This window comes from Serratia sp. CY52157, from assembly GCF_052168495.1.
GTDB lineage: Bacteria > Pseudomonadota > Gammaproteobacteria > Enterobacterales > Enterobacteriaceae > Serratia > Serratia ureilytica.
On the sequence record NZ_JBJNMO010000001.1, the window covers coordinates 1,016,413 to 1,470,380 of the forward strand.

The 453,968-nt window shown below is 59.2% G+C and carries 442 protein-coding genes, 2 tRNA genes, 2 other RNA genes, 5 pseudogenes, 1 riboswitch and 1 other annotated feature (1 of these 453 running past the window's edge); of the genes and pseudogenes, 215 read left to right on the plus strand and 236 right to left on the minus strand.

Features of this window, described 5'->3' with window-relative positions:
- The first annotated feature begins 80 nt into the window (after positions 1-80).
- A complete protein-coding gene (locus ACJ8IP_RS04810) occupies positions 81-380 on the plus strand; it encodes a hypothetical protein (protein ID WP_033643255.1) in 300 nt (99 codons plus the stop codon).
- Positions 381-441: 61 nt separating this feature from the next.
- On the opposite strand, the gene lapB is transcribed toward ACJ8IP_RS04810, so the two are convergent.
- From lapB to pgpB, 3 genes are all read right to left on the minus strand, one after another.
- Positions 442-1,614 (minus strand): lipopolysaccharide assembly protein LapB, encoded by a 1,173-nt coding sequence (gene lapB, locus ACJ8IP_RS04815; protein WP_015378034.1) that lies wholly within the window; start codon positions 1,612-1,614, stop codon positions 442-444.
- A 6-nt stretch (positions 1,615-1,620) separates the two neighbouring features.
- A complete protein-coding gene (locus tag ACJ8IP_RS04820; protein WP_033643257.1) occupies positions 1,621-1,923 on the minus strand; it encodes a LapA family protein in 303 nt (100 codons plus the stop codon).
- 298 nt (positions 1,924-2,221) lie between these two features.
- Positions 2,222-2,986, minus strand: coding sequence for a phosphatidylglycerophosphatase B (pgpB, locus tag ACJ8IP_RS04825; protein ID WP_042784666.1), 765 nt, complete (start codon positions 2,984-2,986; stop codon positions 2,222-2,224).
- A gap of 278 nt (positions 2,987-3,264) precedes the next feature.
- On the opposite strand from pgpB, the gene ribA reads away from it, so the two are divergent.
- Positions 3,265-3,858: a GTP cyclohydrolase II gene (ribA, locus tag ACJ8IP_RS04830; RefSeq protein WP_019452695.1), complete on the plus strand. Its 594-nt coding sequence runs from the start codon at positions 3,265-3,267 to the stop codon at positions 3,856-3,858.
- Positions 3,859-3,915: 57 nt separating this feature from the next.
- Here the strand turns inward: ribA and acnA are convergent, their stop codons facing one another.
- The 5 genes from acnA to topA all read right to left on the minus strand — a co-directional run bounded on the left by acnA (position 3,916) and on the right by topA (position 11,335).
- Positions 3,916-6,588, minus strand: a complete 2,673-nt coding sequence (acnA, locus tag ACJ8IP_RS04835) for an aconitate hydratase AcnA (RefSeq protein ID WP_164106204.1) — start codon at positions 6,586-6,588, stop codon at positions 3,916-3,918.
- 223 nt (positions 6,589-6,811) lie between these two features.
- Positions 6,812-7,048 (minus strand): hypothetical protein, encoded by a 237-nt coding sequence (locus tag ACJ8IP_RS04840; RefSeq protein ID WP_049866682.1) that lies wholly within the window; start codon positions 7,046-7,048, stop codon positions 6,812-6,814.
- Positions 7,049-7,401: 353 nt separating this feature from the next.
- Positions 7,402-8,376 (minus strand): HTH-type transcriptional regulator CysB, encoded by a 975-nt coding sequence (gene cysB / locus ACJ8IP_RS04845; protein WP_004930690.1) that lies wholly within the window; start codon positions 8,374-8,376, stop codon positions 7,402-7,404.
- 221 nt (positions 8,377-8,597) lie between these two features.
- Positions 8,598-8,732, minus strand: a complete 135-nt coding sequence (locus ACJ8IP_RS04850; protein WP_255201708.1) for a hypothetical protein — start codon at positions 8,730-8,732, stop codon at positions 8,598-8,600.
- Positions 8,733-8,737: 5 nt separating this feature from the next.
- A complete protein-coding gene (gene topA, locus ACJ8IP_RS04855; protein ID WP_042784671.1) occupies positions 8,738-11,335 on the minus strand; it encodes a type I DNA topoisomerase in 2,598 nt (865 codons plus the stop codon).
- Between the two features lie 427 nt (positions 11,336-11,762).
- Between topA and ACJ8IP_RS04860 the strand changes: the two genes are divergently transcribed.
- Positions 11,763-12,014, plus strand: a complete 252-nt coding sequence (locus tag ACJ8IP_RS04860; RefSeq protein ID WP_033643262.1) for a YciN family protein — start codon at positions 11,763-11,765, stop codon at positions 12,012-12,014.
- A 50-nt stretch (positions 12,015-12,064) separates the two neighbouring features.
- On the opposite strand, the gene sohB is transcribed toward ACJ8IP_RS04860, so the two are convergent.
- The gene (gene sohB, locus ACJ8IP_RS04865) at positions 12,065-13,111 is read right to left on the minus strand and encodes a protease SohB (protein WP_072627554.1); all 1,047 of its coding nucleotides are present in this window, start codon (positions 13,109-13,111) and stop codon (positions 12,065-12,067) included.
- A 359-nt stretch (positions 13,112-13,470) separates the two neighbouring features.
- On the opposite strand from sohB, the gene ACJ8IP_RS04870 reads away from it, so the two are divergent.
- Positions 13,471-14,232 (plus strand): YciK family oxidoreductase, encoded by a 762-nt coding sequence (locus ACJ8IP_RS04870; RefSeq protein WP_033643264.1) that lies wholly within the window; start codon positions 13,471-13,473, stop codon positions 14,230-14,232.
- A 13-nt stretch (positions 14,233-14,245) separates the two neighbouring features.
- Positions 14,246-14,836, plus strand: a complete 591-nt coding sequence (gene cobO / locus ACJ8IP_RS04875) for a cob(I)yrinic acid a,c-diamide adenosyltransferase (protein WP_164106202.1) — start codon at positions 14,246-14,248, stop codon at positions 14,834-14,836.
- Positions 14,837-14,875: 39 nt separating this feature from the next.
- Here the strand turns inward: cobO and rluB are convergent, their stop codons facing one another.
- The 5 genes from rluB to rnm all read right to left on the minus strand — a co-directional run bounded on the left by rluB (position 14,876) and on the right by rnm (position 18,911).
- Complete coding sequence (rluB, locus tag ACJ8IP_RS04880; RefSeq protein WP_033643266.1) at positions 14,876-15,781, minus strand: 23S rRNA pseudouridine(2605) synthase RluB; 906 nt, start codon at positions 15,779-15,781, stop codon at positions 14,876-14,878.
- 159 nt (positions 15,782-15,940) lie between these two features.
- A complete protein-coding gene (locus ACJ8IP_RS04885; protein WP_164106201.1) occupies positions 15,941-16,738 on the minus strand; it encodes an alpha/beta fold hydrolase in 798 nt (265 codons plus the stop codon).
- 148 nt (positions 16,739-16,886) lie between these two features.
- Entirely contained in the window at positions 16,887-17,246 is a 360-nt protein-coding gene (locus tag ACJ8IP_RS04890; RefSeq protein ID WP_016927523.1) for a Rap1a/Tai family immunity protein, read from the minus strand.
- Between the two features lie 115 nt (positions 17,247-17,361).
- The gene (locus tag ACJ8IP_RS04895; RefSeq protein ID WP_033643268.1) at positions 17,362-17,982 is read right to left on the minus strand and encodes an L-threonylcarbamoyladenylate synthase; all 621 of its coding nucleotides are present in this window, start codon (positions 17,980-17,982) and stop codon (positions 17,362-17,364) included.
- Between the two features lie 47 nt (positions 17,983-18,029).
- Complete coding sequence (gene rnm, locus ACJ8IP_RS04900; RefSeq protein ID WP_033650240.1) at positions 18,030-18,911, minus strand: RNase RNM; 882 nt, start codon at positions 18,909-18,911, stop codon at positions 18,030-18,032.
- Between the two features lie 252 nt (positions 18,912-19,163).
- Positions 19,164-19,267 (plus strand) — a sequence feature (Trp leader region).
- Between the two features lie 24 nt (positions 19,268-19,291).
- Between rnm and ACJ8IP_RS04905 the strand changes: the two genes are divergently transcribed.
- The 6 genes and pseudogenes from ACJ8IP_RS04905 (at position 19,292) to ACJ8IP_RS04930 (ending at position 26,386) form a co-directional block, all read left to right on the plus strand.
- The gene (locus tag ACJ8IP_RS04905; RefSeq protein WP_042784677.1) at positions 19,292-20,854 is read left to right on the plus strand and encodes an anthranilate synthase component 1; all 1,563 of its coding nucleotides are present in this window, start codon (positions 19,292-19,294) and stop codon (positions 20,852-20,854) included.
- A pseudogene (gene trpD / locus ACJ8IP_RS04910) lies at positions 20,854-22,450 on the plus strand (bifunctional anthranilate synthase glutamate amidotransferase component TrpG/anthranilate phosphoribosyltransferase TrpD). The gene ACJ8IP_RS04905 and the pseudogene trpD overlap by 1 nt, the downstream one beginning before the upstream one ends.
- A gap of 3 nt (positions 22,451-22,453) precedes the next feature.
- Positions 22,454-23,815 carry a bifunctional indole-3-glycerol-phosphate synthase TrpC/phosphoribosylanthranilate isomerase TrpF gene (gene trpCF, locus ACJ8IP_RS04915; RefSeq protein ID WP_089191876.1) on the plus strand — a complete coding sequence of 454 codons (1,362 nt, stop codon included), beginning with the start codon at positions 22,454-22,456 and terminating at the stop codon, positions 23,813-23,815.
- Between the two features lie 26 nt (positions 23,816-23,841).
- Positions 23,842-25,047 carry a tryptophan synthase subunit beta gene (gene trpB / locus ACJ8IP_RS04920; RefSeq protein WP_187181470.1) on the plus strand — a complete coding sequence of 402 codons (1,206 nt, stop codon included), beginning with the start codon at positions 23,842-23,844 and terminating at the stop codon, positions 25,045-25,047.
- Positions 25,047-25,853, plus strand: a complete 807-nt coding sequence (gene trpA, locus ACJ8IP_RS04925; RefSeq protein ID WP_033650237.1) for a tryptophan synthase subunit alpha — start codon at positions 25,047-25,049, stop codon at positions 25,851-25,853. Before trpB ends, trpA begins: the two co-directional genes overlap by 1 nt.
- Before the next feature lie 218 nt (positions 25,854-26,071).
- Entirely contained in the window at positions 26,072-26,386 is a 315-nt protein-coding gene (locus ACJ8IP_RS04930) for a BON domain-containing protein (protein WP_016927515.1), read from the plus strand.
- 44 nt (positions 26,387-26,430) lie between these two features.
- Here the strand turns inward: ACJ8IP_RS04930 and ompW are convergent, their stop codons facing one another.
- Positions 26,431-27,063 carry an outer membrane protein OmpW gene (ompW, locus tag ACJ8IP_RS04935; protein WP_019452715.1) on the minus strand — a complete coding sequence of 211 codons (633 nt, stop codon included), beginning with the start codon at positions 27,061-27,063 and terminating at the stop codon, positions 26,431-26,433.
- 286 nt (positions 27,064-27,349) lie between these two features.
- Here ompW and ACJ8IP_RS04940 point away from each other — a divergent pair, with 286 nt between their 5' ends.
- Complete coding sequence (locus tag ACJ8IP_RS04940) at positions 27,350-27,790, plus strand: YkgJ family cysteine cluster protein (RefSeq protein ID WP_033643277.1); 441 nt, start codon at positions 27,350-27,352, stop codon at positions 27,788-27,790.
- Between the two features lie 34 nt (positions 27,791-27,824).
- Positions 27,825-28,577 (plus strand): YciC family protein, encoded by a 753-nt coding sequence (locus tag ACJ8IP_RS04945; protein ID WP_033643278.1) that lies wholly within the window; start codon positions 27,825-27,827, stop codon positions 28,575-28,577.
- Positions 28,578-28,627: 50 nt separating this feature from the next.
- Here ACJ8IP_RS04945 and ACJ8IP_RS04950 read toward each other — a convergent pair whose 3' ends face one another.
- Complete coding sequence (locus ACJ8IP_RS04950) at positions 28,628-30,331, minus strand: SulP family inorganic anion transporter (protein WP_033643279.1); 1,704 nt, start codon at positions 30,329-30,331, stop codon at positions 28,628-28,630.
- Positions 30,332-30,552: 221 nt separating this feature from the next.
- On the opposite strand from ACJ8IP_RS04950, the gene ACJ8IP_RS04955 reads away from it, so the two are divergent.
- Together ACJ8IP_RS04955 and yciA are read left to right on the plus strand one after the other, a co-directional pair.
- Positions 30,553-31,092, plus strand: a complete 540-nt coding sequence (locus ACJ8IP_RS04955) for a septation protein A (protein WP_033643280.1) — start codon at positions 30,553-30,555, stop codon at positions 31,090-31,092.
- Between the two features lie 76 nt (positions 31,093-31,168).
- Entirely contained in the window at positions 31,169-31,597 is a 429-nt protein-coding gene (yciA, locus tag ACJ8IP_RS04960; protein ID WP_004932085.1) for an acyl-CoA thioester hydrolase YciA, read from the plus strand.
- A gap of 70 nt (positions 31,598-31,667) precedes the next feature.
- On the opposite strand, the gene tonB is transcribed toward yciA, so the two are convergent.
- Together tonB and ACJ8IP_RS04970 are read right to left on the minus strand one after the other, a co-directional pair.
- Positions 31,668-32,411, minus strand: a complete 744-nt coding sequence (gene tonB, locus ACJ8IP_RS04965; RefSeq protein WP_033643281.1) for a TonB system transport protein TonB — start codon at positions 32,409-32,411, stop codon at positions 31,668-31,670.
- Between the two features lie 235 nt (positions 32,412-32,646).
- Complete coding sequence (locus ACJ8IP_RS04970) at positions 32,647-33,300, minus strand: epoxyqueuosine reductase QueH (protein WP_033643282.1); 654 nt, start codon at positions 33,298-33,300, stop codon at positions 32,647-32,649.
- 176 nt (positions 33,301-33,476) lie between these two features.
- On the opposite strand from ACJ8IP_RS04970, the gene ACJ8IP_RS04975 reads away from it, so the two are divergent.
- Positions 33,477-33,773 (plus strand): YciI family protein, encoded by a 297-nt coding sequence (locus tag ACJ8IP_RS04975; RefSeq protein ID WP_147838014.1) that lies wholly within the window; start codon positions 33,477-33,479, stop codon positions 33,771-33,773.
- A gap of 109 nt (positions 33,774-33,882) precedes the next feature.
- Here ACJ8IP_RS04975 and ACJ8IP_RS04980 read toward each other — a convergent pair whose 3' ends face one another.
- A complete protein-coding gene (locus tag ACJ8IP_RS04980) occupies positions 33,883-34,737 on the minus strand; it encodes a LysR family transcriptional regulator (protein ID WP_033650235.1) in 855 nt (284 codons plus the stop codon).
- 91 nt (positions 34,738-34,828) lie between these two features.
- Here ACJ8IP_RS04980 and ACJ8IP_RS04985 point away from each other — a divergent pair, with 91 nt between their 5' ends.
- Positions 34,829-35,788, plus strand: a complete 960-nt coding sequence (locus ACJ8IP_RS04985) for a DMT family transporter (protein ID WP_164057226.1) — start codon at positions 34,829-34,831, stop codon at positions 35,786-35,788.
- 37 nt (positions 35,789-35,825) lie between these two features.
- On the opposite strand, the gene ACJ8IP_RS04990 is transcribed toward ACJ8IP_RS04985, so the two are convergent.
- Positions 35,826-36,827, minus strand: coding sequence for a LacI family DNA-binding transcriptional regulator (locus ACJ8IP_RS04990; protein WP_033643286.1), 1,002 nt, complete (start codon positions 36,825-36,827; stop codon positions 35,826-35,828).
- A gap of 71 nt (positions 36,828-36,898) precedes the next feature.
- The gene (locus tag ACJ8IP_RS04995; RefSeq protein WP_164057227.1) at positions 36,899-37,453 is read right to left on the minus strand and encodes a D-lyxose/D-mannose family sugar isomerase; all 555 of its coding nucleotides are present in this window, start codon (positions 37,451-37,453) and stop codon (positions 36,899-36,901) included.
- Positions 37,454-37,681: 228 nt separating this feature from the next.
- Here ACJ8IP_RS04995 and ACJ8IP_RS05000 point away from each other — a divergent pair, with 228 nt between their 5' ends.
- From ACJ8IP_RS05000 to ACJ8IP_RS05020, 5 genes are read left to right on the plus strand one after another with little or no spacing between them, the layout of a single operon-like run.
- Entirely contained in the window at positions 37,682-38,716 is a 1,035-nt protein-coding gene (locus ACJ8IP_RS05000; RefSeq protein ID WP_046687216.1) for an NAD(P)-dependent alcohol dehydrogenase, read from the plus strand.
- 4 nt (positions 38,717-38,720) lie between these two features.
- Positions 38,721-40,238, plus strand: a complete 1,518-nt coding sequence (gene xylB, locus ACJ8IP_RS05005) for a xylulokinase (protein ID WP_164106198.1) — start codon at positions 38,721-38,723, stop codon at positions 40,236-40,238.
- Complete coding sequence (locus ACJ8IP_RS05010) at positions 40,232-41,740, plus strand: sugar ABC transporter ATP-binding protein (RefSeq protein WP_442524382.1); 1,509 nt, start codon at positions 40,232-40,234, stop codon at positions 41,738-41,740. Before xylB ends, ACJ8IP_RS05010 begins: the two co-directional genes overlap by 7 nt.
- An 18-nt stretch (positions 41,741-41,758) precedes the next feature.
- Positions 41,759-42,796: an ABC transporter permease gene (locus ACJ8IP_RS05015; RefSeq protein WP_033643291.1), complete on the plus strand. Its 1,038-nt coding sequence runs from the start codon at positions 41,759-41,761 to the stop codon at positions 42,794-42,796.
- A gap of 33 nt (positions 42,797-42,829) precedes the next feature.
- Complete coding sequence (locus tag ACJ8IP_RS05020; RefSeq protein WP_122016330.1) at positions 42,830-43,837, plus strand: substrate-binding domain-containing protein; 1,008 nt, start codon at positions 42,830-42,832, stop codon at positions 43,835-43,837.
- Positions 43,838-43,979: 142 nt separating this feature from the next.
- Here the strand turns inward: ACJ8IP_RS05020 and ACJ8IP_RS05025 are convergent, their stop codons facing one another.
- Positions 43,980-44,543 carry a TetR/AcrR family transcriptional regulator gene (locus ACJ8IP_RS05025; protein ID WP_164057230.1) on the minus strand — a complete coding sequence of 188 codons (564 nt, stop codon included), beginning with the start codon at positions 44,541-44,543 and terminating at the stop codon, positions 43,980-43,982.
- Positions 44,544-44,670: 127 nt separating this feature from the next.
- On the opposite strand from ACJ8IP_RS05025, the gene smfY reads away from it, so the two are divergent.
- Positions 44,671-46,143 carry a multidrug efflux MFS transporter SmfY gene (gene smfY, locus ACJ8IP_RS05030; RefSeq protein WP_442524327.1) on the plus strand — a complete coding sequence of 491 codons (1,473 nt, stop codon included), beginning with the start codon at positions 44,671-44,673 and terminating at the stop codon, positions 46,141-46,143.
- A gap of 200 nt (positions 46,144-46,343) precedes the next feature.
- Positions 46,344-46,835: a Dps family protein gene (locus tag ACJ8IP_RS05035; RefSeq protein ID WP_019452735.1), complete on the plus strand. Its 492-nt coding sequence runs from the start codon at positions 46,344-46,346 to the stop codon at positions 46,833-46,835.
- A 46-nt stretch (positions 46,836-46,881) separates the two neighbouring features.
- Here the strand turns inward: ACJ8IP_RS05035 and ACJ8IP_RS05040 are convergent, their stop codons facing one another.
- The gene (locus tag ACJ8IP_RS05040) at positions 46,882-47,058 is read right to left on the minus strand and encodes a YciY family protein (RefSeq protein WP_025159792.1); all 177 of its coding nucleotides are present in this window, start codon (positions 47,056-47,058) and stop codon (positions 46,882-46,884) included.
- A gap of 242 nt (positions 47,059-47,300) precedes the next feature.
- Here ACJ8IP_RS05040 and cls point away from each other — a divergent pair, with 242 nt between their 5' ends.
- Positions 47,301-48,761, plus strand: a complete 1,461-nt coding sequence (cls, locus tag ACJ8IP_RS05045) for a cardiolipin synthase (protein WP_033643295.1) — start codon at positions 47,301-47,303, stop codon at positions 48,759-48,761.
- Between the two features lie 56 nt (positions 48,762-48,817).
- Complete coding sequence (locus tag ACJ8IP_RS05050; RefSeq protein ID WP_004932139.1) at positions 48,818-49,141, plus strand: HI1450 family dsDNA-mimic protein; 324 nt, start codon at positions 48,818-48,820, stop codon at positions 49,139-49,141.
- Positions 49,142-49,214: 73 nt separating this feature from the next.
- Here ACJ8IP_RS05050 and oppF read toward each other — a convergent pair whose 3' ends face one another.
- The 7 genes from oppF to ACJ8IP_RS05085 form a co-directional block, all read right to left on the minus strand.
- Positions 49,215-50,216: a murein tripeptide/oligopeptide ABC transporter ATP binding protein OppF gene (gene oppF / locus ACJ8IP_RS05055; RefSeq protein ID WP_019452737.1), complete on the minus strand. Its 1,002-nt coding sequence runs from the start codon at positions 50,214-50,216 to the stop codon at positions 49,215-49,217.
- Positions 50,213-51,229 (minus strand): ABC transporter ATP-binding protein, encoded by a 1,017-nt coding sequence (locus tag ACJ8IP_RS05060; protein ID WP_042784702.1) that lies wholly within the window; start codon positions 51,227-51,229, stop codon positions 50,213-50,215. The genes oppF and ACJ8IP_RS05060 overlap by 4 nt, the downstream gene beginning before the upstream one ends.
- An 11-nt stretch (positions 51,230-51,240) precedes the next feature.
- Positions 51,241-52,149, minus strand: coding sequence for an oligopeptide ABC transporter permease OppC (gene oppC, locus ACJ8IP_RS05065; protein WP_033643297.1), 909 nt, complete (start codon positions 52,147-52,149; stop codon positions 51,241-51,243).
- 14 nt (positions 52,150-52,163) lie between these two features.
- Positions 52,164-53,084 (minus strand): oligopeptide ABC transporter permease OppB, encoded by a 921-nt coding sequence (gene oppB, locus ACJ8IP_RS05070; protein ID WP_004932150.1) that lies wholly within the window; start codon positions 53,082-53,084, stop codon positions 52,164-52,166.
- Positions 53,085-53,167: 83 nt separating this feature from the next.
- The gene (gene oppA, locus ACJ8IP_RS05075; RefSeq protein ID WP_089191883.1) at positions 53,168-54,805 is read right to left on the minus strand and encodes an oligopeptide ABC transporter substrate-binding protein OppA; all 1,638 of its coding nucleotides are present in this window, start codon (positions 54,803-54,805) and stop codon (positions 53,168-53,170) included.
- 149 nt (positions 54,806-54,954) lie between these two features.
- Positions 54,955-56,592: an ABC transporter substrate-binding protein gene (locus ACJ8IP_RS05080; RefSeq protein ID WP_033650226.1), complete on the minus strand. Its 1,638-nt coding sequence runs from the start codon at positions 56,590-56,592 to the stop codon at positions 54,955-54,957.
- 695 nt (positions 56,593-57,287) lie between these two features.
- A complete protein-coding gene (locus ACJ8IP_RS05085) occupies positions 57,288-57,932 on the minus strand; it encodes a YchE family NAAT transporter (RefSeq protein WP_015378089.1) in 645 nt (214 codons plus the stop codon).
- Positions 57,933-58,461: 529 nt separating this feature from the next.
- Here ACJ8IP_RS05085 and adhE point away from each other — a divergent pair.
- The gene (gene adhE, locus ACJ8IP_RS05090) at positions 58,462-61,134 is read left to right on the plus strand and encodes a bifunctional acetaldehyde-CoA/alcohol dehydrogenase (protein WP_033650225.1); all 2,673 of its coding nucleotides are present in this window, start codon (positions 58,462-58,464) and stop codon (positions 61,132-61,134) included.
- Between the two features lie 119 nt (positions 61,135-61,253).
- On the opposite strand, the gene ACJ8IP_RS05095 is transcribed toward adhE, so the two are convergent.
- On the minus strand, positions 61,254-61,838 hold the full coding sequence (locus ACJ8IP_RS05095; RefSeq protein WP_033650224.1) for a thymidine kinase: 585 nt from the start codon (positions 61,836-61,838) through the stop codon (positions 61,254-61,256).
- A 703-nt stretch (positions 61,839-62,541) separates the two neighbouring features.
- On the opposite strand from ACJ8IP_RS05095, the gene hns reads away from it, so the two are divergent.
- Entirely contained in the window at positions 62,542-62,949 is a 408-nt protein-coding gene (gene hns, locus ACJ8IP_RS05100) for a histone-like nucleoid-structuring protein H-NS (protein ID WP_004932170.1), read from the plus strand.
- Positions 62,950-63,137: 188 nt separating this feature from the next.
- Here the strand turns inward: hns and ACJ8IP_RS05105 are convergent, their stop codons facing one another.
- From ACJ8IP_RS05105 to rssA, 5 genes are all read right to left on the minus strand, one after another.
- Entirely contained in the window at positions 63,138-64,148 is a 1,011-nt protein-coding gene (locus tag ACJ8IP_RS05105; RefSeq protein WP_033650223.1) for an NAD-dependent epimerase, read from the minus strand.
- Positions 64,149-64,157: 9 nt separating this feature from the next.
- Positions 64,158-65,501: a UDP-glucose dehydrogenase family protein gene (locus tag ACJ8IP_RS05110; protein ID WP_042784706.1), complete on the minus strand. Its 1,344-nt coding sequence runs from the start codon at positions 65,499-65,501 to the stop codon at positions 64,158-64,160.
- 43 nt (positions 65,502-65,544) lie between these two features.
- Complete coding sequence (galU, locus tag ACJ8IP_RS05115) at positions 65,545-66,462, minus strand: UTP--glucose-1-phosphate uridylyltransferase GalU (protein WP_033650221.1); 918 nt, start codon at positions 66,460-66,462, stop codon at positions 65,545-65,547.
- Positions 66,463-66,675: 213 nt separating this feature from the next.
- Positions 66,676-67,689 carry a two-component system response regulator RssB gene (gene rssB / locus ACJ8IP_RS05120; protein ID WP_042784707.1) on the minus strand — a complete coding sequence of 338 codons (1,014 nt, stop codon included), beginning with the start codon at positions 67,687-67,689 and terminating at the stop codon, positions 66,676-66,678.
- 103 nt (positions 67,690-67,792) lie between these two features.
- The gene (gene rssA / locus ACJ8IP_RS05125; protein WP_042784708.1) at positions 67,793-68,695 is read right to left on the minus strand and encodes a patatin-like phospholipase RssA; all 903 of its coding nucleotides are present in this window, start codon (positions 68,693-68,695) and stop codon (positions 67,793-67,795) included.
- Positions 68,696-68,813: 118 nt separating this feature from the next.
- On the opposite strand from rssA, the gene ACJ8IP_RS05130 reads away from it, so the two are divergent.
- The 9 genes from ACJ8IP_RS05130 (at position 68,814) to ACJ8IP_RS05170 (ending at position 73,200) form a co-directional block, all read left to right on the plus strand.
- The gene (locus tag ACJ8IP_RS05130) at positions 68,814-69,278 is read left to right on the plus strand and encodes a YchJ family protein (protein ID WP_147838021.1); all 465 of its coding nucleotides are present in this window, start codon (positions 68,814-68,816) and stop codon (positions 69,276-69,278) included.
- A gap of 68 nt (positions 69,279-69,346) precedes the next feature.
- On the plus strand, positions 69,347-70,195 hold the full coding sequence (gene purU / locus ACJ8IP_RS05135) for a formyltetrahydrofolate deformylase (RefSeq protein ID WP_004932187.1): 849 nt from the start codon (positions 69,347-69,349) through the stop codon (positions 70,193-70,195).
- Between the two features lie 175 nt (positions 70,196-70,370).
- Positions 70,371-70,455: transfer RNA gene (locus tag ACJ8IP_RS05140), tRNA-Tyr, on the plus strand.
- A gap of 189 nt (positions 70,456-70,644) precedes the next feature.
- A tRNA-Tyr gene (locus ACJ8IP_RS05145) sits at positions 70,645-70,729 on the plus strand.
- A 47-nt stretch (positions 70,730-70,776) separates the two neighbouring features.
- A non-coding RNA gene (locus ACJ8IP_RS05150) (RtT sRNA) lies at positions 70,777-70,904 on the plus strand.
- 47 nt (positions 70,905-70,951) lie between these two features.
- Positions 70,952-71,079: non-coding RNA, RtT sRNA (locus ACJ8IP_RS05155), on the plus strand.
- A 193-nt stretch (positions 71,080-71,272) separates the two neighbouring features.
- Positions 71,273-71,845: a TIGR00730 family Rossman fold protein gene (locus ACJ8IP_RS05160; RefSeq protein ID WP_089194848.1), complete on the plus strand. Its 573-nt coding sequence runs from the start codon at positions 71,273-71,275 to the stop codon at positions 71,843-71,845.
- A 102-nt stretch (positions 71,846-71,947) separates the two neighbouring features.
- Positions 71,948-72,754: an exodeoxyribonuclease III gene (gene xthA, locus ACJ8IP_RS05165; protein WP_004932192.1), complete on the plus strand. Its 807-nt coding sequence runs from the start codon at positions 71,948-71,950 to the stop codon at positions 72,752-72,754.
- Between the two features lie 44 nt (positions 72,755-72,798).
- Positions 72,799-73,200 carry a pyrimidine (deoxy)nucleoside triphosphate diphosphatase gene (locus ACJ8IP_RS05170; RefSeq protein WP_442524383.1) on the plus strand — a complete coding sequence of 134 codons (402 nt, stop codon included), beginning with the start codon at positions 72,799-72,801 and terminating at the stop codon, positions 73,198-73,200.
- Positions 73,201-73,221: 21 nt separating this feature from the next.
- Here ACJ8IP_RS05170 and ACJ8IP_RS05175 read toward each other — a convergent pair whose 3' ends face one another.
- The 5 genes from ACJ8IP_RS05175 to ACJ8IP_RS05195 form a co-directional block, all read right to left on the minus strand.
- The gene (locus ACJ8IP_RS05175) at positions 73,222-73,518 is read right to left on the minus strand and encodes a YnjH family protein (protein WP_033643308.1); all 297 of its coding nucleotides are present in this window, start codon (positions 73,516-73,518) and stop codon (positions 73,222-73,224) included.
- Positions 73,515-75,440 (minus strand): DNA topoisomerase III, encoded by a 1,926-nt coding sequence (locus ACJ8IP_RS05180; protein ID WP_164106994.1) that lies wholly within the window; start codon positions 75,438-75,440, stop codon positions 73,515-73,517. The genes ACJ8IP_RS05175 and ACJ8IP_RS05180 overlap by 4 nt, the downstream gene beginning before the upstream one ends.
- A complete protein-coding gene (gene mnmH, locus ACJ8IP_RS05185; protein WP_240289841.1) occupies positions 75,440-76,549 on the minus strand; it encodes a tRNA 2-selenouridine(34) synthase MnmH in 1,110 nt (369 codons plus the stop codon). The genes ACJ8IP_RS05180 and mnmH overlap by 1 nt, the downstream gene beginning before the upstream one ends.
- A gap of 8 nt (positions 76,550-76,557) precedes the next feature.
- Positions 76,558-77,601: a selenide, water dikinase SelD gene (selD, locus tag ACJ8IP_RS05190; protein ID WP_042784711.1), complete on the minus strand. Its 1,044-nt coding sequence runs from the start codon at positions 77,599-77,601 to the stop codon at positions 76,558-76,560.
- Between the two features lie 157 nt (positions 77,602-77,758).
- On the minus strand, positions 77,759-78,310 hold the full coding sequence (locus ACJ8IP_RS05195; protein WP_004932204.1) for an NAD(P)H nitroreductase: 552 nt from the start codon (positions 78,308-78,310) through the stop codon (positions 77,759-77,761).
- A 160-nt stretch (positions 78,311-78,470) separates the two neighbouring features.
- Between ACJ8IP_RS05195 and sppA the strand changes: the two genes are divergently transcribed.
- The 4 genes from sppA to ACJ8IP_RS05215 all read left to right on the plus strand — a co-directional run bounded on the left by sppA (position 78,471) and on the right by ACJ8IP_RS05215 (position 83,603).
- Positions 78,471-80,327, plus strand: a complete 1,857-nt coding sequence (gene sppA, locus ACJ8IP_RS05200; RefSeq protein ID WP_187048116.1) for a signal peptide peptidase SppA — start codon at positions 78,471-78,473, stop codon at positions 80,325-80,327.
- A 93-nt stretch (positions 80,328-80,420) separates the two neighbouring features.
- A complete protein-coding gene (ansA, locus tag ACJ8IP_RS05205) occupies positions 80,421-81,437 on the plus strand; it encodes an asparaginase (protein WP_033643312.1) in 1,017 nt (338 codons plus the stop codon).
- A 22-nt stretch (positions 81,438-81,459) separates the two neighbouring features.
- On the plus strand, positions 81,460-82,092 hold the full coding sequence (pncA, locus tag ACJ8IP_RS05210; RefSeq protein WP_089191889.1) for a bifunctional nicotinamidase/pyrazinamidase: 633 nt from the start codon (positions 81,460-81,462) through the stop codon (positions 82,090-82,092).
- Between the two features lie 233 nt (positions 82,093-82,325).
- Entirely contained in the window at positions 82,326-83,603 is a 1,278-nt protein-coding gene (locus ACJ8IP_RS05215; RefSeq protein ID WP_240289842.1) for a glycoside hydrolase family 18 protein, read from the plus strand.
- Between the two features lie 45 nt (positions 83,604-83,648).
- Here the strand turns inward: ACJ8IP_RS05215 and ACJ8IP_RS05220 are convergent, their stop codons facing one another.
- Both ACJ8IP_RS05220 and msrB read right to left on the minus strand, forming a co-directional pair.
- Positions 83,649-83,921: a YeaC family protein gene (locus tag ACJ8IP_RS05220; RefSeq protein WP_004932218.1), complete on the minus strand. Its 273-nt coding sequence runs from the start codon at positions 83,919-83,921 to the stop codon at positions 83,649-83,651.
- 63 nt (positions 83,922-83,984) lie between these two features.
- The gene (gene msrB, locus ACJ8IP_RS05225; protein WP_033643315.1) at positions 83,985-84,398 is read right to left on the minus strand and encodes a peptide-methionine (R)-S-oxide reductase MsrB; all 414 of its coding nucleotides are present in this window, start codon (positions 84,396-84,398) and stop codon (positions 83,985-83,987) included.
- 348 nt (positions 84,399-84,746) lie between these two features.
- Between msrB and gapA the strand changes: the two genes are divergently transcribed.
- Complete coding sequence (gapA, locus tag ACJ8IP_RS05230) at positions 84,747-85,742, plus strand: glyceraldehyde-3-phosphate dehydrogenase (protein ID WP_004932222.1); 996 nt, start codon at positions 84,747-84,749, stop codon at positions 85,740-85,742.
- A 194-nt stretch (positions 85,743-85,936) separates the two neighbouring features.
- Entirely contained in the window at positions 85,937-86,812 is an 876-nt protein-coding gene (locus ACJ8IP_RS05235; protein WP_033650965.1) for a D-hexose-6-phosphate mutarotase, read from the plus strand.
- Between the two features lie 94 nt (positions 86,813-86,906).
- On the opposite strand, the gene ACJ8IP_RS05240 is transcribed toward ACJ8IP_RS05235, so the two are convergent.
- A complete protein-coding gene (locus ACJ8IP_RS05240; RefSeq protein WP_033643317.1) occupies positions 86,907-87,671 on the minus strand; it encodes a MipA/OmpV family protein in 765 nt (254 codons plus the stop codon).
- Between the two features lie 426 nt (positions 87,672-88,097).
- On the opposite strand from ACJ8IP_RS05240, the gene yeaG reads away from it, so the two are divergent.
- Together yeaG and ACJ8IP_RS05250 are read left to right on the plus strand one after the other, a co-directional pair.
- Positions 88,098-90,032 (plus strand): protein kinase YeaG, encoded by a 1,935-nt coding sequence (gene yeaG / locus ACJ8IP_RS05245; protein ID WP_016927472.1) that lies wholly within the window; start codon positions 88,098-88,100, stop codon positions 90,030-90,032.
- 132 nt (positions 90,033-90,164) lie between these two features.
- Positions 90,165-91,430, plus strand: a complete 1,266-nt coding sequence (locus ACJ8IP_RS05250; RefSeq protein ID WP_033650964.1) for a YeaH/YhbH family protein — start codon at positions 90,165-90,167, stop codon at positions 91,428-91,430.
- A 95-nt stretch (positions 91,431-91,525) separates the two neighbouring features.
- Here ACJ8IP_RS05250 and ACJ8IP_RS05255 read toward each other — a convergent pair whose 3' ends face one another.
- From ACJ8IP_RS05255 to ACJ8IP_RS05265, 3 genes are read right to left on the minus strand one after another with little or no spacing between them, the layout of a single operon-like run.
- On the minus strand, positions 91,526-92,176 hold the full coding sequence (locus ACJ8IP_RS05255; RefSeq protein ID WP_033650963.1) for an anti-sigma factor: 651 nt from the start codon (positions 92,174-92,176) through the stop codon (positions 91,526-91,528).
- Entirely contained in the window at positions 92,173-92,721 is a 549-nt protein-coding gene (locus ACJ8IP_RS05260) for an RNA polymerase sigma factor (protein ID WP_033650962.1), read from the minus strand. The genes ACJ8IP_RS05255 and ACJ8IP_RS05260 overlap by 4 nt, the downstream gene beginning before the upstream one ends.
- 45 nt (positions 92,722-92,766) lie before the next feature.
- Entirely contained in the window at positions 92,767-93,330 is a 564-nt protein-coding gene (locus ACJ8IP_RS05265) for a fasciclin domain-containing protein (RefSeq protein ID WP_033650960.1), read from the minus strand.
- Positions 93,331-93,671: 341 nt separating this feature from the next.
- Between ACJ8IP_RS05265 and ACJ8IP_RS05270 the strand changes: the two genes are divergently transcribed.
- Positions 93,672-93,902: a hypothetical protein gene (locus ACJ8IP_RS05270; RefSeq protein ID WP_033643319.1), complete on the plus strand. Its 231-nt coding sequence runs from the start codon at positions 93,672-93,674 to the stop codon at positions 93,900-93,902.
- Between the two features lie 174 nt (positions 93,903-94,076).
- On the opposite strand, the gene ACJ8IP_RS05275 is transcribed toward ACJ8IP_RS05270, so the two are convergent.
- Positions 94,077-94,766 (minus strand): alpha/beta hydrolase, encoded by a 690-nt coding sequence (locus tag ACJ8IP_RS05275; protein ID WP_033643320.1) that lies wholly within the window; start codon positions 94,764-94,766, stop codon positions 94,077-94,079.
- An 871-nt stretch (positions 94,767-95,637) separates the two neighbouring features.
- Between ACJ8IP_RS05275 and ACJ8IP_RS05280 the strand changes: the two genes are divergently transcribed.
- The gene (locus ACJ8IP_RS05280; protein WP_033634815.1) at positions 95,638-95,814 is read left to right on the plus strand and encodes a GhoT/OrtT family toxin; all 177 of its coding nucleotides are present in this window, start codon (positions 95,638-95,640) and stop codon (positions 95,812-95,814) included.
- Positions 95,815-95,975: 161 nt separating this feature from the next.
- Here ACJ8IP_RS05280 and ACJ8IP_RS05285 read toward each other — a convergent pair whose 3' ends face one another.
- Positions 95,976-96,272, minus strand: coding sequence for a hypothetical protein (locus ACJ8IP_RS05285; protein ID WP_099785861.1), 297 nt, complete (start codon positions 96,270-96,272; stop codon positions 95,976-95,978).
- A gap of 225 nt (positions 96,273-96,497) precedes the next feature.
- Here ACJ8IP_RS05285 and ACJ8IP_RS05290 point away from each other — a divergent pair, with 225 nt between their 5' ends.
- The 3 genes from ACJ8IP_RS05290 (at position 96,498) to ACJ8IP_RS05300 (ending at position 99,118) form a co-directional block, all read left to right on the plus strand.
- The gene (locus ACJ8IP_RS05290) at positions 96,498-96,980 is read left to right on the plus strand and encodes a hypothetical protein (RefSeq protein WP_442524328.1); all 483 of its coding nucleotides are present in this window, start codon (positions 96,498-96,500) and stop codon (positions 96,978-96,980) included.
- Positions 96,981-97,286: 306 nt separating this feature from the next.
- Positions 97,287-97,847: a 3'-5' exonuclease gene (locus tag ACJ8IP_RS05295; protein ID WP_033643325.1), complete on the plus strand. Its 561-nt coding sequence runs from the start codon at positions 97,287-97,289 to the stop codon at positions 97,845-97,847.
- 77 nt (positions 97,848-97,924) lie between these two features.
- Positions 97,925-99,118 carry a Bcr/CflA family efflux MFS transporter gene (locus ACJ8IP_RS05300; protein ID WP_206196482.1) on the plus strand — a complete coding sequence of 398 codons (1,194 nt, stop codon included), beginning with the start codon at positions 97,925-97,927 and terminating at the stop codon, positions 99,116-99,118.
- An 8-nt stretch (positions 99,119-99,126) separates the two neighbouring features.
- On the opposite strand, the gene dadX is transcribed toward ACJ8IP_RS05300, so the two are convergent.
- Positions 99,127-100,200, minus strand: a complete 1,074-nt coding sequence (gene dadX / locus ACJ8IP_RS05305) for a catabolic alanine racemase DadX (protein WP_033643327.1) — start codon at positions 100,198-100,200, stop codon at positions 99,127-99,129.
- 76 nt (positions 100,201-100,276) lie between these two features.
- Positions 100,277-101,581, minus strand: a complete 1,305-nt coding sequence (locus tag ACJ8IP_RS05310; RefSeq protein WP_033643328.1) for a D-amino acid dehydrogenase — start codon at positions 101,579-101,581, stop codon at positions 100,277-100,279.
- A gap of 534 nt (positions 101,582-102,115) precedes the next feature.
- Here ACJ8IP_RS05310 and ACJ8IP_RS05315 point away from each other — a divergent pair.
- Positions 102,116-102,433, plus strand: coding sequence for an antibiotic biosynthesis monooxygenase family protein (locus ACJ8IP_RS05315; RefSeq protein ID WP_033650956.1), 318 nt, complete (start codon positions 102,116-102,118; stop codon positions 102,431-102,433).
- A 46-nt stretch (positions 102,434-102,479) separates the two neighbouring features.
- On the opposite strand, the gene zinT is transcribed toward ACJ8IP_RS05315, so the two are convergent.
- Positions 102,480-103,130, minus strand: coding sequence for a metal-binding protein ZinT (gene zinT, locus ACJ8IP_RS05320; protein WP_273974214.1), 651 nt, complete (start codon positions 103,128-103,130; stop codon positions 102,480-102,482).
- Positions 103,131-103,428: 298 nt separating this feature from the next.
- Between zinT and ACJ8IP_RS05325 the strand changes: the two genes are divergently transcribed.
- The gene (locus ACJ8IP_RS05325; protein ID WP_033643331.1) at positions 103,429-104,964 is read left to right on the plus strand and encodes a SpoVR family protein; all 1,536 of its coding nucleotides are present in this window, start codon (positions 103,429-103,431) and stop codon (positions 104,962-104,964) included.
- Positions 104,965-105,021: 57 nt separating this feature from the next.
- Here ACJ8IP_RS05325 and fadR read toward each other — a convergent pair whose 3' ends face one another.
- The gene (gene fadR / locus ACJ8IP_RS05330) at positions 105,022-105,741 is read right to left on the minus strand and encodes a fatty acid metabolism transcriptional regulator FadR (protein WP_033643333.1); all 720 of its coding nucleotides are present in this window, start codon (positions 105,739-105,741) and stop codon (positions 105,022-105,024) included.
- Positions 105,742-105,983: 242 nt separating this feature from the next.
- Here fadR and nhaB point away from each other — a divergent pair, with 242 nt between their 5' ends.
- The 3 genes from nhaB (at position 105,984) to ACJ8IP_RS05345 (ending at position 109,611) form a co-directional block, all read left to right on the plus strand.
- Positions 105,984-107,549, plus strand: coding sequence for a sodium/proton antiporter NhaB (nhaB, locus tag ACJ8IP_RS05335; RefSeq protein WP_042784729.1), 1,566 nt, complete (start codon positions 105,984-105,986; stop codon positions 107,547-107,549).
- Positions 107,550-107,669: 120 nt separating this feature from the next.
- On the plus strand, positions 107,670-108,200 hold the full coding sequence (gene dsbB, locus ACJ8IP_RS05340; protein ID WP_033643335.1) for a disulfide bond formation protein DsbB: 531 nt from the start codon (positions 107,670-107,672) through the stop codon (positions 108,198-108,200).
- 649 nt (positions 108,201-108,849) lie between these two features.
- Complete coding sequence (locus ACJ8IP_RS05345) at positions 108,850-109,611, plus strand: aspartyl/asparaginyl beta-hydroxylase domain-containing protein (protein ID WP_033650953.1); 762 nt, start codon at positions 108,850-108,852, stop codon at positions 109,609-109,611.
- Positions 109,612-109,729: 118 nt separating this feature from the next.
- Here ACJ8IP_RS05345 and ACJ8IP_RS05350 read toward each other — a convergent pair whose 3' ends face one another.
- The 4 genes from ACJ8IP_RS05350 to ACJ8IP_RS05365 form a co-directional block, all read right to left on the minus strand.
- Positions 109,730-110,176, minus strand: coding sequence for a YcgN family cysteine cluster protein (locus ACJ8IP_RS05350; protein WP_025159803.1), 447 nt, complete (start codon positions 110,174-110,176; stop codon positions 109,730-109,732).
- 122 nt (positions 110,177-110,298) lie between these two features.
- Positions 110,299-110,955, minus strand: a complete 657-nt coding sequence (locus ACJ8IP_RS05355; protein ID WP_033643338.1) for a fumarylacetoacetate hydrolase family protein — start codon at positions 110,953-110,955, stop codon at positions 110,299-110,301.
- A gap of 57 nt (positions 110,956-111,012) precedes the next feature.
- The gene (locus tag ACJ8IP_RS05360) at positions 111,013-112,035 is read right to left on the minus strand and encodes a lytic murein transglycosylase (RefSeq protein WP_089192611.1); all 1,023 of its coding nucleotides are present in this window, start codon (positions 112,033-112,035) and stop codon (positions 111,013-111,015) included.
- Between the two features lie 28 nt (positions 112,036-112,063).
- Entirely contained in the window at positions 112,064-112,336 is a 273-nt protein-coding gene (locus ACJ8IP_RS05365) for a YcgL domain-containing protein (RefSeq protein WP_033643340.1), read from the minus strand.
- Between the two features lie 136 nt (positions 112,337-112,472).
- Here ACJ8IP_RS05365 and minC point away from each other — a divergent pair, with 136 nt between their 5' ends.
- The 3 genes from minC to minE are packed head-to-tail and all read left to right on the plus strand — an operon-like array spanning position 112,473 to position 114,279.
- Positions 112,473-113,168, plus strand: a complete 696-nt coding sequence (gene minC, locus ACJ8IP_RS05370) for a septum site-determining protein MinC (RefSeq protein ID WP_033650952.1) — start codon at positions 112,473-112,475, stop codon at positions 113,166-113,168.
- 25 nt (positions 113,169-113,193) lie between these two features.
- A complete protein-coding gene (gene minD / locus ACJ8IP_RS05375; protein WP_004932300.1) occupies positions 113,194-114,006 on the plus strand; it encodes a septum site-determining protein MinD in 813 nt (270 codons plus the stop codon).
- Positions 114,007-114,009: 3 nt separating this feature from the next.
- The gene (minE, locus tag ACJ8IP_RS05380) at positions 114,010-114,279 is read left to right on the plus strand and encodes a cell division topological specificity factor MinE (protein WP_004932303.1); all 270 of its coding nucleotides are present in this window, start codon (positions 114,010-114,012) and stop codon (positions 114,277-114,279) included.
- 237 nt (positions 114,280-114,516) lie between these two features.
- On the opposite strand, the gene rnd is transcribed toward minE, so the two are convergent.
- From rnd to ACJ8IP_RS05405, 5 genes are all read right to left on the minus strand, one after another.
- Positions 114,517-115,638: a ribonuclease D gene (rnd, locus tag ACJ8IP_RS05385; RefSeq protein WP_164106987.1), complete on the minus strand. Its 1,122-nt coding sequence runs from the start codon at positions 115,636-115,638 to the stop codon at positions 114,517-114,519.
- Positions 115,639-115,719: 81 nt separating this feature from the next.
- Positions 115,720-117,408: a long-chain-fatty-acid--CoA ligase FadD gene (gene fadD / locus ACJ8IP_RS05390; RefSeq protein WP_033643344.1), complete on the minus strand. Its 1,689-nt coding sequence runs from the start codon at positions 117,406-117,408 to the stop codon at positions 115,720-115,722.
- Between the two features lie 209 nt (positions 117,409-117,617).
- Entirely contained in the window at positions 117,618-118,208 is a 591-nt protein-coding gene (locus tag ACJ8IP_RS05395; RefSeq protein WP_442524329.1) for a Slp family lipoprotein, read from the minus strand.
- Positions 118,209-118,309: 101 nt separating this feature from the next.
- Positions 118,310-119,011, minus strand: coding sequence for a tRNA (adenosine(37)-N6)-threonylcarbamoyltransferase complex dimerization subunit type 1 TsaB (tsaB, locus tag ACJ8IP_RS05400; protein ID WP_273974215.1), 702 nt, complete (start codon positions 119,009-119,011; stop codon positions 118,310-118,312).
- Between the two features lie 79 nt (positions 119,012-119,090).
- Entirely contained in the window at positions 119,091-121,007 is a 1,917-nt protein-coding gene (locus ACJ8IP_RS05405) for an ATP-dependent DNA helicase (RefSeq protein WP_004932318.1), read from the minus strand.
- Between the two features lie 133 nt (positions 121,008-121,140).
- Between ACJ8IP_RS05405 and ACJ8IP_RS05410 the strand changes: the two genes are divergently transcribed.
- Positions 121,141-121,485, plus strand: a complete 345-nt coding sequence (locus ACJ8IP_RS05410; RefSeq protein WP_004932322.1) for a RidA family protein — start codon at positions 121,141-121,143, stop codon at positions 121,483-121,485.
- Positions 121,486-121,546: 61 nt separating this feature from the next.
- Here the strand turns inward: ACJ8IP_RS05410 and mdtI are convergent, their stop codons facing one another.
- The 4 genes from mdtI to zwf form a co-directional block, all read right to left on the minus strand.
- Entirely contained in the window at positions 121,547-121,876 is a 330-nt protein-coding gene (mdtI, locus tag ACJ8IP_RS05415; protein WP_016927446.1) for a multidrug/spermidine efflux SMR transporter subunit MdtI, read from the minus strand.
- On the minus strand, positions 121,863-122,231 hold the full coding sequence (gene mdtJ / locus ACJ8IP_RS05420) for a multidrug/spermidine efflux SMR transporter subunit MdtJ (RefSeq protein WP_004932327.1): 369 nt from the start codon (positions 122,229-122,231) through the stop codon (positions 121,863-121,865). The genes mdtI and mdtJ overlap by 14 nt, the downstream gene beginning before the upstream one ends.
- 552 nt (positions 122,232-122,783) lie before the next feature.
- Positions 122,784-123,425, minus strand: a complete 642-nt coding sequence (locus ACJ8IP_RS05425; RefSeq protein WP_072627514.1) for a bifunctional 4-hydroxy-2-oxoglutarate aldolase/2-dehydro-3-deoxy-phosphogluconate aldolase — start codon at positions 123,423-123,425, stop codon at positions 122,784-122,786.
- Positions 123,426-123,579: 154 nt separating this feature from the next.
- Entirely contained in the window at positions 123,580-125,055 is a 1,476-nt protein-coding gene (gene zwf / locus ACJ8IP_RS05430) for a glucose-6-phosphate dehydrogenase (RefSeq protein WP_033643346.1), read from the minus strand.
- Positions 125,056-125,502: 447 nt separating this feature from the next.
- On the opposite strand from zwf, the gene ACJ8IP_RS05435 reads away from it, so the two are divergent.
- The 3 genes from ACJ8IP_RS05435 (at position 125,503) to ACJ8IP_RS05445 (ending at position 128,974) form a co-directional block, all read left to right on the plus strand.
- Positions 125,503-126,375, plus strand: coding sequence for a MurR/RpiR family transcriptional regulator (locus tag ACJ8IP_RS05435; RefSeq protein WP_033643347.1), 873 nt, complete (start codon positions 125,503-125,505; stop codon positions 126,373-126,375).
- 190 nt (positions 126,376-126,565) lie between these two features.
- Entirely contained in the window at positions 126,566-128,008 is a 1,443-nt protein-coding gene (pyk, locus tag ACJ8IP_RS05440; protein ID WP_019452801.1) for a pyruvate kinase, read from the plus strand.
- An 84-nt stretch (positions 128,009-128,092) separates the two neighbouring features.
- The gene (locus tag ACJ8IP_RS05445; RefSeq protein ID WP_033650949.1) at positions 128,093-128,974 is read left to right on the plus strand and encodes a leucine-rich repeat domain-containing protein; all 882 of its coding nucleotides are present in this window, start codon (positions 128,093-128,095) and stop codon (positions 128,972-128,974) included.
- Positions 128,975-129,023: 49 nt separating this feature from the next.
- Here ACJ8IP_RS05445 and lpxM read toward each other — a convergent pair whose 3' ends face one another.
- The 3 genes from lpxM to znuA all read right to left on the minus strand — a co-directional run bounded on the left by lpxM (position 129,024) and on the right by znuA (position 132,430).
- A complete protein-coding gene (lpxM, locus tag ACJ8IP_RS05450; protein WP_042785718.1) occupies positions 129,024-129,992 on the minus strand; it encodes a lauroyl-Kdo(2)-lipid IV(A) myristoyltransferase in 969 nt (322 codons plus the stop codon).
- A 150-nt stretch (positions 129,993-130,142) separates the two neighbouring features.
- Complete coding sequence (gene mepM / locus ACJ8IP_RS05455; protein WP_033643350.1) at positions 130,143-131,465, minus strand: murein DD-endopeptidase MepM; 1,323 nt, start codon at positions 131,463-131,465, stop codon at positions 130,143-130,145.
- A gap of 20 nt (positions 131,466-131,485) precedes the next feature.
- The gene (gene znuA, locus ACJ8IP_RS05460) at positions 131,486-132,430 is read right to left on the minus strand and encodes a zinc ABC transporter substrate-binding protein ZnuA (RefSeq protein WP_116286360.1); all 945 of its coding nucleotides are present in this window, start codon (positions 132,428-132,430) and stop codon (positions 131,486-131,488) included.
- A 78-nt stretch (positions 132,431-132,508) separates the two neighbouring features.
- Between znuA and znuC the strand changes: the two genes are divergently transcribed.
- A complete protein-coding gene (gene znuC / locus ACJ8IP_RS05465) occupies positions 132,509-133,267 on the plus strand; it encodes a zinc ABC transporter ATP-binding protein ZnuC (protein WP_004932357.1) in 759 nt (252 codons plus the stop codon).
- A complete protein-coding gene (znuB, locus tag ACJ8IP_RS05470; RefSeq protein WP_033643351.1) occupies positions 133,264-134,049 on the plus strand; it encodes a zinc ABC transporter permease subunit ZnuB in 786 nt (261 codons plus the stop codon). Before znuC ends, znuB begins: the two co-directional genes overlap by 4 nt.
- Before the next feature lie 61 nt (positions 134,050-134,110).
- Here the strand turns inward: znuB and ruvB are convergent, their stop codons facing one another.
- The 7 genes from ruvB to ACJ8IP_RS05505 form a co-directional block, all read right to left on the minus strand.
- Positions 134,111-135,115 carry a Holliday junction branch migration DNA helicase RuvB gene (gene ruvB / locus ACJ8IP_RS05475; protein ID WP_033643352.1) on the minus strand — a complete coding sequence of 335 codons (1,005 nt, stop codon included), beginning with the start codon at positions 135,113-135,115 and terminating at the stop codon, positions 134,111-134,113.
- A 19-nt stretch (positions 135,116-135,134) separates the two neighbouring features.
- Positions 135,135-135,746 (minus strand): Holliday junction branch migration protein RuvA, encoded by a 612-nt coding sequence (gene ruvA, locus ACJ8IP_RS05480; protein ID WP_033643353.1) that lies wholly within the window; start codon positions 135,744-135,746, stop codon positions 135,135-135,137.
- A 112-nt stretch (positions 135,747-135,858) separates the two neighbouring features.
- The gene (gene ruvC / locus ACJ8IP_RS05485; RefSeq protein ID WP_004932367.1) at positions 135,859-136,380 is read right to left on the minus strand and encodes a crossover junction endodeoxyribonuclease RuvC; all 522 of its coding nucleotides are present in this window, start codon (positions 136,378-136,380) and stop codon (positions 135,859-135,861) included.
- Positions 136,381-136,437: 57 nt separating this feature from the next.
- Positions 136,438-137,181 (minus strand): YebC/PmpR family DNA-binding transcriptional regulator, encoded by a 744-nt coding sequence (locus ACJ8IP_RS05490; protein WP_004932370.1) that lies wholly within the window; start codon positions 137,179-137,181, stop codon positions 136,438-136,440.
- Positions 137,182-137,200: 19 nt separating this feature from the next.
- Positions 137,201-137,647, minus strand: coding sequence for a dihydroneopterin triphosphate diphosphatase (gene nudB, locus ACJ8IP_RS05495; RefSeq protein ID WP_004932373.1), 447 nt, complete (start codon positions 137,645-137,647; stop codon positions 137,201-137,203).
- A complete protein-coding gene (gene aspS, locus ACJ8IP_RS05500; protein WP_033643354.1) occupies positions 137,647-139,431 on the minus strand; it encodes an aspartate--tRNA ligase in 1,785 nt (594 codons plus the stop codon). The genes nudB and aspS overlap by 1 nt, the downstream gene beginning before the upstream one ends.
- A 74-nt stretch (positions 139,432-139,505) precedes the next feature.
- Positions 139,506-139,736: an FmdB family zinc ribbon protein gene (locus ACJ8IP_RS05505; protein ID WP_320204121.1), complete on the minus strand. Its 231-nt coding sequence runs from the start codon at positions 139,734-139,736 to the stop codon at positions 139,506-139,508.
- Positions 139,737-139,951: 215 nt separating this feature from the next.
- On the opposite strand from ACJ8IP_RS05505, the gene ACJ8IP_RS05510 reads away from it, so the two are divergent.
- The 5 genes from ACJ8IP_RS05510 (at position 139,952) to cmoB (ending at position 143,710) form a co-directional block, all read left to right on the plus strand.
- Entirely contained in the window at positions 139,952-140,530 is a 579-nt protein-coding gene (locus ACJ8IP_RS05510) for a hydrolase (RefSeq protein WP_033643355.1), read from the plus strand.
- A 52-nt stretch (positions 140,531-140,582) separates the two neighbouring features.
- Positions 140,583-141,398 (plus strand): DUF72 domain-containing protein, encoded by an 816-nt coding sequence (locus ACJ8IP_RS05515; protein WP_204351001.1) that lies wholly within the window; start codon positions 140,583-140,585, stop codon positions 141,396-141,398.
- A gap of 102 nt (positions 141,399-141,500) precedes the next feature.
- Positions 141,501-141,896 (plus strand): MAPEG family protein, encoded by a 396-nt coding sequence (locus ACJ8IP_RS05520; RefSeq protein WP_004932387.1) that lies wholly within the window; start codon positions 141,501-141,503, stop codon positions 141,894-141,896.
- Between the two features lie 102 nt (positions 141,897-141,998).
- Entirely contained in the window at positions 141,999-142,742 is a 744-nt protein-coding gene (gene cmoA, locus ACJ8IP_RS05525; RefSeq protein ID WP_033650946.1) for a carboxy-S-adenosyl-L-methionine synthase CmoA, read from the plus strand.
- Entirely contained in the window at positions 142,739-143,710 is a 972-nt protein-coding gene (gene cmoB, locus ACJ8IP_RS05530) for a tRNA 5-methoxyuridine(34)/uridine 5-oxyacetic acid(34) synthase CmoB (RefSeq protein WP_147838032.1), read from the plus strand. The genes cmoA and cmoB overlap by 4 nt, the downstream gene beginning before the upstream one ends.
- A gap of 36 nt (positions 143,711-143,746) precedes the next feature.
- On the opposite strand, the gene ACJ8IP_RS05535 is transcribed toward cmoB, so the two are convergent.
- The 3 genes from ACJ8IP_RS05535 to cutC all read right to left on the minus strand — a co-directional run bounded on the left by ACJ8IP_RS05535 (position 143,747) and on the right by cutC (position 147,188).
- Positions 143,747-145,597: an FKBP-type peptidyl-prolyl cis-trans isomerase N-terminal domain-containing protein gene (locus ACJ8IP_RS05535; RefSeq protein ID WP_147838033.1), complete on the minus strand. Its 1,851-nt coding sequence runs from the start codon at positions 145,595-145,597 to the stop codon at positions 143,747-143,749.
- The gene (locus tag ACJ8IP_RS05540) at positions 145,594-145,998 is read right to left on the minus strand and encodes a hypothetical protein (RefSeq protein ID WP_033643360.1); all 405 of its coding nucleotides are present in this window, start codon (positions 145,996-145,998) and stop codon (positions 145,594-145,596) included. Before ACJ8IP_RS05540 ends, ACJ8IP_RS05535 begins: the two co-directional genes overlap by 4 nt.
- 431 nt (positions 145,999-146,429) lie before the next feature.
- Positions 146,430-147,188, minus strand: coding sequence for a copper homeostasis protein CutC (gene cutC, locus ACJ8IP_RS05545; RefSeq protein WP_033643362.1), 759 nt, complete (start codon positions 147,186-147,188; stop codon positions 146,430-146,432).
- A 101-nt stretch (positions 147,189-147,289) separates the two neighbouring features.
- Here cutC and ACJ8IP_RS05550 point away from each other — a divergent pair, with 101 nt between their 5' ends.
- Complete coding sequence (locus ACJ8IP_RS05550; RefSeq protein WP_164106980.1) at positions 147,290-148,438, plus strand: MalY/PatB family protein; 1,149 nt, start codon at positions 147,290-147,292, stop codon at positions 148,436-148,438.
- On the opposite strand, the gene ACJ8IP_RS05555 is transcribed toward ACJ8IP_RS05550, so the two are convergent.
- Complete coding sequence (locus ACJ8IP_RS05555; RefSeq protein WP_164106979.1) at positions 148,435-149,001, minus strand: VOC family protein; 567 nt, start codon at positions 148,999-149,001, stop codon at positions 148,435-148,437. The genes ACJ8IP_RS05550 and ACJ8IP_RS05555 overlap by 4 nt on opposite strands.
- Positions 149,002-149,476: 475 nt before the next feature.
- The gene (locus ACJ8IP_RS05560; protein WP_154219869.1) at positions 149,477-149,635 is read right to left on the minus strand and encodes a hypothetical protein; all 159 of its coding nucleotides are present in this window, start codon (positions 149,633-149,635) and stop codon (positions 149,477-149,479) included.
- A gap of 200 nt (positions 149,636-149,835) precedes the next feature.
- Between ACJ8IP_RS05560 and argS the strand changes: the two genes are divergently transcribed.
- Entirely contained in the window at positions 149,836-151,566 is a 1,731-nt protein-coding gene (argS, locus tag ACJ8IP_RS05565; protein ID WP_033643365.1) for an arginine--tRNA ligase, read from the plus strand.
- Positions 151,567-151,632: 66 nt separating this feature from the next.
- Here the strand turns inward: argS and murJ are convergent, their stop codons facing one another.
- From murJ to rimJ, 4 genes are all read right to left on the minus strand, one after another.
- Positions 151,633-153,168 (minus strand): murein biosynthesis integral membrane protein MurJ, encoded by a 1,536-nt coding sequence (murJ, locus tag ACJ8IP_RS05570; RefSeq protein ID WP_033643367.1) that lies wholly within the window; start codon positions 153,166-153,168, stop codon positions 151,633-151,635.
- Between the two features lie 106 nt (positions 153,169-153,274).
- Positions 153,275-154,195 carry a Gfo/Idh/MocA family protein gene (locus ACJ8IP_RS05575; protein ID WP_164106978.1) on the minus strand — a complete coding sequence of 307 codons (921 nt, stop codon included), beginning with the start codon at positions 154,193-154,195 and terminating at the stop codon, positions 153,275-153,277.
- A complete protein-coding gene (locus ACJ8IP_RS05580) occupies positions 154,188-154,832 on the minus strand; it encodes a YceH family protein (RefSeq protein ID WP_042784746.1) in 645 nt (214 codons plus the stop codon). Before ACJ8IP_RS05580 ends, ACJ8IP_RS05575 begins: the two co-directional genes overlap by 8 nt.
- 9 nt (positions 154,833-154,841) lie before the next feature.
- Entirely contained in the window at positions 154,842-155,426 is a 585-nt protein-coding gene (gene rimJ, locus ACJ8IP_RS05585; RefSeq protein ID WP_033644290.1) for a ribosomal protein S5-alanine N-acetyltransferase, read from the minus strand.
- A 346-nt stretch (positions 155,427-155,772) separates the two neighbouring features.
- Here rimJ and mdtH point away from each other — a divergent pair, with 346 nt between their 5' ends.
- From mdtH to ACJ8IP_RS05610, 5 genes are all read left to right on the plus strand, one after another.
- Positions 155,773-156,978, plus strand: a complete 1,206-nt coding sequence (gene mdtH, locus ACJ8IP_RS05590) for a multidrug efflux MFS transporter MdtH (RefSeq protein ID WP_033643370.1) — start codon at positions 155,773-155,775, stop codon at positions 156,976-156,978.
- Between the two features lie 73 nt (positions 156,979-157,051).
- A complete protein-coding gene (locus tag ACJ8IP_RS05595) occupies positions 157,052-157,300 on the plus strand; it encodes a hypothetical protein (protein WP_033643371.1) in 249 nt (82 codons plus the stop codon).
- Positions 157,301-157,427: 127 nt separating this feature from the next.
- Positions 157,428-158,075, plus strand: a complete 648-nt coding sequence (gene grxB, locus ACJ8IP_RS05600; RefSeq protein WP_033650938.1) for a glutaredoxin 2 — start codon at positions 157,428-157,430, stop codon at positions 158,073-158,075.
- Positions 158,076-158,109: 34 nt separating this feature from the next.
- Complete coding sequence (locus ACJ8IP_RS05605) at positions 158,110-159,750, plus strand: ABC1 kinase family protein (protein ID WP_197849958.1); 1,641 nt, start codon at positions 158,110-158,112, stop codon at positions 159,748-159,750.
- A 152-nt stretch (positions 159,751-159,902) separates the two neighbouring features.
- The gene (locus ACJ8IP_RS05610) at positions 159,903-160,466 is read left to right on the plus strand and encodes a lipoprotein (RefSeq protein WP_016927416.1); all 564 of its coding nucleotides are present in this window, start codon (positions 159,903-159,905) and stop codon (positions 160,464-160,466) included.
- Between the two features lie 57 nt (positions 160,467-160,523).
- Here the strand turns inward: ACJ8IP_RS05610 and yebF are convergent, their stop codons facing one another.
- The 5 genes from yebF to cspE (ACJ8IP_RS05635) form a co-directional block, all read right to left on the minus strand.
- Complete coding sequence (gene yebF, locus ACJ8IP_RS05615; RefSeq protein ID WP_004927560.1) at positions 160,524-160,883, minus strand: protein YebF; 360 nt, start codon at positions 160,881-160,883, stop codon at positions 160,524-160,526.
- Positions 160,884-160,953: 70 nt separating this feature from the next.
- Entirely contained in the window at positions 160,954-161,262 is a 309-nt protein-coding gene (gene yqfB / locus ACJ8IP_RS05620; RefSeq protein ID WP_004927562.1) for a N(4)-acetylcytidine aminohydrolase, read from the minus strand.
- Positions 161,263-161,301: 39 nt separating this feature from the next.
- The gene (locus ACJ8IP_RS05625) at positions 161,302-161,625 is read right to left on the minus strand and encodes a YebG family protein (protein WP_033643375.1); all 324 of its coding nucleotides are present in this window, start codon (positions 161,623-161,625) and stop codon (positions 161,302-161,304) included.
- 88 nt (positions 161,626-161,713) lie between these two features.
- Positions 161,714-163,096 (minus strand): ATP-dependent RNA helicase DbpA, encoded by a 1,383-nt coding sequence (dbpA, locus tag ACJ8IP_RS05630; protein ID WP_198793143.1) that lies wholly within the window; start codon positions 163,094-163,096, stop codon positions 161,714-161,716.
- A gap of 147 nt (positions 163,097-163,243) precedes the next feature.
- A complete protein-coding gene (cspE, locus tag ACJ8IP_RS05635; RefSeq protein WP_004927572.1) occupies positions 163,244-163,453 on the minus strand; it encodes a transcription antiterminator/RNA stability regulator CspE in 210 nt (69 codons plus the stop codon).
- Positions 163,454-163,699: 246 nt separating this feature from the next.
- Here cspE (ACJ8IP_RS05635) and purT point away from each other — a divergent pair, with 246 nt between their 5' ends.
- Positions 163,700-164,878 carry a formate-dependent phosphoribosylglycinamide formyltransferase gene (gene purT, locus ACJ8IP_RS05640; protein WP_164106974.1) on the plus strand — a complete coding sequence of 393 codons (1,179 nt, stop codon included), beginning with the start codon at positions 163,700-163,702 and terminating at the stop codon, positions 164,876-164,878.
- Between the two features lie 34 nt (positions 164,879-164,912).
- Here the strand turns inward: purT and ACJ8IP_RS05645 are convergent, their stop codons facing one another.
- A complete protein-coding gene (locus ACJ8IP_RS05645) occupies positions 164,913-165,152 on the minus strand; it encodes a YoaH family protein (RefSeq protein ID WP_033643378.1) in 240 nt (79 codons plus the stop codon).
- A gap of 70 nt (positions 165,153-165,222) precedes the next feature.
- On the minus strand, positions 165,223-166,224 hold the full coding sequence (locus ACJ8IP_RS05650; RefSeq protein ID WP_164106973.1) for a glycosyltransferase: 1,002 nt from the start codon (positions 166,222-166,224) through the stop codon (positions 165,223-165,225).
- 526 nt (positions 166,225-166,750) lie between these two features.
- Between ACJ8IP_RS05650 and pabB the strand changes: the two genes are divergently transcribed.
- The 4 genes from pabB to ACJ8IP_RS05670 all read left to right on the plus strand — a co-directional run bounded on the left by pabB (position 166,751) and on the right by ACJ8IP_RS05670 (position 172,364).
- The gene (pabB, locus tag ACJ8IP_RS05655) at positions 166,751-168,124 is read left to right on the plus strand and encodes an aminodeoxychorismate synthase component 1 (protein ID WP_033644291.1); all 1,374 of its coding nucleotides are present in this window, start codon (positions 166,751-166,753) and stop codon (positions 168,122-168,124) included.
- Complete coding sequence (locus ACJ8IP_RS05660; RefSeq protein ID WP_033644292.1) at positions 168,121-168,699, plus strand: CoA pyrophosphatase; 579 nt, start codon at positions 168,121-168,123, stop codon at positions 168,697-168,699. The genes pabB and ACJ8IP_RS05660 overlap by 4 nt, the downstream gene beginning before the upstream one ends.
- Positions 168,700-169,145: 446 nt before the next feature.
- Positions 169,146-170,510 (plus strand): L-serine ammonia-lyase, encoded by a 1,365-nt coding sequence (sdaA, locus tag ACJ8IP_RS05665; RefSeq protein ID WP_025159820.1) that lies wholly within the window; start codon positions 169,146-169,148, stop codon positions 170,508-170,510.
- A 267-nt stretch (positions 170,511-170,777) separates the two neighbouring features.
- Entirely contained in the window at positions 170,778-172,364 is a 1,587-nt protein-coding gene (locus tag ACJ8IP_RS05670; RefSeq protein ID WP_089197147.1) for an EAL domain-containing protein, read from the plus strand.
- Positions 172,365-172,380: 16 nt separating this feature from the next.
- Here ACJ8IP_RS05670 and ACJ8IP_RS05675 read toward each other — a convergent pair whose 3' ends face one another.
- A complete protein-coding gene (locus ACJ8IP_RS05675; RefSeq protein ID WP_033643383.1) occupies positions 172,381-173,925 on the minus strand; it encodes a TerC family protein in 1,545 nt (514 codons plus the stop codon).
- 562 nt (positions 173,926-174,487) lie between these two features.
- Here ACJ8IP_RS05675 and manX point away from each other — a divergent pair.
- The 5 genes from manX to mntP all read left to right on the plus strand — a co-directional run bounded on the left by manX (position 174,488) and on the right by mntP (position 178,657).
- Complete coding sequence (manX, locus tag ACJ8IP_RS05680) at positions 174,488-175,447, plus strand: PTS mannose transporter subunit IIAB (protein ID WP_042784756.1); 960 nt, start codon at positions 174,488-174,490, stop codon at positions 175,445-175,447.
- A 56-nt stretch (positions 175,448-175,503) separates the two neighbouring features.
- Positions 175,504-176,304, plus strand: coding sequence for a PTS mannose/fructose/sorbose transporter subunit IIC (locus ACJ8IP_RS05685; RefSeq protein ID WP_033634888.1), 801 nt, complete (start codon positions 175,504-175,506; stop codon positions 176,302-176,304).
- Positions 176,305-176,319: 15 nt separating this feature from the next.
- Positions 176,320-177,162: a PTS mannose transporter subunit IID gene (locus ACJ8IP_RS05690; RefSeq protein WP_033634889.1), complete on the plus strand. Its 843-nt coding sequence runs from the start codon at positions 176,320-176,322 to the stop codon at positions 177,160-177,162.
- A gap of 54 nt (positions 177,163-177,216) precedes the next feature.
- Positions 177,217-177,675, plus strand: a complete 459-nt coding sequence (locus ACJ8IP_RS05695) for a DUF986 family protein (RefSeq protein ID WP_147838043.1) — start codon at positions 177,217-177,219, stop codon at positions 177,673-177,675.
- Between the two features lie 218 nt (positions 177,676-177,893).
- Positions 177,894-178,076: riboswitch (yybP-ykoY riboswitch) on the plus strand.
- Between the two features lie 11 nt (positions 178,077-178,087).
- Complete coding sequence (mntP, locus tag ACJ8IP_RS05700) at positions 178,088-178,657, plus strand: manganese efflux pump MntP (RefSeq protein WP_025159822.1); 570 nt, start codon at positions 178,088-178,090, stop codon at positions 178,655-178,657.
- A gap of 62 nt (positions 178,658-178,719) precedes the next feature.
- On the opposite strand, the gene rlmA is transcribed toward mntP, so the two are convergent.
- Positions 178,720-179,538: a 23S rRNA (guanine(745)-N(1))-methyltransferase gene (gene rlmA / locus ACJ8IP_RS05705; RefSeq protein ID WP_047574851.1), complete on the minus strand. Its 819-nt coding sequence runs from the start codon at positions 179,536-179,538 to the stop codon at positions 178,720-178,722.
- A 161-nt stretch (positions 179,539-179,699) separates the two neighbouring features.
- On the opposite strand from rlmA, the gene pgeF reads away from it, so the two are divergent.
- Positions 179,700-180,416, plus strand: a complete 717-nt coding sequence (pgeF, locus tag ACJ8IP_RS05710; RefSeq protein ID WP_033650929.1) for a peptidoglycan editing factor PgeF — start codon at positions 179,700-179,702, stop codon at positions 180,414-180,416.
- A gap of 52 nt (positions 180,417-180,468) precedes the next feature.
- Here the strand turns inward: pgeF and cspE (ACJ8IP_RS05715) are convergent, their stop codons facing one another.
- The 3 genes from cspE (ACJ8IP_RS05715) to ACJ8IP_RS05725 all read right to left on the minus strand — a co-directional run bounded on the left by cspE (ACJ8IP_RS05715) (position 180,469) and on the right by ACJ8IP_RS05725 (position 182,553).
- Entirely contained in the window at positions 180,469-180,678 is a 210-nt protein-coding gene (cspE, locus tag ACJ8IP_RS05715; RefSeq protein ID WP_002221949.1) for a transcription antiterminator/RNA stability regulator CspE, read from the minus strand.
- A 41-nt stretch (positions 180,679-180,719) separates the two neighbouring features.
- Positions 180,720-180,836, minus strand: coding sequence for a DUF2627 domain-containing protein (locus ACJ8IP_RS05720; protein ID WP_002211058.1), 117 nt, complete (start codon positions 180,834-180,836; stop codon positions 180,720-180,722).
- A 715-nt stretch (positions 180,837-181,551) separates the two neighbouring features.
- Positions 181,552-182,553 (minus strand): MBL fold metallo-hydrolase, encoded by a 1,002-nt coding sequence (locus tag ACJ8IP_RS05725; RefSeq protein WP_089191910.1) that lies wholly within the window; start codon positions 182,551-182,553, stop codon positions 181,552-181,554.
- Positions 182,554-182,774: 221 nt separating this feature from the next.
- Here ACJ8IP_RS05725 and ACJ8IP_RS05730 point away from each other — a divergent pair, with 221 nt between their 5' ends.
- Complete coding sequence (locus ACJ8IP_RS05730; protein WP_033643389.1) at positions 182,775-183,065, plus strand: hypothetical protein; 291 nt, start codon at positions 182,775-182,777, stop codon at positions 183,063-183,065.
- Positions 183,066-183,105: 40 nt separating this feature from the next.
- On the opposite strand, the gene ACJ8IP_RS05735 is transcribed toward ACJ8IP_RS05730, so the two are convergent.
- The 3 genes from ACJ8IP_RS05735 to ACJ8IP_RS05745 all read right to left on the minus strand — a co-directional run bounded on the left by ACJ8IP_RS05735 (position 183,106) and on the right by ACJ8IP_RS05745 (position 185,257).
- Positions 183,106-184,467 carry an amino acid permease gene (locus ACJ8IP_RS05735; RefSeq protein WP_033643390.1) on the minus strand — a complete coding sequence of 454 codons (1,362 nt, stop codon included), beginning with the start codon at positions 184,465-184,467 and terminating at the stop codon, positions 183,106-183,108.
- 175 nt (positions 184,468-184,642) lie between these two features.
- Positions 184,643-184,879 carry a DUF4060 family protein gene (locus ACJ8IP_RS05740; RefSeq protein ID WP_025303167.1) on the minus strand — a complete coding sequence of 79 codons (237 nt, stop codon included), beginning with the start codon at positions 184,877-184,879 and terminating at the stop codon, positions 184,643-184,645.
- A 75-nt stretch (positions 184,880-184,954) separates the two neighbouring features.
- Positions 184,955-185,257 carry a phage protein NinX family protein gene (locus ACJ8IP_RS05745; protein ID WP_033643391.1) on the minus strand — a complete coding sequence of 101 codons (303 nt, stop codon included), beginning with the start codon at positions 185,255-185,257 and terminating at the stop codon, positions 184,955-184,957.
- A 169-nt stretch (positions 185,258-185,426) separates the two neighbouring features.
- Between ACJ8IP_RS05745 and fos the strand changes: the two genes are divergently transcribed.
- Entirely contained in the window at positions 185,427-185,834 is a 408-nt protein-coding gene (gene fos / locus ACJ8IP_RS05750; protein WP_089191911.1) for a fosfomycin resistance glutathione transferase, read from the plus strand.
- A 38-nt stretch (positions 185,835-185,872) separates the two neighbouring features.
- On the opposite strand, the gene ACJ8IP_RS05755 is transcribed toward fos, so the two are convergent.
- Complete coding sequence (locus tag ACJ8IP_RS05755; protein ID WP_033643394.1) at positions 185,873-186,148, minus strand: YebO family protein; 276 nt, start codon at positions 186,146-186,148, stop codon at positions 185,873-185,875.
- 81 nt (positions 186,149-186,229) lie between these two features.
- A complete protein-coding gene (locus tag ACJ8IP_RS05760; RefSeq protein ID WP_004927688.1) occupies positions 186,230-186,388 on the minus strand; it encodes a PhoP/PhoQ regulator MgrB in 159 nt (52 codons plus the stop codon).
- Positions 186,389-186,549: 161 nt separating this feature from the next.
- Here ACJ8IP_RS05760 and ACJ8IP_RS05765 point away from each other — a divergent pair, with 161 nt between their 5' ends.
- Positions 186,550-186,783, plus strand: a complete 234-nt coding sequence (locus ACJ8IP_RS05765) for a YobH family protein (protein WP_033643398.1) — start codon at positions 186,550-186,552, stop codon at positions 186,781-186,783.
- A 40-nt stretch (positions 186,784-186,823) separates the two neighbouring features.
- Here the strand turns inward: ACJ8IP_RS05765 and ACJ8IP_RS05770 are convergent, their stop codons facing one another.
- Positions 186,824-187,063 (minus strand): DUF2766 family protein, encoded by a 240-nt coding sequence (locus tag ACJ8IP_RS05770; protein ID WP_033643399.1) that lies wholly within the window; start codon positions 187,061-187,063, stop codon positions 186,824-186,826.
- Positions 187,064-187,251: 188 nt separating this feature from the next.
- On the opposite strand from ACJ8IP_RS05770, the gene ACJ8IP_RS05775 reads away from it, so the two are divergent.
- Both ACJ8IP_RS05775 and ACJ8IP_RS05780 read left to right on the plus strand, forming a co-directional pair.
- Complete coding sequence (locus tag ACJ8IP_RS05775) at positions 187,252-187,464, plus strand: YccJ family protein (protein ID WP_004927694.1); 213 nt, start codon at positions 187,252-187,254, stop codon at positions 187,462-187,464.
- A 444-nt stretch (positions 187,465-187,908) separates the two neighbouring features.
- A complete protein-coding gene (locus ACJ8IP_RS05780; RefSeq protein ID WP_004927697.1) occupies positions 187,909-188,295 on the plus strand; it encodes a helix-turn-helix domain-containing protein in 387 nt (128 codons plus the stop codon).
- 25 nt (positions 188,296-188,320) lie between these two features.
- Here ACJ8IP_RS05780 and ACJ8IP_RS05785 read toward each other — a convergent pair whose 3' ends face one another.
- The 5 genes from ACJ8IP_RS05785 to lysM all read right to left on the minus strand — a co-directional run bounded on the left by ACJ8IP_RS05785 (position 188,321) and on the right by lysM (position 191,203).
- Complete coding sequence (locus ACJ8IP_RS05785; RefSeq protein ID WP_046687262.1) at positions 188,321-188,674, minus strand: DUF1304 domain-containing protein; 354 nt, start codon at positions 188,672-188,674, stop codon at positions 188,321-188,323.
- Positions 188,675-189,101: 427 nt separating this feature from the next.
- Complete coding sequence (locus tag ACJ8IP_RS05790; protein ID WP_089191912.1) at positions 189,102-190,043, minus strand: pirin family protein; 942 nt, start codon at positions 190,041-190,043, stop codon at positions 189,102-189,104.
- 106 nt (positions 190,044-190,149) lie between these two features.
- Positions 190,150-190,314, minus strand: a complete 165-nt coding sequence (locus tag ACJ8IP_RS05795) for a hypothetical protein (RefSeq protein WP_162837199.1) — start codon at positions 190,312-190,314, stop codon at positions 190,150-190,152.
- 23 nt (positions 190,315-190,337) lie between these two features.
- Complete coding sequence (locus tag ACJ8IP_RS05800) at positions 190,338-190,493, minus strand: hypothetical protein (protein WP_162882310.1); 156 nt, start codon at positions 190,491-190,493, stop codon at positions 190,338-190,340.
- 263 nt (positions 190,494-190,756) lie between these two features.
- Positions 190,757-191,203, minus strand: coding sequence for a peptidoglycan-binding protein LysM (gene lysM / locus ACJ8IP_RS05805; RefSeq protein ID WP_015378169.1), 447 nt, complete (start codon positions 191,201-191,203; stop codon positions 190,757-190,759).
- A 226-nt stretch (positions 191,204-191,429) separates the two neighbouring features.
- Between lysM and ACJ8IP_RS05810 the strand changes: the two genes are divergently transcribed.
- Both ACJ8IP_RS05810 and ACJ8IP_RS05815 read left to right on the plus strand, forming a co-directional pair.
- On the plus strand, positions 191,430-191,621 hold the full coding sequence (locus tag ACJ8IP_RS05810; RefSeq protein ID WP_004934567.1) for a YebW family protein: 192 nt from the start codon (positions 191,430-191,432) through the stop codon (positions 191,619-191,621).
- A 121-nt stretch (positions 191,622-191,742) separates the two neighbouring features.
- Positions 191,743-191,967, plus strand: a complete 225-nt coding sequence (locus ACJ8IP_RS05815) for a biofilm development regulator YmgB/AriR family protein (RefSeq protein WP_033643403.1) — start codon at positions 191,743-191,745, stop codon at positions 191,965-191,967.
- A gap of 82 nt (positions 191,968-192,049) precedes the next feature.
- Here the strand turns inward: ACJ8IP_RS05815 and ompC are convergent, their stop codons facing one another.
- The 6 genes from ompC to ACJ8IP_RS05845 all read right to left on the minus strand — a co-directional run bounded on the left by ompC (position 192,050) and on the right by ACJ8IP_RS05845 (position 199,861).
- Complete coding sequence (ompC, locus tag ACJ8IP_RS05820; RefSeq protein WP_033650925.1) at positions 192,050-193,132, minus strand: porin OmpC; 1,083 nt, start codon at positions 193,130-193,132, stop codon at positions 192,050-192,052.
- Positions 193,133-193,700: 568 nt separating this feature from the next.
- Positions 193,701-194,684: a succinylglutamate desuccinylase gene (gene astE, locus ACJ8IP_RS05825; protein ID WP_147880039.1), complete on the minus strand. Its 984-nt coding sequence runs from the start codon at positions 194,682-194,684 to the stop codon at positions 193,701-193,703.
- 10 nt (positions 194,685-194,694) lie between these two features.
- Positions 194,695-196,035, minus strand: a complete 1,341-nt coding sequence (gene astB, locus ACJ8IP_RS05830; protein ID WP_142075649.1) for an N-succinylarginine dihydrolase — start codon at positions 196,033-196,035, stop codon at positions 194,695-194,697.
- A gap of 52 nt (positions 196,036-196,087) precedes the next feature.
- Entirely contained in the window at positions 196,088-197,560 is a 1,473-nt protein-coding gene (gene astD, locus ACJ8IP_RS05835; RefSeq protein ID WP_046896729.1) for a succinylglutamate-semialdehyde dehydrogenase, read from the minus strand.
- A complete protein-coding gene (astA, locus tag ACJ8IP_RS05840; protein WP_004934585.1) occupies positions 197,560-198,594 on the minus strand; it encodes an arginine N-succinyltransferase in 1,035 nt (344 codons plus the stop codon). Before astA ends, astD begins: the two co-directional genes overlap by 1 nt.
- Before the next feature lie 52 nt (positions 198,595-198,646).
- Complete coding sequence (locus tag ACJ8IP_RS05845; RefSeq protein ID WP_015378175.1) at positions 198,647-199,861, minus strand: aspartate aminotransferase family protein; 1,215 nt, start codon at positions 199,859-199,861, stop codon at positions 198,647-198,649.
- Between the two features lie 675 nt (positions 199,862-200,536).
- Between ACJ8IP_RS05845 and ACJ8IP_RS05850 the strand changes: the two genes are divergently transcribed.
- Positions 200,537-201,511 carry an alpha/beta hydrolase gene (locus ACJ8IP_RS05850; RefSeq protein WP_033643407.1) on the plus strand — a complete coding sequence of 325 codons (975 nt, stop codon included), beginning with the start codon at positions 200,537-200,539 and terminating at the stop codon, positions 201,509-201,511.
- Between the two features lie 2 nt (positions 201,512-201,513).
- Here ACJ8IP_RS05850 and ACJ8IP_RS05855 read toward each other — a convergent pair whose 3' ends face one another.
- From ACJ8IP_RS05855 to ACJ8IP_RS05880, 6 genes are all read right to left on the minus strand, one after another.
- Positions 201,514-202,482 (minus strand): ABC transporter ATP-binding protein, encoded by a 969-nt coding sequence (locus ACJ8IP_RS05855; protein ID WP_033650921.1) that lies wholly within the window; start codon positions 202,480-202,482, stop codon positions 201,514-201,516.
- On the minus strand, positions 202,472-203,458 hold the full coding sequence (locus ACJ8IP_RS05860) for an ABC transporter ATP-binding protein (protein ID WP_047574833.1): 987 nt from the start codon (positions 203,456-203,458) through the stop codon (positions 202,472-202,474). Before ACJ8IP_RS05860 ends, ACJ8IP_RS05855 begins: the two co-directional genes overlap by 11 nt.
- Positions 203,455-204,405 carry an oligopeptide ABC transporter permease gene (opp4C, locus tag ACJ8IP_RS05865; protein ID WP_046687269.1) on the minus strand — a complete coding sequence of 317 codons (951 nt, stop codon included), beginning with the start codon at positions 204,403-204,405 and terminating at the stop codon, positions 203,455-203,457. Before opp4C ends, ACJ8IP_RS05860 begins: the two co-directional genes overlap by 4 nt.
- A gap of 4 nt (positions 204,406-204,409) precedes the next feature.
- Positions 204,410-205,366 (minus strand): ABC transporter permease, encoded by a 957-nt coding sequence (locus ACJ8IP_RS05870; RefSeq protein WP_004934604.1) that lies wholly within the window; start codon positions 205,364-205,366, stop codon positions 204,410-204,412.
- A gap of 48 nt (positions 205,367-205,414) precedes the next feature.
- Positions 205,415-207,103 (minus strand): ABC transporter substrate-binding protein, encoded by a 1,689-nt coding sequence (locus ACJ8IP_RS05875; protein ID WP_033650918.1) that lies wholly within the window; start codon positions 207,101-207,103, stop codon positions 205,415-205,417.
- Positions 207,104-207,257: 154 nt separating this feature from the next.
- On the minus strand, positions 207,258-208,676 hold the full coding sequence (locus ACJ8IP_RS05880; protein WP_164106971.1) for an aminotransferase-like domain-containing protein: 1,419 nt from the start codon (positions 208,674-208,676) through the stop codon (positions 207,258-207,260).
- Positions 208,677-208,820: 144 nt separating this feature from the next.
- Here ACJ8IP_RS05880 and ACJ8IP_RS05885 point away from each other — a divergent pair, with 144 nt between their 5' ends.
- The 3 genes from ACJ8IP_RS05885 to ACJ8IP_RS05895 are packed head-to-tail and all read left to right on the plus strand — an operon-like array spanning position 208,821 to position 211,398.
- Entirely contained in the window at positions 208,821-210,221 is a 1,401-nt protein-coding gene (locus ACJ8IP_RS05885) for a cytochrome ubiquinol oxidase subunit I (protein WP_004934615.1), read from the plus strand.
- Positions 210,222-210,223: 2 nt separating this feature from the next.
- Positions 210,224-211,231 carry a cytochrome d ubiquinol oxidase subunit II gene (cydB, locus tag ACJ8IP_RS05890; RefSeq protein ID WP_063918510.1) on the plus strand — a complete coding sequence of 336 codons (1,008 nt, stop codon included), beginning with the start codon at positions 210,224-210,226 and terminating at the stop codon, positions 211,229-211,231.
- A gap of 14 nt (positions 211,232-211,245) precedes the next feature.
- A complete protein-coding gene (locus tag ACJ8IP_RS05895; RefSeq protein WP_004934619.1) occupies positions 211,246-211,398 on the plus strand; it encodes a DUF2474 domain-containing protein in 153 nt (50 codons plus the stop codon).
- Positions 211,399-211,407: 9 nt separating this feature from the next.
- Here ACJ8IP_RS05895 and ACJ8IP_RS05900 read toward each other — a convergent pair whose 3' ends face one another.
- The 28 genes from ACJ8IP_RS05900 to ACJ8IP_RS06035 all read right to left on the minus strand — a co-directional run bounded on the left by ACJ8IP_RS05900 (position 211,408) and on the right by ACJ8IP_RS06035 (position 244,880).
- On the minus strand, positions 211,408-211,674 hold the full coding sequence (locus ACJ8IP_RS05900; protein ID WP_164106970.1) for a hypothetical protein: 267 nt from the start codon (positions 211,672-211,674) through the stop codon (positions 211,408-211,410).
- Positions 211,671-211,895: a hypothetical protein gene (locus ACJ8IP_RS05905; RefSeq protein WP_033640066.1), complete on the minus strand. Its 225-nt coding sequence runs from the start codon at positions 211,893-211,895 to the stop codon at positions 211,671-211,673. Before ACJ8IP_RS05905 ends, ACJ8IP_RS05900 begins: the two co-directional genes overlap by 4 nt.
- A 106-nt stretch (positions 211,896-212,001) precedes the next feature.
- A complete protein-coding gene (locus tag ACJ8IP_RS05910; protein ID WP_164106969.1) occupies positions 212,002-213,087 on the minus strand; it encodes an acyl-CoA desaturase in 1,086 nt (361 codons plus the stop codon).
- The gene (locus ACJ8IP_RS05915; protein WP_164106968.1) at positions 213,084-214,166 is read right to left on the minus strand and encodes a fatty acid desaturase family protein; all 1,083 of its coding nucleotides are present in this window, start codon (positions 214,164-214,166) and stop codon (positions 213,084-213,086) included. The genes ACJ8IP_RS05910 and ACJ8IP_RS05915 overlap by 4 nt, the downstream gene beginning before the upstream one ends.
- Positions 214,159-215,292, minus strand: coding sequence for a sterol desaturase family protein (locus tag ACJ8IP_RS05920; RefSeq protein WP_164106967.1), 1,134 nt, complete (start codon positions 215,290-215,292; stop codon positions 214,159-214,161). The genes ACJ8IP_RS05915 and ACJ8IP_RS05920 overlap by 8 nt, the downstream gene beginning before the upstream one ends.
- Positions 215,289-215,906 (minus strand): phosphatase PAP2 family protein, encoded by a 618-nt coding sequence (locus ACJ8IP_RS05925; RefSeq protein WP_033650909.1) that lies wholly within the window; start codon positions 215,904-215,906, stop codon positions 215,289-215,291. Before ACJ8IP_RS05925 ends, ACJ8IP_RS05920 begins: the two co-directional genes overlap by 4 nt.
- Positions 215,903-217,189 (minus strand): F390 synthetase-related protein, encoded by a 1,287-nt coding sequence (locus tag ACJ8IP_RS05930; protein WP_164106966.1) that lies wholly within the window; start codon positions 217,187-217,189, stop codon positions 215,903-215,905. Before ACJ8IP_RS05930 ends, ACJ8IP_RS05925 begins: the two co-directional genes overlap by 4 nt.
- On the minus strand, positions 217,186-217,992 hold the full coding sequence (locus tag ACJ8IP_RS05935) for an MBL fold metallo-hydrolase (protein ID WP_072627471.1): 807 nt from the start codon (positions 217,990-217,992) through the stop codon (positions 217,186-217,188). The genes ACJ8IP_RS05930 and ACJ8IP_RS05935 overlap by 4 nt, the downstream gene beginning before the upstream one ends.
- Positions 217,985-219,001 (minus strand): NAD-dependent epimerase/dehydratase family protein, encoded by a 1,017-nt coding sequence (locus ACJ8IP_RS05940; protein WP_147880031.1) that lies wholly within the window; start codon positions 218,999-219,001, stop codon positions 217,985-217,987. The genes ACJ8IP_RS05935 and ACJ8IP_RS05940 overlap by 8 nt, the downstream gene beginning before the upstream one ends.
- The gene (locus ACJ8IP_RS05945; RefSeq protein ID WP_072627469.1) at positions 218,998-220,005 is read right to left on the minus strand and encodes a 3-oxoacyl-[acyl-carrier-protein] synthase III C-terminal domain-containing protein; all 1,008 of its coding nucleotides are present in this window, start codon (positions 220,003-220,005) and stop codon (positions 218,998-219,000) included. The genes ACJ8IP_RS05940 and ACJ8IP_RS05945 overlap by 4 nt, the downstream gene beginning before the upstream one ends.
- 276 nt (positions 220,006-220,281) lie before the next feature.
- The gene (narI, locus tag ACJ8IP_RS05950; RefSeq protein WP_033643426.1) at positions 220,282-220,959 is read right to left on the minus strand and encodes a respiratory nitrate reductase subunit gamma; all 678 of its coding nucleotides are present in this window, start codon (positions 220,957-220,959) and stop codon (positions 220,282-220,284) included.
- A 2-nt stretch (positions 220,960-220,961) separates the two neighbouring features.
- Positions 220,962-221,684: a nitrate reductase molybdenum cofactor assembly chaperone gene (narJ, locus tag ACJ8IP_RS05955; protein WP_033650904.1), complete on the minus strand. Its 723-nt coding sequence runs from the start codon at positions 221,682-221,684 to the stop codon at positions 220,962-220,964.
- Positions 221,681-223,225 (minus strand): nitrate reductase subunit beta, encoded by a 1,545-nt coding sequence (gene narH, locus ACJ8IP_RS05960; protein WP_042784782.1) that lies wholly within the window; start codon positions 223,223-223,225, stop codon positions 221,681-221,683. Before narH ends, narJ begins: the two co-directional genes overlap by 4 nt.
- Positions 223,222-226,983: a nitrate reductase subunit alpha gene (locus tag ACJ8IP_RS05965; RefSeq protein WP_164106964.1), complete on the minus strand. Its 3,762-nt coding sequence runs from the start codon at positions 226,981-226,983 to the stop codon at positions 223,222-223,224. Before ACJ8IP_RS05965 ends, narH begins: the two co-directional genes overlap by 4 nt.
- 279 nt (positions 226,984-227,262) lie before the next feature.
- Positions 227,263-228,165: a glycosyltransferase family 2 protein gene (locus ACJ8IP_RS05970; RefSeq protein ID WP_164106963.1), complete on the minus strand. Its 903-nt coding sequence runs from the start codon at positions 228,163-228,165 to the stop codon at positions 227,263-227,265.
- Between the two features lie 45 nt (positions 228,166-228,210).
- Positions 228,211-229,197, minus strand: a complete 987-nt coding sequence (locus tag ACJ8IP_RS05975; protein ID WP_033643431.1) for a glycosyltransferase family 2 protein — start codon at positions 229,195-229,197, stop codon at positions 228,211-228,213.
- A gap of 12 nt (positions 229,198-229,209) precedes the next feature.
- On the minus strand, positions 229,210-231,093 hold the full coding sequence (locus ACJ8IP_RS05980; protein ID WP_123061764.1) for a carbohydrate-binding protein CenC: 1,884 nt from the start codon (positions 231,091-231,093) through the stop codon (positions 229,210-229,212).
- Positions 231,090-231,833, minus strand: a complete 744-nt coding sequence (locus ACJ8IP_RS05985) for a glycosyltransferase family 2 protein (protein ID WP_033643433.1) — start codon at positions 231,831-231,833, stop codon at positions 231,090-231,092. The genes ACJ8IP_RS05980 and ACJ8IP_RS05985 overlap by 4 nt, the downstream gene beginning before the upstream one ends.
- 10 nt (positions 231,834-231,843) lie before the next feature.
- On the minus strand, positions 231,844-232,899 hold the full coding sequence (locus tag ACJ8IP_RS05990) for a glycosyltransferase family 4 protein (RefSeq protein ID WP_198793142.1): 1,056 nt from the start codon (positions 232,897-232,899) through the stop codon (positions 231,844-231,846).
- Between the two features lies 1 nt (position 232,900).
- Positions 232,901-233,806: a glycosyltransferase family 2 protein gene (locus ACJ8IP_RS05995; RefSeq protein ID WP_033643435.1), complete on the minus strand. Its 906-nt coding sequence runs from the start codon at positions 233,804-233,806 to the stop codon at positions 232,901-232,903.
- Positions 233,807-233,940: 134 nt separating this feature from the next.
- Complete coding sequence (locus ACJ8IP_RS06000; RefSeq protein WP_033643436.1) at positions 233,941-234,789, minus strand: ATP-grasp fold amidoligase family protein; 849 nt, start codon at positions 234,787-234,789, stop codon at positions 233,941-233,943.
- On the minus strand, positions 234,779-236,068 hold the full coding sequence (locus ACJ8IP_RS06005) for a flippase (RefSeq protein ID WP_198793141.1): 1,290 nt from the start codon (positions 236,066-236,068) through the stop codon (positions 234,779-234,781). The genes ACJ8IP_RS06000 and ACJ8IP_RS06005 overlap by 11 nt, the downstream gene beginning before the upstream one ends.
- A 4-nt stretch (positions 236,069-236,072) precedes the next feature.
- On the minus strand, positions 236,073-238,244 hold the full coding sequence (locus ACJ8IP_RS06010) for a polysaccharide biosynthesis tyrosine autokinase (RefSeq protein ID WP_033643439.1): 2,172 nt from the start codon (positions 238,242-238,244) through the stop codon (positions 236,073-236,075).
- 27 nt (positions 238,245-238,271) lie between these two features.
- Positions 238,272-239,405: a polysaccharide export protein gene (locus tag ACJ8IP_RS06015; protein ID WP_033650895.1), complete on the minus strand. Its 1,134-nt coding sequence runs from the start codon at positions 239,403-239,405 to the stop codon at positions 238,272-238,274.
- Positions 239,406-239,450: 45 nt separating this feature from the next.
- Positions 239,451-240,500, minus strand: a complete 1,050-nt coding sequence (wecA, locus tag ACJ8IP_RS06020) for a UDP-N-acetylglucosamine--undecaprenyl-phosphate N-acetylglucosaminephosphotransferase (protein WP_033643441.1) — start codon at positions 240,498-240,500, stop codon at positions 239,451-239,453.
- A gap of 173 nt (positions 240,501-240,673) precedes the next feature.
- Positions 240,674-241,636: an NAD-dependent epimerase/dehydratase family protein gene (locus ACJ8IP_RS06025; protein ID WP_033643442.1), complete on the minus strand. Its 963-nt coding sequence runs from the start codon at positions 241,634-241,636 to the stop codon at positions 240,674-240,676.
- A gap of 178 nt (positions 241,637-241,814) precedes the next feature.
- A complete protein-coding gene (locus tag ACJ8IP_RS06030; RefSeq protein ID WP_033650894.1) occupies positions 241,815-242,714 on the minus strand; it encodes a transcriptional regulator in 900 nt (299 codons plus the stop codon).
- Positions 242,715-243,485: 771 nt separating this feature from the next.
- A complete protein-coding gene (locus ACJ8IP_RS06035; RefSeq protein ID WP_198793140.1) occupies positions 243,486-244,880 on the minus strand; it encodes a NarK family nitrate/nitrite MFS transporter in 1,395 nt (464 codons plus the stop codon).
- A 351-nt stretch (positions 244,881-245,231) separates the two neighbouring features.
- Between ACJ8IP_RS06035 and narX the strand changes: the two genes are divergently transcribed.
- Together narX and narL are read left to right on the plus strand one after the other, a co-directional pair.
- Positions 245,232-247,016 (plus strand): nitrate/nitrite two-component system sensor histidine kinase NarX, encoded by a 1,785-nt coding sequence (gene narX, locus ACJ8IP_RS06040; protein ID WP_033643445.1) that lies wholly within the window; start codon positions 245,232-245,234, stop codon positions 247,014-247,016.
- 10 nt (positions 247,017-247,026) lie between these two features.
- Positions 247,027-247,677, plus strand: coding sequence for a two-component system response regulator NarL (narL, locus tag ACJ8IP_RS06045; protein WP_033643446.1), 651 nt, complete (start codon positions 247,027-247,029; stop codon positions 247,675-247,677).
- On the opposite strand, the gene ACJ8IP_RS06050 is transcribed toward narL, so the two are convergent.
- Entirely contained in the window at positions 247,674-249,185 is a 1,512-nt protein-coding gene (locus ACJ8IP_RS06050; protein ID WP_198793139.1) for a YchO/YchP family invasin, read from the minus strand. The two genes, narL and ACJ8IP_RS06050, sit on opposite strands and share 4 nt — an antisense overlap.
- Positions 249,186-249,618: 433 nt before the next feature.
- On the opposite strand from ACJ8IP_RS06050, the gene ACJ8IP_RS06055 reads away from it, so the two are divergent.
- Together ACJ8IP_RS06055 and ACJ8IP_RS06060 are read left to right on the plus strand one after the other, a co-directional pair.
- Entirely contained in the window at positions 249,619-250,401 is a 783-nt protein-coding gene (locus ACJ8IP_RS06055) for a prepilin peptidase (protein ID WP_080280850.1), read from the plus strand.
- A gap of 97 nt (positions 250,402-250,498) precedes the next feature.
- Complete coding sequence (locus ACJ8IP_RS06060) at positions 250,499-251,767, plus strand: EpsG family protein (RefSeq protein ID WP_442524330.1); 1,269 nt, start codon at positions 250,499-250,501, stop codon at positions 251,765-251,767.
- 62 nt (positions 251,768-251,829) lie between these two features.
- Here the strand turns inward: ACJ8IP_RS06060 and ACJ8IP_RS06065 are convergent, their stop codons facing one another.
- From ACJ8IP_RS06065 to chaB, 9 genes are all read right to left on the minus strand, one after another.
- A complete protein-coding gene (locus ACJ8IP_RS06065; RefSeq protein ID WP_042784793.1) occupies positions 251,830-253,413 on the minus strand; it encodes an ABC transporter substrate-binding protein in 1,584 nt (527 codons plus the stop codon).
- A gap of 132 nt (positions 253,414-253,545) precedes the next feature.
- Positions 253,546-254,217: an ABC transporter ATP-binding protein gene (locus tag ACJ8IP_RS06070; protein ID WP_089191925.1), complete on the minus strand. Its 672-nt coding sequence runs from the start codon at positions 254,215-254,217 to the stop codon at positions 253,546-253,548.
- Complete coding sequence (locus ACJ8IP_RS06075) at positions 254,214-255,056, minus strand: ABC transporter ATP-binding protein (RefSeq protein ID WP_164106957.1); 843 nt, start codon at positions 255,054-255,056, stop codon at positions 254,214-254,216. Before ACJ8IP_RS06075 ends, ACJ8IP_RS06070 begins: the two co-directional genes overlap by 4 nt.
- Positions 255,046-255,915, minus strand: coding sequence for an ABC transporter permease (locus ACJ8IP_RS06080; RefSeq protein ID WP_046687287.1), 870 nt, complete (start codon positions 255,913-255,915; stop codon positions 255,046-255,048). The genes ACJ8IP_RS06075 and ACJ8IP_RS06080 overlap by 11 nt, the downstream gene beginning before the upstream one ends.
- The gene (locus ACJ8IP_RS06085; RefSeq protein WP_033643453.1) at positions 255,912-256,967 is read right to left on the minus strand and encodes an ABC transporter permease; all 1,056 of its coding nucleotides are present in this window, start codon (positions 256,965-256,967) and stop codon (positions 255,912-255,914) included. Before ACJ8IP_RS06085 ends, ACJ8IP_RS06080 begins: the two co-directional genes overlap by 4 nt.
- Positions 256,967-258,535: an ABC transporter substrate-binding protein gene (locus tag ACJ8IP_RS06090; protein WP_033643454.1), complete on the minus strand. Its 1,569-nt coding sequence runs from the start codon at positions 258,533-258,535 to the stop codon at positions 256,967-256,969. The genes ACJ8IP_RS06085 and ACJ8IP_RS06090 overlap by 1 nt, the downstream gene beginning before the upstream one ends.
- A 175-nt stretch (positions 258,536-258,710) precedes the next feature.
- Positions 258,711-259,664, minus strand: a complete 954-nt coding sequence (gene cbl, locus ACJ8IP_RS06095) for an HTH-type transcriptional regulator Cbl (protein ID WP_033634950.1) — start codon at positions 259,662-259,664, stop codon at positions 258,711-258,713.
- 300 nt (positions 259,665-259,964) lie between these two features.
- The gene (locus ACJ8IP_RS06100) at positions 259,965-260,660 is read right to left on the minus strand and encodes a gamma-glutamylcyclotransferase (protein ID WP_033643457.1); all 696 of its coding nucleotides are present in this window, start codon (positions 260,658-260,660) and stop codon (positions 259,965-259,967) included.
- A 250-nt stretch (positions 260,661-260,910) separates the two neighbouring features.
- Complete coding sequence (chaB, locus tag ACJ8IP_RS06105; RefSeq protein ID WP_033643458.1) at positions 260,911-261,138, minus strand: putative cation transport regulator ChaB; 228 nt, start codon at positions 261,136-261,138, stop codon at positions 260,911-260,913.
- 130 nt (positions 261,139-261,268) lie between these two features.
- On the opposite strand from chaB, the gene ACJ8IP_RS06110 reads away from it, so the two are divergent.
- Together ACJ8IP_RS06110 and chaA are read left to right on the plus strand one after the other, a co-directional pair.
- Complete coding sequence (locus tag ACJ8IP_RS06110; protein ID WP_033650884.1) at positions 261,269-262,087, plus strand: siderophore-interacting protein; 819 nt, start codon at positions 261,269-261,271, stop codon at positions 262,085-262,087.
- A 292-nt stretch (positions 262,088-262,379) separates the two neighbouring features.
- The gene (gene chaA, locus ACJ8IP_RS06115; protein ID WP_025303229.1) at positions 262,380-263,483 is read left to right on the plus strand and encodes a sodium-potassium/proton antiporter ChaA; all 1,104 of its coding nucleotides are present in this window, start codon (positions 262,380-262,382) and stop codon (positions 263,481-263,483) included.
- 36 nt (positions 263,484-263,519) lie between these two features.
- Here chaA and lpxO read toward each other — a convergent pair whose 3' ends face one another.
- The 5 genes from lpxO to efeU all read right to left on the minus strand — a co-directional run bounded on the left by lpxO (position 263,520) and on the right by efeU (position 269,477).
- Entirely contained in the window at positions 263,520-264,422 is a 903-nt protein-coding gene (gene lpxO, locus ACJ8IP_RS06120; RefSeq protein WP_025303230.1) for a lipid A hydroxylase LpxO, read from the minus strand.
- A gap of 235 nt (positions 264,423-264,657) precedes the next feature.
- Positions 264,658-265,446 (minus strand): phosphate starvation-inducible protein PhoH, encoded by a 789-nt coding sequence (phoH, locus tag ACJ8IP_RS06125; protein WP_015378226.1) that lies wholly within the window; start codon positions 265,444-265,446, stop codon positions 264,658-264,660.
- 718 nt (positions 265,447-266,164) lie between these two features.
- Positions 266,165-267,463 (minus strand): iron uptake transporter deferrochelatase/peroxidase subunit, encoded by a 1,299-nt coding sequence (efeB, locus tag ACJ8IP_RS06130; protein WP_042784800.1) that lies wholly within the window; start codon positions 267,461-267,463, stop codon positions 266,165-266,167.
- 11 nt (positions 267,464-267,474) lie between these two features.
- Positions 267,475-268,611, minus strand: coding sequence for an iron uptake system protein EfeO (gene efeO / locus ACJ8IP_RS06135; protein WP_164106954.1), 1,137 nt, complete (start codon positions 268,609-268,611; stop codon positions 267,475-267,477).
- 20 nt (positions 268,612-268,631) lie between these two features.
- Entirely contained in the window at positions 268,632-269,477 is an 846-nt protein-coding gene (gene efeU, locus ACJ8IP_RS06140) for an iron uptake transporter permease EfeU (protein ID WP_164057354.1), read from the minus strand.
- Positions 269,478-269,878: 401 nt separating this feature from the next.
- Between efeU and ACJ8IP_RS06145 the strand changes: the two genes are divergently transcribed.
- Both ACJ8IP_RS06145 and ACJ8IP_RS06150 read left to right on the plus strand, forming a co-directional pair.
- Positions 269,879-270,841 carry a glycosyltransferase family 2 protein gene (locus ACJ8IP_RS06145; RefSeq protein WP_049866685.1) on the plus strand — a complete coding sequence of 321 codons (963 nt, stop codon included), beginning with the start codon at positions 269,879-269,881 and terminating at the stop codon, positions 270,839-270,841.
- A gap of 109 nt (positions 270,842-270,950) precedes the next feature.
- Positions 270,951-272,196, plus strand: a pseudogene (locus ACJ8IP_RS06150) (IS3 family transposase).
- 10 nt (positions 272,197-272,206) lie between these two features.
- Here the strand turns inward: ACJ8IP_RS06150 and putP are convergent.
- Positions 272,207-273,691 carry a sodium/proline symporter PutP gene (gene putP, locus ACJ8IP_RS06155; RefSeq protein WP_033643494.1) on the minus strand — a complete coding sequence of 495 codons (1,485 nt, stop codon included), beginning with the start codon at positions 273,689-273,691 and terminating at the stop codon, positions 272,207-272,209.
- 571 nt (positions 273,692-274,262) lie between these two features.
- Between putP and putA the strand changes: the two genes are divergently transcribed.
- On the plus strand, positions 274,263-278,234 hold the full coding sequence (putA, locus tag ACJ8IP_RS06160) for a trifunctional transcriptional regulator/proline dehydrogenase/L-glutamate gamma-semialdehyde dehydrogenase (protein WP_046896608.1): 3,972 nt from the start codon (positions 274,263-274,265) through the stop codon (positions 278,232-278,234).
- Between the two features lie 312 nt (positions 278,235-278,546).
- On the opposite strand, the gene tcyN is transcribed toward putA, so the two are convergent.
- From tcyN to ACJ8IP_RS06195, 7 genes are all read right to left on the minus strand, one after another.
- Positions 278,547-279,299, minus strand: a complete 753-nt coding sequence (gene tcyN, locus ACJ8IP_RS06165) for an L-cystine ABC transporter ATP-binding protein TcyN (protein WP_033643496.1) — start codon at positions 279,297-279,299, stop codon at positions 278,547-278,549.
- A 3-nt stretch (positions 279,300-279,302) separates the two neighbouring features.
- The gene (gene tcyL, locus ACJ8IP_RS06170) at positions 279,303-279,965 is read right to left on the minus strand and encodes a cystine ABC transporter permease (RefSeq protein WP_033643498.1); all 663 of its coding nucleotides are present in this window, start codon (positions 279,963-279,965) and stop codon (positions 279,303-279,305) included.
- Positions 279,965-280,765, minus strand: coding sequence for a cystine ABC transporter substrate-binding protein (gene tcyJ / locus ACJ8IP_RS06175; protein ID WP_033650878.1), 801 nt, complete (start codon positions 280,763-280,765; stop codon positions 279,965-279,967). Before tcyJ ends, tcyL begins: the two co-directional genes overlap by 1 nt.
- 115 nt (positions 280,766-280,880) lie before the next feature.
- Positions 280,881-281,873, minus strand: a complete 993-nt coding sequence (locus ACJ8IP_RS06180) for a D-cysteine desulfhydrase (protein ID WP_033643500.1) — start codon at positions 281,871-281,873, stop codon at positions 280,881-280,883.
- A 124-nt stretch (positions 281,874-281,997) separates the two neighbouring features.
- On the minus strand, positions 281,998-282,507 hold the full coding sequence (fliZ, locus tag ACJ8IP_RS06185) for a flagella biosynthesis regulatory protein FliZ (RefSeq protein WP_033643501.1): 510 nt from the start codon (positions 282,505-282,507) through the stop codon (positions 281,998-282,000).
- Positions 282,508-282,563: 56 nt separating this feature from the next.
- Complete coding sequence (locus tag ACJ8IP_RS06190) at positions 282,564-283,286, minus strand: RNA polymerase sigma factor FliA (protein WP_004934752.1); 723 nt, start codon at positions 283,284-283,286, stop codon at positions 282,564-282,566.
- A 182-nt stretch (positions 283,287-283,468) separates the two neighbouring features.
- Complete coding sequence (locus ACJ8IP_RS06195) at positions 283,469-284,536, minus strand: flagellin FliC (RefSeq protein WP_042784804.1); 1,068 nt, start codon at positions 284,534-284,536, stop codon at positions 283,469-283,471.
- A gap of 281 nt (positions 284,537-284,817) precedes the next feature.
- Between ACJ8IP_RS06195 and fliD the strand changes: the two genes are divergently transcribed.
- The 5 genes from fliD to ACJ8IP_RS06220 all read left to right on the plus strand — a co-directional run bounded on the left by fliD (position 284,818) and on the right by ACJ8IP_RS06220 (position 290,169).
- Positions 284,818-286,218 (plus strand): flagellar filament capping protein FliD, encoded by a 1,401-nt coding sequence (gene fliD, locus ACJ8IP_RS06200; protein ID WP_042784806.1) that lies wholly within the window; start codon positions 284,818-284,820, stop codon positions 286,216-286,218.
- Between the two features lie 26 nt (positions 286,219-286,244).
- Positions 286,245-286,655 (plus strand): flagellar export chaperone FliS, encoded by a 411-nt coding sequence (fliS, locus tag ACJ8IP_RS06205; RefSeq protein ID WP_004934758.1) that lies wholly within the window; start codon positions 286,245-286,247, stop codon positions 286,653-286,655.
- Complete coding sequence (gene fliT, locus ACJ8IP_RS06210; RefSeq protein ID WP_033643504.1) at positions 286,655-287,023, plus strand: flagella biosynthesis regulatory protein FliT; 369 nt, start codon at positions 286,655-286,657, stop codon at positions 287,021-287,023. Before fliS ends, fliT begins: the two co-directional genes overlap by 1 nt.
- A gap of 308 nt (positions 287,024-287,331) precedes the next feature.
- On the plus strand, positions 287,332-288,162 hold the full coding sequence (locus tag ACJ8IP_RS06215; RefSeq protein WP_033650875.1) for a helix-turn-helix transcriptional regulator: 831 nt from the start codon (positions 287,332-287,334) through the stop codon (positions 288,160-288,162).
- Between the two features lie 717 nt (positions 288,163-288,879).
- Positions 288,880-290,169, plus strand: a complete 1,290-nt coding sequence (locus tag ACJ8IP_RS06220) for a hypothetical protein (protein ID WP_042784808.1) — start codon at positions 288,880-288,882, stop codon at positions 290,167-290,169.
- 45 nt (positions 290,170-290,214) lie between these two features.
- On the opposite strand, the gene ACJ8IP_RS06225 is transcribed toward ACJ8IP_RS06220, so the two are convergent.
- Positions 290,215-291,138, minus strand: a complete 924-nt coding sequence (locus ACJ8IP_RS06225) for a LysR substrate-binding domain-containing protein (protein ID WP_442524331.1) — start codon at positions 291,136-291,138, stop codon at positions 290,215-290,217.
- Between the two features lie 129 nt (positions 291,139-291,267).
- On the opposite strand from ACJ8IP_RS06225, the gene ACJ8IP_RS06230 reads away from it, so the two are divergent.
- Complete coding sequence (locus ACJ8IP_RS06230; protein WP_033650872.1) at positions 291,268-291,867, plus strand: FMN-dependent NADH-azoreductase; 600 nt, start codon at positions 291,268-291,270, stop codon at positions 291,865-291,867.
- Positions 291,868-292,041: 174 nt separating this feature from the next.
- Here the strand turns inward: ACJ8IP_RS06230 and ACJ8IP_RS06235 are convergent, their stop codons facing one another.
- Both ACJ8IP_RS06235 and fliE read right to left on the minus strand, forming a co-directional pair.
- Complete coding sequence (locus ACJ8IP_RS06235; RefSeq protein WP_033650871.1) at positions 292,042-292,236, minus strand: hypothetical protein; 195 nt, start codon at positions 292,234-292,236, stop codon at positions 292,042-292,044.
- 79 nt (positions 292,237-292,315) lie between these two features.
- Entirely contained in the window at positions 292,316-292,630 is a 315-nt protein-coding gene (gene fliE, locus ACJ8IP_RS06240; protein ID WP_033643509.1) for a flagellar hook-basal body complex protein FliE, read from the minus strand.
- A 315-nt stretch (positions 292,631-292,945) separates the two neighbouring features.
- On the opposite strand from fliE, the gene fliF reads away from it, so the two are divergent.
- The 16 genes from fliF (at position 292,946) to ACJ8IP_RS06320 (ending at position 305,144) form a co-directional block, all read left to right on the plus strand.
- Positions 292,946-294,640: a flagellar basal-body MS-ring/collar protein FliF gene (gene fliF, locus ACJ8IP_RS06245; protein ID WP_033650870.1), complete on the plus strand. Its 1,695-nt coding sequence runs from the start codon at positions 292,946-292,948 to the stop codon at positions 294,638-294,640.
- On the plus strand, positions 294,637-295,629 hold the full coding sequence (fliG, locus tag ACJ8IP_RS06250) for a flagellar motor switch protein FliG (protein ID WP_004934775.1): 993 nt from the start codon (positions 294,637-294,639) through the stop codon (positions 295,627-295,629). Before fliF ends, fliG begins: the two co-directional genes overlap by 4 nt.
- Positions 295,622-296,326, plus strand: coding sequence for a flagellar assembly protein FliH (gene fliH, locus ACJ8IP_RS06255; protein ID WP_033643511.1), 705 nt, complete (start codon positions 295,622-295,624; stop codon positions 296,324-296,326). The genes fliG and fliH overlap by 8 nt, the downstream gene beginning before the upstream one ends.
- On the plus strand, positions 296,326-297,687 hold the full coding sequence (gene fliI / locus ACJ8IP_RS06260) for a flagellar protein export ATPase FliI (RefSeq protein ID WP_004934781.1): 1,362 nt from the start codon (positions 296,326-296,328) through the stop codon (positions 297,685-297,687). Before fliH ends, fliI begins: the two co-directional genes overlap by 1 nt.
- Before the next feature lie 20 nt (positions 297,688-297,707).
- A complete protein-coding gene (gene fliJ, locus ACJ8IP_RS06265; protein WP_033643513.1) occupies positions 297,708-298,154 on the plus strand; it encodes a flagellar export protein FliJ in 447 nt (148 codons plus the stop codon).
- Complete coding sequence (locus tag ACJ8IP_RS06270; RefSeq protein WP_442524332.1) at positions 298,151-299,380, plus strand: flagellar hook-length control protein FliK; 1,230 nt, start codon at positions 298,151-298,153, stop codon at positions 299,378-299,380. Before fliJ ends, ACJ8IP_RS06270 begins: the two co-directional genes overlap by 4 nt.
- Positions 299,381-299,545: 165 nt before the next feature.
- Positions 299,546-300,031: a flagellar basal body-associated protein FliL gene (gene fliL / locus ACJ8IP_RS06275; RefSeq protein WP_033643515.1), complete on the plus strand. Its 486-nt coding sequence runs from the start codon at positions 299,546-299,548 to the stop codon at positions 300,029-300,031.
- Between the two features lie 5 nt (positions 300,032-300,036).
- Entirely contained in the window at positions 300,037-301,041 is a 1,005-nt protein-coding gene (gene fliM, locus ACJ8IP_RS06280; protein ID WP_004934798.1) for a flagellar motor switch protein FliM, read from the plus strand.
- Positions 301,034-301,450: a flagellar motor switch protein FliN gene (gene fliN, locus ACJ8IP_RS06285; RefSeq protein ID WP_004934799.1), complete on the plus strand. Its 417-nt coding sequence runs from the start codon at positions 301,034-301,036 to the stop codon at positions 301,448-301,450. Before fliM ends, fliN begins: the two co-directional genes overlap by 8 nt.
- A complete protein-coding gene (fliO, locus tag ACJ8IP_RS06290; protein WP_033650868.1) occupies positions 301,450-301,854 on the plus strand; it encodes a flagellar biosynthetic protein FliO in 405 nt (134 codons plus the stop codon). The genes fliN and fliO overlap by 1 nt, the downstream gene beginning before the upstream one ends.
- Positions 301,851-302,612 carry a flagellar type III secretion system pore protein FliP gene (gene fliP, locus ACJ8IP_RS06295; protein WP_033632755.1) on the plus strand — a complete coding sequence of 254 codons (762 nt, stop codon included), beginning with the start codon at positions 301,851-301,853 and terminating at the stop codon, positions 302,610-302,612. The genes fliO and fliP overlap by 4 nt, the downstream gene beginning before the upstream one ends.
- 21 nt (positions 302,613-302,633) lie before the next feature.
- On the plus strand, positions 302,634-302,903 hold the full coding sequence (fliQ, locus tag ACJ8IP_RS06300) for a flagellar biosynthesis protein FliQ (RefSeq protein WP_004934803.1): 270 nt from the start codon (positions 302,634-302,636) through the stop codon (positions 302,901-302,903).
- 2 nt (positions 302,904-302,905) lie between these two features.
- Entirely contained in the window at positions 302,906-303,688 is a 783-nt protein-coding gene (gene fliR / locus ACJ8IP_RS06305; protein WP_442524333.1) for a flagellar biosynthetic protein FliR, read from the plus strand.
- 355 nt (positions 303,689-304,043) lie between these two features.
- Positions 304,044-304,178, plus strand: coding sequence for a stationary-phase-induced ribosome-associated protein (gene sra, locus ACJ8IP_RS06310; RefSeq protein ID WP_004934807.1), 135 nt, complete (start codon positions 304,044-304,046; stop codon positions 304,176-304,178).
- Positions 304,179-304,536: 358 nt separating this feature from the next.
- Complete coding sequence (locus ACJ8IP_RS06315; protein ID WP_038876860.1) at positions 304,537-304,803, plus strand: hypothetical protein; 267 nt, start codon at positions 304,537-304,539, stop codon at positions 304,801-304,803.
- A gap of 14 nt (positions 304,804-304,817) precedes the next feature.
- Positions 304,818-305,144: a hypothetical protein gene (locus ACJ8IP_RS06320; protein ID WP_033650866.1), complete on the plus strand. Its 327-nt coding sequence runs from the start codon at positions 304,818-304,820 to the stop codon at positions 305,142-305,144.
- A gap of 187 nt (positions 305,145-305,331) precedes the next feature.
- Here the strand turns inward: ACJ8IP_RS06320 and flgL are convergent, their stop codons facing one another.
- The 11 genes from flgL to flgB all read right to left on the minus strand — a co-directional run bounded on the left by flgL (position 305,332) and on the right by flgB (position 315,407).
- Positions 305,332-306,291: a flagellar hook-associated protein FlgL gene (gene flgL, locus ACJ8IP_RS06325; protein ID WP_033643518.1), complete on the minus strand. Its 960-nt coding sequence runs from the start codon at positions 306,289-306,291 to the stop codon at positions 305,332-305,334.
- 59 nt (positions 306,292-306,350) lie between these two features.
- Positions 306,351-308,000, minus strand: coding sequence for a flagellar hook-associated protein FlgK (gene flgK, locus ACJ8IP_RS06330; protein ID WP_033643519.1), 1,650 nt, complete (start codon positions 307,998-308,000; stop codon positions 306,351-306,353).
- 206 nt (positions 308,001-308,206) lie between these two features.
- Entirely contained in the window at positions 308,207-309,151 is a 945-nt protein-coding gene (flgJ, locus tag ACJ8IP_RS06335; protein ID WP_033643520.1) for a flagellar assembly peptidoglycan hydrolase FlgJ, read from the minus strand.
- Positions 309,151-310,251, minus strand: coding sequence for a flagellar basal body P-ring protein FlgI (locus ACJ8IP_RS06340; RefSeq protein ID WP_004934816.1), 1,101 nt, complete (start codon positions 310,249-310,251; stop codon positions 309,151-309,153). The genes flgJ and ACJ8IP_RS06340 overlap by 1 nt, the downstream gene beginning before the upstream one ends.
- 10 nt (positions 310,252-310,261) lie before the next feature.
- On the minus strand, positions 310,262-310,963 hold the full coding sequence (gene flgH, locus ACJ8IP_RS06345) for a flagellar basal body L-ring protein FlgH (RefSeq protein WP_004934817.1): 702 nt from the start codon (positions 310,961-310,963) through the stop codon (positions 310,262-310,264).
- Between the two features lie 83 nt (positions 310,964-311,046).
- Positions 311,047-311,829: a flagellar basal-body rod protein FlgG gene (gene flgG, locus ACJ8IP_RS06350; protein ID WP_004934819.1), complete on the minus strand. Its 783-nt coding sequence runs from the start codon at positions 311,827-311,829 to the stop codon at positions 311,047-311,049.
- A gap of 18 nt (positions 311,830-311,847) precedes the next feature.
- Complete coding sequence (locus ACJ8IP_RS06355) at positions 311,848-312,603, minus strand: flagellar basal body rod protein FlgF (protein WP_033643521.1); 756 nt, start codon at positions 312,601-312,603, stop codon at positions 311,848-311,850.
- Positions 312,604-312,615: 12 nt separating this feature from the next.
- Positions 312,616-313,839, minus strand: coding sequence for a flagellar hook protein FlgE (flgE, locus tag ACJ8IP_RS06360; RefSeq protein ID WP_094142807.1), 1,224 nt, complete (start codon positions 313,837-313,839; stop codon positions 312,616-312,618).
- A 54-nt stretch (positions 313,840-313,893) separates the two neighbouring features.
- The gene (flgD, locus tag ACJ8IP_RS06365; RefSeq protein ID WP_046896594.1) at positions 313,894-314,571 is read right to left on the minus strand and encodes a flagellar hook assembly protein FlgD; all 678 of its coding nucleotides are present in this window, start codon (positions 314,569-314,571) and stop codon (positions 313,894-313,896) included.
- 12 nt (positions 314,572-314,583) lie between these two features.
- Complete coding sequence (gene flgC / locus ACJ8IP_RS06370; protein WP_004934826.1) at positions 314,584-314,988, minus strand: flagellar basal body rod protein FlgC; 405 nt, start codon at positions 314,986-314,988, stop codon at positions 314,584-314,586.
- Positions 314,989-314,993: 5 nt separating this feature from the next.
- The gene (gene flgB / locus ACJ8IP_RS06375) at positions 314,994-315,407 is read right to left on the minus strand and encodes a flagellar basal body rod protein FlgB (protein ID WP_164106758.1); all 414 of its coding nucleotides are present in this window, start codon (positions 315,405-315,407) and stop codon (positions 314,994-314,996) included.
- A 160-nt stretch (positions 315,408-315,567) separates the two neighbouring features.
- On the opposite strand from flgB, the gene flgA reads away from it, so the two are divergent.
- From flgA to ACJ8IP_RS06400, 5 genes are all read left to right on the plus strand, one after another.
- Positions 315,568-316,221, plus strand: coding sequence for a flagellar basal body P-ring formation chaperone FlgA (gene flgA, locus ACJ8IP_RS06380; protein ID WP_033650864.1), 654 nt, complete (start codon positions 315,568-315,570; stop codon positions 316,219-316,221).
- A 129-nt stretch (positions 316,222-316,350) separates the two neighbouring features.
- On the plus strand, positions 316,351-316,662 hold the full coding sequence (gene flgM / locus ACJ8IP_RS06385) for a flagellar biosynthesis anti-sigma factor FlgM (protein ID WP_004934832.1): 312 nt from the start codon (positions 316,351-316,353) through the stop codon (positions 316,660-316,662).
- Positions 316,663-316,702: 40 nt separating this feature from the next.
- Positions 316,703-317,137, plus strand: a complete 435-nt coding sequence (locus ACJ8IP_RS06390) for a flagella synthesis protein FlgN (RefSeq protein WP_033650863.1) — start codon at positions 316,703-316,705, stop codon at positions 317,135-317,137.
- Between the two features lie 187 nt (positions 317,138-317,324).
- The gene (locus ACJ8IP_RS06395; RefSeq protein ID WP_164106756.1) at positions 317,325-317,741 is read left to right on the plus strand and encodes a type II toxin-antitoxin system RelE/ParE family toxin; all 417 of its coding nucleotides are present in this window, start codon (positions 317,325-317,327) and stop codon (positions 317,739-317,741) included.
- Positions 317,734-318,036, plus strand: coding sequence for a helix-turn-helix domain-containing protein (locus tag ACJ8IP_RS06400; RefSeq protein ID WP_015378258.1), 303 nt, complete (start codon positions 317,734-317,736; stop codon positions 318,034-318,036). Before ACJ8IP_RS06395 ends, ACJ8IP_RS06400 begins: the two co-directional genes overlap by 8 nt.
- Before the next feature lie 2 nt (positions 318,037-318,038).
- On the opposite strand, the gene ACJ8IP_RS06405 is transcribed toward ACJ8IP_RS06400, so the two are convergent.
- The 15 genes from ACJ8IP_RS06405 to flhD all read right to left on the minus strand — a co-directional run bounded on the left by ACJ8IP_RS06405 (position 318,039) and on the right by flhD (position 334,077).
- Positions 318,039-318,443, minus strand: a complete 405-nt coding sequence (locus tag ACJ8IP_RS06405) for a flagellar protein FlhE (protein ID WP_033643530.1) — start codon at positions 318,441-318,443, stop codon at positions 318,039-318,041.
- Positions 318,443-320,521, minus strand: a complete 2,079-nt coding sequence (gene flhA / locus ACJ8IP_RS06410; protein ID WP_033643531.1) for a flagellar biosynthesis protein FlhA — start codon at positions 320,519-320,521, stop codon at positions 318,443-318,445. Before flhA ends, ACJ8IP_RS06405 begins: the two co-directional genes overlap by 1 nt.
- Positions 320,514-321,665, minus strand: a complete 1,152-nt coding sequence (gene flhB, locus ACJ8IP_RS06415; protein WP_033640021.1) for a flagellar biosynthesis protein FlhB — start codon at positions 321,663-321,665, stop codon at positions 320,514-320,516. Before flhB ends, flhA begins: the two co-directional genes overlap by 8 nt.
- 165 nt (positions 321,666-321,830) lie before the next feature.
- The gene (gene cheZ / locus ACJ8IP_RS06420) at positions 321,831-322,475 is read right to left on the minus strand and encodes a protein phosphatase CheZ (protein ID WP_004934858.1); all 645 of its coding nucleotides are present in this window, start codon (positions 322,473-322,475) and stop codon (positions 321,831-321,833) included.
- A gap of 10 nt (positions 322,476-322,485) precedes the next feature.
- Complete coding sequence (cheY, locus tag ACJ8IP_RS06425) at positions 322,486-322,875, minus strand: chemotaxis response regulator CheY (RefSeq protein ID WP_004934862.1); 390 nt, start codon at positions 322,873-322,875, stop codon at positions 322,486-322,488.
- A gap of 102 nt (positions 322,876-322,977) precedes the next feature.
- A complete protein-coding gene (locus ACJ8IP_RS06430; protein ID WP_033643532.1) occupies positions 322,978-324,027 on the minus strand; it encodes a protein-glutamate methylesterase/protein-glutamine glutaminase in 1,050 nt (349 codons plus the stop codon).
- Positions 324,027-324,899, minus strand: a complete 873-nt coding sequence (gene cheR, locus ACJ8IP_RS06435) for a protein-glutamate O-methyltransferase CheR (RefSeq protein WP_025159837.1) — start codon at positions 324,897-324,899, stop codon at positions 324,027-324,029. Before cheR ends, ACJ8IP_RS06430 begins: the two co-directional genes overlap by 1 nt.
- Before the next feature lie 37 nt (positions 324,900-324,936).
- Positions 324,937-326,553 carry a methyl-accepting chemotaxis protein gene (locus ACJ8IP_RS06440; protein WP_033650861.1) on the minus strand — a complete coding sequence of 539 codons (1,617 nt, stop codon included), beginning with the start codon at positions 326,551-326,553 and terminating at the stop codon, positions 324,937-324,939.
- 75 nt (positions 326,554-326,628) lie between these two features.
- Positions 326,629-328,299, minus strand: a complete 1,671-nt coding sequence (gene tsr / locus ACJ8IP_RS06445) for a methyl-accepting chemotaxis protein (RefSeq protein ID WP_033643534.1) — start codon at positions 328,297-328,299, stop codon at positions 326,629-326,631.
- Between the two features lie 195 nt (positions 328,300-328,494).
- Positions 328,495-328,995, minus strand: a complete 501-nt coding sequence (gene cheW / locus ACJ8IP_RS06450; protein ID WP_025303271.1) for a chemotaxis protein CheW — start codon at positions 328,993-328,995, stop codon at positions 328,495-328,497.
- 32 nt (positions 328,996-329,027) lie between these two features.
- A complete protein-coding gene (gene cheA / locus ACJ8IP_RS06455; RefSeq protein WP_046896583.1) occupies positions 329,028-331,049 on the minus strand; it encodes a chemotaxis protein CheA in 2,022 nt (673 codons plus the stop codon).
- On the minus strand, positions 331,046-332,110 hold the full coding sequence (gene motB, locus ACJ8IP_RS06460; protein ID WP_164106754.1) for a flagellar motor protein MotB: 1,065 nt from the start codon (positions 332,108-332,110) through the stop codon (positions 331,046-331,048). The genes cheA and motB overlap by 4 nt, the downstream gene beginning before the upstream one ends.
- The gene (motA, locus tag ACJ8IP_RS06465; protein WP_047025446.1) at positions 332,107-332,997 is read right to left on the minus strand and encodes a flagellar motor stator protein MotA; all 891 of its coding nucleotides are present in this window, start codon (positions 332,995-332,997) and stop codon (positions 332,107-332,109) included. Before motA ends, motB begins: the two co-directional genes overlap by 4 nt.
- A gap of 145 nt (positions 332,998-333,142) precedes the next feature.
- Positions 333,143-333,727 (minus strand): flagellar transcriptional regulator FlhC, encoded by a 585-nt coding sequence (gene flhC, locus ACJ8IP_RS06470; protein WP_016927281.1) that lies wholly within the window; start codon positions 333,725-333,727, stop codon positions 333,143-333,145.
- Entirely contained in the window at positions 333,727-334,077 is a 351-nt protein-coding gene (gene flhD / locus ACJ8IP_RS06475; RefSeq protein ID WP_033643537.1) for a flagellar transcriptional regulator FlhD, read from the minus strand. The genes flhC and flhD overlap by 1 nt, the downstream gene beginning before the upstream one ends.
- A 1,359-nt stretch (positions 334,078-335,436) precedes the next feature.
- Here flhD and ydgT point away from each other — a divergent pair.
- From ydgT to ACJ8IP_RS06490, 3 genes are all read left to right on the plus strand, one after another.
- Entirely contained in the window at positions 335,437-335,652 is a 216-nt protein-coding gene (gene ydgT / locus ACJ8IP_RS06480; protein ID WP_004934895.1) for a transcription modulator YdgT, read from the plus strand.
- A gap of 197 nt (positions 335,653-335,849) precedes the next feature.
- Positions 335,850-336,269 (plus strand): universal stress protein UspC, encoded by a 420-nt coding sequence (gene uspC, locus ACJ8IP_RS06485; RefSeq protein WP_033650858.1) that lies wholly within the window; start codon positions 335,850-335,852, stop codon positions 336,267-336,269.
- Positions 336,270-336,354: 85 nt separating this feature from the next.
- On the plus strand, positions 336,355-337,386 hold the full coding sequence (locus ACJ8IP_RS06490; protein WP_164106751.1) for an NADP-dependent oxidoreductase: 1,032 nt from the start codon (positions 336,355-336,357) through the stop codon (positions 337,384-337,386).
- Between the two features lie 35 nt (positions 337,387-337,421).
- On the opposite strand, the gene pcp is transcribed toward ACJ8IP_RS06490, so the two are convergent.
- Positions 337,422-338,069, minus strand: a complete 648-nt coding sequence (gene pcp / locus ACJ8IP_RS06495; RefSeq protein WP_442524334.1) for a pyroglutamyl-peptidase I — start codon at positions 338,067-338,069, stop codon at positions 337,422-337,424.
- Between the two features lie 97 nt (positions 338,070-338,166).
- On the opposite strand from pcp, the gene ACJ8IP_RS06500 reads away from it, so the two are divergent.
- The 34 genes from ACJ8IP_RS06500 to ACJ8IP_RS06665 all read left to right on the plus strand — a co-directional run bounded on the left by ACJ8IP_RS06500 (position 338,167) and on the right by ACJ8IP_RS06665 (position 378,235).
- Complete coding sequence (locus tag ACJ8IP_RS06500; protein WP_170853560.1) at positions 338,167-339,099, plus strand: LysR family transcriptional regulator; 933 nt, start codon at positions 338,167-338,169, stop codon at positions 339,097-339,099.
- A 513-nt stretch (positions 339,100-339,612) separates the two neighbouring features.
- Positions 339,613-341,985, plus strand: a complete 2,373-nt coding sequence (locus ACJ8IP_RS06505) for a type VI secretion system Vgr family protein (RefSeq protein ID WP_233092517.1) — start codon at positions 339,613-339,615, stop codon at positions 341,983-341,985.
- 13 nt (positions 341,986-341,998) lie between these two features.
- Positions 341,999-342,484, plus strand: a complete 486-nt coding sequence (locus ACJ8IP_RS06510; protein WP_033650855.1) for a hypothetical protein — start codon at positions 341,999-342,001, stop codon at positions 342,482-342,484.
- 197 nt (positions 342,485-342,681) lie between these two features.
- On the plus strand, positions 342,682-345,213 hold the full coding sequence (locus tag ACJ8IP_RS06515) for a DUF2169 domain-containing protein (protein WP_164106747.1): 2,532 nt from the start codon (positions 342,682-342,684) through the stop codon (positions 345,211-345,213).
- A complete protein-coding gene (locus ACJ8IP_RS06520; protein ID WP_164106745.1) occupies positions 345,210-346,277 on the plus strand; it encodes a pentapeptide repeat-containing protein in 1,068 nt (355 codons plus the stop codon). The genes ACJ8IP_RS06515 and ACJ8IP_RS06520 overlap by 4 nt, the downstream gene beginning before the upstream one ends.
- 30 nt (positions 346,278-346,307) lie before the next feature.
- The gene (locus tag ACJ8IP_RS06525) at positions 346,308-346,943 is read left to right on the plus strand and encodes a DUF3540 domain-containing protein (protein ID WP_164106743.1); all 636 of its coding nucleotides are present in this window, start codon (positions 346,308-346,310) and stop codon (positions 346,941-346,943) included.
- A gap of 17 nt (positions 346,944-346,960) precedes the next feature.
- Positions 346,961-347,353, plus strand: a complete 393-nt coding sequence (locus ACJ8IP_RS06530; RefSeq protein WP_033643549.1) for a DUF4150 domain-containing protein — start codon at positions 346,961-346,963, stop codon at positions 347,351-347,353.
- A 48-nt stretch (positions 347,354-347,401) separates the two neighbouring features.
- Positions 347,402-347,902, plus strand: a complete 501-nt coding sequence (gene tagV, locus ACJ8IP_RS06535) for a type VI secretion system accessory protein TagV (protein ID WP_033643550.1) — start codon at positions 347,402-347,404, stop codon at positions 347,900-347,902.
- A 29-nt stretch (positions 347,903-347,931) separates the two neighbouring features.
- Positions 347,932-348,462 (plus strand): type VI secretion system lipoprotein TssJ, encoded by a 531-nt coding sequence (gene tssJ, locus ACJ8IP_RS06540; protein WP_164106741.1) that lies wholly within the window; start codon positions 347,932-347,934, stop codon positions 348,460-348,462.
- A 40-nt stretch (positions 348,463-348,502) separates the two neighbouring features.
- A complete protein-coding gene (gene tssK, locus ACJ8IP_RS06545; protein ID WP_164106739.1) occupies positions 348,503-349,849 on the plus strand; it encodes a type VI secretion system baseplate subunit TssK in 1,347 nt (448 codons plus the stop codon).
- 21 nt (positions 349,850-349,870) lie between these two features.
- Entirely contained in the window at positions 349,871-351,073 is a 1,203-nt protein-coding gene (locus ACJ8IP_RS06550; protein ID WP_049272050.1) for a DotU family type VI secretion system protein, read from the plus strand.
- Positions 351,073-354,714 carry a type VI secretion system membrane subunit TssM gene (tssM, locus tag ACJ8IP_RS06555; RefSeq protein WP_442524335.1) on the plus strand — a complete coding sequence of 1,214 codons (3,642 nt, stop codon included), beginning with the start codon at positions 351,073-351,075 and terminating at the stop codon, positions 354,712-354,714. Before ACJ8IP_RS06550 ends, tssM begins: the two co-directional genes overlap by 1 nt.
- Before the next feature lie 18 nt (positions 354,715-354,732).
- Positions 354,733-355,452, plus strand: coding sequence for a type VI secretion system-associated protein TagF (gene tagF / locus ACJ8IP_RS06560; RefSeq protein WP_033643553.1), 720 nt, complete (start codon positions 354,733-354,735; stop codon positions 355,450-355,452).
- A gap of 23 nt (positions 355,453-355,475) precedes the next feature.
- Positions 355,476-356,507: a type VI secretion system protein TssA gene (gene tssA, locus ACJ8IP_RS06565; protein WP_164106735.1), complete on the plus strand. Its 1,032-nt coding sequence runs from the start codon at positions 355,476-355,478 to the stop codon at positions 356,505-356,507.
- 122 nt (positions 356,508-356,629) lie between these two features.
- Complete coding sequence (gene tssB / locus ACJ8IP_RS06570) at positions 356,630-357,166, plus strand: type VI secretion system contractile sheath small subunit (protein ID WP_015378282.1); 537 nt, start codon at positions 356,630-356,632, stop codon at positions 357,164-357,166.
- A 3-nt stretch (positions 357,167-357,169) separates the two neighbouring features.
- Complete coding sequence (gene tssC / locus ACJ8IP_RS06575; protein ID WP_004934958.1) at positions 357,170-358,675, plus strand: type VI secretion system contractile sheath large subunit; 1,506 nt, start codon at positions 357,170-357,172, stop codon at positions 358,673-358,675.
- Between the two features lie 304 nt (positions 358,676-358,979).
- A complete protein-coding gene (locus ACJ8IP_RS06580) occupies positions 358,980-359,462 on the plus strand; it encodes an Hcp family type VI secretion system effector (RefSeq protein WP_004934962.1) in 483 nt (160 codons plus the stop codon).
- Positions 359,463-359,529: 67 nt separating this feature from the next.
- Positions 359,530-360,360 (plus strand): pesticin C-terminus-like muramidase, encoded by an 831-nt coding sequence (locus ACJ8IP_RS06585; protein WP_227818391.1) that lies wholly within the window; start codon positions 359,530-359,532, stop codon positions 360,358-360,360.
- Between the two features lie 13 nt (positions 360,361-360,373).
- On the plus strand, positions 360,374-361,168 hold the full coding sequence (locus ACJ8IP_RS06590) for a lysozyme inhibitor LprI family protein (protein ID WP_042784884.1): 795 nt from the start codon (positions 360,374-360,376) through the stop codon (positions 361,166-361,168).
- A 16-nt stretch (positions 361,169-361,184) separates the two neighbouring features.
- Positions 361,185-361,520, plus strand: a complete 336-nt coding sequence (locus ACJ8IP_RS06595) for a T6SS amidase immunity protein Tai4 family protein (RefSeq protein WP_042784886.1) — start codon at positions 361,185-361,187, stop codon at positions 361,518-361,520.
- Between the two features lie 69 nt (positions 361,521-361,589).
- Positions 361,590-361,925, plus strand: coding sequence for a T6SS amidase immunity protein Tai4 family protein (locus ACJ8IP_RS06600; protein ID WP_227711491.1), 336 nt, complete (start codon positions 361,590-361,592; stop codon positions 361,923-361,925).
- A 191-nt stretch (positions 361,926-362,116) separates the two neighbouring features.
- A complete protein-coding gene (locus ACJ8IP_RS06605) occupies positions 362,117-362,479 on the plus strand; it encodes a hypothetical protein (protein ID WP_164106733.1) in 363 nt (120 codons plus the stop codon).
- A gap of 170 nt (positions 362,480-362,649) precedes the next feature.
- On the plus strand, positions 362,650-364,383 hold the full coding sequence (gene tagH / locus ACJ8IP_RS06610) for a type VI secretion system-associated FHA domain protein TagH (RefSeq protein ID WP_198793136.1): 1,734 nt from the start codon (positions 362,650-362,652) through the stop codon (positions 364,381-364,383).
- Positions 364,383-365,156 (plus strand): PP2C family protein-serine/threonine phosphatase, encoded by a 774-nt coding sequence (locus ACJ8IP_RS06615; protein ID WP_033643559.1) that lies wholly within the window; start codon positions 364,383-364,385, stop codon positions 365,154-365,156. Before tagH ends, ACJ8IP_RS06615 begins: the two co-directional genes overlap by 1 nt.
- 29 nt (positions 365,157-365,185) lie before the next feature.
- Complete coding sequence (locus ACJ8IP_RS06620) at positions 365,186-366,172, plus strand: hypothetical protein (RefSeq protein WP_047025438.1); 987 nt, start codon at positions 365,186-365,188, stop codon at positions 366,170-366,172.
- Between the two features lie 15 nt (positions 366,173-366,187).
- The gene (locus ACJ8IP_RS06625; protein ID WP_047025437.1) at positions 366,188-367,009 is read left to right on the plus strand and encodes a type VI secretion system accessory protein TagJ; all 822 of its coding nucleotides are present in this window, start codon (positions 366,188-366,190) and stop codon (positions 367,007-367,009) included.
- A gap of 2 nt (positions 367,010-367,011) precedes the next feature.
- Entirely contained in the window at positions 367,012-367,587 is a 576-nt protein-coding gene (locus ACJ8IP_RS06630; protein WP_033643562.1) for a type VI secretion system baseplate subunit TssE, read from the plus strand.
- Between the two features lie 4 nt (positions 367,588-367,591).
- Positions 367,592-369,478: a type VI secretion system baseplate subunit TssF gene (tssF, locus tag ACJ8IP_RS06635; protein WP_033643563.1), complete on the plus strand. Its 1,887-nt coding sequence runs from the start codon at positions 367,592-367,594 to the stop codon at positions 369,476-369,478.
- On the plus strand, positions 369,475-370,545 hold the full coding sequence (tssG, locus tag ACJ8IP_RS06640) for a type VI secretion system baseplate subunit TssG (RefSeq protein WP_147880000.1): 1,071 nt from the start codon (positions 369,475-369,477) through the stop codon (positions 370,543-370,545). Before tssF ends, tssG begins: the two co-directional genes overlap by 4 nt.
- Positions 370,546-370,601: 56 nt before the next feature.
- Positions 370,602-373,256 carry a type VI secretion system ATPase TssH gene (gene tssH / locus ACJ8IP_RS06645; RefSeq protein WP_042784892.1) on the plus strand — a complete coding sequence of 885 codons (2,655 nt, stop codon included), beginning with the start codon at positions 370,602-370,604 and terminating at the stop codon, positions 373,254-373,256.
- Positions 373,257-373,305: 49 nt separating this feature from the next.
- Positions 373,306-374,751, plus strand: a complete 1,446-nt coding sequence (locus tag ACJ8IP_RS06650; protein WP_042784894.1) for a serine/threonine protein kinase — start codon at positions 373,306-373,308, stop codon at positions 374,749-374,751.
- Positions 374,752-374,893: 142 nt separating this feature from the next.
- Positions 374,894-376,822 (plus strand): type VI secretion system Vgr family protein, encoded by a 1,929-nt coding sequence (locus ACJ8IP_RS06655; protein WP_042784895.1) that lies wholly within the window; start codon positions 374,894-374,896, stop codon positions 376,820-376,822.
- A 132-nt stretch (positions 376,823-376,954) separates the two neighbouring features.
- Entirely contained in the window at positions 376,955-377,479 is a 525-nt protein-coding gene (locus ACJ8IP_RS06660) for a hypothetical protein (RefSeq protein WP_146035835.1), read from the plus strand.
- 3 nt (positions 377,480-377,482) lie between these two features.
- A complete protein-coding gene (locus ACJ8IP_RS06665) occupies positions 377,483-378,235 on the plus strand; it encodes a hypothetical protein (RefSeq protein ID WP_033643567.1) in 753 nt (250 codons plus the stop codon).
- A 218-nt stretch (positions 378,236-378,453) separates the two neighbouring features.
- Here the strand turns inward: ACJ8IP_RS06665 and sbmC are convergent, their stop codons facing one another.
- A complete protein-coding gene (gene sbmC / locus ACJ8IP_RS06670) occupies positions 378,454-378,921 on the minus strand; it encodes a DNA gyrase inhibitor SbmC (protein ID WP_033643568.1) in 468 nt (155 codons plus the stop codon).
- 21 nt (positions 378,922-378,942) lie between these two features.
- Positions 378,943-379,785 (minus strand): tryptophan 2,3-dioxygenase, encoded by an 843-nt coding sequence (gene kynA / locus ACJ8IP_RS06675; RefSeq protein ID WP_033643569.1) that lies wholly within the window; start codon positions 379,783-379,785, stop codon positions 378,943-378,945.
- Between the two features lie 294 nt (positions 379,786-380,079).
- Between kynA and ACJ8IP_RS06680 the strand changes: the two genes are divergently transcribed.
- From ACJ8IP_RS06680 to ACJ8IP_RS06695, 4 genes are all read left to right on the plus strand, one after another.
- Positions 380,080-381,117 carry a LacI family DNA-binding transcriptional regulator gene (locus tag ACJ8IP_RS06680; RefSeq protein ID WP_033643570.1) on the plus strand — a complete coding sequence of 346 codons (1,038 nt, stop codon included), beginning with the start codon at positions 380,080-380,082 and terminating at the stop codon, positions 381,115-381,117.
- Between the two features lie 269 nt (positions 381,118-381,386).
- Positions 381,387-382,622, plus strand: a complete 1,236-nt coding sequence (locus ACJ8IP_RS06685) for an MFS transporter (RefSeq protein WP_232092545.1) — start codon at positions 381,387-381,389, stop codon at positions 382,620-382,622.
- 21 nt (positions 382,623-382,643) lie between these two features.
- Positions 382,644-383,408: an SDR family NAD(P)-dependent oxidoreductase gene (locus ACJ8IP_RS06690; RefSeq protein WP_042784898.1), complete on the plus strand. Its 765-nt coding sequence runs from the start codon at positions 382,644-382,646 to the stop codon at positions 383,406-383,408.
- 46 nt (positions 383,409-383,454) lie between these two features.
- Positions 383,455-383,871 carry an RbsD/FucU domain-containing protein gene (locus tag ACJ8IP_RS06695; RefSeq protein ID WP_033643572.1) on the plus strand — a complete coding sequence of 139 codons (417 nt, stop codon included), beginning with the start codon at positions 383,455-383,457 and terminating at the stop codon, positions 383,869-383,871.
- A 53-nt stretch (positions 383,872-383,924) separates the two neighbouring features.
- Here ACJ8IP_RS06695 and ACJ8IP_RS06700 read toward each other — a convergent pair whose 3' ends face one another.
- Positions 383,925-385,274, minus strand: a complete 1,350-nt coding sequence (locus ACJ8IP_RS06700) for a colicin-like pore-forming protein (protein WP_164106726.1) — start codon at positions 385,272-385,274, stop codon at positions 383,925-383,927.
- A 305-nt stretch (positions 385,275-385,579) separates the two neighbouring features.
- On the opposite strand from ACJ8IP_RS06700, the gene ACJ8IP_RS06705 reads away from it, so the two are divergent.
- Positions 385,580-386,659: a transketolase-like TK C-terminal-containing protein gene (locus tag ACJ8IP_RS06705; protein WP_142002630.1), complete on the plus strand. Its 1,080-nt coding sequence runs from the start codon at positions 385,580-385,582 to the stop codon at positions 386,657-386,659.
- On the opposite strand, the gene ACJ8IP_RS06710 is transcribed toward ACJ8IP_RS06705, so the two are convergent.
- Complete coding sequence (locus ACJ8IP_RS06710; protein ID WP_033643576.1) at positions 386,660-387,097, minus strand: MarR family winged helix-turn-helix transcriptional regulator; 438 nt, start codon at positions 387,095-387,097, stop codon at positions 386,660-386,662.
- A gap of 154 nt (positions 387,098-387,251) precedes the next feature.
- On the opposite strand from ACJ8IP_RS06710, the gene aceE reads away from it, so the two are divergent.
- On the plus strand, positions 387,252-389,927 hold the full coding sequence (gene aceE / locus ACJ8IP_RS06715; RefSeq protein ID WP_164106725.1) for a pyruvate dehydrogenase (acetyl-transferring), homodimeric type: 2,676 nt from the start codon (positions 387,252-387,254) through the stop codon (positions 389,925-389,927).
- A 27-nt stretch (positions 389,928-389,954) separates the two neighbouring features.
- On the opposite strand, the gene umuC is transcribed toward aceE, so the two are convergent.
- From umuC to ACJ8IP_RS06750, 7 genes and pseudogenes are all read right to left on the minus strand, one after another.
- Positions 389,955-391,271, minus strand: coding sequence for a translesion error-prone DNA polymerase V subunit UmuC (gene umuC / locus ACJ8IP_RS06720; RefSeq protein WP_047025430.1), 1,317 nt, complete (start codon positions 391,269-391,271; stop codon positions 389,955-389,957).
- 2 nt (positions 391,272-391,273) lie between these two features.
- Positions 391,274-391,708: a translesion error-prone DNA polymerase V autoproteolytic subunit gene (gene umuD, locus ACJ8IP_RS06725; RefSeq protein ID WP_164106723.1), complete on the minus strand. Its 435-nt coding sequence runs from the start codon at positions 391,706-391,708 to the stop codon at positions 391,274-391,276.
- A gap of 187 nt (positions 391,709-391,895) precedes the next feature.
- Positions 391,896-392,075: pseudogene (locus ACJ8IP_RS06730) on the minus strand (SOS response-associated peptidase family protein); the annotation flags it as partial.
- A 313-nt stretch (positions 392,076-392,388) separates the two neighbouring features.
- A complete protein-coding gene (locus ACJ8IP_RS06735) occupies positions 392,389-392,760 on the minus strand; it encodes a hypothetical protein (protein WP_126502249.1) in 372 nt (123 codons plus the stop codon).
- A gap of 75 nt (positions 392,761-392,835) precedes the next feature.
- Positions 392,836-393,048: pseudogene (locus tag ACJ8IP_RS06740) on the minus strand (resolvase); the annotation flags it as partial.
- Between the two features lie 117 nt (positions 393,049-393,165).
- Complete coding sequence (locus ACJ8IP_RS06745; RefSeq protein WP_089194902.1) at positions 393,166-393,411, minus strand: hypothetical protein; 246 nt, start codon at positions 393,409-393,411, stop codon at positions 393,166-393,168.
- Positions 393,412-393,425: 14 nt separating this feature from the next.
- Positions 393,426-393,617: pseudogene (locus ACJ8IP_RS06750) on the minus strand (DNA polymerase V); the annotation flags it as partial.
- A gap of 295 nt (positions 393,618-393,912) precedes the next feature.
- Here ACJ8IP_RS06750 and fdhD point away from each other — a divergent pair.
- From fdhD to ACJ8IP_RS06765, 3 genes are read left to right on the plus strand one after another with little or no spacing between them, the layout of a single operon-like run.
- On the plus strand, positions 393,913-394,755 hold the full coding sequence (gene fdhD, locus ACJ8IP_RS06755; protein ID WP_042784906.1) for a formate dehydrogenase accessory sulfurtransferase FdhD: 843 nt from the start codon (positions 393,913-393,915) through the stop codon (positions 394,753-394,755).
- 58 nt (positions 394,756-394,813) lie between these two features.
- The gene (locus tag ACJ8IP_RS06760; protein WP_033643582.1) at positions 394,814-395,731 is read left to right on the plus strand and encodes a bestrophin family protein; all 918 of its coding nucleotides are present in this window, start codon (positions 394,814-394,816) and stop codon (positions 395,729-395,731) included.
- A gap of 34 nt (positions 395,732-395,765) precedes the next feature.
- Positions 395,766-396,728 carry a Dyp-type peroxidase gene (locus ACJ8IP_RS06765; protein WP_206357762.1) on the plus strand — a complete coding sequence of 321 codons (963 nt, stop codon included), beginning with the start codon at positions 395,766-395,768 and terminating at the stop codon, positions 396,726-396,728.
- A gap of 26 nt (positions 396,729-396,754) precedes the next feature.
- Here the strand turns inward: ACJ8IP_RS06765 and arsC are convergent, their stop codons facing one another.
- The 3 genes from arsC to ACJ8IP_RS06780 form a co-directional block, all read right to left on the minus strand.
- Positions 396,755-397,186, minus strand: coding sequence for a glutaredoxin-dependent arsenate reductase (gene arsC, locus ACJ8IP_RS06770; protein WP_108681016.1), 432 nt, complete (start codon positions 397,184-397,186; stop codon positions 396,755-396,757).
- A gap of 14 nt (positions 397,187-397,200) precedes the next feature.
- A complete protein-coding gene (locus tag ACJ8IP_RS06775; protein ID WP_042784908.1) occupies positions 397,201-398,490 on the minus strand; it encodes an arsenic transporter in 1,290 nt (429 codons plus the stop codon).
- 69 nt (positions 398,491-398,559) lie between these two features.
- Positions 398,560-398,886 carry a metalloregulator ArsR/SmtB family transcription factor gene (locus tag ACJ8IP_RS06780; RefSeq protein ID WP_033650826.1) on the minus strand — a complete coding sequence of 109 codons (327 nt, stop codon included), beginning with the start codon at positions 398,884-398,886 and terminating at the stop codon, positions 398,560-398,562.
- A gap of 150 nt (positions 398,887-399,036) precedes the next feature.
- Here ACJ8IP_RS06780 and ACJ8IP_RS06785 point away from each other — a divergent pair, with 150 nt between their 5' ends.
- From ACJ8IP_RS06785 to ACJ8IP_RS06800, 4 genes are all read left to right on the plus strand, one after another.
- Positions 399,037-400,146, plus strand: coding sequence for a YbdK family carboxylate-amine ligase (locus ACJ8IP_RS06785; RefSeq protein ID WP_164106719.1), 1,110 nt, complete (start codon positions 399,037-399,039; stop codon positions 400,144-400,146).
- 95 nt (positions 400,147-400,241) lie between these two features.
- The gene (locus ACJ8IP_RS06790; RefSeq protein ID WP_060660559.1) at positions 400,242-400,421 is read left to right on the plus strand and encodes a hypothetical protein; all 180 of its coding nucleotides are present in this window, start codon (positions 400,242-400,244) and stop codon (positions 400,419-400,421) included.
- Positions 400,422-400,634: 213 nt separating this feature from the next.
- Positions 400,635-401,231, plus strand: coding sequence for a hypothetical protein (locus ACJ8IP_RS06795; RefSeq protein WP_046687361.1), 597 nt, complete (start codon positions 400,635-400,637; stop codon positions 401,229-401,231).
- 2 nt (positions 401,232-401,233) lie between these two features.
- The gene (locus ACJ8IP_RS06800; protein WP_033650823.1) at positions 401,234-402,007 is read left to right on the plus strand and encodes a DUF3307 domain-containing protein; all 774 of its coding nucleotides are present in this window, start codon (positions 401,234-401,236) and stop codon (positions 402,005-402,007) included.
- A gap of 48 nt (positions 402,008-402,055) precedes the next feature.
- Here the strand turns inward: ACJ8IP_RS06800 and mgtA are convergent, their stop codons facing one another.
- Both mgtA and ACJ8IP_RS06810 read right to left on the minus strand, forming a co-directional pair.
- Positions 402,056-404,755 (minus strand): magnesium-translocating P-type ATPase, encoded by a 2,700-nt coding sequence (mgtA, locus tag ACJ8IP_RS06805; protein WP_033643589.1) that lies wholly within the window; start codon positions 404,753-404,755, stop codon positions 402,056-402,058.
- Between the two features lie 243 nt (positions 404,756-404,998).
- Positions 404,999-405,697 carry an MgtC family protein gene (locus ACJ8IP_RS06810; protein ID WP_025303346.1) on the minus strand — a complete coding sequence of 233 codons (699 nt, stop codon included), beginning with the start codon at positions 405,695-405,697 and terminating at the stop codon, positions 404,999-405,001.
- Between the two features lie 501 nt (positions 405,698-406,198).
- Here ACJ8IP_RS06810 and ACJ8IP_RS06815 point away from each other — a divergent pair.
- Positions 406,199-408,379: a glycoside hydrolase gene (locus tag ACJ8IP_RS06815; RefSeq protein ID WP_198793134.1), complete on the plus strand. Its 2,181-nt coding sequence runs from the start codon at positions 406,199-406,201 to the stop codon at positions 408,377-408,379.
- 61 nt (positions 408,380-408,440) lie between these two features.
- Positions 408,441-409,826 (plus strand): CoA transferase, encoded by a 1,386-nt coding sequence (locus ACJ8IP_RS06820; protein ID WP_164106715.1) that lies wholly within the window; start codon positions 408,441-408,443, stop codon positions 409,824-409,826.
- Here the strand turns inward: ACJ8IP_RS06820 and ACJ8IP_RS06825 are convergent.
- Entirely contained in the window at positions 409,823-410,698 is an 876-nt protein-coding gene (locus tag ACJ8IP_RS06825; RefSeq protein WP_047025420.1) for a LysR substrate-binding domain-containing protein, read from the minus strand. The genes ACJ8IP_RS06820 and ACJ8IP_RS06825 overlap by 4 nt on opposite strands.
- A gap of 101 nt (positions 410,699-410,799) precedes the next feature.
- Between ACJ8IP_RS06825 and ACJ8IP_RS06830 the strand changes: the two genes are divergently transcribed.
- Positions 410,800-412,215, plus strand: coding sequence for a pyridoxal phosphate-dependent decarboxylase family protein (locus tag ACJ8IP_RS06830; protein WP_046688509.1), 1,416 nt, complete (start codon positions 410,800-410,802; stop codon positions 412,213-412,215).
- A gap of 12 nt (positions 412,216-412,227) precedes the next feature.
- Here ACJ8IP_RS06830 and ACJ8IP_RS06835 read toward each other — a convergent pair whose 3' ends face one another.
- Positions 412,228-412,869: a GNAT family N-acetyltransferase gene (locus ACJ8IP_RS06835; protein WP_033643593.1), complete on the minus strand. Its 642-nt coding sequence runs from the start codon at positions 412,867-412,869 to the stop codon at positions 412,228-412,230.
- 794 nt (positions 412,870-413,663) lie between these two features.
- Here ACJ8IP_RS06835 and rcsA point away from each other — a divergent pair.
- A complete protein-coding gene (gene rcsA, locus ACJ8IP_RS06840; protein WP_019453510.1) occupies positions 413,664-414,293 on the plus strand; it encodes a transcriptional regulator RcsA in 630 nt (209 codons plus the stop codon).
- A 216-nt stretch (positions 414,294-414,509) separates the two neighbouring features.
- Here the strand turns inward: rcsA and dsrB are convergent, their stop codons facing one another.
- The gene (dsrB, locus tag ACJ8IP_RS06845; RefSeq protein WP_033643594.1) at positions 414,510-414,710 is read right to left on the minus strand and encodes a protein DsrB; all 201 of its coding nucleotides are present in this window, start codon (positions 414,708-414,710) and stop codon (positions 414,510-414,512) included.
- Positions 414,711-415,029: 319 nt separating this feature from the next.
- Entirely contained in the window at positions 415,030-415,242 is a 213-nt protein-coding gene (gene cspE, locus ACJ8IP_RS06850; RefSeq protein WP_004935122.1) for a transcription antiterminator/RNA stability regulator CspE, read from the minus strand.
- Positions 415,243-415,617: 375 nt separating this feature from the next.
- Between cspE (ACJ8IP_RS06850) and ACJ8IP_RS06855 the strand changes: the two genes are divergently transcribed.
- The 3 genes from ACJ8IP_RS06855 (at position 415,618) to ACJ8IP_RS06865 (ending at position 417,878) form a co-directional block, all read left to right on the plus strand.
- The gene (locus tag ACJ8IP_RS06855) at positions 415,618-415,995 is read left to right on the plus strand and encodes a hypothetical protein (protein WP_033643595.1); all 378 of its coding nucleotides are present in this window, start codon (positions 415,618-415,620) and stop codon (positions 415,993-415,995) included.
- Between the two features lie 509 nt (positions 415,996-416,504).
- Positions 416,505-416,714, plus strand: coding sequence for a hypothetical protein (locus ACJ8IP_RS06860; RefSeq protein WP_004935132.1), 210 nt, complete (start codon positions 416,505-416,507; stop codon positions 416,712-416,714).
- A 156-nt stretch (positions 416,715-416,870) separates the two neighbouring features.
- Positions 416,871-417,878 (plus strand): NAD(P)H-quinone oxidoreductase, encoded by a 1,008-nt coding sequence (locus ACJ8IP_RS06865; protein ID WP_033643596.1) that lies wholly within the window; start codon positions 416,871-416,873, stop codon positions 417,876-417,878.
- A gap of 43 nt (positions 417,879-417,921) precedes the next feature.
- On the opposite strand, the gene ACJ8IP_RS06870 is transcribed toward ACJ8IP_RS06865, so the two are convergent.
- Positions 417,922-418,974 carry an SDR family oxidoreductase gene (locus ACJ8IP_RS06870; protein ID WP_069100621.1) on the minus strand — a complete coding sequence of 351 codons (1,053 nt, stop codon included), beginning with the start codon at positions 418,972-418,974 and terminating at the stop codon, positions 417,922-417,924.
- A gap of 110 nt (positions 418,975-419,084) precedes the next feature.
- Between ACJ8IP_RS06870 and ACJ8IP_RS06875 the strand changes: the two genes are divergently transcribed.
- Entirely contained in the window at positions 419,085-420,017 is a 933-nt protein-coding gene (locus ACJ8IP_RS06875; RefSeq protein ID WP_033650815.1) for a LysR family transcriptional regulator, read from the plus strand.
- 3 nt (positions 420,018-420,020) lie between these two features.
- On the opposite strand, the gene ACJ8IP_RS06880 is transcribed toward ACJ8IP_RS06875, so the two are convergent.
- The 3 genes from ACJ8IP_RS06880 to ACJ8IP_RS06890 form a co-directional block, all read right to left on the minus strand.
- On the minus strand, positions 420,021-420,410 hold the full coding sequence (locus tag ACJ8IP_RS06880; protein WP_019453502.1) for a YidB family protein: 390 nt from the start codon (positions 420,408-420,410) through the stop codon (positions 420,021-420,023).
- Positions 420,411-420,505: 95 nt separating this feature from the next.
- Positions 420,506-420,754 carry a GlsB/YeaQ/YmgE family stress response membrane protein gene (locus tag ACJ8IP_RS06885; protein WP_004935146.1) on the minus strand — a complete coding sequence of 83 codons (249 nt, stop codon included), beginning with the start codon at positions 420,752-420,754 and terminating at the stop codon, positions 420,506-420,508.
- Between the two features lie 11 nt (positions 420,755-420,765).
- Complete coding sequence (locus tag ACJ8IP_RS06890; RefSeq protein ID WP_033643599.1) at positions 420,766-420,966, minus strand: glycine zipper domain-containing protein; 201 nt, start codon at positions 420,964-420,966, stop codon at positions 420,766-420,768.
- A gap of 628 nt (positions 420,967-421,594) precedes the next feature.
- On the opposite strand from ACJ8IP_RS06890, the gene ACJ8IP_RS06895 reads away from it, so the two are divergent.
- Both ACJ8IP_RS06895 and yjdN read left to right on the plus strand, forming a co-directional pair.
- Positions 421,595-422,515, plus strand: a complete 921-nt coding sequence (locus ACJ8IP_RS06895; RefSeq protein WP_033650814.1) for a Kdo(2)-lipid IV(A) acyltransferase — start codon at positions 421,595-421,597, stop codon at positions 422,513-422,515.
- Positions 422,516-422,691: 176 nt separating this feature from the next.
- Positions 422,692-423,111 (plus strand): VOC family metalloprotein YjdN, encoded by a 420-nt coding sequence (yjdN, locus tag ACJ8IP_RS06900; RefSeq protein WP_046687369.1) that lies wholly within the window; start codon positions 422,692-422,694, stop codon positions 423,109-423,111.
- A gap of 15 nt (positions 423,112-423,126) precedes the next feature.
- Here yjdN and ACJ8IP_RS06905 read toward each other — a convergent pair whose 3' ends face one another.
- Positions 423,127-423,321 (minus strand): hypothetical protein, encoded by a 195-nt coding sequence (locus ACJ8IP_RS06905; RefSeq protein WP_164106713.1) that lies wholly within the window; start codon positions 423,319-423,321, stop codon positions 423,127-423,129.
- A 160-nt stretch (positions 423,322-423,481) separates the two neighbouring features.
- Between ACJ8IP_RS06905 and ACJ8IP_RS06910 the strand changes: the two genes are divergently transcribed.
- Together ACJ8IP_RS06910 and ACJ8IP_RS06915 are read left to right on the plus strand one after the other, a co-directional pair.
- Complete coding sequence (locus ACJ8IP_RS06910; protein ID WP_060660554.1) at positions 423,482-425,035, plus strand: sensor domain-containing diguanylate cyclase; 1,554 nt, start codon at positions 423,482-423,484, stop codon at positions 425,033-425,035.
- A 494-nt stretch (positions 425,036-425,529) separates the two neighbouring features.
- Entirely contained in the window at positions 425,530-426,423 is an 894-nt protein-coding gene (locus ACJ8IP_RS06915; protein WP_164106711.1) for a Kdo hydroxylase family protein, read from the plus strand.
- Between the two features lie 43 nt (positions 426,424-426,466).
- On the opposite strand, the gene paaZ is transcribed toward ACJ8IP_RS06915, so the two are convergent.
- Positions 426,467-428,533, minus strand: coding sequence for a phenylacetic acid degradation bifunctional protein PaaZ (gene paaZ / locus ACJ8IP_RS06920; protein ID WP_442524336.1), 2,067 nt, complete (start codon positions 428,531-428,533; stop codon positions 426,467-426,469).
- Positions 428,534-428,850: 317 nt separating this feature from the next.
- Here paaZ and paaA point away from each other — a divergent pair, with 317 nt between their 5' ends.
- From paaA to paaY, 13 genes are all read left to right on the plus strand, one after another.
- Positions 428,851-429,789 carry a 1,2-phenylacetyl-CoA epoxidase subunit PaaA gene (paaA, locus tag ACJ8IP_RS06925; RefSeq protein ID WP_042784922.1) on the plus strand — a complete coding sequence of 313 codons (939 nt, stop codon included), beginning with the start codon at positions 428,851-428,853 and terminating at the stop codon, positions 429,787-429,789.
- A gap of 21 nt (positions 429,790-429,810) precedes the next feature.
- Positions 429,811-430,098, plus strand: a complete 288-nt coding sequence (gene paaB / locus ACJ8IP_RS06930) for a 1,2-phenylacetyl-CoA epoxidase subunit PaaB (protein WP_004935173.1) — start codon at positions 429,811-429,813, stop codon at positions 430,096-430,098.
- 8 nt (positions 430,099-430,106) lie between these two features.
- Complete coding sequence (gene paaC, locus ACJ8IP_RS06935; protein ID WP_164106707.1) at positions 430,107-430,865, plus strand: 1,2-phenylacetyl-CoA epoxidase subunit PaaC; 759 nt, start codon at positions 430,107-430,109, stop codon at positions 430,863-430,865.
- 9 nt (positions 430,866-430,874) lie between these two features.
- On the plus strand, positions 430,875-431,372 hold the full coding sequence (paaD, locus tag ACJ8IP_RS06940) for a 1,2-phenylacetyl-CoA epoxidase subunit PaaD (RefSeq protein ID WP_033643609.1): 498 nt from the start codon (positions 430,875-430,877) through the stop codon (positions 431,370-431,372).
- A 13-nt stretch (positions 431,373-431,385) separates the two neighbouring features.
- Positions 431,386-432,444 carry a 1,2-phenylacetyl-CoA epoxidase subunit PaaE gene (gene paaE, locus ACJ8IP_RS06945; RefSeq protein ID WP_164106705.1) on the plus strand — a complete coding sequence of 353 codons (1,059 nt, stop codon included), beginning with the start codon at positions 431,386-431,388 and terminating at the stop codon, positions 432,442-432,444.
- Positions 432,445-432,452: 8 nt separating this feature from the next.
- A complete protein-coding gene (gene paaF / locus ACJ8IP_RS06950; protein WP_099786170.1) occupies positions 432,453-433,226 on the plus strand; it encodes a 2,3-dehydroadipyl-CoA hydratase PaaF in 774 nt (257 codons plus the stop codon).
- A gap of 3 nt (positions 433,227-433,229) precedes the next feature.
- The gene (gene paaG, locus ACJ8IP_RS06955; protein ID WP_033643612.1) at positions 433,230-434,021 is read left to right on the plus strand and encodes a 2-(1,2-epoxy-1,2-dihydrophenyl)acetyl-CoA isomerase PaaG; all 792 of its coding nucleotides are present in this window, start codon (positions 433,230-433,232) and stop codon (positions 434,019-434,021) included.
- A gap of 2 nt (positions 434,022-434,023) precedes the next feature.
- Positions 434,024-435,556, plus strand: coding sequence for a 3-hydroxyacyl-CoA dehydrogenase (locus tag ACJ8IP_RS06960; RefSeq protein ID WP_164106703.1), 1,533 nt, complete (start codon positions 434,024-434,026; stop codon positions 435,554-435,556).
- Positions 435,553-435,993 (plus strand): hydroxyphenylacetyl-CoA thioesterase PaaI, encoded by a 441-nt coding sequence (gene paaI / locus ACJ8IP_RS06965; protein ID WP_033650803.1) that lies wholly within the window; start codon positions 435,553-435,555, stop codon positions 435,991-435,993. Before ACJ8IP_RS06960 ends, paaI begins: the two co-directional genes overlap by 4 nt.
- Positions 435,990-437,195, plus strand: a complete 1,206-nt coding sequence (pcaF, locus tag ACJ8IP_RS06970) for a 3-oxoadipyl-CoA thiolase (protein ID WP_442524337.1) — start codon at positions 435,990-435,992, stop codon at positions 437,193-437,195. The genes paaI and pcaF overlap by 4 nt, the downstream gene beginning before the upstream one ends.
- A 15-nt stretch (positions 437,196-437,210) precedes the next feature.
- Complete coding sequence (gene paaK / locus ACJ8IP_RS06975) at positions 437,211-438,518, plus strand: phenylacetate--CoA ligase PaaK (protein WP_016927188.1); 1,308 nt, start codon at positions 437,211-437,213, stop codon at positions 438,516-438,518.
- Between the two features lie 78 nt (positions 438,519-438,596).
- On the plus strand, positions 438,597-439,535 hold the full coding sequence (paaX, locus tag ACJ8IP_RS06980; protein WP_042784929.1) for a phenylacetic acid degradation operon negative regulatory protein PaaX: 939 nt from the start codon (positions 438,597-438,599) through the stop codon (positions 439,533-439,535).
- A gap of 12 nt (positions 439,536-439,547) precedes the next feature.
- A complete protein-coding gene (paaY, locus tag ACJ8IP_RS06985) occupies positions 439,548-440,144 on the plus strand; it encodes a phenylacetic acid degradation protein PaaY (RefSeq protein WP_033643617.1) in 597 nt (198 codons plus the stop codon).
- 36 nt (positions 440,145-440,180) lie between these two features.
- Here paaY and ACJ8IP_RS06990 read toward each other — a convergent pair whose 3' ends face one another.
- The 5 genes from ACJ8IP_RS06990 to ACJ8IP_RS07010 all read right to left on the minus strand — a co-directional run bounded on the left by ACJ8IP_RS06990 (position 440,181) and on the right by ACJ8IP_RS07010 (position 445,074).
- The gene (locus tag ACJ8IP_RS06990; RefSeq protein WP_122016272.1) at positions 440,181-441,578 is read right to left on the minus strand and encodes an amino acid permease; all 1,398 of its coding nucleotides are present in this window, start codon (positions 441,576-441,578) and stop codon (positions 440,181-440,183) included.
- A 20-nt stretch (positions 441,579-441,598) separates the two neighbouring features.
- Positions 441,599-442,786 (minus strand): amino acid aminotransferase, encoded by a 1,188-nt coding sequence (locus tag ACJ8IP_RS06995; protein WP_042784931.1) that lies wholly within the window; start codon positions 442,784-442,786, stop codon positions 441,599-441,601.
- A 58-nt stretch (positions 442,787-442,844) separates the two neighbouring features.
- Positions 442,845-443,216: a RidA family protein gene (locus ACJ8IP_RS07000; protein WP_033643621.1), complete on the minus strand. Its 372-nt coding sequence runs from the start codon at positions 443,214-443,216 to the stop codon at positions 442,845-442,847.
- A gap of 1 nt (position 443,217) precedes the next feature.
- Complete coding sequence (locus ACJ8IP_RS07005; protein ID WP_042784932.1) at positions 443,218-444,015, minus strand: alpha/beta hydrolase; 798 nt, start codon at positions 444,013-444,015, stop codon at positions 443,218-443,220.
- A gap of 147 nt (positions 444,016-444,162) precedes the next feature.
- The gene (locus tag ACJ8IP_RS07010) at positions 444,163-445,074 is read right to left on the minus strand and encodes a LysR family transcriptional regulator (protein ID WP_164057883.1); all 912 of its coding nucleotides are present in this window, start codon (positions 445,072-445,074) and stop codon (positions 444,163-444,165) included.
- A gap of 98 nt (positions 445,075-445,172) precedes the next feature.
- Here ACJ8IP_RS07010 and ACJ8IP_RS07015 point away from each other — a divergent pair, with 98 nt between their 5' ends.
- Complete coding sequence (locus ACJ8IP_RS07015) at positions 445,173-445,790, plus strand: glutathione S-transferase family protein (protein ID WP_046687379.1); 618 nt, start codon at positions 445,173-445,175, stop codon at positions 445,788-445,790.
- Between the two features lie 4 nt (positions 445,791-445,794).
- Positions 445,795-446,709, plus strand: coding sequence for a pyridoxamine 5'-phosphate oxidase family protein (locus ACJ8IP_RS07020; protein ID WP_164057884.1), 915 nt, complete (start codon positions 445,795-445,797; stop codon positions 446,707-446,709).
- Between the two features lie 42 nt (positions 446,710-446,751).
- Here ACJ8IP_RS07020 and ACJ8IP_RS07025 read toward each other — a convergent pair whose 3' ends face one another.
- A complete protein-coding gene (locus ACJ8IP_RS07025; protein ID WP_042784935.1) occupies positions 446,752-446,967 on the minus strand; it encodes a glycogen synthase in 216 nt (71 codons plus the stop codon).
- Between the two features lie 211 nt (positions 446,968-447,178).
- On the opposite strand from ACJ8IP_RS07025, the gene gabD reads away from it, so the two are divergent.
- The 3 genes from gabD to ACJ8IP_RS07040 all read left to right on the plus strand — a co-directional run bounded on the left by gabD (position 447,179) and on the right by ACJ8IP_RS07040 (position 449,558).
- A complete protein-coding gene (gabD, locus tag ACJ8IP_RS07030; protein ID WP_164057885.1) occupies positions 447,179-448,654 on the plus strand; it encodes an NADP-dependent succinate-semialdehyde dehydrogenase in 1,476 nt (491 codons plus the stop codon).
- Positions 448,655-448,753: 99 nt separating this feature from the next.
- Complete coding sequence (locus ACJ8IP_RS07035; protein WP_042784937.1) at positions 448,754-449,167, plus strand: GyrI-like domain-containing protein; 414 nt, start codon at positions 448,754-448,756, stop codon at positions 449,165-449,167.
- A gap of 22 nt (positions 449,168-449,189) precedes the next feature.
- Positions 449,190-449,558: a glyoxalase superfamily protein gene (locus ACJ8IP_RS07040; protein ID WP_164057887.1), complete on the plus strand. Its 369-nt coding sequence runs from the start codon at positions 449,190-449,192 to the stop codon at positions 449,556-449,558.
- A gap of 6 nt (positions 449,559-449,564) precedes the next feature.
- Here the strand turns inward: ACJ8IP_RS07040 and ACJ8IP_RS07045 are convergent, their stop codons facing one another.
- Positions 449,565-449,960 carry a (R)-mandelonitrile lyase gene (locus ACJ8IP_RS07045; protein WP_442524338.1) on the minus strand — a complete coding sequence of 132 codons (396 nt, stop codon included), beginning with the start codon at positions 449,958-449,960 and terminating at the stop codon, positions 449,565-449,567.
- A gap of 173 nt (positions 449,961-450,133) precedes the next feature.
- Here ACJ8IP_RS07045 and ACJ8IP_RS07050 point away from each other — a divergent pair, with 173 nt between their 5' ends.
- Positions 450,134-451,027 (plus strand): LysR family transcriptional regulator, encoded by an 894-nt coding sequence (locus tag ACJ8IP_RS07050; protein ID WP_042785744.1) that lies wholly within the window; start codon positions 450,134-450,136, stop codon positions 451,025-451,027.
- Here the strand turns inward: ACJ8IP_RS07050 and ACJ8IP_RS07055 are convergent.
- Positions 451,024-452,013, minus strand: coding sequence for an aldo/keto reductase (locus ACJ8IP_RS07055; protein ID WP_442524339.1), 990 nt, complete (start codon positions 452,011-452,013; stop codon positions 451,024-451,026). The two genes, ACJ8IP_RS07050 and ACJ8IP_RS07055, sit on opposite strands and share 4 nt — an antisense overlap.
- 130 nt (positions 452,014-452,143) lie before the next feature.
- Positions 452,144-453,968, minus strand: the end of a protein-coding gene (locus ACJ8IP_RS07060) for an amino acid adenylation domain-containing protein (RefSeq protein WP_442524340.1). It continues 8,192 nt past the right edge of the window; only the last 1,825 of its 10,017 coding nucleotides appear in the window; its start codon lies off the right edge, out of view; the stop codon is at positions 452,144-452,146.

Consider the following 453,968-nt stretch of genomic DNA (forward strand, 5'->3'; position numbering starts at 1 on the left):
ATTAAATTTTTATTACACACTAGACACCCGATCGCCAGTGGCTTAGCTTGAAGGCATCTTCCTGCAGAAAGGCTTTCAAAATGAGCGAGATATCGACACTTACCATTAAAATTCCTCTGGCACTGAAGGAGAAAATCCGCGCCGCCGCCGCTGAAAACGAATTTTCATTGAGCGTGGAAGTGTGCCAGCGCCTGGAAAGCAGCTTCAACGCGCCCGTCGTCAAGGCAGAAAAACCGGCCAAGAAAGCGGACGACCTGCACCACGGCGAGATCGACAATCAAAGCACCGAAGAAGAAATCGAACAGCCTCTGAGCCAGAAAGAGCTGAAGAAGCTGCGTCAGCTATTGAAAACCGGCGCTAAAGGCGGCAAGAAAAAGTAAGCGATGAACATAAAAAAACGGGGCGAACAATCGCCCCGTTTTGTTTTGTCTCGCCGCCACGCTATTGTCCGTCCAGACCGCGGATCGGTTTAACCGATGACCAGGCGCGACACGACGGACAATGCCAATAGAGCGAGTGCGCGGTGAAGCCACATTTGTGGCAGCGGTAACGCGGTTTGGTGCGAATTTGCTCGCCGACCATATCGCGCAACAACAGCAGACTCTCTTTCGCACGGCCGTCTTCAGCGTCCGCCAGGTGATAATCCATCAGCCGATAAAACACCCGCATAGTGGGGTGACGCTGCAGCTGACGGTTGATATAGACCTGCACCACGTCGCGCCCTTCGTGCTGCTCGATGATTTCGGCCAGCATCAGATCGGCGGTTGCGCCGGTGTTCTCTTCCACGCAGCGCTTAAGGAAATCAGCCCAGTTGTGCTGCTGTTCCGGCAGATGCGTGTAGCATTCCTGCAGCATCGGCAGCGTTTCGCTGACCAGCTCTTTATCCTGACTCAGTACGCGCTGCAGCGACTCCGCCGCTTTGGCGTAATCGTTTTGCGCCATGTAAATGCGCCCGAACATGATGGACACGCGCGCGCATTGTTTATCGGCCGCGTCCGCACGCTTGAGCAGGCTCATCGCCCGATCGAGATCGTCGCTGCCCATCGCCTGCAGCGCCAGTTCACAATAAAAGTGCGCGATCTCGACGCGTTGTTTCTCTTTGCCCAGCTTGACCAACTTTTCCGCCACGTCGATCGCTTTCTGCCAGTCGCTGGTCGCCTGATGGATCACCAGCAGTTGCTGCAGCGCCGAGACGCGAAAATCCGCTTCGTCAGTCAACTGGCTGAACATGTCTTCCGCGCGGTCGTAAAGCCCGGCGGCCATATAGTCACGGCCCAGCTGCTGCACCGCCAACAGGCGCTGCTCAAAGGTCAGGGAAGCGCTTTCCATCAAGGCCTGATGGATGCGGATAGCGCGGTCGACTTCGCCGCGCGAGCGGAACAGGTTGCCCAACGTCAGGTGGGCCTCAACGGTGTTGCTGTCCTCTTTCAACATGTCGAGGAACAGATCGACCGCCTTATCCTGCTGGTTTGAAAGCAGAAAGTTCACCCCTGCCACGTATTCACGCGACAGGCGGTTGGCTTCTTGCTGTTTATCCTGCTGAGCGCTTCTGCGCCCCATGTACCAACCGTACGCGGCAGCCACGGGCAGCAACAGAAACAGCAGTTCTAACATAGAGGGTTATTCCTTGCTGACAACGGCCTGAGCCGCCGGTTCAGCGGGCTGCTCAAGCTGCAGCTCCAGCCTTTTGATCTTGCGCTCGGCGCGGCCCAGCGCAATGCGCGTACGCAGATAGAACAGACCGCAAATGATCCAGCCGAGAATGAAACCGGCGCCAAACAGCGTGGCCAACAGGGTCGATACGCGATAATCGCCCTGCGCAACCAGATAGTTAAAATTGACCACCTGATCGTTATGCGCGCCCAGGGTGACGGAAATCACGAAGATCACCAGAACCAACAAAAAAATCAGCAAATATTTCACATTCTTTCCCGCGATGCCGAGTGAATCGGATGAACGATGCCAAAACGTGGCGTCCCTAACCCTTAAGTTAGCATTTCCCGTTGCGGCAGGGAAACCCTGCGGCACGATAAAACCACATATCTGCTGGCATATTCGGCAGTAAACGGCTTTAACGAACAAATTGATGAGAAAGCTTCTCAAAACGTCGAATTTATAAGGATATGGGGGCGACGGCGCGGATTGCAATGGCGGGAAAATGTAAGCGGTTAATGCGGCGCCGATCTGGCGCCGCGCTTTTTGTGACATGGTCACATAACGTTCATTTCTCCGGCTTGCGCGCCGCGATTTCCTGCTGCTCTTGCGGCGGCGGCGTCAGAGGACCGAACCAGCGCTGCGCCAGCCAGCAGGTGATCACCACCAGCAACCAGCTGATCAACGTGGCCATCGCCAGATCGCGCGGCCAGTGCATGCCCAGCAGCAAGCGGCTGCCCATTACCCCGGCCGCCCACACCATCAGGATCGCGACGGTTTTGTAATGGCGGCGCGGCCACAGTAGCCCTACGCCCAATAGCGCCCAGGTGGCGGCGAACATGGTGTGCCCCGACGGAAAAGCAAAGCCGGTTTCAAACTGCCAGTGCTTGCGCAGCCAGCTCGGCACCAGCGTCTGGTCTTGCAGTTGCTCGCGCACCAGCGCGCTGCGCTCTTTGCGCTGCAGCGAGTAGAAATACTTGCCGTCCACGCCGTGGGTTTGCTCCAACCACACCACGAAAGGACGCGGCTCTTGCACCCGATCCTTGATCAACGACTTCACGCCCTGCCCAATCACCAGCGCGGCGAAAAGCAGCATCGCCAGACCGATGGCCGGCTTCAGCCGAAAGCGCAGGCACCACAAAAACCAACCGCAGAGGATCGCGCTGGTCAGAATGCCCCACGGCGAGGTCACGGTTTCGGTCACCCAGTACAGCGCTTTCAGCAGCCGGTCATTGCCGCCGGGTTGCCAGTGCCAGCCGGATACCCAGACCGCCAGCGGCATCAACAGCAGCAGCAACGCGCCGCCCGCCGTGCGTTTTGCTATCTCATACATTCCCGTTTTCCTCTGCGTGAATCAGGCTGCAGTGTAACAAGAGTGCAATCTTGATAACACGCGAAAAATTAAACAGATAGACAACCTATCGCAATAATAGGTGGCCAGAAAACGCCATCTGCTGGTTTGCTGAGCACCGCCCGGCAAGAAGTTGTGGCAAAATAGCCGATAATTAACGAAATAGAGATCGGCGTAGCACGTTTTAGTCTTGGTCAATGCACTGACCGGACTTAGGATGCGCGACAATGATTGAATCGTAGGTTTTTGTGGAGAGTGACATGCAGCTTAAACGGGTGGCAGAGGCTAAACTGCCGACACCTTGGGGCGATTTCCTGATGGTAGGATTCGAAGAACTGGCGACCGGGCACGATCATCTGGCGCTGGTTTTCGGTGATATTTCCGGTGAAGCGCCGGTGCTCGCACGCGTGCATTCCGAATGTCTGACCGGCGACGCGTTGTTCAGCCTGCGCTGCGACTGCGGTTTTCAGCTGGAAGCCGCGCTGGAGCAGATCGCCGAAGAAGGCCGCGGCATCCTGCTTTATCATCGCCAGGAGGGCCGCAATATCGGCCTGTTGAACAAGATCCGCGCCTATGCCCTGCAGGATAAGGGCGCAGACACCGTGGAAGCCAACCATCAGCTCGGCTTCGCCGCCGACGAACGCGACTTCACCCTGTGCGCCGACATGTTCAAACTGCTGGGCGTCGACGCGGTGCGCTTGCTGACCAACAACCCGAAAAAGGTCGAGATCCTGACCGAAGCCGGTATCAATATCAGCGAGCGCGTGCCGCTGATCGTCGGCCGCAACCCGAAGAACGAACACTATCTGGCCACCAAGGCCGCCAAAATGGGCCATTTGCTCGACCAGAAGTGATCGCCGCCACGGTGAAAACAATCAGGGCGCCTTGCGGCGCCCTTTTTACTGCACGATTTACAGCATTTTCCTGATTACGTAGTGCAGGATGCCGTCGTTTTCGTAGTAGGTCAGCTCATTGCCGGTATCGATGCGGCAACGGGTGTCGATCACCTCCTTGCGCCCGTCGGCATAGGTGATATGTACCGGCACCGTCTGGCCCGGCTGCAGCTGTTGCAGGCCGCCGACGCTGATCTGCTCGTCCCCGGTCAGCCCCAGCGTTTTGCGCGTCACGCCCTGCGGGAACTCCAGCGGCAAAATACCCATGCCTATCAGGTTGGAGCGGTGAATACGCTCGAAGGATTCGGCGATCACCACCCGCACGCCCAGCAGGCGCGGCCCTTTCGCCGCCCAGTCGCGGCTGGAGCCGGAACCGTACTCTTTACCGGCGATCACCGCCAGCGGCACTTGCTCCTGCTGGTACTGCATGGCGGCGTCGTAGATAGACAGTTGCTGCTGCGACGGAATATGGCGGGTATAGCCCCCCTCCACACCCGGCACCATTTCGTTGCGGATGCGGATGTTGGCGAAGGTGCCGCGCATCATTACTTCATGGTTTCCGCGGCGCGAACCGTAGGAGTTAAAGTCCTGCGGCGCCACGCCGTGCTCGCTCAGGTAACGCCCCGCCGGGCTGTCGCGCTTGATGTTGCCCGCCGGCGAGATGTGGTCGGTGGTCACCGAATCGGCCAAAATCGCCAGAATGCGCGCGTCCTTGATGTCCTGCACCGGATCCGGCTTCACCTTCATGGTGCTGAAAAACGGAGGATGGCGGATATAGGTAGAATCCTCCTGCCATTGATAGGTCGCCGAACCGGTCACCTGGATCGCCTGCCAGTTGGCGTCGCCATCGAACACTTCGCCGTATTCTTTGTGGAACATCTCGGTGCGCACTTCTTCCACCGCCTGAGCAATGTCCTGGCTGCTCGGCCAGATGTCCTTCAGGTAGACCGGTTGACCGTCATTGCCCTCGCCCAGCGGCTCTTTGGTCAGGTCGATCTTCATGCTGCCCGCCAGCGCATACGCCACAACCAGCGGCGGTGAGGCCAGCCAGTTGGTTTTCACCAGCGGGTGGATGCGCCCTTCGAAGTTACGGTTGCCCGACAGCACCGCGCCCACGGTCAGATCGCCCTCTTTGATCGCCTGCTCGATAGGATCCGGCAGCGGCCCGGAGTTGCCGATACAGGTGGTACAGCCATATCCCACTAGGTTGAACCCCAGTTCTTCCAGATAAGCGGTGAGCTTGGCGCTGTCGAAGTAGTCGGTCACCACTTTGGAACCCGGCGCCAACGACGTTTTTACCCAAGGCTTGCTGCGCAGCCCTTTCTTGACGGCGTTTTTCGCCAGCAGGCCGGCCGCCATCATCACGCTCGGGTTGGAGGTGTTGGTGCAGGAGGTGATCGCCGCGATCACCACCGCGCCGTCGTGCAGCTCGTGCTGCTGCCCATCCAGCGTAAAGGGTTTGCTGTCTGCCTTGGTCTTGTGGCCGCCGATATCCAACTCGGTAGCGGCCTTGAACGCCTGCGGCACATTCGGCAGCGCGACGCGATCCTGCGGGCGTTTCGGCCCGGCGAGGCTGGCCTCGACCGTCGACATATCCAGCGCCAGCGAGCTGGTGAATACCGGCTCATCCCCCGGGTTGCGCCACATGCCCTGCGCCTTGGCGTAGGCTTCCACCAGCGCGATTTGTTCAGCGCTGCGGCCGCTGAGTTTCATGTAGCCGAGCGTGACGTCATCTACCGGGAAGAAACCGCAGGTGGCGCCGAACTCCGGCGACATATTGGCGATGGTCGCCCGGTCCGCCAACGGCAGATCGGCCAGGCCGTCGCCGTAAAACTCGACGAACTTGCCGACAACGCCGTGCTTACGCAGCATTTGGGTGACGGTCAGCACCAGGTCGGTGGCAGTAATGCCCTCGCGGAGCTTGCCGGTCAGCTTAAAGCCGACGACGTCCGGGATCAGCATCGACACCGGCTGGCCCAGCATCGCCGCTTCCGCTTCGATACCGCCGACGCCCCAGCCGAGAATGCCCAGGCCGTTGATCATGGTGGTGTGAGAATCGGTGCCCACCAGCGTATCCGGATAGGCCACGCGGCGACCGCTTTCGTCGCTGTGCCACACCGTTTGGCCGAGGTATTCGAGGTTGACCTGGTGGCAGATGCCGGTGCCCGGCGGCACCACGCGGAAACGGTTGAAGGCTTTCTGCCCCCAGCGCAGGAAGGTGTAGCGCTCGTGGTTGCGCTGCATTTCGATACGCACGTTGTCTTCGAAGGCGTTGTTATCGCCGAATTCATCGACGGTAACCGAGTGGTCAATCACCAGATCCACCGGTGACAGCGGGTTCACCTGGTCGACATTGCCGCCCAGCCGCCGCACCGCTTCACGCATCGCCGCCAGATCCACCACCGCCGGAACGCCGGTAAAATCCTGCATCAGCACGCGCGCCGGACGGTAGGCGATCTCACGGTCAGCATGGCCGGTTTGCAACCAGGCGACGATGGCCTTGAGGTCGTCAACCTGCACGGTATCGCCATCCACATGACGCAGCAGGTTCTCCAACAGCACTTTCATTGATTTCGGCAACCGGTCGATATCACCCAGCTGCTTCGCCGCCAGCGGCAGACTGTAGTAGTAATATTCGCTATTCAGCGCAACCAGCTTATCCAGACTTGTTTCACGAAGATCGGACGACATAGCTCCTCCATTTCTTATTGTGATTAAAACAGGGTAATCAGTGAGGTCTTGTTTAAAGATACCACAAAGATAAGTTAACGTTTTGATAACAACACGATTTGATCACAGCGATAGGTGAGAACAATCAAGAAGAAGGAAGTGCGAGCGCAGCCAAGGGGTTAGGCCACGCGTCAACGAAAACGCCGCAACGAGGCGGCGTTTTGGCAGGGAAAATCTCGCGGCTTTAGCGGGGTTTGCGCACCAGGCGGCGACATACTGTGAGCACAACTGCAGCAATGATGGCAGAGACACCCAATTTAATGGCAATGACAGCCGAGTCGAAATTATTCATCCCTATTTCACCATCACCGTTAATTTCTATGTTGTTGGAAACGAAGCTGTCGAAAATTCCGTCTGGCAGGTAGCGCAACAACAAAAGGGTTAGCAACAAGAACAGAACAATCCAGAGACTTTTTTTCATTGTGATACCACGCATTTACTGTAATCAGGCTCGCCTTGAACATCTATACGACCGTACGCCATCAGCCCTCGACCTCCTGGCACTCTCACCTTTCTACGCCTTAGCAGCGCATCCCGAAGGATCTGGAAATCACTCGATAAATCAGCGTAGTTAAGCCTGCATATCTGCATAACGTTGAATTTCCATATTCAATTATCCGAACGTTTTTGCAGTCTACTTAGAGGCTAACGGGTTGAAAAGAGCGCGGCGGCTTTTCAGGATGATCCTGAGAAACAAGGAAGGTGCGGGTTTCCGGGCTAAAAAAACCCGGTTTGGCAGGCACCTAACCGGGTTTGATTTGATATCGTCAACGATTACTTAATCGGCAGCTTGATGTCCTTGAACATCGCTTCAATTTCTTCGTTGGAGCGCAGCGCCACTGCGCTGTCGACCACGTCGCGCGTCAGGTGCGGCGCGAAGCGCTGAATGAAGTCGTACATGTAGCTGCGCAGGAAGGTGCTGCGGCGGAAGCCGATTTTAGTGGTGCTGTAGGTGAAGATATCGCGCGCATCCACCGTCACCAGATCCGGATCCTGCACCGGATCCACCGCCATGCTGGCGATCACCCCTACCCCCAATCCCAAACGCACATAGGTTTTAATCACGTCGGCGTCAGTGGCGGTAAAGACGATGCGCGGCGTCAGGCCGGCGCGGTTGAAGGCGGTGTCCAGCTCCGAGCGACCGGTAAAGCCGAAGGTGTAAGTGACGATCGGGTAAGCCGCCAGTTCTTCAATGCTGATGCTGCTTTTGCCCGCCAAAGGATGATCGGGCTTCACCACCACCGCCCGGTTCCAGTGGTAGCACGGCAGCATGATAAGATCGTCATACAGGTGCAGCGCTTCGGTGGCGATGGCGAAATCAGCGGTGCCCTTGGAGACCGCTTCGGCGATCTGCGTCGGCGAGCCCTGATGCATGTGCAGCGAGACACGCGGGTAACGCTCGATGAAGCCTTTAATCACGTTGGGCAAGGCGTAACGAGCCTGGGTATGCGTGGTGGCGACGTACAGCGAGCCTTTGTCCGGGTAGGTGTGTTCACCGGCGACGGCCTTGATGGCGTCTACCTTGGACAGCACTTCACGCGCGATGCGAATGATTTCCTGGCCGGCCGGGGTGACCTGGGTCAGGTGCTTGCCGCTGCGGGCGAAAATCTGGATGCCCAGCTCATCTTCGAGCATGCGCACCTGTTTGCTGATGCCGGGTTGAGAGGTATAGAGCCCTTCTGCCGTCGAGGAGACATTCAGGTTGTGGTTAACCACTTCCACAATGTAACGAAGCTGCTGCAATTTCATATCTTATACCATCCTAGGTTAAACACTGCGGCTTACCCGCAGCCAGGTATATCGGTGTCGCCCCGGTATGCTGAAACTCACAAGCCATAAACCCCGTGTTCTACCCTGATGGTGAAGAAAACGCCGTTGTTAATAAGCTTTAATAATAAAAAAACTTTTTATATAACCACTATACCACGATGCAGCTTCAAGTATAGATCCGCGTCACACTATGATAACGATTATTTTGCATGGGTATCAACGTGAAACGGCGGTGTCGGAGGGATAAAAACAGCAAAGGATAGATCCGTTTGCCCCTTTTCACCAATAAAAAAACCAGCCGCCAGGGCTGGTTTTTCATCTTGCGGGCAGGACATCGGCCTTACTTCTTGCCTTCGACCCACTTGCCGTCCACGTAGAACGCGGACCAACCGGTCGCCTTGCCGTCTTTTTCAGAGGAGACGTACTGCTGCTTGGTTTTACGGCTGAAACGCACCAGCGTTTTGTTGCCTTCGGCATCCGCCACCGGCGCATCGGCCAGGTAGCGCAGTTTCTCCGGCAGACGATCCTTGAAGCGAGCCAGTTCTTCCACCAGCGGCGCGCGGGTCTCGCGCGATTTAGGGAAGGTGTTGGCCGCCAGGAACACGCCGGCAGCGCCGTCACGCAGCACGAAATAGGCGTCGGACTTCTCGCACGGCAGCTCCGGCAACGGCACCGGATCTTCCTTCGGCGGCGCGACATCGCCGTTACGCAGGATCTTGCGGGTGTTTTTGCAGTTCTCGTTGGTGCAGCCCATGTACTTGCCGAAACGCCCCATTTTCAGGTGCATTTCCGAGCCGCACTTGTCGCACTCCACCACCGGGCCATCATAGCCTTTCAGACGGAACTCGCCCTCTTCGATCTCATAGCCGTCACACGCCGGGTTGTTACCGCAGACGTGCAGCTTGCGCTGGTTGTCGATCAGATAGCTGTCCATCGCCGTACCGCATTTCTGGCAGCGGCGGCGGGCGCGCAGCGCGTTGGTTTCCGCGTCGTCGCCTTCGAGGATGTTGAGCACTTCCGCTTCCGGCACCAGGTTGATGGTGGTTTTGCAACGTTCCTTCGGCGGCAGCGCGTAGCCGGAACAGCCGAGGAACACGCCGGTGCTGGCGGTACGGATGCCCATCTTGCGGCCGCAGGTCGGGCAGTCGATGCTGGTCATCACCATCTGGTTAGGCCGCATGCCGCCTTCTTCCGGATCCTTCTCCGCCGTTTCCAACTGCTCGCTGAAGTCGACGAAGAATTCGTCCAGCACCGCTTTCCACTCGGCCTGGTTGTTGGCGACCTCATCGAGGCCGTCTTCCATGCGCGCGGTGAAGTCATAGTTCATCAGCTCGCGGAAGTTTTCTTCCAGGCGATCGGTGACGATCTCACCCATTTTCTCGGCATAGAAACGGCGGCTTTCCACCCGCACATAACCGCGATCCTGAATGGTCGAGATGATGGAGGCGTAAGTGGACGGACGGCCGATGCCGCGTTTCTCCAGCTCTTTCACCAGCGAGGCTTCGCTGTAGCGCGCCGGCGGCTTGGTGAAGTGCTGGCTCGGGATCAGTTTCTGCAGATCCAGCTCGCTGCCGATTTCGACGAACGGCAACGTGCGATCTTCATCGCCTTTGCGCAGAGCCGGCATCACCTTGGTCCAGCCGTCAAAGCGCAGCGTACGGCCCTTGGCGCGCAGCTGATAATCGCCGGCTTTCACCGTCAGCGTGGTGGAATCGTATTGCGCCGGCGTCATCTGACAGGCGACGAACTGACGCCAGATCAGCTGATACAGTTTCTGCGCGTCCGCTTCCATGTCTTTGAGCTGTTCGGCGAGCACGTTCACGTCCGAAGGACGGATCGCTTCGTGCGCTTCCTGCGAATTCTCTTTGCTGCTGTACTGATTCGGCGCCTTCGGCAGGTATTTATCGCCGAAGTTGTCGCCAATGTAGCCACGCACCATGTTGAGCGCATCCTGGCTCAGGTTGGTGGAGTCGGTACGCATATAGGTGATGTGACCGGCTTCATACAGCCGTTGCGCCATCATCATGGTTTTCTTCACGCCGAAGCTCAGGCGGGTGCTGGCGGCCTGTTGCAGCGTGGAGGTAATGAAAGGCGCGCCCGGCTTGCTGCTGGTCGGTTTGTCTTCGCGATCCAGCACCGTGTAGCGGGCTTTTTCCAGCAACTTGACCGCGGCGTGCGTCTGCTCGCGGTTGACCGGCTTGAACGGTTTGTCGTGCGCATGGGTCACTTCCATCTGCAGCGCGGTGTCACCCTTCGCCAGCAGATCGGCATGCAGCTCCCAGTACTCTTCCGGCACGAACGCCTTGATGTCGCGCTCACGCTCAACCACCAGGCGCACTGCCACCGACTGCACGCGGCCGGCGGACAGGCCGCGGGCGATTTTTTTCCACAGCAGCGGCGAGACCATATAGCCCACCACGCGGTCCATAAACCGGCGCGCCTGCTGCGCGTTGACGCGGTCAATGTTCAACTCGCCCGGCTGTTTGAACGCCTGTTGGATCGCGTTTTTGGTGATTTCGTTAAACACCACGCGGCTAAAGCGTTTGTCATCCCCACCGATCACTTCCCGCAGGTGCCAGGCGATGGCTTCCCCTTCGCGGTCAAGGTCGGTTGCGAGATAAATGTGGTCGGCGTTTTCCGCCAACGATTTTAACTCGGCGACCACTTTTTCTTTACCCGGCAGGATTTCATAATGCGCTTTCCAGCCGTGGTAAGGGTCGACGCCCATGCGATTTACCAGCGCCGCCTTCTCATCTTTTTTAACTTTTTTCTTGGCTTTGTCTTCGGTTGAGTCAGCGCTCTTTTTGCTGGCTGAGCCACTGGTCGGCAAATCACGGATATGACCGACGCTGGACTTCACCACGTAGTCACTTCCTAAATATTTATTAATAGTTTTGGCTTTTGCCGGGGACTCAACTATTACGAGAGCTTTACCCATATTTACCTTTACCTAATTTATTTCTTCTAAAAAGAAGTCTTTTATCTCGCCGTGCCGCGGCAATTCGTGTCTCTTTTTTTATATTGCGGCAGTCTGGCAAGAGATCAACAGATTTTTTTCTTTTGGTTGCCCAACTGCTCAACCTGAACGCAAGTTGTTGATCCTGCCTGCTATTCACCCATGCCCCAGAAGTATGGCTGCGTGATTTTTATTCATGGCGTAAACAAAACCTTCCACCCGACGCCGCAAAATCCCACACTGTACCTGATAAAAAGCGTCACGCAACCTAATTAGCACGGAAAGGCAGATTTCGCCAACCGGCCGCCGCCCATGGCCATCCAGACGGCAAATAAACCTTAGTCGGTTTGCGGATAAAAGCGAACCGGCGTTAGAATATGCGCAGCGTTTTTTGTTTGGAGTCTAATAAATGTACAAGAATACTGCACCTATCGGCCGCGAGGCCCTGCTGGCGGAAGCAAATAACATCATCCGCCAACACGAAGATTATCTGCACGGCATGATCGCCACCGACGTTGAACAAAAAAGCGGCGTTTTAGTTTTTCGCGGCGAATACTTTTTAGATGCCGATGGATTGCCCACCGCCAAAACCACCGCCGTATTTAATATGTTTAAACATTTGGCTCACCTGCTTTCGGAAAAATACCATTTGGTCGATTGAGAAAACAAAACGGGGGCACCTGGCCCCCGTTGATTCCTGCTCTTCTCGCCTTACAACAACGGCTTTTCCCCGCGCTGCCACCAGCGCAACAGCAAACGATCGACGCTTTCCGCCGCGCTGCCGGTGAAACGATCCATCAAACGTTTACGACGTGCATAGCGCACGGCGATCACTTCGTGGTTATCCAACTCGGCGATCAACAAATCGTCACTGGTGCCGATGGCGTCGATAAGGCCTTTCTCTTTGGCCTGGGTCCCGAACCAGTGCTCACCGGTGGCGACGTTGTCGATGTCCAGCGACGGGCGCTGCTCGTGCACGAAGCGTTTGAACAGCTCGTGCGTTTCGTTCAGATCTTCGCGGAACTTCTCGCGCCCCTGCTCGGTATTCTCACCGAACAGCGTCAGCGTACGTTTAAACTGCCCGGCGGTATGCAGCTCCACGTCGATGTCGTTCTTCTTCAGCAGGCGATGGAAATTCGGGATCTGCGCCACCACGCCGATGGAACCGATGATGGCGAACGGCGCCGCCACGATGCGATCCGCGACGCAGGCCATCATGTAGCCGCCGCTGGCCGCCACTTTATCCACCGCCACCGTCAGGCGGATACCGCCTTTGCGCAAGCGCTCCAACTGCGAAGCCGCCAGGCCGTAGCCGTGCACCACCCCGCCCGGGCTTTCCAGACGCAGCAGGACTTCATCCTGCGCCGAGGCCACCGCCAGCACCGCGGAGATCTCTTCGCGCAGCGACGTCACCTCGTGCGCATCCATGCTGCCCTTGAAGTCCAACACGTACAGGCACGGCTTGGCCACTTCCACCGCGCCGGATTTGGCGCGCTGCTTCTTCAATTTGTCATCAGATTTGGTCTGCTTCTTGAACTGTTTCAGCCAAACCTTTTGCTCGGCAGTATCCATACGCGCCAGGCGCATATCGCGCTGCATTTCGCGATACTGCTCACCGAGATCGGTCAGCTGCAGCTCACCTTTCTGGCGGCTCTTGCGTTGCCCCAGACTGACCGCCAGGATGGCCAACGCGGCGATGGCGAGCACCACCGTGGCGACCTTGGCCAGAAACAGGCCATAAACAGATATAAACTCCACAGATTCCGCCTTTATTTACAGGTTGTTAGTATGATTCTTTCCATTTTAGCCAACCGCAGCGCCTGCTGTCGCGGCTAAATGAAAATTCATTGCGTTCTGCACGTCACTATGGGGACGATTCAAGGCCGAACCAAGCCGCCGCCGCGCCGCTTTTGTTACAAAAGAATGCCATTTCAGCCTGCTACGCATTGAAAATGCGTACGGATTAAGGCATATAACACCCATTATTCATCAATATGATGAGACAGATTCGCTGCGCGGCCCGCAGAAGGTCGAGCTCTCGCTCCCGCCCTGGCCGCGCGTTTCACCCTTGCTCCCCACGATACGCGGGAGAACAGCCACCCAGGCGAGGATTTATCGTGCATTACCAACCCAAACAAGATCTGCTCGAACAACGCATTATTTTGGTCACCGGCGCCGGAGACGGCATCGGCCGCGAAGCGGCGCTGACCTACGCTCGCTTCGGCGCCCAGTTAGTGCTGCTGGGACGCACCGAGAGCAAACTGCTGGCGGTACAACAAGAGATCGCGGCCCAGGGCGGCGCCCCGGCCCTGGTGGTCACGCTCGACTTGCTGCACGCCACGCCGGAGCAATGCCGACAGATAGCCGACGATCTGGCACGCCAAATCCCGCGCCTGGACGGCGTGCTGCACAACGCCGGCCTGCTGGGCGACATTGCGCCGATGGCCGACCTGTCGATAACCATGTGGCAAGAGGTGATGCAGGTTAACGTCAACGCCACCTTTATGCTGACTCAGGCGCTGCTGCCGCTGCTGCTGAAATCCCACGCCGGGTCGCTGGTGTTCACCAGTTCCAGCGTCGGGCGCACCGGCCGCGCCGACTGGGGCGCTTATGCGGTGTCGAAGTTCGCCACCGAAGGCATGATGCAGGTATTGGCCGATGAATACAAAAATCGTAATTTGCGGGTAAACTGCATCAATCCGGGCGGAACTCGCACCAAAATGCGCGCATCCGCCTTCCCGCACGAAGACAAAAACAAGCTGAAAACCCCGGCTGACATCATGCCGCTGTACCTGTATCTGATGGGCGAGGACAGCCGGCGAAAAACCGGCATGAGCTTTGACGCCCAGCCGAACCGCAAACCCGGCGCGGCCGAATAATAAGGAGCGTTTCATGGCGGAAGATCGTCATCAACAGCGCCAGCAGCGCCTGAAAGAACAGGTCGATGCACGCATCGCCGCGGCGCAGGACACCCGCGGCCTGCTGCTGGTGTTTACCGGCAACGGCAAAGGCAAAACCACCGCCGCCTTCGGCACCGTCACCCGCGCGGTCGGTCACGGCATGCGCGCCGGGGTGATCCAGTTCATCAAGGGCGAGTGGCCCAATGGCGAAAAGAATCTGCTGCAGCAACATGGCGTTGAATTTCAGGTGATGGCTACCGGCTTCACCTGGGAGACGCAGAACAAGGCAGGCGACACCACCGCCTGCCAGGCGGTGTGGCAGCACGGCAAACGCATGCTGGCCGACAGCGGCTTGGATCTGGTGCTGCTGGACGAAGTGACCTACATGTTGACCTACGGCTATCTGGAGCTGGAAGAGCTCAAAGAAGCGCTGCGGCAGCGCCCTGCGCACCAAACGGTGATACTGACCGGGCGCGGTTGCCATCGCGAGCTGCTGGAAATGGCGGATACGGTTACGGAGATGCGGCCGGTGAAACACGCGTTCGACGCAGGCATCAAGGCGCAACAGGGGATCGATTGGTAACAAAACGTTCTGGCCCCGAACGGGGCCAGAATGACGGGATTAGCTGCGTTTGCTCGGTTTGCCCGATTTACTCGGTTTGCTGCCCGGCGCACTGCGACGGCCGCTGCCGGCCACCTGCGAGTGACGCTTGACCGCGCGACGGATTTGGTTAGCCTTCACGCGGCGGCGCTCACGCTCCACCGGCATCTTGCTGACCGTTTCCGGTTTCAATTCAACCAGCTCGCGCAGGTAGTTGATCGCCGGCAGATCCAGCTCGGCCCAGCCGCCGCGCGGCAGGCCTTTCGGCAGATCGATATCGCCGTAGCGTACGCGGATCAGGCGGCTCACCTGCACGCCCACCGCTTCCCACAGGCGACGCACTTCACGGTTGCGGCCTTCGGTCAGGGTCACGTTGTACCATTGGTTGAGGCCTTCACCGCCCTGGAAGCTGATGGTGCGGAACGCGGCCGGGCCGTCTTCCAGTTGCACGCCTTTGCTCAGTTGCTTCACTTTCGCATCGTCGACCTGGCCAAACACGCGCACCGCGTACTCGCGTTCCACTTCACGGCTTGGGTGCATCAGACGGTTGGCCAGTTCGCCATCGGTGGTGAACAGCAGCAGACCAGAAGTGTTGACGTCCAGTCGCCCTACCGCCACCCAGCGCGAACCGCGCAGCTTCGGTAAGCGATCGAACACCGTCGGGCGGCCTTCAGGATCGCTGCGGGTACACAGCTCACCTTCCGGTTTGTAGTAAGCCAGCACGCGGCAGACCACCTCTTCGGACTCTTTGATCGACAGGACATGACCATCCAGACGAATTTTCATCGCCGGGGTCACTTCAACGCGATCGCCCAGCTTGGCGACCTTGCCGTCGACGCTGACGCGCCCGGCTTCAATCATGGTTTCGATTTCACGACGCGAGCCGTGCCCGGCGCGCGCTAATACTTTCTGTAACTTTTCGCTCATTGAGCAACCTCTAATGTCGCCTTCACAGGCGTCGGGGGGATAACCGCCGCGGCCAATCGCCGCAACGGTAATAATACGTTTATCAGGATCGAACCGCGCATTATACAGGCTTTCTAAGGTGTTGAAACCCACTTTATCGGCGGTGCCCCCAAGCGGCGTTCACGGCGCCAAGAAGTCCTCCACCACCCTCAGCACCGCGTCGGGCCGTTCCAGAATGCCGAGGTGAGTGCGGGTCTCTTCTAATCGCGCCACGGAGAAAAACGGCCGCTCGGCGGCAAATTCCTGCTGTTGCCGCAGATAGTCATCGCGGCGATCCAGCGAGTAAATATGCCGGCACGGCGGCGGCGCGCTCATTCCCGCCAGGCGTTGCAGCGGCGAGCCGAACTGCCGGTAGGCCTGTTCGATGGCCACGCCGGCGGCGCGCCAGAGCCGGTCATCTTCCTGCGCCATCTCGACCTCCAGATGGCGTTTGACCCGATCGTGGCGGATGCCGCCCTGCCAGAAGTCGAACAAGGCGTCGCGCGCCGCCAGCCACTGCTGCGGCTGCTGCATGCGGCTCACCGCCGTAAAGAACGCCGGCTCCGGCTGCGTCATGATCCAATCGAGAAACACCATGCCCTGCACCTGCTGCGGCAACGCCTCGGCCAACGCCACCGCCAACCAACTGGCGTGCGCCACCGACAGGGTGATCACGTTGTCCAAACGCAGCGCCGTCAGCAATTGGCGCACATCCTCCAGCAAATCGTCCGCCGTCAGCGACATCTCCGCCGCTTTTGACGACAGGCCGTGGCCACGCCAATCGATGCTGATCGTCCGATAACGGTCGGCCGCCAGCGCGATGAACGGCTCAAACACGGTTTTCGGTTCGCACCAGCCGGGCAGTAACACCAACGTGAGCGGCCCTGAGCCGATATCCTGATAATCGAGCGTCATGTTGGCACTGTGAAATGCGGTCATATTACCTCCTGCGCGTCTCTCCCCGACCCGTTCGGGAATTACCGACGGGCTAAGGGTGACAGCGCAGCAGGTCATGATCTATTGAAGTTCGTGCGGAAAAGACCCGAGCGCACCTTATGAAAAAATGCGCACTTATTGGAATGGGAATTTAATGGCGCACGCAGGGATAGGCGGCGCTCAACGCCAGCATAATCACCGACGGTGCGGAATAATGCAGTTGCTCGGGATGTTCGTTCAAGTACTGCATTACCGCGTCGGCGGCTACGCCGATGCTCATTCCGGCCTCTGGGCAGATATTGCGATTGCCCTGCATGGAATAGGTATCGAATACGCCGGCGACGTATCCCATAAACATGCCGCCATTCAGCGCTTCGGCCACGGTGGCTTCACCGCTTTTATTTTTTACGTAACCGCCGGATTCCGCCAGCAAACCGCTGCCCGAATAAAAACCCGCATTCGCCATTGAGGAAAATAATAAGGCCGCTAAAAAAGAAACCTGTTTAATCATTGCTGCGCATCCTGCCCATTATCAATTCTGAAGTCTTCAAGAATAGCGGCTTTCACGCGAAATAGCGTCGCTTCAGCCGTTTTTCAGACAATGGGCAAAGTGGCAATATTTTACATCAGCGGAAAGGCGCCGCGTCGCCGGCACCTTCGCGCACCACTTCCGGCGAGGATTCGGTCAGATCGATAACCGTGGTCGGCTGTTGGCCGAGGAAGCCGCCGTGGATCACCAGATCGACCACCTTGCCCAAATGATCGCTGATCTCTTCCGGATCGGACTCGGCGAAATCATTGCCCGGCAGCATCAGCGTGGTGGACATCATCGGTTCGTTCAACGCCTCCAACAGCGCCAGCGCGATCGGGTTCGACGGCACGCGCAGGCCGATGGTTTTGCGCTTTTCATTCATCAGGCGGCGCGGCACTTCTTTGGTCGCTTTCAGAATGAACGTGTAGTTGCCCGGCGTATTGTTTTTGATCAGACGGAACGCCGTATTATCGACGTGAGCATAGGTCGACAACTCGGACAGATCGCGGCACATCAGGGTAAAGTTGTGGTTGCCGTCCAGCTGACGGATGCGGCAAATGCGCTCCATCGCCGCCTTCTCTTCCAGCATGCAGCCCAGCGCATAGCCGGAATCGGTGGGATAGACGATCACCCCCCCTTTGCGCAGCACCTCTACCGCCTGGTTGATCAGGCGCGGCTGCGGGTTGTCCGGGTGAATATAAAAAAGCTGACTCATGACTTGCTCCTAAAATAATGCCCGCGCGCGTTGCCACGCGCGTAAAATCAGACCGCCTGGTCCGGCTGCGGCCAATCGCGCCACACCGGCTCAACGCCGCCCGGCAGCCACAGCTTGCGCCCCAGTTCGATCCACGAGCAAGGTTGATGGAAATCAGAGCCTTGCGAGGCCAACAGGCGGTAGTCTTGCGCGTATTTCGCCAGCTGAGTGCGCTCATGCGGCGCCTGCTGACACTGCGCCACTTCCATGGCGTCGCCGCCGTGTTCGGCGAAATGCGCCAGCAAGCGTTTCAGCCATTTCGCGGTCAAATCGTAACGGCCCGGGTGCGCCATCACCGCCTGGCCGCCCGATTGATGAATCGCATCAATGGCTTGTTCTATTGTACACCACTGCGGCGGTACATAGCCGGTTTTCCCCTTGGCCAGGTATTTCTTGAACACCTGAGCCATATTGTCCGCCACACCGATCTCCACCAGGTAACGGGCGAAATGGCCGCGGGTCACCGCGCCGGCTCCGGCCAGGCGCTGGGCGCCGGCATAGGCGTCGGGAATACGCGCCTTGCCCAGCCGCACGCCGATCTCCTGCGCCCGCCGGTTGCGGCGTTCGGTTTGTTCCGCCAACAGCGCCACCAGCGCCGGATGCGCGACGTCCATACCCAACCCAACAATATGGATTTCATGATTTTCCCACAGCGTCGAGATTTCCACTCCATTGACCAACCGCAACGGCAACGCCTGCTCCGCGATGGCGGCGGCGGCCTCGGCCAGCCCGGCGGTCGTGTCGTGATCGGTGATCGCCAACACACCCACGCGCATCTCTACCGCCCGCTGCACCAGTTGCGTCGGCGTCAGGTAGCCGTCGGAGGCGGTCGTATGGCTGTGGAGATCGTACAGGGTAAAAGCGGTGGATTGAGGGTTACTGTCTGTCAAAACGGCTATCCGGCAATGGCTTGGTTTTCTATCATACCTGCGATCGGCGGCCGGACGGAAATCTATTCTGCCCCGGCTGGGCGCGCGGGCGGGATGATGAACAGAATTCACGCTGACCGCTAAAACATTGTACAAAAAGGGGGTTGACTTTGCCCTCGCGAACCAGTTAACTAGTACACAAGTTCACGGCAGTGGCCGTGTCGGATGAGAGTTAACAAAGAGAGTCTGCAAATGAACACATACATTTCTCTTCACGGTTGGTGGCGTACCTCCCTCTTGCGGGCGGTGTAATCGCGCATAGCTGTCATCTGACAATGCAGATTTCCTGAGCCCGCACCTGATGCGGGCTTTTTTATGGACAGAATTCACTGGAACCACCGATGATGAACATCAAACCACAATTGACATTACTGAAGGCGCAGGCCAGTTACCGGGGCGATCCCACCACCCTTTTCCACCAGCTGTGCGGCGCCCGGCCGGCCACCCTGCTGCTGGAATCGGCGGAAATAAACAGTAAACAGAATCTGCAGAGCCTGCTGGTGATCGACAGCGCGCTGCGCATCACCGCGCTGGGTCACACCGTCAGCGTGCAGGCGCTCACCGCCAATGGCGCGGCGCTGCTGCCGCTGCTGGACGAAGCGCTGCCGCCCGAGGTCAGCATTCAGGCGCGCCCAAACGGCCGCGAGCTGACCTTCCCGGCGATCGACGAGGTGCAGGACGAAGACGCGCGCCTGCGCTCCCTGTCGGTATTCGACGCGCTGCGCACGCTGCTGACCCTGGTCGACTCCCCGGCGGACGAGCGTGAAGCCGTGATGCTGGGCGGCCTGTTCGCCTACGATCTGGTCGCCGGTTTTGAAAACCTGCCGGCGCTGCGCCAGGATCAACGTTGCCCGGACTTCTGCTTCTATCTGGCGGAAACTCTGCTGGTGCTGGATCATCAACGCGGTTCCGCCCGATTGCAGGCCAGCGTCTTCAGCGAGCAAGCGAGTGAAATACAACGCCTGCAGCAGCGTCTGGCACAATTGCAGACCGAATTGAAACAAACCCCGCAGCCGATCCCGCACCAAAAGCTGGAGAACATGCAGCTGAGCTGCAACCAGAGCGACGAAGAGTACGGCGCGGTGGTCAGCGGGCTGCAGGAAGCGATCCGTCACGGCGAGATTTTCCAGGTGGTGCCGTCGCGCCGCTTTTCCCTGCCGTGCCCGGCGCCGCTGGCGGCCTACCAGACCTTAAAAGACAACAACCCCAGCCCGTACATGTTCTTCATGCAGGATGACGAGTTCACCCTGTTCGGCGCTTCGCCGGAGAGCGCGCTGAAATACGACGCGGGCAATCGCCAGATCGAAATCTACCCGATCGCCGGCACCCGCCCGCGCGGCCGCCGAGCCGATGGTTCACTGGATCTGGATCTCGACAGCCGCATCGAGCTGGAAATGCGCACCGACCACAAAGAGCTGGCCGAGCACCTGATGCTGGTCGATCTGGCGCGCAACGATCTGGCGCGCATCTGCCAGGCCGGCAGCCGCTACGTGGCCGACCTGACCAAAGTGGATCGCTATTCGTTCGTCATGCACCTGGTTTCCCGCGTGGTGGGCACCCTACGCGCCGATCTCGACGTGCTGCACGCCTACCAGGCCTGCATGAATATGGGCACCCTGAGCGGCGCGCCAAAAGTGCGGGCGATGCAGCTGATCGCCGCCTCCGAAGGCACGCGCCGCGGCAGCTACGGCGGCGCGGTAGGCTACTTTACCGCCACCGGCGATCTGGATACCTGCATCGTCATTCGCTCAGCCTACGTCGAAGACGGCATCGCCACCGTGCAGGCCGGCGCCGGCGTCGTGCTGGACTCCATCCCGCAGGCGGAAGCCGACGAAACCCGTAATAAAGCCCGTGCCGTGCTGCGCGCCATCGCCACTGCGCACCATGCCAAGGAGGTGTTCTGATGGCCGATATCCTGCTGCTCGACAACGTCGACTCCTTTACCTACAACCTGGTCGATCAGCTGCGCGCCAGCGGCCACCAGGTGGTGATTTACCGTAACCAGATCGCCGCCGAGGTGATCATCGAGCGTCTGGCACAGATGGAACAGCCGGTGCTGATGCTGTCGCCCGGCCCCGGCGCCCCTTCCGAAGCGGGCTGCATGCCGGAACTGCTGCAACGCCTGCGCGGCCGGCTGCCGATCATCGGCATCTGCCTCGGCCACCAGGCGATCGTTGAAGCCTATGGCGGCCAGGTCGGCCAGGCGGGGGAGATCCTGCACGGCAAAGCCTCGGCGATCGTTCACGACGGTGAAGGCATGTTCGCCGGCATGGCCAACCCGTTGCCGGTGGCGCGTTACCACTCGCTGGTCGGCAGCAACATCCCGGCCGATCTGACCGTCAACGCCCGGTTCGGCGAGATGGTGATGGCGGTACGCGACGATCGCCGCCGCGTATGCGGCTTCCAGTTCCACCCGGAATCGATTCTGACCACCCATGGCGCGCGCCTGCTTGAGCAGACCCTGGCCTGGGCGCTGGCGAAGTCATAAAAGGAACACGACGATGCAACCTATCCTTGAGAAACTGTACCGCGCTGAATCGATGAGCCAGCAGGAAAGCCAGCAGCTGTTCAGCGCCATCGTGCGCGGCGAACTGGAGCCGAGCCAACTGGCGGCGGCGTTGATCAGCATGAAAGTCCGCGGCGAGCGCCCGGAAGAGATCGCCGGCGCCGCCAAAGCGCTGCTGGAAGATGCTCAACCGTTCCCGCGCCCTGACTATCTGTTTGCCGATATCGTCGGCACCGGCGGCGACGGCACCAACAGCATCAATATTTCGACCGCCAGCGCCTTTGTGGCGGCGGCGTGCGGCGCGAAAATCGCCAAACACGGCAACCGCAGCGTCTCCAGCCGCTCCGGCTCTTCGGATCTGCTGGCGGCATTCGGCATCCGCTTGGATCTGCCGGCGGAAGAGGCGCGCAAGGCGTTGGACGATCTTGGCGTGTGCTTCCTGTTCGCGCCGCAGTACCACACCGGCTTCCGTCACGCCATGCCGGTACGCCAGCAGTTGAAGACCCGCACGCTGTTCAACGTGCTGGGCCCGCTGATCAACCCGGCGCGTCCGCCGCTGGCGCTGATCGGCGTTTACAGCCCGGAACTGGTGCTGCCGATCGCCGAAACCCTGCGCGTGCTGGGCTATCAGCGCGCGGCGGTGGTTCACGGCGGCGGCATGGACGAGGTGGCGATCCACGCCCCGACGCACGTGGCGGAATTGAACAACGGCGAAATCTGCAGTTATCAGCTCACGCCGCAGTCCTTCGGATTGGAAACCTATCCGCTGGAGGCCTTGCTGGGCGGCACGCCGGAAGAAAACCGTGACATTTTGGCGCGGCTGTTACAAGGTAAAGGCGAGCCGGCGCACGCCGCGGCGGTCGCGGCCAACGTCGCGTTGCTTCTGAAGTTATTCGGACATGAAGACCTGCGCCAAAATGCGCGGCAGGCACTGGATATGATCAACAGCGGGCAGGCCTATGAGCGTGTCATCGCACTGGCGGCAAGAGGATAAATGATGCAGGAAACCGTGCTACACAAGATTGTCCGCGACAAAGCGCAATGGATCGCGGCGCGACAACAGCAACAGCCCCTGGCCGGCTTTCAGAATGACATCGTACCGAGCGAACGCAGCTTCTACCACGCGCTGCAGGGCACCCGTACGGCTTTCATTCTCGAATGCAAGAAGGCCTCGCCTTCCAAGGGGCTGATTCGCGAAAACTTTGATCCGGTGGAGATCGCCACGGTCTATAAAGATTTCGCCTCGGCGATCTCGGTGCTGACCGACGAGAAATACTTCCAGGGCAGCTTTGATTTCCTGCCGCTGGTGAGCAAAACCGTCAGCCAACCGGTGTTGTGCAAAGACTTTATCATCGACCCGTATCAGATTTACCTGGCGCGCTACTATCAGGCCGACGCTATCCTGCTGATGCTGTCGGTGTTGACCGACGAACAGTACCGCCAGCTGGCGGCGGTGGCCCACAGCCTCAATATGGGCGTGCTGACCGAAGTGATCAGTGAAGAAGAGCTGCAGCGGGCGATCGCGCTGGAAGCGCGCGTGGTCGGCATCAATAACCGCGATCTGCGCGATCTGAGCATCGATCTGGACCGCACCCGGCAGTTGGCGCCGCGCGTGCCGCATGGGGTGACGGTGATCAGCGAGTCGGGCATCAACAACTACGGGCAGATCCGCGAGCTCAGCCACTACGCCAACGGTTTCCTGATCGGCAGCGCGCTGATGTCGGAACCCGATCTGCGCGCCGCCGTGCGCCGCGTGATCCTGGGCGACAATAAAGTGTGCGGTCTGACTCGCCCACAGGACGCCGCCGCCGCGTATCAGGCCGGCGCCATCTACGGCGGATTGATTTTCGTCGGACGCTCGCCGCGCTATGTGGATATCGTCCGCGCCCGCGAAGTCATTTCCGGCGCGCCGCTGAAGTACGTCGGCGTATTCTGCGACGCCCAGCTCGATACCGTGGCGCTGACCGTGGAGCGCCTCGGTCTGCAGGCGGTGCAACTGCACGGCGCGGAGGACCAGGCCTATATCAGCGCCCTGCGCGCCCGCTTGCCGGCCGATTGCCGCATCTGGAAAGCGCTGAGCGTGAAAGAACGAGTGCCAGCGCGCGATCTGCAGCATGTCGATCGCTATCTGCTGGACAACGGCGCAGGCGGCACCGGCCAACGCTTCGACTGGTCGGTATTGCAAGGCGAAGATCTGACCAACGTGATGCTGGCGGGCGGTCTGCGCGCCGACAACTGCGTCGAAGCGGCCAAGCTCGGCTGCGCCGGTCTGGACTTCAATTCCGGCGTGGAAAGCGAACCGGGCATCAAGGATCCCGCGCGCCTGGCCTCGGTCTTCCAAACCCTGCGCGCTTACTGAATACGGCTCTACATTAATAACGGATAATGACGGGAACTCTCATGACGCTGCTTAACCCCTACTTCGGCGAATTTGGTGGTCAATACGTACCGCAAATTCTGATGCCGGCCCTGAAACAACTCGAAGAAGCCTTTGTCAGCGCTCAGCGCGATCCGGCGTTTCAGGCGGAATTCATCGATCTGTTGAAGAACTACGCGGGCCGCCCTACGGCGCTGACGCTGTGCAAAAATCTCACCGCCGGCAGCAACACCAAGCTCTATCTGAAGCGGGAAGATCTGCTGCACGGCGGCGCGCACAAGACCAACCAGGTGCTGGGCCAGGCCCTGCTGGCCAAGCGCATGGGCAAAACCGAGATCATCGCGGAAACCGGCGCCGGCCAACACGGCGTCGCGTCGGCGCTGGCCTGCGCGCTGCTCGGCCTGAAATGCCGTATCTATATGGGCGCCAAAGACGTTGAGCGCCAGTCGCCGAACGTGTTCCGCATGCGGCTGATGGGCGCGGAAGTGATCCCGGTGCACAGCGGCTCCGCCACCCTGAAAGACGCCTGCAACGAAGCGTTGCGCGACTGGTCCGGCAGTTATGAAACCGCGCACTATATGCTCGGCACCGCGGCCGGCCCGCACCCGTACCCCACCATCGTGCGTGAATTCCAGCGCATGATTGGCGAAGAGACCAAAGCGCAGGTGCTGGAGCGCGAAGGCCGCCTGCCGGATGCGGTCATCGCCTGCGTCGGCGGCGGCTCCAACGCCATCGGCATGTTCGCCGATTTTATCGATGACGTCGACGTTGGGCTGATCGGCGTGGAACCCGCCGGTCTGGGCATCGAAACCGGTCAGCACGGCGCGCCGCTCAAGCATGGCCACGTCGGCATCTATTTCGGCATGAAGGCGCCGATGATGCAGACCGCCGAAGGCCAGATTGAAGAATCCTATTCGATCTCCGCCGGGCTGGACTTTCCGTCCGTCGGGCCGCAGCACGCCTACCTGAACAGCACCGGCCGCGCCGAATACGTGTCGATCACCGACGACGAAGCGCTGGAAGCGTTCAAGGCGCTGTCGCGCCATGAAGGCATCATCCCGGCGCTGGAATCCTCACACGCCCTGGCGCACGCGCTGAAAATGATCCGTGAAACGCCGCAAAAAGAGCAAATCCTGGTGGTCAACCTGTCCGGCCGCGGCGACAAAGACATATTTACCGTTCACGACATTTTGAAAGCACGGGGAGAAATCTGATGGAACGTTATCAGCAACTGTTCACGCGTCTGGAAAGCAGCAAGGAAGGCGCCTTCGTCCCGTTCGTGACGCTGGGCGATCCTAATCCGGCGCTGTCGCTGCAGATTATCGACACCCTGATCGAAGCCGGCGCGGACGCGCTGGAGCTGGGTATCCCCTTCTCCGATCCGTTGGCGGATGGCCCAACCATCCAGAGCGCGACGCTGCGTGCCTTCGCCGCCGGCGTTACGCCGACCCAGTGTTTCGAGCTGCTGGCGGCCATTCGTCAGAAGCACCCGACCATTCCCATCGGCCTGCTGATGTACGCCAATTTGGTGTTCCATAAGGGCATCGATGCCTTTTACCAACGCTGTGCGGAAGTGGGCGTGGATTCGGTGCTGGTCGCCGACGTGCCGTTTGAAGAATCGGCGCCGTTCCGCGCCGCGGCCGTGCGCCACGGTATCGCGCCCATCTTCATTTGCCCGCCGAACGCCGACGACGATCTGCTGCGTGAGATCGCTTCACACGGTCGCGGCTACACCTATCTGCTGTCGCGTTCCGGCGTCACCGGCACCGAAAGCCGGGCGCAGTTGCCGCTGCATCACCTGGTGAACACGCTGCGCGAGTATCACGCCGCGCCGCCGCTGCAGGGCTTCGGCATCTCCGAGCCCGAGCAGGTGAAGGCTGCGCTGCAGGCCGGCGCCGCCGGCGCCATCTCCGGATCGGCAATCGTCAAAATCATCGAACGGCACCATGCCAACCCGGCGGAAATGCTGACCAAGCTGGCGGCCTTCGTCAGCGCGATGAAGCACGCGACCCGCGCGTGATCCCCTTCGGCGAGCGCCTTGCCGGCGCTCGCTTTAACAGCTTGTTTCCCCTCAAAGTTTGTTCTATTTATTTACAGCAAAAATTTGAACAAACCCGCGTCTTGTCTCACAATAAACATTGTTCGCTATGCATTTCTTCATTTGATTTGGGGAATGCGCTCGCTGCGGCGAAAAAACCGCATCGAATTTCAACCATAACATTGCATGGAGAGTAATTTATGAAGCTGTTTAAAACCCTTTCGGCCTTGTGCATGGCAGCCGTTGTGGCGGTCGCGGTGAGCGCTTGCGCACCGACGGCGAAATCGGAGGGAACAGGCGGTTATATCGATGACACCGTGGTCACCACCAAAGTGAAATCGGCGCTGCTGGCGGATAAAAACATCAAGTCGCGCGAAATCAGCGTGGAAACCTTTAAAGGACGCGTGCAGTTGAGCGGCTTCGTGACGTCAAGCGATGACGCCAATCGTGCGGTGCAGGTCACACGCGGCGTGGCCGGCGTGAAATCTGTTGAGAACGTCATGCAGGTTAAATAATACCGACACAGGGAGGCGCAATGCCTCCCTGTTTGCGGCCTTCATCAGAAGCGATAACCCGCCCCAAACATAAACACCCACGGATCCAAACGCGTATCGAAGCTGTGGTGCCCACCGTTCGCGTCGTTGAAACGCGTTTTGGTTTCGATGTTCATCCACCACACCGACATGTTCAGCATCCAGTGCTCATCCAGGTTGTAATCCAGACCGGCCTGCGCCGCCACGCCCCAGGAGTCTTTCAGATCGAGGTTGCTCAACCCGGCGCTTTTGCCGTAGTCGTTGAACTTCTCGTCGAAGAAAGTGGTGTAGTTAACGCCGACGCCCAGATAAGGACGCAGTTTGTCCTGCTTGTCGCCGAAGTAGTATTGCGCCATCAGCGTAGGCGGCAGTTGATGAACGGTCGCCAGATCGGTGCCGCCCAGGGTAACCTTGTGGCGGAACGGTGTCGCGGCCAACAACTCAACGCCGATGTTGTCCGTCACCATATAACCGAAGGTCAAACCGAGCTGGGTATTGTTTTTCGCATCCAGCGATCCCAAACCCAATACGTTGTCCGAGCCCGCATTTGGACGCACCGTCGCGGTGCCCGCACGGAACAGGAAATCACCGGCCTGATGCGCACTTGCCAACATAGGCGCCATCATCGTCGCCAATACCACCAGAGTTGTCTTTTTCATTATCCATTCCATTTGTGTGGTTAATCTCTCGAGGGGGAATATACCTACTTTCGGGTATTTGTGATCCCATCGAGATCACATCTTATGTGTAAAATTTTAAAATCCCACCAAAAACAAGGTTACCTAACCGCTTAATAAATCAAGGATTGATCTGCATCAAAAAAACGATTTTGTTGCAAATTATCTACATGTTCAAATTTCAGTTGCGGAAAAAAATACGGCTGAGGTAATTTCATCTTCCGTGTTGGTTTTGGTTGGTGCCGTGAGGAGTCGGCGGGCAATCAAGATGAGCGAAATCCTTAATCCCTGTGTCAGCTGCGGCGCATGCTGCGGTTATTTTCGAGTGTCATTCTATTGGGCCGAGGCCGAAGACGGCGGCGGCACCGTTCCCCTTTCCCTGACGGAGCCTCTGACCCCGTTCCTGCGCTGCATGCAGGGGACCAACAGCAAGTCTCCGCGCTGCACCGCGCTGGACGGCGAGATTGGCAAAGCCGTGTCGTGCTCGATTTATCTTAATCGGCCCAGCCCGTGCAGAGAGTTCGATCAGTCCGGTGAAAACGGCCTGCGCAACGAAGCCTGCGATCGCGCTCGAGAACGCTACGGCCTGCCCCCCTTGCCGGTGCCCTTGCCGCTGTCGTTGCCTGAGACGACGATCGTTGAAGAAATAGACGTAGTGCAATTCGCGGGGTGCCACAGCGGCGTGGAACAGGGTACAATCACCCACTGATTTATCTCTGTTTTCTCGACGCCAAGGAGTCTGCATGCCTATCACGGCCAACGCTTTGTACCGTGACAGTTTTAACTTTTTACGCAATCAACTGGCCAGCATCCTGATGCTGGCGCTGTTGACGGCGTTTATCTCGGTGCTGCTGAACCAAGCTTTCAGCCCCGATGCCGAACAGTTGGCAACGCTGGCCGCCTCCACCAGCGATTTCGCGTCGTCGACCGGCATGGGCATTCAGGACGTGATCCAGCAGATGACGCCGGAACAGCAGATGGTGTTGCTGAAAGTGTCGGCCGCCGCCACGTTCTCCGCGCTGGTCGGCAACGTGCTGCTGGTCGGTGGGATGCTGACGTTGATCCGTCTGGTGTCTCAGGGGCAACGCACCAGCGCCCTGCGCGCGCTCGGCGCCTCGGCGCCCGATCTGCCGCGCCTGCTGCTGCTGCTGTTTATCTGCACCTTGCTGATCCAGCTCGGCCTGACGCTGTTCGTGGTGCCGGGCGTGATCATGGCTATCGCCTTCGCGTTGGCGCCGGTGATCGCCTCCGTCGACAAGAAAGGCGTCTTCGCTTCGCTCAAGCTGAGCAGCAAATTGGCCTTCGCCAATGCGCGCGTGATTGTGCCGGCGATGATGCTGTGGTTGGCGGCCAAGCTGCTGGTGCTGTTTTTAGTGAGCCATCTGTCAGTGCTGACGCCGAACGTGGCCAGCGTCGTGCTGACCGCGTTAAGCAACCTGGTCTCCGCCCTGCTGCTGATCTATCTGTTCCGTTTGTATATGCTGCTGCGCGGCTGACGCCGGCGCAACAAATGCCCAGGGGCACGCTTCGGCGCGCCCCTTTTTGTTTACCCCACCGCGGCGGCTTCCGCCTGTTCCTTACTCTGAATCAGCTTCAGCGCCAGATACAGATCCGGCACCAAAATCAGCTCCTTGTCCCGCCCCAACCGATTGATGCGGAACCAGCGCGTCAGTTCAGTGCGGCGCCCGGCCAGCACCAGTTTGACGTTACGCTGCAACAGATCGCGTTTCAGTTCGTCGATGGCCGCCAGCACGCTGATATCGGCATGGGTAAAGCTGGCCACCGCGTCCACCACCACCCAGCGCGGCTGGAATGGCGTACTGTCGACCAAATTGAGAATGCGGCGTTTGAAGTAGGCCACGTTGAAGTAGGTCAGCGGCGAATTGAAGCGATACATCATGACGCCGGGCACCGCCTTCACCCCATTGTTGTTGCCCATGGAATGGATCATGCCTTCGTCGTTAACGCCCAGCAGCTGTTCCGTCGGCCGAAAGACGGTGTGCAGAAACTGCATCAGCCCCAGCAACACCGCCAGCCCGATGCCGCTGATCACCCCGACCAACAAGACGCTGAGGAAGGTAAATATCGCCAGGCGGAAAGCCTGCGCGTTGCGGCGGCGCAAGATCCAGATGCCGCGAAAATCCAGCAGCGACCAAGCCGCATACATCAGCACCACGCCCAATCCCGCCACCGGAATAAACTGCAGCGGCGCCATCAGGAACAGCAAGACGAAAGCGATCACCGCGGCGGCGATGATCGACACGAGCTGGCTCTTGCCGCCGTTGGCGTCATTCACCGCGGTGCGCGAATCCGCCCCGCTGATGGCGAAGCCTTGCGACAATGCGGAGACGATATTCACCATCCCCAGCGCGCGAAACTCAGCGTCAGCGTTGACCTCATAGCCATTTTTGGCCGCGAAACTGCGGGCGGTCAGCATCATGCTGACAAAGCTCACGACCGCCAGGTTGAGCGCCGGGATCACCATGTCGCGCAGCAGCCCGGGCTGAAAGTCCGGCCACTGGACGATCGGCAACACGCCGCTGAAACCGCCCACCGTCACCACGCCATACTGCTGCAATCCGCCCGCCCAGGTGACGAACGCCGCCAGCACGATGGCGAACAGCGGCGCCGGCCAGTTAGGCCGCCATTTTTTAAATCCGAGCAGCGTCACCAGCGTCAGCAAGGACACCGCCATCGTCAGCCAGTCGCTGTGCAACAGGTTGGCCGGCAGCGCGTAGATGCGCTCGATCAGCTGCGCCGGGCGCACCGTGAACCCCAACACCTTGCCGATCTGATCGACGATGATGGTCAGCGCCACCCCGTTAAGCAGCCCGCTGAGGATCGGCCGCGACAGCAGATCCGCCAGCGCCCCCAGCTTGAACCGGCTGGCCAACAGGCACCAGCCGCCCATCATCGCGGTCATCATGATGGTCAACTGCCAATGGCGTTCCATATTGCCCGCCGCCAGCGGCGTCACCACCGCGGCGATCACCGCACAGGTGGCGGCATCGGGCCCGACGATCAGCTGGCGTGACGAACCGAACAGCGCATAGGCCACCATCGGCAAGATACAGGAATAAAGCCCCACCACCGGGCTAACCCCGGCCAGTTCGGCATAGGCGATGGCCACCGGCAAGGCGACGGCGGCGACGGAAAGACCGGCGCGCATATCCGGTTTGAGCCAACTGCGTTGATAGCCCAATAAATGCGTCAAACCAGGCGTCAGGGCCTGGAGAGATTTCCACTGCATGCTGTTTTCCGCGGTAAATTATCTGGTTATTATGGCACTTACTATGCGATCTGCGGCCAGCGCTGGCAATGCGCCCGTGCTTTCTTGCGTAAGTTTATGCAAATTCCTGCTTTCGCGGCAGAAATCCGCCGGCCAAACGCCGATAATCGGCAGCGCCCGGCGGTACACAGAACTCGCCGAATCCGGTATAGTCGGCCGATGAACAGATGATGGATTGATTTATGAAGCAGTTTCTTGATTTCCTCCCGTTAATTGTCTTTTTCGCTTTTTACAAGCTGTACGACATTTACGTCGCTTCCGGCGCATTGATCGTCGCCACCGCGCTGGCGCTGGTGTTCACCTGGGTGAAATACCGCAAGGTCGAGAAGATGACGCTGATCACCTTCCTGATGGTGCTGGTGTTCGGCACCCTGACGCTGGTGTTCCACAACGATTTATTCATCAAGTGGAAAGTGACGGTGATTTACGCGCTGTTCGCGCTGGCGCTGCTGATCAGCCAGTGGGTGCTCAAAAAGCCGCTGGTTCAGCGCATGCTGGGCAAAGAGCTGACGCTGCCGGACAAAGTGTGGAGCAACCTCAACCTGGCCTGGGCCCTCTTCTTCCTGGCCTGCGGCCTGGCGAACATCTATGTCGCCTTCTGGCTGCCGCAAAGCGTCTGGGTCAATTTCAAAGTCTTTGGCCTGACGGTGCTGACGCTGGTATTCACCCTGCTCAGCGGCATCTATATTTACCGGCACATGCCGGCAGAACAGAAAAAATAGTTACAAATTTGTTAATGCCTGCGGCGCTTGCCGCGGGCAGTATGATGTGATTCCCTCCTTTTAAAAGCAGACTGCTATGACACAACAACGACCTTTACCCAGCGGCGAGCTGGTGCTGCGCACGCTGGCGATGCCGGCCGATACCAATGCCAACGGCGATATTTTCGGCGGCTGGCTGATGTCGCAAATGGACATCGGCGGCGCTATCCAGGCAAAAGAGATCGCCGAGGGGCGCGTAGTGACGGTACGCGTAGACGGCATGACCTTCCTGAAACCGGTGGCGGTAGGCGACGTGGTTTGCTGCTATGCGCACTGCATCCGCACCGGGCGCAGCTCGATCACCATCAATATCGAAGTGTGGGTAAAGAAAGTCTCCTCCGCCCCAATCGGCCAGCGCTACCGGGCGACCGAAGCGGTGTTCACCTACGTGGCGGTCGATGCGGAAGGCAACTCGCGCGCGCTGCCTGAGGGTAAAATGAATTTCCGCGTCGGCTTCGAAGAGTAAGCCTGCGGCTGCGCCGCAAATGCAAAAAGGGTCGCCGAGGCGACCCTTTTTTTCTTGGCGCAAACCGAAATCAGTTCATTTCGGTGGTGCCGTTCAGCTTGAAACGAATATTGACGATAAGATCCTTCGCTTCTTTGGCTTGATACCGCCATTTGCGCAGCGCCTGTTTCACTTCTCGCTCGAACATGTTGCGCGGCTCAGCCGACAAGATGCGCACGTTGGTCACGCGGCCATCGCTGTCGACATCGAACTGCACCCGCACGTTGCCTTCGATCTGCAAGGCTCTGGCGCGCGGCGGATAAATCGGTTCCGCACGGCTGATCGGTTTTGGCCCGACCTCGCGCGAGTTGCCCTGTACCGGCGCGGCGGGCGCTTGTTTCACCGGCGCTTTATCGATCGGTTTGGCCGGCGAGTCGTTATTGAACGGCGAAGGCTCGCGCGGCTCGACCTTCTTCGGCTCCGGTTTCACCGGTTTTTCTACCTTCGGCTTTGGCTTGGGCTTCGGTTTCGGCTTGACCGGCTCCGGCTTCACAATCGCCTTCGGCGGCGGCTCCACAATAGGTTCTGGTTCAGGTTCCGGCTCAGGTTCCACCTGCGGCGGCTCCGGTTCTGCCGGAGCAGGCGGCGGCGGTTCAGCCATCGCGGCGGTGTTGACCATCATGACGCTGATCGGCGCCTCTTCAGGCTTTGGCAGCTCAACCACTTCTTTTACCGAAGCGTAAAGCAGTCCCGCCACCAGGGCGCTGTGCAGGCCTACGGACAGGACGAAAGGCACGGATATACGGCGATTAAGGAACATCTTTTTTAGCGGCATAATGATTCTGTTTCCTCTGGTTCGCCAAGTTTAAATGCAAATAGCAATCATATTCAATAACGAAAGGCAAACTATCGCTTTAATCGTCAGTCTCCGCGGCGAAAACCAGCAAACTCATAAGGATATTAACCTGAACGTTGCTTTTTTACCGCCGAATCAACACGCTTCGTTAACGTTCAGACGGCGTTAAAAAATAAAAAACCCGCCGTAGCGGGTGGATTGCGGTGATTAAGCGTTATTCTTCATCACCATAGTAGAGCACGCCCAGTTTGATCAGCGGCCGCCCTTGCGCTTTGCGATGCAGGTTGGTGTCGCGCAGCGAATAGACACAGCCGCAGTATTCCTGCTGATAGAAGCGTTCGCGCTTGCTGATCTCTATCATGCGGGCCGCGCCGCCCTTCTTGCGCCAGTTGTAATCCCAATACACCAGATCGGGATACTTTTCCGCCGCCCGAATGCCGCAGTCGGTAATCTGCTGCATGTTCTTCCAGCGCGAGATACCGAGCGAGCTGGAGATGGTGTCGTAACCGTGCTCATGCGCATACAGCGCCGTGCGCTCAAAACGCATGTCGAAGCACATGGTGCAGCGAATGCCGCGCTCCGGCTCATGTTCCATGCCCTTGGCGCGTTCGAACCAGTTGTCGGTGTCATAATCGGCATCGATGATCGGCACCCCGTGCTTTTCGGCGAAACGGATGTTCTCTTCCTTACGCAGCAAATACTCTTTTTGCGGGTGAATGTTGGGGTTATAGAAGAAAATAGCGTACTCGATGCCGGACGCCTGGATCGCTTCCATCACCTCGCCGGAACAGGGCGCACAGCAAGAATGCAGCAGCAGTTTGCTTTTGCCCGCAGGCAAATCGAGTTTTTCCCTTACCAGTTCCGTCATGTCCTCACCTCAATGGCATATCTGTTTAAGCGCGCCGCACTATACGAATAAAAAGTAGCGGCTTCAAGGCATAAGCGCCAATCCCCCCCATAAATTCACCGCGCGCCGTTCCCCTGCCGCGCCTTTTGCGCTACCTTGGTAGCACCGTTTTATAGCCATGATTTTACAGGTGAAATATGCTTTATCTGATCTACGCGCAAGACGTTCCCCACTCACTGGAAAACCGTCTGGCGGTGCGCCCGGCACATCTGGCGCGCCTGCAGGCGCTGCGTGACGCCGGCCGTCTGGTGGTCGCCGGCCCCAACCCGGCCATCGACAGCAACGATCCCGGCGCCGCCGGCTTCAGCGGTTCAACGGTGATCGCCGAGTTCGCCTCACTGGCGGAAGCCCAGGCCTGGGCGCAGCAGGATCCGTACGTCGCCGCCGGCGTCTACGCCGACGTGACGGTGAAGCCGTTCAAACAGGTGTTCTGATCTCCAGCCCTCCGAATACCGGGAACGCCCCGCTATACGGCGTTTCCGGCGCTAGCCACACCTCTGCTTGACCGTCGCGCTCGGGTCGTCTTCCCCACGCGGTCGATATTCATGTTCCGCCCCGGAAATACTCACCGATAACGCTTTCCAGCATCGCCACCGCCGATTGACCGGCGGCAGCGGCAGAGCGCAGCAGCTGCACTTCGTGCGGAGCGACCGACGGCAATTCGTCGAGGATCCGCATCGCCGCCGTCACGCGTGCGCGGTCGAGCAGCGTGACGGCCAATCCTGCCTCGACGGCGGCAGCCACCACGCTGGCCGATGGGCTGCTCACAACCACTCGCCAATGCCTTCCCGCCCCGCTCAATGCATCGATCATAGCCTCTCGGTAAGGGCAATCGGCGGCATGCAACGCCAATGGTATCGGTTGGGCCATATCCAGCGCCAACCGGCGGCCGCCAACCCAAACCGGCGCAGTCACCGCAAGCGGCATCTGGCGCAGTCCCCCCATCGGCAGCACCGCCAACGCCAGCTGTAGCCGGTTGCGCCCGATCTGTTCAACCAACGCCTGGCTGGCGGCCGTAGACACCTCCAGCATCACCGCAGGAAAACGGGTGGCAAACGCCGGCAGCACATCGCGCATGACATGTGATGCGTATTCATCAGGCACTCCCAGCTTGATATGTCCACTCAGCGGTGCGCCCTGCAGCTCACGCAGAATATCGTCGTGGGCATTCAACAGCCCGAGCGTCGAGGCCAGCAGTTTGTCGCCTAAGGGCGTCAACACGACGGACTGATTGTCGCGCTCCAGCAAGCGGCCGCCCACGACCTGTTCCAGACGCTGAATATGAACGCTCACCGCGGCTGGGCTGCGATGAACAAAGGCCGCCGCCGCACGAAATTGCCCCAAACGGGCGATAGCGTGAAAAGTGCGCAAAAGATTAATGTCCAGGGTTGGCCGCATGGTTTAACTCCATTAAACAACTGAACGAAAATTATTCGATTTATTAAATTATAGCGGCTCACTACCCTTGGGGAAAAAGGAGAAGATCACCATGCCCCTGTCAGAATTTCGTCCACCTGCCTGCCGCGATAAGGTGGGCGACAAAGCCGCCGTCTGGTTGCCGGCCGCGGAAGTCCTGCTGATCGTCGCCTGGAGCTCGGGCTTTGTCGGCATCCGTTTCGCCGCCGATTACGCGCCGGTGTTGCTGGTGGCGTTCTGGCGCTGTGTCGTGGTCGCTTTACTGCTGATGCCGTTTAGCCTTCGCGCCATCAGGCGCTCCTCGCCGCAGTCGGTAGCCGCTCACGCCGGGATCGGGCTGCTCGCCATGACCGGATACCTGACCGGCGTCAGTAAAGGCATCGAGTACGGCGTGCCGACCGGGTTGGCCGCGCTCATCGCCGATTTGCTCCCTCTCGGCACCGCACTCTTGAACATGCTGTTTCAACGCCGGCTGCCCGATGGCCGCGTCTGGCTCGGCCTGGCATTAGGCTCCCTCGGGGTAATATTGGCGACGGGCGGTGCTATTTCCTGGGGAAGTGCGCCATTGTGGAGCTACCTGTTGCCGCTGGCGGGGATGCTGTCACTGGCACTGGCGACGCTGTGGCAGCAACGGCTGCCGCAGGCGCAAGCGGTAAGCCTGCCCGCCAGGTTGGGGATACAAAGCGCGATTTCAGCGCTGGCTTTTACCCCACTGGCAGGCGCAGAAAGCCCGCTGCTGCCAACCATGACGACAGGGTTGGTTATTGGCGTGCTTTGGACCGCGCTTTTGGCCACCCTGGCCGGTTACGGTTTGTATTGGTTCTGCCTTAGGCATACCTCTGCATTGCGTGTGACGAGCCTGCTGTTCCTCAGCCCCTTCGTCACCTTCTGCTGGGCATGGTTAATGTTCGATGAGCCCCTTTCCTGGCCCATGCTGCTGGGCGCAGCAACGGCGGGGAGCGGCTTGTGGCTGCTTATCCGCCCCCCGATGAGGGGCCGGACTGAACGCGCTGAAATGAATAATGGCAGATAAGGTTAACGGAGATGCCGGCTACACGTTGCCGGCACCGTTACACGACGAGTTTTCCCCGTACCACCACCTTGCCCGGTTTTATCTCGGGATCGGCAATACGGCGGATCGCCAGATTCAACGCTTGCCAGGCGATCTCTTGCAAGTCGTGTGACACGCAGGGGAAATGGAAACCGTAGATCTCGGCATGTGAAACCTCATCGATGCTGAACAACGACACGTCCTGCATCAACGGCAACCGATGTTCGATACAGGCCTTGATGATGCCCAGCGAGATCTGGTTATTGCAGCCGACGAAAAAATCGGGGGCGGGGTTATTGGCCAGCCAGCGGCTCGTCTCTTGCCAGGCGACATCCATAAAGAAATCGGCATACCGCACGTCGAGCGAAGCCACCTTCCCTTGCAATGCCGCCTGCAAGCCAGTGACCCTGTCACGCGCAACGTTGGAATTCTCCGGCCCGGAGATCACCACCACCCGCTGCGCCTGCTGTTCCAGAAGCCAACGCCCCGCCTGAAGGCCGCAATCCAGATTATCAATATACACCCCGCTGCAGTGGTGACTCTCCAATTCCCGATCGATCAACACCACCGGTATATTGAGCGTTTCCAGACGTTTGAGGTAGGAAGGCCGGTACAGATGATCGTTGGAAATGACCGAGAGAATAATCGCATCGACGTTGTAGCCAATGAGTTTGTCGATGATCCTGTCTTCGCTTTCCTGAGACTCATAGGAGTCGAACACCAGCGTGTCGTACCCCATCTTTTGCGCTTCAAGCGTCATCAGGCGCGTCAGGCCGCCAAAGAATGGGTTGGCCATGTCGGGGTTGACGATGCCAATGGTTCTGCTGCTTTTCGCCCGCAGATTGCGCGCCGCGGCATTGACCACGTAACCGAGTTCGGCGGCGGTCTCCCGAATTCTCCTCAACGTTTCCGGATGGACCTTGTCCGGCTGTGAAAATGCCCGCGAAGCGGTTATTTTGCTGACGTTCGCCTGTGCGGCGACGCTAGCCAGCGTCGCTTTCCGTCCTCGACCCACGGCCAAATGCAGCTCCTTAGCTTGAATGTATCATTTTGTATCATTCCCGGCATCATGACAGAACTTTGTTCTTGGCGCTAATGGTTTACGCCGGCAAGACGGTTAATTCGCGGATCGGTAAAAATATCCAGCTCGTCACGGCTCTCGGAAGAGAACTCGGACACCACCGCGCCCTGCTTCCCCGCCTGAAACCAGTGACGGGTATTGGGCGCAATGGTGTATTGTTCCCCCGGCCGCAAGAGGATATAGCGATGACAGGTATACCACTGCTCCGCGCCCTCTGGCACCCGGCATACCGGTTGGCCGCCGCGATCGTTGGGCGCCAGACTTTCATCATCGACAAACAAAAACACCTCTCCCCAACGGCAACGGAACGTCTCTTGCTTGCCGGGCGTGCCGGCAAAGGGAGGGTGTAAATGTTCCGGGCAAGTCTGCCCAGGAAACAGCACCAGCTCTTTCGCGCAATACCGAGGTGAGTTGACGTAGGTCAGCAGCTGCAACCCGGACGCGGGATAGTCGGCCAGACCAAACGTCGCAATTTCAATGCGTTGCTGTTCTTCTTCGGTCAAGATAATGTCCGCCTGGCGCAAATACTCCAGCGTAGCGGCTCTGGCGCTTTGTTGTTTGTTCATCATTCCCCCGGCAAAGTAACGGTATCGATATCAACATGCCGATATTAAAACCGTCATTGCCACGCCGATTTTGTGACCACCGTCGCTATATTGAATAACAACCCGCCAGCAAAATTAACTCTCGTCGAGTAATTCCAACATTGATCACAGTTTAACCACCCGCATTGGCTCACTATCGCCGCATTGAAATGATATCGTTACCATAAAAATGATTCACCAGGAGGCAATATGAAAGCATTAGTGCTGGCCAAAGCAGGGGAAATCGCTATCGAGGACGTCCAACTGGCCGAAACGCTGGGGCCCGACGATGTACAGATAAAAATTCATTCCGTGGGCATCTGCGGCAGCGATGTGCACTATTACCAGCATGGCCGCATTGGCCCGTTTGTGGTCAAAGCCCCGATGGTGCTCGGCCATGAGGCCGCCGGCGTGGTGCTCGCGACAGGTGAAAACGTCACTCACCTCAGCGTCGGCGATCGCGTTTGCATGGAGCCCGGCATTCCCGACCTCAACTCGGCGCAGACGCGCGCCGGGATTTACAACCTGGACCCCGCCGTTCGCTTCTGGGCGACGCCGCCGGTGCACGGCTGTTTGCGCGAAACCGTCATCCACCCCGCCGCATTCACGTTCAAACTGCCGGACAACGTCAGTTTCGCTGAAGGCGCCATGGTTGAACCCCTGGCCATCGGCATGCAAGCGGCCACCAAAGCCGGGATCAAACCCGGCGATATCGCGCTGGTGATCGGCGCTGGGCCGATCGGCGTGGTCACCGCCCTCGCGGCGCTGGCGGGCGGCTGCTCGGACGTCATTATCTGCGACCTGTTTGACGAGAAACTCGCCGTGGCGGCCAGCTATGAAGGGCTGCACGCCGTCAATATCAAAACCGGCGACCTGGCGGGTAAAGTGGCTGCGCTCACCAGCGGCAATGGCGTCGATATCGTGTTTGAATGCAGCGGCGCAAAACCGGCTATCGCTACGCTGGCCGAACATGCGGCGCCAGGGGCGACCGCCGTGCTGGTCGGCATGCCGATCGACGCCGCGCCGATGGATATCGTCGCCGCGCAGGCCAAGGAAATCACCTTCAAGACCATTTTCCGCTACGCCAACATGTATCCGCGCACGCTGCGGCTGTTGAGCAGCGGCAAATTGCGCGTCCAGCCGCTGATAAGCCAAACCTACAAATTCTCCGACAGCGTGGCCGCCTTCGAGCGCGCGGCGGCGGGACATGCCTCGGACATCAAAATCATGCTGGAAATGGAGTGATCCTATGGCGCTCTATGCTGGCATAGACTGCGGTACGCAAGGCACGAAAGTCGTGATTGTCGACAGCACACAGGGCGTGATCCTCGGTGAGGGCAGCGCCCCTCACCGCCTCATCAGCCAAGCCAATGGCCGGCGCGAACAAGAGGCCGACTGGTGGATTGAGGCATTGGTCACCGCGTTTCACCAAGCCGTGACTAACGCCGGTATTGATGCCGGGGAAATTAACGCTCTCGGGGTCTCGGGCCAACAGCATGGATTTGTGCCGCTGGACGCAGACGGCAACGTGCTGCACAGCGTCAAGCTGTGGTGCGATACCGAAACCGCGGAGGAAAACGAACTGCTGCTGCAGCGGCTCGGCGGCGCCAAGGGCTCGCTGGACAAGCTCGGCCTGCGGCTCGCCACCGGTTATACCGCGTCAAAAATCCTTTGGTTCAAGACGCACCATCCGGCGCTCTGGGCAAAACTGCACACCGTGCTGCTGCCGCATGATTATTTGAACTTCTGGCTGACCGGGGAGCGTGTAGCGGAATATGGCGATGCTTCCGGCACCGGGCTGTTCGATGTGCGCGCCCGTAGCTGGAGTCAAGCCGCCGTCAATCTTATCGATGACAGCGGCCGTTTATGGCATGCCCTGCCGCCGCTCAAAAGCGCGGAATGCTGCATCGGCACGGTGCGCCCCTTCGCGGCGGAAAAGCTCGGCCTTGGCCCGGCAGTTCGGGTCTCGACCGGCGGCGGCGACAACATGATGGCGGCTATCGGTTCCGGCAACATCGAGGCCGGCACCGTTACCCTAAGCCTGGGCACCTCCGGCACGCTATTCGCCTGGTCCGCCGCGCCCGTCGTGGCGGAATCCGACATGATTGCCGGTTTCTGCTCCAGCACCAACGGGTGGCTGCCCTTGATATGCACCATGAATGTCACCTCGGCCACCACGGCCATGCAGACGCTGCTGGACGAAGATCTTGACGGCTTTAACCGCTTATTGGCGCAGGCGGCGCCGGGTGCCGGCGGCGTCGAGATGCTGCCGTTCTTCAACGGCGAACGCGTTCCCCCGCTGCCCCACGCGCGCGCCAGCCTGCATAACCTCGATAGCGACAATTTTACTCGCGCCAATCTCTGCCAGGCGGTGGTTGAAAGCGCCACCTACGGCCTGCGCTATGGCATCGAGCTGTTTCGCCGCCAGGGCATCGAAACGCGCGAGATCCGCCTCACCGGCGGCGGCGCCCGCAGCGCCGCCTGGCGACAAATCGTCGCGGACGTGATGGGGTGCCCGGTGGTCTGCCTGAATGTCAAAGAGACCGCCGCGCTGGGCGGCGCCATTCAAGCGATGTGGGCGACGTCGTTGGCCGATCGCCCGCACCAGAACGCCGCCGGGCTCTTGGCAGAACTGTGCCAACGCTTCGTTTCCCTGGATGAAGCCACGCGCACGACGCCAAACGCCGACAGGCAAACGCAATACGAGACGCTTTATCAACGGTACCTGCAGCGTTTGCAGCGGACATACCCGGAGGTTCAATCGTGACGCGAGATCCCCATACGCAAGCCCCTGCCTACCTGCTGGAAGTCAGCGGCGTCAGGAAAGCCTTTGGCTCGGTCGTGGCGCTCAAGAACGCCGAGTTTTGCCTGCGGCGCGGATCCATCCATGCCCTGTGCGGCGGCAACGGCGCGGGGAAATCCACCTTTCTCAGCATTCTGATGGGCTTTATTCAACCCGATGGCGGCGACATTTTTATCAATGGTCAACGCTGTGAATTTCATCATCCCCGGGAAGCCCTCAATGCCGGCATCGCCATCGTGCAGCAGGAGCTGAGCGCGATCCCGGATCTGACGGTGGCCGAAAACATTTGGCTGGGCCGCGAGCCGAGACGCCTGGGTTTCGTCGACTTTGCGACACTCAACCAACGCACCACCCATCTGCTCAAGGAACTTGATTTCAAGATCGACGCCCGAGAAAAAATGCGCAACCTGAGCGTCGCCGAGCAGCAACTGGTCGAGATCGCCAAAGCGCTGTCGCACGCCAATGCCGACATCATCATCATGGATGAACCCACCTCGGCGATTGGCGAAGAGGATGCGCAAAAAATCTTTCAGACGCTTCAGCAGCTGGCGGCGAAAGGTAAAGGCATTATCTACGTCTCCCACCGTTTGTCCGAGATATTCCAAATCGCGGACAGCTACACCATTTTCCGCGACGGCGCCTATATCCATGAGGGCTATATCGCCGACATTACCCGCGAGCAGTTGATCGAACACATTATCGGCGGCGAGTACGACAGCGAGTTCGCCAAGTTCAATCAACCCGGCGAAGAGGTCTTGCTGGAGGTCAACGGACTGTGTTGGCGCAGCAAGATAAAGGATATCAGCCTGCAACTGAAGCACGGTGAGATCCTGGGCATCTACGGCCTGGTGGGATCGGGCCGCAGCGAGTTTCTCGATCTTATCTTCGGCATTCAGCATGCCGACGCCGGCACGATTCGCTTGGGCGACAAGACGCTGAACCGCCATTCCCCGCGAGAGGCCATCGATAGCGGCATTGCCTACGTGACGGAAGATCGCAAGGAAACCGGCCTGGTGCTGTGCCGTTCCGTCAGTGAGAACATCAATATCGCCTCTTTTGCCGGCATCAGCCGAATGGGGTTCGTCAGCGAGAAACGGGAGCAGGCGCGAACCCGCGACATGATCCAGCGCTTTAACGTTAAAACCCACGATGGCGAACAGCCCGTGGGCAACCTGAGCGGCGGCAACCAGCAAAAAGTGGTGCTGGGCCGCTGGGCGCTGCTGGATCCGGAGGTTTTGCTGCTCGACGAACCGACGCGCGGTATCGACGTCGGCGCCAAGAAAGAGATCTATCGATTTATGTCGGAGTTCGCCTTGCAAAACAAAGGGATCATCATGGTTTCCTCCGAGCTTTCGGAAATTATCGGCATGAGCGATCGCATCCTGGTGTTTCGTGACGGGCAGTTGGCCGGCGAGCTTGCGGCAGCCGATGCGACTCAGGCAGCACTGATGAAACTTGCGGTTTAACAGAGAGAGAAAAACAAAATGAGCAGCGCCCACTCCTTATCACCAGGAATGTCATTTTTCACCCGCAATAAGCGCCGTATGCACAAATACGGCATTATCATCGCCTTCTTCGCGCTGTGCCTGATCGTGGCGCTGATTGGCGAATATCAGGTCGCCCAGGGGGCCTGGAGCAGCAATTATTTTCTCAGCAATGAAAACACCCTGATCGTACTGCGCCAGGTCTCGATCAACGGCATTCTGGCGATAGGCATGACCTTCGTCATCATCACGGCAGGCGTCGATCTCTCCGTCGGCTCGGTGCTGGCGTTAAGCGGCATCGTCGCCGCCCGCTTCGCCACCAACAATAGCGGATTGGCTATCGGCGATACCGCGACCGCCGTTATGGCGCCGCTGATCGTGGCGCTGGGGATCGGCATCGTCTGCGGCCTGGTGAACGGCACCGTGTTGGCTCGCTACCGGCTGCAGCCGTTTATCGTCACCATGGGCATGCTCTCCGCGGCGCGCGGGTTAACCATGTTGACCACCAACGGCAATCCAGTATCGCAATTGAACAGCGATTTCCGCTGGTTAGGCAATGGCTATGTCGGCGGCGTTCCGGTGCCCGTCATCATCTTCATCGTGCTGTTCGCCCTCGCCTGGCTCGTGCTGAATAAAACCCTCTTCGGGCGCTACATCTACGCCGTCGGCGGCAACCCGAAAAGCGCGCGCACCTCGGGGATTAACGTCACGCGCATCAAAATACTGGTGTATACGCTGTGCGGCGCGCTGGCCGGCATCGCCGGCCTGATCCTCACCGCGCGCACCGGTTCGGCGCAAACCAACGCCGGCGCTGGGTATGAGCTGGACGCCATCGCGGCGGTGGTGATCGGCGGCACCAGCATGGCCGGCGGCGTCGGTACGCTGGTCGGCACCTTCTTCGGCGTGCTGATTATCGGGGTGATGAATAACGGCCTCGATCTGCTCGGCGTGCAATCGTACTACCAACAAATTATCAAAGGCGCATTGATCGTTCTTGCCGTCTTGCTCGACCCATCGCGTAAGCAACAGCGCGATTAATAACATCAGACCCAACTCTACCAGGAGAAAACCATGAATAAGACCAAGATAGCGTTGTTTGCCTCTGCCATGCTGTTCGGCAGCCTGTCGGCGGCTCAGGCCGCCCCGGTTAAAATCGCGGTATTGATGTACGGCAACAAAGCCGAGTTCGTGCAATTGATGGAAAGGTTCGGGAAAGAACACCCGGCGGTGAAAAGCGGCGAAGCGGTGCTGACCTTCTACGATGGGCGTTATGATGCATCGGTGCAAAACGATCAGGCCGCCACCGCTATCCAAACGCGCGCCGATGCCATTATCGTCAACCCGATGGATTTTGAGGCCAATATCGATATCGTCACTAATGCCAACGAAGCCAAAATCCCGGTGGTGGTCACCAACGCGCGCCTGAACACGGACGCGATGACGTCTGAAGTGGTGTCTAATGACGAGTTGGGGGGATACCTGGAAGCCAAAGCCGTACTGGACAAACTCGACTGCAAGAACCAGAAGGTGAACGTGGTGATTATCGAAGGCCCGAAAGGCGGCAGCGGCGAGATCCAGCGCGGCAAGGGCAATGATAAAGCGATTGCCGAGTGCGGCGCCGGCCAGGTGACCGTGCTTGAACGTAAAACGGCCAACTGGTCACGCGCTGAAGCGCAGCCGCTGATGGAAAACTGGCTGCAGAAACACCGGGGCAAAATCAACGGCGTGATTGGCCAGAACGACGAGATGGCGCTGGGCGCCATCGAAGCGATTAAAGGGGCCGGCCTGAACGTGAAAGACTTTGCCATTGCGGGCGTCGACGGCGTTTCCGACGCGATTCATGCGGTGCAGGCCGGTGAAATGGTCTCTATCCTGCAAGATGCCAAAGGCCAGATGCAGGGTTCCATCGACGTCGCGCTGCGCGCCGTGAAAGGGGAAAGTTATCAACCACAGTCGGATATCTGGAAACAGTACGCCAAAGATCTGAAATGGCAAGGCGGCACGCAGAAGCATTATTATATTCCGTGGACCGTCGTCACCGCAGAGAATGCCCAGCAACTGTTGGACGCGCGCAAGTAATGTCCGGCGCCCCCTGCACTCAGGGGGCCTTTGCTCCGAAGCTTGCCGCAGGCAAAAAAAAGCCAGCACGGAGGGGCTGGCTAAAAAGTTCTTCGAGGGAATATCTTGTGCGATAAACATACGCCTTTCGCCGCACGCTTTACTAGCTATCAGTGCGATAGGCGCTGCCCGTTAAAATCAACGCCTGCATATCGGCGAACATCGTTTCCCATTCCGCCTGGCCGATATCCATCAAACCGAAATAACGCAGCATAAAGGCGCCTTCGGTGGCCAAAAACGCCAGCCGCGCGCGCTTACCCTCTTCGGTAGTCAAATCCAGCTCGGCGATGCGGCTGCGATACCATTCGCGCGTGCTCGCCAGATGCTCCGGCGTTTGAATCAGCGTCGCCATCAACCCGGCAGCCTTGGCGCTGGCGGTCTGATCCGAACTTTGGGTAGCCAACATATGCGCCCGCACGCTGGTCTGCGGCGAAGGATCGTCGCCGGCGATCTCCGCGAACAGCGTTTCATAGGCGCTGCCCCAGCGATCGAACATTGCGTCAATCAGGGCGTCTTTGCTGCCGAAGCAATACTGCACCCCGCCCTTGGAGATCCCCATCGCTTTGGCGACGGCGTCGATGGTCAAACCGGCGGCGCCCTGGGTGGCGACAATCTCTTCGGCGGTGTCCAAAACCTTGTCGCGATCGATGCTGCGTTGACGTCCCATTAAGAAACCCTTCTTTTCAATACGAACGTATGGATATATATTATCACCAGTATACCACCCGGCATCGCCGGAGGGTTACCGCAATGGCGGCGCCTTCGCGCCGCCCACGTAAACTGGATTATGACTTATGTACGCCAAGAACCGCTGGTTGATCCTGACGATGGTCGCCAGCGCCCTTTTCCTGATTGTTATCGACATGACGGTGCTCTATACCGCTCTGCCACGTTTAACCCAGGCGCTGGACGCCAGCGCCTCGCAAAAACTCTGGATCGTCAACGCCTACCCGCTGGTGGTCGCCGGGCTGCTGCCCGGCGCCGGCATGCTGAGCGATCGCGTCGGCCATAAGCGGCTGTTTCTCGCCGGGCTGCCGGTGTTTGCCGTCGCTTCGCTGTGCGCCGCCTTTTCGCCCACCGCCGAATGGCTGATCGCCGCACGGGTGTTCCTCGCCGTTGGCGCGGCAATGATGATGCCCGCCACGCTGTCCATCGTGCGCCACGTCTTTACCGACGAACGCGAACGCGCGCTGGCGATCGGCATCTGGGCCTCGGTGGCCTCGGGCGGCGCGGCCATCGGCCCGGTGGTCGGCGGCCTGCTGCTGGAGTATTTCTGGTGGGGATCGGTGTTCCTGATCAACGTACCGGTGGTGTTGCTGGTCTGGCCGCTGGCGTGGAAACTGATCCCCCGCTGCGGCGGCGATAACCCACGTCCCGCCGATATCGTCGGCTCGGTGCAGATCATGATCGGTCTGGTCGGCGCTATCTATGCGCTGAAGGAACTGAGTAAGCCGGCGCCTGACGTCAGCGCGTTGCTCGCAGCGGCCCTGATCGGCATCCTGTTCCTGGCGCTGTTCGTGCGTCGCCAGCAGCGCAGCGCCCACCCGATGATCGATTTCTCCCTGTTTCGCAACCGGCTGTTCGCCGGCGGCATCGGCGTGGCGCTGCTGTCGATGGTGGCCCTGATCGGCGTCGAGCTGGTGCTCAGCCAGCGATTGCAACTGGTGCTCGGCCTCAGTCCGCTGCAGGCGGCGCTGTTTATTTTGCCGATTCCGCTGGCCTCGGCGCTGGCGGGGCCGATGGCCGGTTTACTGTTGCCGCGCTATGGCGAACGCAGCATCATCCTCGGCGGTTTCGCCCTGACCGCCTTCGGCATCGCCGCCCTCGCCCTGTTGTATCAAAGCAGCATGGCGCTGCAGCTGGCGAGCCTGGCGTTGGTGGGCTTTGGTCTCGGCGGCGTGATCACCGCCGCGTCCACCGCCATCATGCTGAACGCGCCGGAGGAGAAATCCGGTATGGCGGCCTCTATCGAAGACGTCTCCTACGAGCTGGGCGGCGTACTGGGCGTGACGTTGCTCGGCGGGCTGATGACGGCGGTCTACAGCCATAGTCTGGCGCTGCCGGCGGAGCTGCCGGTCAGCGAGTTGGCCTACGACAGCATCGACGAGGCGTTGCGCCTGGCGGCCGGGATGGCGGCCGATCGCGCGCAGCAGCTGACGCAGTTGGCGCGTTTGGCCTTCGATCGCGCGTTTATCATGGTACTGATCGCCGCCGCGCTGTTAATGGCGCTGGGCGCCGGCGTGGTAAAACTGGCGCTGCGCAAGTAACCGATAAAAGCGGCTTTTTTCGCCTGCGGATCCTGCGTAAACTGATTCGGCAATTTGCTCGACGGATTTATCGTCATCGGTTTGAGCGATGGCAATGATGCCTGTTATCGTGTTTAACCCTGCGATAAATCCGGTTACTGTAACAGCTATGGAAATTGATTCTGTCTACCCTTGGAACGAATAATCAGGAGAAGATTATTATGGCAACGGCGAAGAAAGCAGCGAAAACCCATATCGGCCTCGACAGTAAACAATCGGCAAAACTCGCCGAAGCGCTAAATGCGCTGTTGGCGAATTATCAGGTGCTGTATATGAATGTGCGCGGCTATCACTGGAATATTACCGGCCCGCAATTCTTTGAGCTGCACGCGAAATTCGAAGAAACTTACAACGATCTGCTAACCAAGGTGGATGAGCTGGCGGAACGCATTCTGACGCTGGGCTCGCAGCCGCGCCACGCTTACAGCGACTATCTGAAAACCGCCGATATCAAGGAACACACCAATGTGACCGATGATAAGGGCACGCTGCGCGGCCTGTTGGAAGGGTATTCAATCTTGCTGCAACAGCAGCGTGAACTGCTGACGGTCGCGGCGGACGCCGGCGACGAAGGCACCGCGTCGCTGATGAGCGATTACATCAAAGAGCAGGAAAAACAGGTCTGGATGCTTAACGCCTACCTCGGCAAATAAACCCAGGCGCCATAACAAAACAGTCCCTCACGGGACTGTTTTCGTTTTACCACTCGCAGGATACCGCAAACAGCAGCGCGCGCCGATGCTGATCGTCCAGGCGACGGCGCACCCGGATAATATGGCGATTGCTGCAAGACTGGCGCTCCAGCCAACGATGCCGACGGCGTTGGCTCTGCCGCAACATTCGCCAACGGCCCACTTCATTTCTACTGCGTCTCATAATTCCGTCACTCGTTCGTCTAATGCCAACCGCGGGCATTATAGCCCTTTCAGCCCGCGATCCAAGTCGCCGTTATCGGCGACATCGCAGGCGCCGCGCCGCTAAAAGCCGCCCTTTCGGTTTCGGCAAGTGCCTTAACTTCATCATATTTATGTAACATAAGCGCCGATAAAAGGTTTCGCCTTGACCGATCTGTGCGTACACTCATCATTGGTGGTTTGCGAACGGGATTTTTCGCCTTTATGACAACATTTTATACCGTAATCAGTTGGCTCATGGTGTTCGGCTACTGGCTGCTGATCGCCGGCGTGACGATGCGCATTTTGATGAAACGCCGTGCGGTTCCCTCTGCCATGGCCTGGTTGCTGGTTATCTATATTCTGCCGCTGTTCGGCATCGTCGCCTATTTATCGTTCGGCGAGCTGCATCTGGGCAAGCGCCGGGCCGAGCGCGCCAAGGCCATGTGGCCGTCGACCGCGCGCTGGCTGAAAGAGCTGAAAGAGAGTCGCCGCATCTTCGCCACCGAATACAGTAAAGTCGCCGAACCGCTGTTCCAGCTGTGCAACCGCCGCCAGGGCATCGACGGCGTCAAGGGCAACCAGCTGCAGCTGCTCACCACCACCGACGACACGCTGAAAGCGCTGATCCGCGACATCGAGCTGGCGCGCCACAACATCGAAATGGTGTTCTATATCTGGCAGCCCGGCGGCCTGGTCGATCAGGTGGCCGAATCGCTGATGGCCGCCGCGCGGCGCGGCGTACACTGCCGTCTGATGCTGGACTCCGCCGGCAGCCTGCAATTTTTCCGCAGCCCCTACCCGGCGATGATGCGCAACGCCGGCATCGAAGTGGTCGAAGCGCTGAAGGTCAACCTGCTGCGCGTATTCCTGCGCCGCATGGATCTGCGTCAGCACCGCAAGGTGGTGCTGATCGACAACTACATCGCCTATACCGGCAGCATGAACATGGTCGATCCACGCTATTTCAAACAGGATGCGGGCGTCGGTCAATGGATCGATCTGATGGCGCGCATGGAAGGCCCGGTGGCCACCACCATGGGCATCGTCTATGCCTGCGACTGGGAAATTGAAACCGGCAAGCGCATTTTGCCGCCGCCGCCGGACGTCAACATCATGCCGTTCGAGCAGGAAAGCGGCCACACCATTCAGGTGATCGCCTCCGGCCCCGGCTTCCCCGAGGAAATGATCCACCAGGCACTGCTGACCGCGGTTTATTCCGCGCGCGAACAGCTGATCATGACCACGCCGTACTTCGTGCCGAGCGACGATCTGCTGCACGCCATCTGCACCGCCGCTCTGCGCGGCGTCGAGGTCAGCATCATCGTGCCGCGCGACAATGATTCGATGATGGTGCGCTGGGCCAGCCGGGCGTTCTTCTCCGAGCTGCTGGAAGCCGGCGTGAAAATCTATCAGTTCGAAGGCGGCCTGCTGCATACCAAGAGCGTGCTGGTCGACGGCCAGCTCAGCCTGGTCGGCACCGTCAATCTGGATATGCGCAGCCTGTGGCTGAATTTCGAAATCACCCTGGTGATCGACGACGACGGCTTCGGCAGCGATCTGGCCTGCGTGCAGGAAGATTACATCGCTCGCTCCAAGCTGCTGAACGCCAAAGAGTGGCTGAAGCGGCCGTTCTGGCACCGCCTGGTCGAGCGCCTGTTCTACTTTTTCAGCCCGTTGCTGTAAAAGCCGCGGCGAGCGTGCTTTAATAGCGCCAAATCATTTGTTATCAGGATTTTTTTATGGATTTGAATAACCGCCTTACCGAAGACGAAACGCTGGAACAGGCCTACGACATCTTCCTCGAATTGGCCGGCGACAATCTGGATCCGGCGGATATTCTGCTGTTCAATCTGCAGTTTGAAGAGCGCGGCGGCGCAGAACTGTACGACCCCTCCGAAGACTGGAGCGAGCACGTGGATTACGACCTGAACCCGGACTTCTTCGCCGAAGTGGTGATCGGTCTGGCGGACAGCGACGGCGAGCCGATCAACGACGTGTTCGCCCGCGTGCTGATCTGCCGCGAGAAAGACCACAAGCTGTGCCACATTCTGTGGAAAGAGTGATTCACTGCTAACGTTTCGGATAAAAAAAGCCCCGCTGAATAAGCGGGGCTTTTTGTTGCCGGCTAGCGGCGCATTACAGCGGATCGACCTTCAGGCACGAAACCGCATGGCGGAAACTGCCCTCCAGCAGCGGGCGCGTCTTGGCGCACTCCGGCCCGGCGATCGGGCAGCGGGTGCGGAACACGCAGCCGGACGGCGGGTTGATCGGCGAAGGCAGCTCCCCTTCCAACAGCTGGATCTGCTTTTCCTTCTCCTTGTCCGGATCCGGGATCGGCACCGCCGACATCAGCGCCTTGGTGTAAGGGTGCTGCGGATTGTGGTACACCTCGTCATAGGTGCCCAGCTCCACCGCATGGCCCAGATACATCACCAGCACGCGATCGGAAATGTGCTTCACCACCGCCAAATCGTGGGCGATAAAGATCAATGACAGCCCCATTTCGCGCTGCAGCTGCTGCAGCAGGTTCACCACCTGCGCCTGAATCGACACGTCCAACGCGGAGACCGGCTCGTCGCAGATCACCAGCTTCGGTTCGAGGATCAGCGCGCGCGCGATGCCGATACGCTGGCACTGGCCGCCGGAGAACTCGTGCGGATAACGGTTGATCAGATTAGGCAGCAGGCCGACCTTCAGCATCATCGCCTTGACCTTGTCCTTCACTTCCTGACGCGGCATTTTCGGGTAGTAGGTACGCAGCGGCTCGGCGATGATTTCGCCGATGGTCATGCGCGGGTTGAGCGAAGCCAGCGGATCCTGGAAGATCATCTGGATATCGCTGCGGGTTTTGCGCCAGTCGGCGTCGCTCATGCCCAGCAGATCTTTACCCAGCCAGGCGACGCGCCCGCTGGTGGCCTTCACCAGGCCGATGATGGCGCGCGCGAAGGTGGATTTGCCGCAGCCGGATTCGCCGACCACGCCCAGGGTTTCCCCCTCGAACAGCCGCAGCGTAACGCCGTCGACCGCCTTCAGGGTTTTCGGCGGCTGCCAGAACCACTGCTTGTCGTCATGAATGTCGAAATGCACTTTCAGATCGGCCACTTCGAGCAGCACTTTCTTGTCGGTTACCGCTGTCATACCAACGCCTCCACCGGTTTAAAGCAGGCGCGCAGGCGCCCTTCCCCAAATTGCTCCAACGGCGGAGCGCTCGCGCACTGTTCCATGGCGTACGGGCAGCGCGGCTGGAACGGGCAGCCTTTCGGCAACCGCAGCAGGTTCGGCGGGTTGCCGGGAATGGTCAACAACGCTTCGCCTTCGGCGTCGAGACGCGGCACCGCGTTCAACAGACCGATGGAATACGGGTGGCTCGGCTGGTAGAACACCTCGCGCGCGCTGCCGTATTCCATGGTACGCCCGGCGTACATCACCAGCACCTTGTTGCAGATGCCGGCCACCACGCCCAGATCGTGGGTGATCATGATGATGGCGGTGTTGAACTCGCGCTTCAGCTCGTTGAGCAACGTCATGATCTGCGCCTGGACGGTCACGTCCAGCGCGGTGGTCGGTTCATCGGCGATCAGCAGCTTCGGCCGGCACAGCAGCGCCATGGCGATCATCACGCGCTGGCGCATGCCGCCGGAAAACTCGTGCGGGTACATGCGCATGCGCTTGCGCGCTTCCGGCATTTTCACCGCGTCGAGCATGCGCACCGACTCTTCGAAGGCTTCGCTTTTACTCATTTTCTTATGCAGCATCAGCACTTCCATCAGCTGTTCGCCAACGCGCATATAAGGGTTCAGCGAGGTCATCGGGTCCTGGAAGATCATCGAGATTTCCTCGGCCCGCAGCTTGTTGAGCTGATTTTCCGGCAGGTTGAGGATTTCACGGCCGTTGAATTTGGCCGAGCCGCCGATGCGGCCATTGCTGGCCAGCAGCCCCATCAGGGCGAACGCGGTCTGCGATTTGCCGGAGCCGGATTCACCGACGATGCCCAGCGTTTCACCGGCGCGCAGATCGAAGTTCAGATCGTTCACCGCCGTCACGTCGCCGTCCGGGGTGGAAAACGTGACGCGCAGGTCTTTCACGTCCAGCAGCGGCGACGCTTTGACGCCGGGGGCGGTTTGCAGTTGAGGATGTTCAATGGTGCTCATGGTTGCACTCCTTAACGATCTTTCGGGTCGAGGGCGTCACGCAGGCCATCGCCGATAAAGTTGAAACAGAACAGAGTGACGACCAGGAAACCCGCCGGGAACAGCAGCAACCACGGTGAAACTTCCATTGAGTTGGCGCCGTCGCTGAGCAATGCGCCCCAGCTGCTCAACGGTTCCTGCGTGCCCAGCCCCAGGAAGCTGAGGAAGGATTCGAACAGGATCATGCTCGGCACCAGCAGCGAGGCATACACCACCACCACGCCGAGCACGTTAGGCACGATATGCCGCAGCACGATGTTGCGCGTGGAGACGCCGCACACCAGCGCCGCTTCGATGAACTCCTTGCGCTTCAGGCCAAGGGTTTGCCCGCGCACGATACGCGCCATATCCAGCCACGACACCATGCCGATCGCCACGAAGATCAGCAGGATATTCTGACCAAAGAAGGTCACCAGCAGGATAACGAAGAACATGAACGGGAAGGAGTTGAGGATCTCCAGCAGGCGCATCATCACCGAGTCGACCTTACCGCCCAGATAGCCGGACATCGCGCCGTACAGGGTGCCCACCACTACCGCCACCAGCGCGGCGGCCACGCCGACCATCAGCGAGATGCGCCCGCCGATCGCCACGCGCACCAGCAGATCACGTCCGGAGGAGTCGGTGCCGAAGTAGTGCCCCGATTCCATGCTCGGCGCGGCGGACATCATCGCCCAATCCGTATCGTCGTAGGCAAATTGCGACAGCATCGGCGCCAGCACCACAAACAGCGTGATCAGCGCCAGAATGAACAGGCTGCCGACCGCCGCGCGGTTGTGCATAAAGCGCCGACGCGCGTCTTGCCACAGGCTGCGCCCTTCCACTTCCAGCTTCTCGCTGAAGTGCTCCAGAGCTTCGCTGTTCTTTTTAGTCAACATCATTCGCGTGCTCCAGATTAATAACGGATTTTCGGATCGATGACCGCATACAGCACATCGACGATCGCGTTGAACAGAATGGTCAGAGCGCCCACCAGAATGGTCAGGCTCAACACCAGGGAGTAATCGCGGTTCAGCGCGCCGTTAACGAACAGCTGGCCGATCCCCGGCAGACCGTAGATGGTTTCGATCACCATCGAGCCGGTGATGATCCCGACGAACGCCGGGCCCATGTAGGACAGTACCGGCAGCAGCGCCGGCTTCAGCGCGTGGCGGAAAATGATGCGGCGCATCGGCAAACCTTTGGCGCGCGCGGTGCGAATGAAGTTGGAGTGCAGCACTTCAATCATCGAACCGCGCGTGATACGGGCGATGCTGGCGATATAGGCCAGCGACAGCGCCACCATCGGCAAGATGATGAACTTAGGCGCGCCGCCGTTCCAGCCGCCGCCCGGCAGCCATTTCAACGTAATCGCGAAGATCAGCACCAAGAGCGGCGCCACCACGAAACTGGGTATCACCACCCCGGTCATGGCGAACCCCATTACCGTATAGTCCCATTTGGTGTTTTGATTCAACGCCGCGATCACGCCGGCGCTAACGCCCAGCACCACCGCCAACAGAAACGCGGCCAGACCGAGCTTGGCGGACACCGGGAAAGAACTGGCCACCAAATCGTTGACCGAATAGTCCTTGTATTTAAAGGACGGGCCGAAGTCTCCCTGCGCAAGCTGCGCCAGATAATGACCGTACTGTTTCCAGATCGGGTCGTTCAAATGGTATTTGGCTTCGATATTCGCCATGACTTCCGGCGGTAATGCGCGTTCCCCGGTAAATGGACTGCCGGGCGCGAGGCGCATCATGAAAAATGAGATGGTAATAAGGATAAATAGTGTCGGGATCGCTTCCAACAAGCGACGAAGTATAAATTTCAGCATTGCCCTAACCCTGTGCGACAGCCTGATGACGGCTTATTATTCTCAACATGGGCCGGCGGCCTGCGCCGCCGGCTCTTACCGTATCAATGCTTGATGATGTACAGGTTCTTGTCGTACACGTTATCAAGCGGGTCTTTGCCGGTGTAGCCACCGACGTAAGGTTTCACCAAACGGGCGTTCACGTAGTAATACAGCGGAACGATGGCGGAATCTTTATCCAGCTGAACTTCCGCTTTCTGATACAGATCGGCGCGCTCGTCTTTGGTCTTCGCGGTCAACACGTTGGCCATCAGCTTGTCGAACTCGGCGCTCTTGTAGTGCGGGGTGTTACTGCTGCTGTCGGACAGCATCATGTTCAGGAACGAACTCGGTTCGTTGTAGTCGGCGCACCAGCCGGCGCGCGATACGTCATAGGTGCCCTGATGGCGGGTATCCAGGAAGGTTTTCCACTCCTGGTTCACCAGCTTCACGTCCACGCCCAGGTTTTTCTTCCAGATGGAGGCGGCGGCGATCGCCAGCTTCTTGTGCAAGTCGGAGGTGTTGTACAGCAGGGAGAAGGTCAGCGGTTTACCCGGGCCGTAGCCGGCGTCCGCCAGCAGTTTCTTCGCCACTTCGTTGCGTTTTTCCTGCGTCCAGCCGAACCACTCCGGCGGGGTCAGCTTGGCGCCGTCGGTGTATGGCGGCGTAAAGCTGTAGGCCGGCAGATCGCCCTGGTTTTTCACCTTGTTGACGATAATGTCGCGGTCCATGCCCAGCTTCAGCGCTTCACGCACGCGCGCATCGGTGAACGGCGCCTTCTGGTTGTTGATTTCGTAGTAGTAGGTGCACAGATAAGGATCGACGTGCACCTCTTTCGGGATCTCTTTCTTCAACTTCTGGAACAGTTCGATCGGCATGTTGTTGTAGGTCATGTCGATTTCACCGGTGCGGTAGCGGTTAACGTCGGTCACTTCCGACGAAATAGGCAGGAACGTCACTTTATTGATGATGGTTTTGGCGTTATCCCAGTATTCCGGGTTACGTTCCAGTACGATGCGTTCGTTGACAACCCAGTCTTTCAGTTTGTAGGCGCCGTTGCTGACGTAGTTGGCCGGCAGCGTCCACTTCTCGCCAAACTTCTCTACCGCGTCCTTATAGACCGGTTTCATGGCGTAGTGCGGGGTCATTTCAACCAGATAAGGCACCGGCTCGCTCAGGGTCACCTGGAAGGTGTGGTCGTCGATGGCCTTCACGCCCAGCGTCGACTTGTCTTTTTTACCGGCGATGATGTCATCGACATTTTCCACATGGGCGTACTGCAGGTAGCTGGCGTAAGGCGACGCGGTTTTCGGATCCACCACGCGCTGCCAGCTGTAGACGAAATCTTGCGCCGTCACCGGCTTGCCGTTGGACCATTTGGCGTCTTTACGCAGGTGGAAGGTCCAGACTTTGAAATCCTTGTTATCCCAGCTTTCCGCGACGCCCGGCACGATGGAACCGTTCGGGCTGTTGTTCGCCAGGCCTTCCATCAGATCGCGGGTCACGTTGTTTTCCGGCACGCCCTCGATTTTATGCGGGTCAAGCGACTGCACTTCGGAACCGTTGTTTTTGACGATTTCTTGCTTGTCGGCCAGTTGCACGCCTGCAGGAACGTCGGCCGCGAAGGCGGAGGTGGTTGCTGTGATGCCGAGCGCGGCGATGACGCCGGCGGCAATGAGGGTTTTCTTCGTGATGTTGGTCATACTTATCGACTCCAGTTTTTTATTATCACAGGCTCTTCGTGGAACCTGCGTTGCCCGTAAGCGGACTCTGTTTTCCCGCCGCTGCGGAACGAATGCGGCGGCGGGCCTTCCCCATATTCCCCTGCGGTTCAGCGTGAGGAATACCCCTTTTACTGCTTGATGATGTACAGATTTTTAACGTCGGTATAGTCCAGCGGATCTTTGCCGGTGAACCCGCCTACCGTCGGTTTGATCAAACGCGCACTGACGCGGTAATACACCGGAATCAATGCGGAGTCTTTGTCCAACTGCGTTTCCGCCTGTTGGTAGAGCGCGGCGCGCGCGGCTTCATCCGGCGCCTTCAGCGTGGCGGCCATGATGGCGTCGAACGCCGGGCTCTTGTAAAACACGGTGTTGATGCTGCTGTTGGACAGCACCAGGTTCAGGAAGGCGCTCGGCTCGTTGTAATCCCCGCACCAGGTGGCGCGCGCCACGTCGTACTGCCCCTGATGGCGGCTTTCCAGCGAGGTCTTCCACTCCTGGTTGCGCAGCGTGACGTCGGCGCCGAGGTTCTTCTTCCACATCGATGCGGCGGCGATCGCCTGCTGTTTGTTTTGATCGGAGGTGTTGTACAGCAGCGAGAACTTCAGCGGCTTGGCGGCGCTGTAACCCGCTTCCGCCAGCAGTTTTTTGGCTTCGGCGTTGCGTTGCTCCTGGCTCCAGCCGGCCCACGCGGGCTGCGTGAAGTTGGCGCCTTCGGTGAAGGTCGGCGTGAAGCTGTAGGCCGGGATCTGCCCCTGGCCCATGATTTTGTTGGCGATAATGTCGCGATCCAGCGTCATCTTCACCGCCGCACGCACCCGCGGATCGGTGAACGGCGCCCGCTGGTTATTGAGTTCGTAATAGAAAGTGCACAGATAAGGGTTAACGTGCAGTTGCTCGGGCACCTCGCGCTTCATTTTGACGTACAGGTACGGCGGAATGGCGCTGTTGGTGATATCGATCTCGCCGCTGCGGAAGCGATTGACGTCGCTGACTTCAGAAGCGATCGGCAGGAAGGTCGCCTGGTTGATCACCGTCTGCTTGTTATTCCAGTAGCTCGGGCTGCGCTCCAGCACAATGCGCTCGTTCACCACCCACTCTTTCAGGCGGTAAGCGCCGTTGCCGACATAGTTAGCGGGCAGCGTCCATTTATCGCCGAATTTCTCCACCACCGCGCGTTTGACCGGTTTGAGCGACGTGTGGCTCAGCATGCTGATGAAATACGGCACCGGTTCGCTCAGGGTCACCTGCAGCGTTTGATCGTCCAGCGCCTTGACGCCGAGAGTCTGCGGACTCTTTTTGCCGGTCAGGATATCGTCGATATTCTCGACTTTGGTGTACTGCAGGTAACTGGCGTAGGGAGAAGCGATCTTCGGATCGGCCAGGCGCTGCCAACTGTAGACGAAGTCTTGCGCGGTGACCGGGCTGCCGTCGCTCCACACCGCGCCGGGGCGCAGGTGGAAGGTCCACTGCCGATAATCCTGGTTTTCCCAGCTCGCCGCCGCCGCCGGTACCACATGCCCGTTGGCGTCGGTGCTCACCAGCCCTTCCAGCAGGTTAAGAATGATATTGCTTTCGGGCACGCCCTCGACCTTATGCGGATCCAATGAAGCCACTTCGCTGCCGTTGTTGATGACAATATTCTGCTGCTGCGCCAATTGGACGCCGGCCGGAACCTCCGCCGCCAAACTGCTATTTACGGCAATGACGCTCAACGCGCCGCTAATCAACAAGGTCAAAGAAGTGCGCTTCAGGGTTTGCTGCATAATCGAGGCTCCTTTTCACCGACAAGCATCGCTTATCGAAGTTTGTGAAGTGTTTATAAGAATTCTAAATAAACGGATACCAGCAAAAATCATTCCCGTTTTTATGGCGCATTTCAGTTAATTGACCACGGGAAAGTTGCTCGGAAATTAGCAGAAGCCAAATTCCATAGCCAATAAATTTTACAAAAATGTTAAGCAATTCTCTTTTATCGCACCAAGCCCGATCCAGCCCTTGTGATGAAGGGCAAAGGAAGACATGAAAACAACTTTGATTTTAAAGGAGAAAACTCAAAATTAGTTTCATTTGAAACTGTCGGCGCAATCCCGTCGCCGCACAAAGAAACATTCAGTTAACAAACCAGCCATTCAAAGAACAAACACCTGCCTACAGGCGGTTAATCACTAATAACACCTGGATGAAAGTGAGACAAGCCCCACAGAATGATGTGATTAATTTAACAACAGCTTTACCGTTTAACGAGGAGAAAACGCGCGGAAATGGGGAAAGAAAAGTGTCTTAAATAACGCTTAGCGTTTTTTTTAAGCAGCAACATGAGATTTATGCAACATAAGAGTGCAATGGCATAAATTTTATTCATCTTGTGCACTATAATAATGCGAACCAATAAATAATTTAACTTTTAAAATTAATTTTAGCCGCGCTCAAGGACAGAGACGCGGCCAAACGAGAGCGATTACAACAGGCCGGGGAATATCGCCTTAATGCCGGTAACGATAAATTCGATCCCGAGCGCCATCAGCAACAGGCCCATGATACGGGTGATCACGTTGATGCCGGTCTGCCCAAGCAAACGCACCAACAGCGGCGCGGCGCGGAACAATAACCAGCAGCAAAAAGCGAATAAGGCGATCGCCACCGTAAAGCCGAGCAGACTTTGCCAATTGTGATAACGGGAACTCCACACGATGGTGGAACTGATCGCCCCCGGCCCCGCCATCAACGGCAGCGCTAACGGCACCACGCCGATGCTTTCGCGGATCGCGCTCTCCGATTTCTCCTGTTTGTTCTGCTTATCTTCACCCAGCTTGCCGCTGATCATCGACATGGCGATGGTCACCACCAAAATACCGCCGGCGATGCGGAACGAATCGATGGAGATGCCGAACATCCGCAATATCCCTTCACCCAGGAACAGCGATGTCCATAGAATGATGGCAACCGACAGGTTGGCGGTCAGGTTGGTTTTATTGCGCCCCGCTTCCGCCTGGTAACTGGTCATGCTGATAAACACCGGCAAGATGCCCACCGGGTTGACCAGCGCAAACAGACCGACAAAGAACTTGATAAAGCCGGAAAGATCCAACAGAGATTGGCCCACAGATGGCTCCGCGTTAATTGCTGTAAAGGTGTGCTGACTATGCGCGCTAATGTAATGGAATTGCCGCGGGTAATCCATCCGGCCAGAGCAGCATTTTTGACTACCAGCAAGTTAGGCAACAAAACAAATGCCCTTTGTTAAAGTGATGTATGGCCTTTTGATTTTTTATGTTGAAAAAAGAGTCACCGATCACAGTTATTGAGAATCACTCTCAAAAACACCAAGCTGAAAGGTGTCAGCTTGCACTTTTCATGATTTAGATCACAAATCAACTACCCAACAGTGGGTAAGCTCTTAGTCGTAGTCAGGGAGTAGAACAAAGTAGGCCGCGGCATCGCCGGTTCCGTTCTCCTCACTGCCTGCCCCTCCGGTTGGCGTAGGGTAAAGCTCTTTAAGCAAATCAGCAGCATGCGAAGAAATAACGCGGGAAGACCCCGGTATTCTCATCACCGCTTATCCCCGTTACGACTATACTAGTGGCTCGCACGGCTTATTTACTGAAAGAGTTTAACATTATCAGGAGAGCATTATGGCTGTAACGAATGTCGCTGAACTGAACGAGCTTGTCGCACGTGTCAAAAAAGCCCAGCGCGAATATGCCAACTTCACTCAAGAGCAAGTGGATAAAATCTTCCGCGCTGCCGCCCTCGCCGCTGCTGATGCCCGTATCCCGTTGGCCAAAATGGCCGTGGAAGAATCCGGAATGGGTATCGTCGAAGACAAAGTGATCAAAAACCACTTCGCTTCCGAGTACATCTACAACGCCTATAAAGATGAAAAAACCTGTGGCATCCTGTCTGAAGATGACACTTTCGGTACCATCACCATCGCCGAACCTATCGGCCTGATTTGCGGTATCGTTCCTACCACCAACCCAACTTCTACCGCGATCTTCAAAGCGCTGATCAGCCTGAAAACCCGCAACGGCATCATCTTCTCGCCGCACCCGCGTGCGAAGAATGCCACCAATAAAGCCGCCGACATCGTGCTGCAAGCCGCTATCGCCGCCGGCGCGCCGAAAGACATCATCGGTTGGATCGACCAACCTACCGTCGAGCTGTCCAACCAGCTGATGCACCACCCTGACATCAACCTGATCCTGGCCACCGGTGGCCCGGGCATGGTGAAAGCCGCCTACAGCTCCGGCAAACCGGCAATCGGCGTAGGCGCCGGTAACACGCCGGTCGTGGTGGACGAGACCGCAGACATCAAACGCGTGGTCGCCTCTATCCTGATGTCCAAAACCTTCGACAGCGGCGTTATCTGCGCTTCCGAACAGTCGGTCATCGTCGTTGATTCTATCTATGATGCGGTACGCGAGCGCTTCGCTTCCCACGGCGGCTATCTGCTGCAGGGCAAAGAACTGAAGGCGGTGCAGGACATCATCCTGAAAAACGGCGGCCTGAACGCGGCCATCGTCGGGCAATCCGCGCCGAAAATCGCCGAGATGGCGGGCATTAAAGTGCCGGCCAACACCAAAGTGCTGATCGGCGAAGTGAAGCTGGTCGACGAGTCCGAACCTTTCGCCCATGAAAAACTGTCGCCGACGCTGGCGATGTACCGCGCCAAAGACTTCGAAGACGCCGTCGCCAAAGCCGAAAAATTGGTCGCCATGGGCGGTATCGGCCACACCTCTTGCCTGTATACCGACCAGGATAACCAAACGGCTCGCATCGCCTACTTCGGCGATAAAATGAAAACGGCTCGCATCCTGATCAACACCCCGGCTTCTCAGGGCGGTATCGGCGACCTGTATAACTTCAAACTCGCGCCTTCGCTGACGCTGGGTTGCGGTTCCTGGGGTGGTAACTCCATCTCTGAAAACGTCGGACCTAAGCACCTGATCAACAAGAAAACTGTAGCGAAGCGAGCAGAAAACATGTTGTGGCATAAACTTCCGAAATCGATCTACTTCCGCCGTGGCTCGCTGCCAATCGCGCTGGAAGAAGTGGCGACCGACGGGGCGAAACGCGCCTTCATCGTGACCGACCGTTTCCTGTTCAACAACGGCTATGCTGACCAGATCACCAAGGTTCTCAAGTCACACGGCATCGAAACCGAAGTGTTCTTCGAAGTGGAAGCCGATCCGACGCTGAGCATCGTGCGTAAAGGCGCCGAGCAGATGAACTCCTTCAAACCGGACGTCATCATCGCGCTGGGCGGCGGTTCGCCGATGGACGCCGCGAAAATCATGTGGGTGCTGTACGAACATCCTGAAACCCACTTCGAGGATCTGGCGCTGCGCTTCATGGACATCCGCAAGCGTATCTACAAGTTCCCGAAAATGGGCGTCAAGGCGAAGATGATCGCCATCACCACGACGTCAGGCACCGGTTCGGAAGTCACGCCATTCGCCGTCGTGACCGACGACGCCACCGGGCAGAAATACCCGCTGGCCGACTATGCGCTGACCCCGGACATGGCGATTGTCGACGCCAACCTGGTGATGAACATGCCGAAATCCCTGTGCGCCTTCGGCGGCCTGGATGCGGTGACCCACGCGCTGGAAGCCTACGTGTCGGTGCTGGCGAACGAATACTCTGACGGCCAGGCGCTGCAAGCGTTGAAACTGTTGAAAGAGTATCTGCCGGCCAGCTATAAAGAAGGCGCGAAGAACCCGGTTGCCCGTGAACGCGTGCACAACGCCGCCACCATCGCCGGTATCGCTTTCGCCAACGCCTTCCTCGGGGTTTGTCACTCCATGGCGCACAAACTAGGTTCGGAGTTCCACATTCCGCACGGCCTGGCTAACGCGATGCTGATTTCCAACGTCATTCGTTACAACGCGAACGACAACCCGACCAAGCAGACGGCCTTCAGCCAGTACGACCGCCCTCAGGCGCGCCGCCGCTACGCTGAAATCGCCGACCACCTCGGCCTGAGCGCACCGGGCGACCGCACCGCGCAGAAGATTGAGAAGTTGCTGGCCTGGCTGGACGAGCTGAAAACCGAGTTGGGCATCCCAGCTTCCATCCGTGAGGCGGGTGTGCAAGAAGCCGACTTCCTGGCGAAAGTCGACAAGCTGTCGGAAGACGCTTTCGACGACCAATGCACCGGCGCCAACCCACGCTATCCGCTGATTGCCGAACTCAAGCAAATCATGCTGGATACCTTCTATGGTCGCGAATTCAGCGAAACGGTGGAAGAGGAAGCGGCTGCACCGGTCGCAGCCAAAACCGCGGTAAAGAAGTCCAAGAAATAACAGTTCCGTGAACCGATGAAAAAACCCGCCGAATGGCGGGTTTTTTATTGCGCCTGGCGCGCGGTTTTTCTTATCCCGCCGCCAAAACGCCTCAGCGGGCGCTGGCGGCATTTTCGCCCCTACTCCAGGGAGTGGATCGCCTCTTTATAATGCTTGCGACAGACGGAGACATAGCTCTCGTTACCGCCAATCACCACCTGCTCGCCGGCGTGCATCGCCTTGCCATTCTCATCCAACCGCAACACCATGTTGGCTTTACGCCCGCAGTGACAGATGGTTTTCAATTCCACCAGTTTATCGGCCCAGGCCAGCAAATATTGGCTGCCGGTAAACAACTCGCCGAGAAAATCGGTACGCAAGCCGTAACACAATACGGGAATGTCCAGTTGGTCCACCACATCGCATAATTGCTCAACCTGCGCTTTGGTCAGGAATTGGCTTTCATCCAGCAGCACACAATGCACCGGCTGCTGTTGATGCTCTTGCTGGATCATGGCGTACAGCATCGAGTCGTTGTTATAGAGCTGGGCCTGCGAGGATAAACCAATGCGCGAACTGACTTTGCCTACGCCAAAGCGGTGATCGATCTCCGCGGTGAACACCAGCGTGCGCATGCCGCGCTCTTGATAGTTATATGAAGACTGTAGCAGCGCGGTGGACTTGCCGGCATTCATCGCAGAGTAATAAAAATAAAGTTGAGCCATGGCCCCGCAACTCCGATGGTATAAGAAATATTCAAAATGTTGATTAGGACGGTAAGTGTACCATAACCCGCCCCCCGGCTCAGCCCAAAGCGAACGAATATTGCGTTCGCCGTAATAATGCGCTTTCAAGCGAAACATATCGTTCTGTCGGCCTGTTCTTTTTACAGCTATTTACAGGATAATGTATGCCTGTCATCACTATTAATTCTTGCTAATGGTTAAGCCCGGTGATTTGCCCATTAATGCCGACTTGCCCATTCCCTCTCGCTGGCGCTGCAGCCGCGGCGGAGCCCCCGTCTATTATACGCGAGCCCAATACCGGGCATTTAATCACCTGCGCCGACGCGCCAAGGTTTACTGACGCAATCTTTACCTATATACCCCTATTGTTTACAATGTCTGACCTGCCGTGGCGTGATTAAGCCCACAGAACTCATTGTAATATTGATATAAATTACTACGATAACTTATCGATGAAAGCCTTGTGATACGCGCCTTTTAAAGCCTGTCTGCTGAAATTTTGACTTAAGCGTGCCAAGGGTAATAGTTAACAGCCCTTCCTATTATTAGTCGGACTGATCCGATTAACGGTTTTTTTAAAGGTAAATTTGAGTATTCAAGCCAATTTGGCTATTGCAGAAAAGAAAATAGCACTCTATTATTATCGAGACGCCCCCCACCAATATAATTTGAGACTAGGACAATGAGCGAAGCATTAAAGATTTTGAACAACATCCGCACTCTGCGCGCCCAGGCAAGAGAATGCACACTGGAAACGCTGGAAGAAATGCTCGAGAAACTGGAAGTTGTTGTGAACGAACGTCGCGAAGAAGACAGCCAGGCTCAAGCAGAAATCGAAGAACGCACTCGTAAACTGCAGCAATACCGCGAAATGCTGATTGCTGACGGTATCGATCCAAATGAACTGCTGCAAACCATGGCTGCCAACAAGGCTGCCGGCAAAGCAAAACGTGCAGCACGTCCAGCTAAATACCAATATAAAGACGAAAACGGCGAACTGAAAACCTGGACCGGCCAAGGCCGTACTCCTGCGGTGATTAAGAAAGCAATCGAAGAGCAAGGTAAATCTCTGGATGATTTCCTGCTGTAATAGCGATTCAGTCCGTATCTGAAAGGCTCCCTGCGGGGGGCCTTTTCATTTTTAGAGCGTATAACCCTGATCCCGTCATTCCTCTCTCCTTTTAGTAAATATCCTAATTCGCTTTTGCGCCGTACATGAGATCGCAGCGAAAAAAAAGGGACCCAAAGGCCCCTTCTGTCGCATTTATCCGCGTTCAATTATTGAACCTGATAGAATGCCTTATACCAGTCAACAAAGCGCTTTACGCCCTCTTCAACGCTGGTTTCCGGTTTAAAGCCAATGTCACGATAAAGCTCTTCCGTATCCGCGCTGGTATCCATCACATCGCCCGGTTGCATCGGCAGCATATTCTTACGGGCCGTCACCCCCAATGCCTTCTCCAACGCACTGATATATTCCATCAGTTTAACGGGGGTGTTATTGCCGATATTATAAACGTGATACGGCGCTGAACTGGTTGCCGGCGATCCCTGTTCAACGGTCCATGACGGATCCGCCTGCGGAATAACCGCCTGCAACCGCACTATCGCCTCGGCGATGTCATCGATGTAAGTAAAATCTCGGTGCATTTCACCGTGGTTATATACGTCGATGCTCTCCCCGGCCAATATGGCTTTGGTAAACTTGAACAGCGCCATATCCGGGCGCCCCCAGGGACCATATACCGTAAAGAACCGCAGTCCGGTTGTCGGGAGACCGTATAAATGGGAATAGCTGTGTGACATCAGCTCGTTGGCTTTTTTAGTCGCCGCATACAGTGACACCGGATGATCGACAGAATCTTCGGTGGCGAACGGCAGCTTGCGATTCAGGCCATATACCGAGCTGGAAGAGGCGTAAAGTAAATGCTCAACCTTATTATGACGGCAGCCTTCCAAAACGTTTAAATGACCGATCAGGTTGGCATCTGCATAAGCCAACGGATTGACCAGCGAATAACGTACGCCGGCTTGAGCCCCCAAATGAATGACTCGCTGGAACTGATGCTCGGCAAACAATGCCGCCATGCCTTCACGATCGGCCAAATCCAGCTTGATAAAGCGGAATCCCGGCTTATCCGCCAGTCTATCCAGACGGGCCATTTTCAGGCCCACGTCATAATAATCATTCAGGTTATCAATGCCGACAACCTGATGACCGGCGGTCAACAAACGCTCTGCAACGTGATAGCCAATAAACCCTGCGGCGCCTGTAACCAGGAATTTCATGCTCACTCCTTAAATAACCGGTTTAATCGAGGCGCCGCGGCCAATTGCGTAATAGGTAAAACCGCGATTTTCCAAACGCTCCGGATCGTACAGGTTACGGCCATCGAAGATCACCGGCTGCTTCAACGCGCCCTTGATCACATCGAAGTCCGGCGCGCGGAAGTTCTGCCATTCGGTGCAGATCACCAGCGCATCGGCGCCGTGCAATGCAGCCTCTTTGGTGCCCACCAGCTTCAAATCGTCACGCTGGCCATAGATGCGCTGAACTTCGTTCATCGCCTCCGGATCGTAGGCTTGAACGGTGGCGCCTGCGGCCCACAGCTGTTCCATCAGCACGCGGCTGGAAGCTTCACGCATGTCATCGGTATTCGGCTTGAACGCCAGCCCCCACAGCGCGAAGGTTTTACCCTTCAGATCGCCGCCGAAGTAGTCGTTGATAAAGCTGTTCAGCTTGTCTTTCTGCTGATAGTTGACCTGCTCTACCGCCTGCAACAGCTTCGGTTGGTAACCGATCTGCTCCGCAGTACGGATCAGCGCCTGGACATCTTTCGGGAAGCAAGAGCCGCCGTAGCCGCAACCCGGGTAGATGAAGTGATAGCCGATGCGTGAGTCGGAACCGATGCCCTGACGCACTTTCTCAATGTCCGCGCCCAGCATTTCCGCCAGGTTGGACATTTCGTTCATAAAGCTGATCTTGGTCGCCAGCATGCAGTTAGCGGCATATTTGGTCAGCTCCGCGCTGCGGATATCCATCATGATCATACGATCGTGATTGCGGTTAAACGGTTCGTACAGCTCGCGAATAGGCTCGATCACATCTTTATTGTCGGTACCGATCACGATGCGCTCAGGACGCATGCAGTCTGCCACCGCCGCGCCTTCCTTCAGGAATTCCGGGTTGGATACCACGTCAAACGGCACGTTGCTGCCGCGTTTCGCCAGCGTTTCAGCCATCACCTGACGCACCTTGTCCGCCGTACCGACCGGCACGGTGGATTTGTCGATCACCACTTTGCGATCGGTCATGTGCTCGGCGATAGTGCGCGCCACCGCGGTGACGTACTTCAGATCGGCGGAACCGTCTTCATCCGGCGGCGTGCCGACGGCGATGAACTGGATAGTCCCGTGCGCCACGCCCGCTTTGGCATCGGTGGTGAAATGCAGACGGCCGGCCTCATAGTTTTGCTGCACCAGCGGCGTCAGACCCGGTTCGAAAATCGGGATATTCCCTTTTTTCAGGTTTTCGACTTTTCGCTCATCGACGTCAATACACATAACGTCATGGCCTACTTCAGCCAGTACGGCGGCCTGCACCAGACCCACATAACCAATACCAAAAACTGTTACTTTCATGTGAAAATCCTAGTTTTTCAAATTAAGACGAAAGATCACTCAATTACTTCTTGTCAGCGGCAACAACCTGTTGCAGCCACTGAGAAAATTCTTTGCCCAGGCTGGCATGGCGCATGCCGTATTCCACGAAGGCCTGCATGTAACCCAGTTTGTTACCGCAGTCATGGCTCACGCCTTTCAGGTGATACGCTTCCACCGTTTCCTGCTGCATCAGCATTTCGATGCTGTCAGTCAGCTGAATTTCGTCGCCGGCGCCCGGAGGCGTTTTCGCCAACAGCGGCCAGATATCGGCGGAGAGGACATAACGACCGACAATCGCCAGGTTGGAAGGCGCTTTCTCCGGCGACGGCTTCTCGACCACGCTGACCATCGGCGCGCTTTCGCCCGGATGCAATTCGACGCCTTTACAGTCTGCTACGCCGTAGTTGCCAACATCTTTATGCGGCACAGGTTCAACCATGATCTGGCTGATGCCGGTGGTTTCGAAGCGCTGCAGCATGTCGTGCAAGTTGTCTTTTTTCGGATCGGCGCTGTATTCGTCAAGGATCACGTCCGGCAACACCACCGCGACCGGCTCATCGCCCACCATCGGGTAGGCGCACATAATCGCGTGCCCCAAGCCTTTGGCATTCCCCTGGCGGACTTGCATTACGGTAACGCCCTTCGGGCAGATTGACTGCACTTCATCGAGCAGTTGACGCTTGACGCGTTTTTCCAGCATCGCTTCCAGTTCGAAACTGGTATCAAAATGGTTTTCGATCGAGTTCTTGGAGGAGTGGGTGACCAGCACAATCTCGTTAATCCCTGCCGCAATGCACTCATTGACGACGTATTGGATCAGCGGTTTATCAACCAGCGGCAACATTTCTTTCGGAATGGCTTTGGTGGCCGGCAACATCCGCGTACCCAAGCCTGCAACCGGGATCACGGCTTTTCTGACTTTGCGATTTACAGCAGGCATTATTTCCTCTCTTAAAGCTGAAGCGCTCATTTTATGAGCTTGGGCTCGATATAAAAAAACCTTCGGAGTATACCAGCTTATGCGCGCCTGGCATTAACCAGAACACAAATAGAAAACATTTAGGACTATTACCCGTTCTGATAATCGGGAGAAAAAATAAACGGTTTAATTACCGATAAGTGAATAGCTTAAGATATCGCCGATCAACGTCCATTATTCGGCGCTGAGCATCAGCCGCAATCGGCCGCCGCTGCCCCATACCTGACATTGCCAGGCCGTACAGCGTTGACTGATCTGGTTCATGTAGGTGGCGCCCAGCGTGCCCAGCGGCACGCCGTTGCTCAGCTGAATTTGATTGTCGCCGGTATTGACGTTGGCATGCAGCCCGGCGGAAACCAGAATCAGGTTTTTATTTTCGGCGTGATAATATCCCAGCAACAGCGGGAATTGGCCCTCTAATTTCCCCTGCCGCAATAATTGATTAACCTGCTTTAACAATGCCGACATTTGCGGCAGGCGATGTTGTTGATTAGCCAGATGGTCTTGCAGCAACCCATTAAATAATGCGCGCAACAGCAGCGCCGCCAATACGCCATTATCACCGGCGCGCGTGACGTCCAGGCAATAGAACGCCAGGTCTTTTTCTGACAATGCCGCGATATCCAGCACCAGCCCGGGATTTTCGCCCGTGGTTAACTGGCGATAGTTGATCCGGCAATGCGCAATGGTTTGCTGCACCGGCGGCTGCAATTGCTTAAGCAGTTTGACGGCTTCGGAAGGATTCTTGCTCAGCGCGTCCCAATCCTGAAACAGCTCAACCTCTTCAATCGCCTGGGAGGTGAACATATTGGGGTATAAACACGCCAGCACCGCCTCACGCAGGCGATTGAGATCGGTCAGCGGCTTCAGCAGCACATCTTGTACGCCCAAACGCAGCACCTTGGCGATGTCCGCCATCTTGTCGGTAGCGGAGATCACCAGCACCGGGATCTGCAGCCCCTGCAGACGCAGGTGTTCAACGAATTCGATGCCGCCCATTTCCGGCATCGCGAGATCGCACAGAATCAGATCCGGCTTGAAGTCATCGACGGCACTCAGCGCCTGTAAACCGTTGGTCGCCTCGCCGGTTTCAGCGCCCAGCGAGGTCAGATAACCGACCAGCACGGAACGAAAAACCTGTTCGTCCTCAACGATCAAGATACGCTTGTGAGTGAGTGGTAATGCCATCAGCCGAGCCTCGTCCCTTTCCATAGTGTAATAGTGGCTCAAAAAGGTCACTTATGCTCGTCTGAAACAGACCAACCGCGCATTGCCAACCAAGAACCGAGAATTATCTATTTTTTATCAACGGCAACAACCGATCCAGTTGTTTTTCAACCGCCAGCAACCCCGCCTCGATCGCTTCATCGGCGCGGTGGAAATCCAGCGTTGAGATCTGCGGGCAAAAAGGCTGGATCAAAACGTCCGGCGGATCGCTCGCCATCCGGTTGCGCTTCAGGCGATTTTCCAGCATTTGAATCGACGTGCTCATAATCTCCATCGCCGTCGGCGCCGTCGTCGGTTTGCGCTTGCGCATTCTGCCGACGCGCTCCCGCAGGCGCCCGCGCCAGGTCTCCGCAGGCGTATCGTCCGGGCTTTCGTCCTCGCCGCGTATCGAAAACAGATCCTGCTGCATCAAATGCGCGTCATGCTGCAGATCGACCGCAATGACAATATCGGCGCCCAGCGCCCGGCAGAGCGACACCGGTACCGGATTGACCACTGCGCCGTCCACCAGCCAATAGCCGTCGGCCCACACTGGCGCCAATAGGCCGGGCATGCTGCAAGAAGCGCGCACCGCCTGATGAATATCGCCTTCGGTCAGCCACAGTTCGCGGCCGGTGCTGAGATTGGTCGTCACGGCGCCGAACTTCAGCGCACATTCGGCAATATCATTGATCTTCAACAGTTGCCCGACGGCAGTGAACACCCGATCGCCGCGCAACAAACCGCCGCGCTGCCAGGAAAAATCCATCAGACGAATGACGTCCCAATAGCTGAACGACCGCACCCACTGCTCCATCACCGGCAAACGGTGACTGGCGAATGCCGCCCCCACCAACGCACCGACAGAGCAGCCGGCAACGATATCGACCTCAATCCCCAGTTTCTTTAACGCATTGATCACGCCGATGTGCGCCCAGCCTTTAGCCGAGCCCGCCCCCAGCGCCAGTCCGATCTTGATTTGCCGCATAGCGCCATCCTCTCGGTAAAAGGTGTTCTCTGCTTTCAGGGTAGATTGTCACTGACGAATATTGTTAGGTAACATATGCGCTAAATTCATTTTCAGCCTCGTTTTCTCAGGAGTTATTTTGCCCGAATCATGCCCATGCGGCAGCGGACTGGCGTATAACGCGTGCTGCGCCCCTTTTATCAGCGGCAGTCAGCCGGCGCCGACGCCCGGCCAACTGATGCGTTCACGCTTCACCGCCTACGTGAATCATAACGTCGACTATCTGATCGCCACCTGGCACCCCGACTGCGGCGCTGAAGCATGGCGCAATGCGATCGTCGACAGCTTCAAAAACACCGAATGGCTGGGCTTGACGATCGTCGAGGAGCAAACCGGCCATGAGCCGGACGAAGGCTTCGTCGAATTCATCGCCCGCTTCACCGATGGCGAAAGCGGCGAGCCCCAGGCGATGCATGAGCGCTCACGCTTCCTTCGTCGCGATCAACATTGGTATTATATCGACGGCAGCAAGCCCCAGCCCGGCCGAAATGCGATATGTCCCTGCGGCTCAGGGAAAAAATATAAGAAGTGCTGCGGGCGCTAGCCGGCCGGCGCTTCACGTTAACGCCTGCGCAGACAGGCCGTTCAGTATCAGACAGGATCCTCAAACCCATGCCACACCAAAATGTACAACGAAAAGTGTTACGCACCATCTGCCCGGACGCCAAAGGGCTGATCGCCAAGATCACCAACATCTGTTACAAGCACGAGCTCAATATCGTCCAGAATAATGAGTTCGTCGATCACCGCACCGGGCGTTTCTTCATGCGTACCGAGCTGGAAGGCATTTTCAACGACAACACGCTGCTGGCCGATCTGGACAGCGCCCTGCCGGAAGGTTCGCTGCGTGAGTTGCACAGCACCGGACGTCGACGCATCGTGGTGCTGGTCACCAAAGAGGCGCACTGCCTGGGCGATCTGTTGATGAAAAGCGCCTATGGCGGCCTCGACGTTGAGATCGCCGCCGTAATCGGCAACCACGACACGCTGCAAACGCTGGTGGAGCGTTTCGATATTCCTTTCCATCTGGTGAGCCACGAAGGATTGACGCGCGAACAGCACGACCGCGAAATGACGGCCAAGATCGATCAATATCAGCCGGATTACGTGGTGTTGGCCAAATATATGCGCGTGCTGACGCCGGCCTTCGTGCAACATTATCCGAATCAGGTGATCAACATTCACCATTCGTTCCTGCCGGCGTTTATCGGCGCGCGGCCTTATCACCAGGCCTACGAACGCGGCGTGAAAATCATCGGCGCCACGGCTCACTACGTTAACGACAATCTCGACGAAGGCCCGATCATCATGCAGGACGTGATCCACGTCGATCACACCTATTCCGCCGAGGATATGATGCGCGCCGGCCGCGACGTAGAGAAAAACGTGCTCAGCCGAGCCCTGTATCAGGTGTTGGCGCAGCGCGTCTTCGTCTACGGCAATCGCACCGTTATTCTGTAATCGCTCAATAAATCGGTGCATTTCGTTCAGGGATGCACCGCCAAGAATAAAAAAACGGCAAACGATTCATTTTCTGCATTTCAATGCTTTACACATCCGCTTCATTTGATATGATGCGCCCCGCTTACCGAGACAGCGCTCTCGCAAGCAAGGCCAGTTAAATAGCCATGTATATGGTGGGGTTCCCGAGCGGCCAAAGGGAGCAGACTGTAAATCTGCCGTCACTGACTTCGAAGGTTCGAATCCTTCCCCCACCACCATCTTCTCTTTGTTGATGAACTTGAAGCGAAAGCTGAAATATCATTAAACGCCGAGGGGGAGGATGAGAAGCTTCGACAAGGTTCGAGCCGAGCGCAGCGAGACAACACGCTTTAGCGCGGTAATCCTTAGAAGCACACAATAGGAATTTAGCCCATTCCTTAAAAAATCAGCAAATCCATGAATACCATGGTGGGGTTCCCGAGCGGCCAAAGGGAGCAGACTGTAAATCTGCCGTCACTGACTTCGAAGGTTCGAATCCTTCCCCCACCACCATCCCTTGCAGAAACCCCCAAACCGAATTAAAAGCACATCGCATCCATAATGCTCCGTATTGGGGAGGGATGAGAAGCTTCGACCAAGGTTCGAGTCTCACGCAGTGAGACAACGCGCTTCAGCGCGGCCCGCAGGGTGAGTCGCGCAGCGACGAATCATCCTTCCCCCACCACCATCCCTTACAGAAACTCCCAAACCGAATTAAAAGCACATCGCATCCATAATGCTCCGTATTGGGGAAGGATGAGAAGCTTCGACCAAGGTTCGAGTCTCACGCAGTGAGACAACGCGCTTCAGCGCGGCCCGCAGGGTGAGTCGCGCAGCGACGAATCATCCTTCCCCCACCACCATCTCTTGCAGAAAAATCCAGACCCTACTTAAAACACGTTGCATCCAATGTTCTCGTATCAATGAATCAAGTTATCTCCCCCTTATTTACCGCTTTCATCCAGACGTTTTATTTCTCTCCTCCGCCCGTAACTTGAACTCCGGCCGACAATTCGCTATACCACTGGCTTCTTTAGTGCAGTAAGGAACAGGTGGATGCGAAACAATATTTGCGTTTTTTGTGGCGCCAGCGAAGGCGTCAATCCCGCTTATGCCGAGCAGGCTCGCCAACTGGGGCAATTGCTGGCCGCACAGGGACGCCGTTTAATCTACGGCGGCGGCAAAAAAGGACTGATGGGGATTGTGGCGGACGCGGTGTTGGCGGCGGGCGGTGAAGCTGTCGGCATTATCCCCGAGCGCCTGGTTGAAGCGGAAACGGCGCATCGCGGCCTGACTGAATTGGAAGTGGTGCCAGACATGCATACGCGCAAAGCCCGTATGGCGGCGCTGGCGGACTGTTTTATCGCCCTGCCCGGCGGCATCGGCACGCTGGAAGAGCTGTTTGAAATCTGGACCTGGGGGCAAATCGGGTATCACAACAAACCGGTCGGCCTGCTGAACGTCAACGGTTTCTACCGCCCACTGAGCCAGTTCCTCGAACACGTCGCCGATCAGGGCTTCATGCGCCACGACTATCTCGGTACACTGCACATCAGCGAATCGGCGCAAACGCTGCTGCAACAGTTTGACGACTATCAACCCAAAAATTACGACCGCTGGGCGAAATAAAGCCGGCTGCGCAGTCAGCGGGCTCGCCGCTGTCTGCGTTACATTTCCCGCCAAACTCTGCTACTATCACAGCACATTTTTCTCGTGAAAACGGCACCGCTCATGAAGTTTGTCTCTTTTAATATCAATGGACTGCGCGCGCGTCCGCATCAGCTGGCGGCAATTATCGAACAGCACCAGCCCGACGTGATCGGTCTGCAGGAAACCAAAGTTCACGATGACATGTTCCCATTGGAAGAAGTCAGCCAGCACGGCTATCACGTGTTCTATCACGGGCAAAAAGGCCATTATGGCGTGGCGCTGCTGACCAAAGCGGAGCCCCTGGCCGTGCGCCGCGGCTTCCCGACCGATGAAGAAGACGCGCAGCGTCGCATCATCATGGCCGATCTGGCTACGCCCCAGGGCACGCTGACGGTGATCAACGGCTACTTCCCGCAAGGTGAAAGCCGCGACCACCCGATCAAATTCCCGGCTAAAACACGCTTTTATCAGGATCTGCAAAACTACCTGGAGCAGCAGCTATCGGCGGAATCCCCGGTGCTGATCATGGGCGACATGAATATCAGCCCCAGCGATTACGATATCGGCATCGGCGAAGACAACCGCAAACGCTGGCTGCGCACCGGTAAATGCTCCTTCCTGCCGGAAGAGCGCGAATGGATGGATCGCCTGCTGAACTGGGGCCTGGTCGATACCTACCGCCACGCCAACCCGGGGCGCAACGACGAGTTTTCGTGGTTCGACTACCGCTCCAAAGGGTTCGACGACAACCGCGGCCTGCGTATCGATCTGCTGCTGGCCAGCACCCCGCTGGCTTCGCGCTGCATCGCCACCGGCATCGATTACCAAACCCGCGGCATGGAGAAACCTTCCGACCATGCGCCGGTCTGGGCGGAATTTACGCTGTAACCCCATCACCCCGGCGTCCGCCGGGGTTTTACTCTGTGAAGCCAATGAAAATTATCGACGTGGTAGCCGCCATTCTGGAAAAAAATGGCCGCATTTTGCTGGCCCAGCGCGGCGCAGACAGCGATCAGGCCGGTCTGTGGGAGTTTCCCGGCGGCAAAGTTGAGCCGGGTGAAAGCCAACCGCAGGCGCTGGCGCGCGAACTGGATGAAGAATTGGGGATTTGCGCCCGTATCGGCAACTATGTAGGCAGCAATCAGTGGCAGCAAGGCGAACGCCTCATCCGGCTGCACGCCTGGCAAGTCGCGGAGTTCTCCGGTGAACTGCAACAGCGCTGCCACTCGGCGCTGGTCTGGGTCACGCCGCAACAGGCGCAAGAATATACCCTGGCCCCGGCCGACGTTCCACTGCTGGCGGACTACATCGCCGCGCAAGGCTATGCGCGCTAAGCGCGGCGATAGGTTACATGGTCACTTCTTCAATCGCACCCAAATCAAGGGGTTGGTGCCGATGGTGTTAGGCTCACGCACGCACTGCAGCACTTCGCCTTCGACTTTGAGCACCGCGCCTTCGGAATAGTTTTGATTCTGGTAGACGCAACAGCGGTTGCAGGGTTGCGCCGGTGGCGAATTGGCGCCGTTTTTCGCCGTCCCCCAAATCTCCGGCGAAACCGGCAACACCACGTCCACATCGCCTCGGTTGGCGGCCGCCAGGCCGCAGTACGCCAGGGCAGCGGCAGCCAGCACCCCATTGAGTCCGTGCTTCATTCACTCTTCTCCTGCGCCTTGCCGGCGCTTTTCCTGCGTTTTTTGCCTCCGCTGGAAGGCGGCGGCGGCAACCCACGAAACGCCATGCTCGCCCGGCTCTGCTTAGCCTGATAAATCAGCTCTTGCAGCGTGCCGACCAACGGCTGCATAAAGTCCTGATAACGGCAGGATTTCTCGCTGATTTGCGTCAGCGTTGCCTCCCAGTTGGCCGTCATATCAGGACGCGCAGCAAGATCCGGCAGCGAGTGAATCAACGCGCGCCCGGTTTCGCTGGAGTGAATATAGCGTCCCTTCTTGTACAGAAACGCCCGTTTGAACAGCAATTCGATGATCCCCGCTCGCGTCGCTTCCGTACCTAAACCATCGGTCGCCCGCAGGATTTTCTTTAGCGCTTTATCTTGTACGAAGCGCGCGATACCGGTCATGGCCGACAACAGACTGGCGTCGGTAAACGGCCGCGGGGGCTGCGTCTGGCGCTCCACCACCTCACCGCGCTCACACAGCAGCTCATCATCTTTAGCCACCACCGGCAGCGGTGCGCCTTCGTTTTCTTCGTCGCGTTCCTTGCTGCCCAGCAGCGTACGCCAACCGGCTTCCGCCAGGAAACGCGCCTTGGCGATAAATTTGCCGCCGGCGATATCCAGCTCAATCACGCATTTGCGGAATACCGCATCCGGACAAAACTGCATCAGATACTGGCGCGCCACCAGCCCATACACGTTCCGTTCATCCTGCGTCAGATTAATCTTGCCGGCACGGGCGGTGGGAATGATAGCGTGGTGCGCATCGACTTTTTTATCGTCCCAGCAGCGGTTGTGGCGATCGCTGTCGATCACCGGCTGCGGATACAGCTCAGGCTGGTGCACGCTGATGGCGTTCAGCACCGCGTGACGGCCGGCGAAATGCTCTTCCGGCAGGTAGCGGCAGTCGGAACGCGGATAGGTGATTAATTTATGGGTTTCGTACAACCGCTGGCAAACGTCCAGCACCTGTTGGGCGCTGAGGTTATAACGCCGGGCCGCTTCGATTTGCAGCGTGGAGAGCGAAAACGGCAGCGGCGCGGTATCTGATTCCCGCTTATCGTTATAGGACGTGACCAGCGCCGGCTGGCCCTCGATGCGCTTGACCACGTGCTCCGCCAACGGCCGGTGCAGCAAGCGCCCCTCTTCGTCCTGATAAGGCTCGCACGACTCGCTGGGCTGCCACAGCGCCACAAAACGCTCTTCTTTCGGCGTAACGATGTGCGCCTTGACCTCAAAGAAGTCTTTCGGCACGAAGTTTTCGATCTCTTCATCGCGCCGCACCACCAACCCCAGCACCGGCGTCTGCACCCTGCCCACCGACAACACGCCGTCATAACCGGCGTTGCGGCCCAGCAGCGTATAAGCGCGGGTCATATTGATGCCGTACAGCCAGTCGGCGCGTGAGCGCGCAAGGGCGGACACGCACAGCGGGATGAAGTCACGGTTGTCGCGCAGGCGTTCAACCGCGCGTTCCACCGCCTGCGGGTTGAGATCGTTGATCAGACAGCGGCGCACGTTCTGGCGTTTTTCCGGCGTCAGATCCAGGTAGTCCAGCACCTCATCCACCAGCAGCTGCCCTTCACGATCCGGGTCGCCGGCATGAACCACTTCATCGGCTTCAAGCAGCAACTTTTTAATGGCGTTGAGCTGTTTACTGACCGACGGCCGCGGCTGCAACCGCCATTTTTCAGGAATGATCGGCAGATCCGCCAACGACCAGCGCGCATAGCGGCTGTCATAAGCGTCAGGCTGAGCCTGCTCCAACAGGTGGCCGACGCACCAGGTCACCACATCGTTGTTGCCGCAGGCGATATACCCGTCGCCGCGGCGATGCGGCTTGGGCAATACGTCGGCAATGGCGCGCGCCAAACTCGGTTTCTCGGCTATGAACAGTCGCATTATTCACCGTTTTTCTGGCTGAACGTCATCAAGAATTCTCTTACTTCTGCATAGTTCCCACGGAAGACAATCCGCTGGGCTTTCTTTTCCAACTGATAGCAATACATCGGATCGTAGTACTGCTGCAACAGGGGCGCCAGCCACTCGCGGTGCGCCTCGCCCTGGCCGCTGAGCCGCTGTGTCCGCAGCGCCGCTTCCAGTCGTTGCGTCAGCTGCTGGAAGCGTTCCAGCCCCAGGCGGCGGCGTATGGCGAACAGGCCGTGGTGCAGATAGTCGTCGTACTGTCGCCAGCCCTCTTCCATGCCATAGGCCTGTTCGAACTGTTCGCGCATGCCGTCGATATATTCCGCCTGCAAACGCGCCAGGCGAATGTCGAACGGATCGTCGATCACCGCCACCGGCGCCTGCTGCATCCCATTGAACAACGGCAGCGGCAAATTGTTGCTGCCGATGATCCGCCCTTCGTCTTCCAGCACCCAACGGCGGCTGCCACCATGCTGTTTTTTCAGCAATAACACAGCCAGACGATTCTCAAAATCGATCTGCGAGCTCTGGCCCGCCAGCGTTCGACCAAAAGATGAACCGCGATGGCGCGCCACGCCTTCCAGATCGACGCCGTCGGCCAGTTCGTTGACCAGCAACGTCTTGCCGCTGCCGGTATTGCCGCCCACCAGGGCCATCGGCAATGCTGCGCTTTGCGCCAGCACGCCGAGCAAATAATTGCGCAGCGCCTTATAACCGCCAATGATACGCGGGTACTCGACGCCGGCCTCATGCAACCATTGCTGCACCAGCTGCGAGCGCAGACCGCCGCGGAAGCAATAGAGATAGCCTTCGGGCCGCTGCGCACAGGCCGCCAGCCAGGCGGCGGTGCGCTGTTCGCGCAGTTTGCCGTTCACCAGACTGTGGCCGAGCGCTATCGCCGCTTGCTGCCCATGCTGTTTATAGCAGGTGCCCACCGCCTGCCGCTCGCTGTCGATCATCAGCGGCAGGTTCAGCGCCTGAGCGAAGGCGCCCTGCTGAAACTCGATCGGCGCGCGCACGTCAATCAGCGGCACGTCCTGCAGGAAAATGCGTTGGTAATTGTCGCTGTCCGGCCTTCCTTGCATGTTGGACACTACACGACCTCGATCAGCGGCTTATCGGCCGATGCCACATGCAGCTCGCCGATGGCGTTGAGCGTAATGCCATGCTGTTCGGCAATCGCCAGCACCTGCGCTTCCGCCTCCGGCAATACCGCCAACAGCAAACCGCCGGAGGTCTGAGGATCGCACAGCAACTGGCGCTGCAGATCGCTCATCTCGCCCACCAGATGGCCATAGCTGTCGAAGTTGCGCCCGGTACCGCCCGGCACGCAGCCCTCGGCAATATACGCCTCGACGTCCGGCAGCTTCGGCACCCGATCGAACCAGACCGTCGCCTGCAGGCCGGAACCCTGACATACCTCGCTCAGGTGGCCCAGCAGGCCAAAACCGGTGATGTCGGTCATCGCCGTGACGCCCGCCACCTCGGCAAAGTCGGCGCCCGGCTTGTTAAGGCGGCACATCACGTCCGTCGCCAGCCCCTGATGCTCGGGGCGCAGCTTGCTTTGCTTCTCGGCGGTCGTCAGCACGCCGATGCCCAGCGGCTTGGTCAGATAGAGTTTAGCCCCGGCCCGCGCGGCGCTGTTCTTCTTCACCCGCTCGGTATTGACCACGCCGGTGACCGCCAGGCCGAAGATAGGTTCAGGCGCATCGATGGAGTGGCCGCCAGCCAGCGCGATCCCCGCCTGCTGGCAGGCGAAACGCCCACCGTCGATCACCTGCTGCGCCACCTCCGGCGGCAGTTTGGCGATCGGCCAGCCGAGAATGGCGATCGCCATGATCGGTTTGCCGCCCATGGCGTACACGTCGCTGATGGCGTTAGCGGCGGCGATGCGGCCGAAATCGAACGGATCGTCGACGATCGGCATGAAGAAGTCGGTGGTGCTGATAATGCCGACGCCGTTGCCGATGTCATATACCGCCGCGTCGTCGCGGGTTTCATTGCCGACCAGCAGACGCGGATCGACAAATTTCTCCCGCTCGCTGTGCAGGATGGTTTCGAGAACTTTCGGTGAGATTTTGCAGCCGCAGCCAGCGCCATGGCTGTACTGGGTTAAACGGATCGCTGGCGATGTCATAGTCCACTCCCTTCGATAACGGCACTCAAGATAACATAGGGTAGCGCTTGCCGAGGGGATTGATAAGAGCGTGCCGCCGATAAGCGAGCGGCCTGCTCAGAAACCATGCAATTTTGCGGGGTTTGGCGCATTTTCGCCGCGCCCCGTCGGATAATACTTAGAAATAGCTGACGAAAGGCGTGCTGTCCGGCGGCGTCACTTTAGTGGCGGCCTTCAGCTGCGGCGTGCCCAGATAGAGGAAACCGACGATCTCGTCCTGCTCGCGGCAACCGAAGGCTTCACGCACCAGCGCATGCTCGGTCCAGGCGCCGGTGCGCCAGATGCCGTTAAAGCCCTGCGCCAGCGCCGCCATCTGCATCGCCTGCACGGCGCAACCGGCGGAAACCACCTGCTCCCAGCGCGGCACCTTGGTTTCTTCAGTGCAATGCGCGATAACGGTGATGATCAGCGGTGCGCGGAACGGCGCCTTGGTGGCTTTTTCGATCGCCGCTTCATCCAACTGATCCTGCTTCGCCGCCGCCTGCAGCAGCTGACTGAAGCGCTCCAGGCCCTGATTCTCGATCATCACGAAACGCCACGGCTGCAGCGCGCCGTGATCGGGCGCACGCAGGCCCGCGTTGATGATGTTTTGGCGCACTTCCCCCGCCGGCGCCGGTTCCGCCAGGCGCGAAGCCGAGCGACGATTCAATAAAAGATCCAGAGCATCCATCGTAAACTCCTGATAACAATTTTCATTCCGGCCACGTTAACATAGCTAAACGGCGAGTTACAGCCTCGGCGATAGCGTCTGTGTGCCACGATTTAAAGCTGACATTTACCCGGCCGCTCATTAGGATAGCGGAACATTCTCGACTCTTGTTGGAGAGCACATGCGCACATTGTGGCAAATTATTGCCGGCATTTTCCGGTGGACATGGCGTCTGCTGAATTTTATCAGGGAACTGATCCTTAACCTGTTCCTGGTCCTGCTGATCCTGGTTGGGGTCGGCATCTATCTGTCCTTCCAAAGTTCCTCCACCTCGACGGCCCCGGCGCGCGGCGCGCTGTTGGTCGATTTAAGCGGCGTGGTGGTCGATCAGCCTTCGGTAAACAACCGGGTGCGGCAATGGGGGCGTGAACTGTTGGGCGCCTCCAGCAGCCGCCTGCAGGAGAACTCGCTGTTCGACGTGGTGGACAGCATCCGCAAGGCCAAAGACGACAAAAACATTACCGGCATGGTGTTGCAGCTGAATGACTTCGCTGGCGCCGATCAGCCGTCGCTGCGCTATATCGGCAAAGCGCTGCGCGAGTTTCGCGACAGCGGCAAACCGATCTTCGCCATCGGCGACAGTTACAATCAAACGCAATACTACCTGGCCAGCTACGCCAACAAGGTCTACCTCTCGCCGCAGGGCGCGGTCGATCTGCACGGTTTCGCCACCAACAACCTGTATTACAAGTCGTTGCTGGACATGCTCAAGGTCACCACCAATATCTTCCGCGTCGGCACCTATAAATCGGCGGTCGAACCGCTGATCCGCGACGACATGTCCCCGGCGGCGCGCGAAGCGGACAGCCGCTGGATTGGCGGTCTGTGGCAGAACTATCTGGAAACCGTGGCGGCCAACCGGCAGCTGACGCCGCAGCAGCTGTTCCCCGGCGCCGCCGGCGTGCTGAGCGGCCTGCAGGCGGCAGGCGGCGACACCGCCCGCTATGCGCTGGACAATAAGCTGGTGGACGAGCTGGCGTCGCGCACCGCGATCGAAAATCAGCTGGTCAAAACCTTCGGCTGGGACAAACAGGCGAACGATTTCAACGCCATCAGCATCTACGACTATCAGCCGAAGCCGGACGCCAACCAGGGCGGCAAGATCGCCGTGGTGTTCGCCAACGGCGCCATCATGGACGGCCCGCAGACGCCGGGCAACGTCGGGGGCGACACCACCGCCGCCGAGCTGCGTCAGGCCCGTTTGGATCCGGCCGTCAAAGCCGTGGTGTTCCGCGTCAACAGCCCTGGCGGCAGCGTCAGCGCGTCCGAAGTGATCCGCTCCGAGCTGGCCGCCGTGCGCGCCGCCGGCAAACCGGTGGTGGTGTCGATGGGCGGCATGGCCGCGTCGGGCGGTTACTGGGTCTCGACGCCGGCCGACTACATCATCGCCAGCCCGAGCACGCTGACCGGCTCCATCGGCATTTTCGGCATCATCAATACCTACGAGAAAACCCTGGATACGCTGGGCGTGCACACCGACGGCGTGGCGACATCGCCGCTGGCCGATATCGCGGTCACCAAGGCGTTGCCGCAGGAGTTCTCGCAGATGATGCAGCTGAATATCGAAAACGGGTATAAGAACTTCCTCGATCTGGTCGCCAAATCACGCAAGATGACCCCGCAGCAGGTTGACCAAATCGCGCAGGGCCACGTGTGGCTCGGCAGCGACGCCAAGGCCAACGGCCTGGTCGATCAGTTGGGCGATTTCGACGATGCGGTGAAGAAAGCCGCTGAGCTGGCGAAACTGCAACAGTGGCAGCTCGACTGGTTCGTCGACACTCCGAGCCTGAGCGATATGGTGCTCAGCCAGTTCGGCGTTTCCATTCACGCCATGCTGCCGGCGGCGATTCAGGCCATGCTGCCTGCCCCGCTGGTCTCGGTCGCCAATGCGGTGAAAGAGCAGCCGGGTTTGTTCAATAACTTGAACGATCCGCAGAACCGTTACGCGATCTGTCTGACCTGCGGAGAAGTCCGCTAACAAATAATTCTGCAGCCCGGCCTCCGCCGGGCTTTTTTTCTGCCGCCATGTCCCTATAATTCAGCCCATCTTATCTTTGTTAAAATCATAACCATGCAAAAGAAATCCATTTACGTCGCCTACACCGGCGGCACCATCGGCATGCAGCGTTCCGAGCACGGCTATATTCCGGTTTCCGGCCACCTGCAGCGTCAGCTGGCGCTGATGCCGGAATTCCATCGGCCAGAGATGCCGGATTTCACCATTCATGAATACGCGCCGCTCATCGATTCCTCGGATATGACGCCGGAAGACTGGCAGCACATCGCCGACGACATCAAACAGAACTACGATCGCTACGACGGCTTCGTGATCCTGCACGGCACCGATACCATGGCGTTCACCGCCTCGGCGCTCTCCTTCATGCTGGAGAACCTGGCCAAACCGGTGATCGTCACCGGCTCGCAGATTCCGCTGGCGGAGCTGCGCTCCGATGGCCAAACCAATCTGCTGAATGCACTGTACCTGGCGGCCAACCATCCGGTGAACGAAGTCAGCCTGTTCTTCAACAACAAGCTGTTCCGCGGCAACCGCACCACCAAAGCGCACGCCGACGGCTTCGATGCCTTCGCCTCCCCGAATCTGCCGCCGCTGCTGGAAGCCGGCATCCACATTCGTCGCCAGCACGGCATCGACAGCCCGGTTTGCAACGGCGCGTTGCAGGTACATGACATCACGCCACAACCGATCGGCGTCGTCACCATCTATCCGGGCATTTCCGGCGCGGTGGTGCGCAACTTCCTGCTGCAGCCGGTCAAGGCGCTGATCTTACGCTCCTACGGCGTCGGTAACGCGCCTCAGAAGGCCGAGCTGATCGACGAGTTGCGCGCGGCTTCCGAACGCGGCATCGTAGTGGTCAACCTGACGCAGTGCATCTCCGGGCGCGTCAATATGGAAGGCTACGCCACCGGCAACGCGCTGGCGCACGCCGGGGTGATCAGCGGTTTTGACATGACGGTGGAAGCCGCTCTGACCAAGCTGCACTATCTGTTGAGCCAGCCGCTGACGCCGGAACAAATCCGCGCCCTGATGCAGCAAGATCTGCGCGGCGAGCTGAGCATCAACGGTTAACCTACCGATCTTTGGAGCGGCGATGAAAACGGCCCTGTTGTTGATCGATCTGCAAAATGATTTCTGCCCCGGCGGCGCGCTGGCGGTCACGGAGGGCGACGCCGTCATCCCGGTCGCCAATCAGGCGATCGCCGCCTGCCTGGCGCGCGGCGAACCGGTGGTGGCCAGCCAGGACTGGCATCCCGCCAATCACCGCAGCTTTGCGGTGAACTCCGATGCGCAAGTCGGCACCCTCGGTGAACTGGAAGGTTTGCCGCAGGTGTGGTGGCCGGTGCACTGCGTGCAAGGGAGCCTCGGCGCCGATTTTCATCCTCAACTGCAGCGGCAACACATCAATGCCGTCTTTCGCAAAGGACAGGATACGGACATCGACAGCTATAGCGCGTTCTTCGATAACGGCCACCGGGCGCAGACCGAACTGCACGGCTGGCTGCAATCGCAGGGCATTCAGCGGCTGGCGATCATGGGCCTGGCAACCGACTATTGCGTGAAGTTCAGCGTGCTGGATGCGCTGGCTGCCGGCTATCCGACGCAGGTGATCGTCGACGGCTGCCGCGGCGTGAATCTGCAGCCGGATGACAGTGAGCGGGCGCTGCAGGAGATGGCGCGCGCCGGCGCGCAGCTAGTTACCCTGTCACAATTTCTCGCCAATTAAATCCTGACGGGCGCTATCGGCGCCCTCTCTGGGGGGCGGCGAAAATATCGACGCCGCTCACAATGCTGTTCTTCTTCTCCTCCAGCCGCTTGTGACCGGCAGGCGCTTTTGCTGTTATGGCAGCGACGCTTTTGGCGTCAATCGGTTATACGCATCCGGGGCCCGCTGAGCCCGGCTTTATTGTGACCGCTACTGGCGGTACGGTCGGCCTTGCCGATCCCAAGGAGACAAACATGAAAATAACCCGAAAACTGCTGCCTTTGCTGGCAGCGGTGCAGTTGGCTATCGCCGGTATCGGCGCGGCTCAGGCGGCCTATCTCTCCGTCGGCTACTTCAACGGCGGCGGCGACGTCACCGCCGGCCCCGGTGGTGACATCGACAAGCTGGACGTGACGCAAATCACCCACCTCAACTATTCGTTTGGCCTGATCTACAACGACGAGAAAGACGAAACCAATGCGGCGCTGAAAGACCCCGCTCGCCGCCACCAGATCTACCTGTCGCCGAAAGTCACGGCCGATCTGCAACGTCTGCCGGTGCTGCGCAAACAGAACCCCGAGCTGAAAGTGCTGTTGTCGGTTGGCGGCTGGGGCGCACGCGGTTTCTCCGGCGCCGCCGCCACCGCGGAAAACCGGGCGATATTCATCCGCTCCGCGTTGCAGGTGATCGAGCAGTACCGGCTGGATGGGATCGATCTGGACTGGGAATACCCGGTAAACGGCGCCTGGGGTTTGGTGGAAAGCCAACCGGCAGACCGCGACAACTTCACCCTGCTGCTGAAAGAGCTTCATCAGGCGCTGGGTAAAGGCAAACTGTTGACCATCGCCGTTGGCGCCAACGTCAAAAGCCCACGTGAATGGGTCGATGTGAAAAATATTGCGCCCTATCTCAATTACATCAATCTGATGACCTACGACATGGCTTACGGCACGCAGTACTTCAATGCCAACCTGTACGATTCAACGCGTTGGCCAACCGTAGCCGCCGCCGATCGCTACAGCGCCGATAACGTGGTAAAGCATTATCTGGCTGCCGGTCTGAAACCGGCGCAGATGAACCTCGGGATCGGTTTCTACGGCCGGGTGCCGAAACGGGCGACCGAGGCGGGCATCGACTGGGACAAACCAGACGCCGCCAACCATCCGGTGACGCAGCCTTACTTCAGCGCGCGAGAAATCGCCCTGTTCCACACGCTGGGATTGGATCTCAGCAAAGACACTTATTTTAAATACCGCGATATCGTCAACAAATTGCTCAACGATCCGCAGCAGCGTTTCCGCGAGCACTGGGATGACGACGCCAAAGTGCCATACCTGACGCTGCAATCCGCCGAGGGCAAGCCGCTGTTCGCCATCTCGTACGAGAACCCGCGTTCGGTGGCCATCAAGGCCGATTACATCAAAAGCCAGGGATTGGGCGGTGCGATGTTCTGGGAATACGGCGCAGACGACAACAACCGGCTGGCGCAGCAGCTGGCGGAATCGCTGGGCATAAAGGGCGAGAAACGTTGAATCGACGGGGCGATGGCGACATCGCCCCGCTTTAGGGGTGGAGCCTTACTGCGGCTTGAGTTTCACCAGCGGCTCGGCAACGAACTGCTGCTTCAGCTCTTGTTTGCTCTTCATCACGATCTGCCCGTCGGTGCCGATGCTCATATGCTGCGGATCGACGTTGTTCATCGACTGCCACAGCATCACCGCCTGCAGGCTGTTTTCCTTTTGCTCCGGCGTCAGCGCCACGCCGTCCGGCCATTTGCCCAGTTCAACCGCCTGCACCAGGCGTTGGTATATCTCGGGCGTCATCGCCGCAATCAGATCTTTCACGTCCATCAGGGCCCTTCTCGCTTACGGAAGAATAATTAGCTGAATCGATTTTGTTGGTTAAATTACCGCTTAACCGGCCGTTTGATCGCCATTTTCGCCATCGGTGAAACTCAGCGAGGCGGAATTGACGCAGTAACGGTCACCGGTCGGCTGCGGGCCATCGGGGAATACATGCCCCAGGTGCGCGTCGCAGTGGCCACAGCGGATTTCAACACGATGCATATTATGTGAATTATCATCAAGATAACGGATTGCATCGGCGGAAACCGGCTCGTAAAAGCTGGGCCAGCCGCAGCCGGAATCGTATTTGGTTTCGGAATAGAACAGCGGCTGGTTACAGCACAGACAATGGTACACGCCCTCACGCTTGTTATGCAGCAATTTGCCGCTAAACGGCGCTTCGGTGCCACGCTGTTGCGTGACATAACGTTGGATTTCATTCAGTTCCGTGACCGGATGAGCGGGGGTTGTCTCTTTAGCCATTTGTGCTTATCTCTGAATGTGGATAATGTCAACGAAAACAATGATTAATAATAACAAAAAATTAACACCGCTGCAGGGGTTTTTGGCCTAAACTGTAGCCCATAAAGGCCACGTCACGATGATATGTGATAGCGATCACACATCTTGCGTATGCTGACTTTATACTTGGCGGCTTGTCCCCATATAACGGATGAGGCCGAGCGCAAATGGACTGTGCAATAAGCGTGCAAAACCACCCTTCCGGTTTGACTTGCCGCAAGTATTGACACGATTCCGCTTGACGCTGGGTAAGGTTTTTGTAATTTTACAACCAACCTTTTATTCACTAACAAATAGCTGGTGGAATATATGACTATCAAAGTAGGTATCAACGGTTTTGGCCGTATCGGTCGCATTGTTTTCCGTGCTGCTCAAGAGCGTTCTGACATCGAGATCGTTGCAATCAACGACCTGTTGGACGCAGAGTACATGGCTTACATGCTGAAGTATGACTCTACTCACGGCCGTTTCAACGGTACGGTAGAAGTTAAAGACGGCCACCTGGTTGTTAACGGCAAAACCATCCGTGTTACCGCAGAGAAAGACCCGGCTAACCTGAAGTGGAACGAAGTGGGCGTTGATGTGGTTGCTGAAGCGACCGGTATCTTCCTGACCGACGAAACAGCGCGTAAACACATCACCGCCGGCGCTAAAAAAGTGGTTCTGACTGGCCCATCCAAAGATGCGACCCCAATGTTCGTTCGCGGCGCCAACTTTGACAAATATGCCGGCCAGGACATCGTTTCCAACGCCTCTTGCACCACCAACTGCCTGGCGCCGCTGGCTAAAGTCATCAACGACAACTTCGGTATCGTTGAAGGCCTGATGACCACCGTTCACGCGACCACCGCTACTCAGAAAACCGTTGATGGCCCGTCTCACAAAGACTGGCGCGGCGGCCGCGGCGCATCCCAGAACATCATCCCTTCTTCTACCGGCGCAGCGAAAGCGGTTGGCGTGGTTCTGCCAGAGCTGAAAGGCAAACTGACCGGCATGGCGTTCCGCGTACCGACCCCTAACGTGTCCGTTGTTGACCTGACCGTGCGTCTGGAAAAAGCGGCCACCTACGAAGAAATCAAGAAAGCCATCAAAGACGCCGCTGAAGGCTCTATGAAAGGCGTTCTGGGCTATGTTGAAGACGACGTGGTTTCCACCGACTTCAACGGCGAAGTGCTGACTTCCGTGTTCGATGCCAAAGCCGGTATCGCACTGAACGACAACTTCGTGAAACTGGTTTCCTGGTACGACAACGAAACCGGCTACTCCAACAAGGTTCTGGATCTGATCGCTCACATCTCCAAGTAATGGCATGATGTTAAGCTGATAATGAGGGCGACATTTTTTTGTCGCCCTTTTTTTACCCGTCATCTTTCGAGTCACAGCGTTGTTCGCTGCACACACTTACCTCAGTCACTGGCTAAGCATGCGCCTGAGGGCCTGGTTGTGACCCGAAAGCTAATAGGGTCCATTTCTATTTCCGGCAAACAATAGGTTATGAAATGAACGAGAAAATTTTCACCCTGCCCGTTTCCGAACAGATTTCTCCTTATATCAGCCAGCGCCAACTCGATGAGCTGGGCGTGGTGGTCGTGTCGCACCCGAAAGTGCGCGCGGCGGTCGCGCTGCAGGGCGCGCATTTGCTGGCCTGGCAGCCTAGCGGTGAGCAGCCGGTGATTTGGCTCAGCAACAACACGCCTTTCGCCAAAGGCAAGGCCATCCGCGGCGGCGTGCCGATCTGTTGGCCGTGGTTCGGCCCGGTGGCGCAACCCTCACACGGGTTCGCCCGCAACCAGCCCTGGAGCCTGACGGCGCACGATGAAGATGACAACGGCGTCATCCTGACCTTTACGCTGAAAGACAATGAGCAGACCCGCAAGCTGTGGCCGCACGCCTTCACGCTGATTGCTCGCTTCAAGCTGGGTGAAGAGTGCGAGATCGAACTGGAATCGCACGGCGATTATCAAGCCACGGCGGCGCTGCACAGCTATTTCCAGGTTGGCGATATCGATCGGGTCAGCGTGGCGGGCCTGGGCGAACCATATATTGATAAGGTGGCGGGCGGCGTCGAAGCGCGTCAGACGGGCGAAGTGACCTTCGTCGGCCAAACCGACCGCGTCTATACCCGTCCGGAGGCCTTCAGCCTGATCCGCGATCCGGCGCTCGCACGCACCATCGAGGTTCATCACCATCATATGAGCGACGTTATCGCCTGGAACCCCGGCGTAGAGCTGTCCTGCAGCATGGGAGACATGCCGAACGACGGTTACAAGACCATGGTCTGCGTTGAGACCGGGCGCGTCAGCAAACCGCTGGTCGCCGCCGGCGAACACCCCGCCCGTTTGGGTGTGACCTTCCGCAGCCGTAAAAAGGCCTGAAACCCCGTGCGCGCCAGCGCACTACGGATGTGCAAAAGGGGCGCTCGCGCCCCTTTTTGATGCACGCCATGCACGCTTATCGTGCAATGCGCGATTAGAAGGTGTAGCTCACACCTGTCATCAGCAAACCGGTGTAAGATTTATCCACCATCGGGCTGTCTTTCACTTCATCTGACAACTTCACATAGCGGCCGAGGAAGAAGGCGTTCCAGCTCTTGTTGATCTGGTAATTGGCGCTCAGCTCGAGATACGGCGCCCAGCTATCGCTCGGGGTGTAACTGTCCAGACCGCTGCGGCGCGATTCATTGGCGCTGACGCCATAGTAATATTTGTTCTGGTTTTTGCTGTTCCACATCACGCCTACGCCCGGAACCAGCGTCAACGCATCCAGATCAAACTTGTACAGATAAGCCACATCGCCCACCAGCCCGTTGCTGTAGTTCAGCGTGTCGCCGGTGAAGGTGGTGCGAATGGTGCCCCACTCTGCGTTGTGTGAATAGGCCAGGCCGGCCATCAGCGTGCCGCGACGCTTGTCGAGACGCTTCATGCGATCGTCGTCGCTGTCGCCCGGACGGTAGCCCCATGGCGTGTAATACCCCATGATGCTCAGCTGATTTTCTTGATCTTTCCACAGGTAGTAACCGGCGGTCAGAGTACGGAAGTAGAAGTCGTCACCTTCATAGTCGATGACGGGCACCGGATAAACGCGATCCTGATAACCGCGATACGGGTCCGGGCTAACCAGCGCGGCAGCACCCAGTGACCAGGTTCCCGCCTGGGCACTTTGCGCACAAACCATTGCGGAAGCGATAATTGCTAGCGTTTTGAGTTTTGAAATCTTCACTGGTTCTTTTTCCATAAATTACAGGGTTAATAGCCGCAATAGTTTATGTGAAAATTTAGTTACGCGCCTAATCTTTACAATAGAAAACGACCAAGATCGAATAACTTATAGCGGAATTATGAATTAATCATGGCGAAACGATGACGATTCATGCCGCAGGCCGCGCCAGACAAGGCATTTGGTTATCCCGGCAATAACTGAGTCATTGATATGACTTAAAAAAAGCTTTTTCTACGGCAGGAAATTTTCCGGCAAGCAAACTAAGCTTAAATCAGAAGGTGAATTTATCCTGGGCCCAGTGGCATACAGCGCAACTCGCGATAATAAGCGCACCAAGTTGGCATACGGGTTGCTGTACTCAGGCGTATTCTCATCTTTCGGGAGCCAGAACACTATCACACGCTCTCTTTAACCTGTGCTAATAACGAAAGGACGGGCATCATGAACATATTTGACCACTATCGCCAGCGCTACGAAGCTGCCAAGGACGAAGAGTTCACACTGCAGGAATTTCTTACCATTTGCCGGCAAGATCGCAGTGCCTATGCCAACGCGGCCGAACGTCTGCTGATGGCTATCGGTGAACCTGTGATGGTCGACACTGCGCTAGAATCACGCCTGTCGCGCCTGTTCTCCAACCGCGTGATCGCACGCTATCCGGCCTTCGAAGAGTTCTACGGCATGGAAGAGGCCATCGAACAGATCGTCTCTTACCTGAAACACGCCGCTCAGGGCCTGGAAGAGAAGAAACAGATCCTTTACCTGCTGGGCCCGGTGGGCGGCGGCAAGTCCTCGCTGGCGGAACGTCTGAAAGCGCTGATGCAGCGCGTGCCCATCTACACCCTCAGCGCCAACGGCGAACGCAGCCCGGTCAACGATCATCCGCTGTGCCTGTTCAATCCGCAGGAAGATGCCACGATCCTGGAAAAAGAGTTCAATATCCCAAGTCGCTATCTCGGCACCATCATGTCGCCGTGGGCGGCGAAGCGCCTGCATGAGTTCGGTGGCGATATCACCAAGTTTAAAGTCGTGAAAGTGCGCCCTTCCATTCTGGAACAGATCGCCATCGCCAAAACCGAGCCGGGCGATGAGAACAACCAGGACATCTCGGCGCTGGTCGGTAAAGTGGACATCCGTAAACTGGAGAACCACGCGCAGAACGACCCGGACGCCTACGGCTATTCCGGCGCCCTGTGCCGCGCCAACCAGGGGATTATGGAATTCGTCGAGATGTTCAAAGCGCCGATCAAGGTGCTGCATCCGCTGCTGACCGCAACCCAGGAAGGCAACTACAACGGCACCGAAGGCATCTCCGCCCTGCCGTTCAGCGGCATTATTCTCGCGCACTCCAACGAATCCGAGTGGGTGACCTTCCGTAACAACAAGAACAACGAAGCGTTCCTCGACCGCGTGTATATCGTCAAGGTGCCTTACTGCCTGCGCGTGTCGGAAGAGATCAAAATTTACGACAAGCTTCTGGATCACAGTGAGCTGACCCATGCGCCCTGCGCGCCGGGCACGCTGGAAACGCTGGCGCGCTTTAGCGTGCTGTCGCGGCTGAAAGAGCCCGAAAACTCGAGCATCTACTCGAAAATGCGCGTGTATGACGGCGAAAGCCTCAAAGATACCGACCCGAAAGCCAAGTCCTATCAGGAATACCGCGACTACGCCGGGGTTGACGAAGGCATGAACGGCCTCTCCACCCGTTTCGCCTTTAAAATCCTCTCGCGGGTATTCAACTTCGATCACGCCGAGGTGGCAGCCAACCCGGTGCACCTGTTCTATGTGCTGGAACAGCAGATCGAGCGCGAACAGTTCCCGCAGGATTTGGCGGAGAAATACCTGGAGCACCTGAAAGGCTATCTGATCCCGAAATACGCCGAGTTTATCGGCAAAGAGATCCAGACCGCCTATCTGGAATCCTACTCGGAATACGGACAAAACATTTTTGACCGCTACGTCACCTATGCCGACTTCTGGATCCAGGATCAGGAGTATCGCGATCCCGACACCGGCCAGCTGTTCGACCGCGAGTCCCTGAACGCCGAACTGGAGAAAATTGAAAAACCGGCCGGCATCAGCAACCCGAAAGATTTCCGCAACGAAATCGTGAACTTCGTGCTGCGCGCCCGCGCCAACAACAACGGCCGCAACCCGAACTGGACCAGCTACGAGAAGCTGCGCACCGTGATCGAGAAAAAGATGTTCTCCAATACCGAAGAACTGTTGCCGGTGATTTCGTTCAACGCCAAAACATCGACGGACGAGCAGAAAAAACACGACGACTTCGTCGATCGCATGATGGAGAAAGGCTATACCCGCAAGCAGGTGCGCCTGCTGTGTGAATGGTATCTGCGGGTCAGAAAATCCTCATAACGCCTCAGGTAAGCGGCATTATCAGGGCCATGTCCACAGTCATGGACGTTGCAGCGCAGCCCACGGAGGGGCTGGCACATTGCGCTGCCGCGGCCGGGACATAAAGAGTTGGCAACGTCGTTTGGGGGAAGTATGGCCTATTTCATTGACCGGCGGCTGAACGGCAAAAACAAGAGCACGGTGAACCGCCAGCGCTTCTTGCGCCGTTACAAGTCGCAAATCAAACAGTCGATTGCCGAAGCCATCAACAAGCGTTCGGTCACCGACGTAGACAGCGGGGAGTCAGTCTCTATCCCCACTGACGATATCAACGAACCGATGTTTCATCAGGGGCGCGGCGGCACGCGCCATCGCGTTCACCCAGGCAATGACCACTTCGTGCAGAACGATCGCGTCGAACGGCCTCAGGGCGGCGCAGGCGGCGGCGGCCAGGGCAACGCCAGCCAGGACGGTGAAGGCCAGGATGAGTTCGTCTTCCAGATATCCAAAGACGAGTACCTCGATCTTTTATTCGAGGATCTCGCCCTGCCCAACCTGAAAAAGAATCAGTACAAGCAGCTGACCGAATACAAAACCCACCGCGCCGGCTACACCGCCAATGGCGTGCCGGCCAACATCAGCGTCGTGCGTTCGCTGCAAAACTCGCTGGCGCGGCGTACCGCCATGACCGCCGGTAAAAGGCGCGCGTTGCACGAACTGGAAGACGCGCTGACCCAGTTGGAAAACACCGAGCCGGTGCAACTGCTGGAAGAAGAGCGGCTGCGCAAAGAGATTGCCGAACTGCGCAAGAAAATCGAAAGCGTGCCGTTTATCGACACCTTCGATCTGCGTTACAAAAACTACGAGCGCCGGCCGGAGCCCTCCAGCCAGGCAGTGATGTTCTGCCTGATGGACGTATCCGGTTCGATGGATCAGGCCACCAAAGACATGGCCAAACGTTTTTACATTCTGCTTTATCTGTTCCTGAGCCGAACCTACAAAAACGTCGAGGTGGTCTATATTCGCCATCACACCCAGGCGAAAGAGGTGGACGAGCAGGAGTTCTTCTATTCGCAGGAAACCGGCGGCACCATCGTCTCCAGCGCATTGAAACTGATGAACGACGTGGTCGAAGAGCGTTACGATCCGGCGCAATGGAATATCTACGCCGCGCAGGCGTCGGACGGGGACAACTGGGCCGACGATTCACCGCTGTGTCACGAGCTGTTGGCGAAGAAGATCCTGCCAATGGTGCGGTACTACAGCTACATCGAAATCACTCGCCGCGCTCACCAAACGCTATGGCGCGAATACGAAGATCTGCAAGCGAAATTCGACAACTTCGCCATGCAGCATATCCGCGAACCGGACGATATTTATCCGGTATTCCGCGAACTGTTCCGCAAACAGACCGCATAATCATAAAAAACGGCCGGAGAATACCTGCCCGGCCGTTTTTATTCTCAACGAATTCAAATGCTATTTCTGCGGAAGGCATCCGCATCCGGCGTCAATCATAGAACCAACTCACCTGAATACAACACGGGGCCGGTCGGTTGCTTGCTCGGTGAGCCGCCTAATGGCTCCAGGCTAATGGCAATCGTTGTTCCTTTAACTAAATCTGCATCTGCCAAATAAAACTGGCTCACGCCTTTCACGTTCACGAGTCCAATTGAAACGGGCTTATGTCCAACGGGGATCAGCCACAGCTCAAGACTTTTTCCATCCGGAATAGCGGCCAAGCCTAAGGGGGTTATACGAACAATTTTTCTTTGACCGTCTGAACTTACGACCCACGTCCCTTGATGCGCTCCGTTCAGGACCACTAACGGTTTCAGCTCTGGCGCACGCCAATAAAACCACGAGCTCAGGCTCAATGCGCCCAATCCCGCAGCAAGCCCCCATGCAATATAGTTTCGCACGCGCCGTCGAGGCGAAGCGTATTGAGGCAGATTTAATTCAATTTTTTTCCAAACGCTTTCAGGGGGCGGTATTGGCGTTATATCGATATCCAACCCCGACAACATATTTTGCCACTTTCCAACCTGGGTCGCCAAAATGCTGTCCGTTTTCAGACGGCGCTCAAAATGCAGCCGGGCATTCCCTCTGAGCGTGCCAAGAGCATATTCTGCAGCCAACATGTCATCACTTTCACGTCTGTTCATAGGCCCAGGCAATCCTTTAGATGTGCTAGCGCCCTGCGGACCCAGCTTTTTACCGTACCAAGCGGTTGCTGCAACCAATCAGCGATATCCGCGTGCGACATCCCTTGATAATATGCCAAAGCAATACTTTGCCGTTGTTCAGACGTCAGATGCTTCAAACAGTCATTTAACTTTTTAGCCAGCTCCCCCTCATCACCCTGGCTTTCATTTTCCGACTGAGGGATTTGATCGCTATATTCTTCTTCCAGTCCGATATGGCGTCCATGCCGGCTACGCAATCCATCTATACATCGGTTCCTTATAATGTGAGTAAGCCATGTCATAGGCGAACTCAAGGTCGGATCATAATCTCCGGCACGCTGCCACACGGCAAGAAAGCCGTCGACCAGAACCTCTTCCGCCCACTGGCGATTACGTAACATGCGCAGCGCAATGGCGAATAAACTTGCGGATGTCGATCTGTACAAGCGTTCAAATGCTCGGCGATCGCCATTAGCGATCGCCTTTAAGCACATTACCTGGTTTTCTTTCAACGAGTGATCCATACCATCCCTAAAGCGGTTAAGCTTTGCCCACTCCGAGTATAGGCCTTACTTGGGCATTAGCACGGTATCAATAACGTCGATTACACCGTTTTGCTGCCGCACATCATAGGTGCTGATGTTGGCGACGTCGCCTTTAGCATCTTTGATCTGAATATTATGCGGGCCATTATTCATAAACCATAGCGACTGACCGTTGACGGTTTTGAGTTCCGCCCGTCCGCCGCCCTGCTCAATTTTTCTTTCCAGCGCCCGCATGTCGTAGTTCCCAGCCACAACGTGGTAGGTTAATACACTGCTTAACAGCGCTTTATTTTCGGGTTTTAACAGATTTTCAACGGTGCCGGCCGGTAATTTGGCGAATGCGGCATTCGTCGGCGCAAAAACAGTATAAGGACCTTTGCCTTGTAAAGTATCAACCAAGCCGGCGGCCTTAACGGCCGCGACCAACGTTGTGTGATCTTTTGAGTTCAGCGCATTTTGCACAATGTTTTTTGAGGGGTACATCGCCGCGCCGCCAACCATTACGGATGACGTGTCCCCACTCGCCGCATAAGTGGCGACGCCGAAAAGTAATGAGCCGGTAACCAGAGTAACGATAAGTGTTTTCATGATGAAGTCCTCTCCGTAAGCTGAGCGTAAGTGTTGCTCATTCCTGATATACGTATGAGGTTCTCCAAGTGGATGCACGGGTCGAAAAAAATAATGTAGAGAGAACGAACGCTGTGACAGACAAATAAGCACGCCGTGATGGCCGCCCGTTTCCGCTCTTTCTTATGAGGTTATTCCTAAACCTTCACATCCTCCCTCATGCGTCTTGATGGGAATATTCCCATTCAGTTATCGTTAACACACGCATCGGGTTCTACCCTAAGCGAAATTTGACTCATTTTATTTCTATGGCTTCTCAGCCCGCTTCGGCGGGCAATTTACCTGTCAGCAGGTTAGACACCATGATCGATTACACCCTCTATGGCCTCAACAAGAATGATGTTGATGAATACCATAAGCAAATCTGCTGCCTGCTCGGCAAAAGCGTGCTGCTGGTGCTCATCGCCAACAAACCGATCACCAAACAGAATCTGCTGGCCAGTCTTATTCAGGAAGTTGAACAACAGCACGACGAGTATTTTCAAAAATTGCATCGCGCGGCAATAGAAATGATCGGCGTTAACGGGCGCTAGATCGATATGCGCAAGGCGGAAATCTACGCCATTATTGCCGCCGCAGTGGTGTTGATTATGCTGTTAATAATGAACTCCGGCAGCGATATCAGCGCTTATCCCTAATGCGAAGCGAAGCCCGCCTTTGCCGCAAGGTGTCTCTTTTTTGGCCCGAAGCGCGTTTCTGCCCGGGTTTTATTTTGAACCGGCCGCTTCGTCAATCAATCCCGCCACGTCATCGGCATGGGAAACCAGCGAGGCATGACTGGCCTTCAGCACCATTACTTTCTTAGCCTGCAGCCGCTGCGCCATACGCCGTTGGTTCTCCGGCGCTATCATGCGGTCGTCGCTGGAGAGTTGATACCACGACGGTTTATGTTTCCAGGCGGGCTCACCGAGGGGGTTGCCGAAGGTATCGGCCAATGGCGCCTTCTGCGTCGCCGCCATCACCAGAGCCTCGTCGGCGGTAAGATCCTGGCAAAAGCTTTCGTGAAACTTGTCGTTCTTGATCCACAGATAACCGTCGCTGTCCGGAATCAGATTCGCGACTGCCGCAGGAGGATGCGCTTGCGTAATGCCACCGGGGCTTTCACCGGCATCCGGCGCAAACGCGGCAATGTAGACCAGGCCGACCACGTTAGGCTGGTTGCCCATTTCCGTGATCACCGCGCCACCGTAAGAGTGCCCCACCAACAATACCGGTCCCGCTTGCTGCGCGACCATCTTGCGCGCCCGTTCCGCATCCTCAGCCAGTGAGGTCAGCGGCATTTCCACCGCATGAATCGCCGAATAGCCCCTGCGCGACAACTCGATAATCACCTTACTCCAGTGCGCGGCGCCGCCCCAGAATCCGTGCACCAGCACGATGGTTGGTTTTGTGCTCATTGCCGACCTCTTCATCTCATTTGGAGGCGCTGTAGACTGATCAACAGCCGCCCTACAGGGACGCGCCTTGCAGCCGGCGACGTCGCGCGATCTCCATTTATATAGTTAGCACTGCGGTATTCGGCAATAGCTACGACGGGTTAAGGCGCTCGGTTTACAGGCATCGTCATGACTTGCCGAGGCAGCGTACGCCGTGGCGGCAGTGCAAAAAACGGGATTAAAACTAGGATTTTTACCCATAGCGATCTAAAATCCCACGCAAAAACAAAGACAAGTAAATTTGGTTCATCGGGAAAAGGAATGAAGTTGTGAAGGAAATGATCTCCATCGTATTGATGACATGCCTGCTGGCGCTGCTGTTTTCGTGGCTGTTCGTCTACGGTCTTAACATTCATTAAACCTACAGCAACACCAAACCCCCCTTCCTGGCTGACCGGCAGCGCATCCGGACAATGCGCTAAAAACCCCTCTCCCCGCATGTTTCTATCCCATCATTCGCCCGTCGACAGCTAAAAAGAATCCAAAGCTCGCCGGCGCAACGCGATCTCGCCTTCGTCTGCCTGCCCACTAAAACATAAATAATATTTATGAGTGATAACCTCGTCGCGTTTCCGGACGTCTGAATGACTATTTTCCTTCTTCACACCGTTCCCGCCTGAAATCAGGCTGACAATCTCAAAATGTTACCGGTAACTATGTTGTTGATTTCTTTTCGTAATAAGCATAAAGCCGTTAATAACCTTACATTCTTTATAGAAATAAATTATGCATTCTTATGGATAAAGGCATGAATTAACGGCCTTCGGTCATTGATTATCGCCCGCCAAGCTCCTAAAATTCGCGCGTAAAAATACAACTGGGATCGAGTTTCATGTCGTCGCTGTGGGTTGCAACGCAATACTGTTATTTTATTGGTCTGTTAGTTTCAATGATTTTCACCTACCTGGTAAGCAGGGACACCGTCAAAATTCGTTGCATCAGCGCGCTGACCATCGGGTTAACCTGGCCGTTGAGTCTGCCTGTCGTCTTGCTGTTTTCGCTGTTCTAACGCCCTAACCGGCTGTGCCGCCACGGATGCTTTTAAACAGCCGTGCTAATGTAATGGGTCGGCCAACGACGCTGCCCCCTCACCGGCGAAACAAGTGACGATACGGCGCATTGTTAAATGAAAGGCCATTTCCCCGCGTAATGTTTTACTTGGGGGGTAGACTATTCGCCGCGCCGCGATCGCCAACGGCGGTACAGCCGCCCCACGCCCCATACCATCAGCCATAGTAAAATATTCCCCCCCAACCAAAGCATCAGCAGGTAGAGGAAAGTCTGATAACCGGGTATGCCCCGATCGGCGAAGAACGGATTAAAGTGCAAAAATTTGACGATCGCGAAGGGATTAAGATTGAAACGGGTGAAGACGCAGGCGGTCAGCACAGGCGGCAACAGGATGTAAAACGCCAGGGTGAATATTAGCAGCAGCCTGGTGCCATGCGTGTTTTTATAATCTTTCATATCAGCGTATTGCTTGCTTCATCTCAGTGCGAGAATCGCCTGGCGATCGCTCGCCAATCGACCCTGCGGGCCAAAAATAGTTCCGCGCAAACGCGGGAATAAAGCCGGTTCAGCGTTTAATTCTCATTTAGCGCTCGGGTGATATATACCCTGTGGATTATAAATTACGATGCCGACGCGCCGCCTTCAACTGCAGCGTTTGCGTGGCGTCATCAGGAGGCCCTAATGAAACCGGACGCACTCTCCCTGCCGCCGAGCGCCAAAAAACTCAAAGTGATCTACGGCTGGTATATTTACGTGATCTATATCCTGCTGGTTTTCAACATTTACATGGCGGTCTACAACGTCTGCGTTCGGCATCCGATCGAAGCCCCGCTGCTATCGCTGTTTCACAGCCTGTTTCTCGCGCTGACGTTGCAACAGGTGCTCAAGAAAAACGTCGTTTTCGCCTGGATCTTGTTGGGCTATTTTATTCTGATGCGCCTGTATTACGCCAATGTGCTGCACATTGAGTTCACGCTGGTGAGCCGTGGCCTGGTGCTGCTGATTCTGACGCTGCTGCTGACCGGCACCGTGGCCGTCGGGCAGCTGGCCACGCCGCCACAGCGGCATGACTGGCTGGCTCGCCTAGGCTGGCGGCAATGGACGACGCTCGCGGCGCTGGCGGCGATCCTGACCCCGCTGATCACCACCGATTACCTCGGCTAAACGCGGTGCTATCTGGGGATATGGGGCTCTGAAATGTCTACGATGCGGCATATTTTGGTGTAGTTGCCTGCCTTCTCACAGATCTTGTCCGTGACGAACACGCTAAGGTAGCCCAGCAGCAGCAAGTAGCCAACCATGCACAAAATAAAGATAAGCGTTCTCACCGATAGCGACCAACCTGACAAGAGTATCTCCAGCATCATAACCTGAACGAGGCGCTTTAAAAGGATTTCATGTGCGCACTGGCCGCATCGTCGCACGTTCTGTAGTAACATTAAGCCACCACGCCAACCACCGGAAACGCCGATGCACCATCTGATGTTAGACATTGAAACCCTGGATATAAAACCCAGCGCCGTGATTTTGGTGGTCGCGGCGGTGTTTTTCGATCCCCGCACCGGCGAACTCGGCGCCGAATTCGAGGCCGCCGTCAGCAGCCAGAAAGATCAGCCGGGACGAACCATAAGCCTGGACACGGTTGCCTGGTGGGCGAAACAATCCGATGAAGCGCGCAAGCTGGCCTTCGGCGGCACCGAGAGCCTCAAGCGCGTGCTGAGCAGTCTCAGCCGTTTTATCCATATGAACAGCACCGATACGGTAAAGGTCTGGGGCAACGGTAAAGAGTTCGACTGCGCGATCCTCGAACACGCCTTCCAGCAGTTGGAGATGCCCTGTCCGTGGAAATTCTGGGATACCCAGGATGTGCGCACGGTGATCACGCTGGCGGAACTGCACGGCTTTAACCCGAAAAAGACCCGTCCGTTCGAAGGCATGCCGCATCGCGCGTTGGATGACGCTCGCCATCAGGCCCGTTATGTGGCCGATACCGTCTCGGCGCTTTATCTCCGCCCGGGAGCGCAGCGCTGACCCGCTTTGCCCCTTTTCATTTGCCGCCAGAATCTCTACTCTAGCCCTCTTTGTCACTCGGACGTGCCTTTCCTGCTATGCAAAAGTTCCTGTTTCTGCTTCTCAGCCTGGTGCTGCTCGGCCCATTGGGCATCGATCTCTATCTGCCCACCATTCCCGCCATCGCCGTAGGTCTGGGCAGCAGTGAAGCGCTGATCCAATCCACCATTTCGCTGTTTATTCTGGTGCTCGGCCTCGGTCAAATCATCGCCGGTCCGTTGGTGGATAACTATGGCCGCAAACCGGTGGCGCTGGCCGGCATTATTCTCTACACGATCGGCGCGGCAATGGCGGCGCTGGCCACCAGCCCGACGATCTTCATCGCGTCGCGCCTGTTGCAAGGGGTAGCGGTCTGTTGCACCGCCGTCGTCGCCTTCAGCGGCGTGCGCGATCGGCTGAATGGCGACGACGCCGCCCGCGCCTTCGGCTTTCTCAACGGCACGCTGAACATCATCCCGGCATTGGCGCCGCTGCTCGGCGGCCTGCTCGCCGAAGCCTTCGGCTGGCGCGCGCCCTTTTGGTTCCTGGCCAGTTACGCGCTGCTGGTGTTGGTGCTCATCGCGCTGCGCCTGCCGGAAACTCGCCCCGCCGACACCGTGCCGGTCAAAGGGCTGCCGGTGCGCCAATACGCGCGCATCCTCAGCGAACGGCGTTTCCTCTCTTTCGCGGTGGTGAACTCCGGGGCGATGGGCATGGCGCTGACCTACGTTTCTCTGGCGCCTAACGTGCTGATGGGCACCGCGGGCCTGACTCCGCTGCAATTCTCGTTGGTGTTCGGCGCCAACGGCTTCTGGATCATGTTGGTCAGCTTCTTCGCTAACCGCATCATCCACAAAGTCGGCCGCCCGGTTTGTCTGGCGACCGGCGGCATTTTGATGGGGTTGGGCTGCCTGGGCCTGCTGCTGGGCGTCATGTGGCTTCCCGCGGCGGCGCAAGCGCACTGGCTGGCGTATATGCTGCCGGTCGCCAGCGCCTGCGCCGGGTTGGCGTTCGTGATGGGCCCGGCCACCAGCTATGCGCTGGAACCGTACTCCAATGAGGCCGGCGTCGCGTCCGCACTGGTCGGTTTCGTACAGATGGCCGGGGGCGCCGCGCTGGGGCTGCTGGCGATGGCGCTGCCGCTGCAACCGAAGCTGTCGCTGGCTTTGGTCATGCTGGCGGGCTGCCTGCTGGCGCTGCACGCGCGGCGGCTCAGCAAGCAGATTAAAGGACAGATCAGAAAAGTCGCCTGAGCCGCGGCTCAGGCTTCGGTAACAACCGGCACGCGCGCCGCCAACGCCGACAACAGTTCATAGCCTAACGTCCCTGCCGCCGTGGCCACCTCGTCCACCGGCAGGCGTTTTCCCCACAGCTCCACCTCGGCGCCCAGTTCAACGTGGGGACAGGGCGTCAAATCCACCGCCAGCATATCCATCGATACCGTTCCCAGGGTGCGCGTCAACACGCCATCGACCCATACCGGCGTTCCGGTCGGCGCATGACGCGGATAGCCGTCGGCATAACCGCAGGCCACCACGCCGATACGCTGCGCGCCGGCGGCGCTGTAACGGCCGCCGTAGCCCACGCGATCGCCAGACTTCAACTGCTGAATGCCGATGATCTCGCTGCTCAGCGTCATCGCCGGCTGCAACCCCGTCGATGCGATATCGTTCCAGCACCCGCTCGGCGAAGCGCCATAGAGAATGATCCCAGGGCGCACCCAGCTGCCGTGGGTCGCAGGATGCCACAGCGTAGCGGCCGAGTTGGCCAGGCAACGCGGCAGCGGTACATCGGCCGCCGCCGCCTCGATGGTGGCCATCTGTTGAGTTACGCCTTCCGGCCCGTCGGCGGTGGCAAAGTGACTCATCAGCGTAAGCTCGGCAATATTGGCGACAGCCTGCGCCCTGCGCCACACCTCATGCAGGCGCTCGGGCGCAAACCCCAGCCGATTCATGCCGCTGTTCACTTTCAGATAGACATCAAGCGGCGCACTCAGCTTCGCGTCGGCGATCGCCGCCAGTTGCCAGTCGCTGTGCACCGCCGTCGTCAGGCGATAACGATCGAGCAAGGCCAGATCCTGCCGCTGGAAGAAGCCTTCCAACAACAGGATAGGCCCCTGCCAACCGGACTCGCGCAGCAACACCGCTTCGGCCAGATCCAGCATGGCGAAGCCGTCGGTGTGCGCCATGCTGCGCCAAACGTGTTTGATGCCGTGGCCATAGGCGTTGGCCTTGACCACCGCCCAGACTTTGGCGCCGGGGGCGAAACGGCGCACCACCTGCAGATTGTTTTCAATTGCGCCGAGATGCATCGTGGCGGTTATCGGACGGGGCATCGCTTCTCCTTGGGCCAGCGTACAGCGGCCACGCGCGCCTGCGCGTGGCCGAAAAAGTCTATGACAGCGTCGACGACTAACGTGCGGGATGCACGTCGTTCAGCGGAACCGCGTGTTGCTGGCGAAATCCGGCGCTGTAACGCGCCACCGCCAGGTCATCGGAAGGGATTGCCGGCGTAATGCCGGACATCAGATCGGACAACAACTGCCCGGAACCGCAGGCCATGGTCCAGCCGAGCGTGCCATGCCCGGTGTTGAGGTACAGGTTTTTTAACGAGGTGCGGCCGACGATCGGCGTGCCGTCCGGCGTCATCGGGCGCAGGCCGGTCCAGAACGTCGCGTCTTCCACTCTGCCGCCGTTCGGGTAGAGATCGCGCACCACCATCTCCAGCGTTTCTCGCCGCTTTTGCTCCAGCTGAGTATTGAAACCGACGATCTCCGCCATGCCGCCGACGCGAATGCGCTGGTCGAAGCGCGTGATGGCGATTTTATACGTCTCATCCAGTACCGTAGAGAATGGCGCCGCCGCCTCATCGACGATAGGGATCGTCAGCGAATAGCCCTTGAGCGGGTAAACCGGAATAGACACCAGGCCGCGCAGCAGCGCCGTGGAGTACGAACCGAACGCCACCACATAGCTATCGGCTTTGAACACTTCCTCGCCGCACTGTACGCCGGCGATCTTGTCCCCCTCCACCAACAGACGGTCGACGCTGCGGTTGAACAGGAAGGTCACGCCCGCCTGCTCAGCCATCTTCGCCAACTGTTGCGTAAACAGTTGGCAATCGCCGGTTTCGTCGTTCGGCAACTGCAGGCCGCCGGTCAGCTTGTGCGCCACCTGCGCCAGCGCCGGCTCAACGCTGCCGAGTTGGCCGGCCTCCAGCAATCGGTAAGGCACCCCGGCATCTTCCAATACCGCAATATCTTTCGCGGCGTTTTCGAACTGTTGTTGGGTGCGGAACAGCTGCAGCGTGCCGCCCTGACGGCCTTCGTACTGGATGCCGGTTTCCTGCCGCAGCGCCTTGATGCAGTCGCGGCTGTATTCCGCCAGGCGCACCATGCGGCCTTTGTTGGTCATGTAGTGTTCGGTGTTGCAGTTTTTCAGCATCTGCCACATCCAGTTCAGCTGGAAGCTGCTGCCGTCGAGACGGATCGCCAGCGGCGCATGGCGTTGGAACATCCACTTAATGGCCTTCAGCGGCACGCCCGGCGCCGCCCAGGGAGCGGCATAGCCCGGTGAAATCTGCCCGGCGTTCGCCGCGCTGGTTTCCAGTGCCGGGCCGGGCTGACGATCGATCACCGTCACCTCATGCCCAGCCTTCGCCAAATACCAGGCACTGGCTACGCCCACCACTCCACTACCTAAAATTACCACTCGCATCGCTGACTCCAGCCCAAGGCTTCACAAAGCACAATCTTCTGCTAACAGGAAATTAACTCAGTGAAAAAATCCGTCCAACAACTTCATCATCAAACGTGACAATATTCACAATTAATTTATCGTCGATGGCCCGCGCATTTGCAATAGCCGCCAGAAAATAGCGATAAGATACGGTTTAAGGGGGTTTATGGCGCGAGGTCACCCCTGATTCGCTAGCATTGCTATCATTGACGGCATGGAAAATTGGCGTGATAAGCAACATGGATTTAACAGAATATAAAAATATCAGTTAACACAACAATAGAATAAAAAACCACAAAATCAAAAAATACCAAAACAACTGGCAAATAACGACACCACCCGCTGCAGCAGAAAAATCGCGTAAATTTTCAGCCCTTAATAGCCTTATTTTTACTGTTGGAATAAAGCGGCGTTCACTGTGGCGCCATCTTGTTTTCGCTGCAGCACGATATGAACGTTCAAGCCCCCAGCCTCGCCCAGAGTTCATACTGTCGCTATTCAGGAGAACCTCGCATGTTCATCGCTCTCTATCAGTTCTCAGTCAAAACCGGACACGAACACGCTTTTCGCCAGGCCTGGCTTGAATTGACACAGGGCATCTATCAGCAACGCGGCAGCCTGGGCTCGCGCCTGCATCGGGAGATGAACGGCAAATATATCGGCTATGCGCAGTGGCCAAGCCGCTCGGCATGGGAAAACGCCGGTGATATTCAGCTGGATGAACGGTACCGAGCGGCTCGGGATCGCATGCGCGCCACTTTATTGGCGGATGAAACGCTATTTGAAATGGACGTCACGGACGATTACCTGCAAATCAGGCCGTTCGACTGACCACAAGCCCACGCGTGCGGGCTTGTGGTGGCAGAAGAGAGAAGCATCAATGATGCAGCATCTCGTCCACGACTTCTTTGGTCTGCAACTGGAACGGGTAGTAGGTCGGCCAGTTATCCATCTCTTTCAGCAACGCCTCCTGCGACGTGTTGCCCATAAAGATATGGAAATGCGCCGATTTGCGCGGCCCGATAATGTGATCGCTGAACTGTACGAATTTCGGCGCCTGGCTGTCGGCATCCTGGCACTCGAACAGATAACGCACGCCTTTCTTACCGGAGACATACGTCAGGATCTTATGCCCGGCGTACTTGTACTGACAGGCGCTGGATTGGTCGCCACGGTGAAATTCCATGACACCGTTCTCAATGCCAATGGTATCCACATCGGTAGCGTAACCTTGGCGGTAATACGCCTTCACCTCTGCGAAGGTTTTGCTCTTATCCTGCGCCGCTTTCTTCTTGAACACCGGGTCAAGATCCCCATTGATCAGATACGGATACACGGATTGCCATACGCCCTCCCAATCAGCCAGGTCGCGATCTTTGACGTCCTTATCGTCGAACACGCCTCCCTCCGCCTTTTTTTCCACTTCCGTCAGCGGCTTGCCATGTGAATGATGCCCGTGAGCCAACGTTTGCCCACTGATGAACAGCGCCGCCAGCGCCACTGCCAATTTGCCCAAATGCCTCGTCAAAACGCGCTCCTTGTCCGTTGTTGAGAAAAACGAAAAGTTACAATATAACATAACAATTTTCAATCCCTGTCGCACAGCAGGCAATGTGTTGCACGCCCCTGCCGCAGGGCTATACTCGGAGAAGATGCGCGGTGTTGCACCGCCTTCTGCCGGGACGGGCGCCGGATCGACCGCCGTTCGCCCCTTTGCGTACCGGCATTTTTATTTCACTGATTTGCAATGGTTAATTATGACTTGAACTATGCTTGTTACAGGGTCTGCCGTTTGAGCAAGGCCCGTGAATAATGAGGGTGCGCTGATGACTACTTCAACACATGACAAGGTTAAGGATGATAAACGTCTGAGCGATGGACCGGACTGGACGTTCGAACTGCTGCAGGTGTATTTGGAGCAGATCGACCGCGTCGCCAAGCATTACCGGCTCGACACCTACCCCCATCAGATCGAGGTGATCACCTCAGAACAGATGATGGACGCCTATTCGAGCGTCGGCATGCCGATCAACTATACCCATTGGTCCTTCGGCAAAAAATTCATCGAAACCGAGCAGCGCTACAAACAGGGCCAGCAAGGGCTGGCGTATGAAATCGTCATCAACTCCAATCCCTGCATCGCCTACCTGATGGAGGAGAACACCATCACCATGCAGGCGCTGGTGATGGCGCACGCCTGCTATGGCCACAACTCGTTCTTCAAGAATAACTACCTGTTCCGCAGTTGGACCGACGCCAGCTCCATCGTCGATTACCTGCTGTTTGCTCGCCACTACATCAGCCAGTGCGAAGAACGCTACGGCGTCGAAGAAGTGGAACGGCTGCTGGACTCCTGCCATGCGCTGATGAACTACGGGGTCGACAGGTACAAACGCCCGCAAAAAATCTCTTTGGTGGAAGAAAAAGCGCGCCAGAAAAGCCGCGAAGAGTATCTGCAAAGCCAGGTGAATACGCTGTGGAAGACCCTGCCACGCGTCGAGCGCGAAGAGTCGCCTGAGCAGGCGCGCCGATATCCGAGCGAACCGCAGGAAAATATCCTCTATTTTATCGAGAAGAATGCGCCGCTGCTGGAACCGTGGCAGCGTGAGGTGCTGCGCATCGTGCGCAAAGTCAGCCAATATTTCTACCCGCAAAAACAGACCCAGGTAATGAACGAGGGGTGGGCGACCTTCTGGCACTACACCATCCTTAACCATCTTTACGACGAAGGCCGGGTGACCGAGCGGTTCATGCTGGAGTTTTTGCACAGCCACACCAACGTGGTTTATCAGCCGCCGTACAACAGCCCATACTATAACGGCATCAACCCCTACGCGCTGGGCTTCGCCATGTTCCAGGACATCAAGCGCATCTGCCAATCGCCGACCGAGGAAGATCGCTACTGGTTCCCGGACATCGCCGGTAAAGACTGGTTGGACACGTTGCACTTCGCCATGCGCGACTTTAAGGATGAGAGCTTTATCAGCCAGTTCCTGTCGCCCAAAGTGATGCGCGACTTCCGCTTGTTTACCGTGCTGGACGACGATCGCAACAACTACCTGGAAATTGCCGCGATCCATAACGAAGCGGGCTACCGGGCAATCCGCCAGGAGCTGTCGGCTCAATACAATCTGAGCAACCACGAGCCGAACATTCAGATCTGGAACGTAGACCTGCGCGGCGATCGTTCGCTGACGCTGCGCTATATCCCGCAAGAGCGCGCGCCGCTCGATAAGAGCCGCCGCGACGTGTTGAAGCACCTGCATCGCCTGTGGGGCTTCGACGTGATCCTCGAGCAGCAAAACGAAGACGGCAGCGTGGAATTGCTCGACCGCTGCCCGCCGCGGCCTACGCCGCTGTAACCGCCATAACGACAAAGGGCGCCAACACGGCGCCCTAATTATGTCATTCGCACGGCATCAGCGGCGCGCTTCGGTCAGATCGCTCGGCATGGTGCCCTGCATGCTCTGCCAAATCGCCCCGCTGTCTTTACCGTAGTTGCGCACGGTATCCATCACCTGGTCGTACAGCTTCTCATGGCAAAGCGTAGACAGCTTGCTGTAGAAGGTCAGCGCCAGCTTGCGCGCTTCCGGGTTGGAGAAGTAGTAACGGCCCACGCGGGTGTACAGCCCTTTCAGACCGTTGAAAATCAGGCCATAGATCGGGTTGCCGGAAGCGAACGCCAGGCCACGGAAGATCTCATAGTCCAGGACATTGAAGGCATCCGCCTGATCTTCCACCTCGGCGGCTTTCGCCAGCACTTCCTGCGCCTGCTCAGGATGATTGCGCACCGCAGCGCGAATAAAGATCGACGCGATATTGGTACGCACGGACAGCAGGTTATCGATCAGCTGCGGGACGCTTTTGTGATCGAGACGAGCCACGGTCTCAAGGATATTGAGGCCGGACGTTTCCCAGAAATTGTTCACTTTGGTCGGTTTACCATGCTGAATGGTCAACCAGCCATCGCGGGCCAGACGTTGCAACACTTCACGTAACGTGGTGCGCGTGACGCCAATCAACTCCGAAAGCTCACGCTCCGCGGGCAAAATAGAGCCAGGGGGGAAGCGATTATTCCAAATACTCTCAATAATGTACTCTTCCGCGAAACCGGCAGGACTCTGCGCCTTTATGACCATGTGTTTGACGTTCCGTTGCGACGATAAAATCAGTAAAAGTAATCAGCTCATCATACCAGATCACACAGACATGACATAGCGTGAGCGAAAAACAATAAACGAAAGTGTGCATAAAGTGGCAAAAAACGCGCAAAAACACCGGCCCTGAGAAATTTGCCGCCGTAAAACAAGCTCCGGTTGCGCCCGCCCCCGCCGCGTTGTTAGGGTACGTGCTACGACTGATTTAAGGATGCATAAGGACAATGGAAACAACCCTGCGCAGCGCCCTGCTCAAAAACTTCCTGGGGCAATCTCCCGACTGGTACAAACTGACCATTCTCATTTTCCTGGCGATCAACCCGCTGGTGTTCTTTTTCGCCAGCCCGTTTCTCGCGGGTTGGCTGTTGGTGATCGAGTTCATCTTTACCCTGGCGATGGCGTTGAAATGTTACCCGCTGCTGCCAGGCGGCCTGCTGGCGCTGGAAGCCGTGGCCATCGGCATGACCAGCCCGGCGCAGGTTTCGCAGGAAATCGAACATAATCTGGACGTGCTGCTGCTGCTGGTCTTTATGGTGGCCGGCATCTACTTTATGAAGCAACTGCTGCTGTTCGTGTTCACCAAACTGCTGCTCAATATCCGCTCGAAAACGCTGCTGTCACTGGCGTTCTGCCTGGCGGCCGCCTTCCTTTCCGCCTTCCTCGATGCGCTGACGGTCGTGGCGGTGGTGATCAGCGTCGCCACGGGGTTCTATTCCATCTATCACAATGTGACGTCGAACCGCTCCGACGGCGACATCGGCGATGACAGCGATTTCACCGGCGAAGAGCGCAAGCAGACGCTGGAGCAATTCCGCGCCTTTCTGCGCAGCCTGCTGATGCACGCCGGCGTCGGCACCGCGCTCGGCGGAGTCATGACCATGGTGGGCGAGCCACAGAACCTGATCATCGCCAAAAGCGCGGGCTGGGGCTTTATCGACTTCTTCCTGCGGATGGCGCCGGTCACTTTGCCAGTGCTGGCATGCGGCCTGCTGGTCTGCTGGCTGGTAGAGCGTTTTCGCCTGTTTGGCTACGGCACGCCACTGCCGGAAGCGGTGCGTGAGGTGCTGAAAGAGTATGATCGCAAGGCCACCGCAGGCCGCAGCAAGCAAGAAAGGCTCAAGCTGGTGATGCAGGCGCTGATCGGCGTTTGGCTGGTGCTGGCGCTGGCCTTCCACCTGGCGGAAGTCGGGCTGATCGGCCTGTCGGTCATCATTCTCGCCACATCGCTGTGCGGCGTGAACGACGAACACGCCATCGGCAAAGCGTTCCAGGAGGCGCTGCCGTTCACCGCCCTGCTGACGGTATTTTTCACCGTGGTGGCCGTGATCATTGAGCAACACCTGTTCAGCCCGGTGATCCAGTTTGTACTGCGCGCCGAGCCCGCTTCTCAGCTTTCGCTGTTCTACCTGTTCAACGGTCTGCTGTCGTCGGTTTCCGACAACGTATTCGTCGGCACGGTTTACATCAACGAAGCGCGCACCGCGCTGGAAACCGGCGCCATTGCGCTGAAACAGTTCGAACTGCTGGCGGTCGCCATCAATACCGGCACCAACCTGCCTTCGGTCGCGACCCCCAACGGCCAGGCGGCGTTCCTGTTCCTTTTGACGTCGGCCTTGGCGCCGCTGGTGCGTCTGTCGTATGGCCGCATGGTGTGGATGGCCCTGCCTTATACGATCGTATTGACCGTGGTCGGCCTGCTGTGCGTACAGTTCACGCTGGAGCCGGCGACCGAACTGTTGACACAGTGGCACTGGCTGACGCTGCCGCCTGTCGACGCCATCGGCCACTGATGCGGCGCCGGCAGGCTAAACCGACTATTTTTACGCTGAAACCGGCCCAGGTGGCTGGCAGCGAGGGGGAATTGGTTTACACTGCCGGTTCAATTGCTTACTGCATGGAAGAATCTAGATATGTTGCAATTCTTTAACCGCTGTTCACAAGGACGCGGCGCCTGGCTGCTGATGGCCCTGACAGCGTTGGTGTTGGAACTGGTCGCGCTCTATTTCCAGCACGTTATGCTGCTGCAGCCCTGCGTCATGTGCATTTACGAGCGTTGCGCGCTGTTCGGCATCCTCGGCGCCTCACTGGTGGGCGCCATCGCGCCGAAAACGCCGCTGCGCTATGTGGCGATCCTGCTGTGGATCTACAGCGCCTGGGAAGGCGTACAGCTGGCGTGGAAACACACCATGATCCAACTGCACCCCTCGCCGTTCAATACCTGCGATTTCTTCGTCAGCTTCCCGTCCTGGCTGCCGCTGGATAAATGGCTGCCTGCGGTGTTCCACGCTTCCGGTGACTGTTCCGTGCGTCAATGGCAGTTCCTGACGCTGGAAATGCCACAGTGGCTGGTGGGCATCTTCGGTGCCTATCTGCTGGTGGCGCTGATTGTGCTGATCGCGCAATTTGTTCGCCCACGCCGCCGCGATTTGTTCGGCCGCTGATAGGCCAACAAACAAAAAACGGCGCCTCAGGGCGCCGTTTTTTTAGGGTATTACTGTTGAATTCAGAGATAACCCCATTTCAGGTATGTGTAAGGAAGTAAACGAGCACGATCAGTGCCCCAGCTACGGCAAACAGACGGACCATTTTCATTGTTATGCTCTCGAACTTGCGGGAGAGCGGCCAAATTACCCAACTTATCGTTTAAAAAGAAGCATCCTGGCTCGATTAAGCGCGTAATTTACATAACATTAAACTTCTGCGTTGCCAGCGGGCCAACACATGCTGTGCAGGCACTTTCCTCACGGCCTGCGGGCATCAATAAATTACCGTTATTTATGAACGACTGCGTCTTTGTCACATTCAGAGCACAATATTTTGGTGAAGTTTGCCCATAAAATCCTTATAGTATCGGCAAAGTGAGTACTACCGATTTCCCTGGTGTTGTTGTGTGTCTTGCCCCTCATCTTTGCAGGGGCTTTTTTCCTTCTCCCCCAACCGTCAGTCCCCGCTGCCTTTAAATAAATCATTCAAATTTAACTCTGCGCGGTATCACTCATCGGCCAACGTTCGCGCACTAATGATTAAAATCGTCCGTGATTCTTTCCTTATGCTGAATGCAGTAGGCCAATGATATCAAGGACACGATTTATGCCGGATAGCACCTTTCCCCCCACGTCTCAGCGCCCGTTCCTGCGGCGCATGCTGCTCAAAGCAGGGAAAAAATTCCTGCGCTGGAACGGCGAATTTCAAACTCGCCATTCGCTCATCTCCACCACGCCGCGGATCGGTAATCATGAATTTAATTGGGTGGCGGCGCTGGAAGCCCGTTGGCCTGCCATTCGCCAGGAGTTGGATCGGTTACTGGAGCACCCGGAGGACATCCCCGCGTTCCACCAAATATCACCGGATCAGAAACGCATCTCCAAAGGGGATAATTGGAAAACCTTCGGGCTATTTGTCTACGGGCAGCGCGTTGATGAGAACTGCGCCATTTGTCCGCACACCGCACAGGCGGTCAGCGAGATCCCCGGCATGCGCACCGCCATGTTTTCGATCCTTAAGCCGCACTATCACATCGTCCCCCACAAAGGCCCGACTCGTGCCGTGGTGCGCGCGCATTTGGGATTGATCGTGCCAAAGGATCGGGAAAAGCTCTGGATCCGCGTCGACGATCAGATCCTGCACTGGGATGAAGGCAAGGTCATTTTATTTGATGACTCTTATGAACACGAGGTGCGCAATGATACCGACGAACTGCGTGCGGTGCTGTTTCTCGATATCGACCGGCCGATGGACAAAGTGGGGACGGCGGTAAATAAACTGCTGTTCAGCCTGATTAAAGCCAGCCCTTACGTGAAGCAGCCGCTGAAAAATCTGGCCAACTGGCGCCGCCGCGACAAAAAAGAGTGAAGTGACGGCTTATGCCATAACCTCACGCCTGCCGGTTAGCGCAATTGCAGAGGGCGGCGTGTCCTGACACGCCGCCCTCTTGCATGAAAACGCGTCTTGCTGCGCAAGGGGGCCGGCGTTATCTGGCCCAGTCCGGCTTGTTGAGGATATGGTCCTGCCAGTCCACCACTTCACTCTCGCGCACCGCGATATGCCGCACCGTGATGCGCTCACCGTGCATCGCCGCCTTGGAGCCGCTCAGCAACGGGTGCCAGGGGAACAGCGGCTTGCCTTCGCCGATCAGGCGATAGGCGCAGGTCGGCGGCAACCAATCGAAGGTGGTGAGGTTTTCGCGCGTCAATTTGATGCAGTCCTCTTCCAGCTCGAAGCGCCGCTCGTAGTTACGGCATTGGCAGGATTTGATGTTGAGCTGGTTGCAGGCTACGTTGGTAAAATAAATCTCGTCGGTATCTTCGTCGATCAGCTTATTCAAACAGCATTGCCCGCACCCGTCGCATAGCGATTCCCACTCTTGTTCTGACATTTCCGCCAGCGTTTTCTGTTGCCAAAAAGCGAGTTGTGACATGTTAGCGTCCGGTTTCGGTAAATGGATAACTCACCTGCGCACAGGTTCGAGGGGGGACTATATAGACATTTTAGCCGCGAGATGCAAGTTTTGCCGCCGACGATGCCGGCGGCCAACAGCGATCAGATCACCCGGGTGCTGAGCGCTTTACCGTTCAGACTGATTTTCAGCATGTCGCCGGAAGCCATCGGGCCTACGCCCTGCGGCGTGCCGGTCAGGATGATGTCGCCGGCGCGCAGCGTGAAGAAACGGCTCATGTAGCTGATTAGCGGCAGGATCGGCGTGATCATGTCACGCGTATTGCCCTGCTGGCGCAGTTGATCGTTGACCGTCAACGACAGCTCGGCGTTTTGCGGATCGCCGAATTCCGCCACCGGGATAAATCCCGACATCGGACAAGACCCGTCGAAGGCTTTGGCCTTTTCCCAGGGCTGACCGGCCTTTTTAAAACCGGCTTGCAGATCGCGCAGCGTCAGATCGAGCGCCACGCCGTAACCGGCAATCGCACGCGCCACGCGATCTTCGTTGGCCTGCTTCAACGGCGTGCCGATCAGTACCGCCAGCTCTACCTCATGATGCACCGCACCGAACTCTTTAGGGATGGCCACCGGCTGGCGGATATCGCATAACGCCGTTTCCGGTTTGATGAACACCACCGGCTCGACGGACACCGCGCTGCCCATTTCCTTGATGTGATCGGCGTAGTTGCTGCCGACGCAGACCACCTTGTTCACCGGGAAATCGAGCAGCGAACCCTGCCAGTCTCTGTGTTGATACATACCGCTTCTCCAAACTGTAGAGGCTTGGCGCGCCAAGCCGATTATTGGTGTGCCGGATCAATGCCCGATCGCGTCTGCCATCATACCCACGGCGATAGCGAAATAGTAAGAGCGATTCCAGTGCATCAGGGTGCGGAAATTATCATAGACCAAGAAGGTCCGCCCCTGCAGATCATCCGGCGCGATGATCCAGCCGCGCTGCACGGCGTGCGGCAACGCGCGGCCATCCGCACGGCGCACGCCGCGTTTCTGCCAGTCGTTGACGCTGCGCGCCTGCGCGTCTTTCAGGCCCAGTTCGGCTCGATTGAAGCCGGCGGGCAGTTTGACCTCGCGCCCCCAACCGATGCCGGGCTGCCAGCCCTCTTTGGACAGGTAGCTGGCCGTGGACGCGAAAACGTCGTCAATGTTATTCCAGATATCGATGCGTCCGTCACCGTCGCCGTCCGCCGCATAGCGCAGGAAGGAGCTTGGCATAAACTGACATTGCCCCATCGCGCCGGCCCAGGACCCTTTCAGTGGCGTATCGCCAACGTGCCCCTGTTCGACTATCTGCAACGCCGCCAGCAGCTCCCGGCTGAAAAAGGCCTCGCGGCGCCCTTCGAACGCCAGCGTCGCCAGCGCGGACACCACGTCCTCCCGCCCCTGGATCTTGCCATAGGCGCTCTCCATGCCCCACAGCGCGATGATATAGCGCCCCGGCACCCGATAGCGTTCGCTGGCCCGCAGCCATTGCGCATGGCGCTGCCGGTACAGTTCGCGCCCCTGCCGCACCTTGGCGGGCGACATCACCCGCCGCAGGTAATCGTCCAACGTGATCTTCTGCTCCGGCTGATTGCGGTCGGCCTTGATCACCCGATCGACGAAATGGATTTGCGCAAAGGCGCGGTCAAGGGTGGCCTGACTGATGCCCTGTTCCCGCGCCCGGCGCTTCAGTTGCTCGACATACGCCGGGAACTGCGCCGGATCGCGCCCGCTGGTCGCCAGCGTCGTCTCCTGCGCCGCCTGCGGTGCGCCCGGCATCATCGCACCGCCCAGCGCCAGCCAAACGGCCAACGCGGTACTTCTCGCCGAACGTGTCATCATACCTCCCCTGACCGTAGCGGCGGTCTCAGGCCTTGTCGCCCGCCAAATGCTGATTGAGCAGGTTTTCCACCGGCGGCGGGAACTGCAGGTAATAACCTTCGTCTTTCAGCGCCTGTTTCACCTTTTCGATATCCGCCGAGGCCAATTTCTTGCGTTCATCGAGTGAAAGCATCATGGCGAATTGCGGTACGCCGAAACTTTTCATCAGCGCTTCCGGCACACGAGAGAAATCGTCTTTTTTTTCGACATAAAGATAAGTTTGATCGCGTTTCGGGCTTCTATAGATCACACAAAGCATTTTTTTAACTCTATTTAATTGAGGGAGCGTCTTGCCTGGATATAACTCTGACTATAACATGCTTATAGTACATCGGAATATCGCACCCCGAGTGGTATTCCGGGGATTTAAAGTTGCTGAGACTGAGTCAGGATAGATGTCACAATCGCCAATTGAGCTAAAAGGCAGCAGTTTTACCCTATCGGTTGTTCATTTGCATAATTCGCAGCCCGAGGTAATACGCCAGGCGTTACAGGAAAAAGTTGAGCAAGCGCCCGCTTTTCTGAAAAATGCCCCTGTTGTTATCAACGTCGCAACGCTGGATGGCGATGCGAACTGGAAAGAACTTCAACAGGCTGTCGCGGCGGCAGGTCTGCGCGTTGTGGGTATCAGCGGTTGCAGAGATGAGCGTCAAAAACGCGCGATAGCCCGTGCCGGGCTGCCGTTGCTGAGCGAAGGCAGAGGCCAGAAAATGGCAGCGCCGGAGCCTGCACCTGCGCCCGTGGTGGCGGACAACGCCCCCGCCAAAACGCGTATCATCAGCACCCCTGTCCGTTCCGGCCAACAGATTTACGCCCGCAACTGCGATCTTATCGTGACCAGCAGCGTTAGCGCCGGCGCCGAACTGATTGCCGACGGCAACATTCATGTCTACGGCATGATGCGCGGTCGCGCGCTGGCAGGCGCGTCAGGCGACACGCAATGTCAGATTTTTTGCACCCACCTGGCGGCTGAGCTAGTCTCTATCGCAGGGCAGTACTGGTTGAGCGACCAAATCCCGTCCGATTACGTCGGGCAGGCCGTACGACTCAGCCTGTTGGATAACGCTTTAACCATACAACCTTTAAATTAAGCCCTTTTGACAAGGAATCCATTTCATGGCACGCATTATTGTTGTTACATCGGGTAAAGGGGGCGTTGGCAAGACCACTTCGAGCGCGGCCATCGCTACCGGCCTGGCCCAGAAAGGCAAGAAAACCGTCGTGATCGATTTCGATATCGGCCTGCGTAATCTTGACCTGATCATGGGCTGCGAACGTCGGGTAGTTTATGATTTCGTGAACGTGATTCAGGGCGACGCCACGCTGAATCAGGCGTTGATCAAAGACAAACGCACTGAAAACCTCTATATCCTGCCGGCTTCGCAGACACGCGACAAAGACGCGTTAACCCGTGAAGGCGTTGAAAAAGTCCTCAACGATCTCGGCGAGATGGATTTTGACTTCGTGGTCTGCGACTCTCCGGCCGGTATCGAAACCGGTGCGCTGATGGCGCTGTATTTCGCCGACGAAGCTATCATCACCACCAACCCGGAAGTCTCTTCGGTGCGCGACTCCGACCGTATCCTGGGCATCCTTTCCTCCAAATCGCGCCGCGCCGAGAAAGGCGAATCGCCTATCAAGGAACACCTGCTGCTGACCCGTTACAACCCGGGCCGCGTCAGCCGTGGCGACATGCTGAGCATGGAAGACGTGCTGGAAATCCTGCGCATTCCACTGGTGGGTGTGATCCCGGAAGACCAGTCCGTACTGCGTGCTTCCAACCAGGGTGAGCCTGTCATTCTGGATGCCGAGTCAGACGCCGGTAAGGCGTATGACGATACCGTTTGCCGCTTGTTGGGGGAAGAACGCCCATTCCGCTTCATTGAAGAAGAGAAGAAGGGTTTCCTGAAACGCCTTTTTGGGGGATAAACCATGGCCTTATTAGACTTCTTTCTGTCCCGCAAAAAACAGACAGCCAATATAGCCAAGGAACGGCTGCAGATTATCGTCGCAGAGCGTCGTCGCGGGGACAGTGAGCCCCCGTATCTGCCTGATTTAAAACGCGATATTCTGGCGGTTATTTGCAAATACATTCAGATCGATCCTGAAATGCTGCATGTGCAGTTCGAGCAGAAAGGGGACGATATTTCGGTACTTGAACTTAACGTGACATTACCGGAATCGGAAGAAGCAGCTAAATGATTGCGACGCATTAATTACCCCCTGTATATTTTATGCAGGGGGTAACTGTATGTGCATCCAGTTATTAAGCATTATCGGCAGCAAAAAATCGATTTTTCCCTTTGGGACAATTCCCAATTAACTTTGCCGCCACCTCGTTTAAAGTAAATTCTGGCCAGATTTACCTTCAACGCATTATTTCCTGCCTATATTCACCCGAGCAGAGTTTCCCTACCCTGCCCTGGTGATAACCAGCGATTAATAATCTTTCAGGATGTCCTGCAACGGCGCCATTAATAAATCGCCGCGCCAGCCGCTGATTAATTCAGGGCGACTCTCGCCGTCCTTCAGTTTCCAATGCCAGTTCAGCAATTGGTTAATTTGGCGACGGGATGCCAGCAGCTCGCTGCTCAACCCGCTTTGCTCGCTGACGCTGGCGATAGCGGCCTTGATGTCCTTAAACACCTTCTTGTAGCCCGGCTGATCGATAAGGTTAGCCAACGGCGCCGGCAACTCGGACTCCTCCAGCGCTTCGGCTTCGGCCACCAGCGCCAACAGCGTTTTGCCGTGATAACGGATCTCCGGCCCGCTCAGGCCCAGCGAATCCAGTTCTCCCAGCGAAGACGGCATAAAGCGCGCCACCTGCCACAGGTTCTCCTCGCGAACCACGAAGTTCACCGCCAGATCGCGCTCACGCGCCTGGCGCAACCGCCATTCCGCCAACTTCTGCAGACACCCCAGCTGACGCGGGCGCAACTGCCAGGCATTGCTGATTTCGCGATAGGCCACTTCCGGCGCCAGCGCCTCGCTACGGCGTTGGCACAGCAGCAAGCACTCGTTATTGGCCGCAGCGGTCCAGCCGGCCTCTTCGGTCTCCTGCACCAACTGTTTGGCCATCGGCAGCAGGTAGAACACGTCGGCGGCCGCATACACGCACTGTCTTTCAGTCAGCGGGCGCGCCAGCCAGTCGGTGCGCGACTCGCTCTTGTCCAGTTCAACCTTCATGTACTCCGCCACCAGCGTCGCAAAGCCGCAGGAGAGCGGCCGGCCGATAAAGGCCGCCAGGATCTGAGTGTCGATCATCGGCGTCGGCAGCGTTTTAAAGGCGTTGAGAAACACTTCAAGATCTTCACTGCCGGCATGCAGGAACTTCACCACGGCGGTGTCGGCCAGCAGCTCGACAAACGGTTGCCAGTGCTTGATCGGCAGAGGATCGATAAGGGAGAGTTGTTCACCGTCGTAAAGCTGGATCAGGCCCAGCTGCGGATAGTAGGTACGCGTTCTGACAAACTCGGTGTCCAGCGCAACCTGGGCATGCTTTCTCGCCTGCTCGCAGACCTGCTGCAATCCGGCATCGGTAGTGATCAACTGATAATTCAAAACATCATTCTCTTGTAGGATTCAAACACAACAACGCCGGCATTCACCGGCGTTGTTGATAGGCTGACGCGAGAGCGAAACCTAGGCGGCATCGGCCGGCTTAGGCGCTTTTTGCTCATCGCGCAATTCTCGCCGCAAAATCTTGCCGACGTTCGACTTCGGCAGTTCATCGCGGAACTCAACAATTTTAGGCACTTTATACCCGGTCAGGTGGCGTCGGCAATGGGTCAACAGCTCTTCCTTGGTCAGCGAGGCGTCTTTCTTCACCACGCAGATCTTCACCGTTTCGCCGGAGGCCTCGCTGGGCACGCCGATTGCCGCACATTCCAGCACTTTCGGGTGCTGGCTGACCACATCTTCAATCTCGTTCGGATACACGTTGAAACCCGAGACCAGGATCATGTCTTTCTTGCGGTCGACGATGCGCACAAATCCCTGATCGTCCACGGTCACCACATCACCGGTCGCCAGCCAGCCGTCTTTCAGCACTTCGTCGGTGGCATCCGGGCGCTGCCAATAGCCTAACATAACTTGCGGCCCTTTGACCCACAGTTCGCCCGGCTCGCCCGGCGGCACGTCATGGCCGTTGTCGTCCACCAACCGAATGTCCGTCGACGGCACCGGCAGACCGATGCTGCCGCTGTAGTGTTTAAGATCGTAAGGGTTGCCGGCCACCAGCGGCGCGCACTCCGTCAGGCCGTAACCTTCCAGCAGGTGTTTGCCGGTGGTTTTCTCCCACTTCTCGGCCACCGATTTTTGCACCGACATGCCGCCGCCGACCGAGAAACGCAGCGTAGAGAAATCGAGCTTGTGGAAGTCTTCGTTGTTCAGCAACGCATTGAACAGCGTATTCACCCCGCTCATGGCGGTGAACGGGTATTTGCCCAATTCTTTCACCAACCCCGGAATGTCACGCGGGTTGGTGATCAGCAAATTGCGCCCGCCCAGATCGATAAACAGCAGGCAGTTCACCGTCAGCGCGAAAATGTGATACAGCGGCAGCGCCGTCACCACCAGCTCCTGCCCTTCACGGAACAGCGGCGAATAGGCGGCCTTGGCCTGCTCAAGGTTGGCCTGCATGTTGCGGTGCGTCAGCATCGCCCCCTTCGCCACCCCGGTGGTGCCGCCGGTGTATTGCAGGAAAGCCAGATCGGCATTAATGATGTCCGGTTTTACATATTGCAAACGGCGGCCGCGCTGCAGCGCGCTGCGGAAGGAAATGGCGTCCGGCAGGTTGTATTTCGGCACCAGACGCTTAACGTATTTGACCACGAAGTTGACCAACGTGCCCTTGGCGGCCGACAGCTGATCGCCCATGCGCGTCAGGATCACGTGTTTGACCTGGGTGTTGAACACCACTTTTTCCAGCGTATGGGCAAAGTTGGAGACGATGACGATGGCGCTGGCGCCGCTGTCGTTCAACTGGTGCTCCAGCTCGCGCGGGGTATACAGCGGGTTGACGTTGACCACCACCATGCCGGCACGCAGAATGCCGAACAGGGCAATGGGGTATTGCAACAGGTTAGGCATCATCAGCGCGACGCGGTCGCCCTTCTTCAGGCCCAGCTCATTTTGCAGGTAAGCCGCGAAAGCCCGGCTGCGTTCTTCCAGTTTGCGGAAGGTCATCACCTCGCCCATATTGATAAAGGCGGGCTGATCGGCATAGCGCTGCACGGCATGCTCAAACATTTCGATCAACGACGAATAGCGATCGGCATCAATCTCTGCGGGCACATCTGCCGGATACCGTTTTAACCAGACCTTATCCAAGGTATTACTCCTGAAATCATTACTAATTATCATCGCAGCCCTCAAACTCGCAGCCTAACCATAACAATATTTTAACTCAGCAGACCAGTTCGGGTTTTAAACATTACTCAGGTTGCGATGTACGTCACTAATTGTCGGATATTCCTTATCCCAAAAAACAAAAGGGCGGCCTGAGCCGCCCTGTCAAATTTGTTCACATCAAGCGTATGTTACTCGGTTACGATGGTTTGCACCTGTGCCGGGCCGGGGTTGTACCAGCCATAGCCTGCGCCCCAGCCGGGTCCCCACGGGCCACCGCGCCAGCCCCAAGGGCCCATCGGCGCAGGCGGCATCACCACCTGCTGTATCAGATGCCAGCGCTTGAAACCGGTCACGTTCATCGTTACGAAGCGATATGGCGTCATGCCGATCCGCCCCTCTTTCAGGCCGGTGATAGGGCCGACGACGGTCACCAGTTGGCCTTTGAAATCGACCGGTTCGAGGAAGCCGTTCACCGTGGCCAGCAGGCGGCCGTTCGACGGTTCACCCAGTATCGGCCGCGCACCGCTGTCGAGCGGCACCGCCGCTATCTCCAGCAGCGTGCGCCCTTGTTCGTTGGCGACGTTCACCACGGTGCCGCCGAAGCGGGCTTCCGCGCCGGTAAACAGGTTCGGTGCATTTTGTACCGAGGAAAGCTGAGTCACCGGCGAAGGGCTGAAGCCTTTGATCGCATCCGGTACGGTGACGCACCCGGTCAGAACCAGCGCGCCGCAGGCGACGGCCAGCAGCGACAGCTTTTTACTTGCAGTGCGGATTAACATGGTCGCAATCTCCTGAAATGCCTGTAACTTTGACCGCGTTTCAGCGTTCAAGTTGCAGGCCTTCATCGCCCGGCATCAACATCAGCACAATAACGCCGCGATTACTCGCGGCCCGGCAGTTTTTTCCAGGTCACTTCATTGCGCAGGTAGGTCGGCTCGGCGTTTTCCACCGCCACCACCAGCCCCTGTTGCCAGGCGTGCAGCGCCAGCGGCAGCATGTCTTCCGCCTGCGGCAACAGCATCTGGCCGTCGCGCACGCTCAGCGTGGAACCGTTGACCAGATCGGGGTAGGTTTGCCAGCCGGTGCCAACGTGGGCCCATTCGCCCTGCAGGCGCTGTGCACGCTCGAGCGCCTGCGCCGGCGACAGCACCGCCTCGCCTTCGCTTTCCAACCAACGGCCGTCGGCCTGACGTTCGAACTGCCCCCAGTAGACCTCGCCCATGCGCGCATCGATCGCCGCCAGCACACGCGCCGCGCCGCTGACGCGCCAGGCGCCCTGCGCCATGGTTTGCAGCGTAGAAACGCCGATCATCGGCAGATCGGCACCCAGCGCCAGGCCCTGAGCGATGCCGATGCCGATGCGCACCCCGGTAAAACTGCCGGGGCCGCGGCCGAAGGCCAGCGCATCGAGCTGGTTGAGCGCCAGGCCGGATTCCGCCAGCACCTGCTGCACCATAGGTAAAATACGTTGCGTATGCTCGCGTGGGCACAGCTCAAACAGGGCGTGGATTTCGCCTTGATTCCAGACGGCGACGGAACAGGCTTCCGTCGCGGTATCGATCGCTAAAATTCGCGTGGACATGCCAACCTCTGGCGGGAATAAAACTGGGTTTTTCATACAGGGCGCGCATTGTAGCACAGCCCCGTAAGCCCTTCATCTTTCACGTGGCCGACGTATCAGCGGCCTGCAAGAAGGCGATCGCCTGCTTCAGATCGCGGGTACGCGGCGTAGGCGGCAGGCTATTGAGGAACACCTCGCCATAAGGGCGCATCACCAGACGGTTATCGCAGATCACCAGCACGCCGCGATCGTCGGTATCGCGGATCAAACGGCCCACCCCCTGTTTCAGGGTGATGACCGCATCCGGCAACTGCACGTCATTGAACGGATCGCCGCCGCGCAGGCGACAATCTTCAATGCGCGCCTTCAGCAGCGGATCGTCCGGTGAGGTAAACGGCAGCTTATCGATGATCACGCACGACAGCGCATCGCCACGCACGTCCACCCCTTCCCAGAAGCTGCTGGTCGCCACCAACAGCGCGTTACCGGCGGCGACGAACTGTGCCAACAGCTGCCCTTTGCTGGTTTCCCCTTGCAATAAGACCGGCAGCGTCATCGTGGCGCGGAACTCTTCCGCCAGCTCGCGCATCATCTGGTGCGATGTGCACAAGAAGAAGCAGCGGCCGTTGTTGGCTTCGATTAATGGGCGCAGCATGCGCGCCAGCTGGCGCGCCCCGCCGGGCTGATTCGGCGAAGGCAAAAAGCGCGGCACGCACAGCAACGCCTGTTTGGCATAGTCGAACGGGCTCGGCAACAGCAGCGTTTTGGCCTTGGTCAACCCCAGCCGTTCGGTGAAGTGACCCAACTGATCGTTGACCGACAGCGTGGCCGAGGTAAAGATCCAGCTGCCCGGCTTCTCGTCCAGCATTTCGCGGAAACGATCGGCCACCGTCAGCGGCGTCAGCGCCAACACGAAGTGGCGCGAATTGCACTCATACCAATAGCTGTAGCCCGGTTCCGTCACCGCCTTGAGGCGTTTGAGACGCGCGCGGTACAGCGTGGCGCGCTCAAAGGCGGCGTCCAGCAACGCCGAACGCCCCAGCGACAGTTTCATGACGTCATAACACAGCTCCAGCGCGTCATCGAGCAGCAACAAAGCGCGCTGCACGTTCGGTTCGCCGAGCACATCCCGCAGGTTGCCGCGAAAACCCGGCTCCCCCAGATTCAGACGGAAATCTTGCGTGCTCAGGCTGAGACGGTCGGCGCTTTTTTGCAGTTGGGCGGCATCGCGCACCTCGGTGCGGTAGGCGATGGTGATGTCCTTCGCCAGATCCAGCAGTTGGCGGCTGGTGAGCTGCTGGCCGAAATACTGGCTGGCGATGTCGGGAATTTGGTGCGCCTCATCGAAAATCATCACCTCGGCTTCCGGGATCAGCTCGGCGAAGCCGCCCTCTTTCACCACCATATCCGCCAGGAACAGGTGATGGTTCACCACCACCACATCCGCATCCATCGCGCGGCGGCGCGCTTTGACCACGAAGCAATCCTGATACAGCGGGCAGTCGCTGCCGAGACAGTTGTCATTGGTGCTGGTCACCAATGGCCAGACGAAGCTGTCTTCCGCCACTTCGCTGCAGGTGCTGATATCACCCTCTTTGGTCTGCGACGACCACTTGCGCAGTTGCACCAGATCGATCAACGTCTGCCCCGCCAGCTCCCCCCCGGCCATCGACTGTTGCTCAAGACGCTCCAGACACAGGTAGTTGGAGCGCCCCTTCAGCAGCGCCAGCTTGCCTTTGTACTTCAGCGCCTTGGCGACGGTGGGCAGATCGCGCGCATACAGCTGATCCTGCAGCGCTTTCGAACCGGTGGAGATGATCACTTTGCGATCGGCACGCAGCGCCGGCGCCAGATAAGCGAAGGTTTTGCCGGTGCCGGTGCCGGCTTCCACCACCAGTTCCTGCTTGAAATTGATCGCTTCGGTAACGGCTTGCGCCATCTGCCGCTGCGGCTCACGCGGTTTGAATCCCTTGATAGCCTGCGCCAATGCGCCGTCTGTTGCAAAATCGTCTGTCACGCTGTCTCTCTGCCGGTGTCATTCAGCGGTGATTATGCCAAGCCTGCCGCCCGGCTACCACCCACTTTATCGCCGCGCTTTTTCATCACCGGCTGTGCTACCCTTAGCGGGACTATGATATGGAGATAAGCAAATGAATATCGAAAGAATTGATCCCGATCAGCGCTGGTCCGAAGCCGTGGTGCACAACGAGACCGTTTACTACACCAGCGTGCCGGAGAATCTGGACGATGACGCGACCGCGCAGACCGCCAACGCCCTTGCCGCCATCGACGTGCTGCTGGAACGTGTAGGGTCGGACAAAAGCCGTATTCTGGATGCCACCATCTTCCTGGCCAATACCGCCGACTTCGCCGCGATGAACGCCGCCTGGGACGCCTGGGTCGTCGCCGGCAGCGCGCCGGTGCGCTGCACCGTGCAGGCTCAGCTGATGAATCCGAAGTACAAGGTGGAAATCAAAATCATCGCCGCGCTGTAAGCCACGCGCAGACGAAAAAAAACCGCAGACGGCAACGCCTGCGGTTTTTTATTGCCCGCTATCAGGACAGTTTGAGGATCACCATCCCCGTCAACAGCAGCGCCAGGCCAATCCAGCCTTTGGCGTTCAACCGCTGGCCGAACATGATCCAGCCTGCGGCGATGGTGGCGGCGATACCGAAACCGCCCCATAACGCGTAAGCGATTGACAAATCGATGCCCTTTACCGCCTGCGCCAGGGCGCTGAACGCACCGAGTACCGACAGCAGCGACAGCAATCCCAGCCAAATTTTACGGAAACCGTCCGACATCTTCAGGAAGATGTTGGCGATGATTTCCAGCACGATGGCCAATCCCAGGAACCCAATGTGGTACAACTCAAACTGTTGCATGGTTGTCACCTCGCGGGCTGACCTGTTTTCGCTCTTTGCGGGTACCGGATTTCACCAGCATGATACCGGCGATCAGCGTAGCCAGACCCAGTACCTTCAGCGCCGAAATGGGCTCGTCGAACCACAGCACGCTGAACAGGGTAATGAACAGAATGCCGATACCTTCCCACAGCGCATAAGCCACGCCCAACGCCACGCGTTTTACCGCTACTGACAGCAACACATAAGACGCGGTGATCATCACGTACATCACGATATGCCCGATCATGCCGCCATTGACGCTGGCGTATTTCATCGACAAGGTGCCGATGATCTCGGTCATGATGGCCAAACCTAAAAAGATCCAATAAATCATAATTTTTCTCCCAAACGGCGAATAACGCGCGCCAAGGCATATTTATCCCGATTTATCTCGTCGAACGGCCGCAGTACGGCGCGCAAGACGCAGAGATCCCTGGGGATAAACTGACCCAAACGCAAAAAGAATGTTTGCCCGGCTGAACGGTAGAGCGAAGGCGTAAGCCCGCTACCAGCACCGGTTAAGGGAGAAAGACGCTATAGCTCGCTGCACCAGTGATGCTCACTGGCAAGGATCGCAGACAGGAAGAGTTGGCACGTAGAGGTTCTGAGGGTAGTTCCGTTAATAGTCATCATAATAGTTCTCTATTATCAGCCGCACACCGTGCGATTTGCCCAATATCCTCATAAAAGTAAAATTTTCAACTGAGATATTTTTACCACAGCCCAAATAAGAAAGCAAACTGCCGTTTTCATAAAAAAGCAGAAAAAAACGGGTTAAAAATAAGAAAGTTAATCGCGATAAAAATTAAAAAAGGCCCAACGGAGCGTTGAGCCTTGCGATATCCGCGGGTGAGCAAATAAGCGCCAACCCCAGGCCTGGCGCGGGTTACAACGCGGCGCCGCTGACGGCGCTGCGCGCCAGTTCAGTGATGCGCGCGTAGTCGCCGCTTTCGAGCGCATCGGCCGGCACCAGCCAGGAGCCGCCGATGCACAGCACGCTTTTTAGCGCCAGATAATCGCGGTAATTGTTCGGCGTAATGCCGCCGGTCGGGCAAAAGCGCACCTGCGGGAACGGGCCACCGATCGCCTGCAGCGCCTTCACGCCGCCGTTGGCTTCCGCCGGGAAGAATTTGAATTCGCGCAGGCCGTAATCCATGCCCAGCATCAGTTCAGAGACGGTGCTGATGCCCGGGATCAACGGGATTGACCCCGTCGTCGCCGCCTGCAGCAAAGCGTCGGTCAGCCCCGGGCTGATGGCGAACTGCGCCCCGGCCCCGGTCACCTCCCGCAGCTGCTGTGGATTGATCACCGTACCGGCGCCGATGATCGCCTCCGGCACCTCTTTGGCGATAGCGCGAATAGCCTCCAGCGCACAGGCGGTGCGCAGCGTCACCTCCAGTACCCGCACGCCGCCGGCAACCAACGCTTTCGCCAGCGGCACCGCCTGCTCCAGCGTGTTGATCACGATAACAGGCACCACCGGCCCCGCCGTCAGGATCTGTTCAGCGCTGGTTTTCCAGTTTTTCATCATTCTTTCTCCATTACTCGCGGTTAACAATGGCACGCCCCTGCCACAGGGCTCCGCGCAAACGCGCGAACGTCCGGCCGTACCGTAAGTGATGTGGCCCACGCGCAGATCGCAGGCAAAAAAAAGCCGGCAGACGGGCTGCCGGCATTGCGCATTACTCGAACTCGTTCCAGGAACGGCCGTCGCGGGTGATCATCGCCACCGAGGCCACCGGCCCCCAGGTGCCCGCCTGATAAGGCTTAGGCGCTTCGTTGTCGGCTTTCCACGCGTCCATGATGGAGTCGACCCACTTCCAGGCCTCTTCCACTTCGTCACGGCGCACGAACAGCGCCTGAATGCCGCGCATGGTCTCCAGCAGCAGGCGCTCGTAGGCGTCCGCCACGTGCTCCTGGTTGAAGGTTTCCGAGAAACTCAGATCCAGCTTGGTAGTCTGCAGGCGGTGCTTGTGATCCAGCCCCGGCACCTTATTCAACACCTGAATTTCGATGCCTTCGTCCGGTTGCAAACGAATGGTCAGCTTGTTTTGCGGCAGCTGCTGATAAGAGTCGCTGAACAGGTTAAGCGGCGGATTCTTGAAGTACACCACCACTTCCGAGCATTTGGTCGGCAGACGTTTACCGGTACGCAGATAGAACGGCACCCCGGCCCATTGCCAGTTGTCGATGTCCACGCGGATGGAAACGAAGGTCTCGGTGCTGCTGCTCTTGTTCGCCCCTTCTTCTTCCAGATACCCCGGCACTTTCTTGCCCTGAACGAAACCGGCGGTGTACTGACCGCGCACGGTGGTTTCCCGTACATTGGTCTGATCGATGCGGCGCAGCGAACGCAGCACCTTCACCTTCTCGTCGCGGATGCGGTCGGTGGTCAGATCCGCCGGCGGCGACATGGCGATCATGGTCAGGATCTGCAGCAGGTGGTTCTGGATCATGTCGCGCATTTGGCCGGCCTGATCGAAGTAGCCCCAGCGCCCTTCGATGCCCACCTCTTCCGCCACGGTGATCTGCACCGAATCGATGGTGCGGTTGTCCCAGTTGGACGCGAACAGCGAGTTGGCGAAACGCAGCGCCAACAGGTTCAACACCGTCTCTTTGCCGAGGTAGTGGTCGATGCGGTAGACCTGGGACTCGTTGAAGAACTCCGCCACCTGATCGTTGATCACGCGGGAGGACGCCAGATCGGTGCCCAACGGTTTTTCCATCACCACGCGCGCCGGCTCATGGTTCAGCTTGGCTTCGCCCAACCCTTTGCAGATGGCGCCGAAGGTGCTTGGCGGCATGGCGAAGTAGTTGATGGTGGTGCGGTGCTTCTGATCCAGCATTTTACCGAGTTTGGTAAAGTTCTTGCTGTCGTTGACGTCCAGGTTGCAGAAGTCCAGGCGCGCGCTCAGCGTGGCCCAGAGTTCGTCATCCAGTTTTTCCTTCATGAAGGTGCCAAGCGCTTCCTTGACCACTTCGGTATAGGCTTTTTTATCCCACTCCGCGCGGCCGACGCCGATGATCCGCGTATCCGGGTGGATGTGTCCGGCTTTCTCTAACTGGTACAGGGAAGGCAGCAGCTTACGGCGCGCCAAATCACCTTTCGCGCCGAAAATAACCAGGTCACACGCCTGGGCTGTAGAGGTTACCGCCATGTTCATCTCCTCGTTGCAGGATATTTGTAATTTTCTTACATTACTAATGTACTCTGTTTGACTACGGCCAGCAAACCCGGCGCAGAAGCAGAAAAAAGACGTAAAGATCTCAGTGGTAGCGCCACTGCGCGCCGGCGCCCTCACAGGCGGGCAAAACTGTAATTTTTCGTCTTTTTTGACGCTCTGTTACCATTATGAAAGTTAGACACAGGTCATATTCTGGTGAAAAAAGCCTGCATACGTCCTGTCGAGACTGCCAACGGTTACCAGCACGTAGTATATTTTCACTAAACTGGCATTGATTTCTCCTTTGTTTGCAATCGACATACCCTATCGATTTCAGGTTACAGCCGCTCGTTTGGCGTCTGCTTGCACGGCGAACACGGGCGAAATTCGGCGCTGTTGCTTGAAAGCCACAGGGATAAAACCATGAGTGACTCTCGTTATATGAATACGCTGGACAAAATCCAGAGCCATCTGGAGCTCCTGAGCAAATCTGAAAGGAAAGTCGCCGAGGTGATCCTGGCCTCCCCGCAGACCGCCATTCACTCCAGCATCGCCACGCTGGCGCGCATGGCCGACGTCAGCGAACCCACCGTCAACCGTTTTTGCCGTCGCCTTGATACCAAAGGCTTTCCCGACTTCAAACTGCATCTCGCCCAAAGCCTGGCTAACGGCACGCCCTACGTGAACCGCAACGTCGAGGAGGATGACAGCGTCGATTCCTACACCAGCAAGATCTTCGAATCGGTGATGGCCAGCCTGGATACAGTAAAGGCAAATTTGGATATTGCCGCAATCAATCGTGCGGTTGACCTGCTCACCCAGGCAAAAAAGATCTCTTTCTTCGGTCTGGGCGCCTCCGCCGCCGTGGCCCACGACGCGATGAACAAATTTTTCCGCTTCAATATTCCGGTGGTCTACTTCGATGACATCGTCATGCAGCGCATGAGCTGCATGAACTCCGGCGAGGGCGACGTGGTGGTGTTGATCTCTCACACCGGCCGCACCAAGAACCTGGTGGAAATGGCCCACCTGGCGCGAGAAAACGACGCCACGGTACTGGCTATCACCTCGCGCGACACCCCGCTCGCCCAGGCGGCGACCCTCGCGTTGCTGCTCGACGTGCCTGAAGACACCGACGTTTACATGCCGATGGTGTCGCGGATCGCGCAATTAACGCTCATTGACGTGCTCGCCACCGGATTTACCTTGCGCAGAGGGGCTAAATTCAGAGATAACTTGAAGCGGGTCAAAGAAGCGCTCAAAGAATCGCGCTTTGATAAAGGCGTAGTCATTCCCAACAGTTTTGACTCGTAACCCGACGAAGAAAAAAGTCGCCGTTCAACAGACATTTGAATGGCGACATCAGAGGCTGTACCCTGTTAATACGCTCATGCGGGTAACCCGGGTGAAATATCAGTGTTGTAAAATTACATTTCACGCCTGGTTTCGTTATCCGACGTTATCGCAACACCAATATTTGCTTCACCAGTCAACGGAGTAATACATGTCCAGACGGCTCAGAAGAACCAAAATCGTTACCACCCTGGGTCCGGCTACAGACCGCGACAATAATCTGGAAAAGATCATTGCCGCCGGCGCCAACGTAGTTCGGCTTAACTTCTCCCACGGCAGCCCGGAAGATCACCAGGCTCGCGCAGACAAAGTTCGCGAAATCGCTGCCAAACTGGGACGTCACGTCGCTATCCTCGGCGATCTGCAAGGGCCGAAAATCCGCGTTTCCACCTTCAAGGAAGGCAAAATCTTCCTCAACGTGGGCGATAAATTCCTGCTGGACGCCAACCTGTCAAAAGGCGAAGGCGATAAAGAAAAAGTCGGTATCGACTATAAAGGCCTGCCTGCCGACGTCGTGCCGGGCGACGTCTTGCTGCTCGACGACGGCCGCGTTCAGCTGAAAGTGCTCGAAGTTCAGGGCATGAAAGTGTTTACCGAAGTGACTGTTGGCGGCCCGTTGTCCAACAACAAGGGCATCAACAAACTCGGCGGCGGCCTGTCGGCCGAAGCGCTGACCGAAAAAGACAAGGCGGACATCGTCACCGCCGCCAAGATCGGCGTCGACTACCTGGCGGTCTCCTTCCCGCGCACCGGTGAAGACCTGAACTATGCTCGCCGCCTGGCGCGCGACGCAGGCTGCAACGCCAAGATCGTGTCCAAGGTTGAGCGCGCCGAAGCAGTCTGCAGCGACGAAGCGATGGACGACATCATTCTGGCCTCCGACGTGGTGATGGTCGCCCGTGGCGATCTGGGCGTCGAAATCGGCGATCCGGAGCTGGTCGGGATCCAGAAGAAACTGATCCGCCGCGCCCGTACTCTGAACCGCGCGGTGATCACCGCGACTCAGATGATGGAGTCGATGATCACCAACCCGATGCCGACCCGCGCCGAAGTCATGGACGTGGCCAACGCCGTGCTGGACGGCACCGACGCCGTCATGCTGTCGGCGGAAACCGCTGCCGGCCAATACCCGGCGGAAACCGTGGCGGCGATGGCGCGCGTTTGTCTGGGCGCCGAGAAGATCCCGAGCATCAACGTTTCCAAACACCGTCTGGACGTGCAGTTCGACAATATCGAAGAGGCGATCGCCATGTCTTCGATGTATGCGGCCAACCACCTGAAAGGCGTCACCGCGCTGATCGCCATGACCGAGTCCGGCCGCACCGCGCTGATGATGTCACGCATCAGCTCCGGCCTGCCGATCTTCGCCATGTCGCGGCATGAGCACACGCTTAACCTGACCGCACTGTATCGCGGCGTGACGCCGGTGTATTTCGACAGCCATAAAGACGGCGTCATCGCCGCCAACGAAGCCGTCAATCGCCTGCGCGACAAAGGCTTCCTGGTCTCCGGCGATCTGGTGATCGTCACCCAGGGCGACGTGATGGAAACCGTCGGCACCACCAATACCAGCCGTATCCTGCGCGTCGAGTAATTCACGCCGCAGACGAAATGCCGGCCGGCTCACCTAGGCCGGCATTTTTTTTGCTCTGACACTGCCATTACAACGGAGAACGCCATGCTCCACCAGCACAATCCCGCCTCGACCTGTGATGAGCTCGAGCTCGATGGACGCGGCCTGACGCAGCTCGACGAATCGCTGTTTGCCGGCCACGCGCTGCGCAAGGTCAGCCTGTACAACAATCAGCTGACGGCCTTCCCTACTCCCCTATTCCGGCACCAGAATCTGCGGGTGCTGAACATCTCTTGCAATCAGCTCGACCGTCTGCCGCCGGAGATTGGTCAGTTGCAACAGCTCGAGATGTTCGATTTTGGTCACAACCGCGCGAGCGAACTGCCTGAAACATTGGGGCGACTGCACCGGCTGAAATACCTCTACCTGAGCGATAACGGCTTTAGCGACCTGCCACGTGCGCTGGCGCAACTGCAGCAGTTGGTTTACCTCAACGCGACCGATAACCAGCTGACCGCCTTGCCGCAGGCAATACCGAGGCTGGCGGCGTTGCAGGAGCTGCGTTTATACAACAATCGCATCCGCAGCCTGCCCGGCGAAATCGGGCAACTGCGCGCGCTGCGCGAGTTGCATATCATGAAAAATGCCCTGACCACGCTGCCGGCGGAAATGGCTCTGCTCGGCGAGCTTGAAATACTCGATGCGGCCAACAATGCCATCACCGAACTGCCGGCAGCCTTCTGCCGCCTGCCGCGATTGAGCGAGCTGAACCTGCGTTTTAATCAACTGACGCGCCTGCCGGAAAATATCGGTGAGCTCACGGCGCTGAGAAGTCTGGATCTGCGCGCCAACCGCCTGAGCGATCTGCCGGAAAGCCTCGGTGAACTGAGCCGGCTGCGCAAGCTGGATCTGCGCTGGAATGATTTCACCCACACGCCCAACGTCATTGAGATCCTGCGGGCGCGCGGCTGTATGGTGCACATCTGAAGTGACGCCGGCCAGGGTGTGGCCCGACCGGCGTTAGCGGTAGATAGGATTAACGATACAGATCGTCGCGCGAGTAGGGTTCAATCTCCCCTTCCTTGCGCGTCTTCAACAGTTTGAGGATCCAGGTGTACTGCTCAGGGTTCGGGCCCACCAGATTCTCCACCTCTTCGTTCATGCGGCGGGCAATGCGCGGATCGTCCGCTTCGGCCAGATCGTCCATCGGCTCGCGAATATAAATATCCAGCATGCTGGTTTTGCCGTCGTACACCGGGAACAACGGCACGATCGCCGCACGACACACTTTCATCAATCGCCCGACCGCCGGCAACGTCGCCTTATAGGTGGCGAAGAAGTCGACAAACTCACTGTGCTCAGCGCCGTGATCCTGATCGGGCAGATAGTAACCCCAATATCCCTGGCGAACCGAACTGATAAACGGTTTGATGCCGTCATTGCGCGCGTGCATGCGGCCGCCGAATTTACGACGCACGGCATTCCACAGGTAGTCGATCAGCTGATTGCGCTGATTGTGGAACATCGCCGCCATCGGTTGACCGCGCGCGGCCATCAACATCGCCGGCACATCCACCGCCCAGCCATGTGGCACCAGGAAAATCACGTTGCGCCCTTCCGCGCGGATCTTGTCCAACACCTCTTCACCGTGCCAACGCACGCGCTTGAGCACTTTTTCCGGTTTGGTGCAGGCCAGTTCCGCCATCAGCACCATCGACTGCGGCGCACAGGCGAACATCTGGTCGATAATGTGCTCACGCTCGCTTTCCGGCAGTTCCGGCAAGCAATACAGCAGGTTGATGCGGGCACGACGACGCGCCCCTTTCGCCAGCTTGCCGGCCAGTGTGCCGATCGCCCCCAGCACCGGATCGCGCAGGCGCGCAGGCACCAGAGAAACGCCGGCCATCAGGCCGGTTCCCAGCCACACGCCCCAGTAGCGCGGGTATAAAAAGGCTTTTTGAAACTGCGGGATGAACTCTACGTTCGATTTCTTCTCGTTTTGCATGCACATGCTCTTCGCTTAGCAATTCGGCTAATCATAATTGCCATCACCAATTTTGCAATTAACAACCGCGAACCGCCCAGATAAAACAGCATCGGCCCGCAATCAGGCCGATGAAATTAACGGCGCCGGAGCGCCGGAATAAGGGGGACGTTAATCCAGTTGCAGCTGAGGAACCACTTCCTTCACCTGCGCCAGATAATCGCTGCGGTCTTTGCCGCTCAGGCCTTCGGAACGCGGCAGCTTGGCCGTCAGCGGGTTCACCGCCTGTTGACCGGTCCACAGTTCAAAGTGCAGGTGCGGCCCGGTGGAACGGCCGGTGTTGCCGGAGAGCGCTATGCGATCGCCACGCTTCACCTTCTGGCCCGGTTTCACCAGCAGCTTTTTCAGGTGCATGTAGCGCGTGGTGTATTGGCGGCCGTGGCGGATCGCCACATAGTTGCCCGCTGCGCCGCTGCGCTTGGCGATCACTACCTCGCCGTCGCCGACCGCCAGCACCGGCGTGCCGACCGGCATGGCAAAATCGACGCCTTTGTGCGGCGCCACGCGGCCGGTCACCGGGTTCACTCGGCGCGGGTTGAAGTTGGAGGAGATGCGGAACTGTTTCATGGTCGGGAAACGCATGAAGCCGCGCGCCAGGCCAGAGCCCTGGCGATCGTAGAACTTGCCGTCCTCGGCGCGGATCGCATAGTAATCTTTGCCGCCCGTGCGCAGACGCACGCCCAACAGTTGGCTTTGCGATTTCTTGCCGTCGAAATGTTCGCGCGACATCAGCACGGAGAACTGATCGCCCTTGCGCAGTTTGCGGAAATCGAGCTGCCATTGCAGCGCCTTGATCACCGCATTGATTTCGTTACGGCTCAACCCGGCGTCGCCGGCGCTGCTGACGAAGCTGCCGTTAACGCGGCCGCTGATCACGTTGTTGCGCCATTCGCCCTGCTGCGCCTCTTTCGACTCTTTGAAGCTGTTGCCGACGCGATCGTAGGTGCGGGTTTCGCGACGAGAAACTTCCCAGGTCAACTGCTGCAGATCGCCCGCTTCGTTCACGGTCCACGACAGCTGTTGGCCGATCTTCAGGTTGCGCAGATCGCGGTTTTGCGAAGCCAGCAGCGTGACATCCGACATATCGATGCCGTACTGCGTCAGAATGCTGCCGAGGGTATCGCCGGTGGAAACCACATATTCATGCACGCCATCATCGCCGGCATCCTTCTGGTCCAGCTCATCCTGCGGGATTTCATCATCGGGGGTGGGTTGGTCGGCATCTATCGGTTCACTGGCTTCGGGGAGCAATGACCGCAACTGGCTAGATTCTAACTCGACGCTCTTGGCGATGGGATTGTGTTCTGGGTGGTAAACAAAAGGCCGCCAAACAGCGACGGCCAATGTGACGACTGTCAGCGACCCCAGCATGACGCGGTGGGGCCGTGGCAGGTTGTTATACGCCAGAGCGATAGTTCGGACTATCTGCTGCACTCGATATTATCCTCATAAGCTTACTTCAGGCAGCTCACGTACTGGCTTGACAGCTGTGTCAGGAATTTCCCGTAGCTGTCCTTCCCCAGCGCGATGCCGATGCCCAGCGGGTCCAGCGTTCCGGAACGCACAGTGGTACCCTTGGCGACGGCATTGATTACGGCCGGCCTGAATTGTGGCTCAGCAAAAACGCATACCGCTTTCTGCTCAACCAACTGTGTTCGAATTTGGTGTAGGCGCTGTGCTCCAGGCTGAATTTCGGGATTGACGGTGAAATGGCCCAGCGGACTCAAACCGTAGTGTTTCTCAAAGTAGCCGTAAGCATCATGAAAAACAAAATAACCCTTACCTTGCACAGGCGTAAGCATGTTACCAACATTTTTGTCAGTTTGCGTCAGCAGATTCTCGAACTGGCGCAGGTTTGCGTCTAATTTGTCCTTATTTTGCGGCATAAGTTCCAACAATCTGTCGTGAATCGCGATCGCGGTCACTTTTGCCACCTCCGGCGACAGCCAAACGTGCATATTGTACTCGCCGTGATGATGCCCATGATCGTCATCAGCATGGTTATGCGCATCGCCTGCATGATCATGATCGTCGTCATCTTCGCCTTTCATCAGCAGCGGCTTCACCGCGGGCAGTTCGCTGATGGCGAGTTTGCGGGTTGCCGAGATAGGCACCAGCGCCTTGGTCAGGAACGCTTCCATGTCCGGTCCGACCCACAGCACCAGGTCGGCAGAACGCAAACGCTGAATATCGGAAGGCCGCAGCGCGAAGTCGTGCGGCGAAGCGCCATCCGGCAGCAGCACCTCGGTCGGCGTCACGCCGTCGGCGATAGCCGAAGCGATAAAGCCCAGCGGACGAATCGTCGTCACCACCGCCGCGGAAGCGCTGCTCAGCGGGCCGGCCATCACGAGTGCGCTGGCCAGCAGCGTGCGCTGCAGCCATTTATTTTTCTGTGCCATCATCAGTAATCCCATCGTTTTCATCAACAAGGCGTGATATTATAACATTCGCTTCGTTCTGCAACCTGTAATCTCGAGATGTCTACACTGATAACGCTAAAAAATATCTCCGTCGCCTTCGGCAGCCGCAAGGTGCTGTCGAATATTTCCCTCAGCCTGCAGCCCGGCCGTATTCTCACCCTGCTGGGCCCGAACGGCGCGGGTAAATCCACGCTGGTGCGCGTAGTGCTGGGATTGGTAAAACCGACCGCCGGCACGCTGGAGCGTGAGCCCGATCTGCGCATCGGCTACGTGCCGCAAAAGCTGCACCTCGACGCTACCCTGCCATTGACCGTCAGCCGCTTTATGCGTCTGAAGCCGGGCGTAAAGAAAGCCGACATTCTGCCAGCGCTCAAACGCGTGCACGCCGCCCACCTGCTCGACCAGCCCATGCAAAAGCTCTCCGGCGGCGAAAACCAGCGCGTGCTGCTGGCGCGAGCGCTGCTGAATAAACCGCAGCTACTGGTGCTGGACGAACCCACGCAAGGGGTGGACGTCAACGGCCAGCTGGCGCTGTACGATCTGATCGATCAGCTGCGTAAAGAGCTGGGCTGCGCCGTGCTGATGGTCTCGCACGATCTACATCTGGTGATGGCGAAAACCGACGAGGTGTTGTGCCTCAATCAGCACATCTGCTGCTCCGGGGCGCCGGAGGTGGTGTCGATGCATCCCGAATTCATCGCCATGTTCGGCAACCGCGGCGCAGAGCAGCTGGCGGTGTATCGCCACCACCACAACCACCGCCACGATCTGCAGGGAAGAATTGTCTTGAAGAAAACCGGGAGCCGCGAAGCATGATTGAACTGTTACTTCCCGGCTGGCTGGCCGGCGTGTTGTTGGCCGGCGCCGCCGGGCCGCTGGGCTCCTTTGTGGTCTGGCGCCGCATGTCCTACTTCGGCGATACCCTGGCGCACGCCTCGCTGCTCGGCGTCGCCTTTGGTCTGCTGCTCGACATTAACCCCTTCTATGCGGTGATCGCCATTACGCTGCTGCTGGCTCTGGCCTTGGTGTGGCTGGAACGTCGCCCGCAGCTTTCGGTGGATACCCTGCTCGGCATTCTGGCCCACAGCGCCCTGTCGCTGGGGCTGGTGGTGGTGGCGCTGATGTCTAACGTGCGGGTCGATCTGATGGCCTATCTGTTCGGCGATCTGCTGTCGGTCACGCTGAGCGACATCGTGATGATCGCCGGCGGCGTCGCCGTGGTGCTGTTGGTGCTGTGGTGGCAGTGGCGCGATCTGCTGTCGATGACCATCAGCCCTGAGCTGGCGCACGTCGACGGCGTCAATCTGGCGCGGGCGCGCACCGTGCTGATGCTGGTCACCGCCTTGACCATCGGTCTGGCGATGAAATTCGTCGGCGCGCTGATCATCACCTCGCTGCTGATCATTCCGGCGGCCACCGCTCGCCGCTTCGCGCGCACGCCGGAGCAGATGGCGGGCATCGCGGTGCTGCTCGGGATGGTGGCGGTTACCGGTGGCCTGACCTTCTCGGCGTTTTACGATACGCCTGCCGGCCCTTCGGTGGTGCTCTGCGCCGCCGTGCTGTTCACGCTGAGCCTGTTTAAAAAACAGCAGGCTTGATTAAAGCCGAGATATGACAAGGGCCGCATCTGCGGCCCTTTCTTATTGGCGGATTAAAAACTTACGCTTCGCGTTCGAGGCCGAAATGCCGGTAGGCGTGCTGCGTCGCCAGACGGCCGCGCGGCGTGCGCTGGATAAAGCCCTGCTGGATCAGGAACGGTTCGATCACGTCTTCGATGGTCTCACGCTCCTCGCCGATCGCCGCCGCCAGGTTATCCAACCCGACCGGGCCACCGGTAAACTTGTCGATAATCGCCAACAGCAGTTTGCGATCCATATAGTCGAAGCCTTCGGCATCGACGTTAAGCATATCGAGCGCCTGCGCCGCCACCGCGCCGCTGATCACGCCGTTGGCGCGCACTTCGGCGAAGTCGCGCACCCGGCGCAACAGACGGTTGGCGATACGCGGCGTGCCGCGCGCGCGGCGGGCTACCTCATGGGCGCCCTCGTCGGACAGCTCCAGCCCCAGGCACCCGGCGCTGCGTGAGACGATGTGCTGCAGATCGGCCACCTGATAAAACTCCAGCCGCTGGACAATGCCGAAGCGATCGCGCAGCGGTGAGGTCAGCGAACCGGCGCGGGTGGTTGCACCCACCAAGGTAAACGGCGGCAGATCGAGCTTAATCGAGCGCGCCGCCGGCCCTTCGCCGATCATGATATCCAGCTGATAGTCTTCCATCGCCGGATACAGCACCTCTTCCACCACCGGTGACAGACGGTGAATCTCATCGATGAACAACACGTCATGCGGTTCAAGGTTGGTCAGCATCGCCGCCAGATCGCCCGCCTTCTCCAGCACCGGGCCGGAGGTGGTACGCAAATTCACGCCCATTTCGTTGGCCACGATGTTGGCCAGGGTGGTTTTCCCCAGCCCCGGCGGACCGAAGATCAGCAGGTGGTCGAGCGCGTCGCCGCGCTGCTTGGCCGCCTGGATGAAAATCTCCATCTGCTCGCGCACGTGCGGCTGGCCAACATATTCGGTCAACAGCTTGGGACGAATGGCGCGATCGAGGACTTCTTCCTCGTTGAGCGGTTCGGCGGAGATCAGGCGATCGGCTTCAATCATTATCTACCTCTTAGCGGCCTTACAAAGCAGCGCGCAACGCGTCGCGGATCAGGGTCTCGCAGTCGGCACCCGGTTTGGCAATTTTGCTGACCATGCGGCTGGCTTCCTGCGGCTTATAGCCCAGCGCCACCAATGCCGAGACCGCTTCGGCCTCCGCATCCGCCTCAGGCGCTTTCTCAGCGGCGGACGGCAAGCTGATCTCGCTGCTGTTGAACAGATCGCCGTTGAGCCCTTTGAAGCGGTCTTTCATCTCTACCACCAGGCGTTCGGCGGTTTTCTTGCCCACGCCCGGCAGCTTGACCAGCGCGGTGATCTCTTCACGCTCCACCGCGCTGACGAACTGCTGCGCGGACATGCCCGACAGGATCGCGAGCGCCAGTTTCGGCCCGACGCCGTTGACCTTGATCAGCTCGCGGAACAGCGCGCGCTCTTGCTTATCGTTGAAACCATACAGCAGCTGCGCGTCTTCGCGCACCACGAAGTGGGTAAACACGATGGCCTCTTGCCCCAGTTCCGGCAGCTCGTAAAAGCAGGTCATCGGCATGTGCACTTCATAGCCCACGCCGTTCGCCTCCAATAACACCAGCGGCGGCTGCTTTTCCAGAATATTTCCTCTGAGACGACCTATCATTTACCCTCCTGCAGAATGACCGGGCATGGCGCCCTGCCATGCCGTTGCTGGTAAAGCTTATAACATAAAAAAGGCTGGATGAATATCCAGCCTGAGCAATCATCGCTTCGCGTCAGCGCAAACGCCCGCGCGCCAGGTTAAGCCGCCCTTCGCTCATCCGCAGCACGTTCTGGCTGAGGTGGCAGTGGGTGATGGCGATGGCCAGGGCGTCGGCGGCGTCCGCCTGCGGGTTGGCCGAGAGTTTGAGCAGCGAGCGCACCATGTGCTGCACCTGCGCCTTTTCGGCTGCGCCGGTGCCGACCACGGTTTGTTTGACCTGCCGCGCCGCATACTCGAACACTTCCAGATTCTGATTCACCGCCGCGACGATCGCGACGCCGCGCGCCTGGCCGAGCTTGAGCGCCGAATCCGGGTTCTTGGCCATAAACACCTGTTCGATGGCGAAGAAGTCTGGCTGAAACTGGGTGATGATCTCGCTGACGCCGGCGTAAATCAGCTTCAGCCGCGTCGGCATGTCGTCCACCACCGTGCGGATGCAGCCGCTGGCGATATAGCTCAACTGGCGGCCCTGCTGGCGGATAAGGCCATAGCCGGTGACGCGTGAGCCGGGATCGATACCGAGTATGATCGCCATATCTACATCCACCTTGCATTCACGGCGCCGCCTGATGGCGGCGCCCGTTTTACCGGATTACAGCGTCGCCGCCACTTCGTCGGAGATCTCACCGTTATGGTAAACTTCCTGCACGTCGTCGCAGTCTTCCAGCATATCGATCAGGCGCAGCAGCTTAGGCGCCGTTTCCGCGTCCATGTCGGCCTTGGTCGATGGGATCATCGACACTTCCGCCGCTTCAGCTTCGAAGCCCGCCGCGGTCAGCGCGTCTTTCACCGCGCCCAGGCTTTCCCAGGCGGTGAACACGTCGATGGCGCCATCGTCATAGGTCACGATGTCTTCCGCACCGGCTTCCAGCGCCGCTTCCATCACGCTGTCTTCATCCAGGCCCGGTGCGTAAGTGATTACGCCCTTCTTGGTGAACAGGTAGGCGACGGAACCGTCGGTACCCAGGTTGCCGCCGCATTTGGTGAAGGCGTGACGCACTTCCGCCACGGTGCGGTTACGGTTGTCACTCAGGCATTCGATCATGACGGCGGTGCCGCCAGGGCCGTAGCCTTCGTAGATGATGGTTTCCATGTTGGTATCATCATCGCCGCCCACGCCACGCGCGATCGCCCGGTTCATGGTGTCGCGCGTCATGTTGTTCGACAGCGCCTTGTCCATCGCCGCGCGCAGACGCGGGTTGGAATCCGGATCGCCGCCGCCCAGCTTCGCGGCAGTGACCAGCTCACGAATAATCTTGGTGAAAATTTTACCGCGCTTGGCGTCCTGCGCCGCTTTACGGTGCTTTGTGTTGGCCCACTTACTATGACCTGCCATAAAAAATCTCCGAAAAAAACTACTGGACTGAATTGATCACGAACTCTTCAATCGCCTGCTGATTGCTCCACGACTTGGTCAACTTCACGGCCTCGGCCGCCTCAAGCCATTGGTAAGCGTGATGCTCGGTAATCACCGGATCGCGCTCCTCGGGCAACGCCAGACAGAACCAGTGCTCTTTATTGCGCGTGGTTCCCGGCGCATAGCGATGTCGCAAATGGACAAAGAGTTCAAACTCCACGCAGCGTTGGCAATCGAACAACGGCAGGTGCTCTGCTTCGATATCGATGCCGACTTCTTCCATGACTTCACGCCGCGCGGCATGCGGCGGCGACTCATCCTGCTCCAGACTGCCGGTGACCGACTGCCAGAACTCGGTATCGTCGCGCCGCTGTAACATCAGCACCCGACCACTGGATTTCGCGTAAATCACTACCAGGATAGATTCAGGGCGCTTATAACTCATCACTCGCTCTCTTGTTCCGCACCGGCTTTCTTTACCACGCTGATCGCCAGCTCCTGCAGCGACGCCGGGTTGGCGAAGCTCGGGGCGTCGGTCATCAGACAGGCCGCCGCGGTGGTTTTCGGGAAGGCGATCACGTCGCGGATATTGTCGGTGCCGGTCAGCAGCATCACCAGACGGTCCAGGCCGAAGGCCAGGCCGGCGTGAGGCGGCGTGCCGTACTTCAGCGCGTCCAGCAGGAAGCCGAACTTCTCGCGCTGTTCGTGTTCGTCGATGCCCAGAATGCTGAATACCGTTTGCTGCATTTCGCTGCGGTGAATACGCACCGAACCGCCGCCCACTTCGTAACCGTTGATGACCATGTCATAAGCGTTGGCGATAGCGTTGACCGGCGCTGCGGCCAGCTCTTCCGGGCTCATGTCGCGCGGCGAGGTGAACGGGTGGTGCATCGCCGCCAGGCCGCCCTCTTCGTCTTCTTCGAACATCGGGAAGTCGACCACCCACAGCGGCGCCCAGCTGTCGAGTTGGGTCAGCCCCAGATCGCGCCCCAGCTTCAGGCGCAGTGCGCCCATCGCATCGGTGACAATCTTGAAGCTGTCTGCGCCGAAGAACAGGATGTCGCCGGTCTGCGCGTCGGTACGCGCCAGGACAGCTTCCAGCACTTCCGCGCTGAGGAATTTGGCGATCGGGCTCTGCACGCCTTCCATGCCGGCGGCGCGGTCGTTGACCTTCAGCCAGGCCAGGCCTTTCGCGCCGTAGATGTTGACGAAAGCGCCGTACTCATCGATCTGCTTGCGGGTCAGCTGTGCGCCGCCCGGTACGCGGATCGCCGCCACGCGGCCTTTGGCGTCGTTGGCCGGGCCGGAGAATACTTTGAACTCGACGTCCTTGACCAGGTCGGCCACGTCCACCAGCTCCAGCGGGTTACGCAGGTCCGGCTTATCGGAACCAAAGCGACGCATCGCTTCGGCGAAGGTCATGACCGGGAAATCGCCCAGATCCACACCCTTCACGTCCAGCCACAGTTCACGCGCCAGTTTCTCCATCACTTCACGCACCTGGTCGGCGGTCATGAAGGAGGTTTCGACGTCGATCTGGGTAAATTCAGGCTGACGGTCCGCACGCAGGTCTTCGTCACGGAAGCATTTGACGATCTGATAGTAACGATCGAAGCCGGACATCATCAGCAGCTGTTTAAACAGCTGCGGAGACTGCGGCAACGCGTAGAATTTGCCCTTGTGCACGCGGCTCGGCACCAGGTAATCGCGGGCGCCTTCCGGCGTCGCTTTGGTCAGCATCGGCGTTTCGATGTCGAGGAAGCCGTGGCTGTCCATGAAGCGGCGCACGAAGCTGGTGATTTTGGCGCGGGTCTTCAGACGCTCGGCCATTTCCGGGCGGCGCAGATCCAGGTAGCGGTATTTCAGGCGCGCTTCTTCGCTGTTGACCTGGTTGGAGTCCAGCGGCAGCGGCTCGGAGCGGTTGATGATCTCGAGCGCGTGGGCAAACACTTCCACTTCGCCGGTGGCCATATCTTTATTGATCTGGCTGTCCGGACGCGCACGCACGGTGCCGACGATCTGGATGCAGAACTCATTGCGCAGGTCGTAGGCCTTGTCGAACGCCACTTTCTCGTCCGGATCGAAGAACACCTGCACGATGCCTTCGCGGTCGCGCATATCAATAAAGATCAGGCCGCCGAGATCGCGACGACGATTGACCCAACCACACAGAGTGACTTCCTGGCCCACGTGGGACAGATTCAACTGCCCGCAATATTCAGTACGCATACGCTATCCTTTTACACAGCCGATGCCGCGCCGGGCTAGTGCGCCCCTGTCGCGCGGCTGTTATCTGATAAATTCTACTTGTTACCCGGTTTAAAATCCGTCGCATACCAGCCGGTGCCCTTAAGCTGGAAACCGGAAGATGAAATCAACTTGGTCAACGCGGGCTGCCCACACGCCGGGCAGTCTGCCAGCGGCGCATCGGAAAATTTTTGCAATTTCTCTAACCGATGGTTGCAAGCACCACATGCATATTCATAAATCGGCATAGGTCGTTGGATTAAAGAGTGTTGAAAAAAGGGAGTCATTATAAAGGAAATTCATCCGCCCGATAAGTGCGAACACAGCATTGTTACTGCACTAAATGGCGCGTTTTTGTTCGAATCAACACATCGGTTAACAAATTTCCCATTAACCTGCGACAGTTTTTTCACGTAGCCTGATTCTCCCCCGGTTTTGCGCCGAACGCAGCTCGCCCGACGCGCCGAACAGTTTTTATCCACTTCGCAACGAGATGAAATCCATGCTGAAACTTGACGCCCAAACCACCGCTCTGGTGCTGATCGATTTGCAAAACGGCATTCTGCCCTACGCCGGCGGCCCGCACGGCGCCGACCAGGTGGTGGCGAACGCCGCCCTGCTGGCCGCGCGTTTTCGCATGCTGGGCGCGCCGGTGCTGTTGGTGCGCGTCGGTTGGTCAGACTCCTTCGCCGAGGCGCTGAAACAACCGGTGGATAAACCGGCTCCCGCGCCCGCCGGCGGTTTGCCGGCCACCTGGTGGGAGTTCCCCGCGCCGCTGGCGGTCTGCGACAGCGATATTCTGATCACCAAGCGCCAATGGGGCGCCTTCTACGGCACCGATCTGGACTTGCAGCTGCGCCGTCGCGGCATCAAATCCGTAGTCTTGGGCGGCATATCCACCAATATCGGCGTGGAATCCACCGCCCGCGCCGCCTGGGAACACGGCTATGAGCTGGTGATCGCCGAAGACGTCTGCAGCGCGCAGAACGCGGAAATGCACCGTTTCGCGTTCGAACACATCTTCCCGCGTTTGGCGCGGGTGCGCGACACCGGCGAAATTCTTGCCGCGCTCGACCGGTAACGTTAAGTTGTAGCCTGATAAGCCAAGCACAAGTAAAGGAAGACAAGCCGTGATCTACATCGGACTGCCACAGTGGCAACATGCAGCCTGGAACCGTATCGGGCTGCGCGACTTGGCGGATTACAGCCGCTACTTCAACTGTGTGGAGGGCAACACCACCTTCTATGCGCTGCCGAAGCTGGAAATCGTGCAGCGCTGGCGCGACATGACCGGCGACGATTTTCGCTTTTGCTTCAAATTCCCGTCGGACATCAGCCATAAGGCCGCCCTGAGCAACTGCGCCGCCGAGCTGCAGGCGTTTTACCACTGCCTGAGCCCGGTGCATCAACGCATCGGGCAATTGTGGCTGCAGTTGCCAGCCGCCTTCGGCCCCGATGAGCTGCCGCGCATGTGGCAGTTCTTCGAAAGCCTGCCGCAGGAGTTCACTTACGGCGTCGAAGTGCGTCATCCGGCATTTTTCGCCAAAGGCGAGGAAGAGCGCGCGTTGAATCAGGGGCTGCATCAGCGCGGCATCAATCGGGTGATCCTCGACAGCCGCCCGGTGCATCACGCCGCCCCTAATACCGCCGCCGTGCGCGATGCCCAGCAGAAAAAACCGAAGCTGCCGGTGCACGCGTTAGTCACCGCCGACCAACCGCTGGTGCGTTTTATCGGCGGCGACCAATTGGCCGACAACCTGCGCTGGTTCGAAGCCTGGCAGCAAAAACTGCCGCTGTGGCAGCAACAGCATCAACCGTATCTGTTTATTCATACGCCGGACAACGGCGATTCGCCCCAGCAAGCACAAAAAATTTGGCAGCAGCTGCGCCGGGCGATCCCCGATTTGCCTGCGCCGCCGGACTGGCCAGAGCAAAATGCACTGTTTTGACCTATTAATCTGACCAATAACATCAAATATTTCCCCGCGACAGTGAATACAATGACGGCTATGATGCTGGCTGCCAGTTTTGGTTAGGGAACGGAGTTAAAAATGGTAAGCGCGCTTTATGTGGTGCTCGGCGCATTGTTGTTGATCAAACTCTCTTATGACGTTGTCAGATTAAGGATGCAGTACCGCGTAGCCTACGGCGACGGCGGTTTTTACGAATTGCAGACCGCCATCCGCGTGCATGGCAACGCCGTTGAATACATTCCTATCGCTGCTGTATTGCTGGTGATTATGGAAATGAACGGCGCGGAAATCTGGATGATCCACCTTTGCGGCCTGATGCTGATGGCCGGGCGACTGGTGCATTACTACGGTTTGCGCAACCGCGAGGTTCGCTGGCGTCGTTCGGGCATGGCCGCGACCTACATCTCTTTGTTGTTGATGGTTCTGGCAAATATCTTCTATCTGCCCTGGGATCTGATTTTCAGCCTGCATTGATCCCGTTTTATCATCAGGCGGCCGCGCCGCCTGCTTCCGCTCCGCTTTTTTACGCTTTTCTGTTAGACTACGCAGCTTCGAATTCTGAACTGATTTGCCGCTATGCCAAACCGCGATACTCTTTTCTCAGCCCCCATCGCCAAACTGGGCGACTGGACCTTCGACGAACGCGTCGCCGAAGTGTTTCCCGACATGATCCAACGCTCCGTTCCCGGCTATTCCAACATCATCTCGATGATCGGCATGCTGGCCGAACGTTTTGTGCAACCCGACAGCCGGGTGTATGACCTGGGCTGCTCGCTGGGCGCGGCGACGCTGTCGATGCGGCGGAATATCAGGGTGCCCGGCTGCACTATCGTCGCCGTCGACAATTCGCCGGCGATGGTGGAACGTTGCCGCCGCCATATCGACGCCTTCCGCGCCGACACGCCGGTCGACGTCATCGAAGCCGATATTCGCGACATCGACATCGAAGACGCCTCGATGGTGGTGCTGAACTTTACGCTGCAGTTCCTCGAACCTGCCGATCGCCTGCGCCTGCTGGAAAAAATTTATCGTGGCCTGCGCCCGGGCGGCGCACTGGTGCTGTCGGAAAAGTTCAGCTTTGAAGACGCCGAAGTCGGCGAGCTGCTGTTCAACATGCACCACGATTTCAAGCGCGCCAACGGGTACAGCGAGCTGGAGATCAGCCAAAAACGCAGCATGCTGGAAAACGTGATGCTCACCGACTCGGTGGAAGCGCACAAGGCGCGTCTGCAACAGGCCGGATTCGAGCATGCCGAAGTGTGGTTCCAGTGCTTCAACTTCGGTTCATTGATCGCTCTGAAAGCGGGGGATGCGCAATGATCGAGTTTGGCGACTTCTATCAGCGCATTGCCAAAAGCCCCCTCAGCCACTGGCTGGATACGCTGCCCGCTCAGCTGAGCGCCTGGCAGCGCGAATCGCTGCACGGCAAATTCAAGCAGTGGTTCAACTCGGTAGAGCATTTGCCGACGCTGACTCCCACCCGTCTCGATCTGCTGCACGGCGTGCGCGCCGAGATGGAGCCGGGGCTGTCGCCGGGCCAGCTTGAAGGCATTGAGAAAATGCTGCGCACCCTGATGCCGTGGCGCAAAGGGCCCTTCTCGCTGTATGGCATCGATATCGATACCGAATGGCATTCCGATTGGAAATGGGATCGCGTACTGCCGCACATTTCTCCGCTGGCCGGCCGCACCATTCTCGACGTCGGCTGTGGCAGCGGCTATCACCTGTGGCGCATGATTGGCGCCGGCGCACACTTCGCCGTGGGTATCGATCCGATGCAGCTGTTCCTGTGCCAGTTTGAAGCCGTGCGCAAACTGTTGGGCGGCGATCAGCGCGCCCATCTGCTGCCGCTCGGCATCGAGCAGTTGCCGGATCTGGCGGCGTTCGACACCGTGTTCTCGATGGGGGTGCTGTATCATCGCCGCTCGCCGCTCGATCATCTCTATCAGTTGAAAAATCAGCTGGTGGCTGAAGGTGAGCTGGTGCTGGAAACGCTGGTGGTGGAAGGCGACCGTCACCAGGTGCTGGTGCCGGGCGATCGTTATGCGCAGATGCGCAACGTGTATTTCATCCCTTCCGCCGAAGCGCTGAAATGCTGGCTGGAGAAGTGCGGCTTTGTCGACGTGAAGATCGCCGATATGTGCGTCACCAGCCTCGAAGAGCAGCGACGCACTGACTGGATGACCAGCGAATCGTTGGCCGAATTCCTCGATCCGAACGATCGCAGCAAAACGGTCGAAGGCTATCCGGCGCCGCTGCGCGCCGTGCTGATCGCCAAAAAGCCCTAGCGCACGCTAATCGGGCCGGCCTACGCCGGCCCGCCTTCACCCGTTACTGACATCGACAATCCGCAGTTCATAAACCATCGTCGCGTTTGGCGGGATCTGCGGCGCATAGCCAGTTTCACCGTACGCCAACGCCGGCGGCACCACCATCGTCAGCGAGCCGTGATTTTTCAGATGGCCGATAGCCTCGCGGAACAACGGCGGATAGGCGGAGAGCGGCTGGGACATCACCTTCCCACTGCGATCCATATCCTGAATCACGCGACCGTCGGTTAAACTTTCTTTCACCACGATATCCACCCGCGCGTTTTCCGTAATGGCCTCATCACCCGCATAATCGATGCGATACCAGAAACCGGAAGGCGACTTCTGCGTGCCCTTCTTCTTTTGGAACTCGGCGACGAACGCCTCACCTTTGCTGGCCTGCGTCTTCGCCGCCTGGTTTCTGGCGTCGTTCACCGCTTTTTCCGACTCCGCCAGTGCGCTGGTCAACTGCGCATCGCTCAACTGGTAATGGCCGTTGAAGGTATCGATCACGCCCGCCAGCAGCACGGTTTTGTCGGGCGTGATACCCCAATTTTTACGCTCCGCCAGCATCGTTTGAATATCGCGCCCCAAAGCGACACCGGCGGCATAGCTCTGTTGCTCCGGCTTTTTCTTCAGCGCTTGCCTATCCGGCAGCCATTTGGCCCGCGATCTCAGCCCGTCCAGTTCCTCACGCAAGGCTTGCTGCGCCTGATGCGCGGCCGCCAGCTCCGTCGCCGTTTTATCCGCCTGTTGCGCCGCTTTATCCCGTTGCTGCGCAGCCTGCGCGCTTTCCGCCGTTACCACCGCCAAACGTTGTTCCAACGCTTTAGCTTGCTCGGTTTGCGTCTTGTTTTTTTCCTGCAGCTGCGCCAGCTGCTGCTGAAGTTCACCCGCCGCTTTGGCGGCCTCTATCTTTTGTTGCTCCAGCGCCGCCTTCAGGTTTTTCTCTTGCTGCTCGGCCTGCTGGCGTTGGTCATCACGCTCTTTTTGCAGCGCTGCCAGCTGCTGCTGAAGTTCCCCCGTCGTTTTGGCGGCCTCGGCCTTTTGCTGCTCGAGCGCCATCTTCAGGTTTTTCTCTTGCTGCCCACCCTGCTGGCGTTGGCTTTCCTGCTCTTTTTGCAACTGCGCCAATTGTTGTTGCAGTACGCCGAGCGCCTTGGCGGCTTCGGCCTTCTGCTGTTCCAGTTCAGCGGCGGCCGCTTTTTGGTCCTGTTCATAACGCTGGCGCGCTTTATCATTGGCAGCTTGCGCCGCCGCCAGTTTCTCCTGCCAAACCTGTTGCTGCGCGTTATCAGACTGTTTTGGCAACGCCGCCAACCGTTGCTCCAGCGATGCGATGCGTCGATCCCGCTCCTCGGTTTGCTGCTTTTGCCGCGCTAACGCCGCTTGCGCCTCGGCGATTTGCGCCTGAGCCTTACGCTCCTGCGGCGTCAGGTTCAGCGCCTGTCGCACGCCGCTGGCAAAGTCGCTCAACGCGCTCAGATCGGGCGCCGGAGCCGGTTTATCGGCAGCCGCCAGGGAAGACGCGACGCGCAACGCGGTCAGCTCCTGCTGCAGTGATTGAATGGAAGCCTGCTGTTGCTCCAATCGGGCATCTTTCTCGCGCAGCGCCTTTTGCCACTGCGCCAACTGCTGCTTCTGCGCCGTCGCCTCACGCGTTTGAACCGGCCGGGATGCCGACTTCTGGGGAACCGGGGGTTGCGTGACGGCGGCATCAGCCTCCGCGGCCGGTGCATCCTGCCGCTGGTAGCGCTCGGCAAACTGCAATAACGCCGGCACATCGTCATCCGCAGCGGCCACCGCCGGCGCAAACGCCAACGGTATCATCAGGCTCAGTAACGCCTTTCTCGCACGCGGGGTCATTGGGTGCGCTCTCCACGCTCAGCCAGACCGGTCATCATGGCAGAACTGATGTCTGCGCACAGACGGCTGGTGCGATAACGATACAGGGCGTCAACGGTTTCCTGCGTCCCCGTGTTGACCCGCTGACGCACCCCGGCATACTGCGCGGCGCCGCCCATCAAAGCATCGAATTCGCGTTTGAATTTTTGGTATTTTTCGTTATCCATGCCGCGCATGGCATCCAGCTCGCGCTGGCACTGCTGCATGCGTTCGGCCTCACGTTGCCGTTTGTCTTGCTCCGCAATTTCTTCTGCGCTGGGGGGCTTACTTAAGGTTGAAACAGGCCGCTTGGTGGTCTGGCAGCCGGTCAGGGCCAAGGTCAGCAAAAGCGCAGCGGTCAAACAGTGTGCCGTACGGGTCATTATCGTTATCTCCTTGTAAAGTCCGCCGTCGACGTGCTCTGTGGCTGCGCCGACGGCTCTCCTCATTGGTGCTGTGATGTTCCGGCCATAAAAACCGGCGGTGAATAGGTATAGAAATGCAGACGCGGTGATGAACGGCAGAGCGCAAATCATTCACCACGCCAATACATACCAAAAAATCATTTAATATTATGATATTTAAAGGATTTTAACTCACAAACTTATCAGCAGGGCATGACGAGCGCAAGAGAAGAGATGGCGCCTGACCGAGCGAGCAACAGTGCAGGAATGGGCGCAGTGTCTTAACAAGGCATAAAAAAAGCCCCGGCAAAACGCCGGGGCCTGGTACTTGCGTGATCACCGAAGGCCAGTGACACGCAAAGGGGTCTTACGGCCCGGAAACCGGTTATCAAACGCGGCTAGCTGCGTGTTTATGCGCTTTGCGCCAAGGGGTCAACCAAGGCCAGCGCGTTTTTCATCGCCTCCACCATTTCGCCATCCACGCAATAATGGCTAAATTCGTCAAACTCGTTATCGGAACACATGGTGACCCCCGCCTTGCGATAACGCATGGTCGATGGCACCAGATGGCCGGAAGAGCTATGCAATTCATGCAGGCCAATATCGACAAACTTGTGCAAATTGCTCAGACGCACGCCGGCGCCCGCCATGATCACCGGGCCCTGGCTGGCCTGACGCAAATCACGCAACAGCGGCAGGCCCAGTTCGGCGCTCTGCTGTTGACCGGAAGTCAGAATGCGCGCCACGCCCAGGTCGGTTAGTTGCTCCAGCGCCACCATCGGGTTTTGACACATGTCGAATGCGCGATGGAACGTGACAGCCATCCCCTCGCACAACGTCATTACCTCGCGCATCCGCGGCAGATCGATATGCCCTTCTTCGTCCAGCATGCCGACGACCACGCCGGGGAATCCCAACTCGCGGATCTGGCGGATATCCTGCTTGATCACCTCGAAATCCACCGCGCCATAACAGAAATCGCCACCGCGAGGGCGTACGATCGGATGAACCGGAATCGAAACCCGTTCCCGCGCCAAACGCAGCGTGCCATAACTCGGCGTCAATCCGCCCTCGCTCTGGCTGGCGCATAACTCGATACGATCGGCGCCCGCCCGTTCGGCCGTTAGCGCGCAGTCGACGCTAAAGCAACAAACTTCCAGTTTTATCATTGTCACCCCCAGATAACGGCCAACATACGGCGGCAATTGTTCATTTCTTCATTTCTCACGTAGGCTCATGCTTAGGCATAAACCGGCTCAGGGTTGTAACTATGGCATTCAATTTTGATCAATGGGTAGACCGCAGTCACAGTGACAGCGTTAAGTGGGATAAATATCGCGACCGCGACATCATTCCGCTGTGGGTCGCCGACAGCGACTTCGCCTCCCCGCCGGCGGTCATCGACGCCTTGCAGCGGCGCGTGGCGCACGGCGTGTTCGGCTACACGCACCCATCCCCCGGTCTTCTTGAGGTTTTTACCCGCCGCATGGTAGAGCGCTACCGCTGGCACATCAAGCCTGAATGGATCCTTTTCCTGCCCGGCCTGGTGTGCGGCCTGAACCTGTGCGTGCGCGCCTTCACCGAAGAACATCAGAGCACGCTCGCGCCCAGCCCCATTTATCCGCCATTTCGCAAAGCGGCCAAATTCGCCGGGCGCAAGCACCTCTCGGTACCGCTGGCGGCAGCAGGCCAACGTTGGGTGCTGGATTTTTCCGCGCTGCATGGGCAGCTCAGCGGCGATGAGAAGCTCCTGCTGCTGTGCAACCCGCAAAATCCTGGTGGCACCGTTTATCGTCGAGAAGAGCTGTCGCGGCACCATCAGTTCGCCCGCGAGCACGATTTAATCGTCTGTTCGGATGAAATCCACTGCGAATTGCTGCTTGAACCCGGCGCACGGCATATTCCTTTCGCCACCCTGAACGAAGACGCGGCCCAACGCAGCGTGACGCTGATGTCGCCGTCAAAGGCGTTTAATCTCGCCGGGCTGGGCGCCTCGATGGCGATCGTCCCTAATGAGGCGCTGCGACAAAAGCTGAAACGCGCGCGCAGCGGCATCGTGCCGGAGGTCAATCTGCTGGCGCTGGTCGCCGCCCAAGCGGCCTATCAATACGGGCAACCCTGGCTGGACGAGCAGTTGATTTATCTGCGCGCCAATCGCGATCGGGTGACAAAGCGCATCAACGCCATGCCGGGATTGAAGTTGTTGCCGATTGAAGCCACCTATTTGGCCTGGATCGACTGCGGTGCGTTGCCGGTGGACAATCCGCATCAGTTCTTCGAGCGCGCGGGCGTTGGATTAAGCGCCGGTTTGGATTTCGGCGATCGGCGCTTTGTACGACTGAACTTCGGTTGCCGGCGGGCTCTGCTCGATGAAGCGCTCGATCGCATGGCGCGGGCCTGCGCCACGCTGTTCGACTAGCCTTGCTCGCTGACGACAATGTCCCGAATGGAGTAAGGATGAAACTTGATCGTGACCGTTCCATCGGTGATGGCCAGCGTCGGGTTCGGCAACCGCTCGCCCTCGCCTTTTGGCGAGCTTTGCTTCAGTTTGATCCCCGGCGCCAGCAACGCTTCATCAGCGAGATGGCTCAGCGCGCGGGCGTGCAACGTCTGCGGATCGCCGCTCAGCACTAGCTCGACATGTTCCCACCCTTCATGCGGATACCGTTTCTCCCCGGGATACGGCAGCTCGACGCAATCTATCCGCCACGGCCCCACGGCCAGCGGCTGCTGTAAATCAAACAGACAGATAGGCCGCCCGTTGATCATCGATTCGGACAACAGTGTCCCGCACTGCATCAATCCCTGGCGCCAGCGTTCGGCGGTAGCGTTCTGGTGACAGCGCAAGGAAATGTGATCGGCGGTAAACGAGGACAGGTCAAGCTGCAATCTGGCGGCGAATTGTTGCAACGCCTGCTCGAAACGCGGCAGGTCGAGCCTCAGATCGTCAAGCTCGGCAATGGCCTGCAAGGGATTGGTCATAGAAACCTCAAAACAACGAGCGCAAAGTTAAAGGCCGTAATTTACACGGTGGCGACGGCGCTCGCCAGAGTGGCGAGATTTTTCAGCGGCAGTACAGCATAATTTTCGGTTCTGGATGGGGGACGAAAAACCCAGCGCTTATTGAGATGGCAGCTTATTAATTCGGCAATTAAATAAAAAATAGGATTTTTCGCAGGCAATTATATCATTTCCTTATGACAGTAAGATTTAAGTTATTTTGCACAAAACCCTCCGCCACCTGCGGGCTAAATCGATTGATTTTTTTCGCTTAATCAAACCTCACCCACTTATATAAGTCACACAAAACATGAAGTTTAACCAATTGTAAACAAAGAGAATGCCGCGCAAAAAATGATGGAAAACTAAGGATTATCTTAATTTAATGCCGGGCAATTGATTCACCCACTCAACTCGGCTACTTTGGGGGAAATTTAAATTAGAGATGATCATTATGTTATTGCTGACGATATCCTTGGTGTTGATAATTATCGCCGTATACGCCATCTACCGTCATTTTAAATCTCGCAGCACCAATACGCTGGATTCCGGTCGCCGCAATAAAAAACGCTAGCCCCTCATTTTTTCCACCGTATATCTTCTCTCGGTTGTCCATCTTTTATCCCCACGGCAATAACGCGCGCCTCCGCAACTGTTTCATCGCTGCGGTCGCGCCAACTGCTGACGGGCTCCCTCAGATCGGTTACAATTGCAGGCTGTTTTGTGGAGGTCGCCGCCGCCCGCGCGCCGTTGGCCACCACCGTTGAATCCCTCGGGGGCTGGTTTCGGCCCCTCGTTCGTCATTAAGGTAACCCGGTGAATATTCAGGTTCTTCTTTCAGATAAAGTCAGCCAGGCGCTGATCGCCGCTGGCGCGCCAGCGGATTGCGAAGCGCAGGTCCGCCCATCCGCCAAGGCGCAGTTTGGTGATTACCAGGCCAACGGCGTGATGTCAGTCGCCAAAAAGCTGGGCATGCCGCCCCGTCAGCTGGCGGAAAAAGTGGTGCAACTGCTGGATCTCGGCGACGTCGCCAGTAAAGTGGAAATCGCCGGCCCCGGCTTTATCAATATCTTCCTGAACAGCGACTGGGTCGCCCGCCAGGCCGACCAGGTGCTGAACGCACCGAAATTGGGCATTGCGCCGGTTGAACCGCAAACCATCGTTATCGACTATTCCGCGCCGAACGTGGCGAAAGAAATGCACGTCGGCCACCTGCGCTCCACCATCATCGGCGACGCCGCAGCGCGTACTCAGGAGTTTCTGGGCCATAAAGTGATCCGCGCCAACCACGTCGGCGACTGGGGCACCCAGTTCGGCATGCTGATTGCCTACCTGGAAAAAATGCAGAATGAAAACGCCAGCGATATGGGCTTGTCCGATCTCGAGCAGTTCTACCGCGAAGCCAAGAAGCATTACGATGAAGACGCCGAGTTCGCCGAGCGCGCACGCGCTTACGTCGTGAAGCTGCAGGGCGGCGATCAATACTGCCTGAAAATGTGGCGCAAGCTGGTCGACATCACCATGGCGCAAAACCAGCTGACCTATAACCGCCTGAACGTCACGCTGACCGAAGACGACGTGATGGGCGAAAGCCTGTATAACGCGATGCTGCCGGGCATCGTCGCCGATCTGAAAGCCAAAGGGCTGGCGGTGGAAAGCGAAGGCGCCACCGTGGTGTTCCTCGACGAATACCAGAACAAGGACGGCGACCCGATGGGCGTCATCATCCAGAAAAAGGATGGCGGCTACCTCTATACCACCACCGATATCGCCTGCGCCAAGTATCGCTACGAGACCCTGGGCGCCAATCGCGTGCTGTATTACATCGATTCCCGCCAGCATCAGCACCTGATGCAGGCCTGGACCATCGTGCGCAAAGCCGGTTATGTGCCGGAGTCCGTCTCGCTGGAACATCACATGTTCGGCATGATGCTGGGCAAAGACGGCAAGCCGTTCAAAACCCGCTCAGGCGGCACCGTGAAGCTCTCCGACCTGCTGGATGAAGCCATCGAACGCGCCGAGCAGTTGATCGCCGGCAAAAACCCGGACATGCCGGAAGACGAAATGAAGACCATCGCTCGCGTGGTCGGTATCGGCGCGGTGAAATACGCCGATCTGTCGAAAAGCCGCACCACCGACTATGTTTTCGACTGGGATAACATGCTGGCCTTCGAAGGCAATACCGCGCCTTACATGCAATACGCCTATACCCGTGTGGCATCGGTATTCAAACGCGCCGGGATCGACGAAAGCAGCCTGACGCTGCCGCTGATCCTGACCGAAGAGCGTGAAATTGCGCTGGCCACTCGCCTGCTGCAGTTCGAAGAGGTGCTCACCGCCGTCGCGCGTGAAGGCACGCCGCACGTCATGTGCAGCTACCTGTACGATCTGGCCGGCTTGTTCTCCGGCTTCTACGAGCACTGCCAGATCCTCAACGCCGACAGCGAAGAAGCCCGTCAGAGCCGCCTGAAGCTGGCGCTGCTGACCGCCAAAACGCTGAAAACCGGCCTGGATACGCTGGGCATCGAAACCGTCGAGCGCATGTAAACCGCGCCGCGCGGAAAAGCAAAAAGGTCGCCGTGGCGACCTTTTTTTTTTACGCTTTCACTCGGCTCAGACGACCCGGCGCGCGAAATCACGCGGGCGGAAACCCAACCCGGCCAGCACGCCGAAGTAGGCTACCACACCGGCCACCACCACCGCCGCCAAGCGCAGCAAACGCTCCAGCATGTTGCCCTGATCCCAGGCCGGCATCAGCCACATCAAGCCAATCAGCACGGCCGACATCACCAGTACGGCAATCACCAGCTTAGTGAGGAACAGCGCCCAACCCGGCTGTGGCTGGAAGATTTTCTGCTTGCGCAGCTGCCAATACAGCAGCGCGGCGTTCAGGCAGGCCGCCAAACCGATCGACAGCGCCAGGCCGGCATGCTTCAGCGGACCGATAAACGCCAGGTTCATCACCTGCGTCATGATCAGCGTAATGATGGCGATCTTGACCGGCGTTTTGATGTCCTGACGCGAATAAAAGCCCGGCGCCAGCACCTTAACCACGATCAGCCCCATCAGCCCCACCGAGTAAGCCACCAGCGCGCGTTGCGTCATCGCCGCGTCAAAGGCGCTGAACTTACCGTACTGGAACAGCGAGACGGTCAACGGTTTGGCCAAAATACCCAGCGCGATGGCGCTCGGCAGCGCCAGCAGAAAGCACAGGCGCAGCCCCCAATCCATCAGGCGCGAATACTCGTCGTGGTTGCCGCTCGAGAAGCTTTTGGCCAGCGACGGCAGCAGGATGGTGCCCAATGCCACGCCCAGCACGCCGGAAGGAAACTCCATCAGGCGGTCGGCATAGTACATCCAGGACACCGAGCCGGACACCAGGAACGATGCGAAGATCGTGTTGATGATCAGCGAGATTTGGCTGACCGACACCCCAAGGATCGCCGGCCCCATCTGGCGCATCACCCGCCAGACCCCGGCGTCGCCCAATTTGATGCGCGGCAGCACCAGCATGCCGATCTTGCGCAGGTGCGGCAGCTGATAGCCCAGTTGCAGCACGCCGCCGACCACCACCGCCCACGCCAGCGCCAGCACCGGCGGGTGGAAATACGGCGCGGCGAACAGCGCGAAGCCGATCATGCTGACGTTAAGCAGCGTTGGCGCAAAGGCCGGGATCGAGAAACGGTTCCAGGTATTGAGGATCGCCCCCACCAGCGAGGCCAGCGAAATCAATAGAATATAGGGGAAGGTAATGCGCAGCAGCGCCGACGTCAGCGCAAACTTGTCGGGCGTATCGGTAAAGCCCGGCGCAGTGATATAGATCACCCAGGGCGCGGCCAGCATCCCCAGCACCGTCACCACCGCCAGCACCAACGTCAACAGCCCGGAGACATAGGCGATAAAGGTGCGCGTCGCTTCCTCGCCCTGCTGGCTCTTATATTCCGCCAGGATCGGCACGAAAGCCTGCGAAAATGCGCCTTCGGCAAAGATACGACGCAGCAGGTTAGGAAGTTTGAACGCCACGAAGAAGGCGTCCGTTGCCATGCCGGCCCCGAACACGCGCGCGACGATCGCATCGCGGGCAAAGCCCAACACCCGCGAAAACATCGTCATCGAGCTGACGGCAGCCAAGGATTTGAGTAGGTTCATGTGGTTGTCTGATAGGTACCGTAAATATCAACGCCTGCAACAGCAGGCGTCAGTGAAACAATCGGCTCAGTTTACGCATCCGGAAAAGAATAGCTACCGCCATATGTTACATAGAGTTATCGCGTAACAAACGCTCGACCACCCGCTGCGCAACCAGCGCCTGCTCGCCGCCGGTTTCCGGCGCGCTCTGATTGGCGACGGCGCAGAGGAAATGCCGCACCGCCCCGTCGAAACCGCGTTGCACCAGCGTGCTTTGCCAACCCGGCACCGGCTGTTCCAACTCGCCCTGCGCATCTTCGCGCAGCCAATGGCGCATATCGGTCAACTGATACCGCGCGCCGTCGGTCACCGCCTGCAGGCTTTCGCGCTGGCTGCCGCCGCGGCGATGCATACTGGTCGTCACCAGCGTATCGCCACAGGCGAAGTGGTGCTCGGCGTACAGCATTTCGCCTGCAGCGTTGGCGCGCACGCTGCCGCTCAGCAGTTGCTCGCCTCCGCCCGCCAGCCACAGGGCGGTGTCCACCACGTGCAGATAGTCATCCAGCAGGGTAAAGCGCAGATCGTGAGGGCCGACGCTGTCCGCCCGATGTTTATCCATGCGAATGGAAGCGGGCTGATTCATTTGCTGCTTGAGTTGGCGGTAAAGCGGCGCGAAACGGCGGTTGAACCCCACCATCAGCGTTTTGCCCCGCCGCTCGGCCAGCTCAAGCAACTGCTCGCCCTGCTCCAGCGTTTCCGCCAGCGGTTTATCGACGTAAACATGTACGCCACGGTTAAGCAGCTCGCCAATGACCGAAAAATGGCTGGCGGTGCTGCTGTGGACAAAGACCGCATCGCACTGTTCGGCCAAGCTGTCCAGCCGAGGGAAACAGGCCATGCGGTAGCTGTCGCACAGCGGCTGCGCTTTCTGTTGATTAGGCGAGAAGCCGCCCACCAGCGTCCAGTCCGCCGCCTGACTGAGGATCGGCAGGTAGGCCTTCTGCGCGATGCTGCCCAGCCCCACCACGCCCACGCGCAATTTAGTCATGCGTTTCCCTCGCCAACAGTTGCTGCACCTGCCGTTTCAGCTCCGCCACGTCGTTTTCCAACGCGCTGACCCTGGCGCTCAATTCACCGTCGATCTCCGACTCGAGCGCCGGCGGCGCCTCATCGATTGGCCCGCTGAACAGATGCATGAAGCGGCTTTCGCGCTTGCCCGGCTCGCGCGCCAGGCGCACCACGAACGGGCCGTCTTCGCGCGTGGTCAACTGCTGCAGCACCTGTTCGACCTCGCTGACATCGCTGAACTCGTGCATTCGGTTGGTGCGCGTGCGCAGCTCGCCCGGCGTTTGCGCGCCGCGCAGCAGTAAGGTGGCGATCACCGCCAGTTCGGCGGGAGAGAGCTTCAGCTGGCCAAACTCGGAATTGCAAAACCGCTGCTCGTATTTCACGACCCGATTGCCGAACCCGCTGAGGGTGCGCAGGAAATGTTTGCGCAGCAAGAGATCGAGGAGTTGCTGCACCTCGCTTTCGCTCAGATCCATCACCGGCTCGCGGTTGGTCTTTTGGTTACAGGCCAGGGTAATGGCGTTAAGCGAAAGCGGGTATTGGTCCGGCGTCGTCACCTGTTTTTCCAACAGGCAGCCGATGACCCGGGCCTCTTTGGCGTTCAATTCATATTTCATCGTTTGGCCTCAACGTGGGGGTAGCCACTCTTTATTGGTGTATGCCGTCAAAACGTGGTCTTGCCACTTGCCGTCGATCAGCAGGTAATCTTTGGCGTAACCTTCGCGTTCGAATCCCAGACGCGTCAGCAATGCGCCGCTGCGCTGGTTATGCGGCATATAGTTGGCCATGATGCGGTGCATGCGCTGTTGGCGCAGCATATAGCGGATGGCGGACTGCAAGGCTTCGAACATCAACCCCTGCCCCTGCCATTTCTCCCCCAGCGAATAACCGAGGAAGCAGGCGTGAAACGAACCGCGCAACACGTTGCTGAAGTTCGCCACGCCGCGGACTTCCTGCTCTTCCGGATCGAGCAGGATAAAATAGTAGGCGCTGCCCTGCTTTTGCATTTCAGCGATCATCCCCAGGCGCGCCTGCCAGCCGGACGGATAACAATGGCTTTCATCGCGCACCGGCTCCCAGGGTTTGAGAAAGGTCCGGTTCTCGGCATAATAGTCCGCCAGACGATAGGCGTCCCGTTCATGCACTAAACGGACCACCATCCGGTCGGTAGTAAGACGTACTTTTGGCGATGCAGAGCGGTAGCCGAACATCATTTCCCCCGCGGTCAAAACGGTTCGATAAGAAGTATTTATTAGGAAGCGTCGTGGATAATTATCCGACGCCGATCTGAGGCCATGACTTTATGTTGCCAATAGCGCCTCAGAACCGCGCTCCCTTGCATTCAATATAACCGTAGGCCGCCCCCGAGGTAAAATACCGGCCGCTCAGTAAATCGCCGAATACGCGTTTTACGGCGTTTTTCCGCCAATTTTGCAGTTCAGGTAACACCTTGACGATAAAAAAATATTATCTACTCCGCCCCTGTCGCCGTCCGCCAATTGGGTAGAGAATGGTGGGGTTGCCTTCCCCCTCTCTCTTAATTGCTCATGGTGATGCATGTCTCTGGTGTCGCAAGCGCGCAGCTTGGGTAAATATTTTCTGTTGCTCGACAACCTGCTGGTGGTTTTAGGCTTCTTTGTCGTGTTCCCGCTTATTTCGATCCGCTTCGTCGATCAGCTGGGATGGGCCGCGCTGATCGTCGGCATCGCGCTGGGTTTGCGTCAGTTGCTGCAACAAGGGCTCGGCATCTTTGGCGGCGCGGTCGCCGATCGCTTTGGCGCCAAGCCGATGATCGTCACCGGCATGCTGCTGCGCGCCGCCGGTTTCGCCACCATGGCGATGGCCGATGCGCCGTGGATCCTGTGGTTCTCCTGCGCGCTGTCGGCCCTCGGCGGCACGCTGTTCGATCCGCCGCGCACCGCTTTGGTGATCAAACTGACCCGTCCGCACGAACGCGGCCGCTTTTTCTCGCTGTTGATGATGCAGGACAGCGCCGGCGCGGTAGTCGGCGCGCTGATCGGCAGTTGGCTGCTGCAATACGATTTCCACTTTGTCTGCTGGGTCGGGGCGGCGATCTTCGTGCTGGCCGCAGGCTGGAACGCCTGGTTACTGCCGGCTTATCGCATCTCCACCGTGCGCGTACCGATGAAAGAAGGCATGTTGCGGGTCGTGCGCGATCGCCGCTTCCTCACCTATGTCCTGACGCTGACCGGCTACTATATGCTGGCGGTACAGGTGATGCTGATGCTGCCGATCGTGGTCAATGAAATTGCCGGCTCACCGGCGGCGGTGAAATGGATGTACGCGATCGAAGCGGCGCTGTCGCTGTCGCTGCTCTATCCGCTGGCGCGTTGGGGTGAAAAACATTTTCGGCTTGAACAACGCCTGATGGCGGGCCTGCTGCTGATGACGCTCAGCCTGCTGCCGATCGGCCTTGCCAGCAGCCTGCAAGGCGTGTTCACGCTGATCTGCTGTTTCTATCTGGGTTCGATCATCGCCGAGCCGGCGCGCGAAACGCTCAGCGCGTCGCTGGCCGATCCGCGGGCGCGCGGCAGCTACATGGGCTTCAGCCGCCTCGGGCTGGCGTTGGGCGGTGCGTTGGGATATACCGGCGGCGGTTGGATGTACGATACCGGGCGGATGATGAACATGCCGGAGCTGCCCTGGCTGCTGCTCGGCGCCGTCGGCTTCGCCACGCTGCTGGCGCTGTACTGGCAATTCAGCCCGCGGCGCAACGCGTCGGTGATACTGCGCGGCGGCTAACACCATAGAAATCCGGCCGAATCGGCAACAGCTGCTATCCTGTTAGTAAAAACACCCACAGGAGCCCGTCGGCATGAGCGAAGAAGCCAAATTACCGCAACTACTCGAACATATGATACTGAACTTGCGCATGATTTATGCGCGCTCCACCCTGGTGGAAAAGGCGCTGGCGCATATCCTCGCCAGCGACGCCGGCCTGAAAAACGATATTATCAAACAGCTGCAGGTCGTCACCGCCGCAAACGAACGCGATCAGATCGATTTGGAACAAGCCCGCATTCACCTGATCGATGTGCTCAACTCGGTACCGGTCAAGAAATAGCACTCCTCGCCCGCGCCTGTTGCGCGGGCAATATCGCAATAACGCACCATCCAACACACGCGTTTCAAGACAGCCTCGATAAGCTGTGGTAACTATTGCTGTTAAAACCTGACAACCCGGAGCAAGCATGAAACTGTTCATTTACGATCATTGCCCATTCTGCGTTAAAGCCCGCATGATTTTCGGCCTGAAACATCTGCCGATTCGCCTGGTCACGTTGCTCAACGACGATGAGACGACCCCGTTCAATCTGATTGGCAAAAAAATGGTGCCGATCCTGATCAAAGACGACGGCGAAGCAATGCCGGAAAGCCTGGATATCGTGCGCTATGTCGATGGCTTGGACGGCAAACCGGTGCTGACCGGCCGCACCAACCCGGCCATCGCCGAGTGGTTGCGCCGGGTCGACAGTTATGCGGCCAAATTGCTGTTGCCGCGTATTGCGCATGCCGATTTCGAAGAATTTGCCACCGACAGCGCCCGCCGTTACTTTATCGATAAAAAGCAGGCGTCAATCGGTGATTTCGCCGAGCATCTCGCCAACAGCGCCGATCTGATCGCCGAACTGGAGGCCGACCTGCAAACGCTGTCACCGCTGATCGTCTCCGCCGACGCCGTGAACGGCGAGCTTTCTGAGGACGATATTCATCTGTTCCCGCTGCTGCGCTCATTGTCGATCGTCGCCGGGGTTGCCCTGCCGGACAACGTGGAAGCCTACCGCAACCGCATGGCGCAGCGCAGCGAAGTGCCGTTGCTGCTGGATATGGAACAATAACGTTCGACAGTCACAAAAAGGATATGGCGTACTGATGCTGAAAATGGTGCTCGCCACCGCTCGCGATCGGGCGCGGCTGAAGGAAATTACTTCCGTTCTGATTCGTTATGGTTTGCAAGACGTTCTGCGCCTGCTGGGCCTGGGGGCGTTGCTGCGTGGCGCCCGCGGTGAGCCCGCACGGCAGAGCGCGCAGCCCCTTCCTCAGCGGCTGCGCGAAGCGCTCGAGGCGCTCGGCCCAACCTTCGTCAAATTCGGCCAGATCCTGGCCACGCGTTCTGACCTGCTGGATCCGGCCTGGACCGACGAACTGGATCGTCTGCACAGCCAGGCGGCGGTGTTGCCATGGGAAATGCTGGCGCCGCAGATCATCACCGATCTCGGGGATGATCCCGAGCAGCTGTTTGCCGAATTCGATCGCACACCGCTGGCCGCGGCGTCGATGGCGCAAATTTACCGCGCGCGCCTGCACAGCGGCGAACAGGTAGTGGTGAAAGTGCTGCGCCCCGGCCTGGCGAAAACCATTCACGCCGATCTGCGGCTGCTGGCCTCGCTGGCGGAAACCGTGGAGCAGCAGAGTCAGGCGCTGGCGCGCTATCGACCACGGCAGATGGTCAGAGCGCTGGCGACGGCGCTCAATCATGAACTGGATTTGACCCATGAAGGGCATAACTGCGATCGCGTCGCCGGCATGTTTGCGCGTGAACCCGACGTGGTCGTGCCGAAAATCTATTGGCAATGGTCTTCCCCGCGTCTGTTAGTGCAGGAATACTTGCCCGGCACCGCGCCGGAGAACCCCCGGCAGTTGGCGGAAGCGGGATTTGACGGCCCGCTGCTGGCGCGGCGCGGCGCTCGCGCCTTTATGAGCATGGTGCTGGAGCACCGGCTGTATCACGCCGATCCGCACCCCGGCAACGTGATGGCGCTGAGCGGCGATCGCGTCGGCTTCATCGACTTCGGCATGGTGGGTCAGTTGTCCGAACGGCGGCGCAACCAGTTGCTCCTGCTGCTGCAGGCCATCGCCGATCGTCAGTCCGAAGGCATCGTCAACACGCTGATCGCCTGGTCGGACAGCGAACCGCTGGATCTGATGGACCTGGAGCTGGCGGCGCAAAACTTTCTCGACAAGCAGGCCGCCGCCACCCTGACGCTCGGCAAAGCCCTCACTGACCTGTTGGTGATGGCGCGTGAGCACCAGCTGGCGCTGCCGCCGGATCTGGTGCTGCTGTTCAAGGCCTTAATCACCGCCGACGGCGTGCTGCACCGGCTGGATCCGGCCTTTGACATCGTCGCCACGCTCAAACCGATGCTGCAACAAACGGTGCTGCAACGTTATGCCCCTGACGCCGTGCGCCAACGGCTCTTGACCCTGGGCGGGGAAGCGCTCGACGCCGGAGAGGAGCTGCCGCAAACCCTGCGGCTGTTGGTGCGCCGCCTGAAACGCGGGCAGCTCAATGCCGACATTAACGTCAAGAACCTCGGTCAGTTGAGCAAAGCGCTGGAGCGCAGCGCCGTTACCCTGGCCATCGCCATCGTCACCGCCGCTTTTGCCCTGGGGCTGGCGCCTTATCTGATGCATTCGTCGCTGCGGCTGTGGGGCATTCCGCTGTTCCCGCTGTTGGGAGGCGCAGCCTGCCTGGCCGGCGTGATCCTCTTGGCGCTGCGATTACGGCGCTGACGCTTTCGGCGTTATCCGATAGGTCTCGCCCTGTTTTACGCGCACTATTCCCGCCATACCGCCGCCTGCCGTTTTCACGCGTAGGCGGAGCGTTTATAATGATTAATCAATTATCTGCAGCACTTTTCGCCAGCAGTCGCAATGAGGCATTAATGAAGAAGATCCTGATGGGCGCAGCCGCCCTGCTGTTCGCCGGCGTATTGGCCGGTTGCAATCAACTGACCCAGTACACCCTGAGTGAGCAGGAAGTGAATGACTACCTGCAGAAACATAACGACTATCAGAAGCAAATCGGCGTGCCCGGCCTGCTGGACGCCAACATCGTGCTGACTCAGTTGCAAAGCCAGATCGGCCGCAGCGAACCGGGTAAAGTCACCCTTTCCGGCGACGCCAAGGTCAACATCACGTCGATTCTCGGCCCGCAGACCGCGGATCTGAAGCTGACGCTGAAGGCGCAGCCGGTTTATGACCGGGCGCAGGGCGCCATTTTCCTGAAGGACATGGAGCTGACCGATTACAGCGTGCAGCCGGAAAAAATGCAGACGGTGATGAAAGCGCTGACGCCGTATCTGAACCAGTCGCTGAAATCCTACTTCGACCAAAAGCCGGCTTATGTGCTGAATCCTGACAACAGCAAAACCGAAGCGCTGGCGAAAAAACTGGCGAAAGGGTTGGAAGTGAAACCGGGTGAATTGGTGATTCCGTTCAGCGACTGACACCGTCTGAGAACATCAAGCCCGCCGCTCGGCGGGCTTTTTACTGCCGGGAAAGCCTTACTGTGGGGCGCTGTAGGCGATTTCGCCGGTGTTGCAGTTGAGCGTCACGTTGTAGGTTTTATCTGCCTTGGTGCCACGCACCGTCAACGGCACCTGCCATACCTGATCCTTGCCGCTGATGGCATCCGGGCTAACCCAGGCAATCGGCGTTGCGGTACCCAGCAGCTTTTTGTCCGACTCCCAGCGCGTAATGCGGTTCTGCAAGAAGTCGCGCTTGACCTGGGCGGCGATATCCGCCGGCTGCAGGCCCGCACACTGCCCCACCTTGGCGGCGCGCTGTTCGTGATCCTGCGCCCACACCGCCGTCGATGCTCCCATCATGGCCAACAAGGCGATAGCCAAACCCGTTTTTTTCATATGTCCTCCCGTTGTGATTAGCGCTATCCGGGCGCCCATCCCTGGCTCACAACAGGGCTTCGGCAAAGGGCTACCGTTTGACGAACTCAATGACAAACAGCGCATCCAGGCCCGGATAGATTTCCTTGATCACCTGCTTCAGTTCGCCGAGCGACATGTTCTCCTGCTGTGCGTGGCGTTCGGTCAGCGCATCCAGGCGCACCGGCGTTACCGACAGCACTTCGATAAAGCAGAAAAATACGCCGTCTTCATTGCGGCTGACGCGCAATACCTCGCCCGGTTCAAAATGCGATTCACTGGCATCCCGAATGGTGATGGTTTTACGCCCGGCCAGAATGTCTTGCTCAAAGCGGCTGAAGAAAGTTATTTCACGGCTCATTTTAGATCCTTTTTCATCACAACACCGCAACATAAGTCATTATGCCGCCTGCTTTTCTGACGCAGATCCCTCTTTTGGGGTAGAGGCCGCTTTTTTCGCTTTGCTTTCCGCCGGTTTCTTGAGGGTTTCCGCCGGCGATGCGCCGCGCAGAATCAGGCCCAGCGCATCCTTGTTTTCCGCCAGGAAGAAGCTCAGCCCTTCGCGCTGTTCGTCATCCAGGTTCAGCGGCGCCTGCTGCAGCCACTCCCCAAGGTTGTCCGCCAGATCCAGCATTTTGTCGTAGGCGTCGGCTTCTTTCTTGCTCGCGAAAGTCATTTTTTCCTCACCGTTTCTCACCACCACATATTTAACTTCAACCGCCATGCGTGCGTCCTCAAATACTCAAATTACTGTGATTATATACAGTATAAATAGATCGTGGCGGGAAGGCAAACCGCCGCCCGCCTTTGGCTTATTTCAGCAGCCGCACCTTGCAGCTTTTGCCTTTGATTTTGCCCTGCTGCAACTGTTGCAGCGCCTTGCGCGCGCTGGCTTTGCGGATCGCGACATAGGCATGCACCGGGAACATATCGATCTTGCCCACTTCCGCCGCCGTCAGCCCGGCATCACCGGTCAGCGCCCCGAGAATATCGCCGGGACGGATCTTCGCCTTGCGGCCGCCGTCGATACACAGCGTCACCATTTCCGCCTCCAGCGAGCCGTTGACCGCCCCGCTCAGCTCGGACACCGGCGACCAGTCGACGCTCATCTGCAGATAGTCTTCAATCGCGTGCGCACGCGCCATTTCCTGTGGCGTGCACAGGCTGATCGCCAACCCGCTCATGCCGGCGCGGCCGGTACGGCCAATACGGTGCACATGCACTTCGGGATCGAACGCCAGCTCGTAGTTGACCACCAGCTCCAGCTCTTTAATATCCAGCCCGCGTGCGGCGACGTCGGTCGCCACCAGTACCCGGCAACTGCGGTTGGCGAAACGCACCAACACCTGGTCGCGGTCGCGCTGTTCCAGATCGCCATGCAGCGCCAGCGCGCTGATGCCGCGGGCCTCCAGGGCCTCAAGCACCGTCTGACAGTCGCGTTTGGTATTGCAGAACACCACGCAGGACGCGGGTTGATGATAGCGAATGGCCGACACCAGCAGCGCTGGGCGCTGATCGCGCGTGGTCTCATAAAAGCGTTGTTCGATGGAGGTCTGCGCTTCGCCATCGTCCACCTCGACGCTCAGCGGCTGGCGTTGAACGCGCGCGCTGATGCGCTCGATGCCTGCCGGGTACGTGGCGGAAAACAGCAGCGTCTGACGTTGCGGCGGCGTATAGCTGATCACATCGTCGATGTCGTCGGCGAACCCCATGTCCAGCATGCGATCGGCCTCATCCAGCACCAGCACCTTCAGCTCGTCCAGCTGCAGCGTTTTCTTGCGCAAGTGTTCCTGGATACGGCCCGGCGTCCCCACCACGATGTGCGGCGCATGCACCAGCGAATCGAGCTGCGGCCCCATCGGCTGGCCGCCGCACAGCGTCAGGATCTTGATGTTTTGCGTAAAACGCGCCAGGCGACGCAGCTCTTTGCTCACCTGATCGGCCAGCTCGCGGGTGGGACAAAGCACCAGCGCCTGCGTGGCGACCTGACCGACGACGATACTGTTCAGCAGACCAATGCCGAAGGCCGCCGTTTTACCGCTGCCGGTTTTCGCCTTGGCGCGCACGTCCCGCCCTTGCAGGATGGCGGGCAATGCGGCGGCCTGTACCGGCGTCATTTCGGCGTACCCCAGTTCGTTGAGGTTGGCCAACTGTTCGGCTGGCAGCGGCAGGGAAGAAAAAGAAACTGTGCTCACGGCGATAACTCTTATGTGACGAATGGAATGGCGGCGCGCCCGCAGGTAAGCGCCGAATCAGCGGTAAATGATAACAGAGATGGGCGGCGTTACGGGGTGCGGGCATAAAAAAACCCGCCGGCGGCGGGTTTCTTGGCAACGCAGTCGTTAAATCGCAACGACGTTGGCTGCGGCTGGGCCACGTTGGCTGTCCTGGATGGAGAATTCAACCTGCTGGCCTTCAGCCAGGGTCTTGAAACCATCGCTGACGATAGCGGAGAAATGAACGAAAACGTCTTTAGAGCCGTCGGCAGGGGTGATAAAGCCGAAACCTTTGCTTTCGTTGAACCATTTAACGTGACCAGTGATCTTGCTCATTTGTGTTTCCTTTACTTGATAAACCTGCCTTGACGGCACGAGACGCGAAAACCTTTCGATAAGTAGGCCTTCTTTCGCCGTCGGTTATTAACGCACAATCGCTCATACAGGGCAAATATTTCTGTTTGTTATAAAAACAGCCAGTTAGCAACAAAACCGGCGCGGCGGCTGCGCGCGCAATCGTTTTCGTATATACTGCCCGCCGATCATCAATCCGCTTACTTTCACCGATCCAGGTACGAAACTATGTTAACGATTGGAACCGCCCTGCGCCCTTCCGCCACCCGTGTCATGTTGCTCGGCTCCGGCGAGCTGGGTAAAGAAGTCGCCATTGAATGCCAGCGCCTCGGTCTGGAGGTGATCGCCGTCGATCGCTACGCCGATGCGCCGGCCATGCATGTGGCGCACCGCAGACACGTCATCAATATGCTGGACGGTGACGCGTTGAAAGCCGTCATCGAACACGAGCGGCCGGACTATATCGTTCCCGAAATCGAAGCGATCGCCACCGCCATGCTGGTCGAGCTTGAACGCCAGGGCCACCGCGTAGTGCCCTGCGCCGAAGCCACACGCCTGACCATGAATCGTGAAGGCATCCGCCGTCTGGCGGCGGAAGAGCTCGGTCTTCCCACCTCCAGCTACCGCTTTGCCGACAGTGAAATCGCCTTCCGCCAGGCGGTTGAGCATATCGGCTACCCGTGCATCGTCAAACCGGTGATGAGCTCTTCCGGCAAAGGCCAGAGCCTGATCCGCACGCCCGAACAGCTGCAAAGCGCCTGGGATTACGCCCAACAGGGCGGCCGTGCCGGCGGTGGCCGGGTGATCGTCGAAGGGCTGGTAAGATTTGATTTTGAAATTACGCTGCTGACCATCAGCGCCGTGGATGGCGTGCATTTCTGCGAGCCGATCGGGCACCGTCAGGAGGATGGGGATTACCGCGAATCCTGGCAGCCGCAACGCATGTCGGCTACGGCGCTGAGCCGGGCCCAGGCTATCGCCGAGAAAGTGGTGAAGGCTCTGGGGGGCTTCGGGCTGTTCGGCGTGGAGCTGTTCGTTTGTGGCGACGACGTGATCTTCAGCGAAGTGTCGCCACGCCCGCACGATACCGGCATGGTCACGTTGATTTCACAGGATCTGTCTGAGTTCGCCCTGCACGTGCGCGCGTTTCTCGGTTTGCCGATCGGCGCTATCCGCCAGTTCGGCCCTTCCGCTTCGGCGGTGATCCTGCCACAGCTCACCAGCACCGATGTGCGCTTCAGCGGATTGGAAAACGCGCTGCGCGGGCACAACCAGCTGCGTCTGTTCGGCAAGCCGGAAATCGCCGGCCAGCGCCGCCTGGGTGTAGCGCTGGCGACGGCGGACACCACGGAACTCGCGGTGGAGCTGGCGAAACAGGCCGCCGCCGCCGTGGCGGTCAACCGCTAAAACTGACGGGGCCGCTTGCGCGGCCCCGATAACATCAATAGTCTTCGTCTTCTTCAGCATCGTCATCCCGCGACGCCTCCGGCGCGGCATCCTGCTGTTCGTCTTCGTCATCGAACAGCACCGCGACATGAGCGCCCTGATGCTTCTCACGAATTTCCTGCGCAACGCGAGCAATGGCCTCACCGCTGCTCATGCCCTGTTCCATCAGCTGATGGATGCGATCCGCCGCTTCCTGCTGCTCCGCGTGGCTCAGTAATGGCATACCTGCATGCATGTGTCGTTCTCTCCGGCAAAAGGGAGAAGGAGTATACGCGCTAACGCGGCGGATCCCAACGTCTTGTGCCTCAGGCCGGCTGTGAACAGCCGTTATCGTTGCGCCACTGCTTTAAACGGTGCCGCCACAGCATGACATGCCACCCCTGCTTCACGCCGCGCGCATTGGCGAGCATCGCTCTGTCGATGCCACGTTGGTAAAACTCTTCGGTAATCTGATTCTGAGCGGCCGGATCCGGCTCACGGCGAATGCTGTGGCAAATCCCCAGCGCTTCACGGGTGATCTGCCAATGAAAAGCCGGCCGAATGGCGATGGTGCTCGCATAACGCAGGTTGAGCCGCTCCAGCATTTCGACGATTTTCATATAGTGGCGCTGATAATCCACGTTAGCCTTGCCGGTGCGGCGGCGATTGCTGATCGACTTGTCGTGCACCCGTTGGCGGTACAGCGGCGTGCTTAAATATTTGACCCGCTTGGCATTAAACATGACCTCCGTCGTCCAGGGAATATCCTGGTGATGTAAGCCCGGTTCAAAATAGAGCCGATGCTGGCGGATAAAATCGAGACGATATATTGCCAACCACACAACGTGAATAAACTTTCGCGATTTCAACGCGCGTTCGAACCATTGAACGCCAGTGATAACATCAGTGGTGCGTAAACGCTCCTGAGGAAAAATCGGCTGCAATTCGTCCTCGCTGGCAAAATAGCGTTCGCCATTGCATTGCATCACGTCTAATTGGTGCCGTTCGGCCTGCTCGAGCAGCGTGGAATACATTTCCGGCGCCAACAGATCATCAGCGTCGGGAAACGCCACGTATTTTCCTCGGGCAACGGCGAGCCCGGCATTACGCGCATTGGAAACGCCGGCGTTCGCCTGATCGATAACCCGAATATGCGGATGCGCCGCCGCATAGCGGTGGGCGACCGCCCCCGAACCGTCGGTGGAACCATCGTTAACGATGATCACCTCCAACCGCTGTTCTCGTTGAGCAAGCAACGAAGCCAGGAAAGGTTCTAACAGTTCTCCCGCATTGTGCATCGGGACGATGACGCTCAGCATTAACGACATAGGCAGCTCTTCAATAATAATGTAACAAAATGATAATTTTATTTTTTTGAAAAATAGAAATCGCTTCAGCGCCCGAGCGAAAATATGACGCGAACATTCACATTTCCGCCGCGAGCCAAATAAGATTCATCTTGTTTGTCTTTTCATGCTTTCTACAAGAAAAGCGTTCCACAACAAGGAATAACTTTCACAAGACGGCCACCTTAAAAAACACAGGCAAAACCGTTTCGCATCGCCCGCTTAATAAAAGCGAGCAACAATAAAAGTGTGAAATTAACGAGTTGTCTTTATATTTCTCGGGTCTTGCGCCCTCGGTGAAAAATGCTTCCAGTTATTTTGACGTTAAATTTTTAACATATCGAAGTATAAACAATGGCGCAAAAAATGCCTTATTTCAGGTTTATTGAACTGCCGTTTATGTGAGGTGTGCTGCATGTCTCGCATGGCAAAACATGCATGCCATGGCCGTCTATGGCACACTAGCCGCCAGATATTGCCGTCTTCACAGCCAGGTTTATTGACGTTCATGAGCGTAACCGCCCCAAACATAAAGTCTTTGCCCTACCATCGCAGCGCCCTGATGACGCTTTTTGCCCCGCTTTCATCGCAGCCTTGGGCGATGCTGCTGCACTCGGGCTTTGCCGACCATTCGCACAACCGCTTCGATATTCTGGTCGCGCAGCCGCGCATTACTCTCACGACTCATGGCGCCACCACGGAAATCATAAGTGACGACGTAACAATACGGTCGCAACAAGATCCGTTTGAGTTGTTGCAACAGCAGATGGTGGCGCAAGGTTGGCAACCGGCCTTTAATCCGGATCTGCCGTTTCAGGGCGGCGCCCTGGGGCTGTTCGGCTACGATCTTGGGCGGCGGGTGGAAAGCTTGCCGCAGTTGGCCGAAGCCGACCTCGCCTTACCGGACATGGCTGTGGGCATTTATGACTGGGCGCTGATCGCCGACCACCGGCTGCAAACGCTGACGCTGCTCAGCTATGGCGACGTGGAACAGCGCTGGCGCTGGCTCAATAGCCAAACCGCGCCTGCGGCACGCCCTTTCACACTGCTGAGCGATTGGCGCGCCAATATGAGCCGGCAGCAGTACGGCGAGAAGTTCCAACGCATTCAGCACTACCTGCGCAGCGGCGACTGTTACCAAATCAATCTGGCGCAGCGATTCTCCGCAGACTATCAGGGAGATGAATGGCAGGCGTTTTGCCAATTGAGCGCCAGCAACCGCGCGCCGTTCTCCGCGTTCTTGCGTCTGCCTCACAACAGCGTGTTGAGCGTTTCTCCCGAGCGCTTCCTGTGGCTGGAGCAGCAGCGCATCCAAACCCGCCCGATCAAGGGCACGCTGCCGCGGCTGGCGGACGCGGAACAAGACGCCGCACAGGCTCGTCGTTTGGCCGGTTCACCCAAAGATCGCGCTGAAAATCTGATGATTGTCGATCTGCTGCGCAACGATATCGGCCGCGTCGCCCAGCCCGGCAGCGTGCGCGTGCCGGAACTGTTCGTCGTGGAGCCGTTCCCGGCGGTGCACCACCTGGTGAGCACCATCACCGCAACCCTGCCGGACACCGCCTCGGCGACCGAACTGCTGCGTGCCTGCTTCCCCGGCGGCTCGATCACCGGCGCGCCCAAGGTGCGGGCGATGGAAATCATCGAAGAACTGGAGCCGCAGCGTCGCAACGCCTATTGCGGCAGCATCGGTTACCTGAGCGCCTGCGGCACCATGGACACCAACATCACTATTCGCACGCTCGTCACCGAAAACGGCCGCATCCATTGCTCCGCCGGCGGCGGCATCGTGGCGGACAGCCAGGAACAGGCGGAATATCAGGAGACCTTCGACAAGGTTGGCCGCATTCTACCGCAGCTCGGGGAGTGCGCCCAGTCGTGATCCCACCAAATGCACCGGCCTCACTGCACGCCTTTATCAGCCGTTTCCAACTGCAGCTGCCGCAGGCGGCGCAGATCTCGCACAATGTGCGCCCGGCCGCAGTGCTGATCCCGATCGTCTGTCGCGCCGAGCCGACGCTGCTGTTGACCCGCCGCGCCGACTCGCTGCGCAAACATGCCGGCCAGGTGGCCTTCCCCGGCGGTAAAACCGACGCTGAAGACGGGTCGGCGATCGTAACGGCGCTGCGAGAAGCGCAGGAAGAAGTGGCGATACCGCCGCAGGCGGTTACCATACTCGGCCAAATGGCGCCGCTCGACAGCAGCACCGGATTTCAGGTCACGCCTATCGTCGGCCTGGTCTCGCCGGACGTGCAGTTCCGCGCCAACGAAGGCGAAGTGGCTGACGTGTTTGAAATGCCTTTGCGGGAGGCGCTGACCCTGTCGCGTTACTACCCGCTGGACATTCATCGCGCCGGCCATACGCACCGGATTTACCTTTCCTGGTACCACAGCCAGTTTATCTGGGGGCTGACCGCCGCCATCATTCGCCGCCTGGCGCAGCAAGTCAGTATTTAGCCGGCATTGCGTGATCTGACTCGCAATCTGGCACGGTTGCCGGCCTCCGCTGCGGGTAAAGCGATCGAAATCACTTCATTTGATCGCTTTTTCAACTACCGTTCCGGTTGAATGGTTTTAAAAAAACTGTAAACCCTCTCTTAAACCTTACGAAATACCTGTAAAATACCACCGTCCGAGATAAACCACTGTAGAAACAGGGATTAAGCCGGCGGCGTTCAGCAAGGAAAGCTGGCGCGATTACCGTTAATGGAGCTTGGGCGAAAGCGGATGCCCCGCACAAGGGTTCGCCCCGGGTAATCAGTAAAAAAAGCGACACCACGGATTATTTAATTTCATGCGAAAAAGGCAGCCGAACCCGCACGGCCCTTTTACAATATCGCTGTTCCCTGCGCGGTTTTTAACCGCCGCAGCCATAACAATACGTCTCTTTAAGGAGTTTTAGCGTGATTAGCGTTTTCGACATGTTTAAGATCGGCATCGGCCCGTCCAGCTCTCATACGGTTGGACCGATGAAAGCCGGCAAACAGTTTGTCGACGATCTGGTAAATAAAGGCCTGATGCCTTCTATCACGCGTGTTGCCGTAGACGTTTACGGCTCACTCTCATTGACCGGCAAAGGTCACCATACCGATATCGCTATCATTCTCGGCCTGGCCGGCAACATGCCGGACACCGTCGATATCGATAGCATCCCGGGTTTTATTCGCGATGTAGAACAACGTCAACGCCTGATGCTGGCCAACGGCCTGCATGAAGTCGATTTCCCGCGCGACGGCGGCATGGTCTTCCGCAGCGACAACCTGCCGCTGCACGAAAACGGTATGCAGGTCCACGCCTTCGCCGGCGATAAAGAAGTGTACAGCAAGACCTATTACTCTATCGGCGGCGGCTTCATCGTCGATGAAGAGAACTTCGGCAAGGCCGCCGAGCAAGAACTGCAAATGCCTTATCCGTTCAATTCCGCGCGCGAAATGCTCGACCACTGTCGCGAGACCGGGCTGTCGCTGTCCGGCATGGTGATGCAGAACGAACTGGCGCTGCACAGCAAGCAAGAGATCGACACCTACTTCGGTAACGTCTGGCAAACCATGCGCGCCTGCATCGATCGCGGTCTGAACACCGAAGGCGTGCTGCCGGGCCCGCTGCGCGTGCCGCGCCGTGCCTCCGCGCTGCGCCGTATGCTGGTGGCGTCGGACAAACTGTCCAACGATCCGATGAACGTGATCGACTGGGTCAACATGTTCGCGCTGGCGGTTAACGAAGAAAACGCCGCCGGCGGCCGCGTCGTCACCGCGCCGACCAACGGCGCCTGCGGCATCGTGCCTGCCGTGCTGGCTTACTACGATCACTTCATCGAGTCCGTCAGCCCGGACATCTATATCCGCTACTTTATGGCGGCGGGCGCCATCGGCGCGCTGTACAAGATGAACGCCTCCATTTCCGGCGCCGAAGTCGGCTGTCAGGGTGAAGTCGGCGTTGCCTGCTCCATGGCGGCGGCCGGCCTGGCCGAACTGCTGGGCGGCAGCCCTGAGCAGGTATGCGTGGCGGCGGAAATCGGCATGGAACACAACCTGGGTCTGACCTGCGATCCGGTCGCCGGCCAGGTGCAGGTGCCGTGCATCGAGCGCAACGCCATCGCCTCGGTCAAGGCGATCAATGCCGCCCGCATGGCCCTGCGCCGCACCAGCGAACCGCGCGTTTCGCTGGATAAGGTGATCGAGACCATGTATGAAACCGGCAAAGACATGAACGCCAAGTATCGAGAAACATCACGCGGCGGCCTGGCTATCAAGGTGCAATGCGACTGACCGACAACCCCGCCACCCGGCGGGGTTTTTTATGGGTAATCAATTCATTGAGCGTTTTTGTGACAATGTCACCAGAAAAAATCCTGCATTTTTCTCATCGATCCGGCGGTTAGCCTGCAAATTGACCTTCTGTTTTGCCAAATCGAAATAATTTACTGAGTTACCATCAATCTTGTATAACCTCAGGCTAGAATTAGCCGAGCGCAACTTAAGGATCTATGGCCTGACCGTGACTCGGAGCTGGATTACCGAACAAGGATTTACCGGATGTTGATGACCCACCTCGCCGCGTCCCAATATCGTTACTACCGTTGGCTGCTGGCCGGAGCGGTGGGCGCGGCTATTCTGTTGGTATCGCTGTATACCCGTTACTATCAAGAGGTCAAAAGCATCGAGCAGAGCCAGCAAACGTTGGCCACCCGCACCGTCGGCAAGATTGACCAGCTGCTGTCCCCCGCGCAGCTGCAGGCGGAACGCAGTATGGACATGCTGGAACAACCCTGCGAGAACGTCTCATCGACCCTGCGCTTTCGCGCTGCGCAAAATCAGGCGCTGCGCGCCATGCTGCTGGTAAAAAATGGCATCATCTACTGCTCCAGCCTGTTTGGCGCCCGTCATTATCAGTTGGCCGCCGTGCTGCCGATTTTCGTCAACAGCAACGTCAAGTTGGCGCTGCGCCCTTCGTTGGCGGTGAGCAAAGGACTGCCCACGTTGGTGATGTGGACACCCTCCCCCGGCGATAGAACCAGCGGCGTTCTGCACGTCTTCAATATCGAGCTGTTATCGAACTTTTTACTCGAACCGCAGGAGCCTTATGTTCAGCGAATGGTGCTGAACGTAGCCGACAGCAGCCTGGAATACGGACGCCGTGAAATCCTGCGCCGCGACACCCTGACCAACGACCTGCGTTACACCGCCGGTTCCGAGCGGTACCCGTTCTCGATTTCGCTGTTCGGCCCGCAGGTCGGCATGCTGGCGTTTTCCGCACTGCCGCGCCATATTCCTCTGGCGCTGTTGATCAGCCTGCTGGCGGCCTACGTGGTCTACCTGCTCACCGCTAACCGTATGAGCCTGTCTTATCACATCGGTCATGCCATTACCCACCGGGAGTTCCGCGTTTACTGCCAACCGATCATTCACAGCGATACCGGCCGCTGCGCCGGCGTCGAGATGCTGCTGCGTTGGAAAAAGAAACGGCAGGGGTGGATCTCGCCCGACGTGTTTATCCCGCTGGCCGAGCAGCATGAGCTGATCATTCCGCTGACCCGCTATCTGATGAACACCGTGACGGAAAATCTGCAGCTGTTCCCGCCGCGGCCGTCGTTCTACATCAGCATCAACGTCGCGGCCGAGCATTTTAAAACGCTCAACATCATCGACGATATCCGCCAGATTTGGCTGCCGGCGCACCCAATGCCGTCACTGATGCTGGAGCTGACCGAGCGCACCGCGCTGTCGGCCATCCAGCATGACCAGATCCGGACGCTGAAAGACATGGGTATCATGCTGGCCATCGACGATTTCGGCACCGGCCACAGTTCGCTGAGCTACCTGAAAAACCTCAGCCCGGACGTGTTGAAGATTGACCGCGGGTTTACCGCGGCCATCGGCACCGACGCGGTAAACGCCACGGTGACCGACACTATCATTACGCTGGCGCAGCGGCTGAAGCTGAAGTTGGTGGCTGAAGGGGTAGAAACGGCGGAACAGGCTGACTACCTGCGCTCACGCGAGGTCAATGCCCTGCAGGGGTATTATTTCGCCAAACCGATGCCGATCCACGTTTTCCCGCTGTGGTTGCAGCAGTACGAATCGCGCGTCAGGCATGCGCAAGAGGATCCGCCGGAGGCCTGAGCCTCCGGCGAACGGGTTACGACTGCGTCGGCTCGTCAAAGACGACGCGGGTGACACGCACCAGTTCGATGCGGTATTCGGAGACGTCGACGATATCGAAACGCAGGTGGTTCAGCTCGATAGTATCCCCCACCACCGGCATCTGGCCGTAGTGGGCCAACAGCAGCCCCGCCAGGGTGGCGTAGTCCGCGGTTGGGCTCACCAGGTCATCGCAGGCCAGCGCCTGTTCCAGCGAGTGCAGGTCGGTCCCGCCCTTCACCAGCCAGCCGTCGCCTTCCGCCACAATGTCCGGGGTTTCATCTTCGTCCGGGAATTCACCGGCAATCGCTTCCAGCACGTCCAGCGGCGTCACCAGCCCTTGCACGACGCCGAACTCGTTGGTGACCACCACCAGACGCCCTTTGGCGCGACGCAGCACCGCCAACAGCTTGATGACGTCCATGGTTTCCGGCACCACGATCGGCGGCGTGCGGGCGGCGAACTCGGCGATATCTTCACCCTGCTCCAGCGCCACCAGCAGATCCTTGGCGCGCACCACGCCGACAATCTCATCCACCGAATCGCGGCACACCGGGAACAGACTGTGCGGCGTGTCCAGCAGCTGTTCGCGCACCTCTTCACGAGAGCGCTCGCAATCGACCCAGGAAATCTCGGTGCGTGGCGTCATCACGCTGCGCAATGAGCGCGAGGCCAGCGTCAGCACGCCGCTGATCATATAACGCTCTTCCTCCGCAAAGGTTTCATCCCGCGGCAAGGCGACCGCATCGTCCGTCTGCTGCGCACGTTGCTGCCCCATCAGGCGCATGATCGCTTCCGCGGTGCGCTCGCGCATCGGGCGACGCGCCTGATGCTTGATGAAGTTGCGACGCGCGATCTGGTTGAACAATTCAATCAGGATCGAGAAGCCGATCGCGGCGTACAGATAACCTTTAGGAATATGCAAGCCGAAGCCTTCGGCGATCAGGCTCAGACCGATCATCAACAGGAAGCTCAGGCACAGCACCACAATGGTCGGGTGCGCGTTAACGAAGTTAGTCAACGGTTTGGACGCCAACAGCATCACCGCCATCGCGATCACCACCGCCGCCATCATCACCGGCAGATCGTTCACCATGCCCACGGCGGTAATCACCGCATCGAGCGAGAACACCGCGTCGAGGATGACGATCTGCACCACCACCGCCCAGAACTTGGCGTAACCGCGGTTGGCGCCGTCCTGGTGCGTCTGCCCTTCCAGCCGTTCATGCAGCTCCATGGTGGCCTTGAACAGCAGGAACACCCCGCCGAACAGCAGGATAAGATCGCGGCCCGAGAAGCTGAAATCGCCGACGCTGAACAGCGGCGTGGTCAGCGTCACCATCCAGGAGATCACCGACAACAGGCCCAAACGCATCAGCAGTGCCAGCGACAGGCCGATGATGCGCGCTTTATCACGCTGCTTCGGCGGCAGCTTGTCGGCCAAAATGGCAATGAACACCAGGTTGTCGATGCCCAGCACGATTTCCAGCACCACCAGCGTAAGCAACCCCGCCCAAATAGAGGGGTCCATTAAAAATTCCATATCAGACTCCAGAGAAAAGTGGGAATGAGCGCAGGAGGCTCAGACGTGACGATGCCGCCGCTGCATGGGCGCAGTCGACAATAGCAAGGTGACGGGATGGGATTACCGGGTGGTGGCCGAGCGGCCGAACAGCATATGTAACGCCAGCAGGTGGCGGGTGAAACCTGGAAAAACAGTAACTTCGGTGACAGTCCATAGGGAGGGCTGAGGCCCTTCACTCCTTAGTGATGAAAGAGGAAATTACTGTATCAGGATTTTTCTGGCGGACAAAGCGGCTTTTTCAACGGCGGTTTAAGGTTGCGCCCTGTCATCTCGCCCACGACCGCTAAGATTTATCCGAGCATTCAATAGCGGAGCAGCGTCACAAAAAATATTTTTTCACTCACTAAAATAAATGACGCGTTCGTGAAGTATCGCGCACAGGCATTTGAAACTGCGTGAGAAATGTTAGGCGTGCGTTTCTTTTTTTCTACCATAATGTATCTGAACCGCGGAAGTGACTGCCAAGACGGCACGGAAGAACGATATACACCGTGCCTGGAGTTCAACGAGGAGGTAGCGAGTGGCAATAGCTATTATCATCGGCACACACGGGGCTGCAGCGGAACAACTGCTGAAAACGGCGGAGATGCTATTGGGCGAGCAGGACAACGTCGCCTTTATAGACTTCGTTCCCGGTGAGAATGCCGAAACGTTAATCGTCAAGTACAACGAAAAAATCAGTGGATTGGATACCAGCGGCGGCGTGCTGTTCCTGGTGGATACCTGGGGCGGTAGCCCGTTCAACGCCGCCAGCCGCATTGCGGTCGATAAAGACAACTATGAGGTCGTCACCGGGGTCAACATTCCGATGCTGGTGGAAACCTTCATGGCGCGGGACGATAACCCCGCTTTCGATGAACTGGTGGCGCTGGCATTGGAAACCGGCCGTGAAGGCGTGAAAGCGCTGAAAAAACCGCAAGAAGAACCCGCAAAACCCGCAGCACCCGCCCCGAAAGCCGCTGCTCCTCAGGCGCCGTTGGGGCCGAACGATCACATGAAAATCGGCCTGGCGCGTATCGACGATCGCTTAATCCACGGCCAGGTCGCCACCCGCTGGACCAAAGAGACCAACGTCAGCCGCATCATCGTCGTCAGCGATGAGGTCGCCGCCGACCATGTGCGCAAGACCTTGTTGACCCAGGTTGCCCCGCCGGGCGTCACCGCTCACGTGGTGGACGTGGCGAAGGCCATCCGCGTCTGGAACAACCCGAAATACGCCAACGATCGCGTGATGCTGTTATTTACCAACCCGACCGACGTTTGGCGTCTGGTGGAAGGCGGCGTGGAGATTACATCCGTCAATATCGGCGGCATGGCGTTCCGTCAGGGGAAAACCCAGGTGAATAACGCCGTTTCCGTCGATGAAAAAGATATCGAAGCGTTTAAGAAGCTGAACGACCGCGGTATCGAGCTGGAGGTGCGTAAGGTCTCGTCCGACAGCCGGCTAAAAATGATGGACCTGATTAACAAACTCAATTAGTGGCGCCAGCCGCTGATTATTTTACTCAGAGCTTTTTTGGTCATAGGAGAAGTGCAATGGAGATCACCACTCTTCAGATTGTGCTGATATTTATCGTTGCCTGTATCGCCGGGATGGGTTCCGTCCTCGACGAGTTCCAGTTCCACCGCCCGCTGGTCGCCTGTACCCTGATCGGCTTCATCCTCGGCGACATGAAAACCGGCATCATCATCGGCGGTACGCTGGAAATGATCGCCCTCGGCTGGATGAACATCGGTGCGGCGGTCGCGCCGGATGCCGCCCTGGCGTCCATCATCTCGACCATTCTGGTCATTGCCGGTGGGCAGAGCGTCGGCGCCGGTATCGCGCTGGCCATTCCGCTGGCGGCGGCCGGCCAGGTGCTGACCATCATCGTGCGCACCCTCACCGTGGCCTTCCAGCACGCGGCGGACAGCGCGGCGGAGCGCGGCAGCCTGCGCGCCATCACCTGGATCCACATTGGCGCCCTGCTGCTGCAGGCGATGCGTATCGCCATCCCTGCGGTCATCGTCGCCATCTCGGTCGGCACCGCCGGGGTACACGCCCTGCTCAACTCGATCCCGGAAGTGGTCACCAGCGGCCTGAACATCGCCGGCGGCATGATCGTCGTGGTCGGTTACGCAATGGTGATTAACATGATGCGCGCCGGCTACCTGATGCCGTTCTTCTATCTCGGTTTCGTTACCGCCGCCTTCACCAACTTCAACCTGGTGGCGCTCGGCGTCATCGGCGTGGTGATGGCCGTGCTGTATATCCAGCTCAGCCCGAAATACAACAAATCTCAGGTTGTCCAGGCCGGCCCGGCTAACGCGAACGATCTCGATAACGAACTCGACTAGGAATAGGTGAGAGAAATGGTTGATACAACTGCTCAAAAGAAACTCACGCCGGCCGACATTCGCGGCGTATTCCTGCGCTCTAACCTGTTCCAGGGGTCATGGAACTTCGAACGCATGCAGGCGCTGGGTTTTTGCTTCTCGATGGTGCCGGTGATCCGTCGCCTGTATCCGGAAAACAATGACGATCGCAAACAGGCGATCAAACGCCACCTCGAGTTCTTCAACACGCACCCTTACGTGGCGGCGCCGGTGCTCGGCGTGACCATGGCGATGGAAGAGCAACGCGCCAACGGCGCGCCGATCGACGACGGCGCGATCAACGGCATCAAGGTCGGTTTGATGGGGCCGTTGGCAGGCGTCGGTGACCCGATCTTCTGGGGCACCGTGCGGCCGGTGTTCGCCGCGCTCGGCGCCGGCATCGCCATGAGCGGCAGCCTGCTCGGACCGATCCTGTTCTTCGTGCTGTTCAACCTGGTGCGCCTGCTGACCCGCTACTACGGCGTGGCCTACGGTTACCGTAAAGGGGTGGATATCGTCAACGACATGGGCGGCGGTTTCCTGCAAAAACTGACAGAAGGAGCGTCCATTCTTGGCCTGTTTGTGATGGGGGCGCTGGTCAACAAGTGGACGCACGTGAATATCCCGCTGGTGGTGTCCAAGATAACCGACCAGACCGGGCATACCAACGTCACCACGGTGCAGACTATCCTCGACCAGCTGATGCCGGGCCTGGTGCCGTTGCTGCTGACCTTCGCCTGCATGTGGCTGCTGCGCAAGAAAGTCAACGCGCTGTGGATCATCATCGGCTTCTTCGTCATCGGTATCTTTGGCTATTGGATTGGCCTGCTGGGCCTGTAATCGTTCGAAACGGCCGGGGGGCAACCCCCGGCTTTTTTATGTGTGGAGCAAGAGATGTCACTGACCGACGCCGTACTGATGCTGTTCATCGCCCTGCTGTTGCTGTATTCGCTGTATGACGAATTCGGCATGGATCTGCTGAAAGGCAAAACGCGGCTCAAAGTGCCGCTCAAACGCCGCAACCGGCTCGACAGCCTGATTTTCGTCGGCCTGATCGCCATTCTGATTTACCGCAACGTCACCACCAACGGCGCGGCATTAACCACTTACCTGCTTATTTCTTTGGCGCTGCTCGCCATCTATATCGCTTATATTCGCTCGCCCAAGATGGTGTTTAAAGCGCAAGGTTTTTTCTTCGCCAATGTGTTTGTCGAATATAACCGCATTAAAGCCATGAATTTATCGGAGGATGGCATTCTGGCCATCGACCTGGAACAGCGCCGGCTGTTGGTTCAGGTAACTCATCTGGACGACCTGGAGAAGATTTATCACTTTTTCGTTGATAATCAATAAATAAAAATAAATCCATTCCGTTATCGCTCAAACCCCGCGCTGCTTGTGGACAATTAATCGGCAGCGCCATTTCCTTTCTGACTATTATTTCCGCAACATTGTTACCCCCGGCTACATTATATTCCCGCATGAACTCAGATTAATGAAAACGAGTCTCAATTAAGAGCCAATATTGCCAAAGAATAAGGTTGTCGATGGCTGAAATAATATGGTATGGTTGCGCCGTCATTGGGGAGTAGCCGGTTTCTGGAGAATAAAAACCAGAAACGCCCGTATCAACATACTCGTTTCGCCGTATGAAACGTGGTGCGGGCAGCCAGGTAAGGTTGGCGAGACCATAGACACGTAACTCCGTCGTTTGGTTGGGGGTGGGTTACGTGTATATGGAGCCACCCGGCCGAGGCTATTTCACATGAACCTTTCAGCAACGCTTATTCTCGCTTTCGGCATGTCCATGGATGCTTTCGCCGCTTCAATCGGCAAAGGCGCCAGCCTGCATCAACCCCGTTTTCGCGAAGCGATCCGCACCGGCCTGATCTTCGGCGTGGTGGAAGCGATCACCCCGCTCATCGGTTGGGCCATCGGCCTGTTCGCCAGCCAATACATCATGGAATGGGACCACTGGGTCGCCTTCTCGCTGCTGTTCATTCTCGGCATGCGCATGATCGTCGAAGGGGTGCGCAACAGGCCCGACGAAGAAGAGAAGGTCAAACGCCATGGTTTCTGGTTATTGGTCGCCACCGCCATCGCCACCAGCCTCGACGCCATGGCGATCGGCGTCGGCCTGGCCTTCCTGCAGGTGAATATCGTGCACACCGCGATGGCCATCGGCTGCGCCACCATGATCATGGCGACGCTGGGCATGATGATCGGCCGCTTTATCGGCCCGCTGCTCGGCAAACGCGCCGAGATCCTCGGCGGCGTGGTGCTGATAGGTATCGGCGTCAACATCCTGCTGGAACACCTCGGCTACCTGGCCTGAGGCGACCGAACTGCAAAAAAACCTGCCGCGGCAGGTTTTTTTGTTTCTGGACGCCGCGCCTTTTAAGCGCGACGTCGGTACAGCGCCAGGACGAAATCCGTCTCGCACACAAACTCCCCGCCCTCGGCCAACCGCTGTTGCACTTCCGGCGTGGCGCGCCAGGCGAACGGCGTCATCTGCAGCAGGTTGGCGGCCTGCGCGCCCGGCAAGGTCATCGTATAGGCCAGCGCCTCTTTGCGCTCGCAGTCGAACCCATCGAACTGTTCGTCCTGTTCGGCATGCAGCTGCACCTGCGGGTACACCCGCTCTTTCAGCTGGTACAGATGACGCGGGCCCGGCGAAACCGTCACTACCACGCCGCCCGGCTTCACCACCCGCGCCAGCTCCTGCGCCTTGCAAGGGGCGTAGATGCGCAAGACCGCATCCAGCGCCCCGTCGGCGAACGGCAAGCGGTGGCTGGAGGCGACGCAGAACGAGACCGCCGGATAACGTTTGGCGGCATAGCGGATCGCCACCTTCGCGACGTCCAACCCGTAGACCGCCATATTGCGCCCCTGGGCCAGCCGTGAGGCCACGGCGGCGGTGTAATACCCTTCCCCACAGCCTATGTCCAATAACGCGCCAGCATCGGCCGCCAGCGCCACATCCAGCCACTCGGCCACCTGCGCTTGCAGCGGCTGATAATATCCACCGTCGAGAAACGCGCGCCGCGCCTGCATCATTTCCGCGCTGTCTCCCGGCTGCTTCGATCGCTTGTGCTGTACCGGCAGCAGATTGACGTAGCCCTCTTTGGCCTGATCGAACTGATGATTGCCGTCGCAACGCCATTGTTGAGATGAAAAATGCAGCGGCTGATGACACAGGGGACATTGATAAGACATGAATGGGCTTCCAGAGAGACAGGGCGCGGCTAGTCTAAAGAAGGCGCCGGTTTGATGCAAGGCGCATCCCCGCTCGCTTTCATCGCCAACAACACCTGGCCAAGCGGGGAAAAAGCTGGCTACACTGAGAGTCTGTTTTCTCACGCAGGTGAAAATAATTTATGAGCGATCGTTCCGCGCTGCTCGATGCGGTGCCCCACATTCAGCACGGCTTCGGCAGCAAACTTGCGCTGCTGCCGGGGCATCTGCTGCCCTACAGCGCCACATTGCCGGAAAAGAAGCAGGTGCATGGCACCCGCATCGTCGATGTGCTGCAACCGGCGCAGGCGTGCGGTGAGGCCGATGGCTTCTACACGCGCCAGCCCGGCATTCTGCTCAGCGTGCTGACGGCGGATTGCCTGCCGGTACTGTTCAGCCGTCGTGACGGCGGCGCCATCGCGGCGGTGCACGCCGGCTGGCGCGGGTTGCTGGACGGTATTCTGGAACAGATGGCGGCCCGCATTCGCCAGGACGGCGACACCGCCGATTGGGTGGCCTCCATCGGCCCCGCCGCCGGCCCGTGCTGTTACGAAGTTGACGAAGCGCTGGTGGAAAACTTTAAACAGCGTCTGCCGCTGCCCGCTACGCTGATCAGCCCGCACTATCGACATCTGGATCTGGCCGCGATCGCCGAATACAAGCTGACGACGCTCGGCTTCGCCGCCGTTGACCGCTCAGGCAGTTGCACTATCTGCACGCCGGACGTCGATCCGCAGCGGCCGCAGCGCTTCAAATACACCAGCTATCGCCGCAACAGCCATCGGCGCGCGCAGGATCCGACGCATCCGGGCATTAAAGGCCGCAACCAGTACGCCGGCATCGTCATCGTCGCCGAATGACGGAAACGAAAAAGCCCGCGCGAAGGCGGGCTTTTTGTACAGCTGACGCTGATTAGATAGCAGTAACGTTTACTGCAGATGGGCCTTTCTGGCCATCTTGGATTTCGAACTCAACGTTCTGGCCTTCAGCCAGGGTTTTGAAGCCGTTACCCTGGATTGCAGAGAAGTGTACGAACACGTCTTTGCTGCCGTCAGCCGGGGTGATGAAACCGAAACCTTTAGACTCGTTGAACCACTTAACTTGACCTTTGATCTTTGCCATCTTGAGTATTTCCTTTGGATTGTTTAAACCGCCCGTAGGCGTTACATAGACAAACTAGAGTCGTTACTGCTTGAGGCACTAAGATAAGGATCGGCAGAGAAGCGGTATTCAACGCTAACGTCTTTACTCAGAACTTCTTTACTGAAAATGCCACACATATACAGAACTGTACCTCGTTTTACCCAGATGCGTTATCACATACTCTGTATGCGATGGCAAGCCATTTTTAATCACTGAACGACATGTCGCACATATTTGAAACGGTCGAGAGCCACATTTGCTTAAATAGGCCAAAAGATGTTGAAGCATCGGCTATTTTCTGCTTGCCAAAATCACTGCGCCAGACCCCGCATTCTGCTGGCGTTTTAACAAAACTTTCATCGTATTGACGCCTATCTGTCTCGTCATTTCCGCTTTTTTGCCGCTTATAGCGTTAAAAAATTTGAATCTTTATGGAATTTGATATGCAACATTTGAATATCGATGAACGGGGGCCAATTTATTCATCGCTCCTCCGACCATTTACCGCCGGAAAGCCCATTCATCATCGGCTTTCAGCCCTGCAGCCAAACGGCGCGGGCGAGCACGGCGCACGGGCCAGTGGTGACGCATCCGCCCTGCACAACGGATGCATAAACATGCAAAGCGCCGACACCTCTCCCGCTTGCCGGTGGGTTCATCATAAATAATCCGAATATCATTAACCTCAATAGCCGGAATAGTCTTATCAATAACGAAAGTTCAACGTTGAATTAAATCCTGAAAACAAGGGGGTTATTTGAATCACCACCCGCGCTTATCAATTCGGCTAATTACAGCCGCGCTTTCAAACCGTTGGTTTTATTCATCCCGCAGCGCCGCCGGGTGATGAGGTCACGCAGACGGTGAGTCCTGCAACGCGATACGCTCGCCAATCTTCAGCGGATGGAATTGATGCTGCTCCAGCCCCGCGTCACTCAACGCCAGGTTCAACTGCTGCGGCGGCTCGTCCAGCGATTCATCCGCCAATTCGAACACCCCCCAATGAATGGGAATGGCGCGCGGCTGATTCAGTTGACGGTACAGCGTCACCGACTGCTGCGGATCCATATGCTGTTCCTGCATAAACCAGCGCGGCGCATAGGCGCCGATGGGCAGCGCCGCCACGTCGAACGGCCCCAGCCGTTGACCGATCTCCGCCAACCGTTCCGAATAGCCGCTGTCGCCGGAAAAATAAAACCGCAGCGCCGGATGGTGGATCACCCAGCCGCACCACAGCGAGCGATTGCGATCCCACAGCGTGCGCATGCTCCAGTGCCGCGCCGGCGTGGCGTAGACCGTCAGCTCGCCCAACGGCAGACTCTGCCACCAGTCCAGCTCATGCACCTTCAGCCGATAACGGCGGAACCAGCGCTTCAAGCCGAGCGGCACGATGAACTCGGCCTGAGGGAAACGCCGCGCCAATTGCCGCACCGTGCGCCTGTCAAGGTGGTCATAATGGTTATGGGAGATCAGCACCGCATCCACCGCCGGCAGTTGCTCCACCGTCAGCGGCGGCGGCGTTCTGCGCTTCGGGCCGTAAAAGCTCAGCGGCGATGCGCGTTGGGACAACACCGGATCGATCAGGATATAGCGCCCGCTCAACCGCAGCAGCATCGAGGCATGCCCCAACCACCAGACGCTGTCGCCACTGCCGCTGAGATCGGCCGGCTGCCACCAGCGTTCGGTAAATTGCGCGTAGCCCTGCTGCGGCGGCTTGGGCAACCCCTGGCGCTTGCGCTCATCTTGCCAACGTTGAAGATCCCCCTCCTGACGCCGCGAAGGTTCCGGGTTGCGAAATCCCTCCGGCGTGTGATGCGCCTTGGCCGCGTCGTAATAACGGTTGATTCTTTTCATCCAGCGTCTTCTCCCGACCCTCAGCGCCCTGCACGGGCATGACTTTCAGTGTAACAAACCCGATGAAGCTCGCACTTCGTCAGCCGTGCGCTGCATTGAGGGAGCTTTTGCCGTATGCTGTTGTCTCACTTCGGTGAGACAGCCAGGGCCGCCAAGAGCCCGTTAAGACTCTCTTAAGAACTTTGTGATTGACTTGTAGGGCATACAGAAAAGGAGAAGTTATGAGTCGTTCGACATCCCGCAAATCAGGCGCAGGCCTGGGGCGCCGTATTCGCAGCGCGCTGCTGGCGCAGAAGCAATACTGGAAAATGTATTTCGCCATGAAGCTGCGCCGCGTGCGCGTGCCTGCACCGCTGGTGCTGCTTGGCGGTTCGCTGCTCGGGTTCTTCATGCTGACCCTGCTGATGCTCAGCGTGGTGACCATCGACGTCATCAGCACCCTGCTGCTGCTGTGCCGGAAACTGCTGGGACGGGGTGACGGTGAGGGGCGCGCCTTTATGCCGCGCAGCTGACGAGAAGAGCGCGGAGGCGCAATACGCCTCCGCGCGCAGATTAACGCTTGGCGCCTTTGCGGCGCGTCAGCATGAACCCGCCCCACAGCACTGCAACCCACACCGGCATCAACAGCACCGAAATGCGGATCCCTTCGCTGAAATACATAATCACTAAAATCAGGCCGAGGAACGCCAGGCACAGATAGTTGCCGAACGGATACCACAGCGCCTTAAAGCTCGGAATGACGCCCTGACGGTTCTTCGCCGCACGGAATTTCAGGTGCGCCAGGCAGATCATCACCCAGTTGATCACCAGGGTAGACACCACCAGCGCCATCAACAGCTCAAACGCCTTGCCGGGCATCAGATAGTTGATCAACACGCCGATCGAGGTAATCAGCGCCGACAGTGCGATGGACAGCACCGGCACGCCGCGTTTGTTGACGCGCGTCAGCGCTTTCGGCGCATTGCCCTGGCTGGCCAGCCCGAACAACATGCGGCTGTTGGCGTAAACGCCGCTGTTGTAGACCGACAATGCGGCGGTCAGCACCACCACGTTGAGCACCGTCGCCACCAGATTGCTGTTCAGCGCATGGAAGATCAGCACGAACGGGCTGCCGCCCTCCACCACTTGCCCCCACGGATAAAGCGAGAGCAGTACGGTCAGCGAACCGATATAGAAAATCAGAATGCGGTACACCACCTGATTGGTCGCTTTAGGAATGCTGCGACGCGGATCGGCGGCTTCCGCCGCGGTGATGCCCACCATCTCCAGCCCGCCGAACGAGAACATGATCACCGCCATCGCCATCACCAGCCCCGAGAAGCCGTGCGGCATAAAACCACCCTGCTGCCACAGGTTGGTGATGCTGGCCTGTGGCCCGCCGTTGCCGCTGGCCAACAGCCAGGCGCCAAACACGATCATGCCGACAATCGCCACCACCTTGATGATGGCGAACCAAAACTCGGTTTCGCCGTACAGGCGCACGTTCACCAGGTTGATCAGATTGATCAACACAAAGAACAGCGCGGCGGACGCCCAGGTGGGGATCTCTGGCCACCAGTACTGAATGTAGATGCCGACGGCGGTCAATTCCGCCATGCCGACCAGAATGAACATCGCCCAGTAGTTCCAGCCGGAAAGGAAACCGGCGAAATCACCCCAATATTTATAGGCAAAGTGACTGAAAGATCCGGCGACCGGCTCCTCCACCACCATTTCGCCCAGCTGGCGCATGATCAAAAACGCGATAAAACCGCCGATGGCGTAGCCCAACAGCACGGCGGGGCCGGCCATTTTAATGGTTTGCGCAATGCCGAGAAATAAACCGGTGCCGATGGCGCCCCCGAGGGCAATAAGCTGTATGTGTCTGTTTTTTAATCCGCGTTTTAGCGGGGTATCCTGATGCTGACCGCCCATCTTATCCTCATATGGCGTACCTCCTTGCCGTTATCGGCCAAGATTTCACCAATCAATAAATGTATCTGCGGGCGGCTTTTTAACACTTAACCCCGTGAGCATCAAGGAGTAGCGCCCCGAGACGGCAGACCGGAGCGCGATTTTTTAACCGAGGGAGAGCGGGTAACGTCGGCGTTCAGCCAGGCATACCGCACAGTTTGGTCAGGTTGCGCGCGCCGATCATCAGCGTGGCGACATAAGATTGGCGACGCGTAACCACTTCCACCGCCACGCGATCGTTTTGATATTTTATCAGATAGGTCGAGGGCCAGCCCTGACGGCGCTGGCCGAAGCTTTCGGCATGACGATCGATCGCCGCATGGGCAATCACCAGATGAGACAAGTTTTTATCACCTTTGATAATGCGCTTCATAAACAGCCTCCGCCAACGACAGCTCTGTTATTAGAAAAAGGAGAAACTCTTACCAATCACCGGTATTTTTGCGAATCAGTTAGCCTGTCGGCTCATCAGAAAACAGATCATCGCCGCGCGCAGCGGGCTGGCGCTGTCGGCCTGCCATTCACCGCCCTGGGTGCTCATGCGCGCCTGCCACTGTGGGCTGTCGCTGTGGTTGTCGGGGTTCAGACTGATTTTGTTGGCGCAAATGATCGGCCAGGCGTCGGAGGGATTCTTGCAGTAATCTTTACCTTTCACGCCGCCGTAGGGATACCACTTGTCCGGGTTCTCCCCGGTCAGCAGCGCAATGCTGCGGTTCACTTCGGCATCGCTTTCTTCGTACCATTTAATCATCGGCTTTATCCATCTTTTGTAAGGTTCGCGCTACATTACGATGTCTGTAAGACAGTTTTATGACAGCGTCGCCGGTTTTCACATTATCTGCACTAATGTTTCGCCCCCTTTAACTTTTCTCCCCTTCTGCGTACACTTTTCGTCTGTTTAGCGCCCAGGAAACGCACGCATGTTGACCGGCCTCAACCACCTGACGCTCGCCGTCAGCGATCTCGATCGCAGCTTCGATTTTTACCGTCATCTGTTGGGGTTTACCCCTCACGCCCGCTGGCAAGGCGGCGCCTATCTGTCGTTGGGGGCGTTGTGGCTGTGCCTGTCATTGGATGAGGCCCGCACGCAACCACGGGCGCGTGATTACACCCATTACGCCTTCAGCGTCGCGCCGGAACACATTGAACGGGTCAGCGAGCGGCTGCGCCAGAGCGGCGCAGAAGAGTGGAAAAACAATCGCAGCGAGGGCGAGTCGCTCTATTTTCTCGATCCTGATGGGCATCAGTTGGAGATCCATGCCGGCGATCTGGCCAGCCGCCTGGCGGCATGCCGGGAAAAACCGTATCAGGGCATGGTATTTTACTGAAGCGCCCCGGCGGCGCAGCGCCGGCCGGAGCAGGGTGTTCAACGTTCGGGGATAAAACCTTTAAAATCCAGCGCGGGGCTGAGATCGTCGTCATCAGCATCGCCGCCGTCGGCGCGAGCGCTGTGCGCCAAACGCTTCAACAGCGCCGTTTGTTGACGTTGCTGCTCGGCAATTTCCTGCAGCAGGCGAATCTGCTCGTTGGCGCGCACGCTGGCGCGGTTCACCAGGAACCAAACCCAGAGCCCCACCAGCAACGCCACGGCGGCGAGAGCCAACGACAACAGGCCGTTCTGGCCAAAACCTAAATCGTACATGGACAACCCTATCTACTGCGAAATTCAGGCCGCCATCTTAACACTCGCGGCGGCCGGGCGAACATCCCTGCCAAAAATTGCTTACCAGGGTACGAAGCGCGTCACCGAACAGATGCCCAGCGCAAAATTTCCACCATCGTCGCAATAGCTGTCCAGCGCCAACAGGTAGAAAAACAGGCAGGCAGCGACGGCCGTCATTATCACGAGGATTTTTTTTCGCAACAAATTTAGCAGCCTCATTGTTATCAGGATGGTCTATCGCGCATGTTATCACAGCAAAGTTAAACGAAGTTTAACTTGTCGTTTAGATTTCTGGCTATCGCCCGGTTTTCAGACTGTTACCCTTGCCCTCGCGCTGGCGCCGTGGCTAGATGAACCCTCAGGGATAACGAGGAAACGCAATGAGCAGACTGATTAAGTGGGTACTGGTATTGGCGGTCATTTACGGCGGCTTTTTGATCTCGGGCTACGGCGTGCTGATCGGCAGCAACAAGAACGTCGGCGGATTGGGATTGCAGTGCAAATACCTGACGGCGCGCAACGTGGCGATCGCCCAGTACGTCAATGGCGACAACGGTTTCATCGGCGTGACCGACTGCCCGCTGTTCAAGAAAATCGAAACGGTGGTGGATTAACCGCCACCGCCCGACGCCGTCGCTCTGCGGCGGCTCCGCCTCAATCGCGGGTAAACTTCAACTCGATCAGCGCAATCGCCTTGTCAATCGCTCTGCGGGTCACCGGATCGGCGCCGGCGGGATGCGTGGAGAAATCGATGCTTTTGAGCTGGCCCGCCATCTTGTCGCGCACTTCGGTCGGCGCAATCACGTCGATAACGTCCAGAATCTGTTTAATGACCAGTTGGCAAGCGACCAGATCGGAAGCCAATTCCTGCTCGTTGCTCAGCATGTCAGACATAATAACTTTCCCTCTTGATTCAAACGCCGCACAGAATAGCATGCCGCCTGCGCCATTGCCCGCCCTCCCCGCCTTTTTCCCCATTCTGCGCACCGCCGGGCAAAAGCCCGCGGCAGATTAGCCTATACTTGCAGCATGACGGTGATAAAAACATCCGTAACCTAAGCCACAACCAACAGGAGATAGTTATGGCGAATCACAATGTGAAATCCTGGGCAACAGTGCGTGAAACTTCGGTGGAAATTGCCGAAGCTATTTTTGAACTGGCAGGGAACGATGAAGTGTTGGCGCAGAAGATCTGGGAAGAAGGCAGCGATGAAGCGCTGGAAAAGGCTTTTGCCAAAACCACCGCAGACCAGCTTTATTGGGGAGAGGAAACCGTCGAGCGTAAAAACGTTTAAGCCGCCAGGCAACAAAAAGCCCGGGTTTCTGGCCCAGGCTTTCCCGATTAGCGCTCACCCCGCTCAGCGGCGTGCATCTCTGCTTGCTCTCACGGTTCTTCACCTCCCACACCTTCCGCATTTTTCATGCTCATCACCGGCGTCGCCATAAAAGCGCCGACGCCCACGATTACAACCAGAGTAATAACCACTGTCATTAACATGCGATCACCCCATCAACGTTGAGTTGTTACGGCTGACTCTGTTTTGGCGGTTCTTGCTGCGGTCTGCTCCGCGTCACCCACCGCGGCGGCGACAGTCTCAGATTAGCCGTTTTTCCTTTCGGCTGACAAGCGGCGGTTCAACGGTTTTTCCGAATCATGCCCCGTCATCGGCGGCGTTTTTTGTCCGCGGCGGCAAGTTGTGTATACTTCACCGCTATGTAGATCTCACACTGACGCACTGATGATACAAGAACACCATCTCTCATTGGTCTGCGCCCTCAGCAAATGGGTCGAAACTCACCTCGGACGAGTGATCCATCTCGAAGAGCTGGCCGAGTACTCCGGCTACTCGCTGTGGCACATGCAGAAGCTGTTCAAAGAAGCGACAGGGATTTCGCTGGGCAAATACATTCGTGAACGCCGTCTGGCCGGCGCGGTCTATCAACTGCGCAGCAGTGAAGCGTCGATTTTCGATATCGCCCTGGACTTTGGCTTCGGCTCACAGTCCCACTTCACCTACATGTTCAGAAAGCGTTTTAATATCACGCCTTACGATTTCCGCCAGGATCTGAGCGTCGATCTGCACATCGATCCGCCGCTGCACGTCATTCACCAAAAATCCGCCTGATTTTCGCCCGCCGTCAACCGGCGGGTTAACGCGCGCCCCAGACCGCCAGCAGCGCGATCGCGGCCGGCAACGCCTGCACCCACAGGATCTTGCGGCTGGCGGTCAGCCCGCCGAACACGCCGGCCGCCAGCACGCAGCCGAGAAAGAACAGCTGCAGCGCCACATCTTCACGCCAATAGCCCCATACCAGACCCAGCGCCAGAAAACCGTTGTACAGCCCCTGGTTGGCGGCCAAGACCCGCGTGGCCGCGGCGAACTCCGCCGTCGTCCCGAATGCTCGCCTGCCGATCGGCGCGCGCCACAGGAACATTTCCAATACCAGGATATAAAGGTGGAGCGCCGCGATAAGCAGCAGAACAATGTCGGCAATGAGCTTCATGATTATCCAAATAGCGAAATGGGGATGCCGTCAAGTATAAGTGATGGGTGAATATCGCTCACCATCCAAGATAAAAAAACCCGCCGAAGCGGGTTTATGCAGGAGTCATTTTTTGAGGTTAGTGTAATACGGCAACCAACAATGCCGCGACAGAGACCCAAAACAGCGCCGTGGCAACCACGACATGGGACAGTCTTGCACGATAAAGAACTTGGCTCATAATGACCTCACTGACATCAGACTAACGGGAGACAACCTGACTTCCTGAGGATTATCCTAATCTTCTTCCGTTTATCATTATATGCGTCAGATCACTATTTCGTTGAGAAACTTTATATTGTCGTGAAGCTGGAGCCGCGATCACATTTATTGCGCGTTATTAGAGCGAAATAAGTCGAATAATCTCGGCGATTATATCCTAACGCTATCAAACTTCGCTCCACGGCAGGCGTGGCGCGGCCATGCGCTCACCGGAATAACCGCTGACCGCCGGAAAACGATCCGTTTCCTGCTCCCAATCGCGCTGAGCCTGAATAATTTCCGCTTTAGTATGGCCAACGAAGTTCCACCAGATAAGGATCTCTTCATTTAACGGCGCTCCACCGATTAATAATCCCCGGCTGCCCTTCTCTGCATTTAACTCAATAGAGTTATTACCCATGCCTAAATAGGCGAATGCGTCAGGTGAAAATGTTTCACCATTAAGTTCAAATGCACCAATCAGGGGCAAAAAGCCGATTTCATAATCATCGCGCAGCGGCAATTGCGCCGTCGCCGCCTCTTGCCATTCCATATCAATGGCGATTAATGGCGAAAGAGTAAACACCGGTGAACGATAAGCGCCAAATTCCCCGACCAGCAAACGGTGATTCACGCCGTTATTCCGCCACTGCGGCAAATCGGGATAATGATCGAATCGCGGCGCCATGTCGGCATATTCGGCCGGCAACGCAATCCACAATTGTGCGGCGTGCAGTCGTCGGTCCTCGCCCACCGACTGTTCCGTATGCGCGATGCCGTGCCCTGCGGTCATCAGATTGACCTGCCCCGGACGGATCAACTGTTCGCTGCCGAGGCTATCGCGGTGCAGCACCTCACCCTCGATCATCCAGGTAAAGGTTTGCAGACCGGTGTGCGGATGCGGCCCTACGTCCATGCCGGGCGCGGTGCCGTTGAATACCGTCGGGCCGGCGTGATCGAGAAAACACCAGGCGCCGACGGTGCGCCGCTCCCGGGTTGGCAACGCGCGGTTGATAGGAATGCCGCCCACTTCAGCATTGCGCACGGCAATGCGCTGGATCTGGCGCGCGCCGTCAACGACAGGGCACTCGCGTGAGGGTGAAAAGCGCGTAGGATGTGACTGACTCATCGCAAAGACCTCCTGAATGGCGCCGATTCGCCAAGGATAATCGCCCCAGCTTAGCACAGGACAACGCCCCCTGGAGAGCGACGACGCTCAGCCGCGCTCACGCGGATTAAGGTGTTTTGATGTAGCAGCTTTTAATATCGATATCGTCGTGGGCATGCCTGAGATCGGAGAAATAAGTCACTCCGAAGAGAATCGACACGACCAGCAGTACAGAAACCAACAGGCCGATAATCGCCAACAGTTTGGTTTCATCGTGGAGATTGGGCTCCATTTTCTCTCCCCTAGTTAATGACGTCAGGTCAGCCACAGCGTGACCGCCAACGTAAAAATGATCAGTGAGCAGGACGCAATCGCCAAAACGACGATCGCAAATTGCGCATCACCCAAGGTTTCTCTGTAGTTTTTATCCGTCAAGGCGTTACGCTGCTGTTTCACTAAATCGGCTTTCACTCGTTCAACTGCTGCATTGCTGTTTGATGGGGCAAGACACCCCCTCAGAATGGGGGAGCGAAATCCCCCTTCGGCTGCTCAGTCCGCAACCGGGCCATGACGCTACCAACTTTCCCCCCCAGGGTCAACACCGCCGCCGCGGGCCGGCGAGCGCAGGCACACGGTATGTGTAACTTTTATTTAGAGGGAAGGGAAATAAGAGATGCTTATAGCGGAGGCAAAAAAAAGCCCGGCACATCGCCGGGCCAGGGGAGACAGAAGCGTTATTGCGGGATACGCAGCACCTGTCCCGGATAGATCTTGTCCGGGCTCGACAGCATCGGCTTGTTGGCTTCGAAAATTTTGTTGTAGAGATTGGCGTTACCGTACATCTCTTTGGAGATTGCGCTCAGCGTATCGCCCTTCTTCACGGTATAGAAGCGGCTCTCGGCGTCGGATTGCGCTACCGCCACCTTGTCTTCCACACCGCTGATGCCCGCTACGTTGCCAATCGCCACCAGAATCTTCTCTTTCAGCTCCTGGCTGACGGCATCGCCGGTCACCACCGCTTTCCCATCGACCACCTGCACATTGACTTTGTCGGTGCCCGGCAGGCCGCTCTTATCGAGATGCTCCTTGAGTTTGGCGCTTTGATCTTCGGCGGAGGCATTGCCGGTGACTGTGTCCCACAGTTTTTCGCCCGCTTCTTTGACAAAGTTAAACAAGCCCATATTCACTCCTTTTGATGGTTGCACTAATGCGTTGATGTAAGGCTTGTTAAGCTTAGCATCGTCAAAAGGATCTGCCATCCGCTCTCGCCCCCAGAAACGGCTGGAGAATTCCGAAAGTGCCGTCTGCGGCGCCTCATTGGCGTTTTATCGCGCAATGATGCTGAAAAATCGCGCTTTTTTACCTACACTGTTGCAGACAAGGCGGCTCGACGAAGGAGGCTGCAAGATGTACGCATTGGTGATGTTTGTCTGTTATCTGGATGGCGGCTGCAGTGAAATGGTGGTGGACATATTGCGCGACGAACCGCAATGCCTGGTGGCGATGAAGGAACAGAACCTGCGTCACGCCGGCTGTTATCCCATGGAAGAATTTATTGACGGCTTCTGGTTGCCGGCCAGCGAATACTCGGATTTTTGATCCCCTCCCCGCCTGATGCTGAGGAATTTCTGATTTCATCGGAAACTGCATCTTCCTCCGAGGCACAAGGCCGCTGTTTTGCTAAATTGCGGCTCCCGAAGAAGAAAGACAGAGAAAGGTCATGTCAGCATCGGCTCATTCCAACGAGCAATATGAAATTCTGCTGCGCAACGTCAGTCTGGCGTTAGGCGACGCAGTGTTGCAGTTAATCAAAAACCATAAAAAGGTATCCGGCGGCAATATTCTTTCGCAGCTGGTGACAGAGATAGAGCGAGAGCAGGATCAGCAGCGGTTTGCCGCGCTGCGTTCGGCCATCGAGCTGGTGGGGTTGGCGCCAAAAGGCTGAGCGCGCGATACAAACGAAGGCAGGGCTTGCGCCCTGCCTGATTACCGATCCCGACACAGGATGAGGGTAATGGAATTGCAGCTTAGAAGCGGTAGGTCAGGTTGACGGCAACGATATCGTCAGTGCTCAGCTTCAGTTTGTTGTCGTCGTTCAACTGGTTGATCTTGTAGTCGACGTAGGTGTACATGTTTTTGTTGAAGTAGTAAGTCGCGCCCACTTCCACGTATTTCACCAGATCGACGTCGCCAATCCCTTCAATATCCTTGCCTTTCGACTGCACGTAGGCCAGAGACGGACGCAGACCGTTTTCGAACTGGTACTGGGCCACCACTTCGAAGTTCTGCGTTTTGTTGGCGAAGCCGGAGACGCCATTGCCGCTGATCGGCGTCATGTTGCGGGTATCGGCATACATGGCCGCCAGATAGACCTGGTTGGCGTCATATTTGATTGCGGTGGTCCAGGCAGTGGCCTTGTCGCCTTTACCGTACTGCAACGCTTTCTGAGCGCTGGTACGGTTGGAATCGGAGAACGCCGCCGCGACGCCGATGCCGGTGCCGCCGATGTCCTGATAGTCCAGAGACATGCCGTAACCGTCGCCGTTTTGCTTGGTCACGCTGCGGCCGTCACCGTCGTTTTTACCCTGGTACTGCAACGCCAGGTTCAGGCCTTCCACCAAACCGAAGAAGTCACGGTTGCGGTAGGTCGCCAGGCCGTTGGAGCGCGCGGTCATGTAGTTGTCGGTGTAGCTGTAGGAGTCGCCGCCGAATTCCGGCAGCATGTCGGTATAAGCTTCGGCGTCGTACACCACGCCGTAGTTACGGCCGTAGTCGAACGAGCCATAGTTGGCGAACTTCAGGCCGGCGAAGCCCAGACGGGTTTTGGTGCCGGTGGTGCCCTGCGCTTCATCGTGGTTGGCCTGAACGTTGTATTCCCACTGGCCGTAACCGGTCAGCTGATCGTTGATCTGGGTTTCGCCTTTAAAGCCCAGACGAACATACGTTTTATCTCCGTCTTCACTTTTATCTTTACTGAAAACGTGTTTGGCCGAAACGCGGCCGTACAGGTCGAGTTTATTGCCATCTTTATTGTAGATTTCAGCCGCGTTGGCGAAGGAGGTGACCGCCCCGAGGGCGACAGCTAAGGCTAATACACTGCGTTTCATCATTTATTTTCCTAGATATTATAATTAGAACCCTGCCCGTCACGCCCAATTTATAATTTGGGCTGTGATTTTATCTTTTGGTATTTTATGAGCTCCCCTAATGCTGGGGTGATGTGACATTAGCATCATGAATCAAAACTTAAAATCAAAAAGTTCATGAAACAACGAGGAGAAAGCATGTTTATTTGTAACCATATATTTCAAAAAAGAGAATGCATAACCCATTGAATATAAGAAATTTTTATCACATAACTTATAACCAAAACGGTGCAACGCACCAATTTAGTGCATTTTGGTTTCGTTTTGCGTGCTTTCTGCGCGATTCAAAAGTAACAACAAGATTAGCATGGTTATTAAAAACGTTACTTATTTCACATTTTTATCTTAACAAAGTCACCAGGCAATTAAGGCTTTCCGATAACGGCTGAATACGGCCTTTATTCATTCACGTAAAGAAATCCCTATAGGACGAATAAAATTCGATTTATGGCCATTTAAATAGCGGGAAATAGCAGATTAAAATAATGAAAGGAATAAACGGCAGCGCGCTGACGGCGCCGCCGAGGATAAATCAATACAGCGTAGAACGGGAAACTTCGCTCAACAGCATGCCGGCGCGCAGCCCCAGCGCCACAGTGGGGTTAGGAAACAGTATCCACGCGCCCTCTTCGCCAACGCGATACTCCTCCTGCGGCTGCTCGCACAGCAACATCCCCGGTTTCAACTCGGTGAAGTTGGCGGTGTCATCATCCAGATGCAGCTTGAAATCCTCGCTGTGTTTGATCAACGAGTGCATCACACGGAATACCCGGATCGCCTCGCCCGCGCGCTCCGGCAACGGCCTCTCGCTGACCGCCGCCCGCAGAGCGCGATCGATGGCGGCGAACTGCTGCAGATCGTTGCTGCCGAACGGCCGCGCCTTGCCCAGCTCGAGCGTACAGCTCGCCGCATTGAGATGCTCGCTGGAATAGTGGCTGAAAGTCCCGCCCGGCGCACTGTGTACCACCAGCGCATCCAGATCGGCGGCATCCAGCAGCTTTAGCATCGGTTCGCTGTACGGGCGCTTCTGGAAGGGCAAAATGCCAAAGCGCGGCAAATGCGACTCGCGAATGGCGGTGTGCAGATCGTAATGGAAACGCGCCGCCTGTTCGCCATCAAAAAAGGCGGCGAGCGTGCGCTCCAACTGCTGGGCGCGCGCGGTTTCCCCGCTGGCGGCGAAGTTGCGGTAGCGGCCGCCGAACATGCGGTTCATGTCGCTGTGCAGATAGCGCTTGCCCGCCCGCATCGCCGCCGGGTTGCCCAGCACCACCAACAGCCGCACCGTCAGCGGTAACCGGCCGGCAAGGAGATCGCCGACCAGTTGATTGAGCAGTTCAATCGGCGCGGTTTCATTGCCGTGTACGCCCGCCGACACCACCAACGCCTGGCGATAACGCTGCCGCGGCGTGAGTTCCAACACCCCTTCCCCCAGCCAACGCCAGCGCAGCTGCGGCGTTTCGCCCTGCCATTCGGCGGGCTCTTTCCCCTCCAGCGTCAGGGGCAGTAGATCGATCATGCAGCCTCCCTTATCGTTGGAACGGATAGATGGACCCGAGACCGAGGATCGACGTCAGCGAATCCAACGCCTCGCGCCCTTCGCGCAGCAGCAGCGGATCGGCCAGGTCATCCTGCGTCAGGCGATCGCGGTAATGACGATCCACCCATTCGTTCAGCGTCGCGAACAGCCGATCGTTCATCATGACGCGTGGATTCACCGCCCGCAGTTCTTGATCGTTGAGCGCCACCCGCAGCCTCAGGCAGGCCGGGCCGCCGCCGTTGCGCATGCTTTCGCGCAGATCGAACACGCGGATTTCATCAATCGGGCCGCCACTGCCGACCATCTCGTTCAGATAACGCCACACGCCGACATGCTGGCGCGACTCTTCCGGCACCACGATCATCATCTTGCCGTTCGGCTTGGTGAGAATTTGGCTGTTGAACAGATAAGTCGCCACCGCGTCCGCCACCGAGACGCGCTCCGTCGGCACTTCAATCGCCACCAGCTCGCTGTCCAGCGTCGCCATCTTGCGGCGCACTTCATCCAGCGCCTGTTGCTGGCGGTAAAACGCCTGCTGGTGGTGGAACAGCACATTCTGGTTGCTGACCGCAATCACGTCGTTATGGAACACGCCCTGGTCGATCACCGCCGGATTTTGCTGCACGAAGACCGTATGCTGCTCGTCCAATTGGTGCAGGCGAGCGATCGCCTCACCGGCTTCGCGCGTCTGGCGCGCAGGATAACGCGCCGGCGCCGTTTCGCCGCCAAACTCCTGGCGACCGTAAACGAACACCTGCACGCTGCGCCTGGCATAATCGCCGCCCAGCCGGTTATGGTTGGCCGCCCCTTCGTCCCCGAACAACGCCACCTGCGGCAGCGCTTCATGGTGGGCGAAATGCCGGTCGTCGTTAAACATCGCCCGCAAAACGTCGGTGGTCGTTTCCGCTTCAATGGCGCGGTGGAATTTATTGTTCAGGTTAGCGGCGGTGAAATGCACCTTGCCGTCTGCGCTGTCCGCCGAGGGGGACACCGTGGCCGCATTGGCGGTCCACATGCAGGACGCCGAGCTGAGCGCCGACAGCAAACGCGGCGATTGACGCATCGCCTGCGCCAGCACCGCCTCATCGCTGCCGCTGAAACCCAGGCGACGCAACATCGGCAAATGCGGCCGCTCCTGCGGCGGCAATACCCCTTGCTGGAAACCGAGATCGGCCAGCGCCTTCATTTTCAGCAGCCCCTGCTTCGCCGCCAGCTTCGGGTTCGATACGCTGTTTTGATGCTGCGTAGAGGCCTCGTTACCGAACGACAGCCCGGCATAGTGGTGCGTCGGCCCCACCAAACCGTCGAAATTGACTTCATATCCTGACATGGCTATCCCCTGGGGATGGCCTGCGGCGACGCCATGACGCCGCCGCAGACGATTAACGGAACGACAAGCCCGGCGAGAGCGTCGCCGGCAGCGACAGGCTTTCGCTTTCCAGCGACGCCATCGGCCAGGCGCAATAGTCCGCCGCATAGAAGGCGCTTGGGCGATGGTTGCCGGAAGCCCCCACGCCGCCGAACGGCGCCGCACTGGACGCCCCGGTCAACGGCTTGTTCCAGTTGACGATGCCGGCACGCGCTTCCAGCAGCAGCCTCTCGAACAGCTCGCGCTGCGGCGAGACCAATCCCACCGACAGGCCGTAGCGCGTCTGGTTGGCGAGCCGCAGGGCCTCGTCGAAATCGCGGTAACGCACGATCGTGGTCAACGGCCCGAAGTACTCTTCGTCCGGCACGCCGGCCACGCCGGTCAGCTCGATGATGCCCGGGCTGAGCAGCGAACTGCCCGGCTCCAGCAGACGCATGGCCAGCAGCGATTTACCGCCCAGCGCCAGCAAGCGCTGCTGCGCTTTCAGCATGTTTTCCGCCGCGGCCGCCGACACTACGCCGCCCATGAACGGCTGCGGTTCGGCATCCCAACGGCCGACGCGCAGCTCGCCCGCCACCTGAACCAAACGCGCGATAAAAGCGTCGCCTTCCGCCCCCTGCTTCACCAAAATGCGGCGTGAACAGGTGCAGCGTTGGCCGGCGGAGATAAACGCCGACTGGATAGCCAGGTTGACCGCCGCGTCGCGATCCTCGAAACCATCGACGATCAGCGCGTTGTTGCCGCCCATCTCCAGCGCCAGGATCTTCTCCGGCTGCCCCGCCAATTGGCGATGCAGGTGGTAACCGGTGCCGGCGCTGCCGGTGAACAACAGGCCGTCGATATCCGCACTGGCGGCCAGCGCCTCGCCGGTTTCCCGGCCACCCTGCACCAGATTGATCACCCCGTCCGGCAGACCGGCCTTCAGCCACAGCTTCAGGGTCTCCTCGGCGGTCAGCGGCGTCAGTTCGCTCGGCTTGAACACCACACAGTTTCCGGCCAGCAGCGCCGGCACGATATGGCCGTTCGGCAGATGGCCGGGGAAGTTGTAAGGCCCGAACACCGCCAGCACGCCGTGCGGGCGATGGCGCAGCACCGAAGCGCCGTCGGCCATCGCCGTCTGGCTAAAGCCGGTGCGCGCCTGATAGGCCTGCAGTGAAATGCCCACCTTGCCGATCATCGCCTGAATTTCGGTCAGGGTTTCCCAGCGCGGTTTGCCGGTCTCACGGCTGATGGTTTCCGCCAGCGACTGTTTATGTTCTTCCAGCAAAGCGGCGAAGCGTTTCACCAGCTGTTCGCGCTGCTCGAACGGCGTACGCGCCCAGCCGGGGAATGCGGCGCGCGCGGCTTCGCAGGCGGCGGCGACGTCATCGGCGTCGGCGGCGTTGGCGCGCCACAGCGGCTGATTGCCGACCGGATCGGCCTTGCCGAACTCCGCGCCGCGGCCCTGCCGCCAGACGCCGTTAATCAACAGTGCAGGATGGGACATCATGCTTTCTCCTGTGCAATAAGGGGGAGTACCCGCACCGGGCTGCCCTGCTCGACGCCGAGCGCCGCAGCGGTGGCGGCGTTGATATGCAGGCGGTCGTCATACAGATCGGCATTGACCAACAGTGCGCGGTAATTCTGATAGTTGTCGTTGGCGACCAGATGGACCGGCGCATCGGCGCGCATCGGCGTGTCATCCAGCACCACTTTGACCAGGCGGCTCTGCTTCACCGCACGGATGTGGTCGATTTCGGCTTCCAGCGTCGGGCCACCGTCGAAGATATCGACGTAGCCCTGATAGCTCAGGCCTTCCGCCTCCAGCAGGCGGCGCGCCGGCAGGGTTTGCGGGTGCACTTCACCGATCACCTTCTGCGCGTCTTCGGCCAGGAAATCGACATACAACGGATGTTTCGGCATCAGTTCGGCGATAAACGCTTTTTGTCCGGTGCCGCTCAGGTAGTCCGCCTTGGCGAACTCGATGGAGAAGAAACGGTGGCCGACGCTCTCCCAGAACGGCGAACGGCCGTTTTCATCGGAGAAACCGCGCATCTCGGCGATCAGACGGCGGGAGAAGCGTTCACGGAACGCGGCGATAAACAGGAAACGCACCTTCGACAGCAGCTTGCCGTTCTCGCCGTGACGATAGTCCGGATCGAGGAACAGCGTGCACAGTTCCGAATGCCCGGTATGGTCGTTGCTGAGGAACAGCGTCGGCACCGATTTATAGACGTTCAACTGTTTGGAAGCGTGCACCTGCGTGCCGACGCGGAAGCTGTACCAGGGTTCCGCCAGGCCGACGGCCACTTCGATCGCGCAGACCCCCACCGCCTGCCGGCGCTCGCTGTCTTCCAACACGAACAAATAACACTGGTCACTTTGCGGAAGTTCGCCTTGCCAGGTTTTTAACGCCCGCTCAATGCGTGCCGACAGGGTATCTTCATTTTGCGGCAGCGACGTGAGACCGATACCGGATTTGCCGGCAAGCGTCAGCAAATCCGCCAAATCGCGGCGCTCTATAGGGCGAATAATCATCATAATGCGAACCTCTTCTGAATCAGGCTGCGCCGATGAAGGCGCAGCCCGCTGATTAGCTGCAAATGCGCGCCACGGCGCGCGCGAATCGCGCCAGCCCCTCTTTCACATCCTGCTCAGGGATGATCAGCGACGGCGTGAAACGCACCACGTCCGGGCCGGCGATCAGCGCGATAACGCCTTCTTCGTTGGCCAGTTGGGTGATCTGCTTCGCTTTGCCGGCATAGTCTTTCTTCAGTTGGCAGCCGATCAGCAAACCGCCGCCGCGAATCTCGGCGAAGATCGGATACTGACGGTTGATGTCGTTCAACCCGTCGATGAACCACTGGTGGCGCTGCTTGACGCCTTCCAGCACTTCCGGGGTATTGATGATGGAGAACACTTCCCCCGCCACCGCCGTCGCCAGCGGGTTGCCGCCGTAAGTGGTGCCGTGAGTGCCGACGCCCAGCGTTTTCGCCAGCGCATCGGTGGTCAGCATGGCGCCGATCGGGAAGCCGCCGCCCAGCGCTTTCGCGGTGGTCAGCACGTCCGGCACCACGCCGTACTGCATATAGGCATACAGGTGGCCGGTGCGGCCGACGCCGGTCTGCACTTCGTCGAAGATCAGCAGCGCGTTATGGCGATCGCACAGTTCACGCAGCCCCTGCAGGAAACTGGCTTCCGCCGGCAGCACGCCGCCTTCGCCCTGGATAGGCTCGACGATCACCGCGCAGGTGCGATCGTTGATAAGCTCGGCCGCCGCGGCCAGATCGTTATACGGCGTATGGGTGATACCGCCCGGCAGCGGCGCAAAGTCCTGCGAATATTTTGGCTGGCCGCCGGCGGACACGGTAAACAGCGTACGGCCGTGGAACGCGTTGTTGAACGCCACAATCTGATCTTTACCGGCGCCGTGCTGGTCGTGCGCATGTTTGCGCGCCAGTTTCAGCGCCGCTTCGTTGGCTTCTGCCCCCGAGTTACAGAAAAACACCTTGTCGGCGAACGTGGCGTCGATCAGTTTCTTGGCCAGGCGCAGCACCGGTTCGTTGGTATAGCCATTGCCCAGATGCCACAGTTTGCCCGCCTGCTCCACCAGCGCCGCCTTGACCGCCGGGTGCGCATGGCCCAACGCGTTAACCGCGATGCCGCCGGCGAAATCGATGTAAGACTTACCCTGTTGATCCCACACCTGCGATCCTTCACCCCGCACCAGAATAAAATCGGCAGGGGCATAAACCGGGACCATCCAGTCATCGAAAGACTGGCGGGTAACTGCGATTGGCTGTTCCATAGTGACCTCATAATCTCAGCAAAGGCTGAATTTTGACTGTAAGGACCGCGCAAGCCCGGCTAGGCCGCCACAATGCAAAAAAACCGCTGTTCAAAACCGACTTTCCCGGCGGAGAAAATGCTGTCTCTCACCGCTGATTTAGAAACAAATCTGTTACATAAAATCGGTTTTTCACTATTTATGGCGCTTATCCGGTCCCTGAGCGGGGAGTAAATGTTAACGAGCAGTTAAAATACATGTCGTTTGATAAAGAGTGTAGAGCAGCTATCGTGCCAAAACGGGATTTTTGCCGGATTTTGCTATTTTTTACGTTAAAACAACGGCTTATAATGCATATTTATTCATTTTATATGCATTTGCAATGCATAATTTAAAAAATAAGGCCTAAAATCATCATTGCTCGCGAAATCCTATTCAATTGCGAAAAACTTCAGGATTTCTGATCGCGCTCGCAAAAATAATTTCATCCGATTTGCTCGCCATCACACTTTTTGCCCCAACCCGGTGCAGCGCTGCGCCAGGATCGGGCAATGCGGCGACGAAGCGCCTATTCCATCGGCAGCACCCCGGAAAACGAACCGCGCCGATCGCCGCCGGCCGCGGCTTCCGCTTTATGCGCCAACGACTACACTGTGATTCTGACCGCACTTTTTCTTCTGCGCACAAGGAGTCACCATGCCCAAACGAACCGTCGATCTCAGCCGGCCTCTCCTCCAGCACGACATCCGCGCGTTTCTCGAGACGCTGAATGCCGCTGGCGGTAAACCTATGGAACAAATGAAGCCCAAAGAGGCGCGCAGAGTTTTGGAAGCGGCGCAGCGCAGCGTAGACGTGCCGCTGCGCGAGGTGGAGATCAGCGAGAAAACCATTCACGTAGAAGGCCAGGATATTCTGCTGCAGCTGGTGCGGCCGGCCAGGGTCAAGGAGACATTGCCGGTATTCATGTTCTTTCACGGCGGCGGCTGGGTGCTGGGCGATTTTCCCACCCATGAACGGCTGGTGCGCGATCTGGTTTACAGCTCCGGCGCGGCGGCGGTGTTCGTCAACTACCCCCGCTCACCGGAAGCGCACTATCCGCAGGCGATCAATCTGGCTTACGCCGCCACGGAATGGGTGGCCGAATATGGCGAAAAAATCAACGTTGACGGTTCACGGCTGGCGGTGGTCGGCAACAGCGTCGGCGGCAATATGGCGGCGGTGGTCAGCCTGATGGCCAAAGAGAAAGGCCTACCGGCATTACGTTGCCAGATCCTGCTGTGGCCCGTTACGCACGCCCATTTTGATACCGATTCCTATCATCAGTTCGCCGAAGGCCATTTCCTGACCCGCAATATGATGAAGTGGTTTTGGGACAGCTATGCGCCCGATAAGGCGCAGCGCAAAGACATCTACGCCTCGCCGCTCAACGCTACGCCGGAACAGCTGCGGGGCTTGCCGCCGGCGCTGGTGCAAACCGCCGAGCTGGACGTGCTGCGCGATGAGGGCGAAGCCTACGCGCGTCTGCTCGACGCCGCCGGCGTCGAGGTCACCTCTACCCGCTACAACGGGCTAATCCACGACTACGGCCTGTTGAACCCGCTCGCCCACGTCCCGGCGGTGCATTCGGCGATCCACCAGGCCGGGCGCGCGTTGAAACACTACCTGTCCTGACGCTAACCGACCAGGTGGCAAGCCACCTGATGACCGGGCGCCACGCTGCGCAGCTGCGGCGCCTGTTCGCGGCACTGCGCCGTGGCCAGCGGGCAGCGGGGATGGAAACGGCAGCCGCGCGGCGGGTTGGCGGGGTTCGGCGGCTCGCCGCCGGCCACCCACGCCGGCGCGCGTTGCGCATCCAGCGTCGGCACCGCCGCCAACAAGGCCTGCGTGTAGGGATGCAGCGGTTGGCGGAACAGCGCATCGCGATCGGCGCTCTCAACGATCTGCCCCAGATACATCACCGCCACATCCTGGCACAGATGCTCCACCACGCCGAGATCGTGCGAGATAAACAGCAGCGTCACCCCCTGCCGCTCCTGTAAATCGGAAAACAGATTGATGATCTGCGCCTGAATCGACACGTCGAGCGCCGATATCGGCTCATCGGCGACGATAAATTCCGGTTGCAGGATCAACGCGCGCGCAATGCCGATACGCTGCCGCTGACCGCCGGAAAACTCATGCGGAAACCGCCCGTAATGCTGTGAGGACAACCCGCAGATCGCCAGGGTATCGAGCACCCGTTCGCGCAGTTCCGCCTTGCTCGCCAGGCCGTGTTGCAACAGCGCTTCCCCAATGGCGTCGCCCACGCGCAGACGCGGATTCAGCGAGCTGTAAGGATCCTGAAACACCAGCTGCATTTTCGGCCGCAGGGCGCGCAACGCGTCCTTGCTCAGGCCGTCCAACGCCTGCCCTTTGAACAGCACCTCACCGGCGGTTTTGTCGTGCAGGCCGAGCAGCGTGCGGCCAACGGTGGTTTTGCCGCTGCCGGACTCGCCCACCAGCCCGAAAACGCGCCCCTTGCGGATGCTGAAGCTGACATCATCCACCGCCTTCAGTTGGCCGGTGGTGCGCCCGAACAGCCCGTCGCGCAGCGGAAAATATTTCTTTAACCCCTTTACCTCCACCAAAGGTTCAGTCGACATACGGATGCCCTCCGGCATTGAGAAAACAGGCGGACTGACGCTGACGGGAGCCGTACAGCGGCGGAATGCCGTCGCGGCAGCGAGCGGAGGCCTGCGCGCAGCGCTCGGCGAAAGCGCAATGCTCCGGCAGCCGCGCCAGATCCGGCACCTGACCGGGAATGGAGTACAAGCGGCGTCGCCGCTGCCCCGGCACCGGCCGCGAGGCGATCAGCCCCTGCGTATAGGGATGTCGCGGCTCGTCCAGCACTTCCCGGGTCGTTCCCTGCTCGACGACGCGCCCGGCGTACATCACCGCCAGCCGATCGGCCATCTGGGCGATCACCCCGAGATCGTGGGTGATCAAGATCATCGCCATGTTGTGTCGCCGGCTCTGCTCGCGCAGCAACGCCAGGATCTGCGCCTGCACCGTAACGTCGAGCGCCGTGGTCGGTTCGTCGGCGATCAGCAGCGCCGGCCGGCACCCGATCGCCATGGCGATCATCACGCGCTGCAGCATGCCGCCGGAAAGCTGATGCGGGTAGCAGCGCATCAGCGCCTCCGCGCGCGCCAACCCCACTTCCGTCAAGAGTTGAATCGCCTGACGCCAGGCCGTTTTCGGCGACAGAAGCAAGTGCCTGATCAGCGGCTCCACCAGCTGTTCGCCGAGGGTCAACACCGGATTCAGCGCGCTCATCGGCTCCTGAAAGATCATCGCCAGCCGGTTGCCGCGCAGATCCGCCATCTTGGATGCCCGCAGCGACAGCAGGTTTTGCCCTTCAAAGCGAATCTCACCGCCGTCTACCTGCGCCAGCGGCTGCGGCAACAGCCCCATCAGCGCCATGGCGGTCACGCTTTTGCCGCAGCCCGATTCGCCGACGATCCCCAGCGTTTGCCCGGCCTGCAGTTCAAGACTGACCTGTTGCACCGCCCGCACCGGCCCCTGCTCGCCATGAAACGACACCGACAGCCGGTCGAACGCCACCAGCGGTTGACTCATCGTTTTACCCCGCTCATTTTCGGATCGAGCGCGTCCCGCAGGCCGTCGCCCAAGATATTGATCGCCACCACGGTGACGAAGATCGCCAGCCCCGGCGGCATCCACAGCCAGGGGCGGCGCTGAAAGTCGATCAGGCTATTGGCGGCGTCCATCATGTTGCCCCACGACGGCGTCGGCGGCACCACGCCCAGCCCAAGGTAGCTCAACGCCGACTCGCTGAGGATGGCGTTGGCCACCGCCATGGTGGCGACCACCACCAAAATCGGCACGGTATTGGGCAACAGATGGCCGAAGAGGCGCCGCCGAGTGGAGAGCCCCAGCACTTCGGTGGCCAACATGAAATCCCGCTCGCGCAGCGACAGGATTTGGCCGCGCACCAGCCGCGCCAGCGACGGCCAGCCCAGCAGGCTCAGCATGATCATCACCATGTAGATACGGTAGTCCGGCGACACGTCGAGTTCGGTCAGCATCGCCCCCATGATGATCAGCAGCGGCAGGCCGGGAATGGTCATCAACAGATCGGCGAAGCGCATGATCAGCCGATCCGCCACGCCCCCCAGATAACCGGCGAACGCCCCCAGTACATAGCCCAGCGTCACCGACAGCAGCATCGACACCAGGCCGATGGTCAGCGATATTCGCCCCGCCAGCAGCAGCCGGGTGCAAATATCGCGGCCGAGAAAGTCGGTGCCCAACCAATGCGCGCCGCTCGGCGCCTGATTGATGTTCAGCACATCGCCGGCGTCGTCAGGCCACGGCGACAGCGACGGCCCAATCAGGCACAGCAGCGCCAACAGCACCAGCAGCGCCAGCGAGATCATCGCCGGTCGGTGGCGGCGCAGACGGCGCCAGGCCTGCGCGGCGGGCGGCGGAGACAGCTGCGCCAGCGCCGGCAACTGCGCCTGGCGCCAGCGGCGACGGCGCCCGAAAAACAGCGTTACCCACATCGTGTTACCTCAAGCGAATGCGTGGATCGGCGTAGGCGTACAGAATGTCCGCCAGCAGATTGCCGAGAATGGTCAGCGCCGCCAGAAACAGCGTGAACCCCATCAATACCGGATAATCGCGCGCCGCCAGCGAATCGATATGGATATGCCCGGCGCCCGGCCAGTTGAAGATTTTTTCGGTGATCAGCGCGCCGGAGAACAATCCCGGCAGCTCGAACCCCAGCAGGGTAATGATCGGCAACAGCGCATTGCGCAGCGCGTGTTTGAGGATCACCGTTTTCTCCCTGAGCCCTTTGGCGCGCGCGGTGCGGATATAGTCCATGCGGATCACCTCCAGCATGCTGGCGCGAAAATAGCGCGTCAGGCTGCCGGCCTGCAGCATCACCAGCGCCAGCACCGGCAACAGCAGGTGCGCCGCCACCTCCAGCGCCCAGGCCAGCCCGCTCGCTTCGCTGCCGGTGCGCAACATGCCGCCCGCCGGCAACCAGTGCAGATCGACGGCGAACCATTTGATCAGCAACAGGCAAAGGAAAAACGTCGGAAACGACATGGCGGCGAACACCGCCACGGTGATCAGATGATCGAACAGCGAATAGGGTTTCATCGCCGAGATCACTCCCACCGCCAGCGCGATGCCCCAATACAGCACCATCGCCACCGCCGCCAGCAGGAACGAGTTCCAGATGTATTGGTTCAGCAGCGTGCTGACCGGGATCTGATACTGCAGCGAGAAGCCGAGATCGCCCTGCAACAGCCGGCCAAGCCAATGCAGGTAACGGCTGAACAAGGGCTGATCTAACCCATACAGTGCCCGCAGCTCGGCGGCGCGTTGCGCGGTCAGGTTGATATTGCCGTCGATAAAGTCGCCGGGCGCCAGGGCGAAGATGCAAAAAATCAGCAATGAAGCCAACAACAGCATCGGGATAGTCTGCAACAAACGGCGCAGGATAAAATTTCTCATCGCGAATTCCATCGCCGCCGCCCGGAATAGCGCGGCGGCATCGGGGCGTTACGGCGCCGGTTTGACGTTCGGCAGGCTGCCGACCAGTCCGTTGTAGATATCCGGTTTAAAGCCGGTGACGCGCGCGCTGCTGGCGCTCAATATTTCGCGGTTGCCGAGCAGGATCACCGGCGGATCGTCCGCCAGCACCTGATACAACTGATGGTACAGCGGCTTACGCTGCGCGATATCCAGCGTGGCGTTGGCTTTGGCGATCAGCGCGTCCACCTGCGGGTTGTGGTAGCCGGTCTCGCTCTCGCGGCTGATGAAGTCGCGTACGCCGTCGTGCGGATCGTTCAGCGTGCTGGTGCTGAGAGACGCCAGGTCGTAATTGCCCGCCTTGCGCTGCGCCAGCAGCGCGTTGAAATCCAATACCTGCGGTTTCAGCACCACGCCGAGCCGGCGGTAGTTATCCTTGGCGATCGGCACCAGCGCGTCGTTGATCAGCTTTTTGGTCACCAGCAGCGTCAGCTCCAGCTTTTTACCGTCTTTCTGCCGGATGCCGTCAGCGCCCACCTGCCAGCCCGCCTCGTCCAACAGCTTTTTGGCCTTATCGAGATCGTAAGCGTAAGGATTGATGCCGTTGGCGTCGTAAGCCCAGGAGATCGGCGAAATCGGCTGGTTGGCGACCTTGCCGTACCCCTGGTACACCACGGCGATCAGTTTTTGCCGATCGAGGCCGTAGATCAGCGCCTGACGCACCCGCTTGTCCTGCAGCGCCGGGCGTCTGAGGTTGAAATCAACCCGGCTGTAATCGCTCGAGCTGTAAAGGTTGATATTGGCGAAGCCGAGCAGTTTGAGCTGTTCGATATCGTCCGGCTTGGCGGTAAAGGCGTCGTAGTCGGTCTCACCGGTCTGGAACAGCTGGAAGTTGGTGGCCGGGTTGGTGACGCGATAGATAAAGCGCGCCATCGGCGGCGGGCCGAGGTAGAAGTTCGGATTGGCGTGGAAGCGGATTTCCTGCCCCGGCACGTACTTGTCGTAAATGTAGGGGCCGTTGCCGAGCGGCTTGCCGTTCAAGGCGCGCACGCCGTCGAGCTTGCCGCGCTGATAGTCTTTGCCGTAGTAAGCCCGCGACAATACCGGCCCGCCAATCAGTTGCAACGTGGTCGCGCCCGGTTGGGTGGTGACGATCTGAATGGTGCGATCGTCGATCACCTTCAGCCCGCTGATGCCGGCCGCGGTGCCGTTTTTATACTCGGCGCCGCCCTGAATGTGCGCCGGCGTGATATCGGTATCGCCGTCATAGGCCGGGTCATGCAGCAGCGTCAGGGTAAAGGCGATATCGTCGGCCTTCAGCGGCGAGCCGTCGCTGTAGACCAGATTCGGCCGCAGCTTGATGGTGTAGGTCAGATTATCGGGGCTGACCTGCCAGGACTCCGCCAGGCGCCCTTCCGGTTTGCCCTGGCTGTCCAGGCCGATCAGCCGGCTGAAGATCACGTCGGTCACGTTCTCGTCCCAGCCGTTGGTGAACAGATACGGATTGAAAATCCCCTGCGGCTCCGAGATGCCCGCCACGACGGTATCTTTGCGCAGTTTGGCGGCGGCCGGCACCCGAGCGGCGTCGCTGGCCGGCGTAATGCCTTCGGCCAGCGTTTCCGCCTGCGCGGCGGCGCTCAATCCCAGCGCGCAGACCAACGCCAGCGGCGTCAGCCGATAGCGCAACAGTTTGTTTAGCTTATTTTTTATTCCACTCACCCACTGCCCCTCGTCTACCCGTTGATAAAAATGTGACAAAATTTATCGCAGAGTAATGGGCGGCTGGAGGGCTGTCTAACAACGAAACCGGCATTCCATTGCCGAAAAAAGCATTATGAATTTTTCTGGGGCGAAGCGGCGGGAAAAATGCGGTTCAGCCGGACGCCGCCAGCCCCCGGATAAGTTTGGCTAAGGTTTTTATCGCCTCTTCAAAGCGGTCATTCCATTCAAACGAGGCGTTGAGACGGAAGCAGTGGTTGAAATGGTCGCCGGTGGTAAACATGCGCCCCGGCGCGATGCTGATGCCCCGAGCGAGTGCGCGCCGATACAGCTCCATCGACGACAGCGCCGGGTCGAGTTCCAGCCACAGGAAATACCCGCCGTCGGGCTGACTGACTTTCACCGTCGGCGGGAAATGGTGGGCGATCGCCTGACGCATTGCGCTTTGGCGCTGGGCCAGCAGGCGTCGCAGCCGCCGCAGATGGGTGTCGTAGCCGCCGTGCAGCAGATAATCCGCCAGCGCCATCTGGGTCGGCACGCTGGTGGAAACGGTGCTCATCAGCTGCAAACGCTGGATCTGTTGCGCATAACGCCCCGCCGCCACCCAGCCGACGCGAAAGCCCGGCGCCAGACATTTGGAAAATGACGAGCAGTGCAGGATCTGGCCGCCGCTGTCGAGCGCCTTCGCCGGCAACGGCCGTTCGGCGCTGAAGTACAGCTCGCCGTAGACATCGTCTTCGATCAGCGAGATCTGCCGTTCGCGCAGCAGCGCCACCAGACGCTGCTTGTTGGCCTCCGGCAGGGTGGCGCCCTGCGGGTTCTGGAAGTGGGTCATCAGCCAGCAGGCTTTGATCGGATACTGCTCCACCGCCTGCTGCAACGCGTCCAGATCGATACCGTCCTGCGGATGCGTGGCGATCGCCACCGCCTTCAGCCGCAGCCGTTCCAGCGCCTGCAGCGCGCCGTAAAACGCCGGCGACTCGATCGCCACATAGTCGCCCGGTTGGGTCACCGCCTGCAGGCTGAGGCTGAGCGACTCCATCGCCCCGGCGGTGATGACGATCTCGTCCGGCGCGACCTGCATGCCGCTCAGCGCATAGCGTTGGGCAATGTGCCGTCGCAGCGCGTCGTTGCCCGGCGGCAGGTTGACCAGCGAACTGTGCGGCGTGAACTTGCGCGCTACGCTGCTCAGCGCCCGCGCCAGCTTCGGCTGGGCGAACAGCGTGGCGTCGGGAAACGCCGAACCGAAAGGCACGATGTCCGGATCCTTGCAGGCCTGCAGCACGTCGAAAATAAAGGCGTTGATGTCCACCTGTTCGCTCAGCAGCAGTTTCTCGCCGCGCGAAGGCTGCGGCAGCGGCTGCGGGCGCGCCGCCACATAGTAGCCCGACTGCGGCCGGGCGACGATCCACCCCTGGCTCTCCAGCAGTTGATAAGACTGCACCACCGTCATCAGGCTCAATCCGGCGCGTTTGCCGCTCTCGCGCAGCGAAGGCAGCTTGTCGCCCGCCCGCCACACCCGGTTCTGGATCTGTTCTCTAATCTGCTGCGCAAGCTGCTCGTATCGGGTCATAACCATTAACTGTTATATGAAAAAGTAAAATAACTGTCACTATTATAGGCACTGTACTCCGTGCTTAACTTAACGCCAAGCATTTCACATAAAAATGACAGCTATACTCAAGAGGTTAATTTATGTTCAACCCTAGGAGGCGCCATGCTGGGTCTTGATGCACTGGAACTTGCCAGAATACAGTTCGCCTTCACCGTGTCTTTCCATATCATTTTCCCCGCCATCACCATCGGTTTAGCCAGCTATCTGGCGGTGCTGGAAGGATTATGGTTGAAAACGCACAATGAAGCCTATCGTGAGCTTTATCACTTCTGGTCAAAGATTTTCGCCGTTAACTTCGGCATGGGCGTGGTATCCGGGCTGGTGATGGCTTACCAGTTCGGCACCAACTGGAGCTTCTTCTCCGAGTTCGCCGGCAGCATTACCGGGCCGCTGCTGACTTATGAAGTGCTGACCGCCTTCTTCCTCGAAGCCGGTTTCCTCGGCGTGATGCTGTTCGGCTGGAACCGCGTCGGCCCCGGCCTGCACTTCTTCGCCACCTGCATGGTGGCGCTCGGCACGCTGATCTCCACCTTCTGGATCCTGGCCTCCAACAGCTGGATGCAGACCCCGCAAGGGCATGAAATCATCAATGGCCAGGTGGTGCCGGTTGACTGGCTGAAGGTCATCTTCAACCCGTCCTTCCCGTATCGCCTGCTGCACATGTCCACCGCCGCCTTCCTCTCCTCGGCGTTCTTCGTCGGCGCGTCCGCCGCCTGGCATCTGCTGCGCGGCCGCGACACGCCGGCGATGCGCAAGATGCTGTCGATGGCGATGTGGATGGCGCTGATCGTCGCGCCGGTGCAGGCGCTGATCGGCGATGCGCACGGCCTGAATACGCTGAAACATCAGCCGGCGAAGATCGCCGCCATCGAAGGCCACTGGGAAAACCCGCCGGGCGAAGCCACGCCGCTCATCCTGGTCGGTTGGCCGGACATGCAGCGTGAAGAGACCCGCTTCAAGCTGGAAGTGCCCTATCTCGGCAGCCTGATCCTGACGCACAGCCTGACCGAGCAGGTGCCGGCGCTCAAATCGTTCCCGCCGGAAGATCGCCCCAACTCCACCGTGGTGTTCTGGTCGTTCCGCATCATGGTCGGGCTGGGCATGCTGATGATCCTGGCCGGGGTGTGGAGCCTGTGGCTGCGCTGGCGCGGCGGGCTCTATCAGTCGCGTCCGTTCCTGTATTTCATCCTGTGGATGGGCCCTTCCGGGCTGCTGGCGCTGCTGGCGGGCTGGTTCACCACCGAGATAGGCCGCCAGCCGTGGGTGGTGTACGGCCTGCTGCGCACCAAGGATGCGGTGTCCGCGCACGGAGATCTGCACATGAGCATCAGCCTGCTGGCGTTCATCATCGTCTACTGCTCGGTGTTCGGCGTGGGCTACTCCTACATGATGCGCCTGATCCGCAAAGGGCCGCAGCCGCATGAACACCAAGAAGACAATACCGAGGGCCGCCCGGCGCGTCCGCTGTCCGCGGTCAACGACACTCTGGACGACAGGAGCTGAACATGGGTATCGATCTTCCGCTGATTTGGTTTGTGATCATCGTGTTCAGCACCATGATGTACGTGGTGATGGACGGTTTCGATTTGGGCATCGGCATTCTGTTTCCGTGGGTGAAGGCGAGTGACGACCGCGATCTGATGATGAACACCGTCGCCCCGGTGTGGGACGGCAATGAGACCTGGCTGGTGCTGGGCGGCGCGGCGCTGTTTGGCGCCTTCCCGCTGGCCTACTCGGTGATCCTCGACGCGCTGGCGATCCCGCTGACGCTGATGCTGATCGGGCTGATTTTCCGCGGCGTGGCCTTCGAGTTTCGCTTCAAAGCGACGCCGGAGAAGCGCCATATCTGGGACAAGGCGTTCATCTGGGGCTCTCTCTTCGCCACCTTCAGCCAGGGTGTGGTGGTGGGCGCCGTGATCAACGGCTTCCCGGTAGAAGGCCGCACCTACGCCGGCGGCGCGCTGGACTGGCTGACGCCGTTCGCGCTGTTCTGCGGGCTGGGGCTGGTGGTGACCTACGCCCTGCTCGGCTGTACCTGGCTGGTGATGAAAACCGCCGGTGACCTGCAGGCGCGCATGTATCACCTGGCGACACCGCTGCTGGCGATCCTGCTGCTGGTGCTGGCTGCGGTCAGCATCTGGACGCCGATCGCGCATCCCGAAATCGCCGCGCGCTGGTTTACGCTGCCGAACCTGTTCTGGCTGCTGCCGGTGCCGGTACTGGTGCTGCTCAGCGCCTGGGGGATCCAGCGTGGGGTGAAACGCGGCGCGCACTACTCGCCGTTCATGCTGACGCTGCTGCTGGTGTTCCTCGGCCTGAGCGGGCTTGGCATCAGCATCTGGCCGCACCTGATCCCGCCGGCCATCAGCCTGTGGGACGCCGCCGCGCCGCCGCAGAGCCTCGGCTTTATGCTGGTCGGCGCGCTGTTCATCATCCCAATCATTCTGGTCTACACCTTCTGGAGCTACTACGTGTTCCGCGGCAAGATCAGCCATGAACACGGCTATCACTGAGGAAGGAGGACGCTATGCAAGATAAAACGGCAGCCGCCGCTCCAGCACCCTGGTGGAAACGCATCGGTTGGCTGGTGATCATCTGGAGCGCCAGCGTGCTGGGGCTGTTCGTGGTTGCCTCGCTGTTCCGCCTGCTGATGACTGCGGCGGGCATGAAGTCACATTGACGTGACGCCTTATCTGGACGCGCTGTTGGGAAAGTAAAAAGAGACCACCAGCGTGACCAGCGGCAAGGCGCCGATCTTCACCAGCTCAAACACCTGATTCAGCGCTTCGTTTTTGTCCCAATACGCGTGGGCGGCGAATACGCCCACGCTGACCGCGAATATCCCGCACAGCACCTGGCGTGCCAGGCGCAGCCGCTCCATTTCGTCGAAGACCAACACCTGCTCCAGATAAACCTGGCTGGCCTCATCGCGCAGATTACGGCTTTCGATGTTCATGGGAAGATCTCCACGACCCGCCCCACCGCTTCAAGCTGTTCGCCATTCTCTCGTACGATGCCAAGAGACGTACCATCCTGTTTCATCCAGTACTTATCGGCAATGGTAATCAGTGCAAACGCCATTTTGATTACCTCGGTTTTTTCCATCCCGTGACGTCGGGCGATATCGTTCAGATCATCATCAATTTTGTTGGATAACCGAATCGGCAAGCTGCGCATACTCCACCTCCTGTGGTCGTTGATTCACCGAGGGAAAGTCTACTGGAACGCCAAATGTCGTTCAATTAGTGAACTGCGTAACACCTCGCACAATTCGCATGCAACGCTAGTGCGGCTTGCGGCCCATCGCGCTGAGGAAGCGTTGCTGCAGACGCAACAGCTCCTCCAGCTCCAGCAGGCGGTAGTCGATGCCGAAACGCGGCGCCACCTCGCCGATAATGCGGCTCAACGCCGGGTAATGACGGTGGCTCCAGTGCGGAAACAGATGATGCGTCAAATGCAGATTCGCCCCGCCCAGCCAATAGCCCAGCCAGCGCGGCCGGGTCTGCCAGTCGAACGTGGTGGCGAACACATGGTGATACCAACCGTGCGGCATCGCGCCCTGCGCCGGTGCCTGATAGAAGTTGGCCTTGGCCCAGTGGGTGCCGATGATCAACATCACGAACAGCAATGAAGAAAGCATCTGGCTCAGCAAATAGACCAGCAGAATTTGCCCAATGCCGATAGCCGGCGGCAACAGCCAACATGGGATCGCCAGCGCCAGCAGCAGGTGCGCCGCCTTCCCCGCCAGAAACCCGATCCAGCCGCGTACGCCCTGCTGCGCCATGCGCGCCGCCACGCGGGTGCGGCCCGCCCTGTCCAACCAATCGAACAGCCAGATGTAGTACGGAAAAGTCAGCGCCGCCACCAACGGCCAATAGTAACGCTGCGCGCGCATAAAGGGCCGCCAGCGCTGGAACGGCGTTTGCCGCAGCACGCCATTGGCGTCGATGTCGGGGTCGTAATGTTCGATATTGTTATGGGCATGGTGAAACAGCACGTGGCGCACGCGCCAGCAGTCGGGATCCAGCCCCAGCGGCACGCTCACCAGTGCGTTCAGCCAGCGGTTGGCCCAGGGGCGGCGGAAAAACGCGTTGTGCGAGGCGTCGTGCACCACGTTCACCGTCAGGAACATGCCGATAAAGATAAAGCCGAAATAACAAGCGAAAAACGCCCAGCCGTTTTGCTGCTGCAGGCTCAACCCGTAACACAGGCCGCACAGCGCCAGCAGCAGCGCGACCTTCGCCAGCATGCCGCCGTCGGCGAAGCGGTGATCGCCGTTGGCCGCCAGATAATGCTGTGCGGCCTGCATCAGCGCGCGGTGCAACCCGTTATCGTCGCGCCGATAGGCTAACGGACGCAGCGGTTTCATGGCTGTCCCATCCGGCGTAAGAAACGCTGTTGTTGCGCTAGCAGTTCGCGATAGCCGATGCAGCGGTACGCCATACCGTGCCGCTGCGCGACCTCCGCCACCGCGGCAGCCAGGGCCGGATAGTGGCGATGATTCCAGCCGGGAAACAGGTGATGGGTCAGGTGATAGTTCAGCCCGCCGGTCAGATGCTCCAGCCAGCGCGGTTCGGGCTGCCAGTCGCAGGCGGTGGCGAAATTGTGCCGATACCAGCCTTGCGGCATGCTGTCGCCCGTCGGCGCCGGGTAAAACTCGGCCTGCGCCCAATGGGTGCCCAGCAGCAAGAACACCACCAGCAGCGAGGCGCACATCTGGCTGAGCGCGTAAGCCAGCAACACCCAGCCCCAGCCGATGCCGTGCACGTGGCCCACGACCAGCGGCGCCACCAGCACCAGCACCAGATGCGCGAGCTTGCACAGCACGAACAGCGCCCAACCGCCGCGCCCCGCCAGCACGCGTTTTTCCCGCAGCGGCGTTTTATCGAGCCGATCGGACCAATCGAAAATCCAGGCGATATAGGGCAGCGAGAGCGCGGCGATCAGCGGCCAGTACAGATGCTGATAGCGCATATGGGGCCGCCAGCGCTGGAACGGTGTCTGGCGGAAAAAGCCGTTCTCTTCGGTATCCAGATCGTAATGTTCGACGTTGGCGTAAACGTGGTGGTAATCCACATGCCGCGTGCGCCAGTAGTCCGGATCGACGCCCAGCGGCAGCGTCACCAACCGCCCCACCAGCCGATTGGCCCAGGGCGCACGCAGGAAAGCGTTATGCGAAGCATCGTGGTTGACGTTGACATTGAGCAGCATGCCCATGGTCACGAACAGGAAATAGCAGAGGAAAAACGCCCAGGGCTGATGCTGCAGCAGGCTCAGCGCGTAAAACCCGACGCACAACGCCAGCAACAGCGCGGCCTTGGCCAATCGCGCGGCATCGGCATAGCGATGATCGCCCGCCAGACAGGCGTGGGCCGCGCGCTTAAGATCGCGGTGGAAGGCCTGTTCGCCATCGGCGGGAAAACGCAGCGGCGGCAATGATTCAGCCATGCGGTTCCTCCACGGCGGCCGGTGCGGCTACTCTTCCCCAGCCCAACGCGACGCACAGGGCATGCAACGCCACGGCGGCCATGGCGATATGCCAATAGCGCTGCGGCCAACCGAGATAGCCGATAAACAGCAGCGGCATGCCCAGCGCGATCAGCAGCCAGAGGGCGCTCGCCCACCGCCGCCCTTCCGTCATGCCGCCCAGCGCCACCGATCCCAACGCCAGCAGCGCCAACAGCACCATTTGCGGCCAGCTGATGTCGCTATAGCCGTAACCGTATTGGTAGACGTAACCGACCACCAGCGAGAACAACAGCATGGCGCCGCTGAAAACGCTGAACGCCGAACGGCGGTCGCGTGGCCGGCCCGGCGCCGGGCGCCATGCCAGGCGCAAATAGCGCAGGAACGGCAGATTGCTCGCCCAGAATGGGTTGGCGGACGGCCTGTCGCCGCCGACGCCATAGCTGAACGGCGTGCTCGGCAATGCCGGGCAAAAGGTGCCGAACAGCTTGTCCCAGAAGATAAAGCTGCCGCCGAAATTCTTATTGGAATACGCCATGTCCTTGACGTGATGCACCCGGTGATGCGCCGGCGTGACCAGGATGTTTTCCAGCACGCCGAGCTTCGGCGTCAGCGCATTGTGGTTAAACAGCTGAATGCTGTAATGAAAAATAGAGACCGCAACGAACACCGACAGCGGCACCCCCGCCAGCGCCAGCAGCAAAAAGAACGGGATCGACGTCAGCGACGAATACCAGGAGTTGCGCACCCCCAGCGACAGATTAAAGTGCTCGCCCTGATGGTGCACCACGTGCACCGCCCACAGCAGGCGGAAACGATGGTGCAGACGGTGCAGCCAGTAGAAACCGAAGTCCCACGCCAGCAGGGCGAACAGCCACATCAGCAGCGGCGGCCAGGCATCCAGCAGCCCCAGGCTGAAATGCGCGGCCACGTAGCCGTAGCAGGTGATCTCCAACCCGCGGAACAACCACAGCATGATATGGCCGGAATTCAGGTTGAACACCAGATCGTGCCAGTTGACCGGATCGCGACGCCCCCACTGCAGCGCCACCGCCTCGGCCACCACGATGAACAGCATGAACACTATCGGCAATGCCAGATCGCTCATCCCATTTCTCCTTTAACGACGCGCCTGCGCAGGGTTTTCATGCGCAGGGCCAGCCAGCCGGCGAACAGCGCCAGCAGCGCGCCGCCGGCCAAATCGACAAACAAATGCCGACGCAGTTGCAGAATCGAGAACGCGATCGCCACGCCCCACAGCATCCACAGCGCCGTGCGCACTTTGCGCTCGCCGTCGCTCAGCGCCCACACCGCCAGCACCGTCAGCGCCATATGCAACGAAGGCAGGCAGTTTTGCGGCGAGTCCACCCGGGTTAACGCCGCCAGCAGTTGCGCGCTGATCCCGACGCCATCGTTCTGCGGATAGGCCATGGTGGTCGGCCACAGCAGATAAACCGCCCCGGCGCCCAGCGCGGTCAGCTGCATCGCCAGCGTCAGCCATTTGATCCGCGGCAGCGGCGCCAGCAGATAGCCCGCCGGGACGATGAGGAAGAACGACAGATAGAGCCAGATGGCCGTGGGGCTGAACGGGATCGCCCGATCAAGCGCCGACGGCGGCAACAGGGTTCCCGCCCCCTGCAGGCGATCGGTCAGGCTATACACCACGCCGACCGTGCCCCATCCCAGCAGCATGTGCCATAGCCTGAACAGTGCGCTTTTCATGCCGCCTCCGCCCGGCGCACGATGCGCCGCCGCTTGCGATCGAACTGCGGCAGCACCGCTTGCGCCGTCAACCGCCATTCGAGGCGATCGGTGGCGATGCCCTGACGAGCGAACAGCGCCATCAGCTGCGCCTGACAGTGTGCCAACGCCGCCGGGCTGCAATCGGCAATCAGCTCCAACCGCCGTTCGCCATGCTGGATCAGGCGGTAATCGCTGGTCAGCGGCAACGCATTGGCGATCGTTCGGCTACAGGCATCGGCGAACACCGCCTGCGGTTGCCGCTGCGCATCGGGCAGCATCAGCTGATCGTCGCGCCGCCCCTCGATACGGGCGATCGCCCGCGTCGGTTGCCCGCATGGGCAGGGTTCCTTGCGCAGCACCAATACATCGTCCAGCCGATAGCGCACGATCGGCTGCGTACTGCGGGTAAAATCGGTGATCAGCGGCGTGAAGCGCAGTTCGTCGATCCACTGCGGCTCGATATGCAAAAACTCCTCGTTCAGGTGCAAGGTGCCGTGCGCGCAGGTGGCGGCGAGGAACCCCTCGGTAGCCTGATACACTTCGCCGACCGCCGGAAACACCTGCAGCAGCAGGCGGCGATCCTGTTCTTCAAGCACCTCGGCGACCGAGATCACTTTTTTGACCGACAGCGTCACCTGCCCGGCCAGCACCGCCAACGCCAATGCGCGCAGCACCTGCGCCGGGGCCACGATGATGCTGGGCGCCTGCCGTTCCAATGCCGGCAAATGGCCGCTGAACGGCGCGAGCAAATCGTAAAACGCCAGGCTCAGCCAACGGTTGTTCACGCTGTGATAGAGATTATTGTCCGCGCGCAGAAACAGCGCGACGCGCTCGCCCGCCGACAGCCCGTCCGGCAGCATTTTCGCCAACATGCCGCCGGCCCACACCTGCTGTTCGCGCGGGCTGACGACAAACACGCCGCGCTGCCCGGAAGTGCCGGACGACAATCCGACGCTGTAGCGCCCGATCTTCGGCGTGAAATCGCGATCCGCCTCGCTGCGCTGCGCGCAGGCCAGCACCGCATCGCGCCGCAGCCCGGCGGTGTTCATGCGGTCGAACTGCGCCATCATCAGCGCCTTGTCCATCTGCGGCCATTCGGCGAACGGCCGGCGGCTGAAGCCTTGAAAATAGGGACTCTTGCTCAGCACCCGGCGGGCAAACCCCTCAAGCTGTCGGGCCTGATGCGCCTCCAGCGCCGCACGATCGCCAAAGCGCAGGCGCCGGGCGCGGAAATAGTGCCAAAGGGTCATGAAGGGGATCACAGGTCCCCCTCGTGGCACAGCAAAATGTTGACCTGGCCGCCCGCCCACAGCTGGTTGAGCCGCTCCAGGGTGCGGGTGTAAGCCGCCGCGTCGTCCATCACCAGATTGGCCAGGCGCGAAGGCCCGCGCAGCGTCTGGTAACTCTGCGGCGACCAGGCGGCGTCGCTGGCCAGCAGCGTCCAGCCGGCGTCGGTGAGAATAAAGGCGCCGATATGGCCGGCCGCATGCCCCGGCAACGGCACCAGCACGATCTGCCCTTCACTGCCCGGCAGCGCGTAACCGCGATCGAACGGCGCCAACAGCGCGGGTAACGCCACCGCAGGAAAAGACTCCATAAACTGCAGACGGCTCTCGAAATCCGCCGGGATCAGGCCGGGAATAAAGGCGCGCTTCAGCGCCGCGAAACCGCGCAGCCCACGGGTTTGCTGCCAGCCCTCGCCGGAGCAAATAAAGTCGAGTTGGCTGAAATCCTGCAGCCCGGCGACGTGATCGGCGTGAAAATGCGAGACGATCAGCGCCTGAATATCCCCCTCGGCATAACCGGCTTCGCGCAGCTGATGCGCCAACGACTCGGCCGGATCGAAATAGACCGGCGTCATGCGGCGGTAAAGGCTGAACAGCCCCGACTGTGTGTGCTGCTGAAAATAACGCGCGTAGCCGGTATCCCACAGCCAGCGGCGCTCCCCCACCTCCAGCAGATAGGCGCGCGCCGGGAATTTGCACACCCGGAATCCGGCGCCGCGCAGCGCCATGCAGCCGATATGCGTGCAATAGCCCACTTCAAACACGGTGACCTTAGCCATGCTGTCCGCCTCCTTGCCGCCGCAGCCACTCGCCGGTCAGACGAATGCCCTCTTCCATCGAATAACGCGGCCGGTAACCCAGCTCTTCGATCGCACGGGTCTGGCTCAGCGTCATGTCAAAATGCACCGCCGCCACGCTGTAGCGCGTCAACAGCGGTTCCTTGCCGCTCAGCGCCGCCCACAGCTCCATGCCGCCGGCCAGCGTATGCAGCAGCGGATAGGACACGGCCTGCAGCCGGTAACTCAGCCCCAGCTCCTGACGCAGCAACGCATCCAGCATCTCCGCCAGCCGCTGCGGTTGGTGGTTGGTGATGTTGTACACGGCGCCGGACGGCAATCCGCGCTGCCGGCTGGCCAGATCCATCGCGTGCACCACGTTGGGGGCGAAGGTCAGATCCAGCAGCGCCTGTCCGCCGCCGGGCAATCGCAATACCCCGCGGTCGCGTTCGAGCTGCTGCAACAGCCGCGGCACGATCACCCGATCGTGCGGGCCAAACAGGCCGCGCGGCCGCAGCATAATGTAGGTGGTTTGCGGATAGATCTTCGCCTGCGCCAACAGGCGCTGCTCGGCCGCATACTTGCTGGCGGCATAGTGATTGGCGAAGCGCCGGGCGCGGTAACCCTCGTCAAGATCGTAATGCGGCTGAAAATCGAAGTAGATTGCCGGCGTGGAGATATGCACGAAGCGCCGCACGCCGCAGCGCCCGGCCGCCTCCGCCAGCTTCTCCGTCGCCGCGGCGTTGATGCGGTGAAACTCCGCTTTGCCGCCCCAGGGCGAAGACTTGGCCGCGCAGTGCCAGACCCATTCGCAGTCGGTCACCAGCTCCCGACACTGCTGCGGCGTGGCCTGCGCCAGATCGAGCGCGCAAAACTCGGCGCCCAGCTGACGCAGCGTTGCGCCGGCCCATTCATCGCGGCCGGTGGCGCGCACCTGATGTCCGGCCTCCAGCAACCACTGCGCCGCGTTGCGTCCCAGCCCGCTGGTCGCCCCGGTGAGCAGCACCCTCATGGCAGCAACACCATGCCGGCCAGCGCCAGCCCGGCGGCGGTGCCGATCAGCATCACCGGCTGACCGGGATTGAAGCGCCCGGTGGTCACGGCGGCATGCAGCGCCGTCGGGATAGACGCCGCCACCTGATTACCATGATGGCGGTAGATATCGACCAGCGCCTCGCTGGAGACGTGCAGCCGTTTGCGCATATGTTCGAGCGACAGATGGCTGGCCTGATGCGGCACCACGGTGGCGATCTGCGCCAGGGTCAGGCCGCTGGCGCTCAACAGCCGATCGAGATAACCCTCAATCAGCGCCGAGGCCTGGCGGAACAGCGGCTTGCCCTGCATATGAAACAGGAAGTCTTGCTCACACATGCCGGCGCGCGGGTTGCGACGCGTGCCGCCGGCGCGGATCTCGCAGAGTTCGCTGCCGGCGGGGTAGGTTTCCACCAGGCTGGCGAGGATGCCGCTGGCGCCGTCGCCGCGCTCCACAATGGCGCAGGCCGCGCCGTCGCCGAAGATCAGCGACGACTCTTCGTGCTGCCAGTCGATGCCGCGTGAAGCGAGATCCGCCGAGACGATGGCGATGCGTCGATACGTCCCGGCGTTCAGCAGCCCTGCCGCCACCTGCAGCGCAGAGATAAAGCTGACGCAGCTGCTGTTGATGTCGAAGCCCGGCGTGCCCGGCGCCAGCCCCGCCACCTTGAGAATGTGCGCGGCGGTGCACGGCAGCGCCTGCACCGAAATCGCCGAGGCGGAGATCAGCAGATCGATCGAGTCCGCCGAAATGGCGCGGCGAGCCAGCGCATCTTGCAGCGCGGCAGCGGCGAGTTCGGCCTGGCTGGCATCGTCGGCGGCGTGATAGCGGTAAACGATGCCCGAGCGTTTTTCAACGTAGCCGGCCGGTTTCCCCAGCCGAGCGTCGAGCGCAGAGGACGCCACGCGGTTAGGCGGCAACGCGGCCCCGGTGGCGATGATTTTCAGAGGCAGCAGCTCGGGTGAACGTAATTGTGTGGTCATTATTGTTATTGATTAACCTGACTATCCATAAAGCGATTCTCCCGTACGGCGCGAAGGCCACACGGATCATCCCCGGTTTTTATGTCCCAAAATGCCTTTCATCAAGGCGGTATCTCTTGTTATCGGCTACCACAGGCCGACGTCCGTCGGCGGAAGCATAAACGTAACATAACTGAGATAGTGAGTTTACGACAAGGCGACGAGAATGGGCAGACGGCGGGGGAATTATCGGAATAGCGCCGCCGCTGGCGATCGGCGGCGGCGGCGGGGTCAGGCTCAGCGGCGGTTGCGCACCAGCTGGTAACGGCGGGTCAGGTACTCTACCGGCGCACTCCAGATATGCACCAGGCGGCAGAACGGGAACAGCACGAACAGCGTCATGCCCAGCACCATATGCAGCTTGAAGATTAGCGCCACGCCTTCCAGGTGCGCAGAGGCGCCGGCGTGGAAGGTCACGACCGCCTGCGCCCAGGCCACCAGCTTCATCATTTCGCTGCCGTCCATATGCTGGGCGGAGAACGGAATGGTCAGCAACCCCAGGCACACCTGCACCACCAGCAATGTCAGGATCAGGATGTCGGCGACGCTGCTGGTGGCGCGCACCCGCGGGTTGGTCAACCGGCGCTTCAACAGCAGCGCGCCGCCGATCAGCGTCATCAGGCCGCAGGCGCCGCCGGCGATCATCGCCAGCTTCTGCTTCACGTCGATCGGCAGGAAGGCCTCATACATCCAGTGCGGCGTCAGCATGCCGAGGAAGTGGCCCGCGAAGATGCCGATAATGCCGATGTGGAACAGGTTGGACGCCAGCCGCATGCCCTTTTTATCCAGCATCTGGCTGGAGCCGGCGCGCCAGCTGTACTGCCCGTAGTCGTAGCGCAGCCAGCTGCCGATCAGGAACACCGCGCCGGCCAGATAAGGGTAGATGTCGAAGAAGAACTGATTCAAAAATTGCATAATTAGCGTCCTTTGGTTCCGGTTAACGCATCCGTCAGGTCCAGATACTGTGGCGCCACCGCGCCGGCGAAGCGCCGCTGGTGCGCCGTCTGCTGGGCGGAGGCGCAGCCCTGCTCGCCGAGAAATTTGACCTGCTCCTCTTCCCATACCGCATCCAGCGCCTGCGGCGTATCGTCGCGCGCCTCTTGCGCCACCTGCGTCTTCAGCGCCTGGGCCTGCGCATCGCTGCCGGACAGCGCCAACAGCAGATCGAACAGCACCGCGTACGGGCTTTCGCGCTGCTGCAAGCGCGCGCCCAGCAGCGCCAGGATCGGCGCAATGTCCTGCAGCCCTTCCCGCGCCTGTGCCGCGCTGCGGCTGGCTAAATACTCCAGGTACAGCGGCAGGAAATCAGGCAGCTCGCGGCTGTCGATCTCCAGCCCGGCGGCGCGGTACTGCGCCATCAGGTCAACCATCGCCTGGCCGCGATCGCGCGATTCGCCGTGCACGTGCTCAAACAGCAGCAGCGAGGTGGCGCGGCCACGATCGAACAGCTCGCAATAGTCGGCCTGCGCGTCCAGCAACGGGCGCGCGCACAGGCGGCGGATAAACAGAATCAGCAGCGCGCTGTGGTGCAGATCCAGCTCGCTGGCCGGTTCCAGCGCTTCAATCAGCGCCTGCTGATGGTCAAACAGCGCCTGCTCCGGATAATCCAGCAGGCGGGCGATCACTTTCAGGCTGATCATGAGGCATCCTCCGGCCGCGCGGTTTTCGCGGTCACGTCGATGGCGTCGATACGACGGCTGTTGAACAGATTGAACTTGCCGTCGCTGCCGTGGCAGCCGTCACCGAAGCTGAAACCGCAGCCTTTGCTTTCGGGGAAGGCTTCGCGCGCCAGCTCGCGGTGGCTCGACGGCACCACGAAGCGATCTTCATAGTTGGCGATCGCCAGGTAGCGATACATCTCCTGTGCCTGCGCTTCGCTCAGACCGACCTGCTCCAGCGCGCTGATGTCCACCACGCCGTCGACGGTTTCCGCCCGTTTGTAGTGGCGCATCGCCAGCATGCGTTTCAGCGCCAGCAGCACCGGCTCGGTATCGCCGGCGGTCAGCAGGTTCGCCAGATACTGCACCGGAATGCGCAGGCTCTCGACGTCCGGCAATACGCCGCTGTGCGCCAGCTCGCCGGCGTCGGCGGCCGACTGAATCGGCGACAACGGCGGCACGTACCACACCATCGGCAGCGTGCGGTATTCCGGGTGCAGCGGCAGCGCCAACTTCCAGTCCATCGCCATTTTGTACACCGGCGACTGCTGAGCGGCTTCAATTACGCCCTGCGGCACGCCGTCCGCCAGCGCCTGAGCAATCACCTTCGGGTCATGCGGATCGAGGAAGATATCGAGCTGGCTCTGGTACAGATCCTTGTCGCTTTCCACCGCCGCCGCCTGCTCGATGCGATCGGCGTCGTACAGCAGCACGCCGAGGTAGCGGATGCGGCCGACGCAGGTTTCCGAACAGACCGTCGGCTGCCCGGCTTCGATGCGCGGGTAGCAGAAGATGCACTTCTCGGACTTGCCGCTCTTCCAGTTGAAGTAGATTTTCTTGTACGGGCAGCCGGTCAGACACATGCGCCAACCGCGACACTTGTCCTGATCGATCAGCACGATGCCGTCTTCGCCGCGCTTGTAGATCGCCCCGCTCGGGCAGGTGGCGACGCAGGCCGGGTTGAGGCAGTGCTCGCACAGGCGCGGCAAATACATCATGAAGGTGTTTTCGAACTGGCCGTACATCGCCTTCTGCAGGTTGTCGAAGTTCTTGTCCTGCGAACGTTTTTCGAACTCTCCGCCGAGGATCTCTTCCCAGTTCGGGCCGCTTTCGATCTTGTTCATGCGCCGGCCGGTGATCACCGAGCGCGGGCGCGCCACCGGCTGGTGTTTGCCCTGTTTGGCGGTGTGCAGGTGCTGGTAGTCGTAATCGAACGGCTCGTAGTAGTCATCCAGCGCCGGCACGTCCGGGTTGGCGAAGATTTTCGCCAGCACGCCGACGCGGCTGCCCATGCGCGGTTCCAGCTTGCCGTTGATTTTACGGATCCAGCCGCCCTTCCATTTTTCCTGATCTTCCCAGGCGTGCGGATACCCGACGCCGGGCTTGCTTTCCACGTTATTGAACCAGGCGTATTCCATCCCCTCGCGGCTGGTCCAGACGTTCTTGCAGGTGACCGAACAGGTGTGGCAACCGATGCACTTGTCCAGATTCAGCACCATGCCGACTTGCGAACGAATTTTCATTTGTTGTTCTCCTGCTGACTGCCCTGCGCGTAGTCGTTGCCTTCATCGTCCAACCAATCAATACGGTTCATCTTGCGCACCACCACGAACTCGTCGCGGTTGGAGCCGACGGTGCCGTAGTAGTTGAAGCCGTAGGCCAGTTGCGCATAGCCGCCGATCATGTGGGTCGGTTTCGGGCAAGCGCGGGTCACCGAGTTATGGATGCCGCCGCGTTGGCGAGTGATCTCCGAGCCGGGCAGGTTCACGATGCGCTCCTGCGCGTGGTACATCATGGTCATCCCCGCCGGGATACGCTGGCTGACCACCGCGCGCGCCGTCAGCGCGCCGTTGGCGTTGAAGGCCTCGATCCAGTCGTTGTCCGCGATGCCCAGATCTTTGGCGTCGTCTTCGCTCAGCCAGACGATCGGGCCGCCGCGCGACAGCGTCAGCATCAGCAGGTTGTCGCTGTAGGTGGAGTGGATGCCCCACTTCTGGTGCGGCGTCAGGAAGTTCAGCGCCTTCTCCTTGTTGCCGTTCGGTTTGCTGTTGAGCAGCGGCTGCGCGGCGCGGGTGTCGATCGGCGGCCTATACGCCAGCAGGCTTTCGCCGAAGGCGCGCATCCACTCGTGATCCTGATACAGCTGCTGACGGCCGCTGAGGGTGCGCCACGGGATCAGCTCATGCACGTTGGTGTAGCAGGCGTTATAGGAGACGTGCTCGTCTTCCAGGCCGGACCAGGTTGGGCTGGAGATGATTTTGCGCGGCTGCGCCTGAATGTCGCGGAAGCGAATTTTCTCGTCTTCCTTGTTCAGCGCCAGATGCCGGTGATCGCGGCCGGTGACGTTGCTCAGCGCTTCCCAGGCTTTCACCGCCACCTGGCCGTTGGTTTCCGGCGCCAGCGACAGGATCACTTCCGCCGCGTCTATCGCGCTCTCGATCTTCGGCCGCCCCGCCGCCGGGCCGTCGGCCTTGACGTAGTTAAGCTGCTTGAGGAAATCGACCTCGGTCTGGGTGTTCCAGCTGATGCCCTTGCCGCCGTTGCCCAGTTTGTCCATCAACGGCCCCAAGGAGGTAAAACGCTCGTAGGTGGCCGGATAATCGCGCTCCACCGCGATGATGTGCGGCGCGGTTTTGCCGGGGATCAGTTCGCACTCGCCTTTCTTCCAGTCCTGCACGCCGTAAGGCTGCGCCAGCTCGGCGGCGGAGTCGTGCTGAATAGGCAAAGTCACCACGTCGGTTTCCTGGCTCAGATGGCCGACGCACACCTCGGAGAAGGCTTTGGCGATGCCCTTGTAGATTTCCCAGTCGCTCTTCGAATCCCAGGCCGGATCGACCGCCGCCGACAGCGGATGAATGAACGGGTGCATGTCGGAGGTGTTCATGTCGTCTTTTTCGTACCAGGTGGCGGTCGGCAGCACCACGTCGGAATACAGGCAGGTGCTCGACATGCGGAAATCGAGCGTCACCACCAGATCCAGTTTGCCTTCGCCGCCCTGCTCGCGCCATTCCACTTCCTGCGGCTTCACGCCGCCCTGCTGGCCGAGATCTTTCCCCTGGATACCGTTCTCGGTGCCCAACAGGTATTTGAGCATGTATTCATGGCCCTTGCCGGAAGAGCCCAGCAGGTTGGAGCGCCAGACGAACAGGTTGCGCGGGAAGTTCTGCGGATTGTCCGGCTGCTCGGCGGCAAAGCCCAGCGCGCCGCTCTTCAGGCTGTCGACGGTGAACTCAACCGGCGACTGGCCGGCAGCACGGGCCTGCTCCGCAAGGCGCAGCGGATTGGCGCCCAGCTGCGGCGCCGACGGCAGCCAGCCCATGCGCTCCGCGCGCACGTTGAAGTCGATCAGGCTGCCGCCGAAGCGCGATTTGTCCGCCAGCGGCGACAGCAGCTCATCGGCGCCGACGGTTTCATAGCGCCATTGGCTGGAATGGTTGTAGAAGAACGAGGTGCTGTTCATGTGGCGCGGCGGGCGCTGCCAGTCAAGGCCGAACGCCAGCGGCAGCCAGCCGGTTTGCGGCCGCAGTTTTTCCTGGCCGACGTAGTGCGCCCAGCCGCCGCCGCTCTGGCCGACGCAACCGCAGAAGATCAGCATATTGATCAGGCCGCGGTAGGTCATGTCCATGTGATACCAGTGGTTGACGCCGGCGCCGACGATGATCATCGAACGGCCGTGGGTCTTCTCGGCGTTTTCCGCGAACTCGCGGGCAATGCGGATGATGTTGTGGCGCGACACGCCGGTGATCTGCTCGGCCCAGGCCGGGCTGTAAGCCTTGACCTCGTCATAGTCGGCGGCGCAGTTGGCGTCGCCCAGCCCGCGCTCCAGGCCGTAGTTGGCAAGCAGCAGGTCATACACGCTGGTCACCAGCGCTTCACTGCCGTCCGCCAGCCGCAGGCGTTTCACCGGCAGCTTGTGCAGCAGGATTTCGTCCAGCGCCACGCTGTTGAAATGCTTGCTGTCGGCGCCGCCGAAGTACGGGAAGCCCACCTCGGCAACGTCGTCATGCATGCCCAGCAGACTGAGCTGCAGCTCGACTTCCTGTTGCGACTTGCCTTCGCGCTGCTCCAGGTTCCACTTGCCCTTCTCGCCCCAGCGGAAACCGATGGAGCCCTGCGGCGCCACCAGCTCGCCGCTGCGGCTGTCGATAGCGACGGTTTTCCACTCGGGATTGTTTTCCTGGCCCAGTCCGTCCACCAGATCGGCGGCGCGCAGCAGGCGGCCGGCGGCGTAGTGGCCGCCTTCACGCGGCTCCAGCAGCACCAGCATCGGCATGTCGGTATAGCGGCGCACGTAGTCGCGGAAGTAGCCGACTTCGCGATCGAGATGGAACTCTTTCAGCATCACATGGCCCATCGCCAGCGCCATCGCGCTGTCGGTGCCCTGCTTCGGATTCAGCCAGTGGTCGCACAGCTTGGCGACTTCGGCGTAGTCCGGCGTCACCGCCACGGTTTTGGTGCCCTTGTAGCGCACTTCGGTAAAGAAGTGGGCGTCCGGGGTGCGCGTCTGCGGCACGTTGGAGCCCCAGGCGATGATGTAGGAGGAGTTGTACCAGTCGGCGGACTCCGGCACGTCGGTCTGCTCGCCCCAGGTCATCGGCGAAGCCGGCGGCAAATCGCAATACCAGTCGTAGAAGCTCAGGCAGGCGCCGCCGATCAGCGACAGGTACCGAGCGCCGGCGGCGTAGGACACCATCGACATCGCCGGGATCGGCGAGAAGCCGATAATGCGGTCAGGGCCGAAGGTTTTGGCGGTATAGACGTTGGCGGCGGCGATCAGTTCATTGACCTCTTGCCAGCTGGAGCGGACGAAACCGCCGCGGCCGCGCGCCACCTTGTAGCTTTTGGCTTTTTCCGCATCGCCGACGATCGATCCCCAGGCCTCGACCGGATCGCTGTGCTGCGCTTTCGCCTCGCGCCACAGTTTGAGCAGCCGCTTGCGCATCAGCGGGTATTTCAGCCGGTTGGCGCTGTACAGGTACCAGGAGTAGCTGGCGCCGCGCGGGCAGCCGCGCGGTTCATGGTTGGGCAGATCGGGGCGGGTGCGCGGATAGTCGGTTTGCTGGGTTTCCCAGGTCACCAGACCATTCTTCACGTAGATCTTCCAACTGCAGGAACCGGTGCAGTTCACACCGTGGGTGGAACGCACCACTTTGTCATGCTGCCAACGGCTGCGGTAGCCGTCTTCCCAGTCGCGGTTGGTGTTCAAGGTCTGGCCGTGATCGCCAGAAAAAGGCTCCGCCAACTGCTTGAAATAGCGGAAACGGTCTAAAAATTTGCTCATCCGGAATGCTCCTGAAGGCTCTTGTCGTTATAAGAAGACATGCTCAATCTGCCGCCAGCCTACTGACGGCCAACCGACGGCAAATTGATTGCGATCAAGAGAAAGCGGCGGGCGACGCGTGCGTCGGGCGGGAAATACCACCAAAGTATAGGGGTGAGAAATAGAATTAATTGTTTGAATTAAAACGAATAAATCAGAATGTCAAGATGAAGGCGAACGGGTGGGAGGCAAGACGGGGTATTTGGGGGTAGGACGCGGGGGAAAACCCCGCGTCGGGTTTCAGAAAGGGACGCCGCGGAAGAAGACGTTGCGCAGAATGTTCTTCATGTAAACACCGGCCATCATCCCGCTGTTGACGTAGATGATGCCCTTCATGCCGTGCAGCACGCCGCCGAGACGGCTTCGGCTGTCGGTGATGATGCGCGACGTAATGCAGGTGTGGCGCAGCCGCATCACCTTGCGTGCCCGCGGCGAAATCTGCGGCATCAACCGGCGCTCGAACTGCATTTTGTTGTGATAGCCGATGATGCCTTTCGGGCTGGAGGTAATACGCTCACCGTCGTGATCGTTATGCACCGCCAGGCGCTCGTGCAACGTGCCGATACGCATGCCCGCCGCCAGCAGGCGATAAATGAAGATATGATCCTGATAACGCGGGGTATTGAAGAACCCGCGCACCGCGATCGCCGCCTCGCGGCGCAGCATGATCATCGGCGTGTAAGCGACGCCGGCCAGCATGAAGTCCTCCAGGCCGTCGCAGCGGGCGCGGTAATAGCGCTCGGCGCTGATTTGGCCGTCCTGCAGAATATCCATATCGCACAGGCTGACGGGGTAATCGCCGCGCTGCATAAAGGCCAGCTGACGGGTGATCTTCTCCGGATGGTAATAATCGTCGTCGTCCAGAAAAGTGAGGTATTCCCCGGTGGCGCGCAGGATGCCGCTGTTGCGCGCCCGCGCCCCGCCGCCGTTGCGCGCGCGCGGGCAATAGACGATCTGCCCGGCGGCAATATAGCCGGCCAGCCGTTCGCGGGTGGCCTGGCGCTGCGGATGATCCGGCGGATTATCGTCCACCACCACGATCTCCACCGGCTGATGGGTTTGCGCCAGGACGCTGTCGATGGCGCGCGCCAGCAGTTCGCTGCGGCCATAGGTCGGAATAATGACGCTGACTTTGATACTCATAATGGGCTTCCACACGGGTTTATCGTCGTTCGGGCACGGTCAGATTCACCCGAAACGGTTGTAGAGACTGGCCATCAGGTAGTAGACCAGCGGACTGCGGTAGAACAGGCGGTTCTTGCGGCTCAGCATTTGCCGCTCCTCCGCCCGCAGCCGGGCATAGCGCCGTTTCAGCTCGGCGGTTTCCCGCAGCGCGTCACGCAGGCCGAAGAAGTCCAGCCCGACCAGCAGGCGCGCCTTCAGCGTGGTGACGAACAGCACCGAGTGGAATCCCTTCCCCCCCTCGCGGCGACGCCCGCTGTCAGCGCGCTCGATGGCGTAATCGAGATCGTCCAAATCCCGCCGCTTCGGCGCGCGCGTGATGCCGTTGGGGTTAGCGCGATATCCTACCAACGGCGTGTCGCACACCACGATGCGGTTCGCTTTCAGATACAGCTGCGGGATCAGCTGGATATCCTCGAAGTTGCGCCCCGCCGGAAACGCGGCGTCGTTGAACAGCGAACGGTGATAAATCCGCGCCCAGGCGTACCACAGGCTGCGGTTAAAACTGTCAGCCAGCAGCGCCATATGCGGCTCGCGCTCCTGTGGCGCGGCGTTGCCGGGCACGATCGCCATCAGGCCATCCGGTTCTATCTTGCCGTTTTTCAGCCGCGAGAAACGCTGGGCGTTGAACGCCACGATCTCCACCTGCGGGTTATCCGCCAGCAGGCGCCCCAAAATGCTGAAATAGCCCGGCAGCAGCACGTCGTCGGAGTCCAGAAAACCGAGATATTCGCCTTCGGCATGGGCGATCCCGGCGTTGCGCGCGGCGCTCAACCCCTGGTTATCCTGGCGCAGGATGCTGACCTGCGTTTTCAATGCCGGATAACGGCACAGCACCTCTTGCGCGACGGCGATGGAGCCGTCCGGGCTGCCGTCATCGACGAGGATCACTTCCGCCCAGTCGGGCAATTGACTCAGCACCGAGTCCAGGCACGCTTCGATGTAGGCTTCCACCTTATACACCGGGACGATCAGGCTTAGCGTGATAGTCATGAACGGGTATCCTTATTGATTGCTAGTGTCTCGTTGCACCCACAGCGCGCTGCTGCCCACCGCGGGCAATTTGGCGTCGATCTGCGGCTGCCCCTGCCAGCGCCAGCCGGGCGGCAGGTCAAAACGGGCGGCCATCGGCCGATAGTACGGGTTGGCGATCAGCACCAGGCCGCGCTCGCCGTCGATAAACAGCCGCGCCGGTACGGCGGTGTTGTTGCCGGACAGCGTCGCACTTTCGCCCGAGAGCAGGTACGGCGTGAAGCTGTCGATCTGTTGCGCCACGCGGGCAACCCCTTGCCAGATACCGTCGAATTCCTGTTGGTTGAAATCGCCGCTGCGGCGCTTGTAGAACAGGTCGGTATAGGAGTAGAACAGCAGCCCTTTGACGCCGCCGATCAGCCCCAGCCAGGCCTGGTTGCGGATCTCCGCTTCGCTCGGCTGGCGCGGCTTGCGGTGCGGCTCATAGGCGGCGTGATCCATGATCTGCATCACCAGCCAGGCGCCCTTCGCCTGGCGCGCCACCTGCACCGTCAGGCGCGAGTATTCCAGCGTGCGCGTCATGTCGGCATCGCGTCCGACCGGATAAGGATCGCTGGCCAACACGTCGGAACTGTTGAAATAGGCGTTGAGCGCGCCGGTCTGGTTAAGCGCCTGAAAGGTCAGATGGTCAGGGTCTTGTTGCTTCACCTGCAGATGCATCTGCTCTATCTGCGGCGCGTACTTCGGCGCCAGCTCATCGTTGATGTACCAGGCGAGCAGGTTCGGCTGAGTTTTAAACTTCTCCACATAAGACGCCGTCAACTGCGGGTAGCTCAGGCGCGTTTTCGGCGCAGAGTCGAGGCCGGGGTAGAAATCCTTCAGCGAGAAAATCACCTGAAGCCCGTACTGCTGCGTTTTGCGGAAATAGGCGTACGGGTCGCGCCCTGCGCCGTAGTTGTAATTCAGCAGGGTGTTGAAACCGGCGTCGCGGATGCGCGCCAGATGCTCATCGGTCGCCATGTTGCCGTACATGTAGATGCCCAGCGGAAAGAAGCGCTTGCCCTGCCGCAGCGTATAGCCCTGCTCGTCCAGCGCCACTTTCGGCGGCGCCTCGCCGATGCTGACCGGCATTTCGCTGCTCCGGCTGTGCTTCGACGCCACGTCCGTCACCTGCTGCTGCAGGCGGTACTCGCCGGCGGCCAGGTTGGCCGGCAGCGAGAACTCTACGCGCTGACGCTCGGCGACATGGTAGCGGCGGCTCTCCTGCCGCACGGCGGTGCGTTGGCTATCGAGCAGCGTACTTTCCACCTGCACTTCCTGAGGCTGCTGCACTTCAATCAGGCTGGAGGCCGATTGCCCGCCGGCGCGCATCTGATACAACGCCGGCGCCGTCGGCTGGCTGCAAACGTAGGCATCGTCGAACCAGGCGTTGCCGGTCGTGCCCTTGCGCATATACAGCCCCAGTACGGTGGTGGTGGCCTCTGCCGGCACGGTGAAGCTGCCCTCCACCGGCTGCCAACCGCTGCTGCCCAGCAGGCCTTGCGGGTAGCTGCCGGCCAGGTGGCGCCCCTTGGCGTCATAGCTTTCGACGTACACCCCGGCGCCCGGCTGATCGCCTTTGCCGCGCAGGTTATCGCCGCGCACCCACACGCCGAACGCGATCGTCTGGCCCGCTTTCACCTGCAGCGTTTGCAGCATCTGGTGATACTCCGCCGGGTCAGGATTGCTGTAGTACAGGCTGGCACGGCCGCTGCGGCCGCCGGAGACCACCTTGGCCGGCGGCAGCGACCAGCCCGTCTGTCCCTGCTCAAAGCCGGGGTTGGTCAGCAGATTGGTCTCGCAGCCCGCCGCCCCGGCCTGAGCCGCCAGCCCGCATCCGATCAGCACGCAGGCTGCGTTCAAGATTTTGCTGGTCATTGTCTTTTCATCACCGCGCTGTACAGGTAGGAGAAGAACAGATAGCAGGATTTTTGATAAGAGAGCCCCAGATGACGACGGTAGATCTGCCACTGCCAGTCCGCCGCGCGGATCTTGTTGCCGGACAGCGAATTGGCGGACAGCCGGTAAAACGCCAGCGGCTCCGGAATGCAGTACGCCAGGCGATTGCGCGCGCGCTCCAGAATAGACAGCCACATCACGTAGTCTTCATGCCCGACCTTGCGCTGGTAGACCTTGCCGACCCGGCGCTGGTTGTACATGCCGGTCAGGTTGCCGATCCAGTTGCTTTTCAACATGTCGCGGTAGGCGATGATCTCCCCGGCGCCGCGGTAATTTTTCACCTGCGCCAGGTCATTCTCGAAGGTGTAATAGTGCGAGCAGACCACGTCGTAACGCTGGGTTTTAAGGATGCCGACCTGGCGAGCCAGCTTATTCGGGTGCCAAACATCGTCGCTGTCGCAAAACGCGATGTAGTCGCCCCGCGCCGCCTCGATGGCGATGTTGCGCGTTTCGGCCACCCCCTGATTGGCGTTGTTGCGGATGTAGGTCAGCCGATCGTGAATGAACGGCTTGACCACCTCAGCGGTGTTGTCGGTGGAGGCGTCGTCAATCACATACAGGTGATAGTCCTGATAAGTTTGATTCAATACGCCAAGGATCGACTCGCGGATAAAACCGGCGGCGTTATAAGCCGGCATAATGACGGACACTTTTTCCATGATGATTACCTCAGACGATAAGCTCTTGCCACTGGGGGTAAATACGTTCAGGCACAAACCGCTGCGCCTTTTCCAACGCACGGTGGGAGAAGCGGCGACGCAGTTCGCCGTCGCCGATCAGCGCCAGGACGCGCTGACTGAAGGTGTCGACGTCGCCGTCCGTCACCAGATAACCGTTTTCGTGATCGTCGATCAGCTCCGCCGGGCCGGTCAGACAGTCAAAAGCCACCAGCGGCAGGCCGAAGCTCATGGCTTCGATCAGCACCATCGGCAGACCTTCGTAGCGAGAGGTCATCAGCAACAGGCTCGCCTGCCGGTAATGCCCGGCGATATCGGCGGTGGCCGGCAGCAGCTGCACCCGGTCGTCGAGCCCGTAATCGGCGATCTGCCGTTGCAACGCCGCCCGATCCGGGCCATCGCCGACGATGTGCAGCCGCCACTCCGGCGCCTGCTGCGCCACCTGCCGCCAGGCGGCGATCAGCCGGTCGAAGCCTTTCTGGTGGCACAGTCGGCCGACCGCCAGCGCCACCGGCTGTTGCTGTTCCGGATGCGGCGCCCGCAGCGGAAACGGCGACACGTTCTCAATCACCCGACATTTGCGGGCGGGCACCCAGCGGCCGATATTCGCCAGATCTTTTTGCGTCAGCAGCACGGTGCGATCGCCCAGCCGGTAGATCAGCACCTTCAGCCACTTCATCGGCCACGGATACTGGTGGAAACTGACATGTTCACTCAGCACCAAGCGGCTGCCGGGACACAACAGCCGCAGGTAAGGCACCATGATCACCGAGAGTTTCCCCATCGAGACGGTGATGATGGCGTCATAGCGGCCGCGGCGTAAGAACAGCGCCAGGCGCCACGGCCAGAGCAGCGTCTTGCCGCGCATGAAGCGCAGCGTCACCGCCGGCTCCAGCGGATAGAACGCCCGATCCCCGCAGATGGATATCAGTTCGACCTGGTGGCCGAAGCGGGTGGTCAGCGCATTGGCCAGGCTGCTGGCCACCCGTTCGGTGCCGCCTTTGCCGCCGATGTCTTCGATTACAATTGCGATTTTCCGCGGTTGCATGTCACCTCCGTAATCCCTCGCGGGCCGTGCGCAGCAGCCTCCCCCCCAATGGAAACAGTCCCAGCCTGGCCAGACAGTCGCCATACAGCTTGATCGCCTTGAATTTGCCGCTCAGGGTGTGGCGCTCCATGCGCGATGAGTAGTAGTTGAAAGCCTGCAGATCTTCGCTGTACAGCGAAGCCAGCAGGTGTTTACAGGCAAAGCCGCTGATATAACGGCCGCTGGCCTGCAGATAGGTATCGATAAAGCGTTCGCTGGCGTCGATGTTCAATCGGCAGCGGTTCAGATCCTCGTCGCCGCAGCGGATGAACACCCCACCGCCCTGATCGTGAACCACCCGGGCGCCCAGGTTGGTGGCGTTGACCAAAAACCCCCAGTCCTGGTAACGGGCCAAAAACTCCGGAAATAAAAACCGCCGGTCTTGTTTCTTGCGCACGCTGATGGTCGAAGTGCGAATATCCCCCATCTCGATAAATAAGAAATCTTCCCCGGCCACGCCCTCTTGATAATTAAACACGTAGCTGCGCACATTCTTGTCGTTGACCGTGGTGTAATTGCCGAACACGATATCGATCCGTGTGTCCTCATGCCGTCTCAAGCGCCGGATGATATAATTGGTGCCAAACATATCTTCCGGTTCCAGAAAAAAAACCACCTCAGAACGCGCCAGGCGAAAACCGATATTGCAGGCGACGGCGATATTGCCGCGCACCCGGCTTTCATGCAGTCTGGCGCGATGATTCGCCGCCAACAGTCCGTGTATCTTTTCCGACTCACCGGCTTCCGATGAATAATCGACCACGATAATTTCATAATCAAAACCGGCGCAGTAATGGGTCATGCGCGCCAGCGTGGCGGCGAGATGGTTTGAATTATTAAAAGCGGGAATAACAATTGATAAGTCCATTTAATACCTCAAAAGCTATTATCAACTGGCGAGTGCAGCCTGATGCCAGAGAAAAAGTTTGTTATCGCAGCATATCCCTGCCCGGTTATCCCCCCGCCTCGGGTCGAGTACGCGCAGCCAACGGCCTGTTTCAGCTACGTATGAAAATACCCTCCCCATTCTTGTTCAATCGTTTCTGGCATCAGCCGTTGTAATCCGGCCCCCGGGGTGAAAGTCAGCTCGCCAAAATAAATGCGATCCTGCACCTGATAAAAATCGACGCGTACGTACGAGAATTGTTCCGCCACCTGGCGCGCCAGCCGCAGCATCTCCTTTAGCCCGCTGGGGCGCGACATCGGCACGTCGCTGTTCGGCACGCCCATGCGGATCTCGGTGCGGTTCCAGTCCGCATCAAAGAAATCGCGGCGATGATCGATAAAGCGCTGATAATCGATCTGAATAAAGAAGCGCACCTCACCGTCAAGATTAAAACAGTGGATCTTGATGTCGTTCGGTATTTGCCCTTCGTCGATCAGCATTCTTTCCACCATGATGCAAGGTGGAATATCTTTATAATGCCGCTCGCGATAAACCTGATAAAAACTTTGCCGCAGCCAACTGTTGGTCAACACCCGCAGTTCGTTATAACCGGTTTGGCTTTTATCAAATACCAGCTTGTTATATCCGCTGCCATGGTTGGCTTTAATCACAAACGACTCGGGCAGCTGCTGATACATCTCTTCCGTAAATTCGTTGCCGTGCGCGTAAAGATCGATCAAATACTCTTTACCCCATAGCTGTTCGATATACTCTCTCACCCGATATTTATCAGATAGCTGCGTATATATCGCCAGTGGATAAACTTTCCTACGCATCAGTTTTTCGCTGTACCCCACCGGATGGGCCAGATGCGGCACCTTGCGGAAAAACATTGCGTATTTTAACTGATGATATATTGCATCGGGCATACGTCGGTATAACCCTTTCACCAGATTATTTAACATATATTTCTCGTACCTTCCCTATTAATTGCGGAAAACACCGATAGCAAGTCACCTGCAAACGCGTAATTTTTCCTCCTCTGAAAAAGCTGTTGAGCACAAAGAATGAAATAAACTCCGTGATCAACGTCGATATCGCCGCGCCCATGATCCCGTAGCGCGGGATCAGGATGAAATTCATCACCACGTTGGCCAACGCCGCCAGCGGCATTTTGATGGCGATGAATCGATAGCCGCTGAACAGCACGATGGCGCGGTAAGACACCGTTCCCATCACCGAGAACAGCGACGTCACCGAGCACAGCGCCAAAATGGTCGCCGTTTGCCGGTAACTTTCGCCGAACATCAGCGCGACTATCTGCTGCGGAAACAGCGACAGCACCGCTATCACTGGCATCGAAAGCACCAGCACCATCAGATACAGCTGGCGAATGCGCGCCTCTTGTTCCTGCTCCGAACCGGCATTCGCCACGCCTGGCATCATCGACATGATCAGCGCGATGGGCACAAATACCCACCCCTGGCTCAGCGTGATGGCGGCGCTGTAAAGCCCGACGCTGTGTTCTCCCAAATAGTTGCCCAGCATGATCTGATCGATGCGCGTATAAATGACGATCGACAGGCTGGAGATCGCCAGCGGCAAGCCGACGCTGAACAGGTAGCGGCCGTAGCGCCGTTTGTGTCTGCCGCTGATCGCCGGCATCTGCGCCTGCTCGCGACGGAACAGCACCCAGCGCACCGCATAAGGCAGCAGGCTGCTCAGCACATAGGGCAGCGCAAACCACACCAGCGGCAATTGCGCGTACACCAGGCCGAGCCGCATCACGATCGACAGCAACAGCGCAACGTTGTTGATCAACGTGTTCAACTTCGACTTCAGCAGCGCGTCGTAATAGATTTTGTAGACGTCCTGCACGGAGAAATACGCGCTGATCAACATCAGCAGCATCATGATTTGGTTGGTGCGATCCTGCGTCAACAGCGTCCAGGCCATCAGCGGCAGCGCGATCAGCGCAAACAGCTGGCGGCGGATGCGCATCGAAGCCAGCATCAGCCGCATGCCGCTCCGGCGCCGTTTGGCGACGCGGTTGAACAGCACTGCGTCCGCCCCCAGCTGCACCAGCGGCACGGCGATGGCGATCACCGACAGAAAGTAGTTAATCAAACCGTATTGCGCCGGCCCGAGATAGCGCGCGACGTACACCGAAACGAAAATCCCCGACAGACTCAGCGATACCCGCTCCAGCATTAACCACAAAGAGTTCATCAGCATCGCTTTCATGCGCTTACGGCACCTTTTCTTCCTGATGGCTCGGATAGGCGAAGGCGTAGTAACCCGCATCGGCGGCGGATTTTTTCACCATGCCGTTGAGGATCACGCCTTTGATCGCCACGCCATTCTGTTCGAAACGGCGCATGCTGGTTTCGATCTGCTTGACGGTGTTCACTTCAAAACGCACCACCAGCAGCGAGGTGCCGGCGTGATGACCGACGATCGCCGCATCCGTCACCGCCAGAATCGGCGGCGTATCGATCAGCACCAGATCGTAGTGTTGCCCGGCCCAGCGCAGGAAGTCGGCAAAGCGGCGATGCATCAGCAGTTCGGACGGATTCGGCGGCACCTGGCCGCGCGGCACGAAGTCCAGGTTGGCGATGGCGGTTTTTCGCACCGCCTGTTCCGCCATCACGTCGCCCACCAGCATGTCGGACAAACCGCGATGTCCATCCTCGGCCAGCCAGCGATGCAGAAAGCCTTTGCGCATATCCGCGTCGATCAGCAACACCCGCTGCCCGGCCTGCGCCACTACCACCGCCAGGTTGGTACTGGTGAAGCTCTTGCCGCTTTCCGGGCTGGCGCCGGAGACCATCAGAATATTGTTTTTGGCTTCCAGCATGGCGAAATGCAGGCTGGTGCGCAGGCTGCGGATTGCCTCCACCGACAGATCCGTCGGCTCGGCCACCGCCAGGATCGGCAGGCGCCGGCCGCCGGATTTGGGCAACAGATGACGCTGCTCGCGGTTGCGCTTCACCTGCCACGGCGACAGCGGCACGGTGGCGTAGACGTTAATGCCCCGCTTCTCCAGCGTATCGATATCATTGATGCCGCGGTGGAAGGCCGCGCGCAACAGCACCACCGCGGCGGCGCCCCCGGCGCCCAGCAGCAGCGCCAACAGCACGATCAGCATCTTTTGCGGCTGGATCGGCCGAATGGCGGTTTCCGCTTCATCGATGATGCGCACGTTGCCTACCGTGCCGGCCTTGCTGATGCTCAGCTCCTGCTGCTTGTTCATCAGCTGCATGTAAACCTGCTGATCCACCTGCACGTCTCGGGTGAGACGCAGGATCTCCTGCTGCATTTTCGGCAGCGTCTGCACCTGTTTGCCCAGCCGCGCCTTTTCCGCTTCCAGCGTGGCGCGCTTTTCCAGCAGCGCCCGGTAAGCCGGGTGCGCGCGGGTATAGAGCTTGGAGATCTCCGCTTCCTTGAAGGTCAGTTCATTGAGCTGCGCTTCGAGCTGCACCTGCGTGTCCAACACCGATTTGGCTTCCAGCGACAGATCCACCGAGTCGTTTTGCTGACGGAACTGATTGAGCTGGGTTTCGGCGTTGTTGAGCGAGGTTTGCGTTTGCGGCAGTTGCTCTTGCAGGAACGCCAGCATTCGCTGCGCCTCTTCCGTTTTGCGATCCACGTTCTGCTGCAGGTAGTTGTCGGTGATGTTCTTCAGCACCGCCTCGGCGCGCTGCGGATCTTCGCTCGGCAGCGTAAAGGTCATGATGCCGCTGTCTTTACCGCCCGGCACTACGTCAAGATTTTTGCGCAGATCGTCCACCGCTTTCTGGCGCGCGACTTTGACCACCGTGAAGCTGGCGCCCGGCGCCGCGTCCAGCGCCGAGACGGCCATGTTCCATCCGCCCTGCGCCACCGGCTGCCCGACCGCGCCGCTGAACAGTTTGGCGCCGTCATGGCTCAGCTCGTAATGCTGCCCATCGCGCACCGTCAGCGTCAGCGCTTCGCCCTCCATTTCCGGCGGCGTCGTCAACGTGGCGATATCCAGCACCGGCGCCTTTTCGCCGCTCAGTCGGGCAAAACCTTTACCGAATACCGGGAAATAGTCCGGCTCGACGCGCACCGTCAGGCCAAGGGCATCCACCGTTTTGCCGAGCACGTAGCGCGACTTGGCCAGCGTCACTTCATCCTGCGTCGCCGAATTCTGCCCCATCGAGCTGTCCAGCGTTTCGCGCAGCAGCGAGTCGCCGGACAGCTGTTTCTCCACCTGCACCACCGCCGTGGCCTGATACACCGGGGTCGCCAACAGGGCATAGGCGACGCCCAGCGCGCCGGCCACGCCGGTTACGACGGCGATCCGCCAGCGGTTATCCCAAAGCGGCCCTACCAGACGCTCCCACTCCAGCTTTTCATCTTGTTCGGCCACCATCACGGACAGCGCATTGTTCTTCATCTTCTGTTCCTTATTCATCCTGCGGATTTACCAGTTGCGCACGCGCAAGGTAGCCTCGCTGAGATCGTTAAAGCTGCTGATGGTCGGCACCAGCTGGCTGATCAAACGGTTCCAGCGCGCGACCGGCGCCGCAGTGACGTACACGACGTCGTAAGGTTGCAGCTGAAATTCAGCGCCCATCGCCAGCGCGCTGGCGTCGGAAAGATCGAACTGATACAGCGTCGCCAGCCGCTGCGGCGTTTTGCCGCCGCTCGGCCGGATCACGAATACCCCGGTCGCATCCGCGACCGTCTGGCTGATCCCTTCGGAAGAGCCGAGGGCCTCGGTCAACGTCATGCCGCTGCGATCCATCTTCAGCGTCGCTTGCTTGCCCACTTCGCCCATCACGAATACTTTCAGTTCGTCATTGCGCGGGACGTAAAGGATGTCACCCGGCTGCAGCAACGCGTTCTGACTGATGTCACCGCGCTGCATCAGCGCCTGCAGCGAGATGGCCCGATCCTTGCCCTGATGGGTCAGCACCACGTTGCGCCAGTCGGCGTTCTCCGTCAGGCCGCCGGCGGCGTTGATCGCATCCAGGATGGTCAGCGGCACGTTGGTGATCGCCTGCTGGCCGGAGGTTTTCACCTCACCGGTCACATAAGCCTTCTGCGAACGGAAAGCGGCGATGCTGACATCCACCTGCGGGCTTTCCACATACTGCGCCAGACGGCCGGCGATCAGGCTGCGCACTTCGGTGACGGTTTTGCCCACCACCGCCACTCGCCCGATATAGGGATAAAAAATCGTGCCATCGGCATGGACCCAGTTACCGGTGTCGCTGGCGCTGCGGTACTGCCCGGCCGGCGTAGTCAGCTCAGGGTGATCCCAGACGGTGACGTTCAACACGTCGCCGACGCCGATACGGTATTGATAGTTCTGCAGCCGCTGATCCAGCGCCGGGTTCGGCCGGGCGACCGGTTCTACGCGCCGCATTTTCTGCAGCAACATCGGCGACATGCGGTAGACCTGCACCTGGTTATTCAAATCAAAACCGTCGTCTTGCTGCACGACGACGGCTTTTCCGCTGGTAGGTAAATGTGAGCCGGGAATCACCGTACACCCGCTCAACAGCGCGGAGGTAAAGGCCAACGGCATCAAAAGAGGCAAATGAAAATTCATGGAAGTACCGTGATAAACGGGCTGCCGCCGCAGCCCGTGAGGGGATTAACGGCCGACGGTCGGATTATCGCTGAACACCGTCGCCTGACGCGGCTCGCGCAACAGGGCGAAATAGCCGCAAAAACAGAGCAGAAACGCCACCAGCATCAAACTCTCTTGCAGTTTCAGCACTTCGCTGCAGATGCCGATGCAGGCCAGCGTCACCGCCAGCATGGTGCTCATCGCCAGCGCCTGGCGCGCATTCAGTCCGCGACGCATCAGAATATGGTGCAAATGATCGCGCCCCGCTTTGAATGGGCTTTGGCGGCGCAGCAGGCGGCGCACCATCACCGTCACCATGTCCATCAGAGGAATGGCGATCAGCCACAGCGCGGTCACCGGGCGCATCACCGCCTGCGGTCCCTGGGTCGCCAGCAACACCAGCCACAGCACGCTGAAGCCGATCACCATGCTGCCGGCGTCCCCCATAAAGATCTTGCTGCGGGCACCGAACAGACTCAGGTTGAACAGCAGATAAGCCGCCAGAGCGGCGATCAGGCCCAGACACCACAGCGCCAGGTCTTCCCGGCCGCCCAGCCCGAACACGATGGCCAGCGCGACGAAGGTGACGCAGGACAAAGCGCCCAACTGTCCGTCGATGCCATCCACCATGTTGTAGGCATTGATCGCTCCCCATACCGCCAGCGGCGTGAGCAGCAACGCGCCATAGCCGAGCATCACTTCCTGATGCCCCCAGACATAACCCAGCGAGGAGAGTTGCATCCCTGCCGCCAGCATCATCGCCAGCGCGATCCCTCCCTGCACCATGACGCGCGGCGCCACGGGCAGATCAAAGCGGTCATCCAGCACGCCCAACACCACCAGCGCCGTTATGCACAGCAGGTAGATCGTGCTTTCGGGCAGCCAGGCGGGTTGCCACAGCGTCATCAGCATCAGCGTCAGGTACACGGCGATGCCGCCGACCAGCGGAATGTGCCCCAGATGTTGCTTGCGCGCATTGGGCTTATCCACTAACCCCACCACCAAGGCGGCGCGGCGGGCAATAAGCACCCACGCCACCGCCAGCACAAATATCACGCTCAGTTGATATAACATCGTTCCTCCAGCGAATAAGCACGCTACCGCCCTTGAGTTACAGCTCCCAATGCGCTATTAACAAAAACAAAATTGATCCGGCCAGGATATAAGTCAGCATGCGCTAATCCTGAAAATGCAGATTTATCCGCTTGTCAGCGAAAATATCGAAATAACGTCAGCGTGCGATTAAGTTATCTATCAGAAAACTCATGTTTAATGGTTCTTTCGATTGCCGAATCAAGTTCGACCGGCGCCACGAAATTATTCTGCACATTGCTTTTAAATTGCGTTCTGGCACAGAATTTCTGCACTCTGACGCGACTAATTGGAAATTTCTTGCGACTTATTTTACTCACGACATCCAATGCGGTTGCGCCGCATATTCCCAAGGCGTAAGGAATGCGAATCGTCTTATTTTCTCTGCCCAATGAAGAGGAAATAACGTCGACCAGCTGATTCATCGTAAAGTCCGGTTTATCGACATAGTTGCTGACCTGATAACTGGACTGCTGATCCAACGCATGCTCCAGCCGTGCAGCAATATTCTCGACGTAAGCCATCGACTTCATATTATTGCCGCTGCCAATCATCACGAAACGGCCGCTGGCGATCTGGCGGAACAGGTTATACACGTTGCCGCGGTTGCCTTCGCCGAACACCACCGTCGGACGGATGATGGTCAATTTATTTGCGGCGTCTGCCTTGCGCCAGGCCTCATAAACATATTCCGCCTCGAGCTTGGACTTGCCGTAATGGTTGAAAGGTTCGAAACGCCCTTCTTCGCCGGTTTCCTGCTTGACGAACCCGTAAACGGCGACCGAGGAGGTGAAAATGATTTGGCGGATATTCAATGCAGAGGCGGTCATGCAGACATGACGTGCGCCTTCGACATTGACCTGATAATAGAGCGAAATGGGATCGACATTGTCCTGATGCTCCGCCGCCAGATTAATGATGGCGTCACAGCCCGCCAGCGGTTCTTGCAAAGTCTGAGGTTGAGTCACATCGCCATACTGATAAAGGGATGGAAAATGTGCACTGGGTTGCTTATCGACGATGACCAATGTCAGATCATCGCGCTTACTGAGACGTTTCGCCAGGCGTGTTCCGATAAAACCGGAACCCCCGATAATAGCTACTTTACGCTTATCCATAATTTGTCACTCAGCAGGTTCTCATTATTCCCGTCACCCGATTGGGACAGGCGCTAATACGCGTTAGGTAATGAGTTCCAGACTGGACAAATCGAACCTGGCTTTCAAATAACAAATAATGAAATAAAAGATTTCATCAAATGTAAAATTATCGCTATAGATAAAACCTCATTCAGCGCTAATTTTTAACATCGTAAGCAACTTGATATTGCAAGGTTTTATTCGGCAATATGAGATTAATCCGACCTTTACCGGTGGAGGAAGAGGTCTCATATTTTACCGGCAATTTCAGCTGGCCTTGTTTAGGATCGACACATTCGATGGTGGCCTGATCCATGTTCTCTCCCTGGTACAGACAGAACAGCGTTTGCGGGCTGTTGGTATGGGGATTATTCAGCGTCAGCGTCAACACCACGCGCGTGTTGTTCTGAATATCATTGATTACCGGCGGACGGGTTTGGTTGCCCAGGACATATGAAAAATGTGAAATAACCAGTAACGAGGCGAACACCGTCAGGTATTTCACCACGCGACTGGCAGGCACGCTGAAAAAGCGGCGCACGGACAGCGACTTCTTTTCATGCGCCGGATCTTGAGAGGAATCCATCGCCGCAACAGGCGCAGAAACGAGGGTCGATTTACGTGGCTTAACTATTTTCTCGTCGTTGGCTACAGGCGATTCATTTTCACTTTCAGAAAGTTCCGCTTGAATATCAACGTCAATATCATCGTTACCGTTTAATATATCATCATCGGCGTAGTCTTCATCTTCAGATATAAAGTGAAAAGCCGCTTGATTTTCCACCTTGTAACCCAAGCGCGGAATGGTTCTGATAAGCGTGTGTTCCGAATCGCTAATTTTCTGACGAATGGATTTAATTGTTTGATTTATCGTTGAATCTGAACAATAGGTTCCTTTCCAGATATTTTCTATAATTTCCGTTCGGGTAACCAGCTCGGGGGATCTGGCGACAAGCAGCGAAAGAATTTGATACTCCTTCCAACGCAGACGGAATTTCTCCCCGGCAGGAGTCAGAACATCGAGATTCCTAATCTTTATTCTTTTATCAAGATTCACTTTTAATTTCCTTAGCGTGCCTGTCCTGCACACTTTGTATAGAAATATCAAAAAATGTTCAAGAAATTAAATGTAAACTCAACAGGTTGCATTCATCGGATATTGGCTTTTATAAAAATTTTCTGATTTCATTTTTTACATTAAGCCTGATTCAGGATGTTCCGTTTATCCAAACGACTCTATTTCCCTGTTGGTAACATGGATTTCTTTCCTGGCTACCGTAAAATTCAAACTAGCACCTCTTTGATTTAGAAAGAAAAAACTAACAGCGTTGCTTGATTGTTAATCGAATGAAATTGTGAAATTTCATTCTGCGCCCTGAATTCATTCTGTTTTTCCACCTAATCTGAACGTCAGATAGACTACAAAAAGACGGAAAAAACAGAATGAGAGTTATCTGATTTAACTCCGGCGTTCATTCCATCCAACGGGCTCAGCATCTAAGACAAAACCCTATTGCTGATTTTATAATACGCACATCAATTAGGTATTCTCCTAAGCAATTTCATTTAAACGCAGGAAAAAGCATTAATTGTTTAATAGTAAGAACACGCTCAACAAAACGAAAAAACCGCGTGAATAATATAAACCTTTTGTGAGAAAGGATTCATACATTGAGAGATATAACTATAAAAAAAGAAAAAAACGGCAAGCGGGGGTGAGAATTTTACCTAAAGGCAGAAAATTTCACTGAGGAGGAGAAGAGAGAAGTTTCGGTATGAACGAAATATCCCTCCCCTGTCGGGAGGGATAGAGAAAGTCGTTTGACACTCAGGCTTTTTTCTTGCGGCCATACACCGCCCAGGTGATCACGACGCACAAAATGTAAAACACCAGGAACACTTTCATCGCGCCCGCGGGTGAACCGGTCAGCGACAGTGAGGTGCCAAAGGCCTGCGGAATGAAGAAGCCGCCGGCGGCGCCAATCGCCGAGATAAAGCCCAATGCGGCGGCGGAATCGGTTACCGCCTCACGCTGCGCGCTTTCATCGCTGCCGCCGGCCGCTTTAACGCGATCGACGGTGATTTTGCGGAAAATAACGGCGATCATTTGGAAAGTCGATCCGCTGCCCAGCCCCGCAGTGAGGAACAGCACCATAAAGATGCCGTAGAAGGCGATGAACGACCCGCCCTCGCCCGCACTCGGCAAGGTCAGGAACAACAGCGCGGCAAAAACGGCCATGACCACAAAGTTGATCAACGTCACCCGCACACCGCCGAAACGGTCAGACAACGCGCCGCCGACCGGCCGCGCCAGCGCCCCCAGGAACGGCCCGAAAAACGCGTAATGCAAGATCACTACGTCGGGGAACTGCGTCTTCGACAGCATGGCGAAGCCGGCGGAGAAACCGATGAAAGAGCCAAAGGTCGCGAGATACAGCAGGCTCAGCATCCACAGATGCCCGCGCTTGAGCACCGGCAGTTGCTGACGCAGCGATGCCTTGGCCGCCGCCAGATCGTTCATGCCGAACCAGGCCGCCAACGTGCCGACCAGCAGGAACGGCACCCAGATCCAGGCGGCGTTTTCCAGCCACAGCTGGCCCCCCTCCACCTGGTTTTGCGCCGTGCCGCCAAACAGGCCGAACAGGCTGAAGGAAATCGCCAGCGGCGCGACCAGCTGCATGACGCTGACGCCCAGATTGCCCAACCCGCCGTTGAGCCCCAACGCCCCGCCCTGACGCGCTTTCGGGAAGAAGAAGCTGATGTTGGCCATGCTGGAAGCAAAGTTGGCGCCGGCGAAACCGCACAGCAGGGAAATAATGACGAACACGCTGTACGGCGTACTGCTGTCCTGCACCGCAAACCCGAGCCACAGGCAGGGCACCAGCAGGAAGCAGGTGCTGATGGCGGTCCAGCGACGGCCGCCAAACAGCGGGATCACGAAGGAATACGGTACGCGCAAAATGGCGCCCGAGACCGACGGCAGCGCCGTCAGGAGAAACAGCTGGTCGGTGGTAAAATTGAAGCCGACCTTGTTCAGGTTGACCGCGACGGCGCTGAACAGCATCCAGACGCAGAAGGCCAGCAGCAGACAGGGAATGGAAATCCACAGGTTGCGGGTGGCGATGCGCTGGCCACGCTGCTGCCAAAAAGCGCTGTCTTCAGGGCGCCAGTCCTGAATCAGCGCACCGGTTTTCTTTGATGAAGGCGTTGCAAGTTGCGACATAAAAACCTCAGACACGGGGGATCATTCCGCACACCCTAGGGGGCGGCCCCGGCGGCAAAGTTGATGTATATCAACCCGCATGCAAGTAGTTGGCGGCGGAAATGGCGCCTTCATCCCCTTAGGGGTACGCCCTAACCAAAAATTAAATTCATTTAAATCAATAAACTAATCACTATCACTTTCGTTTTCTTGCCGTCTCGACGCGCCCCTGGAAACTAATGGGTACTTCATTCGAGGTATGGGGTTATGCGCAGGGATAATCAAAAATACGGCTGAATCGTGACTTGTTTAGCCCCATCGCCGCCTTCGCCCCTGAGCTTCAGCGGCGCCAAACGCCAGGAATCCGCACTTATGAAACGCCTGTTGGCCCCGCTTTCGATCGTGAATCAGGTCGCCCTGCTGATGTTGCTGTCGGGCATGCTGGGCGTGGCCGGCATGGGGATTTCCGCCTGGATGTCGCAAAGCATTCAGGGCAACGCGCACGCCATCAACAAGGCCGGCTCGCTGCGCATGCAAAGCTACCGGCTGCTGGCGCAGGTGCCGCTGGATGAACGGCACGAAGCGCTGATCCGGGAACTGGAGCGCGACGAAAACAGCCCCGACCTGCAGCGTTCGGTGGAGCAGGAAGGGTTGACGCAGCCTTTCAACGCCCTGCGCGACTATTGGCAACAGACGCTGCAACCTCGCCTGCGCAGCGCGCAGCAGCCGGCCGACGCCGCGCCCCAGGTCGCGCACTTCGTGCGGTTGTTGGACAAGCTGGTGTCGGATATCGACAGGCAAACCGAACGCCGCCTGCTGATGGTGACGCTGGTGCAGGCCGGCTTTATTGCGCTGACGCTGCTGCTGTTGATCGGCACCACCTGCTACCTGCGGCGCCGGTTGCTGCATCCCTGGCGGCAACTGGTGGAGATGGCCCTGGCGGTAGGCCGCGGTGATTTTAGCCGCCGCTTTGCGCAGCGCGGCCATCAGGATGAAATGGCGTCGCTCGGCGGCGCGTTGAACACCATGTCCGACGAGCTGTCGGCCACCTACAGCGGGCTGGAGCAGCGCGTGGCCGAGAAGACCGCCGACCTGCAGCAGAAAAATCAGGTGCTGAGCTTCCTCTATCGCGCCAGCCGCCAGCTGCACGCCAGCGAGCCGCTGTGCAGTCGCCTGACGCCGCTGCTCAACCAATTGCAAACCCTGACGCCGCTGCGCGCCATTCAGGTGCGGCTGTATGAAAACGACAGCCGGGAACCGCTGCTGCAGCTGAGCGGCAACCAACCGCTAAGGCCGGAGCATTGCCATAACCCGGTGTGCAGCGCCTGCCTGAACGACAGCGACCGCCAGTATCCCAACAATCCGTCGCTGAGCTGGAGCCTGAGCGACAAGCTGGGCGATTACGGCGTGATCGTGGCGCAACATGCGCCGCAGCAACCGCTGAACGATGAACATCGCCAACTGATCAATACCCTGGTGGAACAGCTGACCAGCGTGCTGGCCATCGAACGTCAGGTCGACCACCAGCAGCAGTTGATGCTGATGGAGGAGCGGGCGGCGATCGCCCGCGAGCTGCACGACTCCATCGCCCAATCGCTCTCCTGCCTGAAAATGCAGATCGCCTGTCTGCAGATGCAGGGGGAAACGCTCTCTGCCGCCAGCCAGGCGCTGGTGCAACAGATGCGTGAAGAGCTGAACGGCGCCTATCGCCAACTGCGCGAACTGCTGACCACCTTCCGTCTGCAGTTGACCGAACCGGGTCTGCTGGCGGCGCTGCAATCGACGGTCGCGGAGTTCAACCCCAAACTGGGCCTGACCATCAGCCTCGATTATCAGCTGGGGCCGCGCACGGTGCCGGCCTATCAGGCCATACACCTGCTGCAGATCGCCCGCGAGGCGCTCAGCAACATCCTTAAGCATGCCGCCGCCAGCGAGGTAAGCATTCAGGTCATCAATAAACGCGGCGAAGTGACCCTGAGCGTATGCGACAACGGACGCGGCCTGCCGGCCGAGACCTCTCGCCCCGACCATTACGGCTTGATCATCATGCGCGATCGCGCCAAGAGCCTGCACGGCCGCTGCGACATTTTACCGCGCAGCGGCGGCGGCACCGAGGTGCGGGTCAGCTTCACGCCGGATAACCACGCCATCGACTAACGGAGACACCATGACGACAGAAACCGCCGCCACCATCTTACTGATCGACGACCACCCCATGCTGCGCAACGGCGTAAAACAGCTGATCGGCATGGACGCTCGCCTGCAGGTCATCGCCGAGGCCAGCAACGGTGAACAAGGGGTCGCGCTGGCGGAGCAGCACGATCCGGATCTGATCCTGCTCGACCTGAACATGCCCGGCATCAACGGGCTGGAAACGCTGGATCGCCTGCGCCAGACCGACCTGTCGGGGCGCATCGTGGTATTCAGCGTATCCAACCATGAAGACGACGTCGTCAGCGCGCTCAAGCGGGGCGCCGATGGCTATCTGCTGAAAGACATGGAGCCGGAGGATCTGCTGAAGGCGCTGCATCAGGCGGCGGCCGGGCAGATGGTGCTCAGCGAAACGCTGACGCCGATCCTCGCCGCCAGCCTGCGGGAAAACCGCCCAAGCGCCGAGCGCGATATTCAGCAACTGACGCCGCGCGAACGGGATATCCTGAAGCTGATCGCCCAGGGGCTGCCGAACAAGCTGATCGCCCGCCGCCTCACCATCACGGAAAGCACCGTCAAGGTACACGTCAAACACCTGCTGAAAAAGATGAAGCTGAAATCCCGCGTCGAGGCCGCCGTGTGGGTGTTGCAGGGTAAAAACGGTTAATCGTCGCCGTACAGCGGCCCGGTTTGCGCCGGGATCGGCGGCGGCGTCAGGGTTTGGATCGGCGGCTGATCCGCTTCATCACCGGCGGTCGCCGTCAGCGGCGGCGCCACTTTCAGTTCTATCCAGTTAGACGTCACGCGCTGCTGTTTGTCGTCCTCCAGCGTGACCGACAGCCGATAGCTGTTGGCGGCGCCCGGGGCGTCATCCCACGGCGGCACGATCGCCGTCCAGCCCTGCGGGTCGTTGGCATTGTGCGGCGGCGTCAGGCTCAGCGCCTGCGTATCCCCCTGCCAGCTGACGTGAGAAATCCCGTGCAACGCCTTGATTTCCAGCACCAGCGGCACCGTTTCCCCCGCCTGCAGGCTCCACGGCGGCGTGGCCAGGAACACCTGCAGCGTCTTGCGCTGGCGGAACGCCAGCACCGGCACGTTTTTACGTTCGACAGGATCGTAGCGGCTGCCGCGTAGCGACTTGGCCTGCGCCACATACTCCGGCGAAATCTGCTTGACCAGCGGCACCCCGAGCCGGTAGCTCAGCGCCAATTCCACCTGATCCTGGCTCTGCCCGCCCGCACCAATCTTATGCAACGCCTTCATCGTCACCAGCGGCACCGGGGTATAGTTGAGCCCCAGCTGCATCGCGCGCGGATCGTTCTGTTTCTTGCCGCTGCCGAACAGATCGACATTCTCGCCCAGGTACTGTTCATAGCTGAGCGAACCGCCGATTTGGCGATAGAACGGCAAATAGCCCTGCGTCGTGATGTCGTAACCGCGCGCCGGACGGCTGAAAAATACCCCATCGCCGGGCTGTTGCGACAGCGCCGACAGCGGATAGTAATAGTTGGTGGAGAAACGCAGGTAGTCCCCCCAGGCTTCCGCCCCCACGCTGCCGCGATTGCGCTGCCGGGCGAAATCGCTGTCGAGCGCCGTGTTGTAACCCAGCAGCCAGTCACCGGCGATCCAGCGTTGCCCCAGCGCGACATTGCCGAGCGCCCCGGTGCTTTGCTGCAGCCAGCCGATTTGGCTGTAGGTCAACAACCCGTCGACGTCGTACAACGGGCTGAAGAGCTGGCCGTTGCTGCCGGTAAAATCGCCCTCGCCATTCATCTTCAGCGACAACCGGGCGGTTCCCAACGGAGACAGCAATTCTTGCGCCTGTTGCTGCAGCGCGCCGGTCGCCTGGCCCAGCAAATAGTCTTCAGCGCGGCTGCGCATCTGCTGACGTGAAACGTTGTTCAGATCTTTTTCGCCGAGCTGTTTGGCCATCTCGGCCCACTGCTTCTCGCGCGCGGCGTCGTCGGGCGCACCGCCCAGTTCGGGCAAGTTCGCCGCCGGATCTGCGCCGGCCAGTTCGGAAGAGATAACGCTGTCCGGCGCCGGTGGGGATTCGGCGCACGCGGGCGCCGCGCCGGCCAGCCACACCAGCGGCCCGGCCAGCCACGCCGTCTGGCGTCGACGCCAGAATCGTTTTTTAGTCTTGATGAGTACTGCCTGAATAACGTCTTTCATGACACCGTTGGCTTCCCTCCTTCCTGGAGCACGCCAACCCACTGCTTTGCCGCCGCCATTCCCGCGACAGCGCTGAAAAACCTCACGCCCCCCAGCCCGGCGGGGGCGCCTATGTCCTCATAGCCTAACGGCTTGACGAGCAGAAACAATAGGATAAACCCCAATCGCTCCCCAGTGACGTCGTCACTTGTACCCTTTACCGATCCATTTCGGCCGCCAGGTGAATTCACCGCATTTTAGCGCCGATTTTGCCGATAAAAAGCACAGTACCCCGCGGCTGCGCGCCACCGCGCAGGGCATTGTACACCCCTGCAATACGCAGCGTGGCGATGCGAACGCCTGCGCATTCCTCACAACCGACCGCGTTTTCCCCTGATGAAATAAGCATTTTGCCGTTATTTTAGCCGTCTGTTCTACGACTGGCGGAGTCCGGATGTTGCTTTCTTTACTGTGGCACACGCTGTTTTTCACCGCGCTGCTGTCGGCGGGCCTGATCGCCTTCGCGCTCATCACGTGGCTGGAACGCGTGGAGGGCGTCAACGGTCGCCCACAGAGGTTGCGCCTTCAGGGGCCGCTGCTGACGGCACTGGGGCTGGCGTTGGCGACGCTGCCCCTGAGCCTGGCTGCAGCGCCTCGATGGGGGTTGGTGCCGGCCGCGGCGCTCCTGATCGCCCTGGCCTGGCTGGACTGGCGCCATCGGTGGCTGCCGGATCGACTGACTCAGCCGCTGCTGTGGGGCGGGCTGCTGTGCAACCTTGACGCTCGCTGGGCGCCGCTGGAAGACGCCGTGCTGGGTGCCGTCGCCGGTTACGGCGCGTTATGGCTGCTCAATGCGCTCTACCGGCTGACGCAGCGGCGTGACGGCATCGGCCAAGGCGATTTCAAACTGCTGGCGGCGCTGGGTGCCTGGCTTGGCTGGACGATGTTGCCGCTGCTGGTCTTTCTGGCGGCGGCGTTCGGATTGGGCGTCGCGTTGGCGCGTGGCCTGCACAACCGCCGAGCCTGGCGAACGCCGCAACCTTTCGGTATCGGGTTAGCGGCGGCCGGCTGGCTATGCCTGCTGACCGGTCCCGGCTCACCTGGCCCGCAGTGGAATTTCATTTATTTCACAGCATCAGCCCCACATGAAATCGAGGCAGAACGCGGTTCTGCGCATTTCGCACCGTTTTTACCCAGCCTCGCCGACGGCCATTTTTCCGCTGCCGGCAAGGGATGATAACCCGGTGAAATTTTGCCTATTTCACCAAAACTCACTGTGTCCCTTTAGGCCCCGGTGTTATGTTCCCCAGCTGGATCACGCCATGGAGCATCCCATGCAAAACCCGGTCAGGCCACTCGCCGCCCTTCCCGACAGCGAACAGGCGCATTCTTCCGTGCAATGGCTGCTGCTGGGCGCCGTCGCCATCACAGGCGTTTGGTTCGCCCCCTATTTATCGTTGGTGATTTGCAGCGGCTTGATCGCCGCCTTTATGCTGCTGCGCCAGCAACCCGATCGCGTGCTGAATCTCACCGCTTTCCTGCTGCTGACCGTGATATCCGCGGTGCCGCTGGCGACGAAGAACCTCGAGCCGGTGATGAACGACAAGGTGAACTACTACCTTGAGATGCAGCAGTACAGCGGCTACGGCCTGATGGACTGGTTGGCGCAGTTTTCCGGCACCGACTTTGTCTCGCACCTGTTGTTTAAACTGACTGCCACCTGGTTTGGCGTCGGTAATGGCGCATTCGCCGCCTTCTTCCTTATCAGCTTTTCGCTGCTGGCGCTGGGCGTTTACCGCCTGTCGCGCACTTACTTTGCCGTGATCCTGTTTTTGTTCTGCTGCCAGTACAATTTCCAGGGGCTGTACGGCAACCTGTTGCGGCAGGGGCTGGCGCTCTCTTTCCTGGTGCTGGCCGTGTCGGAACAGCACCGCGGCCGCATGCTGCTCTGGATCGTGATGGCGTCCTTCAGCCATTTTTCCGCTTTCCTGTTTCTGCCCTATCTGCTGCTGCCCGCGCGCTGGCGCACCGTGGGCACCCTGCCGGTACTGGCGCTGTTCGCCGCCTGTTACCTCGGCGGCGCGGTGCTGATGCCTAAACTGATCGCTGTCGTCGGCAACGACTTTCTGGCCTCGCGCGCCGAAGCCTACGTCAGCGGCGACTTCGGTAATAACCCGGTGCGCAAAATCCAAATCACGCTGCTGTACGTCGGCGTGGTGGAGGCGCTGTATCAATTCGCCCGCTACAAGTTCCGCACGCCATCGCCTCAGCTTGTACAAGCCGCCTATGCCGTACGCCTGATGTTCCTTTATAACTGCGCGGTGTTCTTCGCCACCATCAGCTTTGAAGAGGTGGCTAACCGCTATTCATTCAACATGATGATCTTCGTGCTGATCTTTATGGTGATGGTATGCGGCAATCTGAAAGACGCGGTAAGCCGGGTGCTGCTAACGTTGCTGTGCTTCTCGCTGGGCATCGCGTCCTATCTGTATATCAACCAGGTCGGCGTGCAGCAGTTTTGGTACGGCGATCTGCAGGCGCTGGTGACCGACAGCCTGCCGACAATCCTCAATAAGCTGAATCTCGCCGGCACGCCGTGGTGAGCTCGCCGCGTTAACACCGGCCAGGCCCCCTCTCCTCTCGGCGGCGAGGGGGCATTTTTCGTTCACGGCTGCGTCTTATTCACCCGATCCAGATACAGCATGCTGTTGGCGATATCCACCCGGGCATCTTCAACATTGTCCCGTAATGCCACCAGCGTTTGCCCCTGCAGCGCCAGCACATAAGGCGAACTGGCCTGCAGTTCCCGTTGCAGCGCGGCGTAACGTGCGCTGCGCGCTGCGCTGTCGCCTTCCGCAGCCGCCGCACGCGTTTCCGCGCTGATGGCGGGAATGCTCCACTGGGTGCGCCAGGCCAGGGTCTTCGGCCCGCCCGGCACATTGTAGGCAAAGGCGCTGGCGTTGGTGTTCGGATCCAGATAGTCGGCGCCCCAATAGGTGAAGATCGCCTGGAAATCGCGGCCGCGCATCTTGCCCCACAGATCGCTCTCCACCACCGGATGAATGTCCAGCCGCAGCCCAGCCTGCGCAAAGCTGGCCTGCAGCGCCTGCGCGATGTCGGTATACGGCGGCTGGTTGATAACGATCAGGCTGATGCTTGTGCCCTCGGCGATGCCGGCATCGCGCAGGATCTGTTTGGCCTTGTCCACATCGAGCTTAAACGGCCGCTCGTCGAGCGCACCGTCCAAGCCCTGCGGCAAGAAGGCCTGATGCACGCGATATTGCCCTTTCAGCAACCGTTCGGCGATGCTCTGATAATCCACCAGCCAGCGCGCCGCCTGCCACAGCGCCGGATTGCCCAGCGCCGGGTTGTCTTTGCTGCCGGTATTGAAACCGAGGTAATACACCTTGGGCGCATCGGCCTGCTCAATACGCACACCCGGCGCTTTGCGCAGCGAGTCGAACTGGTCGGCGCCCAGATCGTAGGCCACGTCGGCATCCCCCTTCAGCAACAGTAAACGGCGGGTGCCGGCATCGCTGACGTTCTTGAATAACACCGTTTTCAACCGGGCCGGCGACGGCGCGTAATCGTTGCGGCCAAACAGCAGCGCCTCATGCGGCACATAGTTATTCACCCGATACGGGCCGCCGCCGGCCGAATGGTTGCGCAGCCAGGCGTTCCCGAAGTCCCCCTGCTGCGCGTGTTCGCTCAACAGCTTCTCATCCACGATCGAAGCCACGTTCGCCGTCAGCAGCCGCAGCGCCAGCTCGCTGCCGATGTTGGCCGACCAACTGAGCTGCACCTGGTTATCCCCGATCTTCTTCAGCTGCTGCTCGACGTTATCCGGCGTCCAGCCAAACTCAGCGAGAATAAAGGACGGCGCCTTGTTCAGCTTCACCGCACGCACCAGTGAGTAAATCACGTCCTCGGGACGCAGCGGATTGCCGGAAGCGAAACGTTGCTGCGGCTTCAGGGTAAAGATCAGGCTGCGCCCATCGGCGCCCGCTTGCCAACGGGCGGCGGCGTCCGGCGCCAACTTTTGCGGCGCACCGCGATCCGGCGCCACCAGGCGCTGATAGAGATTGACCAGATTGGCCGAGCTGACGGTTTCAAAGCTCTCCGCCGGATCGAGGCTGATGATGCCCTCCAGCGAACTGACCACCACCAAGGTATCCGGCGGGGTGGCAGCCTGCGCGCCGAAAGCGGTCGCCAGCGCGCCATACAATAAGGTTGGGATTAACCGTTTCATCGATACACTCTCCACAATCACGCGGTTGCGTTGTTTTTCGAGTGTAGGGGGTAAGAATTAACAGAAGAACGACGATAAATTGCTTTATTTATTACCAAGATGGATATGCCCGCCGCATTGACGGGCATTGGCTCAGGCAAGGAGACGGCCGTGCGCCATCGCCACCGCGCGATCGCACATATGGTCGATTACATCCGCATCGTGACTGACCAGCACCAGGGTCAGATCGCCCGCCTGTTTCAGCTCGTTGAGCAGGTTGAGGATCTCCGCCTGCACCGACATGTCCAATGCCGAGGTCGGCTCATCCAGCAGCAGCAGCTTCGGCCGCAACAGCAAGGCGCGCACGATCGCCACGCGCTGCCGTTGGCCGCCCGACAGCTGATGCGGATAGCGATCCAGCAGGCGCGGATCCAATCCTACCTGGCGAAAGCCCGCGCAGATTTTGCGTTCGATGTCGCTTTCTTGCAGCAGGTTGAGCGGTTCCGACAACGTGCGCAACAGCCGGTGCTTGGGGTGAAGCGAAGCATAAGGATCCTGAAACACCATCTGCACTTCACGCCGCAGTTCGCCGGTGAACGCCTGCCCCGGCTGCAGCCGCCGCCCGAGCAGTTCAAAACCGCCGCGCCAGCTGTCGTTCAGCCCGGCCAACACCCACAGCAGCGAGGACTTGCCGCAGCCGGAAGGCCCCACCAGGCCGAAGCACTCGCCCGGTTCGATACGCAGGTTAACGTCGTGTACCACGGTGCGCTGTTCATAGCCCTGACGATGGCTGACGCTGAGGTTCTCCAGTGCAATCACGCTCATTTCAATGCCTCCAGCAGCGCACGATCCAGCACCGGCAGCGGCTTGCCGCGCGTCTCGCGGCTCGGCCGACACGCCCACAGCGTGCGAGTATAAGGGTGCGTGGCCTGCGCCAGCTCTGCTGCCGGCAGCTGATCCAACAGCTCGCCTTTGTACATCACCAGTACCCGCTCGCAGTGGTGTGCCACCTGCTGCAGATCGTGGCTGATCAGGATCAGCCCCATATTGCGTTGCGCCACCAGATTTTCTATCAGCTGCAGCACCTGATCGCGCATCTGGTGATCCAGCGCCGAGGTGGGTTCGTCGGCAATCAGCAGCTGCGGATCGTTGATCAGGGAGATGGCCAGCATCACCCGCTGCCCCATCCCGCCTGAGAGCTGATGCGGATAGCGGCGACACAGCGCCGCCGGATCGGGCAAGCCCACCGCCGCCAGCATCTCCAGCACTTTTTCACGCCGCTCGGCGCGGCTCAGCTTGGCATGCAACACCAGCGGCTCCTCCACCTGACGGCCGATCGGCTGATTGGGATTCAACGCATGCTTGGGATCTTGCATCACCATCGCCACCCGGTCGCCGCGCAGTCGGCTCCACTGGCGCTCGCTCAGGCGCGTCAAGTCTTCGTCGCCCAGCGTCAGGCGCTGCGCCCGCAGCTGCAACGGCGGCGGCAATAGCCCCATCAGCGCACGCGCGGTCAACGATTTGCCGGAGCCGGACTCACCGACCAGCGCCAGCCGCTCCCGCCCCATGCTGAACGAAATATTCTTCACCAGCGCCGCCGGCTGCGGCCCCGGCACGCCGATCGCCAAACGTTCAACGGTCAATAAGGTGTTATCAGTGCCCATGACGAGGATCCATTTTATCACGCAGGCCATCGCCCAGCAGGTTAAAGGCCAGGCTGGCGAACAGGATCGCCCCGCCCGGTGCGGCGGCGACCCACCATTGATCGAAAATCACTTTACTGCCTTCGGCCACCATCGAGCCCCATTCGGCGGTCGGCGGCGCGACGCCCATGCCGAGGAACCCCAGACCGGCGGCGGACAGGATGATGCCGCCCAGGCTCAGCGCCGCGCGCACCACCGCGCTGGGCAGGCATAAAGGTAAAATGTGGCCGACCATCAGCCGCAGCCCGTTGATGCCCTGCATGCGCGCCGCCGCCAGATAATCGCTGCGGCGCAGCGCCAGCGTTTCGGCCCGCGCCTGGCGGGCAAAGGCCGGCCAGCTGGTCAGTGCCAGCGCCAGCGCGCCGTTCATCAGCCCCGGCCCCATCACCGCCACGAACGCCAGCGCGATCACCAGGCTCGGCAACGACAGGAAAATATCGGTCAGACGCATCAAAATGCGTTCTGCCCAGCCGCCGAGATAACCGGCGCAGATGCCCACCAGCAGACCGATAGGGATGGTCAGCACCAGAATCAGCGACACCAGAATCAGCGTCGGCCGCGCGCCGTAAATCACGCGGGAGAGCAAGTCGCGGCCGAAACCGTCGGTGCCCAACCAATGCGTGGCGGAAGGCGGCAGCAGCCGCAGCTCGATATGCTGCAAATTGGGATCGAAAGGCGCCAGCCACGGGGCCAGCAGTGCGGTGACGATCAGGATCGCCACCAGCGCTGCGCCGAGCGTCAGCGTGGTCAGCCGCTGACCGGTGCGATAGCCGACGGCCGGCTCGCTTTGCGGTTCGTGTTCAGAGAGATATTGGCTCATCGGGTTCGCGGATCCACTAGATAGGTCAAGGCATCGGCCAGGGTATTCAACAGCACGAAACAGGTGCCGATCAGCAGCGTGGCGCCGAGGATCGCCGGGGTGTCGGCGGCAAACAGCGCCGAGGTCAGATAGCGCCCGACGCCGGGCCAGGCGAACACCGTTTCGGTCAATACCGCGCCCTCCAGCAGGCTGGCATAGGAGAGAGACAGTACGGTGATCAACGTCCCCAGCACGTTGGGAAACACGTGGCGCAGCAGAATGCGCAGGCGGCCGGCGCCTTTGGAGCGCGCCAGCGTCACGTATTCCTTGTTGCACTCTTCCAGCATCGCCGCGCGCAGCAGCCGGGTGATGCCCGCCATCGACAGCAGCGCCAGCGCCACGACCGGCAGCCACAGGTGGCTGATGGCGTTGTAGAACATCTCGCGATCGCCGGACAGCCAGCTGTCAATCAACACGAAACCCGTACGCGGCTCCATGCTGTATAAGTAAATGTCATCCAGGCGCCCCGGCCCCGCCGACCAGTGCAGCGTGGCGTAGAACAGCAGCAGCCCCAGCAGGCTCAACCAGAAAATCGGCACCGAATAACCCACCAGCGACAGCAACCGCGCCGCATTATCCAGCCAGCTCCCCGGTTTGAGCACCGCCAGAAACGCCAGCGTAATGCCGCCTAACGCGCCGAGAATAATGGCGCAGGTGGCCAGTTCCACCGTTGCCGGGAAGGTACGCAACAGATCGCTCAGCACCGGCTGGGCGGTAATGCGCGAAATGCCCAGATCGCCGTGCGCCAGGTGCACCAGATAGCGCCAAAATTGCACCGGCAGCGGCTGATCCAGCCCCAGGTCATGACGCACCTGCGCATAGGTGGCTTCGCTGGCGTGATCGCCCGCCACCTGCAGCGCCGGATCGATCGGCGCCAGGTGCGACAGCATAAAGGTGAACAGCAGCAGGCCGAGCAGCGTTAACGCCAGCGACAGCGCGCCGCCGAGCAGCCGCCCGCCCCAGCGCCAATACCGCCGGGCTAGCCCGGCGGAGGCGGAGAGTTCAGCGGCCATTACTTGCTGACCTTGCTGTAGAACACCATGTCAGGGTTGATGCCCTGCACATAGCCCTTGAGGTTGTCACGCACCGCGATCAGGCTGCGCGCCTGCAGGCCGATGACAAACGGCGAGCTTTGCTGCACCTGTTTTTGCAGTTGCTGATAGTCGGCCACCCGTTTGGCGGTGTCGTTTTCCGCGGTGGCGGCCAGCGTCAACTTGCTCAGCGCCGGGATCTGCCAGTTGGCTCGCCAGGCCAGCGTCTTGCTGCCGTCCTCCGGGTTGTAGGCAAAGGCAGCCGCGTTGGTGTTGGGATCGAAGTAATCCGGCCCCCAGGAGGTCAGCGTCGCATCGTAGTTAAGCGCTTTCACCTTGGTGGAGACCTGCGAGCTGATGCCCGGCACCAGTTCGACCTTCACGCCGCCCTGAGCAAAACTGGCCTGCAGCGCCTGAGCGATATCCAGGTACGGCGGCTGGTTGTTGACGTCCAGACGGAAACTGACGTTGCTCAGCCCCGCTTTGGCCAGTATTTCTTTGGCTTTCTGCGGATTGAAGCTGTATGGCTGCTCCTTGAGCGCGCCCAGATAACCGTCCGGCAGGAATGCCTGATGGCTCTGGAACTGCCCTTTCAGCAGATCGTCGGCGATGCCTTGATAATCGAACAGCCAGCGCGCCGCCTCCCAAAACGCCGGGTTGCCGAGCGCCGGCGACGCCTTGGCGTTGAACTGCAGGAAATAAAGCGAGGCGTAAGGAATGGCCAACGGTTTGACGCCCGGCTTGCCCTTCAGGGCCGCCATCTGGTCCGCCCCCAGGTTGCGCGCGATGTCGGCATCGCCCTGCTCAATCAGCAAACGGCGCGCGGCCGGATCGGGCACGTTTTTGATCAGGATGGTTTTCAACGTCGGCGCCCCTTCCGGCGAGCCGGGGTTCGCGTCCAACACCACCACTTCGTGCGGCACATAGGTGCGGATTTTGTAAGGGCCGCTGCCGGCGGAGTGGCTGTTCAACCATTGGTGCCCCAGATCGTCGCCCTGCTGGTGCGCCAGCGCCTCTTTGGCGTCGACGATCGAGGATACCGGCGCCGACAGCAGGCTGAGCACGAAGGCCGGGCTGACGTTTTCATCCCAGCTGATTTTTACCGTATGGTCATCCACCTTGGTCAGGTGTTGATCCACGTTCTTCGCGTTCCAGCCCAGCTGCGTCAGGATAAACGACGGTTCGAGATTGAGTTTCACCACCCGTGAAAGCGAAAAGATCACGTCCTCCGGCCGCAGCGGGTTGCCGCTGGCGAATTTGGCGTCCGGGCGCAGGCTGAAGGTCAGGCTGCGGTTATCGGCGCCGGCCTGCCAACGGCTGGCCAGGGTCGGTTTGAGATCGACGGGATTGTGCGGATCGGACTGGATCAGACGTTGATACAGGCTGTTGAACGACTGCACCGTGGTTAACTCAAATCCCTGAGCCGGGTCAAAGCTGACCACGTCATCGATAGACTGCGCGATCACCAACGTGTTGGCCGGCGTCGCCGCCTGTACGTCAACGCTGGCCGCCACGGCCAAAAACAGCAAAGAAGGAACGAGCGCTTTCATCTGAAACTCTCCAAGCGGATGGAATTTATAATAATTTCGCGAGTGTATGCGAGCGCGATCGGCAGCTGAAGGTACTTAAATCACTATAGATATTCTTTTTATGTATATAGATGAGGTTTTGATTATTAGGCGGGCAATGCAGAATGCGCGGCAGGAATTGCCTGCCGCTTATCGGTTAAATCTGGTAATCAATCACCGCGTCCAGCTGCGACGAGAAGACCTTGTCTTTTATTTCGGTCAGCGACAGCGTCGGGTTGCACAGTTGGATAAAGCGCCAGGCATAGTTGCGCTGCAGCTGGCTGCGTTTCAGGCCCAGCCATACCGTATTAGGCTCAAACAAATGCTCGGCGTTGAGACTGACCAACCCGCGATCGCGCTCTTTTTCATACGACATGTCCGCCAGCACGCCCACGCCTAACCCCAGCTCGACGTAGGTTTTAATCACGTCGGAGTCCTGCGCGCTGAGCGCGATGTCCGGGGTCAGGCCCGCCGCTTTGAACGCCGCATCCAGCTTCGCGCGCCCGGTAATGCCCTGGCGGTAAGTGATCAGCGGCAAGGTGCTGAGCATCTCCAGCGTCACCTGCGGCTGACGCGTCAACTCGTGCCCTTCCGGCACCAGGATGGTGTGATGCCAGCGGTAGTAAGGGAACGCCGCCAGCGATTCGTCACTCATCAGCCGTTCGCTGGCGATGCCGATATCGGCTTCTCCGGCGGCCAACATCGAGACGATCTCCTCAGGGCTGCCCTGATTGAGCACCACCCGCACCCGCGGATAAAGCGCGCGAAACTCTTTGATCACCCCCGGCAGACTGTAACGCGCCTGAGTGTGCGTCGTTGCGATATGCAGCTGCCCCGAGTCGTTGCTGCTGAAAACGTCCGCCAGGCGACGGATGTTGTTGGCGTCGTTGAGAATGCGCTCCGCCACCACCAACAGCTCTTTGCCGGGTTCGGTCATGCCCAGCAGCCGTTTGCCGCGGCGAATGAATATTTCAATGCCCAGCTCTTCTTCCAGCTCGCGAATATGCCGACTGACGCCGGACTGCGAGGTAAATAACGTATTGGCGACCTCAGTCAGGTTGTAGTTGCAGCGCGCCGATTCACGAATAATTTTTAATTGTTGAAAGTTCATCCCCGTCTCCCTGTTTCTTCCAGTAGCGTTAGCCATATTGATACGGAGTCCGACGAGTCTGAACAAATAAGAAATAACCTTTACTTATGCAATTTAATACTAAGTCGATCATTCTGCTTCGCAGGTGGGGTGGGAAACTGACAAAAAACAGCTAATGACTTTAAAAATAACGGGATAGATAACCACAACAAAAACATGCCTTCAGTCGCTGTGCAAATTAAAGTTATTAAATATAGGCATTAGATATAAAAAAGGGCTCAGCATGCTGAGCCCCTCACCGTTCGCATTCCCGCAGCAGCCTCAGGCGGTGGCCTCGCTGCCGATGCCGCCGGTGCGGTTCTGCTGCAGCCACTGCTGTACACAGCGCACCAGATCGCCGATGCAATCATCCTGCATGCCGTGGTGCTTCAACTCGTTATCCAGCGCAAACAGATATTGCGCGTTGGTGCCCAGCGGGCCGCTGGCGCTGGCGATCAATGGCGCAATCACCTGGTAGCTGGTGTCTTCTTCAAACAGCGGATGCTGCGGGTTCATCACGAACACCAACGCAGTAACCTTCTCGCCGCCATCCAACTGCAGCTCGCACCAGGTGGGCACGTAGCAATCGGTCACCATTTCGCGCTTCCAAAGCAGCTCCAACTCTTCACGCAACTTGCTTTCCGGCAAACGAAACGCCAGGCCCGTGGTGTGGCCGCCGGCTTTTAACGCCAGCATGCGCCCCGGCTGATGCAGCGTGCCGCGCCCGGCGGTCAAGCGCATGCAGAACGCCCGGTGCCAGCCCTGCAGCGTGGCCGGCCGCACTTCTTCCGATTCGAAAACCGGGTTCCACATCAGCGAACCGTAACCGAATATCCATACGGGGCTGTGATCCGGCCGGCGCGATAAGGTGCAATCCAACGAGGCTGCACGCTGTTCAGGCGTCAGCAACAACGACTCCTCAATAGCGCCGAATGCAGTTTTGCAATCCGCTTTTTGCAGAAAATCTCGCGTTAACACTGATATTACCTCCCGGGAATACGATTTCTCGCCTTCCCTCGCCACTGCTGAACCTTTGATGTTTTATTTTCGGCTGCGGATTTTTATTAATTCAATCACCGCGCCTTATAAGAATGACCTTATTCTTTTCCTGACGTGCAATCAAGTTACAAAGCGGCGTTAAAGTGAAAAAGTATTTGTACTGAGCAGCAATAATATTAATTGCCGGGTTCCACACAATGTCTGCGCGATTTTACTGCGTGATAATTCATTACTTTTTATGCCAGCGTTCGTCGTCGCCCTTGCGATAGCTTTGCTTGACCGCCGCCCAGGCCACCTTATGCGCCGTCTCTTCCCGGCTGTCGTCACCGCGCCGCTCATCGGGATCCCGGTATTGTTGCCAGGCGCTGTTGAACGCTTCTTTATAGATCGCCTGCGCATGTTCCGGCAGCACATGCTTAACGTTGTCCGGCAAGTCGTTCGTGCTGTGGTAGGGCATATGGCCTCCCCTTTCAGGATGAGTGAACCTTAAGCCTAGCCCACATGCGGTTTCGTCTCAATTAGCAAACAATTCTCATTATCAAACGACATGTTATACTCACCGCCAAACGAACTATAAGGAGAATCCCGTGACTACCGAAGCCCCTCGCTCACGCGCCCCCTACCTGATCGCCGTCAGCCGCGTACAGGACATTACGCCGCACCTGCGCCGCATTACCTTTACCGCTCCCGATCTGCGTTACTACCCGGCCAATGCCGCCGCTGCACACATCAAAGTCTTTTTGCCGCTCGCCGGCCAGACGCAGCCGGACCTGCCGACGCTGACCGAAAACGGCCCGCGTTGGGCTGCGGACGCCGTGCGCCCGATCGTGCGCACCTATTCCATCCGCGCCGTGCGCCCGGAACTGGCGGAAGTGGACATCGAGTTCGCCATTCATGACCATCAGGGCCCGGCGGTGGACTTTGCACGCCAGGCGAAAGCCGGTGATAAAATCGGCATCAGCAACCCGGGCGGCCCCAAGCCGATGCTGCCGGCCGCCGACTTCTACTGCCTGGCGGGCGATCCTTCCTCACTGCCTGCGCTCGCCGCACTGCTGGAAAACCTGCCGCCACACAGTGCCGGACGCGCTTTCGTCCGCGTCGACAGCAACGCTGACGTCATTGACCTGAAGAAACCCGCCGACGTTGAGGTCAATTGGGTCGTCGGCGGCACGGAGAAGACCGACGAGTTGGTCGCTCGGTTCCGCGCGCAGTCCCTGCCGCAGGGCGAAAGCCACTTCTGGCTCGCCGGTGAAGATCGCCTGGTGGTAGAGCTGCGCCGCTACCTACGTCGCGAACGTCAATGCGATCGTAATCGTCTTTATGCCGTACCTTACTGGCGTGAGGGGCTAAATGAAGAGGGTTACCACAATAAACGGCATGAAATCATGGACAACATTGACGACTGACGGTCTCATTTTCCTTGATTAACCACGAGCTAAACAAGTAAACACGACTTTTCTCAAATCTAACGCTAAAAATTGGCGTTATTGCGTAAAAGTAAGTAAATAAAACCGCACCCCGTGCGGTTTTTTTGCTACCCTGATCACATAAGCAAGCAATTGCTTTCTCAGATAAAACAACATCACACCGGCGCCGCGGGTGTATCCTAATATAAAATACCTACTGGAAACGCAACGTTGCCGTATCACGGCGACCGGCGCTGACGGGCTACGCTGTTTGAGAAGGAGTGCCACCCTCATGAAGTCGCAACACGATCCTGGCCGATCCACCAAATCTCGCCACACCGAATACTCGCTGATCTTCCCTATCGCCGCGCTGGTGGTGTTAAATCTATGGGGCAGCACCGATAACTTTCCGCTGATCGTCGGCATCAATATTCTCGCGCTGGTGGGGATCCTCAGCAGCGCCTTCAGCGTGGTGCGCCACGCCGACGTGCTGGCTCACCGATTGGGCGAACCCTACGGCTCGCTGATCCTCAGTTTGTCCGTCGTGATCCTCGAAGTCAGCCTGATTTCCGCGCTGATGGCCACCGGCGACGCCGCGCCGGCGCTGATGCGCGACACGCTGTACTCCATCATCATGATCGTTTCCGCCGGCCTGGTCGGCTTTGCGCTGCTGCTCGGCGGGCGCAAGTTCGCCACTCAGTACGTCAACCTGGGCGGCATCAAACAGTATCTGATGGCGATTTTCCCGCTGGCGGTGATCGTGCTGGTGTTCCCGAGCGCGCTGCCAGGCGGCAACTTCAGCACCGGGCAAGCGCTGCTGGTGGCGTTGATCTCCGCCGCCATGTATGGCGTGTTCCTGGTGATCCAGACCAAAACCCACCAGAGCCTGTTCGTGTACGAGCATGAAGACGACGATGGCGACCCGCACCACGGCAAGCCCTCTTCCCACAGCAGCGCCTGGCACGCCGCCTGGCTCATCGTGCACCTGATCGCGGTTATCGCCGTCACCAAGTTCAACGCCAATCCGCTGGAAGGCCTGCTGACCAAGATGAATGCACCGGCGCAGTTCACCGGTTTCCTGGTGGCGCTGTTGATCCTGTCGCCGGAAGGCCTGGGCGCGCTGCGCGCCGTGTTGAACAATCAGGTGCAACGCGCCATGAACCTGTTCTTCGGTTCGGTGCTGGCGACCATCTCCCTGACGGTGCCGGCGGTGACCATCATCGCTACTCTGACCGGGCAGACGCTGATCTTCGGCCTGCAAACGCCGCATATCGTGGTGATGTTGACGGTGTTGCTGCTGTGCCAGCTGTCGTTCTCGACCGGCCGCACCAACGTGCTGAACGGCACCGCCCACCTGGCGCTGTTCGCCGCCTACATGATGACTATCTTCGCCTGATCAAAAAGGGGCGCACTCTGTGCGCCCCTGCCTTCGCTATACCGAGAAGAATATCGCCGCGGCGATCCCCCCGAACAAAATCCACTTAATGATGTAATAACCGGTGCGGTTCCAGGCCTTCAGGCGTTTCCCCACCCGGCGTATCGCATAGATATATTTGAACATCTTGTTGACGCCGCCGGTGCGATCGCCCTCTTCATTCGGCGCCGTGGCGGCGCTCATCAGGTTGCGCCCCAGCCAGTGATTCACCGCCTGCGCCCAGCGGTAGCGCATCGGCCGTTCGATGTCGCAGAACAGGATCAGACGATTCTGCCCGCTCTGGTTTTCCGCGTAGTGCAGATAGGTTTCATCGAACATCACCCCTTCACCGTCGCGCCAGCTGTAGCGCTCACCGTCCACCTCAATGAAGCAGCGGTCATCGTTGGGGGTAATCAACCCCAGGTGATAACGCAGCGAACCGGCGTAAGGATCGCGGTGGCGCGGCAAACGGCTGCCGTCCGGCAGTTCGGCGAACATCGCCGCCTTGACCGAAGGCAGGCTGCGCAGCAGTTCCGTGGTCTGCGGGCACAGGGTCATGGCGGAAGGATGGCTGTCTTCATACCATTTCAGATAAAAGCGTTTCCAACCGGTCTTGAAGAACGAGTTGAAACCGGCATCGTTGAATTGATCGGACGCTTTGATCTGCTGGATCTCCATCAGCTTCTGTCCTTCGTCGCGGATGGTTTCCCAGTTCTCCCGCAGTACCGCCAGCTCAGGGAACTGTTCCGGCTTCAGGTACGGCGTAGTCGGCACACGAGAAAACAGATACATGAAGACGTTCAGCGGTGCGGTAAAGGTGGAATGGTCAGACAGCTGCCGCCAAACGTTGTAGCGCACCCGTCCGCGGTAATGCACATAGACGACGCATAAAATAAGCAAAATCAGAATGATATATTTCATGTTTGAATCGCAGCAAGGAACCCAGACTCAATGCGCCGCGCGGCGCACACCCCAGAAAATGTCCTTTTGGCGGCGCAGGCAAACTGCGCGCCAATCTGGAACCCATTAATCATTAACGCTAACTCAACGAAAATCTATACAGAAAACCACAATAATTTACACAAAGGTTAAACGAGAGCGGAAATGGGGGGTGATAAAAAAGGCCGCCGAGGCGGCCTTTCCATTAGCGGATAGGTTAACTGTAAGCGTTGAGCGTGCGCTGGCACAAAGCGGAGCGCACGCAGTCCTGTTTTTCAAAGCGGATAACGCCGATCATCTCGTCCTCTTCGAAGCGCTCCAGGGCATCGCTGAGACCGGATTTCACGCCGCGCGGCAGGTCGCACTGGGTCACGTCGCCGTTAACGATAACCGTCACGTTTTCCCCCAGGCGGGTCAGGAACATTTTCATCTGGCTGGCGGTCACGTTCTGGGCTTCATCCAGGATAACGACCGCATTTTCGAAGGTGCGTCCGCGCATATAAGCGAACGGCGCAATCTCTACCTTGCCGATTTCCGGGCGCAGGCAGTACTGCATAAAGGAAGATCCTAAACGACGTACCAGAATGTCATACACCGGGCGGAAATAAGGGGCGAACTTCTCGGAGATATCCCCCGGCAAGAAACCGAGGTCTTCATCCGCCTGCAAAACAGGACGGGTAACGATAATCCGATCCACCTCTTTATGGATCAGCGCCTCCGCCGCCTTGGCGGCGCTGATGAATGTTTTGCCACAGCCGGCTTCGCCGGTGGCGAAGATCAGCTGCTTATTCTCTATGGCTGATAAGTAATGACCCTGAGCTTCGGTTCTAGCCTCGATGGGTGAGCTATCGCGCTTGTCTCGCGCCATGCCGATAGACTCGACTCCCCCCATTTGCACCAGCGAGGTCACAGACTCTTCTTCCAGCTGGCGATGACTACGAGCGTCACGACGAATAACGCGTTTCGCTTCACGACGTGCTTTGATCACTGCTTTCTGTCTACCCATAGTGGCACCTTACAGTTTGTTTCACCTACCGCAACGGCCAGGCCGCGCGATTATGTTTCACACACGTATTAGGTTTTGGCCTCCTCCGAGCCAATAAGAGCCAAGGGACAATGTGAATTGACGGCAACGTTTAAGCGCCGTTGCTTCACGGGACAACGCGGACTGCATCAATAAACGTGGAGTAAAAAGTGGTGAGATTCGGTAGCGATAAGAGTGCGGAGTTGCCGGTAAAAGAGAGTCGGAGAGAGAACCCTCGTTACAACGAGAAATCAGGGGAGATGTGTTATTTTTTCTTTCCAGCCCAACCAAGGACTTTACCATTAGCGATCCCCGCAGTGATATTTACAGCTTCAAGCTGTGCACCGTGTGAAAACTACCGCCAGATGATTACAGTATAATGACATTCAATCCCGTCGCGTTACTAAAATGTAAAAAAATTTTATATGTTTTGTTTTTAGTTATCACTAAAACACTATATCACGCGCGACACGTCATTCCATAAAAATTTTTAACATATAAATTTCAACGAGTTACAATTAAAAACCGCGAATGACACTTTGGTTTCCTGATTAAATTTTGCACAACCAAAAGTCGGCGTGCCCTTCAGATTTTTTAATCCGCAGGCGACGGATTGAATTGAACTCCGTCGCTTAATGTCCCGCACAATAGGCAAGTCAACGTAAAACGAGGCAGGCGAGCCCGCCTCGTCATTGCGGGTTCAGGCCTTGAGCAAACCGCTGGCCAAATAATCGCCGCGTTCTTTCACGCCCGGCAGCACGAAGAAATACCCGCCGCCAATCGGCTTGATGTATTCCTCCAGCGCTTCGCCGTTCAGCCTTTTTTGCACCGTCAGGAAACCTTTCTCCAGATCGGCCTGATAGCAGACGAACAGCAGCCCCATTTCCAGCTGGCCGGCATTGGATACCCCCAGTGAATAGCTGTAGCCGCGTCGCAGCATCAGATTGCTTTGGCTTTCCGGCGTGCGTGGGTTAGCCAAGCGAATGTGCGCGTCCATCGGGATCACCTTGCCGTCGGGATCGTTCGCGTAATTCGGCTCGTCATGTTCATGCTTCATGCCCAGCGGCGCGCCGCTGTGCTTCTCGCGGCCGAAAATGGTTTCCTGCTCCTGCAGCGGCGTGCGATCCCAAAACTCGACGCGGAAACGAATAATACGCGCCGCCTGATAGCTGCCGCCCGCCGTCCACGCCGGTTCACCGACGCTGTCACCGACCCACACCACTTTATCCATCAGCGGCTTGTCGTCGGTTTTCGGGTTAGCGGTGCCGTCTTTGAACCCCAACAGGTTGATCGGCGTCTCTTTGCCTTTGCTGCGCGCCGCGTGCGCGGAGATGAACCCTTCCCGCTTCCAGCGCACGCTGAGCAGATCCGGCGAATGCTTAATGATGTCGCGCAGCGCGTGGAGAGCGGTTTCGTTGGTGTTGGCGCAGATCTGCAGCAGCAGGTCGCCGTGGCAAAGCGCGGCGTCCAACGCATCGTTGGGGAAGCGCGTCATCTTCTGCAACCGCAGCGGTTTGTGCGCCTGCAGACCAAAACGTTCATCAAACAGCGATGCGCCGACCGAGACGGTGATGGTCAGGTTGTCCGGGTAAATCTCCGGCCCCATGATGCCGGAATCGAGCGGCGGCAGCTTGGCGTCCACCTCCGGCGCCTTGCCGCCGTGGGTCAGGAAGGCGATGCGATCGGTCAGCAGCCGGAACAGGCGCTCCAGATCCGCTTTGCTGGTCGCCAGCACATCGAACGCCACCAGCATCATCGCCGCCTGTTGCGGCGTCAGCACGCCGGCCTGATGGCGGCCATAAAACGGCTGTTTCTGCCAGCGCTCATCCTGCGGCGTCGCCAACGGCTCCGCCGCGTTACCAGCCGCCTGCGCCAGGCGGCTGCCGCCCAACGCCAGCGCGCCCAGCCCCAGCCCTTGCAGCAAACGGCGCCGCGAAGGCGACGCCGCTCCCTGAGAGTGCGGATGCGGCCCGTTATTCGGGCCTGCCTTGTTGCTCATAACCGTATGCCTCAGTCCAGACCCAATACGCCGCGCAGTTGGGAAAGATCTTCCGCCAACGTGGTGATCGGCCCTTTCAACGCATTGCGATCGGCATCGGTCAGCTTCTCATAGGACTCATAGCCGTCTTTGGTTTGGTACTTCGCCAAGATGGTGTCCACGGTTTTGAAGTTGGCGTCGATCTTGTCCAGCAGCGGCTTATTGGCCTTGACCAGCAAAGGACGCAGCAGGTTGACTATCTTCTGCGCGCCGTCGACGTTGGCCTGGAAATCCCACAAATCGGTGCGGCTGTAGCGGTCTTCTTCACCGCTGATCTTGCTGGCCGCCACCTCTTCGATCAGCCCGGCTGCGCCGCCCACCACTTTGCTCGGCGGGAAGGTCAGTTCAGTCACGCGCTTTTGCAGTTCTACGGTATCGTGGTACAGGCGATCGGCGTAGGCGCCCATGTCTTTGGTGGAGTTGTCGGCAAACAGCGCCTTCTCGAGGCGGTGGAAACCGGTGAAGTTCGGATCCGCCGATTTCTTCTCGTAGTCGTCCTCACGGGCGTCGATGCTGCCATCCAGATCGGAGAACAGCTCGGCGATCGGCTCGATGCGCTCATAGTGCTGGCGGGTCGGCGCGTACAGCTTGCGCGCTTGTTCCACGTTACCGGCCTTCACCGCGTCGGTGAACAGCTTGGTCTGTTTCACCAACCCATCAACTTCTTTGGTGACGTAAACCTTGTATTCGGCAATCGGGCCGACCAGGTCCAGCGCGTTCGGCTTGCCGTCGGTGGCGCCGTTGGCCGCTGCGGTGACAGTCAGTTTGCCTTTCGGGTTGCTGAGCAGCCCGCAGGTCATGTCATATTCGCCCGCTTCCAGCGTGGCGGTCATTTTCTGGGTAAAGCCCGGCGCGATGTTCTCACGCTCTTCCACCACCATCACCCCTTTCAGGATTTCCCATTCGACGTTTTTCTGGCTGGTGTTGTGCACCACAAACTGCGTTTTGCCGGCCGGCACCGTCAGCTGCATCGGTTCGCACTGCTTGTCGTTGACCGTGACCTTGACCTGCGGCACCTCCGCCGCCAAGGCGTCGATGCTCAGCGCAAACGCCGGGATAGCCAGTAATGCTGCGTGCAACGCCTTGCGGCGAAATAACGGAGTAGACATACGAGATTCCCTATTAAACATTAATGATTGATTTTACGTTGCGCCGGGGCCGCTGCCGGCGCCGCGCGCTGCGGCAGAAAGAAGAAAATCAGCGCCGGGATCAAATACAGGAAGTAGACCGCCACTTCGCTGACCGTCGGCGCTTCCTGATAACCGAGGATGCCTTCCAGCAGGGTGCCGAACAGCGAATGGGTCGACAGGGCGCTGCTGAAATCGAAGGCGATGTCCTGAAAGTGGTTCCACAGACCGGCTTCGTGGAAGGCGCGGATCGCCCCGGCGGCCAGCCCGGCGGCGACGAACAGAATGAACAGGCTGGTCCATTTGAAGAATTTGGCCAGATGCAGCTTCACCCCGCCCCAGTAAATCATCATGCCCAGCACAATGGCGGCGACCAGGCCGAGCACCGCACCGATCGGCGCTGCGGCGCCCACGTCTTGCTGAAACGCCGCCAGCAGGAAGAACACCGACTCCAGCCCTTCGCGCGCCACGGCGAAGAACACCATCGCCACCAGCGCCCACCCCTGCCCTTTACCGGCGCTGAGCGCCTGATCGATCGCCCCTTCCAGATGTACCTTGACCGACCTGGACACTTTGCGCATCCAGAACACCATATAGGTGAGGATCAGCACCGCCACCACCGCCACGATGCCTTCGAACAGCTCCTGCTGTTTCTGCGGGAACTCGCCGGTGGTCTCATTGATGAAGATGCCGAGCGCCAGACACAGCGCCGCCGCGACAATCACGCCGATCCACACCGCGCCCAGCCATTGGCTGCGCTGCGTGCGTTTCAGGTAGCTGGCGATCAGGCTGACGATCAGCGCGGCCTCCAGACCCTCACGGAACATGATAAGAAAGGGAACGAACATAACTAATCACCCCTGAAAAGACCGCGGCGGCAGAGAAAACCGGCTCGCAATGAGCCGCGGCGAGTATGTAAAGAAACGTAAAATACAACGAGAGTGATTATCATTCTGCCAAAAAGAAATACAAGAGGCGCAAGCGTGATTTTTTCTAATCAAATGTCGCCAGGTGTTACAAGGCGGAGAGCGCAGAACGTTCATGAAGAGCCATGATATACTGCAGTGAGTGAAATACCCCGCCCTGACACGGTAAACCTGAGGAATATGCCGGCTCTGTTCCTTATGAGCAACACAGAAACGGTGTGGCAGCAAACTTATCATGATCGACATGGAAACGATTTAATCCTGCCGTCAGAACCTGGTTAACCGGCATGAGGCGAGCCTGCAGCGAGTAAAATGGAGTGAAAATGAAGATATCCGCCATCGTTCCGGCATTTAACACGGAAAAATACATTGGTGAATGCGTTAGATCCTTACTGCAAAACGATCATGAGAAAATTGAAATCATCTTGATCAACGATGGTTCAACCGACAAAACCGGCACGATACTGGATAGCTTCGATGTACCATGCATTAAAGTGATCCATACCGAAAACCAAGGCCAATCGGCGGCCCGAAACACGGGGCTTGCCGCTGCATCAGGTGATTATGTGATCTTTGTGGATAGCGATGACAAGCTCGCCGACAATGCCTTGGATCGTTTGACTGACATATTAAAGGATACCCAAAGTGACGTCGTCTTCTTTGAGTCTTCCGTCTTCTTCGACGATGAAAAACTGGCTGAGAGATTCAACCCAAAGTATGAAAGAAACGGTTTATTGAGTAATTTCACCTGCTCCGGTACGCATTTTTTTCAGCAAGCTGTTAATCTCGGCAATTACATCGTCAGTCCTTGCCTTTACATATCCAGCAGAAAAGCTTTAAAAAACATCCAGTTCAAAAATGGCATCGTACATGAAGACAACATATTCACTACGCGCCTTCTGCTTGAAAATGATATTACCGTTCATTGTGTCAATGAAAAATTCTATTTACGCCGCGTGCGGCATGGCTCAGTAATGACGCAAAAGAAAGGCGATGAACATATCAACGGCTACTATAACTGTATCATCGAACTGATTAATCATCCTCCAGCCAATGCCAATCAGGTGCAGGACGAATACAATAAGTTCATTTGTCATATGGTCGATTGTTTCAAGTACACCAATAGCGACATTATCGCCGACCTGAAGGGTGAACTCATCAAACACAATGACATTGTGTCTGGTGAGGTAGCGGGATTGAAACGAGAAATCGATGAGCTGCGCAACTCGACATCCTGGAAGATGACCTCACCATTAAGACGCATGGTGACTTTCTTTAAAGGGTAATGCCTGCGGCTGGGTCAAAAAAAGGGGCGCCGTGGGCGCCCCTCGTTATTTATCGTGACCCGTCCTGAATAGCGTTGACACATTTTACTCACGCACAGAGGAAAATGTGATGAACCAGTATATTAAACGCACACAACGCGATTACTCTCTATCCTTTAAACTGGCCGTCGTCGAACAGGTCGAAAAAGGCGAAATGACTTGCCGTCAGGCCACAGACCGTTATGGTATCCAGGGCAACGTAACCGTCATGAACTGGCTGCGCAAATACGGTCAGCTTGACTGGCGGACTTCTCCTTCCACCAGAACGTGCGGAGACAATATGCCCAAACTCCCCCTGACGCCCGAACAGCGTATTAAAGAACTTGAGCAGCAACTGGCTGAATCTGAAGTCAAAGCCCAGTTCTTCGAGGCTGTCGTCAAAGTGATGAACACCGACTTTGGCGCCACGCTGACAAAAAAGCAGCTAACCGCCTTATCGCGCAAACACAAGTACCGGGACTCACAGTAACGCGGGCCTGCCGATGGATGGGCATCAGCCGACAAGCGTGGTATCAGTCCCTGCAGCGTGAAGCAGGCAAAGAGGAGCAGACCCGGCATCTCGTCGAACAGGTGACGGCCATCCGCTTGCACCAGCCCCGGCTGGGGACACGTAAGCTGCATCACCTGTTGCGGCAACGCCCCGAACCGGCATTGCATGTGGGGCGCGACCGGCTGTTCAGTATCCTGCGCTGCGCGCGGTTACTGGTGATGCCTAAACGGGCATATCACAAGACGACGCAGAGCCATCATCGTTTTTATCGTCATCCCAACCTGCTGAAGGCGGGGGACAACCTGGTCATAGCCAGCCGTCCGGAACAGGTATGGGTGGCGGATATCACCTACTTGCCGCTGAGAACAGGGACGGCGTATGTCAGCCTGGTAACGGATGCCTGGTCGAGAAAAATCGTGGGGTATCATGTGCATGACAGTCTGCATACCCGGCATGTCGCCTGCGCGTTCAAAATGGCACTGGCCGGCAGACGCACGGCGTTGCCGTTGGTGCACCACTCGGACAGGGGTATCCAGTACTGCTCACAGGAATATCAGGCGTTACATCAGAGATATGGCATCACCTGCTCGATGACGGACGGGTATGACTGTTATCAGAACGCGCTGGCGGAACGGATAAACGGGATACTCAAAACGGAATACCTGCTCGGCAGGCCAGAAGATATCGCGCAGGCAAGAAAGATGGTCAGGGAGTCGGTGAACTTGTACAACACGCGGCGGCCGCACCTGTCGCTGAAATACAAAACGCCCGATGAGGTTCATCGGGCGTTATCCGGCTGAAAAGTGTCAACCTATATCAGGACTAGTCATCGTCAGTTATACCGTTTTGTACTCGGCTTCCGCCTGATCGAAACGTTCGGTCATGGTGGAAGACGGCTGGCGGCCCATCAGGCTCACCACCACAATGGCCAGACAGCCCAGGATGAAGCCCGGGATGATTTCGTACAGGCCCAGCCATTCGTACTGTTTCCAGACGATCACCGTCACCGCGCCGACCAACATGCCGGCCAGCGCGCCGTTGCGGGTCATGCGCGACCACATCACCGAGATCAGCACTACCGGGCCGAAGGCGGCGCCGAAACCGGCCCAGGCGTAGCTCACCAGGCCCAGCACGCGGTTCTCCGGGTTGGCCGCCAGCGCGATGGCGACCAACGCCACCACCAGCACCATGACGCGGCCGACCCACACCAGTTCACGCTGGCTGGCGCCTTTGCGCAGGAACGCTTTGTACAGGTCTTCGGTGATTGCGCTGGAACAGACCAGCAGCTGGCAGCTCAGGGTACTCATAACCGCCGCCAAAATCGCCGACAGCAGCACGCCCGCCACCCATGGGTTGAACAGCAGCATCGCCAGTTCGATGAACACGCGCTCGCCGTTTTGCGACACGTTGCCGGCCTGATCCGGGTTATTGGCAAAGTAAGCGATACCGAAGAAACCGACGGCGATGGTGCCGGCCAGGCACAGGATCATCCAGGTCATGCTGATGCGACGCGCGCTGCGGATGGTGCGGTGAGAATCCGCCGCCATGAAACGCGCCAGGATGTGCGGCTGGCCGAAGTAGCCCAGGCCCCAACCCAGCAGCGACAGGATGGCGACGAAGTTCAGCCCCTTCAGCATGTCGAGGTTGGCCGGGTTCTGCGCCTGGATCACCAGCATCGAGGTATCGATGCCGCCGACGGCGAAGATCACGATCACCGGGGTCAGGATCAGCGCGAAAATCATCAGGCTGGCCTGCACGGTGTCGGTCCAGCTCACCGCCAGGAAACCGCCGATGAAGGTATACAGGATGGTCGCCGCGGCGCCGGCCCACAGGGCGGTTTCGTAGCTCATGCCGAAGGTGCTTTCGAACAGACGCGCGCCGGCCACGATGCCGGAGGCGCAGTAAATGGTGAAGAACACCAGAATGACGATGGCCGAGATCACCCGCAGCAGCTTACTGTTGTCTTCAAAACGGCTGGTGAAATAATCCGGCAGCGTCAGGGCATTGTTGTTGGCTTCGGTATGCACGCGCAGCCTTCCTGCCACCAGCTTCCAGTTCAGGTAAGCGCCGATGGTCAGGCCGATGGCGATCCAGCTTTCGGAGATGCCGGAGAGGAAGATGGCGCCCGGCAGGCCCATCAGCAGCCAGCCGCTCATGTCGGAAGCGCCGGCGGACAGCGCGGTCACCACGCTGCCCAGACTGCGGCCGCCGAGAATATAGTCATCAAAGTTATTAGTTGCCCGGTAGGCAAGCAGGCCGATCAGCACCATCCCGAAAATGTATACCAGGAAGGTCACCAGCATAGGTGTGCTCATTGTCATTTAATTCTCCACTTTCATTATTATTCGCGTTTCGCTCCGGCCAAGCCGGCGCCGGTAAACCCACGCGCAATGCATTTCACTGGCCGCCGCGCCGGAACGTGGCGCAGCCTGCGAGCAAGTGCAGGTAAAATAGTTTCTGCCCGTAATTGTTGACCGTCGGTTATCCTAGATGAGCCTTTCATCAACCAACAAGATATTTAACAACAAAGTTACACAAAGTTTACCCTGCGTCACATTTACCGGGCTCAAAGGTTGCACTCACGACAAGCAAAATGAGTTGCACCCTGCCATTACCCTTATATACCGCAAGGTAAAGCGCTTGGGGCATCATTAACCCCGCCGCGTTCGCTCAATAACGCAACATTCGTGCCAACTGCCCGTGTTAAAAAATCGATGAAACTCACACTTCGCTCATCCGCCTGATTTAACAAGGTTGCACAAAGTTGCAACATGCAGGATATTGTCTGCATTCTTGACACCACACATCTCACGAACCTATCCCAACAGGCTTTCCGGCCTGCTGTTTGTCTAGCCTGATGGGATAGGTTCTAAACACAGGAGTTGGACAGGCATGGGCACTACCACAATGGGCGTGAAACTCGACGAGGCAACACGCGACCGGATCAAGAGCGCCGCGCAGCGCATCGATCGCACGCCGCACTGGCTCATCAAGCAGGCCATCTTTAATTACCTCGAGCGTCTCGAGAGCGGTACCGATATTCCTGAAATTCCAGCGCTGGCCGCAGCGGGCCAGCCTGAAGCGGACGACATTATGCCGCAAGCGCAGGAAGAGTCACACCAGCCATTCCTCGATTTCGCCGAACAAATTCTGCCGCAGTCGGTGACCCGCGCCGCCATCACCGCCGCGTATCGCCGCCCGGAGACCGAAGCGGTGCCGATGTTGCTCGAACAGGCGCGATTACCCGCCGATCTTGCACAGGCCACTCACAAAATGGCCTACGGCATCGCCGAGAAGTTGCGTAACCAAAAAAGTGCAAACGGCCGCGCCGGCATGGTGCAAGGCCTGCTGCAAGAGTTCTCCCTCTCCTCGCAGGAAGGCGTGGCGCTGATGTGCCTGGCGGAAGCGCTGCTGCGCATTCCGGACAAACCGACCCGCGATGCCCTGATCCGCGACAAGATCAGCAACGGCAACTGGCACTCGCACCTGGGGCGCAGCCCGTCGCTGTTCGTCAACGCCGCCACCTGGGGCCTGCTGTTCACCGGCAAGCTGGTGTCGACCCATAACGAAGCCAATCTGTCTCGCTCGCTGAACCGCATTATCAGCAAGAGCGGCGAGCCGCTGATCCGCAAAGGCGTGGACATGGCGATGCGCCTGATGGGCGAGCAGTTCGTGACCGGCGAAACCATCGCCGAGGCGCTGGCCAACGCGCGCAAACTGGAAGAAAAAGGCTTCCGCTACTCCTACGACATGCTGGGGGAAGCCGCCCTGACCGAAGCCGACGCCCAGGCCTACCTGGTTTCCTATCAGCAGGCTATCCACGCCATCGGCAAAGCCTCCAATGGCCGCGGCATCTATGAAGGCCCCGGCATCTCCATCAAGCTGTCCGCCCTGCACCCGCGCTACAGCCGCGCGCAGTACGAACGCGTGATGGAAGAGCTTTACCCGCGCCTGCTGTCGCTGACCCTGCAGGCACGCCAGTACGATATCGGCATCAATATCGACGCCGAAGAGGCCGACCGTCTGGAGATCTCGCTCGATCTGCTCGAGAAGCTGTGCTTCGAACCGCAGTTGGCCGGCTGGAACGGCATCGGCTTCGTGATTCAGGCCTACCAGAAACGCTGCCCATTCGCCATCGACGCAGTGATCGACATGGCGCAACGCAGCCGCCGTCGCCTGATGATCCGTCTGGTGAAAGGCGCCTACTGGGACAGCGAAATCAAACGCGCCCAGATGGACGGCCTGGAAGGCTACCCGGTTTACACCCGCAAGGTGTACACCGACGTTTCCTATCTGGCCTGCGCCCGCAAGCTGCTGTCGGTGCCGAACCTGATCTATCCGCAGTTCGCGACCCACAACGCCCATACGCTGAGCGCCATTTATCACCTGGCCGGCAACAACTACTACCCTGGCCAGTATGAGTTCCAGTGCCTGCACGGCATGGGTGAACCGCTGTACGAACAGGTGGTGGGCAAAGTGGCCGACGGCAAACTGAACCGCCCTTGCCGCATCTACGCGCCGGTCGGCACCCATGAAACGCTGCTGGCTTACCTGGTGCGCCGCCTGCTGGAAAACGGCGCCAATACCTCGTTCGTCAACCGCATTGCCGACGCCACCCTGCCGCTCGACGAGCTGGTGGCCGATCCGGTCAGCGCCGTGGAAGCGCTGGCGGCCAGCGAAGGTCAAATTGGCCTGCCGCATCCGCGCATCCCGCTGCCGCGCGAGCTGTACGGCGAGAAGCGCACCAACTCCAGCGGTCTGGATCTGTCCAACGAACAGCGTCTGGCTTCGCTGTCCAGCGCCCTGCTCACCAGCGCCAGCCATCCATGGCGCGCGGAACCGATCATCGACGCCGAGTTGGATCAGGGCGTCGAACAGCCGGTGATCAACCCGGCCGAGCCGGGCGATGTGGTCGGCTACGTGCGTGAAGCCACCGAAGGCGAAGTCAGCCGCGCGCTCGACGCCGCCGCGGCCGCCGGCCCAATCTGGTTCGCCACACCGCCGACGGAGCGCGCCGCGATCCTCGAACGTGCCGCCGAGCTGATGGAAAGCCAACTGCAAAGCCTGCTGGGCATTCTGGTGCGCGAAGCGGGTAAAACCTTCAACAACGCCATCGCCGAAGTGCGTGAAGCGGTCGATTTCCTGCACTACTACGCCGGCCAGGTGCGCGACGATTTCGCCAACGACAGCCACCGCCCGCTGGGCCCGGTGGTCTGTATCAGCCCGTGGAACTTCCCGCTGGCGATCTTCACCGGCCAAATCGCCGCCGCGCTGGCGGCGGGCAACAGCGTGCTGGCCAAACCGGCTGAGCAAACGCCGCTGGTGGCCGCGCAGGCGGTGCGTATCCTGCTGGAAGCCGGCATTCCGCAAGGCGTGCTGCAGCTGCTGCCGGGCCAGGGTGAAACCGTCGGCTCAACGCTGGTTAACGACGCCCGCGTCCGCGGCGTGATGTTTACCGGCTCCACCGACGTCGCCGGCATTCTGCAGCGCAGCATCGCCGGCCGTCTGGATCCGCAAGGCCGTCCGACGCCGCTGATCGCCGAAACCGGCGGCCTGAACGCCATGATCGTCGACTCCTCCGCCCTGACCGAACAGGTGGTGACCGACGTGGTGGCCTCCGCCTTCGACAGCGCCGGGCAGCGTTGCTCCGCGCTGCGTATCCTGTGCATTCAGGAAGACGTGGCCGAGCACACGCTGCAAATGCTGCGCGGCGCGATGGCCGAATGCCGCATGGGCAACCCGGAACGCCTGTCCACCGACGTGGGCCCGGTGATCGACGCCGAAGCCAAAACCGGCATCGAACGCCACATCCAGGCAATGCGCGCCAAAGGCCGCAAGGTGTACCAGGCCGCCAAAGGCAGCGCGCAGGATGAGAAAGAGTGGGCGCGCGGCACCTTCATCAAGCCGACGCTGATCGAGCTCGACAGCTTCGACGAGCTGCAGAAAGAGATCTTCGGCCCGGTGCTGCACGTGGTGCGCTTCCAGCGCAACAATCTGGACGCGCTGGTCGATCAGATCAACGCCGCCGGTTATGGCCTGACGTTGGGCATTCACACCCGTATCGATGAAACCATCGCCCGGGTGACCGAACGCGCCAAGGTCGGCAACCTGTACGTCAACCGCAACATGGTCGGCGCAGTGGTCGGCGTGCAGCCGTTCGGCGGCGAAGGCCTGTCGGGCACCGGCCCGAAAGCCGGCGGCCCGCTGTACCTGTACCGTCTGCTGGCCAACCGTCCGGACGACGCGCTGCAACGTACGCTGCACCGCCAGGACGAAGAGCGCCCGATGGAAGCCACCGCGCGGCCGCAGCTGCTGGGCGCGCTGCAATCGCTGGAGAAGTGGGCGGTCACCAGCCAACAAGGCGAACTGGCGGCATTGGCGCAACGTTATGCGGAACTGGGCCAAGGCGGCACCGTACGTCCGCTGCCGGGCCCGACCGGCGAGCGCAACACCTATGCCCTGCTGCCGCGTGAACGCGTGCTGTGCCTGGCGGATAACGAAACCGACGCGCTGATCCAGCTGGCCGCCGTGCTGGCGGTTGGCAGCTGCGCGCTGTGGCCGGAAGCGGAACTGCAACGCAATCTGTTCCGCCGCTTGCCGAACGATGTGCAGGCGCGCATCGCCTTCAGCAAAGACTGGCAGCAGGACAAGGTCGAGTTCGACGCCGCCATCTACCACGGCGATGCCGACCAGCTGCGCACCCTGTGCGAGCAGATCGCCCAGCGCGGCGGCGCCATCGTCTCGGTGCAGGGCTTCGCCCACGGTGAAACCAACATCCTGTTGGAACGCCTGCTGATCGAACGTTCCCTGAGCGTCAACACCGCCGCTGCCGGCGGTAACGCCAGCCTGATGACCATCGGTTAACGCATCCTCAAGGCTGCACGCGTTGCAGCCTGATAGGCTTACCGCTAGGCAAACCCTGCACTCGTGCAGGGTTTTTTATTGTCCGCAGGCCGATCGGCCGTTAGCGTCTTGTTATCCTTACAGGGTGGGGCGTCGCTCATGGACGATGGATTACTCTGCTTGAAAGCCGCGTCAGAGCGCTACGAAACGCATTGGCTTTCGGGTTCGGTAATATCCGGGATACGGCAGCCGCAGCGGATTTCTCGCCGCCGCCGCGCGAAACGAATGGTTGAAAGCGGAGTGAATGCGGTCGGGGGAAACGCCCCCGCCGCCTTATTGATTCCGGAACTTGTCGAGGAATTGCTGGGTGCGCTGATGCTGCGGATTGGCGAACAGCGCTTTCGCCGGGCCCTGTTCGACGATGCGGCCGTGATCCATAAAGATAACCCGATCGGCCACGTCGCGAGCGAAGCTCATCTCATGGGTGACGATCACCATGGTGCGTTTCTCTTCCGCCAGTGAGCGCATGGTATTGAGCACTTCCCCCACCAGCTCGGGATCGAGCGCCGACGTCGGCTCGTCGAACAAAATCACCTCCGGCTGCATCGCCAGCGCGCGCGCGATAGCCACCCGCTGCTGCTGCCCGCCGGACAGCCGACGCGGATAAGCCGCCTCTTTGCCGCTCAGGCCCACTTTGGCCAGCAACGCGCGAGCGCGCTGTTCGGCGCTGGCTTTCGCCTCGCCTTTAACGATAACCGGCCCTTCAATGATGTTTTCCAGCACCGAACGGTGCGGAAACAGGTTGAAGTTCTGGAACACGAAACCGACCTGCTGACGCAGCGCGCGCACCTGATTTTTCTGTTTGCTCAGCGGCTTGCTGCCGTCGATCCGGATATCGCCGACGCGGATGGTGCCGGAATCCGGTTCCTCCAGCAGGTTGATGCAGCGCAACAAGGTGGTTTTCCCGGAACCGCTCGGCCCGATGATCGCCACCACTTCGCCGGCGTCAACCGCCAGATCGATCCCATGCAGCACCGTCTGACCCTTGAACTGCTTGGTCAATTGCTTAACTTCAATGGCACTCATGCGCTACTCCTGATCCTGGCGATTAACGTGGGCTTCCAGACGGTTTTGCAGTGCGGAAAGCAGGGTCGCCATCACCCAGTAAATCAGCGATGCCGCCAGGTACATGGTGAACACTTCCAGCGTGCGCGAGGTGATGAGCTGCGCCTGGCGGAACAGTTCCGGCACCTGAATGGTGGCGGCCAGCGAGGTGTCTTTCACCAGGCCGATAAAACTGTTGCCCAGCGGCGGCAAGGCGGTGCGCGCCGCCTGCGGCAAGATCACCCGGCGCAGAGTTTGCCAACGGGTCATGCCGATGCTGGCGGCGGCTTCCCACTGCCCTTTATCGATCGACGAAATCGCCGCGCGCAGCGTTTCTGAGGTGTAAGCGGCGGTATTGAGCGACAGGCCAATCAGCGCCGCCGGGAAGGGATCGAATTCAACGCCGAACTGCGGCAGACCATAGTAGATCATAAACAGCTGGGCGATCAGCGGCGTGCCGCGGAACAGCGATACGTAAATGCGCGACAGCCACGACAGCGGCCAAAGCGGCGAAAGGCGCATCAGCGCCAGCAGAAAACCAAGCAACAGGCCGAACGCCATGCCGCCCAGGCTAAGCTGGAGCGTCAGTATGGCGCCTTTCAATAAAAATGGCGCTGAATCCAGCGCCAGTTGAATACTTTCGTGCATTATTTAGTTACGTCCGCGCCAAACCATTTCTCGGAGATCTTCGCCAGCGTGCCGTCTTTTTGCATCTCGGCGATCGCCTGGTCAATCGCGGCCAGCAGCTCTGGGTTATTCTTGCGCAGCGCCACGCCGGACTCCTGGCGGGAGAATGCCGGGCCGGCCACCGCCAGCGTATCGCCGGTTTTCTTCACCAGATCCAGCGCCGCCAGACGGTCCACCAGAATGGCGTTGATACGGCCGACGCGCAGATCCTGATACTTGGTCGGATCATCGTCGTAAGTGCGCACGTCTACACCTTGCACGTTCGCACGCAGCCATTGCTCATAGTTGGTGCCCAGGCCAACGCCGACCTTCTTGCCCTTCAGGTCTTCCGGCTTGGTGATCGTGCCTTCGTTGCCCTTTTTCACCAGCGCCTGAATGCCGGAAACGGTGTAAGGGGTGGAGAAGTCATATTTCTTCTTGCGCTCATCGGAGATTGTCACCTGGTTGATCACCACGTCGATGCGTTTTGACTCCAGCGACGCCAGCATGCCGTCCCACTTGGTCGGGTTCAGCTTGGCTTTCACGCCCAGATGTTGCGCCAGCGCGTTGGCGAAATCCACTTCGAAACCGGTCAATTTGCCGTCTTCACCCTGGAAGCTGAACGGCGGATAGGTGCCTTCCAGCCCAACGATCAGCGTGCCGCGCTGTTTCACCTGCTGCAGCAGGTTATCGGCGGCGTAGGTTTGCGTCGTCACACCGGCGGCCAACGCAATACCCACCACGCCCAACAACCATTGACGACGAACTTTCGCAAACATCATAAACACCCCTGTGTGTTATTTATCTTTTTTGATATCAGCACTTTAACAGTGCGACCGCCCGCATAAAGGAATATAACTTTATAAATATAGTTCAAAATGGAATAACAAGCGGCATTTACACCTGCGGATGGTAGGCGAACAGCGCCGGCGCACCGCCGGTGTGAACGAACAGGATGGGCCCTTCGTCGCGGAAACGCCGCTGGGCGATGCCGTCGATCAAACCGGCCATCGCTTTGCCGGTATATACCGGATCCAGCAATACCCCTTCTTGCTGCGCCAGCAGCTGCACCGCCGCCATGCCTTCTTCATTCGGCATGCCGTACTGCGGCGCGAAGTAATCGTCCCACAGCGCGATCGGCGCCAGTTCGTCGATATTCAGTGAACAGGCCAGGGCTTTCTGGATTTGTTCCACCTTCGGCAACTGATCGATCACGGTGCGCGAGACCGTCACGCCGATCAACTCGGTTTCGGGCAGCAGCTGTTGCAGCCCCACCGCCAGCCCGGCGTGGGTGCCTGCGCTGCCGGACGCCACCACCACCGAACTGAACGCCACGTTGCTGCGTTGGCTCTGTTCGGCGATTTCCAATGCGCACTGCACGTATCCCAGCGCGCCCAGCGCATTGGAGCCGCCCACCGGCACCACGTAAGGCCGGAAGCCCTGCGCCTCGAGGCGCGTCGCCAGCTCCGCCAGCTGCTGCTGCGGATCGTGCAGCGCTTCGCACATCACCACTTCGGCGTTGAACAAGCCGAGCAACAGGCGGTTGCCGTTGGTCAGGTAGTTTTCCGCGCGGGTATCGATAGGGTTTTCCAGCAGCGCGACACAGTGCAGGCCCAGTTTCGCCGCCACCGCCGCCGTCTGGCGCACGTGATTGGATTGAATGGCGCCGGCGGTAACCAGCGTATCGGCGCCTTGCCTCAGCGCATCGGCAGCCAGAAACTCAAGCTTTCTCAGCTTGTTGCCGCCCAGGGCCATAGGGGTGACATCGTCACGTTTAAGGTAGATTTCACGGCCGAGATAATCGGAGAGACGGGACAGCTTTTCCAGCGGCGTGGCGACGCCAACCAGATCCAGACGCGGAAATTGCGCCAGTTGTTGTTGCAGGTTCACTACTTCCCCCCAGGGAATCGAGTATCAACATCTGATAACCGATAGATTTAGCAGATGTGAACTGAATAATCATCCTTTATCACGGGGGGATCCGCAGACCCCGGCCCAGCGGCCGGGGAAAATCTCAGTAGCTGCGCTGCCAGGCGAGATACTGATCGTATTTGCGCAGCGCAATGCGGTAGTTGTTGTGCGCTGCGGTAGGCAGATCGTCGATAATGCGCTGATGGCTGGCGCAGTTGGCGAACTTGTCCGCCGGGTAATTACGCGCCACCAGCATTTCGTCCAGCCGGCGCAGCCGCACCACGTACTCGCGAATGGTGCTGTGGCTCATCTCGGTCTGTTCGAACAGATACTGCTTGAACGCCATGATGTCGAAATAGCTCGGGTGGCTGTTGCAGGAAATCTCGCTGCAAAAGCGGCACAGTGCGGTCAGCTCATGCTGCACGTTTTGCCAGACCGCATCGTCGATCGGCTGATCCATGCGCGCGATGGCTTCTTTATTGATTATCTTGCCGCGAAACACCAGCGCCATGCGGTCCAACAATTTACCGCACTGGGAGCAATGGGTCTGGCTGTGCTTGTAATCTTTCAGGTAACGGCTAAGCGGCCGTTTCTTCAACAGTATTCCTGGCATAAGGGGCAGTCCGATTGTCGCATGAGTCATCGAGTTGAGGGGGCGGCAGCCCGCCGTCAGGTATCGTTCGCCAGCCGCGCACGCAGCCGTTTGATCGCCTGACTGTGCAGTTGACTGACGCGGGATTCCCCGACGTCCAGCACGGCGCCGATCTCTTTGAGATTCAACTCTTCCTGGTAATACAGCGTCAGCACCATTTTTTCGCGCTCCGGCAACGCCTCGATGGCGTCGATCACTCGCTGGCGCAGGCTACCTTCCAACAGGTGATGCAGCGGGTTGGCCTCTTCATGCCCTTCCAGCATCGGTTCCGCGTTTTCGCCATGCTCCTCGCGCCATTCGTCGTAAGAGAAAAGCTGGCTGTTATTGGTGTCCAACAGAATTTGACGGTACTCATCCAGCGAGATATTCAGCGTCTGCGCCACTTCCGTCTCGCTCGCCGGCCGGCCATAACGCTGTTCCAGTTGCCGCATCACCTGCGCGACCTCGCGCGCGTGGCGCCGCACGCTGCGCGGCACCCAGTCGCGGCTGCGCAGCTCGTCGAGCATCGCGCCGCGAATGCGCTGCACCGCATAGGTGGTAAAGGCGGTTCCCTGTAGGGCGTCATAACGCTCAACGGCGTTCAATAACCCGATTCCCCCGGCCTGCAGCAAGTCGTCAAGCTCCACGCTGGCGGGCAACCTGACCTGCAGGCGCAGCGCCTCGTGGCGCACTAATGGGACGTAGCGCAGCCAGAGAGAATTTTTGTCCATCACGCCTTCGGCGGTATACAGATCGCTCACTATGTCTTAAACCTGCGGATAAGAGAGTCAGCGCTATTATGCGTAGGGGGCGAAATGCCAATCGGCTGAACAGTCGCACAAAACGGGCTTTATTTGCGCCATGTAATAACCGCGCGGTGCGCGAGCATAAAAAAACCCCGCCGAAGCGGGGTTTCTTTGCGACAGTTAATCGGGAGAGACGATTAACGCAGCAGGGACAGAACGTTCTGAGTTGACTGGTTAGCCTGTGCCAGAACAGAGGTGCCAGCCTGTTGCAGGATATTGGCACGGCTCATGTTGGACACTTCGGTCGCGTAGTCAGCATCCTGAATACGGGACTGAGAAGCGGACAGGTTGTTCACGGTGCTGTTCAGGTTGTTGATAACAGAATCGAAACGGTTCTGTACCGCACCCAGGGAAGAACGCAGGCCGTCAACCTGTGCCAGCGCTTTGTCCAGGGTAGCCAGTGGATCTTTAACGTCAGTAACGTCAGTACCCTTGGTTACAACGCCTTTGTCGTCGATTTTCGCAGTGGCGTAGGTTTTTGCGCCAGTCGCTGCATCAGTAGTCTGAATGTAGTAACCTTCTTTACCGTCTTTGTCTTTACCGGAAACCAGAGTCGCTTTCTCTAAAGCGCCACCAGCTTTGGAAGATTCAGCCAGGTCGAAAGCAACATCTTTACCGGTGTCATCTTTAACCATGGCTTTATCGGCAACTGCAGAGCCAATTTTGGTGCCTTTTTCAGTTACATCGAAACCAGTCAGACCCAGTTTGCCAGAATCGATCTTCTGCAGGTCGATATCGATGGTTTCACCGTCGTTAGCGCCAACCTGAATGGTCAGTTTCTGATCGCTGCTCAGCACTTTCACGCCGTTGAAGTCAGTCTGCTCGGAGATACGGTTGATTTCCGACATGCGCTGAGTGATTTCGTCCTGGATGGATTTCAGGTCGCTGGTGGAGTTAGAACCGTTCTGCGCCTGTACGGTCAGACGACGGATGTTCTGCAGGTTGTCGTTAACTTCGTTCAGTGCGCCTTCAGTGGTCTGCGCCAGAGAGATACCGTCGTTGGCGTTACGGGAAGCCTGAGTCAGGCCTTTGATGTTAGCGGTGAAACGGTTGGAGATCGCCTGACCCGCAGCATCGTCTTTCGCGCTGTTGATACGCAGACCGGAAGACAGACGCTCAATCGCAGTGCCCAGAGAAGACTGAGATTTGTTCAGGTTGTTCTGCGCCATCAGAGACAGGCTGTTAGTGTTGATTACTTGTGCCATTGTTTGCTTTCCTTACGAGTCAGTTGCGTTCTTCGCAACACAGTTAAAAGGTTCGGGCTTGTTTGCCCACGGCGTCAACCACCGTCCCCTCAGGTATCGGCCCTCCCCTAACAACCTTTAGAATTTTTTTAATTTTTTTTGCGTCCGCCGCAATGGCGGAAATAACGCGGTTTTTCCCTCTTCTATTGCGCCATCGGTTTTTTGTTTTTTTCGGTAAACTTTTTCATCACTGGGCCGATAACGCGTAAAGCGAATAAAGTCATAATCAAGGAGAATTACCCATGGCAACGATCAGTTCATTAGGTCTCGGCTCAGGACTCGACCTCAATGGCCTGCTGGACAAGCTGACCAAAGCGGAACAACAGCGCCTGACCCCTTACACCACCAAACAATCCAGCTATAAAGCCCAGTTGACCGGTTACGGCACGCTGAAGGGCGCGTTGGAAAAATTCGACAACCTCAGCAAAGAGATGGCGAAAGAGGACTTCTTCAAGGCCACCACCGCCACCGAACACGACGCCTTCAAGATCACCACCAACGCCAAGGCGGTGCCGGGCAACTATGTGGTGGAAGTGAAGAACCTGGCGCAGGCGCAAACCCTGACCACTCAGGCGAAAGTCAGCGACCAGGGCGCCAAGTTAGGCACCGAAGGCGCCACCGACCGTTCCCTGACCATCACCGCCGGCAACCCGCCGAAAGCCACCAAAATCCCGCTGAGCGACGATCAAACCTCGCTGGTTGAGATGCGCGACGCCATCAACGGCGCCAAGGCCGGCGTCACCGCCAGCATCATGCGCGTCGGCGACAACGACTACCAGCTGGCGATCAGCTCTTCCACCACCGGCGAAAACAACAAGATCTCCCTCCAGGTCGACAATGACGACAAACTGGGCGATATCCTGAACTACAACGCCACCCGCGGCACCACCACCGCCATGAAGCAGACGGTCGCGCCGCAGGACGCGGAGCTGATGGTGAACGGCACGGCCATCAAACGCAGCACCAACTCGATCAGCGATGCCCTGCAGGGCGTCACCATCGATCTGAAAACCAAAACCAAAACCGATGAACCGCAACACCTGGTGATCAGCACCAACACCGCCGGCACCACCGACAAGATCAAAGAGTGGGTCGACAGCTATAACTCGCTGCTGGACACCTTCAACTCGCTGTCCAAGTTCACCCCGGTGAAAACCGGCGAAGCGCCAAACCCAACCAACGGCCCGCTGCTGGGCGACAACACCCTGCGCGGCATTCAGTCGTCGATCAAAAGCGCGCTGAGCGCCGCCCAGGACAACCCGGAGTTGAAAGGCCTGGGCAACCTCGGCATTTCCACCAACACCAAAACCGGCAAGTTGGAAATCGACAGCGCCAAGCTGAAGAAAGCGATGGATGAGAAGCCGGATCAGGTCAGCAACTTCTTCGTCGGTAACGGCAAAGACACCGGCATGGCCACCGAGATCCACAACGAGATCCAGAACTACATCAAATCCGGCGGCATCATCGAGAACTCGACCAAAAGCATCAACACTAACCTCGATCGCCTGAACAGCCAGATCACCACGGTCACGGCCAGCATTCAAAACACCATCGATCGTTATAAACAACAGTTCGTTCAGCTGGATACCATGATGTCGAAAATGAACGGCACCAGTAACTATTTGGCTCAACAGTTCAAGTAACCCTTTAACAAGGCAAAGAAAACAGCATGTATAACCGTAGCGGCACTCAGGCCTATGCACAGGTCAGTCTGGAAAGCGGCGCCATGAGCGCCAGCCCGCACCAGTTAATCGTGATGTTGTTCGACGGGGCGCTCAGCGCCCTGCTTCGCGCACGCATCCTGATGAACCAGGGCGATATCGCCGGCAAAGGCATGGCGCTCTCCAAAGCCATCAACATCATCGACAACGGCCTGAAAAGCGGCCTCGATCCTCAGCAGGGCGGCGAGATCGCCGAAAACCTGGCGGCGTTATACGACTATATGAAGCGTCGCCTGATGCAGGCCAATCTGCACAACGACGAAGCGGCGATTGCCGAGGTGGTCAAACTGCTGGAAAACATCGCCGACGCCTGGCGCCAGATCGGCCCCAACTACCAACCTTCGCAGGACGCCGTGTAATGGAACGTCAACAGCAGCTGTTAGCCGCTTATCAACAAATTTACACCCTGAGCAGCCAGATGATCGCGCTGGCGCAAACCGGGCGCTGGGAAGAGCTCGTCGAGCTTGAATTCGCCTACGTGACGGCGGTGGAAAAAACCGCCGCCTTTACCGGGCAAGCCGGCCCGTCCATGGCGTTGCAGGAGATGTTGCGCAATAAGCTGCAACAGATCCTCGACAACGAAACCGAGCTCAAACGTCTGTTGCAGCAACGGATGGATGAGCTGAAAACGCTTATTGAACAGTCAACGCGCCAAAACGTGGTCAACAACACCTACGGCCAGTTTCATGACCGCGCGCTGCTGCTGGGAGAGCCACAGGTCCGATAAGATCGACAATACTGACGAAAATGGATTAAATAGCACTATGCGCTATTACCCTCGGGTTACGTTAGGATATTAATCTATGGCATTTGAATTATTCAGTTTATGGGTAATTGGTAAAATGCGCACTTCGAGCCTGGCTCTCACTTTAATGGATAAACATCATCCCGACACGGACGTTTTCTGTTCATCAGGAAATTGATTTTTGATAGATAAAACTCGCCGCTGTGTTTCACGGCCCATGGAAAAATGTTGCTCCAGCGCGGATCAAAGCGTAAAGATATTCCCAGATAATGGCTGCGAAATGAATATCGATGGAACGTACAATTAATCTCTGTCCTGGAATTGGCGCCTCAGCGCACATCATTCAGTATACTGAATTATTATTCCCTTCAGTCTATTTTGAGCAACCACATCTGTATCTGATACAACAAGGCCATAAGCGCGTACGCTGGCAACAACACGAAGTGGTCGCTCATCCCGGCGAGCTGTTGATTATCGACGGCGGGCAAACGGTGGACATTATTAACGGCCCGTCCGAAGACGGCGTATTCAGTTGCCAACTGCTGACCTGCGATCCCCTGTTGCTCACCGTCCAACCTCCGGCCGAGGAAACGCCGGCGGCGATGCCGTTCGATGCCGTCCTGGCGCTGCGCAATCTGCCCTGCGCCCTAAAGCACAGTTTTGAAACCACCGGCCTGGCGCTGACGCTGCGGCAACGCTTTCCCACCATCATCGTGCGGCACAAAATGCTGGAAATTCTGCTGTGGCTGGCCCAATTCGGCATTCGCTTTATTCACAACGAAGCCAAGGATCTGACGCAGCGGGTGCGTCGCTGCCTGGCGACCGATCCGCACAGCATTTGGACGGCGGCCAAAGTCGCGGAGAGCCTGTCGATGAGTGAAGTGATGTTGCGCCGCAAACTGTCGATGGAAAACACCGCGTTGCGCAACCTGATGATCGACGTCCGGATGAGCAGCGCGCTGGCCCTGCTGCAATCGACCGACTGGCCGATTTCCGCCATCGCGCAGCATGTGGGTTATGAAAGCGCGTCGCGTTTCGCCGAACGTTTTCGCAAACGCTTCGGTTTCGCGCCTACCGCCATTCGCGGCCACCAAAGGATTATGGAACCGGCCATCGAATAGACTTATGGGGCCGGTTAATCAATTATTGTCTCACCCAGATCAACCAGGAGAGGCAGGGGGGAACGGGAGAGTCTGTATAATTCCTTCTCACCGATAAATTCCCCCTCAGCGTCCCGACAGCGACGCGGGCACCTTTCCAGGATGTTCGGTTCCGCCGGAGCCTACTTATTGATGCCCCCAAACCACTGCTCAATTTACCATCACATTATTAAGGAATTTCTTATTTTAACGAGCCCCTAAAATGCGCCTGCTATACTGCCACTTCATACAAATGGGCAACATAAAAGCGAACCTAAAATGCGACGAAAAAGCACCTTCATCGAAAAATTAAAGTCTGTGGCAGAAACATTGATTCTCACAACATGCCTTATGTGGCTTCTTTATGAATCATTACAATGGTCACTTGCTCTTGGCGAACTTTAATTAGAAAATCTAATCAATCACTCATCAGTACTCTTTCTGCGCTCACATCATCAGAACACGCCTCCCTATTTCATGGTCTTTCTGGCGAGCCCCATCGGCCAAAATCATTAGCGAACCTATCCAATCATTCGCAGACTACTTAACATACTCTATAACCCTATGAATATGTTGTTATTAATGATGGATTTTTCCAGCCTGGTGAAGTAAGATATCGCGCGCCTCCCTGCTTTTTATAACTAATTAAATCTTAAGCCAGGTGATGGTACACAGGATAAGTAATTTAGGGAATATAATGTGAACATATTAAGTTTTGTTTGGCTGGCTCTTGCTTTCGCCACTTTTTTCCTACACCACAGAACTATTTTTGCCCTGCTGATACTGGCTTCAATATTTCAATCAAGCGCTATTATCAATACAGGGAATAATAGCCTGCCTGTATTTTATTTCATTGAACTAGTGTTGATTATAAGGTTTATTTTCACCTCCAAGGACAGTGAGTCCGTGTTGAACATCAAGCACAGGGTCTTTATTCAATCCTTGGCGTTGATTATACTATTTTGGTTCACTACTTATGCCTTCACCCATCTATTTGAGGGAATGAGAGTCTACTCCTCTGCTTATAGCTTTGAAGCTAACTATGCAAATAAAGGCTTCTCGCTTATATGGGGGAACAACAATGTTAAACAACTGGCGCTGATTACTCTAAACCTATTGACGTTGTATGTTATTTATGTAAAACGCCATGAAATAACGGCAGAGTATGCACTAAGAGTCATCATTTTCACTACGCTGGTCTTCTCCGCTTACTGCTTAGTCTGGCTTCTGGCCAGACCGGTCGCGCATGCTATACAGGTTATAATGTATAATAGTATGCATAATGCCAATGCTATTTTCGACTCCAGACTGAGCGGCACCTTTGGTGAGCCTTCATTCGCCGGTATTTTCATCGGCGCAACGATAGTCCCTCTCTTGATGGCCAAGGGATTCCGATTGAAACTGCTCTCTATCTTAATGATGCTTTTCCTGATTAAAAATGGCTCTACATCAGGTTATTTCACCCTACTTACATCACTGTGTGGCACATTCATTTTCAGCCCGCGTTTCAATCTGGTAAAGAAAGTTCTATTTTCAATTTCACTCATCATTGTTTCAAAGCTCACTTTTATTTTATTCCTGGATAAAATAACAGCGTATGCAGATAAAAAAGCGCAAACGGTCTCTAACCTCGTCCGTTCTGCCTCCAACTACAATGCTCTTGAAATTATGTACAATACATTTGGGCTGGGAGCTGGCATCGGCAGCGTGCGAATCTCATCTCTCGCGCTTTCTCTCATTGCTAACTTTGGGGTAATAGGGTCGTTCCTATTAGTCGGTTTTATCATATCCAAGATTATTCGCTCCCAAAGAAACATTATCGGCAGCGAGGCCCATTCAGTGCTTAAATTCATGCTTTTCTCGGCATTTTTAGGCTCTTGTGCTGCCAACCCCGACTACTCTTGCGGGTTCATCTGGGTGCTCATATTCTGTTGTTTATTAACGGGGAAAACACAGCCTGCGGCGCTGAGTTCGCCGCACAGCAAGTAAATCCAACGTCCGCCTGTCGTTAATGTTTGCCGATACATGCAAATTTCAGGTTATCGCGGTTCGCGTCAGCCTGATCGGCAGCTCAGCCACCAGTTTGTCCACCGCCAGCCGCACCTTGAGCGGCTGGTAAGGCATATAGGGCCACACCACGTTGACCGGGAAACTAAGGTTGGACTCACCGCGCATGATCTCCACCAACGTCCCCGCCATCAGCCGCTCGCTCACCAGCCACTCCGGCAGCCAGGCAATGCCGGCGCCGGCGCCGGCGGATATCGCATCGACGATCCCCTGCATATCATCCATCATCATCTTGGCCGGGGGGCTGAACGATTGCAGCTCACCGTTTTCGCCACGCAGCTGCCACGGCAGCACGGCGCCGGCGTGCAGATACCCCACCGCCTGATGCCGGCTTAACGCTTCCACCGTGCTCGGCTCGCCGCAGCGCCGCACGTAGTCGGGCGACGCGCACAGGAGCATGCCGTGTTCGCCCAAACGTCGGGCAACCAAACTGCCGCTGTCCGCCAGTTCGCCGATGCGCACCGCCAGATCGAATCCCTCATCGACGAGATCGATCCTGCGGTCGCTGAATGAGATTTCCAGCGTCAGTAACGGATGCTCATTCGCCAGCGCCGTCAACAAGGGCGCAATGCACAGGTGGCCGAACAGCACCGGCACCGAGACTCTGAGCCGGCCGCTGACCTGCATCTTGCCGCTGTCGAGCTGGTTTTCCGCCGCCTGAACGTTCGCCAATGCCTGTCGACAGTGTTCATAGTACAGCGCGCCTTCGTCCGTCAGGCTCAGGCTGCGCGTCGTGCGCATAAACAGCATTACGCCCAGCCGCGCCTCCAGACGCGACACGATTTTGCTGACCGCAGAACGCGTCAGATGCAGTTTCTCTGCGGCGGCGGCGAAACTGCCGCCTTCCGCTACGGCAACAAAGGCCGGCAGCGCACTCAGATCGCTTTTCATCTTAATGTTGCCAATATGGAATCAATTAGGTGAAAACCTATCACCACTGGTGAACATTAAGCAATGATAACCTGCAGTCATTCCGGAGTCCCCGGTGAAAACCACAGATTACCGTCAGAGGACAGCAGCATGAAAAAAATACTGGCTCTCAAATCCAGCATTATGGGAAATAACTCGCAGACCAATAACCTGATTGACCGCTATCTGGCGGCGCGCAAAGCGAAAGGATACGACGATCGGATCGTCGAACACGATCTGACGGCGCTGGATCTGCCGGTGTTGGACGGCGAGCTGTTCAGCGCGCTGCGCGGTGCGGAAAATGTCAGCCCGCGCGCCAAAGCCACGGTGGCGCTCTCCGATCAACTGATTGCCGAACTGAAAGAGAGCGACCTGTTGCTGATCGGGGCGCCGATGTACAACCTCAACGTGCCGACTCAGCTGAAAAACTGGTTCGATCTGGTGGCCCGCGCCCGGATGACCTTCAACTATACCGCCACCTACCCGGTGGGGCTGGTGGAAGGCGTCAATGCGGTGGTCTTCAGTTCACGCGGCGGCATACACGCCGGGCATCCGACCGACGCCGTAACGCCCTACCTGCGCTCGGTGCTGGGGCTGATGGGGATCGGCGACGTGCAATTCATCTATGCCGAAGGGCTGGACATGAAGCCGCACGGCCGCGACCAGGGGCTGGCAAGCGCCCACCAGCGCATCGTGGCGTTAGCAGGCTGAGGCAAACGCACGGCAGCATTGATTTGTTATAATATAACAAATATGATGTTCGCGTTGATGCACCTCGAACGTGCGTCGGCGCTCCTACATCACATAAATGTTTTATCGCACCTTCAGCCAGCTATTTCGATAGCTGGCTTTTTTTGTCCATCGACTGGCGTCACGGCTTCAGTCTTACCGGGCGGCGCGTTTCATTTCACGCTCGCCGGGCGACTGTGTCTTCACCGACAGCGGCGCGACAAACGCCTTCCAGTCTTTGCCGGCATCCTGATGAGGCGCCGTTTTTTGCGCCGATGGATAGTCATCATTCTGGCCGGCGCATCCAGACAACGCCATCATGGCCAGAGCAAGGCACAGCGATTTACACATTATCCTATCCCTCCTATAACCATCGCCATAGGCTAACGGCGCCAAGCCAAATTTCACTGAAAAATGGACGGTACGTTCATCACACCGGCATATTCATGATGTCCTGGTAGGCCGCCACCAGCTTGTTGCGCACCTGGACGCCCAGTTGCAAAGACACCGACGATTTCTGCAGATCGACCATCACATCATTCAGGCTGATGCCCGGCACGCCCAGCTCAAAGTCCTGCGCCTGTTTGCGCGCCGTCTGCTGGGTGTCGCTGATCTTGCCGAGCGCCGCGGTCAGTTCGCTGGCGAAGCTGACGCCCTGCGGCGCCGCATTTTGCCCCATCTTGCCGGCCTGAACCGCCATGGTCTGCATCTGCTGCAGTACCCCTTCAATGCCCTGAATCGCCATCTGGTCCTCAATCCTCTCGTCTCGCCGGGTGACGTTTTCACCCTGTACTTCTCCAATGATGCACACCCTAGCACAGCGTTTTCGGACCTAAAGCGGTTAATTAACTGCAAAAAACCCGGCTTATCGGGCAATCGGAATTGTCTGATAAGGCGAATAATGGCCTGCCCAGAAATGGGAGCGCCGCTATTTAGAAGATATGTGTATCAGGGAGTCTGTTTTGTCACACAACGCTAACCATACCGTTCATCAGCCTGGCAGGGAGCTGCTCAGCGGCCCGTACGGGATCGTGAGCGCCATTGAAGGACGAGACCTAAAATGAGTGCTTCGATAACCGCCGGCGAAAGCCGCGACAACGGCCTGCAGGCCATCTGGAACCGTCTGCGCGCCAACCCGAAAATTCCGTTGCTGGTCGCCGCTTCCGCCGCGATCGCGATCGTCGTCGCACTGCTGTTGTGGGTGAAAAGCCCCGACTACCGCGTGCTGTACAGCAATCTGAACGACCGCGACGGTGGCGCCATCGTCACCCAGCTGACGCAGATGAATATCCCTTATCGCTTCGCCGAAAATGGCGCAGCGCTGCTGATCCCGGCGGAAAAGGTGCATGAAACCCGTTTGCGCCTCGCGCAGCAGGGGCTGCCGAAAGGCGGCGCCGTCGGCTTCGAACTGTTGGATCAGGAAAAATTCGGCATCAGCCAGTTCAGCGAGCAGATTAACTATCAGCGCGCCCTCGAGGGCGAGCTGTCGCGCACTATCGAGTCGCTGGGGCCGGTGCAAAACGCCCGCGTTCACCTGGCGCTGCCTAAACCTTCGCTGTTCGTGCGCGAACAAAAATCCCCTTCCGCCTCGGTAACGCTGACCCTGCAACCCGGCCGTGCGCTGGACGACGGCCAGATCAACGCCATCGTTTATATGGTGTCGAGCAGCGTCGCCGGTCTGCCGCCGGGCAACGTGACCGTGGTCGATCAGGCCGGCCGCCTGCTGACCCAGTCCGACGGCACCGGGCGCGATCTCAACGCTTCGCAGCTGAAATACGCCAACGAAGTCGAAAACGGCTTCCAGCGCCGCATCGAAGCGATCCTCGCCCCGGTGGTCGGCAGCGCCAACGTGCGTGCGCAGGTCACGGCGCAGATCGACTTCGCCACGCGCGAACAAACCGATGAACAGTACCAACCTAACCAGCAGCCGGATAAAGCCGCCATCCGCTCACAGCAAACCAGCCTGAGCGAGCAGATCGGCGGGCCGCAGGTCGGCGGTGTGCCGGGCGCGCTGTCCAACCAACCGAGCGCTCCGCCTACGGCGCCGATTGAAACCGCCAAGCCGGCGGCGGGCAATAACGCCAACGCCACCGCGCAAAACGCCGCGACCACCCGCAGCGCGGCGGCCAGCGGCGTGCCGCAAAATACCCGTCGCGACGCGACCACCAACTACGAGCTCGATCGCACCATCCGCCATACCCAGCAAAAAGCCGGCACCGTGCAGCGTCTGTCGGTCGCCGTGGTGGTCAACTACCTCGGCGCGGATAAAGACGGCAAACCGCAGCCGATGAGCAAAGAACAGCTGGCGCAGATCGAAGCGCTGGTGCGTGAAGCGATGGGCTACTCCAGCAGCCGTGGCGATACCCTGAACGTGGTCAACACGCCGTTTACCGACGCTCAGGTGACCGGTGGCGAACTGCCGTTCTGGCAAAGCCAGTCGTTTATCGATCGCCTGATCGACGCGGGCCGCTATCTGCTGGTGCTGCTGGTTGCCTGGCTGCTGTGGCGCAAACTGGTGCGGCCGCAGCTGCAACAGCGCCAGGCGGCGCAACAGGCCGCCATCGCCGCCGCCAACGCGCCTGCCGCCAAAGCGGTCGACAGCAGCAAACCGAGCAACGAGGAGCTGGCGCAGCGTCGTAAATCGCAGCAGCGCGTCAGCGCAGAAGTCCAGAGCCAGCGGATCCGCGATCTGGCTGACAAAGACCCGCGCGTGGTCGCTCTGGTAATCCGCCAATGGATGAGTAACGAGATATGAGCCTGACCGGAACCGACAAAAGCGCCATCTTGCTGATGACGCTGGGTGAAGATCGCGCGGCGGAGGTATTCAAGCACCTCTCCTCGCGCGAAGTACAGCTGCTGAGCGGCACCATGGCCGGCATGAGCCAGGTGTCGCACAAACAGCTCGGCGAAATACTGACCGAGTTTGAAGACGACGCCGAGCAATACGCGGCGCTGAGCGTCAACGCCAGCGACTATCTGCGTTCGGTGCTGGTCAAGGCGCTGGGCGAAGAGCGCGCCGCCAGCCTGTTGGAAGACATTCTCGAATCGCGCGAGACCACCACCGGCATGGAAACGCTCAACTTTATGGAGCCGCAGAGCGCCGCCGACCTGATCCGCGACGAACACCCGCAGATCATCGCCACCATTCTGGTGCACCTCAAACGCGGCCAGGCGGCGGATATTCTGGCCCTGTTCGACGAACGCCTGCGCAACGACGTGATGCTGCGTATCGCCACCTTCGGCGGCGTGCAGCCGGCGGCGTTGGCGGAGCTGACCGAGGTGCTGAACAACCTGCTCGACGGTCAGAACCTCAAACGCAGCAAAATGGGCGGGGTGCGCACCGCCGCCGAGATCATCAACCTGATGAAAACCCAGCAGGAAGAAGCGGTCATCGACGCGATGCGCGAATACGACGGCGAGCTGGCGCAGAAGATCATCGACGAGATGTTCCTGTTCGAAAACCTGGTGGAAGTCGACGATCGCAGCATCCAGCGCCTGCTGCAAGAAGTGGAAGGCGAGTCGCTGCTGATCGCGCTGAAAGGCGCCGAACAGCCGCTGCGCGAGAAGTTCCTCAAGAACATGTCGCAACGCGCCGCCGACATCCTGCGCGACGATCTGGCCAACCGTGGCCCGGTGCGCATGTCGCAGGTGGAGAACGAGCAGAAAGCCATCCTGTTGGTGGTGAGACGCCTGGCGGAAACCGGCGAAATGATCATCGGCGGCGGCGAGGACACCTATGTCTGATCGCATTAACACCCTGCCCTGGCAGCCCTGGTCGCTCAACGATTTGGGCGAACAGAAACCGGCGTTCGAACTGCCGCCGCTGCCGGATCTCGAACACAGCGATCCGTCGCCGGACGCGCAGGCCGAATTGCAACAGCAGTTGGCGACGCTGCGGCTGCAGGCCGAGCAACAGGGCCAGCAGTTGGGCTATGCCGACGGCCAGCAAAAAGGCTATGAGGCCGGCTTTCAGTCCGGTCTGGAAGAAGGCCGTCAGCAAGGGTTGCTGGAAGCGCAGCAGCAGCAACAGCCGCTGACCGCCCACTGGCAACAGTTGGTCACCGAATTCCAGCACACGCTGGACGCGCTCGACAGCGTGATCGCTTCCCGGCTGATGCAGCTGGCGTTGACCGCCGCCAAACAGGTGCTGGGCCAGCCGCCGGTGTGCGACGGCACCGCCCTGCTCGCGCAAATCCAACAGCTGATCCAGCAGGAGCCGATGTTCAACGGCAAACCGCAGCTGCGGGTCCACCCGGACGACTACCCCCGCGTCGAGCAGCAACTGGGGGTTACCCTCAGCCTGCACGGCTGGCGCCTGCTGGCGGACGGCGAACTGCACCCGGGCGGCTGCAAGGTCAGCGCCGAAGAAGGCGATCTCGACGCCAGCCTGGCGACGCGCTGGCATGAACTGTGTCGCCTGGCGGCACCGGGAGAAGTCTGATGACCGCGCGTCTCGGCCGCTGGCTGAGCTCTCTGGATACGTTGGAAAAACGCATCGCCCGCGCGCCGACGGTGCGCCGCTACGGCCGCCTGACCCGCGCCACCGGGCTGGTGCTGGAGGCCACCGGGCTGCAGCTGCCGCTCGGGGCGACCTGCCTCATCGAACGGCACGACGCCGGTGAAGTGCAGGAAGTGGAAAGCGAAGTGGTCGGCTTCAACGGCCAGCGGCTGTTCCTGATGCCGCTGGAAGAAGTGGAAGGCATCGTGCCGGGCGCGCGGGTTTACGCCCGCATCGCGCCGGAAGGCCAAAGCGCCGGCAAACAGCTGCCGCTCGGCCCGGCGCTGCTGGGGCGCGTGCTGGACGGCAGCGCCAAACCGCTCGACGGCCTGCCGTCGCCGGAAACCGGTTACCGCGCGCCGCTGATCACCGCGCCGTTCAACCCGTTGCAGCGCACGCCGATCGAGCAGGTGCTGGACGTGGGAGTGCGCACCATCAACGGTCTGCTGACCGTCGGTCGCGGCCAGCGCATGGGCCTGTTCGCCGGTTCCGGCGTCGGCAAGAGCGTGCTGCTCGGCATGATGGCCCGTTACACCCAGGCGGATGTGATCGTCGTTGGCCTGATCGGCGAGCGTGGCCGCGAAGTCAAAGACTTTATCGAGAACATTCTCGGCGCCGAAGGCCGGGCGCGCTCGGTGGTGATCGCCGCGCCGGCGGACGTGTCGCCGCTGCTGCGCATGCAGGGGGCGGCCTACGCCACCCGCATCGCCGAGGATTTCCGCGATCGCGGGCAACACGTGTTGCTGATCATGGATTCCCTCACCCGCTACGCCATGGCGCAGCGTGAGATAGCCCTGGCCATCGGCGAACCGCCGGCGACCAAAGGTTATCCGCCTTCGGTCTTCGCCAAGCTGCCTGCGCTGGTGGAACGCGCAGGCAACGGCATCAGCGGCGGCGGTTCCATCACCGCCTTCTACACCGTGTTGACCGAGGGGGACGATCAGCAAGACCCGATCGCCGACTCGGCGCGCGCCATCCTCGATGGCCACGTGGTGCTGTCCCGACGCCTGGCGGAGGCCGGCCACTACCCGGCTATCGACATCGAAGCGTCAATCAGCCGCGCCATGACGTCGCTGATCGACGAGGAGCATTATCGCCGGGTTCGCACCTTCAAACAGATGCTGGCCAGCTATCAGCGCAACCGCGATCTGATCAGCGTCGGCGCTTACGCGGCCGGCAGCGATCCGTTGCTGGACAAAGCGATGACGCTGTACCCGCAGATGGAGGCGTACCTGCAACAGGGCATCTTTGAACGCAGCGGCTATGATGAAGCCTGTCAACAGCTGCAGCAGTTGATTGTTTAACGTCACAGAGGCGCAGAGCGATGAAATCACAGTCACCCCTGATTACCCTGCGCGATCTGGCGCAGGACGCGGTAGAACAAGCCGCGCAACAGCTGGGCCAGGTTCGGCAGGCGCAGCAGGCGGCGGAGCAACAGCTGTCGATGCTGCTCAACTATCAGGACGAATACCGCCAGAAGCTGAATCATACGCTCTGCGACGGCATGGACAGCTCACGCTGGCAAAACTACCAGCAGTTTATCGGCACGCTGGAACAGGCCATCGACCAGCACCGCCAGCAGCTGCTGCAGTGGGGGCAGAAAGTGGATCATGCGGTGAAGCAATGGCAAGACAAACAACAGCGGTTGAACGCTTTCGAGACCCTGCATACCCGCGCCTTAAATGCGGAGCAGCAGCAGGAGAATAAACGGGATCAAAAACTGATGGATGAGTTCGCTCAACGCAGTGCACAAAGGAATATCAACCCATGAATCTGAACGCCCTGCCCGGCCTGGCCTTACCCGGCGATGCCGGCGGCCTGGCTGAACTGACGTCGTCGCTGGATGAGAGTCAACTGTCGACGGCATTCGCCCAGTTGCTCGGCGCGCGTTTCGCGCCCGCCGCCGATGGCAAACAGCCGCCGGTCATGCTGAGCGCGGACGATGAACGCGCCCCGGCCCTGAGCCGCAACCAGCTCAATCAACTGCTGGCCGCCTTCGGCGAGCGCGGCGGTCTGCTGCAGAACCCGGCAATCTCAGCCGATGCGCTTTCATCTGAACGCCCCGAGACCGATGCGCCCGTCGCCGGCGATAAACCGGCGCAGCCGCCGATCGCCGCGGCCAAAGAGCTGGATGCCGCGACGCTGCAGGCGCTGTACGCCATGCTGCCGGCCGCGATCGTCGCCCAGACTCAACCGGCCGACGGCCAGCGGCCGCTGCCGGTGGAAAACGCTGACGATGCGACCGCGCTGCAGCCCGGCAACGGCCTGCTGAACATCGCGGCGGCCGGTGATAACACCGCCGCGCGCTCGTCGGCGTCAGCCGCCACGACGGTGACAAACGCTAAAAACCCTGCCCCGGACGGCGATAGCGCCACGGCGGCGCTCCCGCAGCCGACCAGCGGCGAGCGCGCCAGTGCCGCTCAACCGCTGCCGGCGAGCGATACGCAGCAGCCGACGACGCTCAATCACGCCGTCGCCCTGGCCGCCGCCAGCCCCACGCAAACGGCCGCCCCGGCCGGCGCGCTGGTGACGGCGCCGCCTACGCCGCAGTTAAACGCGCAGCTGGGCAGCCCGGAATGGCAGCAGGCGTTGAACCAACAGGTGCTGATGTTCCACCGCAACGGCCAGCAAAGCGCCGAGCTGCGCCTGCACCCGCAGGAGCTGGGCGCCTTGCAGATCACGTTGAAACTGGACGATCAGCAGGCGCAATTGCACATTGCCTCCGCCCACGGTCAGGTGCGCGCTGCGGTGGAAGCGGCGATGCCGCAGCTGCGTCACGCGCTGGCCGAGAGCGGCATCAACCTGGGGCAGAGCAGCGTGGGCGGCGAGTCCACCCCGCAATGGCAACAGGCGCAGCAGCAGGCTTCCAATGGCCAGGGGCGTTCCAGCTATGCTGATCACGCTGGCGGCGAGGCTGCGGCCGCGGACGGCGTCAGCGCGCCGGTGGCGTTGCAGCGCATGGCCAGCGCGGTCAACGGCGTCGATATTTTCGCCTGAGCCGCTGCAAACGCCCAAGCTGGCACCCATTTGCGCGTCTATTCAGGCTATTGCACGCCGCGATAGACGCGATAATACCTTTACATGTCATGCGTGCGGCTTTGCCGCGCGCTATGCCCGCCGCCACGCAGGCCGCGGGTGGAACAACAGGAATTAGATTTGGCTATGTCTCAGAACTCCCTTCCGGCAGCACCGAAACGCCCCCTTCTGGTCATCCTGCTGGTATTGATCAGCGTCGTCGCCTGTGGCGCCGCGGGCTACAGCTGGTGGCTGCTGCAACAGCATAAAAACGGCGCCGAACCGGCCGCCGTCAAACAGCAACCGCCGGCCGCGCCGGTGTTCATGCCGCTCGACACCTTTACCGTCAACCTGGTGACGCCGGACAACAACCCGGATCGCGTGCTGTATATCGGCCTCACGCTGCGCCTGCCGGACGAAAGTACCCGCCGTCAGCTGAACGATTTTCTGCCGGAGGTGCGCAGCCGCTTGCTGATGCTGCTTTCCCGTCAGGAAGCGAGTCAGTTGGCCAATGAACAAGGGAAGCAACAGCTGGTGGCGCAGATTAAGGACGTGCTCAGCCCGCCGCTGGTTAAGGGACAACCGAAGCAGGTGGTCAGCGACGTGCTGTTCACCGCCTTCATACTGCGGTAATCACTATGGGCGATAGCATTCTTTCACAGGCAGAGATCGACGCCTTGCTCAACGGCGACAGCGCGGGTGATGAACCCGAAGCGGTGGTCGGCAAAGAGAGCGAGGTCAAGCCTTACGATCCGAACACCCAGCGCCGCGTGGTGCGCGAGCGACTGCACGCGCTGGAAATCATCAACGAACGTTTTGCCCGGCAGTTCCGCATGGGGTTGTTCAACCTGCTGCGCCGCAGCCCGGACATTACCGTCGGCCCGATCAAAATCCAGCCGTATCACGAGTTCGCCCGCAACCTGCCGGTGCCGACCAACCTGAACCTGGTGCACCTGAATCCGCTGCGCGGCACTGCCCTGTTCGTGTTCGCGCCGAGCCTGGTGTTCATCGCCGTCGATAACCTGTTCGGCGGCGACGGCCGCTTCCCGACCAAGGTCGAAGGCCGCGAGTTCACCCCGACCGAACAGCGGGTGATCAAGCGCATGCTGCGCCTGGCGCTGGACGCCTACGGCGACGCCTGGAGCGCCATCTACAAGATCGACGTGGAGTACGTGCGCGCCGAAATGCAGGTGAAGTTCACCAACATCACCACCTCGCCGAACGACATCGTGGTCACCACGCCGTTCCAGGTGGAGATCGGCGCGCTGACCGGCGAGTTCAACATCTGCATTCCATTCGCGATGATCGAACCGCTGCGCGAACTGTTGACCAACCCGCCGCTGGAAAATTCGCGGCAGGAAGACAGCCACTGGCGCGAAACGCTGGTGAAGCAGGTGCAGCACTCCGAACTGGAGCTGATCGCCAACTTCGTCGATATCCCGATGCGGCTGTCGAAAGTCCTGAAGCTGCAACCGGGCGATGTATTACCGATAGACAAGCCGGAACGCCTGATCGCCCATGTGGACGGCGTACCGGTTCTGACCAGCCAATACGGCACGTTAAACGGGCAATACGCCCTGCGTGTTGAACATTTGATTAACCCTATTTTGAATGCTCTGAGTGAGGAACAGCCCAATGAGTGATCCTAAGCAACCGTCTGGCGAAGGAAAGGAATCCGTAGACGATCTGTGGGCTGATGCGTTTAACGAGCAGCAGTCTTCAGAGAAATCCGGCGCGAGCACCGAAGGGGTGTTCAAGTCGCTGGAAGCTCAGGATGCGCTCGGCAGCCTGCAGGATATCGACCTGATCCTGGATATTCCGGTCAAGCTGACCGTGGAACTGGGGCGCACCAAGATGACCATCAAAGAGTTGCTGCGCCTGTCGCAAGGCTCGGTGGTGGCGCTGGACGGCCTGGCCGGCGAACCGCTGGATATCCTGATCAACGGTTACCTGATCGCGCAAGGTGAAGTGGTGGTGGTGGCCGACAAGTTCGGCGTGCGCATCACCGACATCATCACCCCATCCGAACGCATGCGTCGACTGAGCCGCTGATGACCGCCGCGGCGCCCGTTACCGTCCAAAGCACCCAACCGCCCGCCGCGCCGGCCCTGCCGGCCGGTTCGGTGTTGATGCAGGTCAGCAGCGCGCTCGGCGGCATTCTGCTGCTGATCCTGCTGGCCGGTTGGCTGTTCCGTCGGCTGGGTTTCGCCCCGCAGGCGCGCAACAACAAACTGCTTAACCTGCGCGCCAGTTGCCAGGTCGGGCAGCGCGAGCGCGTGGTGGTGGTGGAAGTCGATGACACCTTGTTGGTATTGGGCGTCACCGCCCAGCAGATCACCCCGCTGCACACCCTGCCCGCTCCGCCGAAAGACGCAGGCGAGGCCGACGCGGCGACACCGGCGGACTTCCGCCAACTGATGCAAAAAGTTCTGAAACGCCCGGAAAAATCGGCATGACCTCGACTCTTCATACCCTCGTCCGCCGCCCGGCGGTTTGGCTCCCTGCCGCCCTGCTGTTCATCAGCCCGGCGGCTTTCGCGCAACTGCCGGGGCTGATCAGCCAGCCGCTGGCCAACGGCGGCCAGAGCTGGTCGCTGCCGGTGCAGACGCTGGTGCTGTTGACCTCGCTGACCTTCCTGCCGGCCATGCTGCTGATGATGACCAGCTTCACCCGCATCATCATCGTGCTCGGCCTGCTGCGCAACGCGCTGGGCACGCCGTCGGCGCCGCCGAACCAGGTGATGCTGGGGCTGGCGCTGTTCCTGACCTTCTTCATCATGTCGCCGGTGTTCGACAAGGTTTATCAGGATGCCTATCTGCCGTTCAGCCAGGACAAAATCGGGCTGGAAGTCGCGCTGGATAAAGGCGCGCAGCCGCTGCGCGAATTCATGCTGCGTCAAACGCGCGAAACCGATCTCGCGCTGTACGCCAGGCTGGCCAATCAGCCGCCGCTGGCCGGCCCGGAAGCGGTGCCGATGCGCATCCTGCTGCCCGCCTACGTCACCAGCGAACTGAAAACCGCCTTCCAGATCGGCTTTACGGTGTTCATTCCGTTCCTGATTATCGACCTGGTGGTCGCCAGCGTGCTGATGGCGCTGGGGATGATGATGGTGCCGCCCGCCACCATCTCGCTGCCGTTCAAGCTGATGCTGTTCGTGCTGGTCGATGGCTGGCAGCTGCTGCTCGGCTCGCTGGCGCAGAGCTTCTATTCGTAACCCCTGACCGGAGAAAGCGAGATGACACCTGAATCGGTTATGGCGCTCGGCACCGAGGCGATGAAAGTCGCGCTGGCGCTGGCCGCCCCGCTGCTGCTGGCGGCGCTGATCAGCGGCCTGGTCGTCAGCCTGCTGCAGGCCGCCACCCAGATCAACGAAATGACGCTGTCGTTCATCCCTAAAATTCTGGCGGTGGTGGCCACCATCATCATCGCCGGTCCCTGGATGTTGAATCTGTTGCTGGACTACATGCGCACCCTGTTCAGCAACCTGCCTACCCTGATCGGCTGACCGTGCTCACCTTCGACAGCGCCCAGCTCACCGTCTGGCTCAGCCACTACTTTTGGCCGCTGCTGCGCATTCTGGCGCTGATAAGCACCGCGCCGATATTCAGCGAAAAGCAAATCAGCAAAAAGGTCAAAATCGGCCTTGGCGGGCTGATCGTCATCCTGATTGCGCCGACGCTGCCCGCCAGCAATATTCCCATCTTCTCCGCCGCCGGCCTGTGGCTGGCGATTCAGCAGATTCTGATCGGCGTGGCGCTCGGATTGACCGTGCAGTTCGCCTTCGCGGCGGTGCGCCTGGCGGGGGAAGTGATCGGCATGCAGATGGGACTGTCGTTCGCCACTTTCTTCGATCCCAGCGGCGGCCCGAACATGCCGGTGCTGGCGCGCCTGCTCAACCTGCTGGCGATGTTGCTGTTCCTCAGCTTTGACGGCCATCTGTGGCTGATTTCGCTGCTGGCGGACAGCTTCCATACCCTGCCGATCCAAACGCAGCCGCTGAACGGCAACGGCTTCCTGGTGTTGACTCAGGTCGGCTCGCTGATCTTCATCAACGGCATGATGCTGGCATTGCCGCTGATCTGCCTGCTGTTGACGCTCAACATGGCGCTCGGCCTGCTCAACCGCATGACGCCGCAGCTGTCGGTCTTCGTGATCGGTTTCCCGGTCACCATGACCTTCGGCATCATGACGCTGGGCATGATGATGCCGATGTTGGCGCCGTTCTGTGAGCACCTGTTCGGTGAAATCTTCGATCGACTGGCGGCGGTGATCGGCGGCATGACCTTCTGAGCCCCTGCGGCCCCTTCCTTTCCCCCTCTTCCGCCTGAGACAAAATGGCAATAAAAACGCTTTCTTGGGACAAAAGCCTGAGAAACGTCTTTTATCCGGATTAAGGTCCAAATGTCTCCGGCGGCTTGAATAAATAAAACCCCGACCTAAAATAGACCCGGTAGAAAAAATATCGCCCGCACCCCGTCAGTCGCCCGCGGCGATAATATAAACTTATTGGTTAGAGAAAAATAAAATAACGCAGCCGCGCAGAGTTAAATGCGCGGCAGATAACTTACCCCCTGAATAAATGCGTCCGGCAGCCTGCCGGCTGCAGGGCGCAGCATCGACCTTTGCTAACTACAGGAGCGAGATCATGATTAAAGCGAAAAGCAACCGCAAAGCACGCCGGTTATTCGGTATGGCCCACTGGAAAAGCAACAAATTTAAAGTTGCCATCAGCGAAACGGCCGCCGGTGAAAAATGGAAAGTGGTGAAGAAAAAGAAATAATCCCGTACGGTTTTTAGCAAAACATTCCGGGTTGCGCCCGTATCCGGCCTCTGCTGCGCCATTCGACGCAGCACCGGGACGGCAACCCGGCTCCTGCCGTAACCGGCATTAATCACCCGTCGGCAAGCCATGTCGACATCCTGTACATTTCATTGTCAGGAATGAAATAATGCAGCGCGTCGCCCTCGCTGACACGCTAAATTTAAAGATAATGCATTAATAATTTGCTTTACTCACATCTCTTATTTATTCACTGACAAGAAAAATCGATTTCCCACCTTATTCCCCCAGCGTTATATTGGAAGAAACCTTGCAGACAGCACACTGCAAGTCTCGCCCAAATATAATCGGTGTAAATATGAAGATAAAATTCCAGCTGAGTGATTTATTCATCAGCGGCATCGCCCTTTTGATCATGAGCACTATTTTAAATACGCTGGGCTTTTCCTGGGGGTTATTTGTTCTTCCGCCTGGCGTCGATAGTTTCGTCATCATCCCGTTTACTTTATTTGGCTCATTGAAGTTGGCCGAGTGCCTCTATACGCCAATACGGTGGCTGTTCAATGAGAGCCGCAAGCCTCAAATCGAAAACAACAACCCTAAAAATAACGCCAAGTCGCGTTAACAGGAGATCGACCTATGTTGAGAGAACTGGCCAGCGAAGAAATGCAACGGATGGGCGGCGCCGGCGACGGCAATAACGGCGGCGACCGAGATCGCGACTATGGCCGAAGCTCCTACGGCGCGCAGGCGAACGGCTTCCAGCCTAATTGGGCGGCTAAAGGCTATGGGCTATTTCAGGATCCTTGTACCGGCTCGGTGGTTACCGGTGCCATTGCCATGGCCGGCGCCCTGGCCAGCCGTAACGGCAGTGCGATTGGCACTGCGGCGGCCTCAGCCTTCGTCAACATAGGCAGTCAATGCACTAAAGGGTCCGGCAACGATCGCGGCGTGCCTTTCCGCTAAGGCTTAAGGTGAATGGGGAACACGCAGACAAAAAAAGGCGCGTCACTCAGTCAGTAGTGGGAGAACGAGCGACGCGCCAAACGAGTGCGCCCGGTTTCAAGAAGCCTCCCTCCCCGCGGGGCGGAGAAGGCGTTTTCTAAGCGCACTAAAGGGAAACCCGTCGCGGTCAGGCAACGGGGTATTGCTCTTAACGATTCATCTGGAACAACGACATGCCCTGCATATCGCTGAAGGTTTTGTACGACGCCTGCAGCGCCGCCTGCTGCATGAAGTAGGACGAGATAGACTCGGCCAGGTCGGCATCCGTCAGCGCGCTCATCTGGATCTGATTGGTCATGTCACGCTCTTTACCGATGCTGTCCAACTGGTCCATCTCCTGCAGCTGGCTGCCCAGCTCGGCGCGCACGCTCAGCACGTTGTTGTAGGAGTTGTCCAGACCGCGGTTGGCTTTCGCCAGCGCATCGTTCACCTGCTGCTTGGTGGCCTCGTCGGCGCCCTGCAGCGGGGTTTTCAGCGCGTTCAGCGCAATATCGATGCTCTCGAATACGTTGCTGACCGGCGCGCTGCCGTCCGGCTCGGGCTTCGGATTGCTGGTCAACGACATGAACACCGCGTTGCCGGTATGGCCGATGGTCATGGTGCGGTTAGCGTCCACTTTCTGCTCAACCGTCTTGTCGCCGCCCTGGTAACTGACGGTGCCGCCGTTGTCGACGAACGGCGCCTTGTCGTTCACATACCCGCCGAACATATAGCGGCCGTTGCCGTCGGTGCTGTTGGCCTGGTTCAGCAGCTGATCTTTCAACCCCTGCAGCTGGGTGGCCAGCGACTGGCGATCGTTATCGCTTTCGGTGCCGCCGGCGTTGACGATCAACGCCTTCATGTCCGCGATGGTGGAGGTCGCGCCGGCCAATACCGTTTCTTCCATCGACACGTTCTGACGGGCGAAGGTGCGCGCCAGCGTGTATTGACTGTTTTCCGCCTGCGACTGCGACAGCATCACCGCGCGCGACGCCGCCAACGGATCGTCGGACGGGTTGATCACTCGCTTGCCGGAGGAAAGCTGCTCGGCGGCCTTCATGAACAGCGACTGGTTGCCCGTGATGCCGTTCATGTTTTGTTGGTACATCATGCCGGTACTCATGCGCATGCTGTGGGTTCCTTACTCTGAGCGACCGGCGCCGTTATCGGCGCCGATTAACAATGAAATCAACGAATGTTCAGCAGCGCGTCGAACAGCGAGCTGGCGGTCTGAATCACCTGCGCGTTGGCCATGTAGTACTGCTGGAAACGCAGCAGTTCACCGTACTCTTCGTCAAGGTTGACGCCGGACATCGACTGCTGTTGCGCGCCCAGCTGGGTGACGATTTTGGCCTGCGACGTGGCGATGGCCTTGGCGGCGGCGGTCTGGTTGCCGACGCCGCTGACGATGCCGGCGTAAGCGCCGCTCAGGGTCGCTTTGCCGTCCACCAGGTTTTTGGTTTGCAGATCCAGCAGTTTCTTGGCGTTCTCGTTATCGCCGCGGCCGCTGTCGTCTTTACCGGCGGCGGCGATCTTGGACGAATCGGTGATGGCCACTTTCAGGTTACCCGCCACGTCGCTGACCGGTTTCACGGTGAAGCTGTCTTTGGCCTGCGCATTGCCGTCGATGCTCACTTCCAACCCGTCGAAGTTCAGCGTCGGTTTACCGTCGGCGCTGGTGCCCGGCGTCGCGTTGACTTTCACGTTGTCCGGCAGGCGGCTGACCTGCCAGTTACTGCCGTCGAACTCGACGCGATAATCGTTGGCCTTCACCTTGCCGGTATCGGTGTAAGAGACCGACAGCGACGCGTCGCCGGTGTTGCGGGTGTTATCCACCACCCGGCCGCCGCTGAAGCTGAAGAAGTCGCCGCCCGCGTCACCGTTCAGATCGAAGCCGGCGCGATGCTGTTGGTTAAAGCTGTCCGCCATCGCCAGCGCCAACTGGCCCAGCTGATTGCGCACGCCGTCCAGCGTTTCGCTGCGGAATTTCAGCACGCCGCTCAGCGTGCCGCTGGTGATCTGGCCTTCCGGCACTTCGCTGGCGCCGTTGCCGCGGTTATAGCCGATGGTCAGACGGGAAGGATCGCTGCTGGAAGGCACGGCTTCCACCTGATACGTATTGCTGCCCTGCACCAGGGTCAAACCGTTGGCGAAGGAAACGGTATAGGCGTCGCCGTCCTGTTGCGTGACCTGTACGCCCACCAGCTGGTTCAATTCGGTGACCAGCTGATCGCGCTGATCCAGCAACGCATTCGGTTCGCCGCCGGCGCTGCCGCGCAAACGGGTGATCTCGTCGTTCAGCTTGGCGATCTGTTGGCCGTAGCTGTTGATCTGCTGCGCCGTATCGCTGATCTGCTGATTGACGCCATTGTCCATGTCGCGCAGGAATTTGTCGGTGTTGTTGAACTGGTTCACCAGGCCGTTGGCCTTGCCCAGCACCGTCTGGCGCGCGGCGTCGTCACCGGCGTTGCTCACCAGGTTCTGCAGGTTGGTAAAGAAATCCTGCATGTTGGTCGACAGCGGGTTGGTCTTGCTCGCCAACAGGTTGTCGATCTGCGAAATCTTCTCGTAATAGGCGTTTTGCGCCCCGAACGCGCTTTGCGCGCCGCGCAGCTGGTTGGTGATGAACTGGTTGTACTCGCGGTTAACGCTGGTGACGGTCACGCCGTTGCCGATAAAGCCGCTCATGGTGGCCATGCCGCCGTTCTGCGCCAGGATCGCGGTCTGACGGTTGTAGCCCGCCACATTGTAGTTGGAGATGTTGTTGCTGACGGTACTGAGCGCCACCTGAGCCGCATTCAGCCCGCTCATCGCGGTATTGATTAAGCTATTGGACATCGGAATTCCTTATGCTGCGGCGCCGGTGGCCCACAGGGTTCTTAATTGAGCTGCTGAGCCTGTTCGCTCAGCCTGTTTCGGTTATCGGCAAAAATGAGAAGAACTTGAGGAAAAAAAGCGGCAATGTGGCCAGCATCCAGCGAGCCTCCATTGCCGCCTACCCCCTAAATAATTGGCGCCGCAGCGGCGTCAAGAATGACGGGGATTTAGAACAAATCTTTCAGATCGTGGGTGTAAGCTTTCACCGCCTGTTCCCCCGCGCTCTTCATCTGCTGAATCACGCTGACCAACTTGCTGGCGTACTGCGGATCGGTGGCGTACCCGGCGCGCTGCAGCGCATGTGCCGCCTGCTCCGGGCTGCGCGCGGCGGCCACGTCGGCGTAGCGCGGGTTGTTGGTCAGCAGTTTGACGTAATCGGCGATCGCTTCGACGTACGACCCGTAAACGCGGAACTTCGCCTTCACCTTCTTCGCCGCGCCCTGTTCGAACTCGGTGGTGGTGATCTCCGTCACCGGCCCGCTCCAGCTGCCGCCGGCCTTGATGCCGAACAGGTTGTAGCTCGGCGTGCCGTCTGAGGTTGGGATCTCGCGCTGCCCCCAGCCGGATTCCAGCGCCGCCTGCGCGACGATCAGCTGATGCGGAATGCCGCTCTGCTGGCTGGCGACCTTCGCCGGTATCGACAGACGAGCGACGAAGTTGCCGTTGTTGAGCGACAGCGGCGCGGCGGCCGGCGGGGCTTTCGGCATCGCCCGGCGCACCATCTGCTCCAGCGCCTGGTTCGGCAGCGTTTGCAGCACCTCGTTGTCCAGCGCCATCGGCGACATGCCCGCGGTTTCGCTCGGCACCGCGTTGGCGTTGCTCATCTGCTTGACCATCATGTCGGCCAGCCCCAGCCCTTTTTGCGACATCTGCTGGGCGATTTGCTGATCGTACATCGAGGTATAGAGCCGCGTTTGATCGCTGCTCAACACCCCGTCCTGCGGCAAGGCGGAACGCATGCTTTTCAGCATCATCTGCACGAACATGCCTTCCACCTGCTGGGCCACCTGCTTGAGGTTGCCCTGCGGGTCGGCCGCCGCGTCGCGCTTCAGGCCATTCAGCGCCTGGGCGTCATAGGCCGCGCCCGACATCGCCATCAGATCGCCCGCCATCAGATGATTTCCAGCTTGGCGCGCAGGCAGCCGGCGCTCTGCATCGCCTGCAGGATCGACATCAGATCGATCGGCGTGGCGCCCAGCGCGTTCAGCGCGCGAATGACGTTGTTCAGGTTGGCGCTGGCGTTCACCTTCTGCAGCGACCCGCCCTGCTGTTGCACCGAGATCTGGGTGTTTGGCGTCACCACCGTCTGGCCGCCGCCGAACGGCGTCGTCGGTTGGCTGACGGTATTTTGCCGATCGACCACCACCGACAGGTTGCCCTGGGCGACGGCGCAGGAATCGAGGATCACATCGCGGTTCATCACCACCGACCCGGTGCGCGAGTTGATGATCACTTTGGCGTCCATTGCGCCGACGTTGACGGTGATGTTTTGAATCTCCGCCAGGAAGCGAACCTGAGAGCTGTTGCCCTGCGGCACCAGCACCTGGATCGTACGGGCGTCGAGCGGCGTCGCGGTGCCGCCGCCGCGTTGGCGGTTGATGGCGTCGCTGATCTGCTGCGCCAGCGTGAAGTCTTCGTCGTTCAGCTGCAGGTTGAGTACGCCGCCGCTGCCGAAGGTGGTCGGCAGCTCGCGCTCGATGGTGGCGCCGTTGCTGATGCGCCCGCCCGCCAGTTGATTGACCTGCACGCTGCTGCCGCCGGCCGCCGCGCCCGCGCCGCCGACCAGCACGTTGCCCTGCGCCAGCGCATAGACCTGGTTATCCACGCCTTTCAGCGGCGTCATCAGCAAGGTGCCGCCGCGCAGGCTCTTGGCGTTGCCCATTGATGAGACCACCACGTCGATGTTCTGCCCGGCGCGCGAGAACGGCGGCAGTTTGGCGGTCACCATCACCGCCGCCACGTTTTTCAGCTGCATGTTGGTGCCCGGCGGCACGGTGATGCCCAGCTGCGACAGCATGTTGCTCAGGCTTTGGGTGGTGAACGGCGTCTGCATGGTCTGGTCGCCGGAGCCGTCCAGCCCCACCACCAGGCCATAGCCGATCAGGGCGTTGTCTCGCACGCCCTGCACCGTCACCAGATCGCGGATGCGCTCCGCCGCCGCCGGCAAGCACACCAGCCCGACGCACAGCGCGATAAACCATTTTTTCAGCATCAGTCAATCCTTAGAACGGTGAAACATTTAAGAAGAAGCGCTGCAGCCAGCCCATGGTCTGCGCTTCGTTGATATAGCCATTGCCGACGTATTCGATCCGCGCGTCCGCCACCTGCGTCGAGGTGACCGAGTTGTTGCCGCTGATGGTGCGCGGGTTGACGACGCCGGAGAAACGAATGAATTCGGTGCCCTGGTTGATGGCGATCTGCTTTTCCCCCACCACGTGCAGGTTGCCGTTGGCCAGCACCTGGTTGACCGTCACCGTAATGGTGCCGTTGAAGGTGTTGTTGGCGTTGGCCCCGCCCTTGCCGCCGAAGGTGCTGTCGCCGGAAATGTCCATATCGGCGCGCGCATTGCCCAACAGGCCGTCAAGGTAACGCGGCGAGGTGGCGACGCCGAACTTGCTGGCGCCGTTGCGGCTGGCATTGGCGGAGGAGCTCTTGCTGGCGCTGACGTTTTCCTGCAGCACGATGGTCAGGGTGTCGCCGACGTTGCGCGGACGGCGGTCTTCGAACAGCGGCTGATAGCCGTAGTTCATCGGCTGCACCGTCTGGAAGATCGAGCCGTTCGGCATCGGCGCGCTGGCCGGCGCGGGCTGCGCCGTGGTCGCACCGTCCACCAGCGGTTTATGCGGAATATAAGCGCAGCCGCTCAGCGTCAGCATCACCATTCCCGCCAGCCAGCGTTGTCCCTGCCGCGGCAGGATTGCCATCGAATATGTGGTTACCACGGGTATCGCCTTTGTTTCACGAAAGAGAATGACGGGCGCGGCAAGCCGGGCCCGTCAATGACAGATTACAGTTGCGTCAGCTTTTGCAGCATCTGATCGGAAGTCGATACCGCTTTGCTGTTGATCTCGTAAGCGCGCTGAGTCTGGATCATGTTGACCAGCTCTTCCGCCACGTTAACGTTGGAGGTCTCCACGTAGCCCTGATACAGCAGACCGGCGCCGTTCAGCCCCGGCGTGCTCTCGTTCGGCGCGCCCGAGCTTTCGGTTTCCTGATACAGGTTCTCGCCCACGCTCTCCAGACCGCTGTCGTTGACAAAGGTCGTCAGCGTCAGTTGACCCACCTGCTGGGCGGCGGTTTGCCCCTGCTGGGTGACGCTGACGATGCCGTCGCGGCCGACGGTGATGGACAGCGCGTTAGCCGGAATGGTGATCGCCGGCTGCACCTGGAAACCGCTGGAGGTGACCAACTGGCCGTTCTGATCGATCTGGAACGAGCCGTCGCGCGTGTAGGCCTGGGTGCCGTCCGGCAACATCACCTGGAAGAACCCCTGCCCCTTGATGGCGACGTCTTTGCTGTTGTTGGTCTGTGACAGGTTGCCCTGGCTGTGCAGCCGCTCGGTCGCCACCGGACGCACGCCGGTGCCGATCTGCAGACCGGAAGGCAGCGTGGTCTGCTCAGAGGACTGCGCCCCCGGCTGACGCATGGTCTGGTACAGCAGATCTTCAAATACCGCACGCTGGCGTTTGAAGCCGTTGGTGCTGACGTTCGCCAGGTTGTTGGCGATCACGTCCATGTTGGTCTGCTGCGCGTCCAGACCGGTTTTGGCAATCCATAAGGATGGAATCATCGGTTATTTCCTTGCTGCTTAGCTCACTGAGAGCAGTGAGTTGGCACGCTGTTCGTTTTCATCCACGCTGTGGATGACCTTCATTTGCATTTCAAAACGGCGGGCGTTGGCGATCATGTCTACCATGGTCTCCATCGGCTTGACGTTGCTGCCTTCCAGCACCCCGGGCATCACCCGCACCTGCGGATCGTTTTGCAACTGATTGCCGCGCAGCTGTTGGGTTTCCGGCGTCAGGCGGAACAGCCCGTCGTCACCGCGCATCACTTCACGCGCGTCGGCTTTCACCAGCTTCAGGCGGCCGATCTGCGCGATGGTGTTCGGCGGATCGCCGGCGTTCAGCGCTGAAATGGTGCCGTCGGCGGCGATGGTGATCTCCGCCGACGGCGGCACCTCGATCGGCCCCCCGTCGCCCATCACCGGCAGCCCCTGCACCGTCAACTGCCCGGTGGAGGAGATCTGGATGTTGCCGTTGCGGGTGTAGGCTTCACCGCCGCCCGGCAGGCTCACCGCCAGGAAACCGTCCTGCTGCAGCGCCACGTCCAGCGGGCGCGCCGTATAGTTCAGCGCCCCCTGGCTCATGTCAGCGCCCGGCGTCGACGCGGCCACCAATGTGCGCGTCGCCAGGCTCGGCCCGTCAACCGGCACCGCGCGCAGCGCGGCGAGCTGGGCGCGAAAGCCCGGCGTCGACGCGTTGGCCAGGTTGTTGGCGGTAATGGACTGCTGCTCCAGCGTTTGGCGCGCCGCGCCCATCGCGGTATAAATCGCGTGATCCATAACTCGACCCTATTAGCGCAGGCTAACCAACGTCTGCAGAATGGAGTCCTGCGTCTTGATGGTCTGGGCGTTGGACTGATAGTTACGCTGTGCGACGATCATGTTCACCAGCTCCTGGCTCAGATCGACGTTGGAAGACTCCAGCGCGCCGCTGGTCAGCTTACCGAAGCCGCCACCGCCCGACAGACCGACGCGCGGCTGACCGGACGCGCCGGTTTCCTGCCAAACGTTATCGCCCTGCGACGCCAGCCCTTCCGGGTTGGAGAAGTTAGCCATGACGATCTGGCCCAGCACCTGGGTTTGCTGGTTGGAGTAGATGCCCACCACTGTGCCGTCGTTGTTGATCTGGAAGTTGGTGTATTCACCGGCGGCATAACCGTCCTGCGAGACCTTGCTCACCGAGTCGCTGCCCACGTTCTGCTGCATGCTGCCGGCGAAGCTCAGGGTGAAGTTTTGCGCCGGCGCGCCGTCTTTGGCGGTCATCGGGATCACCATGCTGAACTCGCCCGGCGCGCCGTTGGTGCTGGTGGTTTTCACCAGGTTGCCGCTGGTGCTGAACTCCATGGTGCCGGCGTCAACCGGCGCGGCGCTGCCGTCCTGGGTGTAGACCTGCCACTTGTTGTCTTCGGTCTTCACGAAGTAGGCGTTGATGTTGTGCGCGTTACCCAGCGAGTCGTAGGCGGTGATGGTGTTGACGTAGTTGTAGCTGTCCTGCTTGGTCGGATCGAAGGTCTTGTTCTCCGGCACTTTATGGGTCGACTTCAGGTTGGCGACCATCTGGCCGGAGGTGGACGCTTTCGCGTTCATCATGCCTTCAGGAATGCTCAGCGGCACCGGGTTGGCGCCCTGCTGAATGGTCGGCGGGGAGCCGGCCGCCGGGTAGCCGGTCAGCTGCAGACCCTGCATGTTGGTCAGATTGCGGTTCTCGTCCAGCTTGAATTGGCCGTTGCGGGTATAGAAGATGCCGCCGTCTTTATCCTGCATGCGGAAAAAGCCGTTGCCGTTGATGGCCACATCCAGCGCACGGCTGGTACCGGTGGTGGTGCCGCCCTTGAAGTTCTGGGTGATGCCGGACACTTTAACGCCCAGACCGACCTGTGAACCGGCGAACATGTCGGCAAAGGAGACGCTGCCGGATTTGAAGCCCGCAGTCGCGGAGTTGGCGATGTTGTTACCGATCACGTCCAGGTTGGTTGCTGCCGCGTTCAAGCCGCTGACTGCCTGAGAAAAAGCCATGTTATTCTCCGAATAGTGGTCAGGCTATCGTCCGATTGAGCCTGATGCTTAGGGTTATAAGATCTGTCGCACGTCTTCCAGGGTGGCGTTGCCCGCCAGACCGAGATCCAGCTTGGCGCCGTTGCCGTCGCGGATCACGCCGTTCACCAAGCCGAAGTGCAGGCTGCGCGCCACCAACTGCTCGCCGTTGCCTTTGGCGTTAATCGCCACTTTGTAGGCGCCGTCGGGCGCGGTGGAGCCGTCATCCAGCGAACCGTCCCAGGTGAAGGCATGTACGCCGGCGGTCAGACCGCCGATTTCGATGGTGCGCACCACCTGCCCGCTGGCGTTGGTGATGGTGGCGGTTACCTGGTCGGCGGCGCGCTCCAGTTCCACGCCGAACGGCGTGGTGCTGACTTTGCCGTCCTTGCTGCCGACCAGAATGTTGCTGCCCGGCACCATCACGCCGTGGCCGATCAGCGCGGTGGCCTGCAGCGACTGATTGCTGTTGATCTGGCCGGAGATCGACCCCAGCGTGGTGTTGAGTTTTTCGATGCCCTGAACGGTGTTGATCTGCGCCAGCTGCGAGGTCAGTTCGTTGTTCTGCATCGGATTGGTCGGATCCTGGTTTTTCAACTGCGCCACCAGCAGCGTCAGGAAGCTGTTGTGCAGATCCTGGCTGTTGGTATTTTTGCTGTTGTTACCGATGACGGTGTTGTCCAACGACTCGTTCGTGGTTGCGGCGATAGCCATGGGAACCTCCGGTTACTGACCCAGCGTCAGGGTTTTCATCATCATCGACTTGGTGGTGTTAAGCACCTCAACGTTGGCCTGATAGCTGCGGGAAGCGGAGATGGTGTTGACCATTTCCCCCACTACGTCGACGTTCGGCATGCGCACATACCCCTTGGCGTCCGCCAGCGGGTTGCCCGGCTGATACACCAGACGCTCGGGCGCCGGATCGTCCACCACCTGGGCAACGCGCACGCCGCCGGTCGGCTGTCCCGGCGCCGCCGCGACCTGGAACACCACCTGCTTGGCGCGGTAAGGTTCGCCGTCCGGGCCGGTCACGCTGTCGGCGTTGGCCATGTTGCTGGCGCTGACGTTCATGCGCTGGGATTGCGCCGATAACGCCGAGCCGGAGATATCAAAAATATTCAGTAAAGACATGCGCCTTATCCTTGTTGCAGTACGGACATCATCCCTTTGATCTGACCGTTGAGCAGCGTCAGGTCGGTCTGATATTTCAGGCTGTTATCGGCAAAGTTGGTGCGTTCGCGATCCATGTCCACCGTGTTGCCGTCCATCGACGGCTGATCCGGCACCCGGAACAGCAGTTCGAGCTGCGGCTGCTGCAGGGTCTGCGCCGGGATATGGCGCGCCGCCGTCAGGTTGAGCGCCATGCCGTTGCCGCTGACGCGCCCCTGCTCCATCACTTTGTTCAATTGGCTGGCGAAATCGATATCCCGCGCCTGATAACCCGGTGTGTCTGCGTTGGCGATGTTGGCGGCCAGAATTTCCTGCCGCTGGGCGCGCAAGTTCAGCGCCTCTTGGCCAAAGCGCAGAGCCGCGTCCAGTTTGTCGAGCATGCTCCCTCCGCGAGGTTAGAATTTGGAGTCGACAGCATAAACGCCCCCCGCGCTACCCTATCGCGGGAATAAACGCAAAATGGGGCGCTATTTATCTGCTTAGCCTGCGCGCGCTGCGGGTACACTTACGCGTATCCCGATGAAGCTTGAGAAGATGACGATGAAAGGTAAAATGCTGCTGCTTATCGGCCTGCTGTGCAGTCTGAACGCGCGCGCCGACGATCTGGCGACGCAAATCGAAAGCTTCATCCAAGGCAAGTTCAGCGGCGAACCGGTACAGGTAAAAGTGCGGGTGCGCACGCCGCCGAACCAATGGCCCGCTTGCGAACTGCCGCAGCTGTCGCTGCCGCCCAACGCGCGGATCGGCGGCAACGTCAGCATTTCGGCGCGCTGTGGCCAGGAGCGGCGTTTTATCCAGACGCAGGTGCAGGTGTTCGGCCGCTATCTCGTTTCGGCGCGCGGCATCACCGCCGGCAGCCGGTTGACGGCGGCGGACCTGACGTTGAAAGAAGGTCGGCTCGATACCCTGCCGCCGCGCGCGCTGACCGAAGCGGGCAAAGCATTAGGCGCCGTCAGCCTGCGCAACATCAGCCCCGGCCAGCCGCTGACCCTCGCCATGCTGCGCCGGGCCTGGATTATCAAGGCCGGGCAACCGGTGCAGGTCAATGCACAGGGCGAAGGATTCAGCATTAGCGGCGCGGGCAAGGCGATGAACAACGCCGCCGCCGAAGACAGCGTGCGCGTGCGCATGGCGTCCGGGCAAATCGTCAGCGGCGTGGTCGGGGACGACGGCGCGATTCGCATTACGTTATAAAAAAGTAAAGGTTCCGCAAACCTTGCCGATAAGACAAATCAAGCAGCATTTTATTGGCCATCAGGGCCGCAACACTTTCATTGCAGCGTCGTCGCCCGAGTGCGGTCACGGCGTAAACGGAGATGGACCATGAGTATCGATCGCACCCAGCGGTTACAGCCGGTTTCCACTGTGCAACCGCGTGAAACCCCGGCCGACAACCCGCTCCAGCCGCGTAAGGCCGCCGTGGCCGAAACCGCCGTCAGCGGTACGCAGGTCAAACTGAGCGAGGCGCAGGCGCGCCTGATGCAGCCGGGCACCCAGGATATCGATATGGGCCGGGTCGAGGCCATCAAGCAGGCGATCCGCAACGGTGAACTGAAGATGGACGCCGGCAAAATCGCCGACGCACTGCTGCAAGACGCGCAGAGCGATGTTCAATGGATCGCCGGACGCGACTGACAACGCGGCGGCGGGTAGCGGTAAAGGATAAGTCATCACTATGGAAAAGCTGGCACAACTGCTGGACAAACTGTTGGAAACGCTGCAGGCGCTCAATGGCGTGCTGGAAGAAGAGCACGATCTGTTATGCTCCGGCCAGCTGCCGGGCGTGGCCTTGCAGCGCGTAACCGATGCCAAAAGCCAACTGCTGGCGACGGTCGCCTACCTCGAGCAACAGCGCCTGGGGCAGGAAAAAACCTGCGGGCAACGCGCGCCCTATGCCAGCCACGCCCCCCTGGCCGACCGTTGGCAGCGCGTTCAATTGCTCAGCCAAACGCTGCGCGAAAAGAACCAGCACAACGGCCTGCTGCTCAATCAGCAGATCGACCATAACGCTCAGGCGCTGGCCATCCTCAGCAAAAACAACAAATCGCTGTATGGCCCGGACGGCCAGTCGCACGCCGGCAGCCTGCTCGGCAGAAAAATCGGCGTCTGACCTGACTCATTTCGCCCGGTGAGCCTATCACCGGGCATGCGTTAACCGGCTTCTGCGCATCCCGTCGCATTTTCTCCCTATCACTCTTTGAATTCACTTAAGACTTTGCGCCAGGCTGCGCATGGCGTGAATTTGGCTGTTTCTTTCCCTTTGGCCGCTTGTCACCCTGTGGTTATTTTTAAACCACTTGAAATATACCCTTAACGGGTATAGATTCGCAGGGAGAGCGAATGGTCGACATTATCTCACCAAAACCTTTCAGGGTTTTGCCGCACGCGAGCGCATTAGCGACGCCAGGATAGTGAAAGCGGCGCGAGAGATGCAACATCAGCTGTACGACGCCAATCTTGGCGGTTGCGTATACAAAAAGCGCATCGCTCGGGCTGGTGCGGGCAAACGTGGCAGCTATCGGGTACTGATCGTTTTTCGCGATGAAGACCGCCTGTTTTTTATGCGCGGCTTTGCCAAAAGCGAGAGAGAAAACATCAGTGCGGATGAGTTACAGGGATTGAAACATCTGGCTGCGCTGTATCTGGATTATTCGCCATTCAGACTCTACCAGCTGGTCAACAACAGGGAGTTACGGAGGCTAAGCGATGAGTAAAATTCTTGCCGAGATCCACCAGGAAGTTCAGGGCCTGCACCGCGCTGGTTTCGTCGACGACGTGACCATGCGTACCTTCGACATGCTGTGCCTGCGGCCGGTGAAGCAGTTCGGGCCGGCCGAGATCCGCGCGCTGCGCGAACGGGAAAACGTCAGTCAGCCGGTGTTTGCGCTGTATCTCAACGTCAGCAAAAAGGCGGTACAGAAATGGGAGCGCGGCGAAGCACAACCGAACTCCGCCGCGATGAAACTGCTGACGCTGGTGGAACGCAACGGCCTGCAAATACTGGCCTGATCTTACTGATAATTGACGATCACCTGATTGCCAATCACCCGCAGCGGCGGATTCAGCCCGCCTTGCGACTGCACGTAATAGACAAAGCGCAATTCCGCATTGGCCGGCTCGCCCTGCAGACCGATGCTGCTGCCGCTGCCGCCGCCGAGCGGAATGCAGCGGTTTACCGTGCAAAGCTGGGCCTGCAGCCCCACGGGCTCTGGCCCCAGCAAACGGTAGCGCCAGCTGACGCTGGTGATGCGCGCATTGGCATCCGGCAGCGCGTTCGGCGGCCGCAAACCGGCGGATTCATCGCGCATCCCGCCCTGTTCCAGCGTGACCCCCGCCCCTTCAGCCACCCAGGAGCCGGACACCGCGCCGGCGGCTAGCGGCGCCAGCAAACACAACAAGGACAGACAGCGTTTCATCAGGCGGCTCCAATGGTCGAGGTCATGCGAATCTGGCGATCGTCGTTGATCTCCAGGTTGGACAGCACCACGAGCTGCGGCAGGCTGCGACGCAGGAAGCGCGCCAGTAAAGGACGCAGCGCATGGTTAACCAACAGCACCGGCGGCGCGCTGAGCATCTCTTGCCGTTGCAGCGCCTGACGCGCCTGCTCCAGCAGACGGTCAGCCAGCCCCGGCTCCAGACCGCCTCCGCCCTGCAACGCCTGCAGCAACAGGCGCTCCAGCTGGGTATCCAAGCCGATAACCTGAATCTCGCCGTTGCCCGGGAACCACTGCTGCGTGATCGCCCGGCCCAGCGCCACCCGCACCACGGTGGTCAATTCGTAAGGATCGCTCTGCGCCGGGGCATGTTCCGCCAGCGTTTCGACGATGGTGCGCATATCGCGGATGGACACGCGCTCGGCGAGCAGATTTTGCAGCACCTTGTGCAGCGTCGTCAGTGACACTACGCCCGGCACGAAGTCTTCGGTCAGCTTCGGCATCTCCTGCGACACGCGATCCAACAGCTGTTGGGTCTCCTGGCGGCCGAACAGCTCGCTGGCGAACTGGCCAATCAGGTGATTGAGGTGCGTCGCCACCACGGTGCTGGCTTCCACCACGGTAAAGCCCTGGATTTGCGCCTGTTCGCGCAAGGCGCTGTCTATCCACACCGCTTCCAGTCCGAAGGCGGGATCGACGGTTTTGTCTCCCGCCAGCTCGCCCACGGCATTGCCGGGGTTGATCGCCAGCCAGCGGCCCGGCTGCGCTTCACCGCTGCCGATCTCGACGCCTTTCATCAGGATGCGATAGCTGGCTGGCGGCAGTTCCAGGTTGTCGCGAATGTGCACCACCGGCGGCAGATAACCCATGTCCTGGGCGAATTTCTTGCGGATCCCGCGGATACGCCCAAGCAGCTCGCCGTTCTGTTGAAAATCGACCATCGGAATCAACCGGTAGCCCACTTCCATCCCCAGCGGATCTTCCAACTGCACGTCGGCCCAGCTGGCCTCGGCGGCCTGCGGATTCTCCGGCATCACCGGATCTTCCACCGTTTTCGGCGCCTGTTGTTCACGGCCGCGCAGCCACCAGGCGAGGCCCAGCAGAGCCGCGGTAAACAGCAGGAACACCAGGTTCGGCATGCCCGGCACCAGGCCCAGCAGGCCCAGCACCCCGGCACTCAGCAGCATCACGCGCGGATTGTTGAACAGCTGGCCCACCATCTGCTCGCCGACATCCTGATCGGTCGCGACGCGAGTGACGATGACACCGGCGGCGGTGGAGATCACCAATGCCGGGATCTGCGCCACCAGGCCGTCACCGATGGTCAGCAGCGTATAGCTTTCCGCCGCCGCCCCCAGTTCCATGCCGTGTTGCACCACGCCGACCAGCAGGCCGCCGACCACGTTCAGCACCATGATCATCAGGCCGGCGATGGCGTCGCCGCGCACGAATTTACTGGCGCCGTCCATCGAGCCGTAAAAATCGGCCTCCTGGGTCACTTCGGCGCGGCGTTTCTTCGCTTCGTCTTCACCAATCAATCCGGCGTTCAAATCGGCGTCGATCGCCATCTGTTTGCCCGGCATGCCGTCCAGCACGAAGCGCGCGCCCACTTCGGCGATACGCCCTGCACCTTTGGTAATTACCATAAAGTTGATCAGCACCAGGATGATGAACACCACGATGCCGATGGCGAAGTTGCCGCCCACCAGGAAGTGGCCGAAGGCTTCCACCACGCGCCCGGCGGCGGCGGAACCGGTGTGGCCTTCCAGCAAGATGATGCGCGTCGAGGCGACGTTGAGCGACAAACGCAGCAATGTGGAGAACAGCAGGATGGTCGGGAAAGCGGCGAACTCGAGCGTACGCTGGGTGAACATCGCCACCAGCAGCACCATGATCGACAGCGCGATGTTGAAGGTAAACAGCAGGTCGAGGATAAACGCCGGCAGCGGCAACACCATCATCGACAAAATCAGCAGGATCAGCACCGGGCCGGCCAGCACCTGCCACTGCGTATCTTTAAAATTGCCCGGCAAACGAAGCAGGGAGGCCAAATTAGCCATCAGAGTCACTCTCTCTCGCAAAATCCAGTGCTTCCGGCACCGGTAAACGTTCAGGTTTTTTCGGGATCAGGCCGCCCTCGCGCCGCCAGCGGCGCAGTTGGTACACCCAGGCCAGCACTTCGGCGACCGCGGCATACAGGGTGGCCGGAATGTGTTGTCCAATCTCGCTGTGCCGATACAGCGCGCGCGCCAGCGGCGGCGCCTCCAGCATCGGAATGCGGTGCTCCGCGCCGAGCTCGCGAATGCGCAAGGCGATTTCGCCGGCCCCTTTGGCCAGCACTTTCGGCGCACTCATTTTTTTGTCGTTGTACTGCAACGCGACGGCGTAGTGCGTCGGGTTGGTGACGATCACGTCCGCCTTGGGCACATCGGCCATCATGCGGCGCCGGGCGATCGCCCGCTGCTGCTGGCGAATGCGCCCCTTGACGTGCGGGTCCCCTTCCTGATCCTTGAATTCGTCGCGAATATCCTGCTTGGTCATCTTCAGCTTTTTGAAGTGGCTCCACAGCTGGTAGAACACGTCGAACGCCACCATCGGCGTCAGCCCCAGCACCACCAGAAAACCGCAGAACAGGATCATCTGCAGCGCATTGCCCAGCGCATCGAGCGGCTGCTGGGTCATCAGATGCAGCATCGCCGCCCAGTTGTGCCACAGATAAAGACCGGTGACCCAGCCGACCAACGTCGCTTTCAGGATCCCTTTCAGCAGCTCGGCCAACACCTGGCTGGAAAAGATGCGTTTCAACCCGGACAGGGGGTTTAGCCGCTTCATATCGAACTTGATCGACTTGCCGCTGAACAAGATGCCCCCCAACAGCATTGGCGCGGCGAGCGCTACCAGCACCAGCCCCGCCATGATCGGCAGCAGCGCCAGCACCGCCTGACGCAGCAACATGCCCAGTTGGCGAAGCATCTGCTTGTCGTTACTGACCATGCCGTGGTCAAAGTTCAGTCCTTGCGTGAGCATCGCCGCCAGCTGTTGCGCCATGTTGCTGCCGGACATCAGGATGATCGCCAGGCCCGAGAGCAGCATCAGTACCGAGGTCAGCTCGCGGGAGCGCGGGATCTGGCCGTCTTCACGCGCCTTCTCCAGCCTGTGGGGCGTGGGGGCCTCGCTTTTTTCCAGATCGCTGTCTTCAGCCACGAAACGCCGTTCCTGTGTCGGGAGGGTAAAGAATGGCGGTCAGCATGCCAAAAAATTGGCGATGTCATTGGCGGAACAACGGGGAAAAAGGCGGGTTATTTAGGGGATGAGACCAAAACGACGTGGCTTGTTGTCGGGGCGCGCCGTCGCGCGCCCCGAAAGGCCTCAGAAACCGAGGCTGTCGAGCAGATCGTCGACCTGCGCCTGGTTGGCGATCACGCCGACGCCGTTCTGGTCGAGCTGCGGGCCGTTCAGCAGGCTGTCGTTCGGCCGTTTTTCCTTCACCGGCTGCTCCGGCATGTTTTCCATCAGCACCATCAGCAGCTGCTTTTCGATCTCCTGCACCACGTCCATCATGCGCTTGATCACCTGACCGGTCAGATCCTGGAAGTCCTGCGCCATCATGATTTCCAGCAGCTGAGCGTTGGTGAAGGCCGTATGGCCCGGCACCTGATCCAGATACTGACGCGTGTCGTTGACCAGAGAACGCGCGTCGTCCAGTTCGATGGGATTGGCGAACCACTCGTCCCAGCGTCCTTTCAACGCGTTGGCGCCGGACTCCAGCTCCGCCTGGCGCGGTTGCGCCGCCTCCACGCAGTTCAACGCCCGTTCCGCCGCCTGCGCCGTCATGGTTACGACATAGTCAAGACGGTCGCGCGCATCCGGGATCGCCTCTGCCGCCTGGGCAATCGCCTGATCGAGCCCCAGTTCGCGCATGCTGTCGCGCAGCATTCGGGTCAGTTGGCCGATGCGGGAGATGATCTCTCCCGCGGTCGCTGCATCGCTGGCAGGCATTGGAATGTCTCTCATCGCCCTCTCCTTACATGCCCAATTTTTCAAAAATCTTGTTGAGCTTTTCTTCCAGCGTCGCCGCCGTAAAAGGTTTCACCACATAACCGCTGGCGCCGGCCTGCGCCGCCGCGATGATATTTTCTTTCTTGGCTTCCGCCGTCACCATCAGTACCGGCATCGCGGCCAGCGCGCTATCGGCGCGGATGGTCTGCAACAGTTCGAGCCCGTCCATGTTCGGCATGTTCCAGTCGGACACCACGAAGTCGAAACCGCCGGCGCGCAGCTTGTTCAGCGCATCCGCGCCGTCTTCAGCTTCTTCGACGTTGTTGAAGCCCAGCTCTTTCAGCAAATTTCTGACGATGCGGCGCATGGTGGAGAAGTCGTCCACAACCAGAAATCTGAGGTTCTTGTCTGCCATTGTTACTCCTGAAATAGTTAACCGTTTAATGATGCAAAACCGCAGGCCGCCGCGCGGCGACCGTAGGTCATATCGCCGCCGGGCAAACCCTGCGGACTGAAATCAAATGCGCAATGCCTGGCCGCCGGAAATCTGCGCCAGCATGCGCTGGCTCATCCTGTCCAACTCGACCACTTCGCTCACGCCGCCGCCGGCGATCGCCTCGCGCGGCATGCCGAACACTACACAGCTCGCCTCGTTCTGCGCCAGGGTATAGGCCCCGGCGCGGTGCATCTCCAGCATCCCCGCCGCCCCGTCGTTCCCCATGCCGGTGAGGATCACCCCCACCGCATTGCGGCCGGCATATTGCGCTACCGAGCGGAACAGCACGTCGACCGACGGACGATGGCGGTTGACCGCCGGGCCGTCATGCAGCTTCACCTGATAGTTGGCGCCGCTGCGCGCCAGCTCCAGGTGGCGATCCCCCGGGGCGATGTAAGCGTGGCCCGGCAGTACGCGCTCGCCGTCCTCCGCTTCTTTCACCGTGATCTGGCACAGCTTGTTCAGCCGTTCGGCGAACGAACGGGTGAACCCCGGCGGCATGTGCTGGGTGATCAGCAGCGCCGGACTGGTAGCCGGCAGCGGCTGCAACACCTGGCGGATCGCTTCGGTGCCGCCGGTGGAAGCGCCGATGGCGATCAGTTTTTCACTGCTCAGCAGCGGCGCATGGCTGAGGATCGCCGGCGCCGGGCTGCTGGATCGCTGCGGCAGCCGCGCTCTGGCGGCGGTGCGGATCTTCTCGGCGATCAGTTCGCTGTAGGCCAACATGCCCTCGCGAATGCCGAGCTGCGGTTTGGTGACGAAATCCACCGCGCCCAGCTCCAGCGCACGCAGCGTGATCTCCGAGCCTTTACCGGTCAGCGAAGAAACCATCACTACTGGCATCGGCCGCAGGCGCATCAGCTTCTCGAGGAAATCCAGCCCGTCCATGCGTGGCATCTCGACGTCCAGCGTCAGCACCTGAGGATTAAATTTTTTGATCAGATCGCGCGCCACCAGCGGATCCGGCGCGGTCGCCACCATTTCCATGTCGGGATGGCCGTTCACGATTTCCGTCATCAGCTGACGCATCAGTGCCGAATCGTCTACGCATAACACTCTGATTTTACTCATTACCTCTCCTTGGTCAGCCCATACACGGTCTGCCCACGCAAGTAGAAATCCCGGCTGATCTGGCTGAAATTCTCGGAGTGGCCGGCGAACATCAGCCCCCCCGGCTTAAGTAAGGGAACGAAGCGGCGCAGGATGCGCTCCTGCGTCGCCTTATCGAAATAGATCATGACGTTGCGGCAAAAAATGGCGTCAAATTGCCCCGGCAGCGCCCATTCCGGCGCCAGCAGGTTCAACGGCTGGAAGTTCACCCGCGCCGCCAGTTCCGGCCGCACGCGCACCAGCCCCTGATGCGGCCCGGTGCCGCGCAAAAAATAGCGCTGCATTTGGGTCGGCGTCAGGGTGCGCAGATCTTCCTGGCGGTAAACGCCCGCTTCCGCTTTTTCCAACACCTGCGTGTCGATGTCGCTAGCCCAGACCTGGCAACTGCCGGCCCGCTGCCCCAGGGCATCGCTCAGCGTGATGGCGATCGAATACGGCTCTTCGCCGGTCGAGGCCGCAGTGCTCCAGACGCTGTAGCCGTTCGGCCGCGAGCGCGCATGCTCCGCCAGGATCGGGAAGTGATGCGCCTCGCGGAAAAATGCCGTCAGGTTGGTGGTCAATGCGTTGATGAACGCCTGCCACTCCGCGCTGTTCGGATCGCTTTCCAGCAGCGCCAGATAGTCGCCGAAATCGTGCAATCCCAGCAGCCGCAACCGGCGCACCAGGCGGTTGTAAACCATCTCGCGCTTATGCTCCGCCAGCACGATGCCGGCGCGTTGATAAATCAACTGGCTGATACGGCGAAAATGCACGTCCGACAGCGGCAGGCGCTGCACCATTTGCGTCAACATCGACGCAGTATCCCGGTTAGAAGTAGATGGCGCCTGTTTCATGCCGCCTCACCGGAGAAAAACGTGCTGTTTATGCGGTTTAACAATCTTGGGCTTCCTTTACCACGGGTGAAACTGCGTTGTTGCTGTTACCTGGCGCGACGACGTTATCGTCCGCCAGACGGAATACCGCGACCGCGTCGGCCAGGGTAATGGCCTGCTCTTCCAGCGCGGTGGCGGCAGAAGCGGATTCTTCCACCAGCGCGGCGTTCTGCTGGGTAACCTGGTCCATCTGGGTCACCGCCTGCGTCACCTGTTCGATGCCGCGGCTTTGTTCATCCGAAGCCGACGCGATCTCGCCCATGATGTCGGTCACGCGAGTTACCGAACGCACAATGTCCTGCATGGTGGCGCCGGAGTTTTCCACCAGCACCGAGCCGTGTTTGACGCGGCTGACCGATTCGTCGATCAGCACCTTGATCTCTTTCGCCGCCTGCGCGCTGCGGCTCGCCAGATTGCGCACTTCACCGGCCACCACCGCGAAACCCCGCCCCTGTTCGCCGGCGCGCGCCGCTTCCACCGCCGCATTGAGCGCCAGAATGTTGGTCTGGAAGGCGATGCCGTCGATCACGCTGGTGATGGCGCCGATTTTCTGCGAACTGTTGGCGATATCGTGCATGGTGGTGACCACGTCACCGGCCAGTTCGCCGCCCTTGGCCGCGGTGGCCGAGGCATCACGCGCCAGCTGAGACGCCTGCCGCGCATTGTCGGCGTTCTGTTTCACCGTCGCGGTCAGCTGTTCCATGCTGGCGGCGGTTTCTTCCAGCGACGCGGCCTGCTGCTCGGTGCGGGAAGAGAGATCGTTGTTGCCTTCGGCGATCTCCTGCAGGCCGATCAGAATCGACTCCGCCCCGTCGCGCACCGCGCCGACGGTGCCGATCAGCGACTGCTGCGTGCGTTGCAGGCTGGCGAACAGCATGCTGATTTCATTACGGCCGTACACCTGAATCGGCGTCGCCAGATCGCCGGCGGCGATGCGTTCAAAGTGGCTGCGGATTTGGTTCAGCGGCTGTATCAGCATGGTGCGCAACCACCACATGGCGCTGCCGGTCACCACGATCAGCATCAATACCGCCCCCGCCAGCATCAGGCCCGCCAGCGTGAAGGAGAACTGATTAGCGTCTCTGGCCTCGCTGATGTCACCGTTCACCAACTGTAGGTACTGCACGAAGTCGGCCTCGAACAGGTCCTGGGTTTTCTGCGTCGGCTGATCCATAAACGCCTGCAGCTCGCCCTTTTCCAGGAAGCCGATCAGCTCGCGCAGCGCGCCGCGCAGCCGCTCGTAGCTGGCCTTGGTGGTGGCCGTCTGCTGGTTCTGCTGTTCACTGCTGCGTTCAACCGCCATAAACTGATTGAAATAGAGATCGGCCTTCTGCAGCGAACTGCGGGCGTTGCTCATCAGCTCGTTCACCTGCTCCTGCGGCAGTTTCAGGGCCGCGCGGGTGCCGGCGCGGTTCAGCGTATTGCGCGCCTGCAACAGCGACACCCAGCTCAGGCTAAGCGAATCGCGCTGCTGGCTGCCGAGGGTGATGATGTCGAGGTTGTGGTTATCGGAGCGAAACGCGGAATACGACAGGCCGCTGCTGGCCAACTGCAGAATGCAGAAGGTCATCAACAACAGGAATAAGCTGGTAGAGATACGGATTCGGTTAAACACTTGAACCTCCTTGCAGCCGGCCGGCGACCGGCCTACGTAGGGAAAAGGGCCTCTGCGAGAGAGGCCCGATACCGGTCAGAACGTTTCCCAGTTATCCTGCAGATCGCTGGCGTTCATTTTCTTATGATTGATTACCGGTGTTACCGTCGCCTTGCTGGTGACAGGCGCTTTAAATTCTTCCTGGCCTTCCTGCCTCAGACGGAATACCGCTACCGACTGGGTCAGCATGCTGGCCTGTTCTTCCAGCGCCGCCGCCGCCGAGGCGGATTCTTCCACCAACGAGGCGTTCTGCTGGGTGACGCGGTCCATTTCCGCCACCGCCTGGCCAACCTGATCGATGCCGCGGCTCTGCTCGTCCGACGCCGAGGCGATTTCGCCCATGATGTCGGTCACGCGGGTGACGGCGTTGACGATGTCGCCCATGGTTTCCCCGGCGCTCTCGACCAGCACGGAACCCATATCGACGCGGCTGACCGAATCTTCGATCAGGCCTTTGATCTCTTTCGCCGCCTGTGCGCTGCGCTGCGCCAGGTTACGCACTTCACCGGCCACCACCGCGAAGCCACGGCCCTGTTCGCCGGCGCGCGCCGCTTCCACCGCGGCGTTCAGCGCCAGGATGTTGGTCTGGAAGGCAATGCCGTCGATCACGCCGGTGATATCGGCGATCTTCTGCGAGCTGCCGGCGATGTCATGCATGGTCTGCACTACGTTAGCCACGACCTTACCGCCTTTCTGCGCGGTTTCAGAGGCGCTCAGCGCCAGTTGCGAAGCCTGACGCGCGTTTTCGGCGTTCTGTTTCACCGTCGCGGTCAGCTGTTCCATGCTGGCGGCGGTCTCTTCCAACGACGCGGCCTGCTGCTCGGTGCGGGAAGAGAGATCGTTGTTGCCCGCGGCGATTTCGGACGCGCCGCTGTAGATGGCGTCTGCGCCCTGGCGCACGCCGCTGACGGTTTCAATCAGTTCGCCTTGCATGTGTTTCAGGCTGGCCGCCAGCACGCCCATTTCGTTGCGGCTGTTGACGACGATCTGCTGAGTCAGGTCGCCGGCGGCGATCTGTTTGATGTGCTCGATCATGCGGTTCAGCGGACGCACCAGGATGTGATGGATACCGGTCCAGACCAGTACGATCACCGCCAGCACCACCACCAGGATCACGATCAGCGTCCAGATGGCCGAGTTGTAGGAGCTGTTGCTGCCGTCGACCGCGATTTGGTACAGCTTGCCGTTTTGCTCCAGGTAAACGTTGTAGCTCTGCTCAAAGTTGTCCTGGTAACTCTGCGTAGGTTGATCGAAGAACGCGTTGATTTTGCCTTCGCCCAGCAGTTGGATCAGCTCGGAGAGCGCGCCGTACAGCACATCGTACTGATGCTTGAGGCGTTCCGCCGCCTGAGGATCCTGACGCGGGTCCTGAGGGATTTTCTCGTACGCGGCGTAGTGTCTTTCCGCTTCGCCCAGCTCTTCCTTCGCCTTGGCCAGCAGTTCATCAATGGTGGCGCCGCTGCCGATCTTGTTGGTATCCATCATGTAGCGAATACCGGCACGGTTCAGGGAGTTGCGCGCCTGCAGCAGGTCAACGCGGCTTTCGCTCAGCTGCAGCTGCTGCTGACGAATAGTTTGCAGGACGGTAAAGTTTTCCTTATCGCTTTTCAGCGAGGAGAAAAAGAGTCCGCCCGAAATCAACTGCAAGGCGCCAAACAGCACCAACACCAGCAACAGGCTGGTGACCACCTTCATACGATTTAACATGATTTCCCTTGTTGAAGCCCGCGCAGACAGGCTCTGATGACGTTGAATGTGAGAGTTATCGGCGCAGCGCGGCAAAACTTTATGCGGGAAAGTAACTATTTTTAGTGGGGGTTCCGGGCGCGGCGGGCGGCATCGCGACAGGTCAGGGAACGTGAAGGTTGAAGGGGGCAGCGCCCTGCCCCCTTGAGTCTTGGATCAGACGCTTTTCGCCACGCTGTCGACCAGCGACATCTCTTCGCTGCTCAGCAGCTTTTCGATATCCACCAGAATCAACATGCGCTCGCCCAGCGAACCGAGGCCGGTGAGGTATTCGGTCGCCAGGGTCACCGCGAACTCCGGCGCCGGACGGATCTGCTCGGCGGTCAATGACAGCACGTCGGAGACGCCGTCAACCACGATGCCCACCACGCGCTGGCCAAAGTTCAACACGATCACCACGGTGTTCTCATCATAGGAAACGCTCTGCTGGGAGAATTTCACCCGCAGATCGATGATGGGAACAATCACGCCGCGCAGGTTGGTGACGCCCTTGATGAACGCCGGGGTGTTGGCGATGCGGGTCACCTGATCGTAGCCGCGAATTTCCTGCACCTTGAGGATGTCAATGCCGTACTCCTCGTTGCCCAGGGTAAAAATCAGAAACTCTTGCCCTACCGTTTCGCCAGCCAATTTGCTGACGGCTGCCAATCCTGCCATATCATTCACCTTTTAAATCAATAAACTCATTATTATGCGGCGGCGTCCGTCAGACGCTTTTCACGGTTCAAGGTTTGCAACGCCGAGACATCGACGATCAAGGCCACGCTGCCGTCGCCCAAAATGGTCGCGGCGGAAATGCCCGGCACTTTGCGGTAGTTGCTTTCCAGATTCTTCACCACCACCTGATGCTGGCCAATCAGCTGATCCACCAGCAACGCATAGCGGCGGCCGGCGCTTTGCAGGATGACGACGATGCCCTGGGTGGCGTCGGTTTTGGCGCCTTCCACTTCGAATACCCGATACAGTTCCACCAGCGGCAGGTATTCGCCGCGCACCTGCAGCACGCGCTCGCCGCCGGCCAACGGATGCAAATCCTCCGCCTGCGGCTGCAGCGATTCCATCACCGCGTTCAGCGGCAGAATAAAGACTTCGTCGTTCACTTTGACCGACATGCCGTCGAGGATCGCCAGCGTCAACGGCAGCAGAATGCGGATGGTGGTGCCTTTACCGGCCTGCGAACGGATCTCGACGTGGCCGCCCATCTCCTGAATATTTCTTTTCACCACGTCCATGCCGACGCCGCGGCCGGAAACGTCGGTCACCTGCTCGGCGGTGGAGAAGCCCGGCGCGAAGATCAGCATGCCGACCTCTTCGTCGCTCATGCTGTCGCTCACCGCCAGCCCTTGCGAAGCGGCCTTGGCGAGAATTTTTTCGCGGTTCAGACCGGCGCCGTCGTCGATGACCTCAATACAGATGTTGCCACCCTGGTGTTCGGCCGACAGCACCAGATTGCCCACCGCCGATTTACCGGCGGCGATGCGGGTAGCCGGCTCTTCGATACCGTGATCGAGGCTGTTGCGCACCAGGTGCGTCAACGGGTCGATAATCCGTTCGATCAGGCTCTTATCCAGTTCGGTCGAGCTGCCCTGCAGCGTCAGCTCCACCTGTTTGTTCAGCTTGCCGGCCAGATCGCGCACCAGACGCGGGTAGCGGCTGAAGACGTATTCCATCGGCATCATGCGGATCGACATCACCGACTCCTGGAGATCGCGTGCGTTACGCTCCAGCTGGCTCATGCTGTTCAGCAGATCGCCGTGGTTCACTGGATCCAGCGTGCCGGAACGTTGCGCCAGCATCGACTGGGTGATCACCAGCTCGCCCACCAGGTTGATCAGTTGATCCACCTTTTCCACCGCTACGCGAATGCTGGTGGATTCGCTCGCCTTGGCGCGCGCTTTCGGCGCTTCCGCCGCTGCGGCCGCCGGTTTGGCGGCAGGCGGCGCAGCGCTGGCGATCGGCGCTGGCGCCGGTTCCGGCGCAGCGACCGTCTCCGGCAAGTTCGCCTCCGCGACGGCCGGCGCGCTTTGCGTCGGCGTCGAGAAGCTGATTTGTTCCGGTTCCAGCACGAAGCACAGCACGGCGCTGATGTCGTCTTCGCTGGCGGAGGTGAGCAACGTCACGTCGAGGCTGTGTTCCGTCTGATGCGGGTCTTTAACTTCGCCGAGGTTGCCCAGCTCTTCCAACATCAAGGGGATTTCACTGGCTTTCAGCCCGTTCAGGCTGATGCGCATGCCGCCTTCGATCGCCGCCGGCGCGGCCGATGGCTGAGCGACCGGCTGCTGAACGGCGGGTTGAGCCGCAGGCGCCTCCTGCTGCTGTTGCGCTTCCAACGCCAGCTGACGCAGCGCCTGGCAAATGTATTCAAAGCTTTCAGCGTCAGGCTGTTGCGAGGTTTTATAGGCGTCCAGTTGCTCCTGCATAATGTCTTTGGTTTCCAGAAACAGGTTGATAATCTCGGTGCTCAGGCTCATTTCCTGGCGTCTTGCACCGTCCAGCAGGTTCTCCAGCAGGTGGGTGGTTTCCTGCAGCACCGAAAAACCAAAGGTCGCCGCGCCGCCCTTGATCGAATGCGCCGCGCGGAAGATGGCGTTCAACGGCTCGATATCGGGGGCCAGCGGATCCAGCTCCAGCAGGTGTTGCTCCATGTCGGCCAGCAACTCGTCCGCCTCATCAAAGAAGGTCTGATAAAAATCGCTAATGTCCATGCTCACGGGGTCACCTCTGGCTGTGAGTCGCGGTTAGTCGGTGCGGGTGCGGCCGCCGGTGGTTCCGACGCCTGGTCGGCCGGGGCTATCGCCGGGGACGCCTGCGGTGGAGCGTTCGGCGTTGGCGCCGCGGGTTCCGGGGCTGTCGTCGAGGATTCCGGCGTTTGGCTGGCTGGCGCGGTCGCCGACGGCGCCAGCTGCTTCAGGCTGTCCGGCTGGGCAATATCCAGCGCGTTGCTTTCGGCATTTTCGTGCTCGATGCCCTCTTGCGTTTGCTTGTTCAACACCAGCACGGTGATGCGGCGGTTAATCGCATCATCGGCGCCATGCTGTTTCAGGCTCATGGTGGCCGCCATGCCTACCACCCGCAGCACTTTGCCTTCCGCCAGGCCGCCGGCGATCAGCTCGCGACGCGACGCGTTGGCGCGATCGGCCGACAGTTCCCAGTTGCTGTAGCCGCGTTCGCCGGTGGCGTAAGGGATGTCATCGGTGTGGCCGGACAGGCTGATTTTGTTCGGCAAGTCGTTAAGGATCGGCGCTATCGCGCGCAGAATATCGCGCATGTAGCTCTCGACCTGCGCGCTGCCGGTTTTGAACATCGGCCGGTTCTGGCTATCGATAATCTGGATGCGCAGCCCTTCGTCCATCATGTTGATCAACAGATGTGGACGCAGCGCCTTCAGGCGCGGATCGGACTCAATCAACTCATCCAGCTTTTCGCGCAGCTTGTTCAGGCGCAGCTCTTCGGCGCGCGAGTCCGGCGAATCGACCTGTTTTTTCACCAGGCCATGCTGTTGCGTTGGATCGTCGCCGCCGCCAGGAATGGGGCTGCTTTCGGAACTGCTCTTGTCGCCGCTGGTCAGGGCAACCTTGAGCGGCGTGCGGAAGTATTCGGCGATTTGCGTCAGCTCCTGCGGGCTGGCGATCGCCAGCAGCCACATCACCAGGAAGAACGCCATCATCGCCGTCATAAAGTCGGCATAAGCGATCTTCCAGGAGCCGCCGTGATGGGCGGCATGATGCGACTTGCGCTTTCTGACCAAAACGACCGGATGATTCTGTTTCATGCTTCTTCTTCTTCCGTCACCTGCTGCGCCGGCGCTTTCACGCGGCGCACGTGTTCTTCCAGCTCAACGAAAGAAGGACGTTCGGTGGTATACAGCGTTTTACGGCCGAACTCGACCGCGATCTGCGGCGCGTAACCGTTCAGGCTCGACAACAGCGTGACTTTGATGCACTGCATCATCTTGACGTTTTCGGCGCTCTTCTGACGCAGCAACGTCGCCAGCGGCGAGATGAACCCGTAGGCCAACAAAATGCCGAGGAAAGTACCGACCATGGCGTTAGCGATCAGCGCGCCCAGTTCAGCGGCCGGACGGTCAGCCGAAGCCAGGGCGTGCACCACCCCCATCACCGCCGCGACGATGCCGAACGCCGGCAAGGAGTCGCCCACCATCGCCAGACTGCCGGCGGGCACTTCGCTTTCCTGCTCGTAGGTTTCGATCTCTTCGTCCATCAGAGCTTCGATCTCGAACGCATTCATATTGCCGCTCACCATCAGCCGTAAATAGTCGGTAATGAACTCCACCAGGGTGTTATCGGCAAGGATGCGCGGATAATTAGAGAAAATTTCACTTTCTTGCGGATTATCGATATCGAACTCGAGCGACAGCATGCCCTGCTGACGCGATTTGGCCAGCAGACGGAACAGCAACGCCATCAGATCCATATACAGATCTTTGTTGTATTTGGAACGGCGCATCAGGCGCGGCAGGGCGCGCAGCGTCGCTTTGATCGCCTTGCCGTTGTTGCCGACGATGAAAGCGCCGACCCCCGCCCCGCCGATAATCAGAAACTCCGCCGGCTGATAGAGCGCACCGAGATGACCGCCCACGATCAGGTAGCCGCCAAACACCGCACCCAATACCACGAGATAACCCAAAATAACTAGCACACGCATTCCTTAAATTAACAATGTGGATGGAAGGTGGGGCAAACGCGCCCTGGCGCGACAGACCAGGCTGCATGTCTGGGGGCGGCATGCCGCCCCTGCGTATCACACGTCGGTATTCATTGCCGAGAGCCGGCAACGTGGCGGCTCAAATGGCGCGTTTGACCTGCTCGTCCAGCAGTTGAGGAATAATATCGGCCAGTTGCGGCGAAAGTTTACGTCTTTTTACGGCGCGGGATGGGGGTTGGCATAAACTGCAGATGAAACCGTTCAGCGGCTGGTGCGCGTGGGTGATAAATGCGCCGCCGCAGCAGCTGCAGGCGGAGAGCTGCAACATGCCGCTGTCGACGAAGCGCACCAGCGTCCAGGCGCGGGTCAACGCCAGCAACGGCGCCTCGCCGGCCTGCTGCGGGCACTGCTCCAGGTAGAGGCGATAGGCTTTGATCACCGCTTCCACCCCGCTGCACTGTCCGCTTTTCATCAGAAACAGGTAGGCGTTATAAAACATCGAGGAATGAATATTCTGTTCCCAGGTCATAAACCAGTCGGTTGAGAACGGCAACATTCCTTTTGGCGGCGGGCTGCCGCGCAACTCCTTGTAAAGTTTAATCAAGCGCCCGCGGCTGAGCTGGGTTTCACTCTCCAGCATCTGCAAACGGGCCCCCAGCGAAATCAGCTCCATGGCGAGCTGAATGTCCTTGGCTTCTTGAACAATGCTTTTCTCAACCATCATCAGGCTCTTTTCTTCGTCGGGCTAGCGTCTTTACTCGATAGCTCTTGCAGTAAATGGCTTGATAGCAAAATGCCGGTATGGATTTGTTGCAGATCGTCGACGCGCGACTCTTTGGTCAGGCGTTCGATGGTCTGGTGATCGTTAAAGCGGAAGTGGCAAACCAGCTGGTTGGTCTCGGCCAGTTTGACCATTTGCGGCAAAGTCAGCTGCGCCAACGCATCGGCCATGGTCTCATCAATACCAAGGCGGAACATCGCGGACGCTTTTTCATCGTTGATCAAACGCTGTGCTAAAAGTAAATATGACAAATTGATGTCATAAATATGCTTAAGTAATTCAGACGTACCCATATTCCCCATCCCGACAGACTATGTTTAAAAACATACGCTGGGTGATAAATTTTATCGCCCGTGACCTGGGTTGTTTCCCAAAGTTGGCAAATTAATCTCTCAAAAACGACTGCTATAATTTTCGCCAATCGCTAAATTCGACCACTGTTCAGTATTTGCTACGAGCGTAAACCAACGTGTATGGATGTACAGCATTCTGCTTCGATAGTGTTTAGTCACCATGAAACTATTTTTACAAATTTAATAAGATTATTCCTAAAGCAGCGCAACTCTACCCCCGAACCATTAGCACACACAATGTAAGTGAGAGGCAATTTTAAATACAATGTGACATAGATCACAAAAATAAAAAATAATTAAGCCAAATACCCCTAAATTCGCACATTTTATGACCCGCATTTTGCTCACAAAATCGCCTTAGGTAAAAAAACGTCTTAAAAACAATGTTTATCAGCCAAAAAATTATCTTTTTTAGATCAATTCGAACAAAACCATCACCAAACCAAAATAACAGAACAAAAATCTGCATATAGGCAACAATCTTAGTATAAATAACCATTTGAGCCGCTAAAAAATATCCGAGGTGAAAAATAACCAATGTAAACTATAAGGTTATTAGCTATCGGATTTGACTTAAACCCTCCGCAGAGGGTTGTTCTAATTTTCAACATCAGGTGATTATGGCTTATCAATGATTCGCTGGCGTAGTGAACAAGCCAATAGACGTAACGATATGTTTCCGTATTAGCGCGGCGCAAGAATGGTTTTTTAACGTTAAATTGCCCCAAAACGACATATCGGCAGCACATCCTAAAGCTTTAGCGTTTTTTTATTTCTTTTTTTGCCGGCGCATTAATTACCACGCCGTTCCAGACGTTATTAAAATTCCCGCGCCCCATCGTTTCATTGCAATAAAATAAAACGCAGTTTTGTTTTACTTGCCATAATCGCGCAGGCCAAACAGGCGCAGTTTCAATGCCGACAGCGGCAACATACATCGCCTCGTGCTGCGACCGCCCTCCGGACAGGTGAAAAAAAACGCCGCCAAAGGAGAGCGAGCGCGGCTTCGCGCGCTTGCACGCAGCGGAAACGTCGACGCTTAAGCTTCTCGTTCGTGACGCATCGCCCTGAGACTTTCCCTATTTCTTCATTTATCAGCAGGATGAGATTGCTGATGGCGCACTTGCATATTATGATTTATCCCAGCGCCGCCACGGGCGGCGTCACATTATTACCCAGTGCAATTTATTCACTTGAAATGATTTTTGTCAGGTCGTACATCGCTGCCTCGACGGCGTCGCCGTGAGCCGCTATGTGTTATTCACCCGGCTTTAACTATTAACAGGCTATATTTTAATCATGACCGATACGCTCGAATATCTGCTGACATTCCGTAAATGCTCCTCTTTGGACAGCCTGGAGAAGGTGTACGACAAACTGAACTATTCCATTGAAAACGATACAGAAATGAGCAATATGTACCGCGCTGCCGACCACCGTCGCGCCGAGCTGGTTGCCGGTAAATTGTTCGATCTGGGCAAGGTGCCGAAAACGCTGTGGGCGCAGGTGCTTTAATTCAGTGAAATTACGTGCGGCAACGGTTTTATCTTTTATTGCTATATAACCGGAGCAAACTCAGCTTTTATTGCCGCGCGTGATGCGAAACACATTTATTCCCCCCGCCAGGTTCTCCCCTTTATCCGAGCGCAGCATTTCATCCAAGGCCCCGACGCGGCAGCCTGAAACACGACGGATGCAACAAGGAGTGGAATATGGGGTATCAAAACGTTCTGGTTACCGTCGCCGTCGCGCCTGACAGCCATCGCCTGGTGGAAAAGGCCGTCTCTATCGTCCGCCCCTACGGCGGCAACATCACCCTGTTAAGCACCCTCGCCAATCCGGAAATGTACAATAATTTCGCCGGGCCGATGCTGGCCGATTTGCGCACGCTGATGGAAGAGGAAACCCGGCTGTTTATGGAGGAACTGCGCCAACGCGCCGGCTACCCGATCGCCGATACCCTTATCGTGCATGGCGAGCTTGGCGACAGCCTGGAATTCGCCAGCCGCCGTCAGCCGTTCGACCTGCTGCTCTGCGGCAATCACCGCGACAGCATGATGAACAAAGTCTCCTGTTCCGCCGCCCGCTTCATCAACATCAGCCATATCGACGTGCTGATCGTTCCGCTCTGAGGCTAAGCACATTCGGTAACGTTGCCTTGGCGCCCCTGGACTAGGCTTAACGAACCTTGTTTGTCGCAACACAAAGGAGCTTTCGATGTCCCCTTCTCAACAGAACCGCCGCTTTCTGCTGGCCTCGCGTCCGCACGGCGAACCGACGGCGGCGAATTTCCGCCTCGACACGGTCGCCGTGCCACAACCCGAGGCCGGCCAGCTGCTGCTGCGCACCGTATATCTGTCGTTGGATCCTTATATGCGCGGACGCATGAGCGATGCACCCTCCTACGCGCCGCCGGTGGAAATCGGTCAGGTCATGGTGGGCGGAACGGTCTCTCGCGTGGCGGCCTCACAGCATCCCGATTTCAACGTCGGCGATTGGGTATTGGGCTATGACGGTTGGCAGGATTACGCGCTGTCCGACGGCAGCGGCCTGCGCAATCTCGGCCCACACTTGCCGCACCCTTCCCGCCTGCTCGGCGTGCTGGGCATGCCCGGTTTTACCGCTTACATGGGGTTGCTCGATATCGGCCAACCGCAGGCGGGTGAAACGCTGGTGGTCGCCGCCGCCAGCGGCGCGGTCGGTTCAGTGGTCGGCCAAATCGGCAAACTGAAAGGCTGCCGCGTCGTCGGCGTTGCCGGCGGTGCGGACAAATGCCGCTATGTGGTGGAAGAGTTGGGTTTCGACGCCTGTATCGATCACCGTGACCCCGACTTTGCCGAACAGCTGGCCGCCGCCTGTCCGCAGGGCATCGACATCTATTATGAGAACGTCGGCGGCGCCGTATTCGACGCCGTGTTGCCGCTGTTGAACGCCAAAGCGCGCATTCCGGTCTGCGGCATCATCGCCCATTACAATGCCACCGGGTTACCCGCCGGGCCGGACCGCTTACCGTTGCTGGAAGGGCTGATCTTACGTAAACGTATCCGCATGCAGGGCTTTATCATCTTCGACGATTACGGTTCACGCTTTGATGAATTCCTGCAACAGATGAGCAGTTGGGTCGAGCAAGGAAAGATCAAGTTCCGCGAGGACATCGTCGATGGACTGGAGCAGGCGCCGCAGGCCTTTATCGGCCTGCTGCAGGGCAAAAACTTCGGCAAACTGGTGATCCGCGTCGCTGACGAATAACGCGCATCAGGGCGTGGCGCGCCACGCCCTGCTTGTCAATGCACGGCACCGTCGCCGAATTGCACATCCTCCTCTACCGTGAGCGTCACCTGCACGAGAGTGCGCACCGCTTCCACCATCGTCGCCAGCGCCATACTCGGCTTGCCCGGATGCGCCGCCGCCAGTTCATGGCTGTACGGAATGTGCACGAATCCGCCCCTGGCCCGCGAATGCCGCGTCTCCAGATAGTGACGCAGACCATAAAAAATATGGTTGCAGTTATAGGTGCCCGCCGTGTAAGAAACGCTCGCCGGGATCCCCTGCCGGCGCAGTTGCTGCACCGCGGCCTTGACGGGCAGCGTACTGAAATAGCCCACCGGCCCGCCGGCAACCACCGGCACATCAATCGGCTGTTTACCGGCATTGTCGGGAATGCGGGCATCGATCAAATTGATGGCTACCCGTTCCAGGGATATTTCGGCTCGGCCGCCGGCCAGCCCCAGACAGATCACCGCCAGCGGCTGCAATGCCTCAATCGCCGCGATCAGCTGCTGGTTGGCCACGCCCAATACGCACGGCAACTCAAGCACCGCGATCTCCGCGCCGGCGATACGCTCTCCGGCCAATGCCTGCGCGACCTGCCAGGAAGGGTTCACCGCGTCACCCTCGAACGGCTCAATGCCGGTGATTAACACTTTGTTCATCATTTCCCCTGATTGAAAGCTAAATACGTGTGCTACCAGCCTAGGGAACGCTGTAAGATTCTGGAAATGGATTATCTTTATATAGAGTATTCATAAAATGAATTTAGCCAACGTCGATCTCAATTTACTGGTGGTGTTTGAAGCGCTGTATCAGACTCGTAACGTCACCGCCGCAGGCCGGCGTCTTAACCGCGCGCAACCTTCCGTCAGCAATGCATTGGCGCGACTGCGCATTCTGCTCAACGATCCGCTGTTTGTCCGCAGCGGCGGCGGCATGGCGCCCACGCCGCGCGCCCACCAGCTTATGCCGCAGATACAGCGGGTGCTTGAGCAAATCCATCTCGCGCTGGCGCCCCCTGCTCGTTTCGATCCGGCCACCGCCGGGCAACGGCGTTTTACGCTGGCCGCCGGCGACTATGCGGATATCTTGCTGCTGCCCGCCATCATCAGCCGTTTGCGTCAGGCGGCCCCCGGCATCGATATTCGCGTTTCGCGTCTGGATCGCCGCAATATTTACCGTCAGTTGGATAGCGGGGAGGTGGATGTCGCGCTGGGAGGGCATCTTTCCGGGGCGGAAAGTCACTATGTGCGCACGTTGTTTGAAGAGCATCTGGTCTGTATCGCCAGCCGTTCACACCCGCAATTGGCGGATGGCCGCTGGGATCTGGCCCGCTACCTCAGCCTGCCGCACGGGCTGTACGCGCCGGCTGACGACGGCTCTGCCAGAGGCTTGGTCGACCGCCGTCTGGCGGAAATCGGCGGCCAGCGGCGCGTCGCCGTGACCTTTTCACACATTGTCGCCCTGCCGGCGGTGGTCGCCGACAGCGATCTGATCGCCACCCTGGCCGCCAGCGTGGCCCGGCGTTTTTCCGATCCGCAACGCGTACGCTTTCTCCCGCTGCCTGAGGAGTTGGCCATCGCGCCTTTCCCCATTGAGCTGATCGCCGGCCGACAGGCGCAACGCGACCCGGCCTTAATCTGGCTCTGTGACCTGATAAGCCGGATTTCCCTCGATCCCCTTCCGCGCTAACCGCATCAATTGCTGCTTTATCAACCATTCAGACTCACCGTCGGAGGCCCGCACCGCGGGCTTTTCACGCCGACCAAATAGGAATCATCCGAATTAACATTCGGTAAATTTATATATTTGATCATCTTTAACTAACGAATGGTAAGGATAAAAAATACTCAGTGACTTTTTTCACGGAAAAAAAGAGTTGTTTTATAAACACGTTGACTTAAGTGTTACAGATTTATTATTTGGTATTACCATTTTCCCAATAATTTGGGATAAAAAAAGATCTGCTGGTATCTATATGTTTTAGATAATAAAAAAGCAGATCGTGAGCGAGTTAACGAATTGAGCATTGATCCACAAGGCTATTTTGCAAATGCAGAGCTCTATTGTAGACTGCACAAATCGTGCCTTTGTGTAAACTTTGTTAAATCTTTCGTCAGCCCCTGTCTCAATTCGTGACAGATACGCCATCGGGATCGCGCGTCAAATCTCGTGCGGTAGCTATGCCTAAACCGGGGATATAGTATGGATCGCCTTATCATTGCGCACACACCTTTGCCCGCCCATCAGCTGTTGTTCAGAAGCCTTTCCGGTGAGGAAAGACTGGCCGGGCTGTTCGAGTTCGACGTCGAGCTGCTCAGCCCTGACAATCGCCTCGATCTGAAATCGCTGCTGGGACAAAAAATCACGCTGGAGCTGCGGGGCAACCCGATGGCCCCGCGTTATCTCAACGGCAATATCACGCGTATGACCCTCTCCGGACGAGAAGCCGGCGGCAACCGCTACTATATCTACCGCGCCGTGCTGCGCCCCACGCTGTGGTACCTGACGCAAAACCGCGATTTTCGCATCTATCAGGAAAAGACCGTTCCCGACATCCTGACCCAGGTGCTGGGGCAGTATCAGGTGAAGATCGATAACCGTCTGAGTTACGACTACCGCATCTGGGGGTACTGCGTGCAGTACCAGGAGAGCGATTTCGATTTCATCAGTCGTCTGATGGAACATGAAGGCATCTATTACTATTTCACGCACCAGCAGGACGGCCATACGCTGGTGCTGGCCGACGCGCCGGCGGCGCATCAGGAACTCGCCGGCTATGCCAGCATCCCCTATCAGCTCGCGGAAGGCGGTCTGGTGGAAAACAAGGACAGCATCAACAGCTGGAGCGTCTCGGACGCCATCACGCCCAGCCTGTATAGCCTGGATGACTACGATTTTCGTAAACCGCGCGCACGGCTGCTCGAGGCCCGGCAGAATCCCGCCTCGTTCGCACAGGATAAAGCCGAGGTGTTCGACTGGCCCGGGCGTTATACCGATCACGCCCACGGCCAGTTTTACGTCAAGGTGCGCCAACAGGAGTTCGAAGCGCAGCATGAGCAGATGAGCGGGGAAGGCAGTTCGCAGGGCATTGCGCCCGGCTACCGTTTTCAGCTGATCCAGGCGCCGCGCATGGAAGACAACCGCGCCTATCTGGTGGTCAGCGCGCGTTACTTCATGCAGGAAAACAGCTACGCCAGCAACGATAACGACGTTGGCGAGCAACATACCGAATTTCAGGTGGTGCCGGCGGACATCAACTGGCGCCCGGCGCGCACCACACCCTGGCCGAAAACCCATGGCCCGCAGACCGCCGAAGTGGTTGGCCCGGAAGGCGAAAGCATCTGGACCGATAAATATGGCCGGGTGAAACTCAAGTTCCGTTGGGATCGCCACGGCAGCGGCAATGAAACCAGCTCCTGCTGGGTGCGCGTCTCCAGCGCCTGGGCCGGCTGGAAATACGGCGGGATCCAAATCCCGCGCGTGGGTGAGGAAGTGGTGGTCGACTTTATCAACGGCGATCCGGATCGCCCCATCATCACCGGCCGCGTTTACAACGAAGACAGCATGCCGCCTTGGGATCTGCCCGGCGACGCCACCAAAATGGGCTTTATGAGCCGCAGCAAAGGCGGCGGCGTCGACAACGCCAGCTTCCTGTTCCTGGAAGACTCGCCCGGCAACGAATCTTTCGACATGCACGCCGAACGCAACATGAACATGACGGTGGAAAACGACAAGAACGTCAATATTGACGGCAGTCGTTTCACCCGCATCGGCAAGACCCAAGACCATCAGGTTATCGGCAATGCAACTTTCCTTTTCGGATCAATGCGTAATACCACCGTGACAGGACCTGAAACCGCCACTTTTAACAGTGGGCAACAGGTGGGGATCAAAGCCGGGCGTAAATTCACCATTCACGACGGCGGCGATAACGTCAACATCACCGGCGATCAAACCATTCTGCTGAAGGGCAATCGCCACCATACGATTGAAAACAAGCAGACCCAACTGATTAAGCAAGGCCAAGACACCACCATCGAGCAATATGGCCAGTCCACGAAAATCGAAACCGGCGATAAGAAGCTGGAGATTACCAGCGGAAACCAGAGCACCAAATTGTCGGGCGGCAACAAGAGCCTCGATATCACCGGCAACCTGACCTCCACCGTCAGCGGCGAAGAAACACGCTCTCAGAATAAATTAACCGTCACCACCGCCACAGACTACGTGCAGAAAGCATCGAAGATTAAGATCGCCACTGTCGATGGCGAAGGCCCCAGTGGATCGGATATTTACATCCACGGCAACAAGGTGACGGTAAAAAGCGACAGCGAGCACATTATCATCCGCCCCAAGAACATGACCTGGACCAAGTGGTTGGATGTCGGCATCAAGACTGGCGCGGCATTCTCCATTACCGGCGGGCTGACCGTCGATGTTAAAACCGCAGCGGTAGTGAAGTTCGAACCTCAGTTCATCTTGTATAAGAAAGGTCCGGAAGCCGATTTCAACGATCTGAAAATGACTTATTGTTCCATTAGGCTCGCGATTGCGATCCTGACATCCATTTCATAAGGAAAGCGTCACGATGGGTTCGTTTATTGACTTTGCGACACAGGACAGTCTCTGGGGTAAAATCGTCTTTACCCTGTTCGGCATTTTGGTGGGTGGCGTGCTGATCGCCGCGATTTGCAAAAATATTTTGCCGGCAAATAAACCTCTGTCTTTCCCTGCACGTCTGCTCATCTTTGTCGTGCTGATGCTAGCGCTCCTTAAATACAACCAGTACGTGATGTCGGCGGTGAATTACCCTGCAGAGTTGATCGGTTTCCTAATCCTACCCGGTTTCCTGATGGTGTACTTGGGCGTCACCACTCCCGGCGGCGCGCTGTCCCTGATGGGAGAGCTTGGATGCTTCGCTTTGCTCGCCGCGCTGCTGGTGTTGGCATCCGCCGCAGTAGGTTTCTTCGCCCCCTATCACCTGGAGAGCGCAGTGCAATTTGCAGCCAAGGCAATCGCTGCCGCGCTGTCCGTAGCGACAGTCCTGCTGGTTCGCAAAGGGCTATCTATATAACTATTTATAATCACTTGCATTTTTATCTTACTCGTCGTTTTTATTTGGGGAGCGTTACCTTCCCCTGAATCCAACCGCGGGTGAATATTTTCATCTGATGTGACTTTGCCTGATATCCAATAAAGCGAAAAACGGGATTGTTTTTGTGCGGCGCAACATGTTGCCCGCAGGTATCTACCGGAAGCCTTGCACACACAATGAAAGTCGTAAAACCTTTGCGTCTGAGCACGCTTCATCGCCCCTACCGTTGGCAGGGGGAAAATTATCTGGGCGTTTCCGTTTTGGCGTTAGCCGACATGGGGGCGTCCCCACGTCTGCGCCCCGAGCCTGAACTATGGCAACTCGCCAGCGAAGAGCTGACCTTGAGCGGCGGCGTGCTCGATCTCGCCTTTCCTAAAGTCTGTGCAGAATTTCTTGCCACCGGCTACGCCTATACCCATCATCAAGCTGATAAAACCGCTTGTGCGGTTAAAATCCAGTTGGATACGCTGGAGAAAACGCTGGTGGTCTTCGGCGATCGTCACTGGATCAATGATCGCCCCTCATCCCCACTCCCCTTTGATGAAATGCGTCTGGATTGGAGCCGCGCTTTCGGCGGCCCGCAATGGGTTGAAAACCCGCACGGCCTTGGCGCTAACCCAGAAACATTTCCGCGGGGTTCTCGCTGTCCCCTCCCCAATATCGAACCGCTTCACAATCGACTGAGCTCGCCGCGCCAGACTGCGCTCCCCGTCAGCTTTGACGCGTTGGACATCAATTGGCCACGCCGTTTCAGCCGCATCGGCAAAAAATACGACGCCAACTGGCTGCAAAATGAGTTCCCAGGGCTGGCCAGCGATACTGATTGGCGCCTGTTTAATATGGCGGATCACGATCAGCAATGGCCGCAGCGTGATGCACTTCCGAGCGGCGCCACCTATCGTATTTGGAACATGCATCCGCAGATCCCCTGCCAACAAGGACAGCTACCAACGTGGATAGCCCGCTGCTTTATCAACCGGCTGCGACACGGCGAACCCGAGATCGAAGAAATCGCCATGCGGCACACGACAGTCTGGTTCTTTCCGCATCGCCAACAGATGTTGTTGATTTATCACGGCAGCGTACGTATTGACGAAGACGACGCCGCTGACGTTCTGCACCTTATGCCGGCGCTAGAACTGTCCGGTGCCGCTCGCTCAGCCAATCATTATCGCAAGGTATTGCGCCAACGCAGCGATACCGAGAAAGGCGGTTTATTCGCCTTTCGCGAAAAAGAGCTGGTGCCTGAATCGGCCATCGGCCCCTGGTTGGATACGAAGCAAGCGACAGAAGAAAGCCCGGCGGTGCGCAACCTCACTCGTTATCAGCAACACCTGCAACAACACTATCGCGATCGCCGACTCTCGGAAGGTCAGGACATCGATGAAGCACTTCCCCCGACGGAACGCCCCGCATTGGATGAGTTGCCCGACTATGTCGAGCGTCTTGAACAGGAGGCTGAGCAAAGACAACAGGCTCTGTATGACGAACTACGGGCCCAGGGGGTTGATCCTCAAAGCGTCGTCGAGGCGCCGCCGTCAAGCAGCGGGCATGAAAATTTCCAGCAGATGCGGGATCTGCTCTACCAACATAGCGATCCCGCCGATCGTCGCCGCCTGGAAGAACAGGAACAAGCGCTGTATCAGGCCTACCTGATGACCGCACAATCACAAGGCCCTGCGCTGCGGCTGAGTGGCGACTTAGCGACGATCATACGTAACCGCGCGATGGCCACCCAACGCGGCGATAAAAACTTTAGCGGTATCGATCTGACCGGCGCCGATCTTTCCGGTTTGGATCTCACCGGTGCAGACTTCAGCCGTTGTCTGCTGGAAAACGCCAATTTCAGCGGTTGCCGTCTCGACCATGCTAATTTTGAACAAGCGATGTTGGCGCGTGCAGACTTCACCGGCGCCCGCCTGCAAGGGGCTAACCTGAATCACGCCTCCCTGGCGTTGGCTCACTGTGAGAACGCTGACTTTTCTCATGCAACCCTGGTGGAAACCAATATTCAGGAAACGCTGTTCAAAAACTGCAATTTCACGGGAAGCAGACTGGAGCAGTTGGCGGGATACCGCACTTTTATGACGCAATGCGATTTTTCTCAGGCCACGCTCTGCGTCATCACGATGATGGCTTTGACATTGAGCCAGCTGAAATTTCATCAAGCCAAGCTGGAGAAAGTGACGTTCATTCGCTGCCAACTCGAAGGGTTCGACTTCAGTCATGCTCGGCTTGATACCTGTTCGTTGGTCGAAACCCGTGCGGAAGGCTGCTCATTTCAGGGGGCCAGACTGCAAACATGCTCTTTTGTCGCACAAAGCGCGATGCCCAGAGCGAACTTCAGCGAAGCGACGCTCAAGCAATGCAATTTGCGTCAGTTACCGCTGCATCAGGCCTGTTTTCGTCTTGCACGGATTGATAACAGCGACTTCTCCGAGGCCCAGCTCACTGCCGCCAACCTGCAGAAAGCGAACGGCAATGGCAGCTTGTTCATCCGCTGCGACTTCAGCAACGCCGATCTGACTAACGCCAGTTTTGTCAGTGCAGTGATGCAAAAAAGCCTGTTCAGCGGCGCCGATTTACGCGGCGCTAATTTGTTCCGCGCCGACCTGTCGCAATCGCGGATTGACGGCTCAACAAAAATTGATGGTGCTTATACCCGACAAACAAAAACGCTGCCTCGCACCGTTCAGGAGAAATTATGACGCTTGAAGCAGAAAGCGTTCGGCAGCAAATAGAGCGCGGTGAACCTCTGCAGGAATGTGACATCAGCCATTTGGATCTGCGCGGTTGGGATCTGTCCGGCGTAATTTTTTCACGAGTCAATCTGCAAGGTATAGATTTCAGCGGATGCAATCTGCAGGAGACCACCTTCAGTGAATGCTGTCTGGATCGGTGCTGTTTCGCCCGGCAAACCTTGCATCAGACCACCTTCAATCAGTGCGCCCTGGCGGGGGCCGACTTCACAGAGTGCCGGCTGGAGCAAAGCATTTTCAATGAATGTCGGCTTAACGATGCCAGTTTCAAGCAGGCCGTGCTCGACCAAACGCAATTTATGCGCTGCCCACTCGAAGGCGGTGATTTTGGCGCGTCAATCCAGGATCGCGTGACCTTTTACGAAACGGCATTACAGCAGGTTAACCTGGCTCAAAGTCAGTTGTCACTTGTCACCTTCTTTCGTCTTGACCTTCGTACTACTGATTTAAAAGGCTGTTCGTTCGACCGCGTCACGTTTTTCGAATGCGACCACCGCAGCAAAAGTTACGCCGGGCAGCGCCTGATCGCCTGCCAGTTTACCGATAACCAATTGGACGACGTCGACTTCAGCCAGGCGACGCTGCGCCAAAGCAACTTCAAGGGCGCTTCGCTGCGGCGCGCCAACCTGACGGGCGTGCAGGCGCAGCAGTCGCTGTGGCTGGAGGCCAACCTGACTCAGGCACAGTGCAGCGGCGGGCAGTTCGATCAGGCGATTTTCAGCGAAGCGACGCTGGACGCCGCCAACTTCAACCAGGCGCGTCTGTATCAGGGCGTGTTCCAGCACAGCCGCGCGGCGCGCTGTGATTTCAGCGACAGCGACCTGACCTACGCCGATTTTTGTTATGCCGACATCGGCGCCGCCGATTTTCGGCGTGCGCGCTTCATGCGCACCCGCATGCACCGCGCCCACCAGCAGCAAACGCGCTGGGGCGACCGCAGCGGCATTCTCGAGCGCGACGAAGAGCTGTACGCCGCCGAAATCTGGAGCGCACAGCGCCAAAGCCGCATTTGAACGTATTGACCACTTCACGAGGGGATCACCATGAGCGTTGTCAACACTACTCGCGCCGTCAACATCGCGCCGCCCCAGCAGGCCGCCGGCCAGGTCGTCAACCTGTTGCCGGACGGCAGCCTGGTGGTGGAATGTGAAGGCCGCGGCTGGCATTGCCGCCGTGCGGCCAGCTGCCTGCTGACGCCGGCCCTCGGCGATAGCGTGCTGGTCGCCGGTTGCGGCCACCAGCTGTGGACGATCGCCGTCCTCGAGCGCGCGGAACCGCAAAATGCGGCGCGGCTGAGCGTCGAAGGCGATCTGCACATTGAAACGCTGCACGGCTCGCTGTCGCTGCACGGCGCGCAGGCGCTGAACCTGAGCGGCGACGCCATGACCCTGCAAGCGAACAGCGGCGACTGCCACGTCGACAAGATGAAATACAGCGGCGAAGAGCTCTCGGCTTTCGTCAGCATCAGCCGCCTGGTCGGCAAACGCTGCGAGTCACTGTGGCATTCGGTCAGCCAGATCAGCCACTCGCTGTTTCGCAAAGTGCGCCAGACCGAGCACGTGCGCGCCGGGCAGCTGGATTATCAGGCGGAAGATTACGCCCGCATTCATGCTCGCAACACGCTGATTACCTCGAAAGACATCACCAAGCTGGATTCGGAACAGATCCACGTCGGATAACCTTGCGGAGACCTTTTATGTTTGCCAACAGCCAAATGATCGGCGTGGACCTGGCGTTTCCCGACGTCTGTCTGACGCCAAGCCCGGCACCGGTGCCCATTCCCTACCCGGATATCGCCCTGGCGCCGACCGCCATCCCGAACGCGTTCAACATTCTGTTCGTCGGTACCCCGGCGCACAACATGGCGACGGTGACGCCCCTGACCAACGGCGACAACCCCGGCGTGGCCACCGGCGTCGCTTCCGGCACGGTGATGGGGCCGTCCCGCCACCTGACCGGCGCCTTTACCGTGCTGCTCAAAGGCACCCCGGCCACCCGGCTGACCAGCCTCAGCCTGCAGAACTCCACCAACGCGCTCGGCATGCGCATCGTGCCGAGCCAATTAAAAGTGTTGCTGCTTGCGCCCTGATGACGGCGCTTTATTACACAGCCATTCAATCAAGAAAAAGAGGACATTGTGAAAACACGGATTACCCTGACGTTGTTGACCGCCCTGACGCTTGCCGGTTGCTCCACCCCACCGCCACCGCCGCCGGCGCTCAATAACGACGCCATCGTCAGCAGTGAAGTCAACGGCGTCACGTTAAAGCACCGCGCCGCGGTGAGCGCGCCGAAACAGTTCAAACCGATCGGTGAGGAGTACCGCAGCCTGTACGCCGCCAGCATCATGAGCAGCCCGAATTATACCGGCACCGCCGTCGGCAGCCTGGACAATGCCGCCGCGTTCTACGCGCTGGGCGAAGTGGAAAACAACTGGCTGGCGATCTCCGCCATCCGCGGCGGCGATCTGGTGGGGTATATCCAGGCCAACGCCGGCGTGCCGGAAGCGCGCTACAAAGCGACGCTGCGCAAAGATCTGCCGCGCCGCGCGCGCGCCGCCAAGCAGGACTGCGTTAAAGTCGGCGGCGACAGCAAGGCGTGCAAAAACGCCGGCTCAGCCACCTGGATCCTCCAGTAGTCAGCACGCCTGCGGGCGACGAGATTCCCATGACGACGACCCCTATCGCTTCCCGCTGGTGCGGGATGCTGTTTCTGCTGCTGGGCGCGCTGGCGCTCAGTGGCTGCATGTCTTCCGCGAAAAGCGTGCCGGCGCGTTACAGCCTGGTCTTCGACGCTGACCGCCAGGTCAACGCCGCCGCCGGCGCGCAACCGGCGCCGATCAAAATTCGCGTGCTGCTGCTGCGCTCGGATGCGGAATTCATGGAAGCCGACTTTTTCAGTCTGCAAAACGACGCCAAAAGCGTGCTCGGCAACAGCCTGCTGGACAGCGATCAGTTCTTCCTGACGCCGGGCCAGACCGGCAAAAAGCTCGGTGGGCAAAGCACATTGGACGCACGTTACATCGGCGTGATCGCCGAATATCAAAATCTGGACGGCAAGACCTGGCGCATTTCACTGCCGCTGCCGGAACCCACCGAAACCAATTTCTACAAGGTATGGCAATTCTCGCCGGATGAGCTGGAAGCGCATATCGTCGCGGGCGTGAGTGGCCTGCGCCCCGTAAAAAAGGTCGACTGACCTACCGCTGCGCTGAAGCGAAGTAACTATAGGTGTGATGATGAAAGATGCTCATAAGGTTGTCTGGACTGAGGGGATGTTTTTGCGCCCTCACCATTTCCAGCAGGCGGAAAACTATCTCGAAGGCTATATGCGCAACTGGGGCCAGGCCCACAGCGGCTGTTTCTGGGGATTTCTCACCCTGGATCTGGATCAAACGCTGCTGCGCCAGGGCAAGATCGCGCTCAACGCCGCCAGCGGCATCATGCCCGACGGCACGCCGTTTCGCTTCTCCGGCGCCCAGCAGGCGCCCGCGCCGCTGGCCATCGCCGACAACAAGACCGGTGAAAACGTGGTGCTGGCTCTGCCGACCTATCGCGCGGGGCGTGAAGACGTGATCTTTCAGGAAAGCCCGGAAGCGCTGGCGCGCTATCTGGCTTACGAGACCGAAGTCGACGATCTCAACGCCGTCTCGGTGGGCAGCGCGGCCTTGCAATTCGGTCGCCTGCGCCTGCGGCTGATGCTGGAGAGCGAGCTGAACGCCGAATGGACGGCGCTCAGCGTCACCCGCGTGCTGGAAAAGCGCGGCGACAACAGCCTGCGTCTCGATACGGCGCAAATCCCGCCGATGCTGAACTGTCAGGGCAACCCGGTACTGAAGACCTTCATCAACGATCTGCAGGGGTTGCTGCAACAGCGCAGCCAGCAGATGAGTCAACGCCTGCTGCAACCGGGCCGCGGCGGCAGTTCCGAAATGGTCGATTTCATGCTGCTGCAGCTGATCAACCGCCATCTCGGTCAGGTGAGCCATGCCTACCACCTCGACCATCTGCACCCGGAGCGCCTGTTCGCCGATTGGCTGCAGTTCGCCACCGAACTCGCCAGCTTCTCGGCGCAGCGCACCCCGGAAGGCCGCCTGCCGGTGTATGACCACGACAACCTGGCGCTGTGCTTCGGCAAGCTGATGCTGTTGCTGCGTCAGGGCCTGTCGGTGGTGCTGGAGGACAATGCCATTCAGCTGACGCTGGTCGAGCGCTCCCACGGGCTGAACGTCGCCACCGTGCAAGACGCCAAAATGATGCGCGACTTCGGCTTCGTGCTGGCGGTGCGTGCCGACGTGGCCGCCGAGGTGTTGCTGACCCACTTCCCGGCGCAGATGAAGATCGCCCCGGTCACGCGCATCCGCGATCTGGTGCAGCTGCAGCTGCCGGGCATCGGTCTGCGCACCATGCCCGTCGCGCCGCGTCAGATCCCTTATCACGCCGGCTACACCTATTTCGAGCTGGAAAAAGGCGGCGACCTGTGGAAACAGATGGAAAAATCCAGCGCCTTCGCCCTGCACCTGGCCGGCGAATTCCCGGGGCTGGACATGGAATTTTGGGCGATTCGCAGCCATACGGACCGGTAACCTATGACTCAGGAAAATAGCATGGCGCCGGCGGCTAACCCGCTGGTGGACGCCGCCAACCCGCTGCTGAACGCCATTTCGCAGATCCGCCAATCGGCCACGCACGCCAACCCGGCGCAGTTGCGCCAACAGCTGATCGACGAAATGCGCCGCTTCGAGATCCGCGGCCAACGCGCCAACCTGCCGTACGAAGTGATCATCGGCGCGCGTTATTGTCTGTGCACCGCGCTGGATGAAGCGGCGGCGCTGACCCCGTGGGGCAGCAACAGCGTGTGGTCCGGCAGCGGGCTGCTGGTGACCTTCCATAACGAAACCTGGGGCGGCGAGAAGTTCTTCCAGCTGCTGGCCAAGCTGTCGCAGAGCCCGCGCGAGCACATCAATCTGCTGGAGCTGATCAATTATTGCCTGCTGCTGGGCTTTGAAGGCCGCTACCGGGTGATGGAAAACGGCCGCTCGCAGTTGGAAACCATGAAGCAGCGCCTGCTGCAGCTGATTCGGTCGGTGCGCGGCGGCTACGCCCCGCCCCTGTCGCCTCATGCGCTGGATCTGCCGGTACAACAGAAACTGTGGCGTCCGCTGGTGCCGCTGTGGGCCTGCGTGGCGCTGACCGGCTTCCTGGCTTCGCTGCTGTTTATCGCCCTCAACTGGCGGCTGGGCGACAACACCAGCCCGGTGCTGGCGGCGATTTACCAAACCAACCTGCCGCAGGTCGCGATCGGTAATCCGGCGCCGGCCGCGCCGCCGACGCTGAGCCTGAAAAGTTTCCTGCGCAAAGAGATCGCCGAAGGATTGGTGGTGGTGCGCGACGAAGCGCAGCAAAGCGTGGTGATCCTCAAAGGCGACGGGCTGTTCGACTCCGCCGCCACCACGGTGCGTGCCAACTATATTCCGGTCATCGACCGCATCGCCGCCGCCATGAACGGCGTCAGCGGCAAAATCCTGGTCACCGGCTACAGCGACAACGTGCCGATCCGCAGCGCCCGCTTCGCCTCCAACTGGGAGCTGTCGCTGGCGCGCGCCGAAGCGGTCAGCGCCCGCTTGCAAAAACACCTCGCCAACCCGCAGCGGGTCAAGGCCGAGGGCCGCGGCGAGAGCAACCCCGTCGCGCCGAACGATAACAAAGTGAACCGCGCGTTGAACCGCCGGGTAGAAATTACGCTGTTGGTCGCCCCGGAAAACACCCAGGCGGAAATCAACGGCTTGCCGCAAGGAACCGGAAAGTAATGCTCAGTACGTTATTCTCCATCATCACCAGCCGCCTGCTGTGGGGCTTTGTCGGCATCACCGCGCTGGCGTTCATCATCTGGACGATCGGCCCGCTGGTCGCCATCGGTGACTATCGCCCGCTGGAGCCGGAACTCAACCGCCAGATCGCCATCGGCGCTATCTACCTGATTTGGTTCCTGTGCCGCCTGATCCCGCGCCTCTACAGCGCCTGGTTCAACAGCCGCCTGCTGAGCAACCTGCGCGCCGCCGAAGCGGTGCCGGCGGAAGACGGCAAGCCGGAGATCAAACCAGACGATCCGCTGGCCCAGCGTTTCGACGAAGCGGCGCAGCTGTTGAAAAAGGCGCGCTTCGCCCCGGGCCAGGGCGACGGCAAACATCGCTGGATGACCCGCTTCAGCCGCCAATATCTGTATCAGCTGCCGTGGTATGTGATCATCGGCGCGCCCGGCGCCGGTAAAACCACCGCGCTGGTCAACTCCGGCCTGCATTTTCCGCTGGCGGATCGCTTCGGCAAGTCCGCGCTGCGCGGCGTGGGCGGCACCCGCAACTGCGACTGGTGGTTTACCAACGACGCGGTGCTGCTCGACACCGCCGGCCGCTACACCACCCAGGAAAGCCAGCGCGAAGAAGACGCCGGCGAATGGCAAAGCTTCGTCGCGCTGCTGAAAAAATATCGCACCCGCCAGCCGATCAACGGCGTGATGGTCACCATCAGCGTCGCCGATCTGCTGAGCGACAGCGCGGAAGCGCGCGCCGCGCAGGCCAGCGCGCTGCGCAAACGCCTGATAGAACTGCACGAACAGCTGGGCATTCACTTCCCGGTCTATGTGCTGGTGACCAAAACCGACCTGCTCAACGGCTTTATGGCCTATTTCGGCAGCTTCGACAAAGCGCAACGCGACCAGATCTGGGGATTCACCTTCCCTTACGAGCGCTCGCGGCAGCCGGACTTCAACCTGAACGCCGCCTTCGAACAACAATACGCCCTGCTGCAACAACGGCTGGATGCGGCGCTGCCGGATACGCTGCTGATGGAGCACGACGCGCGCCAACGCGCCGAAAGCTACCTGTTCCCGCAGGAGTTCGCCGCGCTGCGCCCGCTGCTCGGCCAATATCTGGAACAGGTGTTCGCCACCTCCAGTTTTGAAACCCGCTTTACCCCGCGCGGCATCTACTTCACCAGCGGCACTCAGGAAGGTCTGCCGTTTGACAGAGTGATGGGTGAACTGAACCGCTACCTGCAGCTGCCGCCGGCCAACTCAGGGGCGCAGGCCAACGCGGCCTGGGACAACGTGGGCCAGGAAACGCCGATCCCGGCAGCCAAAGGCCAGAGCTTCTTCCTGAAAGAGACGCTGGAATCGGTGGTCTTCCAGGAGTCCGGGCTGGCGGGCAGCAACCGCTGGTGGGAATACCGCAACCGCGCCCTGCACTGGGCGGGGTACATCGCGCTGGCGGTGATCCTGGCGGTGCTGGCGATGTTGTGGTTCACCAGCTACGGCAACAACAAGGCCTATCTGGCGGAAGTGGCCGCCAAGGTGCCCGGCGTCGAGCGCCAGGGGCAAAGCCTGACCCAGTTGGGCAACGGCGATATGTTCTCGCTGCTGCCGTTCCTCAACAGCCTGCTGCATCTGCCGGACAGCCAGAACTTTTCGCTGGACGATCCGCCGTTCACCTATCGCATGGGATTGTTCCGCGGCGATCAGGTCGGCGACGCCGGCAATGCCCTGTACCAAAAAGCGTTGAAAGAACTGCTGCTGCCGCAGGTGGCGCAACAGATCGCCGCCACGCTGCGCAACGATAACCACGGCGACGCGGACTTCAGCTATGAAGCGCTGAAGGCCTACCAGATGCTGTATCTGCCGAAGCAGTACGACGGCAAATTCCTGCGCGCCTGGGTGATGCTCAACCTGCAGCGCAACCTGCCGCAGGGCAGCACCCAAAAACAGCTGCAGCAGATCGAATGGCACCTGAGCCAACTGCTGGATACGCAGATCCAGGCCTCGCCTTACGCCAAAGACGAGCCGTTGGTGGCACAGGCGCAGGCCGCGCTCAATCGGGCGCCGCTGTCGCAACGCGTCTACGGCCGCCTTAAGCGTCTGCTGCTGAAACAGACCGACATCAAGCCGGTCAGCCTGGTCGATTTGGCCGGTCCGCAGACCGAACTGGCATTCAGCCGCAAAAGCGGCAAACCGGTGACCGACGGCGTGCCGGGCCTGTTCACCTCACAGGGGTATTGGAAAGCGTTCAACGACAACATCGATCCGGTGACCGATACCCTGCGCAAGGAAGACGTCTGGGTGTTGAACAGCCAGACGCCGGAGCAGAAAAGCGCCGATCTGACCAAGACCATCCGCCAACTGTACATGCAGGACTTTATCAGCGCCTGGGATGAGCTGCTGGGCGATATCCAACTGGCCAACATCGGCAACCTGACCCAGCGCATCAGCAGCGCGCGCCTGCTGTCCGGCAATCCGTCGCCGATGCGCAATCTGCTGGTTAACGTCAGCAAAAACGTCACCCTGCGCGACGAGAAAAGCGACGCCGATTCCCGCTCGCTGCTGGCCAAAACCGAAGACAAACTGAATCAAAACGCCAACCGCACGCTGGAGGCGCTGTTCACCAACCGGCCGGCCAACGCCGACGGCGACGGCGACGTGTCGGCCCAGCCGGAACAGCTGGTGATGGCGCACTTCGCGCCGCTGCTTGAGCTGGCGCAAAGCCAGGGCGAAGGCAATAAGGCGATCCCTTTCGACAGCGTGCTGAAACAGGTCGATGAGCTGTACAGCTACCTGACGGCGGTGCAAGGCGCGGCCAACAGCGGCATGTCAGCGCCGCCGAGCGACATCATCCCGCGCCTGCAGGCCGAATCCGGCCGCTTGCCGGTGCCGTTCAAACAGATGCTGCTGTCGCTGGCGATCGGCGCCAGCAGCGACACCCAGCGCAAAGAGATGGAGAACGTGAAAAAGCGCATCAGCTTCGAGGTCGGCAGCTTCTGCCGCCAGGCGATCGCCGGGCGTTATCCGTTGGTGGCCCGGGCGCGCCAGGAAGTGACGCCGGACGATTTGGCGCGCATGTTCGCGCCGAACAGCGGGCTGATGGACAGCTTCTTCCGCGACAACCTGCAGGGCAAGGTCGATACCACCCGCGCCAACTGGCGTTTCACGCCCGGCGTGGACGGCAAGACGCTGCCCGGCGGCGAAGGCATCCTGCGGTCGTTCCAGCAGGCGCAGCGCATCCGCGACGCCTTTTTCGCCAACGGCACGGCGACGCCCTCTTACCGCGTGACCGTGCGGCCGGTGCGGATGGATAACGACATCCTCAACCTGACGCTGGATATCGACGGGCAGCTGTTCAAATACAGCCACGGCCCGCAGGTGCCGCTGGTGGTCAGCTGGCCGGGCACCCGCAATACCAACCAGGTGCATCTGCAGCTGGCGCTGGCCAACGGCACCACCGCCAGTCTGGTGACCAGCGGGCCGTGGGCGCTGAACCGCCTGGTGGATATGGCGCAGTCTTCGGGCACCGGCGGCCTCGGCCGTCAGGCGACGTTCAATCTCGACGGCCACCGCGTCACGTTGGAGTTCACGCCCAACAGCATTCGCAATCCGTTCCAACTGCCGGCCTTCTCGTGCCCGTAGCCCCGAAAGGACATGACCATGAGCACTGATTCAAGCGCCCCGACGAGCATCGGCTGGTACGGCAAACTTCCTTCCGCCGGTGACTTCCTGCAACGCCGTTTGCCTGACCCGGTGGTCAACAACTGGGCCCACTGGTTCCATAACGGGCTGGTGAATTTGCAGCGCGATGCGCAGGGGCCAAACGATCACCCGTTCAGCAACGCGCCGGTGTGGAACTTCGTGATCCCCGCCACGCTCGGCAGCCAGTACGTGCAGATGGGCTGCCTGTTGCCGGCGCGCGACCGCGTCGGGCGGCGTTACCCCATCTGCGCGCTGCGCCTGTTCAGCCAACAGGATTGGCGCCCGCAACAGCTGAACATGGCGGCGAGCTGGTACCAACAGCTCGGCCATACCCTGCTGAACGGCGTGCGCAACGGCTTCTCCGCCGAACAGATCGACCGCACGCTGCAGGCGATCCCGGCGCTGCCCAGCCCGCCGGCGGAAGCGGACTCCGAGATATTGTCGATTATCGGTTTCCAGCATCCGGACGTACCGGGCCTCGGCTGGCAGCAGGCCGCCGACTGTTTCGATCCGGCGCAGTACACCAGCTTTTGGTGGACCAATCAGGCCGACGGGCACCCGCTCTACACCCACGTGCACAGCGGCAACCTCACCGTGCAGCTGTTTTCATTGCTGTTCGAACCCAACGGCTGGGCGCGCCCCGGCCGCGGCGGCCAGTACCCGCAAATGTTTGATTAACATCGCTCGTTGAAGGAAATCTTATGGCTATCGACACCGATACCCTGCTGGCCCCGGTTGACGCGGATACGCCCTGCGGCGACAACCTGGAATACGACGCCGACTTTCTGGCCATGGCGCGTGCCGCCACCGGCAAAGCCGAACAGCAATTCGGCAGCACCATCATTCCGGAAGAAGCGCCGGATTGGGTGCAGGTCGAGCGTCTCGCAAGCTCGCTGCTGGCGCGCACCAAAGACCTGCGCGTCATGCTGTATCTCACTCGCGCCTGGACCCAGCTGCGCGGATTGCCGGGCTATGCCGACGGGCTGACGCTGATCCACCAGGCGATACTCCGCTACTGGGATGCCCTGCAGCCGCCGCTGGAGTTCGACGGCGAGGCCGACCCGCTGTTTCGCATCAACGCGCTGGCCGACCTTGGCGACAAGGCCGCGCTGGCCGCCAGCGTGCGCGCCGCGCCGCTGCTGAAAAGCGCCGCCGGTGAAATCTCGCTGCGCGATGCCGGCGCCCTGCTCGACGGCAGCAAGCAAGAGTGCCCCAACTTTCCCGGCGGCCGCGCACGGCTGCAGGATGAGCTGGCGCAACAGGATCGCCCCGAAGGCGCGCTGGTGATGCATATCGCCAACACCCTGGCCGCCATTCGCAGCGAAGTCACCCGCCATCTGGGTGAAAGCGCGCTGCCGGAAATGAGCGCGCTGACCAAGGTCTTTTCGCTGGTGGCGCTTGCCGGCCAGCGCGAGGCCCCGGCCGCCACTGAAGCGGACGCCACACAGGAAACCGCCGCTGAGCAGCCACCAGCCGCCGTGCAGAGCGCCTCTGCCTCACTCAACTGGCGCAGCGCGCAGATCCAGTCGCGCGACGACGCCCAGCTGATGCTGGACAAGGTGAAAAACTATTTTCGTCTTCATGAGCCAAGCCACCCGGCGCCGCTGATGATCGATCGGGTACAGCGACTGATTACGCTGGACTTTATGCAAATCGTCCGCGATTTGGCGCCCGATGGGCTTAACCAACTGGAGACCATTCTCGGTCGCCCCGACAACGAGGAGAACAGCTAGCCGCCGACTTTTGTTCTCTTGACGACACCCGATACCGTCTGCCCCTGCGCAGACCCGAATCAGAACCTGACTCTCCCAGCCGGACGAGGCGCGTTCCCAATCGCCATTAGATGGAGTAAATCATGTCAAACTCGAAATCCCGCAGCGGGCAGAAATTCATCGCCCGCAACCGCGCGCCGCGCGTACAGATTGAATACGATGTCGAAATTTATGGCGCAGAGCGCAAAATCCAGCTGCCGTTCGTGATGGGCGTGATGGCGGATCTGGTGGGGAAAGCGGTCGATCCGCAAGCCAGCGTGGAGGAGCGCAAGTTCATGGAAATCGACGTCGACAACTTCGACGAGCGCATGAAATCGCTGAAGCCGCGCGTCGCTTATCAGGTTGACAATACCCTGACCGGCGAAGGCAAGCTGAACATCGATCTGACCTTCGAAAGCATGGAAGACTTCTCCCCCGCCGCTATCGCCCGCAAGGTCGACGCGCTGGACAATCTGCTGGACGCCCGCACCCAGCTTTCCAACCTGCTGTCCTACATGGACGGTAAAAACGGTGCCGAGGAGCTGATCTCCAAGATCCTGCAAAACCCGGCGCTGCTGAAATCCCTGACCGACGCGCCGAAGCCGGCGGTTAACGATGACAACAACGAGCGTGAGGATTAATCGATGAGCAACTCGCCTCAGCAACAAAATGCGTTGCAAACCACCGAGACTTTTTCCAGCGATGAATTCAGCGCGCTGTTGAACAAAGAGTTCCGGCCGAAGACCGATCAGGCCAAAGAAGCGGTCGAGAACGCGGTGAAAACTCTGGCGCAGCAGGCGCTGGAAAATACCGTCACCGTTTCTTCCGACGCCTACCGCACCATCCAGGCGCTGATCGCGGAAATCGACGAAAAGCTGTCGCAGCAGATCAACCAGATCATTCACCACGACGATTTCCAGAAGCTGGAAGGCGCGTGGCACGGCCTGCACTACCTGGTCAACAACTCTGAAACCGACGAGATGCTGAAGATCCGTTTCATGAGCATTTCCAAGCAGGAGCTGGGCCGCACGCTGAAGCGTTATAAAGGCGTGGGCTGGGATCAGAGCCCGATCTTCAAGAAAATCTACGAAGAAGAATATGGCCAGTTCGGCGGCGAGCCCTTCGGCTGCCTGGTGGGCGACTACTACTTCGATCACAGCCCGCAGGACGTGGAGCTGCTGGGTGAAATGGCCAAGATCGGCGCCGCCTCACACTGCCCGTTCATCGCCGGCACCGCGCCAAGCGTGATGCAAATGGAGTCCTGGCAGGAGCTCTCCAACCCGCGCGATCTGACCAAGATTTTCCAGAACACCGAATACGCCGCCTGGCGCAGCCTGCGCGAATCGGAAGACGCGCGCTACCTGGGCCTGGTGATGCCGCGCTTCCTGGCGCGCCTGCCGTATGGCATCCGCACCAATCCGGTGGACGAGTTTGACTTCGAAGAAGATACCGACGGCGCGACCCACGGCAACTACACCTGGACCAACGCCGCCTACGCCATGGCCGCCAACATCAACCGTTCGTTCAAAGAGTTCGGTTGGTGCACCGCCATTCGCGGGGTGGAATCCGGCGGCGCGGTGGAGAACCTGCCGTGCCATACCTTCCCGAGCGACGACGGCGGCGTGGACATGAAGTGCCCGACCGAGATCGCCATCAGCGATCGTCGCGAAGCCGAGCTGGCCAAAAACGGCTTTATGCCGCTGGTGCACCGCAAAAACTCCGACTTCGCCGCCTTTATCGGCGCGCAATCGCTGCAGAAGCCGGCGGAATACTACGACGCCGACGCCTCCGCCAACGCCCAGCTTTCCGCGCGCCTGCCATACCTGTTCGCCTGCTGCCGCTTCGCGCACTATCTGAAGTGCATCGTGCGCGACAAAATTGGCTCCTTCCGCGAGCGCGACGATATGGAGCGCTGGCTGAATGACTGGATCATGAACTACGTGGACGGCGATCCGGCCAACTCATCGCAGGAAACCAAGTCGCGCAAACCGCTGGCCGCGGCGGAAGTGCAGGTGGAAGAGATCGAAGACAACCCGGGCTACTACAGCGCTAAGTTCTTCCTGCGCCCGCACTACCAGCTGGAAGGCCTGACCGTTTCTCTGCGCCTGGTGTCGAAGCTGCCTTCGCTGAAACAAAACGACGCGTCCTGATGGACTGAAGTCAGGCCGCGGTAGTGCGGCCTGACTAATGCAGCAACCTCATCGTCAGCCTATCGCAGAAAACCCAGATCGCATGTGGAACCAAGATAACGCGAAATAATTAAGCATTGAGCCATTAGCACTTAATAGTGGCTCGGTAACCCGTACCGATAGTTTTCGGTATTTAAGAAGGTGCATGGCACAAGGATATAAATTGGTAATGCATTACCACACTTGCAATTCCTGCTGCTATTACCTGAGTTTTTCAACGTAACGTTAATACTACTGTTAACCCTTAATAAAGAGTGAAGAAACTATGGCTATTGATATGTTCCTGAAAGTTGAAGGTGCCAGCGGCGAATCCAAAGATTCGAATCACAAAGGCTGGACCGACATTACTTCTTTCTCCTGGGGCGCTTCTCAACCGGGCAATATGGGCGTTGGCGGCGGCGGTGGCGCCGGCAAAGTGTGCTTCAACGATCTGCACGTCAACGCGCTGATCGACAAGTCAACCCCGGCCTTGCTGAAACACTGCTCAAGCGGCAAACACCTGACCAAGATTGAGCTGTCGGTTTGCAAGGCGGGCGGCACCCAGGTTGAATACGCAAAAATCACCCTGGAAGACGTGCTGGTCACCGCCGTGCAGTACACCGGTGCAGGCGGCGAAGACACCGTGGGCGTCACCTACTCCTTCCAGGCGGCGAAAGTGAAACAGCAGTACTGGGAGCAGAGCGACAAAGGCGGCAAAGGCGCCGAAAGCAGCGCAGGTTGGAACATCAAGGAAAACCGCGAAGCTTAATTGTTATACAACCTCCCCGTTATGGGGAGGTTGGTTTGGCAAGCGATGTATTTTAGATAAGGAAATCATGATGAAAGCGATTAGAAAAGGTGACAGAGGAAATCACGTAAAATCATTGCAAGAATTGCTTAATAAACAGGGGGCTATTCTTAACTCTGATGGCATATTCGGTCTAAAGACTGAATTAGCAGTAAAAAAAGTGCAACGTAAAAAAGGTCTGCATGTTGACGGCATCGCTGGTCGAAAAACATTCTTAGCCCTGGGTTCACACGTCGAAACTCGAGCACCACAACCTCCTATCGGTGGTAGTGCAGGTCGTCAAGGTCCCGGAGCTATGGGCATTTCACAAAGCGGTTTAAGGTTTATCTTTAATATTGAAGCATGGCGCGGAGTAAGTAACCACCTACATTGGCCTGGCGGTGCAAGCGGGGTCACTCTGGGGCCGGGTTATGATATGAAAGCTCGCTCTATAGAATCAATAAAAAATACCATGATCGCGATTGGATTAGACAGCGCAACTGCAGATAAAATCAGTGCAGCCGCCGGGCTACATCATCAGCAAGCTAAAGACTTCGCGAAAGAAAATCACAATTTAGTGGTTTTAACCGACACACAGGAAACGGAACTACTTAAATTTATAGTACCTGCCTATGAAAGAGCTGTTAGGAATAAAATTCTTGTTCCACTCACACAACAAGAGTTTGATGCGTTAGTCTCCTTTGCTTATAATCCAGGTGGTCGACTCAACAACGTCGCAGCATTCATTAATCAGAGCAAAATATCTGATGCAATGACAGAAATAAAACGTGCCATTACCTCAGGTGGAAAAGTGATGAAAGGGCTGATAAACAGAAGAAATTACGAAGTCGAGCTCTATTTAAATGGAAACTATCGCTAAGGAATTCGCCACAATGAAATTATCTGCATTTTTAATTAGTAGCGTATTTTTCTCACTTACTGCATGTGCAGCAGAAAAAAACGTTAATGCCCCAACATCATCAACTATTGATGGCTTATGGCAAGTGACTCAGGTCAACATAGACAATGAGACTACCCGCACGCTTAGCTATCAACTTAACGACCCTCGATTACTAGGAAGAGTAATCAATATTTCCACTAAATCAATAGAAAACAATCTGCCGGAAAAAGACGTCTGCACAGCGCCAACCTTAAGTATTGAGAGAAGCACGCTAAATCAATTCATCGGTAAGTCGATGGGCGGAGATAAAAGCATCTCGGCTAAAAACTATGCATTGAAAGAAAACGGCCAAGCAGAAGTCTCTCTTTTCAAGATCGCTTGTCACTCCGGATCATTCGGCCCATCCGATAATGGTGCAGGCTCCAGCTTTGCCGCTCTCAATCCAAAAAAAATGCTGGTTAATTGGTACGATGGTTCGCTACTGCAATTAGAACGGTTACCGAAAGATCCTAAACCTGCAGCGTCTTTCGACTGTGCCAAATCTACAAGCGTTGTTGAAAAAACTATCTGCTCAGACTTCAATTTATCCGCCTATGACAAAAGCGTTTCCCAAGCTTGGCTGTTGGCAAAAAAGCAGGCGACCGATGTAGGGGATAAAAAACTGGCGGCTTCTTTAAACAGCACGCAAAGATCTTGGTTACTGCAAAGGGATAAATGCCGAGATGACAAAGATTGCCTGGCCGATACGATGCAAAAACGAATCGATGCACTTACGTCACACGATTAAAACTGCGTTCCTACTCATGTTGGCGGTATTGAATACTGAAGCTTCCGCCAACGAAAAGTACTCCTCTGCCGAGTACCTCAAAAACTACGCGCTTAGCGTTTGTATCGCCAAGGGGTACTCAGCAAAAGAAGTCAAAAACGATGCCGCCGCCGCTGCTCGGGGTTATATGGAGTTCGGCGATTATTCTCTGGAGGCGCATACCGCCGTCAGGGCGCTGGCAAAAGAATTTCTGGCAAAGCCCTATGACAGTATGTCAGGGGAGCCGATGACGATGGCAAAGTGCATCGATCTTGTACATAGCCAAGCGTTGCAAGCCATCATCAAGAAGAACCAAGGGAAAGACGACAACTGATATCAGAGTTGCTCAAACGACGGCTCATATCAAAGGTTATCTCGGATGAGAAGATACACGTACTTTTTAATGTCTCTGCTGCTCGGAAGCCATGTAGCCCTTGCTGAAAACTCACTCAATATTTTATCGCAAGAGGCACTATATAAAAATTGGTTAGTCAGCCGCTGCATTGGGAAGTCCACTGACTCAGAAAAAACTAAGCAAGACGCCTTCCGTTCCGCTTCCGCCTATTTAGAATTGAGTAAACTGCCGATGGATGCATTCGAACAAGGCGAAAAGCTGGCTGAACAGTACGCCAATAAAAATAGCCAAGGCTCAGTTAAAGGAAGTTATCATATTTTAGATTGCCTTTCACTGCAGAACGCCAGTGAAGCTGAAGCCATTTTTAAACGTTACTCAAAGTAATAGCCGCAGTGATAGAATTCATTTTTTGCAGCCATCAGCCTCAAATTAATTACATTTTTATCACTTATAATTTATTACTTGAAAATATACCAGCACCATTAATCATCAGTCATTGGGAAAATATTCCTTGACTTTCTATTACTCAGTACAAACCATATGGAATTTTAGAGCATTGGGATAAGGAAAAAACAGTGATCGATGACGTCACGCTTTCCACCTACTCTTACTCATTTGTGTTTTTATACTTTTTCCTGTCAGTCTTAGTATTTGTCGGGCTTTATCACCTAAAACAAAAAACCAACAATAGAAAATCCTATTCCCTTTTTGTGATAGCTACCACAGTAAATTTATTTGCAAGCATCATCCAAGGTTTAGTATTTAACTATGGCTCTGAGATACTGGATCCAATGCTCAATATAAAATTTCAAGACTATGATGAGGTGTGGTACGCCAGTATTATATTCGCCCTTACTTACCTGTCTCAATTACCAACTAACCTCTATTACAAAAGAAAGACTAAGAATAATGCGAATAATAGCAAAGACATCACCTGACATATACAGCCTCACGTTATTACATTGAAGTTTTCGACCATATAATGCGTTAGCCAAAGAATTTAGTCACTCACATTCAAAGCTCTCTCTTAGGAAAGAAATCAAGTTGGACTCATCCAGTTATCGAGTTCCACTGTCTGGCCATAAGATCTTATCAGCAGGAATGCCTTATGCGATTTTCCATTGTAAAAAATAAAAGCGGCCAGGTTCCGCCGCAAAGCAGTTGCGATTTTCTGCCGCCGGGCGGCACCATCGGCCGCAGCGTGGACAACAACCTGGTGCTGCCGGACGAAGAGCGCGCCATTTCCCGTCTGCAGGCAATCGTGCACATTTCCTCTGACGGCGAATGCCGCATCACCAATCGCGGCAACGTCACCCGCGTGCTGCTGAACGATATTCCGCTGGAGCGTGGCCGCCAGGTTGAACTGCAGGATGGCGACGTGCTCGGCATCGACGATTACCAGATTGAAGTCAGCGCGCTGCAACAGCACGCCGCGCCGCAGGCTCAACCGGTGGCCAAGGCCGCTGCCGCTGCTGCGGCCCCTGCTGCCGCCGCCAAAGAAAAATCCGCCGCGCCGATCCCCAACGAAATCTGGGACAGCCTGGTGGAAGAATTTACGCCGAATGCGTCGGCCGCCGTCACACCGCCGCCGATCGCCAATCCAGACAGCCATCCGCTGCTGGATACCCCCGCTCGCGAGCTGAACCCGGCCGATCCGCTGGCGCAGCTGGCGGGCGATGTCGATCTGCGCCAATTGCAGCAACAGCAAACCGATCCGGCCGCCTTGTTCAACACCGACTCCACTTTTGAGCGTGAGCATATCCTGGCCGACACCACTCCCAGCGCGCTGCTGGCGGAGCAGGCTGCGCCACCGCGCCCGGCTCCCCCCGTCCAGAATGCGCAGCAACCGGAACAAGAGCTGGATCCGCTGGCGCTGTTCGGCGGTTCATCCGCGCCCGCTTCGCCAGAGACGTTAAACAGCAACGACCCGCTGGGGCTGTTGATGGGCGGCGCCGTGCCGCTGGCTCAGCCGGAGGAACCGGCACAACCGCCGTCCCCACCACCGGCGCCGATCGCCGCACAACCGCAAGCGCCGCGCCCTCAACCGACGCCGCCGCCGCCGCCGGTGCAGAGACCCGAGCCGCAACCCCAACCCGCGCCGCAGTTCAGCCAGCAGGAACCGCCTGCGCAACCTCCGCGCCCGCGCCAGGGCAACCGCCTGGGCATCGATCCGGTCGCCTACCAGTCCGCCCAGCGGCAGCACGCCGCCGCGCCGAATGGTGACACCTTGGAGGGGCCGCTGCTGACGGCGCTGTTGCAAGGCATCGGTCTCGACGATCTGCAGCCGCAGCCGCATTTCGACGAACAACAGATCCGCCAGGCCGGCCGCCTGCTGAGCCTGTTCTCGCAAGGCACCGTCGCCCTGCTCTCATCCCGCTCGATCCTCAAGCGCGGCGTGAAGGCCGAGATGACCATGATCCTCGACGAGGCCAACAACCCGTTCAAACTGCTGCCTTCGGGGAAAACGGTGCTGATGCAGATGTTCGGCAGCCAGATGCCGGGCTTTATGCCGCCGGAACAGGCGGTGCGCGATGCGCTGATCGACCTGCAGGCACACCAGCTGGGGATGATCGCCGGCATTCGCGCCATCATCGCCGCCATGCTGCAGTCCTTCAACCCGGAGCGCCTCGAAGAGGAAGCGCGCAAGGAAGGCGTGGCGCCGCGTCTGTCGCTGCCCGCCAACCGCAAGGCCGCGCTGTGGGACTACTTTGTGAAGAACTATCAGCAAACCTCCGGCGAGATCGAGGACGATTTCCACACCCTGTTCGGCGAAGCCTTCCTGCACGCCTATGACGTTGAAGTGAATCAATACAAAGACTCACAGACCAAACCGGACGCGTAATGAATATCACCATAGCCTCTACCTCCAATCAGGGCGGCCGCGCCTCCAACCAGGATCAGACCGGCGAGGTGCTCGGCAACCGCGCCGCCTGCTTCGTGGTGTGCGACGGCATCGCCGGTTTTCCGGGCGGCGATATCGCCGCCAAACTGGCGCGCGACACCATTTTGCAAAACTTCGACGGCGAAAAGCACCTGAACGCCCAGAGCATTCGTCAGCACATTACGCGCGCCAATGCCGCCATCCACCAGCAGCAGCGGCAGTCGGACGAATACAGCAAGATGGGCACCACGCTGGTCAGTCTGTTTATCGATCGCGATTACCAGCTGGCCTACTGGGCGCACGCCGGCGACAGCCGCCTGTACCTGTTCCGCCGCGGCTACCTGCATGCCGTCACCACCGACCACAGCCTGATCCAACAGATGCAGGACGCCGGTTATCAGACCAACGGCATCAACAGCAACCTGCTGTATTTCGCGCTGGGGCTCAACGAAGAGCGCGACGCCACCTACAGCGACGTGCTGCAGCTGGAAGACGGCGACGTTTTCCTGCTGTGCACCGACGGCTTCTGGCACAGCTTCAGCCAGGCCGAACTGGAACAGTCGCTGCACATGGTCAACTCCCCCAGCGAGTGGATCGCCCTGATGCAGCAGGCATGGAAGAAAAACAATAACAGCGATAACTACAGCGCTATCGCCGTCTGGATTGGCTCACCGCAGGAAACCACCCTGCTGCATTCGCTGGCGGATGCGGAACGGTTTCTCATCCGCGACTGAGTCGGCGCACATTCACAGCAAGGTTCACTATGAAATACTGGATGCCGGGGCTCGTCGCCCTGATGGCGGTACCGACCGCGCAGGCGATGAACTATCGCCTGGTTTACTCCCCCAGCCAGAAGCTGGAAGTGTTTATCGATGACGTCAAGAACAGCAATCCGGAAAGCTGGTGCGGCAAAAGCATCCCGCTGCGCATCGTCTCAGCGCAAGGCAAAGATCCGGCCGTGTTGAACGACTTTCTGCCCCGCGTCGGCAATCTGCTGGAAAAGCAGTGCCCAAAAGCCGGTCATCTGCCCTGGACGCTGACCGACAAGCGCGGTGAGAAGCTGGCGACCGGCGAAGCCGCCAAAGCGCGCGGCTGGAAACCGGTGGTCAAACAAGAGACCGCCGAGCAGCCGCAAACCCCGCCGCCGCCGACCATTCCTGCGGCGGTGGCCGTCACCTCTGCGCAGGCGGACACCGCGCCGCCACAGCGTTTTAGCCTGCCGCAGGGCTGCCACTTCCGCACCTTCTGGGGTGACGAAGCCACCGGCGGCGCGCTGTTCATTCCCGCCGGCGACGCGCTGCGCTGCGGCGAGGACGGCTGGCTGCAAGGCAGCGGCGCGGTCACGCTGCAACACGGCGGGCAAACCCTCTCGCCGACGCTGTGGTTCCTGCAAGGTTACCCGCTGGCGAAGATCAACGGCGGCGATCGCGCGCTGACCGTCGTCAGCGCCAACGCCCAACGGCTCATTTTGGGCGGCAACCCGCAGGCGCCGGGCAGCTTCCTGCTGCTGACCTTCGAACCGCAGTTGCATGCCTGGGCGTTCAACGGTGAAGCGATCGTTGAAATGCCGCGTGTCGACGCCGCCGACGAGACCAAGATCACACAGCGCGTGCAGCAGGCGCAAACCGCCTGGCAGCCGCTGCTGAGCGCCTCCGCCCCGCTGACCTTCAAGCTGGTGGAACAGTTGGCCGCAGACCGGGTCGATCCCGCCAGCGGCAGCTACCTGTCGGTTAACGGCGCCACTCACTGATTATAAGGAAAGCCTGTGAAATCATTAGCAAGCATGCTGCAAGGCCAGTCGATCGCCGCGGCCATCACCGCCGTCGAGAACGATATCAAGGCAAAACCGGCGGATGCCGACCTGCGCGCCGCGCTGGTGCAACTGCTGTGTCTGAGCGGCAACTGGACGCGCGCCAACGCGCAGTTGAAATCCTGGCAGGCGCTGAAACCGATCGCCCAACCAACCACCTTGCTGCTGATGCAGTCGGTCAACGCCGAGCTGCAACGCCAGGCGGTATTCGCCGGCACGGCCGAGCCGACGCTGCTGCGGCAGGCGCATCCCTGGCTGAAACTGATGGTGCAGGCGCTGCATCAGGATGCGCAAGGGGCGGCCGAGCAGGCCCAGACGCTGCGCGATGAGGCGCTGGAGGCCGCCCCGGCCGGCGCCGGGCGGTTAATGTTGGCCGAAGGCGACCAAGAGCGGCAGCTGAGTTTCGACTGGCTGACCGACGGTGACGGCCGCCTCGGGCCGGTGTGCGAGCTGGCGCTCAACGGCGTTTACTACTGGGTGCCGTTTGCCGACATCGCCGCGATCCAGTTCCAGGCGCCACAGAGCGCCATCGATCTGGTGTGGAGCCATGCGCTGGTGCGCCTGACCGACGGCCGCGAACAGGTATGCCAACTGCCTGCCCGTTACCCGCTGCCCGAAGGCAGCGACGACGCGCTGCTGCTCGGCAAACGCACCGAATGGCAACCGCTCGGCGACGGCGCCCACTATGCGGGGCTGGGCCTGAAGACCTGGCTCAGCGAAAGCGACGAATTCCCGCTGCACAGCCTGCGGCAGTTGAGCTTCGACGCGAGCGCCTGACCATGAACGACAAGCGCCCACCCCACTATGACGGCGGCGATCTGCGCCGCCAGGGCTATCGCTCTCGTCAGGACAGCGAACGCCTGACTTCACGCGACAAAATGCAGCCGGTGCTGCTCGACATGCTGACCGACGACGAACCGCAGAAAAAGCAGGAGGCGCAGGTGCGCAACCTGGTGTCGCACAGCGAGCTGCGCCGCCGGGTATTGCGCGATTTGCAGTGGCTGTTCAACTGCGTCAACAGCGAATCCAATCTGGATCTCGGCGATTTTCCGCAGGTGCGGCGTTCCACCCTGAATTACGGCATCGCCTCGCTGGCGGGCAAGCGCATGTCGGACATCGAATGGCTGGACATTCAGCGCGCGCTGACCGATTCCATCCTCCATTTCGAGCCGCGCATTCTGCCCGACGGGTTGCAGGTGCGCTGCATTTCGGACACCGGCTCGCTGGAGCTGCACAACGTGCTGTCGATCGAAATCAAGGGCCGCCTGTGGTGCGTGCCCTATCCGCTGGAGTTTCTGTTCCGTACCGACGTGGATCTGGAAAACGGCCACTTCGATCTGAAAGACATAGGGTAAGGCGATGGACAGTAAACTGTTAGATTATTACAACCGCGAGCTGGCCTATCTGCGTGAGATGGGCGCCGAGTTCGCCGAACAGTACCCGAAGGTCGCGGGCCGTCTCGGCATGCGCGGCATCGACGTGGCGGACCCTTATATCGAGCGTCTGATGGAGGGCTTCGCCTTCCTCACCTCGCGCGTGCAGCTGAAAATGGACGCCGAGTTCCCGCGCTTTTCTCAGCGCTTGCTGGAGATCATCTACCCCAACTACCTGTCGCCGACGCCGTCGATGGCGATCGCCGAGCTGCAGCCGGACAGCAGTAAAGGCGATATCAGCAACGGCTTCGTGGTGCCGCGCGGCACCATGATGGACAGCCAGACGCTGAAGAAAAGCGGCATCACCTGCAGTTACACCACGGCGCATGACGTCACGCTGCAGCCGGTGCGCATCGCCGGCGTCGAGCTGGGCGGCATTCCGGCCGATATTCCGCTGGCCTCGCTGGGGCTGCAGCACAGCGGCTGCGTCAGCGCGCTGCGCATTCGGCTCGAGTGCTACGAAAGCGTGACGCTCAACAACCTGCAGCTGGACCAATTGATGTTTTACCTGGCCGGGCCGGACATGCAGGCGCAACAGCTGCTGGAGTTGCTGATGCAGCACAGCGTCGGGCTTGTCTGCCAAACGGTGGAGGCTCAGCCGCAGCGGCGGGCGCTGGCGTTGGATGGGCTGCGACAGGAAGGCTTCGCCGCCGATCAGGCGCTGCTGCCCAACGATCTGCGCAACTTCGAAGGCTACCGGCTGCTGCAAGAATATTTCGCCTTCCCGGCGCGCTTCCAGTTCTTCAGCGTCAACGGCCTGCGCCCGCTGTTGCAAAGCGTGCGCGAAGGGAAAAAGGCGCTGCGCCAGTTCGAAATCGTGGTGCTGCTCGATAGGCACGACGCCGCGCTGGAACGGGTGGTCGACGTTGCCCATTTGGCGCTGCACTGCACGCCGGTGATCAACCTGTTTCCGAAAGTGGCCGAACGCATCGCGATCAACGAAAAGAACCACGAATACCATCTGGTGGTCGACAATATCCGGCCGCTGGATTACGAAGTGTTTTCGGTGCAGCGGCTCGGCGGCAGCGCCAGCGAAAAACGCTACGAGCAAGAGTTTCGGCCGTTTTACAGCACCCTGAGCGCGGACGATGGCAACTATGGCGCCTACTTTTCGCTGCGGCGCGAACAGCGCACCCTGTCGGAACACGCCCGCCGCTACGGCACCCGCACCGGCTATGCCGGTTCGGAAGTGTTCGTATCGCTGGTGGACGAACGGCAGTCGCCGTGGCACAGCGATCTGAAATACCTCACCGCCGACGTGCTGTGCACCAGCCGCGACCTGCCGTTGATGCTGTTGCAGCAGGATCAGGGCAATTTCGTGATGCCCGATTCAATCCCGATCAAACAGGTCTCGCTGCGCAAAGGCCCTACGCCGCCGCGTCCGGCGCTGGCCGAAGGGATGATCACCTGGCGGTTGATCAGTCAGCTGCAGCTGAATTACCTCAGCATGATGGACGGCGATCCGGAACAGGGCGCCGCCAGCCTGCGCCAGCTGCTGGGGCTGTACGGCAACCTGAGCGAGCCGGCGATCGCCAAACAGATCCAGGGCGTGCGCCACTGCAACCTGCGGCCGGTCTATCGGCGAGTGCCTGAACCCGGCCCCATCGTGTTCGCACGCGGCATCGCCATCGATCTGACGGTCGATGAGCAGGCGTTCTCCGGCAACAGTCCTTACCTGCTCGGCAGCGTGCTGGAGCGCCTGTTCTCGCGCCTGGTGGCGATGAACACCTTCACCGAGATGACGCTCTCCAGCCAGCAGCGCGGCGAGATCGCCCACTGGCAGGCGCGCATGGGCAAAAGGACGCTGATATGAGCGCGGAGATGATCGCCACCGAACTGGCGCCGCCGCAGATCAACGCGCTGTATCGCCTGCCGGACGACTTCTGGCCGCGGCTGCGCAGCGCGCCTTACAAGCACGATCTGTTTCAACTGCTGCGGCGCATCGACGCCCAGGGCGGCCAGCCCTACCTGCTGGGGCGCGCGCCGCTGCCGCGCCACGAGATGCTGCGCCTGGGCCAGGAACCTTCGCTGTCGTTCGCGCCCTCCACGCTGGCGCAGGTGACGCCGCGCGCCAACAGCCCGCTGCACGACGTATCGATCTTCAGCTTCGGCCTGTTCGGCCCCAACGGACCGCTGCCGCTGCACCTGACCGAATACGTGCGCGAACGGGTGTACCACCACCAGGACACCACCCTGCTGGCGTTCACCAATCTGTTCCATCACCGGCTGACGCTGCTGTTTTACCGCGCCTGGGCCGACGCGCAGCCGACGGTATCGCTGGATCGCCCGGACAACCGGCGCTTCGACGAGTACCTGTCGAGCCTGATCGGCCTCGGCCAGCCGGCGCAGCAAGAGCGCGACAGCATCAACGCCCACGCTAAACATTTTATGGCCGGTCATCTGATTCGCCACAGCCGCGATCCGGAAGGCCTGAGCAAAATTTTGCAGCAGTATTTCAAGGTGCCGGTGCGCATCGTCGAAAACGTGCCGCACTGGCTGCGGGTGGAGCCGCGCGAGCAGGCGCGGCTCAAGGCCGGGCGCGGCGCGCCGCGGCTCGGCGAATCGGCCTTTCTCGGCATCGCGGTGCGGGATATCCAGCACAAGTTCCGCATCGAGCTGGGGCCGATGCCGCAGCAGGACTATGACCGCTTTCTGCCCGGCGCCGATCTGTGCCGGCAACTGCGCGACTGGGTGCGCCAATACCTGGGCATCGAGTTCGTCTGGGAAGTGCGCCTGATCCTGGCGAAGGAACAGGCGCACGGCATCCAGCTCGGCGGCGCGCAGCGATTGGGCCTGAGCAGTTGGCTGGCCGACCATCGGCGACAGCGCGATCTCGACGATCTGATCTTCAGCCCTGAACCGCTGGAAAACCCGTTCTGACCCTATTTCGGCCGACGCCCGGCGGCGTCAGGCCACTCTGAGACCTGAGGAAAACCATGTCTGAAATCAGCCGCTCGGTATTATTCGGCAAACTGGATAGCCTGTTATTCACCTCTCTGGAAAGTGCGACGGCGTTTTGCAAGCTGCGCGGTAACCCCTACGTCGAATTGGCGCACTGGCTGCATCAGCTGATGCAATCGCCGGACGGCGATCTGCAGCAGATCGTTCGCCACTTCGCGCTGGACGAGGCGCAGCTGGCGCGCGACATCGTCGAGGCGCTCGATCGCCTGCCGCGCGGCGCCAGCGCCATCTCCGATCTGTCCGAGCACATCGACAGCGCGGTAGAACGCGCCTGGGTCTATGGCTCATTGAAGTTCGGCGCAGCGCGCATCCGCGGCGGCCACCTGCTGCTCGGCATTCTGAAAACCTACAGCCTGCGCCACCTGCTGAAGGCCATTTCCCCGCAGTTCGAGCGCATCAACGCCGATCTGCTGATGGAACAGTTCGCCGCCATTACCGCTCACTCGGCGGAAAACGCCCAGGATGCGGCGGCGCAAAGCGGCGCCGAGCCCCTGCCCGGCGCGGCGCGCAGCGGTGAAAGCGTGCTGGCGCAGTATGCCCAGGATCTGACTGCCAGAGCGCGCAACGGCGAGATCGACCCGGTGGCCGGCCGCGATGAAGAGATCCGGCAAATCGTCGATATTCTGATGCGCCGCCGCCAGAACAACCCGCTGCTGACCGGCGAGGCCGGCGTCGGCAAAACCGCCGTGGTGGAAGGCCTGGCGCTGCGCATCGTGGCCGGCGACGTGCCGCCGCAGCTGCGCGACGTGAAGCTGTGCCTGCTGGACATCGGCATGCTGCAGGCCGGCGCCGGCGTCAAGGGCGAGTTTGAAAAACGGCTGCAGGCGGTGATCGACGAAGTGCAATCCAGCCCGACGCCGATCATCCTGTTTATCGACGAAATTCACACCCTGATCGGCGCCGGCGGCGCCCAGGGCACCGGCGACGCCGCCAACCTGCTGAAACCGGCATTGGCGCGCGGCCAACTGCGCACCATCGGCGCCACCACCTGGTCGGAATACAAGAAATACATCGAGAAGGATCCCGCGCTCACCCGCCGTTTCCAGGTGGTGCAGGTGCACGAACCGAGCGAAGACAAAGCGCTGCTGATGCTGCGCAGCACCGTCAGCCCGCTGGAGCAACACCACCGCGTGCTGCTGCTGGATGAAGCGGTGGACGCCGCGGTGCGGCTGTCCCATCGCTATATTCCGGCCCGCCAGTTGCCGGACAAGGCGGTGGCGCTGCTGGATACCGCCTGCGCGCGCGTGGCGGTCAGCCAACATGCCGAGCCCGCCCAGGTCGAAGACTGCCGCCACCGCATCGATGCGCTGCAGATAGAGTTGGATATCGCCCGTCGCGAGACCAAGGTCGGCATCGGCGATCCCCTGCGCCCGCAGGAGATTGAAGCCCAATTGACCGCGCTGCGCCAGGAACTCGAACAGTTGACCGAGCGTTGGCAGCAGGAGCTGGCGCTGATCCAGCAGATCATCACGCTGCGCGCCCAACTGCACGCCCAAGAAGAGGCGAGCACCGACGAAGAGACGCAAACGCGCCCTGATGCCGACGCGCTGCGTGCCCAATTGGGCGAACTGCAGCAGCAGCTGAGCGCGCTGCAGGGCGAAGCGCCGCTGATCTTCGCCGCCGTCGACGCCAACATCGTGGCGGCGGTGGTGGCCGACTGGACCGGCATCCCGCTGGGCCGCATGGTGAAAAACGAGATTGAAGCGGTGCTGCAGCTCTCCGACACCCTGAATCAGCGCGTCATCGGCCAACGCCATGCGCTGGATCTGATCGCCCGCCGGGTGCGCACCTCACGAGCGCGGCTGGACGATCCGAACAAACCGGTCGGGGTATTCCTGCTGGCCGGGCCCTCCGGCGTCGGCAAAACCGAAACCGCGCTGGCGCTGGCGGAAACCCTGTACGGCGGCGAGCAGAACGTCATCACCATCAACATGAGCGAATTCCAGGAGTCGCACACCGTTTCGACGCTGAAAGGCGCGCCGCCCGGCTATGTCGGCTACGGCGAGGGCGGCGTGTTGACCGAGGCGGTTCGCCGCCGTCCTTACAGCGTGGTGCTGTTGGACGAGATCGAAAAGGCGCATCCGGACGTACATGAAATCTTCTTCCAGGTGTTCGACAAGGGCTGGATGGAGGACGGCGAAGGCCGTCATATCGATTTCCGCAACACCATCATCATCCTGACCTCCAACGTCGGCACCGATCTGATCGCCGGGTTGTGCAGCGATCCGGAGCTGCTGCCGGAGCCAGAGGCGCTGAGCGGCGCGCTGCGCCAACCGCTGCTGTCGGTGTTCCCGGCCGCCTTGCTCGGCCGCCTGCTGGTGGTGCCGTATTACCCGCTGACCGACGCCACGCTGGGCAACATCGTGCGCCTGCAATTGGGCCGCATTCAGCGTCGCCTGGCGGAGAATCACGACATCGTCTGCACCTTCGACGACGCGGTCATCGAGCAGATCGTCAGCCGCTGCACCGAGGTGGAGTCCGGCGGCCGCATGGTCGACGCCATCCTGACCAACACCCTGCTGCCGCAGATCAGCCACACCCTGCTGACCGGCAGCGCCAACGACCAGCGCTATCGCCAGCTGCATATCGCGCTGCAGAACAACGAATTCATTTGTCAATTTCAGGCATAACGCCGCGGCCGCCGAGACGGCGGCCCTTTGAACACAGAGAGTCATCACTATGTCGGGAACCGGGATAACCAAACCGAATTCGAACAGCCTGCCGAGCGGCTATCGATTCAATGAATTCGAGATCCAGGAAGCGATCGGCGAAGGCGGCTTCGGCATCGTCTACCGCGCCTACGATCACCAACTGGAACGCACCATCGCCATCAAGGAGTACATGCCAACCTCGCTGGCGAAACGCAACGACGATCTCAGCATCGGGCTGCGCGGCGAACGCTTCGGCAAAACTTTCCAGGCCGGGCTGAACAGCTTTATTCAGGAGGCGCGTCTGCTGGCGCGCTTCTCGCATCCCGGTCTGCTGCACGTGTTGCGCTTCTGGGAAGAGAACGGCACCGCCTATATGGGCACCCAGTTTTACAGCGGCACCACGCTGAAAAACCTGCAGGCGCAGCAGCCGGAGAAAATCGACGAGGCGTGGATCCGACGGCTGCTGCCGCCGCTGTTCAGCGCCATCAACACCATCCATCAGGAAGGCTATCTGCACCGCGACATTTCGCTGGATAACATCCAGATCCAGGAGAGCCAGCTGCCGGTGCTGCTGGACTTCGGGTCGGCACGCAAAGAGATCGGCAACCTGTCGGACGAAACGGAGATCATGCTCAAACCGGGCTTCGCGCCGATCGAGCAGTACACCGAGAACAGCGACGGCGAACAAGGGCCGTGGACCGATATCTACGCGCTCGGCGCCGTGCTGCACACGCTGATCGTCGGTTCGCCGCCGCCGGTCAGCGTGGTGCGCAGCATCGAAGACAGCTACCAGCCGCTGACCGAGCGCCGCCCCGCTGGCTACTCGCCGGAGCTGCTGCGCACCGTCGATCGCGCGCTGGCGCTGAAGCCGGAAGACCGCCCGCAGACCATCGACGAAATGGCCGAGCTGTTGCATCTGCCGATCGCCGATGAAAACGAAATCATCAGCACCCCGGCCGCCGCGCCGGAGAACTTGCTGGTCGCCGCTAACCCGGCCGCCGCTGCGGCCGCAGCCGGCACCGTTACCGCGCGCGGCACCCAATTCTCGCGCCCGATGATGGCCGGCGCCGGCGTCGCCGCGCTGCTGGTGATCGGCGCGATCGCCTGGCTGAGCGGCGGCAAGGACGATGCCCAGGCCGTCGCTCAAAACAGCGAGACGTCACCGGCGCAGAAAACCCTGACGCAGCAGCCGAGCGCGCCGCAAACCGCGCAGCCTGCGGCGGCGGAACCTGAAAAAGCGGCGCCGCCGGCGCAACCGGTGGCGTTGGTGTACTTCAAACTGCAACCGGGTGAGCAGGTCAGCCTCGACGGCAAGCCGCAGCAGGTGACGCCGGGCGAAAACGGCTTCGCCAGCCTGAACCTGGCGCCGGGCCGCTATCAGCTGGAGATCCGTCACAACGATCGGCTCCGCCGCCAGCAGCTCAGCATCGACACCGCCGGCACCTGGCTGGTCAACCCGGCCACTGCCGGCTAATCCCGTTCTGAAACTCCGCCTCGGCGGGGTTTCCCCTATTTCATGAGACTGACGAGCAACTGCCCCCCTCATTGGCCGCGCGGCAAGGCCGCTGCAACGCCGGAGTATGCAGGGCATGACGTCAATCACAGAGGACGTTCTCATGTTGGATCGCATTATTGCGCACACGCCGCTGGGCCAGGAGCAACTGCTGTTTCGCTCGCTGGACGGTATCGAAGCGCTTTCCACTCCTTTCGACTTCTCTATTGAATTGCTGAGCACCGACGCGCGCCTCGATCGTAAAGCGCTGCTCGGCCAACCGCTGACGCTGGAAATTCCGACCCAGGGCTTTCTCAGCGCCCCGCGTTACCTGAACGGTAAGATCACCGCCATCGCCGTCAGCAGCGAAGAGATCGGCGGCACGCGCTACGCGGTGTACAACCTGCACGTGCAGCCGGATCTGTGGCCGATGACCAAAGACCGCAATTTCCGCATCTTCCAGGAACAGACGGTGCCGCAGATCGTCAAGACCCTGCTGGCGGAGCACAACGTGCAGTTGGAAGATCAGCTGACCGGCGACTATCGTCTGTGGGGCTACTGCGTGCAGTACAACGAAAGCAGCTTCAACTTCATCAGCCGCCTGATGGAGCAGGAGGGCATCTATTACTATTTCAAACACGAAATGGGCAAACACACGCTGGTGCTCGGGGACGCCCCCCACCATCACCAGCCCTATCCCGGCTATGAGATGATCCCCTACCACCTGACGCCGTCGGGCGGCAGCACCAGCGAGGAAGGCATCAGCCAGTGGACGTTGTCCGATCGCGTCACGCCGGGCATCTACAGCCTGGACGACTACGATTTCCGCAAACCGAACGCCTGGCTGTTCCAGGCGCGGCAAAACCCGGTCTCGCCGACGCCGGGGCAAATCGACGTTTACGACTGGCCGGGCCGCTATACCGAGCATCAGCAGGGGGAGTTCTACGCCCGCGTGCGCCAGGAAGCCTGGCAGGCCGAACATCAGCAGATCCGAGGCACCGCCACCGCCATGGGCATTGCCCCCGGCAGTACCTTCACGCTGTATAACGCCCCGCATGCCGACGACAATCGCGAATATCTGACGCTGCAGGCCAGCTACCATCTGAAAGAGAATCGCTACGCCAGCGGCGACGATCAGAGCAGCGAACACCGCATCGACTTCATCGTCCTGCCGGCGGACGTGCCCTGGCACCCGCCGCAGCAGGCCACCTGGCCGAAAACCCACGGACCGCAGACCGCCCGGGTGGTCGGCCCGGCCGGCGAATCGATTTGGACCGACAAATACGGCCGTATCAAGGTGAAGTTCCACTGGGATCGCTTCGGGCCGAAAGACGACGGCAGCTCCTGCTGGGTGCGCGTCTCCAGCGCCTGGGCCGGCCAAGGCTACGGCGGCGTGCAGATCCCGCGCGTGAACGACGAAGTGGTGGTGGACTTTATCAACGGCGATCCGGATCGGCCGATCGTCACCGGGCGCGTCTATAACGAAGCCAGCATGCCGCCGTGGGCGCTGCCGGCCGCCGCCACCCAGATGGGCTTTATGAGCCGCACCAAGGACGGCACCGCCGACAACGCCAACGCCCTGCGTTTCGAAGACAAGGCCGGCGCCGAACAGGTGTGGATCCAGGCGGAGCGCAACATGGACACCCAGGTGAAAAACGATGAAAGCCACACCATCGCTAACGACCACACGCATCTGGTGGGCGGTAACCAGATCAAACGGGTGGTGCTCAATCAGGCGACCGGCGTCAAAGGTGAATCCTCCGCGCTGACCGGCAAAACGCGCAGCGACGCCGTGGTCAATGCCTTTACCCTCGGCTCCGGCGAATCGCTGCGGCTCGAGTGCGGCGAAAGCGTGATCGAACTGCTGGCGGACGGCCAAATCAACATCACCGGCACCAGTTTCAATATCACGGTGAAAGAGGATGGCGCGATCAACACCGGCGGCCAGCTGGATCTCAACCAGCCTGGCGGCGCCGCACGCACCGCCGCACCGGGCGGTGGCCATCAGGCGGCAATCCAGAGCGCCGTCGATCAGCTGTTCCCTAAAGAGTAGGTAATTGGTACGCCGGGAAAGCCGGTTAACGCCGCCCCTCGGGCGGCGGCAGCGGCGCCAGCATCTATCACGCAAAATGCTCAATCGACAACAAAACCCGGCAGAATTGATAATCGGGTTGTTGAATCGGTCATGGCCTCTGAAGGGAGTGCTGGAGAACAAGGTGGGCGCCGTGAGTTATACGGATTCAGAAAAGGAAATGGCAATGCTTATGACAAAATCCTTGCTGCTCGTAACCAATACGGCCAAGGCAGCGCTGAAGAGTTTGAGGAAGTATCCAAAGCAATGAGCGCATCAGCGAAGTCTGCAGGTGCACTGAACTTTTCTGATCCAGGAAAACAAGGGGCAATAACTTCATTGGCACATATGCGTGGCTCATCTGGCGCACAAGCGATCCTGAACTCCATGGAGTCCGGACGAATAGTTAAGGCTGATACCTTAACGTCGGAGGCAATAGCCAAAATTGAAAGTATGTCGGCGGAAAGCTTTCAGGATAATTTACTTAAAGCTCGGGTAGAATACGATAGAGCAATATATGGAGATACCATCACGACGCAGGGTGGTAAACAGTACAACTGGTGGGCACGTTATGGTAATGGCCTTCAAAAGCGGTATGCCCGGGAAGCAGAAGAATTTTTAAAATTATCAAACGAGTGATTTATGTTCAAAAAAATCTTATTACCTACATTGTTTGCTGCTTCTTTGCTTTGCTCCATTGAATCCACATCAGCGATAGACCTGTTACAATATAACAAAACCAACACAGTAAGCGGGCTGGTCAACGATAAAGCGGTCACTGACAATCTTAAAAGCATACTGGGTCAAGACTATGAAAAGTACATCAACAACTTTGATGTGTTCGGTGAACCTCATTCAACCCCAGGTGGTGGGTTATTTGTTGAAGGGTGGCTAAAAGATCTTTATCTGGAAAATGCCTCTGCTCTGGTCATCAATCCCGATGGGAAAATTTATGCCGCCTGGGTTGTACCTGATTCTGATATCATAAATTACAAATCATCTGATAAAGATTCACCTATTAATAATGATATTCTGCATTGGGCTGCACGCTTCAAAGACATGCATTTTTCCTCAGACAGCAAAAGAAATAAGGTGAGGACTGAGGAAGAATACTTTGACACACAGTCATTCTCTATCAAGCTCATGACTGTTTGCATCAGTAAAGGAAACTGTAATGATGCTACTTATTATGGAGAGCGTAAAAAAGATGGTGCTGCTGTAACTTTGCAGGGAAAAGTGACACGTGCTGATTGCAATACAGCCCCATGCCCAATAATCAGTTATGAGTTTAAAAATGCATCGACGACCTACATGCTCAGTAAAATTGATAACACACTGACAGTTATAAAGAACGGTAAGATATTAATGAATCAAAAAGGAACTTGGGGGAAATAGCCACCACAACCGCCACCGAGTGATTCCAAGGCACTTGATTCCAAGGCGCTAAAGTGAGACTTGGCCTATCTACCTACACTGTATAGATATCAAACGGCCTATACGTCAGTGCGAGTGACACTCCCTCCTCTTGTCACCGCTCCTAAACCGAACAGGAATGACAATCACAGGCTGAATCGATATCCCCTATCGATTCAGCCTTCTTTATCATTTCCCCTTCACCACTTTTTTACCGTCTGGTAAATCTCGAGGTCGAAATAGCCGTCGGCCTCGCAATCGTTGAGATAGTGTTCATAGCTCACCCCCTCAACCGGCTGATAGCCGCTGGCCGGCAGCAGCTTCTGGTAAAACTCGCCCCATACCCGTTCGAAATCGCCATCGCTGATGCGTACGCGGTAAACCGCGTACTGCCCAGCGGGCAGCGTCTGCACGGTCATGCCCGCGCTGCCCGTCGGCAGCGCGAAATCGTCCGCCACGCTCATCACCACGTCGGCGCGCAGCTTTTCCGGCGCCACTTCTGCCGGATCGTCCCAGTACAACACCAGCCATTTGCCGAACGGCACGTCGTGACGCTGCCGCCATGCCAGCAGTTGCTGCGAGCCCTGCGGGATGGTCTGCGGATACGGCCCCACCACTCTTACCCCCACCACCTTCTCCGCCGCTTTATCGATAATCCTCACGCTCATCGCCCTCCCCCTCACATTGTCTCAGGCACCGATTTCGGTACGCACGTCCAGCAGTTCGGGGAAAAAGGTCAGGTCCAACGCCTTTTTCAGGAAACTGACGCCGCTGGAACCGCCGGTGCCCGACTTAAAGCCGATGATCCGCTCCACCGTTTTCATATGGCGGAAACGCCACAGATGGAAACTCTCTTCGATATCCACCAACTTCTCCGCCATTTCATACGCTTCCCAATAGGTCTGCGGGTTGTCGTAGATCACTTTGAACGCCGGCAGCAGATCCGGGTTGCGCTGATAGGGCTGCGTCCAGTCGCGCTTGAGGCACTCCTGCGGGATCGGCAAACCGTGGCGCGCCAGGTACAGCAAGTATTCGTCGTACAGGCTCGGCGCTTCGAGGATCGCCTTCAGCGCCGCGTGTTTTTCCGCATCGCTGCTGAACACCGCCAGCATGGCGGCGTTCTTGTTGCCGAGCAGAAACTCGATCGACCGGTATTGATGCGACTGGAAGCCCGACGAACTGCCCAACACATCGCGAAACTCGACGTATTCCGACGGCGTCAGCGTTTCCAGCACCGCCCACTGTTCGAACAGCAGCCGCTGGATCTGTTTAACGCGCGCGAGAATTTTAAAACAGTGGCTGAGTTTGTCCTGCTGCACCAGCCGCAGCGCCGCCTGCAGCTCGTGCAGCATCAGCTTCATCCACAGTTCGGAGGTTTGGTGCTGTATCACGAACAGCATTTCATCATGATGCGGCGGATTGGAGAGCGGGTGCTGGCAGTCCAGCAGTTGGTCCAGGCACAGGTAGTCGCCATAGCTCATGCGTTTGGAAAAATCGGTGACAATCGCGCTTTCTAATTCCCGTTTGTTCATCTGTGATCTCCGTTGCGCCCAGCGCCCCATCGGCCTGGAACGTGCCGCAAAGAGAAAACAATAGTACAGAACCCGCCGCCCCGAAGGGCGATAAACGAGAGATGCTTCGCAGATCTCACTCATCCGCGTCACCCCATGGCCGCCGCCCTTTGCTGTTTAGTAAACAACCAGCCCTGCGCCTGACGACTCTCACAAATGCGCGATCCCGTGCGGGTTTCGCCCCGGTTGCGGCTTGCCTGCGCCCGCCTTCCCTTATAGATTGCAGGCTAACGGCAGGCAGCAAGGGATCGGCAAATGGCAAATATTCGTGATGTCGCGCGGTTGGCCGGCGTGTCCATCAGCAGCGTGTCGAACCTGCTGAATAATCGCAGCCACCAGATGAGTGCACAGACCCGTCAGCGCATCGAACAGGCGATGGACACCCTGGGCTATCGTCCGGCGCGCACCGCAGTGAACCTCGCGCCACAGGCGAAGATCATCGGCCTGCTGCTGCCGTCGATCGTTAACCCGAGTTTTTCGGCGCTGGCGCACGCCGTCGACAGCGCGGCGCGCGCTCACCGCTACCGCGTCTTGCTCGGCAACGCCTACCGGCAGGAACAGGAGGAAGCCGCGTTTATCGACGATATGTTTCTGCATGGCGTGCGCGGCATCATCGTGGCGGCGAGCGACATCCGCCAGACCCATTTTGTCCGGGCGGCCGAGCGAGGCATGAAGATCGTCAGCTATGACAGCCCGTTCGCCGAGCCGATGGCCGCCGACAGCCGGTTGTTCGACAGCGTGTCGATGGACAATCTCGCCGCCGGGCGTCTGGCCGCGCAGCACCTGCTCGAACGCGGCTGCCGACATATCGTGTTCGCCACCGAAGCGGCGCTGACCGTGGGGCGCAGCCACAAGATCGACGGTTTTCTGAGCGCCCTGGGGCACAACTTGAGCGAACGCCAACGGGTGATCGAAGGCAAAGCCACCAGCGCCTACGGCGACACGGAGATGTTCGAATTGGGGCTGACGCTGGCATCCCGCATCCTCGCGCTGACGCCGCGCCCGGACGGCATCGTGGCGATTAACGATGCGCTGGGCATCGGGCTGATGGTGGGGCTGCGCGCCGCCGGCGTCCAGGTGCCAGCAGAGATTTCGGTGGTCGGCATCGACAATATCGCGCTTGCCGGCCTGGCCGAACCGGGGTTGACGTCGATCGGCCCGCCGCTGGCCGAGATGGCGCAGCTGATGGTCGAACGCCTGATCGGCCGCATCAACAATGATTCACAACCGCCCGGCGAGTTTCTCTTCCCGCCGACGGTCATCAGCCGGCGTTCCGTCAAAACCGCCGGTTAATACGGTAAAAACGGCTTACCCAGGCGATGCGCAGATAGCATCGTCCGGCTCGCCGCAGCCAAAATCAGAAAAAACAGCGTCGTCGCAATAAATAAACGGCGCGACGCTTTATGCACGCAACGTCGTTATTCAGCACGCCGCTCATGACTTTGGGCTGGGCCGCTATTATTCCGATTAACCACATGGGAAAAACCATGATGAAAAAAACAATGCCAAAGGATATTGAACGCAGCGCCATCAGGAAATTGACGCTGCATATTGTCCCCCTCATGATCTTGTTGTATTTCCTGGCCTTTCTCGACCGCAACAATATGGCCTACGCCGCCAAAGCGTTGGAAGATAATCTGGGATTGACCGCCTCGGCTTTCGGCTTCGCTTCCGGAATTTTCTTTATCGGCTATTTCCTGTTTGAAATACCCAGCAACGCCGGCACCATTAAATTCGGCCCGCGCATCTGGTTCGCCAGAATATTAATTTCCTGGGGCATCTTCGCGACCCTGCTCGGTTTTGTGCGCACGCCGCTGGAGCTGTATATTTGCCGTTTTATGCTGGGCGTGTGCGAGGCCGGTTTCTTTCCCTCGGTGGTGTATTACTTCACGGTCTTCTTCCCGGAAAAATACCGCACCAAAATTCTCGGCATGTTCATCATCGTCCAGCCGCTGTCCAACGCGGTCGGCTCGCCGATTTCCGGCTTTATTCTCAATATTCAGCATGACTGGTTCGGCTTCGCCCCCTGGCAGCTGCTGTTCATCCTCGAAGGGCTGCCGCCGATCGTCATCGGCCTGCTGATCCCCTTCCTGATCAAGAATTCGCCCAAGGACGTCGGTTATCTGAACGTGGAGGAAAAAGCCTGGCTGATGAGCAACGCCGGCCGCTCCAAATCCGGCTCAAAAATCACGCTGGGCGACTTCCTCAAGGGCATTAAAAACAGAAAGTACCTGCTCTACGCGCTGCTCAACTTCGGCATGGTATGCGGCATTTACGGCTTCGGCACCTGGCTGCCGTCGATCATCAGCGCCATTTCCGGCAGCGATATCTTTCGCGTCAGCCTGCTGGCGCTCATTCCCTACGGCCTGGCCGCGCTGCTGGTGTATCCGTGGAGCCTGTGGGCCAGCAAAACCAAAAAGCTCGGCGTGTTCGCCGGCCTCAGCATGGTGCTTGCCGCCATCGGCCTGATGGGCGCGGTGACGTTTTTTAAATACGACCCGTTCGTCGCGCTGTCGTTCCTGTGCATTGCCGCCATCGGCATCTACACCGCCGTGCCGCCGTTCTTATCCATGCCCGCCAATATCTCCACCGGCGCGGCCGCGGCCGCCGGGCTGGCGGTGGTGAGCTGCATCGGCAATATCGGCGGTTTTGTCGCCCCCTATGCGGTGGGCGTGCTGAACGATCTGACCGGCAGCAGCGCGCCGGGGCTGTTTTTCCTGGCCTCGTGCCTGCTGGCGACCGGTTTGATCTGCATTTTCTACTGCGCCAAACAGCGTGAAGGCGTCATCAATTCTTAACGAACCAATAAGGAGTCAATCATGGGCGATCTTGCGGGCAAAAAGGTCTTTATCACCGGGGCGGAACAGGGCATCGGCCGCGCCACCGCAGAGCGGCTGATCAAGGCCGGGTGCGACATCTATTTTCACTACCACAGCGACGAAAGCGGCCCCAAGGCGCTGGTGGCGCTGGCCCATTCACTCGGACAAAAGGCCGCCTACGGCTACGCCGATCTCATCGACACCGACGAAACGCTGCGCTGCGTCTCGGCCGGCGCCGAGTTTCTCGGCGGCATCGATATTCTGATCAATAACGTCGGCGGCATCGTCGGGCGCAAATGGCTGGGCGAGATCGATCGCGCCTTCTGGCAAACCGTGATCGACGTAAACATGACCACCATGCTGAACGTGACCCAGAGCGCGCTGCCGCACCTGAAGGCGGCGCCGAACGGCGCCAGCATCATCAATCTGGCCTCGCTGGCCGGCCGCGCCGGCGGGCACGCCGGCTCGCTGGTCTATTCCGCCACCAAGGGCGCGGTGCTCACCTGGACGCGCTCGCTGGCGGCGGAGCTGGGCGAGCACGGCATCCGGGTGAACGCGGTGGCGCCCGGCCTGATCCTCGGCACCCGCTTTCATAATCGCCACACCACCCAGGCATCGGCGGAGGAAACCGTTCGCGCCATCCCGCTGGGCCGCGCAGGCACGCCGGACGACGTGGCCCGCGCCATCGCCTTCCTGGCGGCGGAATACGACGGCTTCATCTCCGGCGCCACTCTCGACATCAACGGCGGCATCTTCCGCATGTAGTTCAGCTGCGGGCGGCACGGCCGCCCCCCTATTCAGGAATCGCTTTATGATCAAATCCGCCATCACTCACCCACCGCTGCTCGCCGCGCTGGCGCAATGCGGGCATAAAACCCAGGTGCTGATCGCCGACGGCAATTACGCCTGCGTGACGCACGCGCCGAAAGACGCCACCGTGGTCTATCTGAACCTGGCGCCCGGCACGCTCGCCGCCCCGCCAATCCTGGAAAAACTGCTGGCCTGCATCAACGTGGAAAGCGCGGCGCTGATGGCCTGCCCGCCGGACTTCACCAACACTATCGAAGCCGAATACCGGCAACTGCTGCCAGAACATTGCCCGATCGAGCACCTGCCGCGCGAGGCGTTTTACGCTGCGGTCAAATCGGATCGGACGCTGCTGGTGATCGCCTCCGGCGAACGGCGCCGCTTCGCCAATCTGCTGCTGACGGTGGCGCCGGTGGTGTGAAAGAGGTAGAGGGTGTGAGGGATAAAATGAGGGGGGCCAGCCCCCTCATGCCGTTACAGGTCAGCGACCCACTTCTCCAGTTCCCCCGCACGTTCCGCATCGATATAACTGGTGGCCCAGCCAAACAGGTAAGCGAAGGCGAAAATGCCCACCGTCGACGACACCAGCGTCGGCGCGAAAAACGCGGCGATAGCGGAAAGCGTATACCCTGCGCCGATCGACAACCCGAGCGCTTCGAGCTGGTTGCGGAACGCTTTCCAGTTGCCGGTTGAGAAACCTTCAATCGCGGCGTTTACCAGATCCGCGCCCTTGATCGCCCAGTCCACCCCGGTGAAGACCTTGCCCAATACCCGCGCATTGCGGGCATACTGTTCCGCATCGATCATTTTCAGCCAGGCGACAATCGCCGCTTTGTCCTGCGCCTTGAGCTTTTTGTTCAGGCCCTTCGTCAATTGCTCGTAGGTTTTCTCCGCATCTTGCACGTTGCGGATATATTTTCCTTGAATTCCCGCCTCCAAATCCTTGGCGAGTTTGGCGTATTTCGCGCCGATCTTTTCCGCGATATCTTTATTGATACCTGCGGCCAGGCTGACGCCATCCTTGATGGCTTTTAATTCCGCATTTTGATATTCGACGAATTCCTTAACGATCGTTTTTACCGAGCCGGGCGATTTTACCGGCTTGCCGTTGGCATATTTCACCTCCATGGCATTCAGGTTATCCCCTCTCACCACGGCGATAAACGCGGGCCGGTTCTTATTGGCCTTATAGTAGAGATTGTAGGTCGCCACTCCGTCTTGCTTTTCCACCTTCAAATGATGAAAACCGTAGTAACTCCCGGTCGTGCGGGTCGTCGAGAATTCACCGGTTTTGCCGTTGCCATGCCAGCCGCTGACGGGCCGATCGCGATGCGAGTCTGTCACGAAACTGCCTAACGAAGAGGCGCCGATCTGCCCGGCATTCAGGCCATTGTTGCCGCCTTTGCCAGGAGATGAGGGTTTGCGCGCATGGCCGGTTTCGATATCCCCGATCGCCACTGTCACCCCCTTGGCGTTGACCCCCATCACCAGCCCCCCCAGGCCAATGTGCTTCGCCTGATCGGCCGTCAAACCGGTGGCGGAAAGGCTCAGCGTGCCGGATGGGCTGACGCTTTCAATATGCAATTTCGCATCCGGATTAATTCTGCGCGCCGCCTTAATCACCGCCTCCAGCTTCATGCGCAGCGCCGGATCGTTTTGGATCGCCGCTATCTGTTTCTGTTCCGGGCTGTTGCCAACGCCGGCGCCGCCGCGATCGCGATCGCCGGAATGGCCTTTATCGCCGCCCCCCGGCTCAGGGCCCGTACCGCGCTCAGAACTCCAGTTAGTCCCATCTCCTTTACCACCATAATTAAATCCAGGCATATGCTTTCATCCTTATTTCGTTTTATTTTTAAGATGCCGATATTCTCGTTTAACGCGGATTGACACGCGCATTATCCCTATCGGCAAACCGTTTTTAGCTGCCCGTCATTTATAAAAAACCGCAGAAATAAGGACAACGGATGGCGGCTGTCTGGCCGGTGAAACAAATAGGATCGCGTCTGCATAACCTGAATATATCGCCGCGGGTCACGCCTGGATGGCTGCGACCTGTTCAGAAGTCGTTGGCACACGCCATTAATTGCAATTACAATCATCGCACTTGCAACTTAAAGGGAATGCTCCGCATGTCGCCTCAACGTATAACAATGCCTGCCGCCTCCGCCAGGACCAGAACCCTGGCCGAAGCCTGTATCCGCAAGATGGCCTCCGTCAGCCAGAACGCCGGCGCGGCGCTTCCCTCTTCCACCGCCTGGACGGCGGAAGCCTTGAGCGAACTAAACGCCAGTGGCAACATCTGGCTCATCGACGGCAGAAGGCGCGCCGAACCGCCGAGCTCCCGCTACGCCACCGCCTGGCCGCTCTGGTTTGGCCATCAATCAGAACGTTATGAGAAACCGTTGTTTTACGTCGTCAACACCCCTTCGGTAGACATGCTCCGCGGGCTTGAGCCGGAAACCAATCGCAAGGGGATTTTCATCAGCGATGCGGATACCGGCAGTACCGACTTGCCGAAAGGCGTGCAGGCCTGGTTCCCGCTCCAGCTCACCGCCATGCCGGACTGGCTGCCTTTCGATCCGGCCAATGCCCGGGAAACCGGCGCGATACTCCATCACGCCCTGCACGCGCTCTATCTGGAGGGAACGAGAAAGATGGTGTATCTCGCGACCAACGCAGACAATGATGCCCCCGCTTCCGGTGAGCCGTTTGTCGCAGAGCAGGCGTTCAAGGGGATGTATCGTGTCGCGGCGGCGGCGGACTCGCCGTTGCAGGTTCGCCTGTGCGGCGCAGGCAGAGCGCTCGCCCGCGTTCAGCAGGCGGCTGAGGTGTTGAAAAATTGGGGCATCGCGGCCGAAATCTGGAGCTGCCCCAGCTACACGCGGTTGGCGCAGGATGCCGAACTCGCCGACATGCAGCGCCAGGACAGCGGCGGCGAATGCCATCTGAAAACGTGTCTGGGCGCCGGGAATGCCCCCGTCGTCGCCGTCACCGACTATTCGCATCTGCTCGCCAACCAGCTCAAGCGGTTCATTCCCGCACGCTTTGCCGCGGTGGGTTCGGATTCTCGCACCCGGGGCGAAATTCACTATCCGCAGGCGGAATGGATTGCGCTATGCGCCCTCAAACTGCTGGCCGACGAGCAGAAAATTCCCTCGACGCTGATCGCCGATGCGCTGCGCGTTCTGCACATCACGCCCGATGCCTGATCACGCTCTGGCCAGCTGCATCGCGTTGTCCAACGCGTCGGAGAAGCGTGCGATCTCTTCTTCGCTGAACTGATTGAGAAAGTGGGTTTTGACCACCGCGCGGTAGATCTCCCACATTTTTTTCCGCAGGGCCTTGCCTTCCTCGGTGATGGTGGCGAAGGAGGCCCGACGGTCGTCATCCGAACGAAAACGCGTGACCAGCCGCTCTTTTTCCAGGCGATCCATCAGGCGGGTCAGGTTATAACGCTCAATCACCAACACGTCCGCCAGTTCATGCATGCGGCGCGTGCCGTTTTCCCCGCTTTCCAATCCCCATAACACGTCATACCAGGCGTACGCCGGCAGCCCCGCCTCCGACAATTGCGTTTCAATCTTTTTGATGATTGCCCGGTGCGCGCGCACGAAGGAGAACCACAGGTCGGGTTGTTTATCTGTCATGTCAGTTTTCTCGTCAAAAGCGGTGAGTTGCAATTGCAATTGTAAAGGGATAGAGTGGCTTTCGCCATTATTGCATTTGCAACTCTTGCATATGCAATTCAATAAATTCCTGTATCGCTCAGCGCCTTATCAGGTAAGTACATTTGGAGCTTTTATGAACCAACCCGCGGTAAAAGCAGATCTTGACCCACAAGAGACGGCTGAATGGCTTGAGGCATTTGAAGGCGTCGCCGACATCGACGGCCGTGAACGCGCGCATTTTTTGTTGGAAAGAATGGCCGAAGCCGATCAGCGAAAACACGGCGATTTCTTCAGCATGGTCACCACGCCGTACGTGAATACGATCCCGGTCTATAAGCAGCCGACGTATCCCGGCGATTTGGCCGCGGAAGCGCGCATCAATGCGTTTATTCGCTGGAACGCCATGGCGATGGTGCTGCGCGCCGGCAAACATTCCAACGTCGGCGGACACATCGCCACCTACCAGTCGGCCGCGGTGCTTTACGACGTGGGATTCACGCACTTTTTCCGCGGACGCACCGATGAGTTTGCCGGTGACATGGTGTATATCCAGGGTCACTCCGCCCCCGGCATTTACGGCCGCGCCTATCTCGAAGGCCGCATCGACGAGGAGCAGCTCGACAACTTTCGCCGCGAATCCGTGCGCCGCGGCCTTTCTTCCTATCCGCACCCCAGGCTGATGCCGGATTTCTGGCAATATCCCACCGTTTCGATGGGGCTGGGGCCGCTGACCGCCGCCTATCAGGCACGCTATATGCGCTATCTGGAATACCGCGGGTTGAAACCGCATCAGGGGAGAAAGGTGTGGGCGTTTCTCGGCGACGGCGAGATGGATCAACCGGAATCGCTGGCGGCAATTGCGCTGGGCGGGCGAGAAAAGCTCGATAACCTGATCTTCGTCGTGAACTGCAATCTGCAGCGGCTGGATGGTCCCGTGCGCGGCAACGGCAAGATCATTCAGGAACTGGAAGGCACCTTCAAAGCCGCCGGCTGGCAGGTGATCAAGGTGATCTGGGGCAGCGGCTGGGACAAACTCCTGCAAAAAGATCGCTCCGGGCTGCTGATGCAGCGCATGATGGAGTGCGTCGACGGCGATTACCAGACCTTCAAGTCGCAAAGCGGCGCCTATGTGCGGGAGCATTTCTTCGGCAAGTACCCGGAGTTGCTCGCGCTGGTCGCCGATCTGAGCGACGATGAGATCTGGGCGCTGCACCGCGGCGGCCACGATCCGCAAAAGGTGTACGCCGCCTACCATCAGGCGATGCATACCCCGGGCAGGCCGACGGTGGTATTGGCCAAAACGGTCAAAGGGTTCGGCATGGGAGAAGCCGGTGAAGGGCAGAACATCAACCATCAGCTGAAAAAAATGAGCCAGGATGCGGTGAAAGCCTTCCGCGATCGTTTGGGGTTGACGCTCCCCGATGCGCAGCTGGAAGCGATCCCTTATCTGAAGCCCGAGCCCGACAGCGCGGCGGCGAAGTACATCACCGCGACGCGCACCGCGCTGGGCGGCTACATCCCCGCCCGCTTCGGCCAATCCGCCCCGCTGGCGATACCGGCGTTATCGCGCTTCGACAGTCTCCTTAAGGGCAGCGGCGAGCGCAACATGTCAACCACCATGGCCTTCGTCAATATCCTCGGCGCGCTGCTCAAAGACCCCAACATCGGCAAACTGATCGTGCCCATCGTGCCGGACGAGTCGCGCACGTTCGGCATGGAAGGCCTGTTCCGCCAGATTGGCATCCATTCCTGGCTCGGCCAGCTGTACACCCCGCAGGATGCCGGGCAGCTCAGCTACTATAAAGAGGCCAAAGACGGCCAGATTTTGCAGGAAGGCATCAACGAATCCGGCGCGATATCGACCTGGATCGCCGCCGGCACCGCCTACAGCAACCACGATGTCGCGACGATCCCGTTCTATATCTTCTACTCCATGTTCGGGCTGCAGCGGGTGGGCGATCTCGCCTGGGCGGCGGCCGACGCGCGCACCAAGGGTTTCCTGCTCGGCGCCACCTCCGGCAGAACCACCCTGATGGGCGAAGGCTTGCAGCATGACGACGGCCACAGCCACGTGCTGTCTTCCGTGATCCCCAGCTGCGTCTCCTACGATCCGACCTATGCCTATGAACTCGCGGTGATCGTTCAGAGCGGCATGCGCAGGATGTTCGTTGAGCAAGAGGATATTTACTACTACATCACCTTGCTCAATGAGGGATACCCACAGCCGCCGATGCCGGCGGGCGTAGAGGACGGGATTATCCAGGGGGCGTATTTGCTCAAACAGAGCGCAGCGACAACCCAAGAGAGCCCGCGCGCTCAGCTGGTCGCCAGCGGCGCCATCATGCGCGAGGCGCTGGCGGCGGCGGAGCTGTTGGCCGTGGACTTTGGCGTCGCCAGCGATATCTGGAGCGCCACCAGCCTGAGCGAGCTGCGCCGCAACGGCATGGCGGCCGAACGCTGGAACCTGTTGCATCCGGAAGATCCGCCGAAAGTCCCTTATATCCAAAGCCTGCTGGCGGCGCATCCCGGCCCGGTGGTGGTAGCGACGGACTATATGAAGATCGTCGGCGATCAGATCAAACCGTTCTTGCCCGACCGCACCTTTATCGCCTTGGGCACCGACGGTTTTGGCCGCTCGGACACCCGCGAGGCGCTGCGTGAGTTCTTCGAGGTCAACCGCCATTTCATCGCGCTCGCCGCCCTGAAGCTGCTGGCTGACGAAGGCCGTATCGCCCGCAGCGAGGTCAACCGCGCCATGGCGCTGTACGGCATCGCCCCCGATAAGCCGGATCCGGCTGCGGTGAAGTAACACTCAGCCTACCCACGCCGCCGGTTGTCACCCGCGGCGTTTTTCTTCCTTCGATTCGGCAGCGCGCGGCGCCCGCTCCCCCAACCGCACCAGCGGGATATCCGCCAGCCGGGTGGTGTAAGCCGGCGACAGCATGTCGCGCTTCATTTGCCACGGTTTGACGATCCCCTGCCCGGCGAACCATACGCGCCCGCGCCCTTCCTGATTCAAGCGATCGAGGGTCGCCATCAGGCGCTCGCTGTTGCGGCGCGGCGGGCAGTCGTCGAACAGGTCGATCTGTGCCATGGCGGCGGCGCTGAAATCCCCCAGCATCACGCCGCCCTTCAGATAACGCCGCCCCTCCTGCCAAATGCTCTCCAGCGCGCGCACCGCCATGGCGATGATGTCGCGGCTGTCGTTGCTCGGCGTTTGCAGCCGGGCGGTGCCCATATTGCTGTAATAGCCTTCGCCCGCCGAATGCGGGCTGGTTTTGATAAACACCGACACGTTGCGGCAATAGCGCTTTTCCTGTCGCAGCTTTTCGGCGGCGCGTTCGGCATAGCTGCAGATCGCCTCGCGCATGTGCGGGTAGTGCGTCAACCGCTGGCCGAACGAGCGGGAACAGATGATCTGCTCTTTCGCCGCCGCCTCATCTTCCCATTGCAGGCATGACTCGCCGCGCAGCTCACGTATCGTGCGCTCCAGCACCACGCTGAAGGTTTTACGCGCCAGCCGGGTATCGCAGTCCGCCAGCTGCAGCGCGGTGTGAATGCCCATCGCCTGCAGCTGGCGCGTCAGGCGGCGGCCCACACCCCACACTTCTTCCACCGGAAGCAACGCCAGCAGTTTGCGCTGGCGCGCCGGATCGGATAAATCCACCACGCCGCCGGTGCCGCGCCATTTCTTGGCCGCGAAGTTAGCCAGCTTGGCCAGCGTTTTGCTCGGCGCAATGCCGACCCCGACCGTCAAATGCAGCTCGCGCCGGATGCGATCGCGCACCCGCTGGCCGAACGGTTCCAGCGCCTCGCAGCGCGCCACGCCGTCCAGCCGCAGAAAGGCTTCGTCCAGTGAATAGATCTCCACCGCCGGCGCCATCTCCTCCAGCGTGTCCATCACCCGGCGGGACATATCGGCGTACAGCGCGTAGTTGGAGGAGAACACCGCGACGTTGCGACGGCGCATCTCCTCTTTGATCTTGAAATAAGGCGCGCCCATCGGCACGCCCAGCGCCTTCGCCTCGGCGCTGCGGGCGATCACGCAGCCGTCGTTGTTGGACAACACAATCACCGGCCGCCCCCGCAGGTCGGGCCGAAAGATGGTCTCGCAGGAAGCGTAGAAGCTGTTGACGTCTACCAGGGCAAACATGGTTACAGCGCCGCGTAGACGATAAAGGTCACCACGCCGAAAATCTCCAGCTGCGCTTCGTCGTCGAACACGATGGGCGCATAGGCGGGATTCATCGGCAACAGCTGCACGTCGGGGTGGCGCTGCAGCTTTTTGACGGTGAATTCGCCGTCCACCGCAGCGATCACGATATTGCCATGCTCCGGCGTCAGGGCGCTGTCGACAATCAGCAGATCGCCGTCCCGAATATTGCCGTCGATCATCGATTCGCCGCTGGCGCGCACGAAATAGGTGGCGTTGGGGTGCCGCACCAGCAGCTTGCCGATGTCCAGCCGGCCTTCGACATAGTCCTGCGCCGGGGAAGGAAAGCCGCAGGCCACGCGATCGGCAAACAGCGGTAACGTTAGGGGTTCACCTGGTGAAAAAGCATACAACCTTGAATTGCTCAGCATAATCATAACCAAACTGTATATTTATACAGTTAAGCATAAACAAAACGCGAACGCGTGCAACCCCCAATCCCCTGCGAATCGCGCTTTCCCGCGTAATATAATAATTTTCTGAGCGATTTTTCCTGCAGCTTTTGGCGTTCTTCACGTGTGTTTGCACACATGATATCCACCAAAACTGTGGATAATGCGGCACTCAGACCGTTGGCGTATCGATGGGCAGGATGAGTGAGGGATTGTCATTGCGAACGGCGCCGACGGCGGGCGATACCGGTTGCCAGACGAAATCCTCTGCCTGCAGGCTGTACACGTCAGCCTGCATTTGACCAGAGGGCGGGACTAAGCGGGTGTCGAGCCAGTCGCGCGCGGCCGTCGGTCTCTGCTGCGTACAGCGCCGCAAAGAACAGCGGCAGGCCTTGCCTCAGCAAGAGCCCACGGGAGGAACGGCGGACGGCCTTACAAAATGACGCCAATAAAATTGCGACTGGCAATGGCATCAATGGGACGGCCAGAGACGAAAGTCAGTACGTTATGCCAGGAGCTTGGGATAACCCGACAAACGCTGTACCGCCACATTTCCCCTGATGGTCCACTGCGAGCTGACGGTATAAAGCTGCTCAACCGGGGATAATTTTAGCGGACGGAAAAATCTGGGGTTCCGGCGTAGAACCCCGAATAAGGAATAATCCTTAATTCATTTCCGGATTATTAATTCCATCTAAAACCTCTCGGCAATATTCTTTTTTATAGGCTTCATCATTACTTAATGACTTAACCAAAAAATCAGCATTTTTCCAACCATTATCCCAATGCGTATCGAATCCTGACTGTTCATACTTTAATGTTCTAGTTAATGAGTCTTTTATTTGTTTTTTATATTTATCAATTTTCTCATTGGTTGCCCCACAAACATCATGTGCAACACGAGCATTTGAGCCAGAAAAACCTATTGCTGAAATTGCCATCGCTTCATTTGATTTGTCGAAATCATTCGCATATGCCACAGCATTAGATAAAGCGAATATGACAAGAGCAGGTATGATTTTTTTGTATGAAATCATCTTTCACCTCTAACTCATTGATTGTTCATGGGGTCAGTTTGGATATCGAAAATTATTGTACATTAAGGCTGCTTTTTAATCAGTCTCAACTTCTTTATAGAAGGCCTGAATGCGACAAACTTGGGAAGTACTGTAGCCTGTCGCGTCTGCTGTTTCTCGGATACTCAGTTTCTTAATCTGTCGGTAGTACAGGACTTTCTGATGTCGTTCCTGATCTGCCTGCTTTCCCCGGTATCTACCCAACGTATGCGCCCGTTCAATTCCCGGTTTTTGCCGTTGGCGGCGACTTGATCGTTCCGTCCGCGCGCCACAGCAGCAGGCAGGGGGCGCGCAGGTTCGGCCAGCACAATCAGCATCCGTCGCTACAGCGGCGACGGCCGGCGGACGTTAACCGTTGCCACGATGTCACTCCTCTCTCTTATAGATGAGGACATACAGGCGCAGCCGGTCGGCATCAACACGTTCATCCATTATTGTGCCCGGATAGCCCTGCAGCGCCAGACCGTACCAGAAACTCAGAATGACAGAAGCCTTACCCAACTCTAGGGTGTAACCCATCCCGCCCTGGTTCAGATTGCATTTTTTAATCGCATCTTCTGCTTCCCGGATCAACTGCGCATAGCTGAGTGAAAAATTCAGTGCCTGATCCATCCTGCTCGCTCCATCTCACCGCTGGCGCGCACGAAGTAGGTGGCGTTGGGGTGCCGTACCAGCAGTTTGCCGATATCCAGCCGGCTCTCGACATAGTCCTGCGCCGGGGAGGGAAAACCGCAGGCCACGCGATCGGCAAACAGCGGTAACGTTAGGGGCTCACCTGGTGAAAAAGCATACAACCTTAAAGTACTCAGCATAATCATAACCAAACTGTATATTTATACAGTAAGGCATAAACAAAACGCGAACGCGTACAACCCCCTATCCCCCTGCGGATCGCGCTTTGCCGCGTAATATAATAATTTTCTGAGCGATTTTTTTTTACGCCTGCTAACGGTTTCACGCTGCCTTGCACACACGTTATCCACTAAAACTGTGGATAACCTGCAGGGCGTGATTCCCTACGCGAGCGGGATCAGAATCCTGTATAATGTCCACACCTGCTCAATAAGCATTCATCCCCGTCGGCGCCTCGTCACCGGCGGTCACGAGAACGTTATGAACAAGCACCTACTCCTCGCAGAAACCGACGACATCGAACAGGCCTGCCTGTCTCGCCATGCGGTCTGGCAGCGCACCGATCTGGCTCAGGCGCAGCAGGATTGGCTGGCGGAAGAAGTGCCGGTCGCCCTGGTGTACAACGGCATTTCCCACGTGGTGATGATGGCGACGCCAAAAGATCTGGCGGCCTTCGCCATCGGTTTTTCGCTGTCCGAAGGCATCATCGCCTCCCCCGACGATATCTACGACATCCGTCAACAACCGGCCTGCAACGGCATTGAAGTGCATGTAGAGCTCTCGAGCCGCCGCTTTATGCAGCTGAAAGAGAAGCGCCGCAGCCTGGCCGGCCGCACCGGCTGCGGCGTCTGCGGGGTCGAGCAGCTGCAGGAGGTTGCTCAGCCCATCGCACCGCTGCCCTTCACCCAACGTTTCGATTTGGCCCAGCTCGACCGGGCGTTGGCTCAACTGCAGGAAGTGCAAACGGTGGGAAAACTGACCGGCTGCACCCATGCGGCGGCCTGGATCCAGCCGGACGGCGCGCTCAGCGGCGGATGTGAAGACGTCGGCCGCCATGTGGCGCTCGACAAACTGCTGGGTTACCGCAGCCAACAGGCCTGGTCGCAAGGGGCGGCGCTGGTCTCGAGCCGCGCCAGCTATGAAATGGTGCAAAAGTCCGCCATGTGCGGCGTCGAGATCCTGTTCGCCGTCTCCGCCGCCACCCGTCTGGCGGTGGAAGTGGCCGAGCGCAGCAACCTGACGCTGGTGGGCTTCAGCAAACCGGGGCGCGCCACCGTCTATACGCACCCGCAACGGCTCTGGCAATCGACAACGGCGGCATAGCGCCGCCGGATAAGAATCGACTATTCTCAATAGCAGGACACCAGGAAGCACCCACGTTATGATAATTCGCCCGCACCAGAACTGGTTTTTTCGCCTGTTCGCCTGGCACGGTTCCGTGCTGTCAAAAATCACCTTTCGCCTGTCGCTGAACGTGCTGATGTCGATAGTGGCGGTGATCAGCTACCAATGGTACGAACAGCTCGGCGTGCATTTGACCATCGCGCCGTTCAGCCTGTTGGGCATCGCCATCGCCATTTTTCTCGGCTTTCGCAATAACGCCGGCTACAGCCGCTTTGTCGAAGCGCGCAACCTGTGGGGCTCGCTGCTGATTACCGAACGCACCCTGCTGCGCCAGATCAAAAGCCTGCTGCCGGACGAACCGGCGGTGCAGCAAAAGGTCGCCAAGCTGCTGATCGCCTTTAGCTGGAGCCTGAAGCATCAGCTGCGCGGCACCGACCCCACCGCCGATCTGTACCACAATCTCACCGGCAACGAGCTGGCCGAGGTGATCGCCAGCCCGATGCCGACCAACCGCATCCTGCTGATGCTGGGCCAGGAAATCGGCAAATTGCGCCGTCAGGGCCTGCTTAGCGACATCACCTTCGGGCTGATCGACGATAAGCTGAGCGAACTGTCTCATACCCTCGGCGGCTGCGAACGGCTCGCCAGCACCCCGGTGCCGTTCGCCTATACCCTGATCCTGCAGCGCACCGTTTACCTGTTCTGCAGCCTGTTGCCTTTTGCCCTGGTGACCGATCTGCATTACATGACACCGTTTGTTTCGGTGTTTATTTCCTATACCTTCTTATCCTGGGACTCACTGGCCGAAGAGCTGGAGGATCCGTTCGGCGTGTCGGCCAACCATCTGCCGTTAAACGCCATTTGCAACACCATCGAGCGCAACCTGCTGGAAATGAACGACCAAAGCCCGCTGCCACCGCCGATGAAACCCGACGAGCACTTTAATTTGATCTGATCTATTTCACCCGAACACACTGGAGCCGAATGCAATGAATGCAAATAACACCCCGCCGCAAGCCGTATTCACGCCGGTCACGCGCCATGCCATTTTCATCGTCGCCACCCTGTCGCCCGTTCCTGCCCATCTGGCGACGGTGCGCGCCTGGTGCGGCGATATCGCCGCAGTGGTGCGTTCGGTCGGCAAACGCGCGCCGGCGGGCAACCTCACCTGCATCTGCGGCTTCGGCTCCGAGGCCTGGGATACGCTGTTCGGCGCGCCGCGCCCTCGCCAGCTGCATCCGTTCAGCCCGATCGGCAGCGGAGAACGCGTTGCGGTCGCCACGCCTGGCGACATCCTGCTGCACATCCGCGCCGATGAAATGGATCTGTGTTTTGAACTGGCCTCTCAGTTGACCGCCAAGCTCGGCGACGCCGTGACGGTGATCGAGGAGGTGCACGGCTTCCGTTATTTCGATCAGCGCGCCATGATCGGCTTCGTCGACGGTACGGAGAACCCGGAGGGGCACGAAGCCTTCGACTACACGGTGATCGGCGACGAAGACGCGGCGTTCAGCGGCGGCAGCTATGTGCTGGTGCAGAAATACCTGCACGATATGCAGGGTTGGAATTCGCTCAGCGTGGAAACGCAGGAGAAGATCATCGGCCGCCATAAACAGTCCAATATCGAGCTGGATGAAGCGGTCAAACCGTCGTCGTCGCACAGTTCGTTGACCACCATCACCGACGAGCAAGGCAACGAGGTGAAAATTCTGCGCGACAACATGCCGTTCGGCCGCCCCGGCCTGCGCGAGTTCGGCACCTACTTTATCGGCTATGCGCGCTCCCCGCAGCCGATCGAGCAGATGCTGGAAAACATGTTTATCGGCCGCCCGGCCGGCAACTACGATCGGCTGCTCGATTTTAGCCACGCGGTGACCGGCACCCTGTTCTTCGTGCCTTCCGCCCCGCTGCTGGAAGCGCTGGCCGATCGCAGCGGCGCCGAACTGCACTGATTGGATGAAATGCGGGGCCGCAGCGATTAGCCGTTGGTTATCCTGTGGCCCTGCGCATCAATCACCGGCTCCCCGTCCTCTTTGCTGAAGGCGCCGCGCTGCGGATCCGGCAGAATCTCCAACACCACCTCCGACGGACGGCACAAACGCGTGCCGAGCGGGGTCACCACAATGGGGCGGTTGATCAGGATCGGCTGTTGCAGCATGAAATCGATCAGTTGATCATCGCGCCAGTCGGCTTCGTCCAGCTTCAGCTCGGCGTAAGGCTCGACGTTTTTGCGCAGCAACGCGCGCGGCGTCATGCCCATTTCGGCCAGCAACGCAATCAATCGTTCGCGGCTTGGCGGCGTTTCCAGATACAAAATCACCTCTGGCTCAACGCCGCTGTTGCGGATCAACGCCAACGTATTGCGCGACGTGCCGCAGGCCGGGTTATGGTAAATCTTGATGTCGCTCATGACGGTTTCTCCGGTCAGGGCAAAACGGACAGCCGCAATGCCAGCGCGGCCAGGGTGACAAACAAAATCGGTAACGTCATCACCAGCCCCACGCGGAAATAATAGCCCCAGGTAATGACGATGTTCTTTTGTGCCAACACATGCAGCCACAGTAACGTCGCCAGGCTGCCAATCGGGGTAATTTTGGGGCCGAGATCGCTGCCGATAACGTTAGCGTAAATCATCGCCTGTTTGATGACGCCTTCCGCACTGCTGCCGTCGATAGACAACGCCCCCACCAATACCGTCGGCATGTTATTCATGATGGAAGAGAGAAATGCGCTCAGGAAACCGGTGCCAAACGTCGCCGCCCACAGCCCCTGCCGTGCCAACGCGTCCAGCACACCGGACAGCCAATCGGTCAAACCGGCGTTGCGCAACCCGTAGATCACCAGATACATGCCCAGTGAGAAAATGACGATCTGCCAGGGCGCCCCGCGCAACACTTTACCGGTATCGATCGCTCGCCCGCGTTTCGCCACCGCCAGCAAAACCAGGGCGCCGCAAGCGGCGACCAAACTGACGGGCACGCCGAGCGGCTCCAGGGCGAAAAAACCCATCAACAACAGCGCCAATACGGCCCAGCCGGTCCGAAACGTCGTGCGATCGCGAATCGCTTCCCGTGGCACCGGTAAACGCGTCAATGCGTAGCGCTGCGGAATATCCTTGCGGAAGAACAGATGCAACATCACCAGCGTCGCCGCGACGGCGGCAAGGTTGACCGGCACCATCACCGCCGCATACTCCGTAAAGCCCAGCCGGAAGAAATCCGCTGAAACGATATTTACCAGGTTGGACACCACCAGCGGCAGGCTGGCAGTATCGGCGATAAAGCCCGCCGCCATGACGAAAGCCAGCACGGCAGCAGGACGAAAACCGAGCGCCGACAGCATGGCGATCACGATCGGCGTCAGAATCAACGCGGCGCCGTCGTTCGCGAACAACGCTGCCACTACAGCCCCTAGCAGCAACATGTAGGTAAACAGCCATCGACCTTTGCCGTTGCCCCAACGTGCGACATGCAAGGCGGTCCAGGTGAAGAAGCCGCTTTCATCCAGCAGCAGGCTAATGATGATGACGGCGATGAAGGTCGCGGTCGCATTCCAGACTATCTGCCACACCACGGGAATATCACCGACGTGCACCACGCCGCTCACTAATGCCAATCCCGCCCCGATCGACGCACTCCAACCGATGCCCAGCCCTTTCGGTTGCCAAATCACCAAAATCAACGTCAGAATAAAGATTGTCCCTGCCACTATCATCGTCGCCTCGCTGCTTCTTCAAGTTTACATATATGTTTTTTCGGATATGTTAAGACAAATTTTTTATCGTTACGGGCAACCTTTCGCCGCGCGTTGCGCCAATTCCATCATCTGTTCTGATCGGCACTGATAAGCCTGCTCAATAATAGCCGCCGCCCAGGCCGGCATATGCGGCGACAGGCGATAATGTATCCACTTGCCATCGCGCCGATCGAGCAACAGCCCGCTTTCACGCAGCATCGCCAGATGTCTTGATATTTTTGGCTGCGGCAGCGCCAGTGCGCCCGACAGCTCGCACACGCACAGCTCGCCGGCGTGGCGCAGCACCAGCACCAGCGTCAGACGCGTCTCATCCGACAAGTTTTTAAACAGCTTCAGCGGCGTCAATGACGTCATGTCGCACTCCCGTTAACCTTTATCTGCTCGACAAATCGCTCGTGAAAATATCACCTTCATATTCGAAAAAGCAAATATAAAACGCAAGGCGTTATCCCCAGCCCAACAACTTATACTTATCTTACGCTGTTTTTATGGGAAGAAGGCGCCATGCCGCTCACATTCAAACCGTCGGAAAGACTCTCCATCGGCACCGAAATAGAGCTGCAGCTGGTCGATGACGAGCACTACGATCTTACGGATCGGGCTGACCGGGTGGTCAGCGCGGTCGGCGACCGCCGACGCGTCAAACATGAGCTCACCAAGTCGATGGTGGAACTGAACAGCTCGGTGCACCGCGATCTCGATGCGCTGCACGCCGAGCTGCGCGCCCTGACCGATACCGTCCGGCGCAGCGCACGACGCCTGGGCTGTGACGTCTGCGGCGGCGGCCGCCACCTGAGCAACGACTGGCGCAAGCAGGTCATCAGCGACAACGCGCGCTACAGGCAGCTGGCCAGCCGCTTTGGCTATCTCTCCAAACTGGCCTGCGTATTCGGTCAACACATCCACCTCGGCGTCAACGACGGAGACGAGGCGATGTACCTGTGCCATGCGCTGACGCCCTATTTTCCGCAGCTGATCGCGCTCAGCGCTTCGTCACCGCTGTACCAGGGCGTCGATACGCGCTTTGCCAGCTCCCGTTTCAGCGCACAGAATTCTTTCCCCAATTACGGCTGCCTGGAACGCATCTACAGCTGGCGCGAATTCAACGCCTACTATGATCGGCTGCATGCCGCCGGCGTCATCGACAGCGTCAAGGATATTTACTGGGATGCGCGGCCGAAACCGGAGCTGGGCACGGTAGAGATCCGCATCTGCGATACGCCGCTGCGCCTCGCGCACGCCACGCTGCTGGTCGGCTACTGCCGTCTGCTGGCCGATTTTCTGTTGCAACACCGCACACCGATCGCGCCGGAGTACGATGCCTTCACCAGCTACAACAAGATCAACGCCTATCGCAGCGGTTTCGCCGCCGAATATGTCGATCCCGCCACGCTGCGCCGCTGCAGCCTGACCGCACATATCCTGCACACCCTCGACTCGCTGAGCGGCTTCGCCGAGCGGCAGGAGGATCGGGCCGTGCTGCAGGCGGTCGAGCGCCATGTGCGCCGGGGCATCAGCGATGCGGAGCATATCCGCCAGATGTTGCACAACGGCCTGCCGCAAACCCAGGTCATCAAACGCCTGTGCGATGAGCTGTTGCAACCGGCAAGTTAAGTTTCGGCTATCGATTCCATACGCCAAAGCGGCTGTTCATTATGTGCTCTTTCGCTACAATCGTGAGCACTGACATTCACCGTATCGAGGACACTATGTACAATTTCTCCCGCTATCAGGCAAAAGAACTGGCGCTGGCTTACATGAGCGGCAAAAAGCACGATCTGTCGCCGCAGGAGTTTTTGCAGCAGCTGAAAAGCAGCGAAAGATCGTTTGAGCACCTGCTGAAACACGGCAGTGAAATGCCGCGTGACGTGCTGGTCAAAGGCTTCTGAACGGCCGGTCGCCGGCCTCTTTCCGTCTACGCCGCCGGTGGCGGGCCTGACAGGTCCGCGCATTCCCGGCCGTCTCTCTCCCTTTCTCTTCGCCCCCGACGTTTCGCCTCCACCGACCAACACCCGGAGAATTCACCTTTAGAGACGAATTGTTGACATATTCGTATTCAGATGCGAATTTATAGTCATCCCCCATCCACAACGGATCACGCCATGCCGACGCCAATCAGCGTAATCAGCGGCGATCTGGTCGATTCTCGCCGGTCAGACACCGTCAACTACCTCAACGGGCTACACAGCCTGCTCGATCGGCTGCAGCGCGACGGGCGGCTGCGCCAGGTGGAAATCTTTCGCGGCGATGCCTTCCAGGCGCAGGCCGCGCCGGAGGACGGGCTGTTGCTGGCGGTGTATATTCGCACTGCGCTGCGGGCGATGGGCGCCGCGCACTGGGATGCGCGTATCGCCGTCGGGCTGGGTAGCCAACGGCCCGACGCCGCCGGTTACGGCAGCGCCTTTATCAACTCCGGCAGCGCGCTGGACGCTATGACGAAAAATTGCCGCCTGGCTCTGAAAACCGACAACGATCGGACAAACGCCATTGTCAGCGATCTGCTGCCGATGTTAGATCATGTCATTGGCCGCTTGTCGCAGACCGAAGCGCGCATCGTCCAGGCGAGAATGTTCGCCGACAGCGGCGCGGCCGTAGCCGAGCAGCTGCAAAAAGCCGCTTCCACGGTCTCCGCCACGCTCAAACGCGCGGCCTATGAGGAGATCATGCGGTTTATTCACGCCATTAACAGGATCGTCTGACTATGGATCTGACCTATGCGCCTTTACTGGCCTGGCTGTTGATCGTCCATCTGCTGGCGGATTTTCCACTGCAGCCGCTGAGTTGGGTGGAAGATAAAATCCAACATCGCGCGCGTTCGCGTTTTCTGCTGTTGCACGCGTTGCTGCATGGGGTGCTGGCCGCCTGGGTGGTGGCCGGTTTCGGCCTGCTGCACGGCGGACTGTCTTCACTGCAGGTGCTGGTCAGCCTGCTGGTTATCGCCGTCAGCCACTACCTGATCGATTTGCTGAAAGTCACCGCCATGATCCGCCTGAGCCCGGCCCGCAGCTTTCTGCTCGATCAGGGATTGCATCTGGCGGTGATCGCCTTGCTGTGGCTGGGGCTGACGCCGAATGCCGGTGAACTGCTCGCGGCGTTGGGACGGCAACTGGGGAGTTGGCAAACCGGCCTGGTGCTGGTGGCCTACAGCCTGATTTATCTGCCGATGAGCCTGCTGATTGGGCAACTGCTGGCGCGCTGGACGCCGCAAATGCCGCCTTCGGCCAAGGCCGACAACGATTCGCTGCTGCGCGCGGGCAAACAGATTGGCTATCTGGAAAGAACGCTGATCCTGACCTTTGTGCTGCTGGGGCAAATTCCGGCGATCGGTTTTTTGCTGGCGGCCAAATCTATCTTCCGTTTCGGCGATCTGCGCCAAAGTGACGATAAGATGCGTACCGAGTATGTGCTGCTCGGCACGCTGTTTTCCTTCACGCTGACCATCATGCTCGGCCTGCTGGTCAACAAACTGCTGTAGCGGTGCGGGGGCGAAGAATTTCGCCCCCGAAGTGAACGCCGAGGCGGCTTAGAGCCACTCGCCGAAGCGGCGGATATAGAAACGCTTCATCAACTGTGCGACCACGCAGTAGCTGACCAGCGTAGCGGCCAACCACGGGAAGTATTCCCACGGCAGCGGCTGCAAGCCAACCAGGGCGCCGAGCGGCGAGAACGGAATGTAGATGCCGAGCGCCATCACCAACCCGGTGGTCAGCAAGACCGGCAGCGCCGCCGTGCTCTGAATGAACGGGATCTTCTGGGTGCGCAACATATGCACCACCAGCGTTTGCGACAGCAGCCCCTCAATGAACCAGCCGGACTGGAACAGCGCCTGGTGTTCCACGCTGTTGGCGGCGAACACGTACCACATCAGCGCATACGTCGTGATATCGAAGATTGACGAGGTCGGCCCAATCCACAGCATAAAGCGCCCGATGTTTTTGGAGTCCCACTTGCGCGGTTTGCGCAGAAACTCTTTGTCCATCTTGTCCCACGGCAGCGACAGCTGAGAAATGTCGTACATCAGGTTCTGAATCAACAGGTGGATTGCCAGCATCGGCAGGAACGGGATGAAGGCGCTGGCCACCAGCACCGAGAACACGTTGCCGAAGTTGGAGCTGGCGGTCATGTTCAAGTACTTGATGATATTGCCGAAGGTCTCGCGCCCTTTGATTACCCCCTCTTCCAGCACCATCAGGTTCTTTTCCAACAGGATGATGTCCGCCGACTCCTTGGCGATATCGGTACCGGTGTCGACCGAGATGCCGACGTCGGCGTCGCGCAGCGCCGGCGCATCGTTGATGCCGTCGCCGAGGAAGCCGACGGTATGGCCGTTGGCCTGCAGCATTTTCAGCACCCGCGATTTTTGCAACGGCGTCAGCTTGGTGAAGACCGTGCGCTGCTCCACTTCGCGCGCCAGTTCTTCGTCATCCATCTGTTCAATTCGCAGCCCGGAGAGCGGCTCGCCCGGCTCCAGCCCGACGTCGCGGCAAATCTTGCAGGTGATCACCGGGTTGTCGCCGGTCAGCACCTTCACCGTCACGCCATTTTCCTGCAGCGCGGCGATCGCCTGCTGAGCGCTCTCCTTCGGCGGATCGAGGAAGGTCAGCAGCCCTTGCACCACCATATCGCGCTCGTCGGCCACGCTCAGCGGTTCGGCCGGGCGCTGCGCATCCAGCTCGCGCGTCGCCAGCACCAGCACGCGGAAACCGTCTTCGTTATATTCTCGGGCCAGCGCCTGCAACGCCGCACGGCGCGCGTCGTCCAGCACCAGCGTCTGATCGCCTTCACGCACGTGGGTGGCGATCTCCAGCATCTCCTCCACCGCGCCCTTACAGATCAGCTGCTGGCGGCCATTCTCATCCGCCACCACGATCGACAAACGGCGGCGCACGAAATCGAACGGCAGCTCATCCACCTTGCTGAAACGCCCCAGGGCTTCAATCCCCGGTTTGCCGCGGCCAAAGCGGATCACCGCCTGATCCATCAGGTTCTTCATGCCGCTCTGATGGAAGCTGTTCAACCAGGCCAGGTGCAACACCTCGTTATCTCTGGCGCCGTTGACGTCGATGTGGTGCTCGAGAATGATGCGGTCCTGGGTCAGCGTGCCGGTCTTGTCGGTGCAAAGCACGTCCATGGCGCCAAAGTTCTGAATGGCGTTCAGACGCTTCACCACCACCTTGCGACGCGACATGGCGATCGCCCCTTTCGCCAGGTTGGAGCTGACGATCATCGGCAGCATTTCCGGCGTCAGGCCGACCGCCACCGCCAGCGCGAACAGCGCCGCTTCGCTCCAGTCGCCTTTGGTGAAGCCGTTGATCAGCAACACCACCGGCACCATCACCAGCATGAAGCGAATCAACAGCCAGCTGACGCTGTTCACCCCGCGATCGAACGCAGTCTGCGCCCGTGTCCCGACGATCGACTTGGCCAACGAGCCGAAGTAGGTGCGCCCGCCGGTCGCCACCACCACCGCCGTAGCGGTACCGCTGGCGACGTTGGTGCCCATCAGACAGATGTTGGAGAGCTCAAGCAGCGCGTTCTCGCTGGACACTTCCCCTTCGCTCGACTTCTGCGCCACGTTGCCCATCGCATCGTATTTCTCGATAGGGATCGCCTCGCCGGTCAAAATCGCCTGGCTGATGAACAGATCGCGCGAGGCGATAAGACGCACGTCGGCCGGCACCATGTCACCGGCGGAGAGCTGGATGATATCACCCGGCACCAGTTCGCGGATCGGCACTTCCAGCGTCAGCGGATGCGCGCTGTAGCTGCTGCGGCGCAGCACCGTGGCGGTAGTGCGCACCATCGATTTCAGCGCTTCCGCCGCTTTGTTGGTGCGGTATTCCTGCCAGAAACGCAGCAGCCCGCTCAGCGTGACCATGGTCAGAATGATAATGACGCCGGTGAGTTCAGTTTCTTCACCGCTCTGGAGCGGCAGCCAATAATCGGTAAAGAAACTGATCGCAGCCAGCACCATCAGCACGAAGATAAACGGGTTGTTGAAGGCCTTGATCAGCTGGATCAGGGCATGCGGCGCCTTGTCATGGGCGACCTGGTTGGCGCCGAACTGCTCCAGCCGCTCATCGGCGTCGTCCTGGGTCAAACCGTTGCGGTTGCACTTCAGGTTCGCCAGCGTTTGAGCGATGCTGTTGGTGGCCTCTTGCGCAATGGCGTAGGTCACCGCGTCTTTATCACGGCGACGCGTTCTTTCATTAATCTGAGTCATAACGCTATTCTCTTATTTTAGTTCTGCGCACAGCGAAGCCCCGCCCGATAAACAGGTGACTATGCGCAGCTTGGAATTTTTTATTAGCGTGACTAAATGGCGGAATTACCCTGTCAGCCACGCTGGAATCATTTTCCTTCCGGGGTCATCGTCCATAACGCCTCCTTAATGCTCAGCGTTATTCAAGGCGTGCATGAATAAACCTGAACATATAATCAAGTTAATCAATATTTATATCATTAATCAGACCGGTAATTCGGACGCGACGCGCCAGCGAACGGCGCTCACGCTTTTTTCCAGACTGACGCGGCAGACAATACCTTCGATTTCTTTTTGCGCGGCCGGCGTAGCGGTAATTTCCGCGCACACTTCCAATTGTCCCGGGCTCGAAATATCGGCGCTGCGCAAGGATTGCAGCCGCAAGGCGACGCCGTTCAGCGCCTGCAGGATCAGGGTGCGCACCAGAATTTCGTCCTGCTCGCCGCAGGTCACCTGAATGCGATAGCACAGTTCCAGATCGGTCGCCTGCTGATGCGGCTGCAGATTGATGCGCTGCGCGGCTTCGCGCAGCAGGATATTGGCGCACAGGATCACCAGCGTAGCGACCACCGCATCCCAATGCTGGCCCAGGCCGCACAGTACGCCGATCCCCGCCGAACACCACAGCGTGGCGGCGGTATTGAGGCCGCGAATATTAAGCCCTTCACGCATGATCACGCCGGCGCCGAGGAAGCCGATACCGGATACGATCTGCGCCGCCACACGGCCGGCGCTGGCCGGATCGGTGGACATGGAGCTGAGAATAAAGACCGCCGCGCCGGTCGCCACCAGCGCATTGGTGCGCAGGCCGGCCATGCGTTGGCGCCACTGGCGTTCGGCGCCAATGACCGCGCCCAGGCACATCGCCAGCAATAAATTCAAAACGAAAGGAGTCATAGCCATGACTGTCCCCTTAATTAACCGCAGGAGATAAAATCATGTGCTGTTTAGCACACGCGAAATCGCGCTGAAAATAAATCAGCGAATCAGCGTGCTGTGCCTGGAGGGAAAAGGCTGTGGCTGCAGAATACCATAATAACGTCCAACTCAATTCACCTGAAACCGTCAGGCATCAGGAAACGTTTCTTATTCGGGTATGCACAGCTCAGAAATAACTGGAGAGGGGTGCTGCCCGCCGATAACGGCAAGCAACAAATCAGAAGAGAATTGGTCAGCTTGCCTTATTTGTTTTATTACAACTACAACTGTCCAATTGGGTTTCTCCACTGAAATTTTGGCTGAGTATAGTGACGTCGGGTAATGAAGTAAAGGCTAATTTATTAAACGAAAAATAAACTGGAATACGGCGTTTATATTTCGATGTCACAAATAGAAGATGGCGACATTGGGTGACAGTGCGCTTATCGGTAAACTGCCCTCTTTCATCTTCCAAGGACGCCCCTGATGAAACAACGGTTTTCCCCGCTCGCGCTGGCGCTGCTCATCAGTTTTCCCGCCGATGCCTTACTGCTGCAGCAAGGCGACGTGCAATTTGAACTCGACCCTGCCACGCTGCATATCGCCGCAGGCCCGGTGCCGATCAATCTGGCGCAGCCTGCGCAGCAGGTAACGGATCTTACCGCAACGCCACGACGCGCCAGCTGGCGATGGCCGCAACGCGCAATCAACGTCAGCGCCCGTCTGGAAGGCGGCGATCTGCGCCTGAGCTTCAGCAGCGATCGGCCGCAAACCCTGAACTGGTATCGTATGCCGCAGGGGGAAACGCTGCTGTTGCCGATCGGCGAAGGCAGCCGCATCCCGCTGGACAACGCGGTCTGGCGTCATTACCTGACGACGGAAATGACGCCGCTGGATACCAACTGGGATCTGAAACTGCCGCTGTGGAGCCTGCAACACCAGGGTAAGGTCTACAGCTGGCTGATGTTGACGCCGTTCAGTAACCAGATAGCCTTCGCCACCGCGCAGGAAAAGCTGGCGATGCGCGCCAGCCACCAATTCAATCGCTTCAATCAACAACAGGCATTCGAGGTGCTGCTGCACGTCGGCAACGCCCCGCTGTCCGGCGCCCGCCGTTACCGCGACTATCTGCAACAAAACGGCCGGTTCAGCAGCCTGCGCGAGAAGATCAAGCAGGCGCCCGAAGGCGAAAAGCTGATCGGCGCTACCCATATCTATCTGTGGGGCGACCAATTGCTGGCGGCGGAAGATGTCAAGGATTGGCCGGGATTACTGCACTACTTCGCTTCTCCCGCCGCCGAAGCGCTGCGGCAGAAGATGGACGCCGAGAGCAGAAGCTTGCTGCTGCGGCTGGCGGGAAAAACGCCGGAGGGCTGGCAACAACAGCCCCTGATCGACGGCATCAACCGGGCGTTGACGGCGCAGTTCGCGCTTGGCGCGACGCCGGATGACGCCGACTTTCTGCAGGCGCAGCAGCGCCAGGCCGCCGCAGTGCGGGCGCTGGCGCAACGGGAGCTGGGACGCTGGTTAACCCCAGCGGACGGTTGGGGGCAAGGGTTGGCCAAACCGGTGATCGACGCGCTGCGCCAGGCCGGTTTGCCGCGCCTGTGGTTGGGCACCGATAACTGGACCGCCGCCTTCCTGCACCCGCAAGCGGTAGCCGCCGCCAAAGCGGCCGGTTATCTGATCGCCAGCTACGATTCCTACGATACCGCCATCGCGCGCGGCGTCAACGACAGCTGGCTCACCGCGCAGTTGCCGACGACGCTGCGGGAATCCTGCGCCATCGTGCGCGCAGACGGCAGCAGGAAACCCGGCTTCGGTAAACAGGGTTATTACCTCAATCCAGGCTGTGTCCTGCCCTATTCTCAACAGCGCATGCGCGAACTGGTGCAATTGGCCGGGTTGAACAGCCTGTTTCTCGATGTGGACGGCACCGGCATGGTGTCCGACGACTATCAGCCCGACCACCCAACCGGCGCGGCGCAGATGGCCGAAGCCCGCAACGCCCGGCTCGCCTGGTTCAGCGCCACCCTTAAGTTACCGCTGGGCTCAGAGGATGGTAACGCAGTGACCGCGCGCAGCCTGATGTTCGCCCACGGCATGGAAACCTGGGGATTCGGCTGGGGAGATAAACAGATGAATCAGGATAAATCCTCGCCCTATTATCTCGGCGCTTGGTGGCCCAACGCCCAACCGGCGTTTTTCTTCCGCCCCGCCAAAGTGAAACAGCCCTACCGTACCGTCGAATTCGATCCGCGTTACCGCCTGCCGCTGTACCAGGCCGTTTTCCACGATGCTATCGTCAGCAGCCACCACTGGAATTACGACAATCTGAAATTCAGCGACGTTCAGACCACCCGCAGCCTGCTCAGCCAGCTGTACAACACCGCGCCGATGTTCCACCTGAGCCGCACCACTCTGGCGGCGCGCTTACCGGCGATAAAACGCGCCGATGCTGCCTTCCGGCCGCTGCATCAGGCCTTGTGGGATAAAGCGTTAACCGACTTCCGCTGGCTCGATCGGGACGGCTGGGTGCAACAGACGACGTTCAGCGACGGATCGACCCTGACCGCCAATTTCAGCGCGCAACCTTTCGGCGGCGTGGCGCCCCACAGCCTACGCGCCAAACTGGCCGACGGCCGCACTCTCGACGTCGCACCTTAGCAAGGCCGCCGACAGTGGGCTACGCTAGGCTATATTTCCGTTTACCCACAAGGAGCGGCCGATGACTCCCCTGATCCACACTCTGCTCGACGAGATTTGGCAAAGCCTCGGGCAATGCCCTGCCCCCGCCGATCGCCTCACCGTAAGCGGCACCGGCGCATTGCCTTCGGCTTTTCCCGTGACCGAATTGGCCACCGCCGCCTGGAGCGCTGCAGGTTTAGCCTGCGCCGAGCTGCTGCGGCGCGAGGGCGCCGCCGCGCAGCAGGTTTGGGTCGATCAACGCCTGGCCTCGCTTTGGTTCGGCTGGACGCTACGCCCGCTGGGTTGGACGCTGCCCGCTGCCTGGGACGCGCTGGCCGGCGACTACGCCACGGCGGACGGCTGGATACGCCTGCATACCAATGCGCCACACCATCGGCGAGCGGTGGAACAGGTGCTGGGCCCGGCATCGAAGAAAGGCGCGCTGGCGGAACGTGTGCTGGCCTGGAAAAAAAGCGAGCTGGAGGAAGCGGTGATCGCGGCCGGCGGCTGCGCAGCCCAAATGCGTTCGGCGGCCGCGTGGCGACAACATATTCAGGGTAAAAGCGTGGCGCTCGAACCGCTGATCCACACCGCATTGCAGCCGGAAGCGCCATCGCCCGGCTGGACGCTGCCCGTCGCCCGGCCGCTGCACGGCGTGCGGGTGCTGGACCTGACGCGCATTCTCGCCGGGCCGATCGCCACGCGTTTTCTCGCCGGCTTGGGCGCCGACGTGCTGCGTATCGACCCTTACGGGTGGGATGAGCCCGGGGTCGAACACGAAGTGATGTTGGGCAAGCGCAGCGCGCGCCTCAATCTGACCAATGCGCGCGATCGCCATACGTTTGAGCACCTGCTGAGAAACGCCGACGTGATCGTGCACGGCTACCGCGCCGGCGCGCTGGAGAAACTGGGCTATGGCGCGGAGGAAAGGCACGCGCTGGCGCCGGGCCTGATCGACGTCTGCCTGAATGCCTACGGCTGGAGCGGGCCGTGGCGCACCCGGCGCGGTTTCGACAGTCTGGTGCAGATGAGCTGCGGGCTGGCGGAGGCGGGCATGGTTTGGCGCAGCGCCAGTTTGCCGGTGCCGCTGCCGGTACAGGCGCTGGATCACGCCACCGGCTATTTGATGGCGGCGGCGGTGCTGACCGGTATGACGCAGCGCCTGTACCGCGGCACCGGCTATCGCGCGCGCTTGTCGCTGGCGCGGACGGCGCAGCTGCTGCTGGCGCATCCCTACCCGACGCCTTATCGGCCGGAACCGCTGACACCGGCCGGAAGCGCCGACGAGACCCCTGAAACGGAACTGACTTACTGGGGGGCGGCGCAACGCCTGCGCGCGCCGTTGAGTCTGCAGGGCACGGCGCTGCAATGGGCGCTGCCGGCGACCACGCTCGGCACCTCGCAACCGGAATGGCTACGCCGCTAAATCGCCGCCAACTGCTGCTGAAGCCACTGCAGCAAGCGGGTGACCGCCGGCGTCAACCCGGCGGTCTGCGGCCATGCCAGATAAACGTCGTCATCGCTCAGGCGACAGGGCGCGGCCAAGGCCACCAGCCTCCCCGCGTCGAGGGCATCCTGCACCAGCAGCTTTTTCGCCAACGCGATGCCAAACCCTTGCTCCGCCGCGCGAATCAATAATCCGGCATCGTTGAACAACGCCTGTTGCCGCCCGCATAACGGGCGCCCCTGCGCGTTGAACCAGTCGCGCCAGGGACTGACGTCGTGCTCGAGCAACGGAATATCGCCACCGTTCTCGAAAGCCGCCCCCCATTCTCGCGCCATATCCGGCGAAGCGACAGGCAACACGTCCCCCGCTGCGATGCGCTGCGCCTGCAGCCCCGCCCATTGACCGCTGCCGATGCGGATCGCCGCATCGAACCCCCGCTGCGACAGATCCTGCAGCGCCAGCGACGCATCGATATCCAGCGCAATATCGGCACAGGCCTCATGAAAAGCCGACAGACGCGGCAGCAGCCAGTAATGGGCAAAAGACGGCAACACGCTGATGCGCAGCGTCTGGCTTGCCGCCGCTCGCCGGGCGCGGGCGACGCCCTGCTGCAGCGCCTGCAGCGCCGGCTCTACCGCCGCCAGCAACTCTCGCCCGGCGGCATTCAGGCGCACGCCGCGCCCGCGCCGTTCAAACAGCGGAGAGCCGACCGCCTGCTCCAGCAGCTGAATTTGCTGGCTGACCGCGCCGTGCGTCAAATGCACCTGTTGCGCCGCAGCGCGCAAATTTTCCAACCTGGCGGCGATCGCAAAGGTCGGCAAGACATGCAAGGGAATGCGTTCACTCATCATTGGTTAACCAGGCTATCCAAAAAGGTTATTTTTCATCGATTTTGACCGGCAGGCAAATGTTCTATGTTTACCCCATCATCCCTGACGCTTTCGGAGCCGCCATGCACCCACGTTTACAACAGGACCTCGCACAGTTTCCGCAGATCCTCGATCACACCCGCCAACTGGCGGAAGATTTCCTGGCTGGGCTGCAGCAACGCTCGGTCTGCCCACCGCTCGAGCATCAGCAGCTGCAACCGGGCGACGATCGGCTCGACGAAAACGGCGAAGGCGCCCTGGCGGCGCTGGAGCGCTTTTGGCAACGTTATCAGGCCGGCATTTCCGCCAGCGCCGGCCCGCGTTATTTCGGCTTCGTCACCGGCGGCGGCACCCCGGCGGCGGTCGCAGCGGACTGGCTGGTTAGCGTGACAGACCAAAATAGCCTGCTCAGCCATGATACCATCGCAGCCACGATCGAGCTGGCGGCCGTGACGCAATTGAAATCCCTGCTGGGCCTGCCGGAAACGTTCAGCGGCAGCCTGGTCAGCGGCGCGACCATGGCCAATTTCACCGGGCTGGCCATTGGTCGGCAGTGGCTGGGGCAACAGCGCGGCGTGGATATCGCCCAACAAGGCCTGGCGGCGTTGGGCCCGATCCGGGTTCTGGGAGCCAATCCGCATTCCAGCAGCGTGAAGGCGCTCAGCATGCTCGGTATCGGCCGCGAGGCATTGACGATCGTCGCCAGCCTGCCGGAGTCTGAAGCCATGGATATGGCGGCGCTGGAGCGGCAGCTGGCCGCTAGCGCAGGCCAGCCAACGTTGGTACTGGCCAGTGCCGGCACGGTCAATACCGTCGCTTTCGACGATCTGCCGCAACTGCTGGCGCTGCGAGAGCGTTATCCATTTTGGCTGCATGTCGATGCGGCATTCGGCGGCGTGGCGGCCTGCTCGCCGCTCTACGCCCCAAGGCTCGAGGGCTGGCAGCATGCCGATTCCATCACCGTCGATGCGCACAAATGGCTGAACGTGCCTTATGACAGCGCGATCCAATTTACCCGCCATCTGGATCTGCAGATGCAGGTATTTCAGAACCATTCGGCCTACCTGGAAGCACCGACGCTGCGGCCAGACAACTATCTGCATCTGACGCCGGAAAATTCGCGCCGCTTCCGCGCCCTGCCGCTTTGGCTGACGCTGAAAGCCTATGGCCGCAGCGGCATACGAGATATCGTCGAGCGCAATGTCGAACTGGCGCAGGCGCTGGGAGCGGCGTTAGCGGCCGAGGACGGTTTCCATCTGTTGGCGCCCGTGAATATGAACGTGGTGTGCTTTGCCCTCAGTCATCCACAGGGCGACAGCGAAGCGGCGCGCGATCGCTTTCTCGAACGCCTTAGCCGGCATGGGGTGGCGCGTTGCACCCCTACGCGTTATAACGGCCAGCCGGGGATCCGCGCCGCGCTGGTCAACTGGATGACGGAGGAACAGGACATTCGCCTGACGCTGGACTCGCTGCGCCATTGCCTGGCGGAGACGGCCTAAACGCCTGGCGCGTCACCCGGGCTGGAAGGCCTGCAAACGCCGTTCTTGCCGCCCGTCGTCGCCGATGTTATCCGGCGACAGCCAGGCGGCAAACGCCGAGCGCAGCGCCGGCCATTCTCCATCGATGATCGACAGCCAGTCGGTGTCGCGCGTGCGTCCTTTGACGACGACCGCCTGACGGAACGTGCCCTCATAGCGAAAGCCAAAACGCTCGGCGGCCTGACGCGAAGGCAGATTGAGGCTATCGCATTTCCATTCGCAGCGCCGGTAACCCAGATCGTCAAACAAATGGCGCAGCATCAGGAAAATGGCCTCGCTGCCGAGCGCACTGCGCTTCATCAGCGGGGACCAGTTGATGGTGCCCAGTTCAGCCGCACCGTTGGCGGGATCGATGCGCAAAAAAGCGCAGGTTCCTACCGCGCGCCCGTTCGCCTGATCGATCACCACCATCGTGCGCCTGTCGGCGCTGGACGCCAGGGCCTGCAGGTAATGCTGAAAATCCTCGCGCGTCTGCGGCCGCGCCCAAAACAGATAGGTCCAGTCGCGGTCGTCCTCGGCGGTTTGATAAGCCTGATAAAGCTCGTCGCCCCAGCGTTCGAGGTTCAGCGGTTCCAGGCGGCAAAACCGCCCTGACAGTAACGCTTGCCCGGGCATGCCTGCCGGCTGCCAATGAGGGAGGGCATCGCCTATCGGCTGCCCATATTGATTTTGTCTCACCGCGACATCCTGTTTTTGAAAGGTGCAAGAGCAAATTAAAACCGGCGCGGGTCAGAAACAACTCCGACCTGCCGCCGCCCCTGCCGACCGGCTGGCAAGACGATAGTTTAGAAAAATCACTCAATCACCGATAAACATTCACACAAATGATTTCATATGAAATAAATATCCACATAACCTATTGTAAAATGGTGATTTATGGCAACAATTAAGCTACACATTCCAGCAATAATGTTAACTTTTGTTTGTTGTTATGATAAAAACAGAAGCGCTTATCATTAGCGAAAGGTGCCAAGACAATCATAACGCAATGATTTTTATGATTAAAAATAGAAGAGTCTAGAAGCGAGTGCTTTTTGAGCACTTAAAAAGCACGCTAAAAGACTTCAAAAAAAAGACACATGAATTTTTTTTAAGACTTTTCCTAGCAAACTAAAATTTTGTTTCGTGACATGATGAACAGATTATCAGCAGACAATGCCGGCAGGCGCGGGCGCCAAGCGCGAATCAGGCCCATCATGCCGACGCCGGGCGAGTAGCGGATCGCTCTGACTTAAGCCAAACTTATAGATTCATGCGATTAATAAGTTTAGTATGAAAATATCATTGAGTGCCGTCGTGTTTATTGATAGAACACTCGCTACACTGAATTATTGTTCCATTTTGCCTTTCGGCTTTTTAGGCTTTTTCTCATATTACCGCAGTAAAACGGATTTAAGTGGGGGTGCGATATGCCAACGATTATCATGGATTCATGTAGCTATACCAGATTGGGGTTAACCGACTATCTGACTTCGCATGGCGTGAAGAAGCGCCATATTAATGCCATCGAGGACATTGACAGCCTGCATGAAAAATGCAGTAAGTTGAATCCTAGCCTGGTGTTTATTAACGAGGACTGCTTCATCCATGAAGCAAACGCCACGGAGCGAATAAAACGGGTGATTTCACTGCACCCGGATACGTTATTCTTCATCTTCATGGCTATTACCAATGTACATTTCGACGATTATTTATATGTTCGCAAGAACGTCATCATATCGTCAAAATCCATCAAACCAGAGACTATGAATCAGCTACTTAGTCATTATCTCGAGAAAAAATCCCTACGGGTGGAGAAATCTTCTCTGGATCAAACGCCGGTGACGCTGAGCCAAACTGAATCGAACATGTTACGCATGTGGATGTCCGGGCAAGGCACCATCCAGATATCAGACCAGATGCAAATAAAGGCCAAAACGGTCTCTTCCCACAAGGGAAACATCAAGCGGAAAATAAAAACGCACAACAAGCAGATCATTTACCACGTTGTCCGTTTGACCGACACATTGACTAGTGGAATATTCGTCAATAGCCGCTGAACCGTAGAGAACGCCCCCACTTTGTTTACCCATCGTTAATTTCCGGTGATAACGTAATCCGGTTCTCAAACGCTGGGATAACCAAAAGAATACCTGCTGCGTTATCCCCCGCTGGCGCAACGGGTATTTTTATGTCGTCGATAAAAAAATTCTTACCGTATTGAAATAATCTCAAAATAGACAGTTTCGTTAGCAAATTAATGAGATTGTTCGAAGTTACTGCCCGGGCGCGCCGCAAGGCTCCACAAAAGTGCCGTCACGGCTGTCGATTTCATTAAAAAACCACACGCCCGCCGGGTAGTCCTCAAGAGACACCAGATACATGGTACCTTCGTTGAAGACCTCTACGGCCAGAATGACGCCTTCGCGCCGTGGGCCGCCATCTGTTTTTACCGTCACTCGATCGTTAACCTGCATACCCTTCCCCATTCTTTGCGATTGGCATCAGTGTATTACAAAACCCCGGGTGAAGGACACCGCCCCAGCCCTGCCGGTCTCTGCTATCAGCGTAGCAGCCGCCTGGATTTTCACTTTCTTAACGGTTTGACCGCAGAATCTTAAGCCGGCCTCGCGTAACCTGTCTTCAGGCGTTTCCCCCCCAGAGAAGCGCTTGCAAATGAAGAAGTAACAAGGAACTTTTGCCCGCAGACTTGCGGGCTTTTTTTATGCGCCGTCAAATTGCAGGCATAAAAAAACCCGCCTCGGCGGGTTTTATTCAATCAGCGGTAGACGCCAATTAGATAGCGGTAACGTTAGCCGCAGATGGACCTTTCGCACCGTTCTCGATAGAGAACTGTACGTTCTGGCCTTCAGCCAGGGTCTTGAAGCCTTGATCCTGGATAGCAGAGAAGTGTACGAATACGTCTTTGCTGCCGTCTGCTGGGGTGATGAAACCAAAACCTTTAGCTTCGTTGAACCACTTCACTTGACCTTTGATCATGTTGGACATGTCTAATTTCCTTCAATAATAATGTTAGCCGCCATGGGCGAGATAGCCGGTCATCAGTTACTTATGGAGGCACTGGAAAGGAAATTCGTCAGAGAAGGGCTATCCGGGATAACGCTTTAAATTTGAACTACTTTACTCAAAATGTCGTGCATAAATAGGTCTGTACCACAGGCCGACATCATTAACTCACGAGCGAGCGGCAATAGCAACCTTTTTCGCCGTGCAGGGGCGTTAATCTCGGCTAAACGCACAGGATTTGACCCCGTCTGCCTACGGGATCGCCAGCTGAATCCCCATTACGCCGCAGTCAAATGATAGTAATTCTCGTTTTACTGTTTTATAGTTGCCCGGCGTAATCATCCAGGGAGATCCACCATGCCGAGATGGCTCACATTACCGGCCGCCAGCGCCGCCGCCCTGCTGGCCTTTGCCGCTTACAGCGCCCCGCTTGGCGCGCTGGAGCTGAATTATCAAGCCCCCGATCCCAGCGTCGCCCCCGCGCCCAAGCCGCCGACGTCGCCTGGGCCCGCGCCCAAGGCCGAGAAACCGCCGATCACCTGGGCAGAGGCGCGAGATAAAAACGGTTTTCGCGTCGACATCGAGTGCGATCATCCGGGCTGCAGCAAGCCGCGCACCAAACCTTATCCCGCGTATGACGGCCCGGTGAAGAAAACCGATCGCCGCCGCCAATCCGATCCTTATTCCACCAACCAGGATCCCGATTACAACATTCAGTTAGGCTATGAGTGGTAATGACGCTTTCGGAGAATACCTATACCTCACGCAATCACGGCCGCTTAGAATGGCGTCAGTTCACCACTCCTCCTGGTGTTGAACATGACAAGCTGTGTTGCAAATCTTTATGCGCCTCCCTATAGGCGCTTTTTTTTTGCCCTTCTCGCATCTCGCCTTTCCGATTACAGATTGGTCTCATTGCCCTGCAAAGTGATGAATGTCACAAATACGCCTCCTTGCCATTCTTATTCGGAGGTGATGTTCATGGCCACAGGATCTCTTGCCCTCCTGGCCGTCTTGGCCGGCATTGCGGGCTATGCGCTCTATAAACACTTCAAATCTCAGAAGAAAAGCGCATTCGTTCGCCCGCACGATCGGTAACCGACAACGCATTTTCACCGCAAAGGCGCGGCACGCCGCACGCCGCGCCTGCGGTTATCGTCATCCTTTCATCACAAAACTGTCACAATATGGCCATATGATGATTAGCGATTATCCGTTCTGGCTTAACACCAAGGATTTCGCCCATGACCATAATTAAAGCTGCAAACCACCAGGAAGCAGAAAAGCTCATCCGCGCCGGCACAGCCAAGAAAATCGAACTGGCTTACGACATCGGCAGCGACGATTTCTTCCAGCTTGCCAGCCTGTGGTGCGATAAAGGCGCCAAGATCTCCAAAGGAAAAGAACACTTTATCGTTTCATTGAAAGGGTTCCGCATCCCCCCTAACGATTGATGCCCAGCCGCCCATCGCGGCGGCGTCTCCTCCTCTTCCTCGCAAAACCGCTCTATTCGACCACGCGTACCTCATTCGATTTCGCTAAGCTAACAGCGGACTTTATTGTGGACGCGCCACCTGATAACCGCGTCCGCCACGATGAGGAGAGTAACCATGTCAACGAATGCACCGCTGCCCGACACGATGAAAGCGATTGAGATCAGCCAACCCGGCGCCCCCGAGGTTCTGGTCGTCGCCGAACGTCCGGTGCCGGTTCCGCAAGCGGGCCAACTTCTGGTGAAAATCGCCGCCGCCGGCGTTAACCGCCCCGACGTGCTGCAACGTCAGGGGAACTATGCGCCACCGCCCGGCGCCTCGGATATTCCCGGCCTCGAAATTGCCGGCGAAGTGGTGGCCATCGGTGAAGGCGTGACCCGCTTCGCGATCGGCGATCGGGTTTGCGCCCTCATCGCCGGCGGTGGCTACGCGCAATACTGCGCCGTGCATGAAAGTAATGCGCTGCCGGTTCCGGCGGGCCTGAGCCTGACCGAGGCCGCCGCGCTGCCGGAAACCTTCTTTACCGTCTGGGTCAACGTGTTCCAGCGCGGTCACCTCAAAGCCGGCGAGACCGTGTTGATCCACGGCGGCACCTCGGGTATCGGCACGGTCGCCACCATGCTGGCGAAAGCCTTCTGCGCCCAGGTGATCACCACCGTCGGTTCAGAAGAGAAGCGTCAGGCGAGCCTGGCGCTGGGCGCCGACGTGGCGATTAATTACCGCAACGAAGACTTTGTCGCCCGCACCAAAGACGCCACTAACGGCAAAGGCGCCGACGTGATCGTCGATCTGATCGCCGGCGACTATGTGGCCAAGAACTATCAGGCCGCAGCGATGGAAGGCCGTATCGTGCAAATCGGCACGCAAAACGGCGTGGTAAAAGAGCTCAACCTGATGCCGCTGCTCTTGAAACGCTTGACCCATACCGGTTCGACGCTGCGTTCGCGCAGCGTCGCGGACAAAGCGCAGATTGCCGCCGAGCTGCACGAGAAAGTTTGGCCGCTGCTGGAGCGCGGCGTGCTGAAACCGCAAATCTTTAAAACCTTCCCGCTTGAAGAGGCGGCCGCTGCGCATGCGCTGATGGAATCCAGCGAGCACATCGGCAAAATCATGCTGACGTTCTGAGACCTTTCCCCGCAGCGGGGCTGCGGGGACATTTATGCCGCATTCAGGGAATGATGCGGCGACGACGGAATGCATCGAACAGCGAGAAAAACATGGCTTCGGTTTCGACAAACTGATGGAAACCGAAACGCCGCGCCTTGCTGCCGTCCGCGAACATGTCGTAGTCCCAGGAAAAGACGAAATCGGCGAAACGCCAGCCGGCCACCGCCCGGTAATCGGGCTCGGTCAAGAAGTGCCGTTGCGCCAGCTCACGCCACAGCGGCGCTTTGTCCACCATCATGTTTTCCAGCGTCATCGGCAACGGCGGCGCACATTCCAGCCCGAAGTACGCGGCGATTTTCGGCCACATTTCGCTCCAGCGAAACAGATCGCCGTTGTTGATGTTAAACGCCTGATTGGCTGCCGCAGGTTCGGTCGCCGCCCAGAGCGTGGCGCGCGCCAGCAGTCCGGCGTCGGTCATTTCCAACAGGCTGTGGTAAGCGCCCGGCTTCCCGGGAAAGCGCAGCGGCAGCCCGAGCGCTTTACTGATCGAGGCGTAAACCGCGATGCTTAACGCCAGATTCATCGGGTTGCCGAGCGAGAAGCCCCCCACGACGCTCGGGCGAATGGCGCTCCAACGCCAGCGCTTGCCTGTTTGGCGCTGCTCCAGATACTGCTGCTGCGCCACATTAAACTCCGGCGGCATATGCCCGGCATCGCTTTCACGCGCCGGCGTTTTAAACGGCCCCAAATGCGCGCCATAAACTTTATAGCCCTGCATCAGGCTGATATGCTCCAACGCCGGCGCAATCGGCTCCAGCCCTTCGACAACGTGTTGCAACATTTGCAGGTTCGGCGCCACCAGCCCCGCCCAATCCGGAGCATCCTGATAGGCGGCATAGAAAACGTGGCTAATCGCGCTCAGCGGCCGCAGCGCGTCCCGCGTCGCCGCCGCATCCAGCAGGTCAACCTGCAGGTGGCGCACTCCAGGCGCCGGTTCGCCGCCCCGGCGCGAGACGCCCACCACTTGCCAACCTTGGTCAATCAGCTCCTCAATCAATCGGCGCCCAATCACGCCATTGGCGCCGATCACCAGCGCCTGTCGCTTTGCGTTCATTTTGTCACCCCTCGGATTATCGATACCCTGAGTGTTATTGATTAGCGATGCTTGCGGTAGATGAGGGTTTCCACTAACACTAATAAGAAATATCTATAGGCAAAATCGACATGGATAAGCTGAACGCAATGAAAACCTTTATGCGGGTGGCGGAGCTGGGCAGCCTGTCTGCCGCCGCGCGCGATCTGCGTTTGACGCAGCCGGCGGTCAGTCAGCAAATCGCCGGTCTGGAACAGCAGTTGGGGGCGCAGCTGCTGTTTCGCAGCACGCGGGCGGTCACCCTGACGGAGGCCGGCAATGATTACTATCAGCGTCTCAAACCGATTATGGCGGCGGTCGACGAAGCGGAAGAGGCGTTGCACGGCCAGCACCACCAGCTGCAGGGCAATTTGCGCCTGCATGCGCCGACCGGATTCGGGCAACGGCATATCACCCCTTTGGCCATCGCGTTCCAAAAACGTCATCCGGATCTCACCATCGAGCTGCTGCTGGACGATCGCCGCGCCGACGTCATCGGCGAAGGCATCGACGTGGCGCTGCGCTTCGGCGAATTGCACGCGCCCGGCATGGTGGCGAAACGGTTGGGTGAGCTGCAACGCCTGCTGGTCGCGTCGCCGGCCTATCTGGCCAGGCATGGCGCCCCTCGTTCGCCGGCGGATCTGGTGAAACATGCGCACATTCGCTACAGCGGCCTAAACGATGGCGATACGCTCACCCTGCTCGGCCCCCACGGCGCCGAGATGGTCGCGCTGCGGCCCACGTTTCGCGCCAACAATACCTTATCGCTGCTGGCGGCCATCGAGGCCGGGGCCGGCATCGGTGGCGCTCAGCGGCCGCTGATCGGCGAACAGCTGGCGACGGGCGCGCTGGTTCCCGTCTTGCCGGAATACCGCTACCCGCCCATGGCGCTGCATGCGGTCTATCCCGCTTTACGTTTTATTCCGCAGAAAGTGCGCGCCTGGGTGGCGCATTTGCAACAGGCGTTGACGGCGATCGAGGGAATTAGCGGAGTGAATGCCCCCGGCCAGACGCCGGGAGCATAATCATTATTTGAACAGTTTGCCGACCATGTCGCCCAGTTCATTGCTGTCTTGCTGCACTTCACCGTTTGGCGAAGCGGCATCCGCTACCGTCGGCAAGAACTGTGCAATGGTGCTGGACGCCTGGGCCGGATCGACGCCCAGCTTTTCAGCCAGTTGATTGATCGCATCGCTGCCCAACGCCTGCTGCACATGATCGCCGGTAATCGGCTGGTTTTCGCCGTTACCGAGCCAGGAACCGACGATATCGCCGAACTGCCCCTGGCGGAACTTGTCTAAAATGGCCTGCAGGCCGCCTTGTTGCTCGACCCACTGCATAATGGCGATGTAGTCGATGCCTTTGCCGTTGGCGCCGCCGCCCAGAATGTTACCCAATACGCTATCGAACAGACCCATGATATTCCCCTTTCAGCCGCTGCGGCCCGTGCCGCACAGCCGGATTGATTTCACGAAAAAGGGCCGCCGCGGCGACCCTGTTGAGCAACGGCTGCTTAGCCTTTGATCTTCCTGTAGACAAAAAGCACCACCAGGGCACCGATGACCGCCACCACGAAGCTGCCCAGGTTAAAACCGTCAACGCGTCCCATACCGAAGAAGGTGCTGATATAGCCGCCGACGACGGCGCCCACGATCCCCAGTATAACGGTAACAATAAAGCCGCCGCCGTCTTTGCCCGGCATAATCCATTTAGCCAGGATACCGGCGATTAAACCAAAAATGATCCAGGAAATGATGCCCATTTTTACTCTCCCTATTGCCTTTTGCCTAACAGAAATCCTATTACCAGGCCCACGACGGCGCCGGCGCCTACCCCTGCCCAAGGGTTATCCTTGATGCAGGCACATGATTGCTCGAGCGCTGCCTTTACGCCGCTGCGCACTTCGCAGGCGGTGGTTTTAACGTAGTCGCTCGGTTGCTCAACACCGCTTAGATCGTCATTTTCATATGACATGTCAAATCCTTACAGACCCGCCCTCTGAGAACTTCGTCACCTGTTTCACGTCCGGCGCCGCCCGTTCCGCGATCTTGCTCTGGACACTCTGCCCACAGCCGTTCAAGACGGGGCGTGCAGCGACAAACGCACAACATCACACTATGACTATAGTAAAAAATCAGCGGTTTACCCATTTCCGTCCGTCTGAATTTCACCGCGTCAAAAGCGATCGCATTTCATCCCATTGTCATCTGGGCAGGCTAAACTTTAAACACAGCCTCCTGGAGGAAACGCCGATGTTCAATGCCCCTTTTGTCCTGATTCTCGCGCTGCTGTATGCGCTGGCTGCCGTTTGGGATGGTTCCGCCGCGTTGCTGTTTCTCTAAGGTTACATAGCGGTTGTCACTTTTGCGATGCGCTGAATTGTGTCCTTATTTTTCAATGTCGCCAGCCGGTTGAAATAGCGGTGAATATCCGCCCTTCCCTCGGTAAAAATCTCATTTCGTTCCGTTTCCCGTCTGCGCTTAAATAAAGCGTAAAAAAAAGCATGAATGGAAAACCCGGTCTCACAAAAAATGCTCTATCATTTCGCACATAACAATTTGGGTTAAGGTCCCATTGCGAAATTAAAGGAAGAACAGAAAAAATGATTTCAAACCAACGCTTTGAGCGCGAATTCTTGCGCCCTCGTTATTGGTTGCTGTGGATAGGGCTGGGAATACTCTATCTATTGGTGTTATTGCCCTACCCGCTCATTTATCGGCTTGGACACGGCCTTGGCAGAATCGCCATGCCCCTGATGAAACGCCGGGTAAAAATAGCGCGCCGTAATTTAGAACTCTGTTTCCCTGAGATGCCCGCCGCCGAACGAGAGGCGCTGATTGTCAAAAATTTTGAGTCCGTCGGCATGGGCCTGTTCGAAGTCGGCATGGCCTGGTTCTGGCCTGACTGGCGCATCGCCCGTTGGTTTAAGGTGAGCGGCATGGAAAACATGCAGTTGGCGCGTCAGGACGGGAAAGGCGTGCTGCTGATCGGCCTGCATTTCCTCACTCTGGAGCTGGGCGCGCGCATCTTCGGCATGCAAAACCCCGGCATCGGCGTACACCGCCCGCACAATAACAAGCTGATGGAATGGGTGCAGACCTGGGGCCGGCTGCGCTCGAATAAATTCATGATCGATCGTAAAGATATCAAAGGCATGATCCGCAACCTGAAGCAGGGTGAAATCCTGTGGTACGCGCCGGACCACGATTACGGCCCGCAAAGCAGCGTGTTCGCGCCGTTCTTCGCCGTGGAAAACGCCGCCACGACGACCGGCACCTATATCCTGGCGCGTATGGGGCGGCCGTCGATCGTGCCATTCGTGCCGCGCCGTCTGCCGAATGCCCGCGGCTACGAGCTGATCGTGCAGCCGCCGCTGACGGACTTCCCGCTGGACGATGAAACGCGCGCGGCGGCCATGATGAACCGCGTGGTGGAAGAACAGGTGCTGCTGGCGCCCGATCAATACATGTGGTTGCACCGCCGCTTTAAAACCCGCCCACCCGGCGAACCTTCGCTGTATTAACCGCCTTCGTGCCTTCGCCCGCCCTGCCGGCGGCGAAGGCGCTCACCTCGCACGAGCATTCTACGTCAGGGGGACTACACTAATAAGTCACCGACGGCAATTATTGCCGCCAGCAATCATTTCTTCCCGCCCGAGGGCCGGTCGTTGCCTGTCGGGCCACAACCGAGGTCAATGTCATGCTGGTACAACCCTATTTGTTCTTCAGCGGTAACTGTGAGCAAGCGATTAACTTCTATGTACAGCAGTTGAATGCCAAAATTGAAATGGTCATGCGCTTTAAAGACATGCCCGAAGAAGCCCGCCAAGGCGGGCCGCAGGACGTCAATCCTGAAGCGATCATGCATGCGCGTCTGCTGATTGGCGACGGCGTGCTGATGGCCTCCGACGGCTGTCCGCAGGATGACAGCGGCGGCGCTTCCCACAAAGGCTTCTCGCTGTCGCTGAACCCCAGCGACGCGGAACAAGGACGCAAACTGTTCGATAATCTGGCGCAGGGCGGCCAGGTGACGATGCCTTATCAAGCCACCTTCTGGGCCAAAGGCTTCGGCATGCTGACCGACAAATTCGGCGTCAACTGGATGATCAACGTCGAATAACCCCGCATGGCGCCGCTAGCTGTAGCGGTGCCAGTCATACGCCGCTTTGGCGAACAGCACGAACAACACCGTCAACAGCGCCAGCCCCAACCGCCAATAAGGCGACCGTCGCCCCCGCCAGGCGAAGAACATCATCACCGCCAGCGCCCCCAGTGTGAGGGGGTAATACACCGCCAGCGTCAGTAAAGCGATAATGATGTAATCCGACATGGCTCTTTTACTCCTTCGCGTTCACACCGCCGCAAATGCGGGGTGCGAGGCGCCTTTCTCCCTATCGCCACGTTAAGGGCTAGAGGTCTGGCGCATTTATGCATAAAATATAAGATTGCTCTTAACTCAAATTGAATAGTAATCAAACAACAAGGGTGACATGACTCAGCAGCAACCCATACAGGATGCCGCGGCGCCGCGCAGCGTTAAAAGCTCCCCATTATTATTTCAGGCCGGCGTGTTTGTCATCATCGTTGCCGCCACGCTGATCCTCTTTAACAGCTGGCAAATCTGGAACGCGCACCAGCGGGATCTGCGCAGCGCCGAGCATGAATCCGCCAACCTCGCCCGTTCGCTGGCGCAGCATGCCGACGATACCTTCATGCAGGTAGACGGCAATCTGCTCGATCTGACCGAACGTCTCCAGAACGACGGGCTGGGGCCCTCGCAATTGACCCGGCTGCAACGGGTGATGCAAACCCAGGTCGGCAACCTGCCGCAGCTGCACGGGATGTTTATCTACGATGCGAGCGGCCGCTGGCTGGCGACCTCCTCGGGCAAATTCATCAAGAACGCCAACAACGCCGATCGCGATTACTTCAAATATCACCAAAACCGCGATGGCGGCGGTTTGTATATCGGCGAGGTGATCCGCAGCCGCACCACCGGCGATCTAATCATCCCCGTTTCGCGGCGCTTCAACAACCCGGACGGCAGCTTTGGCGGCGTGGTGCTGGCGACGCTGTACGTCGATTATTTTCGCCAGTTTTACGACAGTTTCGCCCTCAACACCGACGCCTCGCTAAATCTGCTGCTGGCGGACGGCACCATCCTCTACCGCCGCCCTTACTCGGCGGCCTCGATCGGTAAAAATATCGCCAAGGGCGTGTTGTTCAGCGAAATATTGCCGCATTCGGAATTCGGCAACGCCACCATCACCTCGCTGTACGACAAAGTGGAGCGCATCTACGGCTATTCGCGGGTCAACCGCTTTCCGCTGGTGATCGCCGCCGGGCTGTCGAAACGCGACGCGCTGGCGGACTGGCGCACCGACGCCGGCCTGTTCGCCGCCGGCGGCCTCTCTCTGCTGATGATCCTGCTGGCGATGGGCGCGGTGCTGCTGCGGCAAATCAAGCACAGCATGCAAACCGAAGCCGAGCTGATGCGCACCCGCGATCAGCTGACCAGCATCAACCAGATGCTGGAAGAACTGGCGCTGCTGGACAGCCTGACCGGCCTGGCCAACCGCCGCCAGTTTGACATTGCGCTGAAGAACGAGCTGGCGCGCGCCTCGCGTAACTACCGCAGCGTGGCGCTGCTGATGCTGGATATCGACTACTTCAAGCAGTACAACGACAGCTACGGCCACGTCGCCGGCGACCAGTGCCTGCAGCAGATCGGCCAGACGCTGAAAGGGTTGGCGTGCCGCAGCAACGATATTCTGGCGCGCTACGGCGGTGAAGAGATGGGGATTATCCTGCCGGATACCGACGTGCAGGGCGCGCTGATTTTCGCCGAACGCGTCATCCAGGCGGTGCGCGATCTGAAGATCCCGCATCAGGGTAACCCGCACGGCATCGTCACCATCAGCATCGGCATCTGCGCCAAAGTGCCGCATATGTATAACGATACGCCGATCAGCTTTATCAATGAGGCGGACAGCGCGCTGTATCAGGCCAAGAAAAAAGGCAAAAACTGCATTTACGGCGCTTAATCACTCATCGGGCCACCAAAATTGGGCGGCCCGATTTATTCCCACGACAAAAATGAAATAATTTCCCGCCGAAACATTATTTCCCCAATTTGCCCCGCTCTCGGAATGAAATAACGCCAATAAATAAGCAGCATATTTATTTCCATTACAATTCAATAAGATAAAAAATGCGCTATTCAGCGAACAATTCGTGCCATTTTTGATTATTCGTGCCCACGCCGAACCTCGTTTAGCCTCCGTTTACTTTTCATTGGCATTGCCGGTGATACCCTTAGCAGGACTATTCTATATATCAGGAAGCCATCGCACGCTTCGGCGCACTGCGCCCTGCTGATACATCCATAATAGAACCCATAAATTTCACGTTGCATTTGGGCGACCGACGCAAAGACTTTTGGCGTCGCTCCAGCCAGCCACGGCGCAAGCCAGTGCAGCCAACCACGCGGCAACCTGAAAGGCGGGAATAAAGCGATATAGATTTGCGAGGAGATCTCATGCCTACTGGCGATATTATGCGTGAACAGGCCGTCCTGACGCTGCCGTTGCGACAATGGGCGGCAGCGGAAGCATCCAGCGCGGTCAGCGAACTGGAACAGGGCAAGGTGCTGTTTCTGCCCGAACTGGCCTTCACCCTGTCTGAGCAGGAAATGCCGCTGCTGGATCCGGCGCTGGTCGATCCGAAGCGCAAAAACATCAGCTATCAACCGCTGTCCGGCAAGCTGACCGGCGTCGCCGTCGCGGAGCGCCGGCAGCAGGTTCAGCAACTGCTGGAACGTTATTACCAATCTTGCCGCCAGCTGATCGCCGGGCTGTTGCCCGAGTATCGGGAGGCGCTGCACCATCCGACCGGCAGCCTGCGTTTGCATCCGGTTTCGGCCTGGCGCGCAAGCAGCTCCTGGCGCAAAGACGACAGCCGGCTGCACGTCGATGCTTTCCCGTCGCGCCCGAACTACGGTGAACGTATTCTGCGCATTTTCACCAACATCAATCCGCACGGTGAACATCGCCAATGGCGCGTCGGCGAACCGTTCCCTGAGCTGGCGCAACGCTTTATGCCGCGTCTGGCGCGCTACTCCGCCTTCAGCAGCTGGCTGCAGCACCGGGTACGCATCACCAAAACCCGCCGCAGCCATTATGACCACCTGATGCTGCAGTTGCATGACGCCATGAAGGCCGATGGCGATTATCAACAACAGGGGCCGCAGCTGGCGCTGGCGTTTCCGCCGGGCAGCAGCTGGATTTGCTTCTCGGATCAAACGCCGCACGCCGCGATGGGCGGCCAGTTTATGCTGGAACAGACCTTCTTGCTGCCGGTGAACAAGATGCAGGATCCGCAGCGCTCGCCGCTGAAAGTGCTGGAACAGCTGCGCGGTCAGCCGCTGATCTGAATAGATTGCCGCCGCCGGCAGCTCCGGCGGCGGCAAGCGCGCATCACGCCTCGAAGTCCCCCTGTTGGCGCGCCACCAACGTCAGGATACTGTACAGCGCCACCGGCTGCTGTTCCTGATTCAATACTTGCACATCCCACACCACCACGCCGTGCGGCCGATCTTCGGCGGTTTTCTGCGGCTTGCGGATCTTCTTCTTGCAGGTCAACCGCACCTGAATGGTGTCGCCGATCTTCACCGGTTCGATAAAGCGCAGATTCTCCATGCCGTAGTTGGCGATCACCGGCCCGACGGCGGCATCGACAAACAGCCCGGCCGCGGCGGACACCACAAAGTAACCGTGCGCCACCCGCTCGCCGAACAGCGAATCGGCGGCGCCGATCTTGTCCATGTGCGCGTAGAAATGATCGCCGCTCAGGCAGGCGAAGTTGACGATATCCGCTTCGGTCACGGTACGGCGCGCGGTCAACAGGCTGTCGCCCAGCTGCAGCTGCTCGAAGTATTTCCGGAACGGATGTACCGGGTGCTCGGCGACCGGCGCGCCGCGCACCCATTCGCCGCCGATGGCCGCCAGCATTGCCGGGCTGCCCTGGATCGCCGTGCGCTGCATATAGTGCTTCACCGCACGCAATCCGCCCAGCTCTTCACCGCCGCCGGCGCGCCCCGGGCCGCCATGCACCAGCATCGGCAGCGGCGAACCGTGGCCGGTAGATTCTGTCGCCGCCTGTTCATCCAGAATCAACATGCGGCCGTGGGCGCACGCCGTCGCGCGAATGAAGCGCTTGGCCAATGCCGGATCGGCGGTCACCAGCGAGCCCGCCAGGCTGCCCTGCCCCAGCAACGCCAACGCGATCGCCTGCTCGGTATCCGCATACGGCATCAGCGTCGCCACCGGGCCGAAGGCCTCAGTGCCGTGCACCGCCTGATGGGTGAACGGATCGGCGCAATACAGCAAGGTCGGCGGATAAAACGCCCCGCCGCGCGCGCCGTCGCCCAGGATTTCCAGCTTATCCATCGCCGCGCCGCACAGCGGCTCGCAGCCGTTGCGCAGCAGAAACTCCACCTTGCTTTGCACATCATCACGCTGCTCGTGGCTGACCAACGCCCCCATGCGCACCTGCTCCAGCTGCGGGTCGCCCACCGTCACCCCAGCCAGGCGCTGCAACAAGGCCTGACGCACCGCAACCACCTGCGCCGCCGGCACGATGATGCGGCGGATCGCCGTGCATTTCTGCCCCGCCTTGGCGGTCATTTCACGGCACACCTCTTTGATAAACAGCGCAAACTCCGGCATCTCCGGCGTTACGTCTTCCGCCAGCACGCAGCAGTTGAGCGAATCCGCCTCCATGGTGAAGGCGATCGATTTCTCCAACAGCCGCGAGTGCGCGCGCAGCCGCTGCCCGGTCTGCGCCGAACCGGTGAACGTCACCGCATCCTGATAATCCAGGTGCGCAAACATGTCGCCGACGCCACCGCATACCAACTGCAGCGCCCCTTCCGGCACCAGCCCGCTGTCGACGATCAGCCTGACCATCGCCTGCGTCAGCTGCGCGGTGGCGGTGGCCGGCTTGATGATGGCCGGCATGCCCGCCAGCCAGGTCGGCGCCAGTTTTTCCAGCATGCCCCAGCAAGGGAAGTTGAAGGCGTTGATATGCAGCGCCACGCCCGGGCGCGAGGTCAATACGTGGCGAGCGGCGAACTGCGCCTGTTTCGACAACGGGATCAGCTCATCCTCCGGCCACAGGGTATCATCCGGCAGATCGCGGCCGGCCATGCCGGCATAGGCGAACAGCGTGGCGATGCCGCCTTCGATATCGACCCAGCCGTCGCTGCGCGTCGCCCCGGTTTGATAGGAAATCTGATACAGCGCCTCTTTGTGCGCCAGCAGGTGTTTCGCCACCGCTTTCAGCATCTGGGCGCGCTGCTGGAACGTCATTTGCGCCAGCGCCGGCCCCCCGTGGCGGCGGGCATAGCTCAGGCTCGCCGCTAACGGCAGGCCGTCGGAGCAGACCTGGTACAGCGCCTCGCCGGTCACGGCGTGGCGGATCTCGCGGCTCTCTCCCTGCCCATACACCCAGGCGCCAGAAAGATAACTGTGTAACTGCTGCATGTGCCCTCCAAAATTCATAAATTTTCACCCTACAGCTTAATTACGTATCAAATAAATGCCAGTTTACGCAAAACTCAATTTTAACAAAAAGAGAACAAGAAGCGCGTTCAAGCCGCTTTCCCTGTCGTTAACACAGAGTTGTTGACTTTATTTATCAAGTAAAATCAACAGTATAATCAATTCACTTGTGAGTGCGCTCGCAAAACCACATGAATCTCGTTTGATCTTTTTGTTATCAGTTTGTAGCCTTATGGTTAGTTAAAGTGATTCACATTTTTATATTCAATGTGAAAAATACGAATCACCAAGAGGCAAGCATGACAACTGAAGCACAGTATCAGCAGCATTTCGACGCCAAGATCGCGGCGGATATCGCTATCGAAGCCAAAGACTGGATGCCGGACGCTTACCGTCAGAACCTGATTCGGCAGATTGGCCAACACGCCCATTCGGAAGTCATCGGCATGCTGCCGGAAGCCAACTGGTTGACGCGCGCCCCCACGCTGCGCCGCAAAGCGGTGCTGCTGGCCAAAGTGCAGGATGAGGCCGGCCACGGCCTGTACCTCTACAGCGCCGCCGAAACCCTCGGCTGTTCGCGCCAGGACATCTACCAAAAGATGCTCGACGGCAAAATGAAGTACTCCTCGATCTTCAATTACCCCACGCTCAACTGGGCGGATATCGGCGTGATCGGCTGGCTGGTCGACGGCGCCGCCATCGTCAACCAGGTGGCGCTGTGCCGCGCGTCCTTCGGCCCCTACGCGCGGGCGATGGTGAAAATCTGCAAAGAGGAAAGCTTCCACCAGCGCCAGGGCTACGAGGCGGTGATGGCGATGGCCCACGGCAGCGATGCGCAGCGCGCGATGTTGCAGGACGCCATCGATCGCTTCTGGTGGCCGGTGCTGATGATGTTCGGCCCGAGCGACGCCGACTCCCCTCACAGCGCCCAGAGCATGGCCTGGAAAATCAAACGCCACAGCAACGATGAGCTGCGGCAAAAGTTCGTCGACAACACCGTGCCGCAACTTGAGGCGCTGGGCATGACGGCGCCGGACCCGAGTCTTACCTGGGACGAGGCCGCCGGCCACTATCGCTTCGGCGAGATCGACTGGAGCGAACTGCATGAAGTGATCAAAGGACGCGGCCAATGCAACCACGAACGCCTGCAGGCCAAACGCCGCGCCTGGGAAGACGGCGCCTGGGTACGCGACGGCGCCATGGCCCACGCCGCGAAAAACGCCGCTTCCGCCGCATAGCCAACATAAGGAACCGAGATCATGAGCCACGTTGAATGGCCGCTGTATGAAGTGTTTATCCGCAGCAAACAAGGGTTGGCGCATCGCCACGTCGGCAGCCTGCACGCCGCAGACGACCAAATGGCGCTGGAAAACGCCCGCGACGCCTACACGCGCCGCAACGAAGGCTGCTCGATCTGGGTGGTGCAATCGCGCCATCTGATCGCCTCGCAGCCGGAAGATCGCGGCGCGTTCTTCGATCCGTCCGAAGACAAGATCTACCGTCATCCGACGTTTTACACCATTCCCGACGGCATCAAGAACATGTAGAGGCGACCATGACGGTTAACGATCCGCGCATCAGCTATTTGCTCCGCCAGGGCGACACGCCTTTGATCCTCGCCCAGCGCCTGTGCGCCTGGTGCGGCCACGCGCCCGAGCTGGAAATCGATCTGGCGTTGGCCAACATCGGTCTCGATCTGCTCGGCCAGGCGCGCCACTTCCTGGGCTACGCCGCCGAACTGGCCGGCCCGCCCTGCAGCGAAGACAGCCTGGCCTTCGGCCGTGACGAGCGCCAGTTCCATAACCTGCTGCTGGCGGAACAGCCGAACGGCGGTTTCAACGACACGTTGGTGCGCCAGTTCCTGCTCGACGCCTACCACGTGCAGCTGCACCAGGCGCTAAGCCGCAGCCGCGATGCGCAGATCGCCGCCATCGCCGCCAAATCGTTGAAGGAAGCCGATTACCACCTGCGTTTCAGCCGCGGCTGGATGATCCGCCTCGGTGACGGTAACGATATCAGCCACCGCAAGATCCAACTGTCGCTGGATAACCTGTGGCGTTTCACCGCCGAACTGTTCCATGCCGACGCGCTGGAGCTGACGTTGGCAGAACAAGGCATCGCCGTCGATCCGCGCGAGCTGCAGGCCCCCTGGCAGGCGCAGGTGGCGGAGACGCTGCGCCAGGCGACCTTGACGCTGCCTGCCGAGCAGGCGTTCCGTCACGGCGGCAAGCAAGGTCAGCACAGCGAACACCTCGGCCCGCTGCTGGCGGAGATGCAGTTCCTGCAGCGCGCCTATCCAAACAGTCAGTGGTAGGAGGCCGCGATGAACGTCACTCGTTTGCAACCCGCCGAAATCCCGCAGATTTGGCACTGCCTGCAGCAGATCAGCGATCCCGAACTGCCGGTGCTGTCGATCACCGATTTGGGCATGGTGCGCGACGTGGTGCGCGACGGCAGCGGCTGGCGCGTGACCTTCACCCCAACCTATTCCGGCTGCCCGGCCACCGAATTTTTGCTCAACGCCATCGAGCAGCGGCTGACGGCCGCCGGCTTCAGCCCGGTGCGGGTGGACATTCGCCTCAGCCCGGCCTGGACCACCGACTGGATGAACGCCGACGCCCGCGAGCGGCTGCGGCAATACGGCGTAGCGCCCCCGCAGGGCCACACCTGCGATCGGCCGCACGCCCACGGCCCGGTCGCCTGCCCGCGCTGCGGCAGCACCCACAGCGAGAAGATCAGCGAGTTCGGCTCTACCGCCTGTAAAGCGCTGTACCGCTGCTGCGACTGCCGGGAACCGTTCGACTACTTCAAATGCATATAGGAGCGCTGACACCATGACGGTCTTTCATCGCCTGAACGTCGCCGCCATCGAGCGCGAAACGCCGGACGCCGTGGCCATCACCCTGCGGGTGCCCGAAGAGCTGCAAAACCAATACCGCTACACCCCCGGCCAGCACCTGACGCTCAAGGCGCGGGTCAACGGCGAAGAGCTGCGGCGTTGCTATTCCATCTGCAGTTCGCCGCAGGAAGGCCTGCTGCAGATCGGCGTAAAAGCGATTGATCAGGGTCGTTTCTCCGGCTTCGTCAACCGCATGCTGAAAGTCGGCGATGCGCTGGAAGTAATGGTGCCACAGGGGCGCTTCGGCTATCAGCCGCAGGCGGAGCGCCGCGGCAACTACCTGGCGATCGCCGCCGGCTCCGGCATCACGCCGATGCTGTCGATCATCAAAGCGACGCTGCAGCTCGAACCGGGCAGCAGTTTTACCCTGATCTACGGCAACCGCAACAGCCGTTCGATGATGTTCAAAGAAGCGCTGTCGGATCTGAAAAACCGCTACCCGCAGCGTTTTCAGCCGCTGTACCTGTTCAGCCAGGAGAGTCTCGACAGCCCGCTGCTCAGCGGCCGCATCGATCGTGAACGCCTGACGGCGATCGGCGGCGCGCTGCTGGATTTCCGCGACTATGACCACGCCTTCATCTGCGGGCCGGAATCGATGATGGACGACGCGCAGACCGTGCTGGAACAGGCCGGCGTCCCGGCCAACCACATCCACAGCGAACGTTTCAACACCAGCGGCCTGGTCGCCCGCCCGCGCCACAGCGGCGATCGCAACGCCGCCAGGGTGACAATCCTGCTCGACGGCCGCCGGTTGGATATCGAGCTCGGCGAACAGGACGAAAGCATTCTCGACGCTGCGCTGCGCCAGGGCGCCGACCTGCCCTACGCCTGCAAAGGCGGCGTATGCGCCACCTGCAAATGCCGTCTGAAGGCCGGCCAGGTGGAGATGGGCGTCAACTACAGCCTGGAGCCGGATCAGTTGGCGGCGGGCTATGTATTGAGCTGCCAGTCGTGGCCGAAAGGCGACGGCGTGGTATTGGACTTCGACGTCTAGGAGCCACGATGGATACCCCCTTTATTTTGCGCCAGCAGCAGCACCGCGTGGTCACGCTGACGCTGCACCGCCCGGAGGCGCGCAATGCCCTGAGCACCCCTTGCCTGGAACAGCTGGTGTTTCTGCTGGAGCAGGCCGATGCCGACAGCGGCGTGGGCGCCGTGGTGATCGCCGGCGCGGCGCGTTTCTTCGCCGCCGGGGCCGATCTGCACGAGCTGCAACGGCAGGATCTGCCGGCCGCGCTGGCGGATCGCCGTCCGCAGCTGTGGCAGCGGCTGTCGCAGTTCAGCAAGCCGCTGCTGGCGGCGGTGAACGGCTATGCCCTGGGCGCCGGCTGCGAGTTGGCGCTGGCCTGCGACATCGTTATCGGCGGCGAAAGCGCCCGCTTCGGCCTGCCGGAGATCACCCTCGGCCTGATGCCGGGGGCCGGAGGCACCCAGCGCCTGATCCGCTGCGTCGGCAAGTCGCGCGCCAGCCAGATGGTGCTGACCGGCGAAGCCATCGACGCCCGCACCGCGCTGCAGGCTGGCCTTATCAGCGAAGTGTGCGTCGATGCCCTGACGCTGGAGCGCACGCAGCAGATTGCCGATCGCATCAGCCGTCAGGCGCCGCTGGCGCTGCGCGCCGCCAAGCAGGCGCTGAAACAGGCCGAGGAAACCGGCCTTAGCCAGGGGCTGGCGATGGAGCGTCAGCAGTTCGTCACCCTGGCCGCCACCGACGATCGCCGCGAAGGCATCGCCGCCTTTTTCGAAAAACGTACGCCAAACTATCAGGGGCGCTGATTTATGGATAACGCATTGATTCTCAGTCATCTCGACGCCGGCGTGTTGACGCTGACCCTCAACCGGCCGGATCGGCTCAACAGCTTTAACGACGAGATGCATCGCCAACTGAGCGAAGCGCTGACGCAAGCCGAACGCGACGACAACGTGCGCTGCCTGCTGATCGCCGGCGCCGGCCGCGGTTTCTGCGCCGGGCAGGATCTCAACGATCGCAACGTCAGCGCCGATCAACAGGCGCCGGACCTCGGCCTGTCGGTCGAACGTTTCTACAACCCCCTGATCCGTCGCCTGACCGCCCTGCCCAAACCGGTGGTGTGCGCGGTCAACGGCGTGGCGGCCGGCGCCGGCGCCGCGCTGGCTCTGGCGTGCGATATCGTCATCGCCGCCGACAACGCCGGTTTTATTCAGTCGTTCTGCCGCCTGGGGCTGGTGCCGGATTCCGGCGGCAGCTGGTTCCTGCCGCGGCTGGCCGGCCACGCCCGCGCGATGGGCATGGCCATGCTGGGCGACAAAATCAGCGCCCAACAGGCGCTGGAGTGGGGCATGATCTGGCAGGTGGTGCCGGCGGATGAATTGGCCGACCGCACGCAAACGCTGGCGCGCCATCTGGCCACCCAGCCGACTTACGGTCTGGGGCTAATCAAGAAAGCCATCTACAGTTCGGCCACCAACAGCCTCGATCAACAACTCGATCTGGAACGCGATCTGCAGCGATTGGGCGGCCGCAGCGACGACTACCGCGAAGGCGTCAGCGCGTTCTTCGCCAAACGCACGCCAAACTTCAGCGGGAAATAGCCATGAACGCGCCCCTTCTTAACGGCCAGGTGGCGGTGATCGGTGCCGGCACCATGGGCATCGGCATTGCGCAGGTGGCCGCCGCCGCCGGTCACCCGGTGCGGCTGTTCGATATCGCCCCCGCCGCCGCCCAGCGCGCGATCGACGAACTCGCTCGCCGCCTGCGGCAGCGGGTCGACGGCGGCAAGGCCGACGCAAACACCACCGAGGCGCTGCTGGCGCGTCTCGAACGCGCCGATTCGCTCGAGCAACTGGCCGACAGCGCGCTGGTGATTGAAGCGGTGGCGGAAAATCTGGCGATCAAGCAGAGCCTGTTCCGCGATCTGGAAGCGATCTGCTCGCCCACGGCGCTGTTCGCCAGCAATACTTCCTCGCTGTCGATCACCGCCATCGCCGGCGCCTTGCAACACCCGCAGCGCATGGCCGGGCTGCACTTCTTCAACCCGGCGCCGCTGATGAAGCTGGTGGAGATCGTCAGCGGTCTGGAGACCGGGGCCGAGACCCTCGCCGCGCTGCAAGCCCTGGCGCAGCGCTGGGGTAAGCAGAGCGTCGTGTGTCGTTCGACGCCGGGATTCATCGTCAACCGCGTGGCGCGGCCGTTCTACGCCGAAACCCTGCGCGCGCTGGAGGAACGGGTGGCCGACGCCGCCACCCTGGATGCGGTAATGCGCGACGCCGGCGGTTTCGCCATGGGCCCGCTGCAGTTGACCGATCTGATCGGCCAGGACGTCAATTACGCCGTGACCGACTCGGTGTATCAGGCCTTCTACCAGGATCCGCGCTTCACCCCCTCGCTGGTGCAGCAGGAGCTGGTGGCCGCCGGGCGCCTCGGCCGCAAATCCGGCCGCGGCTTCTACCGCTATGACGCGCAACGCCCCACCGCAGAGATGATCGCCTTTGCGCCACCGGCACAGGCCGCGCTGCCGCAGCGCGTTACGCTGCACGGCGACTGGTCTTCGCTGGCCGATTTGGCGCAGCTGTTAAGCGAAAATGCGGGGGCGATCAAACAACCTGGCCAGACCAGCCCGCACGTCACGATCGACGACGTTACACTGATGTTAACCAATGGTAAAACCGCCGGCCAACTGGCCGACGAACGTGGAACGCCCGTGGTGCTGTTCGATCTCTGTGCCGACTATGCGCATGCCTCCGCCATCGCCATCAGCTGTGCGGCGCAAAACGGCGCGCAACACAATGCCAAAGCGATCCGTCTGCTGCAGTCCCTCGGCAAACGCGTCATCCCGTTGCCGGATTACCCCGGCCTGCTGACGATGCGCACCCTGGCCATGCTGGCCAACGAAGCGCTCGACGTGGTGAACAAAGGCGTCGCCGGCGCCGAGGATACCGATCTGGCGATGCTGCGCGGGGTCAATTATCCGCGCGGCCCGCTCGCCTGGGGCGCCGCGCTCGGCTGGCGCCACATCCTGACGACGCTGGAAAACCTGCAACGCTATTACGGCGAGGCACGCTATCGCCCGATGCCGCTGCTGCGCCGCTACGCTTCCCCCGCCGCTTTCCCAGGAGCCGAACAATGAACGCCAATACGCCGCGCGCGCTGGCTCAGCGCTGCGCCGAACAGATGTTCCAGCAAGATACCTGCGCTCAGGCGATGGGGATGCACATCGATGCCGTCGACGTCGGGTACGCGCAGGTCAGCATGACCGTCGGCCCGCAGATGCTCAATGGCCACCAGACTTGCCATGGCGGCCAGCTGTTCAGCCTGGCGGATACCGCCTTCGCCTACGCCTGCAACAGCCAGGGGCTGGCGGCGGTGGCTTCCGGCTGCAGCATCGACTTCGTCCGCCCGGCGCTGGCCGGCGATCGCCTCACCGCCAGCGCGCAGATGCGCCATCAGGGCAAAGCCACCGGGCTGTATGACGTCGAAATCGTCAATCAACAGGGCAAAACCGTCGCCTGGTTTCGCGGCCGCGCGCACCGCCTCGGCCACAGCATTTTAGGAGATCGGGCATGAATCAGGCATTTATCTGCGACGGCGTGCGCACCCCGATCGGCCGCTATGGCGGCGCGCTGGCCCAGGTGAGGGCCGACGATCTCGCCGCCCTGCCGCTGCGCGTGCTGCTGGAGCGCCATCCCCAGGTGGACTGGGCACAGCTGGACGACGTGATCCTCGGCTGCGCCAACCAGGCCGGGGAAGACAACCGCAACCTGGCGCGCATGGCGCTGCTGCTGGCCGGGCTGCCGGTCGGCGTTTCCGGCACCACGGTGAACCGCCTGTGCGGTTCGGGCCTGGACGCGCTGGCGATGGCGGCGCGCAGCATCAAAGCCGGCGACGCCGGGCTGATGCTGGCCGGCGGCGCGGAATCGATGACCCGAGCGCCGCTGGTGATGGGCAAGGCCGACAGCGCCTTCAGCCGCCAGACGCAGCTGTACGACACCACCCTCGGCTGGCGCTTCGTCAACCCGCGCATGCAGGCCGAGTTCGGCACCGATTCGATGCCGGAGACCGCCGAAAACGTCGCGGCGCAGTTCAACATCAGCCGCGCCGATCAGGACGCCTTTGCGCTGCGCAGCCAGCAGCGCGCCGCCCGGGCGCAGGCGCTGGGATACCTGGCGCAGGAGATAGCGCCGGTCAACATCACCGGTAAAAAAGGCGCAGTCACCCTGTTCAGCCAGGATGAACACCCGCGCGCCGACACCACCTTCGATCAGCTGCAGGCGCTGAAAACCCCGTTCCGTCAACCCGGCAGCGTCACCGCCGGCAACGCCTCGGGGCTGAACGACGGCGCGGCCGCGCTGATCGTCGCCTCCGAAGCGATGGCGGCGCGCCAGGGCCTGACGCCGCGCGCGCGCATCCTTGCCACCGCCACCTGCGGCGTGGAACCGCGGCTGATGGGCATCGGCCCGCTGCCGGCCACCCGCAAGGTGCTGGAGATCGCCGGGCTGAGCCTGGCGCAGATGGACGTCATCGAACTGAACGAAGCGTTCGCCGCCCAGGCGTTGGCGGTGATGCGCCAGCTTGGCCTGCCGGACGATGCCCCGCAGGTCAACCCCAACGGCGGCGCGATCGCTCTGGGGCACCCGCTGGGCATGAGCGGCGCGCGCCTGGCGCTGGCCGCCCTGTTTGAACTGGAACGGCGAGCCGGCCGCTACGCTCTGTGCACCATGTGCATCGGCGTGGGCCAAGGCATCGCCATGATCATTGAGCGTGTCTGACCCCTGAGGCTAACCATGACAATAAATCCACAGCCCCTCGAAACGATCGAATTCGCCTCGCGCGATGAGATTGAAGCGTTGCAGTTGGCGCGTTTGAAGTGGACGCTGCACCACGCCTACGACAATGTACCGATGTACAAGCGCAAGTTCGATCAGGCGGGCGTACACCCCGACGATCTTAAGCAGCTGAGCGATCTGGCGCGCTTCCCCTACACCACCAAGCAGGATCTGCGCGACAACTACCCGTTCGACACCTTCGCGGTGCCGATGGAACAGGTGGTGCGCATCCACGCTTCCTCGGGCACCACCGGCCGCCCGACGGTGGTGGGCTACACCCAGCGCGACATCGATAACTGGGCCGATATCGTCGCCCGCTGCCTGCGCGCCGGCGGCGCCACCGCCAAAGACAAGGTGCACGTCGCCTACGGTTACGGCCTGTTTACCGGCGGCCTGGGGGCACACTACGGCGCGGAGCGGCTCGGCGCCACGGTGATCCCGATGTCCGGCGGGCAGACGGAACGCCAGGCGCAGCTGATCCTCGATTTCAAACCCGACATCATCATGGTGACGCCGTCCTACTGCCTGACGCTGATCGATGAACTGGAGCGCAAAATGGGCGGCGACGCGCGCGGCTGCTCGCTGCGGCTCGGCGTGTTCGGTGCCGAACCCTGGACCGAAGCCCTGCGCCACGAAATCGAAACCCGCATGGGCATCAAGGCGCTGGATATTTACGGCCTGTCGGAGGTGATGGGGCCGGGCGTGGCGATGGAATGTCTGGAAAGCGGCGGCGGCCCCACCATTTGGGAAGACCACTTCCTGCCGGAGATCATCTGCCCGGAGACCGGCATCGCCCTGCCGGACGGCGAGCACGGCGAACTGGTGTTCACCACCCTGACCAAAGAGGCGCTGCCGGTGATCCGCTACCGCACCCGCGATCTCACCCGGCTGCTGCCGGGCGACGCACGCCAGATGCGCCGCATGGGCAAGATCACCGGCCGCTCCGACGACATGCTGATCATCCGCGGCGTCAACGTCTTCCCGTCGCAGGTGGAAGAACAGATCATGCAGTTCGAGCAGCTGTCGCCGCACTATCAACTGCAGGTCAGCCGCAGCGGGCATCTGGACACGCTGGCGGTGCGCGTCGAGCTGAAAGAATCGGCGCTCAGCCTCAGCCATCAGCAGCGTTGCGATATCTGCCACCAGCTGCGCCACCACATCAAATCGATCGTGGGCGTCAGCACCGACGTCAGCATCGCCAACTGCGGCGATATTCCGCGCTCGGAAGGCAAGGCGCAGCGCGTGGTCGATCTGCGGCCGCGCTGAGGCGCACGGCGTCACGGATGACGCCGCCCCAAATTATGGTAATGTTGTGGCTCATCGAAGGCTAACCCATGGAAAAATATGGAACATAAACTGGATGAGTTCATTCGCCATGCCGTCGACGCCCAGCCGATCAGCGGCACGTCGCTGATCATTTCGCTGTACGGCGACGCGCTCAGCCACCGCGGCGGCGAAGTGTGGCTCGGCAGCCTGAGCGCGCTGCTGGAGGCCTTCGGTTTCGGCGATCGCTTCGTGCGCACCTCGGTGTTCCGCCTGCAGAAAGAGGGGTGGCTGGCGGTGGAGAAAATCGGCCGCCGCAGCTTCTACCGCGTGACCGAGCAGGGAATGCGCCAGTTCCGCCACGCCGAATCGAAGATCTATCTGCGCGAGCAGCCCGCCTGGGACGGCAAATGGGAGCTGTTGCTGCTGGAATGCGCCGAAAAAAACGCGCGCGCGCGGCTGAAAAAAGAGCTGGGCTGGCTCGGGTTCGGGCAGATCGCCAACAACCTGATGGCCGCCCCCACTCATGCGCAAACCGACGTGACGGCGCTGCTCGGCGAATTGAACGCCAGCGAGCAGGTGATCTACTTCCGCGCCGATTACCCCTACAACCGCTCCGAGCAAACGCTGCAGAAACTGGTGGCCGACTGCTGGTCATTGAGCGAGGTAGCGGCCGGTTATCATGAGTTTATCGTCTCTTTCCGGCCGCTGATGGCGCTGCTGCGCGAAGTCGACCCGGCGGCGCTGACGCCGCTGCGCTGTTTCCAGATTAAGCTATTATTGATTCACTTCTTCCGTCGCGTGGTGTTGAAAGATCCGCTGCTGCCGGACGCGCTGCTGCCCGCCCAGTGGGAGGGCCAGATCGCCCGCAATCTGTGCATCAATCTCTATCAGCAGGTCGATCGCGCCGCGACGGACTACGTCAGCGCGCTGGCGGAGACCACCATCGGCGCCCTGCCCGCGCCGGCCGCCGGCTACTATCGGCGCTTCGGCGGCCTACCGCGCGACCCTACATATTAAGGAACTCACGCTATGCCTGTGTATCAGATTGACGGCCTGACGCCGGTCGTTGACCCCAGCAGTTACGTGCACCCGACGGCGGTGCTGATTGGCGACGTGATCGTCGGCAAACACGTGTATATCGGCCCGAACGCCAGCCTGCGCGGCGATTTTGGCCGCCTGGTGATCTGCGACGGCGCCAACATTCAGGACAACTGCGTGATGCACGGCTTCCCGCAGCAGGACACGGTGGTGGAAGAAGACGGCCATATCGGCCACGGCGCCATCCTGCACGGCTGCCGCATTCGCCGCAACGCGATGGTGGGCATGAACGCGGTGGTGATGGACGGTGCGGAGATCGGCGAGAACACCATCGTCGGCGCGATGGCGTTCGTCAAAGCCGCGGCGGTGATCGAAGCCAACAAGCTGGTGGTCGGCAGCCCGGCGCGCGTGCTGCGCGATCTGACCGAACAGGAGCTGGCCTGGAAGATCGCCGGCACCCGCGAGTATCAGGATTTGGTGCAGCGCTGCAAATCCTCGCTGCACGAAGTGGCGCCGCTGACCGAAATCGAACCGGGCCGCCGGCGCCTGAGCTTCGGCGACCACCTGATCCCGAAAAGCCAGCTTTAGTCTCAGGGGCTGAAGGCGCGCCTCAGTCCCCTCTCATTACTCCACTTCCGGCGCCTTGAACGGCGACGGCGCAACCGCGCGGCGGCTCTGGAAGTGATAAGCCGCCACCAGCAGCAAAGTGAACGGAATACCGAACCACAGCGTCATGCGGAAGAATTCGGTAAACGCCGTCGAGATCATCAACGCCGCCATCAGCCCGGCGCCGAGCAAGGTGGTATAGGGAAAGCCCCACATGCGAAATTTCAGGTGGGTCTGCCGATGCCGGCGGCGGAAGAACAGGTGGGTGACGAAAATCATCAGCCAGGTAAAGCAGGCGCCATACACCGAGATAGACATCATGGCGGCGAACGAGGTTTCCGGCGCCACCAGGCTCAGCACGATAGACACCACGATACCGATGCACGACATCGCCAGCGCATTGACCGGAATACCGCGCCGGCTGACGCGCCCCAACGCCGCCGGCGCCTGCCCGGCGCGCGACAGCGAGAACATCATGCGAGTGGTGATATACAGCTGGCTGTTCATTGCCGACAGCGCCGCTACCAGCACGATAAAGTTGAAAATACCGGCGGCGGCGGGCAGATGGATCACGTTCATCGCCATCAGGAACGGGCTTTCGCCGGTGCCGGACTGGCGCCAGGGCACGATGGCCAGCATCAGGGCGATCGACAGCATGTAGAAGATGAACAGCCGCACGATGGTGCCCTTGAACGCCGCCTTCACCGCAATCACCGGATTCTTCGCCTCGCCGGCGGCCACCGCGATCATTTCAATGCTCAGGTAGCTGAAGATGGACACGATCACCGCGAACCACATGCCCTTGACGCCAAACGGCATAAAGCCGCCGGCGGTCAGGTTGCGCAGGCCGTAGGCCGGGTTGCCCGAGAACGCCAGAATGCCGATGCCGATCAGAATAAACGCCACGATCGCCGTCACTTTGACGGTGGACAGCGCGTATTCCACCTGGCCGAACGATTTCACGCCGATCACGTTAACAACGATCACCGCCGCCGAGAACAGCAGCACCCACGGCCAGGTCGGCGTCGCCGGGAACCAGAACTGCATGTACATGCCGATGGCGGTGACTTCGGTGCCCACCGCCAGCACCACGCAAGACCAGTAAGAGTAACGCACCAGAAAACCGAACAGCGGGCCGAGATAGAATTCGGCGTAGTCGCCGAACGAGCCGGGCGTCGGGTGTTCGGAGGTCATTTCCGCCAGGCTGCCCATCAGCAGCAGCGCAATGACGCCACCGATCAGGTAGCTCAGCAATACCGACGGCCCCGCCATCTGAATGGCGTAGGCGCTGCCGAGAAACAGCCCGGTGCCGATGGCGCCGCCGATCGCCAGCATCGACATCTGCCCGGCGGTAAGATGCTTGTTCAACCCGCCCTGGCGGCGGGCGATATGCTCAAAATCATTCATCTGTGGCATGGCTGTGCTCCCGGGCGGAGTTAGGCGGTACGGGTGACGTCGAGGATCGCGGCGGTCACATAGTCGATGTTGCCGGGGTTAAGCCCCGGCAGACACATGCGGCCGGGCGAGACCAGATAGATGGCGTAGCGCTGCCGCAGGGTCTGCAGCTGAGCTTCGTTCAGGCCGGTATAGCTGAACATGCCGCGCTGCTCGCGAATGCGCCGGTGCTCCAGCGAAGAGCCGCCCTGCGCCAGCCCGGCGGCCAGCTGTTCACGCATTTGCTTGATGCGTGAGCGCATTTCCGCCAGCTCATCGCGCCAAAGCTCGCCGAGTTCGGCGTCGCCAAGCAGGGTTTCCACGATCTGGCTGCCGTGCGTCGGCGGGCAGGAGTAGCTGCGACGGATCAGCGTTTTTAACGCCCCTTTGACGTTGGCGGCATTTTCCGCGTCGGCGCAGCGCACCGACAGCGCGCCCAGACGCTGGCCGTACAGCGCGACGTTTTTGGAAAACGAATTGCAGACCAAAAACGGCAGATCGGTTTTCAGCGCTTCGCGCAATGCAAAGCAGTCTTCCTCCAGCCCGTCGCCGAAGCCCTGATAGGCGATGTCGAACAGCGGCAGCAGGCTGCGTCGTTGCAGCACGGCGAGCGTGGCGCGCCACTGCTCCGCCGTCAGATCGGTGCCGGTTGGGTTGTGGCAACAAGGGTGCAGCAAGACCACGCTGCCCGGCGGCAGGCTGTCCAGCGCGTCGAGCATGGCGGCGAAACGCAGGCCGCCCGCCGCTTCATCAAAGTAGGGATAGGTATTCACCCGCAGCCCGGCGCCTTCGAAAATCGCCCAATGATTGGCCCAGGTAGGATCGGACACCCAGATTTCACCGCGCGCCAGAAAGTGGCGCAAAAAATCCGCCGCCAGCTTCAACGCGCCGGAGCCGCCGACGGTCTGCACCGTGGCGATCTCGGCCGCCTGTTGCTCACCGAACAGCAGCGCCTGCACCTGGCGGGCGAACTGCGGCGAACCTTCGATCGGCGGATAACCGTGCGGGCGGCGCAGCGCCAGCAACCGCTGCTCGGCCGCCTCAACCGCGCGCATCAGCGGAATATTCCCCTGCCGATCGTAATACAGCCCAATGCCTAAATTCACTTTTTGTGGATTGGGATCCTGCAAATAGGCTTCCATCAGCGACATAATAGGATCGGCGGCGGAAGGTGCAATCTGTTTAAACATGACGCATCCTTAACTCGTTATTGAATTAATATGAAGACAGGCTTAAGGAGAAATTAAATCAGGCGATGGCGCTGACGGTAATTTCTATTTTCATTCCGGGCACCACCAATTTCTCGACGATAACCGTGGAGCGATTGGGATAAGGATAATTAAAGTATTTCCGGTAAATATCATCGAGCCATTTAACGTCGTTAACGTCGGTAAGATACACGATCACCTGCAGCACCTTATCGCTGTGGCTGCCCGCCGCCTTCAGCGTCTGCGCCAGGTTATCGAAGGTCAGCGCAATCTGTCGCTCCGGCGCGCCGGTGTCGATGCTGCCGTCCGCCCGCACCGGGCCGTGGGCGGTAAACAGCATGCCGCCGCCCCGGGTGGCCCAGGAAAAAGGCTGGCCGATATCCGGCAGCCCGGTCTCTACAATCTCGCGCATGTCAGTGGTTCCCGTGGTGGTCAAGTTGGCGAAGCAGCGCGCCGTCGGCGGCGAACAACGCATCCAGGATGGTGAAATGGTTGGCGCCTGGCACCGCGACCAGTTCAGCCGGCAGCCCGCGTTGGCGCAGCGCCGCATGATAGTGTTGCGACTGACCTCTCAGTTCCGGCAGCTCCAATGCGCCGTAATACAGCGTAAGCGGCTTGCCGCGCGTCGGCAGGCGGCGCGCCGGGCTGAGCGTTTCAATTTGCCGCGTGGTCAACTGCAGCGCCCGATTGACATAGCTTTGTTGCAGCGGCGCCAGCTCGAACAGGCCGCTGATGGGAAAGACGGCATCCACCAACGCATGCTGCTGCCAGAGCGCCGCCAACTGCCCGCCGGCGGAATGGCCGCACAGATAAACCGGATGGGCGTAGTGCGGCGGCAGGCGGCGCTGAATGGCATCCAGTGCCATTCCGATCTGTCGGCATATTTCGTCGAGATCCACCGCCGGTGCGAGCGCATATTCCACCAACACCACGTCAAAACCCAACGCCAGCGGCCCGGCGGCGATAAAGGCGAAATCCGCCTTATCGCAAAATTGCCAATAGCCGCCGTGAATAAAAATTAACGTCCCCTGATGCTGCTTTGCAGAATAGAGCCAATCAAATTTTTCACGTTCCCCGTTGCCATAAGCAATATTATTTTCATGGCGCGTCTGTTTATAAACAGCCGCGCTGCGGGTTTGAAATGAAGTCAAAATAGCCGCTTCATTATCCACCGTGGCGCCGTTGTCATAACTCCCCGCAAGTGGTTTCATATATTAAACTTCGTTTATTATTTAAGATGTGAATTAACTATTAGCACCGACAAAATTATTGTCAAGACGGGCGCATCAGCAATGCGCGCCCGGTAAAATAAAACCTGATGAATAATGAAAAAGTTTAACCCATGAAACTTTTTGCGTTTATTTCCCCCGCCCGTCCAGCTGAATTTTCGGCAAGGCGCTGAGCCGTTCAAATGCATAATCCCAAAAGGCGCGCACCTTCAGCGGCATGTGCTGCGCCTGCTGCGCCACCAGCTGTACCGGCATCGGCAACGGCTCATGATCCGTCAACAGCCGCACCAGCGTGCCGGCGGCCAAATCGTCCGCCACCTGATACGAGAGCAACCGGGCGACGCCCTTGCCGGCGCGCACCGCCAGCAGTTGCGCTTCCACGTCGTTGAGCAACAGCCGGGGCGTCAATCGCACGCGCTCGCCGTTTTCCTGCGGGCCGAAGCGCCATTCGCGCAGCGACGGCCGCTGGGTGCCGACGATGGTGGCGTGCTCCGCCAGCTGCGCCGGCGATCGCGGTTCACCGCAGCGCGCCAGGTAATCCGGGCTGGCGACCGTCACCCGGCTGACCTGCCCCAGCCGCCGCGCCACGCGTGAAGAGTCCTGCAGATGACCGATGCGCACCGCGATATCCAACCCTTCGTCAATTAGATCGAGATTGCGATCGTTCAATACCATTTCGATCTGCATCTGCGGGTAATCATCGAGAAATGCCATCACCACCGGCGCCACGTACCGGCGGCCGAACTGCACCGGCGAGGTAACGCGCAGCAAGCCGCTCAGCTGCGCTTCGGCGGTATCCTGCACCACCGCCTGATAATCCTGCAGCAGCCGTTGCGCACGCTCCAACAGCCGCGCACCCGCCTCGGTGGGCGCCAGCCGCCGGGTCGTGCGCTCCACCAATCGGGTGCCGAAACGCTGTTCCAGCGCGGCGATGGCCCGGGTGATCGCCGGCGCCGAACGCCGCAGTTTGCGCCCGGCCGCCGCCAGGCTGCCTTGCTGCACCACCGCCACGAAAATCGCCAACTCGTCTAACCGATCCATAGATTCTTCCGAAAAGTGAAATTATCAATTTCCACATTGCCGGATTTCGCTCGTTCAACGCAAGAGTATGCTGACAAAAAGCACTGAGGAGAAACGCCATGTCCACCATCACACTCTACGGCACCCCGCTTTCCGGCCACGTTCATCGCGTGGCGTTGCTGCTGCGCATGCTGGCGCTGCCCTATGCATGGGTCGAAGCCTCGGCGGACGTACGGCAGAGCGCAGCCTTCCGCCGGCTCAACCCGTTCGGCCAGATCCCGGTCTTGCAGGATGGCGATCTGACGCTGGCCGACAGCAACGCCATTCTGGTCTATCTGGTGAAGCGCTATGCGCCGGACAGCCACTGGCTGCCGGAACAGCCGGCCGCGGCGGCGCGAGTGCAGGCCTGGCTTTCCAAAGCCGCCGGTGAAGTCCGCTACGGCCCGGCGGCCTGCCGACTGATCGCCCAATTCGCCGTGCCGGAGGACTATCAGGCGGCGCGGGCGGTCAGCGATCGTTTCCTGCCGCAGATGGAACAGCACCTGAGCGAGCGGGACTACCTGGCCACCGAACACCCCACCATCGCCGATCTGGCCTGCCACAGCTACGTGGCGGTCGCGGCCGAAGGCGGCATTTCGCTGTCGCCTTACCCTGCGATACGTCGCTGGGCGGCGCGCATCGCTGCACTGCCCGGCTTCTTTGCCATGCCGGCCCTGCCGGAACCGGCGGGGAGCTGACGCCATGATCCCGCAACTGTTCCATCCCGATGAGCTGCGCGCGCAGACGCTGGCCGGGTTTGGCGGCGTAGGCGGCGGCATCTACCCCGCGATGCCGGATCAGCACCGCGCGTTTTTCGCCGCGCTGCCCTACCTGTTTGTCGCCACGCTGGATGAACAAGGCTGGCCCATCGCCACCCTGTTCACCGGCCCGCCCGGATTTTTACGCACGCCAGACGACACGCATTTACGCATCAGCGCGTCGCGCCGCAGCGACGATCCCGCCCAGGCGCTGTTGCTGCCCGGCAAGCCGGTCGGCGCGCTGGGGCTGGATTTCAGCAACCGGCGGCGCAACCGCGCCAACGGCGCCGTCGGCCGCACCGACAAAAACCGGGTGGAAATCCTCGTTCAGCAAAGCTTCGGCAACTGCCCGCAGTACATTCAGCGCCGCGAACTCTACCCGGTGGACAGCCGGCCGCAGCCGGTTGAGCATTTGGCCGTGCTGGATGCGGCGGCGCAGGCGCTGATCCGCGCCGCGGACACCTGCTTCGTCGCCAGCTGCGCGCACCTGGCACTGGCGCAGGGCGGCGTGGATATTTCCCATCGCGGCGGCCGCCCCGGCTTTATCCACCTGGAAGGTGACACGCTGTGGATGCCGGACTTTCGCGGCAACCGCTACATGAACACGCTGGGCAATCTGCTGGCCGAACCGCGGGCGGCGCTGCTGTTCATCGATTTCGATCGCGGCGACGTGCTGCATCTGCAGGGGGAAACGCAAATCCTCTGGCAGGCGGAAGGGGATCCCGGCGTCGAAGGGGCGGAACGCTATTGGCGATTTGACGTGCGCCGCGCCTGGCGTTTTGCGGCGGCGCTGCCGTGGCGAGGGCGCAATCTGGAGTATTCGCCGGCGACGCTGGCGACCGGGGTGTGGCGCCGCTGAGCTGAAATGAAAAGCCCCGCGGCAGCGGGGCTGGATCGGAAATTACAGGCTGTGTTCGGCCGCCGATGCGGCCTGATAAAGCTGACGAAAATAATTCAACCGCGCAAAGAACAGGCGGCTTTGCTGCTCCGACATATTGCCGGCCACCTGCCCGGCGTCAATCTGCCGCCCTTGCCATTCCATCAGGGCGATGCTCGACGCCAAAAAATCCATTTCGCTGCCGTAGGCCGCGAAATGTCTGTCTACTGATTTCATCATTCGCACACTCCTTTTAATCACATCGAAAAGGGTCATATGCCTGCTCTTTCAGTATCGACCCGACGGCGGATATTTTTTGTACAGAAGATGCGCAGTGAGAAAACGGCCATCTTGTCGTCGCGTTGGCAAACGGCGGCGGCAAAGTTTGCTAGGGTAAAGGGTAGCCGTATGGAATAGACCACTCCGTTGAACTCAGCAAAGGAAGAGACTCATGAGCATCAGTATCCGCGCCACCCTCAAGGATCCCACGCTGTTCCGCGAGGCCAATTACATCGACGGGCAATGGTTGCCGGCCCAGGAAGGCCGCACGATCGCCATTCATAACCCCGCCAACGGCGAGCGGATCGGCCACGTGCCGGCCTTCGGCGCCGAAGAAACCGCTCGCGCCATCGCCGCCGCCAAAAAAGCGCTGCCCGCCTGGCGCGCGCTGACCGCCAAAGAGCGCGCCGGCAAGCTGCGGCGGCTGTTTGAGCTGATGATGGAAAATCAGGAAGATCTGGCGCGCATCATGACGGCGGAACAGGGCAAACCGTTGGCCGAAAGCCGCGGTGAAATCGCCTATGCCGCCTCCTTTATCGAATGGTTCGCCGAGGAAGGCAAGCGGGTGTATGGCGACACCATTCCACAGCCGCAGGCCGGTCGCCGCATCATCGTGCAAAAAGAGCCGATCGGCGTGTTCGCCGCCATCACCCCGTGGAACTTCCCGGCGGCGATGATCACCCGTAAAGCCGGCCCCGGCTGGGCCGCCGGCTGCACCGGGGTGATCCGCCCCGCCAGCCAAACGCCGTTCTCGGCGCTGGCGATCGCCGTGCTGGCGGAGCGCGCCGGGTTGCCCGCCGGGGTGTGCAACGTGATAACAGGCCCCAGCAAAGGCATCGGCGGCGAACTCACCGCCAACCCGGACGTGCGCAAACTCTCCTTCACCGGCAGCACCGAAGTGGGGGCGCAGCTGCTGTCCCAGTGTGCGCCCACCATCAAGAAAACCAGCATGGAGCTGGGCGGCAACGCGCCGTTTATCGTGTTTGACGACGCCGATCTGGATGCCGCCGTGGCCGGCGCGGTCGCCTCGAAATACCGCAACGCCGGCCAGACCTGCGTCTGCACCAACCGTTTTCTGGTGCAAGACGGCGTATACGATGCCTTCGCCGCCAAACTGAAAGCCGCCGTCGCCAAGCTGAAAGTCGGCAACGGCCTGGATGACGGCGTCACCATAGGCCCGTTGATTAACCCGGATGCGGTGGAGAAAGTGCGCGAGCATATCGCCGACGCCGTCGAGCACGGCGCTTCGGTGCTGCTGGGCGGCAAGCCTGACGCGCTGGGCGGCAATTTCTTCAGCCCGACCATCCTGACCGACGTGCCGCGCACGGCGAAAATCTTCCGCGAGGAGACGTTCGGCCCGGTGGCGCCTCTGATCCGCTTCAGCCAGGAAGCCGACGCCGTCGAACTGGCCAACGACACGCCGTTCGGCCTGGCCGCTTACTTCTACAGCCGCGACATCGGCCGGGTGATGCGCGTGGCCGAAGCGCTGGAGTACGGTATTGTCGGCATCAACGAAGGGCTGATCTCCACCGAAGTGGCGCCGTTCGGCGGCATGAAACACTCCGGTTTGGGCCGTGAAGGCTCAAAATACGGCATCGAAGACTATCTCGAAATCAAATACCTGTGCCTCGGCGGTTTGGATGCCTGATGTGAGGGGCACCCGCGCCTGCGGGGGCCCTGTCTGGCGGTTTTGGGCAGCCTTTGCTACCTTTAGGCCTCTTTTCAGCGGTTAAAAGGAATTGCCTCTATGCAGCCCTTCACGGTACACCTGCCCGGTTTTTACGTCGCCGGCCAGACAATCAGAACCACCAATCAGGACGAAACCCAGCCCGAGACGGCTAAAATCCCGGCGCTGTGGTCAGACTTTTTCGCCACCTCGCCCGCCATGCCGGTTTACGGGGTCTACTCCAACTACGCCTCCGATGCCAGCGGGCCGTTTGATGTCACCGCCGGCAGTGAGGCACAGAGCGGTTTGCACATCCAACCTGGCCGCTATCTGGTGTTCCAGGCCCGAGGCACCATGCCGGCGGCGGTCATCGAAGGCTGGCAAACCATCTGGGGCTACTTCGAGCAACACCCGGAAATCGAACGTCGCTTCCTGACCGACTTCGAAGCCTATACCGGCCCCGACGCGGTCGATATCCATATCGGCTGCCGCTAACGCGACAGTGAGGTCAACAATGATGACGCTCTCCCCCGCCATTCCGATTTTGCGTATCTTTTCAGTCGACAAGGCCAAAGAGTTTTATCTGGATTTTCTCGGTTTCACGCTGGCGTGGGAGCACCGTTTCAGCGAAGACCTGCCGCTGTACATGCAGGTGACCCGCGCCGGGCTGACGCTGCACCTGAGCGAACACTACGGCGACAGCACGCCCGGTGCCGCCATTTTCATCCCGGTGCACGATATCGACGCGCTGCACCGGGAGCTCACGGCCAAAAACTACCGCTATGCCCGGCCGGGGCTGGAGGTTGTCGACTGGGGCAAAGAGCTCAACCTCACCGATCCGTTCGGCAACCGGCTGCGGTTTTGCGAACAGAGCCCCTCGGCCTGATCGGCGTTATGGCCGATATTCCGCCTCGCTGACCGGCTCCAGCCAGGTCACCGGGCTGCCGTCCACCGCTTCGGCGATGGCGATATGGGTCATGGCGGTGTCCGGTGTCGCACCGTGCCAGTGTTTGACGCCTGCCGGGATCCAGACGATATCGCCGGGGTGCATCTCCTGCGTCTTCTCGCCCCACATCTGGATCCACCCGCGCCCCTGAGTGACGATCAGCGTCTGGCCGAGCGGATGCGTATGCCATGCCGTGCGGGCGCCGGGTTCGAAGGTGACGGTCGCGCCGCCCACCCTAGCCGGCGCATCACCGGCGAACGGCGCGTCGATGCGTACCTGCCCGGTAAAGTAATCCGCCGAACCGCGCTGTGATGGGATAGAACCGCTGCGTTGTATTTTCATCTGTCGTGTCCTCCGCGCCGGATCTCACAGCCGGCGCTGATAATCATGAGTGAGTGATGTCAAGATAGCGCCATGCTTTTCCGGCGACTAGCGGGTAGAATGCGCAAGGAGCTATGAGCTCAATTCATAAATCTACGCGCGACAGTGCGCTCACCCTCCTCTTCGGTGCCGATATGTTGAAAGAAAACTTTAACGATCTGATCGCTTTCCTGATGGTGGCCAGGGAGCGCAGCTTCACCAAAGCGGCGGCACAGCTTGGGGTTTCCCAATCGGCGCTCAGCCACGCTATTCGCGGCCTGGAAGAACGCCTGGCGCTGCGTTTGCTCACGCGCACCACTCGCAGCGTCGCCCCCACCGAGGCCGGTGAGCGGTTGCTCAACAGCATTGGTCCACGCTTTGCGGAGATAGAAAACGAGCTGAACGCGCTGGGTGAAATGCGCGATCGGCCCGCCGGCAACATCCGCATCACCGCCGGCGAACACGCGGTGGATGCGGTGCTATGGCCGGTGCTGCGCACTTTTCTCGTCGATTACCCGGATATCAACGTGGAAATCACCGTCGACAACAGCCTGACCGACATCGTCGCCGGGCGATTCGACGCCGGCATTCGGCTGGGGGAACAGGTAGCGAAGGACATGGTCGCGGTGCGCATCGGGCCGGATATGCGCATGGTGCCCGTCGCCTCCCCTGACTATTTCGCCCGTTACGGCCTCCCCGCTACGCCGCAAGCGCTGCAAAACCATCGCTGCATCAACATGCGCCTGCCCACCCTCGGCGGGCTGTACGCCTGGGAATTTGCCCGCGATGGCCGGGAGATCAAAGTGCGGGTGGAGGGGCAACTGACCTTCAACAGCCTGCGCCAGCGAATCGACGCCGCGCAGCTCGGCCTCGGAATCGCCTTTGTGCCGGAAGATACCGTCGCCGAGCCGCTGGCCGACGGGCGGTTGCAGATGGCGCTGGACGACTGGTGTCCGCCGTTTCCCGGTTATTACCTCTATTATCCAAGCCGCAGGCAACACACCACCGCCTTTGCGCTGCTGATTGAGGCGCTGCGGCGCGGGGCTTAACGCCCGACGTTTTTCTGCAGATGCGCCGGGTAGCGATCGCCAATCACGTCGATAGCGGAGAGCGCACGCTCAATCTCACCCAGTTCGTCCGCCGCCAACGTGACCGCCGCCGCCGCGAGGTTTTCTTCCAGCCGGTGACGCTTGGTGGTTCCCGGGATCGGCACGATCCACGGCTGCTGCGCCAGCAGCCAGGCCAGAGCGATCTGCGCCGGCGTCACGGCCTTGCGCTGCGCTATCTGCCCCAGCACATCCACCAGCGCCTGGTTGGCCCGGCGCGCTTCGGCGCTGAAGCGCGGCACCACGTTGCGAAAATCGCCGCTGTCAAAGGTGGTGTCCTCGGTAATGGCGCCGGTGAGAAAGCCCTTGCCGAGCGGGCTGAACGGCACCAGACCGATGCCCAGCTCTGCCAGCGTCGGCAAGATTTCACGCTCCGGCTCGCGCCACCACAGCGAATATTCGCTTTGCAGCGTCGTGACCGGCTGCACCGCGTGAGCTCGCCGAATGGTTTGCGCGCCGGCTTCCGACAGGCCGAAATACTTTACTTTCCCTTCGCGAATCAGTTGCTGCACCGTACCGGCCACCTCCTCGATAGGCACCTCGGGATCGACGCGGTGCTGATACAGCAAATCGATCGTCTCTATCCGCAGGCGCTTCAACGAGCCTTCCACCGCCTGGCGAATATGCTCCGGACGGCTGTTCAACACCTGTTGCCCCGCCGGCTGCGGCAGAACGAAACCGAACTTGGTGGCGATGACGACCCGATCGCGCACCGGCGCCAGCGCTTCGCCCAACAATTCCTCGTTCGTGAACGGACCATAAATCTCGGCGGTATCGAAGAGCGTCACGCCCTCGTCAACCGCGGCGCGGATCAGTTCGATCGCCTGCCGTTTGTCGGTGGCCGGGCCGTAGCCAAAACTCAGCCCCATGCAGCCCAACCCCAACGCAGATACTTCCAGCCCTTCGCACCCCAACTTGCGTGTTTGCATCTTCACTCTCCCACTGATTGATACCGGCCCCGCCTGACGCGGAGCCGTTCCGGTGTGATGACTGTAAAACGCGACTACCGCCATGACTATGGGGCGAAATACGCTTGGGCTTATGAGCCTGGCTCATGAATCAGATCCCTTCATTGAGTACGTTGCCGATCGCCTCCTCACACTGCAAGATATTATGGTGGTGACAAGCCAGCGGGATAATCTTGAGCTGCGCGCAAACCGCGCCCAGCCCATTATCTTCCAGCGTCAGCAGCGGCGCCGTTATCGCCTCCGGCAACTGCGGGTTACCCTCCATCGCCTTAAACAGCGTCACTTTCGTGGTCTGCAATCGGCGGCTCAGCCTTCCCTCTGACAGCCGCCGCTCCGCCTGCCCGGCGGCCATGGCGCGTGTCGCCGCCTCGCCCTCGATGCCCAGCGCAGGCAGCAGTTGCTCCAGCGGCAGCTCCGCCGTGGTCTGCCGATAGAAGCTGTCCAGCAGATACAGCTGCACGTTACGGCAGCCGCGCGCCTCCAGGCGAGCGGCGATCTCCAGCGCGATGATGCCCCCCAGCGACCACCCGAGAATGCGCACCGGCCCGGCGTCTTGCAGCAGGCCGGCGGCAATCATGTCGTTTAAATACCGTTCGGCCAGCTCGCCGAGCGAGTCGATGGTCGGTTGATGGTAAAGATTATGGTTATCGACGCCATAGCAATTGAGTCGCCCTTGCAACGGCTGAGCGAAAGCATGAAACGCCTCCGCGCCCACCAGCGCCGGGTGGATCATCCACACCGCGGGCACGCCGTCTGTCCGGCGGTTAAGCGGCATGACCAAACGGCGCTCGTTGGCGGCCAGCAGATTTTTCAGGGTGCGGCTTTGCAACAGCTGCACCACCGGCACCGGCGCGGCCATCAGTTCGCCCATGCCGACGCACAGGGAGATCGCCTTGATCGAAGTGCCGCCCAGCAGGAAGAAATCGTCCGTCATGCCGACCTGCTCGCACTGCAGCGCCTCCTGCCACAATGCGCACAACTGCTGCTCCAGCGCGTTCGCGGGAGCGACATAGGCCTGCGGCTCATTCGCCGTCGGCGCCGGCAACGCCTTGCGATCCAGCTTGCCGCTGGAGTTGTACGGCAACGCTTCCAGCCGCACCAGCGCCGCAGGCAGCATGTATAGCGGCAATTGCCCGCTCATAAAGGCCAGCAGCGCCGACTCCTCCAGCGGCGCCTCACTGACGTAATACAGCGCCAGACGCTGCCGATGCGCCTCTGACAGCACCACGGCGCAGCAGGATTTGATCGCGCCGAACGCCAGCGCACATTGCTCGACCTCCCCCAGCTCGACGCGGTAGCCGTTGATTTTCACCTGAAAATCCATACGGCCGAGGAACTCCAGATTGCCGTCCGGCAAATAGCGCCCGGCATCGCCGGTGCGATAAAGCCGCTCCCCCAATTCCGGATGGTAGATGAATTTTTCCTCGGTCAGCGACGGATTGCGGTAATAGCCGCGCGCCACGCCGGCCCCACCGATGTACTGTTCCCCCGGTAAGCAGGGCGGCAACACGCGCAGATGGCGATCCAGCACATAGAAACGCTGATGGGCCATCGCCCGGCCATAAGGTACGCTGGGCGCCAGGATCGGCGTTTCCGGAATGTCGTACAAAATCGACCAAATGGAGCTTTCGGTCGCGCCCCCGGCGCTGACTACCCGGCACCCTGGCCGCCATTGGCGAATGCGCGCCGGCAGTGAACGCGAGATCACCTCACCCACCAGCACCACGTTGCGCAGATGCGGCCACTGCGCCTGCGACGCGGCGGACTCCAGCTGCTCCACCAGCAGCGTCATCACCGAAGGCGCGGAATTCCAGAAGGTCACCCCCTGAGTCATCAACAACCGATGCCACGCCTCCGGCTGATAGCGTTCGGTTTCGGACGGCATCACGATGGCGCCGCCCACCGACAGCAGGCCG

Coding starts and splice junctions, on each gene's coding strand:
- flhC (WP_016927281.1), bottom strand. CDS start 333,727: ATGATGGTTGAGAAAAGCATTGTTCAAGAAGCCAAGGACATTCAGCTC.
- ACJ8IP_RS06630 (WP_033643562.1), top strand. CDS start 367,012: ATGAACGACAAGCGCCCACCCCACTATGACGGCGGCGATCTGCGCCGC.
- ACJ8IP_RS06875 (WP_033650815.1), top strand. CDS start 419,085: ATGGATAAGCTGAACGCAATGAAAACCTTTATGCGGGTGGCGGAGCTG.
- fliL (WP_033643515.1), top strand. CDS start 299,546: ATGTCTCAGAACTCCCTTCCGGCAGCACCGAAACGCCCCCTTCTGGTC.
- znuC (WP_004932357.1), top strand. CDS start 132,509: ATGTCTACACTGATAACGCTAAAAAATATCTCCGTCGCCTTCGGCAGC.
- tagF (WP_033643553.1), top strand. CDS start 354,733: ATGAGCACTGATTCAAGCGCCCCGACGAGCATCGGCTGGTACGGCAAA.
- grxB (WP_033650938.1), top strand. CDS start 157,428: ATGAAACTGTTCATTTACGATCATTGCCCATTCTGCGTTAAAGCCCGC.
- ACJ8IP_RS06065 (WP_042784793.1), bottom strand. CDS start 253,413: ATGAAACGGTTAATCCCAACCTTATTGTATGGCGCGCTGGCGACCGCT.
- tssJ (WP_164106741.1), top strand. CDS start 347,932: ATGACGACGACCCCTATCGCTTCCCGCTGGTGCGGGATGCTGTTTCTG.
- ACJ8IP_RS06995 (WP_042784931.1), bottom strand. CDS start 442,786: ATGTTTAAACAGATTGCACCTTCCGCCGCCGATCCTATTATGTCGCTG.
- efeB (WP_042784800.1), bottom strand. CDS start 267,463: ATGAGCAACAAGGCAGGCCCGAATAACGGGCCGCATCCGCACTCTCAG.
- ACJ8IP_RS07040 (WP_164057887.1), top strand. CDS start 449,190: ATGACGCTCTCCCCCGCCATTCCGATTTTGCGTATCTTTTCAGTCGAC.
- paaY (WP_033643617.1), top strand. CDS start 439,548: ATGCCTGTGTATCAGATTGACGGCCTGACGCCGGTCGTTGACCCCAGC.
- ACJ8IP_RS06085 (WP_033643453.1), bottom strand. CDS start 256,967: ATGGCCGCTGAACTCTCCGCCTCCGCCGGGCTAGCCCGGCGGTATTGG.
- ACJ8IP_RS04980 (WP_033650235.1), bottom strand. CDS start 34,737: ATGCGGCCAACCCTGGACATTAATCTTTTGCGCACTTTTCACGCTATC.
- ACJ8IP_RS04930 (WP_016927515.1), top strand. CDS start 26,072: ATGAAGCTGTTTAAAACCCTTTCGGCCTTGTGCATGGCAGCCGTTGTG.
- ACJ8IP_RS05550 (WP_164106980.1), top strand. CDS start 147,290: ATGGCATTCAATTTTGATCAATGGGTAGACCGCAGTCACAGTGACAGC.
- ACJ8IP_RS05610 (WP_016927416.1), top strand. CDS start 159,903: ATGAAGAAGATCCTGATGGGCGCAGCCGCCCTGCTGTTCGCCGGCGTA.
- ACJ8IP_RS06580 (WP_004934962.1), top strand. CDS start 358,980: ATGGCTATTGATATGTTCCTGAAAGTTGAAGGTGCCAGCGGCGAATCC.
- pgpB (WP_042784666.1), bottom strand. CDS start 2,986: ATGTATGAGATAGCAAAACGCACGGCGGGCGGCGCGTTGCTGCTGCTG.
- ACJ8IP_RS05980 (WP_123061764.1), bottom strand. CDS start 231,093: ATGACCAGCAAAATCTTGAACGCAGCCTGCGTGCTGATCGGATGCGGG.
- ACJ8IP_RS05925 (WP_033650909.1), bottom strand. CDS start 215,906: ATGAAAAGCGCACTGTTCAGGCTATGGCACATGCTGCTGGGATGGGGC.
- ACJ8IP_RS05920 (WP_164106967.1), bottom strand. CDS start 215,292: ATGAGCGATCTGGCATTGCCGATAGTGTTCATGCTGTTCATCGTGGTG.
- ACJ8IP_RS05905 (WP_033640066.1), bottom strand. CDS start 211,895: ATGCGCAGCTTGCCGATTCGGTTATCCAACAAAATTGATGATGATCTG.
- murJ (WP_033643367.1), bottom strand. CDS start 153,168: ATGAACCTACTCAAATCCTTGGCTGCCGTCAGCTCGATGACGATGTTT.
- ACJ8IP_RS06895 (WP_033650814.1), top strand. CDS start 421,595: ATGATTTCAAACCAACGCTTTGAGCGCGAATTCTTGCGCCCTCGTTAT.
- fliT (WP_033643504.1), top strand. CDS start 286,655: ATGGAACGTCAACAGCAGCTGTTAGCCGCTTATCAACAAATTTACACC.
- sra (WP_004934807.1), top strand. CDS start 304,044: ATGATTAAAGCGAAAAGCAACCGCAAAGCACGCCGGTTATTCGGTATG.
- ACJ8IP_RS05725 (WP_089191910.1), bottom strand. CDS start 182,553: ATGAAAAGAATCAACCGTTATTACGACGCGGCCAAGGCGCATCACACG.
- lysM (WP_015378169.1), bottom strand. CDS start 191,203: ATGGGCTTGTTTAACTTTGTCAAAGAAGCGGGCGAAAAACTGTGGGAC.
- kynA (WP_033643569.1), bottom strand. CDS start 379,785: ATGAACAAACGGGAATTAGAAAGCGCGATTGTCACCGATTTTTCCAAA.
- ACJ8IP_RS06230 (WP_033650872.1), top strand. CDS start 291,268: ATGAAAAAAATACTGGCTCTCAAATCCAGCATTATGGGAAATAACTCG.
- oppC (WP_033643297.1), bottom strand. CDS start 52,149: ATGATGTTGACTAAAAAGAACAGCGAAGCTCTGGAGCACTTCAGCGAG.
- narL (WP_033643446.1), top strand. CDS start 247,027: ATGACGACAGAAACCGCCGCCACCATCTTACTGATCGACGACCACCCC.
- rluB (WP_033643266.1), bottom strand. CDS start 15,781: ATGAGCGAAAAGTTACAGAAAGTATTAGCGCGCGCCGGGCACGGCTCG.
- ACJ8IP_RS04985 (WP_164057226.1), top strand. CDS start 34,829: ATGCCCCTGTCAGAATTTCGTCCACCTGCCTGCCGCGATAAGGTGGGC.
- cheZ (WP_004934858.1), bottom strand. CDS start 322,475: ATGAGAGACATTCCAATGCCTGCCAGCGATGCAGCGACCGCGGGAGAG.
- ACJ8IP_RS05170 (WP_442524383.1), top strand. CDS start 72,799: ATGAAAATTATCGACGTGGTAGCCGCCATTCTGGAAAAAAATGGCCGC.
- gabD (WP_164057885.1), top strand. CDS start 447,179: ATGAGCATCAGTATCCGCGCCACCCTCAAGGATCCCACGCTGTTCCGC.
- umuD (WP_164106723.1), bottom strand. CDS start 391,708: ATGATTATGCTGAGCAATTCAAGGTTGTATGCTTTTTCACCAGGTGAA.
- ACJ8IP_RS05325 (WP_033643331.1), top strand. CDS start 103,429: ATGACTACTTCAACACATGACAAGGTTAAGGATGATAAACGTCTGAGC.
- mdtJ (WP_004932327.1), bottom strand. CDS start 122,231: ATGATTTATTGGATCTTTTTAGGTTTGGCCATCATGACCGAGATCATC.
- ACJ8IP_RS06780 (WP_033650826.1), bottom strand. CDS start 398,886: ATGACGTCATTGACGCCGCTGAAGCTGTTTAAAAACTTGTCGGATGAG.
- ACJ8IP_RS05095 (WP_033650224.1), bottom strand. CDS start 61,838: ATGGCTCAACTTTATTTTTATTACTCTGCGATGAATGCCGGCAAGTCC.
- fdhD (WP_042784906.1), top strand. CDS start 393,913: ATGAACAAGCACCTACTCCTCGCAGAAACCGACGACATCGAACAGGCC.
- zwf (WP_033643346.1), bottom strand. CDS start 125,055: ATGGCGGTAACCTCTACAGCCCAGGCGTGTGACCTGGTTATTTTCGGC.
- paaF (WP_099786170.1), top strand. CDS start 432,453: ATGGATACCCCCTTTATTTTGCGCCAGCAGCAGCACCGCGTGGTCACG.
- pgeF (WP_033650929.1), top strand. CDS start 179,700: ATGAGCGATCGTTCCGCGCTGCTCGATGCGGTGCCCCACATTCAGCAC.
- tcyJ (WP_033650878.1), bottom strand. CDS start 280,765: ATGATGTTTGCGAAAGTTCGTCGTCAATGGTTGTTGGGCGTGGTGGGT.
- ACJ8IP_RS06855 (WP_033643595.1), top strand. CDS start 415,618: ATGCCGAGATGGCTCACATTACCGGCCGCCAGCGCCGCCGCCCTGCTG.
- hns (WP_004932170.1), top strand. CDS start 62,542: ATGAGCGAAGCATTAAAGATTTTGAACAACATCCGCACTCTGCGCGCC.
- ACJ8IP_RS05975 (WP_033643431.1), bottom strand. CDS start 229,197: ATGACTATCACGCTAAGCCTGATCGTCCCGGTGTATAAGGTGGAAGCC.
- oppA (WP_089191883.1), bottom strand. CDS start 54,805: ATGACCAACATCACGAAGAAAACCCTCATTGCCGCCGGCGTCATCGCC.
- paaG (WP_033643612.1), top strand. CDS start 433,230: ATGGATAACGCATTGATTCTCAGTCATCTCGACGCCGGCGTGTTGACG.
- tssF (WP_033643563.1), top strand. CDS start 367,592: ATGGACAGTAAACTGTTAGATTATTACAACCGCGAGCTGGCCTATCTG.
- ACJ8IP_RS06400 (WP_015378258.1), top strand. CDS start 317,734: ATGAGTAAAATTCTTGCCGAGATCCACCAGGAAGTTCAGGGCCTGCAC.
- flgE (WP_094142807.1), bottom strand. CDS start 313,839: ATGGCTTTTTCTCAGGCAGTCAGCGGCTTGAACGCGGCAGCAACCAAC.
- motB (WP_164106754.1), bottom strand. CDS start 332,110: ATGAAACAGAATCATCCGGTCGTTTTGGTCAGAAAGCGCAAGTCGCAT.
- ACJ8IP_RS06915 (WP_164106711.1), top strand. CDS start 425,530: ATGCCTACTGGCGATATTATGCGTGAACAGGCCGTCCTGACGCTGCCG.
- ACJ8IP_RS04950 (WP_033643279.1), bottom strand. CDS start 30,331: ATGCAGTGGAAATCTCTCCAGGCCCTGACGCCTGGTTTGACGCATTTA.
- ACJ8IP_RS05195 (WP_004932204.1), bottom strand. CDS start 78,310: ATGGATGCTCTGGATCTTTTATTGAATCGTCGCTCGGCTTCGCGCCTG.
- ACJ8IP_RS05175 (WP_033643308.1), bottom strand. CDS start 73,518: ATGAAGCACGGACTCAATGGGGTGCTGGCTGCCGCTGCCCTGGCGTAC.
- paaI (WP_033650803.1), top strand. CDS start 435,553: ATGAACGCCAATACGCCGCGCGCGCTGGCTCAGCGCTGCGCCGAACAG.
- cheR (WP_025159837.1), bottom strand. CDS start 324,899: ATGAAACAGGCGCCATCTACTTCTAACCGGGATACTGCGTCGATGTTG.
- fliO (WP_033650868.1), top strand. CDS start 301,450: ATGACCGCCGCGGCGCCCGTTACCGTCCAAAGCACCCAACCGCCCGCC.
- lapB (WP_015378034.1), bottom strand. CDS start 1,614: ATGTTAGAACTGCTGTTTCTGTTGCTGCCCGTGGCTGCCGCGTACGGT.
- ACJ8IP_RS07000 (WP_033643621.1), bottom strand. CDS start 443,216: ATGCGCGAGATTGTAGAGACCGGGCTGCCGGATATCGGCCAGCCTTTT.
- phoH (WP_015378226.1), bottom strand. CDS start 265,446: ATGGGTAGACAGAAAGCAGTGATCAAAGCACGTCGTGAAGCGAAACGC.
- ACJ8IP_RS04945 (WP_033643278.1), top strand. CDS start 27,825: ATGCCTATCACGGCCAACGCTTTGTACCGTGACAGTTTTAACTTTTTA.
- ACJ8IP_RS06790 (WP_060660559.1), top strand. CDS start 400,242: ATGTACAATTTCTCCCGCTATCAGGCAAAAGAACTGGCGCTGGCTTAC.
- ansA (WP_033643312.1), top strand. CDS start 80,421: ATGCAAAAGAAATCCATTTACGTCGCCTACACCGGCGGCACCATCGGC.
- ACJ8IP_RS05885 (WP_004934615.1), top strand. CDS start 208,821: ATGCTGGGTCTTGATGCACTGGAACTTGCCAGAATACAGTTCGCCTTC.
- putA (WP_046896608.1), top strand. CDS start 274,263: ATGGGCACTACCACAATGGGCGTGAAACTCGACGAGGCAACACGCGAC.
- fliM (WP_004934798.1), top strand. CDS start 300,037: ATGGGCGATAGCATTCTTTCACAGGCAGAGATCGACGCCTTGCTCAAC.
- ACJ8IP_RS05425 (WP_072627514.1), bottom strand. CDS start 123,425: ATGAAAAACTGGAAAACCAGCGCTGAACAGATCCTGACGGCGGGGCCG.
- ACJ8IP_RS06530 (WP_033643549.1), top strand. CDS start 346,961: ATGTTTGCCAACAGCCAAATGATCGGCGTGGACCTGGCGTTTCCCGAC.
- ACJ8IP_RS06800 (WP_033650823.1), top strand. CDS start 401,234: ATGGATCTGACCTATGCGCCTTTACTGGCCTGGCTGTTGATCGTCCAT.
- ACJ8IP_RS05445 (WP_033650949.1), top strand. CDS start 128,093: ATGCTCCACCAGCACAATCCCGCCTCGACCTGTGATGAGCTCGAGCTC.
- ACJ8IP_RS07035 (WP_042784937.1), top strand. CDS start 448,754: ATGCAGCCCTTCACGGTACACCTGCCCGGTTTTTACGTCGCCGGCCAG.
- ACJ8IP_RS05260 (WP_033650962.1), bottom strand. CDS start 92,721: ATGGATCACTCGTTGAAAGAAAACCAGGTAATGTGCTTAAAGGCGATC.
- ACJ8IP_RS04890 (WP_016927523.1), bottom strand. CDS start 17,246: ATGATTAAACAGGTTTCTTTTTTAGCGGCCTTATTATTTTCCTCAATG.
- ACJ8IP_RS06145 (WP_049866685.1), top strand. CDS start 269,879: ATGAAGATATCCGCCATCGTTCCGGCATTTAACACGGAAAAATACATT.
- ACJ8IP_RS04970 (WP_033643282.1), bottom strand. CDS start 33,300: ATGACGGAACTGGTAAGGGAAAAACTCGATTTGCCTGCGGGCAAAAGC.
- rimJ (WP_033644290.1), bottom strand. CDS start 155,426: ATGTTCGGCTACCGCTCTGCATCGCCAAAAGTACGTCTTACTACCGAC.
- ACJ8IP_RS05685 (WP_033634888.1), top strand. CDS start 175,504: ATGGAGATCACCACTCTTCAGATTGTGCTGATATTTATCGTTGCCTGT.
- narH (WP_042784782.1), bottom strand. CDS start 223,225: ATGAAAATTCGTTCGCAAGTCGGCATGGTGCTGAATCTGGACAAGTGC.
- ACJ8IP_RS06235 (WP_033650871.1), bottom strand. CDS start 292,236: ATGTGTAAATCGCTGTGCCTTGCTCTGGCCATGATGGCGTTGTCTGGA.
- ACJ8IP_RS06990 (WP_122016272.1), bottom strand. CDS start 441,578: ATGCCACAGATGAATGATTTTGAGCATATCGCCCGCCGCCAGGGCGGG.
- ACJ8IP_RS05735 (WP_033643390.1), bottom strand. CDS start 184,467: ATGGGCGGTCAGCATCAGGATACCCCGCTAAAACGCGGATTAAAAAAC.
- minD (WP_004932300.1), top strand. CDS start 113,194: ATGGCACGCATTATTGTTGTTACATCGGGTAAAGGGGGCGTTGGCAAG.
- ACJ8IP_RS06430 (WP_033643532.1), bottom strand. CDS start 324,027: ATGAGTAAAATCAGAGTGTTATGCGTAGACGATTCGGCACTGATGCGT.
- flgK (WP_033643519.1), bottom strand. CDS start 308,000: ATGTCCAATAGCTTAATCAATACCGCGATGAGCGGGCTGAATGCGGCT.
- lpxO (WP_025303230.1), bottom strand. CDS start 264,422: ATGAAATATATCATTCTGATTTTGCTTATTTTATGCGTCGTCTATGTG.
- ACJ8IP_RS05860 (WP_047574833.1), bottom strand. CDS start 203,458: ATGAGTCAACCGCTGGTGGCGTTCGACCGGCTGTCGGTGTCGTTTCAT.
- ACJ8IP_RS05285 (WP_099785861.1), bottom strand. CDS start 96,272: ATGAAAGATTATAAAAACACGCATGGCACCAGGCTGCTGCTAATATTC.
- ACJ8IP_RS06550 (WP_049272050.1), top strand. CDS start 349,871: ATGGCGCCGGCGGCTAACCCGCTGGTGGACGCCGCCAACCCGCTGCTG.
- ruvA (WP_033643353.1), bottom strand. CDS start 135,746: ATGATAGGTCGTCTCAGAGGAAATATTCTGGAAAAGCAGCCGCCGCTG.
- ACJ8IP_RS05670 (WP_089197147.1), top strand. CDS start 170,778: ATGTTGATGACCCACCTCGCCGCGTCCCAATATCGTTACTACCGTTGG.
- cspE (WP_004927572.1), bottom strand. CDS start 163,453: ATGAGCAAGATCACTGGTCACGTTAAATGGTTCAACGAAAGCAAAGGT.
- flgL (WP_033643518.1), bottom strand. CDS start 306,291: ATGCGCATGAGTACCGGCATGATGTACCAACAAAACATGAACGGCATC.
- paaA (WP_042784922.1), top strand. CDS start 428,851: ATGACAACTGAAGCACAGTATCAGCAGCATTTCGACGCCAAGATCGCG.
- aceE (WP_164106725.1), top strand. CDS start 387,252: ATGAACCAACCCGCGGTAAAAGCAGATCTTGACCCACAAGAGACGGCT.
- ACJ8IP_RS06765 (WP_206357762.1), top strand. CDS start 395,766: ATGAATGCAAATAACACCCCGCCGCAAGCCGTATTCACGCCGGTCACG.
- lpxM (WP_042785718.1), bottom strand. CDS start 129,992: ATGCAAAACGAGAAGAAATCGAACGTAGAGTTCATCCCGCAGTTTCAA.
- ACJ8IP_RS06355 (WP_033643521.1), bottom strand. CDS start 312,603: ATGGATCACGCGATTTATACCGCGATGGGCGCGGCGCGCCAAACGCTG.
- ACJ8IP_RS05355 (WP_033643338.1), bottom strand. CDS start 110,955: ATGTATCAACACAGAGACTGGCAGGGTTCGCTGCTCGATTTCCCGGTG.
- tssB (WP_015378282.1), top strand. CDS start 356,630: ATGTCAAACTCGAAATCCCGCAGCGGGCAGAAATTCATCGCCCGCAAC.
- ACJ8IP_RS05280 (WP_033634815.1), top strand. CDS start 95,638: ATGTCGTCGCTGTGGGTTGCAACGCAATACTGTTATTTTATTGGTCTG.
- ACJ8IP_RS05015 (WP_033643291.1), top strand. CDS start 41,759: ATGAGCAGCGCCCACTCCTTATCACCAGGAATGTCATTTTTCACCCGC.
- ACJ8IP_RS05300 (WP_206196482.1), top strand. CDS start 97,925: ATGCAAAAGTTCCTGTTTCTGCTTCTCAGCCTGGTGCTGCTCGGCCCA.
- ACJ8IP_RS05985 (WP_033643433.1), bottom strand. CDS start 231,833: ATGGAAAAAGTGTCCGTCATTATGCCGGCTTATAACGCCGCCGGTTTT.
- galU (WP_033650221.1), bottom strand. CDS start 66,462: ATGCCTGCTGTAAATCGCAAAGTCAGAAAAGCCGTGATCCCGGTTGCA.
- ACJ8IP_RS05295 (WP_033643325.1), top strand. CDS start 97,287: ATGCACCATCTGATGTTAGACATTGAAACCCTGGATATAAAACCCAGC.
- ACJ8IP_RS05270 (WP_033643319.1), top strand. CDS start 93,672: ATGATCGATTACACCCTCTATGGCCTCAACAAGAATGATGTTGATGAA.
- flgC (WP_004934826.1), bottom strand. CDS start 314,988: ATGTCTTTACTGAATATTTTTGATATCTCCGGCTCGGCGTTATCGGCG.
- ACJ8IP_RS06695 (WP_033643572.1), top strand. CDS start 383,455: ATGATCAAATCCGCCATCACTCACCCACCGCTGCTCGCCGCGCTGGCG.
- ACJ8IP_RS05060 (WP_042784702.1), bottom strand. CDS start 51,229: ATGAGCACCATTGAACATCCTCAACTGCAAACCGCCCCCGGCGTCAAA.
- ACJ8IP_RS06830 (WP_046688509.1), top strand. CDS start 410,800: ATGCACCCACGTTTACAACAGGACCTCGCACAGTTTCCGCAGATCCTC.
- ACJ8IP_RS05105 (WP_033650223.1), bottom strand. CDS start 64,148: ATGAAATTCCTGGTTACAGGCGCCGCAGGGTTTATTGGCTATCACGTT.
- ACJ8IP_RS06745 (WP_089194902.1), bottom strand. CDS start 393,411: ATGGATCAGGCACTGAATTTTTCACTCAGCTATGCGCAGTTGATCCGG.
- ACJ8IP_RS05540 (WP_033643360.1), bottom strand. CDS start 145,998: ATGACCCGTACGGCACACTGTTTGACCGCTGCGCTTTTGCTGACCTTG.
- trpB (WP_187181470.1), top strand. CDS start 23,842: ATGACGGGAACTCTCATGACGCTGCTTAACCCCTACTTCGGCGAATTT.
- ACJ8IP_RS06705 (WP_142002630.1), top strand. CDS start 385,580: ATGTCGCCTCAACGTATAACAATGCCTGCCGCCTCCGCCAGGACCAGA.
- ACJ8IP_RS05770 (WP_033643399.1), bottom strand. CDS start 187,063: ATGTCTGACATGCTGAGCAACGAGCAGGAATTGGCTTCCGATCTGGTC.
- chaB (WP_033643458.1), bottom strand. CDS start 261,138: ATGCCCTACCACAGCACGAACGACTTGCCGGACAACGTTAAGCATGTG.
- paaD (WP_033643609.1), top strand. CDS start 430,875: ATGAACGTCACTCGTTTGCAACCCGCCGAAATCCCGCAGATTTGGCAC.
- cobO (WP_164106202.1), top strand. CDS start 14,246: ATGGCGGAAGATCGTCATCAACAGCGCCAGCAGCGCCTGAAAGAACAG.
- ACJ8IP_RS06710 (WP_033643576.1), bottom strand. CDS start 387,097: ATGACAGATAAACAACCCGACCTGTGGTTCTCCTTCGTGCGCGCGCAC.
- tcyL (WP_033643498.1), bottom strand. CDS start 279,965: ATGCACGAAAGTATTCAACTGGCGCTGGATTCAGCGCCATTTTTATTG.
- ACJ8IP_RS06680 (WP_033643570.1), top strand. CDS start 380,080: ATGGCAAATATTCGTGATGTCGCGCGGTTGGCCGGCGTGTCCATCAGC.
- ACJ8IP_RS04955 (WP_033643280.1), top strand. CDS start 30,553: ATGAAGCAGTTTCTTGATTTCCTCCCGTTAATTGTCTTTTTCGCTTTT.
- tonB (WP_033643281.1), bottom strand. CDS start 32,411: ATGCCGCTAAAAAAGATGTTCCTTAATCGCCGTATATCCGTGCCTTTC.
- narJ (WP_033650904.1), bottom strand. CDS start 221,684: ATGATCAGCCTGAAAGTGATCGCCCGCCTGCTGGATTATCCGGAGCAG.
- fliZ (WP_033643501.1), bottom strand. CDS start 282,507: ATGCCAGGAATACTGTTGAAGAAACGGCCGCTTAGCCGTTACCTGAAA.
- ACJ8IP_RS06835 (WP_033643593.1), bottom strand. CDS start 412,869: ATGCCCGGGCAAGCGTTACTGTCAGGGCGGTTTTGCCGCCTGGAACCG.
- ACJ8IP_RS05870 (WP_004934604.1), bottom strand. CDS start 205,366: ATGAGAAATTTTATCCTGCGCCGTTTGTTGCAGACTATCCCGATGCTG.
- trpA (WP_033650237.1), top strand. CDS start 25,047: ATGGAACGTTATCAGCAACTGTTCACGCGTCTGGAAAGCAGCAAGGAA.
- ACJ8IP_RS06820 (WP_164106715.1), top strand. CDS start 408,441: ATGACTCCCCTGATCCACACTCTGCTCGACGAGATTTGGCAAAGCCTC.
- tcyN (WP_033643496.1), bottom strand. CDS start 279,299: ATGAGTGCCATTGAAGTTAAGCAATTGACCAAGCAGTTCAAGGGTCAG.
- flgJ (WP_033643520.1), bottom strand. CDS start 309,151: ATGGCGGGCGATCTGATGGCGATGTCGGGCGCGGCCTATGACGCCCAG.
- ACJ8IP_RS06050 (WP_198793139.1), bottom strand. CDS start 249,185: ATGAAAGACGTTATTCAGGCAGTACTCATCAAGACTAAAAAACGATTC.
- paaZ (WP_442524336.1), bottom strand. CDS start 428,533: ATGCAGCAGTTACACAGTTATCTTTCTGGCGCCTGGGTGTATGGGCAG.
- ACJ8IP_RS05790 (WP_089191912.1), bottom strand. CDS start 190,043: ATGAGTCAGTCACATCCTACGCGCTTTTCACCCTCACGCGAGTGCCCT.
- ACJ8IP_RS05050 (WP_004932139.1), top strand. CDS start 48,818: ATGGATTTGAATAACCGCCTTACCGAAGACGAAACGCTGGAACAGGCC.
- ACJ8IP_RS05760 (WP_004927688.1), bottom strand. CDS start 186,388: ATGAGGCTGCTAAATTTGTTGCGAAAAAAAATCCTCGTGATAATGACG.
- ACJ8IP_RS06595 (WP_042784886.1), top strand. CDS start 361,185: ATGTTGGCGGTATTGAATACTGAAGCTTCCGCCAACGAAAAGTACTCC.
- paaC (WP_164106707.1), top strand. CDS start 430,107: ATGACGGTTAACGATCCGCGCATCAGCTATTTGCTCCGCCAGGGCGAC.
- ACJ8IP_RS06505 (WP_233092517.1), top strand. CDS start 339,613: ATGGATCGCCTTATCATTGCGCACACACCTTTGCCCGCCCATCAGCTG.
- ACJ8IP_RS06795 (WP_046687361.1), top strand. CDS start 400,635: ATGCCGACGCCAATCAGCGTAATCAGCGGCGATCTGGTCGATTCTCGC.
- fliP (WP_033632755.1), top strand. CDS start 301,851: ATGACCTCGACTCTTCATACCCTCGTCCGCCGCCCGGCGGTTTGGCTC.
- ACJ8IP_RS06690 (WP_042784898.1), top strand. CDS start 382,644: ATGGGCGATCTTGCGGGCAAAAAGGTCTTTATCACCGGGGCGGAACAG.
- ACJ8IP_RS05575 (WP_164106978.1), bottom strand. CDS start 154,195: ATGACTAAATTGCGCGTGGGCGTGGTGGGGCTGGGCAGCATCGCGCAG.
- ACJ8IP_RS06520 (WP_164106745.1), top strand. CDS start 345,210: ATGACGCTTGAAGCAGAAAGCGTTCGGCAGCAAATAGAGCGCGGTGAA.
- cmoA (WP_033650946.1), top strand. CDS start 141,999: ATGCCAAACCGCGATACTCTTTTCTCAGCCCCCATCGCCAAACTGGGC.
- ACJ8IP_RS06490 (WP_164106751.1), top strand. CDS start 336,355: ATGTCCCCTTCTCAACAGAACCGCCGCTTTCTGCTGGCCTCGCGTCCG.
- ACJ8IP_RS05315 (WP_033650956.1), top strand. CDS start 102,116: ATGTTCATCGCTCTCTATCAGTTCTCAGTCAAAACCGGACACGAACAC.
- ACJ8IP_RS05695 (WP_147838043.1), top strand. CDS start 177,217: ATGTCACTGACCGACGCCGTACTGATGCTGTTCATCGCCCTGCTGTTG.
- ACJ8IP_RS04975 (WP_147838014.1), top strand. CDS start 33,477: ATGCTTTATCTGATCTACGCGCAAGACGTTCCCCACTCACTGGAAAAC.
- opp4C (WP_046687269.1), bottom strand. CDS start 204,405: ATGTGGGTAACGCTGTTTTTCGGGCGCCGTCGCCGCTGGCGCCAGGCG.
- minE (WP_004932303.1), top strand. CDS start 114,010: ATGGCCTTATTAGACTTCTTTCTGTCCCGCAAAAAACAGACAGCCAAT.
- znuB (WP_033643351.1), top strand. CDS start 133,264: ATGATTGAACTGTTACTTCCCGGCTGGCTGGCCGGCGTGTTGTTGGCC.
- ruvB (WP_033643352.1), bottom strand. CDS start 135,115: ATGATTGAAGCCGATCGCCTGATCTCCGCCGAACCGCTCAACGAGGAA.
- ACJ8IP_RS05850 (WP_033643407.1), top strand. CDS start 200,537: ATGCCCAAACGAACCGTCGATCTCAGCCGGCCTCTCCTCCAGCACGAC.
- ACJ8IP_RS06270 (WP_442524332.1), top strand. CDS start 298,151: ATGAATCTGAACGCCCTGCCCGGCCTGGCCTTACCCGGCGATGCCGGC.
- ACJ8IP_RS04905 (WP_042784677.1), top strand. CDS start 19,292: ATGATGAACATCAAACCACAATTGACATTACTGAAGGCGCAGGCCAGT.
- minC (WP_033650952.1), top strand. CDS start 112,473: ATGTCACAATCGCCAATTGAGCTAAAAGGCAGCAGTTTTACCCTATCG.
- ACJ8IP_RS04810 (WP_033643255.1), top strand. CDS start 81: ATGAGCGAGATATCGACACTTACCATTAAAATTCCTCTGGCACTGAAG.
- ACJ8IP_RS05780 (WP_004927697.1), top strand. CDS start 187,909: ATGATACAAGAACACCATCTCTCATTGGTCTGCGCCCTCAGCAAATGG.
- nhaB (WP_042784729.1), top strand. CDS start 105,984: ATGGAAACAACCCTGCGCAGCGCCCTGCTCAAAAACTTCCTGGGGCAA.
- dsrB (WP_033643594.1), bottom strand. CDS start 414,710: ATGCAGGTTAACGATCGAGTGACGGTAAAAACAGATGGCGGCCCACGG.
- ACJ8IP_RS05940 (WP_147880031.1), bottom strand. CDS start 219,001: ATGAGGGTGCTGCTCACCGGGGCGACCAGCGGGCTGGGACGCAACGCG.
- ACJ8IP_RS05755 (WP_033643394.1), bottom strand. CDS start 186,148: ATGTACGATTTAGGTTTTGGCCAGAACGGCCTGTTGTCGTTGGCTCTC.
- rcsA (WP_019453510.1), top strand. CDS start 413,664: ATGCCAACGATTATCATGGATTCATGTAGCTATACCAGATTGGGGTTA.
- ACJ8IP_RS05410 (WP_004932322.1), top strand. CDS start 121,141: ATGAATATCGAAAGAATTGATCCCGATCAGCGCTGGTCCGAAGCCGTG.
- ACJ8IP_RS05900 (WP_164106970.1), bottom strand. CDS start 211,674: ATGAACATCGAAAGCCGTAATCTGCGCGATGAGGCCAGCCAGGTTTAT.
- ACJ8IP_RS05435 (WP_033643347.1), top strand. CDS start 125,503: ATGAATACGCTGGACAAAATCCAGAGCCATCTGGAGCTCCTGAGCAAA.
- ACJ8IP_RS05035 (WP_019452735.1), top strand. CDS start 46,344: ATGGCAACGGCGAAGAAAGCAGCGAAAACCCATATCGGCCTCGACAGT.
- selD (WP_042784711.1), bottom strand. CDS start 77,601: ATGACATCGCCAGCGATCCGTTTAACCCAGTACAGCCATGGCGCTGGC.
- ACJ8IP_RS06500 (WP_170853560.1), top strand. CDS start 338,167: ATGAATTTAGCCAACGTCGATCTCAATTTACTGGTGGTGTTTGAAGCG.
- ACJ8IP_RS06055 (WP_080280850.1), top strand. CDS start 249,619: ATGTTGCTTTCTTTACTGTGGCACACGCTGTTTTTCACCGCGCTGCTG.
- oppF (WP_019452737.1), bottom strand. CDS start 50,216: ATGACAGCGGTAACCGACAAGAAAGTGCTGCTCGAAGTGGCCGATCTG.
- ribA (WP_019452695.1), top strand. CDS start 3,265: ATGCAGCTTAAACGGGTGGCAGAGGCTAAACTGCCGACACCTTGGGGC.
- ACJ8IP_RS06870 (WP_069100621.1), bottom strand. CDS start 418,974: ATGAACGCAAAGCGACAGGCGCTGGTGATCGGCGCCAATGGCGTGATT.
- ACJ8IP_RS05080 (WP_033650226.1), bottom strand. CDS start 56,592: ATGCAGCAAACCCTGAAGCGCACTTCTTTGACCTTGTTGATTAGCGGC.
- ACJ8IP_RS05180 (WP_164106994.1), bottom strand. CDS start 75,440: ATGCGACTGTTCATAGCCGAGAAACCGAGTTTGGCGCGCGCCATTGCC.
- efeU (WP_164057354.1), bottom strand. CDS start 269,477: ATGTTCGTTCCCTTTCTTATCATGTTCCGTGAGGGTCTGGAGGCCGCG.
- ACJ8IP_RS06075 (WP_164106957.1), bottom strand. CDS start 255,056: ATGGGCACTGATAACACCTTATTGACCGTTGAACGTTTGGCGATCGGC.
- fadR (WP_033643333.1), bottom strand. CDS start 105,741: ATGGTCATAAAGGCGCAGAGTCCTGCCGGTTTCGCGGAAGAGTACATT.
- nudB (WP_004932373.1), bottom strand. CDS start 137,647: ATGAGTTATAAGCGCCCTGAATCTATCCTGGTAGTGATTTACGCGAAA.
- ACJ8IP_RS06320 (WP_033650866.1), top strand. CDS start 304,818: ATGTTGAGAGAACTGGCCAGCGAAGAAATGCAACGGATGGGCGGCGCC.
- fliG (WP_004934775.1), top strand. CDS start 294,637: ATGAGCCTGACCGGAACCGACAAAAGCGCCATCTTGCTGATGACGCTG.
- ACJ8IP_RS04840 (WP_049866682.1), bottom strand. CDS start 7,048: ATGAAAAAAAGTCTCTGGATTGTTCTGTTCTTGTTGCTAACCCTTTTG.
- pncA (WP_089191889.1), top strand. CDS start 81,460: ATGAAAACGGCCCTGTTGTTGATCGATCTGCAAAATGATTTCTGCCCC.
- ACJ8IP_RS06215 (WP_033650875.1), top strand. CDS start 287,332: ATGGAACGTACAATTAATCTCTGTCCTGGAATTGGCGCCTCAGCGCAC.
- ACJ8IP_RS05110 (WP_042784706.1), bottom strand. CDS start 65,501: ATGAAAGTAACAGTTTTTGGTATTGGTTATGTGGGTCTGGTGCAGGCC.
- ACJ8IP_RS05650 (WP_164106973.1), bottom strand. CDS start 166,224: ATGTCGTTAATGCTGAGCGTCATCGTCCCGATGCACAATGCGGGAGAA.
- fliS (WP_004934758.1), top strand. CDS start 286,245: ATGTATAACCGTAGCGGCACTCAGGCCTATGCACAGGTCAGTCTGGAA.
- rssB (WP_042784707.1), bottom strand. CDS start 67,689: ATGGCATTACCACTCACTCACAAGCGTATCTTGATCGTTGAGGACGAA.
- uspC (WP_033650858.1), top strand. CDS start 335,850: ATGGGGTATCAAAACGTTCTGGTTACCGTCGCCGTCGCGCCTGACAGC.
- ACJ8IP_RS07025 (WP_042784935.1), bottom strand. CDS start 446,967: ATGATGAAATCAGTAGACAGACATTTCGCGGCCTACGGCAGCGAAATG.
- ACJ8IP_RS06825 (WP_047025420.1), bottom strand. CDS start 410,698: ATGATGAGTGAACGCATTCCCTTGCATGTCTTGCCGACCTTTGCGATC.
- ACJ8IP_RS06225 (WP_442524331.1), bottom strand. CDS start 291,138: ATGAAAAGCGATCTGAGTGCGCTGCCGGCCTTTGTTGCCGTAGCGGAA.
- tagH (WP_198793136.1), top strand. CDS start 362,650: ATGCGATTTTCCATTGTAAAAAATAAAAGCGGCCAGGTTCCGCCGCAA.
- flhA (WP_033643531.1), bottom strand. CDS start 320,521: ATGGCTAATTTGGCCTCCCTGCTTCGTTTGCCGGGCAATTTTAAAGAT.
- yciA (WP_004932085.1), top strand. CDS start 31,169: ATGACACAACAACGACCTTTACCCAGCGGCGAGCTGGTGCTGCGCACG.
- ACJ8IP_RS06070 (WP_089191925.1), bottom strand. CDS start 254,217: ATGAGCGTGATTGCACTGGAGAACCTCAGCGTCAGCCATCGTCAGGGC.
- ACJ8IP_RS06760 (WP_033643582.1), top strand. CDS start 394,814: ATGATAATTCGCCCGCACCAGAACTGGTTTTTTCGCCTGTTCGCCTGG.
- xthA (WP_004932192.1), top strand. CDS start 71,948: ATGAAGTTTGTCTCTTTTAATATCAATGGACTGCGCGCGCGTCCGCAT.
- ACJ8IP_RS04995 (WP_164057227.1), bottom strand. CDS start 37,453: ATGAACAAACAACAAAGCGCCAGAGCCGCTACGCTGGAGTATTTGCGC.
- ACJ8IP_RS05945 (WP_072627469.1), bottom strand. CDS start 220,005: ATGACCACACAATTACGTTCACCCGAGCTGCTGCCTCTGAAAATCATC.
- ACJ8IP_RS05815 (WP_033643403.1), top strand. CDS start 191,743: ATGTCAGCATCGGCTCATTCCAACGAGCAATATGAAATTCTGCTGCGC.
- flgG (WP_004934819.1), bottom strand. CDS start 311,829: ATGATTCCATCCTTATGGATTGCCAAAACCGGTCTGGACGCGCAGCAG.
- ACJ8IP_RS05765 (WP_033643398.1), top strand. CDS start 186,550: ATGAGCAGACTGATTAAGTGGGTACTGGTATTGGCGGTCATTTACGGC.
- ACJ8IP_RS06405 (WP_033643530.1), bottom strand. CDS start 318,443: ATGAAACGCTGTCTGTCCTTGTTGTGTTTGCTGGCGCCGCTAGCCGCC.
- flgH (WP_004934817.1), bottom strand. CDS start 310,963: ATGGCAATCCTGCCGCGGCAGGGACAACGCTGGCTGGCGGGAATGGTG.
- ACJ8IP_RS05000 (WP_046687216.1), top strand. CDS start 37,682: ATGAAAGCATTAGTGCTGGCCAAAGCAGGGGAAATCGCTATCGAGGAC.
- cheW (WP_025303271.1), bottom strand. CDS start 328,995: ATGGCAGGATTGGCAGCCGTCAGCAAATTGGCTGGCGAAACGGTAGGG.
- cheY (WP_004934862.1), bottom strand. CDS start 322,875: ATGGCAGACAAGAACCTCAGATTTCTGGTTGTGGACGACTTCTCCACC.
- yebF (WP_004927560.1), bottom strand. CDS start 160,883: ATGAAAAAAACGGGTTTGGCTATCGCCTTGTTGGCCATGATGGGAGCA.
- ACJ8IP_RS05855 (WP_033650921.1), bottom strand. CDS start 202,482: ATGTCGACTGAACCTTTGGTGGAGGTAAAGGGGTTAAAGAAATATTTT.
- ACJ8IP_RS06620 (WP_047025438.1), top strand. CDS start 365,186: ATGAAATACTGGATGCCGGGGCTCGTCGCCCTGATGGCGGTACCGACC.
- trpCF (WP_089191876.1), top strand. CDS start 22,454: ATGCAGGAAACCGTGCTACACAAGATTGTCCGCGACAAAGCGCAATGG.
- astE (WP_147880039.1), bottom strand. CDS start 194,684: ATGATCGATCTACTGCCCCTGACGCTGGAGGGGAAAGAGCCCGCCGAA.
- efeO (WP_164106954.1), bottom strand. CDS start 268,611: ATGTCTACTCCGTTATTTCGCCGCAAGGCGTTGCACGCAGCATTACTG.
- ACJ8IP_RS05360 (WP_089192611.1), bottom strand. CDS start 112,035: ATGACACGTTCGGCGAGAAGTACCGCGTTGGCCGTTTGGCTGGCGCTG.
- ACJ8IP_RS05240 (WP_033643317.1), bottom strand. CDS start 87,671: ATGGAAAAAGAACCAGTGAAGATTTCAAAACTCAAAACGCTAGCAATT.
- fliH (WP_033643511.1), top strand. CDS start 295,622: ATGTCTGATCGCATTAACACCCTGCCCTGGCAGCCCTGGTCGCTCAAC.
- smfY (WP_442524327.1), top strand. CDS start 44,671: ATGTACGCCAAGAACCGCTGGTTGATCCTGACGATGGTCGCCAGCGCC.
- ACJ8IP_RS06195 (WP_042784804.1), bottom strand. CDS start 284,536: ATGGCACAAGTAATCAACACTAACAGCCTGTCTCTGATGGCGCAGAAC.
- ACJ8IP_RS06960 (WP_164106703.1), top strand. CDS start 434,024: ATGAACGCGCCCCTTCTTAACGGCCAGGTGGCGGTGATCGGTGCCGGC.
- ACJ8IP_RS05970 (WP_164106963.1), bottom strand. CDS start 228,165: ATGAGTATCAAAGTCAGCGTCATTATTCCGACCTATGGCCGCAGCGAA.
- mntP (WP_025159822.1), top strand. CDS start 178,088: ATGAACCTTTCAGCAACGCTTATTCTCGCTTTCGGCATGTCCATGGAT.
- ACJ8IP_RS05250 (WP_033650964.1), top strand. CDS start 90,165: ATGGCCTATTTCATTGACCGGCGGCTGAACGGCAAAAACAAGAGCACG.
- ACJ8IP_RS05990 (WP_198793142.1), bottom strand. CDS start 232,899: ATGCAACCGCGGAAAATCGCAATTGTAATCGAAGACATCGGCGGCAAA.
- ACJ8IP_RS06005 (WP_198793141.1), bottom strand. CDS start 236,068: ATGAAAGCGATGCTGATGAACTCTTTGTGGTTAATGCTGGAGCGGGTA.
- astA (WP_004934585.1), bottom strand. CDS start 198,594: ATGATGATTATTCGCCCTATAGAGCGCCGCGATTTGGCGGATTTGCTG.
- ompW (WP_019452715.1), bottom strand. CDS start 27,063: ATGAAAAAGACAACTCTGGTGGTATTGGCGACGATGATGGCGCCTATG.
- ACJ8IP_RS06910 (WP_060660554.1), top strand. CDS start 423,482: ATGACTCAGCAGCAACCCATACAGGATGCCGCGGCGCCGCGCAGCGTT.
- gapA (WP_004932222.1), top strand. CDS start 84,747: ATGACTATCAAAGTAGGTATCAACGGTTTTGGCCGTATCGGTCGCATT.
- ruvC (WP_004932367.1), bottom strand. CDS start 136,380: ATGGCGATCATACTCGGTATCGATCCCGGCTCACGCGTCACCGGCTAT.
- ACJ8IP_RS05645 (WP_033643378.1), bottom strand. CDS start 165,152: ATGCATGCAGGTATGCCATTACTGAGCCACGCGGAGCAGCAGGAAGCG.
- ACJ8IP_RS06665 (WP_033643567.1), top strand. CDS start 377,483: ATGTTCAAAAAAATCTTATTACCTACATTGTTTGCTGCTTCTTTGCTT.
- ACJ8IP_RS07015 (WP_046687379.1), top strand. CDS start 445,173: ATGTCCACCATCACACTCTACGGCACCCCGCTTTCCGGCCACGTTCAT.
- mgtA (WP_033643589.1), bottom strand. CDS start 404,755: ATGACTCAGATTAATGAAAGAACGCGTCGCCGTGATAAAGACGCGGTG.
- mdtI (WP_016927446.1), bottom strand. CDS start 121,876: ATGCAACAGTTTGAGTTGTACCACATTGGGTTCCTGGGATTGGCCATC.
- tssG (WP_147880000.1), top strand. CDS start 369,475: ATGAGCGCGGAGATGATCGCCACCGAACTGGCGCCGCCGCAGATCAAC.
- ACJ8IP_RS06890 (WP_033643599.1), bottom strand. CDS start 420,966: ATGTCATATGAAAATGACGATCTAAGCGGTGTTGAGCAACCGAGCGAC.
- ACJ8IP_RS05395 (WP_442524329.1), bottom strand. CDS start 118,208: ATGTTAATCCGCACTGCAAGTAAAAAGCTGTCGCTGCTGGCCGTCGCC.
- flhD (WP_033643537.1), bottom strand. CDS start 334,077: ATGGGTACGTCTGAATTACTTAAGCATATTTATGACATCAATTTGTCA.
- ACJ8IP_RS05810 (WP_004934567.1), top strand. CDS start 191,430: ATGTACGCATTGGTGATGTTTGTCTGTTATCTGGATGGCGGCTGCAGT.
- ACJ8IP_RS06860 (WP_004935132.1), top strand. CDS start 416,505: ATGACCATAATTAAAGCTGCAAACCACCAGGAAGCAGAAAAGCTCATC.
- ACJ8IP_RS04860 (WP_033643262.1), top strand. CDS start 11,763: ATGTACAAGAATACTGCACCTATCGGCCGCGAGGCCCTGCTGGCGGAA.
- acnA (WP_164106204.1), bottom strand. CDS start 6,588: ATGTCGTCCGATCTTCGTGAAACAAGTCTGGATAAGCTGGTTGCGCTG.
- ACJ8IP_RS06060 (WP_442524330.1), top strand. CDS start 250,499: ATGCAAAACCCGGTCAGGCCACTCGCCGCCCTTCCCGACAGCGAACAG.
- ACJ8IP_RS06615 (WP_033643559.1), top strand. CDS start 364,383: ATGAATATCACCATAGCCTCTACCTCCAATCAGGGCGGCCGCGCCTCC.
- yeaG (WP_016927472.1), top strand. CDS start 88,098: ATGAACATATTTGACCACTATCGCCAGCGCTACGAAGCTGCCAAGGAC.
- dsbB (WP_033643335.1), top strand. CDS start 107,670: ATGTTGCAATTCTTTAACCGCTGTTCACAAGGACGCGGCGCCTGGCTG.
- ACJ8IP_RS05220 (WP_004932218.1), bottom strand. CDS start 83,921: ATGGACGTGAAAGATCTGATTGCGGCGATGACGCCCGAGATATACCAA.
- fliE (WP_033643509.1), bottom strand. CDS start 292,630: ATGGCGATTCAGGGCATTGAAGGGGTACTGCAGCAGATGCAGACCATG.
- ACJ8IP_RS06035 (WP_198793140.1), bottom strand. CDS start 244,880: ATGTCGCAACTTGCAACGCCTTCATCAAAGAAAACCGGTGCGCTGATT.
- ACJ8IP_RS06600 (WP_227711491.1), top strand. CDS start 361,590: ATGTCTCTGCTGCTCGGAAGCCATGTAGCCCTTGCTGAAAACTCACTC.
- ACJ8IP_RS06905 (WP_164106713.1), bottom strand. CDS start 423,321: ATGTCGGATTACATCATTATCGCTTTACTGACGCTGGCGGTGTATTAC.
- xylB (WP_164106198.1), top strand. CDS start 38,721: ATGGCGCTCTATGCTGGCATAGACTGCGGTACGCAAGGCACGAAAGTC.
- ACJ8IP_RS05965 (WP_164106964.1), bottom strand. CDS start 226,983: ATGAGCAAATTTTTAGACCGTTTCCGCTATTTCAAGCAGTTGGCGGAG.
- ACJ8IP_RS06315 (WP_038876860.1), top strand. CDS start 304,537: ATGAAGATAAAATTCCAGCTGAGTGATTTATTCATCAGCGGCATCGCC.
- purT (WP_164106974.1), top strand. CDS start 163,700: ATGTTAACGATTGGAACCGCCCTGCGCCCTTCCGCCACCCGTGTCATG.
- arsC (WP_108681016.1), bottom strand. CDS start 397,186: ATGAGCGACATCAAGATTTACCATAACCCGGCCTGCGGCACGTCGCGC.
- ACJ8IP_RS06775 (WP_042784908.1), bottom strand. CDS start 398,490: ATGATAGTGGCAGGGACAATCTTTATTCTGACGTTGATTTTGGTGATT.
- ACJ8IP_RS06510 (WP_033650855.1), top strand. CDS start 341,999: ATGGGTTCGTTTATTGACTTTGCGACACAGGACAGTCTCTGGGGTAAA.
- ACJ8IP_RS05275 (WP_033643320.1), bottom strand. CDS start 94,766: ATGAGCACAAAACCAACCATCGTGCTGGTGCACGGATTCTGGGGCGGC.
- cysB (WP_004930690.1), bottom strand. CDS start 8,376: ATGAAATTGCAGCAGCTTCGTTACATTGTGGAAGTGGTTAACCACAAC.
- fliN (WP_004934799.1), top strand. CDS start 301,034: ATGAGTGATCCTAAGCAACCGTCTGGCGAAGGAAAGGAATCCGTAGAC.
- ACJ8IP_RS05350 (WP_025159803.1), bottom strand. CDS start 110,176: ATGTCACAACTCGCTTTTTGGCAACAGAAAACGCTGGCGGAAATGTCA.
- fliD (WP_042784806.1), top strand. CDS start 284,818: ATGGCAACGATCAGTTCATTAGGTCTCGGCTCAGGACTCGACCTCAAT.
- yqfB (WP_004927562.1), bottom strand. CDS start 161,262: ATGAGCCGTGAAATAACTTTCTTCAGCCGCTTTGAGCAAGACATTCTG.
- tsr (WP_033643534.1), bottom strand. CDS start 328,299: ATGTTAAATCGTATGAAGGTGGTCACCAGCCTGTTGCTGGTGTTGGTG.
- ACJ8IP_RS05595 (WP_033643371.1), top strand. CDS start 157,052: ATGAGCGAAGAAGCCAAATTACCGCAACTACTCGAACATATGATACTG.
- cydB (WP_063918510.1), top strand. CDS start 210,224: ATGGGTATCGATCTTCCGCTGATTTGGTTTGTGATCATCGTGTTCAGC.
- ACJ8IP_RS06525 (WP_164106743.1), top strand. CDS start 346,308: ATGAGCGTTGTCAACACTACTCGCGCCGTCAACATCGCGCCGCCCCAG.
- astD (WP_046896729.1), bottom strand. CDS start 197,560: ATGTCCCATCCTGCACTGTTGATTAACGGCGTCTGGCGGCAGGGCCGC.
- pcp (WP_442524334.1), bottom strand. CDS start 338,069: ATGAACAAAGTGTTAATCACCGGCATTGAGCCGTTCGAGGGTGACGCG.
- astB (WP_142075649.1), bottom strand. CDS start 196,035: ATGTCAGGATATGAAGTCAATTTCGACGGTTTGGTGGGGCCGACGCAC.
- cls (WP_033643295.1), top strand. CDS start 47,301: ATGACAACATTTTATACCGTAATCAGTTGGCTCATGGTGTTCGGCTAC.
- ACJ8IP_RS05255 (WP_033650963.1), bottom strand. CDS start 92,176: ATGAACAGACGTGAAAGTGATGACATGTTGGCTGCAGAATATGCTCTT.
- ACJ8IP_RS06700 (WP_164106726.1), bottom strand. CDS start 385,274: ATGCCTGGATTTAATTATGGTGGTAAAGGAGATGGGACTAACTGGAGT.
- umuC (WP_047025430.1), bottom strand. CDS start 391,271: ATGTTTGCCCTGGTAGACGTCAACAGCTTCTACGCTTCCTGCGAGACC.
- ACJ8IP_RS06655 (WP_042784895.1), top strand. CDS start 374,894: ATGTTGGATCGCATTATTGCGCACACGCCGCTGGGCCAGGAGCAACTG.
- ACJ8IP_RS07050 (WP_042785744.1), top strand. CDS start 450,134: ATGTTGAAAGAAAACTTTAACGATCTGATCGCTTTCCTGATGGTGGCC.
- ACJ8IP_RS05690 (WP_033634889.1), top strand. CDS start 176,320: ATGGTTGATACAACTGCTCAAAAGAAACTCACGCCGGCCGACATTCGC.
- ACJ8IP_RS06090 (WP_033643454.1), bottom strand. CDS start 258,535: ATGAAAGCGCTCGTTCCTTCTTTGCTGTTTTTGGCCGTGGCGGCCAGC.
- ACJ8IP_RS04895 (WP_033643268.1), bottom strand. CDS start 17,982: ATGAGTCAGCTTTTTTATATTCACCCGGACAACCCGCAGCCGCGCCTG.
- putP (WP_033643494.1), bottom strand. CDS start 273,691: ATGACAATGAGCACACCTATGCTGGTGACCTTCCTGGTATACATTTTC.
- ompC (WP_033650925.1), bottom strand. CDS start 193,132: ATGATGAAACGCAGTGTATTAGCCTTAGCTGTCGCCCTCGGGGCGGTC.
- pabB (WP_033644291.1), top strand. CDS start 166,751: ATGAGCGTAACCGCCCCAAACATAAAGTCTTTGCCCTACCATCGCAGC.
- ACJ8IP_RS05040 (WP_025159792.1), bottom strand. CDS start 47,058: ATGAGACGCAGTAGAAATGAAGTGGGCCGTTGGCGAATGTTGCGGCAG.
- ACJ8IP_RS05580 (WP_042784746.1), bottom strand. CDS start 154,832: ATGAAATATGAATTGAACGCCAAAGAGGCCCGGGTCATCGGCTGCCTG.
- ACJ8IP_RS06735 (WP_126502249.1), bottom strand. CDS start 392,760: ATGATTTCATACAAAAAAATCATACCTGCTCTTGTCATATTCGCTTTA.
- ACJ8IP_RS06515 (WP_164106747.1), top strand. CDS start 342,682: ATGAAAGTCGTAAAACCTTTGCGTCTGAGCACGCTTCATCGCCCCTAC.
- wecA (WP_033643441.1), bottom strand. CDS start 240,500: ATGTTATATCAACTGAGCGTGATATTTGTGCTGGCGGTGGCGTGGGTG.
- paaX (WP_042784929.1), top strand. CDS start 438,597: ATGGAACATAAACTGGATGAGTTCATTCGCCATGCCGTCGACGCCCAG.
- oppB (WP_004932150.1), bottom strand. CDS start 53,084: ATGCTGAAATTTATACTTCGTCGCTTGTTGGAAGCGATCCCGACACTA.
- ACJ8IP_RS07055 (WP_442524339.1), bottom strand. CDS start 452,013: ATGCAAACACGCAAGTTGGGGTGCGAAGGGCTGGAAGTATCTGCGTTG.
- ACJ8IP_RS05730 (WP_033643389.1), top strand. CDS start 182,775: ATGAGTCGTTCGACATCCCGCAAATCAGGCGCAGGCCTGGGGCGCCGT.
- ACJ8IP_RS05160 (WP_089194848.1), top strand. CDS start 71,273: ATGCGAAACAATATTTGCGTTTTTTGTGGCGCCAGCGAAGGCGTCAAT.
- fliQ (WP_004934803.1), top strand. CDS start 302,634: ATGACACCTGAATCGGTTATGGCGCTCGGCACCGAGGCGATGAAAGTC.
- ACJ8IP_RS05365 (WP_033643340.1), bottom strand. CDS start 112,336: ATGCTTTGTGTGATCTATAGAAGCCCGAAACGCGATCAAACTTATCTT.
- pcaF (WP_442524337.1), top strand. CDS start 435,990: ATGAATCAGGCATTTATCTGCGACGGCGTGCGCACCCCGATCGGCCGC.
- aspS (WP_033643354.1), bottom strand. CDS start 139,431: ATGCGTACTGAATATTGCGGGCAGTTGAATCTGTCCCACGTGGGCCAG.
- yjdN (WP_046687369.1), top strand. CDS start 422,692: ATGCTGGTACAACCCTATTTGTTCTTCAGCGGTAACTGTGAGCAAGCG.
- purU (WP_004932187.1), top strand. CDS start 69,347: ATGCCACACCAAAATGTACAACGAAAAGTGTTACGCACCATCTGCCCG.
- ACJ8IP_RS06340 (WP_004934816.1), bottom strand. CDS start 310,251: ATGCTGAAAAAATGGTTTATCGCGCTGTGCGTCGGGCTGGTGTGCTTG.
- paaB (WP_004935173.1), top strand. CDS start 429,811: ATGAGCCACGTTGAATGGCCGCTGTATGAAGTGTTTATCCGCAGCAAA.
- ACJ8IP_RS06080 (WP_046687287.1), bottom strand. CDS start 255,915: ATGAGCCAATATCTCTCTGAACACGAACCGCAAAGCGAGCCGGCCGTC.
- znuA (WP_116286360.1), bottom strand. CDS start 132,430: ATGGCACAGAAAAATAAATGGCTGCAGCGCACGCTGCTGGCCAGCGCA.
- ACJ8IP_RS06010 (WP_033643439.1), bottom strand. CDS start 238,244: ATGAAGAACAATGCGCTGTCCGTGATGGTGGCCGAACAAGATGAAAAG.
- ACJ8IP_RS04940 (WP_033643277.1), top strand. CDS start 27,350: ATGAGCGAAATCCTTAATCCCTGTGTCAGCTGCGGCGCATGCTGCGGT.
- cutC (WP_033643362.1), bottom strand. CDS start 147,188: ATGATAAAACTGGAAGTTTGTTGCTTTAGCGTCGACTGCGCGCTAACG.
- ACJ8IP_RS05265 (WP_033650960.1), bottom strand. CDS start 93,330: ATGAAAACACTTATCGTTACTCTGGTTACCGGCTCATTACTTTTCGGC.
- ACJ8IP_RS05235 (WP_033650965.1), top strand. CDS start 85,937: ATGAACGAGAAAATTTTCACCCTGCCCGTTTCCGAACAGATTTCTCCT.
- flgM (WP_004934832.1), top strand. CDS start 316,351: ATGAGTATCGATCGCACCCAGCGGTTACAGCCGGTTTCCACTGTGCAA.
- mdtH (WP_033643370.1), top strand. CDS start 155,773: ATGTCTCTGGTGTCGCAAGCGCGCAGCTTGGGTAAATATTTTCTGTTG.
- ACJ8IP_RS04850 (WP_255201708.1), bottom strand. CDS start 8,732: ATGTCCTGCCCGCAAGATGAAAAACCAGCCCTGGCGGCTGGTTTTTTT.
- ACJ8IP_RS07045 (WP_442524338.1), bottom strand. CDS start 449,960: ATGAAAATACAACGCAGCGGTTCTATCCCATCACAGCGCGGTTCGGCG.
- pyk (WP_019452801.1), top strand. CDS start 126,566: ATGTCCAGACGGCTCAGAAGAACCAAAATCGTTACCACCCTGGGTCCG.
- ACJ8IP_RS05560 (WP_154219869.1), bottom strand. CDS start 149,635: ATGGACAACCGAGAGAAGATATACGGTGGAAAAAATGAGGGGCTAGCG.
- ACJ8IP_RS05520 (WP_004932387.1), top strand. CDS start 141,501: ATGGTAAGCGCGCTTTATGTGGTGCTCGGCGCATTGTTGTTGATCAAA.
- ACJ8IP_RS05025 (WP_164057230.1), bottom strand. CDS start 44,543: ATGGGACGTCAACGCAGCATCGATCGCGACAAGGTTTTGGACACCGCC.
- ACJ8IP_RS05020 (WP_122016330.1), top strand. CDS start 42,830: ATGAATAAGACCAAGATAGCGTTGTTTGCCTCTGCCATGCTGTTCGGC.
- ACJ8IP_RS06650 (WP_042784894.1), top strand. CDS start 373,306: ATGTCGGGAACCGGGATAACCAAACCGAATTCGAACAGCCTGCCGAGC.
- ACJ8IP_RS06810 (WP_025303346.1), bottom strand. CDS start 405,697: ATGGCTATGACTCCTTTCGTTTTGAATTTATTGCTGGCGATGTGCCTG.
- sbmC (WP_033643568.1), bottom strand. CDS start 378,921: ATGAGCGTGAGGATTATCGATAAAGCGGCGGAGAAGGTGGTGGGGGTA.
- ACJ8IP_RS05910 (WP_164106969.1), bottom strand. CDS start 213,087: ATGAAACCGCTGCGTCCGTTAGCCTATCGGCGCGACGATAACGGGTTG.
- fliI (WP_004934781.1), top strand. CDS start 296,326: ATGACCGCGCGTCTCGGCCGCTGGCTGAGCTCTCTGGATACGTTGGAA.
- ACJ8IP_RS06590 (WP_042784884.1), top strand. CDS start 360,374: ATGAAATTATCTGCATTTTTAATTAGTAGCGTATTTTTCTCACTTACT.
- ACJ8IP_RS06880 (WP_019453502.1), bottom strand. CDS start 420,410: ATGGGTCTGTTCGATAGCGTATTGGGTAACATTCTGGGCGGCGGCGCC.
- dadX (WP_033643327.1), bottom strand. CDS start 100,200: ATGCCCCGTCCGATAACCGCCACGATGCATCTCGGCGCAATTGAAAAC.
- rlmA (WP_047574851.1), bottom strand. CDS start 179,538: ATGTCTTATCAATGTCCCCTGTGTCATCAGCCGCTGCATTTTTCATCT.
- ACJ8IP_RS07010 (WP_164057883.1), bottom strand. CDS start 445,074: ATGGATCGGTTAGACGAGTTGGCGATTTTCGTGGCGGTGGTGCAGCAA.
- ACJ8IP_RS06815 (WP_198793134.1), top strand. CDS start 406,199: ATGAAACAACGGTTTTCCCCGCTCGCGCTGGCGCTGCTCATCAGTTTT.
- ACJ8IP_RS05215 (WP_240289842.1), top strand. CDS start 82,326: ATGAAAATAACCCGAAAACTGCTGCCTTTGCTGGCAGCGGTGCAGTTG.
- ACJ8IP_RS06390 (WP_033650863.1), top strand. CDS start 316,703: ATGGAAAAGCTGGCACAACTGCTGGACAAACTGTTGGAAACGCTGCAG.
- cspE (WP_002221949.1), bottom strand. CDS start 180,678: ATGGCAAAGATCAAAGGTCAAGTTAAGTGGTTCAACGAGTCTAAAGGT.
- paaE (WP_164106705.1), top strand. CDS start 431,386: ATGACGGTCTTTCATCGCCTGAACGTCGCCGCCATCGAGCGCGAAACG.
- ACJ8IP_RS05845 (WP_015378175.1), bottom strand. CDS start 199,861: ATGGAACAGCCAATCGCAGTTACCCGCCAGTCTTTCGATGACTGGATG.
- ACJ8IP_RS05490 (WP_004932370.1), bottom strand. CDS start 137,181: ATGGCAGGTCATAGTAAGTGGGCCAACACAAAGCACCGTAAAGCGGCG.
- ACJ8IP_RS06785 (WP_164106719.1), top strand. CDS start 399,037: ATGCCGCTCACATTCAAACCGTCGGAAAGACTCTCCATCGGCACCGAA.
- tssK (WP_164106739.1), top strand. CDS start 348,503: ATGAAAGATGCTCATAAGGTTGTCTGGACTGAGGGGATGTTTTTGCGC.
- ACJ8IP_RS05880 (WP_164106971.1), bottom strand. CDS start 208,676: ATGACCCGATACGAGCAGCTTGCGCAGCAGATTAGAGAACAGATCCAG.
- ACJ8IP_RS05935 (WP_072627471.1), bottom strand. CDS start 217,992: ATGGCTAAGGTCACCGTGTTTGAAGTGGGCTATTGCACGCATATCGGC.
- ACJ8IP_RS06865 (WP_033643596.1), top strand. CDS start 416,871: ATGTCAACGAATGCACCGCTGCCCGACACGATGAAAGCGATTGAGATC.
- ACJ8IP_RS05740 (WP_025303167.1), bottom strand. CDS start 184,879: ATGAAGCGCATTATCAAAGGTGATAAAAACTTGTCTCATCTGGTGATT.
- ACJ8IP_RS05310 (WP_033643328.1), bottom strand. CDS start 101,581: ATGCGAGTGGTAATTTTAGGTAGTGGAGTGGTGGGCGTAGCCAGTGCC.
- ACJ8IP_RS05345 (WP_033650953.1), top strand. CDS start 108,850: ATGCCGGATAGCACCTTTCCCCCCACGTCTCAGCGCCCGTTCCTGCGG.
- ACJ8IP_RS07020 (WP_164057884.1), top strand. CDS start 445,795: ATGATCCCGCAACTGTTCCATCCCGATGAGCTGCGCGCGCAGACGCTG.
- ACJ8IP_RS07005 (WP_042784932.1), bottom strand. CDS start 444,015: ATGAAACCACTTGCGGGGAGTTATGACAACGGCGCCACGGTGGATAAT.
- ACJ8IP_RS05625 (WP_033643375.1), bottom strand. CDS start 161,625: ATGGCGGTTGAAGTTAAATATGTGGTGGTGAGAAACGGTGAGGAAAAA.
- ACJ8IP_RS06660 (WP_146035835.1), top strand. CDS start 376,955: ATGGCCTCTGAAGGGAGTGCTGGAGAACAAGGTGGGCGCCGTGAGTTA.
- topA (WP_042784671.1), bottom strand. CDS start 11,335: ATGGGTAAAGCTCTCGTAATAGTTGAGTCCCCGGCAAAAGCCAAAACT.
- ACJ8IP_RS06025 (WP_033643442.1), bottom strand. CDS start 241,636: ATGGATAAGCGTAAAGTAGCTATTATCGGGGGTTCCGGTTTTATCGGA.
- tssM (WP_442524335.1), top strand. CDS start 351,073: ATGCTCAGTACGTTATTCTCCATCATCACCAGCCGCCTGCTGTGGGGC.
- sppA (WP_187048116.1), top strand. CDS start 78,471: ATGCGCACATTGTGGCAAATTATTGCCGGCATTTTCCGGTGGACATGG.
- fliF (WP_033650870.1), top strand. CDS start 292,946: ATGAGTGCTTCGATAACCGCCGGCGAAAGCCGCGACAACGGCCTGCAG.
- ydgT (WP_004934895.1), top strand. CDS start 335,437: ATGACCGATACGCTCGAATATCTGCTGACATTCCGTAAATGCTCCTCT.
- ACJ8IP_RS05915 (WP_164106968.1), bottom strand. CDS start 214,166: ATGGCTGAATCATTGCCGCCGCTGCGTTTTCCCGCCGATGGCGAACAG.
- ACJ8IP_RS05505 (WP_320204121.1), bottom strand. CDS start 139,736: ATGACTCCCTTTTTTCAACACTCTTTAATCCAACGACCTATGCCGATT.
- cmoB (WP_147838032.1), top strand. CDS start 142,739: ATGATCGAGTTTGGCGACTTCTATCAGCGCATTGCCAAAAGCCCCCTC.
- rssA (WP_042784708.1), bottom strand. CDS start 68,695: ATGCGGCAAATCAAGATCGGACTGGCGCTGGGGGCGGGCTCGGCTAAA.
- flgA (WP_033650864.1), top strand. CDS start 315,568: ATGAAAGGTAAAATGCTGCTGCTTATCGGCCTGCTGTGCAGTCTGAAC.
- ACJ8IP_RS06885 (WP_004935146.1), bottom strand. CDS start 420,754: ATGGGCATCATTTCCTGGATCATTTTTGGTTTAATCGCCGGTATCCTG.
- ACJ8IP_RS05605 (WP_197849958.1), top strand. CDS start 158,110: ATGCTGAAAATGGTGCTCGCCACCGCTCGCGATCGGGCGCGGCTGAAG.
- ACJ8IP_RS05775 (WP_004927694.1), top strand. CDS start 187,252: ATGGCGAATCACAATGTGAAATCCTGGGCAACAGTGCGTGAAACTTCG.
- ACJ8IP_RS05535 (WP_147838033.1), bottom strand. CDS start 145,597: ATGACCCCGCGTGCGAGAAAGGCGTTACTGAGCCTGATGATACCGTTG.
- ACJ8IP_RS04885 (WP_164106201.1), bottom strand. CDS start 16,738: ATGACCGCATTTCACAGTGCCAACATGACGCTCGATTATCAGGATATC.
- ACJ8IP_RS05745 (WP_033643391.1), bottom strand. CDS start 185,257: ATGATTAAATGGTACGAAGAAAGCGATGCCGAAGTGAACCGCAGCATT.
- ACJ8IP_RS05795 (WP_162837199.1), bottom strand. CDS start 190,314: ATGGAGCCCAATCTCCACGATGAAACCAAACTGTTGGCGATTATCGGC.
- fliJ (WP_033643513.1), top strand. CDS start 297,708: ATGAAATCACAGTCACCCCTGATTACCCTGCGCGATCTGGCGCAGGAC.
- ACJ8IP_RS05995 (WP_033643435.1), bottom strand. CDS start 233,806: ATGGACTTATCAATTGTTATTCCCGCTTTTAATAATTCAAACCATCTC.
- ACJ8IP_RS06685 (WP_232092545.1), top strand. CDS start 381,387: ATGATCTTGTTGTATTTCCTGGCCTTTCTCGACCGCAACAATATGGCC.
- ACJ8IP_RS05290 (WP_442524328.1), top strand. CDS start 96,498: ATGAAACCGGACGCACTCTCCCTGCCGCCGAGCGCCAAAAAACTCAAA.
- flgD (WP_046896594.1), bottom strand. CDS start 314,571: ATGGCTATCGCCGCAACCACGAACGAGTCGTTGGACAACACCGTCATC.
- narI (WP_033643426.1), bottom strand. CDS start 220,959: ATGCAATTTTTGAATCAGTTCTTCTTCGACATCTACCCTTATCTGGCC.
- cbl (WP_033634950.1), bottom strand. CDS start 259,664: ATGAACTTTCAACAATTAAAAATTATTCGTGAATCGGCGCGCTGCAAC.
- tssC (WP_004934958.1), top strand. CDS start 357,170: ATGAGCAACTCGCCTCAGCAACAAAATGCGTTGCAAACCACCGAGACT.
- ACJ8IP_RS05895 (WP_004934619.1), top strand. CDS start 211,246: ATGCAAGATAAAACGGCAGCCGCCGCTCCAGCACCCTGGTGGAAACGC.
- tsaB (WP_273974215.1), bottom strand. CDS start 119,011: ATGTCCACGCGAATTTTAGCGATCGATACCGCGACGGAAGCCTGTTCC.
- tssH (WP_042784892.1), top strand. CDS start 370,602: ATGTCTGAAATCAGCCGCTCGGTATTATTCGGCAAACTGGATAGCCTG.
- mnmH (WP_240289841.1), bottom strand. CDS start 76,549: ATGCAAGGAAGGCCGGACAGCGACAATTACCAACGCATTTTCCTGCAG.
- ACJ8IP_RS06585 (WP_227818391.1), top strand. CDS start 359,530: ATGATGAAAGCGATTAGAAAAGGTGACAGAGGAAATCACGTAAAATCA.
- tssA (WP_164106735.1), top strand. CDS start 355,476: ATGGCTATCGACACCGATACCCTGCTGGCCCCGGTTGACGCGGATACG.
- ACJ8IP_RS05510 (WP_033643355.1), top strand. CDS start 139,952: ATGCTGAAACTTGACGCCCAAACCACCGCTCTGGTGCTGATCGATTTG.
- fos (WP_089191911.1), top strand. CDS start 185,427: ATGTTGACCGGCCTCAACCACCTGACGCTCGCCGTCAGCGATCTCGAT.
- cspE (WP_004935122.1), bottom strand. CDS start 415,242: ATGTCCAACATGATCAAAGGTCAAGTGAAGTGGTTCAACGAAGCTAAA.
- adhE (WP_033650225.1), top strand. CDS start 58,462: ATGGCTGTAACGAATGTCGCTGAACTGAACGAGCTTGTCGCACGTGTC.
- chaA (WP_025303229.1), top strand. CDS start 262,380: ATGAAGTCGCAACACGATCCTGGCCGATCCACCAAATCTCGCCACACC.
- msrB (WP_033643315.1), bottom strand. CDS start 84,398: ATGGCTAAAGAGACAACCCCCGCTCATCCGGTCACGGAACTGAATGAA.
- ACJ8IP_RS06000 (WP_033643436.1), bottom strand. CDS start 234,789: ATGTTAAATAATCTGGTGAAAGGGTTATACCGACGTATGCCCGATGCA.
- ACJ8IP_RS05785 (WP_046687262.1), bottom strand. CDS start 188,674: ATGAAGCTCATTGCCGACATTGTTCTGCTGCTTATCGCGGCGCTCCAC.
- ACJ8IP_RS05675 (WP_033643383.1), bottom strand. CDS start 173,925: ATGGAATTTTTAATGGACCCCTCTATTTGGGCGGGGTTGCTTACGCTG.
- ACJ8IP_RS05555 (WP_164106979.1), bottom strand. CDS start 149,001: ATGACCAATCCCTTGCAGGCCATTGCCGAGCTTGACGATCTGAGGCTC.
- narX (WP_033643445.1), top strand. CDS start 245,232: ATGAAACGCCTGTTGGCCCCGCTTTCGATCGTGAATCAGGTCGCCCTG.
- flgB (WP_164106758.1), bottom strand. CDS start 315,407: ATGCTCGACAAACTGGACGCGGCTCTGCGCTTTGGCCAAGAGGCGCTG.
- ACJ8IP_RS05720 (WP_002211058.1), bottom strand. CDS start 180,836: ATGTGTGGCATTTTCAGTAAAGAAGTTCTGAGTAAAGACGTTAGCGTT.
- ACJ8IP_RS06015 (WP_033650895.1), bottom strand. CDS start 239,405: ATGAATTTTCATTTGCCTCTTTTGATGCCGTTGGCCTTTACCTCCGCG.
- paaK (WP_016927188.1), top strand. CDS start 437,211: ATGACAATAAATCCACAGCCCCTCGAAACGATCGAATTCGCCTCGCGC.